Genomic DNA, 378,891 nt, shown 5'->3' with positions numbered 1-378,891 from the left:
CGACGGCCACGACGACCGCCAGCACAGCCGGCACGTATAGTTTGACAGTAACCTCGGCTAACGGCTGCTCGGCGGTGGCCAGCACGACGGTGACTTCGGATGTGGCTTCACCGACGGTGTCGGTAAGCAACAACGGTCCGTTGAGCTGCACGCTGACCAGCGTCACGCTCAGCAGCACGGCCACGGCAGGGGTGAGCTACCGCTGGAGCAACGGCGCTACCACCGCTACCACCAATGTCAATCAGGCCGGCACGTATAGTTTGACAGTAACCTCGGCTAACGGCTGTTCGGCAGTGGCCAGCACGACGGTGACTTCGGATGTGGCTTCACCGACAGTATCGGTGAGCAACAACGGTCCGTTGAGCTGCACGCTGACCAGCGTCACGCTCAGCAGCACGGCTACGGCGGGGGTGAGCTACCTGTGGAGCAATGGCGCTACGACGGCCACGACGACCGCCAGCACAGCCGGCACGTATAGTTTGACGGTGACCTCGGCTAATGGCTGTACGGCGGTGGCCAGCACGACGGTGACCTCAGATGTAGCCGCGCCGACCGCTTCAATCAACAGCCTGACTCTGACGACAGCCGCGTCAACGGGCACGCTCACGGCCTCGGCGAGCAATGCTGCCAGTCCCACTTACTTATGGAGCACTGGCGCCACCACCGCCAGTATTAGTGTCAGCGCAGCCGGACCCTACAGCGTTACCGTCACCAGCAGTAACGGTTGTTCGGCCGTGGCCAGTACCACCGTCATGGCCGATATGGCACCGCCCGTCGTGACGATCAACAGCCTGACCCTGACCTGTTCAGAACCAACGGGTACGCTCACGGCTTCGGTCAGCAATGCTACCAACCCAACGTATCTGTGGAGTACAGGGGCCACCACGGCCAGTATCAGCGTCAGCGCAGCCGGACCCTACAGCGTGACCGTAACGGGTGGCAACGGAAGCCGTAGCGTAGCCACTACAGCGGTTATCAGCAATACGGCTACGCCTACCGTTGCGCTGAACGACCTGACACTTACCTGTGCGCAGCCAGGCGGCACGCTGACGGCTTCGGCCAGCAATGCCACCAACCCAATGTATCTGTGGAACACGGGGGCTACAACGACCAGTATCAACGTTAGCGTGGCCGGACCCTACAGCGTTACCGTCACCAGTACCAACGGTTGCTCGACTGTCGGGTTGGTCACTGTCGAGCAACAGAAAACGGCGCCAGACCTGATCGCTGCCGGCAGTACAGTCTGTGCCGGTCAGTCGCTGACCCTGACCGCTTCGTCGAGCGCACCCAATGCAACTTATCAGTGGCAGGCTCCTGATGGATTCACGGCCAGCACTGCCCTGGTCACGATCGCCAATGCCACAACGGCCAACACGGGTGTTTACACCGTGGTGGTTACGAATCCGGCAACGGGCTGTTTCAGCACGACATCAGTTATGGGTACCGTCGAGCCGGCACCAGACAGCTTCTCGCTCGTGGCCCGTGAGGCTACCTGTACCGGGGCTACCTCGGCCGCCGATGGACAGGTGCAGGTGCTGGGCACGGTGTCTGGCCAAACCTTCGAAGTGTCGACTACGGGTCAGTTTACCGGTGCCGGGCAACCCGTACCGGCCGATGGGGTCGTGGTGCGAAATATAAGCCGAACCGGCACGTCGCAGACCTACACCGTTCGGGTGTATAACGCCAGTGGTTGTTTTGCCGATCAGTCGGTTGTGTTGTTTAACGCTCCCTGCAACTGCCCGTCTCCGGTCAAATGTGTACCGTTTGTCATTACCAAAGCCCGACGATAGGCAAGGAGTTGATACCCAAACGGCCGCGGCTCCCAACGGATGGGGGCCGCGGCCGTTTGGCTGACGATAAGGCCTGCTCTATTTTCGCTTCATGTTGGCATAAACGGTCTGGATAATACCGTCTTTAAGCCCAAGGTCGGGTACAATGATGCGGCTGGCGTTGGCCGATCGCATTACCGAGATATAGATATCGGCGGCTGGCACGATAACATCGGCGCGGTCGGCGTTGAGCCGCAGTTTGTTGATCCGGTCTTCCTGACTGAAGCTGGCCACGTAATCGCGAATCCGCACAATCTCGTCGAGGCTCGTATCCTCATCGTTCAGTTTGGCCGCCATATTAAAGAGCTTACTGATGTTACCGCCGGTACCAACGGCTGTTACCGGCTGGCTGGCATCGATGTTTTCGGTTACCCAGTCTTCCATTTTGCGCCAGGCACCCTTCGTTTCTTTCCCTTCCAGCAGCCGGACCGAGCCAATCTTGAACGATTTGGAATTGATCTTCGTACGGTTCTGGTAAATGTTGAGTTCAGTGCTGCCACCGCCCACATCGATGTGCAGATACTGCTGTTCGTCGAGGGCCTGTACCACTACATCGTTGATCAGCTGGGCTTCTTTCTGCCCGTCGATGATGTGAATGTGGATACCCGTCGCGGCCTCGATGCGTTTGGCCACCTCGTGTCCATTCGAGGATTCACGCATGGCCGAGGTCGCACAGGCCATGTAATGTTCTACCTCATGCAGTTCCATGAGCAGTTTATAAACCTGCATGAGCTTGGTGGTACGGGCTTCGCTTTCGGGCGTCAGTTCACCGAAATTAAAGACATCGTGGCCCAGGCGCAGCGGAAATCGAACGTATTCGACTTTCTTGAAGCTTACCAGGCTGTCGTTATGCAGTACAGTCGAGATTTGCAGCCGAGCCGCATTGGAACCGATATCGATGGCTGCCAGTTTCATAAACAATCGTAAGTGAGTGAATAAAAGAACGAGCGGCAGCGTACTGTGTCGCCATCCCGCTCGTTCCCTATGAGCGCAAAAGTAACGGTTTTTTGCCGATCAGGGTTTGCCGGACTATCTTTGTAGTCCCCTCTTCATTCCGCTCACTGCACGCATTAACCTGGAGTGGTATCGGTTCCTGTCTGCGTTCCTGATACAACCAACAGCCTGACTAAATCGCGGTTTCCATTGAAAACGATCTACGAACAACTTCGCGAGCGCATTCTTGTACTCGACGGCGCCATGGGATCAATGATCCAGCAGTACGAACTCACCGAAGCCGACTACCGGGGTGAGCGTTTCGCCAACTGGCCCCACGACCTGAAAGGCAACAACGACCTGCTGTCGATTACCAAACCCGACGTGATTCGCGCCATTCACCGGCAGTATCTCGAAGCGGGGGCCGATATCATCGAAACCAACACCTTCAGCAGTACGACCATTGCCATGGCCGACTACCGCATGGAGGAACTGGCCTACGAACTGAACTACGAGTCGGCCCGGATTGCCAAACTCGAAGCGGACGAATTTACCCGGCAAAACCCCGACCGGCCGCGCTACGTAGCCGGGGCCATGGGGCCAACCAACCGCACCGCCAGCCTCTCGCCCGACGTGAACAACCCGGCCTATCGGGCCGTTACGTTCGACGATCTGGTAGACGCTTATTACGAACAGGTGCGGGGCCTGGTCGACGGTGGGGCCGATCTGCTGCTGGTCGAAACCATCTTCGATACGCTCAATGCCAAGGCCGCGCTGTTTGCCATCGACAAGTACTTCACTGAACACCCGACTCCGCCGGCCGGCGTAGGCGCCTACCCGCTGCCCATCATGGTGTCGGGTACGATTACCGATGCCAGCGGCCGCACGCTCTCTGGGCAGACTACCGAAGCCTTTCTCTACTCGGTATCGCACCTACCGCTGCTTAGCATCGGGCTCAACTGTGCCCTTGGGGCGGCTCCCATGCGGCCCTATATCCAGACGCTGGCCAGCGAATCGCCGTTTTTTACGTCGGCTTATCCCAATGCCGGCCTGCCCAACGAGTTTGGCGAATACGACGAGTCGCCCGAGATGATGGCCTCGCAGATCGAGGATTTTATTCAGAACAGTTTCGTCAATATCGTGGGTGGTTGCTGTGGGTCAACGCCTGCCCACATTCAGGCCATTGCGCAGGTGGCGGCCAAATACCCGCCCCGCGTTATTCCAGCCGCGCAGCCCTACCAGAAGCTGAGCGGGCTGGAGCCCCTCAAAATTACCGAGCAGACCAACTTCCTCAACGTGGGCGAACGCACCAACGTAACGGGGTCGAAGAAGTTTGCCCGGCTCATCAAGGAAGGCAACTACGACGAAGCCCTGAGCATTGCCCGCGGGCAGGTCGAAGGGGGCGCGCAGGTCATCGACGTGAACATGGACGAGGGTATGCTCGACTCCGTGGAAGCCATGACCACCTTCCTGAACCTGATCGCATCGGAGCCCGATATTGCGCGGGTGCCCATCATGGTCGATTCCTCGAAGTGGGAGGTGATCGAAGCGGGGCTCAAGTGCGTGCAGGGTAAAGCCATCGTAAACTCCATTTCGCTCAAGGAAGGCGAAGAAGCGTTTATCGAACGCGCCCAGCTGGTTCGGCGCTATGGCGCGGCTGCTGTGGTGATGGCCTTCGACGAAACGGGACAGGCCGACTCGTTTGAGCGTCGGATCGAAATCTGTGAGCGGGCCTACCGCATCCTGGTCGACAAGGTGCATTTTGCCCCCCAGGATATTATTTTCGATCCCAACATCCTGACCGTGGCCACGGGGATCGAGGAGCATAACAACTACGCCGTCGACTTCATCAACGCCACGCGCTGGATCAAGGAAAACCTGCCACTGGCTAAGGTAAGTGGCGGAGTGTCGAACATTTCGTTCTCGTTTCGGGGCAACGATGTGGTGCGCGAGGCCATGCACTCGGTCTTTCTGTACCACGCCATCCGGGCCGGCCTCGACATGGGTATCGTCAACGCCGGGCAGCTCGAAGTGTACGACAGCATTCCGAAAGACCTGCTCGAGCGCTGCGAAGACGTAATTCTGAACCGCCGGCCCGACGCCACCGAGCGCCTGGTCGATTTTGCCGAAACCGTGAAGGCCAAGGGCAAAGTGGTGGTGCAGGACGAAAGCTGGCGGCTCGAACCCGTTCGCGAACGGCTCAAACACGCCCTCATTAAAGGCATCACCGATTTTATCGATCAGGATGTCGAAGAGATCCGGCAGCAGGTAGCCCGCCCGCTCGATGTGATCGAAGGCCCGCTGATGGATGGGATGAACGTAGTGGGCGACCTGTTTGGCGCCGGCAAAATGTTTCTGCCCCAGGTAGTGAAATCGGCGCGGGTGATGAAAAAAGCCGTGGCTTACCTGACCCCCTTCATCGAAGCCGAAAAGTCGGGTACGGGCTCCTCATCGGCCGGTAAAATTCTGCTGGCAACCGTGAAGGGCGATGTGCACGACATTGGTAAAAACATTGTGGGCGTGGTGCTCGGCTGTAACAACTACGAGATTATCGACCTCGGGGTGATGGTGCCGACCCAGAAAATACTGGATGCCGCCCGCGAACACCAGGTCGATATCATTGGCCTGAGTGGCCTGATTACCCCATCGCTCGACGAAATGGTGGGCGTGGCCAAGGAAATGGAACGGCAGGGTTTCAGCCTGCCGCTGCTCATTGGCGGGGCCACCACCTCGCGCATGCATACGGCCGTAAAAATCGACCCCCATTACTCGGGACCGGTGATCCACGTGCTCGATGCCAGCCGGAGTGTACCGGTAGCCGGCCGGCTGGTGAGCGATACCGATGGGACGCGCGACAAGATTTTCAACGACATCAAGGCTGAATACGTCAAGCTGCGCGAAGATCACACCAAGCGCCGGCAGGAGAAGGCATCGCTGACCATCGAACAGGCGCGCGCCAACCGCACGCCCATCGACTGGAGTACGTTTACCCCTACCCGGCCGACGTTCCTCGGCAACCGCTATTTCGAGGACTACGATATTGCCGAACTGGTGCCCTACATCGATTGGACGCCCTTCTTCCAGACTTGGCAGCTGCACGGCAAGTACCCCGCCATTCTGGACGATGCCACTGTAGGTACGGAAGCCCGGCAGCTGTTTTCCGATGCCAACAAGCTGCTGCAGGAGATCGTGGCCGGCAAAAAACTGAAAGCGCGGGCGGTGGTCGGCTTTTATCCCGCCAACGCGACCGACGACGATGTGATTCTGCACAACTTCGACACCCAGGTGCGGGAGGTGGCCTGCGAACGCCACGGATCGCACCAGCATATCGAATACAAAATCTCGCGAGCCGAAGCCCAGTCGTCGGTAAGCCCGGCGGGCGAACTGGTCTACGACACCAAAACGGTGCTGCATTTTCTGCGTCAGCAGAACCAGAAAGCACCGGGTTTGCCCAACTACAGCCTGGCCGATTTTGTGGCCCCCCTTGAAACGGGCCACGACGATTACATCGGGGCGTTTGCCGTTACGGCCGGTATCGGTATCGAACCACTGCTCGAAGCCTACGAGCGCGATCACGACGATTATGGCAGTATCATGCTCAAAGCCATTGCCGACCGGCTGGCCGAAGCCTTCGCCGAGCGTATGCACGAGCGCGTTCGGACGGAATTCTGGCCTTATGCCGCCGACGAGAAACTAAGTAATACCGAACTGATCAAGGAAGCCTACCAGGGTATCCGGCCCGCGCCGGGCTATCCGGCCTGCCCCGACCACACCGAAAAGGGTACCCTGTTCGACCTGCTGGGAGCGCAGCAGATCGGCATCGAACTAACCGAAAGCTACGCCATGTACCCGGCCTCGTCGGTAAGTGGGTTCTACTTTGCCCACCCCGCATCGACTTATTTTGCCCTGGGCAAGATTAACAAAGACCAGATTCACGACTACGCACTGCGCAAAAACAAGCCGCAGGACGAGATCGAGAAGTGGCTGGCTCCTGTGCTGAGCTACGACGCGTAGCGTCGGTTGCCCGCGATAGCCTGAAACAACGAAAGCCCGGCCGTTTGGCCGGGCTTTCAGTTATATAAACGTTGCTGGTGCTTAGTTGTGCATCAGAACCGTGTCGATTACGTGAATCACGCCGTTCGACTGGTTTACATCGGGAATCGTTACCGTAGCAACCCCGCCTTTTTCGTCCATCAGCTGTACTTTATTGCCTTTCATCATGGCAATCAGCGTACCGCCCTGTACGGTTTTAACCGACGTTTTGCCTTTTCCTTCCTTAATCATTTTGATCAGGTCCTGGGCGCTTACTTTACCGGCTACTACGTGGTAGGTCAGGATACCGCTCAGCGTTTCCTTGTTTTCGGGTTTTACCAGCGTCTCAACCGTGCCTTTGGGCAGTTTGTCGAAGGCACTATTGGTAGGCGCAAATACCGTGAACGGACCGGGACCCGACAGTGTCTCAACCAGACCAGCTGCTTTTACGGCAGCTACCAGCGTCGTGTGATCTTTCGAGTTTACCGCATTTTCGATGATGTTTTTCGAGGGGTACATGGGCGCTCCACCAACCGTAACGGTTTTTTCCTGAGCAAAGGCAAACTGACCAACGGCCAGCAGGGTAATCAGCGAGAATACGAATTTGAATGTCTTCATTGCTTGTGTTGTGTTTTGTTTGGTGGTCTTACGAACCGTTGAGTTGAATTGTTTCGGTCAGACTTACGGCGAAGTGAAGTTGCCCGGATTGCCGTATCGAATTTATTTTTTCTGATTCGTTACCGAGCTGAATCTATTGACTTGGTAGAACAAAGTGCGAAAAATTACCGGCCGCACGGATGCCAGCCGTACGGATCAGGCAGGGATCGAACCGGGTTAGGCGGGCGCAGGCGAGTGGGCGGGTAGCGGTGAAGGCCGGTAGTCAAACCTGCGTTCAGAAACCGATTGGCCGGCGGGGGGCGCTCGAATCGAAGCCAGTGTCTGGGCTGCATCGGCGCCCGGAACAGCACCCGTGTACCGTGCGTCTGGCCTGGTCTGGCAAGGCATGTAAGTATGACCCTGTTAGGGTGCGTTTTGGTTCGTATACCGTCTGATAAATAGATACTTAGGCTTCGATGGGGATAGCTTGACAAACCCGTTCGAACGCGTACTTTCGACCTTATCTGTAACCCTCCAAACTACCTTCCCATGCCCGTTACAATCGCCATGGCCGATAGCCACCAGCTGGTGGCCGAAGCCCTTGCTGATCTGACTCAGCAAGTCAATCGCTACGAGGTGTTATCCGTTGCGTCTGATGGGCGCCAACTGCTCCGACTGCTCCGACAGGGCAGGGTAATCCCCGACATTGCGCTGGTCGGCCCAGGTACGCCCGAGATGGATGGGGCCGAAACGGTGGCCGCCCTGCGCGACCAGTTTCCCACGGTGCGGGTGCTGGCCCTGGCAGTGACCGACGACGATGACCAGATTCCGCGCATGCTGTGCAACGGGGCCCGTGGTTTTTTGCTGAAAGGCTGCCGGTCGTACGAATTGCGGCAGGCACTCGACGAGGTGATGAACAAAGGGTACCATTACTCGGAGTTGCTGACCAGCCAGCTGATGCGTCAGCTGCAGCCAGCTGGCTCCAGCACACTCAAACAGGCTTACAACCTCAACAAACGCGAATACGCTTTTCTGCGCATGGCCTGCAGCGAGCTGACCTACAACCAGATTGCCGATCGCATGTGCGTAAGCCCGCGCACGGTCGACGGCTATCGGGAAGTCGTTTTTCAGAAGATGAGCGTTCGATCACGGGTCGGCATGGTAATCAAGGCGATGCAGAAAGGCCTCGTTGCGCTGTAGCCCCCGCTTAGCGGATAGACAGCTGCAGGAGTTGCCGACCCAGTTCCTGCAGGGCTGTTTCGAGCCGTTGCGCCTGTTCGGCCGATGGATACGCTTTTCCGTTCATAAACTGGGCCAGAGTATCCTGATCCAGCCCCGACAGATCGCCCAGATACCCCGTTTTGATCTCCCGAAACAGCTGCCAGGTAGCCGTCAGGTCGTAAACAGGCTGGTACACCAGCTGATCGAGCTGGCGGGTTGTATCGTCTTCACTAATCAGGTTGCGGAGCAGCACCCGAAAACGGGCAATAATATCGTCGGGACCCGAGCCCTGCAGGGTGGCCGAAAAGCCGGGTACCTCGATCCGGCCCCAGAACAGATTGACGTCTTTTTCCAGAATAACCTTTACCGTACCCCGTCGGATTAGCGAATCGATCCAGGGTTTGACCGTATGCCGTTGCCGGCCAAACCGGATAATGGACTGATACGTGCCTACGGGAACCGATGCTGTACTGGTGGTGGGTAACACCAGCAATCGGCCGGAGCTTGTCTGTCCCTGTAACAGATACACATGGCAATCTCCGCATGTATCAACGAGTTGCCATTCGCCACCAGTCAATAGTTTATTCAGCACCAGAAGCTTCATGAATATCGGAATCGGAGTCAATGGCAAATGAAACCAGGTAAGCAACAGCCTTCAGCGACCGCCCGGAATACGTCGATGTGCCGAAGAATCGGTCAGTATGCTGACCATGTACAAGTTTTTGTCCATTTTTATAAGTGTATAGGTTAAATTATACGAATAGCAAAAAAAATATAATTAAAATCTATACAGATGCTCATCTACTGTAATTTGCGATATCATATGTAGCTGATTTTTTGCTTTTGTTTCGATGCCGATTTGTGCCTATGTCTGAGCGGTAGATTCGGCGTAGGCAACATAGTCTGTATTGGTAACCTTATCTCGTTTATGGCCATGTCGGCATACGAAAAAACCCTCACAGCGCGCTGCGAGGGCTTTTTCGTATATCGGTGGTGTATCGCTTCCGGTAAGCTATCGAACGGTGTACTGCGTCTGACCGACTACGTGTTGAATCGTGCTGATCAGATCCTGCAGAAAATTAGTGCGCTTCTTTTTGACGGCGTAAATGCTGTCGTAACTGTTGTGCGTGGCATTGTAGTAAACAACCCGATCGTTTGGCATCTCAACGATAGACAACACGTCGTTGGCTTTTGCAGCCCCTGTATCCAGCAGATCCACCAGGTGAGCCCGGGCAGCCGACAGGGTCGACGTTGGCTGAAACGTTGTCGTGATTCCGTTGTTGTGTACAGTGAGATAGGTTAGCATCGGCTTGATCGAGTAGGGAGTTTAGTACTAAGTGTATTTACGGTGTATCAAACATGCGTTTATTTTGATTATATGAGTATATGTACTCATGTAAAAAAACAAACAGATGTTTACGAATCAGATAGATGGATAAACAAACTACATGATTACTGGCCAACCACTACACTACTGCGTTACCTTACTACGGGAACTCAGTCCTAACAGGCTCAACTGCTGACCGAAACCATGTAATATATTGACTGATGCCTTCTCGTATCGTCACATTGGGTTTATAACAAATTGTTGAAAAAGATTGCTCCAGATCGGCAGCCGTATACTGTACGTCGCCGGGCTGAGCCGCCTGCCAGTCGATGCGGGCGGGGCGGCCGGTTGTTTCCTCCAGCAACCGCACCAGCTGAATCAGACTGACCGACGAAGGGCCGCCAATGTTCAGAATGCGGAATCCGTCGGGCTTGTCGAGTGCCAGCCGAATGCCCGCCACGGTATCGTCGATGTAAGTGTAGTTACGGGCGGTAGTGCCATCGCCATAGAGCGTAATGGGGCGAGCCCGGTACAGATTGGCCGTAAACTGGCTGATGGCCATTTCTGGCCGCTGTCGGGGACCATATACGGTGAAGAAGCGCAGGCAGCTCACCGAAAATCCGTAGAGGTGGTGGTAGGTGTGCGCCAGCAGTTCGGCCGCCCGCTTCGACTGGGCGTAGGGGGAGAGGGGCTGGTCGGCGGGGTCATCTTCGCGGAACGGCAGGCGGTCGGAGTCGCCGTAGACTGACGAGGAGGAGGCCAGCACCAGTTGGCCGACACCCGCTGCCCGCATCGCTTCGAGCAGGGTAAGCGTACCGTTTATATTGACGTCGAGGCACAGCCCTGGCTCATGTACCGACGCGCGCACCCCGGTCCGGGCCGCCAGGTGGATGACAGCCTCAATCGGATAGTGGCGGAACAGGCGGTTGAGCAGGGGCCGGTCGCGCACATCGCCCCGTACCAGATGAAACGAAGGGTGTAAACGAGCCAGCTGAAGATTAGCTTCCTTGATAGCCGGCGCATACTGGTCATCGAAATTATCGAGTCCAATGAGGGTGTGGCCGAGGGAAAGCAGGTGTTCGGTCAGGTGAGAGCCGATAAAACCGGCGGCACCCGTCAGGAGAATCGTCATGTGGCGTTGAGAAAAACAGGAAACGGTCTTTGCACGTTATGCAGTAGCCTTACCGTGGCCTAATCTGTACAACTAAGTACGGTTCTGCGGGTGTTGTGTCCAACAGTTTTACGTAGAAAGGTAGTAACTTTGACTACTGATATACGCAGCGGTACATAGTATGTCAAGATAGTAACAAATTATGAGCCTTTGGCAAACAATTCGGCAGGCGATCAACCCCTTTCAAACGGTAGCGCCTGTTGTTCCGGCCGACGCCTGTTTCTGGCGGGTCGATATGCACTCCCACTTGCTGCCGGCTGTCGATGATGGCGTTGCCTCGCTGGATGATTCACTCCTGTGCCTGCAAAAATTTGCGGAGTGGGGCATCGAAAAGGTAATTACGACTCCCCATGTCAGCCGCGACTGGTACCCCAACTCGTCGGCAACACTGCGGGCCGGGCAGGCTACCCTGCAGGCGCTGGCCGATGCACATGGTGTACCGATCCGGGTCGAAGTGGCGGCCGAGTATATGCTCGATGAGTTTTTTCCCGACCTGATCAGTCAGGATGATCTGCTGACGTTTGGCCCTGAGCGCTACCTGCTGATCGAACTGGGCTGGGCGGCTGCTCCGCGTCAGCTCGACGATCTGCTGTTTCGGCTGCAGACCCGTGGCTACACCGCCGTGCTGGCTCACCCCGAGCGCTATTCGTACCTCTACGACGACACCACGCTGCTGCCCATGCTCCATGAAAACGGCTGTTTGTTTCAGCTGAACTGGATGTCGCTGGCGGGCCGCTACGGCGAACGCGCCCAGCAGCAGGCGCGGCAGCTGCTGCGTAAGGAGTGGATCGACTTTATCGGGAGCGACCTGCACCGCCCCGGCGATTTCAACGCGATGGAAGCGGCCCTGTCGGCGCCCGATTTCGAACTGCTCCGGAAGCAGACCCTCCGCAACGAATCCCTGCTGTAAGTTTTATTGACGTGTGCGCTGCGCCTGTCGTTTCTCAGAGCGGTATCCGGCCGGCTGGGGTGGGCGGAGCGTTTCAACCGGGCCAATATCGTTCTGTAGTTGCTGCAGCTGACCGTAGAAATCGTCTGATGAAACGGACAGCAGTGTCGTGAGATCGACGCGGGGCAGGGCCGGATTGGGCGTGGGGCGAGCGGTCATAGGAGAGGTCTGTTTAAGTCAGGTGTTGCTTTGTCAACGTCCTTGTCCGGGCCGCCGGTGTCTGAAAAAAGCCTTCCAGGGCGCTTTTTAACCAATTTTAAGAAACCGGCGCTTAGCCGGGAGCATGGCGCCGGCAGTGAGCAGTTAGATTGGCGATGCCCGCAGCTTTCTCCGGCAACGCCCATTCGCTCGTTTATGAACCGTCGTTCGTTCGGCCGCTTTTTGTCGGCATTCCCGTTTTTATCCGTTCCGGCCACGGCCGAATCCATCGTCAGGGCACCGGCTGTCAGCGACCGGACTTACTGGCGGCAAACGCTGCTCCGTACACTCGATCCGGTGCTGAATGCCCTGCAGGCGGGGCAGCTCCGGGCTACCATGCCCATCGAGTCGGCGGCCGGGGCGCGGGCAGGGCGGGCCGAGGTGTCGCACCTCGAAGCACTGGGCCGGTCGCTGGCGGGGTTGGCCCCCTGGCTCGAACACCCGGCGTCGGCCGCTGAGCAGCCGCTGCAGCAGCGTTACCGCGACCTGAGCCGGGCCGCGCTGGCGCAGGCTGTTGACCCGGCCTCTCCCGACTTTATGAACTTTACCAAAGGGGGGCAGCCCGTCGTCGATACGGCGTTTCTGGCCCATGCACTGCTGCGGGCACCCGAGCAGTTGTGGCAGCAGTTGCCGGCCCCGGTGCAGACCAATCTGGTGAAGGCCCTGCAGAGCAGCCGGGTTATCAAGCCGGGCTACAGCAACTGGCTGCTGTTCAGTGCCATTATCGAAGCGGCCCTGCTCAGGTTTACTGGTTCGGGCGATCTGATGCGGATGGACTACGCCATCAAACAGCACCTGAGCTGGTACAAGGGCGATGGCGTTTACGGCGATGGGCCCGATTTCCACTGGGATTATTACAACAGCTACGTCATTCAGCCGATGCTGATCGATGTGGTGCAGACGCTGGTGGCGGCCAAAGCCGAAGACCCTGCCCTGCTCGCCACCCTGCGTACCCGCGGCCAGCGGTATGCAGCCGTACAGGAGCGGCTCATCAGTCCTGATGGGTCGTTTGCCGCCATCGGGCGGTCGCTGGCGTACCGGTGCGGGGCGTTTCAGTTGCTGGGACAGATGGCGCTACAGCATAACCTCCCGGCCGAGCTGCCGCCGGCGCAGGTGCGCAGCGCCCTCACGGCCGTAATCCGTCGCACGATGGATGCGCCCGGCACCTATGACCGGGCCGGCTGGCTGCAAATCGGCCTTTGCGGGCATCAGCCTGCCCTTGGCGAAACCTACATCTCGACGGGCAGTCTGTATCTTTGTTCAGTCGGTTTTCTGCCTTTGGGCCTTCCCGAAACCGATCCCTTCTGGAGCGACCCGGCGCAGGACTGGACAGCCCGCAAGATCTGGTCGGGAGGGGATGTGCCCGTCGATCACGCCATTCGGGGCTGATGCGTGGCTGGTATCAGCTGCGTACATACCACAACGCCCGGAGCCGGTGCCGCAGCCAGTTTAGGCTCGTTTCGAGTCGGGTCAGCCGATTCCAGTGAAGCATGTCGTACGGCTCGTCGACAGGGCCGAAGCTGCGGTAAAAATCGACGATCGACTTTTTTTCGGGGCTTTCGAAGTCGAACAGGGCGGGTTGTCCGGCCGATTCCCGAATCACCGTATCGAGCAGCAGCGTGCGGGCATTGCCGCGCCGGCCTGTTTCCGAAGCCGCGTTGAACAGATACACGAGCCGACCGGCGCTGTGGGCGATCAGTACACCCGCTTCGGGCCGGCCATGCTGGCAGGCGTAACGGAGCGTGGCCAGGCCGCGCTGCTGCAGGGCCTCAATCAGGGTGCGCAGCATGGTGTAGGCCCAGTCGGCCACGCCCCCCCGGATGGTGTCGGCGTGGTGTTGCCGAAACAGCGCCAGCAGCGGTTCGGGGTCGGTCTGGTCAGCCAGCGTCCAGTCTGCCTGCCGGGCCCGGCGGAGGTTCAGGTGCCGGTCGCGCGTGTAGCCGGCCAGCAGAGCCTCGTAGCCAGCCGACAGGTCGAGGACCTGTGTGTAGCGCGTTTGTCGGGTAACGGCGGCCGGCAGGTCGGGCGGGCAGTGGTGCAGCGACAGCCGGGCGCCGTACCGATAGCGAGCGACCACGGCCGCTACGAACGCCGATGTATCAATCGTAGAATCGGTGCTGAACACCGCCAGCATGGGGCAGAAAAAGGGCTGGTAGACCACCCAGCGCCCCAGCCGGCGTCGGAGCGGCACGGGCATAACGGCCCTGTAGGCCCCGGCAGCGTCGGTCAGCACGACCGCCTGCCAGCGCCAGTGGGGGGCGGGCAGCACGGCATCGAGGTACCACGCATAACCGTAGAGCAGGGGCGTGGCCGACTGATCTACGCAGGCATTCCAGGCCCCGGTGTCGAGGTCGGCTCGGTCAACAAGGGTCAGCGGTAGAGCCATAAGCAGAACGGTGCGCCGGCCGACTGGCGGCCCGGTATAGCCGCAACCCGGCGCGGGGCGGGCCTTACTTGAAGAGTGCCTTCAGTTTTTCAACGGCTTCGCGCGTTTCCGACGGGCGCGATACCAGGTCGCTGATTGTCTGGACAGCGTGAATAACGGTGCTGTGATCGCGGCCGCCAAAATGATAGCCGATCGATTTGAGCGACAGGTCGGTTTTTTCCTTCGCCAGATACATGGCCACCTGCCGCGGATGCACCAGTTCGCGTTTGCGGCTTTTGGCCTTGAGATCGGCCACGGTGACGCCGAAAAAGTCGGCCACGGCTTCCTGCACCGAATCGATGGTGATTTCGCGCTCGGAGTCGACCACAATGTTGCGAAGCGTGTATTTGGCCAGTTCGAGGTCGATTTCGCGCCGGTTGAGCGAGGCCTGTGCCATCAGCGACACAATGACGCCCTCAAGCTCCCGCACGTTGGTGTTGACGCTGTGGGCCAGGTACTCGATCACGGTATCGTCGATGTAGATGCCTTCGGCCTGCAGTTTTTTCTGGATGATGGCGATACGCGTTTCCAGATCGGGCGTCTGCAGATCGGCCGAAAGCCCCCACTTGAACCGCGAGAGCAACCGGTCTTCGAGCCCATCGAGCGCCCGGGGCGCCCGGTCGGAGGTCATAATGATCTGCTTGCCCGACTGGTGCAGGTGGTTGAAGATGTGGAAGAAAATCTCCTGCGTTTTCTCTTTCTTCTGCAGAAACTGCACATCGTCGATCACCAGCACATCGACCTGCATGTAGAAGGCCGTGAAGTCGCGAATACCGTCGGAGCGCACCGCGTTGAGAAACTGGTTGGTAAATTTCTCCGACGTTACGTAGAGCACAAACTTGCTCTGGTTGTTATTCTTGATGTAGTTGCCGATGGCCTGTACCAGGTGCGTTTTGCCCAGACCCACCCCGCCGTAGATCATGAGCGGGTTGAACGAGGTGACGCCCGGCCGCTCGGCCACCGCGTAGCCCGCCGACCGCGCCAGCCGGTTGCAGTCGCCTTCCACGTAATTGTCGAACGTGTAGCTCGGGTTGAGGTAGGAGTCGAGCGTCAGCGAGTCGAGGTCTTTGAGCTGGAACGGGCTCTTCAGAATGTCGGGGTTGACGTTGTCGGGCTTGGCCGTCTGTGGTGTCTTGGTCGTTGGTACGTTGACCGTGAGGGGGCGGTTCTGTTCGTTTCCCTTATCGACGATGATCGAGTACTCTAGCTGCCCTTCCCGGCCAATGGCCGTATCGAGGGCTTTGCGTAAGGCGTGTACAAAGTTTTCTTCGAGCCATTCGTAAAAAAACTCGCTCGGCACCTGGATGGTCAGGATCTTACCGTTGAGCCGGAGCGGCACAATGGGTTCGAACCAGGTGTTGAAACTTTGTTCTGGAACAGCCTCCCGGATAACGGCGAGACAGCGGTTCCAGACCGTTGTTACTTCGCGTTGCATGCCGGGTTGCGGGGTTCCATTCACGGGTAGTACTGACAGTTATGTGGGGGGTATCGCTGAAAAAGGGAGACAAATGTAGGGAAATATCTGGCCCGACCGGTTGGGGATGCCCGCCAAAAACGAAAATACCGCTATTCGGCACCCCACGCAATGCCGTCGGCAAAGCCCTTCGAATAATGCAACGCCAACCGGCTCCTGCTGCCTGCGGAGGCTATGGTGTCATCAAAAAGAGAAAATGCTACTTTTACCCTACTTTGTCTCAAACGCTGTTATGACTCCCTTACCGATCCCTTCGTTTCCGCCCGCCAGCCTCGCGGCCTGGCAGCAACAGGTACGAACTGAACTGAAAGACGAACGGGCCGACGAGCAGCTGCAGTGGGCCTCGCCGGAGGGGTTTACGGTAGCGCCCTACTACACGGTCGATTCGGTTGCCCAACTGCCGCTGGCTGCCCTGCAGGGGGCGCAGCGCATGAACCCCGGCTGGCTCAATACGCCCGACTATCGGATCGACGACGCCCGGACGGCCAATGCCGCTCTGGTGCAGGCGCTGGCCAGCGGGGCCGATGCCCTGTTGCTCGATTTGCCGGGTCCGGTCGACGGAGCGCTGCTGACGCGGCTGCTCAACGGCATCAAACTAAGCGACCATCCCGTCTTTTTCCGGACAGCTACGCCCGACCAGCTGGTGGCGGCTCTGGCGTCGGTAGCGCCCTACCAGTGGCGGGGCGGTCTGCTGCACGATCCTATTGCCGAAGCCATTGGGCAGGGCCGGACCGAAGCCATCGACTGGACACCGGTGCAGACCGCTGTTCGGCAAACCGCCGGGTCGCCCCAGTTCCGGGCGGTGTGTGCCAGCAGCCACGTTTTTCATAATGCCGGCGCCACGGCTACTCAGGAGCTGGCGCTGCTGCTGGCCGGTCTGGTAACGCAATACGATGGGCTGACCGAAGCGGGTGTACCTATCGCCGAGCTGGTGGCCAGTACTGCCCTGTCGGTCTCGGTTGGCACCAGTTATTTTCTGGAAATGGCCAAGCTGCGGGCCTTGCGGGTGCTGTGGCAGCGGCTGATTAGCTGCTATGGGCTGGAAGCTCCGGCGGCTTTCGTGCACGCGCAGACATCCCGCTTCTATGCCGCCCGCGCCACGGTCAACACCAACCTGCTGCGGGCCACTACCGAGGCTATGGCTGCGGTGATGGGCGGGGCCGACGCGCTGACGGTGCAGCCCTTCGACACGGTATTGACGGCCCCCTCGGCCTTCAGCGAGCGGCTGGCCCGCAACGTGTCGGTGCTGCTGCGCGACGAAAGCTACCTCGACAAGGTGGCCGACCCGGCCGCCGGATCGTACTATATTGAACACCTGACCAACGAACTGGTGGACCGGGCGTGGACAATGCTTCAGACCATCGAAGCTGCGGGCGGTTTGCTGCCGGCGGTGGCGAGCGGGTGGGTAACCGAGCAGCTCGATGCGTCGTGGAAAGCGAAGGTCGAGGCCGTCCGCAACGGACAGGTGCTGGTGGGCGTTACGAAATTTCGCCACGACGAAAGCGAACTGGCTCCGGCCCCGGCCCAGCCAGACGCGCTGCTGCCCGACCGGCGGCTGGCGGCCCTGTTTGAATAAGCGCCAGGACCGCGCCATCGGCCCGGTGGGCCATACCAAGTAACTCGGGCCGGTGGTCAACGCCGGCCACACTGAATCGACAAAACCACTGGTTGGTATGAAACCTGATTTTTCCCGCGTTCGCCCATTGCCCCCTACACCCGGGGTCGCCAGCCCGGCGGCCCGGCCCTTTACAACGGCCGAAGGCATTGCGCTGAAACCCCACTTTACCCGCGCCGACGCCGGCGAGTCGATGCCTGGGCAGGCCGGTATCCCGCCTTATCTGCGCGGTCCCTACGCCAGCATGTACGTGCGGCAGCCCTGGACTATCCGGCAGTACGCGGGTTTTTCCACCGCCGAAGCCTCCAATGCGTTCTACCGGCGCAACCTGGCTGCTGGTCAGAAAGGGCTGTCGGTTGCGTTCGACCTGGCCACCCACCGCGGCTACGACTCCGACCACCCGCGTGTGGTGGGCGATGTCGGTAAAGCGGGTGTTGCCATCGACACCGTCGAAGATATGAAGCGGCTGTTCGACCAGATTCCGCTCGACCAGATGTCGGTGTCGATGACCATGAACGGGGCCGTTCTGCCCGTGATGGCGTTCTACATCGTGGCCGCCGAAGAGCAGGGCGTTGCCCCCGCGCAGCTGTCGGGCACCATTCAGAACGATATTCTGAAGGAGTTCATGGTGCGTAACACCTATATCTATCCGCCCGAACCGTCGATGCGGATTGTGGGCGATATTTTTGCCTATACCAGCCGACACATGCCCCGCTTCAACTCGATCAGCATCAGTGGCTACCACATGCACGAAGCGGGTGCCCCGGCCCACATCGAACTGGCTTACACGCTGGCCGACGGCCTCGAGTACATCCGGACGGGTTTGCGGGCGGGTATGAGCATCGACGCGTTTGCGCCCCGGCTTTCGTTTTTCTGGGGTATCGGCATGAACCACTTCATGGAAATCGCCAAGCTGCGGGCCGGTCGGCTGCTCTGGGCGCGGCTGGTGCAGGGCTTTGCGCCCAAAAACCCGAAGTCGCTGGCGCTGCGTACCCACTGCCAGACATCGGGCTACAGCCTCACCGAACAAGACCCGTTCAACAACGTAGCCCGCACCACCATCGAAGCCATGGCGGCCGCACTGGGCGGTACCCAGAGCCTGCACACCAACTCGCTCGACGAGGCCATTGCCCTGCCCACCGATTTTTCGGCCCGCATTGCCCGCAACACGCAGCTGTACCTGCAGCACGAAACCGACATTACCCGCGCCGTCGATCCGTGGGGTGGGTCGTACTACGTCGATTACCTGACCGACCAGCTGGCCGGCAAAGCCTGGGCACTTATCGAAGAGGTGGAGGAGCTGGGCGGGATGACCAAAGCCATCGATACAGGGCTGCCCAAACTCCGCATCGAGGAGGCTGCGGCCCGCAAACAGGCCCGCATCGACGCCGGCAAAGATATAATCGTGGGGGTAAACCGCTACCGGCCCACCACCGAAACCGAAATCGAGCTGCTCGACATCGACAACCAGGCTGTGCGCGAGTCGCAGGTCAACCGGCTGCAGCAGGTGAAGGCCACGCGCGACCAGCGTGCCGTCGATGCGGCTCTGGCGGCTCTGACCGAGGCTGCCCGGCAGTCGGGCGGGGCCGATAACACCAACCTGCTGGCGCTGGCCGTTACGGCGGCCCGCCACCGCGCCACCCTAGGCGAAATCTCCGATGCGCTCGAAACCGTATTCGGTCGGCACAAAGCTACCATCCGGGCTGTATCGGGCGTGTACTCGGCCGAGGTGTCGGACGATGAAAACTTCCGGATTGCCCGCGAACTAAGCGACCGCTTTGCCGAACTCGACGGGCGCCGACCCCGCCTGCTGGTAGCCAAAATGGGGCAGGATGGTCACGACCGGGGTGCTAAAATCATTGCCACGAGTTTTGCCGACCTGGGCTTCGATGTCGACATGGGGCCGCTGTTCCAGACCCCGGCCGAAGTGGCGCGGCAGGCCGCCGAAAACGACGTGCACATTGTGGGCGTATCGAGTCTGGCGGCTGGTCACAAAACGCTGGTTCCCCAACTCATCGCCGAACTCAAGGCCATCGACCGGGGCGATATCATGGTGATTGCCGGGGGCGTTATCCCGGCCGGCGACTACCAGTTTCTCTACGATGCGGGCGTGAAAGGCGTGTTTGGTCCCGGCACCGTGATCTCGATTGCCGCCCAGAAAATCCTGAACGAACTGATGCAGGAACTGGCGTAGCGGTAATTTTCCCGGCAGCGCCCTATACGTCGTACGATGAACCGCTCACTGGTAAGAAAACTACTGGATGCGCCCGACGCGCAACTGATTGTCGATCAGGTGCAGGCGCTTCTGAATGAAGAAAAGAAGAAGCGCCATGACTTTTACGAGTGGCTGCAGGACGACGTGAAGGCTGAATTTATCAACGGGCAGGTCATCATGCATTCGCCGGTCAAGCGCAGGCATTTGCGCGCCAGCGCTAACCTCACCATGCTGCTACGGCTGTACTCGCAGCTTCATGACCTGGGCGAAGTCGATACGGAGAAAGCGCTGGTAAGCCTGACCCGAAACGACTATGAACCCGATAGTTGCTACTGGCGTAAGGAGATTGCCGATACGTTCGATGCGGATATGATGCAGCACCCGGCCCCCGATCTGATCGTGGAAGTGCTGTCGAAAAGCACGCTCAAACGGGACCGGGGTATCAAATTCGACGATTACGCGGCCCACGGCGTGCGCGAATACTGGCTGATCGACCCGACGCGCCAGACTGTTGAGCAGTTCAGCCTCGATCGGGATTTTATGGCGTTCGACGCGGTCGGCAGTTTTCACATCGACGACACGATCGAGGCCCGCACCCTGCCCGGGTTTCAGATTCCGGTGCGGGCCATTTTCGAGAAAGAAGCCAACAGTCAGGCCATGCGTACCCTGCTGAGCCGGTAGCTAACTCAGGCGCCGAGCAGGTCGGCAACGATGCGTTCGGCCGCGTGGCCATCCCAGCCGGGCGGAATCTGTCCGGCTTTGGTTTGTCCGGCCAGCAGCTGCGTTACCGCCTGCCGAACGGTGTCGGGATTCAGATCGGCCAGGAGCTGATTAGTGCCAAGGGTAACCGTAACGGGCCGCTCGGTCGAATTGCGAAAGGTGAGGCAGGGCACGCGCAGGTACGTCGTTTCTTCCTGAATGCCGCCCGAATCGGTAATCACCACCGTGGCGTGTTCCATCAGATGCAGGAATTCGAGGTAGCCCTGTGGCTCCAGCAGCCGAATGGCGGGGTTTGCCCGCAGCTGGTCCAGCAACCCGAAGCGGGTCAGGTTGGCCGCCGTGCGCGGGTGAACCGGAAACAATACCGGCAGCCGGCCGGCGGTATCCTGCGCAATCTGGACCAGGCTGCGCAGGCCCGCTTCCTGATCGACGTTGGCGGGGCGGTGCATGGTCATCAGGGCGTAGCGGCCGGGTGTCAGGCCCAGCGACCCTACGGTATCGAGCCGCGCGGCTTTCTGGCGGTAGTGCATCAGCGAATCGATCATGACATTGCCCACAAACCGCACCTTCTCGTCGGCAACGCCCTCCCGGCGCAGGTTGTCGAGGCCGGCCTGCTCGGTCACGTACAGCCGGTCGCTCAGGCTGTCGGTCAGGATGCGGTTGATTTCTTCGGGCATCCGGCGGTCGCCCGAGCGCAGGCCCGCTTCAACGTGGGCCACCCGCACGCCCAGCCGCACCGCCACCAGCGCACAGGCCAGCGTACTCGTCACATCGCCCACGACCAGCACCCAGTCGGGCTGCTCTTGTTCCATCACCCGCTCGAACCGAAGCATGATCTCGGCCGTCTGCTGGGTTTGGGTGCCGCTGCCCACCCCCAGGTAATAATCGGGGGTGGGCAGTTCAAGCTGATTGAAAAACACGTCGCTCATGCGGGCATCGTAGTGCTGCCCCGTATGCACGATTTTCGACCCGATGGCCGGGTGCTGCGCGAACGCGCGGTGGAGTGGCGCCACTTTCATGAAGTTGGGACGCGCCCCAACGATGTTTAGAATAGTCATAAACGATCGACCGGTTGGGCCAGCGCTGCGGGCAGAACGCTGGGTTGAGTTGACTGGCTGACTGGCGCGACGGTACTGCGCCGGTAGACACCCACAAACAGGTTGTTGACGTAGGGGCGGGGGGCCACTGGTTTCAGCAGGCGCGACAGTGGATCATAACTGCTGAAATACGCCGTTTCGATAGCCTCGAACTCAAAGCGCTGCAGTAGTTGCGCAAAGGTGTCGGGCGTGGCTACGTGGCGGATGTGGGCGAAGTAGCGCGGAAAGCCCGTAAGCGAAAAGAGGTGCCGCTCCAGCCGCCGGTAGCCGCTCGTGCGGTTGGGCATCGACACGATCAGCAGCCCGCCGGGCCGCAGTAGGGCGTGCATCTGCGTCAGCAGGGCGGGCAGGTCGTCGATGTACTCGAGCAGACTCGACGCAATCACCACATCCTTGCCGTTAAACCCAGCCGGATCGGCTAGCGGTAGCCGCTGCTGCACGTAGCGAAGGTTGGCGGCCTGGGGTTTCTGGTGGCATAGCCGGATCATTTCGGCCGACCCATCGACACCCGTTACCGATGCGGCCCGGCCTGCCAGGTAGCTGCTGAAAATGCCGGATCCGCAGCCCAGGTCGAGTACGTGGTCGGTGGGTGCAACGTAGCGGTCGAATAGGGCGGTCCAGACCCGGTAGCGCTCGCCGAAAGCCCGCGATGCTTCGTAGCGGCTATCGAATCGGGCGGCAATGGTATCGTGAAACCAGATGGCATCGGCAGCGTTGGTGTCGGCGGGCCGGGCCGGGTACAGCCAGTCGATAAAGGGCACGATCTGGTTGCCGATCTGAAGCCGGGGGGGCGGGCCGGGGTCGGTAAGCTGCATCTGTACGGCACGGGCCAGGGCGGCCGGATCGTACGGGTCGAAGCGGGCCGTGGGCGTCACCACATCGTCGAGGTAGGGCCGGTCGGCTGCCAGGATTGCGCTGCCTAGCCAGTAGGCTTCGAGCAGCCCCAGCCCGATGGTTTCGTTGACCGACGGAAACACGCAGGTGCCGCACGAGGCCGTTAGCTGCAGCAGAGTCTCGTAGGTCATCTGCCCGTGATTAACAATCCGGACCCCCTGTTGCTGCAACTGGCTAATCTGGTTGAGCAGCGCCGGCGTGGTGTAGGGCGAATCGGGGGCGACCGTGAGGTGGAGGGTGGGCGTCAGGCCCTGCTGGTGCAACAACGCCCACGCCCGCAGCAGCGTTACGTGGTTTTTATGCGGCTCCGGACTGCTGGCGTAAAGAAATGCAACCGGGTCGGCTTCGTCCGGTACGGCCACCGCCCGGATGGCTTCTTCGTTGTAGAACGGAAAGACCACAACCCGGGCCGGGTCGACCGAAAAGGTATCTAGAAAGAGCCGGCGCACGTAGGGCGTCTGCACCACAAACCAGTCGGTATGGTGCTGGTAGGCGGTCAGGTAGGCCCGGCGCAGGTTGCGCTTGATACGGTCGCGCAGCCGGAAGCTACGCCGGTCGTGGCCATTGAGGTAGTGCAGGTTATGGAAGTAGGTAACCGTGCGGATGTCGGCTTTGAAGGGCGGGGGAAAGTTGCCGAAGCAGAGCAGTGTGTCGGGCTGGTGCCGGTCGATGGCTGCCTGCAGCACCTCCCCGCGGTTGCGCAGGCCAACCGTCAGGTCAGTATACAGATTGGCGGGCAGGTCGATTGGTACCGACGGTTTTTTTAGGACGTGAAACGGCAGGCCGCGTGCCTGCAGCTGGCCAGCGAGGTAGCGAAGCAGCACGGCGCCCCCGCCCGAAATGTTGGCCGCGTCAATGAGGAGCATAAGCGGGTTGGGTTGGTTGCAATGACGCATACAGTCGGGCATACAGGCCGGCAATACGGTCGGGTGTGTAGCGGGCTACGTTTTGAAAGCCCGCTTCGATCAGGCCTTGCCGGTACGCATCGTCGTGGCCGATGCGCTCAATAGCCGCCCGGATCGCAGCGGGATCATACGGGTCGACGTAGCAGGCACCGTCGGGACCACCTACCTCGGTCAGGGGGCTCCGCTGGCTCGTCAGCACGGGCCGCCCGGTGGCCTGTGCTTCGAGAATGGGCATCCCGAACCCTTCGTAGGTTGATACAAACGAAACCAGATCGGCGTGGGCGTAACGCGCCACGATGGCGGCCCTGCTCAGGTGCTCATAGGCTTCGTACCGAATGCGACGCTGCCGCAACTGGGCCATCAGGTCGGGCAGCAGCGGACCAATCACCGTCAGCTGGCAGGGGAGTCCGGTCAGGGCGTCGATCAGGCGGGGCAGATTCTTGTGCGGGGCCGTGCCGATCTGGAGGATGTGTGGGCAGTGGGTCCGGTAGGGGGCGGGCTGGGGCCGGAAATCGGGGTGGCAAGCATTGGGCACCACCACTACCTTCTCGGCCAGGCGCCCCACCAGCCGGATCAGGTCCTGCCGCGTTTTTTCGGAGACAGTGGTCACCACGGCGGCCCGCCGGATGGGCGCGTAGTACCACAGCCACCAGAACAGCGCGTAGCGCAGGGGTCGGTGCCGGTTTTTTTCGAGCAGGATGCAATCGTGAATGGTCAGGATGGTGCGCCGGCCGGGCAGGGCCAGCGCCACGTAATGCACGTCGCCGGTGATGTGAACGAGCCCGGACAGGCGTTGCCGGGCCACAAAGCGGCAGTTTTGCCAGACCGAGCGCAGCCCCCGACTGATGTGGGGCAGGTGCAGTGTGGCCACGGGCGCGTCGGTTTGCCGGGCAACGGCCTGCCGGATGTGGCCAAACAGTTCTTCGATGCTGTGGCCCGTGCCGGGGCTGCGGAAGAGGTAGATCAGGCTCATAGGGATATACCGAGTCGGTTGAGGCCCCAGTAGAGCAGACTGACGAAGATAAGGGCGTTGGCCAGGCTGCCCCAGGTCGAGAGCAGGTCCGTTTCCATGGTCAGGCATCCGATATACAGCACCGGTAGCCACAGCACCAGCGATGGTCGGGCGTCGGCCCGGTCCAGCACCCGCCGGAAAATAAAACTCAGCATAAGGCCGTAGAGGCCGGCAAACAGGATGCCGCCGTAGCCAAAATTGACGTACCCCTCGCCCACGGGCGACAGGTTGATGCTGGTGTTTTCGAACTGCGGCAGCGACGTAAACCGCCGGATGTTTTCGTAGCCGCCGGTCTGGGGTTTGCCCGGCCAGACCAGTCGCGGCACAAACGGATACACAAACGACAGCAACACCTCGCCCTGGGCGTAGGGTTCGTGCAGCGGCACCTTGCCCATGGCGCTGCCAATCATCACGCCCTGGTTGAAGCGCATGAACGAGCTGAAAAAATGGTCGATGGTCAGGATTTTTTCGGGGTTGGCCAGCCGGTCGGCAATTAGCTCGCCCATCAGGCCGGCGTTGCCGCTGCGTTCGCTGCGCTGGTAGCCCCACGTGTTGCGCCGGTACTCGCCCTTCACCGACTGAATCAGGAGCAGAAAGGCAAACGCCACCACGGTGGCCAGCGTTTTGGTGCGGGTGGCCAGGGGCGTCGGGTGGCCGGCTGCAATCACCAGCATCAGCAGGGTCATCCAGAAAAATAAATCGCCAAACATGCCTTCCCGAACGGTGGCGTAGCACTGCAGTACCAGTACCAGACCGATCACTGGCCAGCGGAGCCGGCTGCCGGCGTAGTAGGCATACAGCGCGCTGACCAGCAGACACGAAGCGGGCAGGCTGCTCAGCAGCGCAGGCGCTCCGGGCAGTGCCAGCCGCACCGTAAATCCAAATACGCCGATCAGTAGCAGTACAAGGCTGGCCTGTCGCCTGTCCTGGAGGTAATCGGCGGCTGCCCGGATAGCATCGGCGTGGGCGCGGTGGGCATACCCGCGACTAAACCAGCTGATGCCGGCGTAGAAGGCCAGGTAAGCGGGCAGGGCGTAGCCGAAATAACGGTCGGAATCGACGGGCATCGACGCCGGAAAGATCCAGTAGGTGGCCGCCGGCACCAGTAGCAGCTCGAGGGCGGCAATGAAGCTGATGCAGTCGAGCAGGGCCAGCCGGTCGCCGATGCGGTCAAGAAAGGTCAGGAATACCCAGATCGATAGCGCAAAGGCCAGTGCCTCGGGCAGGGTGCTGCCCCAGTACCCGAAGGCCAGACCGAACAGACTGCTGCAGACAAGCGCGCGTTTCATGCGGATGCGTTGGTTTGGGTGGGCCGGAAGAGCAGGAGCGCGAGGCCCAGCTGCCCCGCAAACCCCAGGGCGGTGGCCAGCGCGGCTCCGGTAATGCCCAGGCGCGGAATCAATAGCACATTAAGTGCCAGATTTAAGACCGTTCCGGCGATTGTGTGCCAGCGAATGTAGCGGGTCTGGGCAAACGTGTACCATTTCAGTTCGAGCAGATGGATACCGGTCAGGGAGAGGTAGCCCACGGCCACGATGGGGCCAATGGCGAAAGCCGCCCGGTACCGATCGGCCAGCAGCAGGCTGCCGAAAAAAGACTGGCCCGCCCAGAACAGCCCGCAGCCTAGCCCGCCCACCAGCAGGTAGCGGATCAGGTAGTGGAGCAGCAGCGGGTTGGCCGCCGACGCGGGTAGTCCGTCGGCCCGCATGCGCAGCAACCGGGGCGACAGCAGGGCCAGCAGGGGGGCTACCAGCAGCAGCACCTTCGAACCCAGGCTGTAGCCCATCGTGTACTGCCCCACATCGGCATCGGTGAGGTAGTAGCGGATCAGGTACCGGTCGGCGTAGTTGAGCAGCCAGTTCCAGCCGGCCAGGCCCAGCAGCGGCCCTACAAAGTGTCGGTATTCCCGCCAGCGCGCAGCCCGTTCGGCGGCAGCGGCCCTGGGCAGTGGCTGACGGCTCCGCAGCCGCCAGAGCGCCAGCCCCGCAAACAACCCGTTGACCCCCGCCAGCAGCAGCCAGAGCCCCGTTGGCGTGGTGGTCAGGCCAAGCAGCAACAGCATACCGAAGCCCAGCAGGGTAGCCAGCGCGTAGGCTAGTTGCACCAGTACGAAGGGCCGGTGTCGGCCGGCGGCATTGAGCGATTCGTTGCCAAACTGATACAGGCCCTGCCCCACAGCCGCCAGCCAGACCAGGCCGAACACCGGGTTCTGGAAGTAGAGCCCGGCGACCAGGGCGAGGGCCGGCATCAGCGTTGTGTAGAGCAGACCAAGCAGCCGGGCATAGGCCGCCGTGGTGGACGGGGCCGGAAACCGGGCCAGGGCGGCCTTGTACGACTGGATGGTGGGCGTAATAAGCAGGCCATGCGCCAGCGTGAGCCCCGCAAACAGCAGGCTGTACTCGCCCCAGACGGCCGGCGGAACGTAAAGGGCCGTCAGCTTGCCGTAGGCCAGTGTGAGCCCGGCCGACAGAGCCTGGCCACCACCCAGCAGCAGCAGCGGTCGGGTGCGGGTCTGGGCCGATAGCCCCAGTAATCCTTTCATTGGGTGGCCAGTTGCGGGTGGGTAATGGCCAGCAGCTGCGCCATGCGCTGATCGACGGTGTGGTGAGCCTGAAAATGGGCGTACTGCTGTTCGGCCAGGGCGTGACGTTCGTCGGGGCGGGCGAGGTAATACCGGATCAGGTCGATGGCTTCGGCCATGCTCCGAAACGTGACCTGCTCGGCGGGAACCGCGCTGTAGCTGTCGAGGGTGTCTTTATGATCGCAGAGCTGAAAGCCACCGATACCGTTTATCTCGAAGTATTTCTGATTGGCCGAACTGATCTCCGCGTAGTGGAAATTGTTGAAGACGATACGGGCGCCGTAGAGCTGCCGGTTTTTTTCGGGGCCCACGAGGTAACGGGGCTGAAACGTGCTGCGCAGGGCGGGCTTGAGGTAGGGGCCAGGTTGGGCGTAGAGCGTAACGCGCAGGCCCGCGCGCTGGAGCTGCTCCACCATACGGGCTCGGTAGGCATAGAGTCCGCCAAACACCAGCACGTCGATATCGGTAATGCGTTCGGCGTCGGCTTTGGTGCCGGCCGGCCGCCTGTGCACGCGGGGGTTGAAAGCTTCGGGCAGGTAATGGGCGTTCAGGCCGGCCTTGTCGCGCATGAAGGCAGCCATGTAAGGCTCCTTCGTGAAATAATGGTCGAAATCGGCCGCCAGAATCTGCTGGTTTTCGAGGTTGGCCACGTGGTCGGGGTTGATCTGGGCCAGCACCGCGCCGGGGCACTGCTGCCGCAGCGCATCGGTCAGGGCGGGGTGCAGATGCCGGTACACCACCAGCACCAGATCGGGCTGCCGCCGGGCAATGCGGCTGGCCAGCTGTTGCATCCGGCTCCGGTCGTAGGGCGCCACGAAGCGACCGGCCCAGTAGGTGAGCTTACGCAGCAGCGGCAGCGTTCCGGCCGTGTCGATAATCTCGGCCGTATGGCCCAGCGCGCAGCAGGCGTCGGCGAGGTGAAATTCGAGCGAGTCGAAAGCGGGGTTGCCTACCAGAACGATGTGCATGGCCGGTCGGAGGGGGTTACAGGCGCCAGTAGTCGATACCACTGTCGGGTGGCAGGCTATACAGGCCCTTGAGGTCGAGCAGAATGGGGCTGCCATTCATCAGCGCGCGGAAATAAGCCAGGTCGTAGGCTTTGTAGGCATCGTGACCAACGGCCACAATCACCGCATCGTACAGCGTCGACGGCGTATCCATCAGCGTCATGCGGTATTCATGCGCTACTTCGTTGGGCGATGCGTGGGGGTCGACAAGGTGCACGTTGATGGCGTATTTCATCAGCTCCCGTACCAGATCGGCCACTTTGGAGTTGCGGATATCCGATACGTTTTCCTTGAACGTCAGGCCCATCACCAGTACTTTGGTCTGCCGCGGGTTTTTGCCGTGCTGCAGCAGCATCTGCAGCAGTTTCGTGGCAATGTAAGCGGGCATACCATCGTTGATGCGCCGGCCCGAATTGATCACCTGCGGGTCGTAGCCCAGCTGCCGGGCCTTGTAGAGTAGGTAATACGGGTCGACCCCGATGCAGTGGCCCCCCACCAGGCCGGGCGTAAAGGGCAGAAAATTCCATTTGGTAGCGGCAGCCTTGATTACCTCGTGGGTGTCGATTCCCATCTTGTCGAAGATAATGGCCAGCTCGTTCATCAGCGAGATGTTGAGGTCGCGCTGCGTATTCTCGATTACCTTGGCCGCTTCGGCCACCCTGATGCTCGGCGCGGCATAGATGCCCGCTTCGATGATATGGCCATATACGGCGGCCACCACGTCGGTGGCTTCGGCGTCGCTGCCCGACACCACCTTCAGGATGGTCGTCAGCGTCCGCACCTTGTCGCCGGGGTTGATCCGTTCGGGCGAGTAACCCAGCTTGAAATCGGTGCCCAGCCGCAGCCCCGACTGGGCTTCCAGAATGGGCAGGCAGTCGTCTTCGGTGCAGCCCGGATACACGGTCGATTCGTAGACCACGTAGTCGCCCGGTTTGAGCGCCCGCCCCACCACCTCCGACGCCAGTTGCAGCGCCTTCAAATCGGGTACTTTATAATCGTCGACGGGCGTGGGTACGGCTACCACAAAAAAGTGCGCCTGTGCCAGTTCGGCGGGGTCGGCGGTAAAGGTGATATCGGCCTGGGCAAAGGCGTCGGCCGGCATCTCGCGCGAGGGGTCGTCGCCCCGCTGCAGCATGGCCACCCGGTCGACGCTGATGTCAAACCCCAGCACCCGAAACTGCCGGGCAAAGGCCAGCGCAATGGGCAGCCCCACATACCCCAGCCCGATCACGGCAATGGTCTTTTCTTTCTGTAACAGGGCGTCGAACACGGTTTGGGAGTACAGTTTACGGTTTACAGTTTGTAGTTTACAGTTTGTGGTTTGTCGTTTGCCGTTTTGGGCGTGGATAATTGGCTGGCTCGATTTACGACATTCGATCGGAGAAGTGGCTAACCGGCTGAGTGTGTGGTCGCCATCGGCGGATCAACCACTAACTACAAACCACCAACCACCAATTACTAACCACACACCACAAACTACCACCGCCCTCACGCCACCAGCTGGCGGAGTCGGCCGGGCAGGTCGAGCTGCTGGGCCAGGAGCCAGCCAATGCCGACGAGCAGACCTAGCACCAGGTAGCCCAGCACCATCATACTGCGTTTGGGCGACACCCGAATCAGGGGCACCCGGGCTGGTTCGAGCACTTTAAACACCGGCGTTCGCTCCTGCACCTTTAGTTTGGCTTGCTCGTACTGCCGCGACAGTTCGGTATAGACGGTCTGGGCAATGGTCAGTTCGGCTTCCATGCGTTGCTTATCCATCGTGGCCGCCTGCACCACCAGGTACTTATGCTGGTCGTTGTAGTGAAAAACGTTGTACTGGGCATTCTGGTACCGCTTCCGCGATTCGTCCAGCCGCTGGCTGTAAAAACGCAGATCGGCGCGGGCTTTTTCGGTGCGGTAGCTGGTCACATACTGCGTCAGGTAATCCATGGCCTGCTGCGCTACCGTGGCAGCCGCCTGCGCATCGGGCATTTTGGCCGTAATGGTGATGACGCCCGAGCGGGTGTCGAGTTTGGCCGATACCCGTTTGTCGATGGCTTCGGCCAGGCGCTGCTGCCGGCGGGTCAGCTGCACGGGTTTGTTGGGACCGTTGGCAACGGGTTTGCCGGCGGGTTTTTCGGCCGGCCGGAACCAGTTCATCGGCGACCAGCCGGCGGGTTGATCGCCGTCGGGGTCGAGCAGATCGGCCACGGTCAGGCGTTCGCCCTCGCTCGTCACCACCGGCTGCTCGATCAGGTACAGCACAAACGGGGTGCTCTGCAGCACGTTGGGGTACAGATCGGGCCGCACGGCATCGACGCCCTCGGCATCCGACAGGTCGAGGCCCGCAAAGCCCGCCACCGACGCCAGCCGTTTAAACACGTCGCCCGAGCCGCTGTTCATCTCGGGCATAATCCGGGCTTCGGATACAAATTCGGGTGTGGCCAGCAGCGCCATCACCACCCCGACAGCCGCAAAGGCCAGCGCAAACAGTCCCAGCCGCCCCCGACCCTGCCACAGCGTTCGGACCAGGGTAGCCGTTTCGAGAGCAGGGTAGCGTGAGGGAACAGGACGGGATACAACGGAAGACATAGGAGGGAGGCTTACATGAATAAGCGAATAACCGACAGCAGGACAGCTGCACCCGACGAAATAACGGTCAGCAGGGCCGCCCGTTCGGTGGTCGACAGGCGGTTCTGGCCTTTGGGGGGGCGGGCCGGAATCACGATCTCCATGCCGCGTTCGGGCGTGGGAAAGCGCCGGATACCCAGCAGGCCCCGGGCGGGCATCACCTTGCCGTTGGCCCGAATGGCGTAGACCTTCCGCCGTTCGGCCTTGTCGGTGAAGCCTCCTGCATCGTCGATGTACTGCCGGAACGAGCGCGTGGGGTCGAACTCGACCGTGGCCGGGTTCAGCACTTCGCCCCGGATCCGGACCAGTTCGGTTTTGCGGGGAATCAGCAGCGTATCGCCGTCTTCGAGCAGCAGGTTACCCACGTCGGCGGGGTTGCTCAGAATCCGGGCCATATCGATCGAAATCACGCTGCCCCGGCGCGTAAAGCGGGCCGCCGGCAGGTAAGCGTCGGGTTTGAGCCCACCGGCCCGGCCAATCAGGTCGGCCAGCCGGTCGGTGGTGGTGCGAATGGCGTAAGGGCCTGGATAGATCACTTCCCCGCCCACCAGCACGCCTTTCTGGGCTTCGTAGCGGGGGGAGGTGCGCACAAACACCTGGTCGTAGGGGCGCAGCGTGAGCCGGGCGTCGGCGGGGTCGAGCCGCAGGTTGCGGTCGATGGCAAACGAAAGCAGCTGGGTGGTTTGCCCGATCGAGTCGGGACTGTCGAGGGGGCCGATGCGCCGGGCAATCTCCATCCGCGACGACACCGCGCCGTCGCTGAACCCACCCGCCAGCACCACCAGGTTGGCCACCGTCAGGCTGTCGACGAAGGGGTAGGTGCCCGATCGGTTGATCGCCCCCTGAATCGATACCGTGCGGGCCTGCCGCAACTCGTTCTGGCTTATGATCTCCACGACATCGTTTCGTTTGAGGGGCATGTCGGGCTGTTCGCCCCGCATCACCCGCCCCAGATCGACCGACAGCAGTTCGGGGTCGTTGTTTTCGCGCAGCCGCCGGATGGTGGCCCGGTTCAGAAAGGCATCTTCGCGCAGCCCTTCGGCGCTGGTAATCAGCTGCCGCAAGGTCGGGTTGCGGGTCAGGGCAAAGTCGCCGGGCCGAAACACGGCCCCCGTAATGCTGACTTTGTTGTCGACGCGGTTGAGCAGCGTACCGATGCTGTATTGATCGCCCGCCTTAGGCACGAACGCGTCGATGTCGGCGGCCGGAATCGTGATGAGCTGCTGGCCGGTAGCCGTGTTCCGGCGCAGGTTGATCGAGGCCGTGTAGGCCTGATCGGCAAAGCCACCGGCAAACGTCAGCAGCTGGCGCAGCGTTTCGCCGGGCCGCGCTTCGTAGAGCCCGGGCTGCCGCACCTGACCCGCCAGCTCGATGCGCCGGTCGTAGTGGTCGACGAAGATAATGTCCTGGTCCTGCAGCCGGATGTTGTCTTTCTGGTCGGCACGCAGCAGAAAGTCGTAGATATCGAGGGTGCGTACGAGTCGGTTGGCGCGGTATACGCGAATGGCCCGAAACGAGCCCCGATCGGGCAGGGGGCCGCCGGCTGCGTAGAGCGCGTTGAACACCGATGCCAGCGACGACAGGGTGTAGGTGCCGGGCCGCACGATCTGCCCCAGCAGGGTGACGCGGATGCTGCGGACGCTGCCCAGCGTAACCTGGGCGTTGATGCCCCCACTACCCGTGTTGAGGCCCTGGTAGAGCGTGCGCAACCGCCCCACGATGCGCTGTTCGGCCTGGTCGATGGTCAGGCCGTTGACGTAGATTGGGGCGAGGTTTTCGAGCCGGATGCTGCCTTCGGGGCTCACCCTGGGGCGGTAGGTTTGCTGGGCGTTGCCAAAAATATCGATGATCAGCTCGTCGTCGGGGCCGATCTGGTAGTTGCGGGGGGTAGGAATGCGCAGGTTGGGCTCAAACGTCAGACTGGCATTGCCAAACAGCGACGCGCCGAATACCACGGGCCCATTGGTGGCCGGGGCGGCCGCGGGTGGGGCAGGCGTGGCGGGCTGCTCGCGCACTACATTGGCCGGTGTGGGGTCGGCGGCCGGTTTGCTGGTGGGCAGGGCGCCGGGGGCGGCTGTTTCGAGAATGCGCTGCCGCATCCGGCTGATGTCGGCATCGGTAAAACCCCGCGACCGGGCCAGCTGCTCCATCTGGGCTTCGGTCATGCCGCTCGCCTGGGCCTGCTGCACAAACTGCTTTACCTGATCGGGCGTCAGGTTTTCCACGGCCTGCGCCAGCGCCGGTCCGCTGCTGCCCAGCAGCATCAGTAACACACTATACCGCCTTAGCCGGCGGCTCCAGACGCTCCACATCGCAGGTACACGATTCGCCAAAACGAATACGGGTTTTTAGGTTAGACTACACAGCCGGTGGGGCTGCATGTATCGTTACTGCGAGAGGAGTAAACAAATTACGGGCCGAAAAAAAGACAGGGGCCGCGAATGACGCTGATTGAGCTGATTAACAGGGATTAATTTATTTGTCCAGCGATCACTACTGCCGGTTGTGGGACGATATCGGTCAATCGTTTATCAGCGTGTATCTGCCTTATCTCCGTCATTCGCGGGCCATTACAACCGCTGCATCAACCGCCCGACGATGCCGTTTTTCCAGCTCACGTAATCGCCGGCGGCAATGTGGGTGCGGGCCTGCCGAACCAGCCACAGATAGAACGTCAGGTTTTGCAGCGAGGCAATCTGACCGCCCAGCAACTCATCGGCTTTGAAAAGGTGGCGCAGGTACGCCTTGGTGTAGAACGTACTGGCGTACCCCCCCAGCCCCGCGTCGATCGGGCTGTAGTCGGTGCTCCACTTTTCGTTTTTGATGTTGATGATCCCCTCCGTGGTGAAGAGCAGGCCGTGGCGGGCGTTGCGGGTGGGCATCACACAGTCGAACATGTCGACACCCAGCGCAATGGCTTCCAGGATGTTGGCCGGCGTACCCACCCCCATCAGGTAGCGCGGTTTGTCGGCGGGCAGAATCCCGTTGACCAGCTCAATCATGGCGTACATCTCCTCGGCGGGTTCGCCCACGGCCAGTCCACCGATGGCGTTGCCTTCGCGCTCTTTACTCGCGATCACCTCGGCCGACTGCCGGCGCAGGTCGGTGTAGGTGCTGCCCTGCACAATCGGGAACAGCGTCTGGCGGTAGCCGTAGTGGCCCTCGGTGCTGTCGAAACGGGTGATACAGCGGTCGAGCCAGCGGTGTGTCATGTCCATCGACGCCCGGGCGTAGCCGTAGTCGCAGGGGTAGGGCGTACACTCGTCGAACGCCATGATGATATCGGCCCCGATCGTGCGCTGAATATCCATTACCCCTTCGGGACTGAACATATGCTTCGAGCCGTCGATGTGCGACTTGAACGTAACGCCTTCTTCCTTGATCTTGCGGGTGTTCGACAGCGAATAAACCTGATACCCGCCCGAATCGGTCAGGATGGGCCGGCGCCAGCCATTGAAGGCGTGCAGCCCGCCCGCCTGCCGCAGCACGTCGAGGCCGGGGCGCAGGTAGAGGTGGTAGGTATTACCCAGAATAATTTCGGCGTTGATGTCGGTTTCCAGTTCGCGCTGGTGCACCGCTTTCACCGTGCCGGCGGTGCCGACGGGCATGAAAATAGGCGTCTGCACCGGACCGTGGTCGGTGGTGAATACGCCCGTACGGGCCTGTGAGTCGGTATCGCGGGCGGTAATCGAAAATGTCATACCACAAAGATAGGCAGAAAAGGCCGCCGGGTCAGGGGCAATACCCCGTCTGCCGGTTGAGGGCGGCTCCCAAACCCACGCCGACCGCGTAGCACAGCAGATCACTCCACCCAAACGAAAAGCCCAGCACCAGCCCGCCCAGCGGCATGGCCCGCAGCCGGTCGATCCAGGGGGCGTGGTACAGCTGGCTGCATTCGATACCGACACAGAACAGCAGCGCGGCCCCGGCCAGCCCCCGCGTTGGCCAGCGGGGCCAGAGCAGGGCAATGCCGAAGAAGATCATCAGCGCCCAGAGCACGTCGCCCACGTACAGACGCACAAACGGCACCTCGCCCAGATAGCGCCGGGAGCCCAGCCCGAGCAGCAGGGCCGTCAGCAGCAGACAGCCGTAGGTAAGGCGAAGGCGAACGGGCGGGGTAGGCGGCATGAGCAGCACGGGGGCGAGTGAGGCCGAAAGCTAGGCGCTGGCGATCAGTATGACAAGGCATACCCGTTCCGTATATTTGCCCGCCAAACTGCATCTGCCTACGAATCAATCACTACCCATCCTGTGCTAACTGCCCTACTGACTGGCTGGCTGCTTGTGCTGGTCATTCAGCTCGTGTATATCCTGTTCATTTTCAGCCGAACGGCCTTTCGATCCGCTGAACCGGCGGCCACCCCACCCGCCAATGCCCCCGGCGTCACGATCGTTGTCTGCGCCCGGAACGAATACACCAACCTGCTGGACCTGCTGCCCCAGCTCGACGCCCAGGTGTACCCCCTGTTTGAGGTGCTGGTGATGGACGACCGCTCGACTGATGGCACCCAGGCTTACCTCGACAACGAGATTGCGCACCTGACGCACGTTCGGTCTATCCGGATCGACACGCAGCCGGCCCACATCACGCCCAAGAAATACGCCATCACCATCGCCATCAAGAAAGCGACCTACCCCACGGTGCTGCTGACCGATGCCGACTGCCGCCCGGCGTCGGATGGGTGGCTGGCCGGCATGGTGGCCCGACTGGCCAGTCCGGAAAAGGCGCTGGTGCTGGGGTTCTCGCCCTACCAGGCCGCGCCCGGGCTGCTCAACCTGCTCATCCGGTTCGAGACGCTGTTTACCGCCGTGCAATACCTCTCGCTGGCGCTGGCCGGCCGGCCCTACATGGGCGTGGGGCGTAACCTGGCCTACCGCACGCAGCTGTTTATGGCCAACCGGGGCTTCTACTCGCACATGAACGTGCTGGGGGGCGACGATGATCTGTTCGTCAACGAAGTGGCTACGGCTACCAATACCACGGTCTGCCTCGATCCCGACACGTTTATGTGGTCGATTCCGAAAGAAACCTGGGCCGACTGGCGGACCCAGAAACGGCGGCACCTCAACGTGGGCAAGTTTTACCGACCCGGCAATAAGGTCAGGCTGGGGCTGCTGGTGGGCTCGCACGTGCTGTCGTGGGGGCTGGCCGGGGTAGCGGGCGGGCTAGTGGGGGCGAAAATGCTGGCCGGCTGGCCGTTTACCCCCGCCGAATGGTTACTTTTGTGCGGTGCCTCGGCGCTGTTCGGGCTGCGGCTGCTCCTGTTCTGGGGCATTGTGGGCCGCATTAGCTATCGGCTGGCCCACACGGTTCACTGGCTGCTGATGCCGGTGATGGATCTGGTACTGGCCGTTTACTACGGCATGGCCGGCCTCAAAACGGGCTTCACCCGCCGGCAGAAGCAATACGACTGGCGCTGACCACCGGCGCCCCATTCTGTGATCATGACAATCGACCTTATTCTCAAGTATTTCCCCAACCTCAGCGCGCAGCAGAAAGAGCAGTTTGCTGCGCTCGACGGCCTGTATCGCGAGTGGAACGCCCAGATCAACGTGATCTCGCGGCAGGACATCGACGCGCTCTACGAAAAACACGTGCTACACTCGCTCGGCATCGCCAAAATAATTCAGTTCAAACCCGGCACCGAAATCCTCGACGTCGGCACGGGCGGGGGCTTTCCGGGCATTCCGCTGGCCATTCTGTTTCCGCTGGCCGATTTCCACCTGGTCGACAGCATCGGCAAAAAGATCAAGGTAGTGCAGGGCGTAAGCGATGCGCTGGGGCTCACCAACGTGAAAGCCGAGCAGGCCCGCGTGGAGCACCTCGACACCACCTACGACTTTGTGGTGAGTCGGGCCGTTACGCGGCTGAAGCCCTTTCTGGGCTGGGTGCGCTACAAAATCCTGAAGTCGGGCAACAACGACAAGCCCAACGGGGTTCTTTACCTCAAAGGGGGCGACCTGGGCGAAGAGCTGGCCGAAGTGACCGACCGCTACCGGATCTACGACCTGACCGACTACTTCGAGGAGCCCTTTTTCGAAACCAAAAAAGTCGTTTACGTGCCGAAGAAATAGGTGTGTAGGGGCTGAGGAGCGTTTTCAGTATCCGGTATTCAGTTTTCAGAAGCTGACAGGATTCGTTGCCCGGGCTTAGCCTGCCGTGTTTTGCCAATCGCACCCTGTGCCGACACCGGGAACGCCGATGAGCGGACTACTGAAAACCGACTACTTTACCCTGAGCCGGGCAACCGTACACCGAATACTGCAAACTGAATACAGACCAACCAACACTATGCCCAACGCAAAATTCCGCTCCAGCAGCTTCAAAGACCCCATCAACCGCGACGAGGTTGAGTTCAACGATAAAGGCGTCACGTTCCGGGTGCGTAAGCTTATCGGCGGCACCGACAACTTCGTGTTCTACTCCGACATCTCGGGTGTCGAGATCGACAACGGCCTGTTCTTCGCCACCGTGCGGGTGATTCCGCGGGCGCGGCCGGAGATCGTGATCACTAACTTCAGCAAGGGCGACGCCCGGCGCATCAAGGAACTGATTCTGGAGAACGTGCCGAACCACCGCCCCGACGCCTTCCGGTAAAAAAAATTTGGTGCCAACGGGGGCTGACAATCAGACGTCTGGGCGCTGGTGGGCCCGATTCGGGTAAAAAATTTGGGCTTACCCCTTGCGCAGCGTCGATCTGGCTCCTACTTTTGCACCACGATTCCCGAATAGCTCAGTCGGTTAGAGCATCTGACTGTTAATCAGAGGGTCGCTGGTTCGAGCCCAGCTTCGGGAGCACAAAGATCAAGCGCTTAGCGGAAATGCTAAGCGCTTTTTTGTTTCAATTGCAATACACTTTGTTGTACTGATTCTCAGTAAACTCAATCAACGTACATACCTGTTTCAGCCCGCTGTCCGTTAACCTTACCTTTCTCAAATCGACACCATAGCCGTTTAAACCGTTTGGCAGTCGTTTCAGCCGTATTGCGGTAATCCGGTCGCTCAGCAAAATAGTAAAGACGTCAAAGAAGAACAGTTTTAGTAGGGGGTTCTACGTGAACTTTAAAGCAGCCGAACATAAATGTGCTTTTTGACATTGCTAAAAGTCAAGAAGTAAAACCAAAAGAATTGTCAAACGATAAAAAATGACGAGCACAGCGCAACGTACCGCATTACAAAACCAAATATGGAAAATAGCGAACGACGTACGGGGTTCGGTAGATGGATGGGATTTTAAACAGTTCGTATTAGGAACACTCTTTTACCGCTTCATCAGCGAGAACTTTGCTGACTACATCGAGGCCGGAGATGAAAGCATCCACTACGCCGACCTGCCAGATGAAGTGATGACGCCAGAACTAAAAAAGGACGCCGTTATCACCAAAGGCTATTTTATAGCCCCAAGTCAGCTTTTTGTAAATGTGGCTAAAACCGCTGCTACCAACAAAAACCTAAATACCGACCTGAAAGCCATTTTTGATGCCGTGGAAAGCTCGGCCACTGGTTACCCATCCGAGGAAGATATCAAAGGACTGTTTGCCGATTTTGACACCACGAGCACCCGGCTGGGCAACACTGTAGAGGCTAAGAACAGCCGCCTGGCTGCGGTGATAAAAGGTGTAGCGGCCTTGAGTTTTGGAGCGTTTGAAGAGGCACAGATTGACCTGTTTGGCGATGCATACGAATTTCTGATCTCCAACTATGCCGCTAATGCCGGTAAATCGGGCGGTGAGTTTTTCACCCCGCAAAATGTATCGAAACTATTGGCACAACTGGCCCTGCACGGGCAAACCACCGTTAACAAAATATACGACCCGGCGGCTGGTTCCGGCTCTTTGCTCTTGCAAGCCAAAAAGCACTTTGATGCCCACATCATACAGGAGGGTTTCTTTGGGCAGGAGATTAACCACACGACCTACAACCTGGCCCGGATGAACATGTTTCTGCACAATGTGAACTATGACAAGTTTGACATTGCGCTCGGCGATACGCTTCGGTATCCGCACTTTGGCGATGAGAAGCCCTTTGATGCCATTGTTTCCAATCCCCCTTACTCCATCCCGTGGATCGGTGCCGACGATCCTACCTTGATTAACGACGACCGCTTTGCCCCCGCCGGTGTGCTGGCGCCTAAATCAAAAGCCGATTTTGCCTTTATACTCCATGTCCTTAGCTACCTATCCAGTAAAGGCCGGGCCGCTATTGTTTGTTTCCCCGGCATTTTTTATCGGGGCGGGGCGGAGCAGAAGATCAGGAAGTACCTGGTGGATAACAACTTTGTGGAAACGGTGATCTCCCTGGCGCCCAACCTGTTTTACGGTACTTCTATTGCCGTGAACATTCTGGTATTGAGTAAGCACAAGCCTGACACCCGTACACAGTTTATAGATGTGAGTGGCGAAGGCTTTTTCAAAAAAGTAACCAACAACAATATGCTGCTGGATGAGCATATTGACAAGATAATGGCCCTGTTTGCTAGCAAGGCCGATACAGACCACGTAGCCGTTTCGGTAGAAAACGAGACGATAGCGGCAAACGATTACAATTTGTCCGTTAGTTCATATGTGGAAGCGAGGAACACCCGGGAGCAGTTTGAGATAGCGGACTTGAACAGCGAGATTGCGGCAACGGTAGAAAAGATAAACGCCTTGCGTACCAGCATTGACGCAATTATAAAGGAGATTGACGCATGAGTTATTTAGAAGGATTGCTGGATGGGGCGGATGTGGAATGGATGGCGTTGGGGAAAATAGCTGTATTGGTTCGTGGAAATGGCTTACAGAAAAAGGATTTTACTGAAGCTGGTGTTCCTGCTATTCATTATGGCCAGATTTATACTTACTATGGGTTAAGTACAGTTAAAACCAAGTCTTTTGTTTCGCCAGAATTAGCGAGGACTTTGAGGAAAGTTGATAAAGGTGATATTGTTATTACAAACACAAGTGAAAATATTGAAGATGTAGGAAAAGCCCTCGTTTACCTTGGTAAAACGCAAGCGGTTACTGGTGGTCATGCCACAATCATTAAACCCAGTCATCTTCTGTTAGGTAAATACTTTGGTTATTTCACGCAGACCGAAAACTTTGCAAATCAGAAGCGTAAATATGCAAAGGGGGCAAAAGTAATTGACGTATCTGCCACCGATATGTCAAAAATTCTCATTCCCATTCCCTGTCCTGATAATCCCGAAAAATCCATTCAGATACAAACAGAAATCGTTCGTATTCTCGATACATTTACAGAGCTTACAGCAGAGCTTACAGCAGAGCTTACAGCCCGTAAAAAACAGTATAGCTACTACCGGGAGCAGCTGCTAAGTTTTGAGGACGGAGAAGTGGAATGGAAGACGTTGGGTGAGTTAGCCAAGAATTTGGACTCGATGCGCAAACCTGTTACAAGTGGGTTAAGGGAAACTGGTAATATTCCTTATTATGGGGCTTCAGGAATTGTAGATTATGTGAAGGATTACATATTCGACGGTGATTATTTACTGATCTCTGAAGATGGTGCAAATTTAATTGCAAGGAATACCCCAATAGCATTTAGTATAAGTGGTAAAAGTTGGGTTAATAATCACGCCCATGTGTTAAAGTTTAACACCTATGCGGAAAGGAGGTACGTTGAATACTATTTAAATAGTATTGATTTAACTCCGTACATCTCAGGGGCCGCCCAACCCAAACTAAACCAAAATAATTTGAATAACATTAAAATACCAAATCCCTTACCAGAGGAAAAGAAAAGAATCGTTTCTATTCTCGACCAATTTGACACGCTCACCACTTCCATTAGCGAGGGCTTACCAAAAGAAATAGCCCTGCGTAAAAAGCAGTATGAACATTATCGGGATTTACTATTAACCTTTCCAAAAACAGATGTAATGGCATGATATGGGACAGTCACTAAAAGAAATAGCACAATCACTTAAGAATGCTGATAAGAAAATAAAAGTACAGTTAATCTATGCTTTCAACGGATCTGGGAAAACACGCCTATCGCGAGCGTTTAAAGAATTAGTGGCTCCCAAAAATTCTGAACCTGCAGAGGAGGAATCAAAGATTAAGGTAATGTACTACAATGCATTTACTGAAGATTTATTTTATTGGGATAACGATTTGGATAATGATACTGATAGAAAGTTGAAAATCCAGCCTAATAGCTATACAGATTGGATTCTTAAAGAGCAAGGGCAGGAACTCAACATTGCTAAACATTTTCAACGTTATACAAACGATAAGTTAACTCCGAATTTTAATGAAGAATATAGAATTAAGGATAAGGATAGTAATGATGTTATAGTCCCTGTTTACTCTGAAGTTCGTTTCTCATTTGAACGTGGTAACAATGAACCATCCGAGTTTATTAAGATTTCAAAGGGTGAAGAAAGCTGTTTTGTTTGGAGTATTTTTTACAGCTTATTAGCGCAAACCATTAGTGTATTAAATGTGGCAGAAGAGGTAGAAAGAGAAACAGAACAATTTAATGATTTGCAGTACGTCTTTATTGATGACCCTGTAAGTTCATTAGATGATGCTCATTTAATTGAGTTAGCGGTGAATATCGCAGAATTAATTAAATCAAGCCAATCTGATCTAAAATTTATAATTACAACGCATAACCCATTATTTTATAATGTACTATTCAATGAATTCAATAACACCGATGCTCGTTTCAGTTACAAACCAAAATACTGCGTTAAGAAACGGTTGGAAAAATTAGATGATGGTACTTTTCAGCTTCACATTCAGCCAAAAGATTCACCATTTGCTTATCATCTATTTCTTTTAGCTGAACTTGAGAAAGTAACAGAGTCAGGGGATGTTAAAAAATACCACTTCAACTTTCTTCGCAATATTTTGGAAAAGGCTGCCACATTCCTTGGATATGGGAATTGGGAGGAGCTTTTGCCAAATGACGCATTTGGTGCACGTGAAGGCTATTATAAGCGTATAATCAATTTCTCCAGCCATAGCAAATTTTCAGCTGAAGAAATCCCATTTGAACCAGAGAGAGAGAGAACTGTGTTAGCGCATATAATTAGCGATTTTAGGACACGACACGGGTTTAAATTAAAAGAGAGTTCTACTGTAAATCAATAGAATGTCACAGTATAAAACCATAGCAGAGTCAAACAACTTCATTGTTCTCGACCAGTACACCAAACATTCTGCTTGGAATGAGGCACCCGCTGTGTACCAGACCGAGGCAGCACTGGAACGGGAGATGGTACAGGACCTGATAGCGCAAGGCTATGAAGCACCGGCTAACCTCACCTCCATGCAAGCCCTATTGGCCAATGCCCGTGTGCAGCTACAGGCATTGAACAACACGCAGTTTACCGATGCGGAGTGGGCTCGCTACGTGGAGGAGTACCTGGATAAGCCCAGCGATAACCTGGTGGAGAAGACCCGGAAAGTGCAGGAAGACTATATCTACGACTTTGTGTTTGACGATGGGCATATTCAAAACATTTACTTGTTTGATAAGGCCAATATAGCCCGTAACAAAGTACAGGTCATTTCGCAGTTTGGGCTCAAGGGCACCCAGGCCAACCGCTACGACGTAACCATACTGGTGAATGGCCTACCGCTGGTACAAGTAGAACTAAAGAAGCGAGGTGTGGCCATTCGGGAAGCCTTTAATCAAGTTCATCGCTACAGCAAAGAGAGCTTAAATAGCGATGCATCGCTGTTTAAGTACCTCCAGATTTTTGTTATCTCCAACGGTACCGATAGCCGCTACTTTGCTAACACCGTAAAGCGAGACAAAAACAACTTCGATTTTACCATGAACTGGGCTAGGGCCGACAACACCCTTATTAAAGACCTGAAAGACTTTACGGCCACCTTTTTTCAGAAGTCCACCCTGCTAGAGGTATTACTCACTTATTCCGTTTTTGACACCAGCGATACCCTACTGATTATGCGGCCCTACCAGATAGCCGCTACCGAACGGATGCTGTGGAAAATTAAAAGCTCCTTTGCGGCCAAAAACTGGAGCAACACGGAAAGCGGTGGCTATGTATGGCATACCACCGGCTCGGGCAAAACGCTTACTTCTTTCAAGGCTGCCCGGCTGGCTACGCAGTTACCTTTTATTGATAAAGTATTTTTTGTGGTAGACCGCAAAGACCTGGATTTTCAAACCATGAAGGAGTACCAGCGCTTTTCTCCCGACAGCGTAAACGGGTCGGAGAACACCGCCGGACTAAAGCGAAATATTGAGAAGGAGGACAATAAGATTATCGTCACCACCATTCAGAAGCTTAATAACCTGATGAAGAGTGAGCCTGATCTATCTATCTATCAAAAGCAGGTGGTATTTATATTCGATGAAGCCCACCGCTCTCAATCTGGCGAAGCGCAAAAGAACCTGAAGAAGAAGTTTAAAAAATTCTATCAGTTTGGATTTACCGGTACACCCATTTTTGCAGGAAAAAATGCACTTGGTGCAGAAAGTACCGCCAGCGTGTTTGGCGGGGAACTGCACGCCTATGTTATTACCGATGCCATAAGAGATGAGAAAGTGTTGAAGTTTAAGGTAGACTACAACAATGTGCGGCCTAAATTCAAAAGCATTGAAACCGAAACCGATGAAAGAAAGTTAAGCACCGCCGAAAGCAAAGAAGCCTTTTTGCATCCGGCCCGCATCCGGGAAATTTCGCAATACATTTTACAGAATTACAAGTACAAAACACACCGGGGCCAGGGCGGAAACAAAGGCTTCAATGCCATGTTTGCGGTAAACAGTGTAGATGCCGCTAAACTCTATTACGAGGAATTTGCCCGCTTGCAGCAGGATAGCGAAAAACCACTGAAAGTCGCCACTATTTTTTCATTCGCGGCCAACGAAGAACAAAACGCCATCGGGGAAATAACCGATGAAACCTTTGAGCCTTCGGCAATGGACAGCAGCGCCAAAGAAGCACTGACGAAAGCGATCAACGACTATAACGGCATGTTCAAAACAAGCTACGGTGTTGACAGCAGAGAGTTTCAAAATTATTACCGAGACCTTGCCAAGCGGGTGAAGAGTAAAGAAGTAGACCTGCTCATTGTCGTAGGTATGTTCCTTACCGGTTTTGATGCGCCTACACTTAATACCCTATTTGTTGATAAGAATCTGCGCTATCATGGCCTGATACAGGCTTTTTCCCGTACCAACCGTATTTACGATGCCACAAAAACCTTTGGTAATATTGTTACATTCAGGGATTTAGAACAGGCCACCGTTGACGCAATTACCCTTTTTGGTGATAGCAATACCAGGAACGTAGTATTGGAAAAGAGTTATAAAGAATACTTAGAAGGCTTTACCGACAATACCACTGGCGAAGCCCGGCGAGGATACATTGAGGTGGTAAACGAATTAGCGGAGAAATTTCCTAACCCTGATGAAATTGTAAAGGAGAAAGACAAAAAAGATTTTGCTAAACTGTTTGGTGAATATCTACGTGTCGAAAACATCCTGCAGAATTTCGATGAGTTTACCCATTTGAAAGCATTACAAGCGATAAATACAGCTGATGCAGCCGCCATCGAAGCATTTAAGGAGGGTAATTCTCTAACCGATGCTGATATAACAGCATTGCAAGAGATAAAGCCACTACCGGAAAGAATGGTACAGGACTACCGGAGTACCTATAACGACATTCGGGATTGGATCAGGCGAGAAAGAACCGGTAATGAAACAGCCACATCAAAAATTGATTGGGATGATGTTGTTTTTGAAATAGACTTGTTGAAGTCGCAGGAAATAAACCTTGATTATATCTTAGAACTCATCTTTGAACATAATAAAAAGATAAAGAACAAATCGGCGCTGGTAGAGGAAATTCGCCGGGTAATAAGGGCCAGCATTGGCAACCGTGCCAAAGAAAGTCTGGTGGTAGATTTTATTAACGAAACAAATTTAGACACGATTAAAAGCAAAGCCGAAACTATGGAGGCTTTCTATACCTATGCACAAGAGCAACAAACAATAGAGGTATCCGAACTAATTACGGAGGAGAAGTTAAACGAGGAAGAAGCAAAGCGTTACATAGCAGTATCTCTGAAACGTGAATATGCCAGTGAAAACGGCACGGAGCTGAATGCGCTGCTGCCAAAAATGAGTCCATTGAATCCGCAATATCTCACGAAAAAGCAAACAGTTTTTCAAAAGATTGCTGCATTTATTGAAAAGTTTAAAGGTGTTGGAGGACAGATTTGAATACGGACAGGGACATATGTCTTAACGTGAAACAGGTTGTTAGTCTGCATAGCCCTGAAATTAATTTATTAATAAGATTTTTTTATAACAAGACGATATTGTCAGTGAATAAGTATGAAAAGTCAAGTAGGGCGATTTATGCTTTTGATATACTCAATGCTTGTGCATAGGCTGAAACGCTTCATGCAATAATTCACGAGTCAATAATTACCCGCTATCTTCACCGGTCCGGCGGCTCATAACCAGCGGCCGGACGAATGGCTATGGAGATTGGGATTGATAGTTTTGCGGCTTATGCGCCGGGTAGCCCCACGGGGGGCGATGCCCGGCAGGCCATGGCGCAGTTGCTCGAGCGCATCGAACGGGCCGATCAGGTGGGGTTGTCGCTGTTTGGCATTGGCGAACACCACCGGCCCGAATACCTCGACTCGGCCCCGGCGCTGATTCTGGCGGCTGCTGCGGCCCGTACCCAGCGCATCCGGCTCACGAGTGCCGTTACGGTGCTCAGCGCGGCCGACCCGGTGCGGGTGTTTCAGAATATGGCCACCCTCGATCTGATCTCGGGCGGGCGGGCCGAGATGGTGGTGGGGCGGGGCTCGTTTATCGAGTCGTTTCCGCTTTTTGGCTACGACCTCAACGACTACGACGAGCTGTTCACCGAAAAACTCGATTTGCTGCTGCAGATTCGCGACCACGAGCACGTAACCTGGTCGGGCAACTACCGGCCGGCGCTCACGGGGCAGGGCGTGTATCCGCGTCCGCTGCAGGCCCGGCTGCCCATCTGGCTGGGCGTGGGGGGCACCCCCCAGTCGTTTGTGCGGGCGGGGGCGCTGGGGCTGCCGCTGATGGTAGCCGTGATCGGGGGCGAAACGCACCGCTTTCGACCCCTTGTCGACCTATATCGCGAGGCTGGCCGGCGGGCGGGCTACGCACCCGAACAGCTTAAGGTGGGGCTGCACTCGCTGGGTTATATTGCACCCACCACGCAGCAGGCAGTCGACGACTATTTTCCGGGCTATGCCGAAACGTTTACCCGCATCGGGAAGGAGCGGGGCTGGCCCCCCGTGTCGCGCGCTCAGTTCGACGCGCAGGTGGGCGACCGGGGTGCGTTGCTGGTAGGCAGTCCGGAGGAGGTCGCGCGCAAGATCAGGCGGCACAGCGATGCGCTGGGCGGCATCGACCGGCTCACCTTCCAGATGGACAATGCCGATCTGCCCCACGAAAAGCTGCTGCAGGCCATCGACCTGATCGGCGCACACATAGTACCGGCACTGGCACAGCCGGCCTGACTTACGGGTCGATATAGCATAACGGGGCCGCTGGGGCTGGTTTTTAGCGAATCAGCAGCAGTGGCCCCTGCTTTTGGGCTGCGGTGGTGCCCCGCCGGCGCGTGAGCCGGTAGTCGACGCGCCAGGCGTATTCGCCGGGCGGGCAGGGCAGGCCCCGGTACTGGCCATTCCAGCGAAACGGCTCCTGGCCCGTTTCGTAGATCACCTCACCCCAGCGATTCAGAATCTGCAGCGACAGCAGGGTCATGTCGCCACAGCCAACGGGCCGGAACGTATCGTTCAGCCCGTCTTCGTTGGGCGAAAAGCTGTTAGGCGCTTCGAGGGCGCACTCGCAGGCTTCGTAGTCGATGCGGACGGAGTCGACGAGGGTGGCGCAGTCGTTCTGTACCGTGGCCAGAAAGACGCCCGCATGCGATACCGTGCGAACGGGGTCGGGGTGGTCGTCGAGCCAGCGGAAGCGCCCGTCGGCCAGCTGCGGCCGGATGGTGAAGGTCTGGGTGCCGCATAAACTCTGGTCGGGGCCGAGGTCGAGCCGGGGGGGCGGCACGTAGCGCACCCGGATGGAGTCGGTCACGACGCAGTTGGCCTGGGTGGCCCGCACCCGGTACAGGCCGGGCCGGTCGACCCGGTAGGTGGGGCCGGTTGCCTGATCCTGCCAGGTGTAGGCAGCCGCTGCCACAGCCGGTACGGTTAGCGGCAGGGTCTGTCCATCGCAGAGGGTGGTGTCGCGGCCCAGGTCGAAGTCGAGGGCATAGTCGATCCGGATGGAGTCGGTCAGTACCTTACAGTCGGTCACTACCGTCACGCTGTAGCGGCCGGGGCTGGTTACCTGTAGCGTCGGTTTGATGCTGCCGTCGGTCCAGCGGTAATCGACGGCGCCGGGCGTGGTGGCGTCGAGCGTAAAGCGGTCGCTGCGGCTGCAGAGGGTGGTGTCGCGGCCCAGGTCGAGCGTGATGCGCCGAACCGACACGTCATCGACAAACACGTAATAAGATCCCAGCAGAACGGGCAGCTGGTTGAAGCTGCCGATGGTCAGGTACTGTTCGCCCCCACGGGCGTAAACGATGCCGCCGATGCGCGCCCAGTTCAGCCGGCCCACGCTGGCTTTGGGGGTTCGGTCGAGAAGCTGCGGCCGCGCGTTCAGCATGTCGGTGGTGGTCGGACGCGTTACGGGAGCGGTCGACAGGTAAGCGCCCAGCGTCTCGGTGAGGTATTTGTTGGGCGTGTCGGTGGCTACGTAGAACTCGACATAGTAGCAGGCGTCGGCTACCAGTGGCTGGGTGAGCCGCACGCCCAGGTACTCGGCCCAGTTCTGGTCGAAAAGCAGGCGGGCCAGTCCCTGTCCGCTGTGGGGGGGCAGCAGCATCTGCCCGAAGTCGAGGCAGCGGTGGTAGAAGTCGGGCGTGGCGCGGTTGGGATTGTACCAGGGCTCGGCCTCGAACAGCAGATTGTCTTTCTGGGGGCAGTTGCGGAAGGTTTCGAAACTGCCGTTGGGCACCAGATTCTGGGCCGTGGCCATCTGGGCCAGGCCCCACAGCCACCACACCAGCAGGGCCGCCGGCCAGGCGGGATGCCAACACGATCGTGGGGTGGTTATCAGGGACATACGGCAGGGGTAGCAGCCAGCAAGATACACCTAAATCGGCGGATCGGCGCTACGCCCGGGTGGGTTGGCCGCTGCCCGCAAAACAGGAGTGCCGGTACGCTGCGTAGTTGCCTACACAGTGTACCGGCACTGACTTTAACCGCCGGATCGCCGGGCCGCCGGACCGTATGCTTACTTGGCGGGTTTCTTGAACACGCTGTCGTCGACGGGCGGGTTGATCTTGATTTTGTCGGTGCTGAAGTTCATGGTACCCATGGCGCCGGCCGTCATGTCCATGTCGCTGGCAAACTGGATACCGTCGACGGCTTCGTAGTCGCTGAACACGATTTCGCCGGTCTGCCCGTTCATGGGCATGCTCGATTTGGTGAGCAGATACGTGCTGGCGTCGATGTACTGATCAACGGCCTGACCGTCTTTGGTGGTCACTTTGAGGTGAAAGTTGTCGTGCTTGTCGATGGTTTCGTGACCGACCAGTACCACCGTGTTTCCTTTCTCCTTGTAGTTGACCAGGGGACCGAAGGGGTCGAGCTGGCCTTTCATCTGCTTCACCATATCGGCTGGCATTTCTTCGGGTTCGCCCGTGCCGCCCATCATGGCCGGCCGGATCATCCAGCCTTTATCGCCGTCGAGCACCTGTACCATCGAGTTGCCCATCACCGTCGATTCGGACCGGACCGCCTGCCCCACTTTCATCGTGGTCTTGCTCGGAATGTCCATACCGCGTACCGACATGGTGCGGTCGATGATCAGGGTTTTGACCTGGCTGATCTTGTCTTTACCGCCCAGGGCGGCAATGTGTTTGTCGACGATTTCATCGACGGTCTGGGCCATTGCCTGACCGGCAAACGTCAGGGCAATCAGGGCGAGCAGTAGTTTAGGCGTACGCATGGGGAATTGGGTTTGAGGTTTGTGGTTTGTATTTTTCAGTTTGTGGTTTTCAGTTTTCAGTTTGTGGTTTACAGTATACGGGTCGGTCCGATATGAGGGCAGGTTTACGGTTTACAGTTTGCAGGGTGTATCCGAGAGGGGGTAGGGGTGGGTTCACAGTTTACGGTTTTTTAGTTTTCGGGAGGAAAGCCGCCGTCGAAGCAAGCACTGAAAACCGTAAACTGTAAACCGAATACCCCAAACAACAAACCCCAAACTCTACTGCCGCGGGCTGCCACCGGCGGGGGCGCTGCCGCCCGACTGGCTGCCGTCGCTTTTCACGTCGTCGTTGTTGACCGAGCGGGCTTTCTTGCGGGGGGCGTCCATGGTCATCTTGCCGATTTTGTACGTGAAGGTCAGGCGGATACCGCGGTTATACAGATACACATCATTGACCTGGTTGAACTGGGCCGAATTCAGCACGGTGTGGATGCGGAAGTTGCTCGACAGGAAGTTCTCGGCGGCCAGGCCGATGCTGCCTTTCTTGTTGGCGATATCTTTCTTGACCCCCAGCGTGTAGAAGCCAAAACCACCCTGACGCCCCTGCAGCCGCACCTGCGACCCCTGCATGAAGCCGAAGCCCTGCGCGCCCCAGCCCTTGCGGAACTGGGCCGTGATGAACGTACCCCCGCTCAGGTTGAAGCCCGAGTTGCTCAGCTGCTGCGACAGCCCATCGGTACCCAGCGCCTGACCGGTCAGGCTGGTGTAGAAGCTGTTCATGAAGATGCCCACGTTGATCTTCGAGCTGATGGCCACGTTCGAAAACAGGTTGACCCCGAAGTCTTGCTGGCGCCCCACGTTCTGGTACGTCGACACGATGGCGCCGGCCAGGCTGTCCGACGGACGGCTTACCTGCGTAATGGCGTTGTTGGTGACCCGGCCGAAGAACGTGGCATTGATAAACGTTTTCTGGATGGTTTTGCTCAGACCCAGTTCAACGTTGTTGGTCAGCTCGGGCTTCAGTTCGGGGTTACCCACCGAGATGTTCTGCGGGTTGGCCGCGTTGAAGTTGGGGTTCAGCTGCTGCAGGCCCGGCCGCTGAATCCGGCGGTTGAAGCCCAGCTTCACGGTGGTCCCCTTGATGGTTTTCGACGCGTTCACGCTCGGCACCAGCACGCCATAGTTGCCGATTCCCAGCAGGCCACCCTCGCGGGTGCTGGCATCGATGGCGGTGTGTTCGTAGCGCAACCCCCCTTTGAAGCTGTACCGGCTCTTGGTGGTGTAGGTGTAGGAGGTGTAGGCGGCTCCGATGTTCTGGTGGTAGGTCAGCGCCCCGTTGTTCCCGTTGTTCTGCACCACGTAGTCGCCCGTGGCGCCGGCCGTCAGGTAGCGGTAGTCGCTGTCGACCTGCCGCAGAATGGCCTTCGCCCCGAATTCGATCTGCTGCTTCTTACCAATGGGCGTCTGGTAGTCGGTCTGGACCGTAAATTCCTGGTTCACGTTTTTGTTGAGGTTCCGCTGCCGGCCTACCAGGGCATCGGAACTGCCCAGAATGTCGGCGTCGAAGTTGTTGCTCAGGTCGTTGCGGCTGTACAGGGTCGACACACTCCACTCCTGGCCCGGCTTGAAGGTGTGCAGGTAATCGACGTTGGCGTCGACCGTACCCGACAGGTTTTTGGCGTCGACGTTGCGGCTCATGCTCGAGGTCTGGCTCCCGTTGGTAAACAGGCGCGTCACCAGATCCTGCTGCGAAGCCATGTTGCGCAGGCCGTAGCGAATGCCGGCGGTGAGGGTCTGGTTTTTGGCCAGGTCGTAGTCGAAACCCAGGTTGTACTGGCCGAAGAGGCCCGCGCTGCGGCCATCGCCGGTTTGCTGCGAGCGCGTCGATACGCCGTTGACCACGCTGGTCTGCTCGAGGCTGGTGCGGGTGATGGTGTTGTACATCGCCCGACCGAAGCCACCCAGCGTGAAGCCGGTTTTGCCCTGCCGGTAGTTGCCGTTGAGCGCCAGCTGGGCACCGCGGTTACCCACGCCGGTATCGAGGTTCAGGTTCAGGCCCTGCAGGCTGTTCTTTTTGGTGATGATGTTGATAATCCCGCCCGACCCTTCGGCGTCGTATTTGGCCGAGGGCGATGTGATGACCTCGACGGTTTTGATCTGATCGGCCGGGATCTGCTTCAGCGCGTCGGCCACACTGCTGGCTACAATGGTGCTGGGTTTGTTGTTGATCAGCACCCGGATGTTGCTGCTGCCCCGCAGGCTGACGTTACCGTCCAGATCGACGGTCAGCATCGGCACTTTGCGCAGGATGTCGGTGGCGTCGCCCCCTTTGGCCGTGATGTCTTTATCGGCGTTGTAAACCAGCCGGTCCACTTTTTCTTCCACGATGGCGGCCTGACCAACCACGTTGACTTCGTTGAGCAGTTTCACGCTGGGGGCCAGTTGAATGGTACCCAGATCGAGCGTCTGGCCGTTGGCGAGGCTCACACTGGCAACGGTCTTGTTGGTGTAGCCCACAAACGAGATCAGCAGGCGATAGGTGCCGGCGGCCAGTTTAGGCAGCGTAAAGCGGCCTTTCTCGTCGGCCACGGTGCCATCAATAGCCTTGCCCGCTGCCTGATCATAGAGCGCAACAGCAGCAAATTCAACAGGTTTAGCCTGGGTTGAGTCGACCACCATACCCGTCAGTCGGGCGGTACCGCGGGGGCTTTGATCGCCAGCCGTACCGGGGATGGCTTTGGTGGCGGGGGCACTGCCACCCATCGGAAACTGAGCCTGTGCCGATGACGACAGGCCCAGTCCGAAGCTGGCGGTGAGTAGTGAAGTGGCGAGGAGTAAGGTTGTTTTCATACAGTAGCGCAGGGTCGGATGCGACCGGCGATACAAAGGTGTCGGATGGAGCGACGGGGTAAAATCAAAACAAGACGAGCATCGTGTTTAGGCGGATAAACGATGGTTTTAGGCTGACGAACTGCGCAGCCCCGGCCGGCCTAACCGGCACTGGCCGGGGCCAAGCTACAAAAAAGGCCCTCCGCTGGGAGGGCCCTGGTATTAGACAGTGGGAGGTAAATCAACGCGTTACCGACGCCCGGTAATCGCGTTCGAGTAGCTGGTTGAGACCGCGTTCGACATCGGATACCGACACGGTCATGTCGTCTTCGAGGAGTTGCAGGCCGTCGGGACGGGGTTTTCCGGCCGCATGGGCCGAGTAGTGCAGGCCCATCAGTTCGGCCAGGTAAGCGAAAAAGTCGGGCGTGTAGTTGGGCGAAAACAGTTCGAACAGGTGGGTGCCCGGCTCGCACCAGATCAGGTTGGAGAACGATGCGCCGTGGGGCCCCATCACAAACGACGCCCGGTTATAGATCGTCAGCTGTTCGGCCAGGGTGCGGGGCTTGTCTTCGATCACCCGGAACTTGTAGCGATCGAGCATGGTCACGAGCGCGTCTTCGTTCAGGACGCGCCGGCGGCCGGCCCGGCTGATGTAGATACGCTCGCGGGGCTCTGTGCTGGGCTCGACAAGCGGCATGAGCCGGTCGCGCAGGGCCCGCACATCGGCTTCGTTGGTGTAGAACCAGTGTCCGCTATTAGCCAGCAGGGTGGTCCTGGCATGCACTTCGTGATGGCGGCTGTCGAGAATCCGGTCGGGCTGAAAACCGAGGTAGCTCAGCAGCTCGCGTTCGTAGCTGGTGTTGAACAGCGGGTAGGCTACGGTAGCCTGGTCGAACGTATGGGCCGGTACGGCGCGCTCGATGCGGCAGAGTTTGGCCGCTACCAGGTACATGAAATCGTAGTAGCCCCCAAAGGCGATGCCGTCCTGATAGTGCCCGAACGGGGCTACCAGCACATCGGTATCGACGCGCTGGCGGGTGGTGCGGGTCAGGCTGTCTTTCAGCAGGTATTCGTTCCAGAAATCGGTGCAGAGTACCTGCCCGCCGGTCTGCACATTGCCGCAGCGGAGCAGCGTGGTGGGGCGGTTGCCGGGCTTGTAGGCCCATACCGCGCCGGTAGGGGCCACAGCCTCGCGGGCCGGAAAAAGCACCGTGGCCGGATCGGCCGGGTCGGCAATGGCGGGCAGCGACAGCCGGCTTTCGGGCTGGATGAGCTGCTCGTAGGGCTGCAGGAACACGACGGTCTGGGTACGGTCGAGAAACCGGATACCAAACAGCCGTGCCAGGCTGAGCGAAAGGCGCTTGGCCATTTCTTTCAGCAGGCTGATGAAACGATTCATGTAGTCTGTTTTATGGGTAGGGTCTGGTTGGTCAGGTAACAAGCTGTTACACAGTTCGTCATCTGACAAACCAACAGCCCAAAGAACAACTATAAGTACATGAATGCCAATCAAAACAGCGTAAAAAAAGGCAGTCGTTATCTACTAATTCTGACGACTAAAAAGGGTGTTGGTCAGTAAATTAGCTACGTATAGGGGGTATTTCTTGGTTTTGTTACATAAAAAAAAGGTTTGGCCAATTATGGTGCCATTCGTCTGTCGACCGAAGCGGTCAATGCTGTACGGAAGCCAGGTCAGCATACGGGTCTGACCGATGCCGGATGGGACGTACCTATGTTACCGTCAGGCCTAAAGGGGTAAAAACAGGGTAAGCAGGGCTGTTGTTGGGTTGCCTGCCGAATTTTATGCGGTCGCAGGTCGATAATGCCGCATAAAATGGCGTATTTAGCCACTTGCTCATCAACTGGATAACCCCTCACTAACCAATCTATGTTCCGTACTAGTTTACTTACGTTTATTACAGTATGGCTGCTCTACGGGCCGCCTGCAACGGCCCAGACCGTACCAACGCCGAAAGAACACTTCGGCTTTGCTATTGGCGACGACTATCAGCTGGCCACTTACACGCAGACCGAAGCGTACTTTAAAAAACTGGCGGCTTCGCCCCGCACCAAACTCACGGTAATCGGCAAGACAGAAGAAGGTCGCGATCAGTTTATGATGATCGTAACCTCGCCCGAGAACCACAAAAAGCTGGCCCGCTACCAGGAGATTTCAACCCGTATGGCCCGGGCCGAAGGGCTGACCGAGCAACAGGCCCGGGCCATGGCCGAAGAAGGCAAGGCGGTGGTCTGGATCGACGGGGGCCTCCACGCCACCGAAACCGTCGGAACCCACCAGCTCATCGAAACGGCGTATCAGCTGGTAAGCCGCACCGACCCCGAAACCATGCGCATTCTGGACAACGTGGTCATTCTGCTGACCCACGCCAACCCCGACGGGCAGGAACTGGTGTCGAACTGGTATATGCGCAACCCGACCCCCGAAAAGCGGTCGCTCGACAATGTACCCCGGCTGTACCAGAAATACGTCGGCCACGACAACAACCGCGATTTTTTCATCATGAACATGAAGGAGTCGCAGAACATCGGCCGGCAGCTGTTCGTCGACTGGATTCCGCAGATCATGTATAACCACCACCAGCGCGGACCGGCGGGTTCGGTGCTGGCCGGGCCGCCCTACCGCGATCCGTTCAACTACGTGTTCGATCCGCTCATGATTACCGGTATCGACGCGGTGGGGGCGGCCATGTATAACCGGCTCAACGCCGAGAACAAACCCGGCTTCACCCGGCTCAGCGGCTCGGTATTCTCGACCTGGTACAACGGTGGGCTGCGCACCACTACGCACTTCCACAACATGATCGGGCTGCTGACCGAGATTATCGGCGGTCCCACGCCCGAAGATATTCCGCTGGTGCCGTCGCGGCTGATTCCGAACAATGCCACGCCCAACCCCGTAACGCCCCAGAAATGGCGGTTCCGGCAGTCGATCGATTACTCGGTATCGCTCAACTACGCCGTGCTCGATTATGCCGCCCGCCAGCGCGATCAGTTGCTGTACAACATCTACCGGATGGGCAAAAACTCGATCGAACGCGGCAGCGCCGACTACTGGACGCTGTCGCCCAAACGGGCCGATGCCATCAACCAGCTTTACCAGGCCGACCTGAAGAAGCCCGCCAGCACCACCGCGCCGGGCAGCAGCACGGCTCTCACCGATCAGGCACCCGCCCGGCGGGGCGAAGGCCTGCCCACCAAATACTTTACGGCGGTACTGGGCGATACGGCCCAGCGTGACCCCCGCGGTTACATCATTCCGGCCAGCCAGACCGACTGGCCCACGGCGGTTAAGTTTGTCAATGCGCTGATCAAAACGGGTATTCAGATTCAGCAGGCTACGGCCGACTTCAGCGTGGCGGGCAAGCGCTACCCGGCTGGCTCCTACGTGGTAAAACTCGATCAGGCGTTCCGGCCCCACGTACTCGATATGTTCGAGCCGCAGGATCACCCCAACGATTTTCCGTATCCGGGTGGTCCGCCCATCCGTCCCTATGATGCCGCCGGCTGGACCCTGGCCTACCAGATGGGCGTTCAGTTCGATCGCGTGCTGGCGGGTTTCGATGGTCCCTTCAAAAAACTGCCCTACGGCGAACTGCAGTCGCCGGCCGGCAAGGTTGCCGGCTCGGGCGCGGGCTATGTGCTCAGCGGACAGGTCAACAACTCGTTTCTGGCGGTCAACGACCTCCTGAAGGCGGGGGCAGAGGTGTACCGTGTGCCGGGTTCGGGTTCATTCTTCGTGCCGGCATCGGCCAGTGCCAAACGGGTGCTCGATGCGTCGGCGCCGACACTGGGGCTCAACGTGACCGCAGCGGCCAAACGGCCGGCTTCGCTGGTCAAGATGGCACCCATGCGCATTGCCCTCTGGGATACCTACGGCGGGTCGATGGCGTCGGGCTGGGTGCGGTGGCTGATGGAGCAGTACCACTTTCCGGCGCAGGTGATTTACGCCCAGGACATCGACGCGGGTAACCTGCGGAAGAAATACGACGCCATTGTGTTTGTGACCCGCGCCATCCCGGCGGTGGGCAATAGCCGGGGCGAGAACGAGTACGGCGGCTACGCGCCCCGCGAACCCAAAGCCGAAGAGCTGCCCGCCGAATTCCGGCCGTGGCTCGGCCGCATCACCGCCGAGAAATCCATTCCCGAGCTGAAGAAGTTTCTGGAAGCGGGTGGTCAGGTGATTACGATGGGTACGAGTACCAATCTGGCCTACCATCTGGGCCTGCCCGTGCGCAACGCTCTGACCGAGATGACGGCTGCCGGTGAGAAACCGCTGAGTCCTGAGAAATACTTTATTCCCGGCAGTATCCTGCGCGTTTCGCTCGATTCGACGCAGCAGGCTACCTGGGGGATGTCCTCGCTGACCGATGTGTACTTCGATTCGAGCCCGGTTTTCTCGCTGGCGCCCGAAGCCATTGCCAAAGGTACCGTGAAGCCGTTGCTGTGGTTCCCCAATGATAAGCCGCTCCGCAGTGGCTGGGCGTGGGGGCAGGCCTACCTGCGCAATGGCGTAGCCGCCTTCATGGCGCCCGTGGGGGCCGGCAAGCTCTATGCCTTCGGCCCCGAAATCACGTTCCGGGCGCAGGCACAGGGCACGTTCCGGCTGCTGTTCAACCAGCTCTATGGCCTGGCCGACTAACGCAATACCTAACTCGTAAACGCCGGCGGGCCAGGGAAAATCCCTGGCCCGCCGGCGTTTACGTCTACCTGTTCGGACTTCGGCCGGGGGCTAGGGGCGCCCGGCTAGGGGCGGATCTCGAATGAGTAAGTGCCCGACTGCAGGGCAAAACGCTGTCCCTGCGCCGACGCGTCGAGCGGACGAATGTAGGCGGTAGACGCCGATACGGGCTTACCGCTCTCATAGACCCGCTGCCCCGGCCCAACGGGCAGCGTCAGCGTAGCCGTCGAGTTGGGAGGCACAGTGGCCGCGTAAGTCAGGGTGTTGCCCTGCCGGCTCCAGGCCGACCGGATCAGGCCGTAGGGCCCCGTATGGGTAGCTTCGAACCCATTCAGGCCCGTTACGATGGTAGGTTCGAGCCGTATGTTTTTGAAGCCCGGCTGAGCCGCGTCGGGCCGGATACCGCCCAATGCCTTGTAGAGCCAGGCCCCAATTTCGCCAAACATAATGTGATTCATGGAGATGTCGCTCTTGGCGTCGAGGGGCCAGTTTTCGTAAAGGGTAGTAGCGCCGTTGACAATCCACCAGCCCCACGAGGGGAACGTTTCCTGCGCGGCCAGGGTGTAGGCCATTTGCCCCTGCCCGTTTTCGCTGAGGGCATTCAGTATGGCTTTGGTGCCCAGCAACCCCACGTCGAGGTGGTTGTTGTCGGCCGCCACGCGTTTGGCCAGGTTGGCCGCCACGGTGGTCTTCAGGCCGTCGGGTACCAGGCCCCAGTAGAGCGGCACGCTGAGTTCGGTTTGCAGGCCCGTGCCATACAGACCTGTTTTTGGGTTCAGGTACTTCGCGTTGAACGCCGATTTGATTTTGTCGGCCAGGCGGGTGTAGCGGGCCTGATCGGCGGTTTTGCCCAGCAGGCCGGCGGCCCGGGCCAGTATCTGCGCGTCGGCGTAATAGTAGGCCGTGGAGGTCAGTTCAACGGGCGCTTTCGATTTCACCGGCACCCAGTCGCCCAGCCCCCAGCTGGTCAGGCCCGTGGGATACTGCGCATCGATGTGGTCGACGTAGCGTTTGATGTTGTCATAGCAGTCGGCCAGCAGTTTGGGATCGCCGTAGAACTGGTAGATCGTCCAGGGAATCAGGGCGATGGTGCTGGTCCAGTCGGGCCCGTTGCCCCATTCGTAGCCCCAGCCCCCGGTCGGGATAATGGACGGCAGCACGCCGTTGGGCTGCTGCTCGTCGCGGTGATCGGCCAGCCACTTTTCGTAGACCGTAATGCCATCGTAGCTGTAGAGCCCCGTTTCGATGGCAATCTGGGCGTCGCCGGTCCAGCCGTTTTTCTCCCGTTGCGGGCAGTCGGTGGGGTAGCCAAAGAGGTTGGAGAGATAGGCGTTGTTGGTAGCCCACGCGATCTTGTCGATCGTCGGGTTCGATGACTGAATACGCCCCACCGGAGGCACGTCGCTGTGCATAAACTGGCCGGTCAGGCTGGCCGTAGTTAGTGTCAGGGGCCGGCTGCTCGTTACCTCCACATACTGAAATCCCTTGTAGTTGAAACGCGGCATAAACGTTTCGGTGCCGCGCCCGCTCAGCGTCCACAGGTCGGTCTGGAAGGGGTCGCTCTGGTCGGTGGGTCGGTAGTGCACATCGATGTTCGACTGATCGGCGCGTCCGTCGGGATAGAGCCGCTCGGCGTGTTTAAGCTGCAGCACGGTACCCGCCGGCCCGGCTACCTGCAACTGACTGACGCCCGCGATGTTGCGGCCCAGGTCGAACACAACGGTGCTGTCGTTGAGCCGGGTCATGGTTTTGGCCGGAATGGTTTCGACGTTGCGGATGGGGTGCACCGCCTGCGCGACCACGGTTTCGGAAGGGGCCGACCGATACAGTACGTCTTTCCAGGCTTTGTCGTCGAACCCGGGCGTATTCCAGCCCGGCTGCTCCTGTCGGGCGTCGTAATGCTCGGCGGTGTAGATGCTGTTGAAGGTTACGGGGCTGAGGGCTGTTTTCCAGCCTTTGCCCGAGGTGATGGTTTCGGTGGTGCCGTCGGTGTAGGTGATGCGCAGGTCGAGGCAGAAGGCCGGCCGGTTGCGCCAGGGGGCCCGGTGAAAATCCCAAACGGCCGTCGACTGGTGGTTGTACCAGCCGTTGCCGAGCAATACCCCGATAGCGTTGGCTCCGCTGCGGAGCTGTGCCGTTACGTCGTGCGTTACGTAGAGTGTCCGCCGGTCAAAACGGGTGTACATGGGGTCGAGCCGCTGGGTGCCGATCGTCTGCCCGTTGATCGATAGTTCGTAGAGGCCGGCTACGGCGATGTAGGCGCGGGCGCTGCGGATGGGTTTGCGGGCCACAAAGGCTTTGCGGAAATACGGCGCGGGACGAAGGTTTATGTCGGGCGAGTCGCTGATCCAGGCGCCCTGCCAGTGGCGCTGTTGCAGCATCCCCGTTTCAAACCAGGCGAGGGCGCTGCCCGGCACGCGGGTACCGGTCTGGTCCCAAGTGTCGACGCGCCAGTAATACCGCGTGAAGGGTTGCAGGGGCTGACCGGCGTAGGTAACCAGCTGCCCGTCGGAAGTGCGTTTGCCCGTCGACCACAACTTGCCTTTACCCTGCCGCACTGCGGTCGAATCGGTATCGACCCAGAGCTGGTAGGCTGTCTGGCGGGCACCCCGGGGCGCTGTGGTGCCCGGGGCGGGGGCCAGCTGCCACGACAGCCGTGGCCGTGCGGTGCCCGACGCACTGGCGTCGATGCCGAGGGGATTGGTCAGGTACTCGCAGCGGAGATTGGTGGGGCGCAGCACCGGCTGGGCCCGTGTAGCCGGCAGATACAGGAGGAGGGCGAGCGCCAGCAAGGCGGTCTGCCTGTTACCCGATAAATGCCGTCGCGCCGGGCGGATTGGAAGTAAATAAACCATATAGCTGCCAAAAGGCCCAGATTGGCCAATAATACCAAGGTCGGGGTTTTTTCTCGGTTCTATACACCCGAAAAGGCGCGGCCAGACCGGTAGGGGTCGGCCGACACCACCTACACTACTCCTTTCATGGCTTTGGCGTTAGTGTCGTCGTGTGCGAGCGAACTGCCCTACGCTACCGCGTTTGTACCTGACAGCCTTGCCAACTAGTTTGTAGATGGGCAATGGCGGTCGGGATATGCATAGAAAATCTCATTTTCTATGCATATCCCGACCGACGTGTATAGAAAAGTAGTATTTTGTATGTGTATTGTACGTATGAAATACTACCAATGGCTTTCCTGTTACTACCGCTACCACCGTCAGTTGATCTTGAAACAAAGGCTGTACTTCGTAAAGCGGCAACCGCTCATCGCTATTTGGCCGAACTGAAAGGTGTTGCGGCCACAATACCTAACGAGTCTATCCTCATCAGCACCTTGTCTTTGCAGGAAGCAAAAGACTCCTCGGCGGTAGAAAACATCATTACGACGCACGATGCGCTATTCCGGGCAGAATTGTTCGCCGACGCTGTCACGAACCCCGATACGAAAGAAGTACAGCGGTATGCTAATGCCCTCAGAAAAGGGTTTACGTTGGTACGACAGCAAAAACTATTGACTGTCCGGCATATACTGGCTATTCAGGAAGAACTTGAGCAGAATAAAGCAGGTTTCCGGCGCCTGCCAGGTACTAATTTACGCAATGGCCAAACGGGTGAAATTGTCTACATCCCACCGCAGGATGTGGCAACTATCCAGAACCTGATGGGCAACCTGGAACAGTTCATCAATGATGATACGATGCTTAACCTTGATCCGCTGGTAAAAATGGCAATTATTCACTATCAGTTTGAAAGCATTCACCCGTTCTACGATGGTAACGGGCGCACCGGTCGTATCATCAACATTCTTTATCTGGTTCAGAAAGAGTTGCTCAATCTCCCGATTCTCTACCTGAGTCGCTACATTATTCAATATAAAGCGTCGTATTATACGTTTATTCAGCGGGTGCGGGATGAGCAGGACTGGGAAAGCTGGATCCTATACATGCTGGACAGCGTTGAGCAAACGGCCCGGCAGACAATTTCAATGGTTGAAGCGATCCGCGATCTGATGCAGCAATACAAACGCGACATCCGTAGTAAGCTGCCGAAACTATACAGTCAGGACTTGTTGAATAATCTGTTCAGACATCCGTATACTAAAATCGAGTTTGTTGTGAATGATCTGAATGTCAGTCGATTGACGGCAACCCGCTACCTCGACTCTCTGCACGAACATGGGTTCATTGGCAAGCAGAAAGTAGGCCGTAGTAATTACTATGTGAACGAACCGCTACTCCGACTTTTTATGGATGTCAATGGAGGACAGTATGAATCGGCTCCAACCGTGCAGACGGTGTCAGAACAGTGATTTACCGTATAGCAAAAACAGCCGCCGGGGTACGTACCCCGGCGGCTGTTTTTGCTATACAATTCGTTTTAGAAGTACCTCAGCCCCTGTTTGAGCCCGGTATTTTTTTTCAGGTCCATCACCATCGAACCAACCCACAGGTCGACTTCGACTTTGACCGGTACCTTGTTGATGTCGTCGGAAACATAGATCCGGATCGACTCTTCTTCCTTAAACAGCTTGTTGGCCGGCAGTACCGGGTTGAGCCGGATCACATTGATGTTGCCCTGTTTGGTCTTGAGAGTTTGGCGGCCCCGGTACCGCACCTTCATGTTGTAAACGGTATCGTCGTAGAAAGCAGGCACTTCGAGAACCTGCCCGTTGGCCAGGTGGCTGAAGTCGATGGTCCGCAGAAAGTAATACCCGCTGATGAGGTCATGCACGTTGTCGGGCACTTTGAACACGTCTTTCTCGGTGCGTTCTTCGGCCTTCACCGTGTTCGACGCGTGGTTAAACGTGATGTTTTCTTCCTTGCGGTAGCTATTCTCCTGAATGCTGGAATAAAACTTTTGCGGCAGAATAGCCGAGGTGTCGATGTAGGAGCGCCACGTGTCGCGCACCCGCGTTACGAGGTCGAAAGCACCCACCGTCCGGCCGTCGACGTTGACGCGGTAGCAGGGGCGTTCGTTTACTTTATAGAGGGTTGGGCTCACGTCGACGACGGCTTCTGCCGCGTTGATGAAGCCATAGTGTACCCGATATTCCAGGTGTTCGCCCGGTCCAAAACTGTTGTTTACGACGCGCCGATACGTGTTAAGGGCCGTAAAGCCCGAACCCAGTACGGTCAGCACGCCAAGTCCAATTAATACCTTCTTCATACCAACATAGTCGCCCAGGTGGGACTTCGTTTGTTACAACGATGGATAGGTTTCCTTCAGATAACACAAATAGCGGGTAAAGTTGCCGCCAAACTGAGTCTCGAACTCCCGGCGGAACCGATTCTGCTGGTTTCTATACGTCAGAAAACCAATAAAATACGCATTATTCGGTCCCTTTAGTTTGCTCGAGCGTGGTTTATTTAGTAAACGCGCCGATGGCCGACTGCGTTCATCGGTCAGCGTATCGGCCGTTGCCACAATCCGGTCAATGGTTTGCCACTTCAGTGAATCTTTGACTGAAATCGGGGTGTCGGGTTTAAACGACCGATACAATGTATCGAGCGTACGGGTGCCCCGCAGCACGTGCTCATCGTACCGATTGTAAAAATCCTTGCTTGCCAGATAATCCCGGTAAGCCGTCGATTGTTTGCCATAACGGGCGGCCAGAAAACGCAGGGCGCCGTATTCGCCCACAAAATCGGCCAGGTTCTCGTTATACGCCAGGTTGTCTTTCACAAACAGTGTGCCGTGGGTCAGCTCGTGAAAAATCAGTTCGGCCAGACTGCCCACGGGCCGGTCGAGCATACTCGATAGAATAGGGTCGTTGAGGAAGCCCAGCGTCGACCAGGCCGATACTTCGCCGATACGCGTATCGAGCCCTTCGCGTTTCAGGTCCGCCACCAGCGTGTCGGCCCGGTCTTTCTCGAAAAAACCCTTGTAGGAGAACGTACCCAGAATGGGAAAATCCCAGGTGCGGGCTACCAGGGCGTAGGGCTGGGCCGCCGTAACGACCCACAGAATGGGTTTGCCGTGCTGATCGTAGAACGACGTGTAGCTGCCCGAGGGGTCGAGGCCCAGCGAATCGACCGAAAACCGCTTCATCTCCTCGATGAGCCGGATTTTCTGTTTGAGCGAGTCGGGCACGCTGCGACTGGCCATCAGGTCGGCCACGGGCTGCGTGTTCCAGATGATCCGAAGCTGGCCCCGCGCCTGCATCCAGCCGTAGCTGATCAGCTCCCGCTGCCAGATGGCCGCCAGCACCAACCCGATCAGCAACCCCACGCCAATTTTCTTACGCATACATCACCGTTGTTTCATCAGCAAACATACGGTCAATTTCAGGAAACAGACGTCTGGCCGACGCGTCCGTTGCGCTGCCGCAGGGGATTCGCTAGCGGGATTTGGCCCCCGCGTAGCTGATTTTATACAGCGTGCCGTTCAGGTCGTCGGTGACGTAGAGCGACCCATCGGGCCCCTGGGCCAGGCCGCAGGGACGGTGCTGTACAGGGCCCTTGGGTTTCACCAGATCGGTACCGGCAAAATTGTCGGCAAAGATTTCCCAGGGCCCCGACGGTTTGCCGTTTTTGAAGGGTACAAACGCCACCAGATAGCCTTTGTGAATGGCCTGCGACTGCCCGTGGAAAGCAATAAAGGCGCCATCGCGGTAGCGGGCCGGAAAGGCCGTACCGGTGTAAAACAGCAGGGCGTTGGGACCCAGGTGGGCCGGGAAAGCGGCCAGTGGGTCGATGGTTTTGGCCGTGCCGGTTTGGCGGCCATCGCCCCCGTATTCAGGCGCCAGGATTTTCTTTTTCTGCAGGTGGTCGTAGTACACGTAGGGCCAGCCGGCATCGTCGCCCTGGTGCAGCTCATACAGCGTTTCGGCCGGCAGCTCGGCACTTTGTCTGGGCGTGTAGTACTGCGGGTAGAAATCGTCGAACGCCCCGCGGCCGTGCTGCATCACAAACAGCGACCGGGTGCGGCTGTTCCAGTCGAGGCCCACCACGTTTTTGAGCCCCGTGGCAAAGCGGGTACCGCTGGCAAAGGTCTGGTTGGGTGTGGTGGCGCTGAACCGCCAGATGCCCGCGGCCGAATCGAGCAGGGGGCAGGGCATCATGCCCTTGCCGGTACCCGGTTCCCGGCAGCGGTCGTTGTCGGAGGCAATGTTGACGTAGAGATTGCCCCGGTCGTCGACCGCGATCGACTTCGATTTGTCGCGTTCTTTTTCGCGCAGGCCCGACACCAGCCGTTCGGGTTGGTCGGGGTTCAGCACGGTCTGGTCGGGGGCCAGCCGGTAGCGAAATACGCTGCTGTTCGACGAGGCATACAGATAGTCGTTGTGAATGAGGATGCCCGTGCCGGGATAGTCGCCAAAGCTGCTCCGTTCGTCGGCTACGCCATCGTGGTTGGTATCGCGCAGTCTGACGATGCCTTTGCCGTCTTTCAGAGCACCGAGTTTCACGTACACATCGCCCGTTTTCGATACGGCAACGTGGCGGGCTGTGCCGAGGTCGTCGGCCATGATGGTGGCCCTGAAGCCCGCAGGCAACACCAGGCCGGTGGCGACCGGAGCCGGTCGGCGGGGAACGGGTGGGGTGGTGGCGAAGCTGGGTTGCAGGGCCAGGGGCAGCAGGATGGTCAGCAGACGGGCCGACCTACGATGCGATGAAATCATAAACGGACAACGGCCGGCGGAAAGGCGTAGGCCGGCATCGGGAAAAGCGGGGGCGGGGGGCAATCCTACTGCCAGCCGGCCACGGACCGAAACGTTCAGCGCCGGCCCTCGGCCCGGGCCTTGATGTGGGTCAGCACCCGTTCGTGAATCGCATGGACGATGTAGTCGCTCCAGAGGTGCCAGTAGGCGGCTGGCTTGATGTTGTGATAGTACCAGGTGGTACCCTCGAGCCGGGTGTGGCCGTTAGGAAGCGCCGTTAGTTTGAACTGCCCCTGCCGCGACACGAAATAGTCGTGCAGGTGCGGGGCATCGACCGACCAGAAACTGAGTTCGTTCAGCGGGGCGGGCTGTTCGACCACGTCGAACCGGAGCAGGCGGGGCTCGTCCCAGACCGTGATGGGCTCGACAAAGCTACCCGTGTTGAAGTTACAGTGCCGCACGGCCCCGACACCCGTGCCTTTGATGTGGGCATCGATGGGGTAGGCAATGCCCGCTTTAAATAGAAATTCGGTGGGCTCGGCGAGCCGGGGAAACTGAATGACCTGCTGCCAGACCTGCTCGGGCCGGGCCCCGATGTCGATCGACGACACCACCGACGACAGCGTGGGGGGCGCTTCCTGTTCGATAACTGCGGTGAGCGGCACAAAGCCGACCAGCACCAGAAGCGTAACCGGTGCCTGGCCGGGCGTATGCTGGCAGATGGTATGCCCCAGCAGCGTACCGACCCAGGTGAGCAGTATGCCAAAGGGAGCCGCCATGGCGATGCAGATAAAGCCTTCGATGGCGCAGAGGAGGAGCAGGCCGGTGAAAACCGCCAGGGCCAGAAACCCGACACCGGCCGCGTCGGCCCGGCTGATCCGGCGCCCGTAGCCGTAGAGCAGCGTTGACCCCGCGCCGATCAGCAGGGGGGTACAGACAAACAGCGCCAGGCCGTACTGGCCAATGCCGTAAATGCCCCACAAGGTCAGCAGGCCTGAAACGACCACCGTCAGGCCAACGGCGGTCCAGCGTCGGGCTGGTTCGGTAGCAGGCATCAGCTTATCCAGAGTTGTACTCATGATTCGTACGTTGAGAATCGGTGTGCTGGTAATTGATTGTTCCTGCTTACGAAAAATCGTGCTAAACCGGATTTTGGCGCTAAGGACGGCTAAGGAAGAGGCACTTTTTAAAAAATGTATGCCAAACTCTGGTTTTTTGAGGCTGAACGGCGGGTTGAGCCATGGGGCACCCGCGTATGCAAAATTCGGCCCGAAGGTGAGGAAGAATGGACCACTGGATAATTGAGCAGTATCTGCACCCGCCGTACGACTTTATGACCTGCCGGCAGATCCCGACGACCGGTTGTCGAATCTGCACGATACGGTTATTTTTTAGGCTTTTACGGATGGTGTCGATTGCCCGCTGCCGGATATAAAACATGCCCCATAGCCCTGCTTTTTCCGACCACGATACGGCCGAACAGCGCTGGCAGCGCTTTCGGGAGGGCTGTACCGTGTCGTTTGGGCAGCTGGCCGATGCGCACTACCGATTGCTTTACAATTACGGCCGGCGCTTCTCCGACGATGCCGAATTTGTCCGCGACTGTATTCAGCTGTTGCTGCTCGACCTCTGGAACCGGCGTGAAACCCTGAGCGATCCGCCCGTTGTGAAAGCGTATTTGCTGAAGGCGTTTCGGCACCGGTTGCTCAAAGAAACCGAGCGCCATCGTCGCCGGCAGTCGGCCGAAGAGTGGGCATTCGATCTGTATGCCGTCGATAATCCGGTCGAACAGCAAATTGTCGAAACAGAGTGGCAGCAGGAACAACTGCAGCGGCTCAACGACCGCATCGGGCGCCTGACGCGCCGGGAGCAGGAAATCATTTACCTTCGTTTCTACCAGCAACTCGATTACGAGGCCATTGCCGGTATTATGGAGCTGACCCGGCCCAGCGTAGCCAACCTGCTGAGCAAGTCGCTCCGGCGCCTGAAAGAAAACTGGTTCGACCCGATTCTGCCGCTGCTCATGCTGCTCGGCGGCTGGTCGTAAAGCAGGATCATCGGCTGCGTTTTACCTGCCCAATCCAGGTATTATCTGATTTTTTAAAAAAATCGTCTGGTTTTTGGTGATGTTTGGCCCCCGTGCGGACTAAGGAGGTAAGAAGCCTGCCAGATGCCGCATGGAAAAAGACTACCGCTCCTACTCCGCCAATGATTTTGCGCTCGATGCGTCGTTTCGCGACTGGGTGCTGAACCCCGAAACGACCGAAGCCCCGTTCTGGGCAGCCTGGCTGGCCCGGCACCCCGATCGCGCGGCCGAAGCGGAGCAGGCCCGGCTGCTGCTGCTGACCCTGCACCAGCGCTACCGCGACGACCTCACCGACGATGTCGTCCGCCACGACCTGAGCCGCCTGATGGCGCAGGTGACGCAGCCGGTAGCCCCGGTTCGGCCCCTGTGGGCGGGGCGGGCCGGCTGGTGGCGCGTGGCCGCTGCCGTGCTGCTGCTGCTTGGGGCCGCCTGGTGGCTGGTACCGGCGCGTACGGTGCAACGCCCTGCTGAGGCTGCCGCAGCCGGCCGACCCCGGATGCTGGTGCGTACCAACACCACCAGTCATCCCATGACTATGCTCCTGAACGATGGCAGTGTGGTAACGCTCGAACGCAACAGTACCCTCACCTTTCCCGATCGGTTTGCCGGCACTACCCGCCCGGTATCGCTCGTGGGCGAAGCTTTTTTCGACATCGCCAAAAACCCGGCGCGGCCCTTTCTGGTCTTTACGCGGGAATCGGTGACCCGGGTGGTGGGTACGAGCTTCCGGATTCGGGCCACGGCCGGCGCGCCCACGGTGCAGGTGGCCGTTCGGACGGGCCGCGTGGCGGTTTATACCCGAACGGCGTTTGCCCAAGCCGCCCGGCAACAGGCTGTGGGCACCGGCGAGGTGGTGCTGCGCCCCCGCGAGCAGGCCGTGCTGACGCGTACCAGCGGCCGCCTGGAGAAACAGCCCGTAACCGATGCACGGGCTGCGGCCGAAACCATCCGGCCTGCCGAAGTCAGCTTCGACGATCAGCCGGTGGTGGCGGTATTCCGGCAACTGAGCCATACCTACGGCATCGACCTGCGCTTCGACGAACAGAAGCTGGCCAACTGCCGCATCACGACCGCCTTCATCGACGAAACGCTGCCCGAGCGGCTGAGCGCCATCTGTCAGGCAATCAACGCCACGTACCAGACCACGGGCGATCAGATCAGTATCAGTGCCAAAGGCTGCGAGTAAGCCTGCTACCTACCTATAATCCTCTACTACGTACAACAAACAATGATTATTCTTCGCCATCCGCTGCGGCTGATGCTGCCCGTGGTGCAGCGCACTCTCTGCCAGCTGCTTGTTTCCCTGTTGTTTGTGAATCTGGTGACGGCCCGCCCCACCGAAGCGCAGGAAGTGCTGAACACGCCCGTTACGATTCATGCCAACAGCCTCGAACTGAAAGCCGTAATCAGCGAGCTTCAGAAACAAACCGACGTTCGGTTTACGTACAGCTCAACCATCATTGCCGTCAACCGGAAAGTTACGCTGTCGGTTACCAACCTGCGGTTGGCCGATGCCCTGAACCGACTGCTGCTGCCCTTCGACATCCGGTACCGGGCAGAGGGTAACCGCGTTGTGCTGTTCAAAGATCCGTCGCCTGCGTCGACCGCAGCCGATCTGGCCGGGGGGAGTGCTGCCAGTGTGGCGGCAACGGCCGTGCGGGGTCGCGTGACCGACGATAAGGGGGAGGGTATGCCGGGGGTAAGCGTGGTGGTAAAAGGTACGGGTACCGGCACCGTCACCAACACCAATGGCGAGTACACCATCGGCGTACCCAATGCCGGCGCCACGCTCGTGTTTTCGTTCATCGGCTTCACGGCCCAGCAGATCGTGGTAGGCAACCGTACCGAAATCAACGTAACGCTGCTGCAGGATCAGAAGATACTGGAAGAAGTGGTGGTGGTCGGATACCAGTCGGTAAACCGGCGCGACCTGACCGGGTCGGTATCGTCGGTGGGGGCCCGGCAGCTCAAAGATATTCCGCTGACCGATGCTGCGCAGGCGCTGACGGGCCGGCTGGCGGGCGTGCGCGTGACAACCTCGGAGGGCGCACCGGGGGCCAATGTCCAGATCCGGATTCGGGGGGGCGGCTCCATCACGCAGGATAATTCGCCCATCTACGTCGTCGACGGGATTCAGGTCGAAAACGCGCTGTCGTTTCTGTCGCCCCAGGACATCGAAAGCATCGACGTCCTGAAAGATGCATCGACCACGGCTATCTACGGGGCGCGGGGCGCCAATGGGGTAGTGGTTATCACGACCAAATCGGGTAAGGCTGGTAAAACCACCGTGAGTTATAACGGCTCGGCCGGGGTGCGCCAGATTTTCAAAAAGCTCGACGTCATGAGCCCCTACGATTTTGTGCGGTGGCAGTATGAGCGCAGCCGGGGCGACGCTGCGCTGGAAAAAAGCTATGCCGATCAGTACGGCACCTGGGAAACCATTGACCGCTACAAGACCATTGCGCCCGTCAACTGGCAGGATGAAGTGTTTGGCCGGGCGGCTCAGTATCAGAACCACAACCTGGTGCTCAACGGCGGCAATGCCAACACCAACTTCAACCTGAGTCTGACCGCCAACCGGGAAGATGGGATTCTGCTCGAATCGGGTTTCGATCGCTACCTGGCCACCTTCCGGATGGACCACCGCGCCAGCGATCGCTTCCGGGTGGGTATCAACGCCCGCTTGCTCGATCAGACCATTAAAGGGGCCGGTACGACCAACAGTGGCACGCGGCAAACCAACCGACTGCGCCACTCCGTACAGTACCGCCCGTTTCTGTCCGACGCCACGCCCACGGTCGATACGTTCGACGAAGATCTCTATATCTCATCGGGGCAGCTGGTCAACCCCATCGTGCTGACCCAGGCCGACTACCGCCGGGCCTACACGCGGGCCATCAACCTGAGCGGCTACGCGAGCTATAACCTGCTGCCTAACCTGACCCTGCGCTCGACGGTGGGGATCGACAACAACGACGGCAGAAATAACCAGTTCGCGTCGAAAGTGACCAGCACGGCCCGCCAGTATGCCTCGCTGCCGGTTGCGTCGATCAGTCAGCAGAACACTACCACGTTCAACAACGCCAATACGCTGCAGTACGCCAAAAAATTTGGCCGGCACGATCTCAACGTACTGCTCGGGCAGGAGATCTACGAGAACCGGTCGCGGGGCACAACCATCGAAACACGCTATTTCCCGGCCGACATTGCCGCCGAGCAGGCACTGGCCAACATGAGTCTGGGCTCGCCCCCCACGGGCGCTGCGCAGCCCCGCGCCGTTTCCAGCGAGACGCCCCCCAACCGGCTGTTCTCCCTGTTTGGCCGGGTTAGTTACAACTACGACGACCGCTACCTCGCCACGGTGTCGCTGCGGTCTGACCGCTCCTCGAAGTTCAACTACGACAACGGATCGCTGGTATTTCCGTCGGGAACAGTGGCGTGGCGGTTTGCCCGGGAGTCGTTTATGAAAGACCGGCGGTGGCTCAGCGATGGTAAGCTGCGTTTCGGCTACGGGGTCGCCGGCAACAACCGCATCGGCGATCTGCTCTACCGCCAGCTCTACGGCGTCACGGGCGAATACGCCCTCAACCACACGGTACTGCCCGGCTACGCGCCCATGGCCCTCGCCAACGAGAGCCTGCGCTGGGAGTCGAACGTGTCGCAGAACCTGGGCCTCGACCTGTCGTTTCTGAATAACCGCATCCAGCTCTCGGTCGATGCCTACTACAATAAAGGCAAAGACCTGCTGCTGGCGGTGGCCATTCCGCCCACCTCAGGCTATTCGTCGCAGATCAGAAACCTCGGCTCGACCACCAACAAGGGTTTGGAGTTTCAGCTGAGTGCTTACCTGGTGCAGAAAAAGGACTTTACCTGGAATTCGAGCCTCAACCTGTCGACCAACCGCAATACCGTAACGAGCCTCGGCAACGTGTCGCAGCTGACCCGCAACTCGGGCTGGCAGGGCTCCGACGGCACCGATGATTACCTGGTGAAGGTAGGTGAGCCGGTGGGTCTGATGTACGGCTTCGTAACAGACGGCTTCTATTCTGTCGACGACTTTACCTACAACGCGGCTACGCAGACGTATACCATCAAACAGGGCATTGCCTACAACTCGGTCTACGGGGTGCCGCAGCCGGGCGGGCTGAAGTGGAAAGATATCGATGGCGACGGGCTGGTAACGGCCGATAAAGACCGCACCGTAATCGGCAATGCCAACCCCAAATTTATTGGCGGCTGGAACAACCAGCTGGCTTACAAAAACTTCGACCTGAGCGTGTTTGTGAACTGGGTGGTGGGCAACGATATCTACAACGCCAACAAGCTGGAGATGACCGACGGGTCGTTTCCGAACCTGAACATACTCAATACCATGAAAACGCGCTGGACCAACCTCAACGATCAGGGGCAGGTGGTTACCGACCCCGACGCGCTGAAGGCGCTCAACGCGGGGGCCACCATCTGGTCGCCGGTGCGGGTGCAGCGCTACTGGCTCCACTCGTGGGCGGTCGAAGACGGGTCGTTTCTGCGGGTCAACAACCTGACGCTGGGCTACAGCCTGCCCTCGACCCTGCTGTCGAAGGTGAAGATTGCCCGGCTGCGCATCTACGGCACGGTCAACAACCTGGCCACCTTTACCCGCTATTCGGGCTACGACCCCGAAGTAAACACCCGCGTGGCCGACCCGCTGACGCAGGGTGTCGATTTTGCCGGCTACCCGCGCGCCCGTACCTGGGTAGCCGGTATCAACCTGACATTCTGATCTATACCCTATTCGTTACGAGTCAACTGCTATGAATCTGTCCCTGACACCTTTTCGCCGGCTGAGCGGTTGCCTGCTGGCCACCCTGCTGCTGCTGATCGGCTGCAAAGAATACCTCAACGTCGAACCGAAATCGCAGATCAGCATCAGCGATGCCTTTTCCAATGTGCCCAACGCCACCAACGCCGTAATCGGCGTGTACGATGAACTGATGGGCGACAATGGCTACGGTATCCGCATCAACATGTACTACCCCTACGACTCCGATGAGATTATCGTATCGGGTAATCTCGACAACGGCCGGCGCGGCATCGGGCGCTACCAGCTGCTACTGACCAATACCGAAATCCGCAACCCGTTTCTGCAGCTCTACCGGGGCGTTGAGAAAGCCAACCTCTGCATCGAACAGATTCCGCTGATGCCGGCCTACACCAGCGGCAGCGATGCCGACAAACGGGAGCTTCGGCGGCTGCACGGCGAGGTGCTGACACTGCGGGCGCAGTTCCTGTTCGAGCTGATCCGGAACTGGGGCGATGTGCCGGCGCCAATGGTGCCTGCCTACCGGCAAACCGATCTGTTTCTGGCGCAGGCCAACCGCGACGAAACCTACGACAAGCTACTGGCCGACCTGAAAACCGCTACTGACCTGGTGCCCTGGCGCTCGGAAATAGCCGTACGCAACGAGCGCATAACCAAAGGGGCCGTGAAAGCGCTGCGCGCCCGGCTGGCCCTGTTCCGGGGGGGCTACGCGCTCCGCAGCAGCGGCCAGATGGAGCGCCGGCCCGACTACCAGACCTATTACAAAATTGCCCGCGACGAGTGTGCCGACCTGATGGCCAAACGTACGGAACACACGCTGAACCCCAATTTTGAGGATATCTGGAAACGGTACCTGAGCGCCTTTCAGTACGATCCGTTCGGCGAAATCATCTTCGAGGCCGGGGCGGGGGGCTCCAACTCGAACTCCGACAGCCGGATGGCCAACTACAACGGCCCGTCGATGAATGCGAGTTCGCGCTACGGTACGGGTGGGGGCGGCCTGCTGGCACTGCCCACTTACTTCTACGCCTTCGACTCGACCGATACCCGGCGCGACGTAACGGTAACGCTCTACGCGGTGGGGGCTACCAACCTCAAATCGCCCCGCCGGCTGGCCGAACTGACCGATGGCAAATTCCGGAAAGACTGGCGCAACCCCCTGCTGCCCGGTACGGCCCTCAACCCCGGCTATAACTGGCCCTTTATCCGGTTTTCGGACGTACTGCTGATGTTTGCCGAAACCGAAAACGAGCTGAATGGCCCCACGGGTCCTGCCATTGCCGCTTTCGAGGAGGTGCGCAAACGGGCCTACCGCCTGACCCCTGACCGGATTGGCACCACCCCCACCACCAAAGAGGGCTTCTTCAATGCCATCGTCAACGAACGATTACTTGAGTTCGGTAGTGAAGGCATCCGGAAATTCGACCTGGTTCGCTGGAACCTGCTGGGTGCCAAAATTGCCGACACCCGCCTGAAAATTCAGCAGATGCGCGATGCCACCGGCCCCTACACCAACGTACCCAAATACCTGTACTGGAAAAACAACGGCGAGGAAATTCAGTGGCTCAACTCCTTCTATAAGCCGATCACGCTGACCACGGCCCCCACCGGCTGGACCCGGCTCGACTGGGGGCAGCACCTGACCACCAACGTGATCGATGGATTGCCGCTCCACCAGGCGATGGCCCGCTTTTTCACCCCCGGCAAAAGCGAACTGTTTCCCTACGACCAGGCTACGGTCGATTCGTACCAGGGTAAACTGAAGCAGAACCCAGGCTACTAAGCCCGCTGCTGGCGGCCGGTTGGTCGCCAGCGCCTTAACCTGACCTGTACCCAATGGCCGTTAAACACCTGATTTGTGGATTGCTCCTGCTGGCCGTGTTGCCGGCCTGCCGGGCCATACAGCCACCCACCGCCGGGCGGCTGCCGGCCGCCGTACCGACCGACTCGCTGGCTGAGCGGATGCTGCTCTACCAGCGCGACAACGGGGGCTGGCCCCAGCCCGGTGGCGATGCCATCGACTACCGGAAGCCCATATCCGATGCACTTCGGCAAACGCTCCTGGCCAGCAAGAGCCGGCTCGATGCCACCATCGACGACCGGGCCACGACGCTCGAAATCCGGCAGCTGCTGGAGGCCTGGCACCGTACCCGTAACCCCGCCTATCGCGATGCGGCCCAGCGGGGCGTGCGCTACCTGTTGCAGGCGCAGAACCAGGCGGGGGGCTGGCCCCAGTTCTACCCCGATTCGAGCGGCTACCATAAACACATTACCTTCAACGATCAGGCTATGGTCAACGTGTTGTGGGTGATGGCCGATGTGGCGGCCCGCCGGGGCAACTTTGCCGATCTGGACGCCGGACTGGCGCCCCGGGCCGAAGCTGCCGTAAGTCGTGGCATCGACTGTATCCTGAAAACCCAGGTAGTCCAAAACGGTGTTCGTACGGTCTGGTGCGCCCAGCACGACAGCCAGACCCTTAAACCGGCCAAAGCGCGGGCCTTCGAACTGCCGTCGCTGAGTGGCAACGAAAGCGTTGGTATTGTGCAGTTTCTGATGAGCCGGCCTAACCCGACGCCGGCTATCAGGCAGGCTGTCGATGCGGCCGTTGCCTGGTTCGAGCGGTCGAAGCTGGTGGGTATTCGGGTGCAGGATGTGGCCGATGTCCGCCAGCCGAAAGGCCACGACCGGGTGGTAGTTGCCGATCCGGGCTCGGTGCTCTGGGCCCGTTTCTACGACCTCGACACCAACAGGCCTTTCTTTACGGGGCGTAACAGCGTACCGCGGCCGGCCCTGGCCGATATCGAAAACGAACGGCGTGTGGGCTATGCCTACTACGGCACCTGGCCCGCCAAACTCCTCTCAACCGATTACCCCGCCTGGGTGAACCAGTGGGGTAAGTAACCCCGCCCGCTACCCGTCTTTCTCTCGTCTATGAAATACCGCGTTGTTCTTTTGCTCATGGGCCTGCTGCCGCTGCTCGGCCGGGCGCAAACCATTACGGTGGCCGCCAATGGATCGGGCCAGTTCCGCACCATTCAGGCTGCGCTCAACAGCCTCGATACCACCAGCACCCGCATGCGTACCATCGTGATTCGGAACGGTACCTACCGCGAAAAACTGCTGATCGACAGGTCGTTTGTGCGGTTGCGGGGCGAGAGCGAAGCGGGGGTCGTGATCGTGCAGTCGCTGCCGCGCGACGTGTGGCGGTGCCAGCACCCCGACGACTACGGGGCGGCTACGATCAACGTGCGGGGACACGATCTGGCGTTCGAGAACCTGACCGTGCTGAATGAGTATGGCTTCAACGCCACCCGCGACACCGTTATTGCCTGTACCAACGAATCGGGGCAAACGACCACCTCGACGCAGAATCGCTACGCGCTGCCTCGTGAACAGGGCGAAACGCCCGGCACCAAAATCGTCCGTAAAGACGGGCATCAGTTTGCGTTCCGGTCGATGCCGGGGGCCACGAGGCTTCAGTTTCGCCACTGCACGTTCCGGGCCGGCGGGGGCGATACTGTCAGTCCGTGGGATGTAGACGGGGGGCTGTATTACTTTGCCGACTGCACGATGGAGGGCGGGGTCGATTTCTACTGCCCGCGGGGCTGGGCCTGGGCCGAAAACTGCCGCTTCATCTGCCACAACCTGAATGCCGCCATCTGGCACGATGGCACCAACCACGAGTCGGCCAAAACGGTACTGAAAAACTGCACGTTTGAAGGTGACCCGGGCTACAAGCTGGGGCGTTACCACCGGCCGGCGCAGTTTTTCCTGATCGACTGCCGGTTCGACGCCAACCTGGCCGATGCACCGATCTACCACGTGTCGAGCAGTCCTGAGCCGGCCTGGGGTCACCGGGTTTATTACCAGAACTGTCACCGCGCCGGGGGCGACTACGCCTGGCACGCCAATAACCTCCCCATCGATCCGCGTACGATTACCCTCGACTGGGCCTTCGACGGCCGCTGGAAACCGTGAGGCAGGTTACAGGTTGTGGTTTACGATTATCAGTATACAGTTTTCGGTTTACTGTTTTTGGTTTTTGGTAAAAAATTGGTGGTCAGTGTGTTATGTGGTCTGGTTTTGCTTTCGGCGACCCGATGAAACCGAGTCTACGCTAACCTCATACTGCCCAATTCGTCAGCCGTAACAACCACCCTGTCAGGCCGTGTCCCATACCTGTAAACCGTATACTGAAAACTGAAAACCTGCACATTGCAACCTGCACACTGAAAACGGTAAACCGCATACTGAAAACTAACCCGCTATGAAAAAACTGCTCCTGCTCCTGTTGTTGCTGCCCGGTCTGGCCCTGCGGGCGCCTGAAGATGGTGTTCGTGTTTTCCTGATCGGCGATTCGACCTGCGCCAATAAAAATCCCTACGACGCACCCGAAACGGGCTGGGGGCAACTGCTGCCCGAGCTGTTTACCCCCGCCGTTACCGTTCAGAATCACGCTGTCAACGGCCGCAGCACCAAAAGCTTTCGCACGCTGGGCCACTGGAAGGCGGTGCAGACGCAGCTGCGCAAGGGCGATTACGTGTTTATTCAGTTTGGGCATAACGACCAGAAGCAGTCAGACACGACCCGCTATGCCGCCCCCCAGACCGACTACCGCGCCAACCTGATACGGTACATCGAAGAAACGCAGGCCAAAGGCGCCATACCGGTACTGTTGACCCCCGTGATGCGCCGTAAATTCGACGAGCGCGGACAGTTTGTCGATCAGCACGGCGAGTACCCGGCCGTGGTGCGGGCTGTAGCCAGCCAGTATCACCTGACACTGCTCGACCTCCACGCATCGACCCGCGCCCTGCTCGAACAGCATGGCCCCGACGGATCGGCCAAACTCTTTATGCATTACGGGCCGGGTTTGTTTCCCAAACACGCCAACGGCATCGACGACGATACGCACTTCTCGCCCTACGGCGCCCGGCTGGTTGCCAACCGGGTGGCCGACGCGCTGGTGCAGCAAGGCAGTCCGCTCCGCAACTTTCTGCGCAAAACCGACTTCAACGGCAAATACGCCTACGAACTGCCCGTTACCTACCGGCCTTATTTCCGGCGCGATACCGTCAGCATTGTACGCTATGGCGCTAAACCCGACGGCCGCACGCTGAGCACCAGCGCCATCAATCAGGCCATCGACCAGCAAAGCCAGGCAGGGGGCGGCACGGTTATGGTGCCGAAAGGGCTGTGGCTAACGGGGCCAATCGTGCTCAAAAGCAACGTGAACCTCTACGTCGAAACGGGGGCACTGCTGCAGTTTAGCCGCAACGTCGACGATTATCCGATTGTGCTGACCACCTGGGAGGGGCAGGATTCGTACCGCTGTCAGGCGCCGATTTCAGGTGTCGGGCTGGTCAACGTGGCGCTTACGGGGGGCGGTATCATCGATGGCGGGGGCGATGCGTGGCGGGCCGTCAAACGCGATAAACTAACGGCCGGCCAGTGGACCAGGCTGACCCGATCGGGGGGCGTGGTGAACGAAAAAGGGGATATGTGGTACCCGTCGGCCAGCTCGATGAAGGGCAACCAGCTGCCTAACGCCGGCCGGATTATCGACGGGGTGAAGCCCACACCCGAAGCATTGAAGGAGATCAGGGACTTTCTGCGGCCCAACATGGTTAGCCTGACCCGCTGCCAGCACGTGTGGCTCGACGGTCTGACGTTTCAGAACTCCCCGGCCTGGACCCTGCACCCGCTGCTCTGCGAGCACATCACAGTGCGCAACGTAACGGTGCAGAACGAGTGGTATGCGCAGAACAGCGACGCCATCGACCTCGAATCGTGCCGTAACGGGGTGCTCGAAGGCTGCCGCTTCGCTACCGGCGACGATGGCATCACCATCAAATCGGGGCGCGACGAGCAGGGCCGCGCCCGGGGTATTCCCACCGAAAACATCGTGATCCGCGACTGTATCGTGTACCATGCCCACGGCGGATTTGTGATTGGCTCTGAAATGTCGGGTGGGGTGCGTAACCTCTACGTCTCCGACTGCACCTTTATGGGCTCCGACGTAGGGCTGCGTTTCAAAACCACGCGGGGCCGCGGGGGTGTGGTCGAAGATATCTACGTCAGCAACGTCAACATGACCAACATTCCCGGCGAGGCCATTCTGTTCGACATGTACTACGCGGCCAAAGACCCCGTGCCGGCCGCGGGCGGGCCGGGCGAACTGCCCGTAATTCAGGCCCAGCCGATCAACGCTGGCACGCCACAGTTTCGTAATTTCTTTATCAAAAACATTGTTTGCAAAGGCGCCGAAACGGGTATTCTGATGCGCGGATTGCCCGAGATGGCCATTCGCAACATCCAGATCGAAAACGCCATGATCGAGTGCAACAAAGGGCTGGTCTGCGTGGAGGCTGCCGATGTGCAGCTCAGAAACGTAACGCTGCTGACCCAGGCCAGCACCGTCATGCAGGTGCAGAACAGCAAAAATGTAGTGCTCGATCAGATTGGTTATACGCCCGGCAAAGCCCTGTTGCTGAGCGTACTGGGCGATCGGTCGGCGGGGGTGCGGCTGCTGCGCACCGATGGTACGAAGGCGACTAAAGACGTCGAACTCGGTTCGGGCGTGAAGGCAGGCGTACTGAGCCGACGCTAACGCGCGGGAATGGGGTAGAGCAGCCGCAGCGCGTTGAAAACGGCCTGGTGGGTGATCGTGGCGTGGTCTTCCTGCGGCAGGTAGTCGAAATGACAAACAAGGTGTTTGCTGGCGCTGCCCCGCAAGCGGTCGGCCAGCCGATTGGCGTCGACCTCCATCACGCGGGGCGTTGTGCCGGGCGTCAGGCCCTCCTTGCCTACGCCGATGTACACTGCCGTTGGTTGTCGGAAATCGGCCCGGAACAGGGGCGAAGGCTGCGTGAGCAAGGACCCGTCGTTCCACCACAGGCTGGGGCTAATGATCACGTACCGGTCGAACAGGGTGGGGCGACTGAGCAGAATCTCGGTTGCCAGCAGCCCACCCAGCGACTGCCCGATCAGGGTGCGGCCGGCACCGGCGCGGTAGTGCCGGGCCATGAATGGCTGAAGCTCCTGCTCGATGAAATCGATGAAAGCGGCCGACTGCCCGGTTGTTGGAAACTGCCGGCGATCGGCCGCGATCGTGGTCGGAAACGTAAAGTCGCGCCGGCGGTCGACATTGGCAATGCCCACCACAATCGATTTCGGGATGCGCTTGATCCAGGGAAAGGTGTTGAACTGTACCAGCCCGACTACGTGAATAAAATCTTCATCGGCCGATCCGTCGAGCAGGTAGATAACTGGGTAAGTGGTTGTATCGGCGGCCTGGAAGCCGTCGGGCAGGTAGATGTTCAGCGTACGGGTTTCGCCCAGTCGGTGCGAGCGCAGGGAGTCGATAACGCCCAGCACAAAGGGTTTTCGGGCCGCTGCTGGCGTTGGTTTAGCCGGGGTTTGCGCCTGGGCAGATGCCGCAGCCAAAACCAGCCACAGGAGAAAACAGAAACAGCGTATCGGAAAGCGCATAGGCGAGGGGGTAGGGAGCAAGGCCGGGTGGGATAGCCCACCCCACAAAACTAGTCGGCACTGGGCATAAAAAAAGCGTCGCTCCCCCCCGGGGCGACGCTATTCAGGGCCGGTCAGGACGGTTATTACTGATGACCCTGAAAGATTATTTGCTTGCCCAGTTCCAGCGTGTACATGCCTTTCCACTGGGTAAGGGTATAGTCGCCGTAGCGCCAGGTACCGGCGCCACTGTCGGGCACCTGTTTCATCAGAAAAGGCTCGGGCGCGCCCGGGTAAAAAAGCTCCGCCATACGGTCGTCGTCGGCTACGACAACGAAGGCCGACACGGTTTTACTGCCATTTTCGCCCTGATCCTCTAATCGAATAGCATCCTGGTGCAGCTGGATGCAGTCTTTTCGCACACTCGACCACGTATAGCCCGCCGAACCTTTGCACCCGTGCGCGTCGACATCGCTGCCCACCATCGGGGGCGCTGTTGAGTCGGTAGCCATCGCGTTGCCAACCGAATCGGCACTGGCCGGCCCGGTCGTCGCCTGCGTTTTGGTGTCGTTGCTGCAACTGGCGGCTGTGGCCAGGGCCAGGATCGAGAACGCGGTGAAGAGTTTACCTGATGCATTCATAGTTACCGGAGGGAATAAGCTTGTTGGTATTGAGGTCGAAGGTCATGCGCTCCTGGTAGCTGCCACTCAGTTCGTGCTGCTGACCCGTACAGGCAGGCAACTTCAGTTGGGTGGCGCGTTCGGGTGTCATCTGGGCAAGGTAGCTCAGCTGCCCGTTGCGCAGAACGGGGCTTTCGATTACGTTATCGAGTAAGGCAACGGCTTTCTTCCGGGCCAGATCATAAACAAAAATCTGTCGCACTACCCCGGTACCAATGTCGACAAAGACGTTGTTGCCCGACAGGCCGGCGAAGTACTGGGCGCCACCCTCGCCCGGCGCCACGATCGCCTGCTGATCGTCGGTTTCCGTGTTGATAAGGGTAATATGGTCGCCCATACCACCTGTATGGGGCTTGGTGACGACGCGGTAGCTGGGGTACGTAATAATGCAGGAATCGAGGCAGGTAGAACTGGTGGCCGGGTCGGTACCGGCAAACAGGCTGCTGGTAGCCGTCTGCACGGAGTCGGCCGTGGGCTGCTTCTCCGACTCGTCGCTGGCGGGCTTCTGCTGGCAGCCCGCCAGCAGGCTGGTGGCCACCAACAGCGCCGATAGCCAGATGGGTTGGTTTGTCATACGGTTTAGATACGTTACGTGTTTGGTTGGGAGAACCGGTCACTGGCAACGCCGTGATCGCTGGGAGCAAGTTTAATTGAAAACCAGTCAGGTGCGTCGGCTTTGTGGACAAACCATATGTTTCTTGGGTGCGAAGGGCACTTTCGGCGCTGGAGCGATGGTCCGTTGGGGGAGGTCAGTTATCAGGCAAGGGGATTCAGCGGTCAACCGGGGTGCTGCCGGCAGCTGCCTGGTTTTGCCGCGCCAGCCAGACCGTCAGGTGCCCGCACGTTGGGTCGGATACGACATGCGACACCACCGAGAAGCCGTGGTTTCGGAGCAGCGTCTGGTATTCGGCCGTATCGAGACTGGCGTGGTAGAGTGGTTCGCCCTGGTAGGTGCCGATGGATTCGCCATGGTCGGTGCCCGACGTAAACAGCAGGGCTGCCCCCGGGGCCGCATAGCGCCGAAACCGCCCGAACATACGGCGCTGATCGGCATGGGGCAGGTGAAAGAAACTGTTCCAGGCCAGTATGGCATCGAACGGATGCGGCAACTCGACCGTCCGCATATCGCCCACCTGCCACATGTGGTCGGGAAAACGGCGTTGGCAGAGGGCAATGAAGGCGGGGCTGGTATCGACCCCCATTATGGCGCACCCCCGCCCGATCAGGTACTGGGCAATGGGTTCGCCCATGCCGCAACCCAGATCGAGTACCGTTGGCCGGGGTGGCAACAGCGCCAGCAACCGGTCGAGCCAGACCTGTTCGGTAAGGCTGCGGCTTCGGTCCTGGTCGTAAGCCAGCGCGTGGCGTTCATACAAACCGGCAAGCTCATCGGCAGCCATGTGTTAGCGGGGGGGCTGGGCGTGTTTTTTCAGGAGCTGAATGGTGTGGTCGAGGGCCTGCGGGCCTTCCCATTCGTCGTGGCCCGGCACCACGATACGGGCGTTTCCGAAGCGGCTTTTCACGTTGCGCACCGAACCGGCCCACGCCTTCAGGTTGGCCTCACCCGTGTAGCCAAGTCCAAACGCGGCCACGCTCTTGACGAAGCAGCCGCCGTGCAGGATTCGCTGGCTGGGTAGCCAGACGACGATGTTATCGCTTGTGTGCCCTTCGCCCGGAAAATACGTGCGGATGGGTACGTTGCCAATCGTAAAGGTGGTGTCGTTGGGAAGCACGCCATCGGGCGAGGGATAACCCTGGTTAACGGTTTTCCGGGCCGTTAGCGGTGTGCTGACCACCCGGATGCCCGCTTTCTGTAGTTCAGCAATACCACCAACCTTGTCGTCGTGCGAATGCGTCACAATGCAAAGCCGAACGGGCTGCCGCAGGCTGTCGGCCACCCAGCGGAGCAACTGCCGGGTATTGTCGGTGTTGTCCTCGGTGTCCCAGCCCGTATCCAGCAGCACCACCCCGTCGTCGGTGCGAACAATGAGCCCGTTCGATGGCACCGGCTCGCCCTGATACATACCGTACGTGGTATGCACATACACCCGGTCGTCGAGCCGGCTGACCTTGAGGGGTGGTTTCTGGGGCGCGGGCTGGGCCGTGGCGAACCGGACGAGCAACAGACCGATGAGCAGTGAGGTAAGGAAGCGCATAAGCGGGGCAGAGTGGAGTAAGCGTAAAAATAAGCCTAAACACCCAAACATGGCTTCGCCTGAACCCGAATCGCCCGGGGGCAAGGGTTCAGGCGCGATAGCCGGTGGGCCGTTCATCACCCGGCAGTCCCGGCCGGAAACGAGCACAGGCCTGCCACGTAGGCTTTGGTGCCGTCGGTGACCCAGGCGTCGAGCTGGGCGGGGTCTTTCAGCTGCTGGCCGCGCATCCGGGATTACGTTCATGACGGCTGCTGGTAAACCGCTACGAAAATTTCGTACTTTGCTGACTACACCTGTATTCGAGACTACTATGCGTGTAATCCTTGACGTGAATGATACCGAATGGGGCTTTTTATCGGCGCTGTTGAAACGGTTTGACTTCGTTCGAATTCAGCAGGCGGATGTAGCGAAGCCGCTTACCGACAAATCGCAAAAACCTACGTTCAACGCCATCCAGCTGGATACAGCCGGATTCCGCTTCAACCGGGAAGAAGCCAATGAACGATAAGTTCTTCGTCGATACCAACGTGCTCATCTATTGCTACACGGTCACCGAACCAGACAAGCAGGCTCGGGCGCAACGGGCCGTTGCTGGTGAAGGCCGCTGTATCTCGACGCAGGTGTTGCAGGAACTGGCCAATACCTTACGACGAAAGTTTAAAAAAGACTGGCCGGAGATTGACGCCACGTTGCTGGAGATAATGGATCAGTTCAGCATCCATGTCAACTCACCATCAACCGTTAGCGACGCCATTCGATTAGCCGATCGATATGGCTATTCGTTTTATGATTCGCTTATACTGGCCGCTGCGTTAGAAGCAGGCTGCTCCATGCTGTATTCGGAAGATATGCAGTCTGGTCAGCGTATCGACGGCGGTTTGACTATTCAGAATCCTTTCTAGTTTAGCTGCGCCGTTGCTGCGAAGCGCTCCCTGTCAGATTGAAAAAGCCTGGGTAACAATGAATTGTTACCCAGGCTTTTTCGTTGGTTTCACCAGATACGGCTAGTCGGTTTTTTCTGCATCAGCCCCGGCCGGAAACGAGCACAGGCCCGCCACGTAGGCTTTGGTGCCGTCGGTGACCCAGGCGTCGAGCTGGGCGGGGTCTTTCAGCTGCTGACCGCGCATCCGGGGCACTTCGATATAGCCGCAGCGCAAATCGGTCAGGGCCGACATATCGCTCCAGAGTTTCTCGATCTGCGCTACCGGGTAGATATCTTCCTGGCCATGCCCCCAGCGGTACTTCACGTCTTTGATTGTCACGTAGGTTGGTATGCGCTGCGCTACGGTTCGCACGGCTTTGGCCAGCCGCGCTTCGTCGCCCGTCTGCAAATCGGCGCGGGTGAGGCCGAAGAGTTGCAGCAGCGGATCGATCTGAATCCAGGTGGTATTGGTGTTGTAATAACTCAGGTTCAGCTCATCCTCTTCGCGGGGCTGGGCCAGTCCTTCGAGCAGACGGATGTGGCCGTTGACGCGGGCCAGTCCACCCCCTCGGTCTTCGATCCGGCGCGGGACCACCTCGAACGTCAGCACGTTGCCCGACGCCAGGTGATAGCCCAGGGCCGCCGGGTCGACATCGGCCCCGAGGGTATCGATGTTGTGGAGCATGAGCGTGTCGACGGCGGGGTGTTCGGCCAGCAGGCGTGCCAGCGTGCCGTTGCGTAACAGGTTCGACACTTCGTACCAGTGACCCAGGGGCGAGAACCGCTGCGACGCCAGGTTATCGACATAGTCAGTGCCTTCGCCCTTGCTCCTGGCCCAGCCAATGAGGGTCTGCCGCACCGCGTCGCGTACTTTCTGCTTGTTTTCGTCGAGCGTTTCCTGCGGCATCTCCTCCCACAAAAAACGCAGGTCGCGCTCCATCGGTACAAACCGCTGCCCGATCGAACGGCCGGCCGAGAGGTAGGTAGGACCGGGGTACCCGAAATTACCCGTCAGCGCCAGCTTCCGGCGGATGGGCTCGTGGGTCAGGTAACTGGTGGCCACTACGTGCGGAATGGGGTTGCCATAGCGTTCGGCCAGCCGGCGGGTTTTGGCCAGGTGGATCTCGAGGAAGCTCCGGTGAACGCCTTCGATCTCGACGAAGGGGTTGATGGTTTTGATGACCCCCGCCCCTTTGGTCCAGCGGCTGCCTACACCCGCTCCCAGGCTCAACACGGCTACTTTGCCGGCCCGCAGGGCGGCTTCGCCGGCTGCCCGATGGCTGTCGAGGTTGCGGAGCTGCACCAACTCGTCGGGCCGCACGTCGTCGATGCGCGTATCGGCCGGCAGGCGGTTGCGCGACAGCCCGATGCGGCCCTTCTGCAGTTCCTCCCGAATTTCTTCGTGCTGGATGTAGTCGAAGCCGTTGTCTTTCTTGATGCGATCGGCTTTGTCGTTCTCGGTACTGCGGTTGCCCTGCGTGCTGGGGTCCGAGACCTTGAAGAGGTTGCTGACAATGGTGCGCAGCAGGGGGTAGGCCTGGCTGTTCTGGTCGCAGTGGGTAGTGAAGTAGTCGATTTCGGCCCGTCGTATGTAGGGGATCGTGGCCGGGTCTTTCCGGACCAGTTCCGACACGTGGATACCGTAATAAGGCTCGGGCATGAGCGCATCGCTGCCGTCGAGCAGATCCGACCAGGTGCCGCGCTGGTTGATACGCCAGTCGTAGACAACGGGCTCCATCGCAAACGGCAGTGAGTCCGACAGTTCGTTTTTGGTGGTACGCAGCAGCTCCAGCACCTGCTCTTTGTAAGCGGCATAATGGGCCGGATTGACAAACATCCCCATGCCCCCGCCCGACATGCCGCCGAGCATCAGAAAGCCGTAGTAGTCGTCGCCAAACTGTTTTTTGGCTTTCGCAATGAGCTGCTCGGTGAAGTAGGTCGATGCCCAGGGAATAATCGTTTTGATCGGTCCCTCCCAGTTGCGGGCGGTGTTGGCGCCCAGCTTGCGGATGTCGCCCTCCCGGATGGCGTCGAGGATATTGTCGAAAATCTGGTTGGTCTGCTGGCGGGCGGCCCATTCCTGCTGGCCCCGGAGCAGGTATTTCTCCGTCACCATTTCCAGAATGGGGCCTACGTTGGAGGCCATACCGCCGTGCATCAGCACCAGCGAATTCATGATTTTTTCCTGAATGTCGGGGTGCACCTCGTCGCCCTGCAGCACCCGGTGGCGGGGCAGGAGGGTGCCGCGGCTGATGCCGTGTTCGGGGTCGCCGGGCTGCGCAAAGGTGCCCTGAATGGCTTTGATACCGGGCCATACCCCGCCCGAATCCTGCCAGCCCCCGCCCGAGCCACCAATCCACTCGCCCAGAATGGCCCGCGAGGCCACCAGCCGCCGTTCGGCCTCATCGAGCCCGCCTTCGAGTTGCCGCGTCTGACCCGACGCCCGCATCAGCAGGCTGATGATGCAGCCCAGCAAATTGGTCGATACCGCAAAGCGCGACCCTTTCGGAATGTCGTTAACCTTGGTAACCAGCTCGATACCCATGCCCGGCGCTACCATGCGCGCCAGGATCTCGGCCAGCGACTGGTTGGTCCCTTCGAACGACGGCGGAATCAGGCCCGACGCAATCACACCGGCTTTGACCAGACTCAGGTAGTCATTCCCGAAGTTGAACAGGTCGGCCAGGTCCGACACGTCTTTGGTGGTGTTGAGGTCGATGCTGGTCAGGCGCAGCACCGGTTCGGCAATGACCCGCACGTAGGCATGCAGGGGCGGGCGAATGGCCTTGTCGCGCCCGAATACGCCGAGGTCGATCGAGATGTTGACCACGCGGGCGCCCTCGGGGTAGTCCATCCCCAGAAAGAAAATATCCGACCAGCCGCTGTGGGTCAGGTCCATACGCACCGAGGTCTGCTCGTGCAGAATGGGGTAGAACAGCGACCCGTCGGGGCGTTGCAGCAGGCGCGGATGAATCCGGATGGGGTGTTCGTCCTGGTGCCCTACGCGGAACATCCATTGGTTGCCCTTGCTGGAGCGCACGCTGCGCCGAACCTGATCGGCCAGAGTCTGGAACGAGAGCTGGTGGTAGCTGTCGGCCAGGGCGCTGAACAGGGCCGCCGAGGGACCGTGGCGGTCGAGTTCGTGCAGAAACGTAGTAATGGCCTGTTCGAACCGGCGCGCCAGCAGGTCTTCGAACCCGTGGTAGGGAATATGGCCCGTAATGGGGGTTTCGGGGGCTTCCTGCAGCGCAAACCGGAAGCCGGCGTACAGAAACAGAATGGCCCGGACCTTGTCATAGAGGTTGGGCGTCGCCTTCCGGAAATCGTCGAGTTCGCGCAGGTCGCTCAGCAACCGGCGCGACGACAGCGTCTGGCTCAGCTCGAAAAAGGAGCGATCACGCAGCGCCGGATCGGTCGACGTAATCGTTTCGATGAAAACGTTCATGTGGTGTTGATTTGAGAACGAAACCCCGGGCGGGGCGAAGCAGAACGGCGGTCAACGGCGTCAGGCCAGCTGGGCTTTGCGCATATTGGCTTCGGCCAGCATTTCGACCATGGCCGAGAGCGTTTCGTCGTGGGCGTCGCCGGCCAGCCCGAGGGCCATCTGCGCCCGCAGCAGCCCATTGCGGGTGCTCAGGTCGTAGCGGTTGCCTTTTACCTCGAGCGCCAGGTAGGTTTCGGTATCGGCCAGGTCCTGCAGAGCCGGCGTCAGCGGGGTATTGGCGTTTCCCTGCGCCAGGTGTTTGTCGAGAATGTCGAAAACAGTGGGCGTGAGTACGTGCATGCCAAAAAAGCACAGGTAGTAGCCCACGCGCAGCCCCGGGGTCTGTAACTCCAGTTCGGCCACGCTGAGCGACGGCTTTTCGATGAGTTTCTCGATCTGATAGACCCCGCTCCGGTTGGGTACGTGTTTGCCCGTCAGGGTGCCGTAGCGACCAATCTGGTGCTCGATGGTGGGGTTTACGGCCGAAACGGAACAATTTTCCTGCGTAGCCAGCTCGATCAGCTGGGTGGCGCAGCGCTTGCCGATCAGGTTCGACACGTACAGGTAGTCGCCCAGCAGCAGCAGGAAGGGTTCATTGTCGACAAACGGGCGGGCACAATGCACCGCGTGGCCGTAGCCCAGCGGTTCGGGTTGTTCGATAAACTGGGTGCGGCTGATGAGGTTGTCGATCTTGTCGGCTTCTTCGCGCGCCCAGTCGACGTTTTTGAATGATTTGACCAGACTATCCCGCAGCGAGGTGAACGCACTGACGTAGCGCGGGCCATCGCCGGGCGCGCAGATCACGCAGATTTCCTCAATACCGCTCAGGAAAGCTTCTTCGGCAATGGCCTGAATAACGGGCTTGTGCAGGCCATCGGTGTCGATGACCGGGAGCATGGCTTTCTGGATGGTATCGGCAACGGGGTACAAACGCTCACCCCGGGCCGCAGCGGTAATAACGGCTTTTCTGATTTTCATGGACAACGGACAGCAAAGGCTATTGGACCCTCAAAGTTTGCCAAAAGAACGGGATTAAACGCGTTTATCGGCCAATCGGCTACTAAATGGTTCTGAAGCCGGAACGGTGTGGGGGGCAAGAGCGAGACACTTCTGCTCATTTGACCGTCTGACTACCTATGCGCCTGGTGGTAAAGAGAAGCCGGCCACCGCGTTTTTGCCCGATCAATGAGTAAAAAAGACAATTAGTTGTGCGATTGGTACATTTTTTGGCAACACCGATGGATACCCACCGATTGCACAGGTAGTCTGCGGGGTAGTCAATGTGCTTTGTTTCGTCTGGTATTTATACGGCTATGCAGTCGCCCGCCCGATTCGGTTCCGGCCGAACGGTTCGGTGGCTGGTCATTTTCTGTCTGGTTTGTTTGGCCCGGCCCATGCTGGCGCAATATGAAGTCTATCCGGCCGGTTTCAATCAGGCCATGGTGGCCAGTGGGTTTGAGTACCCAACGGCCATGGCCTTTCTGCCCGACGGTCGCATTATTGTGGCCGAACAGGCGGGACGGTTACGGTTGATCAAAAATGGAACGCTGCTAAGTACACCACTGCTGCAAATCAACGTATACGCCAATGGGGAGGCTGGCCTGACAGGGGTTGTGGTGGATCCTGATTTTGACGTGAATGGCTACGTTTACGTTTATTATACGGTGCCTGGTAGCCCGCTTCACAACCGGATCAGTCGGTTCAGGGTGGTGGGCGATCAGGCCGTGGCAGGTAGCGCAACGACGATTCTGGACCTTGATCCGTTGGGGTATGCCGAACAGCACAATGGTGGGACCATGCGGTTTGGGCCCGATGGTAAGATGTACGTTGGCGTGGGTGAAAGCCGGGTGCCCGATAACGCCCAGAACCTTGACAAATACCTCGGTAAACTGCTGCGTATCAATCCGGATGGCACGGCTCCAGAAGACAACCCGTTTCCGGTTGGTTCGGCACAGCGCCGGCGTATCTGGGCCTATGGCCTCCGCAATCCGTTTTCGTTCTCGATTCAGCCGGTCACGGGCCGGATTTACGTGAACGATGTAGGCGAGGGCAGCTGGGAAGAAATTGACGATGCAACAACCGGTGGCCAGAACTTTGGCTGGCCGTTGGTTGAAGGCACAGGAACCGATTCCAGTTACACAAATCCCGTCTTTGCGTATGATCATACCAACGCCCGATGCGCCATAACGGGGGGCACGTTTTTCAATCCGGATCAGACTAGCTATCCAGTCAATTACATAGGCAAATACTTTTATCAGGATCTGTGTACCAGCATCATCCATTACCTGACCTTCAACGAAAACGGACAGGCGGTACCCGTGGTGTTTGGCCAGAATCTGCCCGGTCAGCCGGTGGGCTTACAGGTTGGCGTCGACGGAAACCTATATTTTCTAAGTCGTCACTTCAAAGCCTTGTACAAAATAGTCTACGCCAGCAACGCCCCCCCACACCTGACGGGACAGCCAGCCAGCCAGCGCGTACCCCTGGGGCAGTCGGCACGGTTTAGTGTAATGGCTATGGGGTCGACCCCGCTTGTTTTTACCTGGACGCATAATAACGATACTATCCCGAACGTGACGGGACCCGTATATACCATCCGGCAGGTAGCGGCTGCCGACTCAGGGTCGTATCGCGTATCGGTGCGCAATGCATTCGGGCAGGTTGTTAGCCAGCCCGCGTCGTTGTCGGTCGATGTACCCAATGCGCCACCTGTCGCTACTATCCTGACACCAGGCGCCAGTCTGATGTATTCAGCCGGCGATACAATTCGATTTACTGGCCGGGCCAGGGATAATGAGGACGGACTATTGCCCGACAGTGTTTATGTCTGGACGTTGTCGTTCCACCACCACACCCATTACCATGATAGTCCGCCGATCGCGGTAGGCAAAACCCAGGGCCAGTTTGTAGTGCCGCGGCTGGGTGAGACCGACGAGGATGTGTTTTACCGGCTTATGCTCACGGTCATGGACAAAGACGGAGGAATCGGCATGGACTCAATTGACATCCACCCCAGACTGGTGACACTTCGTTTCGAATCGAATCGGCCGGGGCTACGTGTGGCGCTGAATGGACCGTTGATGTCAACCCCCCACCAGCAAACCTATGTGGCCGGCATCCAGTTGACCCTGAGTGCCCCCGCATCGCAGACAGTCAACGGTATAACCTATACCTTCAAAGAATGGAATAATCCTCCCGACAGTTCGCAGACGTTCATTGTTCCCGATACCAGCACTACTTTTCGGGTAACTTATCAGATGCAGCCCTGTCTGGTACCAACAGCGACCAGGATGGGGGCAATCACGGATACGACGGCTGTACTTTCCTGGCTTGGGGAAGGGGCTACCACAGATACCCGATTTACATTGCGGTGGCGAGCGACGGCCGACACGACCTGGAAACGGGTCGAGAACCTACTGGTCACTAATGATGCTGGCCAGTATGCGCTGGGGGGCTTGCAGCGGGAAACGGACTACGAGTGGCAGGTCAAAGCTGATTGTGGTACCGATACCACCGCTATGTTCAGTGAACCCGTGCGTTTCAGAACCCGGGGTGTTTGTCAAACCGTGAAAGCGGGTTCCTGGAGCGACACGACGGTCTGGTCGTGCAGCCGGGTACCCACCGATCAGGATATCGTGTGGCTTCGGCATTCGCTAACCGTACCGCTAACGGTAACGACATTGGGGCAGAAGCTGATTTATGCCCTGCCTGTTCGATTAACGATGGAAAACGCAGGCAGGCCCGGTCTTGGACGACTGTCTCCCTGACCTCGTCTGTATACGCGTTCCGATAGATTCAAAAAACGCCCCCGGCTACACGCAGTGCGCAGCCGGGGGCGTTGGTCTGTTGGGTGAAGTCGCCACTACAGCAACTTATCCAGCGTAATAGGAAGGTCGTTGACCCGCTTGCCGGTGGCGTGGAAAACGGCATTGGCCACGGCGGCCGGCATGCCAACGATACCAATCTCGCCCAGTCCCTTCACGCCCAGTGGATTGACGATCGTGTCGTCTTCATCCACAAAAATGACGTCGAGGTCATGAATATCGGCGTTGACGGCCACGTGGTACTCGGCCAGCGAGTGGTTCATAAACCGGCCGTAGGTCGTGTCCATCTTTGTTTCTTCCTCGAGGGCCTTGCTGATTCCCCACACCATACCGCCCAGAATCTGGCTGCGGGCCGTTTTGGGGTTTAGAATCCGGCCAGCCGCTACGGCCGTTACCGCCCGCGTTACCCGCACATTGCCCAGATCTTCGTCGACTTCGACCTCTACGAATACGGCTGAGTGTGCACTCCGGGTGTATTTGCGCTGCTCCAGCGCGTTGGGCAGGGTGGTTGTCTTTTCAACAATGGCACGACCCCCGTTCTGGTTGACCAGTTCGATCAGTGCGATCGTGACCGTGGGGTCGCTGGTGAGGTGCATGTGCTTGTTGGCAAACGTAACATCCTCCCGCTTGGCTTTGCTAAAGGGCGATTTGGGCATCTTCTGCGCCATCTTCAGCAGCGTTTTGCCCAGGTCCTCGCAGACCCGCATTACGGCTGTGCCCACGGTAGCCGCCGTCCACGAACCACCCGAGATCAGCGAAAACGGCATGTCCGAGTCGCCCAGTCTGAAAATGACGTCTTCGACCGGGAAGCCAAGCGTATCGGCTGCAATCTGCGTCATGATCGTGTAGGTACCCGTGCCCATATCGGCCGTGGCTGAACTCACGCGCAACTTGCCGTTGACCGTCAGCACAGCCTCGGCGGTCGTAAACATCTGGTTAGCATCCCAGATACCGGTTGCCATACCCCAGCCCACCAGGTTATGCCCCCGACGGGTAGACCGGGGTTCAGGATTGCGTTTCCACCAGCCAAACCGCTCGGCTCCCTCGTGGAAACAGGCCCGCAACTCTTTGCTGGAGTAAGGCAGGTCTTCCGCTTCATTGCGCTCGGCGTAGTTCTGCAAGCGGAATGCAACCGGATCGACCTTCATAGTATAGGCCAGTTCGTCGATGGCACATTCGAGCGCCGATACACCCGTTACGCCACCCGGTGCCCGCATGTCGAGGGGGGTATATACGTCGAGGTCGACTACCTTGTAATCGAGCATCACGTTTTTAGCGGGGTAGAGCATGCCGGCCCAGTTTACCACGATTTCGGTGTAATCTTCAAAACGCGAGGTTTCACCAACGGCGTCGTGGTAAATGGCGTTGAGCGTGCCATCGGCAGTGCCGCCCAGCGCGATGTGCTGCACGGTGGCGGGGCGGTGCCCAAACGTGAACATTTGCTGGCGGGTCAGCACGACCCGTACCGAGCGTTTAAGCGCGCGGGCCGCCAGTACGGCCAGAAACAACTGATACTGGGGCCGTAGCCCCGATCCGAATCCGCCACCCATGTAGGGTGCGATAACCCGTACATCGTCGGACGACATGCCGAAGATCTGGGTTACGTACATCTTGGAGTTCGTAACGCCCTGCGTTTTGTCGTAGATTGTCAGCTTGCCATTGCGTTCGTAGGCAACGGTGGTAGCAAACATCTCCATCGGGTTGTGGTGCTCCGGCGCGTGAACATACGTGCCTTTCATTTTCACATCCGATGCCTTATAAACACCTTCGAAATCACCCCGTGGTTTGGGTGGTGGTGGTTTGAGCAGGGTGGCAAACCCGGTTTTGGGTTTGTGGGCTTTGTCGAGATTGGCTTCAAAATCCGTTACCGGCGTTTCTTCCTTATAGTCTGTCTGGACCAGCGATGCCGCATAGCGGGCCAGTTCAAACGATTCGGCTACGACCAGCGCGATTGGCTGGCCGCTGTATTTGATGCTGGCGTCGTAAAGCGGGCGGAAGGGCGACCCCGGCGGGGCATCCTGATCGTTATAGCTGATATCGAACCAGGCCACTTTGGGCCGGTTTTCGTGGGTCAGTACGGCCAGCACACCGGGCAGACTCAGCGCCTTGCTCGTGTCGATGCGGGTAATTTTCCCTTTGGCAATGGTGCTCGACACCACGTAGCCATACGTAAGGTCGGGCACACTGAACTCGGCGGCATACTTGGCTTCGCCGGTTACTTTGGCCTTACCGTCGACCCGGTTGAGGGGTTTTCCGATTGCGTTGCTCATGATGTCGGGGTTAGTCAATAGGTTCCTGTTTGGCGGCCATGCTCAGCGCACGGACGATGGCGCGTTTGGCCAGTTCAATTTTAAAGCCGTTGTGGGCATAGCCACGGGCACCTTCGAGCAGGGCGTCGGCAACCAGCCGGTAGTTGGCCTTGGTGGCGACTTTCCCCGTCAGCAGGGCTTCGGCTTCGGGCTTGCGCCAGGGCTTGTGGGCCACTCCGCCGAGGGCAATCCGCACGTCGGTTACGGTATCGCCGTCGAGCTTGAGCCCCACCGCTACCGATACGAGTGCAAAGGCATACGAGGCCCGGTCGCGTACTTTCAGGTACGTATGGTTGTCGGCAAAGCCATCGGCCGGCAGGTCGATAGCCGTTACCAGTTCGCCGGGCTGTACCGTGTTGTCGAACTGGGGCTCATCGCCGGGCAGGCGGTGAAAATCGGCAATTGGGATGGTGCGCTCGCCGTTGGGGCCGCTTACCCGAATCGTGGCGTCGAGAGCCGCCAGGGCTACGCACATATCCGACGGGTGGGTGGCAATGCATGAGTGGCTCGTTCCCAGAATAGCGTGGATGCGGTTGTAACCGTTGAGGGCTCCGCAGCCTGAGCCCGGCTCCCGCTTGTTGCAGGGGGTAGCCAGGTCATAAAAGTAATAGCAGCGGGTGCGCTGAAACAGGTTGCCGCCATTGGTGGCCATGTTGCGCAACTGGGGCGAAGCACCGGCCAGAATGGCCTGCGAGAGCAGGGGGTAGCGCGTTTCAACGTCGTGATGGTAGGCCGTGTCGGCGTTGGTGACCAGGGCGCCGAGCCGCAGACCACCCTCATCGGTGGGGGTGATGGTGCTCAGCGGCAGCTGATTGATATCGATCAGCCGGTCGGGCCGCTCCACGTTTTCCTTCATCAGGTCGAGGAGGTTGGTGCCGCCGGCAATAAACCGGGCGTGGGCGTGCTGACTGCGATCGTCGATCGCCAGCGCCACCTCGTCGGGGCGGGTGTATGAGAAGCTGTTCATGGGTTAGGCGTTGTCGGTTTTGTGCATGACCTCGCTGATGGCGTCGACTATATTGGTGTAGGCACCACAGCGGCAGATGTTGCCACTCATCAGCTCCCGGATGTCGTCGTCGGTTTTGGCGCGACCTTCGCTAAGCATACCTACAGCCGAACAAATCTGCCCGGGTGTACAGTAGCCACACTGGTAGGCATCGTGGTCGATAAAGGCCTGTTGCAGCGGGTGCAGGTCGGCACCGGCGGTCTGGTTGGCCAGCCCCTCGATGGTGACGATACTGGAACCGTCTTTCATAACGGCCAGCGTCAGGCAGGAGTTGATGCGTTTGCCATCGACGAGTACGGTACAGGCTCCGCACTGACCATGATCACAGCCCTTTTTCGTGCCGGTCAGGTGCATGTGTTCGCGGAGGGCATCGAGCAAGCTGGTCCAGGGAGCCAGCGAGAGGGTTTTTTCGACCCCGTTGACCGTTAGCCTGACGGGTTGCGCCGTAGGGACCGAGGGGGTCTGTTCGGTTGGCGGATTTACCAGAGTTTCCATAGAGAAAAAAAGAGATGAGCGTACTGTCCATAGAGTGAACCACCGGCAGTCCGTTTTGTCTATCCAGCGGCCAACTTGCTTATTTAATGGCGATTTAATCAGCCTGAAGAGCGGGCGTTGCCGCGCGGGTGAAGCGCAAGCAATCAGCTGATTAGCGACGTGTCCAGCCCGAATGGCGAATCAGAAATAACTTCGGTCTGGCGAGATAGACTTATTTTTAGACGCGATTAAACTATTGTCCGGTCTGGATACCTAATTTACGGTCTGAAACCTGGCTGGTAGCCGGGTGTCGAACCACCCGGATTCATTTAGTCGCATAAACCCCCTTCGCCCCATGGCATTTTCCCCCAAACTGTCCCGGCATGATTTTTTGAAGGCCGGCGCGCTGGCTACGGCGGCCGCCTTGCTGCCCCGCACCAATCTGCTGGCCAAACCCGCTACCCAGTCGCTGGGCGTTCAACTGTACACCCTGCGTAATGAACTGCCCAAAGACCTGGAGGGTACCCTGCGGCAGGTGGCTAAAATCGGGTACAAGGAAGTTGAACTCTTCTCCTATGCCGATGGCAAGTTTTTTGGCAAAACGCCCACCGAGTTCAAGGCACTACTCAAGAGCCTGGGGCTGAGCGCCCCCAGTGGTCACTATACCACCGGCAACGTGATGAAGGGTAAAGGAACCCTGACCGACGACTGGAAACGGGCCGTCGACGATGCCGCTACCGTAGGACAGAAATACATGGTCTGTGCTTACCTGTTCCCGCCCGAACGTACCAAACTCGACGATTACAAGAAGTTTGCCGAGCTGTTCAACAAGTCGGCCGAAGTGTGTAAAGCGGCTGGTATTCAGTTTGCCTACCACAACCACGACTTCGAATTTCAGCCACTCGAGGGGCAGGTGCCATATGATCTGCTGCTGAGCCAGACCGATCCGAAGCTGGTGAAAATGGAGCTCGATCTGTACTGGGCAACGTTTGCCGGACAAGACCCCGTGGCGCTGTTCAAGAAACATCCCGGCCGCTTCCCGCTGTGGCACGTGAAAGACATGGAGAAAACGCAGGAGCGCGCTTTTGCCGAAGTGGGCACGGGCTCGATTAATTTCCAGCGCATCTTCGACGCCCAGAAAACCGCCGGCCTGAAGCATTACTTCGTGGAGCAGGACGTCTGCAAGCGTCCTCCTCTGGAGTCGATCGCCATCAGCTACCGCAACCTCGAGAAAGTACGGGTGTAAAAGACCCGGCCGCACAAACACAAACCGGGTCCGGTCGAAACAGCATTGTTTCGACCGGACCCGGTTTTTTCGTTGGATAAAGAGTAAGACGTTTAATGGGCTTTCTCGTCGCCCAGTATCATTTTGGCCAGTGTCCACCAGCAAATCATCAGGTCGAGTTTCATCGACCGTTTCTGGATGTAAAATAGGTCGAGCCGCAGGCGGTGCTGCATTTGAATAAGCTCGGCCGTTTCGCCCCGGCAGCCGCGGGCCTGCGCCAGACCGGTAATGCCGGGCCGAACGGCATACCGGTTGGGGTAGTTGGCCATGGTGTGCCAGTGCTCGGCATCGAGCCGAAGCGGGTGCGGGCGCGGCCCGACCAGGCTCATCTGGCCGGTCAGTACGTTGATCAGCTGCGGTAGTTCGTCGAGGTTCGATTTGCGCAGAAAGGCACCCAGCTTGGTTATGCGGGGGTCGTTACGCTGGGCCTGTCTGAACTCACCGTTGGGGTCGAAGGTCATAGTCCGAAACTTCAGGCACCGGAAAGGCACCCCGTTGCGCCCCATCCGGAGCTGAATAAACAGCGCCGGTCCCGGCGAGGTAAGGCGGACCAGTATACCGATAAGCGGCAGTAGCCACGACAGTATGAAAATCAGCAGCAGCAACGCGATGAGCACATCAAAAAAACGCTTACCGAAAACCGCCCGGCTGGCCGGCGTTACAGTTGTGGTGGGTTGCGTCGATGCAGATCCGCTGAAGGTGGGAAGAGACATATCGAGCATAGGAGGGAGCGGTAAAGTGGAAGCAGCGTATGGATAAGTAGACAGTTAGGTGCGCAGTCGGCGTATGGTTCGTTTTTCGGGTTTACTGGTGGTTTCGTAGTACCCGCCATAGGCGTAGCCGTACTGGAAAGATTCGCTGTGGCCAACGCCGTTCAGGATCAGATTCAGCCGGTTGAACCGGTTATCGCGGTAAAGTCCGTCGATCATTGTCAGGTAAGCTTTGGGCGTATGATCGTGGCGAACCATAAAGAGCGTGGCGTCGGCATGGGGCGCAATGAGCTGGGCATCGGTAACCAGCCCGATCGGGGGCGAGTCGACAATGACGTAATCGAAGCGGGTGCGCAGTTCGGCAAAGAGCTGGCCCAGCTGCGGGCTGCTGAGTAGTTCGGCCGGGTTGGGCGGTATGGGCCCGCTGGTGATGATGTGATAGTTCGGCAAACCCGGCACGTCCTGCAACACCGCATCGAGCGGGGCTTCCTGAATCAAATAGTTGCTCAGGCCAACGGTATTAGCCATGTTCATGACCTGGTGCAGTCGGGGCTTGCGCAGGTCCATCTCCAGAATAACGGTTGGCCGATCGACCAGGGCCAGGCTGGCCCCCAGGTTGAGCGACAGAAAGGATTTGCCCTCACCCCCGATGCTCGATGTGAAGAGAATGATCTGGCTGTCGGTTGGGTTGGTTCGCAGAAACTGCAGGTTGGTACGCAGCGTCCGGATTTGTTCGGCAATGGCCGAGCGCCGACCCGATACCATCACCAGCGGATCGTTGGTGCGGCTGGCGGCAATCTCGCCCAGAATCGGTACCTGCGAAGCCGACTCGATATCGGTCCGCTGGCTGACACGGTCGTTGAGAGCATCGCGACCAGCCATCACCCCAACAGGCAGCAGCAGGCCGGCCAGCCCGAAGAGCAGAAAAATAGTGGTGCCCACAGGCTTGACGGGCGTGCGACCCGTGCGGGCTGGGTCAACAACGCGGCTGTCGGCTACGGTAGCGGCAAACGACAGCGCCGTTTCTTCGCGTTTGCCCAGCAGGTACGTATACAGCTTGCTTTTAACCGACTGCTGCCGGGTGATGTCGACGAGTCCCCGTTCTTTACGGGGCACGGCGCTGATCCGTTTTTCGAGCAGCTGGTTGGTCCGGGACAGTTGCTGGCGGGAATGCGTCAGCTGCTGCCGCAGGCCAGCTACGTGATCGGTAAGACTGGTTCGTGCTGCCGCGATCTGACTCTCCAGCGCCAGCAGCATGGGGTTCTGCGGCCCTGTCGTGCGGCTCAGTTGCTCGTGCGCCTGTTCGAGTTTGCCCAGCTGCCCCACCAGCATCACCAGTGTGGGGTCGTTGAGGCCAAAGGTAGCCGGCGCCAGGCCCGGCTCGTTGCCCTGCCGACGGGCATACTGGTCAATGGCATCGACAGTGCCCAGCTGCATGGCCGTCTGGTTCAGCTGTTCATCGTTCTGCTGGATGGTTTTCAGAAAGAGCTGCGATTGCTGGCCAAGGTCTACTACCTGCTCGGCGGCTTTATACGTGGCGACGTCTTTTTCAACAACGGCCAGCTCATCAGCAATGAGTTTAAGGCGATCGTCGATAAACGACAGGGTGCTGGCGGCCAGCCGGTTTTTGTCGGCAATGGCGGTCCGGTTGTACTCGTCGATCAGGGTGCTTAGAATAGCCCGGGCCTTACGGGGAACCGGATCGAGGAGGGCCAGTTGCAGCACGGTCGATGCCTTGCTGGTGGGTGTCACGGTCAGGTTTTTGAGAAACCCCTCAGTGACCTCCGCAGGTTTGCCAATGGCCACGATCAGCGGGCCGTCGCTGGTGCGGAAGGGCTGGCGTACCAGCACCCGCAACTGGCCCTGCGGCAGGCGGATCGATGTATTGGTGGGGTAAGTACGCTCGTTGATGGTTACCTGGGCCGGGTTCACCAGCTGCATGGTCAGCGGGGTCTCGTAGAGCGCAGGGGTTGCTTTTTCGACAACCACCCGCAGGGGCGACAGGTCATAGCAGTCCTGGTTGCGGGTTGTGCCGGGGACCAGGTAGCGCACCGCCAGCCCCAGCCGGTCAACAACGCTGGCCATCAGCGCATACGACTGCAGAATCTCGACTTCATTCTCAATAACTTTTTTCGGCGCCAGAATATCCATCTCTTTCAGGATACTGGTTTCGCTGAGCCCCTTCTTGTCGTCTTTGATGAGCAGACTGGCCTGTGTCTGGTACACGGGTGTCTGAAACTGCAGATACCCGTAGGCAGCGGCAGCGGCACCCAGGGCCGACGCTACGAACCACTTCCACTGCCGGGCATACCGCATCAGCCGTACCCGGATGTCGGGGTGGGGGGCCGCTTCGTAGAGCGGGTAGGGAGCAGATGCGGGTTGGCTGGCCATGTGTTTCTGTTCGGGTAAGGTTTATGCACCGCCCTATGCGCGGGCAATAACCGGGGCTGTAACCGACAGCCTGCCTTGCAAAATCGGTGCCAGCGAACCATTCTGCTGTGCCAGTTCGGCTGTGCGCCGACCGTGTGGGCGAAGCGAAAACGCACTGATAATCAGCTTGAGATTCGCGCGTGCAGGGTACGAATGGGTAAGATGACCAGCGTTGGAGACAAGGCCCGCCCGGGGGGCGATGCGTAGCGAGGCAGCATGTGATGGGCGCATAAGGCAGGCAACAGCCAGCTGGCTGAACAGATAGTGGAATAGGTTGATTATCTACTAGTTAGATTGATTGTTGAGGCCGTCGGCAGCGAGCAGGTCGGATCATATGAGTAGTTTTTGCACCGGATACAGGCTTACAGAGAGGCTTAATATTGACTCAAATATAGTAAATAAGGTGTTTTCTTTATTTGATTATTGTTAACAAATGGACTGATTTTTCCCAAACTAGTTGTTTTTTCAGCGGACGGTCGACCTAAAAAGGACGAACTCCATCCGTTCAGACAAAAAATGAAAACGTACTGGTAACGGCCCGGCCGATAAGTATATTCAGCAGGTAGGCGTCTAATCCGTAGAACGTTTCGTCTACGAAAAATAAAAAAGGCCGGGGGCCAACCGGCCTGTCAAACAAGAATGTTTACATTTGTAATGTTACCTAAGTTGGTTAAATAGTAATAATAGATTTTTGAAAACAGCCCATGAGCCACCTTGTCAGGGTATGCTATCTCTTCCTGTTCGTACTGTCAACCTGGTCGATCGGGCGGGCTGCGCCGGTCTACCCCGACAGTAGCCGGCGCGCGCAATCGGTGAGTCTACACCTGGGCACCACGGGGCCTCGCCTGTTCTACAACCACGCGTTGCTACCCGCCCACCGACTGAGCGTCCGGGCCGGGGTTCAATATATAGCCTATCGGCAGCCGTTTCAGGTAGCCGTTTCGAAAGAATCGAACCTGACGCTCTCGCCCGATTTCATGATTGGGGTGGTGCAGGCTGGATTGGTCTGGCGTCCGTTCAAACGCGGCTCGTTTTTTGTAACGGGTGGGGCAGGATACACCTGGCATCCCAACCTCAACGTAGTCATGACGACCGATAACAAGCTGGATCTCGATGGCATCGAACTAACGCCCGAAGACGTCGGAACGGTGAATCTGGGGCTGCGCTGGCACTCGGTGGTAGGCTATGCCGGCCTGGGCTTCGGCCGGACCATACCCCGCCGGCGGGTGGGTGTCGGGGTCGAGCTGGGTGTGTTCTATCTGGGACGCCCGCGCGTTAGCCTGGACTACAGTGGTTTTCTGGAGACGACAACCATCGATGAACAGATTCCCCGTGTCGAGCAAAACCTGGCCGGCTATCGATACCTGCCTTCCCTGAACGTCACGGTCACTTACCGACTCAACCGACCTTAACTGTTTTCTGTCATGCGCATGTTGCGGCTGCTTAGTCTGTTTGTTGTGATGCTGGCACTGATTGATGCCTGCCAGAACCCGCTCGAAGGCGTAAAACTGCGCACCAAAGATCCAATCAATACGGGCGTGATCGAGGTGCGGTTATATGATCCGGCGGGTAACCCGCTGCCCAAAACAAGTCAGGTACAGCTGGTTGGGCCCGATGCCGACAAGCTCGTGACCACCCTCAATACCAACCGATACAAAGTCAATGCCGACGGTGTACTGTTGCTGGCAGCCATGCCGGGTGTGGTGGCTACTGCGCAAAAGCCCCTGCGCTTTACGGTGGTTGTGGAGGCCGATGGCTACCTGACGGTGGTGCAGCCTTTTACGATTACCAACGATAGTCGGGTAACCCGGGTGGTGCGCTGGATCAATCTGGAGAAGCCGCCCCGTACGCTGGCGGCCGGCCGTATAAAAGGGCGCGCCGGTGCCGATGGGGCTATCTCGGGCCCAATGGCCCTGCTCACACCCTCGCCCGCCGGCTCCGAAGACAAAGCGTCGGTAATTCTGGAGCCGGGTACGCAACTGACCGACCGCGATGGGGCTCCCGTAGACGGCGATCTGACGCTGACGGCCCTCTACACCAATGCCCGCGATGGGGCGCTGACCAGTCAGGTGCCGGGCGGGGGGATACTTTGGAATGTGGGGGCGTTGACTACGGGCACGTCGCTGGGTACGATGCGGGTAACCTCGCTGGCCGGCTCCATCACGCTCGAAGCCTTTGCCCGGGAGTACCGGCTGGCCCACGCCAGTTCGCAGCCTATCAAATGGCGCATGGATTTGAATCCGAATACGATCAACGGTAAAACAGGGCGGCCCATTCAGGCTGGCGACCGAATTCCGCTCTACAGCTACGATGCCATTACCAACCGCTGGCAGGAAGAAACGCCCGGGCAGGTGGTTCGAACCGTGACAGGTGGGCTCGAGTATCAGGCTACGGCCACCCGGCTGGTGGCTTACGTGGCTACCTGGACCGATGCCGTCTGCGATGCGGGGCCGGTGTTCAGTGTGAGCAGCAAACTGGCCAATGTCGATGTTAATTACCTCTGTAAACTGGTCAATGTGAGCACGGGGCAGGTGATTAGCAGCTTCTACGCCAACATTAACAACAACGCCCTGATCCGTATCTATAACCAGCCCTCGGGCCTGCGGCTGAAGCTTCAGGTATTCGATGAAACCGATGCCTGGGGGAAAGGGGCCAAGGGCGGCCTGATGGCCGAATCGGGCGTAGCGGAAAGTTGCAACCAGACGCCGGTGGGTATTTCGCTGGCTGCCCTGCCGGTGCCGCCGGTCATGAATCTGGAGTTCTCGTTCTCGTGCCCCGGCGGTACGCAGCTCGATGAGTCGTTACTGCCTTCGCTCATCAAAACGCAGTACAGCGAGGTGGGTAAAGAAAACTGGCGCGATCTGTTTTCGGCCACGCGCACCGAGCGTAAAGTGGCTTCCTACAAAATTCAGGTAGGCCGGCGCTACGACTTCCGGGCCAGCACCGATGGGGGCGCCACCTGGCCCCTGCGGGAAAATAATTACCTGGTCGACAAGCCCGAGTGGAGCCTGAAAATCCGGTCGGAGGCCTACTGTAAGTAGCGAAGGGGCATTTTCAGGAAACGGGGCGTACCTTGCAGGTCTGAATCCATGCGTATGTACCTACACCTGCACCCGGTCGATCTGCGCCTTACCACCACCTTTACCATTGCCCACGACAGCCGCGATGTGCAGCCCACGCTGCTGGTTGCCCTGAGCGATGGGCCCGATGGACCCACGGGGCTGGGCGAAGCCACCGCGACCCGCTATTATGGCGTAACCATCGAGCGTATGGTGGCCGTGCTGGAGTCGATTCGGCCGCTGATCGAAGCCCACGAACTGACCGATCCGGCCGGGTTCCATGCCCTGTTGCAACCCTATCTGGCTGCGCATCCGTTTGCGGCCTGTGCCCTCGATCAGGCAGCCTGGGACCTGTGGGCCAAACGGCAGGGTACTCCGCTTTACCAGCTCTGGCACCTCGACCCGGCCCGCGCCCCGCTCACCAATTATACCATCGGCCTCGACACGCCCGCCCGCATGGTCGAGAAGATGACCGCGTTTCCGTGGCCGCTCTACAAGATCAAGCTGGGCCGGCCCGATACCGATCTGGCGACGGTGGCTGCTCTGCGCGCCCATACCGACGCCCGCTTCCGGGTCGACGCCAACGGGGGCTGGACGGCTGAGCATACGCTGACGCTGCTGCCGGAACTGGCCCGGCTGGGTGTCGAGTTTATCGAACAGCCGCTGCCGGCCTCGGATATAGCCGGTGCCCGGCGCGTGTTCGAGCAAAGCAAGCTGCCCATCATTGCCGACGAAAGCTGCATCGTGGAAGCCGATGTGGAGCGCTGCGCAGGCCTGTTCCACGGTGTCAACATCAAGCTGACCAAATGTGGCGGGCTGACCCCCGCCCGGCGTATGATCGACCGGGCCCGCGCCCTGGGCCTGCAGGTCATGGTGGGCTGCATGACCGAGTCGAGCGTGGGTATTTCGGCCATCGCCCAACTGCTGCCCCTGCTCGACTACGCCGATCTGGACGGTGCGCTGCTCATTGCCAACGACCCTGCCACGGGCGTAACGTTCCGGGAGGGGCGGGTTCAGTACGCTGCCGAACCCGGCACCGGCGCCCGGTTGCGCACCCCATAATTGATTGACCCGCCGGTCGACCGCTCCGTTTTACGCTGCTTATGCCTACTCCGTTCACCATCGATCAACTGCCCGACCGGGTCATTACGCAGGCCGGCCAGTCGTATCTTTTTTTCAGTGGTACCGCCTATCTGGGCTTACCGCAGCTGCCCGCTTTTCGGGCACTGGTGGCCGAGGCCATGCAGACTTACGGCACTTCGTACGGTAGTTCGCGCAACGGAAACCTGCGGCTGGGGCTGTATGAGCGGGTCGAAGCGCAGCTGACCACCGCCGTGGGGCCAGCCGCCAACCGCCCCGCTGCCGCCCTTACCCTGTCGTCGGGCATGCTGGCCGGGCAACTGGTGGTGCAGTGGTTGCGACAGCCCCACACCCGGTTTCTGTATGCCCCCGGCACCCATCCCGCACTCTGGGCCGATGCACGCCCTGAACTACCAGCCGGTACGCATGCCGAGTGGGCTGCGCAGCTGGGTGCTCAGGTACGAGCACTGCCGGCCGGGCAGCCCGTGGTGATTCTGACCAACTCGATCGACGCCCTGCAATCGGTGCCCTACACGTTCTACTGGTTGTCGACACTGCCGCTCGACCGGCCCGTCACGGTGGTTGTCGATGATTCGCACGGGCTGGGGGTGCTCAACGACGGGCGGGGTATCTGGGCACAGCTGCCGCAGCGGCCCGGTCTGCGTCTGATACTGACCGGGTCGCTGGCCAAGGGCATGGGCCTGCCCGGCGGGGTAGTTTTTGGCGATGCCGACACGCTGGCGCAACTGCGGCAAACGGCGTTCTTTGGGGCCTGCTCGCCTATACCGCCGGCCTATCTGGCTGCCTATGAACAGGCCGGCCCGCTGTACCGGGCGGCCTACGACCGGCTGCTCGCCAATGTTGGTCTGGCCGAAAAGCTGCTACTGCCCACCGGGCTGTTCAGGCAGGCACCCGGCTACCCCGTCTTCAGCACCGACGATGCCGGTCTGTATCCGTACCTGCTCGACCGGGGCATTTTTATGTACTCGTTTGCCTACCCCGGCCCCGCTGATCCACCCAACAACCGAATTGTCATCAGCGCTTTTCACACCCCCGACGATATCGCAACCCTCGCCGATGCACTCTATGCCTACGCTGACTAAGGGCCGCCGGGCGCTGCTGCCCGCGCTATTGCTGCTTCTGCTGGGGCAGGCATTGGCCCAGCCCCGCACCGATAGTCTGCTCAGCCGGTTGCTGCAGCAGCATGCCGCACAGTTGGGGCCGGTGTGGCGCGACCCCGCTCGCTATGATGTGCAGATTCTGTACACACAAATTGACCGCGATGCCCGCAACCGGCCGTCGTTCCGCTCGTACGGGTACCGACTCGACAGGAACCGTTATTTCTATCCGGCCAGTACCGTTAAACTGCCCGCCGTGTTGCTGGCGCTGGAAAAACTAAACGAACTGGGTATCGATCCGGCGTCGACGATGCTCACCGACTCGGCCCACGCCGGCCAGACCCGGCAATACACGGATCCGACTTCGGCCAGTGGCCTGCCGTCGGTTGCGCACTATGCCCGCAAAATTCTGCTGGTGAGCGATAACGACGCTTACAACCGGCTGTTCGAATGGGTGGGGCAGTGCGGTATGAATGAGCGCCTGTACCGCAAAGGCTATCGCGATCTGCGCATCGTACACCGGCTGTCGGTGCCGGTCAGTACTGAACAGAATCGCTACACCAATCCCATTCGCCTGCTCGATTCGGCTGGCCGGCTTCGCTACACCCAGCCGGCACAGGTGTGTGCCGACCCGCCCCGGGCCGGAGCGCCCATCCTGCGCGGAAGCGGCTACATGACCCGGGCCCGTACGGGCGATTCGCTGGTGCGCCAGCCGTTTGCGTTCACCGACAAAAACAGCTTTCCGCTTCAGGAGCAGCAGGCCATGCTGCGGGCCGTGCTGTTTCCGGAGTCGGTGGTGCCGGCGCAGCGCTTCAACCTGACCCCCGCCAATTACCGCTTTCTGTATAAGTACCTCTCGCAGCTACCCCGCGAAACCACGTATCCGCATTACGACTCGACCTATTACGACAGCTACTGCAAATTTTTGCTGACGGGCGACCGTAAAACGCCCTTTCCGCCGTCGGTCCGCCTATTCAACAAGGTGGGCGATGCCTACGGCTACCTGATCGACAACGCGTACATCGTGGATTTCGAGAAAGGCATCGAGTTCATGCTGTCGGCGGTGGTCTACGTAAATGACGACGGTATTTTCAACGACGATCACTACGAATACGACACCGTTGGCCTCCCGTTTATGGGCAACCTGGGCCGCATACTCTACGATTACGAAGCCGCACGGCCCCGCCGGCACCGGCCCGACCTGAGCCGCTTTCGGGTGAGCTACGATAAACCCTGATCGGTTACCGGATTATAAGGGCAGCAACGGAACGGAATTTGCAGGACAGGTCAGAAAAAGACGTTGCCATGATGATCAAACGAATGATTCCGGTTGTGCTGATGGGTTTGCTGGTGGGCTGTACCGGCGGGGGCGACCCCGAACCTGCCATTTCGGGCGTTTACACGATCACGCAGTACGTAACTCCCAGTGTGGGCAGTGCCACCTCCATCACCTACAATTTTCCCTATACTAACCCGCAAAACAACCAGGTATACACGGGCGTGGTCAGCGTAGGGTCGCGGCCGGGTGGCAAACTGATGATGGCCTACGGGTTTGGCATACAGGGCTATCTACCCCGTACCGATTCGCTGCTGCTGAGCGTACGGTCGGCCGGCGGGCAGCGCTACGATATGTACGATGGAGCCAACAAAGTAGGTACACTCGACAACACCACGCTGTCATACGACAGCCAGACGCTGATCAACAGCCAGCTCTACGACGTGCGTATCCGGGCGAAAAAGTAAGTGATTTTCAGGCGGGTCTGACACGGAATGCGCCTTGTGAGCGTATAGGTAGTAAACGACTCAGCTTCATGAAAAAAACATACCTGATGCTCCCGGTACTGATGGTTGCCCTGGCGGCCTGTTCGAAAAGCAACGATGTGGCTCCCGACGCCGGTACCCGCGTGGCCGGCGACTATCCAATGACATTTATCCGGCTCGATTCGGCGGGGGTGTTACTCGACTCACTTACCCTGCCCTATAAAGTCGGTGGCCAGACCGTGGTATCGGGGCTGATTCGGGCCACCCGCATCAGCGAACAGGTCGATAGCCTCACCGTTACGCTGAGCCAGGCCGGCTCGACCGACGATGTATTGCCACTGGGCCGGGTCGATGTTACGGCCAATGGCACCGGCTATGACTTCTACGTGCAGACCCTGAAAGTAGGCAGCAGCGACGGCACAACGATCAGCATCGACACCGACCCGACGCAGCAGAGTTTGTACCGCTATTACTTCAAGGGGAAAAAATAGCGGCCCCGCCCATACAGAAAAGGGGGCGCCCGGATCCGATCCGGTCGCCCCCTTTTCTGTAGCGTGATTTACTTTAGCCCCGACAGGAAGGCGAGGCTACCGGGCATCTGTTCCATCGCCCGCGATGATTCGTCTTCGATAAAAAAATGCCGGACCCCCGATTTTCGGGCCTGCTTCATAATGGCGGCAATACCCACGTCGCCCTGTCCCAGCGTCACGTTCGACTCGACATCGGCGTGGCCCGTATTGCTGTCGGGCGTACCCGGTTTACGGTCTTTGAGGTGCATCAGCAAAAAACGTTTGGGGTACTTCTGCAACAGCGCCACCGGATCGTAGCCCGGCGATTTCACCCAGTACACATCCATCTCGAAATTGACGAATTTGGGGTCGAGGTTCTCGGCCATGTAGTCGAAAAACGTGCCGTCCTTAAACGTCTGAAACTCGTAGCCGTGGGTGTGGTAGCAAAGCATCAGCCCGTTGTCGGCCAGCAGACTGCCGGCGGTGTTGAACACGTCGATGGCTTTGTCGGCATCGAACTGGGAGAACGTGTCGAGCGGATGCGGGATCCAGGCGCACATCACGTATTTGGCGCCCAGCGCTTTGGCTTCGGCCACTATTTTGGGGATGTTGTTGGTGAGGTCGTCAAAACTGGCCCCTGTGCTGATGGCTTTGATACCGCGCTGGTCGAGCAGTTTGCGAAAGTCGGTCAGCGACAGGCCGTAGGTACCCGCAATTTCGGCTTCCCGAAAGCCCAGCGCCTTTACTTTGTCCAGCGTGCCGGGCACGTCTTTGGCAAACTCACTACGGAAACTGTAGAGTTGCAGGCCCACCGGGGCGGGCTTCTGAGCCTGTAGCCGGCCCGCCAGCAGCAGGCCGGCCAGCAGAAGAGAAACGATACGGGTCATGGTAAGGCGGGGTTTAGGAGGAAGGGGCCGCAACCAGTCGGCGACGGTCGGTTACCCGACAAACCACCAACCGGCCGCGCCCTACTTACTGATGCGTCTGGGTCGTGAACGTGCTTTCAAAAATCTTGTCGGCATTGCCGGCTTCGAAGCCATCGCGCCGGTGCGCCCGCCCGATCTGACTGGCCGGCAGGTGCGCAAATTCGGGCAGCACGCGCCGTTCGGCAAACTCGACGTATGAGCCCGCAATCCGGAACACATCGTCGGGGCCGCCGGCAGCACCCGCAAACGGCGCGTCGACCAGCTGCGCCACCGTTGAGGCCTGCCGGAGCCCCCCGTCGGGGCTTACCTTGATAATCCCACCCGCCCCGTTGAGCCGGAAGCCGCGCGCCTGCAGAAACGCCACGAAGCTGTCGATGGTGTTGTAGCCGGGCTTCAGGTTGTGGACGCTGATGGTAAAGTGGTTGAGGTAGTAGCGGTTGTAAATCACCCAGGCGGCATATTCACTTTCGGCCAGTAGCGTCTGGTAGTCGGCGAGGGTGGGCAGGGGCCATAGCGGCTGGTGCAGAAACCGGTCGACGGCGTCGGCATCGTCGAGGTCGAGGCTGTCGACCGGGTCGCTCGTAACCGTATCGGTATACCGGTGAATGATGCGCTGTGCCGATTCCGACAACTCGTGTACGCGCAGCTCACTGGCAAAAATGCGGGGCAGGTTACGGCCGTCGGCGGGGGGCGCATACCAGTAGGCCGACAGTTTCTTTTCGGCGAAGTTGTACGGGTCGCGTCGCTGGTAGCCGTAGTGCAGAAAAATTTTCTCGAACGAAGCCAGTCCCAGATTGGGTACACCCAGCGTTCGGAACGCGATATGGTCGTTTTCAATGGCATCGGCCGAGTCGACGATGCCCGCGTCGAGCATGGCCTGCACGATACCCTGCACGTCGGGCACCCGGTCGCGGTAGCGCTGCATGAGGCCGTCCAGCACCTGGTCGAGCGTAGTTGGTGATGAAGTAAGCATGGTTCTGTCGGTTTAGTCGGGAACGGCCGGACTAGCCCAGGCGGGCAGGGGCCGACCCACCCCCCAAAATACCAACTAACGGCGACAAACCGAAACCCCGCCACCGGCTGCGGGCCAGCAGCACCTCCTTACCCGTTTCGCTGTGTTCGATGCGGTGCAGCTGTTCGCCCTCGGAAACCACGGCCGACTGAGCCCGGAGCCTGTCGTTGAGGTGGCATTCGGCCCGATACACCAGATCCAGTTCGGCTATCTCGCGGGTGTGCAGCCACTGGTGGTCGATGCTTTCGAGCAGCCACTGCACATAGGCGACGTTGTTGACGTGGTGGTTCATGTCGATGCTCAGCCAGCCTACCTCTACCAGCTTTTCGGTGGCCCGCACAAACGCCTGATTCAGGAAGTCGGGTTTGGCGGGCAGATGGGGCTGGGGTGTAATGCCCTGCGGCACCACCAGCGACCGGATAAAGGCGGGCATGGGCACCATGGTACGGGTATCGGTAGCGAACACCAGCCAGGTGCTGGTAGCTTCGGCCAGCAGCGTGCCATCGTCGGCCAGTACCTGAAAGTCGCGGTAGATAAAATACTTTTCGACGGCCGTGGGGTAGGTAACCACCCGGATGGTCTGCCCGTAGGTGGGGTACTGGTGCATACGCAGCCGGAAGCGCATGAGCATCCAGCCAACCTGCCGGGTGGCCAGATCGGCAATGCCGATGCCGTAGGCCAGCGCGTTGCGGTTGGCCGCTTCCTGCATGAAATTCATCAGGGCCGGAACGCTGAGCCGACCGTAGGCATCGCAGTCGTAGCCGTTGATGGTAATGGTGTCCGTCTGGATATGGGTCATACGGCAAAGGTAGCGAGTAAACAAAAACGCCCCCGATACAGCGGGTGTATCGGGGGCGGTGCAGAACCAGCCGGCGGGCGGCTGGCTATACGGGCGATTACTTCGTACCGTAACGCTTGCGGAACTTGTCCACGCGGCCAGCGGTGTCGAGCAGCACGTTCTTACCCGTGTAGAACGGGTGCGACTGCGAGCTAACCTCGATTTTCACCAGGGGGTAGGTCTGGCCTTCGAATTCGATGGTGTCTTTGGTTTGAACGGTCGAGCGCGTCAGAAATTTGTAGTCGCTCGACAGATCGTGGAATACCACATCGCGGTAATCCGGGTGAATGCCCTTTTTCATGGTCTACTAGTCAGTTTCTTGTCATCTTCTCGGTTTCCGACCGAAAAGGAGTGCAAAGATAGGGGCTTTGCGCGGGAAAGCCAACGCCTTTTTTTACTTCTTTCTCAGGCAACTAGGCGAGTTGCCAGGCCCGCGCCGTTGCCTAACAATTCGGTAAAATGAGCTTGTTACCCATCCCGTTTTTTGATTAATTTTAGGGCTGTCGATAGCCGTGCTGCTTAGCGCTCGACAACCGGCCAGATCGAAGGGGCCGGGTCTTTTATCGATAAAATCAATCATTTTTTTTATTCCAATCCGGCTTCTGCGGCAGGACCTTGTTAAGTCGCTAAGACTGACGACGTAACAATTTATTAACCTGCCCGTCAGACTTGCATCTTTCTCAGAATCGACGGCCGGGCCGAACTATCGGCCTTGGTTTTTCGTCCAAATCAGGAGAACTTTAACAACGCATTCCGGCTGGCCCGCGTAGCGGCAGGCTCGTTCGCAGGCCCGTGCGTTTTCGACTTCGCAGACTTGTTTATTCATTCATATATAACGCTTTAACCCCAATCGCCCATGTTTGTAGTCAAACGCGATGGCCGCCGGGAATCGGTCAAATTCGATAAGATCACGGCCCGGATCGAAAAATTGTGCTACGGCCTCGACCCGGCCTACGTACAGCCTGTTGAAGTGGCCGTGAAGGTTGTCAGTGGCCTGTACGATGGCGTAAAAACAACCGAACTCGACAATCTGGCTGCCGAAACGGCGGCTTCGATGACCACCAAACATCCGGACTACGCTATTCTGGCGGCCCGGATCGCGATCTCTAACCTGCACAAGGAAACCAACAAATCGTTTTCCGGTACGATTAAAAAACTCTACCACTACGAAGATCCCAAAACGGGCGAAAATGCGTCGCTGATCTCGAAAGAAGTATACGATGTGGTCCGGCAACACGCCAGCCTGCTCGACTCGACGATCATTTACGACCGCGACTACGGCTACGACTACTTTGGCTACAAAACACTCGAGAAATCGTATCTGCTCAAGATAGACGGACGTATTGCCGAGCGGCCGCAGCACATGCTGATGCGGGTGGCTGTGGGTATCCACATGGGCGACATCGACGCGGCCATCGAAACCTATAACCTGCTCTCGGAAAAGTGGTTTACCCACGCGACCCCGACGCTTTTCAACGCCGGTACGCCCAAGCCGCAGATGTCAAGCTGCTTCCTGCTGACGATGAAGGACGATTCGATCGACGGCATCTACGATACGCTGAAACAAACGGCCAAAATCTCCCAGTCGGCCGGGGGCATCGGGCTTAGCATCCATAACGTACGGGCCACGGGTACCTATATCAAAGGCACCAACGGCACCTCCAACGGCATTGTGCCCATGTTGCGCGTGTTCAACGACACGGCCCGCTACGTCGATCAGGGCGGTGGCAAGCGTAAAGGCTCGTTCGCCATTTACCTCGAACCCTGGCATGCCGACATCTTCGACTTCCTCGACATGAAGAAGAACTCGGGGAAAGAAGAAGCCCGGGCACGCGACCTGTTCTACGCGCTCTGGACCCCCGATCTGTTTATGAAACGGGTGGAAGACGACGACGTGTGGTCGCTGTTCTGTCCGCACGAGTGCCCCGGCCTGGCCGACTGCTACGGCGACGAGTTTGAAGCGCTATACACTCGCTACGAACGCGAAGGCCGCGCCCGCCGGACGGTGAAGGCGCAGGAGCTGTGGTTCAAGATTCTGGAGTCGCAGACCGAAACCGGCACCCCCTACATGCTTTTCAAGGATGCGGCCAACAAAAAGTCGAACCAGAAAAACCTGGGTACCATCAAATCGTCGAACCTGTGTACCGAGATCATCGAATACACGGCCCCCGACGAAGTGGCGGTCTGTAACCTGGCGTCGATTGCGCTGCCGAAGTTTATCAAGCGCGACCCCGATGGCGTGATGCGTTTCGATCACCAGAAACTGTATGAGGTAACGAAAACGGCCACGCGCAACCTCAACAAAATCATCGACATCAACTATTACCCGGTTGAAGAGGCCCGGCGCTCGAACATGCGTCACCGGCCCATCGGACTGGGTGTGCAGGGGCTGGCCGATGCCTTCATTATGCTGCGCATGCCGTTCGAGTCGGACGAAGCCCGCCGGCTGAACGAAGATATTTTCGAAACCATCTACTTCGGGGCCATGACCTCGTCGATGGAGCAGGCCCGGGAATCGGGGCCCTACGAAACCTGGAAAGGGTCGCCCATCTCGCAGGGTATCTTCCAGTTCGATATGTGGGGAGTGAAACCCAAGTCGAATCGCTGGGATTGGGAAAGCCTGCGCAACGATGTGATGGAGCACGGTGTTCGGAACTCGCTGCTGCTGGCGCCGATGCCTACGGCCTCGACCTCGCAGATTCTGGGCAACAACGAGTGCTTCGAACCCTACACGAGCAACATCTATACCCGGCGCGTGCTGTCGGGTGAGTTTGTGGTGGTGAACAAACACCTGCTCAAAGACCTGGTGAAACTGGGGCTGTGGAACGATGCCATGAAGAACAACCTGATTCTGGCCAACGGTTCGGTGCAGCAGATTCCGAATATTCCGCAGCACATCAAAGACCTCTACAAAACGGTCTGGGAGATCAAGCAGAAACATATTATCGATATGGCTGCCGACCGCGGTGCCTATATCTGTCAGTCGCAGTCGCTGAACATTCACATTCAGGATTCGAACTTCGGCAAACTGACCTCGATGCACTTCTACGCCTGGAAAGCGGGGCTGAAAACAGGTATGTACTACCTGCGGACCAAGGCGGCTGCCGACGCCGTGAAGTTTACGGTAGTACAGCCGCAGGCCGAGCCGCAACTCGAAGCCGTGATGACCGAGGCTGCTCCCGTGGAGAAACCGCTCGACTACGTGCAGTACGCCAAAGAACACGCCACCAGCGCCACGCCCACGCCGGTGCCGATGGTAACCGATCTGGAACAGCAGTACGCGGCCATGACCTGCTCGCTCGACGATCCGGAAGGATGCGAGATGTGCGGCAGCTAGTGATCCGCCCTGATTTGATATGCCAACGCCCGGTTATGCCAGTCATAGCCGGGCGTTGGCATATTAGGGCTTTCAGGCCTGAACAGACTCGCCCCGTCTGAACGTTGTATGAACGATGAATAACCCCCTCAATCGACTGACTGCCGGGCTGCTTCTGTGCCTGCCGGCAGTGGGTGCCTGGGCGCAGACGCCCCCGCGCGAACGTACTGTTGCGTTTACGTACCAAACCGTACTGCGTGCCGACCCGACGGAAGCCGGGCCCACCGATCTCTGGATTCCGGTCCCGCACAACAGTCCGTTTCAGCAGATCAGTGATCTTCGCCTTGAGTCGCCGGTAGCCTACCGGATGGAGTCGGGCGCGTATGGCAACCAGTGGCTGCATCTGCATCTGGCGCAGCCACTGCCCGACAGTACGGTGGTGACGATGCGGTTTACGGCCCGCCGGCTCGAGCATCGGCAAACGCAGCTGGTGTCCCGTTCGCAGGCGGCTCCCTTACTGGCGGAGCCCGACATGGCCCGCTGGCTGATGCCCGACCGCCTGGTGCCAATCGATGGGCCGGTGAAACGCTGGGCGCAGGCCGTTGTCGACTCGGCCCAGGCCAAAACGGATCTGGCCAGGGCCCGCGCTATTTATAACCATGTTATCCGAACGGTGCGCTACGACAAAAGTGGAACGGGCTGGGGGCGGGGCGACATCTACTATGCCTGTGATGCCCGCCGGGGTAACTGCACCGATTTTCACGCCGTCTTTATCGGCTACTGCCGGGCCGTGGGTATTCCGGCCCGGTTTGCCATCGGGATATCGCTGCCGCCCGACCGCCCGTCGGGGCAAATCAGCGGCTACCACTGCTGGGCCGAGTGTTACCTGACGGGGATAGGGTGGGTACCGGTCGATGCGTCGGAAGCCGCCAAAAATCCGGCGCGCCGGGATTACTTCTTTGGGGCGCACGACGAACATCGCATCGAGTTTACGATCGGGCGCGACCTGCGCCTGTATCCGCAGCAGCCCGAACCGCTCAACTTTTTTGTGTATCCCTACGCCGAACGAAATGGGCAGCCGTATCCCGGGGTAAGCAGCCGATTCAGCTACCAGAACCAGCCTCGTTAAATGGCTGCCTGAGTGGGCAAAACGCAACGGGCCGCCCTGATTATCAGGGCGGCCCGTTGCGTTGCGGGTCAGTGGCCGTAGAGGTTGCGGGTCAGAAAGTCGTTTTTGAATTTGCCCGCCGGATCGTAACGCCGGGCCAGTGCCCGAAAATCGTCGAATTTAGGATAACGCTGCTGTAGTACGGCCGGCGCCAGGGTGAAGAGCTTGCCCCAGTGGGGCCGGGCGCCGAAGGGAGCCAGTTCCTGTTCGATGCGGGGCAGCAACTGCCGCACGGCCGGCCAGTCGGGTTTCCAGGTAAAGTGGAGCGCCGTGCTGGCCTGTTGGTAGCAGGGGCTCATCCAGAGCGTGTCGGCGTCGATGGTGCGTACTTCGGAAATCAGCAGGTGGGGGGTGATCTGGTCGCGCATCCGTTCGAGGGCCAGCATGGCCTCGACCGAGTGCTGGCGGGGTACAAAAAATTCGGACTGCAATTCTTTGCCGCTGCTGGGCGTGAAGCCCATCCGGAAGTGCGGAAGCCGCTCGTACCACGGACCGGGAACACCGAGCTGCGCAGTACAGTGCTCGGCCGAAATGGCCGCAATGGGGTGCAGTTCACGCGTGGCCGCCGTGGCGCCGAAGAGTGTATCGCCCGGCATGGCGTCGGTGCCAACACGGCTTTTTACCCACACTTCGCTCACTCGGTTCTGCTGCCAGTCGGTAAACAGACTGACACTGTAGCCGGTGCCCATGATCGCTTCGAAATGGTCTTTCAGTTGTGCCATAGGCAGGTTTTCGTAGACCCGTTGCGCCACCATGAACGTAGGTTCGACCGCCAGCGTCAGGCGCGTAACTACGCCCAGCGCGCCCAGATGCACTACCGCGGCATCGAACGCAGCGCGATCCTGCGCCCGCGACAGGGTGTGGGTGTCGCCGTTGGCATCCAGAAACGTCATGGCCTGCACGGCTGTGGCCAGATTCCCATTTTTCACACCCGACCCGTGGGTAGCTGTGGCACAGGCCCCCGCTACGGAAATGTGAGGCAGCGAGGCCAGGTTATGCAGCGCATAGCCCCGGCTGTGCAGCCACGGGGCCAGCTGGCCGTATTTGATGCCGCCATCGACGGTAACCGTATTGGCTGCGGTATCCAGCCGGATGGCCTCGGTGTCGGGGGGGAGGTTCAGTAGCTGGTCGCTGCTGTCGGCAATGGTGTTGAAGCAGTGTCGGGTGCCGAGTACTTTCAGCTTCGGGTGCTTACGAATCAGCGCAGCCGCTTCGGCAGTCGAGCCGGCGAGGGCGAGCCGATCGGTGCTGTACCGGATATTGCCGGCCCAGTTCAGCAGCGGTTCGCCGGGCAACCAGCCCTCGAAGGGCGACAGGAAAGGACTTGCCAGCATAACCGACGACAGTTTGAGAAATTCACGTTTTTCCATGACAAGGTACGAATAGGTTTGGGTACGAATCTACTTTTGGCAGAACGAGCTTGTCTGGCAGCCGCCATGACTTTCTCGATGCGCGGTGGGGCAATACCGTCGGGTTACGTATATTGGTCGACAAATCAACGGACTATGAAGCAGAAAGCAGGGTGGCAAATAGGTTTACTGATGTGGTTGCTGACCGCGCTGGGAGCACAGGCGCAGACCGACAGCGAGCTGATTCGGGCTGTCATAAGCGACGAAACGGATGCCTTCTATGCCCGCGACAAAGCCCGCTGGTCCAGCGCCTGGGTGCATAAATCCTACGTCAGCCTGACGGCCAGTCTGCACGGGGGCAACTTTCTGCTGCTCGACGGCTGGGAGAAAATCGAGAAGCAGTTTGCGGGTTATTTTTCCCGTCAGCGCAAGGGCGAGCCCGTGCAGATTCAGCACGACAACTTCAGCCTGCACCAGAACGGCAACATGGCCTTTGTGACCTACGATCAGACACTCTCGGATAACCGGGGCCGCACCGCATCGCGCGAATCGCGGGTGCTCGAACGAATAAATGGGCAGTGGAAACTGGTGAGCGTAGTGGCCATTAGCCGGCTGCGTGAATTTACGCTGGCCCAGTCGGCTGGCCGGCACTAGGTAGACTGGCCGAAACGAGACGCGGGAACGTGCATGCCGTAGGGCAGGCGCGTTCCCGCGTGCTGTATGGGAGTAGGGTACTGGTTAGGCGCTGTGCTGTTTCACCAGCCCTTCCAGCGTATGCAGCGGCTGAACGCCCGACTGCCGCCAGACGATCTTGCCGTTTTTGAACAGAATCATCGTCGGAATGCTCCGGATCTGGTACTGATTGGCCGCTTTCTGTGCCTTGTCGACGTTGATCTTGACCACCCGAACCTTGTCGCCGGCCCGGTCGGTGAGTTGCTTCAGAATGGGCGCCTGCTGCTTGCAGGGACCACACCAGTCGGCGTAGAAATCGACCAGCACAGGTTTGTCGCCATTGATAATGTCGTGGAATGTTTCGGCTCGCTGACTCATGGGCGTAACGTGTTTACGGGGCCGATAAAACTCGGTCGTACCTCCTAAACAACGCGAACTGGCTGGCGGTTCGAAACACCCGCTATCAGCTTTGGGGAGCCAGGGGCGACGTGCTGTTGACCACTGGCCAGACTCCCGGCCGCGGTACGCTGACGCCTTTGGTATTGCCCCGAACGCCCTGATCGCTGCCAAAATAATAGAGCGGCCAGCCTTTATAGGTGAGCTGCGATTGCCCAAACACGGTGATGGTGCCAAAATCGGCCCGGTTGAGCGATGAGGGCAGGTCGACTAGTGTTGTCGTGAAAATGGGCCAGGTCGGGTTGTTGCTCAGATCGGCTTTGGTGTAGTTGTTTTTGCCGCGTTTATCGTTGGCAAAGGCGTAGAGCGTGCGGCCCAGACTATCGGTCAGGTAAACCGACTGACCAGTGCCCTCTTTGGTGTCGAACGTGTAATTCTTACCATCGAGCCCCGTCAGTTGCCGCGCGCCCAGCAGCAGGCTGTAGTTGGGTTTGGCCACCAGCCAGGTGCCGCCCACGTTGTCGCCCGTCACGTCGCCGGCTTTGGCGTCGTTTTTAAAATAATAGAGCGGCCAGCCTTTGTAGGCTGTTTGCTTGCTGCCGTCGGTGCGGGTAATGGTGGTAAAGTCGGCGGCTTTCAGGCTGGCGCCCAGCGTTGGCGTCGCCTGATAAAACGCGGGCCAGGTGTCGAGACAGCTGCCGGTGCAGGTGGGTGTACCGTCGACATCGCCGGCGAATACATAGAGCGTTTTACCCCCGCTGCCCGTCAGCACAGGGCCGAGGGAAGTGGTCGTAAGCGACAGGTCGGGGCCGGGTGGTGTCGAATCTGAGGTACAGGACAGCAGAGCCGGGGCCAATAAGGCCGCCAACAGGATCGGACGTAAAATAGCGCGTATAGCAGGCATGGTCAACTGGGTGTTTTAGGATGGGAAAACAGAACAGTTGAACCGGTTCAGGGGTAGTACGGACCCGTTGGTCAATCGGTTGCGTCGACTGGTAAAAAAAGCGCGGTGGTGCCGGCGTTGCTTTTGGCCCGTCAAAGTAGTTGTTTCGTGCCGGCGCCACCGGGTAGTGGGGCCTTACCGTTTGTTTCGTTTGTTGTATGCGCTGTATCGCCCTGTTTCTCGCCTGCTTCGCCGTTCTGACCGCGCAGGCCCAGTCGTCGACCTATGCCGACACCATTGCCCGGCACCGGGAGACCTACCGGGCCGAATTTCTGAAGTCGCCGGGCGGGCCGCTGCATACCGCCGACGACCTGTCGTATCTGCGCTTCTACGCGCCCGACGCCCGCTACCGGGTGGTGGGCACCGTCACCCGCATCGACCGGGCCGAACCCTTCGACATGCCCACCTACAGCGGTACCACCAAGCCGCATGTGGCCTATGCCGTGGTCGATTTTGTACTGAACGGGAAGCCGCAGCAGCTCACCCTCTACCGCAGTCTGAACCTGATGAAGGTACCCGAATACCGCGATTATCTGTTTCTACCCTTTAAAGACGCTACCTCGGGCGAGACGACTTACGGCGGGGGGCGCTACATGGACCTGCGCCTGGGCGACATTCGGCAGGGTACCGTCGTGCTTGATTTCAACAAGGCCTATAACCCTTATTGTGCCTTTGCCGACGGCTATGCCTGCCCCATTCCGCCCAAAGCCAACCACCTGTCTGTCGCCATCGAAGCCGGCGAGAAAGTCTACGCAAAGGCGCATTGAGGGGAGATGGTGGAGTTGTAGGGTTGGAAAGTTATAGAGTTGGCGAGTTATGGGGTTGGCGTGTTACAGGAGGAATAGCCTGTGAAGTGACGGTGAAATACCCGATAAACGACAGTATTCTCCAAATGCTAAAGCCTTGATCGAGGAAGGCCAGACCGCCTGATCCCTGACAAGGATAGACACCAAAACGTCCAGTCATTCAACGGACTAATACTACAACCCGCCAACGTTAAAACGCTCTGACGCAGTAACGTTAAAACGCTACAACTCCATAACCAGCCAACTTCCCTAGTACCCCCACGCCAGCAGACCACCATCGACGGAGAGGGTCTGGCCGGTGATGTAGCTGGCTGCGGGCATGGCCAGAAACGATACGGCCGAAGCCACCTCGTGGGGTTCGCCGACCCGGTTCATGGGCGTGCGTTTCAGAATACCTTCCAGCTTGACCGGATTGGTCAGTACGGCCGCGGCCAGCGGGGTGTTGATGTACCAGGGAGCCACAGCGTTGACCCGAATACCGTCGGCGGCCCACTCCACGGCCAGGTTACGCGTAAGCTGCAGCATGGCGGCTTTGCTCATGCCATAGAGCGAGCCACTGCTCGTGTGGGTCAGCGCCGATACCGAGGAAATCATGACGATGCGACCCTGCCCCGACGCTTTAAGTAGCGGGTAGGCCGCCTGGCTCAGTTCGTAGGCCGAGCGCAGGTTAGTCGTCAGCACCTGATCGTATTCGGCGGGGCTGTACTCGACGGTGGGCTTGCGGATGTTCATGCCCGTGTTGTTGACCAGAATATCGAGGCCGCCCCACTGCGTCTGAACGGCGTCAATCAGGCGGGTGGCCGCATCGGGCTGGCCCATGTCGAGGGCCAGTCCGGCAACGGTATGGCCCTGCTGCCGGTAGGTGGTGAGCTGCTGCTGGAGCCGGTCGTTGTCGCGGGCAACGAGAAATACCGATGCCCCGAGATCGAGAAATTGCCGGACAATGGCTTCGCCAATGCCCCTGGTGCCGCCCGTAACAAGGGCCCGCTGGCCGCTCAGCGACCAGAGCGACGGAGGAGTGGAGGAGGAGAGTTGCATATAAACGGTCAACACGATTTTGCCGTTTCCTGTGCTGCAATGGCCGAAAAAACTATTTCCGTTGCCAATATCCGACAGCAGCCGTATTTTCAGCGAATCCCAACCAACGTATCGGTATGACCAACCAACTGGGGCTGCTGGCCGGACTCTGCCTGATGGCAGGCGTCGGGCTGGCCCAGAACAAGCCCAAACCCGAAGATGTCCAGACGTTCACGCTGAAGAACGGCATGAAGTTTATGGTGCTCGAAGACCACTCCATTCCCAACGCCAACTTCTACACGTTCTGGAAAGTAGGTTCGCGCAACGAAGTGCACGGCATTACGGGCCTGTCGCACTTCTTCGAACACATGATGTTCAACGGGGCCAAAAAGTACGGTCCCAAGCAGTTCGACCGGGTGATGGAAGCCAATGGCGGCTCCAACAACGCCTACACCACCGAAAACACCACGGTCTATACCGACTGGTTTCAGAGTGGTGCCCTCGAAACCATTTTTGATCTCGAAGCCGACCGCATCCGCGATCTGGCCATCGATCCCAACATGGTGCAGAGTGAGCGGGGGGTAGTGCTGTCGGAGCGCAGCACGGGCCTCGAGAACAGTAACTACCGCGTGCTGAACGAACTGGTACAGTCGGTAGCCTTTGTCGAGCACCCCTACATGTTTCCCGTCATCGGCTTCGAGTCCGACATCAAGCGCTGGACCCAGGCCGATCTGGAGCGGTACTTCAAAACCTATTATTCGCCCAACAATGCCGTGGCGGTGGTGGTGGGCGACGTAACGCCCGATCAGGTGAAAAAACTGGCTACGCAGTACCTGGAGTCGATTCCGGCCCAGCCGCTGCCCGACAGCCTGCGCACGGTGGAGCCCCCGCAGAACGGCGAGCGCCGGGCCACCACCTATAAAGACATTGCCACGCCCAACGTGCTGCTGGCCTACCACGTGCCGGCCACGCGCCACCCCGACTACTACGCCCTCGATCTGCTGAGTGGTATTCTGAGCACGGGCAACTCGTCGCGGCTGGTCAAGTCGCTGGTGCTCGACTCCACAATAGCCGCCCGCGTGTCGACCAACATGGATATCTCGTTCGACCCCAGCTTGTTTTCGGTGTATGCCGTAGCCGCCAGCAACGTGTCGGCCGAGCAGCTGGAGCGGTCTGTGCTCGCCCAGATCGACCGGGTGGTCAGCAGTGGAATCACCGATGAGGAGCTGCAGAAACTCAAAAACCAGAAACTGATGGAGTTTTACCACACCATGGAAACCATCAACGGGAAAGCCAACTCGCTGGGCACCTACGAACTGTATTTCGGCGATTACAAAAAGCTCTACGAAGCGCCGTCGCTCTACGAGAAAGTGACGAAGGCCGACGTACAGCGCGTGGCCAGAACCTACCTCACCGCCCGCAACCGCACGGTGGGCTATCTGCTGCCCGAAACCAAAAAATCGGCCGGTGCCAACTAACCCAGGATCATGAAAAAACTGCTTATACTCATTACGGCCCTGTTGCTCGTCAATGCGGCTACGGCGCAGACCTTCAAGGTGCCGCCCTACCAGAAAGTAAAACTTAAAAATGGCCTGACCATTTACCTCATGGAGCAGCATGAGGTGCCGCTCATCAACGTATCGGCGGTGTTCGATGCGGGCGCGGTGCAGGATGGCAATCGCTACGGCCTGGCCAGCATGACGGCCGATGCCCTGCTGTTTGGCAGTTCGCGCTACACCAAGGCCGAGCTGGAAGCCAAAACCGAGTACGTAGGGGCCAACGTCGAAACCTACGGCGGTAAGGAAGTGGCCAAACTGACGGCCTCGTTTGCGGTGAAAGATCAGGACCTGCTGTTCGGCATCATTCAGGATGTGCTGACCAGGCCCACGTTCGATCCGGTCGAGTTCGATAAGTTCAAGCAGCGCCTGCTGTTGCAGCTGACCCAGCAGAAAGAAAGCCCCCGGTCGGTGATCGGGTCGTATTTCAACCGGCAGCTGTTTGGCGACCATCCGTATGCCAACCCCATCAGCGGTACCCCCTCGTCGGTATCGGCCATCACGGCGGCCGACGCGCGGCAGTTCTACCTGAAAAACTACACGGCCGACCGGGCGGCCATCGCCGTCGTCGGCGATTTCAATACGGCGGCCATGAAAAAACGGCTGACCGATCTGTTCGGCAGCTGGAAAACGGCCCCGGCGACCTCGCCCCGGCTGGGCGAACCCCAGCTGGCTGCATCGGGCAACCGGGTGCTGCTGGTGAATAAAGACGATGCCCGCGAAACGACCTTTATCATCGGCAGCAAGGGAATCACCCAGAACAACCCCGATTTTATTCCGGTCACGGTGGTCAACACCATTCTGGGCGGTCGGTTCACGTCGTGGCTCAACGATGCGCTGCGGGTCAACTCGGGGCTTACCTACGGCGCCAGCAGCCGGTTCGGTACATTTCGCAACAGCGGTACGTTTGCCGTGTCGACCTTCACCAAAAACAGCAGCACCGTGCAGGCCATCGATCTGGCGCTGCACGTGCTCGACAGCCTGCAACGCACTGGTATCGACGAAAAAACGCTCAGCTCGGCCAAAAACTACATCAAGGCCGATTTTCCGCCCCGCTACGAATCGGCGAGTGCGCTGGCCAATCTGCTGACCGATATGTTTAGTATGGGTTTCGATGAATCGTTTATCAACAACTTTCAGAAAAACGTGGATGGGCTGACGGTTGCCAAAACCCGGCAGATCATCGATCAGTATTTTCCAAAGGCCAACCTGCAGTTCGTGCTGATTGGCAAGGCCGACGCCATTCGTGATAAAGTGGCCAAGTACGGTACCGTAACGGAGAAAGAAATCAAGGCCGAGGGGTTCTAAGTAACCAGCGCTTATCGACCGTTTACTCGCTGGTTGCTACCGCTCAGTCAATAATCATTGGACAAATTAAGATGCGGGCATACGTTTGAGGGATGGGCCGACCGCCGTGTCGGACCACTCGGATACCAAACCTACGTAAGGCTTTCCGCACTATTCCACCTGTTAGTTAAAGCAACCCCGCTCGTCGGGGTTGCTTTTTTTGGTTGCTTTCGGCTACCTTTGTAGCGAGTTATCGGTGCCTGATGCTGCTTCGTGGCAGCTTTCAAGGCTTAATAGGGAAGCTGGTTCAAAGCCAGCGCTGTCCCCGCAACTGTACGTTTCAGTACCCCCCGGTTCATGCTTCATGGCCACTGCCCGACTGTCGGGCGGGAAGGCCCGAGCCGGCGAAACAAGCCAGGAGACCTGCCGACGACCATCCGCTGTTGCCGCGTTCGGAGGAAACGTGCTGGCCGCGTGCCTGTTTGACGCACTCTTGCTGATTCGATTTATTTTGATAACCCGTTGGTGGCTTCATAGCACCCTGTTGGCTGGTTTGCTGGCTAGTAGTCGGCCGCTCGTTGGCGCGCAGCTACCCAATCCCTCGGATACGGCGGTGGCGCTCACCCCCGTGACCGTGCGGGCCATCGCGCCCGAGCGGTTTCTGGCCGGCCAGAAGCTGCAGCGCATCGACTCCACCACGCTGCAACAGTTCCGGTTCAGTACGCTGGCCGATGTGCTGGCCTACAACACCCCGCTGGCCTTTAAAAGCTACGGCCCCGGTCAGCTCAGCACGGTATCGTTTCGTGGTACATCGGCGAATCATACGGCGGTACTCTGGAACGGCATCAACATCAACCAGCCCAACCTCGGCCAGTCCGATTTTTCGACCCTTCCCGTGGCGGGGTTCGACCGGCTGTCGGTGCAGTACGGGGCGGGGGGCTGCGTAGTAGGCTCTGATGCCGTGGGCGGTAGTATTCTGCTGGGCAGTACGCCCCGGTGGAATGAGCGACTGGGCGTTACCCTTGGCCAGCAGATAGCCTCGTTTCGGAACGATCAGACGCAGCTGGGCATCCGCTACGCCACGGCGCCGGGGCAGACCTGGCAGCTTGCGGGCCGTACCTACGCTTACCGCAGTAAGCACAACAACGACTACCCCTATACCGAACGGCAGCGCTACTTCGTCGATGAGTCGACCACGGCGCAGCGGGGGCTGGTGCAGGATCTGTACCTGCGGCACCGCAACGGCCGGCAGCTGTCGTTCAACGCCTGGCTGACCGACAACGATCTCATTCTGAGCCCGACCGATACGCTGGCCCGCGAACGGACCCGCACCCAGTCGGCGCGGGTGCTGACGACCTACGAAACCAATGCGCTGACGCTGCGCCTGGGCTGGATTCGCGATATTATTGACTACGCCAAGAGCGATTTCGACCACCCCAGCCATACCGAAACCGATCGGTTTATTGGCCGGGCCGAGCGCGAACTAGCGCTGTGGCCGGGCAACCGTCGGGTGGCTACCACGCTGCGGCTGGGGGGCGAGTGGTCGCACTACCGCACCCGAACCGATGGCTACGGCGGAGCCCTCATTACCGAAAACCGGCAGGATCTGTACGCGCTGCTGCGGCTGCAGACCAGTCGGTGGCTGCTGACGGCCAACCTGCGGCAGGCGTTCGTGACGCGTTTCAGTCCACCCCTGACGCCCTCGCTGGGTGCCGAGTACAAGGTGCTTAACCGGCCGGGGCAGGTGCTGACGGCCAAGGCTTCGGTCGGGCGCAGCTACCGCGTACCGACGCTGAATGAGCGCTACTGGATCGGGCTGGGCAACCCCGACCTGCGGCCCGAACGCGGTCTGAATACCGAAGCCGGGCTGGCCCTGACCCAAACCCTGACCGATGCGCTCACACTGACAGCCGAGGCCACGGCCTACCATAACCGCGTCGACGACTGGGCCTACTGGAACCCGGCTACGAACTATCACGTCGAGAACCTGCAGCAGGTAGTGGCGCGCGGGGGCGAGCTGACCACCGGGCTGGCCTACCGTCAATCGGGCTGGCAGGCCGGTTTGCGCATCGGCTACGCCCTGACCCGCTCGACGCAGGAGCGGGCCTACGATACCTACGCCCGCGACATTCTGGGCAAGCAGCTTCCTTATGTGCCTATCCATACGGGTACGCTCAACGCCCACCTGGCGCGGGGGCGCTCGCGGCTGTCGATGCAGGTACAGACCAGCTCGCGCCGGTACATTACGTTCGACAACAGTCAGTTTTTCAAGGGGGTCGTGCTGGCCAACCTGCTGGCCGAAACGGAACTCCGGGTTGCCGGGGCGTCGGTTCGGGTGCAGGGGCAGCTCAACAACCTGTTCGATGCGCTGCTGATCAGCGTGCGTCGAACAGCCATGCCCGGTCGGAGTGTGGCGCTCAACGTGCTTATCAATTTACCAACCAATACCCAATGAAAAATCAATTTACCGCCGGCGCGCTGCTGAGCGTTGTGGCGCTGAGCCTCTGGAACTGTAAGACCACCGATCCCGAACCATCGCCGTTTGAATCGGGCGTTTATATCGTCAACCAGGGTAATTTCTCGCAGAACAACGGGACGCTGTCGTTTCTGGCGGCCAACAGCAGCGCGGTACAGACCAACATTTTCGTGACGGCCAACCCATCCATTCCGACGGCGGGGCTGCTCAACGATTATACGGAGGTCAACGGCAAGGGGCTGCTCGTGCTCGATAACTCGGCGGCTGGCAAAGACAAGGTCGAGATCGTGGAAGCGGGCACGCTGAAAAGCCGCGCCACGCTCCAGACGCCCGACATCGAAAATCCCCGCCGGGCTATCTACGCAGCGCCCAACAAAGCCTATGTGAGCTGCTGGGATGTGTCGGGCAGTTTTTCGGCCGGTACGTTCTATAAAGATCCGGGCTACGTAGCCGTGATCGACATGAATAGCGGCAAAGTGACCAAGAAAATCGCGGCCGTAAAAGGGGCCGAAGGCATGGTTCTGGTCAACAGGGAAGTGTTTCTGGGTAGCGCTGGCTACAGCGGTGGCAAAGCACTGGCGATTATCAATGTCGAAACGGACGAGGTTGTACAGAAGATGGATATGGGCGCCGAAGCCGAGCCCATCGCCGTCGACGCCAACGGTAAACTGTGGGTACTAGTGGGACAGGAGATGATCTGCGTAAATCCAGCCGGCCGGAGCATTGAAAAACGGGTAAAACTGGTAGCAACGCCGTCGTCGGTTGCCATCAGCCGCGACAAGAAAAACTTTTACTACGCCAGCAGCACCCGCACGTACCGCTTCAATATCACCGACGCGACGGCGCCCACTACGGCGGTGCAGAACCGGGGCTTCAGTGCCATCGGGATCGATCCGGCTACGGGAACCTTCTACGGCAGCCAGGCACCCGCCAACTACGTGCAGGCGGGCTACGTGCTGCGTTACCGCGAAAACGATGCGCTGATCGACTCGGTCAAAGCCGAAATCGCCCCCACACGCTTCTTCTTCCGGTAGGGAGGAGGGTTTGTAGTTGGTGGTTTGTAGTTTTCAGTTTACGGTTTACCGCTTTCAGGTTGCAGCGCGTAGCGGGCAGATCCGTAGCCTCGGTACTGAGTGCTGATAACTGTACACTGAAGACGGAGTACTGCCGGCACACCGAGTACAAAAAATGGATAACTGTACACTGAAAGCGGAGTACTGCCTGAAAACTGAAGACGGTAAACTGTATACTGAAAACCACCAACCACCAACCACCAACCACAAACAGAAATTACCCTTCCTCCAGCTCAAGCCGGCCTTCTTCGAGGTCGAGTTCGAACAGTACAGCCCGCAGCACCTCATCGTCGTGCTGACCGGCGCGCCGGAGTCGGGTGGCTTCATCGCGCTCGAGCTGAATAATTTCGAGCTGAATCCGGCGGGTCTCGCGCAACTCCGATTCGTTGACCGAGGCCCGCTTTTTTCCGCCTTGCCGCACCCGTAACCGGTCGATACGGGCTTCGTATTTATGTTTCAGCATGGCCAGCGCTTCGTCCGATACCTCGTCGCTGAGTGAATAATTGGCTTCCAGGTGCTCGATTGCCCGGGTAGCCAGTTGAATCCGCAGCCGTAGCTCTTCCTGCTCTTCCCGCTGGTCGGGTTTGATGGCCATCAGCCGGATCAGGTAAGGCAGGGCCGTACCCTGAATAACGAGGGTGACGAAAATGACGCAGTAGGCGATGAAAATAATCAGGTCGCGTTTAGGAAATGGAGCGCCCGACCCCAGGGTCAGGGGCAGCGCCAGCGCCGTAGCCAGCGACAATACCCCCCGCATGCCCGTAAAGGCCAGTACCGTAACGAGTTTGAGCGACAGCGTCCGGTTGCTGCTGCGCAGGCTGGGACTGAACAGCCGGGGTACATAATAGACTACAAACACCCAGATAAAGCGGGTGGCAATGACGGCCAGACTCACCAGGCTGCCGTAGACGATAAGCGTTCCAAATGTGTAGTCACGATTGTCGGTCAGCAGCCGCCGGAGCTGCAGCCCCATCAGCACGAATACGGTGCTGTTGAGCATAAACGTCATTACGTTCCAGACGCCGAGGGTTTCCAGATGGCCCCGGCGCGACATGTATTCCGAGGAGCGAAGCGTCAGGTACAGGCCCGACGCCAGCACCGCCAGCACGCCCGATACTTCGACGCGTTCGGCCAGCAGGTAAGCCGCAAAAGGCGTCAGCAACGACAGCGTGGTCTCGACGGCCGAGACGCCTGCCGTCAGGCGGTGGATATAGCGCACCACCCACGCCAGTGCCAGGCCGATAGCTACCCCCCCAATCACACTGATGACAAATTCTTCGCCAGCCTGGAGCAACACAAACTGCCCCGTGGTAACGGCCGCCACCGCATAGCGGTACACGATCAGCCCGGTGCCATCGTTGACCAGGCTTTCGCCCTCCAGAATTACGATGAGCCGGCGGGGCAAACCCATCTGCCGGATGATGGCCGTGCCGGCAATGGGATCGGTGGTCGAAACGGTGGCTCCCACGATAAACGCCAGCGGCCACGAAAAACCCGGAATCAGGCTGTGGGCTACCCAGGCAACCCCCGCCGTCGTGAAAATAACCAGCCCGAACGCCAGCAGAAAGATGGGCCGGAAATTCGCTTTGAAATCGGCCCACGACGTATTCCAGGCGGCCGCGTAGATCAGTGGGGGCAGAAAAACAAGCATGACCACTTCGGGCTGCAGGCCCACAACCCGAATGCCGGGAACCAGACTGATGGCCGTGCCGGCCAGCACCAGTACGATCGGGGAGGCAATCTTTACCCGTTCGGCCACGGCCGCCAGAGCCGTTACAAGTGCCAGCAGGCCAATAAATACAGTTAATGCGTGCATCGGTATGAACGTTCGGTGGGGTTAATAGACTATTTTAATGCGCTTACTGGTGAAAAAGGGCGGGCCATTCGCTTTTGCTGGCGAGCCGACCGGTATATTGGCGGTAAACTGACTATTTCCGATGAAACGCAGAGAAGCATTGCAGCATGTAGCCCTCCTGATGGGCAGTGCACTGGCCGCGCCAACCGTGGCGGGTGCCATGGGGCAGATTCTGAACACGGAGCCCGGCGTGACCCTTACGCCCGCTCAGGAAGCCCTCGTTGCCGAGGTGGCCGATGTGATTATCCCGACCACGAGCACGCCCGGTGCCAAAGCGGCCGGTGCCGAGAAGTTTATCATCCGCGTTATGCGCGACTGTTACCCCAAAGCCGATCAGGATGCGTTTTATGCCGGTCTGGCCAAACTCGATGCCGACAGCAAAACCCGCTTCAGCAAAGGCTTCATGGACCTCGATACGGCCCAGAAGAATGAGATGGTCAAAGAGTTAACCGTCAGCAACAAGCCGTTCTTTCTTCGCCTGAAAGAGTTGACCACTACGGGCTACTTTACCTCCGAAATCGGTGCCACCAAAGCGCTGGCGTATCTGCCTGTTCCCGGCCGGTTTGACGGTTGTATGCCTATCCAGCCCGGCCAGAAAACCTGGGCGATGTAGTGCCCCCGGGCTTGTCAGGCTGCTGCCCGACGGGGTATAAGCCATCTGCCAGCAGGCGCGCCTGCTTAAGCACAAAGGATAGATGTAGCCGCTGACGGGCACACCCCCGCTTTTTCAAATGCTCCGACTTTTCAATCAGAAAACGCATGTATCTCAACATTGACTCTATAAAGGAACAAACCTACGATGCGATTGTTATCGGCTCGGGGGTAACCGGGGGCTGGGCCTCCAAAGAACTGACCGAGAAAGGGCTACGGGTACTGATGCTCGAAAAAGGGCATCAGCTCGAGCACATCTCGGGCTATCCCAACGCCACTAAAGACCCCTGGGAGACCAAGTACAATGGTCGGCTCACGATGGCGCAGAAGGAGTCGCACCCGAAGCTGATGCGCGACTACCCATACAACGAAAACACCGAAACCTACTGGATGAAAGATACCGACTCGCTCTACAAGGAGGAGAAACGGTTCGACTGGTATCGGCCAAACATCGTGGGGGGGAAATCGATCATGTGGGGGCGGCAGTCGTACCGGCTCAGCGATATCGACTTCGAGGCCAACCTTAAAGACGGCATTGCCATTGACTGGCCCATTCGCTACAAAGACGTGGCCCCCTGGTACAGCTACGTCGAAAAAGTAGTAGGCATCTCGGGCGAAGCCCTGAACCTGCCCCAGCTACCCGACAGCGACTTTCTGCCGCCCATGGAGATGTACTGCGTGGAGAAAGAAGTGCGCAAACGGATCGAGAAAAACTTCCCCGGGCGCACCATGACCATTGGTCGGGTGGCCAACCTCTCCAAAGCCACGCAGGCCCAGATGGGCATTGGCCGGGCTGCCTGCCAGTACCGCAACCGCTGCGCCATGGGCTGCCCCTACGGCGCGTATTTCAGTACCCAGTCGTGTACGCTGCCCTATGCCGCCAAAACCGGCCGACTCACGCTGCGTCCCGACTCGGTGGTGACCAACCTGATCTACGACGAGAAAACCCAGCGGGCTTCGGGCGTGCGCGTGGTCGACGCCGTGACGCTGCAGGAGCGCGAGTATTTCGCCAAGCTGGTGTTCGTGTGTGGCAGTGCACTCGGCACAACGGCCATTCTGCTCAACTCCACGTCGCACCGGTTCCCCAATGGGTTCGGTAACGACTCGGGTGAGCTGGGCCACAACCTCATGGACCACCACTTCCGTACGGGTGCATCGGGCGTCTGGGAAGGCGACCTCGACAAATACTACGTGGGGCGCCGGGCCAACGGTATTTACGTGCCGCGCTACCGCAACATCGGCAACGACAAGCGCGATTACCTGCGGGGCTTCGGCTACCAGGGTAGCGGCAGCCGGCAGAACTGGCAGCGCGAAATTGCCGAACTGTCGTTCGGGGCCGATTACAAGGAAGACATGACCAAGCCCGGCCCCTGGACCATGGGCCTGAGCGGCTTCGGCGAAACGCTGCCATACCACGAAAACCGGATGTTTCTCGACAAAACGGCTAAAGACAAATGGGGTATGCCGCTGGTGGTGTTCGACGCTGAATTCAAGGAGAACGAGAAGAAAATGCGCGTCGATATGCAGAACGACGCCAAAGAAATGCTCGAAGCGTCGGGCCTTAAAAACGTACGTGGCTACGACAACGGATCGTATCCGGGTATGGCCATCCACGAGATGGGTACCGCCCGGATGGGTCGCGACCCCAAAACGTCGGTGCTCAACGGCAACAACCAGGTCCACGGCGTCAAGAACGTGTTTGTCACCGACGGCGCCTGCATGACGTCGGCATCGTGTGTAAACCCGTCGCTCACCTACATGGCCCTGACGGCCCGCGCGGTCGATTTTGCCGTGAAAGAAATGAAAAAGCGGAATATCTAACAGGCCGGCCACAGCTGGCTCTGCCGATTCGGGTGACTGTGGCCAGTAGGGCCGTGGTCACCCGTTTCTGTTGGCCTGCCCGGTTGCCGCGGCCGGATAGGTAAAGTTTAGCAAAGTCGGCACTTTAGTAGCATATAGCCTGACCCGCTGTCGGCAACTACCGCGTCATGATCTCAAAAAAAACGTTTTCTCGCTTCGGTCGTCCAACGGCCGTGGTTGTTGCGGCCGGTCTGGCCGTGAGTACCGCGCTGATGGGGGCCTACCAGAACCGGAGCCTCAACCAGGCGTCGGGTGATTACCTGAACCGGCTGTTTGCCGGACTATCGGCCGACGATACCCACGACCCGAAGTATGCGGTGGGCAGTCTGAATGTTGCACCCGGGCTCGAAGCGAGCTTGTTTGCCGCCGAGCCCATGCTCACCAACCCCACCGATATCGACGTCGATGCACGGGGCCGGGTGTGGGTGTGCGAAGCCTATAACTACCGGCCCGCCATCAACGGCAACCCTACCCGCCCTGAGGGCGATCGCATCATTATTCTGGACGATCAGAATCACGACGGTCGGGCCGACGTAACCAAGGTGTTCTACCAGGGCCCCGACATCGAATCGCCCCTCGGTATCTGGGTGCAGGGCAACCGCGTTATCGTGTCCGACAGCCCGAATGTCTGGGTGCTGACCGACGACAACGGCGACGACAAAGCCGACCGCAAAGAGCTGCTCTTTACCGGCGTCGGAGGGGAACAACACGACCATGGCATGCACACCTTTGTATTCGGCCCCGACGGTAAATGGTATTTCAACTTCGGGAACGAGGGCGGACAGCTGCTCGACAAAAACAAACAGCCCGTTATCGACATCGCCACCGGCAAGGCCATCAACCGGCAGAATTTCCGGCAGGGTATGGTGTTCCGCTGCGATCCCGATGGCAAAAACGTGGAGATGCTGGGCCAGAACTTCCGCAACAACTACGAGGTGGCGGTCGATTCGTATGGCACGCTCTGGCAGTCGGACAACGACGACGATGGGAACAAGGGCGTGCGGATCAACTACGTCATGGAGTATGGTAACTACGGCTATACCGATGAGCTGACGGGGGCGGGCTGGCAGGCCAACCGCACCAATCTGGAAAAAGATATTCCGCGCCGGCACTGGCACCTCAACGATCCGGGAGCGGTGCCCAACCTGCTCCAGACGGGGGCTGGCTCGCCAACGGGTATCATTGTGTATGAGGGCAAGCTGCTGCCCGATGTATTCCGCAACCAGGTCATTCACTGCGATGCTGGCCCCAATGTGGTCCGGTCATACCCGGTGACCAAAGCCGGGGCGGGCTATTCGGCCACCCTTGTCAACCTGCTTGAAGGCGCGCGCGATCAGTGGTTCCGGCCGGCCGATATCTGCGTAGCCCCCGATGGTTCACTGATTATTGCCGACTGGTACGATCCGGGCGTGGGCGGGCATCAGGCCGGCGATCAGAGCCGGGGGCGGGTGTATCGGGTAGCACCCCGCAACACGCCCTACACGGTTCCGGCGGTCGATCTGACGACTACCGCCGGGGCCATCGATGCCCTGCAGAGCCCCAACATGAGCGTTCGCTATGCCGCCTGGCAACACCTGCACGGGCTGGGTGCCAAAGCCGAAAAAGCCCTGGCTTCTTTCTACAAAAACAGTTCCGACAGCCGGATGCAGGCGCGGGCGCTGTGGCTGCTGAGCAAAGGGCCCCATGGTCAGAAATACGTCGATGCTGCACTGGGCAGTACCGATGCCGACCTGCGCATTACGGCCATCCGGGCCGCCCGTCAGCTGGGTCCGGCATCGGCACTGGCTGCAGTAAAGAAAGCGGTGAACGATGCCGATCCGCAGGTACGGCGCGAGTGTGCCATTGCGCTGCGCGGCAGTCAGGCGGCCGAGGCTCCGGGCCTGTGGGCGCAGCTGGCCAGCCGGCACGATGGGCAGGATCGCTGGTATCTGGAAGCGCTGGGCATCGGCGCCGAGGGCAACTGGGATCGCTTCTACGCGGCCTGGGCCAGCCAGACCGGTGCCGATCCAACCGCTACGGCGGCCGGCCGCGACATTGTGTGGCGGGCGCGTACCCGCGCGTCGGTCCCGATGCTGGCCAAACTAGCGGGCGACCCCAGCACCGACCTGACGGCCCGACTCCGCTACTTCCGCGCCTTCGACTTCAACCCCGGTGCTACCGAAAAGTCGCAGGCGCTGCTGGCCCTGCTACAAGCCAACACCGGCTCGGCTGACGTGACGCGTCTGGCGCTGCGCCACCTCGACCCCGCTTTTGTGCGGCAGAATACAGTGGCTCAATCGGCCCTGGCTACCCTGATGGAGCAGACCTACGGCCAGCCCGAGTACCTGGAGCTTGTGGCCCGCTACGAACCGGCTACTGAAAATAATCGGCTCCATAAACTGGCGCTGGCCAAAAGCACCGAAGGGATGGGCCGCGATGCCGCCCGGCAGCTGCTGCGGCAGCAGGGCCACGGTCTGATCATGACCACGATCAACGGCGCCAATGCCGATGCCGCCACGCAGATGGTAACGGCGCTTCGGTGGGTGGGCAGCAAAGACGCCCTGACCATTCTGAAACAGGTGGCCACCGGCGATCAGTATCCGACAAGTCTGCGCATGGCCGCTACCCGCGCCCTGGGCGGCAGTACCGACGGGGCCGATCTGGTACTGGCCCTGCTCGAATCGGGAGCCATCAACGGCGACTACCGCAAAGCAGCCGTACAGGGGGTGAGCAACGACTGGCGGAAGCAGATCCGTACCAAAGCGGCCAGCTACCTCGACGGCGGGCAGAGCACCGAAGGCAAAAAGCTGCCCGCCATTGGCGAACTGCTGGCGATGACCGGCGATCCCGGTCGGGGTGTGGCCGTTTTCAAAACCAACTGCTCGATCTGTCATCAGGTCAACGGCGACGGCATGGACTTCGGCCCCAAGCTCTCGGAAATCGGCTCTAAACTCCCGAAAGAAGGGCAGTACCTGGCCATTCTGCACCCCGACGCGGGCATCAGTTTTGGCTACGAAACCTGGGCGGTAAAGTTCAAGGACGGCAGCACGCTGACCGGCATCGTATCGAGCAAAACCGAAACCGACCTGCAGATGAAGTTTCCGGGGGGCGTTACCCAGCAATACAAGATGGCCGATGTGGTGTCGATGACCATGAGCGAAACATCGATGATGCCCTCGGGCCTGCAGGAAGCCATGACCACGCAGCAGCTGGTCGATCTGGTCGAGTATCTGGCCACCCTGAAAAAGAAATAAAAACGTATCGTTCCCTCTTCCTAAATTCGACTCAATGCAACGACGCAGTTTCGTTAAATCGACCGCCGGCCTGGCCGCAGCCTTCACCAGTAGCGTTGTGCCCGACAACTGGCACGCCCAGCCAACCCAGCTGGCCAAAAATTCCTTTAAGCTCAAATACGCCCCCCACCTGGGTATGTTTGAGAACAGCGCCGGCAAAGACCCCATCGACCAGCTCAAATTCATGGCCGATATGGGCTTCACGGCCTTTGAAGACAACGGCATGATGGGACGCGATGTGGCGATGCAGGAAAAAATGGGGCGTGAAATGGCCCGACTGGGCATCACGATGGGCGTTTTTGTGCTCGACAAGGGTGGCAACGGGGCCAATACGCTGGCTGCCGGCAAACCCGAGTACATCGATATTTTTCTGAATGGCTGCCGGAAAGCAGTTGAAACGGCCAAGCGTGTCAACGCCAAATGGACAACGGTGGTGCCGGGCGACTTTGAGCGTCGGCTACCGATCGGGGTGCAGACGGGGCATGTGATCGATGCCCTGCGCCGGGGCGCCGACATTCTGGAGCCCGCCGGTCTGACCATGGTGCTGGAGCCGCTGAGCGACACGCCTAACCTGTTTCTGCGCACGTCCGACCAGACGTACGAAATCTGCCGGGGTGTCAACAGCAAATCGTGCAAGCTGCTGTACGATATCTACCACATGCAGAAAAACGAAGGCAATGTGCTGAACAACATCGACTGGACCTGGAATGAGATTGCTTATTTCCAGATCGGCGACAACCCGGGCCGGAAGGAGCCAACCACGGGCGAGATAAATTACAGGGGTATTTTCAAGCAGATCTACAAACGCGCCAAAGCCGAAAACCGCGAGTTTATCTTTGGCATGGAGCACGGCAATTCGATGCCGGGCAAAGAGGGCGAGATGGCCGTTATCAAAGCCTATCAGGAGTCCGACAACTTCATGATCTGACGGGCCCGACCCATTCGCAACAAGAATCGCAGGTGCTGTAGTCATCGGTTTCAGGCCGGTTACTACAGCACCTGTTTTTGTGTCTTACAGCACAACAACCGAATTTTCATCGGCCGAAATACCACTGGCAACGTACTTGTCGGCGGCCCAGTCGTTTTCCCACGTCGTGCCATCGAGGATGTAGCGGTACTGATATTCACTGCCTACGGGCAGCTCGACCGTGGTTTTGTACGAACCGTCTTTTTGCTTCTTCAGGATTTGTGCACTCGCATCCCAACCATTGAATTCACCCGCAACGGCGACCGTCTTAGCGCCATTCACCGCTTCGGCCGGCAGCTCGAACGTTACTTTAGCAACAGGCTTACTTTTCAGGTATTGTTTGGCAATTGCCATACGACGTTTAAGTTTGGTTTGTGCTGCAAAATTATATCACAATAAAAATAAAGTCATAATTATCAGGTGGTTATAGGTATTTTTTCTTTAAATAGTTATAATCTATGTATCTTGTTTTATACTTGTAACGGCCGGCCGGTAAGGTGCTAAAAGACAGGCCGATAGCCGGCAGGGTATGGGCTGGCACTGCTTAGCCTATTGGTTCGGTGGTTTGAGCGGGGTAGGCGCGGTATTCGCGGGTCCAGTGCCAGGCCCCCTGAAACGCAATCAGACAGAACACGGCGTATTCGATGCCGACGAGCTTCACGCCCTTTACGAAATAGATGTACGTACTGATGAGGTCGATTACGAGCCAGACCCACCAGCATTCGAGTTTTTTCTGAATCATCATGAACGTGCCGATGATGCTCATGACGGTTGTGAACGAGTCGAGGTAGGGGAAAGCGCTGGGTTTGCTGAACAGGATTGGAAACCAGGTGTGCAGGTTCTGGGCCAGCGTGCCCAGGGCCAGCGTCGCCACGCCACCGCCCAGCAGCATACCCACCAGGGGCCGGCCGGTCAGGCGCGTGATGCGCAGCTCGTTGCGCCGGTCGGCTTCGACGGGGGCGGGGTGGGTCCAGCGCCACCAGCCGTAGAGGTTGGTGATGCAGAAAAACACCTGCAGAAACATGTCGGGGTACAGCTGAATCTGGTAGAACAGAAAGAAAAAAAGAATAACGCTGGCCGCTCCGATGGGCCAGCTCCAGACGTTGGCCCTGGCGGCCAGCCACGTGGCCGCGCCCCCCGACACAACGCCGAAAAATTCGAGGTAGCTCATGGAGTACCCCCAGACGGTAAACAGAATGGAATGAATGTCGAAAAACTGGGTCACGCAGACAGCGGCTTTAGGTCAGCAGTCGGGGCCGTTACCACGGGCCCGGACCGGCAATATCCGAAGTTTTTGCCACAGCAGCCCGATACCCGGCCCAACACCCTATTGACCGACACATTGCCGGCTTTTACCGACAAGTCGCCGGCGGTTGCAACGGTGGCTACCCGGTGCCGCGTTAAGGAGAGTAACTGGGCAATCAGGTAACCAACTGGACAAGCAAAAACATGGAACGTAAGGAATTTCTGAAGCGTGGATTTGGCAGCATTCTGGGCATGGCAGCCATCGTACCCGTACTGGAAGGCTGCTCGAAAAGCAGTGTCGATCCGGTAACGACCACCACGACCACACCAACCACATCGACCGGTTCGACCAACGGCAGTTCGGCCAGCAACTGTACGGTGAGCCCGTCGGAAACCGAAGGCCCCTTTCCAACCAAGGTGCCGGCCAGCTTCGTTCGTAAGGATATACGTGACGACCGTACTGGGGTGGCTTTCACCATGAACATCACCATTAAAAACAACAATAACAGCTGTGCCGCGCTGGCCGGTGCCCTGGTCGATGTGTGGCACTGCGACAAAGACGGCTACTACTCGGAGTACGGCGGATCGGGCATGCAGAGTGTAAACTTTCAGAACGTCGATTTTCTGCGGGGCCGGCAAACAAGCGATGCCAATGGACTGGTTTCGTTTACGTCGATTTTTCCGGGCTGGTACTCCGGCCGGGCTCCGCACATCCACGTACATATCTACAACGCAGCCGGCAAGTCGCTCCTCGTTACCCAGATCGCGTTTCCCTACGACACTACCAACACAGTCTATACCACCGGGCAGTCGTATGGCTACACCAAAGGCGCGCAGGACACGAAGAACGAGCGGGATAATGTGTTTTCGGATTCCTACGCGACCGAACTGGCCACGGTGTCGGGCAGCCTTTCGGCTGGCTACACCCTGACGCATACGATCGTTGTCAGCGCCTGATCAATCTGCCGACCGTAACTGAACTAGGGATGAACCGATTGATTCGGCTGGCGTATCGCAAAGTGATCGACGCATCGGCTACGGCCGCCTGGGACCGGACCGTGTTTGACGAAACGTACCGGGAACTGTACATGCAGGCGCAGCGCTACGATCTGGCCGGGCAGTACCAGACGCTGGCCGAACTGCTGGCCCAGGTGCCCGGTGCCGACAAACTGCACTACCTGACCAGCCGGGCGGCTGTGGGCTACCTGAAACAGCTCGATCAGCGCCTGCCCGATGTGGTCGATAGCCTGGGTAGCCGCTGGGTGCCCTTCACCGAGTTTACATTTGAGGTGCTGGCGTCGCACCTGCACCGGTCCGATGCGCATCGGATTGCCATTGTGTTCTACAGCGATCCGCTACTGTGGCTCGACACCATTGGCGATCAGTTGCTGCTGGCCACCGCCGACCAGCAGCCTGCGCTGCAGGCCGGGCAGTTCATCAGCACGCACCTGCTGACACTGGATTCGCAGCTGAGCATCTGGACGTATCAGACCGGGTCGCGCCAGACCGGGTCAATCCAGACCGGGTCGCGCCAGACCGGGTCAATCCAGACCGGGTCAATCCAGCCGGAATCTTACCAGACCGGGTCGCGCCAGACTAGCCCGACCACAACCCTATAATGGACACACAGACGGAGGCCCGGATTTACCTTGCCGATGGGCGGGGCACGGTCGAATCGGCCGGGTACCGGCGCTACCATACGTTCAATGCGGAGACGTACCGCGCCGAAGGCCGTGAGCCGTACGGGCCGCTGGAGCTGCTCAGCGACGATGCCCTGCTGGCCGGTGCCAGCCTGACCAGTCGGGTCGATGACGCTACGGATATCCTGCTGCTGCCACTGACCGGCGGACTGGCCTACCAGACCGAAGCCGCCGGGACGGGTTTTCTGGAGCCGGGCCAGCTGGGGGTGCTGGCCCTCGGCGCCGGTGACGCCTGTACCGTAAGCAATCCGTACGATACCGAAACCATCAGCCTGCTGCAGCTGGGGTTACGGGCAGCACCCCGGCCCGGCCGGCCGGCATTGACCGTACAGACCTTCGACCTGACGCAGCCTAACCAATTGCTCCCCCTGCTGGGCACCGACAGTCCCACCCAGGTCTACATAGGGCGGTACGGGGGGCGGCAGGAGACTACCTACCGGCTGCAACCAACCGCCGGCCGGAGCGGGCAGGTGTTTGTGTTTGTACTACAGGGCGCGTTTGAAGTGGCCAACCGGTTGCTGCACGCCCGCGATGGCCTGTCGCTGACCCGGCCGCCCGACGGCGAGGTGCCGTTCGAAGCGCTGTCGGAAGGGGCCATGCTGCTTCTGCTCGATCTGGCCTGCTAGCCGCGCCTGACCCGGAATGAACAGCCCCCGCCCTGTCTGGGCGGGGGCTGTTGCCGTTACTTGCGGCCGTCGAGGGGATAGAACCGCCAGCTGGTCTGGTAGTCGCGGGTGAGCGGCTGGTTGGTCAGAATGGCGCGAATCATCTCCACGGGCATGGCATTGAGGTGCATCACCGCATCGTGAAACTGTTTGTTGGTCATTTTGCCCGACCCCACCAGTTCCTTCTGCAGCGCGTAGAACTGAAAACCGCCCGTCATGTAAGCCAGCTGGTAGAGGGGCGGGTAGCCCCCCACAAACGACCGGCGCACCTCGCCCTCGGCATTGGCCCGCTCGAAGCCCACCCGATCGACCAGAAAGTCGATGCACTGCTGGGGCGACCAGTTGCCGAGGTGGTAGTTGAGCGAGAAAATAATGCGGGCGCAGCGGTGCATCCGCCAGAACAGCATCCCGATCCGGTCTTCGGGCGTTTGCGGAAAGCCCTTATCCCAGAGCAGCATTTCCCAGTACAGCGACCACCCTTCGATCCAGAACGGGGTGTCGAAGTTGCGGTAGGTTTTGTAGCGGCTGTTCATGAAAAACTCCAGGTGGTGGCCCGCAATCAGCTCATGGTGAACGGTGGCGCGCGAAAAATGGGGGTTGTTGCCGCGCATGCTCATCAGCTTGTCGCGCTCGGTCATGCCGCTGGTGGGGTAGGAGATAATGATTTCTTCGCCCCCCAGAAAAAACGGATTCACCAGCTGCCGCTCGGGCGACATCATGCTCATGCGCCAGGTTTCTTCGGCAATCGGCGGAATGGTAATCAGATCATTTTTTTTCAGAAAATCGATCGATTCGTTGTAGAGCCGCAGGATGGTTTCGGGCTGGTGGCCCGGCTCCACGTAGGTATTCTTTACTTTCTCCTGGGCCGCTTTCCAGTTATCGCCAAAGCCCATCTCGCGCGAGGCCTTCAGCAGTTCGCGGTCGCACCAGGCAAATTCGCGGTTGGCAATCTGAATCAGCTCATCGGGCGAATACGGAATCAGCTCGAACTGCAGCTGCCGTACCAGTTCATCGCGGCCCACCGCCACGCCCACAATGCCACTGCTGTCGGGTTTGGCGCCCGATGAGCGCCGGGCGCGCCGGCCAAACAGGGTGGCATAGTCGGCCAGCAGGCTGTCGACGCGCTGGTAGGGTTTGGGGACCCACCACGTAAACTGGGGGTCGTACTCATTGTAGAAGGCAAACACCGATTCGAGGGCATTTTTGAGGCCGTTGGCAGTGCGGTTGGCGCGCCGGGCCAGGGCCGGTTCGATGGTGCCCAGCTTACCAACCTGCTGGCGGCTGGATTCGACCTGTTCGGCAATGGCGGTCAGGTCGGCGGCCATTTGCCGGGCGTCGGGTACGGCCCCGCGCCGGCGCGCTTTCTCCATGGCGTAGAGCTTGTCGGCAAAGGGAAACCAGGGTTTGATCTGCTCCATTTCGCGGGCTTCCTGTTCCAGCTGCCGCAGGTCGTTGCGGAGGTTGCGCTGAAACAGCAGGTAGTCGACCCGGCTATCGGTATTCAGCTGGTCGAAGGGCAGCGCCTGCAGTCGGGTGAGGTAGTCGGTGCGCAGCTGGCGAAACCGCTCCCGGCGTTCGGGCGAGTTGTCGACGGTATAGAAGCGGCTCAGGCTACCCCGGTCGGCTTCGAACTGCACCAGCAGCGGGTGAACGGCGCTGGTTTCGTAACTGATGGGGGCGGGGGCGGGCTGGGCACATAGCGGGGCAGCCGCGAGCAGGAGCCCAAGGCAGGTAAACAGTAGGTTCATGGGCTGTCAGACAGGTTGGTGAGGCTGGTCAGACAATCGGTATTTGGGTCGATCGTTGACCGTTGGTCAGCAATTTCGTTTCTTACCGGCCAAACAAAAAAGGCACGCTTACCTAAATGTGGTTAACGGATAAAAAAATAGTGGTGATTGGCGGCACCACCGGCATGGGACTATCGGCGGCTACGGCTTTCGTACGCGAAGGTGCGCAGGTGGTTGTGGTGGGGCGTAATCCCGAAAATGGCGCGGCTGCCGAGCAGTTGCTGGATGGCAACGGGCTGGCCCTGTCGGGCGATGCGTCGGACCCCCAAACGGCCACCAAAGCCATTTCGCTCTGCCAGCAGATATTCGGGGGCTTCGACGGACTGTATCACGTGGCGGGCGGGAGTGGCCGGCGCTTTGGCGATGGACCGCTGCACGACCTCACGCTCGAAGGCTGGCAGTACACGCTCAACCTGAACCTGACGGGCCTGATGCTGTCGAACCAGGCGGCCGTGCGGGCTTTTCAGGCGCAGGGTACAGGCGGTTCCATTCTGAACATGGGCTCCGTGCTGGGGCAGTCGCCCTCGCCCACCTACTTTGCTACCCATGCCTATGCCGCGGCCAAATCGGCCATTGTGGGGTTCGTGAAATCAGTAGCGGCCTATTACGCTCCGCAGAACATACGGGTCAACATGGTGGCCCCGTCGCTGGTCGAGACGGCCATGTCGCAGCGGGCCGTCAACGACGACGCCATCATGTCGTTTATCAAAACCAAGCAGCCCCTCGACGGCGGGCGTATCGGGCAACCCGACGACCTCGATGGCGCAGCGGTGTATTTTCTGTCCGATCAGTCGCGCTTCACCACCGGGCAGATCCTGACCATCGATGGCGGCTGGAGTGTGAGCGAAGGACAGGAGCCATGATCGCCACCCTCCGCCTGACGCTGGTGCCGCTGACCCTGCCGCAACTGCGGCTGCACATTGCCGACAGTCACCAGCTCGAACGCGCCATGGGGCTCAAAACCGGCCCGCGCGACGTAGCTGAGCCGCTGCTGAGCATTATCCGGCACTACACCATTCCGCGGCTGCAGGACCCCGCCAACGATCCGCTCTATCATACTATTTGGGTGGGTATCGACCGGGAGCGGCAGCAGATCGTGGCCGATGCCAAGTTCAAGGGGGAACCCGACGAAACCGGCACCGTCGAGATCGGGTACGGCACCTATCCGGCCCGGCAGCGTAAAGGGTACATGACCGAAATGGTCGGCGGCCTCGTCGACTGGGCCCGTACGCAGCCCGACATTCGACGCATTACGGCCGATACGCACTGCGAGAACGTGGCCTCGCAGCGGGTGCTCGAGAAAAACGACTTTCACCTGTTCGACCGGCTGGAGGAAATGCTGTGGTGGGAGCGGGTGCTCAGGTGAGCAGCGCCGACCCCAGCACGCAGCGCTCGCCCTGCAGCTGATCGAGGTTGTCGAACAGTTGTAGCGCGTTCTTGGCATTATCGAAGTGTTCGCTCGACGCCTGGCGCAGTTCCTTGCGTTTCATGGCTTCCAGAAACCGCCGGGCATCGTCGGCCGACTCGAGCAGCAGGGCGGGTACTTCGGTGGGCTGGTCGCTGTCGTCTTTGGCCACCATCGTGAAATACGAGGTGTTGGTATGTTTCACCACGCCCGTCTTCACGTTTTCGGCAATCACCTTGATGCCGATGACGAGCGAGGTACGCCCGACGTAGTTGACCGACGCCAGCAGCGATACCAGCTCGCCCACCTCGACCGGCTGCCGGAAGTTAACCCCATCGACCGAGACCGTTACGCAGTAGTGACCAGCGTGCTTGGCCGCGCAGGCATATGCCACCTTGTCCATGAGCGACAGCAGAATGCCCCCGTGAATTTTACCGCCGAAGTTGGCATAGGCCGGAATCATCAGTTCGGTCAGCGTGGTGCGGGAGTGCGAAACGGGTTTGGGGAGTGCGGCCATAAGGTGGGCTGTTAGCAGAGACAAAAAAAAGCACCGTCGATAAACGGTGCTTCTGCAAACATATAGGGCGGGCCCGATTATACGGCAAAACTTTCGCCACAACCGCAGGTGCGGCTGGCGTTGGGGTTTTTGAACTGAAACCCCTTGCCGTTCAGGCCATCCGAAAAGTCGAGTTCAGTGCCGGCCAGGTACAGCAGGCTTTTGCGATCGACCAGAATTTTGATGCCTTTATCCTCGACCACATGGTCGGTGGGTTGTTGCGCGGTGTCGAACTGCAGGTCATACATCAGACCCGAGCAACCGCCACCCTGCACGGCTACGCGAATGGCGTAATCGGCGGTGTGACCCTCCTTCTGGCGGAGTTCAATGATTTTATCTTTGGCGATTTCAGATACAGTAACCATGGTGATCGGCGCGCCAACGGAGTGCGATTCGACGCTGACCTGTTAACTTTCGGCCCGTCGGAAAAGTTCTTTACTACCCCTATGCTTACCAACCTTGAACACATCGGCATTGCCGTTCGCGATCTGAACCAGGCCAATGCGCTGTTTACCAGCCTCCTTAACGTGGCTCCCTACAAACAGGAAGCCGTAGCGACGGAGGGCGTAACAACCTCGTTTTTCCGGATCAACCAGACCAAGATCGAACTGCTGGAGGCCACCCGCCCCGACAGCCCCATTGCCACCTTCCTGGAGAAGAAGGGCGAAGGCATTCATCACCTGGCCGTCGAGGTCGACGATATCGTGGCCGAAATGGCGCGGCTCAAAGCCGAGGGGTTCACGCTGCTCAACGAAACGCCCAAGCCCGGTGCCGACAATAAACTAGTGTGTTTTCTGCACCCCAAAGGCACCAACGGCGTGCTGATCGAGCTGTGTCAGGAGCGGCCCGCCCCCGACCCGGCTGACACTGAGCGTACTGCGTAGCCGCGATGGCCTCTCCCGCAGCCGGAGAGCCCGGGCAGCCCCTCAATCGGGCCGATTTGGGCAATATTCAACTAATTGGGGCCGAAACCCGTTTACAGAGAAGGGGTGTCGCCATTGGCATTGAATAGGATAAAAACCATAACTTTTGCGGTTAAGTATCTGACCGATACGCTACCTTTGCCGATCAAAACAACGACGCGCCACCGTCATGGATCAGTACTCGTATATTGCTAATTCCGATGCCGCTTACGTCGATCAACTGTATCAGGCCTACAGGCAGGACCCACAGTCGGTAGATGAAAGCTGGCAGCAGTTCTTCAAAGGTTTCGATTTCTCCCTTACCTACGCCGAGAAACCCAACGGTAAAGCCAATGGGGTTGCCGTCAACGGCAAAGCGACCGACACCAAACCCGTCGATGCCTCGCACGCCGAGAAAGAAGTCTCCGTTGCCAGCCTGATCAAGGCCTACCGCTCGCGCGGTCACCTGCTGGCCAAAACAAACCCGCTCAAAGACCGCAAAGATCGGCAGCCCCGCGTCGACCTGCCCGACTATGCCCTGTCGGAGAGCGACCTCGACACCGTTTTCGAATCGGGCAAGCTGCTCGGCATCGGGCCCGCCACCCTCCGGACCATTATGGAGTCGCTACGTAAAATCTACGCCGGCAACATTGGTTTCGAGTATATGTACATCCGGGAGATGGACGTCAAAAACTGGCTGCGCAACAAAATTGAAAAAGAAGCGCTGGAGTTTACGCCCACTATCGAGGAGAAAAAGCGGATTCTGGAAAAGCTGAACGAAGCCACCGTGTTCGAAAACTTTCTGGCTACCAAATACCTGGGTCAGAAGCGGTTTTCGCTCGAAGGGGGCGAGTCGACCATTCCGGCGCTCGACACCATTATCAGCCAGGCGGCCGATATGGGCGTTGAAGAAGTCATGATTGGGATGGCCCACCGGGGCCGGCTCAACGTGCTGTCGAACATCATGGGTAAATCCTACGAAGCCATCTTCGATGGTTTTGAAGGCAATGTACCCCAGCACGCCTATGGCGATGGGGACGTAAAATACCACCTGGGCTATTCGAGCCTGCTGCGTACGCCGGCGGGTAAGGAAATCAGCGTGAAGCTGGCCCCCAACCCCTCGCACCTCGAAACCGTCGATCCCGTGGTCGAAGGCTTCGTACGGGCGCAGGCCGATGAAGAATACAACGGCGATTTTACCCGCATCATGCCGATCCTGATTCACGGCGATGCCGCTGTAGCGGGTCAGGGTGTCGTCTACGAAGTCATGCAAATGGCCAAGCTGGCGGGCTATACGACCGGTGGCACGGTTCACTTCGTCATCAACAACCAGGTCGGGTTTACCACCGATTTCGATGATGCCCGCTCGTCGATCTACTGTTCCGACGTAGCCAAAATCATCGATGCTCCGATTTTCCACGTCAACGGCGACGATCCGGAAGCCGTTATTTTCTGCGCTAAACTGGCGGTCGAATTCCGTGAGAAATTCAAGCGCGACGTGTTTATCGACATGGTCTGCTACCGGCGTTACGGCCACAACGAATCGGACGAACCCAAGTTCACGCAACCGACGATGTATAACATCATCGACCGGCACGATAACCCGCGCGAACTGTACAATAAAACCCTGATCGAGCGGGGCGATGTGGATGCCGAACTGGCCAGCCGCATGGACACCGAGTTCAAGAAGCAACTGCAGGACCGGCTCGACAAGGTGAAGCAGAAAGCCGAGATTCCGTATAAACCGCTGCGGCTCGACCGCGACTGGGCCGAACTTCGGTACGCCGAACCCGCCGACTTCGAGCAGTCGCCCGAAACGGGGGTGCCGGCCGAAACGCTGGACAAGATCGGCAAAGCACTAACAACGGTTCCGGAAGGCTTCAAACCGCTGAAACAGATCGATAAACTGCTGAAAGACCGGCAGACGATGCTGACTGCGAACCGGCAGGTGAACTGGGGTACGGCCGAACTGCTGGCCTACGGATCGCTGCTGCTGGAGAACAAACTGGTTCGACTCAGCGGGCAGGACGTTCAGCGGGGTACGTTCTCGCACCGCCACGCGGTGCTGCACGATGCCGACACCAACAAAACCTATTCGTCGCTCGATTTCATTGCCGAGGGACAGACCAAGCTGCAGATCTACAACTCCCACCTGTCGGAGTATGGGGTACTGGGTTTCGAGTATGGCTACGCTATGGCCAACCCCCATGCCCTGGTGATCTGGGAAGCGCAGTTCGGTGATTTCTCGAACGGTGCGCAGATCATTATCGACCAGTTCATTTCGGCCGCCGAGTCGAAATGGGGTATTCAGAACGGGCTGGTGATGCTGCTGCCCCACGGCTACGAAGGCCAGGGCCCCGAGCACTCCAACGCCCGGCCGGAGCGCTACCTGCAGCTCTACGCCGAATACAACATGGTGGTGGCCAACGTAACCACGCCGGCCAACTTCTTCCACCTGATGCGTCGGCAGCTGGCCTGGGCATTCCGGAAGCCGCTGGTGGTGATGTCGCCCAAGTCGCTGCTGCGCCACCCCAAAGTGGTATCGTCGCTCGACGAACTGGCTACCGGTTCGTTCAAAGAAGTACTCGGCGACACTTACGCTGCGCCCAAGAAGGTAAAGAAAGTGCTGGTCTGCACCGGCAAGGTGTACTACGATCTGCTCGAAAAACAGCAGACCGATCAGCGCGACGACGTGGCCATTATCCGGCTGGAGCAGATTGCCCCGCTGCCCAAAACGCAGCTCGACGCCGAACTGGCCAAGTACAAAGGCGCCAAGGTATACTGGGTGCAGGAAGAGCCCGAGAACATGGGCTACTGGACTTACCTGCTGCGCATTGGGCTGACCCTGCCGATCATTGCGCGCAAGGCGTCGGCTTCGCCGGCCAGCGGATACCCCAAAGTTCACAGTCAGGAACAGGCCGACATTGTTCGGCGTGCATTTGAATAACGGTTTAGGGTAGATGGTTTACGGTTTTCGGTTAGGTTTGCTGCCGACAGAACCGTGAACCATACACCCGCAACCGAAAACTACATACATAATGGCCGTTGATATGAAAATCCCCCCGGTTGGGGAATCCATTACCGAAGTAACCGTAGGCACCTGGTATAAAAAAGAAGGTGACGTGGTGAAAATGGACGAAGTCATTTGCGGGCTGGAGTCCGACAAAGCAACGTTCGAACTGAACGCCGAGGCTGCCGGTGTGCTGCACATTCTGGCGCAGGAGGGCGATGTGCTGCCCATCGGGGCCAGCATCTGCACCATCGATGCCGACGGCAGTGCTCCGGCTCCGGCAGCGCCGGCGGCCGAGCAGCCAGCCCCCGCTCCCGAACCCCAGCCGGCCGCAGCCCCTGCGCCCGCACCGGCTCCGGCCGCTACGTCGAGTGCCGTAGTCGAGATGAAGGTTCCGGCCGTGGGTGAATCGGTAACGGAAGTCACGATTGCCTCGTGGAATAAAAAAGACGGCGATCAGGTTGCACTCGACGAAACGCTGTGCGAACTGGAATCGGATAAAGCAACGTTTGAACTGCCTGCCGAGGCCGCCGGAACGCTCCGGATCGTGGCCGAAGCGGGTGCTACGCTGGCGATCGGCGCCCTGATTGCCCGGATCGAAACGGGTTCGGCAGCGCCCCAGGCTGCTCCGGCTCAGCCGGCGGCACCCGCCCAGCCCGCGGCCGCTCCGGCCCCGCAGGCAGCACCCGCCAGCCCCAACGGCTATGCGGCCAATCACCCTTCGCCGGCGGCTGCCAAGATTCTGGACGAAAAAGGCATTCAGGCTCAGCAGGTGCAGGGTACAGGCGTTGGTGGCCGGATCACCAAGGAAGATGCTATGGGCGCTACGGCCGCTCCGGCTCCTCAGCCTGCCGCGGCTCCGGCGGCTCCCAAACCGGCGGCCCCTGCTGCCGCAACGCCAACTCCAGCGGCTGCGCCGGCTGGCGCGCGCAACCAGCGCACCGAACGGATGACGTCGCTGCGCCGGACCATTGCCCGCCGACTGGTGTCGGTGAAAAACGAAACCGCCATGCTGACCACTTTCAACGAGGTCGACATGAAGCCGGTGATGGATTTGCGCAACAAGTACAAAGACAAATTCAAAGAGAAGCACGGCGTTGGCCTGGGCTTCATGTCGTTCTTCGCCAAAGCGGTGTGCGTAGCCCTGAAAGAATTCCCGGCTATCAACGCCCAGATCGATGGCGACAATATCGTCTACAACGATTTCTGCGACATCTCGATCGCCGTATCGACGGGCCGTGGGCTGGTGGTGCCGGTAATCCGGAACGCCGAGCAGATGAGCTTTGCCGAAATTGAGAAAGAAGTGGTGCGGCTGGCCGGGCTGGCCCGCGACAATAAGCTGACCATCGAACAGATGACGGGCGGCACGTTCACGATCACCAACGGTGGTACGTTTGGGTCGATGCTCTCGACCCCGATCATCAACGCGCCCCAGTCGGCCATTCTGGGTATGCACAACATTGTTGAGCGGCCTGTTGTGGTCAACGGCGAAATCGTGGTGCGCCCCATCATGTACGTAGCCCTGTCGTACGATCACCGCATCATCGACGGTAAAGAGTCAGTAAGCTTCCTGGTTCGGGTGAAACAGATTCTGGAAGACCCCGCCCGGATTTTGCTGGAGATGTAAGCTAACGCTGCTTCATAGAAAAAGGCGCTTCCTGACTTAGGAAGCGCCTTTTTTGTGACGTGTAAATCTAATCTCAGGAAACGGCATAGCCCGTGTATTGCCGCAGATGTTCAGGGTGGAAACCCAGAACAATATCCTGCTTGGATACGCCCGCGGCAACAAGCGCTTCGGTAACCGAGCGATCGGTGTTGTCTTCCTGAATCCAGATTTTACCGGCAATAATGTCGATTCGGATGACAGGCTGGACAATATGTTTAACACCCTCCCAGCCGGTACTGACCAGCATATACCGGTCATGTTCAGTGTCGAAAACAACGTCGTCTTTCACCGGGCTGGTCTTGGAGTAGTCGGCATAGGCCAGTAGTTGACGACATACTAACTGGCGGTAGTGGCTTACGGTATCCATTGGACAATCGTTTCGTGGTCTTCATCAAAAATAAGCAAACTGATAGAGAACGTGTCGCGTACCAGTTCGCCGAATTCATTTTGAAACAGATTCACGTAAGCCCGTTGGGGTATTGCCAGGTAAATCATACGATCAGGCTGCTGCATGGCCAGTATGCGTTTGTAAAGTGCATACTGGCCAGCGGCTCCTTCCATATCCGCAACGGGCGAAACACTGAGGAAGCTTTTTATCTCGACAGCGATTTTTTCACCGCTCCGCTCCGCAGCAATGGTATTCCGCTCTGCACCTAAATCAACGTACAGCTTGCGGTCACCAAATTTCAGGAAGAGCGGGTCGTTGGTAATGACCCAGCCATCTTTCTCGAGTGCTTTTACAACCAGACTATGATACAGGTCCCGCGCTGACATGCTTTATTCCCTGATCAGGCTCACGCCGGTCATGACGGGAGGCTGGGGAACGCCCAGCAGCTGCAGAATGGTGGGGGCGATATCGGCCAGCTTACCGTCGTTGAGGGCGGGGCGGTAGTCTTTGTCGATCAGGATGCAGGGCACCAGGTTGGTGGTGTGGGCCGTGTTGGGCGTCCCGTCTTCGTTGACCATAAACTCTGCGTTGCCATGGTCGGCAATGATGATGGTGGTGTAGCCGTGAGCCAGGGCCGCTTCGGTGACCGCCTGGGCGCAGGCATCGGCCGTTTCGGCGGCTTTGACCACCGCGTCGAACACGCCCGTGTGGCCCACCATATCGGTGTTGGCGAAATTAAGGCAGATAAAGTCGGTGGCTTCGTTTTCCAGCTCCGGCACAATGGCGTCGCGGATATCGTAGGCCGACATCTCGGGTTTCTGGTCGTAGGTTTTCACCGGCACCACCGTGGCCACACCCTGCTCGTCGTAAACGGTCATTTCTTTAGGCGAGGGGCAGAGCAACCGTTTCTCGCCGGTGAAGGGCTCTTCGCGCCCACCCGAGAAAAAGAACGTAACGTGCGGGTACTTCTCCGTTTCGGCAATCCGGATCTGGGTGCGGCCGGCATCGGCAACGACTTCACCCAGCGTTTTTTCCAGATTATCTTTTTCGAAAATCACGCTGACATCTGTAAACTCATCGTCGTACTTGGTCATGGTGATGTAGGTGAGGGCCAGTTTCTTCATGCCCTGCTCCGGAAAATCCTTCTGCGTGAGGGCCTGGGTGATTTCGCGGCCCCGGTCGGTGCGGAAGTTGAAGCACAGTACTACGTCGCCGTCTTCGATCATGGCCACGGGCGATCCGTCGGCTTTCGACACTACCAGCGGCTTGATGAACTCGTCGGTTACGTTGGCATCGTACGACGCCTGCAGGGCCGCGATAACACCCTCGGGCGCTACAGGCGTGCCCACGCCATTGACCATGGCATCGTAGGCGATCTTCACGCGGTCCCAGCGGTTGTCGCGGTCCATGGCGTAGTAGCGGCCCACCACGCTGGCCAGCTGACCGGTAGTCTGGGCCATGTGCTGCTGCAACTCGGTCAGATAACCGATACCACCCTTGGGGTCGGTGTCGCGCCCGTCGGTGAAGGCATGTACAAATACGTTGGTCAGCTCGTGGGCATGAGCAATCGACAGCAACCCTTTGAGGTGTTCGATGTGGGCGTGTACGCCACCGTCGGAAACCAGGCCGATGAAGTGCACGTTCCTGCCAGCCGCTTTGGCCGCCGTCAGGGCATCGACCAGAATGGGTTCGGTATCGAGGGTGTGCTCTTCAACGGCTTTGTTGATCTTGACCAGATCCTGGTAGACCACCCGGCCGGCGCCGAGGTTCATGTGGCCGACTTCGGAGTTGCCCATCTGCCCGGCGGGCAGCCCTACAGCCAGACCCGATGCCTCGAGCGTGCTGTGAGGGTAGTTGGCCAGAACCGAATCGATGAAGGGTGTTTTGGCCGCTTTGATGGCCGAGACAGCCGGATTGAGCGGAATGCCCCAGCCGTCGAGAATAACGAGAATGACTTTCTTGTTCATGGGATGTAAGGAGCGAAAGAAAGAACGGGCGAGTCCAGGCTGTGTCGGTAGCCGCGTGTTGGGGTGCGTCCGGGGGTCAGCGTTTGGGGCGTTCGTTCAGGAGATACACAAGCAGTTGCCGGCAGCAGCGCAACACAATCTGATACACCTCTTCAAAAACCTCGGGGCCTTCGTAGTAGGGGTCGGGCACATTGGGCTGATCGTTGGTGTCGGGGTCGAATTCGCGCAGCAGAAAAATCGTGTCGGTCGTGTACAGACCCGTGCTGCGGTAGTTGAGTTTTTCGATGGCTTCGAGATTCTGCTCGTCCATCGCCACCAGGTAGTCGAACTGGGCCAGGTCGTCGCCCGTCATGCGCCGGGCGCGGTGGGTGAGGGTGAGGCCGTGTTCGAGGGCATTCTGGCGGGTGCGCAGGTCGGGCAGCTGACCGATGTGGTAGGAGGCCGTTCCGGCCGAGTCACAGCTGATCTGATCCTGCAGGCCCGCATCGGCCACGAGCGCCCGAAAGACGCCTTCGGCTACGGGCGACCGGCAGATGTTGCCATAACAGACGAAGAGAACGCTTATCATGCAGAGCGCGACGCGTTGATGGGTAAGAGCGCGTAACCACGATCGGGCGCAGGCCGGGCTATTTTTCGAGAGGCTCGTTCTGCGCGTCGACCACCACGAAGACATCTTCGGTGGGTTTTTTCATCAGGTACTTTTCCCGGGCGTACTTTTCGCGGAGCCGGTCGTTGCCCAGCACTTCGCGCCGGTCGGCCCGGATGGTATCGATCTGGGCGGTGTAGTAGCTCACCTCGTTTTCCAGCTCATGCAGCTTCCGCCAGTTCTGAAACTGGGTGATGAAGTCATTGGCGTCGAAGCACGTCATCCACAACAGCAGCCCCAGCGTGGTGGCTACGTAGAAGTTGCGCAGGTAGGGAAGAATCCGGCGGAGCATGGCGGTCGGGGGTTATCCGGTATAAGGTACGGGGGCTGATTGGCGGGTACTGCCGCAAACCAACCCCCGTCGACCCAAAACCGGCATTAGAACTTCAGGCCGGGGAAGTAAGCGGTTTCGCCCAGTTCTTCCTCGATGCGCAGCAGCTGGTTGTATTTCGCCATCCGGTCCGAACGCGAGGCCGAACCCGTTTTGATCTGACCCGTGTTGAGGGCTACGGCCAGGTCGGCGATGGTAGCGTCTTCGGTTTCGCCCGAGCGGTGCGACATAATGTTTTTATACGAGTTGCGCTTGGCCAGGTTCACCGTATCGATGGTTTCGGTCAGCGAACCGATCTGGTTTACCTTCACCAGAATGGCGTTGGCAATGCCTTTGTCGATACCTTCCTGCAGACGGGTCACGTTGGTTACGAACAGGTCGTCGCCCACGAGCTGGGTAGGCGTACCTTTCAGCGCGTCGGTGTGCAGTTTCCAGCCGTTCCAGTCGTCTTCGGCCATGCCGTCTTCGATCGAGAGGATGGGGTATTTGCTAACCCACTCTTTCCAGTAACCGGCCATTTCCGACGAGGTGAGTTTATCGCCCGTCGATTTCTTGAAGTGGTAGGTACCGGTGCTGGCGTCGTAGAACTCCGAGGTAGCGGCATCCATAGCCACCCACACGTCTTCGCCGGGGCGGTAGCCTGCTTTCTCGATGGCCTGCAGAATGATCTGGATGGCTTCTTCGTTCGAGGGGATGTTGGGCGCAAAGCCACCTTCGTCGCCCACGTTGGTCGACATACCTTTGCCTTTCAGTACTTTCTTGAGCGAGTGGAAAATCTCGGTACCCATACGCAGCGCAGCCGAGAAGGTCGGCGCGTTGGCGGGCATCACCATGAATTCCTGGAAATCGATCGAGTTATCGGCGTGCGAACCCCCGTTGAGGATGTTCATCATCGGTACGGGCAGCGTGTTGGCGTTGACACCACCGATGTAGCGGTAGAGGGGCAGACCGGCTTCCTGCGCAGCCGCTTTGGCCACCGCCAGCGATACGCCCAGAATGGCGTTGGCACCCAGCCGACCTTTATTGGGGGTACCGTCCAGATCGAGCATTACCTTATCGATCAGCGACTGATCGAAGGCCGAGATACCAACCAGTTCCGGATAGATCAGTTCGTTGACGTTCGAAACGGCTTTCAGCACGCCTTTACCGACGTACACGCTGTCATCCTCGTCGCGCAGTTCAACGGCTTCGTGCGTACCCGTCGACGCACCCGAGGGCACAGCCGCGCGGCCCAGGAAACCATTTTCCGTGCGTACGTCTACTTCAACAGTCGGGTTGCCGCGTGAATCCAGGATCTGACGGGCATGAATGCTTTGGATTGTACTCATTGCAAAGAATAAGAAGGGTTAACAACGAAAAAGCTAATTTTTTCGGCGCTGATTACCAGAATCATACTGGATCATGGCGCTGCCGGGGCAAAGTAACGAAATACGGCGCAAAAGTTCAGGCTCCGGTGGGCGCAAAAGGCCACCGGGCCGGCGGGTGTTTACCAATGGGTTGCAAAGCCGTCGGGTTTTTCGGTATTTAGCCACACGGCCGGGCTGGCAGCGTGTCGGCCCGGCCCGTTTGCCCGCCCGTCAGCGCTCTTTGCCCATTCGGCCCAACCGTCTGTCCCGCTCTCTTCATCGTGAACCGTCTGCTCCCCCTTGTTCTCCTGCTGCTGTGGCGTCCGTCGACCGTCGGGGCCGCAACCACGGCTCCTATTTTTCCGCAGCCCCTGAGCCCCCGGCTGGCCAACTACCAGATCGACGTGACGCTCGACCCGGCCACCCGGAAACTGACGGGCCGTGAAACCCTCACCTGGCGAAACCCCTCAACCGATGTGGTGCGCGAACTGCGGTTTCATCTGTACCTCAACGCGTTTCGCAACGATGAGTCGACGTTTATGCGCGAATCGGGGGGGCAGCTGCGGGGCGATCAGATCGATAAGTCGGGCACCGAGAGCCCCTACGGCTGGACTGACATCGTGTCGATGAAAACGGCCGCCGGCGAGCCGCTGGCGTTCGACTACATCCAGCCCGACGATGCCAACCGTGCCGACCGGACCGTGATTCGGGTGCCGCTGACCAAACCCGTCGGGCCGGGGCAGACCATTACGCTGTCGATTCATTTCCGGGCCAAACTACCCCGGATTTTTGCGCGCACCGGCTACAGCCGCGACTATTACCTGGTAGGGCAGTGGTTTCCGAAAATCGGGGTCTACGAGCCCGCCGGCACGCGCTATGCGACGGTGGGCGGCTGGAACTGCCATCAGTTTCATGCCGACTCGGAGTTCTACGCCGACTACGGGGTCTACGACGTAAACATCACTGCACCGAAGGCCTACTGGATCAGCGCGACGGGGCTGTACCAGTCCGAAAAAATCCACGCCAACAACACTAAAACGGTGCGCTACCACGCCGAAGATGTGGTCGATTTTGCCTGGACAGCCTCGCCCCATTTTCAGGTTGTGAACGACAAGTGGCAGCGGCCCGGTGGCGGGGCGGTGGCCATCGAGCTGCTGCTCCAGCCCGAACACGCCGATCAGGCCAAACGCCATTTCGACGCTGTGAAGGCCGCGCTGGCGTATTTCGACAAACACCTGGGCCGCTACCCCTTTCCGAATCTGACCATCGTCGATCCGCCCCTGCACGCCAGCGGGTCGGGCGGCATGGAATACCCTACGTTTATCACGGCCGGTACCAGCTGGGGAATGCCCGCCGGTTTGCGCGCGCCCGAAGTGGTTACGGTGCATGAATTCGGCCATCAGTATTTCATGCAGCTGCTGGCCAGCAACGAAGCCGAAGAAGCCTGGCTCGACGAGGGCTTCAACCAGTACTACGAAGGACGAATCATGGATGCGACCTACGGACCGAAATCGTCGCAGGTCGATCTGTTCGGCTTCCGGATGGGCGATCTGGAACTGTCGCGCGATCAATACGCGCACCGGCCCAACCCGGCCGTCGGCTCGTCGTTTGGCAACACCTGGCAACTGCCCAACGGCGAATACGGGGTGCTGACGTACATGAAAACGGCCACCTGGCTCCGAACGCTGGAGGGGCTGGTGGGCCGGTCGGTGATGGATGAGATCATGCAGACGTACTTTGCCCGCTGGAAATTCCGCCACCCCAACGCCAAAAGCTTTATCGACATCGTGAACGAGGTGGTGCCGAAGCGGCTGGGCAGCCAGTACGGCTCCGATATGAACTGGTTTTTTGCGCAGGCCCTCTACGGCGAGCAGGTGGTCGATTATCAGCTGCTGTCGATCCGCAACCGCACGGCCGGCGGTCGGCGGGGCGAGGTGGTGGTGCAGCGCAACCGCGATGGCCAGATGCCGGTGGAGGTGCTGGTGCGGGTAGAGCCCCGGCCGGGCGCTGCTCCCGTCGACCGGCTGCTGACCTGGAACGGTATCGACCGCCGGCATACGTTTACGCTGCCCGGCCGGGTGCTGTGGGCAAAGGTCGATCCGAACGAGAAGGTGTTTATGGACGTTAATGTCAACAACAACAGCCTGACGCTGTCGCCCTCGTCGGCTCCGGCGGCCAGCCTGGCGGTGCGGGTCCTGTTCTGGGTGCAGAACTGGATGCAGTGGCTGGCGTGGCTCGCCTGATTGGCGTTCTTTATCGATCTTTTGACCTATCTGAACAGGCCACCCACCGCGCTGGCCCCCGCTGATGACGTTTACCGAACTGGTTACTTATATCGAAGCCTCGGGCTTTTCCACGCTGACCGCTCACCCCGATGGTCTGCAGCCCTACCTGACGGTGCCGGCCGATCAGCTCCAGCCCCTTTGCCTGCTGCTGCGTAACGACGAACGGTTATTCTTCGACATGCTTTCCTGCGTGACGGGCATCGACAATGGCCCCGTGGCCGATACCATGGAGGTGATCTACAACCTGTGTTCCATTCCGTATGAACATACGCTGATGCTGAAAGTGGTGGTGCCGCGTACACCCGTCGGTAATCGCCTGCCCGCCGTACCTACGCTGACGCATCTCTGGCGCACCGCCGACTGGCACGAGCGCGAAGCCTACGACCTGCTGGGCATCCGCTTCGAGGGACACCCCGACCTGCGCCGGATTCTAATGCCGGCCGACTGGGTGGGCTACCCGCTCCGGAAAGACTACGTCGAGGCCGAGCAGTATCACGGTATTCAAACAAAGTAAGGCGCTGACGTGTCGTGTCAGCACGGGGTCGGCGCCTGGCCCCGTTTCGGTTTTTCAATTCACTCCGTCCATGCGTGGTCTTTTTGTTCTGTTAACTGCCAGTTTGCTGGCAACCCCCCTGTTTGCCCAGACCGATTCGGTGATCGTAACCGGCCGAATCCGGAATCTGTCGGCGCGGCTTTACCGCGATGCCCCCACGGTGCTGATTGCCCGCAACAACATCCTGCAGGCCAGCCGCGAGCTGGTGCGGCCCGCCCCGCTGGCGGTCGATGGGTCGTTTCGGGTGGCTGTTCCGCTGATCTATCCCCAGGAAGAACTTTATTTCAACTACGGCCGCATCTCGACGGCCTTTCTGGCGGTGCCGGGCACGGTAACCATCGACCTCAATGCCGATTCGCTGTTTGCTACTTCGGTGCCGTTTCAGTTCGGGGGGGCTAACGCCCGCATCAACCAGGAATATGCGCGGTACAAGGCTTTCGAAGCGACATACACCGGCACGCCCAAACCCGAAGCGCTGTCGACGGCTATCAGCGGACCCGTAACGGTGCGTTCGTTTACTACCCTGACAGATGCCTACGGCAAAGCCCTGGCCGCGTTTCGGCAACGGCAGCCGCTGTTACCGCTGACCGATCGCTGGCTTGGTTCGGTCAATACATACAACGCTGCGGCTTTTTTCTACGACCGGCTGATCTACGGCGGGGGCGAGGAGCCCGATGCACTGGGCGACCAGCTGCGTCCGGCCAGTGATCCGCTGCTGACTGGGGCACGGGCTATTGCTATGAACCGCTTCGCAACCTACGCTACGCAGACCATAAACGAAGATGCTGCGTTGCAGCGCGGGGCGGGGCTGTCGGTGCAGAAGCTGGCCCAGCTGCTGCTGCGGTTTAGCCCCCGGCTTAGCGAGGCCGAGCGGCAGCGATTGAACGAATTTTCGACCCGCAACGAAGCCCGTAATTCGGATTTGCGCTTTTTCGATGGACTCGTCAAACGCAGCAACGACACGATCCAGCGCCTGATCAACTACGATCTGCTGATCCAGCGTGCCACAACCAAGTTCGATACGCCGTCGGTGAACTACCTGACCGCCTACTGGCTGGCCACATCGCTGCCGGCCCTAACCATCCGGCAGGCCAATGTGCTTTATGCCTACGCCCGGCCCCGGATCACGGAGTCGACGCTGGGGCAGTCGCTGGACGAACTGTACCGGCTCGAAACCGGCGACAGTACGGCCGTGTGGGCGGCCAACAGTCGGCTGGCCAAAGCGGGCCCGTCGGTAGCGGAGCTGGAGGTGAGCCCCGGCGTATTCGTGACCCGCAACGCGGGCGCCAGCGGGCAGGGTCTGTTCGACCAGGTGGTGAATGCCAACCGGGGCAAGCTCATCTACGTGCTCCTGACCACGCCCGATACCGAAGCGGGGCGGCAGGCAGCTCTGGATGCCCAGCGCCTGCGCGATGCCTACAGCGCGCGCGACATGGCCCTCATCTACCTGCCCGACACGAGCACCAACCCGGCACTGTGGCCCGAACTGGCGACTCGCAACAAGCTGGAAGGCGATCACCTGCTGCTCACGGGCGACCAGCTTGCCGACGTGGCATCGCGGCTGCGCAGTGGCGACGGCGTGAGCGGTACATTAATCAGCCGGGTTGGTAAGATCATTAAACGAAACGCGCCCTTGCCGGGCGCGTTCGAAGAGGCTAAAAAGTTGATCGACAGGAATTTGTAAATGCCTTATAAGATTGCGTATAGCAGGATGGCGATAATGAGGGCGTAATTAATCAGGATAAGCGGGTACTGACCCGGATACATCAGCAACATAAATCCCATCGATAGTAGCAGCGATACCAGCCGGGCAGGCCATGCTAAGGATGTAGGTGTTTCACTGTGTAGTAACCGGTAGGCGTTAGCCAATGCGAAGGCGATAAACCCACTCATAATTGCTCTGATAATTGCGCGCTGCCGTCTATTCATACTAGTCAACGATCTTATCACAAACCAACTCTCTACTTCGCCCACCACAGTTTGGTTTGCATGGTGTTGGCGCCACCCATCTGGGTCAGGGCAGTTTTGAAATTGGTGTTGTTCAGATTTTCTTCCGATGAGGGGTAGGGCAGCCGCGTCGGAATCACGTTGTTGTTGTAGTTGATTTTGGGCACCATCAGCGCCGGCACACCCGTCCGGCGGTACTCGGTCCAGGCTTCGACACCCTGTCCGAAGAGGGCAATCCACTTTTGTTCGAGCACCTGCGTCAGGGCCGCATCGCCGGTTTTGAGGGCCGTAGCGGTCAGGTAAGCGGCTGGCGTGGTCAGGCCGTAGTAACTCATCGACGCCTTGATACCGTCCTGATAGGCTGTGGCCGCATCGCCGGCGGCCGTAATGCCTTTCAGTGCCGCTTCGGCCCGGATGAAGTTTAGCTCGGCAAAGTTCATCAGCACACCGGGCGTGGTTTCCTGCACGAAGTACGTGCCGATTTTAGAGGTCTTGGTGAGTCCCAGCGCACTGGCCTCAGAGTTCGACAGACCGTTCGGAACGCCTTTGTACTCGCCCGTTGCGGCCGTTTTGCTGACGAAGACCGGCAGCCGCGGATCGGCCAGCGCCACCAGCTTGTCGACCATCGTATTGCTTACCCGGTGATCGTCGCGGGTGCGCCGGTTCTCGTTGATCGGGTTGTTGTTGGGCCGGGCCAGATACACCAGTTGCGCCCCGTCGGTATTGGCGGTCATAACCGGGTATTTGGTCGGGTCACTCAGAATGCGCGTCATCTCCGCCTTCGGGTCGATGGTCAGGCCGGTTTTGCCCACCATTCTGTTGAGCAGACGCAGACTGAGCGAGTTGGCAAACTTTTTCCACTTGGTCATGTCGCCCGCGAACAGGATGTCGCCCTCGGCCGACACGGCTTTGCTGTTGATCAGATCGCTGGCCGTTTTAAGGTCGGCCACCAGCCCGGCATACACGTCTTTCTGCATGTCGAATTTGGGTGCTACCAGGCCGCTCGTAGTGCCTTTCAGCGCTTCGGAGTAGGGAATATCGCCGTACACGTCGGTCAGGATCGAAAACACGTACGATCGCATGATGAGCCCGATGGCCTGGTAGTTCTCGTTGCCCGAGGCTTTACCCAGTTCGTAGATTTTCTGAAAATCGGCCTGCGACTCGTTGTAGAGGTTGCGCCAGGGCAGATCCTGCGTGTCGCTGGTGAAGCTGAACTGATCGATTTCGGTGTACTGGATCCGGGCCATGTGCTGCGCCCAGTCGCTGCCTACGTCGAGGCCCAGCGTGCCAATTACCCCGTTGACAGCCGTGTAGATTCCGTGGGGCATGAGCCGCTCGGCCGGCACGCTGGTTGGGTCGTTGGGATTGATATTGGTTTCGTCGAATTTCGAGTCGCAGCCAGTGAGCAGGCTGAGCGAAAGAGCGAAAGAGAGAAAGAGCGATTTCTTCATCGTCATGATCGGTTTGTCGGCGTCTGTGGGTTGAGAAATCAAAGGCCGAAGGTCAGATTGAAGCCCATGCTGCGGGCCGAGGGGGTGTTGCCGCTCTCGAAGCCCTGCACGTTGCCGTCGCCGTAGTAGCTGGTTTCGGGGTCGATGTGGGGAATGTTTTTGTAGAGCAGCGCCAGGTTACGGCCCACCAGTGAGAAATTCACGTTGCGGAAGGGGAGCCGGCCAAACCACTTCTGCGGGAAGGCAAACCCCAGCCGTACCTCGCGCAGCTTCACGTAGCTCGCGTCGAAGATGTAGTTCTCGTTGACGTTCCGGTTGTAGTAGTTGTGGTAATAGTCGTCGGCAGCGGCCACCACGGTGGTGTTGGGCGTGTAGGTGAACGTACCGTCGGCGTTGGCTTTTTCGACCACGCCCTGCCCGACAATATTGCCTTCGCGGCCGGGCAGCGTTTCGGCCAGCACACCCGTGTAGCGTCCGATGTTGATGCCCTGCGAGAACACGTTACCGCCCCAGCGCACATCAATGAGTGAGCTGAGCGATACCCACTTGTAGGTGAAGGTGTTCTGAAACCCACCCGTCCATTTCGGCATGATGTTGCCCACCACTTTCCGGTCCGACGCCATGATGGGGTAGCCCTGGCTGTTGAAAATCAGGTTGCCGCTCGGGTCGCGCCGGTTGTAGGTGCCGTAGAAATTGCCGTACGGATCGCCGGGGCGGGCTTCCAGAATCACGTTGCGCAGCAGCGTGCCGGTGTTGATCTGATAGGTCGACAGCCCTCCCAGATCGACTACCTGCGAACGGTTCCGGGCGAAGTTGATGCCCACGTCCCAGCGGAAGCCACCGGCACTTTTTACCGGAGCCCCCGACAGCTCGATCTCGAAGCCGCTGTTACGGATGCGCCCGGCGTTGATCACCGAGTTGTAGTAGCCCGAACTCTGGGCCACGTTGGCCTGCAGAATCTGGTTTTTGGTGTTTTTATCGTAGTACGTGAATTCAAACTGCAGCGCGTTGTTGAACAGCCGCGTCTCCATCCCAAACTCGACGGCCGTCGTGATTTCGGGCTTCAGGTTCTGGTTGTAGATCAGGTTGTTTTCGGAGAAGGTGGTGGTGCTGCCCCAGGCCGTTTCGGCGCTGTAGACCTGCAGGAGGTTATAGGGGTCGGTGTCGTTGCCCACCATGGCGTAGCCCCCGCGCAGCTTGCCGTACGACAGCACGTTCGACTGCAGATCGAGCAGATCGGTCAGAATCAGGCTGGCCGATACCGAGGGGTAGAAATAGCTGCGGTTGTTGGCGGGCAGCGTGCTCGACCAGTCGTTACGGGCGGTCAGGTCGACAAACAGGTAATCGCGGAACGACAGCGAGGCCGAACCATACAGACTGTTGACGCGCTTGTCGGTGGTGCGGCCCAGTACCGTCGGGCGCGACTTGGCGTTACCGATGTTATACAGGTTCGGAATGGTCAGCTCCGACGCGTAGAGGTAGTCGCGCTGGGTCACATTGCGCCGGGCGTTGCCACCCACCGAGGCTACCACGTGGAAATCGCTGAACCGCTTATCGGCCGTCAGCAGAAAGTCGCTGTTGGTTTCCCGCACATACACGATGTCTTCAGTATAATCGCCGTTGGGGAGGCCCACGCCTTTGGCCCGTTTCGTTACGCGCCGGTCGGTCGAGAAGTCGGTGCCGGTGCGGCCCGTCAGCGACAGCCAGTCGGTGAGTTTATACGTGGCCGTTACGTTGCCGATGATGCGGTCTTTATCGTTGGCGTACTTGAAATAGTTGAGGGCGTAGGCCGGATTGTTCCAGTAGTTGGCGTTCCAGTTGCGCTGCACGGGCCACTGTGCCGGGTCGGTCCCGTCCACAACCGGGTTGGCTTTCAGGTCCTCCAGGTCGACCTGCCGACCAAACCAGATCCAGTAGAGGTTCAGGTTCTGCCGGTTGTCGGAGCCGTCTTTGATGTAGTTGATGCTGGTCCGGACGTTGAATTTCGGGGTGAAATTCCAGCCGGCGTTGAACGAAACGTTCTGCCGCTTGTAGTTGGTGTTGGGCAGCATTCCCTTCTGGTAGAGGTTGGTGTAGCCGATCCGGAAATCGCCCTTGTCGCTGCCGCCGGTGAGGGCCACGCTGTTGGTCGTTGTTACGCCGGTGTCGTAGAAATTCTTCACGTTGTCGGGCCGGGCTATCCAGGGGGTCGCCTGCCGCACACCGTTGACCACGGGCGAGTTGTACTGCGGAATCAGGCGCCCGTCGAGCCGGGGTCCCCAGCTCTCGTCGACACCGTCGTTGACGCCACCGCCCAGGCCATCCACGTAGCTGAACTGCCCCTTCAGCCCCTGGCCGTATTCGTTCTGGAAATCGGGCAGGCGCAGCGGGTTGTCGAAGGTGGTATTCGTATTGACCGACACGCCGATGTTTTTGCTGGCCGATCCCCGTTTGGTGGTAATCAGGATAACCCCGTTGGCCGCCCGCGAGCCGTAGAGAGCAGCCGCATTGGCCCCTTTCAGCACCGAAATGTTGTCGATATCGTCGGGGTTGATCGACGAGGCTCCGTTACCATAGTCGGTCGTTACGTTGTTGGTATTCGAGGTCGAGCCGGGGGTGACGTTGTAACTGCCGTTGTCGATCGGTACACCATCGACCACGAAGAGGGGCTGGTTGTTGCCGCCAATGGAGTTGGCACCCCGAATCAGGATCCGCGACGAGGCCCCCGGTACGCCATTGGTCGAGGTGACCTGCACCCCGGCAATTTTACCCGACAGCGCATTGACCAGGTTGGTTGGCCGGGCCTGCGTAATGTCGCCCCCTTTCAGTTCCTGCAGGCTGTAGCCCAGCGCTTTCTTGTCGCGGGCAATGCCCAGGGCCGTTACCACCACCTCCTGCAGCTGCGACGCATCGTCGGCGAGGGTAATGGTAAGCTGGGTCTGGTTGCCAATGGCTATCTCCTGGCCGATAAAACCGATGTACGACACCGTCAGGGTGGTGTTGGGCTGTGTGCTGAGCGAGAAGGCTCCGTCGGCATCGGTTACGGCACCCACCGACGTGCCTTTGATCAGTACGTTGGCGCCGGGCAGGCCTTTGCCGTCGGCTTTAGACAGTACGCGGCCCGTAACGACCCGGCTGGATTGCGCGTAAACGATCGACAGGGGCAACAGCCATCCGACGAGTAACACCAGCCATACCGACGATTTGTAGGGGTTTTTCATACGTGATCGAGCGATTTGTGATTAGTCAGGTTGTATTGTTTTTGCTGAATTTAGTGGTGCGATATAGTGTGTTCAAAGTGTTTTTTAATTTATTATTTGGCATTTATAAATAATTGTAAAATTATATTGGCTTAATGCTATTTTGGTCAGAATGAATTGATACTGACTGGCTTAAGTAACCTGATGGCACGCTGTTGGGTATGGGCCCGGTTTGAGCCGGTATGAAACAATAGCGCCCGGCCCAATACCAGAGGGTATCAGACCGGGCGATGGGCCGTTGAAATAGTATGTCCTGGCGGGCCTAGTCGGACAGTACAGGCTGCGACGGAGCCGGGTCGGGCGCGGGTGGGGGCGTGCCGGCATCGGCAAAGGCCCGGGCCATCTTCGCCCGGTCGAAGGCTTTCTCGTTGTTGGCCAGAAAAATGGTGGCCACGGCATTGCCGATGAAGTTGGTGATGCTGCGGGCTTCCGACATAAACCGGTCGACGCCCAGCAGCAGGGCCAGTCCCTCCACCGGAATAACCCGTACGGCCGTGAGCGTACTGGCCAGCACGACAAAGCCGCTGCCCGTTACGCCGGCCGCCCCCTTGGAGGTCACCATCAGAATACCGATGATGGTCAGGATCTGCGACCCGGTCAGCTCAACGCCGAACACCTGGGCCAGAAAGAGGGTCGCCAGCGAGAGGTAAATCGTGGTGCCGTCGAGGTTGAACGAGTAGCCCGCCGGTACCACCAGCCCCACTACGGGTTTGGCGCAGCCCATGCGTTCGAGTTTTTCCATCAGCGCCGGCAACGCGGCTTCCGACGAGGAGGTACCCAGCACAATCAGCAGCTCTTCTTTGATGTAGCCCAGAAAGGCCCACAGACTGACGCGGTAATAGCGCAGAATGGCGTTGAGTACCACAAAGACAAACAGAAACATGGTGGCGTAGACAGTGGTCATGAGTTTGGCCAGCGGTAGCAGCGTGGCAATGCCGTATTTGCCAATGGTGAAGGCCATGCCGCCAAACGCGCCGATGGGCGCAAACCGCATTACTACGTGTAATCCGTTGAAGACCCATTTCGAGGCTACCGTCAGGGCGTTCAGGATGCGTTCACGGCCGGCGTAGCGGCTCAGAAAAATGCCGATGACGATGGAGGCCAGCAGTACCTGCAGCGTCAGGTTGTCGGCCAGGAATTTCCACCACGAGAAGGCTTCGGCGCGCTGCGTGTACTGCCCGATGGCGCTTTCGTTGAGCGTGCCGGTCGAAACGCCCTCGCCGGGCCGAATCACATTGGCCACCACCACCCCGATCAGCAGCGCCAGTGTCGTCACGATTTCGAAGTAGAGCAGTGCCTTGCCGCCCACGCGGCCAACTTTCTTCAGGTCGCCCATGCTGCTGATGCCCAGCGTGATGGTCAGAAAAATGATGGGGTTGATGAACAGCTTGACAACGTTGATGAACCACTTGCCCAGAAACTCCATCTGAACGGCCGTAGCGGGGGCAAAATGACCCAACAGCGCCCCCGACACGATGGCGGTCAGGACCCAGAAGGTGAGGTTGGTGACGATTTTTTTCATACACAGGTTACTGTAGACAACGATAGATCAGAAAGAGAACAGGCAGGGACAGTGGAATACCGATGCCGACCATCTGCGCGGCCAGCGGGGTATTGAGCCGGTAGCGACTGACCAGAATGGCGGCCGTGTTCATGGGGCCGATGGCCGCGCCCAGAATGCATAGGTCGGCTACGTAGTCGTGCCGTCCCAGCAGGCCCCGCACCAGCCCGGCAATGAGCAGGGGGGCCAGCAGCAGCTTGAAAACAAGCCCCAGCGCCAGCGCCGACCGGTCGGCCGGGGCCACGCGCAGGTTGAGCTGCAGCCCCACCGTCAGCATGGCCAGCATCGAAAAAGGGGCGCTCAACTGCTCGAGTACGGCCCTGACCACGGGCGGGTGGTGGTAGCCCAGCCCGTTGGCCACCAGCCCGACCAGAAAAACCGGGAAGGGCGGAAACCGCAGGATGTTGCCCAGCAGGGTACGCGCCGACGGGGGGGCGGTACTCGTGTGCCAGCTGGCCACCACCACGCCGAGCGTCATAGCCACCAGAAAGGTACCGGCCTGGCTCATCACCAGCGCCATGGCCAGTCCGGCTTTGCCGTAGAGCAACTCGAAAATGGGAAAGCCCACAAACGAAACGCTACTGATGCCACCCGTGAGCTGCAGACTGCCCAGCGTAGCCCGGTCGGGAATGGGGCCCGGTGAACCCGCCAGCCGGGCAACGCTCCAGAAAAACAGCAGGCCCACCAGAAATAGCAGCCAGGGCGTGAGTGTCGGTAGCCAGAAGGCTTTCGAGAGGTGCATGTCGGGTATGTAACGCAGGGTCAGGGCCGGGATGAAGACCGTCACCAGCAACTGATTGATGACCTGCGATGCCGTAGGCGGAACTACCCGGCCGTAGCGCAGGCCCGCGCCGGTCAGCAGGCACACCAGCAGCAGAAGCAGATTGACCATCGGCAGGGAGCAGTAGCCCGGGGGCAGTTTAAACAGGAATCGGTTTGGGCTCCGGCCTACCCGTGTCTGGGTAACCGCCGGAGCCCTTAGTCAGACGTTACGTATGGCGCAGCCGTTTCGGCGGGCGGGGGGGCGGCTCCCGACGCCGGATCAGGTACACAAACTGAATGGCCTGCGCCTGACAGATTCCCTGAAACTGGGTGTAGGGTGGCATGGCGGCCAGGTTAATGAGCGTAGTCTGCATGGCTAGAAATTGACGGTTAGATTGCCGTAGTAATAGGTCCCGTTGAAGCCAAACTGGTTGGCGTTTCGGGTGTAGGGTACCTGCCCGTTGCTGTAGGAAGCATAGTTGGCGAATACCTTGTCGGGGTAGACATTGAAGAGGTTGTTGCCACCCGCCGTCAGCGACAGCCGCTTGCTGAAGGCATAGACCAGCGACAGGTCGACTACGTTTTTGCCGCCGAACGTCTGCGCGCGGTGGGGCAGCCCCGCTGGCTTTTCCCAGGCCGTCACGGCACCGAAATACGTCGAGCGCAGGTTGATGGTGAGTTTGTTCAGCTGATAGTTCAGCGAGAGCAGCACTTTGGTGCGGGGCTGACTGGTTTCGATCAGGGCGCGGCTTACGGTGTCGATCAGCAGAATGGGCGCCGTGGTGCCGGCCTGCAGCTGCGCGGGGGTACCTTTGGTGCCCACAATGCGGGTTTTGTTGACCGTGAAGGCGAGGCTGGCGGTGAAGGCATTGCCCTTGCGCAGGGTTTGCCGGAACGACGTCACGAAGTCGACACCCCGCGTCTGGGTATTCACCTGGTTGGTAAAGAACGTGATTTCCTGCAGACCCGTAAACAGGGGTTTCAGGGCGGCAATGTTGGCTACGCGCAGGTTCTCGGTAATGATGATGCGGTCTTTGATGTCGATCTGGTAGGCATCGAGCGTAAAGAGCAGGCGGTTGCCGGCGGCCTTGGCCGTCAGGCCCAGGTTGTAGTTCCAGGAGGTTTCGGCCTTGGGGTCTTCGATACCGATCTGCGCCAGCCGCGGGTCGGCGTTGGGGATTTCCTTGGTCGACGATACCACGCCATTCTGCACCGTGGAGGTGGTAACGGCGTTGGCGATCTGCTGGAGCAGGGGCGCCCGGAAGCCCCGGTTGATGGAACCGCGCAGCGAGAAATTATCTGTCAGCTTGACGCGCGTGGCCAGCTTGCCCGACAGGTTGCTGCCAAAGTCGCTGTAGTTTTCGTAGCGCAGCGCACCCGTCAGCAACACCCGGTCGGTGAGGTCGCTCTCCACATCGGCGTAGAGGCCAATGTTCGAGCGGGTGCGGTTGGTTTCGTCCGAGAGGCCAATGCCTACGCGCCCCTGCGAGCCGGGAATCTTGTTGTTGGTAGCCGCCAGCGGCCCGACCGAATAACTGGCCGGATCGCCGGCCGTGAGCTGAAACTGGTCGACACGGTACTGCGTGCCGAGGGCCAGGCTCAGGGTTTTGGTACCCAGCACGCCAAACAGGGTTTTGTTGAGGTTGATTTCGCTCACACTTTGCCCGAACCGGATCCGCCCCACGTAGAACTCTCTGGGCGAACTGGCGCCCAGCGATGCGTTGGTCGAATTGGTTACGTTCTGGTCGAGGTAGTTTGAACCGTAGCCGGTGCTGATATCGATGTTCCAGCCCTCGGCCACTTTTTTGCGAACGCCCACCACGGTCGAGTAATCCTCCACCGTACCCGGCAGCTGGGGGGTAAAACCGTCGGGATAGATAGCGGGGTTGGTGGTGCCCACCGTGGGGATCGCCGTCCGGAAAAAGCCCAGCGCGTTGATGCGTTTGCGCGAGTAGCCCCCAAACGAGTAGAGCGACCAGGTTTTTGAGAGCGTGATGCCGGCGTTATAGAACAGCTGCCCCGACTTCATGGCGTTGCTGCCGTACTGCGTAACGCGGAACGTGCCGTAGGGCCCATACACCCCCCGTGCTTCGCGGGCGGCTTCGTCGGTGGTTTTGTTGGTCGTGTAGATACCAGTATAAGCGCCACCAGTTACGGGCTGCGGGTTGTAGGGGTCAGAGCGGTCGGTGCCGCCTACGTCCTGATAACTGCCGGTCAGGTTCAGGTAGCCGGTTTTGCCCAGCCGGAACCCGTAGTTAAGACCAGCCGTGTAGCCACCGCCGTCGCCCTGGCTCGTTACGCCGTACTGAATCTGGGCCGTACCCGTACCGACCGATTTTTTGAGGTTCAGGTTCACAATACCGGCAATAGCGTCGGAGCCGTACTGAGCGGCCGCACCGTCGCGCAGAATTTCCAGCCGCTCCACGGCCAGGGCCGGCACAGCGTTCATGTCGGTCACAACGGTGCCTTTCCCCACCGTTACATTCAGGTTGACGGCGGCAAACTGGTGCCGGCGCTTCCCATCAACCAGCACCAGCATCTGATCGGGCGAAAGGCCTTTGAGCGAGGCCGGATCGGCGTAACTGGCCACACCGTTGATGCCGTTTTTGGCCGAGTTGAACGATGGCGACGTAAACTGCACCTGCTGACTCAGCTCGACCTGCCCCGTCGACTGCAGCTCTTTGGCGCTCAGCACATCGACCGGTACGGCCCGTTCGACATCGGTGCGGGCTACACTCGACCGCGATCCGATCACGGCTACTTCCTGCAGCGTGGCCTGGCTTTCGTCGAGCACCACATCGACCGTTGTCTGGCCCGACAGGGTTACTTCCTGATTTTTGTAGCCGATAAACGAAAAAACCAGTGTCTCGCCGGCATTGGCGTCGAGCCGGTACTGGCCCTGCGCGTCGGTGGAGGCTCCACGCGTTTTACCCTTGACCGTTACGTTGACACCGGGCAGCGGATCGCCGTTTTTAGCCGTCACCTTGCCGGTGATGGGGCTTGCGGCCGGTTCGGCGGCTTTGACGGGCTCGCCGTCGGCGTTGAGTACGATCTGCTGGCCCACCACCCGGTAGCTGATGTTGAGCGGGCTTAGCAGCAGGTTGAGCACGGCATCGAGCCGCTGATCCTGCGCCGATACCGACACCAGACGGTCGGCCTGAATCACCTCGGCACTGTACATAAACCGAATGCTGGTCTGCTGCTCCAGCCGCGTCAGAATGGTGCGGGCGGGCTGATCGGTGGCACTGATCGATACCCGTCGGCTCAGTACTTCCTGCGCGCGCCCCTCGCGGGCCAGCGATACGCTGACGAACAGTAGGGCCAGGCACAGCTGGCATAGTGAACGTTTCATAAATGCCTGCAGCAAAGCTGGTAAAGTTGACTGTCGATGCATAGGTTTGATGGTTTTTGTTGTGGTTTTGGAAAACTGGGCAAAAACAATCCCTACCACCGCTTATCGGTGCTATGCTGGTCGGCAGCAGTAGGGGGCATGGAAGCCGGTGATGGTGGAGCATCGCCGGCTTTTTTTATGGACAGGGCAGCCCGGGGCCGCCGGACAACTAGGGCGCACCGGGCCGGGCCGACGATCGGCAGCCGCGGCTGTCGATCACGACCTGACCATCGATGATGTCATATTGGGCGTGGGTTACTTCACTGATCAGCGCCAGCTTTTCGTAGAGCGACTCGTTGGTCAGCCGGGCGGTCAGGGTGCAGTTGGCCAGGGCCGCTTCGTCATACACGAAATCGACGCCGTAGGCCTGCTCAAGCTGTTGAAAGACCACCGGCAACGGGGTGTCGGCAAACTCGAACCGGGGGGACTGGCTGGCCGGCGTGAGCAGGACGGGGTCTTCGGCCAGGGTTTTCACCAGCCGGGCGTTGGCTGCGTAAAACACCGCCCGCTGGTTGGGTACCAGCACCACCGCATTCGACAGTTCGGCCGCGCTGGTCGTAGGGGTCGACCGGCTGAAGACCGATACTTTCCCCGTTCGGACGACCACCGACGTATTGGCTGTGCCGCCGTAGGCTTTCACCCGAAAACTGGTGCCCAGCACTTTGGTAATCACCCGTTCGGTTACGACCAGAAAGGGCTGATCGGGGTGGCGGGTTACGTCGAAAAACGCTTCGCCCGTCAGCTGTACCTCGCGCTTGGTCCGCGCAAACCGGCGCGGATACCGCAGAAAACTGCCCGGTTCGAGCGTCACCCGGCTGCCATCGCTGAGTGTCAGCCGGATTGGGATGCGGGTATTGTTCATCCGAACCGTCATCAGCTCTACCCGGTCGGGGCGCCCTGCCGACCACTGCCAGAGCCCGTAGCCAAACAAACCCATGAGTAGCACGGCGGCAGCCGCAGCCCGAAACCAGCTTTGCCGAACGAGGGGCAATGGGCGGACAGTGGCGGTGGGGCGGGTGCGGGCGTCGATCTGCTGCCACATCCGGGCCCGTAGCGCATCCTGTTCGTCGGCATCGGTGGGCTGTTCGGCATCGGTACCCAGCGTGTCGTACCAGGCCTCGACCCGGCGCGCATCGGCCGGCGACGCCTGACCGCGTCGGTATTGTTGGAGCAGTTGTCGAAATTCAGAAGGCGTCATTCAGGGGGCGAGCCGCCCAGATGGGCGCTCATAGTGTAAGTCGGTCAGTGAGCCGGTTTGCCCTGAATGATTTTATTGAATCATGGAAAGTTTATAGTACGGTTGTGTATTCTGTCTGATTATCTTTTTATAGTTATATTTCTTCGGCTAGTTGTATAAGAGCGGCAATCGTTGCGATGTCGCGGAGTTGAGCCCGTACGGCTTTTAGCGCCCTGGCCAGATGATACTCGATGGCTTTTTCGGAAAGTCCCAGCCGATCGGCGATTTCAGGGATAGACAATTGTTCGAAGCGGCTGAGCCGGAATACGAGCTGTGATTTTTCGGGCAGGGGGCGCAGCGTTTCTTCGATGGCATTGGTCAGGTCGCGCAGCCCAAGTGTATCGGCGGGTGGTTCGCTGGTTTGCAGCAGAAACGACTCGTAGTAGCTTATAAAGCGCTCCTGCACCCGCTGCGACTCGATGCTGTCGATGACCGAGAAGCGCAGCGCACTGAACAGGTACGGGCGCAGCTGCTGAATGGTGGTGCGGTGGCGATTGGCCCAGAGACTGACAAACAGCTCCTGCACCAGTTCTTCGGCCCCTTCGCGGGAGCGTACCTTCTGGTAGGCCAGGCGGTAGAGGGCACTCCAGTAGCGGTCGTAGATGGCCGCGAACGCGTCATGGTTTCCCGCCTGCAGCGCCGTCAGCAGCAGGTCGTCGCTGGTGAGTGACGAAAAGGAAGGTGATGAAGCAGACATGAGGAGCAGCTACGCGGAGAACCTGAGCAAATATACTCATTCTGTCGAATTGATACTATTTGATGAATAAGTAGGGTAAAAGCAATGGCGTAACCCATGCCTGGGCTACGCCATTGTGTACTCGACCAGCCGCATGGCTCGCCGGTATGGGCCAGCGCCAGCCAGGGGGCCAGCGCCTTACAAGCCGTGCTGGTCGAGCAGATACACCAGGGCGGCCATGGAAGCCGCTCCCAGCTCCAGTTCGCGCTGGCTCACGGCCTCGAACCGGTCGACAGCCGTGTGGTGGTAATCGAAGTAGCGCTGCGAATCAGGCTTGAATCCAAACAGGACCGTGCCCTGCTGCGCCAGCGGGCCAATGTCGGCCCCGCCACTGCCCGCGCCGATATCGGTCAGGCCGTAGGGTTCGAGCAGGGGTTTCCAGACCAGTGCTTTGGCCCGCTGTTGGGGCGTGCCCACAATACCGAACCCGCGTGGGGTAAAACCGCCATTGTCAGATTCGACGGCGGCCAGGTGCTTTTCGTTGTTCTGTTTGGCCAGATCGGCGTATTTGATGCCGCCACGCAGGCCATTTTCCTCGTTCATGAACATGACGGCCCGGAGCGTACGTTTGGGCCTGATGCCGAGGGCTTTCAGTACCCGCAACACTTCAATGGCCTGCACACAACCCGACCCGTCGTCGTGCGCTCCCTCCGAGAGATCCCACGAGTCGAGGTGCCCGCCAACCACAATGATCTCGTCGGGTTTTTCGGTGCCCTTGAGCTCACCCACCACATTATAGGATTTGGCGTCGGGCAGGGTTTCACAGTTTTGTTTGAAATAGAACGTCAGACTCGGGTCGGCCTGCAGGGCCTGGCTGAGCCGGTCGGCACCGTTGGTGCTGATGGCCGCCGTCGGAATAAGCGGTACGCCCGTGCCGTAGCGGGTGCCGCCCGTGTGCGGGTTGTCGTCGCGTACGTTGGTCATTGACCGGACAATGGCCCCCACGGCGCCCAGCTTGGCGGCTTCGGTGGCGCCGTTGGCCCGCTGATCGACCGCTCCGCCGTAGGCGTCGAAGGTGTTGATTTTGGTGGGGTCCATGGGGCGGTTGAAGAATACGATTTTACCCTTCACGTTCGCGGTGCCGAGAGCCCGCAGTTCCGGAAAGGATTTGACTTCGACCACACCGGCCTGCACACCTTTCGGGCCGGTGGCTACTGAGCCGCCCAGTGCCGCAATGGGCACCGTTACTTTCTGCCGCCCGGTCTGAAAATAGGCTTCTTCTTTGGCCCCCCGTACCCAGTGGGGCACCATAACTTCCTGCACGAACACCCGATCGAAGCCCTGTTGCTCCATCAGCTGCCTGGTCCAGTCGACCGCCTTTTGGGCGCCGGCCGAGCCACTGAGCCGGGGCCCGATCTGTTTGGTGAGGTGCCGGAGCCACTCGTAGGATTTGCCCTGTCCGAGGGTTTCGTTATAGATCCGGCGGATGGCGACCGAATCCGGATTTTGGGCCAGTGTAGTGCCGGCCAGCAGCAGGCCGAGAAGCGTACCGATTGATTTCATGCAGCGAGGTTGTATTCGTGAACGGGCAACATACAAAAAGGCCCGGTCTTCTGCCAATATCCCTTCTTCGACGCGCCCGGTCGGCCGCATGCGCTTCGGCTGTGTTCCCGGGCCGGACCGGTATGCAGCGTTCGTCCGCCTGCGCCCCGAACAACCGCAACGTGGCCCCACATGGACTACCGCCTGCCAAAACTGCCTGCCCACAAAAGAGCGACGCCCGGCCACTCTCAGGAGGAGTGGCCGGGCGTCGCTTTTCTTGCGTCTTTCCTCGAGTTATCAGCGACAGCCTACATGTTGATGGCCCGGTTGTCGGTAGCGGCCAGACAGGCTTCTTTGAACGCTTCGGTGTAGGTCGGGTGGGCGTGCGACATCCGCGAGACGTCTTCGGCCGAGGCCCGGAACTCCATCGCCACCACAGCTTCGGCAATCATATCGGCGGCCCGGGGGCCAATGATATGAACGCCCAGGATTTCGTCGGTTTCTTTATGCGCCAGCACTTTGGCCAGCCCGTCGATATCCATACTGGCCCGCGCCCGGCCCAGCGCTTTGAATGGGAACGACCCCGTTTTATAGGGAATGCCCTCGGCTTTCACTTCTTCTTCGGTATAGCCCACGGCAGCCACTTCCGGCCAGGTGTACACCACGTTCGGAATCAGGCGGTAGTGGATGTGGGGTTTCTGACCCACGATGGTTTCGGCAATGAACGTGCCTTCTTCCTCGGCTTTGTGGGCCAGCATGGCGCCCCGAATCACGTCGCCCAGGGCGTAGATGTGGGGTACGCTCGTGCGCAGGTAGCTGTCGACTTCGATCTTGCCCCGCTCGTCGGTTTTGAGGCCGGCGGCTTCGAGGTTCAGCCCGTCGGTATAGGGCCGGCGACCCACCGACACCAGGCAGTAGTCGCCATTGAGGGTAATCGACTTGCCATCGGGCGTATCGACACTGACAACAACGTCATCGCCCGTGTTTTCGACCTTGGTTACCTTGTGTTTGAAGTAGAAGTCGGCACCGAGCTTTTTCATGGCCCGCTGCAGCTCTTTCCCCATCGTTTTGTCCATGGTCGGAATCATCGAGTCGGCAAACTCCACGAACGATACTTTTGCACCCAGGCGGGCGTAGACCGAGCCCAGCTCAGCCCCGATTACACCCGCCCCGATCACGATCAGGTGCTTGGGTACTTCGGTCAGGTTGAGGGCTTCGGTCGAGGTGATGACCCGCTTCTTGTCGATGGGCATCGACGGAAACGACATGGGCTTCGAGCCCGTGGCAATCACGATGTTCTTGCCTTTAATGGTCTGCTCGCTGCCGTCGGCCTTGGTAATTTTGATGGTGTGCGGATCAACGAACGAGCCCATGCCGTGCAGTTCGTCGATCTTGTTTTTCTTCATCAGGAACGTAATGCCCTTGGTCGTCTGATCGACCACGTTTGTTTTGCGGGCAATCATCTGGGCCAGATCGACCTGCAGGTCGGCCAGTTTGATCCCGTGTTCGGCGAAGGTGTGGGCCGCGTTGTAAAAATGTTCCGACGAGTCGAGCAGGGCCTTCGACGGAATACAGCCTACGTTGAGGCAGGTGCCGCCCAGGGTGTCGTATTTCTCGATGATCGCCGTTTTCAGGCCCAGCTGCGCGCAGCGGATCGCCCCGGTGTAACCACCCGGTCCTGAGCCGATAATAATTACGTCGTATTCCATGGTCAGATTAGAGATGTTGGGTTTTCGGTTTTCGGTCCACAGTTTTCAGAAAGCTAATCGCCATTCAGCGATAACCGGAAACTGTAAACTGAATCCTGTAAACCATACATATGCTTAGCATTACGGGTGCAAATTTGGTTCACAATTCGATTGACTAAACCGATTTCCAAAAATTCGTGTTGCAGAACCGGCGGGGCCCCTGTTTACTGGGTTTCGTTTTGTGCCTATTTATGCGACTAGTCGTCTCCGTCTGTGCTGGTTTGGCGTTGCTCCTGAGCGGGTGTAACGAAACCGCGCAGCTCAACCAGCCCCCCGTCTATTACGACGTAGCGGGCTTTGTTCACCAGCAGATCAAGGCGCTTTCGGCGGCTAAGCCGCTGGTAAAGAAGTCGGTACTGGTCAACGAAAAGCGCGACGAGCACACGACCCGAACCATCAACTGGACCCGCGAACTGGAACTCTTTACGCAGGTCGATATCAACAAGCCGGCGCTTCGTACCAGTTACCAGATCAGCCGCCCCGATTCGCTCACGTACCAGTACACGCTGAAGCCGACGGAAGAAAAACTGACGGTGCGGTCGCTGCTGGTCCGGATCGATCCGGCCACCCGCAAACCCCGGCATATCGAGGCTGTGCTGCGAACCAGCAATCCGCTTTATTCGTCGGAGCGGCACCTGACCCTCGACGGCGGCCCGGCGGGCGGGCAACCCTGGGGCATTAGCCACTACCGGCTCGACGGCTACCAGAAACTGGCTTATTTCGATAAAAATACGTTTACGGTCGATGGACGGGTAAACTAACCAGACGGCGGGGCGCAACTTGGCAAAAAGTTGCGCCCCGCCGGCGTATTGCCCCGACCATTTCGACCCGCTTTGTCTACCTTTGCATACCCATTGTCTGCGGCCCGGACCGAACGAAAGTAAGGCCCGACCCGTTACGACTCCATCAACCTGAACAATCAACTGCTCCGGCGACACACACGCTTCCAACGGCCCCAGTTATGAGCGACGCGATCAAACACGAGTGCGGTATTGCCCTTATTCGGCTCCGCAAACCGTATCAGTACTACATCGACAAATACGGTACGGCGCTCTACGGCGCTAATAAACTCTACCTGCTCATGGAAAAGCAGGTAAACCGGGGCCAGGATGGAGCCGGTATCGCCAATATCAAACTCGATGTGCCCCCCGGTCACCGCTACATCAGCCGGTACCGCTCGGTCGACCAGCGCCCCGTTACCGACATTTTCGAGAAGGTGAACAAGAAATTCCGGAAGGCCATCAAAGGCAACAAGGAAAACGCCAAAGACGCTAAATGGCTCCAGGAAAACGTGGCCTTTACGGGCGAGGTCTGGATGGGCCACCTGCGCTACGGTACGCACGGTGCCAACGAAATTGAGAACTGCCACCCCATGCTCCGCCAAAGCAACTGGCGCAGTCGTAACCTGGTTATGGCGGGTAACTTCAACATGACCAACGTCGACAACCTGTTCGACAAGCTGGTATCGCTGGGGCAGCACCCCAAGGATAAAGTCGATACGGTGACGGTGATGGAAAAAATCGGCCATTTCCTCGATGAAGAAAACCAGCGCGTGTTCGATCGCTTCAAGGGCATCTACGAAAACCCCGAACTGTCGGATATTATTGAAGACAACCTCGACATGCAGCGCGTGCTGCACCGCTCGTGCCGCGACTTCGACGGGGGCTATGCCATGGTGGGTATGACCGGTTTCGGCGCTGCGTTCGTCGCCCGTGACCCGGCTGGCATCCGGCCCGCCTACTACTATGCCGACGACGAAGTGGTGGTGGTAGCCTCGGAAAAGCCCGCCATCAAAACGGCCTTCAACGCCGAGTACAGCGAAATTCGGGAGGTGCAGCCCGGCCACGCGCTGATCATCGACAAATACGGCGAGTACAACGAAATGCAGTTTGTCGAACCCATCGAAAAACGGTCTTGCAGCTTCGAGCGGATCTACTTTTCGCGGGCTACCGACCCCGATATTTACAACGAACGCAAAACACTGGGCAAACTGCTGATTCCGCAGATTCTCAAAGAGATCGACTACGACCTCGAGAATACGGTGTTCTCCTACATCCCGAACACCGCCGAAACCGCGTTTTTTGGCATGGTAGAAGGGCTGGAAGAGCATCTGGCCAAACAGCGTAAAAAAGCCATTATGGATGGTATCCTGTTCGAGGAAGAACTCGACCGGGTGCTGTCGTTCCGGCCCCGGGTCGAAAAACTGGTGTCGAAAGATGTGAAGATGCGGACGTTTATCGCCGACGATTCGCAGCGCGACGAGATGGTGTCGCACGTGTACGACACGACCTTCGAAGTGATCCGGAAAGGAATCGACAACGTGGTCGTTGTTGATGACTCGATCGTACGCGGCACCACGCTGGAGAAAAGTATTCTGCGGATGCTCGACCGGCTGGGTCCCAAAAAGATCATTATCGTATCGTCGGCCCCCCAGATTCGCTTCCCCGACTGCTACGGCATCGATATGTCGAAGTTCAAGGAGTTTGTGGCCTTCCGGGCGGCTCTCGAACTGCTGCGCGAGCGCGGCATGGACAACGTGGTCGACGAAGTGTATGCGCAGAGCGTAGCCGCCATCGAGTCGGGCAATGCCAGCCAGCAAAACTACGTGAAGGCGCTGTTCGACTCCTTCACCCACGACGAGCTGTCGCGCAAGGTGGCTCAGATCGTCACGCCGTCCGACCTGCGGGCCGAGGTAGCGGTGGTTTATCAGACGGTCGAGAACCTGCACAAAGCCTGCCCCAACCACATTGGCGACTGGTACTTTACCGGTAATTACCCCACGCCGGGTGGCAACAACGTAGTCAACAAAGCCTTCGTCAATTTCATGGAAGGCCGGCTGGTACGCGCCTACTAGGCGATTTGCGAACGAAACCACTCATCAAAAAGAGACGCCGGCAACTGCGTCTCTTTTTGTATTATTACGGATTGGCCGTTCGGCCCCGAACGGTTTCGCTAATCAAAGTCTGCATGATACGTCATTACTCGCTGCGAACTCCGGCGCTGCTGCTCGCGCTATGGGCGGGCCTGGCCCCGACCGGCCGGGCACAGGCACCCGCCCCGGCCGCCCCGCGCTATGCCTTTGCCGAACCCGCCCTCTCGCCCGATGGGCGCGAAATCGCCTTTGTGTCGGGGGGCGATATCTGGAGCGTACCCACCGCCGGGGGTGAAGCCCGGCTGCTGGTGTCGCACGCCGACAACGAATCGCGGCCGCTCTACTCGCCCGATGGCAGGTACCTGGCCTTCGGGTCGACGCGCTCGGGCAATGGCGACATCTACGTGCTGACACTCGAAACCGGTGCCCTGCGCCGGCTGACCTACGACGATGGGGCGGAGAGCCTCTCGGCCTGGTCGCCCGACAGTAGGATGGTCTATTTCCAGTCGACCAGCCGCGACATTTCGAGTATGAACGACATCTACCGGGTAGCCATCACGGGCGGCACGCCCATGCCCGTTACGGCCGACCGCTACGCCAGTGAGTTTTTCGGGGCGCCCTCGCCCGACGGGTCGAAACTGGCGTTTTCGGCGCGGGGTATTGCCGCGGCCCAGTGGTGGCGCCGGGGCAGCAGCCACCTCGACCAGACCGAGCTGTGGACCTGCGCCATTGGCACCAAAAAAGGCGATAAGCCGGCCTACGAGCGGCTGACCACCGGTGGTGCCAAAGAGCTGTGGCCGTTGTGGAGCCCCGATGGCAAAACCATCTTCTTTGTTTCGGACCGGGGCGGCACCCAGAACCTGTGGTCGAAACCCCTGAACGGTGAGGCTGTCAAACTGACGAACTTCACCGACGGCCGGGTGCTCTGGCCGTCGATGGGCGCCGATGGCCGGTCGATCGTGTTCGAGCGCGACTTCCAGATTTACCGGTACGATCTGGCCGCCAAACAGGCCACGGCGGTTCCCATCCGGCTGCGGGGGGCGGCTGCCGGCATGGCGGTCAATCACCTTAAGCTGACTACGCAGTTTCGGGGGCTGGCCCTATCGCCCGATGGTAAAAAAGTAGCCTTCACGGCCCACGGCGACGTGTTTGCCGCGTCGGCCAAAGACGGGGGCGACGCCGTTCGGGTCAGTGCCACGCCGGCCCTCGAGTCGCAGCTGGCCTGGCTGCCCAACAGCCGCAGTCTGCTCTACGTAAGCACGCGCAACGGCAGCGCCAACCTCTACCAGTATTCATTTACGACCCGCACCGAAACACAGCTGACGAGCGATAAACTCGACGATAGTTCGCCGGTGGTGTCGCCCGATGGCAAATCGGTGGTGTTTATGCGCAACGGGCAGGAGCTGCGGCTGCTGGATCTGGCGGCCAAAAAGGAGCGTGTGCTGTACCGGGGCTACCTGGGCCGGGCGCCGTTTGCCGGTACCGGCACGCTGGCCTGGTCGCCCGATGGCAAATGGGTGGCGTTTGTGGCTTACGGTGCCAAAACCTTCCGCAATGTGTGGGTGGTACCGGCGGCCGGTGGCGAGAGCCGCCCCGTGAGTTTTCTGGCTAATACCTTCGGCGGCAACATCGACTGGAGCCCCGACGGCAAATACATCCTGTTCGGCACCACCCAGCGTACCGAAACGGCGCAGCTGGCCCGGGTCGATCTGGTGCCGCGCCTGCCCCGATTCCGGGAAGATCAGTTCCGGGAGCTGTTCAACGAGGAGTCGCCGAAAAACGTGACGCCCGCAACGCCACCCGCCCGCACCGAGCGGTCGACCCGGCAGACCCCCGCCGACACGACGGCCGCCAAACCCAAAACATCGGGTCCTGCGGCTACAACCATCGTGTTCGACGGCATCCGGCAACGGCTGAGTCTGCTGCCGGTGGGCGTAGAAGTGGATGAGCAGTCGATCAGCAAAGACGGTAAAACACTGCTCATGATTGCCACCGTGGGCGACCGGCAGAACCTGTACACCTACTCGCTCGACGAAACGAGCCCGGAACGCCCGGTGGCGCGGCAGCTTACCACCACGCCGGGTTCGAAAAGCGATGCCCAGTTTACGGCCGATGGAAAAGAGGTCTTTTACCTGGAGCAGGGCCGGATTCAGTCGGTAACGCTCGACCGGCGCGAACCTAAGCCGCTGGCCGTTACGGCCGAACTGGATGTCGATTTCGACACGGAGAAGCTGCAGGTATTCCGGCAGGCGTGGGATGTACAACAGAAAGCATTCTACGACTCGACATTCCACGGCACCAACTGGCAGGCGGTGCGGGAGCAGTATGAGCCGCTGGCCGCCGGTGTCCGCACCCCCGACGAACTGCGCCGATTGCTGAACCTGATGGTAGGCGAGCTGAACGCATCGCACTCGGGTGTGGCAGGGCCGGCCGGCGGTGTCGACATTACGACCGGGCGGCTGGGGCTGCGTTTCGACCGCATTACCTACGAAACTACGGGCAAGCTGCTGATTACCGAAGTGGTGAATCTGGGACCGGCCGCGCTGGCGGGCACCGTGAAGCCGGGCGACTACCTGCTGTCGGTCGATGGCGAACCGATTGACGGGACGACCAACCTCGATCAGCTGCTGAATAACAAAATTGGCCGGCGGCTAACGATCGGTGTAGCCTCCACCCCGACCGGCACCCCGCGGGACGTGAGCCTGCAGCCGGTTAACCTGGCCACCGAAAAAGGGCTGCTCTACAAGCAGTGGGTACAGCAGCAGCGGGCCTACGTCGATAAGGCCAGTGGCGGGCGGCTGGGCTATGTCCACATGTTCGATATGTCGTCGGAGTCGCTCAATCAGCTTTATCTCGATCTGGACGCCGACAACCACGCGCGCGAAGGGGTCGTGATCGATGTGCGGAACAACAACGGCGGGTTTGTGAACCCCTACGCGATCGACGTGTTTGCCCGCAAAGGCTACCTGACCATGACGTCGCGGGGCCTGCCGCCGGCCCCGGCCCGCACGCAGCTGGGGCAGCGCGCGCTCGAAACACCGACTATTCTGGTAACGAATCAGCACTCACTGTCCGACGCCGAAGATTTTACCGAAGGCTATCGGACACTGAAACTGGGTACGGTGGTGGGCGAGCCCACGGCGGGCTGGATTATTTTCACGTCGTCGGCCTCGCTTATCGATGGGTCGACGATCCGGTTGCCGTTCTCGCGCATCACCGATAACCGGGGCAAGAATATGGAGTTGGCTCCGCGCCCCGTCGATATCACCGTGTCGCGCCCCATCGGCGAAAGCTATACCGAACAGAATACCCAGCTGAGTACTGCCGTTACGGAACTGCTCAGGCAACTCGACGACGCAAAAGGCGGCAAAGCCGGTAAATAGGTTTGGCCAACGAACACGCGGACGACCAAATACAGGCGCCCCGACCAACGGAAACCATCAGGTTCGTTGATCGGGGCGCCTGTTTTTGGCTGTCGGTTTTTATTGAATCCCCCGCTTCACAGCGCGGTAGAGCGCTTCGGCCACGTAGGTGCGCGTATTCAGCGTGCTGATCAGGTTGTTGTTGCGGGTGGGGTAGACCCGGTTCGACAGAAACACGTACGACAGGTTGCTGGCCGGCTCGACCCACACAAAGGTGCCCGTGAAGCCCGAGTGGCCGAAGCTGTCTTTGGTGGCCGAGCGGGGCGCGTTGCCTGTGTAGGTAAACGACGGTTTCTCGAAACCGAGGCCCCGGCGGTTACCCTGCTCCGGAAACTGGTAGCGCGTAAACTCGGCCAGCGTTGCTTTCGAGATAAACTGTTGCCCCGCGTAGCTGCCTCCGCGTCGGTAAAGTTCGATCAGCTTCATCAGGTCGTTGGCCGAACCGAACAGCCCCGCGTGGCCCGACAGACCGCCCAGCATGGCCGCTCCTTCGTCGTGCACCCGACCCCAGATCAGCGTTTTTCGGAACAGCGAGTCGTATTCGGTCGGCACGACGCGGTTGAGCGAATAGAACCGGCGCGGGTTGTAGGTCAGGGTGGTGGCGCCGAGCGGGCGGTAGAAGGTGCTTTTCAGGTACTCTTCAAACGGCACCCCCGTCAGGCGCTTCACGATCTGCGGGTACAGGTAAAACGACAGGTCGGAATACACGTATTCTTTCTTGGCGTTGAGGGGCGAGTCTTTGATCTGCTCGAAAATAACCTTCGGATAATTCTTGAATTCGTACAGACTGTCGGTTACTTCGATCGGGTAACGGCCCGACCGCTCGTTTTTGAACGTTTTGGGTTTCCAGCTGCCGTCAGGGTTTTTGGTGGTCTGCCAGAACGGAATCCAGGCCTTCAGCCGGGCCTGGTGGGTCAGCACGTCGCGCCAGCCCAGATCGGCTTTGTTCGATTTTTTGAAGTCGGGCAGGTAATCGCCCATTTTGCCGTCGAGGTTAAACTTCTTCTCATCCACGAGCCGCATCAGCGCGGGCGTCGAGGTGCTTACTTTCGTGACCGACGCCAGGTCGAACAGGTCGTCGATCTGCACGGCCTGGGGCTCGGCCCCCAGCGAGGCATCGTAGGTGTGCTGCCCATAGGCTTTCCGGAAAATCACCTTGCCATCTTTGGCCATCTGCACCACGCAGCCCGGGAATGCCCGTTTGGTCAGGCCCACGTTGACCAGTGAATCGACCTGCTGCGCCAGATAGGCGCCGTCGATACCCACCTCTTCGGGAATGGTGTATTTGATCCGGCCCAGCGACCGAACAGCCAGCCCGTCGCCGGCCCGAAAACGCTGGTTGATCGTAACGGGCAGTTTGCCTTCGGCCCCGATAGCGCCGAAAATAAGCTGGGCGGCCAGTTCCTCGGTGTTGGTAGTCAGCTGATAAGGCATCACCAGCGCCCGCGCCTGCTCAATCGAGCGGTTGGTGCTGCTGTCGGCGGGCAGCGTCAGTTTGTCGATAGCGTAGGGGTTGCCGAATACCGTGACAACGGCTTTTCCCGTAGCTACCAGGTCGCTCACGAGAGCGGCCGTGCGGGCCTGCAGGCCGTAGCGCGTGGGCCGGATGTTGGTCAGGTGCACATCCACCAGCAGCAGGTTGTATTTTTCGAGCGAATCGCGCAGTACGGCCAGGGTCGAGTCGGGCGTTTTCGACGACACGGTAAACGCATCGACCTGCGTGTAGTTGGCGGCCATGCGCTGGAATGCCGTTACCTGATCGCTCTCGACGGCTATCGACGCAATGCGCAGGGTATCGAGCCGCTGCAGCGGCAGCAGGTTGCGGTCGTTTTTCAGTACCGTCAGGCTTTTTTCGATGAGCTGCCGGTTCAGCAGTTCATCGGCTACCGGGTTCAGGTCGCGCACCAGATTGTCGAGTACAACGGGTTTGTAGCGGTCAAGCCCGGCCCAGGCTTTGGCGCGCAGCACGTTGAGGCAGCGGGCATCGAGCGAGGCCTGGTTGAGCCGCCCGTCGGCCAGGGCCTGTTTGATCTGCGCCAGCGCGGCCGGCACATCGCTCGTAAACTCCAGTACATCCATACCCGCTTCGAGCCCCAGTTCGTCGGCCTGCCCCGACGGGAAATACTTCGTAACCCCCTTCATGTTCATGGCGTCGGAGAAGACCAGCCCCCGAAAACCAAGCTCGTTTTTGAGGAGATTGGTCACGATGGCTGGCGAGAGGGTAGAGGGGCGGTTGCGGGTGGTGTCGAGGGCGGGAATGCTCAGGTGGGCCACCATGACGCCCGCGGCTCCGGCCCGGATCAGCTGCCGGAACGGATACAGTTCGAGCGAGTCGAGATCGGCGCGGCTCTTGGCAATCAGGGGCAGGTCGTAGTGCGAATCGGTACCCGTGTCGCCGTGGCCAGGAAAGTGCTTGATGCTCGTCAGCAGCTGGTTATCCTGCATACCCTGCATGTAGGCGAGGGCTTTGCGGGCCACCAGGTACTTGTTTTCGCCAAACGACCGGAAGTTGATAACCGGATTGTTGGGGTTGTTATTCACGTCGACCGACGGGGCGAAGTTAACGTGAACGCCCAGCCGGCGGGCCTGCCGGGCCAGGTTGGCGCCCATGCGGTAGAGCAGCGAATCGTTGCCGACCATGGCGCCCAGCGTCATCTGGTAGGGGTAGCGTACGGTGCTGTCGAGCCGCATGGCCAGGCCCCATTCGGCATCCATGGCAATCAGCAGCGGCACCGCCGAGAGGGCCTGCAGCCGGTTCGTCAGCTTGGCCTGTCGGACGGGACCGCCCTGAAACATAACCACCCCACCCAGCCGATTGGTCCGGACAAGCGTAACGAGCGAATCTTCGTAAGCCGGCGTGCGGTTGGAGTAGCCCGCCACCATAATGAGCTGGCCGATGCGCTCGTCGGGCGTAAGGGTGGCAAACACCGAGTCGGCCCATTGATTGATCCGTGGATCGGGTTTCAGAAACGGCGGCTGACTGGATTGGGCGTTCGCAAACGCGGCACTGAGCAGGCAGAGGAAAACGACGAGGAACCGGCAACGAGGCATAAGCACGAAAAGCGTTGAGACTTGAGCGGGTAAAAGTACGAAAAGGTACGGCTTGGGGCATGAACTGGTTTGGCGGAGTGTCCCAAACGGCCGCGGCATGGGGCTACAGGCCGCCCCGAACAGGCGGCACGGTAGTGGGTGGGTAAGCCGTAACCGGCTATGCCGTCGGTCGAGTCATGCCCCCTTAGCGCGCGTCGAGACTCTGGCGCAGGTCGTCGATCAGCACGCCTGGGTCTTCGAGGCCTACGTAGAGCCGGATAAAGTTGAACCCTGTATCGCCGGGCTCGGCGGTGCCCGACGCGTAGCCCACACTGGCCGGAAAGACCAGCGATTCGTGACCACCCCACGACACCCCCAACAGGAAACGCCGAAGCCGGTCGGCAAAGCCATCGACGGCGGCTACCTGATCGGTGTTGAGCGAGATGGTGATGAGCCCGCCACAGCCACTCATCTGGCGCCGGCCCAGCTCGATCTGCGGGTGGCTGTCGGCCAGCGGAAAGTAAACCCGGCTCACCGCTGCGTGACGCTCCAGAAAGGCTACTACCTGCCGGGCGCTGTCGTCGGAGCGCTGCAGACGGAGGGGCAGGGTACGCAGACCGCGCAACAGCAGCCAGGCGTTCTGGGGCGAGATGATGCCGCCCAGGGTCATGTATTCGCCAAAGAAAATTTTCCGGATCATAGCCGTCGATCCGCAGATAACCCCCGCTACCGTGTCGGAGTGACCCCCGAAATACTTCGAGCCTGAGTGCAATACGATATCGATACCCAGGTCGGCGGGGCGCTGGAAAAGCGGGGTGCAGTGGCTGTTGTCGATCAGGGTCAGTATGTTATGGGCTTTGGCCAGGTCGGCCACGGCGCGCAGGTCCTGCAGTTCAAACGTAAGCGTATTGGGCGATTCAAGGTAAATCAGGCGTGTTTCGGGGCGGATGGCGTTGGCGAAGTTGGCCACGTCGGTACCATCGACAAAGGTGGTCGTAACGCCGAAGCGGGGCAGGTAGTCGCGCAGGAGCCGGGTGGTCCAGCTGTAGGGCTTCTGCACACAAACGATGTGGTCGCCCTGCTGTACGTTGGCCAGCACGGCGGCCGCAATGGCCGCACTGCCACTGGCCATGGCCAGACAGTCTTCGGTGCCTTCGAGGGCGGCCAGCTTCTTCCGCAGAATGGCCACCGTGGGGTTGTTGCCGCGGGTGTAGAAGTGCCGCTCGTTTTCGAACTGCAGATCGGCGCGCATGGCCGCCACGCTCGGAAACGTGAAGTTGCTGCTCTGGATAATGGGGGGCGCAATGGCGTTGAAATACTGGTCGCGCTCTTCGCCCAGTTCGTTGAGGATGTAGGAAAGGTCCATTACAGTATTCGGTAGTCAGTCAAGGGGTTTTAAGTGTATTATGTTTCGCATCCAACCCCGCGGTTGGTATGGGGGCAAGGAGCCGGAGCACGGGTTTAAAAAGTCCGCTTCAGTACATGATACAGTGGCCAGCCGCTTAGAAACAGGGCCCAGCCAATAGCTGCCGGGCCGGGGTCGGTCAGGATTACGTTGGCCGATACGACCAGCAGAAAGCCGATAAACAGGGCCGGCAGTACGGGGTAGCCCCAGACCCGGTAGCCCGTATACGCCGGACTGCCGGCGGCCCGCCGGCGAAACACAAACAGCGTGGCGGCCGCACTGGCCAGCGCCAGACTGTCGATCGACATCACGTAGCTGACGATTTTTTCGAAGGTGCCCAGAAAGAACAGCGACAGCAGCATAACCACCACCAGAAACGTGAGGGCAAACTCCTGGGTCTGGGTGCGGCTGTTGACGCGCTTGAAAATCGGCGGCAGAATACCATCCTCGGCCATGGCGTAGTACACGCGGGGCAGCGAGAGCAAACTGGCGTTGAGATAGCCGAGTACCGACACGAAAATGGCGATGGAGAAAAACTGGTAGCCCAGATTGCCGGTGAGCGCCCGGGCCAGATCGGCCGCCACGAGTTTCGACTGGGCGAGCTGCCCGAAGCCAAGCTGGTGCACGTAGGCGTAGTTGAGCGTCAGGTAAAGCGCCATCACCAGCAGCATGCCGCCAATGATACCGCGGGGGGTGTTGCGGTGGGGGTTGGTTACGTCGGCGCCGAAGTTAAGCACCTGCTGGTAGCCGCCGTAGGTGTAGAAAACGGCAATCAGACTGGCGAAAAATGCCATGCCGGCCGAATAGGTGGGCGAGGGCGTGGGGGCTGTAGCCGCTGGCTGCCCCATCGGCGCCAGAAACGCCCCGGCGCAGAGCAGCGCCATCATCCCGATCTTCAGGCCGCTGAGCAGATTCTGGGTACGGGCGCCCGAGCGAATGCCGAGCAGGTTGATGCCGTAGAACAGCAGGATGGTGACGATCACCGTGCCGCGGATACCGGCCGGGCCGTGGAGGGCATCGGGCAGGAGGGGGTTGATGTATTCGGCTCCAATCAGCGCCACCCCGGCGTTGCCCGCTCCGTAGGTCAGCACGATCACCCAGTTGAGCATGAACGCGAAAACGGGGTGAAAGGCGTCGGAGATCAGTTTGTAGAAACCGCCGGCTACCGGTTTGCGCGAACCGATTTCAGCGAAGGTCAGGGCCCCGCACAAACTAACGAGGCCCCCCGTAACCCAGGCCCCGAAAAAAATGGTTGAGTCGCCGGCGGCCTGGGCCACAATGGCCGGCGTTCGGAAAATACCGATGCCAATCACCAGACTAACCACGATCATGGTTAAATCAAAAGCCGATAGTTTAGGTTGTATCATGGGCGAAACCAACCGGGCTGCTGCAATCGATCGGCTGCGTAAGATAGGCAGCAACCCGTACGTTTGACATCCGTATGGGGCCTGGTTACGCTTAATCTCTGTTTTTGTCCTGCTTATGCTGCTTCGAATCAGTCATCTCGACGCCCACCACCGCCTGATCTGCGCCCTTGTGGTGGCGGGTCTGGTGGCCGTGCTCACCTCGCCCCAGCTCAGCTGGCCCGCCCGGGTGGCTATGGTATGGCTGGGCTTCTCGCTGACCACCCTCACGCTGATGTGGATCACGATCACCGTGGCCCACCCGCGCGATCTGCCGGCCATGTCGCGGCTGCAGGATTCGAGCCGCGTCTGGATATCGGTGTTTGTGTTTGCGGCTGCCGTGTTCAGCCTCTTCGTAGTGATTGCTCTGCTCGATGCCCTGACCAAAGACAACCGGACCTGGCGCGTGGTGCTGGCCGTGCTGTCGGTGCTGTGCTCCTGGACACTGGTGCATACCGTGTTCACCATCCGCTACGCCCATCTGTACTACGGCGATAGCCCGACACAGCAAAAAAGGCCCGGCGGCCTGCAGTTTCCCGACGACGAGGAGCCCGATTACCTCGATTTCGCGTACTTCTCGTTTGTGATCGGCATGACCAGTCAGGTGTCCGACGTGGCGGTTGCGTCGAAGCCCATGCGCCGAACGGCCCTCGTGCATGGCGTACTGTCGTTTGCGTTCAACGCGGTGATTATTGCCCTCACCATCAGCGGGCTGTCGGGGCTGATTAGCTAGCCCGGTGGCCGCTGCGGGGCTGTTTCTTCGCTTTCTCGGCAAGTTCTTTTTCGTAGGCATCCCGCTGCCGCTTGTCGGCCAGCAGGTTCCGGTAAAGGCCATTGAGTACGTACAGATCATCGACCTCGTCGATGAGCAGGTGGAGCTGTTCGCGAACCTGATTGATATTCATACGGAGAGCGGCAGGCCGGGTCAGAGGGCCTGCAGGGGTATAATGTGTTGTTGACCGGGAAAGTTTACCAGCCCGGCCGGCGCGGGTTAGTGAAAAAAGAAGTAGCCCAGCGCAATGCCGGCAATCACCCCCATCAGATCGGCAAACAATCCGAACGGAATGGCGTAGCGCGAATTGCGGATGCCAACCGAGCCGAAATACAGGGCCACGATGTAGAACGTGGTGTCGGCCGCGCCCTGAAACATGCAGGCCAGGCGCCCCACAAACGAGTCGGGGCCGAACTGTTTCATGGCGTCGATCATGAGCGCCCGCGAACCTGAGCCGCTCAGCGGCCGCATCAGCGCCACCGGCAGGGCATCGGTAAATTCGGTGTTGAGGCCCGTCAGGCTGAAAGCGTATTTCAGGCCGTCGATCACGTAATCCATGGCACCCGAGGTGCGGAAGGCACTGATAGCCGCCAGCATGCCCACGAGGTACGGAATGATGCGCACCGACGTTTCGAAGCCTCCTTTGGCTCCTTCCACGAAGGCGTCGAAGATATCTACCCGTTTGCGCAGGGCACCCAGCAGAAAGGCCACGATAATAAGCATCAGGATGAGGTTGCCCGTTACTTTCGAAATCATTTCGATTTCCTCTTTCGGTTTGCCCGCCAGATACCACAGCGCCAGCCCGATCAGGCTCGTGATACCGCCCAGCCAGCCCAGCACCGTGGTGTTGAGCAGGTTGATGCGCTGTTTGAGGGCCACGGCAATCATGCTTACCACGGTGGCCACGTAGGTCGCAATCAGGCACGGAATAAAGATGTCGGATGGGTCTTTGGCCCCCAGAATGGCCCGCTGCGCCATAATGCTGAGCGGAATAATGGTCAGGCCCGAGGTGTGCAGCACCAGAAACATGATCTGGGCGTTGGAGGCCGTGTCTTTCTGCGGGTTCAGCTCCTGCAAACTCGCCATGGCTTTAAGCCCGAAGGGCGTGGCGGCATTGTCGAGGCCGAGCATGTTGGCCGAGAAGTTCATAATCATCTGCCCGTTGGCCGGGTGATTGATCGGCACTTCGGGAAACAGCTTATGAAAAAACGGGCCGATCAGCCGGGCCAGAAAATTGATGGCGCCGGCTTTCTCGCCGATGTTGAGCAACCCCAGAAAAAAGGTCATGACCCCGGCCAGGGGCAGGGCAATATCCATCACGGCGGCTTTCGACGAATCGAAGAGCCCTTCCACGATGAGTTTGAAAATTTCCGTGTCGCCAAACAGCACCAGCTTCACCAGCGCCACCAGAAAAGCAATCAGAAAGAAAAGAACCCAGATGTAGTTGAGCGCCAAGAGGAGAAGAGGTAAAGAGTGAAAGAGCGAATGAGTGAAAGAGCGAGCGTGCCAACGGGTGGGGGCACGGCCCGTTCGGCAAATGCCGTAAGTTTACGCCATAGCCCGGCATAAATCAACTTTCTACCCGCCTTACCGATGCGCCCTGCCTGTTCAGCCACCTCACCTGCCCGCCCGCTGCGCCAACCAGCCCTGTGTTCGCCAGTGCGTTCGCGGGTCCGCTCATCCACTCATTCGCTCATTCACGCAGTCACACAACGGCCGGCCTGGTCGCTCGTTCGCTCGTTCACTCTTTCGCTCATGCGCGCAGCCACACAACGGCTTTCGCTCTTTCTCTCGTTCGCGCTTTCGCCGTTTATAACTTTCGCCCAGCCCTACGAAGCGGCTATGATTCGGCAGGGGCTGGTGGATGTGCAGCAGGCCGACCCATCGATCCAGGTGGCGCTGGCGTATTCGACCACGCAGAACTTTGTCGGCCGCGATGTGTATGGCGAGCTGACGCGGGCGTATCTCCAGCCGATGGCTGCCCTGAAACTGGCCACGGCCAGCCGCTACCTGCAGCAGCGCCACCCCAACCTGCGGCTGCTGGTCTACGATGCGGCCCGGCCCCAGCGGGCGCAGCAGGCCCTTTGGGACGCCCTGCCGCAGATGCCCCCCCGCCAGCGCCGGCAGTACGTGGCCGACCCGCGCGAGGGCTCCATACACAGCTACGGCTGTGCCGTCGATCTGACGGTGGCCACGGCCGATGGCCAACCCCTCGACATGGGCACGCCTTTCGACTACTTTGGCGAACTGGCCTATCCGAAGCGGGAAGCCCAGCTGGTGCAGACGGGGCGGCTTACCCGGGCGCAGCTGGCCAACCGCCTGATCCTGCGCGAGGCCATGGAGCGGGCGGGCTTCATGCGGATCGAATACGAATGGTGGCATTTCAACGCCCTGTCGCGGGCCCGTGCCAAAGCCACGTATAGCCCCGTGCGGTAATGACCGGGCCGTTCGCACTCAAAAAAAGGGCGGTTCAGCCACAACGCAGCACCGGCGAGCGGCTGAACAGAAGCGGATTATGTAGGTTTGCTGACCACGTAAATAGACCCGTAACCCATGAACAAGAGCCTACGTTTTGTCCTGGCCACTAGCCTGCTGCTGCTGGCCGGTACCCTTAGCGCCCGGGCACAGATGACTCCCCGCCCGCCCCGCACAACCGACTACCGCTTTAAACCGGTCTATTACCTGATGATGACCGATAACCTGAGCGATGTGCCGGTCGCCAAAGACGCTCAGGCCCGCCCGTGCTCAGTTCGAGTTGGGGGAACAATCACGACCAAACACGTAAGCGTAACTCCCGGCTTTGAGTTAAGCCTGTCGGCCGATGGCCCGTTCAGTGAGCAGGTGTCGGAAGACGGGGAATTCATGGTGTATATCCGATCGCTGGGCAACCCGGCGCAAAGTGCCAACGGTACCGTACGGATCGAGGGCTCGCAGGAAGGGGGGAGTGTACGATCGGTATCATTCCCGGTGAGCAGCCGGGTCAACTAAGCACGTTGTCGCCCGTCATGTCTTGTTGGTGGCGGGGCCGATTAGCCGCCAGCACCCGCCAATTTTAGTCGGCACAGACTATCCCGTAAACAAAGTATATCCCATGAAAAAGACCCTACATTTTGTTTTGGCCATTAGCCTGCTGCTGCTGGCCGGCACGTTGAGCGCTCAGGCGCAGACCCAACATAGTGAAGAAACAGCCGCGCAGGAGGATGCCCCGGGCTCGTTGTCGGCCACGCCGTCGGCACTGACGGGTTTTGCCACCAAACAGGGCAAGCCCTCGGCCCCGCAGAAATTCACCCTCTCCGGCACCTCGCCCTACGCGGGCCTGCGGGCGTCGCCCGGTGTTCAGATCAGCCAGAGCGAAACAGGGGGCTATACGGATGCGCTCGAGGTCCAGGGGCTGCCGACCACCATCTGGGTCCGGCTGGATGGTAGCAACGTTACGGCTATCAACGGCGGTATTCTGTTGCAGGGCGCGCCGACGAGGAAGCCCGGTGTGCAGCTCGAAGTGCCTATAAAGGGGGTAGTCGAGTAGCTCCGGGCGGTAGCAGCAGTGGTCGCGCCGGTTGCTTTTCAGGTAATCGGCGAAACGGCCCGGGTGTGTTCGCACTCAGAAAACCCGCGGTTCAGCCTCAAACCCAGGAAACACTGACCCGGATCCCCCCGCGTCGATTATCTTTGCCGCCTACGTAAACAGATCTTAATCTATGAAAAAGCAAGTACGGGTTGCCCTGGTAGCCGGTTTTCTGATGATGGGTGCAGCCATGAGCGCGCAGGCGCAGGCAACCAACAACGGTAATGTAAACACGAGTCTAGGCGGCACGGGTGGTGCCCTGTCGGTGTCGCCAACGTCGCTGTCGGGGTTTTCGACCAGCGTGGGTAAGCCATCGGCACCCAAGAAGTACGACCTCACGGGCTCGATGGAACACACCAATATCACCGCTCCCGACGGTTTCGAGATCAGCCTTCAGGAAGGCAGTGGCTACGGCCACTCGGTATCGGCCAGCGGCCATGCAACCATCTGGGTTAGACTGACGGGCAAGCAGGCTGGCCCGGTAAGCGGCAGCATCGATATCCAGGGTTCTTCGGAACTGATGGGCAGTGCCAGCGCCCGGGTAGGCGTAAGCGGCACGGTAAACTAAAGCCGAGCCTGCCCCCAGTCGTATCCAAACCATTCTGATCATACGGATTGCATAGACTCGTCGCCCCGACCCTACCGGTCGGGGCGATTGTCGTATAGGGGGTTGGGTGTTTTGTGCCTGTCTGGTGACTTACTGACAGGAAGGTGCGTGGCTTCGCACTCAAAAAAGGGGTGATTCAACCTCAAAGTCGGCGTCCGTGCCAACGCTATCGACAACCGTATCGTATTTTCGATGCTTCATTTAACCGTGATAAACAATGCGTAAACAACTACTTGTCTTAACAACAACACTGGTCTGGCTACTGACCCTGCTGCTGGGGGGGAGTACCGCCCGGGCGCAACTAGTAATTACCCCCGACAAGCTGTCGGGGTTCACCGCTCCGGTCAACCAGCCTTCAGATCCAAAGGAGTTACTTATCGAGAATAAAGAATCCTCCGAATTATATGTACAGGTATTTACAGGTGGAGGCTTCGAGTTTTTCTATAACGGAAACTATGTTGCCCAGGGTGACTTTACATTTCAGCCGTTTACGAAGACAACGATCAAGATACGCCAGCGAGCGTCTGTGAAGGTGGGGCCTACGAGCAGTAATTTTTTCATAGAGTATTATATGGGCCCCGTTATCCAAGTACCTCTCAGCGGCCAGGTCACTGCCTTAGTGCCAACGCTAAAGGCGACACCCAATTCACTGGCGGGGTTTACGGCCCTGGTCAACGAGCCATCGGCTCCTCAGAAGTTGACCGTTGAGGGAAAAAACCTACCGAAGGGCTCTGTGGTGATAACTGCCCCAAAAGGCTTCCTGCTTGACGATTACGCAGATGGCTATTATACCAAAATCAGTATACCTAACGATGGTGGTGATTTTGCGCGAACAATTCAAGTAATTCAGGCAGCGTCTGCGACGCCGGGGCTTACGAGCGGTGAGCTTACGGTTGAAGCCGGGAGTGCCAAGACTACAGTACCCCTCAGCGGTGAGGTTACAGCCCCGCAGCCACCTGCTGAAGAGCAACCGCCTGTACAGGATCCTGAATTGACGGTAACGCCCAACCCACTGGCGGGTTTTACGAGTAATCAGTACAAAGTTTCAGAATCCAAGAGCTACCAGCTAACAGGTCGCAATCTCACTGCACCGATAACTATAACGGTACCCGAAGGCTATGAAATGGATTGGGGTGGCATTGGCGGCTTTACGAACAAGCCACCCGTCATCCAGCCCGTCGACGGTTCGATCAACTATACGATTGATGTTCGGTTGTCGGCCAACGCTGCGCCAGGTCTCGTAGAGGGGACCATCATCCACACCAGCGGGTCAATCACGACAAAGCTTGATGTGAGTGGTACAGTGGCGGGTACGCAACTCACGGCGACGCCTACCTCGCTTCCTGCGTTCACCACTGAGGTCGGTACTCGATCGACAGAAAGCTCGTTCTCAGTCAAAGGAAGTAGCCTCAATCCGAAGGTGCCTGTATTGGTAAAGGCACCTGTCGGCTTCGAGGTGAAATCAGCTATCAATGAATTGGGATATGGCGCTGAAACAAGCGTGCCTGTTACACCAGATGGAACCATCAGCGATGATATCAAGGTGCGTATGACTGGAGCCAGCGTAGGTCCATTCAGTGGAGACGTAGTAATTAGTCAAGGCACCATAAGTACCAAAGTAGCCCTCAGCGGCCAGGTCAACGCGCCCGCCCAGGTGCTGACGGTGACACCCAATTCACTGGCGGGTTTTGTCACGACCCTGGGAACGCCCTCGGCGGCCCAGTCGTATGCGTTGACAGGCAGCAATCTGCAATACAACGTCAACATATTCGCGCCCTCCGGCTATGAACTCAGTCTGAGCGAGTCGGGTACTTATGCCGTCAACCTCTTGGTTGAACGCGTAGGGGGAATGGTTGAGAAAACTATCTGGGTTCGGCTAAGCGGACAGACGCTGGGTGAAAAAACGGGTAATGTGTCCCATCGATTGTCGCCGGGCGACGACCCCGTATTCCTGTCCGTGACCGGCCAGGTCAATGCCCCGGCCCCGGTGCTGACGATGACGCCCGGTACGCTGGCGGGTTTTGAAACCAAATACGGTACGCCCTCAACGCCCCAGACCTTCCAGATCAAGGGCAGTAACTTCACCCCAAATACCTCCCTGACGCTGAAGGCCCCTGCTGGTTTTGAGCTAAGCCGGCTGGGCAATACCTACAAAGCATCGCCGAGCGTAACCGTCAAAGCCGATGGCACCATCGACCAGACAGTGTATGTCCGGCTGACGGGCGCGCAAAGCGGTTTGTTCGAGGGGCCCATCACGCTGGCCGATGCGCAGGGTAAACAACAGCAGGCAAACGTGCTCGTTTTCGGCGCAACGGGATCGCTGGGCTTCGATGGACCAGCGTCCATAAACCTGTCGACGATTAAAGGAAAGCCCTCGGCGGTTACGATCTATGCTGTCCTGGGCAACGGGCTGACCAAACCCGTCGTGGTAACCGCCCCGGCGGGGGTGCAGGTAAGCCTGACCGGCGATGCCGGTAGCTTCGGCAACACGGTATCGATCGAGCCCAACCAGATCGGATCGGTCGATGTGTCGGTCAATGTGCGGCTGAGCGGGGAAACGGTTGGGCCGATCTCGGGCAATATCACCCACGTAAGCGGGGCCACCTCGGGCAACGTAGCCGTGACGGGAGAGGTCAAGCCGGCCGGTCCGCTGGTGCTGACGGGCGCCCAGCTGCTGAGCTGCGCATCGGTGACGGCCTCCCAGCGGCTGGTGAGCTTCGTGCCCCAATACAGCGGCAGCGACGAAACGCCCATCAGCTTCGAGGTGGTCAACGAACTGGGCGCCACGACGGTGGCCGGTCCGTACGCCCTGAAGCTCTACACCGATAACCCGACCATTACCCTGCGGGCGACCCAGAGCGGCAAGACGACCACCTACGCCTTCAACTGGCTGGCCAGCTGCGGCACCACCCCCGCGCCAACACCAACACCCACGCCTAATCCTAATCCTACGCCTAATCCGACGCCTACCCCCACACCGGGCCCGGCCGTTCTGTTTGGCATCGGTGGTGTGCAGCCGGTGAGTTGCGAGGTGATCTCGGGTGGTGAGCGCAAGGTAAGCCTGCTGCCCCAGTACGTAGGCACCGACGGTACGTCCATCAGCTTCGCGGTGGTCAACGAGATGGCGGCTACCACGGCCCCGGGCCCCTATACGCTTAAACTCTACACCGACAACCCAACCATTACGCTGCGGGCTACCCAGAACGGGCAGACGGCAACGCTGAACTATAACTGGCTGGCGGGCTGTATGAATCCGGCCCCCACGCCAACGCCCACCCCGACCCCCACGCCTAATCCGACCCCAACACCAACCCCGACCCCGACGCCCGTTGCCTTTGGCATCACGGGGGTGCAAACCCAGTGTAGCGGTCAGGAAGGCGGTGCGCGTCAGGTCACCTTCACGCCCCAGTACAGCGCTACCGACGGTACGTCCATCAGCTTCGCGGTGGTCAACGAGATGGCGGCTACCACGGCCCCGGGTCCCTACACGCTTAAACTCTATACCGACAACCCGATCGTAACACTGCGGGCGACCCAGAGCGGTCAGACGGTCAACTTTACCTACAACTGGCTGGGCGCGTGTCTGAATGTATCGAAGCGGGTTGGCGTGGCCGAGTCGCGCGAGCCGCTGGCGGTGCAGGTGCTGGGCAACCCCGTGGTGGGTAACACCGTGCGGGCCGAGGTACGCGGAGCGGCCGGTCAGGCCCTGGAGCTGGAACTGCTCGACAGCCGGGGTCAGGTCATCGACCGGCAGCGGACGGTGTCGGCGGGAGTGGTCGAAACGGCTTCCTTCGAGGTGGGTCGTCAGGCGGCCGGTATGCTGCTGCTGCGGGCCCGCACGGCTCAGCAGGTACAAACGGTGAAAGTGCTGAAGGCCGACTAGGTGGCCTGCTAAATTAGTGTGTACAGCGCCCCGACCTGGCTGGTCGGGGCGCTGTGCGTTTGGGGAGGGGTGTTGAGTTGATTTTGCGCCATTACGGTGACTTGCTAATAGGATGGTGAGTGGTTTCGCACTCAGAAAAGGGGCGATTCAACCTCAAGGTAGGCCGACAGCGGGGAAGCTCTTTGGGGCGCGTTGTATCTTTACGGGTCCACTTAATTGACTTAATCTATGCGACAACCACTACGGTATTTTTTAATGACCTGCCTCTGTCTGCTGGCCCTGCTAGGGGGTAGTACCGCCCAGGGCCAGAACCTGATAGCAAGTACAAATAAATTGACATTTACAAGGACCTGGAAAAACCCCGACCTCGTTCCTCAATCCTATCAGTTGACCAGTAAAATAAAAAAAAATCGATATGGGTATGACCATGTGTACGTCATTGTCGAATCGCCAGAGGGGTTAATAAGTAAAACCAAAGAGGGGCCTTACGATCACTATATTCTCTATTACGATGATGTAAAGGCCGATCAGCCCGTGACCGTTTGGGTTAAAGGGGAGGTCAACGCTACCATAAAAAACTATATCAAGGAGGACATAGACGATGCTGTTGAAGCCGGTGAGGCTACTGTTGCGATTGCGTATGTTGAGCCCCCAAGACCGGAAATTATCTGTACACCTGACTACTTGAACACGTTCTCCCGGTATCCGGGAAAGCGGTCCAATGCGCTTGGTTTCAACGTGTCGGGCAGTCAATTGGAAGATAACGTTGTGTTGACAAGTGAAGGGACTTATGTAATGAGCCTGGCTAAGGAAGGAACTTATTCGTCGAGCCTGACACTGCCCATCGCCAACCGATCGCTAAAGGAAACGACCGTCTGGGTCCGTCTGCTGGAAGGGACTACGGGCAATCAGGAAGCCAATATTTATGTGGCCACGCCGGGCCTGCAGCCGCAAGTGGGGAGAGATAAGTTTGTGGGCGTCCAGTTATACGGAGGAACTGCTACGGTAGGTATTAGAGAAGATGTACCACCCGTACCGGTTGTTGCAGGCGAAACGCAGACACCTCAGGAAATTATTGTCTACGGCGACTATTTGCAGGAGAAAATTTCGGTTAGTGTCTCGGCTGGTTTCCTGATTGCAGACCAGCCCGACGGGACCTACGCTACAAACCTGGATTTACCGTACGGGTTTGAGACGGGGCAGACCGTTTATGTAAAGCTGATCGATGCAGCGACAGTCGGCAAGACAGCCGGCAAACTGACTGCCACGAGTGGCGAAGTGACAAAGGAATTAGTGATCAGTGGTGAAGTGGTCGAGGCCGGCAAGCCCGCCGACGAGGAGAAACCACCCGTCGAGGAGCCACCCACGTCGATGCCTCAGTTACGATCATCGGCTAAAGCGCTTAAATTCAATAAGGTCGGGGAAGCCAAACGCTATTTCCTGAGTGGAGTGGATCTGCCGGGCGATTACACGATCGGGGTGGAAGCACCAGCGGGCTTTGCGGTCAGTACGGACAATGCGCAGTATGGTGCAACGCTGGAACTCAAGTCGACATCGGCGGGCACTATCGAGCAGGTTGTCTGGGTGAAGATGCTCGCCCAAAACGCCAGCGGTGAGGTGACAAACACCCTGGCCGATTTAGTAGGCACCAATGTTATGGTGGGGGCGTTCGATCCGGCCAATGACCAGGGGATTGTCTTAAGCACAACTGCGCTGACGCCGTTCAAAACCACCCTGGGTACCCCATCGGCCCCTCAGGCTTATCAGATTACCGGGTTCAATATCGATTCAGAGTTTGTTTTCGTGGGTGCCCCGGAAGGCTTTGAGTTGAGTGAACAGGAAGCCGGCCCGTATGAACATGATTTGACACTTTTTGACGTAGGCGTGGGGAAAACGGTTTGGGTGCGGCTGGGGGGTACTGCCACCGGCCCATATGCGGGTGAAGTAAGTCACGGCGGGTTTATGTCATTATACCCTGAATTCGTATCGGTCAGTGGCAGCGTGGAGGCCGTGCCAACGGCATCGGCCCTGACCCTGTCGGTCGATAAGCTGGATGGTTTCTCGACAACGCAGGGGACCGCTTCGGCCGCCAAATCGTACGACCTGACCAACCAGGCAGACACCGATACAGAGGCTACCCTCACGGCGCCGGCTGGCTACGAGCTGAGCCCGGATGGCACAACGTTTGGAAATCCGCTGCCGGTCTCACTCAAGGCCAAATCGAGCCGAACCATCAGCGTGCGACTTAGCGCCAAAGCACCGGTGGGCCCTTTGGCCGGGGTTATTGTGAACCAGCAGGCCGGGGCTTACTCGCCGGTCAGCCTGGCCCTCACTGGTGCGGTGTCGGCCGTCAAGCCAACCCTCACAGCATCGGTGACGGAACTGAAGGGGTTTGTAACCGCAACCGGAGTTCCATCGGCCGTGCAAAGTTTCAAGCTAGCCGGGAGCCAATTACCGGCCGATGTGTCTTTTCATGGACCGAGTGAGCTGGAAATGAGTTTCGACGGCGTCAATTTCATGCCCTGGGCGAAGCTGGCTCAGACGAATGGAAGCGTGGACGCGACGGTGTATGTGCGGGTTAGCGCCTGGGCAGGTACTGGCCCGTTTACCGGTGAGCTGACGATGAATAGCAACGATGTACAGGTTGTTTTGCCCATACAGGGAGAAGTTACGCTTCCCCAACTCGCTGTATACCCGGCAGAATTAACGGGTTTCGACGCCATTCAGGGTACACCATCGAAGACCAAAACTTACCAGCTGAAAACGGGGCCGGTGGTCGACGACGTGACTGTGATGAGTTCGGGCGAGTTTGAAATAAGCCTGGATGGCATCAGTTTCCACAAGGATCTCGCCATCAAGCCCACCGCAGGACAGGTGAATGTTACGCTGTTCGTGCGGATGAACAGCAGTAGTCACGGCACGATCCAGGGAATGATCACACACCTGAACCGGGGTGGCTACGTGGGTCTTCCGCTGAATGGAGTAGCCAGTCCGGCGGGTCCGGTCACGGTGAGCGCTGTCAAGCCGCTGGGCTGTGAGTCGGCCCCCGGTGGTGGGCAGGTGGTGAGCCTGATGCCCCAGCTCAGCAACAACGATCCCAGCCAGCCCACCACCTTCGAGATCGTCAATGAGCTGGCACCCACCACAGCCCCCGGCCCTTACGCCATCAAGCTCTACGCCGACAATCCGCTGCTGACCATGCGCGTGACCCAGAACGGCCAGACCACCAGCTTCGCTTACAACTGGGTGGCCGGCTGCGCCAGTCTGAGCAACCCCACGACGCCCACCCCGCCGACAACACCACCCACGACCCCGACGACGCCCACCACACCGGTGGCTGGCTTTGCTATCAGCGCCGTGCAGCCGGTGAGTTGTGTGACCCTGGAGGGGGGCGTTCGGCAGGTAAGCTTTACGCCCCAGTACAGCAACCTGGATGGCAGCGCCGTCACGTTTGCCGTGCTGCGGGAGATGCTGCCCACCACGGCCGCCGGTCCCTATACGCTCAAGCTCTATCCCGACAATGCGGTGATTACCCTGCAGGCCACCCAGAGCGGGCAGACGGTAACGCTGAACTATAACTGGCTGGCGGGCTGCACGAACCCAACCGCACCGGCCGACCCTACCCAGCCAACGATGCCCACCCCGCCAGCCCCGGTGCCGGCTCCGGCTACGGCGACCATCCAGACGGTGCAGACCCAGTGTAATGCGTCGGAGGGCGGTGCCCGGCAGGTAAGCTTTACGCCCCAGTACGCGGGCGATCAGGGTACGCCCATTCTTTTCGAGATTGTCAACGAGCTGGCACCCACCACAGCCCCCGGCCCCTACGCCATCAAGCTCTACGCCGACAACCCGACGGTGATTATGCGGGTGACGCAGAACGGGCAAACCACCCAGTTTACCTACAACTGGCTGGGTGCGTGTCTGAGCAAGTCGGGGCGGATTGGCGTGGCCGAGTCGCGCGAGCCGCTGGCGGTGCAGGTGCTGGGCAACCCCGTGGTGGGGGGCACAGTGCGGGCCGAGGTGCGCGGAGCGGCCGGTCAGGCCCTGGACCTGGAGCTACTCGACAGCCGGGGCCAGGTCATCGACCGGCAGCGGACGGCGTCGGCGGGTGTGGTCGAGACGGCCAGCTTCGAGGTGGGTCGTCAGGCGGCCGGTATGCTGCTGCTGCGGGCGCGCACAAGCCAGCAGGTGCAGACAATAAAAGTGCTGAAGGCTGACTAGGTGGCCTGTTAAATCAATGTGTGTACAGCGCCCCGACCTGGCTGGTCGGGGCGCTGTGCGTTTGGGGAGTCAGGGGTGTTGTGTTTATCTGGTGACTTACCGATCGGGCGGAGCGCGGCTTCGCACTCAGAAAAGCCCGGGTTCAACCTCAAAGTTGGCTATAGCCTTGAAAACTAGTCATGTGACTCCGTACTTTCGTTCAGTACGCTACGGCACGGCGCTGGCGCATCAGGAACAGGTTTGCTTAATACAGGCCGAACCGGGTAGCCCTGACAAGCCGGTCTGATAGCGAGCCGTCAGCAACACCCTGTCTGGCTACACCGAATAAACCATCGATCAAATATGGAACTACCGCTTGTGCAGGAAAAACCCCGGCGCACCGGATTTGGTAAAGTAATTAAATGGGTCTTCATCGGCTTCAACATACTCATGTTTATCTGGGTGGTGTTTGGCCTGGTCAACGCGCCGGATGAGGTAGCCGCGGCTGGTAACGAGCGTCAGCAGGAAGACGAAGCCGTGTACGCGGGCATTGGTCTGATCGCGCTGCTGCTCGTATGGGCGGTTGGGGCTGGTCTGCTCGGTATTCTGCTTCGGCTTACCCGGCCCCGGTTGTCGTAGGAGGGTCAAAGACTGGTTCAGTCTGGCGAAGAATTTGCTGGGAGATAACCGAAACGGCAGCCCCGGAAATGCCAGTTGTTTGGATTCGAAAGGGATTAGTTGGCGCTAAACCATTCGGCAACAACAGGTGGGATTCATTTGTCTGGCAGCAGTCGTTGTTTTTATACGGTACGCTGTCAGCCAGGCCAAGGCAAACGGACAGTCGGCCGGGCTCAACCCGCGTCGGCTGGTGTGTTTGGGCAGGGCGTATGCTGCCAGTCAGGCGGTTGCACGCTTGACTCGTGCCAGGTCTGACAAACAGAAAAAAAACGAATAAACGAGTCGTACTATAGCGAACGGGTAAACGATCATACTGAGTAAGCGGTAGGCCACAGCCCCCTGCCTCATTTTCTGAACGGGAAATGATGGGGGTGTGGCCTAAACGTGCGTTGTTAATACAGAGGAAATCTGGATTAACCGGTTTTGGCGTACTTTTGTCAGTATCGCCAACTAATCCGTTTTTTCATGAATCAACAACTACGTTCGTTTAGCCGATTATGGCTATGGGTACTGGCCTTGCTTTGCGCGCAGACAGCGCAGGCACAGGTATCGCTAACGTCAGGAAACCTGACGTACACGCAGGATTTCAATTCACTGGCTACGACTGGAACGACCAACACCTGGACTAACAACACAACGATTCCGGGTTGGGTGAGTACCCAGACAACGTATAATGCGAATACCGGTTCGAGTAATTCGGGTGCGCTCTACAGCTATGGATCCAGCGGTAGTTCAGAGCGGGCATTGGGATCGGTGGCTTCAGCAAGCGCTGCCCCTCAGTACGGGGTTATTTTTACCAACAATACCGGCTCGGCTATTGCGTCGCTCCAGGTTTCGTACACGGGTGAACAATGGCGGAATGGCGGTAACACAAGTGCGCAGAAACTGACAGTTTCTTACGCGACGGGTACTAATCTGGTAATTGGTGCAACCGGCACCCCCGTATCAGCACTCGATTTTACGACGCCAACAGTAGGCGCTACGGCGGCTGCTCTAGACGGAAATGCGAGCGCCAACCGAACCGCCATTAGCGGCACCATCACCTTCCCGACGCCCCTGGCTGCTGGTGAGCAGGTTTTACTGAAGTGGTCTGACGCTAACGACACCGGTAATGATCATGGGGTGTCTGTCGACGACTTGACTGTTACGGCTACGCTGGCCAGTAACGTGCCCACGGTAGCCCTGTCGATCAATCAGACTACGGCTACCGAAAATCCGGCCCAGACCGTTACCGTAACGGCTACGGCCTCGGCCCCCGTATCGGGCAACCAGACAATCGACCTGAGTGCTACCGGTACGGCTACCAATGGCGTCGATTACTTCCTGGGTGCCAACGGCAACGCGACAATTACCATTCTGGATGGACAGACAACGGGTTCGATTACGTTCACCATGATCAATGATCAGCTGGTAGAAGGTAACGAAACGGCCACGCTGACCATGACCAACCCATCGGCGGGTATTACGCTGGGTACACCCCTGGCGCAGACGATCACGCTGATCGACGACGATGCGCCATCGCTGGTGGCTAACCCCACCACGCTGTCGGGTTTCAGCACCCCGCAGGGAACGCCCTCGGCCGTTCAAACCTATGCCCTGACGGCCAATGGTCTGACTGCAGACGTTACGGTAACAGCGCCGACCGGCTATCAGGTTAGCCAGGATGGTACCAATTTCCAGGATAACCTCACCGTTACCCAGTCGGGCGGTTCAGTCAACGCGACCATTTCGGTGCGGCTGGCCGGCACGTCGATCGGCACGGTCAATAGCACCATCACCAACGTAAGCGGCTCGCTCAGCGCCGATGTAAGCGTCAGCGGTGGTGTTACGTCGAATAGCCCTTATACGCCTATTGCTACGGCCCGCACCAGCGTTGGTCAGACGGTCACGATTCAGGGCCGGGTAACGGTAACTAACCAGCTGGGTTCGCGCCAGATTTATATTCAGGACGAAACGGGCGGTATTGTAGTCTACAGCGGTCCGACCGGTACCGACCTGAGCACACTGGTGCAGATCGGCGATCTGGTGCAGGCCCGGGGCCCGATCAGCATTTTCAACGGTTTCACCGAGATTACCTCGTCGGCTGCTACGACGTTCACCGTCGTAACGGGTGCCGGCAACGTGGTACCGACGCCGGTCGCCATCACGCCCGATCAGCTGCCCAACTACCAGGGGCAACTGGTGACGATTACGAACGCCACGATCACACCCGTAGCGTCGACCTTCGTGGGCGGTACCAACTACACGATTTCGGCCGGTGGCCAGTCGGGCACGCTACGCATCAGTGCCAACTCGCCCCTGGCCGGTGCCGGCCAGCCAGCCAACCCGGTTAGCGTAACCGGTATTGCCGATCGGTTTGTGTCGGGTGCTACCACACCTGGTACCAACGGCCTGCAACTGCAGCCCCGTATTCTGGCCGATGTGCCGGGCGCTACGCCCGCGCAGGATCTGACCTGTACGGTAGGCACGACCAGCGCACTGGGTACCGATCAGACCCTCGACATTGCGGCCTGGAACATGGAGTTTTTCGGCGCCGATGCCGGAACGATTATCTGCCCCAATGGCAACCTGAACTATAACGACATGGGGCCGACCAACGAGGACCTGCAGCAAAGTAACGCCGTTACGGTGCTGGGCAAGCTTAAAGCCGATATCGTTGCCGTAGAGGAAATCAGCGATATCAACCGCTTTGCCGCAGCCGTAGCCGCAATACCCGGCAGTTACAGCTATAGCTGTTCGAACCGCTTCTCGTACTACTTCCAGAATGATTGCGATCAGACGCCAACTGGTAATCCGCCAACGGTATTCGGGCCAAGCAGCCTGGCGCAGAAAGTATGTGTGATTTACAACAAAGCCACGGTAACGCCCGTGCTGGAAGAAACCAAACCGCTGCTGGATGGCAACTACAACTATCCTGCGGCCAACAACTGGTCGTCGGGCCGGCTGCCGTTCCTGTTTGTGGCCGATGCAACGATCAACGGCGTAACCAAGCGCGTGCACGTGGTGGCTATTCACGCCAAGTCGGGTAGCGCTACGGCCGATTACAACCGTCGGGCGCAGGATATCATCGACCTGAAAGCCGCTCTCGATGCCAATTACCCAACGGCTAATCTGGTCATTCTGGGCGACTACAACGATAAACTGAATGGTTCGATCGCCACTGGTAAACAATCGTCGTACCAGCCGTTTGTCACGGATGCGGCCAACTACAGCCCGCTGACGCTGCCCCTCGAAAACCAGGGTTGCTCGACCTTCAACTCGTCGGCCAGCTTTATCGACCATATCATTATCTCGAATGATCTGGCGCCGGCCTACGTGAGCAATTCGACTTACGTACTGCAGCCGTTCAGCATTCCGAACTACGGCAACACCACGTCGGACCACAACCCGGTTATCTCGCGCTTCGACCTGACGAAACTGGTTACCCCAACGGGTTCATTTGCGATCACGGGTGCCAGCGTGGTCAACTGCCAGCAGGTGTCGGCTACCGAACGCTCGCTGACCTTTACGCCCCAGTACACCGGCACCGACGGCAGCGCCATCACCTTTCAGGTGGTGAACGAGCTGGCGGCTACCACGGCTGCGGGCCCTTATACGCTGCGGCTCTACACCGACAACGCCACGATTCAGCTGCGGGCCACGCAGGGTGCCACGACTTCGACGTTTGCCTACAACTGGCTGGCTGCCTGCACTACGACTACGCCGACCAATCCGCCAACGGGCTCATTTGCGATCACGGGGGCCAGCGTGGTCAACTGCCAGCAGGTATCGGCTACCGAACGCTCGCTGACCTTTACGCCCCAGTACACCGGCACCGACGGCAGCGCCATTGCCTTCCAGGTGGTGAACGAACTGGCGGCCACCACGGTTGCGGGCCCTTATACGCTGCGGCTCTACACCGACAACGCCACGATTCAACTGCGGGCCACGCAAGGTGCCACCACGTCGACGTTTGCCTATAACTGGCTGGCCGCCTGCACCACAACTACGCCGACCAATCCGCCAACGGGCTCGTTTGCGATCACGGGGGCCAGCGTGGTCAATTGCCAGCAGGTATCGGCTACCGAACGCTCGCTGACCTTCACGCCCCAGTACACTGGCACCGACGGCAGCGCCATCACCTTCCAGGTGGTGAACGAGCTGGCGGCTACGACAGCTGCGGGGCCCTACACACTGCGGCTCTACACCGACAACCCGACCATCACCTTGCAGGCAACGCAGGGCGGCACCACGTCGACGTTTGCCTATAACTGGCTGGCGGTATGCAATACCAACGGCCGGGTTGGCATAGCGGAGTCGACCGAACCGCTGATGATTCAGGTGCTGGGCAACCCAATCCATAACGGACAGCTGTCGGTCGATGTGCTCGGTGCGCAGGGTCAGGCGCTGGAAATCCGGCTGACCGACAGCCGCGGTCAGGTGCTCGATACCTTCCGCAGCGGTCAGGCTGAGGCTGTGCAGCACCACACGTTCGACGTGAGCCGCCAGGCAGCGGGTATGCTGCTGCTGCGGGCGTCTACACCGACCAAAGCGCAGCTGATCAAAGTGATCAAGGTTAATTAGGCAGGCCCACTCCTAAAACGGCGAAGGCCCCAACCACCGTGGTTGGGGCCTTCGCCGTTTTAGTGAAAAACCGGTCGGTCAGAAAACAAGGTTGTCGATCAGGCGGGTCGTACCCAGATAAGCGGCAATGCAAATGGCCGTCTGGCCGGGCGCCAGCACCTCATTGGCCGGCATCAGCGTGTCGGCATCGGCAATCTCCACGTATTCGAGCCGGAAGCCGGGGCGGCTGTTGAAAAAGCCCGTTACAGACGCTTTTGCCTGCGAGGTGCTCTGACCCTCGCGCAGCAAATCCTGAGCCAGCGTGAGGGCTGTAAAGATGGCGGGTGCCTGTTCGCGCTCGGTTTCGCTCAGCAGCCGGTTGCGCGACGACATGGCCAGCCCGTCGGCTTCACGCACGGTAGCGCACCGAACCAGTTCGATGGGGAAGTTCAGATCGCGGATCAGCCGCCGGATAACGGCCACCTGCTGCAAATCTTTCTGTCCGAAAAAGGCCCGGTGGGGCTGTACGATATTGAACAGTTTGGACACGACCAGCCCGACACCATGAAAATGGCCGGGCCGAAAGGCGCCTTCCATTACCGTTTCGAGGTCGCCGAAGCTGAACCGGATCGTGGGCGGTTCGGCATAGATTTCATCGACCGCCGGGGCAAAAACAAGGTCGCAGCCCGCGGCTTCGAGCATGGCACAGTCGGCCTCCAGCGTGCGCGGATATCGGGCCAGATCGTCGGGATTATTGAACTGGGCGGGGTTGACAAAAATGGTACTTACCACCACATCGGTCTGGGTCCTGGCCTGCTCGATGAGGGCAATGTGGCCGGCGTGCAGCGCACCCATAGTGGGTACCAGGCCAATGGATTGGGTAGAACGAAGGGTATCGAGGTGGCGACGAAGTGCGTGTATGGTATCGAAACGTAGCATGGCAGACAGGCTGTGATTGCGGCTGCAATGATACGGGATCGGTATCTTTTATGGCCAAACTGTATTGAAATACGGAAAAAAATTGTATAATTTTGCAAGTTTTTCGGTCATCTCAACAACACACCCCGCCCGTTTCTATGAGCAAATTACGAATCCTCTATGTGGCCAGCGAAATCAACCCTTTCCTGAAAACATCCGACGTCGCCGACTTTGTCCGCAAGCTGCCCCAGGCGATGCAGGAGCGGGGAATGGAAATTCGCATTCTGGTGCCACGTTTCGGACTCATCAACGAACGCAAGAACCGGCTGCACGAGGTGGTACGTCTGTCGGGCATCAACATTGCCGTTGGCGATGAAGAAAAGCCGCTGATTATCAAAGTTGCTTCTATTCCAACGGCCAAGCTGCAGGTCTATTTTATCGATAACGAAGACTATTTTCAGCGGAAGTACGTCTTTCATGACAAAGAAAACCGCTTCTACGACGATAACGACGAACGCGCCATTTTCTTCTGTAAAGGTGTGCTCGAAACGGTGAAAAAACTGGGCTGGGCCCCCGACATCGTTCACTGCAATGACTGGATGACCGCGCTGATTCCGCTTTATCTGAAGACGACCTACAAGAACGATCCGATGTTTAAAGACACCAAATCGGTCTTCACGGTATATAATAACTCGTTCGAGCACCGCTTCGAGGGCGACATCATCGAGAAAGCCCGTATGATGGATATCGACGATTCGATGCTGGCCGAACTCAAAACGGCCGACTTCCCCGGCTTTATCCGGATTGGCTGTACGTATGCCGATGCCGTGGTGCGGGCCGAAGAAGAGTCGAGCGAGAGCCTGAACGCCATCCTGACCGATCTGCCGGAGCATAAATTCGACGGGGCTGACGATGAAGATGTTACGGAACGCTATTTCAATCTGTACACGCAGCTGGCTGGCTAGATTCGCTACGCAGCCGGAATGACACATTTAGGGAGACAGCGCCGGCAACGGGTAGCCTCCCAAACCAAAAAAGCCGGGTTTGCCGGCTTTTTTGGTTTACTTTACCTACGGAACGGCAACGTTTCCTGATACAATCCTGTGATAAACTGAAAACGACAGACAACCTATGTGTGGAATTGTAGCGTACGTCGGGCACCGCGAAGCGTGTCCGCTCGTGATTAAAGGGCTGAAACGGCTCGAGTACCGGGGCTACGACAGCGCGGGTATTGCCCTGATGAACGATCAGGGCCTGAAAGTTTACAAGAAAAAAGGCAAAGTGACGGCCCTGGAGCAGGAGCTCGACGGGAAAGACGTGCACGCCCATATCGGCATGGGCCATACGCGCTGGGCTACCCACGGCGAGCCTAACGACGTGAACGCGCACCCGCACTACTCGTTTCACCGGAAGCTGGCCATTATCCACAATGGCATCATCGAAAACTACGCAGCCATCAAGCAGGCGCTGCTCAAGAAGGGCCACACCTTCAGCAGTCAGACCGATACCGAGGTGCTGGGCCAGTTTATCGAAGACATCTGGGAAAACAACGGCGGTACGCTCGAAGAAGCGGTTCGGCTGGCGCTGCAGGAAGTGGTGGGTGCCTACGCCATCGTGGTCATGAACGAAGCCGAACCAACCCAGCTCATTGCCGCCCGCAAAGGATCGCCCCTGGTGATTGGGGTGGGCGAGGGCGAGTATTTTCTGGCCTCCGACGCCACGCCTATCGTTGAGTACACCAAAGACGTGATTTACCTGAACGACTACGAGATTGCCGTGATCAACGGTGGCCAGCTGCGGGTGATCACGCTCGACAATACCACCACCACGCCTTACGTGCAGAAGGTGGAACTGGAGCTTGAAGCCATTGAGAAAGGTGGGTTCGATCACTTCATGCTCAAAGAAATTTTTGAGCAGCCCCGTTCCATTGGCGATTCGATGCGCGGCCGGGTGAATTCGGAAGCCGGTACCATGCAGCTCGGCGGCCTGCGCGATTACCTCGACAAGCTGGCCAAATCGAAGCGGATCGTGATTGTGGGCTGCGGTACGTCGTGGCACGCGGGGCTGGTGGCCGAATATATTTTCGAAGAACTGGCCCGGATTCCGGTCGAAGTCGAGTATGCGTCGGAGTTCCGCTACCGGAACCCGATCATCAAAGAAGGCGATATCGTGATTGCCATTTCGCAGTCGGGCGAAACCGCCGACACGCTGGCGGCTATCGAACTGGCCAAGTCGAAAGGAGCCATCATCTTTGGCGTCTGCAACGTGGTAGGTTCGTCGATTGCGCGGGCTACCCACGCCGGAGCATATACCCACGCGGGCCCCGAAATCGGGGTGGCCAGTACAAAGGCGTTTACGGCGCAGGTGACGGTACTGACGCTGATGGCTCTGGCCGCAGCCAAGCGCAAGGGCACCATCTCCGACTCGCTGTTCCGGCAGTTGCTGGTCGAGCTGGAGAGTATTCCGGCCAAAGTGGAGAAGGTGCTGCAGGCTGCCGACAAGATCAAGGAAATCGCCTATATCTTCACCTACGCCCGCAACTTCATTTACCTGGGGCGCGGTCTCAATTTCCCCGTGGCGCTGGAGGGCGCGCTGAAACTGAAAGAGATCAGCTACATCCACGCCGAAGGTTACCCCGCTGCGGAGATGAAACACGGTCCGATTGCGCTCATCGACGAGGATATGCCCGTCGTGGTCATTGCAACCAAAGACAGCTCGTACGAAAAAGTGGTATCGAACATTCAGGAGGTAAAAGCGCGCAAAGGCCGCGTGATTGCCATCACCACCGAAGGCGACACGCAGCTGCCCGGCATGGTCGATTTCACGATCGAGATTCCGAACGTCCACGAAATGCTGATGCCGCTGGTGTCGGTGGTGCCGCTGCAACTGCTGGCCTACGACGTGGCCGTCATGCGCGGCCGCAACGTCGACCAGCCCCGCAACCTGGCCAAATCGGTCACGGTAGAATAAGGCGGTTTACAGTTTTCGATATCCGGTTTACGGTGGCTCCCGGAGCTGCCGTAAACCGGATATTTTTTGGGGTTAGTTTACGGCTTGTAAACGGGGAGAGCCATCGCAATTCATGACATACGTTCGTCCTCGAATTTCAACTGTTTTGTTGCAGGGGCAGCAATTGGTAGAGTTTTGTTCTCTGATTTCGTGTGTACGACCTGTGGCGTCATAGGCCTTATAGTAGCGTGTACATATATCACAGCCTTCACTATCCTTTATAATTGTCAAATCACCTACAGGGCGTGTGTTGCCGAACCCTCGGCGTACGCTTACAGATTTGGCAGTCGGACTAGGTTTAGTATCTTTAGCTTCGGGTTGGGGGGGGGCTTGGTTTGTTTTGGGGGGCTTCACCGTTGGTTCAGCGGTTTGAGCCGGTGGATCAACGAGGAGCGTAAAGTTAGCTTTCGGATTCTGGCACAAAACAGCTAACATTCGATTTCTTACGTCTTCTACATCGCTCATTGCTTTGTAAGACTTTCCATTCAGGGTATAAGTGTCTGCTGAACCATTGGGGATAAAAATTAAAATAGAGTCCTTTGCAGCTTTTGACTGAACATGACTCGAAATATCGGCTCCGGCATTTTTACCCGTATAAGGTTTCTCGAAATCTTTTGGAATACTTAGTTCTTCGAGGTTTTTATTGATCAATCGTCCTATAACTTTTGGGTTACTGACATCCTTTGATCCGCCTTTTTCGATATTCGTCTTTAGTGAAAATTCTTTGTTTAAATCTGGACGGTACAGCGCTGGTTCCAATATAATTGTATTGGCGCAGTCTTTGTTTTCGGAGATTAAAACTGCACATAATTCTTGAACTATTTCGGGTAGGTGTCTATCCTCATCTTCGTAGTTTAGCGCCAAGGAATCAGCCAAAACTATTTTCATGTTAGTTTTTATAGCTGCTTTTTCTGAGTCATTGCCAGAAGGGCATTTTGCAGCCAAAAAGACTATTGTAGAAAGCAGGGACACTGTCGTAATATTTACTCTCATGGTCTATAAATCAATTAGTTTGTAAAATTTCAATTTGTCTACCCAATCCCGCTTTTGCGGTAAATCCCTGTGCATTGTAAGGTTGCCGAACAACTAAGTTGGCCAACTCATTATCCGTTAAAATTCCACACGTCTCAAGATAGAACCTGCCATCTTTATTCTTGTATATTTTGTGGTTTCCAGACGTGTCTGGCTGGATTTCTAAATTTATACCCTCCGGAAATAAAGGTTGCACGATTGGGCCGGTCTTGTCCTTAAAATCAACTCCTCCACTGGAGACATATCTGCTGTATTCTGACTGTATCTTGTAATTAAATCTTGAAGTGTATAAAAAATATCCAGTATATGCAACGTGTAATATTGATCCTAGAATGTAACATACTAATACCGCGCCTGCTATAGCGTCAGGGGTCATGTATGCATCGTAAAAAAAGTAAAATTTAAGAATGCCGGAACTTAGTATCAATACATAGAAAAAGTAGGTGTACGTGTTGTATTTTTTTATTTTTCTCCTTAGGTCTTCCTTTAAAACTTCTTTGTCTGCATTAACAAGCTCATTTCTGTGTTTGCATATTTTATCGTGCCATAGGTGAGAAACGATTGCCAAGAAAATGTCAATAAAGACAGCAGCTAGAACAGCTTGCCATAATACGCCCTCATCAATTCCGTAAATAGTTGGTATAATTTCCAGTGCCAGAATAGTAAAGAAAGCTATCATTTGTGTTGGATAACCTATCGTCTCAAAAAGGCCGGGTAAAGCAACGCCACCAAAAGTGCGTTTACTCTTATTTGTATAAAGCCAAAAATTTTTGGTTTCTTTCGACGGTACAAAATCTTGGCCTGGGGGGAAACTAAACTGTTTAAAGCTTAACATGGGAAAATAAGATTTAGGTTGACGTTATGAAAAGAATGAATTACTGTTTTATTATGGGGCGCACCACAGGTGGGTTCTTGTCACTTATTATGCGTAGATAATACTGACCGGCCGGCTGAGCGCTTAGCTGAAACTGATCGGTCTGTCGGTAGGTCGTTGCCGTGCGGTTCGCCTGCTGGATAGTGCGTCCAGCTGCGTCGACGATCTGCAGAGTCACCGCCTGTCGTGTTGGCGAACTCCAGTCGACCGTGAGATCACCAACCGTTGGGTTTGGATAGGCAACGACTGTAATGGGCTCCAGAAGGGGTTGGGCTGCCAGCGGTGCCCGTACCTGCAGGGTGTAGATGTTGCCGTTGTCGCCGGCCCCACAGGCACTGCGCAGCCCACTGATGGCAAAGGTCTGGGTACTGGTTGGCCGAACCCACGTGATGTATAGTGAGTCGCTGGTGGTGATGCCTCGCCCGGCCCAGTTCGTAAACGTCCAGGGACCGTCGCCGGAGAGCCGGATACGAATGGCGCTGCTGTCGCCTGGATAAATAAAATCATCACCGGAAAGCCGGGCAATGGCCCGGGTTGCTACCCGTACCTGGATACTGCTGGCCTGACTCTCACAGCCAAAGCCATCTTTCTGGGTCACATAATAGGTGCGCACGCCTACCGAATCCGTACGGGGTACGGGTGCCGTCGGTATGGCACTGGACAGGCTGGGGTCGTAGTACCAAACCAGCTGTCCGGCAGCCACCGCCTGCAGTGGGCTGGCGCTAGTGCCTACACATACATTCATGGTAGCCTGTACCGTTGGCGTGGCGGGTTGCGCCCGAACGGTGTATACAAGCTGGGCGGGTGGGCTGGTGCATCCCCCGGCTCGTTGGTAAACCTGGTAGGTAAAGGTGGCTGGTTTGTCGGTGGCGGGGGTGGGGGCGGTTTCGCTGATCCCCGTTATACCCGTACCCTGCCAGATTAGCCCCACGTTGGGCGAAGCCGTTAAGGCGGTGGCGCGGGCAAACTGGCATACAGTCTGATTCGCAACGACCGATGGGGCCGATGGTGGGGCAATGGTGATGGCCCGTATGGGTTGACGCAGGCTTTCGCAGCCAGCGGGGTCGGTCTGGGTGGCGTAGGCTGTAAACTGGTTGGGAGCAGCCGTTGAAAAGGCAGGTGGCGTCTGAGCGCCCTGTCCCGATGTCGCATCGACATACCACCTGATGTTCGTGCCGGTAGCGGTGAGGGAGCGGGGTGTCTCTCCCACGCAGTAACGCACGTCGGCAGCAGTGGGAGCAGCCGGTGCTTGTAAAATGGTGATCGTAGTGCTGGCACGGGCTCCTTCACAGCCATTGATGGTCTGGCTCACGGCGTATGAATAGCTGGTAGCGCTCTGGGTATTAACAACTGGTGCAGCGGCTAACCGGCTACCCTGAAAATACCAGGTCAGACCCGATCCGTTGGCCGTTAGTGGGCCAGGACTGCTGTACTGGCACAGCGACCCTGTCTGGGCAATACCCGGCGCCGATGGATTTGCATTGATGGTGGCTTTAACGGTACCACGCGGACTTTCACACCCGTTACTGGTCTGCGTGGCGTATGCCGTCTGCTCGCCTACCAACTGGGTATTTACGGCCGGGCCCTGCGTTGAGCCGCTACCGCCATTGGCCGAGGTGTACCAGAGAATACCTGGCAACGCAGTCGTGAACTGAGCTGTACTTCCCTGACAGGCTGATGGGCCTACGATCATGGGCGCGTCGGGGAGTGGTTTCCGGACTACGTTGATCGTGGCCAGGTCGCTTTCACAACCTCCGATCGTTTGCGATACGTAATACACACTCGACTGCGTATTGGAGGGGGTTGGCGCTGACGTATACGACTGGTTGGTATTAGCCAGATACCACGTGATAGCTGTACCGCTCACAGTCAGCGGACTGAGACTGGCTCCAGCACAAAAGCTGACATCAGTAACCGACGGGGCCGGGGGTCTGCTGACGAGCAGACTGGTGCTGTTTACACTGACCAGTGTGCTGTAGTCGACCACGCCCGGGGTAGTTGGTTTGAGAATAACCACCCGCATCCGATAGGCGGAGCCGGTCTGTAACGTGGTTGGCAACTGAACGCTGATGGGGCTACCGAAGCCAGTACCCAATACCTGCGGGGTCGCAAAGCTACCGCCGGCATCGGAGAGTTGAACCTGATACTGGACAGAAGCGGGCAGGGGGCTATTTGTTGAAAACGGTACGGCCAAACTGGCACCCGGGCAGTAACTCCCTGTTAAGGGTCCCGTTGTCAGTGCGAGTTGATTTAATGAAATCTGGGCCGAGCCGCTTACGTTAGCGCTGTTGCCACAACCACCGGCATCGCTGAAGTTGCTGATGTAGTTGTTGTTGTAACTCATCGCCGAATAAACCGTTGGGGTAATGGCTACGTTGCTGCTACTGGTTGTTGCTGTACGGACCACGGTCGATCCGCTGGCCGTAAAGTCGAGGTAGGAGAATATATAAGGGGGGGTGCCTGTCAGACTCAGGAGTACGGTTGCCGGCGATCCGGGTGTGGTAACCGAATTGCCCGATATAGTCATCGTGGGCAATGCCCTCACTGTGAATATACCTAATTGGCTCGACACACCTGTCGAACTAGCAATGCGGTAGTAATAGGTGCCGCCTGTGAGCGAGGCTGGTAATGAGGTTGGTACCGCCGTTGTGCTGGTTGTGCCCAGCGATGTCTGCACCACCGAGTTAGTTGCGTTAATGATCTGGGCGGTGAAAGTCGTTCCGGTTGGAAACGTGCCACCGAGTACACTGAATGGCAGACTGTAGGTTGCTCCGGCACAGTAAACGCCAGATAAATTGGTCGTTGCCAGTGTTGGGTTGCTGCTGCGCACGCTTATCGTCGTCGTCGATGTGCCCGTCACGGTCTGAAGCAGGCCCTTTGTGGCAACCATAAGCCGATAATCCCCATTGCTGATACTCGTTGGAATGGTGGCTCTCAGAAAGCGCGTTCCGCCAAAACTGGCCGCCCGTTTTTCGCGCCCGCTATTCTGGTCGGTCGGGTTAAGAAGCGAAATCGCATTCCCCGATGCGTCGATCAGATAAGCTGTGAATCCGTTTACCACCAGATCGACCGGGTACGTGCCGGCACCGGTAACGTAGGGTACAAGAATTTCGGTGCCCGGAGCGACCTGTGCCGGTATGCCACTGGTAAGCGTGCTGATCGTCAGTTGCTTGAGGGTGATGCTGATTGAGCCCGTAACCAACCCGCTGAAGTTTTTGATTTTGGTCGCATCAACCACCATGCTGCTGGTGGGGCGAATAAAGAAGTAGCCGTCGTTGGTCACCGTCACGGTTTTGTTCTCACCGGGCGAATCGATCTGGAACGATTTAGTACCAAAAGCGCCAAATTTGGCGTAGATAGCAGCATCGCCGTATTGGGTGCCTACCCGGAAAACATTTCCGTCGAAGGCCTCGTCGGGACTGGCCGATGGGTCACCGTAGAAGAGTGATAGGGTTGGCTGCTGGGCTTGACCAATACTGAAGTTGGTGAATAGAAATAACGCCAGGAACCAGAATCGATTTGTATAAACAGCCATAGGTTGAGTCGAAAGGGGTGGATAAGGTGTCGGTTTATCGGGTGCTGGATGTAGGGTTACTGGACGCTTTAACTTTATGCGCCCTGATCAGGAGTCTGATTCCGTCGATCAGCAAACCACCCCCTAGGGTAGCACCTCCATACACACCGTAGATACCCGGCTGTGCGTAAGCATTGAAGGATACCGGCGTTGCAGGGGCTGCTCCCGGTTGCTGTGTTAGCGTCTGCCAGACAGCATATTCAGCATTGAGTACCGTCAGCTTCGCCGTGTAGGTATTATAAGTGCCTTTCAGTTGGCTATAGCCTGCATAACTGGCACCCAGGGCTGCGGTGCCCATCAGAATTTCGATCCAGGCCCTTGTACGCATGCGGGCTGCCCGTTTAGTTGCATCAACTACAGGGATCATGGGCGAAGGCAATGCTGATGAACCGTTCTTTTTACTTACGACGGCTTTACTGGGGCCCACCTTATCGAAAGGCAATTGCTGATTGTCGACCCGGGTAAAAATCAGGTGTTGATCGTAGTTGGTCAGTTCGATTGTGACGTGCTCCTGATCTGTTGATGCGACACTGCTGCGCAGATAAGTACCGGCTGGAATGGAGTAGGTCGATGATTGGTCAATGATCAGGTGGCGGCTGTTCCACTTGACAGTCAGCGAGTCGGCCAAACCATCGCTGCGCCGAAACAGGGTCGTGTTTGCCTTTAGCTTGATGGGCTTTTTGTCCGCCAGTGGAATCAGGATAGGTTTGGCAACTTCGGTGAGTCCTTCGCCAGGCTGTGGGAAGGCAAGCCGGGTAATGTAAGTGCGCCATTTGCCCGACGATTTATCGGCCCGCAGTTCCGCTACCCGATCGACCGGCTGGTACAGCGAATCGGAGTCGATTCGTTTACCTCTGAACGTCGAGGTGAAGAAGACTTTGACGTAGAAGTAGCCGTTGCCATTGCCCGTGCTACGCATCACCGACGAGGTAATCTGTTTACTGAAGGCGATGGTTTTTGTCGACGATTTGCCGTAGAACAGATTCAGGTCGTTCAGGTACCGATCAACCGGCAGGTCGGCTGTATTGGTGGCCGAGCGATGCGCTGGATTGATGTCGTCTTCGACAATGATCGCATCGTTGTAGAAGAGCTGATTCTGACTGATGTTGTAGCTGTTCTGCATGATCTGCGTCACCTCCGATTCTCCGTTGGACGAGTCTGTGATAGAAGTCAGCAGTGACTCCAGATTGGCAATGGTCGTTCGTGCCTGAAACGCAATCTCGTCGCGGTCGCGTTTAGGCAGGTTGTTGGTGTCTTTGACAACCTTGGCGATGTAAAATTTCGACGCCACATTCTGGGCCGCCAGTGGTGTCACGGCCAGAACCAGAAGCAGACATAATAAACGGGTAGTGCTGTTCATGGGCAGTTGGCGTAAATAAGAACCTGACGGGCACCATCGCTGCGGGCATAACCGAGTAGGTAGCCCGACGCGTTGTACACGTTGCGGTAGGTATAGGTTTGTTGTTGAGTAATGCGCCCGTTCTGCGTCTGCTCTACCGTAGTGGTGGCTACGTTATGGATCGCCGAATGGCCACCAAAGTCTATGTCGGGTATGCCCCGGAACCGGAGCTGTGTTTTAGTCCAGATGGGCGCCTGATCGTAGGTATAGGTACGGACTGTCTGCACGCCGTTGTTTACCGTCGTTTCATTCAGAAGTTGTCCCTGGCTATCAAATGTGCTGGTAACCAGTATGCTGCCAGGGTTCATTCGCTTTGAAACGACCTTGCCGTTGGCAATTTGGGCGGTGCTGACAGAGACATCCTGGTAATCCGTTAGTTTACCCGATGCGTTGAACGTATACTTCCGAAGGGTTTGCTGGCCATCAGTCTCCGAAAACGTCTTTAGCGAGTTTCCTTCGTACGAAAAGTCGTACGTGCCGGCAATCTGGCTCGACTGGTAATTCTTGACCACAATTTGTCGAAGCTTGTCATCGGCGTAGTTGTACGTGTAACTTTTGATGATGGGCAGCGAACCCGGAACGGTTTGCTGATCGACCCGCAGATTCAAATAATGATTGGCATCGTAAGCGTACGTCTGTCGTAACGCAGTAGTTAGTTTGCTGCCATTCCACTGCCGGTAGTAGCTTTCGGTCAATGCACCAAACGTATCGTAAGCGTAGGTCGTAGTGTCGCGGTTGCTCTCGTTGATGGTAGCAATCTGATAAATCTGACAGGTCGGCGGGATACCTGATCGAGGAATGGCTGGTTCCTGATGGCAACCGACCAGCGTCGATACCAGCAGTATCAGCCAGCTCATGTAGTAAGTAAAATAATCGGTTCTCATTGAGCAGGAAGTAAGGTTAACGATACACACCGGTTCAGCGCCCTGTTCGATTCGTTATCATTCGGAACGAGTGGTTGACGACTGCCAACGCCCGTTTTGATGAGCCGATCATCACTGATGCCCAGTCTGGTCAGGAAAGAGGCCGTCACCATCGCCCGATAATGCGAGAGTGTCTGATTGAGTTGTTCATTTCCTACGTTGTCGGTATGACCCGTGATGGCCAGTCGACTACCTGGCGTGCGTTTCAGATAAGTGGCCAGTTGCTTAAGGGCTGCCTGTGAGGGTTGGGTCAGTTGGTAACTGCTCTGTTCAAAGTAGATAACAGGCAGCGAATCGGGCGAAATGGGTTGGGTAGGTTCTGTTGTCGATAAGGATGCCGCGTTGACTGAAGAGGACCTGTCTCCTGATGCAGGGCCGGATAAACGCATAGGATTGAGTCCGCTGTGTAACCTCATCGGCTGGCGAACAAGCTGGCTGCCATACTGCGCCCGCAGTTCGTATTGGCCGGGCGACAACTCATACGTCGAGAAAAGCCCATCGCTCAATCGGATCAGCGTACGCTGTTGACCATTGATCTGTACAGAGCAGGTCGTTGCCCCGGTGGCTTCCAGGGCCAGAACGGTCAGCAGGCGCTGCATCCGTATTGAATGGTGTAGCCTGCGACCGTCCACCTGTTCGACCACGAGGTTGCCGGCATATGCTTGATAACCTGGTGCCGAGGCTTCAATGGCAACAATGTCTTTCTGGTCGAAATGGACTTCGATTGTGCCATCAGGGCGGGTGGTGTACTTCTTTTTTTGCCCATCTCTCGTGAAAAACAGATCAATCGATGCCTGAATGGGAGTATTGCGAAGCACATCGGTCACTGTAAACACCGCCAACTGACGGTTTGCTGGCTTGGCCTGGGTGTGGCTGGTATCGTTTTGGACAAAGCTGGTTTGTTCAATTTGAAGATACGTTTTGTCAAGGCCCTGGCCTGTGAGGGGAAGTAGCGGTAGTAGAACCCCAACAGCTTGGGTGGCAGGCCAGGCCGGTGTCGGTAGCCCAAGCTGTTGTGCCTGATAGCGATCGTGCCTGACAACAAGGCTAGTGGCCGCGTGAGGCAGTTGCACCCAGAACCGACCGGAGTCGTTGGTGGTACCGATCCGGGTAAGGCCGGTGGCATTGCGGGCAAAGATCTGTGCGTTGGCCAGCGGGCCCCGCGTAGCGAAATCGATCACGAGTCCGCGCAGTGGTACCCCCGCAGGAACAACATCCTGGGCGAAAGCCGATGACACCATCAGCACGAAAAGCACGGCTACCCGAATGACCACTGGCAGGAAGGGTTATTGAGCCGATACGCCGATAGACCCTAACAGCAGATTCCACTTGGTCTGGTTGATACCATTGCGGATGTAATCGATGGGTTTCAGTTTTACCCGAACGTTCTTTTGAACAACATCTTCATAGTGAACGTTGGCGCCGTAGCCTGTGAAGTGCTGTTCACCCGTAATGATGCCGTAGTAGTTGCCATCCTGTGCCTGCGACAGTTCCTTCAGGAAACTGACATCGGCCCATTCGATCTTGGTGGTTGTGTAGGGGAGCAGCTTCAGGTTATTGAGATAAGTGGCAATGGGCAAACGCCGGGATCCGGGCCGACTTTTTGACGTCACCTCCATCGTCGCTCCCGGCATGAACAGATCGACTGCATTCTGAATGGCCCGGTCGCGCAGGCTCATGGGCAGGTTCTTGTTGACAATCTGATTCAGATAAGAAACAAACTCATCAACCTTGTCTAAGGCTTTACGACGGTAATACTGCTGGTCGTCTACACTTAACGTCCACCGGCTCGATGTTACGGGTGCTTCGCTGCCCGACGGGTTTGCTGGCACTACAGGCATTGGAGCTACGTTGGTAACCGTACTCACGGGCGGGGCTATGTTCGTTGTGGTGGCTGGCGCGATGGGGCTGGGTACGGCGGCCGGCGTTTCGGTCGGTTCGGCCGCTGGCTGTTCCATCTTTACCGGTGTGGCCGCGGGGGCAGGAGCACTGCGCAAAGCAACTACGGGCTGTGGCGCAATTCGCTGGTACGCTTCCGCTAGGAGTGGCGCTAGTTCTTTGTAATCTTCTTTAAGCAGTTTATGGGTGTTAGTCCGGTATAGAATTGCCAGTAAATCATTTTTAGCCATCGAAGCCGATTTCCCATCGGCGGTCTTGTAGTTGACGATAGCCTCGCTCTCGTAGGCAATAGTGCCTTTTATGACGGTAAGTGGAATCGCCTTGATCAGGTAATCGAAGCCGTCGTTACGGGCGGGCTGCTCCTGAAAGGCTTTCAATAACTGACGTGCTTCGGCTGTATTGGCAGGCAGGTCGCTTAAAACCAGCAGTTTATTGTTTTCAAAGGCAAACAGGATATTCTCCCGTTTGAATGTTTTAACCTGATTCTGGTACGAAAAGGAAACCTTTTCGTCGGTTACATCTGTAATCCGTGCCTTTTCGAGCCGACTACCGTTTGCCGTGTAGACGGCATCCTGGGCCGATAGCCTGAGCGAAACACCGAGAAGGGCAAAAAAGAAAAGAAGTAGAGTTTTCTTCATAGAGTATGTGGTTTGTCGTTTAGCGCATCGTTTTGACAAGTTGATGCGTGGCATCAACGATAAAGGCTTCCAGGGCATCTTGGTCCAGCGTCTCATACGGTATAGCTCGCTGCTTGCGCCGAATTTTGTCGGTTATCTTCGGCAACGCAGGATTCAGAAATAGCCCCGACGACCCGATTTTTTTGTAAACCCCGGAACAACCGGTCAGGCAGGGAGTATAGTGCAGCTTGTACGAGCCTACGATTTCGTTCGTCTTGACGTGTATGAGCTTAAACTCGACCGACGCCCCGCGTCGGTCACTGTATTCCTCAATGATGCGCTGCTGCTCATTGGGTTGTACGTAGCATACATTGGTTGTGTACCCAATGGCGTTGTCGAGCCGAACCAGTTCTAGGATGAGATCTGTGTTGGTCAGCGAACTTATTTTAGAGTAGTCGGGGCGCTGGTTGGCTTCTAAAACTTCGTTAAAAAGCGCCCGGTCGCGAACGCTGAAGCCCTCCCGAAAAAGTTGTTTTTCAATCGCGTTGTAGAGCGACACTTCGTCGTATTGGAACGCGTCGTATGGACCGTCAGCTCCAACTCGTTTGACTGTCTTCTGCTGGTAAGCTACCTGGTCAATGGGGGAGTTGCCGTTGGCCTGCGTATTGGTGATACCCTTACGGGTATTCGGAACGCGTAAAACGATACGTGGCGATTTGTTGACAAGCATGATCTCCGTCAGTACATCTGCGGAGGTGAGTTCCGGCGCTTTCTGCGAAAATCGTACTATGGCTTTCTGAGTGCAGCCAATTTGAAGAAGGCCCACAAAGGCCATCAATACGTAACGAACGTTCACGTAGTTTATAGTATAAGTTGGTGTAGATAGTGCAAAAAATTACTCCTTCTCTGCCTGTTTGTCAAATCACTCATTCACACGCAGAATTTCTTCGGTAGTGTATGAATGACAGGACAGTTAATCAAAGGCGCAAAGAAAGGGAGTAAAAGAGAAAAGCCGGCTGTAAAATGGTCCTAAACCGATTTTTTCATATAAAGATTTAGTGTACGGTATGCAGCATGGTATGAAAAAATGAAAAAGTATGTCTGCAAACAAGACATACCTTTTCGATAAGTTTTATAGATAATTAGCGTCAACCAACAAAAAGGCTACACCCGGTTAATTTTCTCACCCATACTGCAACGGGGCGGTGGTGAGGGGCGTGACGGGCGTCTGGGCAGGTCGCCGGCCCTGCACATCGCCCAGGCGGACGTTGGGCAGGTGGGGCAGCACCAGCCGTCCGAAATAATCACACTCCTCGATCAGGGGGTAGCCCGAGAAAATAAAGGCCCGGATGCCCATGTCCATGTAGCGGTTCAGCTGCGCGAGAATCTGCTCGGGGGTACCTACGAGCGCACCACCCGCCCCCGAGCGGGCCCGCCCGATGCCCGTCCAGAGTATCGGCTCCACGAAACCGTCGTCGTCGGCGCGCTGGCGCAGTTCGTCCTGGCGCAGTACACCCAGCGATTTGCCGTCCTGCGTGCGCTGCTTGAGGGCTTCGGCCTGCTGGGCGTCGAAGCGGCTCATGAGGTGCTTGGTGTAGGCGCGGGCTTCGGCTTCTGTTTCACGCACAATCACGTGGATACGCAATCCGAAGTCGATGGTGCGCCCGTATCGGGCTGCCCGGGCCGAGACATCCTGCATGGTTGCATACAGGTTCTCTTCGGGCTCGGGCCACATCAGAAACACATCGCAGTGCTGGGCGCATACTTCGCGGGCCCCATCGGCAATCCCGCCGAAATAGAGCAACGGGCCACCCTGCTGCTGGTAGGGCTTTACAGGCGCTGCGGGCAGGTCGAGCGTACCATAAATCGGGCCTTCGTGCCGGATGCGATCCTGGGTCCAGCCCTGCCGCAACAGCTCGATGGTTTCAGCACAACGCTGGTAGCGCAGGGCACCGTCTTCCTTGTAACCCGGCAGATCGGAGTTGATGATGTTGATCGCCAGTCGGCCTTTGAGCAGGTGGTCGAGGGTGCTGATGGCGCGGGCCAGCATGGGCGGGTGGTACTCGCCCGTCCGGATGGCCATCAGCAGGCTGATGTCGGTGGTCAGCTGCGAGGCTGCGGCCGCAAAGGCAATGGGGTCTTGCCCAACCACGAAGGAGGTTGGCAGCAGGATATTTTTGAAGCCATGGCGCTCGGCCGTTTGCAGAATGGCCAGGCAGTGTTCGAAGCTGCTGCGCCGGTCGGGGTCGAGCTGACCCAGAAATTCGGTGTCGCCCCCGCAGAGGTCACAGAACCAGGCGATTTCGGCCACCCGGTCGGTGGTGCGGGCGGCAACGGGCAGAATAGGGGTGTTGAGCATGCGTGTACAGAATCAGGCAGACAGGTCAATGATCCGGCTCTCGAAGGGGCGCAGATCGCCGGCTGCTGCGGGGTAATTGGAAAAAAGCAGGGCGCCCCCGGGCAGCCCGTCGATCGAAACCGACTCGCCCGACAGGTTGGCCAGCACCAGCACGGCAGTGGAATCCAGCCGCCGTTCGTAGGCCCACAGCTGCGGATGGGCGGGCCGGAGATCGTGGTAGCTGCCCTCGTGCAGCACCGGCTGCTGTCGGCGCCAGTGGAGCAGGGCTCGGTAGTAGGCCAGCACCGACCCGGGATCGGCTTCCTGGGCGGCTACGTTGGTCGTTACATAGTTGGGGTTGACTTTTAGCCAGGTCGACGGGCCCGTGGTGAAACCCGCGTTGGGCGCGTCGGACCAGGGCATGGGCGTGCGGGCATGGTCGCGGGCAATGCGGTTGGCCGTTTCCAGAAACCGGGCCTGCCGTTCGGGCGATGGGTTGGGAGCAATCAGGGCCTGCCAGGCGTTTCGAATCTGGATATCGTCGTATTCGGTTACCTGGTCGAACGGCGTGTTGGTCAGGCCCAGTTCGTCGCCCTGGTAGATGCCGGGGGTGCCGCGCTGGGTGAGCAGCACGGTGGCCAGCAGGGTGGCCGACTCATAGGGAAACCGCACCGGGTCGCCAAACCGCGACAGCACCCGGGGGTTGTCGTGGTTGCCGAAATACACGTTTTGCCAGCCCAGATCGCCCAGTGCCTCGTTCCAGCGCGTAAAAATGGCCTTCAGCTCGACCAGTGTAAACTCGGGTGCGGGGTCCAGAAACCGGTGTTCTTCGCGCGGTATGGCGTGGTCGAAGTGGTAAATCATCAGCAACTCGTCCCGATCCCTGCCCACGTACAGGTTGGCCTGCTGCGCCGATACACCGAAGCCTTCGCCGATGGTCAGGCAGGGGCCGCCGTCGCGGTCGGGGTAGTGGGCCAGCACCTCGTGGTGCATCTCCTGCAGGAACTCGTGGATGCGGGGGCCATTGGCGTGGATGGTCAGGTCTCCGAAACGCCCCTCCGGGTAATCTGGAAACGCCTGGTCTTTCGATAAGAACGGAATCACATCCATCCGAAACCCATCGACACCCTTGTCGAGCCAGAAGCGCATCATCCGGTAGATGGCCTGGCGCAGCGCCGGGTTTTCCCAGTTCAGGTCGGGCTGCTTGCGGGCAAACAGGTGGAGGTAATATTCCTGGGTCTGCTCGTCGAACTGCCAGGCCGAGCCCGAAAAAAACGACTGCCAGTTGTTGGGCTCGCGGCCGTCGCGAGAGGGGCGCCAGATGTAATAATCACGGTAGGGGTTATCGCGGCTCTGGCGGCTCTGCTGAAACCACGGATGCTCGTCGGAACTGTGGTTGACCACCAGATCGAGGATTAGTTTCAGGCCCCGCCGGTGCACTTCGGTCAGCAACTCGTCGAAGTCGGCCATGGTGCCGAACTCGGGCATGATGGCTTCGTAGTCCGATACGTCGTAGCCGTTATCGGCGTTGGGCGACTGGAAAATGGGACTCAGCCAGAGAATATCGATGCCCAGCGCGGCCAGGTAATCGAGTTTGCCGATGATACCCCGTAGGTCGCCGATGCCATCGCCGGTAGCGTCGGCAAAGGAACGGGGGTAAATCTGGTAAATAACGGATTGCTTGTAGGTGGGCATGGCTTACCGCGGGGAGGAATGCGCCAAATGTACCAGGATTGGCCCGACAAACGGTTGGCACCGCCGGGTTTTTGACGACACCGCAGCCGGGTTTAGCCCGGTAGTGGGGTTGCTGACATGGGCCACCAGCGGTGGCTCCGGCAACCCCACTACCGGGCCGGATATCGGTTAACGGAACAGCTGATCGAAGGTGATGCTGGCGTAATAGAGCCCCCCTACACGGGCCAGGCCGTAGCCCTGGGCGTAATACTGGTTGAGAATGTTGGTCCCGCCCAGCTTCAGCGTCGATTTCAGGGTGGGTACCTTGTAGGATACCTGCGCATCGACACTGCTCCACGAGGGTAACCATACGTCGCCCTGGGTAGTGCCCTGTTCTACCCACATCCGGTCGGTCCAGCGGTAGGTGATGGTGGCGCCCAGCCGGTCGGTCAGGCGGGGGTTGGCCAGGGTGACGTTGTAGCGGTTTTCGGGCGAAATAAAGAAGTTACGGCCCAGCTGCGACACCTCGGGGTTACTCATCTTACGCTTGACGATGGGCTGCCCGGCCAGGTCGCTGCGGATGTTGCCGCGCGCGTCGCGCAGCGTAATCAGCCCCACCTGGTACGCGTAGTTGCCGCTCAGGGTATAGCCCTGGCCAAAGCCGTATTCGAGCCCGATGCCCGCGCCCCGCACAAAGATCTCGTTGGTATTGTTGAAGTTTACCTGCAGGGTGCGGTAGTTGGCCGGCGTCAGCAGGGCCTGGGTGCCGCCCCCGGGGGTCAGCAACTGCAGTACGTTCTGGGCCGCAATGAAATCGGTATAGCGGCTGGCGAAGTAAAAGGCGTCGACATAGAATTTGTTGCTGATCAGTGTTTTATAGCCTACTTCCCAGGTTTTGATTTTTTCGGTCGTAAAGCGGGTGGGGTCAACCGTAAACACCTGCGGGGGCGTGGCGGTGGTCGGGTTGCGCTGGAACGGGGTTACTTCGGTTTGCAGATAGCCCGGATTCTGATCGAGCCCGGCCGCCGAGTAGGCGAGGGGCAGCCCCCCCACCTCGCCCGCCAGCCCCGTGGCCGGTGCGGCAAACAGCTGACCCGGCGATGGGTTGCGGAAAGCTGACTGCCACGACGCCCGGATGTTATGCACCCCGGCGCTGAATACGGCCGAGGCCCGGGGCGTAAAGCCGCCCGACAGATACTGGTTTTTGTCGTACCGGATGGCCAGCGTTGGCTTCACCGTCAGCGGCCCAACGGCTACCTCTTTGGCTACCTGCAGGTAGGCACCGGTTTCGTTGACGGTGTATTCCGAACCATCGGCCCGGCGCGGGAAAGCGGTGCCGCCCGACTCCAGCACGTAATGCCGCAGACTGGCCCCCGCCAGCACTTCGGCTACTTTCAGCAGCGATGTGAAGTTGTACATGCCCTCGTAGTGCCACAGCTGCGAGTTATCGCGGAAACGCAGGCCGCGGGCTGTGGTGGAGCCGGGAATAAAATCGGTATTGAACGTATTGGCGTAGGCATCGCGCACCGTGTTGAAGTCAGCGGAACCGGGCAGGTATCGGCCCCGATCGGCCGTGGCCCGGGCCTCGCTGATACTGACCTTGTTGAGCACGTAGGCCTGACCAAACTCGGCACCCCACTGGTTCAGCGATTTCCAGCTGTTGTTGATGGCCCGGGCCGTCTGGCCGATGTTCCAGCCTTCGGCCTGCTGCTGGGTGGTGTAGGCCCGCACGAAGAAGTTGGCCCCTTTTACTTCGGCGCGGAACTGGTGGCGCTGGTAGTTGGGGAAATATTCGCGGAAGCCTGCCGTACGGATGAGGTTGCCGTTGCCGTAGTACCAGCCGATCGAGGCTTCGACCGACGGCGTCAGTTTGTAGTGCAGCGACACGTTGGCGCGGTTGTTAAACACCTTGCCGTTGTTGCCCAGCACGTCGAGCTCGGTGTAACCGGTTCGCGTGACCAGTTTGTTGCGCAGGGCCTCGTTAGCATAGTCGGCCGGAAACCGGAACGCGCCCCCGTTGTTGATATCGTCGCCGTACACGTTTACACCGTCGTACTCGAAGTTGGTGTTGGGGTTATTGTTGGGCTGGTAGCCGATACCGGTGGCAATACCGCCCCGGGTCGCATCGGTAACGAAGAAGCCCGTTCGGGCGCTGGTCGACCGGTCGTCGTAGTTGTCGGCAATGAAATCAGTGCCGCTCAGCCGCTGGAAATTAACTTTAAAGGCAAACCGTTCGCCCAGCTGCCGGGCATAGCGGATGGCATAATCGCCGTAGCCTTTGGGGCCAAAGCCTGTTTTGCCCACGTTGTTGACGCCCACCTTCACCTGGGCGCTGAGTCCCTGGTAGGTAAACGGACTCTTGCTGGTGGTGAGCATCAGCCCCTGCAGCGCGTCGGGGCCGTAGAGCGCCGACGATGCCCCCGGAATCAGCTCGATACTTTCGACGTCGAGGTCGGAGATACCGGCTACCGTACCGAAGCCGAAACCGAGGCCCGGCGAGCGGTTGTCCATACCGTCGGTGAGCTGCAAAAAGCGGTTATTGTTGTTGGCCCCGAAGCCGCGCACATTGACCGATTTAAAGCTCAGGCTCTGGGTCAGCAGATCGACACCTTTGACGTTCTGGAGGGCATCGAAGGGCGTGGCCGCCGGCGAATTGGCGAACTGACGCGCGCCCAGCTTCTCGACCGTTACAGCTGCTTTGCGGATGTCTTCGGGCACCCGGCTGGCCGACACCACGACCTCGTCGGTCAGGATGGCTTCTTCCTGCAGGGTAATGGCCAGCGACCGGAAGTTGTTGCTCAGCACCGATACCACTTCCCGCCGGTAGCCCACAAACGAAACTACAAGTTTCAGCGGTATGTCCCGGTCGGTGGTAAGGGTGAACTGGCCGTCGGGCTGCGAGATGGTGCCCGTATTGGTGCCCTGCAGCTGCAGGCTAACGCCGGGCAGGGGTTGGTTTTTTTCGTCGGTAACCCGACCCGACAGCGTTGTCTGTGCCCAGCTGGCCGACAGATTCAACAAACTGAATAACAGAAGTAAATGGAGTGTTTTCATAGCGTGTTGGTGGTGCCTCGTGCGATAACGTTACTGCAAAGATTGATAAAAATTAGCCAATCGGGCCGAATCGGTAACCAGCGGGCTGACGGTCGAAACAGAGCCGATCGGGTAATCTGGCCGGGGAGCGATTGCTGGCCGATGCATGACGGAGGGGATTGAAAAGGGGCCGCACTGGCTGCGATGAGACGATGTGGGCTGCCTCCAGGAAGCCTCCGGGAACATACGGAGCAGCATTCGCAGCAGCATCAGGTTTCTGTCATGATTGAGTAAGAATTGGGTAAATCATGTATTCTCCCGGTTCTCGATAGACTATTAGTGCTTATAGTCTATTGGAGTAATAGGGATGTAAAGTAACGGCCGGAACTGTTTTCTGTCCAAACAGATCAGCGCAATACCGGGCTGTTTCGGATGCTATTCCCCAAATTGCACCAGCGTTTCGTCGAATCGAACAAGTATTTGCTTCACCGGGGCTTCCCATGCGTAACTTATTACCTGCCGTATTATTGCTAGTTACGGGTACAACCTTGCCCAGCCGGGGCCAAACACCCACTGCCAAAACGGTTGCCCAGCAGCAGCAGTCCTGGGCAGGCTATCTCAACCAGACCCGACTCAGCAAACGATGGGGGATCTGGCTGGACCTGCATACCCGCCGAACGGGGCAGTTTCTGGATCGATGGAGCATGCACGTTGTGCGGCCCGGCCTTATCTACTACCCTTCCGACCAGACGCGGCTGGTGGCTGGCTATGCCTACGCCCGGCTCTATGCCCAGACCACGCCTGCGCCCATCCGAACCGAGCATCGGCCCTGGCAGCAGTTCAGCGTCGATAACCGCTACGGCCGACTAGCGACCACGCAGCGGGTTCGCGTCGAAGAGCGATTCATTCAGCGCACAAATGGTATGGAGGTGCTCGACAGCTACAGCTTTACGATGCGCTTTCGGTATATGCTGACCCTGCAGCTTCCCCTGGGCAGGCCGGGGGCCGGTCCACACGTGCCCATGTTTACCGTTCAGGATGAGCTGATGGTCAATGCCGGTAGTCAGGTCGTTTACAACACCTTCGACCAGAACCGGCTTTTTGTGGGGGTGACCTATCCATTCAGCAAAACGCTGTCGGTTCAGGCGGGGTACATGAATCAGTTTCAGCAGCTGGCTTCGGGCAACGCCTTCGTTAGCAACCACATCGCCCGCGTGTTTCTGATCCATACCCTGGATTTGCGGGAGAAAGAGAGTGAACGAGTGAGAGAGTGAAAGAGCGAACGCGCAGCCTTACAACCAGCCATCTTTGCCGCTCGACAACTACCCAACTTTATAACGCTATATCCTTCCAGACTCCAGGGCTACCCACTGACGCGGCAACTGCCCCGCTCCTTATTTTTCAAACCCGCCGGTGAGTTCGCCGTAGGCGATGATGTGGCCCTGCATGGCCTGCAGGAGATCCTGTCGGTCGGGGAGGCCGGTGAAGGTCAGTAGGGTGTCGAGGGCGTAGATGCGGAATACGTAGTTGTGGCGGTCGAACGGTGGGCAGGGCGGCACGAACGACTGATCGCCCATCCCGTTACGGCCAATTTTACCGCCCAGCAGGGTCATCTGTTCGGGCGTAACGCCCTCAGGCAGGCTGCGAACCGTGGGCGGCAGGTTGTAGAGCACCCAGTGCGAGAAATTCAGGATTGGAAACCGAGCCAGCACGGCATCGTAATCGGTGGCCAGCACAGCGTAACTCACGACATTGTTGAGGGGTGTCTCCCACGCCAGGGCGGGCGAAAGGCCGCTGCCCTGGCAACTGCAGACCAGGGGGAGGTCGCCCCGGGGCGGGAACGATTTACTGGTCAGGCTAATGGTGCGGGGTAGCGCCTGCAGGCTATTGTCTTCGTCTCCGCGCTGCCCTTTGGCCCGAATATGAAAAACGATAGCGAGCAGTGTACAGACAATGAGTCCTCCCGTGATGAGTCGCCAGAACATACGCGTAAAAGAAAAGCCGGTTCGGGCAGGACTGCCCGGCTAACCGGCTTTGTATACCTAACATTACCGTGCAAGGCCTAAAATAAAGCCCTGACAGCCACGTTTGCAATGATTTCGGGCCTCAGATACTGAACGGCCCATCAGGCCGCCCGCGTACCAATGGCCCGGCGGAGCGGAGCCGACCGGGGAGCCGGCTTGCTGGTCAGCGTTTCGTCGAGTACCTGATCCGACACCATGCCGAGGTGGTTGGCCCGTTTGAGTACGTAGTCGAAGGGCAGGTTGAAGTAGTTGGAAACCTCACTCCGGAAGCTGTCGGGAAACTTCGACAGTTTCAGGCCAAAGAACTTCTGTACTTCCGGTTCGGGCAGCAACGAAGCCAGTGCTGTGCGTTCGGCTTCGGCCAGCAGCTGCACCCGCGACGGGTAAAGGTGGTCGAGCCCGATCGAAGCCGCCAGAATGGGCAGAAACAGATTTTTGTACATGGCCGACAACTCGGCTGGAAGAATAATCCAGCCCTGTTGCCGAAACATGGCCGAAAAACCCGTCAGCCCCTTCTCGCCCCGAATTTCACCGGCAATTAGTTCGTCGGGAAACTGCATCCGGTGCTGGCCGCTGTCGGTATCCAGTTTTTTCAGCCGAAACACCACGGCTTCGATGGGGCTTTTCTGAAACAGCAGATCGGCCGGAATTACCTGGGCGTTTTCCCACTGGTCGGTCATTCGCATAAACAAACTCTCGTTGACCGGCAGGTTGTCGGGGCCGCCCAGGCTGATGAGCATCCGGCGGTAAGCAGCCAGAAAATCAATTTGGAGCTGGTTCGGATTATCGCGTCTTCGCTTCATAGGGGTGCTGATACCAACGATCGACAATCGTCGGTATATCATTAGTCATGTTGTCTGTTTTACCTATTAAAGGTACGCAATAATCGCCTGATAACAAGGGGCTGACCTGCTGTCGATGAGTGCGAAATAGACTTTTGTTGAGTGCGAAGCCATAGGACCTGCCGGGGGACTTTTTTTACTTTTGCACAAACCATTTTAGTAGTCAATGAAACGTTTCGTTATCATCCTTCCTCTTTTACTGGCCTTCGTTGTATCCTGTGGCAAGACAGAAACAACCGACCCGACTCCTACGCCCACGCCCGTCGATCAGAGCAAATGCCGATACGTGCTGTCGTATTCGCTCCGGTATTCAGAGCTGAGCAAAACGAAACCCACCACACTGGTTTATCTGGACTCCCTGCAGAAGCCCCGCACCATAACGCTGCAGGATACATCGGTCACCATCCGTACCACCTACAAGTACGGCGACAGTGTGTACGTGCGCTTTGCCAGCCCGAACGTGTATTTTGCCGGCAAGACAGGCAATCGCCTGATCTACGCCTACCAGCTGCAAGGCAGCAGCAGTAACCAGGCCGGGTGCCCGGGTATCGGTAAAAACAGCAGCAACACGGTTACGGGCATCGCACGCGATAGTGTGCCCAGTTCCGTGTACGCCGTGGCACCGTTCCGGATCAGCACCTAACCCGGAACGTGGCCCCCCGAAACAGCAGCAGCCCCGGTCAATCTGTACGATTGACCGGGGCTGCCCACTAATGCCCAATGAGTCGGCGTTGGCTTATTTCATGGTCACCACCGTTACGCCGGCGCCACCCCGGTCGGCATGTTCGTCGGCCATGCGGGCTACCTGCTTGTAGCCGCGCAGGTGATTACGCACCAGCGTCCGCAGAATACCATCGCCCTTGCCGTGTACGATGCGCAGTTCGGGAAAGCCCAGCATCAGCGCATCGTCGACAAAGCGATCGACCTCACCAATGGCCTCTTCGCCCCGCTTACCCCGTATGTCGAGGTTGAAGCTGAAGTTCTGCATCTTCTCGTTCATGTCCATCCCCCGGCTCCGCGGTTTGTCGTCTTTCGACTCGGTGGCATCGCGGAAGGTCTTGCGACTGACTTTTTCGAGCCGGTTCAGCTTCACGTTCGACTTCAGGTCGCCGATGCGAACCTCGGCATCTTTGCCGCGCAGGGCGAGCACCTGCCCGATCGGGGCCGACGTGCCCGCGTTGGGGCCGCCAATCCGGACGTAGCTGCCCACGGTGATGGCGCCGTTGTCAGCTTCGAATTCATCATCAACCGGCTGGGGTTTTTCAACTGTAATCGTTTCGGGCTGCAGGTTTTTTTGCTCGAAGGTTTCGAGGGTCTGCCGCACCTGTTTTGTGGTATCGCGGTCGGCTTTGTTTTCCTTGATTTCCCGAATCGTTTGCTCGATGCGCTGGTTGGCTTCCTGCACCAGGGCTTTTGCTTTCTGCTTGGCGTCGTTGAGCAGCTGCTTCTGCTCGTTGTCGAGCCGCGTTTTCAGGGCGGTGTACTCGGCCAGCTGCTGCGCCACCTTGCGCTGGTTGATGCTGATTTCGAGGTTTTTCTCGGTAAAGACCCGCTTCTCGATGTCGAGCTCTTTGAGCAGCTTCTCGAAGTTGACCTGCTGACTGCCGAGTTTTTCCTTGGCGCGGTCGATAACGCCCTTGGGCAGCCCGATTTTCTGGGCAATCTCAAACGCAAACGACGAGCCCGGCCGGCCCACTTCGAGCTGGTAGAGGGGCTCCAGGTGCTCACCATCGAACCGCATGGCGCCGTTGACCAGTCCCGCCGTTTTATCGGCAAACACTTTCAGGTTGGTATAGTGGGTGTTGATGACGCCGTAAGCCCCCGACTTGTTCAGTTCCTCCAGAATCGATTCGGCAATGGCCCCGCCCAGACCCGGCTCGGTTCCCGTACCGAATTCGTCGATCAGAAACAGCGTCTTTTTGTTGGCGCCAATCACAAACTGCTTCATCGCCGTCAGGTGCGACGAGTACGTACTGAGGTCGTTCTCGAGCGACTGCTCATCGCCAATGTCGATAAACAGGTTCTGAAACACGCCCATCTCCGAATAGTCGGCCATGGGCACCAGCAGACCGCATTGCAGCATGTACTGGATGAGACCAATGGTTTTGAGGGCCACAGATTTACCACCGGCATTAGGCCCCGAAATAATGAGAATGCGGGCTTTCTCGTCGAGTCGTACCGACAGCGGCACCACCGATTTGCCCTGCTTCTGAAACGACAAATGCAGCAGCGGGTGGCGGGCCTGCGTCCAGTCGATGAATGGGCGCTCAAGCAGTTTGGGCAGCACCGCATCGAGTTGCAGCGCCAGCTTCGCCTTGGCCCGGATAAAGTCGATCTGAGCCAGAAAATTAACCGCTTTGCGCAGCTCGTCGAGGTGCGGCCGGATCTGGTCGGTCAGGGCCAGCAGGATGCGGTAAATTTCGCGCCGTTCTTCGTATTCGAGTTCGCGGATTTCGTTGTTGGCATCGAATACGTCGGCGGGTTCGATAAACACGGTTTGCCCGGTCTGCGATTCGTCGTGGACAAAGCCCTTTATTTTGCGCTTGTGTTCGGCCGCAATCGGAATTACTAGCCGGCCCCCGCGCACCGTGAGCGAGAGATCGTCGGGAATCCAGCCGTTCTGCCGGGCCTGCCGCAGAATGGAATCGAGCCGCTTGCGGAGGTTGGCCTGTTCGCTGATGATGCGCCGGCGAATCTGCGCCAGTTCGGGCGAAGCCGAATCGCGCACGTGGCCCCGGTCGTCGATGATGCGTTCGAGGGCCGCCAGCAGCGCCTTGTCGACAGCCACGGGTCCTGCCAGTTCGCGCAGGAACGGGTAGCCCCGATCGGCCACACTGGCCGACTCCTCCCGCTTGCTTAAAAAGCGCAGGCAGTCCTGAATGGTTTTGAGGGCCAGCTTGAGATCGAAAAACTCGGTTTCGGTCAGGGCCAGACCTTCCACGCGGGCGCGGGTCAGGTGGGGTCTGACATCGATGTAGTTGCTGGTCGGGAAATCAGTCTCATACTGTACAATCTGCCGGAACTCATCGGTCTGGCGCAGCAGCTTGTCGATGAGTTGCGGATTATCGGTAAAGCGAATTTTTTCGACGTAATCCTGGCCCAGCGGGCTCACGCAGGCTTCTTTGAGCCGTTCGCGGATGGTGTCGAAGCCAAGTTTGTGTTCTAAGGTGTTGGGGTAGAGCATTCAGCCAAACAAAGCGGGCGGTAAGTGACTGGCCCGTCTGGATGAATAACAGTGGATTGCCCCCGCCGGTTCGGCCCACCAGCGACCGACTGCCGATCGGGCCCGCCGGCCCGATTCAACGGTTGAAAACGCTGATTGCCAGCAGCCTTCTGTTTTTTTTGGTTTGGGCGGGCGTTTGGCAAACATTTCGCTGCCATTCAAACGTTTAGGAGGTATATACGACACGGAAGGAAAGGCGATAGCACATGGAGCAAGAGCACAATAATCAGGACGACGCGATGCGCCAGACCGAAGCCGACCGGCGCCACCGGCAGGCCGGTATTCAGAACGACCGGGCCACTGTCCGGATGCCCATGCTGATGGGCATCACGCTGGCAGGGGGCATGCTGATCGGAGCTACGTTTTTTGGCGGTGCCAAAAGCCTTAACTCCATCGGGCGCGGCTACACCAAGTACCGCGAAATACTCCAGCTGATCGAAAACAACTACGTCGACTCGGTCAACACCGACGAACTGGTCGATTATTCGATCGAGAAAATGCTGTCGAAGCTCGACCCGCACACCGCTTACATGAACCCGCAGGATGCCGTGGCCGCCCGGTCGCAGCTCGAAGGCGGTTTCGACGGCATCGGGGTTGAGTTCAATATTTACAAAGACACGGTTTACGTGGTGACGCCCATGTCGGGAGGCCCTTCCGAAGCGGTGGGTATCCAGAGTGGCGACCGCATCATCCGGGTCGACGACACGCCCCTGGTCGGTGGCAAAATCGAGAATACGCAGGTGTTCAAGGCGCTGCGCGGCAAACGCGGCACACCCGTGAAGCTGACTATTCTGCGTAAGGGGAGCAATGAACCGAAAGTCTTTACTGTTACCCGCGACCGGATTCCGACCTACTCGGTCGATGCAGCTTACATGATCGACGGAAAAACGGGGTACATCAAAGTCAACCGGTTCTCCGAAACCACCTACGACGAGTTTAAAACGGCGCTGGCGTCGCTCAAGCAGCAGGGCATGACCCAGCTGATGATGGATCTGCGCAACAATCCCGGCGGTTACATGGACCGGGCGACGAGCCTGGCCGATGAGTTCATCTCGGGCAACAAGCTACTGGTATACACCAAAGGGAAAGACCAGCACTACGACCGGCAGACGGTGGCGCGCATTGCCGGGCAGTTTGAAGAAGGCCCGCTGGTGGTGCTGATCGACGAGGGGAGTGCCTCGGCCTCGGAGATCGTGGCGGGAGCCCTGCAGGACCACGACCGGGCGCTTATTGCGGGTCGGCGGTCGTTTGGCAAAGGGCTGGTGCAGATGCCGGTGCAGCTTTCCGACGGGTCGGAACTGCGGCTGACCATTTCGCGCTACTACACGCCCAGCGGACGCAGCATTCAGAAACCTTATGTGATGGGGCAGGAGGGCGATTATGAGAAAGACCTCGAACTCCGCTCGAAACGGGGCGAATACTACATTGCCGATTCGATCCGTAACGATCCGAAGCTGAAGTTCAAGACCGACCACGGCCGGATCGTTTACGGCGGTGGCGGCATCACGCCCGATTACTTTATTCCGCGCGACTCGACCTGGCAGACCAACTACCTGATGCAGTTGTTCAGCAAGAACATTATCCGGGAGTATGCCATGGAGTACACCAACGAGAACCGCAAAAAACTGGAGAAGATGACGTTTGCCGAGTTCGACAAAAACGTCACCATCGACGATGCCCAGCTGAGCCGGCTGCTCAATGCGGCCAACGGTGAAGGCATCCGGTTCAACGAGAAAGAGTACCTGCGTTCGAAAAACTACATCCGTACCCAGATCAAGGCACTGGTAGCCCGTACCATCTTCCAGAAAGGCAACAAGGGCGGTCAGAACAACGAATATTTCCGGGTGGCCAACGCCAGCGACGACACCTACCGCAAGGCGCTGCAACTCTTCGACCGGGCCGACCGGCTTCAGCACGGGGAGGTAACTTTCAACACGCCCGACCGGAAGTAAGCCAGCCCGGCGGGGCGGCCACAAGACCGGTTTTTTGTAACATTGCTCCGGCATTATCCCTTACGTAAGCAGGGATATTGCCGGAGCAATGCCATTTGTGGGCCCTGCCCAACCAACAGACTACCTCTATTTATGATAAACGTTCAGACCGACACTACGTTTCCCACGGCGGGGCAGTCCCGCGTGGTAATCGAACACGTAACCCCCGAACTCGATGGCGGCCGTTTCCCGATCAAAGCCGTTCCCGGCGACGTGATTGCGGTGGAAGCCGATGTTTTTGCCGATGGCCACGATAGGCTGGCGGTCAAGCTGCTCTATAAACACGCCGACGATGCCGGCTGGACCGAAATGAGCATGGCCAGTCTGGGCAACGACCGCTGGGGCGCTTCGTTTGTGGTGGAGAAGCAGGGGGCGTACCACTACACGCTCGAGAGCTGGGTCGACCATCCGGCCTCGTGGCAGCACGAGGTACACCTGAAAGTGGCCGACGGCCAGCGCATTACGAGCGAACTGCTGGCTGGTGCGTTCTATCTCGATGGCATGCTGCTGCGGGCGATGCTGGCCAGTGGTATTACGCCCCCCAGGAAGGGGCGGGGTAAAAGCAAGGGCGCTACCGACGTGTCGGCCGATGCCGAGACGCCCGATGTGGTAGCACTGCGTACCATGGCGGCTCTGTTTCGGGCGGGGGCCAGCGAGCAGGGGGGCGATCAGTACGATCAGGCCGTATCGATGGCCGAGAGCGACCAGTTTACGTTTCTGGCCCAGCGCTACCCCGAGCGGCAGCACCCCACCCGCTACCAGACCCTGCGCGTTGAGGTCGATCGGGCGCGAGCGGGTTTCAGCACCTGGTACTGTCTGTTTCCGCGGTCGGCCGCGCGCGAAGCCGGTAAGCACGGCACCTTCCGCGATGTCGAAAAGCTGCTGCCGCGCATTGCCGACATGGGCTTCGACGTGCTGTATCTGCCGCCCATTCACCCCATCGGTACGGCCCATCGCAAGGGTAAAAACAACTCGGTGACCTGCCAGCCCGGCGAGCCCGGTGTGCCGTATGGCATCGGATCGGCCGAAGGGGGGCACGACGCTATTCACCCCGAACTCGGGACGGTCGCCGATTTTAAACACCTGATTGCCATTGCGGCCAACCACGGTATGGAGATCGCCATGGATCTGGCCATTCAGTGCTCGCCCGATCATCCGTGGGCCACGGAACATCCAGAGTGGTTCAAAAAGCGCCCCGACGGTACCATCCAGTACGCCGAAAATCCGCCGAAGAAGTACCAGGATATTTACCCCGTTTATTTCGAAACCGAAGACTGGCAAAACCTTTGGAACGAACTGAAGCGGGTGCTGCTGGTGTGGGGCTCGTGGGGCGTGCGCATCGTTCGGGTCGATAACCCGCACACCAAGCCGTTTGGCTTCTGGGAGTGGGTTATTGCTGAGGTCAAACGCGAATACCCCGACATGCTGTTTCTGGCCGAAGCGTTTACCAAACCCAAGGTGATGCAGGAGCTGGCGAAGGCTGGCTTTGCCCATTCGTACACGTATTACACCTGGCGCAACACCAAAGCGGAGCTGCAGGAATACATGACGGAGCTGACTCAGACCGATGGCCGCCCCGACGCCATGCGGTATTATTTCCGCCCCAATTTCTGGCCTACCACCCACGACATCAACCCCTACAGCCTGCAGTCGGGCCACGAGCCGCAGTTCCTGATCCGGTATTTTCTGGCGGCCACGCTGTCGAGCAATTACGGCATTTATGGGCCGTCGTTCGAACTGATGGAGCACGTACCGTTTCCGAACAAGGAAGAGTACCTGAACTCGGAGAAGTATGAAATCCGGCTCTGGGACTGGGAAAAAACCAACAAACTGACGTACCTGATTACGCTGACCAACCGCATCCGGCACGAGAACCGGGCCCTGCAGCAAACCAACAACATCACGTTCTGCACCGTCAGCGACGATGCAATTATGGCGTACCTGAAAGTCGACGGGGCATCGTCGGATGCCAACCGGTTGCTGATTGTGGTAAACACCGATGCCTACCAGCGCCGGGCAGGTATGGTGCAGGTGCCGATCTGGCAGCTGGGGCTTGCCCCCGAGCAGCCCTACACGGTACACGACCTCCTGACGGGGGCCTACTACACCTGGCAGGGCGAATGGAACTACGTCGAACTCGATCCCTACGCGCTGCCCATGCACCTGTTTCGGATCGAGAGGGAGTAGGGGGTGAAAGAGCGAGAGAGTGAAAGATCGTGAACGGGTTAGCTCGGCGCGTGCTTTTTCGACAAGTGGTCCAATAGCTGACTAGTAAGGGTTCACGCTTTGCAGGCTTTCATTACGGACTGAACCGGCCAAAAAGACAGAAAGCGCGAATGGGTCAGACCCATTCGCGCTTTCGCATTTCACGTTTTATCACTCTCGCTCTTTCACAATTCACTCATTCGCTCTTTACTACTCCTTCTCCGGCACAAATGTCAGCGAGCTGAAGTCGGCTTCCTGTAGGGCTTCCTGCGCCAGCGACTGGAGTTGTTCGGATGTAACGGCGCGGATGTCGCTGAAAATATCGTTCAGCGCTTCCACCCGGTCGATATCGAGCAGGCTTTTGGCCATCATCAGCATAAAGCTGTTGTTGCTTTCTTCGGCCATGGCCAGCTGCCCGATCAGCTGCTCTTTGGTCTGGTGCAACTGCAGACTCGTCAGCGGCTGTTCGCGCAGCCGGCGCAGTTCTTTCATGATCAGCGCGTGAGCCTTATCGACTTTTTTCGGATCGGTCCCGAAGTAGATACCCAGAAAACCTGTGTCGAGGTAGGGCGTATAACTGGCGTCGATCGAATAGACCAGACCGTACTTTTCGCGCAGGTTCAGGTTCAGCCGCGAGTTCATACCGGGGCCACCCAGCAGGTTCACCAGCATAAAGAACGGTAGTCGGCGCGGGTCGGTAAGCCCGTAGGCCGGCCGGCCCAGGGCACATTGTGCCTGCGTGATGGGCCGCTCCACGCGCGTTTGCCGGGGTGTGTAGTCGGTGGGGCGCTGCCGCTGCCGGCCCGCGTGCTGAACCGGCACATCCCGAAAATACTTCTCGGCTACCTTGACAACCTGTTTGAAGGGCAGGTTGCTGACCGACGCAAACACGATCCGGCTGGTGTCGTAGTTCTGGGCAATAAACGCCTGCAGATCTTCGCGCCGAAACGATGATACGGTTTCGGTAGTGCCGAGGATGTTGCCCCCCAGCGCGTGGTTCGGAAAAACCAGTTCGTCGAAATCGTCCTGAATAGCGTCTTCGGGCGAGTCGTAGTACATGGCCATTTCTTCCAGAATCACCCCGCGCTCGCGTTCGATCTGCTTCTCGGGAAACACGGAATGAAACGTGATATCGGCGAGCAGTTCGGTGGCTTTCTCAAAATGAACCCCCAGCACCGACGCGTGAAAACAAACCTTTTCTTTGGTGGTATAGGCGTTGAGTTCGCCCCCCAGCGTTTCGAGCCGGGTCAGAATGTGGTACGATTTCCGTTTCTCCGTACCTTTGAACGCCATGTGTTCCCAGAAATGGGCCAGCCCCTGCTGATGCGGCAGCTCGTCGCGACTGCCAATGTCGAGCATGATGCCGCAGTGAGCAATCTGGGTATGAGGTATTTGTCGATGCGCGATGCGAATCCCGCTCGGTAATGTATATACTTGGTAATCTTCCATTCGTAGCTTCGACGCACCAGGCGTACTGATGATAACCGCAACCAATTCGCCCCGGTTCCTGATAATTCAAACCGCCTTTATCGGCGATGTCATTCTGGCTACGGCGCTGCTCGAAGAGCTGCATCAGCGGGTACCCGATGCCCGTATCGATATGCTGGTTCGGCGGGGCAACGAAGGGTTGATTGCGGGCCATCCGTTTCTGAACGAGGTACTGGTCTGGGATAAGAAAGGGGCGGGTGGCGCCCTGGCCAAATACCGGAGTCTGGGGCAGTTGCTCGGCCAGATTCGCGCCCGGCACTACGATGTAATGCTGAACCTGCAGCGCTTTGGCACCACGGGTTTGCTCACGGCACTCTCGCAGGCGGGGCAAACCATCGGCTTCAGCAAAAACCCATTTGCCCGGTTCTTTACCCACCGCGTCGACCACCGCATCATGCCCGGCGTCCACGAGGTCGACCGCAATGCGGCCCTGCTCGAGCCCCTGCGGCTGCGGCCCCGGCCGGCGGGGCGTTACCAGCCCCGTCTTTACCCATCGGCTGCCGACCAGGCTGCGGTGGCTCCCTACCAGCAGTCGCCTTACTGCTGCATCTCGCCGGCGTCGGTCTGGTTTACCAAGCAGTACCCGGCCGAGGGCTGGATCGAACTGATCCGGCAACTCCCGGCCGACTGGCGCGTCTACCTGTTGGGGGCCCCGTCCGACAGAGCGATGTGCGAACGCATCCGGCAGGAAGCCGGCCGCGACACGGTACAGAGCCTGGCCGGTGAACTCTCGCTGCTGCAGTCGGCTGCGCTGATGGCCGGTGCCCGTATGAACTACGTCAACGACTCGGCGCCGATGCACCTGTGTTCGGCCCTGAACGCGCCTACCACGGCGGTGTTCTGTTCGACGGTACCCGAATTTGGCTTTGGCCCCCTGGCCGACGTGTCGAAGGTGGTGCAGACACCCGAATGGCTCGACTGCCGGCCCTGTAATCTGCACGGGCGTGCCCGCTGCCCGTTGGGCCATTTCCGGTGCGCCCGCACGATCCAGACGGCCGATCTGCTGCCCGCCTGAGGGGCTATTCGTAGAACCGTGCCCAGTGCCGCATGGTCCAGAGCACAATGCGATCGGCCAGGTGCGGAAAATGACGGTTCATATAGTAGTTGAGTTTACCGGCCGGCGACAGGATGGAGCGTTGTTTCCGGCGCCGGATATGCCGCAGAATGGCCTGCGCCACCTCAGTCTGGGTCATTTGCCAGCGCGGGTTGCGGTAGGCGATGGGAACGGGCTGTCCGGCCGCATCGAGCACCCGTTTTTCGGGGTCGTTGCTGGTGAAGCCCAGATGCACAATACCCACGTGAATACCCGTTTCGTGCAGTTCGAGCCGGAGCGTATGGGCCAGGTTGGCCAGAGCCGCCTTGCCCGCGCAGTAGGCCGAGCCACTGGGCATGCCGTTGAGGGCCGAGATGCTCGAAATAAACGTGACGCTGCCCCGCGTCTGGATCAGGTGGGGCAGAGCCGCCTTCAGCGGGTAAACCGATCCGTAGACGTTGCTGTCGAGTACGCGACGAAACACCTCGGGCGTTAAGTCGGCAAAATACGCCCGCATGGAAATACTCGCGTTGGTGATGAGCAGGTCGATCCGGCCAAAGGTGTCGATGGCCGTGGCAATGAGCTGTTCGCACTGGGCGTAGTCGGTAATGTCGGCACAGCAGGCCGCCACGGTATAGCCTTCCTGCCGGAGCGTGAGCCGGGTTTGGTCGAGCCGTTCGGCGTGGAGTCCGTTGAGCACGACGGCTGCACCCTGCCGGCCTAGTTCGCGGGCCGTTTCGCGGCCAATACCCGATTCGGAACCCGTTACGATGGCCACCTTGCCGGCAAACAGCCCGGGTCTGTCGGCCAGCGACCCGGACTGACGGTGACTGGTTTCGCTAGAGGGAACCATGTCGGCGGAACCAGGCAACGGCTTGCTCGACGGCAACGCGGATGGGGGTCTGGGGGAGTTTAAGTTCATGAACAGCTTTCGACACACTGAAATAGTGTTCGTCGTTGGAAACGGCAGCCATCGCTGCGTTGATGGGGGATGGGCGTTGTGACAGATCGGCCCGGCGGTCGCCCAGCCAGCCAACCAGCTGCGCCACCGGCCGGGGCAGCAGCAGGCGGGGTGGTCGAACGCCCAGTGTCTGGCTCATGAGCCGAAAGCTTTCGCGGTAGCTCATGTTTTCGTTGCCCAGAATATACGATTCGCCCACCCGACCCAAAGTTAGCGCATTAACGGTGGCTACCGCTACATCGGCTACGTGCACGTAGTTTTTACCGCCCGCCGGAATAGCGGGTACGTGCCCCCGGGCCAGCGCCAGCAGTAGGGCGTTGGAGGTTATTTTGTAATCGATGGGCCCGACCATAAACGTGGGGTGAACCAGTATGCCGGGTAAGCCCTCACGCTGCACGGCGTCGAGCACCAGATCGGTGGCGGCCCGCTTGCTGTCCATGTAGTCGAGACCGTAGGGCCGACCCCGGTAGGGCGACTGCTCGGTGCCGGGATATTCTTTGCTGCCAAAGCCAAACACGTTGGCCGTACCCACGTAGACATACCGCTGTACCTGGGCCTGCAGCGCAGCCATCACGGTAGTAGCCGTGCCCTGAATATTGACGGCCCGGACGTGGGGGTCGCGGGCGGGGTTTACCGAGGCTACGGCCCCGGCGTGAATGATGGCATCGCAGCCGTAGACGGCCGCCCGTACATTGTCTTTATCGAGCAGGTCGCCATGCCAGATGTCGACGGGGAGGCTGTCGAGGGTCTGCTGGTCGGCGCCGGGGCGAATGAAGGCGCGAACGCCGTAGCCACGACGCACCAGCTCGCGGCAGATATGTCCACCCAGAAATCCGTTCGCACCCGTCAGCAGCACTGTTTTCATACCTGATGTATTCTGAGTTCGTAGTAGACAGACCGTTGCGGGCCAGCCCCCACGTGTTCGACGCTACCGGAGCATCCGCTTGTAGGTTTGGGCAATCGTGCTGGGGGTCACCTTCATAAAAAAAAGCGAGAACGCCGTCAGATTGGCAATCTGCACGCGTAGCCAGCTGTTTTTGTCATACTTCCGGGCCGAAACAATCACGTCTTTAGGAATGATGGCAAACCGGCTGATGGCCCGAATCCGGACAATGATGTCGAAGTCCTCCATGATGACGTAGTGTTCCCGAAATCCCCCCAGCTGATCGAACAACGACCGGGTGATAAACAGCGTCTGATCGCCCCCGCGACTCATCAGGCCGGGAAAACGGGTGCCGTAGCTGTTCAATCGCAGGAGCGGATGAGACGAGGCAAACCGGAAACGGTAACAGCCCGCCGGGTAGTTATTGCCGATGGCCTGCCCGATATCGGTTATAAAATCGGGGTGAATCTGCGTATCGGCGTGCACAAAGTAGAGCACCTCACCGGTAGCGAGCGACGCGCCGTAGTTCAACTGAGCGGCCCGCCCCGCCCGGGGCGATACGACCACCCGGGCACCGGCCTGCCGGGCTTCGGCTACGGTGGCGTCGGTACTGCCGCCATCGATCACCAGCACGTCAACCAGCTGACGACCACCGTAAGTACGGAGTGCCTGGACCAGCCGGCCAATGTGGATAGCTTCATTCAGAGTGGGTATAATTACGCTAAGCGTCACGACAAACCAGGATTACAGATTACAACTGTTCCATCGGTAAACAGCCGCTGGAACAGCCAGAATGGGCGATTTAAAAGGCTTCGCCGAGGGTAAGATATAAACCGGACGATTGCCGACCAAACCCATAGTCGACCCGGATGTGCTGGCCGTCGTTGTTGATCCGGACACGCAGACCCACCCCGCCGGCTACTTTCGGGTCGCTCACACGGATGAGCGTCTGGGCATCGCCCAGCCAGCCAACTGCCCCGAAGGCGGTGGCCGACAGGCGTTTCCAGATGTGAAAGCGCCCTTCGGCCTGCAGCAGGGCCAGGTTCTGATCGCGGTATCGACCTTCGTAATACCCCCGCATCCGTTTGCCCCCGCCCAGCAGCGACAACGCGCTGAACGGGGCCGTTCCCCCGCCACCGGTTATACTTACGACATAGTTGAGCGCCAGGATGGCCCGTTGGCTCAGTTTATGGTAGCTCGCCACATCGGCCACGTAGCGGTTGTAGCGAAAGTCACTGCCCAGTGCAGCACCGTGGCCCAGGTAGCTGAGGTCGGCCACCACCCCCAAACGGGGGTAGAATACGTTGTCGCGGGTGTCGTAGAACAGGCCCAGCCCGCCCCCGGCCATACGGCCGCCCAGCCCGCCCGGTACTGTCCCCGACGCCAGCAGGCCGCCCGGTTCGGTTTTGGTGATCTGGTAGTTTTCGTACTCGTAGCGCAGCCCCGCGTAGAGGTGGGGTCTGATTCGGCGCAGGGCGTTGACCCGGATACGCGGGTAGTCGACGCCGTAGTTTTCGGCCGGCACCTCGCGCTGCCCCAGCCCGTAGAAATTGTAATTGTAGCGGTAATAACCCGCTTCGCCGTAGATATAGTAGCGGTTGCGGTCGTAGAAGACCTGAAACGGGACGAAGAGCAGAATCTGCTTGTTCTGGGTGTAGGCACCCAGGAGCTGCACGTTGGATGGCCGGGGCCGGTCGGGGTGGCCGGGTGGCAGCGAGTCGGCCCGGAGCAGCGCCTGATCGCGTCGAAACCGAAAGGTCGCCGACAGCACGGCCCCGTAGGCCAGGCGGGTTTCGGGGGTGTAGTAAACGATCGGGAAAGGAAACAGGCTAACCGCTTTGAGGGTGTCGCGGGGGGGAGTCAGCAGCGAAAGCAGCAGCGTGAGGGTGAGCATAGAAAACGGGGTGTCTCTGACACTACGCAGAAACACCCCGTATGGTTTGCCGGGTCGCCGGAACGCCGGGTCGCCGTTACCGGTTGACGTAACTGATGAGCCGCGGGGCCTGCGCGCCGGTCTTGCCCGGAACGCCCTGCGCCACCAGGGTCAGCACCCGCCCTGAAGTCGAACTGGAGAAAACCAGTGCCGTGGTGACGTTGGTCGTGGTGCCGGCCAGACGAAATACAAACGACGCGTTGTTGCTCACGTCGACCCCGATGAAGGGCGATACGCCCTGGTAGCCAATGTTGGAGGCCAGAACCGTACCCGACGAAAGGGCCAGATCGTAGGCTGTGCTGCCCGGAATGAGGTTGATAAACCGGACGTAGAACTTACTGGGGTCGTTGGCCGCGCTGAAATCGTCGTTGATCAGCGATACCTGCGGCTGCGCGCCCGTGCCCAGCACCAGCAGCGAGTAGTACTTGCTATCGTCGAGGGTCAGCATCTGGGTAGCTACGGGACTCATGCCGGCGGCCGTGGTCGCGGCCGGCGTGCTCAGTACCGCCGTAACCTGCCCGGTGGGCACGACCGCGTAGTTCGACACCGAACCCGGGTACGTACTGCCGTAGGCAATGGACGAGGGTACGCCCGTGCCGGCGCTGATGCTGCTGGCCCCGGTAGGAATACCGGCACTAACCTTCTGCCCGTTGATGGCTAATTCGAGGGCCGGCGCGTCGGGCGCGGAATGAACCAGTTTGATGCGGGCGCCCGACTGTATCGGTGATACTGGAATCGAGAGCGTATTGCGCTCGCACGACCAGCCCAGCAGGACTGTCAGCAGCAGCACGAGAGTGTATAAACCGTTGCGAAAAGACATGGTAAAATAGCTTAAAGTTTATAGCGGGTGACGAATTCGGTGCTGGCTGCACCGCTCGCCACCCGCGTGGCTAGGGTTGCGTAAACCAAACCGGTTTGGTGTGGTAGTCGAGGTCGAGGGCGCCGATGCGGGCCAGCGCGTCGACGTTCCAGACGTATTCCGAGTTGTAGCGGGGGCGCAGGCGTTGCGCCGGCTTGCCGTTGTTATTGGTTGGGAAGGTCTGCGGCAGCTGGAAGCTCGTAAACACATCGGCACTGTAGTTATACCGGCGCAGATCGGACCACTGCTCCAGGAAACCCCAGCCCCACTGGGCAATGTACTTCTGCAGCATAATCTGACTCAGCGTAACCGCGCCCGTGGCGGGTACAATGGCAGGGTTGGCCAGGTAGGTGGCCCGGTCGGCGGCCGAAACGCCCGTGAACGCCATGTGGGCGTCGATACCTCTCCGGTAGGCCACCAGCGCCGTAGCCTGATCGCCTTTGGCCAGCGCGGCCTCGGCCTTGATAAACTGCAGCTGCGAATAGGTCATCATCGGAAACGGGCCCTTGTCGGTAAAGATGTATTTGCCCGTGGTGCCCGCTGGTGGAATGCTGTTGAGGGCTGTTTCCCACGGGCTCTGCACCCGGGCAGCCGCTGGAATGCTGGCTGCCGTCGACTGCCCACCGCCGGGGTTGAGGCCCCGGTACACGCCGTCGTTACTCTTGGCCATCATCTGCGGAATGCGGGGGTCTTTCACGTCTTTGAAGACCCGGCCGTCCAGGAGCCGCAGCATAAAATCGCCCTGGCCATACACCTGCAGGTTCTGACGGGTAGGGCCGAAGAAGCTGGCGTCGGCTGTGCTGTTGCCATTGAAGGGCATGAGGGCATTGTCGTCGTTGCCCGTCAGCGAACTGTCGACGTAGGCAATCACCTTGTTGGGGTCATACAGGTTTTTCTTGTTCGACAGGTGCTGGGCGTTGATGGCCAGCAGGCCGTAGGCAAAGCGTTTCCACTTCAGGCGGTCGCCCTTGTACATGATGTCGCCCCGGGCCAGCTGCGCCTGCGACACCTTGCCGTCGGCCCGGTTCAGGTTCGGGATGGCTTCGGTCAGCAGCTTCACCACTTCGGCGTAGGCCGCTTCCTGCGTGTCGTAGTTGAACTGGTTTTTCTGCGGGTCCTGGTCGAAGGCTTCCGACAGAATGATTTCGCCGTGAATGTCGGTCAGCATCTGCCAGCCCCAGGCTTTCATCACCAGACCCACGCCCAGGTAATCCCATTTCTGGTTGGCGCGGGCATCGTCGATCAGGTTGACCAGGTTACGGCCGGCCTTGAAATACACGTTCCGCCACAGCTCGCCCCCCACGTCGGAGGCCGTCGCATAGCCGTGCAGATCCCAGGTGTCGCCCGACAGGTACGACTGCCAGTTCTGGTTGTACCGGCCCAGCACCCGTCCGTCGAACTGCACGCCCAGGGCGTAGTTGACTTCGATGGGGGCCAGCAGCAGTGCGGCCTCCACCTGATCGGGGTTGTTCGGGTTTTTGTTGATATCGAGGTACTTGTCGCAGCTACTCAGCGTCAGCAGTAGCAGACTGAGCAGCGTATAGATGGATGTTCGTTTCATAGTAAAAATTTCAAATGCGGGAAGTCCAGTTTCAGTATACTGTCTCCAGTTTTCGGTATTCAGTGTTCAGTCGTCAGAAGGTGGCGTCTCGGTGGCCATTGGTAAATCGGCCACGGACCGGTTTTCAGTTTTCTGTATACTGTAAACTGTGTACAGAAAACTGTAAACTGAAAACTACAAACCGACCGTCAGGCCGACATTGAGGGTGCGGGGCAGGGGCAGGTTACCGAAGTCGATACCGAAGCCTCCCGAACCACCCGTTACGGAGTTGCTGGCATTCACGCCCGGGTCGCCACCCGAGTAGTTGGTCAGCAGAAACAGATCGGTGCCGGTGGCGTAGACACTGGCCGTTTTAAACACCCGCGAGCGGTTGAGCAGCGAAGCGGGGAGGTTGTACCGCAGCGTGATATCCTTCATCCGAACCCAGCTGATGTTGCGTTCTACGAAGTTTTCATCGGCCAGCGACGTGTAGAAGCCGTTGTTGTAGTAGGGCACCACCTGAATATTGTTTCTGGTCGGTGTTGCCGTGTTTTCGAGTCCGTCTTTCAGCACCCCGTCGAACGCCCGTGGCGTTTGCCGGTCGAGGGTGTTGCGGCTCAGCCCCTGCCGGTACAGAAACTCCTGTGTGGCGTTATACACGTCGCCCCCCTTCCGGATGTCGAGTAGGAAGCTCAGCGACAAATTGTTTTTAAACGTAAACGCGTTCAGGAAGCCCATAGTGAAGGCCGGGTTGCGGTTGCCCACCACTTTCCACGACGTTTCGACATAGGGAAGTCCCGTTTGCGGGTTGATCAGGATATCGCCGTTGGTGTTGCGCACGTAGGTGTCGCCGGTCAGGGTCGTCAGTGGGCTACCCACGCGCACCCCGTTGCGGATGTTGCGGTACACCCAGGTATCGGAGTTGTAGTATTCCGACAGGCCGTTGGGCAGGCTCATCAGCTGGCTGTTGGTCTTGGTGAAGTTGACCGTGGTGTTCCAGCTGAACGCCCCTGTCCGGACTGGCTCGGCGTTGAGCGACAGTTCGACACCATCGTTCCAGAGGTCGCCGGTGTTGATGGTTTTCAGGACAAAGCCCGTACCGTAGCTGATCCGCAGGTTCTGAATGATCTGGTTGGTGCTCTTGGTGCGGTAGTAGGCGGCATCGAGGCCCAGCCGGCCGTTGAAAAACTTCAGTTCGAGCCCCGTTTCAAACGAGTTTACTTTTTCGGGCACCAGGAAGGGGTTGGGCGCCGTGAAGCCGTAGCTGAAGCCCCCGCCCGTAGTGGTCTGATTCTCGTAGGCCTGCGAGGTCGCGTAGACCGGTGCTTCCTTACCCACCTGAGCCGCCGATACGCGCAGCTTGCCGTAGCTCAGCGCCTTGCGGAAAGCGCCCTGGGGCACCAGTTCGGTGAACACAAAGCTGGCCGACGCCGACGGATAGAAGAACGACCGGCTGGCCTTGGGAAAGGTGCTGCTCCAGTCGTTGCGGCCCGTAACGGTCAGAAAGAGCAGATCGTTGTAGCCCAGCGTCAGATCGCCAAACACGCCGATCAGCCGGCGCTGCTGCGTGGTCGACAGCGATTTCTGGGTCAGCGGATCAGTGTTGTTGATGCTCGTGAAGTTGGGGTCCAGGAATTTCTCGCCCCGCGTCGACAGCGCGTTATAGCGGTAATCGTAGATGGCCTGCCCCACGCGCAGCGACGTGCTCAGCTTGTTGAACTGCTTTTTGGCGGTGGCGAAATACTGCACCGTCAGGGTCCGGTTGTTATCGGTCGACTGGTCGAGGGAGCCGCCGATGGTGCCGCCCGAGCGGTTCGATTCGGGATGGTATTTGATCAGATACTGCGTCGAGTAGACGTCGAGGCCCACGCGGCCGCTGAAGCTCAGCCAGTCGGTAGCGGTGTAGTTCAGGCCGATGTTGGTGATGGCCCGGTCGCCCTTGTCGCGCAGTTCGTTGCGGTTGACGTCGAAGAACGGGTTCTCGATCTCGGCGTCGCCCGTAATTTTCCGGCGGCTGCCGTCGGCGTTAAGGTAGTTGCTCATATCGTCGGTGCTGGGCCACTGCAGCATACCGAGCAGAAAGCTGTTGGCACCCTTCGATACTTTGGTGTTAGCCGTATTGATGTACTGGAGCGTCGATTCGGCCGTGAGCCGGTCGCTGATTTTGGCGGTGCCGGCCAGCGTCAGGTTCAGGCGGTCGTAGCGCGTGGTCGGAATAACCCCACTCGTGCTGGTGTACCCGCCCGACAGCCGGAAGGTGTAGCGGTCGGTGCCCCCGTCGAACGACAGGTTGTGGCGCTGCCCGAAGCCCGTTTGCAGGAAGTTGTTGACATTGTCGTAGAAGGGGGTGTTCTCGGTATAGGCCGGTCCGAAGTAACTGAACGTATTGTTCTGCGAAACCCCGTTGATGCCCTGCCCATAGACGCGCTGTACCTGCGGCAGCCGCTTCTGGCTGATTTCCTGCCAGGTAAAACTGTTGGTGTAGCTGATCCGACCCTGCCCGTTGCGGCCTTTCTTGGTCGTAATGACCACCGCGCCGTTGGCCGCTTCCACACCGTAGAGGGCGGCTGCTTCGGGGCCTTTCAGAATAGTGATGTTTTCGATGTCGTTGGGGTTGATGTCGGCGGCCCGGTTGCTGAAATCGACAGTCCGGTTCTCAAACGACGTGCCCGAGTTTTTGGACGCTACGAAGCTGGCGCTTTCGGCCGTACGGTTGCTGATGGGCATCCCGTCGATGACAAACAGGGGCTGGTTGTTACCGCTGATCGAGTTGATCCCCCGGATAATCACCTGCGACGACGATCCCGGCAGGCCGCTGGTGGTAGCCACCTGCACCCCGGCCACGCGCCCCTGTAGGGCGTTGAGAAAATTGTCGCGCTGGGTCTGGGCCAGGTCCTGGCCGGAGACCTCTGCAACGGCATAACCCAGCTGGCGTTTTTCGCGCTTGATACCGAGCGCCGTAACCACCACTTCGTTGAGGGCGTTGGCTTCCTGTTTCAGGCTCACGTTGACGACGGTCCCGTTGCCCACCAGCACATCCTGGGTGGTAGCTCCGATAAAACTGACGCGCAGCGTCTGTCCTTTGTCGGCCTGAATCCGAAATGTACCGGTGGCGTCGGTGGTGGTACCCCGCGAGGTGCCGCGTACGATGACACTCGCGCCCGGAATCGGGGAGTTGTCTTCCTGCGCCGTGACCCTACCCGTAATGGTGCGATCCTGCGCCGAGGCCCCCGACCAGAGGGCAAGCATGAGCCACAGCAGACGTAAACTGCGTATAAATGACATCATAGAAGATGAAGGATTGATTAAAAAATTGAGAAATGAAGCCAAAGTTGTTTCGAAAAAGACAAGAATACAAGTATATAGACTAGTAGAGTAACGGATTTGTCCAGGAGGCCCGACAGGCCCCGATTTGTCCGGGTGTGCTTGTATTATCTGTGTAAATAATTGTACTGATTAATATTTTATTTGGCTCAACTGCTTATTTATAGTTTATAAGTTGGTTTATAGGTGTTTAAGCCTAATTTTGTTCGGGCTCGATCGGGCCTGTCTGTCTCGTCAACCAACCCCATTTCTTCCCGCTTTATGGCAATCAACCGTCGTGACTGGCTTCGCACCAGTCTGTTGTCCAGTTTAAGCCTGGCCGCTGCTCCGGCCGCATTCTGTGAGCCCGAAGCTGAAGCGGCTTTTGCGCTGGCTCCTGGTAAGTCTGCGTTGAAAGCCCGTCTCTCGGCCAACGAAAATCCGTACGGACCGTCGCCGAAAGCACTCAAGGTAATTGCGGAAGCGGCCCCCGATGGCTACCTCTACGCCATGGAATATGCGAAGCAGTTTCGGAAACTGGTTGCCGACACGGAAGGCGTACCCGAAGCGTGTGTGCTGCTGGGTGCCGGCTCCGGCGAGCTGCTGACGGCGGCTTCGCTCTGGGCGGCCTACCGCCCCAACGCCGGCCGCACCATCGTGGCACCCGACCCCACGTTCGATGCGCTGCCCCGAACAGCGGTTAAGCATGGGATCACGATGGACAAAGTGCCGTTGGTGGCTGCCGATGGGTACGACATCAATCTGAATAAATTAAACGAGCGTATCGGCAGCCAGACCGGTATGGTCTACCTCTGCAATCCCAACAACCCCACGGCCATCACGGTCGATCCGGCCAAACTGCGGGCGTTCTGCGAAGCGGCCGGGCCCAAAGCCCCCATACTGGTCGACGAAGCCTATATCGACTACACCCCCGATCCGAAAGCGTATTCCATGGTCGATCTGGTGCGCAAAGGGGCCAATGTGATCATTACCCGTACGTTTTCTAAAGTACACGGCTTTGCGGGCCTGCGTACGGGTTATCTGCTGGCCAAACCCGAACTGGTCGAACAGATCGGCAAATTCTCGACGGGAGGGAGCGGACTGAGCATGACAACACTGCGGGCGGCCATGGCCAGTCTGCAGGATAAAGACTTTGTCGCCTACTCGCTGGGCAAAACGCAGGAGTCGAAAACCTATCTCTACAATGTGCTGAAGCAACATAACTACGAGCCCCTGCCATCGGGTGCCAACTTCGTTATGTTTCCCATCCGGATGAAAGGCGAAGATTTTGTGGAACGGATGATGGACCAGGGCGTTGCTATCCGGCAGTGGAAATTCGACGGGCAGTACTGGTGTCGGGTAAGCCTGGGCACGATGCCGCAGATGCAGGCATTCGCGGAGGGACTCAAGACGATCTCCTGACCGGACCGTCAACCAGCCATCAACCAGTCACCGGCGCTTGCGTCGTTAACAGAAAAAGCCAGCAACGTTGCTGGCTTTTTCTGTTAACGGATGAGTTGGTTTTACCGTGTCTGGATTTTGCGGCCGGTCACGGGCGGGCAAAGCGGCACCGTACAGGTGAATGGTACCGTTGCCGTTGCCGTGGTCAGACTCTCAAAACCGGCATTATCGATAACCCGGAACGGAATGACCGCCGTAACGACACCATCGATCGGATCAACGTGTACGGGTGTCGTGCTGGATACCGTTACGCCCCCGTTCGGAAAGGTAGCGCTGGTGTACAGCGTCGTCCCGATGGTGATCGACGTGAGGTTCGAGGGGAAAGCCGTATAACGAATCTGGGTGACGGTGCCATCGGGGTCGGTACCGGTCAGGCTCGCTGGCGGTACAACCAGGCTGTTGGTACCGCCGGGGTTGGCCCGGGCTACCACGGTGGTCGACGTTGGCGTGGGCAGTTGCTCGATGCCGAAGTTGACGCCCGTCACGTTGGCCGTTGTCAGCGTCACGCTGGTGATGCCGTTGACGGTGCCGTCACCGGCCGTGGCGGTACCCTCGCCGGTGTTGACCCAGCCGGTGGGCAGACTGGCGGCTGGCGGGGTGGCGCCGGTAGTGCCCGCCGTGGTGCTCAGGCGGACCTGGTAGCTGCCGCCGTTGAGGCCCGCAAAGCTGTAGGTACCGTTGGCAGCCACGGCCACCGAACCGATGACGGTGTTGGCGACTGGGTCGGTGAGGACCGCGAAGAGCGTACCGCCGGCGTTGGTGCCCGTGCCGTTGACGGTGTTGTCGGTGAGCCCGTTGGCATCGTCGAAGACCGTGCCCGACAGCGTCAGGGTCGTAAACGGCACGGATACCGAGCCCGTAGCGGTGCTCGAGAAGCCGGCGTTGTCAACGGCCCGGAAGGGGATCACGGCCGTGACCGCCCCATCGACGGGGTCGATGCTAACGGCGGTGCCCGTGACGGCGGTGACGCCCCCGGCGGGGAAGGTGGCGCTGGTGTAGGCGGTGCCACCGATGGTCAGGCTGGTGACGTTGGTCGGAAAGGCGGTGTAAATAATCTGGGCGACGGTGCCGTCGGGGTCGGTGCCGGTGAAGCTGGCCGGCGGGATGCTCACGCCGATTGTGCCGCCCGGATTGGTCTGAGCGGTGAGCGTCGACGAGGTTGGTGCGGGCAACTGCTCGATGCCGAAGTTGACGCCCGTCACGTTAGCCGTCGTCAGCGTCACAGCCGTGATGCCGTTGACGGTGCCGTCACCGGCCGTGGCGGTACCCTCGCCGGTGTTGACCCAGCCGGCGGGCAGACTGGCGGCTGGAGCAGCCGCGCCGATGGTACCGGCGGTGGTGCTGAGCCGCACCTGATAGCTGCCGCCGTTGAGGTTCGCGAAGCTGTAGGTGCCGTTGGCGGCCACGGCCGTCGAGCCGATAACGGTGTTGGCGACTGGGTCGGTGAGGACCGCGAAGAGCGTGCCGCCGGCGTTGGTGCCGGTACCGTTGACGGTGTTGTCGGTCAGCCCGTTGGCATCATCGAAGACCGTGCCCGACAGCGTCAGGGTCGTAAACGGTACCGAAACCGAACCGGTGGCGGTGCTGGAGAAGCCGGCGTTGTCGACGGCCCGGAAGGGAATCACGGCGGTAACGGCCCCGTCGATGGGGTCGATGCTGACGGCCGTGCCGGTGACCGCCGTCACGCCCCCGGCGGGGAAGGTGGCGCTGGTGTAGACCGTGCCGCCGATGGTCAAACTGGTGACATTCGATGGGAAGGCGGTGTAGATAATCTGGGCGACGGTGCCATCGGGATCGGTACCGGTGAAGCTGGCCGGCGGGATGGCAACGGCCAGTGTACCACCCGGATTAGCCTGTGCCGTCAGGGTGCTGCTGGTCGGTGCCGGCAGTTGCTCGATGCCGAAGTTGACGCCCGTCACGTTGGCCGTCGTCAGGGTGACCGCGGTGATGCCGTTGACGGTGCCGTCACCGGCCGTAGCGGTGCCCTCGCCGGTATTGACCCAGCCGGCGGGCAGGCTTGCGGCTGGCGGGGTCGCGCCGATGGTACCGGCGGTGGTCGAGAGTCGTACCTGGTAGCTGCCGCCGTTGAGGTTCGCGAAGCTGTAGGTGCCGTTGGCGGCTACGGCCGTGGAACCGATGACGGTGTTGGCCACCGGATCGGTGAGTACGGCGAAGAGCGTGCCGCCGGCGTTGGTGCCGGTGCCGTTGACGGTGTTGTCGGTCAGCCCGTTGGCATCATCGAAGACCGTGCCCGACAAGGTCAGGGTGGTAAACGGTACGGATACCGAACCCGTAGCGGTGCTGGAGAAGCCGGCGTTGTCGACGGCCCGGAAGGGGATCACGGCCGTGACGGCTCCGTTGATGGGGTCGATGCTGACGGTCGTACCCGTCACCGCCGTCACGCCCCCGGCGGGGAAAGTGGCGCTGGTGTAGGCGGTGCCACCTATGGTCAGGCTGGTGACGTTGGTGGGGAAGGCGGTGTAAATAATCTGGGCGACGGTGCCATCGGGATCGGTACCGGTGAAGCTGGCCGGGGGGATGGCCACGCCGATTGTGCCGCCCGGATTGGTCTGGGCGGTGAGCGTCGAGGAGGTCGGTGCGGGCAGCTGTTCGATGCCGAAGTTGACGCCCGTCACGTTAGCCGTCGTCAGCGTCACGCTGGTGATGCCGTTGACGGTGCCATCACCGGCGGTGGCGGTGCCCTCGGCGGTGTTGACCCAGCCGGCGGGCAGACTGGCGGCTGGCGGGGTGGCACCGACGGTGCCGGCGGTGGTGCTCAGTACAACCGAATAGTTGCCGCCGTTGAGGCCCGCAAAGCTGTAAGTGCCGTTGGCGGCTACGGCCACCGAGCCGATGACGGTGTTGGCCACCGGATCGGTCAGCACCGCGAAGAGCGTGCCGCCGGCGTTAGTAGCCGTGCCGTTGACGGTGTTGTCGGTGAGCCCGTTGGCATCATCGAAGACCGTGCCCGACAAGGTCAGCGTGGTAAACGGTACGGATACCGAACCGGTAGCGGTGCTCGAGAAGCCGGCATTGTCGACGGCCCGGAAGGGGATCACGGCGGTAACGGCCCCGTCGATGGGGTCGATGCTGACGGCCGTGCCGGTCACGGCGGTGACGCCCCCGGCGGGGAAAGTGGCGCTGGTGTAAACCGTGCCACCGATGGTCAGACTGTTGACGTTGGTGGGGAAAGCGGTGTAAATAATCTGGGCGACGGTGCCGTCGGGATCGGTGCCGGTGAAGCTGGCCGGCGGGATGGCCACGCCGATTGTGCCACCGGGATTAGCCTGTGCCGTCAGGGTGCTGCTGGTCGGTGCGGGCAGCTGCTCGATGCCGAAGTTGACGCCCGTCACGTTAGCCGTCGTCAGGGTCACGGCCGTGATGCCGTTGACGGTGCCGTCGCCGGCCGTGGCGGTACCCTCGGCGGTGTTGACCCAGCCGGCGGGCAGACTGGCGGCTGGCGGGGTCGCGCCGACCGTACCGGCGGTGGTCGAGAGTCGTACCTGGTAGCTGCCGCCGTTGAGGTTTGCAAAGCTGTAGGTGCCGTTGGCGGCCACGGCCGTCGAACCGATGACGGTGTTGGCCACTGGATCGGTCAGCACGGCGAAGAGTGTGCCGCCCGCGTTGGTGCCGGTACCGTTGACGGTGTTATCGGTCAGCCCGTTGGCATCATCGAAGACCGTGCCCGACAGGGTCAGGGTCGTAAACGGCACCGAAACGCTACCCGTAGCGGTGCTCGAGAAGCCGGCGTTGTCGACAGCGCGGAAGGGAATCACGGCGGTAACGGCCCCGTCGATGGGGTCGATGCTAACGGCCGTACCCGTCACCGCCGTCACGCCCCCGGCGGGGAAGGTGGCGCTGGTGTAGGTCGTGCCGCCGATGGTCAGACTGTTGACATTCGATGGGAAAGCGGTGTAGATGATCTGGGCGACGGTGCCGTCGGGATCGGTGCCGGTGAAGCTGGCCGGGGGGATGGCCACGCCGATTGTGCCACCGGGATTAGCCTGTGCCGTCAGGGTGCTGCTGGTCGGTGCGGGCAGCTGCTCGATGCCGAAGTTGACCCCCGTCACGTTAGCCGTTGTCAGCGTCACGGCCGTGATGCCGTTGACGGTGCCGTCACCGGCGGTGGCGGTACCCTCGGCGGTGTTGACCCAGCCGGCGGGCAGACTGGCGGCTGGCGGGGTAGCACCGACGGTGCCGGCGGTGGTCGAGAGTCGTACCTGGTAGCTGCCGCCGTTGAGGTTCGCGAAGCTGTAGGTACCGTTGGCCGCTACGGCCGTCGAGCCGATGACGGTGTTGGCCACTGGATCGGTCAGCACGGCGAAGAGCGTGCCGCCCGCGTTGGTGCCGGTACCGTTGACGGTGTTGTCGGTCAGCCCGTTGGCATCATCGAAGACCGTACCCGACAGCGTCAGGGTCGTGAAGGGCACCGAGACCGAGCCGGTAGCGGTGCTCGAGAAGCCGGCGTTGTCGATGGCTTTGAAGGGGATCACGGCCGTAACGGCGCCATCGATGGGGTCGATGCTGACGGCGGTGCCCGTGACGGCGGTGACGCCCCCGGCGGGGAAGGTGGCGCTGGTGTAGGTCGTGCCACCGATGGTCAGGCTGGTGACGTTGGTGGGGAAGGCGGTGTAGAGGATTCGGGTGACAGTACCATCGGGATCGGTGCCGGTGAAGCTGGCCGGGGGAACGGCCACGCCGATTGTGCCGCCCGGGTTAACCTGCGCCGTCAGGGTGCTGCTGGTCGGTGCGGGCAGCTGCTCAATGCCGAAGTTAATATTGGTGATGTTAGTTACTCCCAGAACGACAATGTTATTGCCATCGGTTAAACCATCGGGTGTTGTACCAACGCCTTCGCCCGTAATGGTGTAGCCAGCGGGTACGGTGGCAGCGGGTGCTACCGATCCGACCGTCAGAGTAGTCGTCGACAGGCGAACATTGTAGGTGCCCGGCAGTAAACCCGCAAAATTATAGGTGCCGTTACTTGCCACAGAGGTCGATGCAACCACGGTGCCTGCTCCCGAGATAAGCACCGCGTACAGCTGCCCACCTGCATTGGTAGCTGTACCGTTAACCAAGTTGTCGGTCAGCGCATTAGCGTCGTTGAACACTGTTCCCGAGATACTCATGGTAGTGAAGGGTACAGAAACCGAACCGGTAGCGGTGCTGGAGAAGCCGGCGTTGTCTATGGCCTTGAAGGGAATCACGGCGGTGACCGCTCCGTCGACGGGGTCGATGCTGACGGCCGTGCCGGTCACGGCGGTGACGCCCCCGGCGGGGAAGGTGGCGCTGGTGTAGACCGTGCCGCCGATGGTCAGGCTATTGACGTTGGTGGGGAAGGCGGTGTAGTTAATCCGGGCCACGGTGCCGTCGGGATCGGTGCCGGTGAAGCTGGCCGGGGGAACGGCCACGCCGACGGTGCCGCCGGGGTTACCCTGCGATGCCAGTGTGGAGGAGGTTGGCGCGGGCAACTGCTCGATGCCGAAGTTGACCCCCGTCAGGTTGACGTTGGTAATCGTTACGTTGGTGATACCGTTGACGGTGCCGTCACCGGCCGCAGCGGTACCTTCGGCGGTGTTGGTCCAGCCGGTGGGCAGACTAGCTGCGGGTGGTGCGGCACCGACGGTGCCGGCAGTGGTGCTCAGGCGTACCTGGTAGCTGCCGCCGTTGAGGCCCGCAAAGCTGTAGGTACCGTTGGCGGCTACGGCCGTCGAGCCGATGACGGTGTTGGCCACTGGGTCGGTCAGCACGGCGAAGAGGGGGCTGCCGGTGTTGGTAGCCGTGCCGTTGACGGTGTTATCGGTGAGTCCGTTGGCGTCATCGAAGACCGTGCCCGACAGGGTGAGCGTAGTAAACGGTACGGAAACCGAAGCGGTGGCGGTGCTTGAGAAGCCGGCGTTGTCGACAGCCCGGAAGGGAATCACGGCGGTGACGGCTCCATCAACAGGGTCGATGCGGACGGCGGTGCCGGTGACGGCGGTGACGCCCCCGGCGGGGAAGGTCGCGCTGGTGTAGACCGAGGCCCCAATGGTCAAACTGGTGACGTTGGTGGGGAAGGCGGTATAGATGATCTGGGCGACGGTGCCATCTGGATCGGTACCGGTGAAACTGGCGGGCGGAATGCTCACCCCAACCGTACCGCCGGGATTACCCTGCGCCGTCAGGGTGCTACTGGTCGGTGTAGGCAGCTGCTCGATACCGAAGTTGACATTGGTCAGCGTTTCGCCGGTGGCACTCGTGCCGGCAATGGTTGCCGTAACGATACCATTTACAGTGCCGTCGGTAGTCGTTGGGGTAGCGCCCACGCCTTCGCCCGTATTGACCCAGCCCGTTGGCAGGGCTGCGGCCGGGGGCGCACTGCCCACGGTACCCTGGGTGGTGCTGAGCACAACTGTGTAGGTGTCGGCGTAGATATTCGTAAATGAGTAGGTTCCATCGGCTGCGATGGGGGTAGTGGCAATAACCACACCACTGCTACTGACCAGGTTGGCGAAGAGCGTGCCCCCCGCATTGGTGCCGGTCCCATTGATGGTGCCCGCGTTGCCATCGTCGAAGACGTTACCCGAGAGCGTAGATGGCGGGCCGAGGGATGCACTGAGCAGGTATTGATCGCCATTCCATCGGTTTGCATTACTCCAGGCGGTACCCTTACCATCACCACGTATAAAAAGTTTGAAGGTGAGCGAGGTTATGTTTGTGCCATTTACCCGGACACTGCCCGAAGCCCCACCGCTGCCACTGGTCGCCGTGATCACACTGGCGCTGTTTCCGATGGTGGTGGTACCGCTGGTTGGCGTAACGGTAAATTCGGTTGAACCCGACAGTCGGGTCAGACTGGTAGGCGACACAAAATCAAATTCGGCTGCAAAGCCCTGGACATTACCCGTCGTCCCGGCGAAGCCACCCATGCCCACAAATGTGAGAACTGGGTAAGCAACAGGTCTGTTGAATGTCAGCGTTATATCACCATAGTAATAACGTCCTGCGGTAACGGCACTAAGGCTGGCCAGTGGCTCAATTGTTGTGAAAAGATTGAATCCATAGTTAGAAGCGACATCGAAGCCTGTACCCGTTGTACTGTATGGGTTTGAGGTTAGCATGGGGTTGGTCGCTCCCCCAATCGCGTTTAGCTTGTTGTAGACAAGTGTTGCCGCAGCAAACTTGGCTGTATTATTCAGCGTAGTGCCGAACTGAGTGCCGCTCCCGCTAACGCCGTTGCCCGCTGCGTTGGCAATGTTTGTGTAGACCTGGTTGGATAGGCTGGCCGACACGGAGAATGGCGGGGTGGTGGGCACAAAGGTCGTACCCGTGGTGTTCTGGAGCAGGGTCATAGCTTCCGGTGTCGTAACCGTTGGTCCCGTAACAACCGTGCTCGAGACGCTACCCGAAGCCAGCTCCAGTTCGTTCTGGGCGAAGCTGGTGTGCGGCAGCAGGCCCAGCAGCAACAGACCCAGCAACCAGCCGGCCAGGCGGGTCGGTTGATGAAAAAGGCTGACTACCGCCCGAAAACGGTTCGGCAGACGGGACGAAGTAAGGTTGCGAAAAACGGCGAGTAAAGTAATCACAAGCAGCGGCAGTTATGATGTACGGGGGCGGCAGATACCGGGCTGGCCAGTCAATAGTCACGACAGCGTGACCAAACTGGCGCAGGAAGCTACCATTCGGTGAAGATTGACCACAAAATCTGCGCCAGAGCAACAAAACGGTAGCTACAAACGCCAGATCCTCATAACCAAAGCGATTATGGGTCCAAAAAATAGATTGGCCGTACAGGCGCGTCCGGCCGCGGACTACCGTATTTTTACCGCATGTCTACAATTACCATTGCCCCCATCCTGGAGAGCCTGCCCGCTTTTCTCGAAACAACCGATTTCTCGGCCATTGCCCTGATCGTCGACAACCATACGTACCGCCACTGCTACCCAGCGCTTAAAGCCGTATTACCCAGACATACACTGGTTCGGATCAAGGCGGGCGAGGAGCAGAAACACATGGCTACCTGCGAGCTGATCTGGGATGCCCTGACGCGGGCCAACTTCGACCGGCACGCCCTGGTGCTCAATCTGGGCGGGGGCGTAATCGGCGATATGGGCGGCTTCTGCGCGGCTACCTACAAGCGGGGTATCGCCTTTGCGCAGGTGCCCACCACCCTGTTGGCACAGGTCGACGCCAGCGTGGGCGGCAAACTCGGCATCGACTACCGGGGCTTCAAAAACCACATCGGCACGTTTCAGGAGCCCGAAACGGTGCTGATCGATCCGGCTTTTCTGGAAACGCTGCCCGAACGCGAACTGCGCTCGGGCTTTGCCGAGGTCATAAAACACTGCCTGATTGCCGATGCGGCCATGTGGGAGCACATTCGGGTGCGCGACCTCGACGAGCAGAACTGGCCTGAACTGATTGCCCATTCGGTAGCCGTGAAGCAGCGTATCGTGGCCGACGACCCGCGCGAAAAAGGCATTCGCAAGACGCTCAACTTCGGCCATACACTCGGCCACGCCGTCGAAACGTATTTTCTGACCAACGCCCGGCCGGGGGGGAGCCAAAAGCGGCTGCTCCACGGCGAAGCCATTGCCGTGGGTATGGTTGCCGAAGCGTTTATCGCCTATCAGCGCGGATTAATTGACGAATCGCTGCTGACCCAAATCGAAGAATACATTTTTGCCGTATATGGACGCGTGAAGCTAGGCGAAGCCGATACCGATCCCATTCTGGCACTGACTCTGCAGGATAAAAAAAATCGGGGCAATCAGGTACGGATGGCTTTACTAGACGGCCCCGGCCACTGCGCGTTCGATCTGGTGGTGACAACGGCCGAGATGCGCCGGGCCCTGGCCTTCTACGGCGGTTTGATCTGATGGCAGCCTGCCCGGTCAGTCTTCGGCAGCCATCGGCATAACGTTTGCTAAAATTTGGCAGCATCCGATTGTTTGCCAAACAATTACGTATATATTTGACTTTAGCGTTTGTATTCTTTTTTAGTACGCGTAACCCCAGTTCTATCGAGTAAAACCTTTTACAAAGCGTCGTATGAAAACCGGCATTGGTATCCTGTTTATCCTGGCTGTTGTAGTCCTGGCCGGCTGTTCGCCCAGCCGTCTGTTTGTTGAACATGACTACAGCTACGAGGGCCATTTTAAGAACTACGAATCGTTTAATTTCCTGGAATGCGAGTTCGTCGATTCGACCCTGCTCTGCTCCGACATTCAGGACGCCATTCGCCACCAGATGGAAGCCCGCGGCTACCGCGTCAGCAACCGCAATCCCAATCTGCTGATTTCGTACAACATCTTCCGCTCCGACCTGCGTTTCCGCGGGTATCAGCAACCCGTTATCAAAGACTGGGTGGTGCGCGAAGACGACGATGCTACCTACAAACGGATCGACTACAACCTCGACGAAGGCACGCTGATGATCTCGCTTATCGACGCCGAATCGTATCAGGTGATCTGGAAAGGCTACGCGTCGAAGATGATGCGCAACCAGAACTTCAAAAATAACTATTTCAAGGGCATTGTCCGGTCGATTTTCGACCAGTATCCGCTGATGGCCACGGCCCGCTAGCCGCATCACGACGCTATACGAAAGCCGGTCGTTCCGTTATCGTTCTGATAATGGGACGACCGGCTTCTTTTTGGGAGTTCTTTACCGGGTCAGGGCCTTGAAAATGCCTTCCAGCGAATGCTCCTGCTGCCGGAGCCCAACGAGGGTCAGGTTCTGATCGGCAGCGAGCCGGAAGATCGCCGACCGCAGATCGGTACCGGCTGTTGCCGTTATCCGATACTGCCCGGGCTCCAGGGCCTCCACCGCAACAACGCCCGGCAGATTCAGCTGCGCCGGATCGGTCAGCGGGGTTTCGAACTCGGCCACTACAATCACCGGCCCGGCCGTACTGTCGGTCGAGGCCGCCCGCAGGCCACTCAGCGAACTGTCGGCCACGACGCGGCCCCGGTTGATGATGACGACCCGGTCGCAGAGGGCTTCGACCTCCTGCATGATGTGGGTCGAGAAAAGCACCGTTTTGTCGCGGCCGGCTTCGCGGATTACCTGCCGGATCTCAACCAGCTGATTGGGGTCGAGGCCGGTTGTCGGTTCGTCGAGAATCAGGACGGGCGGGTTGTGCAGCAGGGCCTGCGCCAGGCCCACGCGCTGGCGATAGCCCTTGGACAACTGTCCGATGCGTTTGTGCTGCTCGCGGCCCAGCCCTACACGCTCGATGATGTCGGTAACGGAGCGGGTCAGTCCACTGCCCGAGAGGCCGTGCAGGGCGCCTGCAAACCGCAGGTACTCTTTCACGTAGAGATCGAGGTAGAGGGGGTTGTGTTCGGGGAGGTAGCCGATTTGCCGGCGCACGGCCATTGCCTGGGTGCTGACATCGAAACCATTTACTTCGACGGTGCCGCTGGTGGGAGCCAGGTAGCCGGTGGCAATTTTCATGGTGGTCGATTTGCCGGCTCCGTTGGGACCCAGAAAACCAACAATTTCGCCGGGGCTGGCCGTCAGAGAAATGCCATCGACAGCCCGCTGCCGGTCGCTGCCGGCGCGGTCATATTCTTTTATCAGGTTCTGAACCCGGATCGACATAGGCGGTGCTTTTGGGGTAATAACGTACAAAAAACCGGAAAGTATCTTTATTTTTAGCGGTTAAACGCGAATAAAACCGGTTTCCCCACCGCTCATCAACATGTCTCTTTTCCGAAAGAAAACCGTATCCCAGATTTTGGCCGACGCAGCCGAAGGCGAATCCAGCAAACTGGTCAAGACGCTGGGCGTCCGCGACCTGACGTCCTTCGGCATCGCAGCTATTATCGGAGCGGGCATTTTCAGCACCATCGGATTGGCCAGTTACAACGGTGGGCCGGCGGTGTCGCTGCTGTTTGTCTTTACGGCTATTGCCTGTGTGTTTACGGCGCTCAGCTACGCGCAGTTTGCCAGTACCGTGCCCGTTAGCGGCAGTGCCTATACCTACGCTTACGTAGCGTTCGGCGAGTTGTTTGCCTGGGTCATTGGCTGGGCGCTCATTCTCGAATATGCCGTCAGCAACATGGTGGTGGCCATCTCCTGGTCCGAATATTTTACGTCGATGCTGAGCGGTTTCGGCATCACTTTCCCCAAATACTTCGCCACCGACCATGGGTCGGCTGCCCGGGCCTACGAACTGGTGGCGCAGACCAAAGCGGCTGGCACGGCGCTGACCACGCTCCCCGAAAACACGCGGCTGCTGGCCGAAGCCTATGCCAACGCTCCCGAGCTGGCGGGGCTGAAACTCATTGCCAACCTGCCCGCCGGCGCCATCACGGTGCTCATCACGGCGCTGGTCTACGTCGGTATCAAGGAGTCGCGGACGGCGAGCAACATTCTGGTGATTCTGAAACTGGCCGTGATCGGGCTGGTGATTGGCGTGGGGGCCTTCTACGTAAAACCCGCCAACTGGTCGCCGTTTGCGCCCAACGGCATCTCGGGGGTACTGAGCGGGGTGGCATCGGTGTTTTTTGCCTTTATCGGTTTCGACTCCATATCGACCACGGCCGAAGAGTGTAAGAACCCGCAGCGCGATCTGCCCCGCGCCATGCTCTACTGCCTGGGTATCTGTACCGTGCTGTACGTGCTGATTACGCTGGTGCTTACCGGCATGGTCAACTATAAGGAGCTGGGCGTGAGCGATCCACTGGCCTACGTGTTTCAGAAGGTAAATCTGAACTTCGTTGCCGGGGTCATCTCGGTCAGTGCCGTAGTAGCCATCACGAGTGCGCTGCTGGTGTATCAGCTGGGGCAGCCCCGCATCTGGATGACCATGAGCCGCGACGGGTTGCTCTGGAAACGATTCTCAACCATCCACCCAACCTTCAAGACGCCGTCCTTCGCTACCATCATCACCGGTATTCTGGTGGCGGTGCCGTCGATGTTTATGGACCTGAAATTCTTCGTCGACCTGACCAGTGTCGGGACGTTTTTCGCCTTTATTCTGGTGTGTGCCGGTATCCTGTTCCTCGATGCCCGTGGCCTGACGGCTCAGTCGAAATTCAAGGTGCCGTACATCAATGGCAAATACATAATCGGTATTACACTGGTAGCCGCGCTGGTCTGGGCCATGCAGGGGGCTCATCTGCTCGAAACGCTCGAGGCCAAACCGCTGCTGGCGGTGTTCTGGCTGGTGTGGGCCGGTCTGGCCGTGCAGGGGTTCCGCAGCAATTTCTCGCTGCTGCCCGTTATCGGCATCCTGACCAATCTCTACCTGATGACCGAACTGGGGGCCAGCAACTGGCTGATTTTTGTGATCTGGCTGGTGATCGGTCTGGTCATCTACTTCTCCTACGGGTTCCGCCACAGCAAACTCGCCAGCGCCGGGGAGTAGGGGGGGGGGATTTCAGTTTTCAGTTTTCAGTTTTTGGTTTTCGGTTTGCACGCTGTAGACGCTGCGCGGGTTGGCCGAAACGGTTTACCGTTTTCGGTTTGTGGTTTGCCGTTTGAACGCTGTAGACGCTGCGCGGGTTGGCCGACACGTTTTACCGTTTTCAGTTTGTAATTTATCGTCTGCTTACTGTAGCCCCGGCGGGGGTAGTCGGTCCCAGTTGCCAATGATCGTCTGCATCAATGGCAGCCGGGACTGCTGGTTTATTTGCCGAAGAACAGAATGTGCTGCTGCGGCAGCCGACTGTCGTTGGCCAGCAAACGCAGGCCGATGGCACTCATTTCGCGTTTGGCCTGCGCCACACTCAGCTTATGCAATTCCTTGATCGGTACCGACGGGTCTTCGGCACGGTATTCGACCAGGGCGATCCGCCCACCCGGCCTAAGGGCATCGGCAATGTGCTGCATCATTTCGCGCGGATACGAAAACTCGTGGTAGGCATCGATCAGAATGGCGAGGTCGATGCTGCTGGCCGGGAGTTTGGGGTCCGATTCGGTGCCCAGCACGGGTGTCACGTTGCTCAGGCCCCGCTGCTGCCGGCCCTGCGTCAGGTACTCAATCATCTCGGGCTGAATATCGACGGCCAGTACGCGGCCTCTGGGCACGTTGGGCGCCATCTGAAAGCTGAAAAAGCCCGTACCGGCGCCGATGTCGGCCACCACATCGGTGGGCTTCAGGTTCAGTGCCTTCAGCAGCAGGTCGGTGCGTTCCTCCTGTTCGCGTTCGGGCCGGTCGAGCCACGATGCGCCGAGGTGGCCCATCACCTGCGCAATCTCGCGGCCCATATACACCTTACCGGTGCCATCGCGGGTCGGCGACTGATTTGTGTAGACGCGGCTGCTGTCGGGCAGGGTTGTGGTGGGGGGCTGCTGCGACGAACCGCGTTCGCAGGCCAGCAGGGTGGTCGTCAGAAGAATCAGGAGCCGAATCATGCTGGGTTGGTTTTGGTATGTTCGATAAACCATCTGTGGGGCTAAACGGTTGTTCTGGCAAATCATCCCAATCGCCTGCACGCATGAATTTTATCTTACATCTACTGCTTGATGCGGCCGTAATCTTCGGCCTGGCCTACCTGATGCCCCAGATCACGGTCAAGAGTTTCGGAACGGCCGTCCTGATCGCGCTGATCCTGGCTGTGCTCAACTTCTTCGTAGGCTGGATTATCCGGTTCCCGCTCAACCTGATCACCTTCTTCCTGCTGACGGGCCTGATCCGGATTGTGGTGACCGCTATTCTGCTCAAGCTTATCGACAAATTCATGGATAGCTTCACCATTGATGGGTTCTGGCCCGCGCTGCTGATCGCGTTCTCGGTCGCCATTGCCGGTATGCTCATCGACCGGTCGGCACCCAGTCAGGAGATGGTACAGTCGGGCTACGTGGTGCTGGCCAACCAGCCCCTGCTCAACCTGATCTGAGTTGCTACTGGTTAAACGCAACGGGGCGCCGAAGTCATGACTTCGGCGCCCCGTTGCGTTTGGCAATTAGGTGGTTAGTCGCTCCGGCGACCACCCGACAGCAGGCTGGCGTAATAGAGCAGTGTGGCCAGCGAACCCAGTGCGGCTACCACGTAGGTCATGGCCGCCCACCAGAGGGCGTCTTTGGCCTGCCCGTATTCTCGGTCGTTGACAACACCGCGCGACTGAATCCAGGCCAGGGCCCGGCGGCTGGCGTCGAACTCGACGGGCAGCGTTACGAAACTGAACAGCGTGGTCAGCGCAAACAGGGCTACACCGATGGCGAGCGGGATAGGCGTGGTACGCAGCATGAAAATGCCGGCCAGAATGACCCACTGCATATAGCGCGACGAAATGGTCAGGGCCGGTACCAGGGCCGACCGCAGCTTAAGCGGAGCATAAGCCTGCTGGTGCTGCACCGCGTGACCGCACTCGTGGGCCGCCACAGCAGCAGCGGCTACACTACGTCCGTAATAGACATCGCTGCTGAGGTTGACGGTTTTATCCTGCGGGTTATAGTTATCGGTCAGCATCCCTTCGGTCGAAACGACCCGGACGTCGTAGATGCCGTTTTCGTTCAGCATTTTCTGGGCAATCTCGGCTCCGCTCAGGCCATTGGCCAGACCAATCTGCGAATACTCGTTGAATTTGCTCTTCAGCCGCCAGCTCACAAAAGCGCTGACTGCAAAAATCACAATCATTAAAAGCCAGGGGGATATCATAGGGTATGCAATCAAAAAGTTGGTGAATGAACGGGTAACCTACGCACCCGTCCCTAGTAAAACAACAGAAAGGGCGAAAGTGTCCCAGGGCGTCGACCATTTATCCGGTTTGCAGGCCGCTTACCCGGTCAGCAAGCGGCCCGCCCTTTCAGCTGAAAGGGCGGGCCGGCTATAGGATTGACAAACGAATCAGCGGGTCATGACAAACTGCTTGTGCAGGAGTTTGATGCCTTTATAGACCAGTACGCGAAGCCCGCCCGTTTCGGTCAGGCTTAGTTCGACGTCGAGGTGGTGGCCGGTCTTGGGGTGAATCAGCTCGCCCCCGCCCCAGACCTGACCGTCATACTCCAGGTTGCTCATAATGATCTTGTCTTTGGCCAGGCCGTAGTTACGAATACCGGCGTTGTCGGTTTCGGCTACGCGGGCAAAGTAACGGTTGCCCGATCGGTACACATCGACGCTGGACCCCTTGCTCGGAAAGTGCCAGCGACCCAGAATAACGTCGCCGGTACGGTCGGTCGACGAGCGGCCGGAAATGGGAAGGGCAAAGCAAAAGCACAGGGCCAGCAGTAGGATCGAGCGGGTGGTGTGAAGCTGCATCATACGTCTGTTGGCAGTTGAATGTTGTTGTTTACGGGAACCAATACGTCCTTCAGATTAAATCAATTTACGGTAGTTATGTTGGTTAATATAACGAAACGGCAACGGTACTTTGGTTAACGGTCCGTATTAAAATCTATATAAATAGTAGAAAACCCCGCCTGTAGGCTACAGGACGGGGTTTTTCGACGGGTATTAAAATTACCCGTTCTGTTCAGAAACTTTCTTTGATGCGGGCGATGAGTGAGGTGGTGGAGTAGCCCGGCACCAAGGCTATCGTTTCGACCCGGCCACCATGGGCCAGTACAAAATCAGCGCCAACGATCGTTGCCACCGAGTAATCGTTGCCCTTTACCAGCACATCGGGCCGAACGGCTTCGATCAGTTCGAGCGGGGTAGGTTCGTCGAACAGCGTTACGGCATCGACGAAAGCGAAGGCTGCCATCATGCGGGAGCGGGCATACTCGTTGACCACCGGCCGCAGCGGGCCTTTGATGCAGCTTACCGACGCATCGGTGTTCAGACCCAGCACGAGCCGATCGCCCAGCTGCCGGGCTTTTTCGAGGTAGTCGATATGGCCCAGGTGAACAATGTCGAAGCAGCCGTTGGTAAAGACCACCGACTCACCGTTGGCGTGCCACTGCTCAACCTGCCGAACCAGATCGGCCCGCGAGCGGATTTTTGCCTCAGTCATCAGAAAAGGGGAGTTATTGATCCAGCCGGATCGCGTTGGGATCGGTTAGTACGTCGTCGGCCGTGGTGCGCTTCTGCTGCCGAAACAGCACGACCAGCAAACTGGCCACGCCCAGCAGAATAATCATCAGGGTCGACACGCCGTGGATAAACGTGGCCAGAATCTGCCCATCCTGGCTGGTCAGCCCGTAGAGCAGAGCCACCTGACCGACCAGCAGGTGGAAGGAACCGATACCGCCGGGCGTCGGCGCGGCCATACCCAGCGACCCCACCACCAGAATCGTGAGGCCGGCCAGCGCGCCAAGGTTTGCCGTTGCCGGCATGGCAAAGAACAGGGTGTATGACATGAGGTAGTACATAACCCAGATGAAGCACGTGTGGAAGATAAAGGCACCGGGCCGGCGTAGTTTGCGCACACTCAGCAGCCCCTCCAGCAACCCGTTTACAAAGCCGTGGATTTTCTGGTAGAGCGGGTGGCGGCCCAAGGCATCGCGGTAGCGGCTGAACAGGAACCAGGCCAGCAGGCCCAGACCAACCAGCACGGCGCCGGCCAGCAGCAGCACGCCCGATCCGCTTGTGCCTTTTGGGAGCTTACCCCCCAGAAAATCGGTAAAAAACTGGCTGAGCCGGTTAAATTCGAGCACAAAGGTGGCCCCCAGCAGCAGCAGCAGCATAACCACGTCGAAGAGCCGCTCGGCCACGACCGTTCCGAAGCTTACGTTGACGGGAACCCCCGACAGACGGTAGAGCGTACCGCAGCGGGCTACTTCGCCGGCGCGGGGCAGGGCCAGGTTGGCCAGGTAGCCCGTCATCACGCTCGCCGTGGCATCGAGCGACGAGGGGCGCTGGGGCACTACGGGCTCCAGCAGAATTCGCCACCGTTCGGCCCGGCTCCAGTGGGCCACAATAGTCAGCACGGCCGATACCAGTACCCAGCGGTAATCGGCGGCTTTCAGCTTGGTCAAGAGGTCTGCCGCATCGATATGACTCTGCCGAAAGGTAAACCAGAGTAATCCTCCGGCCAGCGCCAGCGAGATCAGGTACTTCAGAACGTTCTTGGGATTCATTGGCAACGGAAGAAGGTGTCGGAAGGGGGGCGGTTATCGGCCTGGCGTCAGGCGTTGACGAGCCGGTTGTTTTCGTCGGGAAAGACAACGGTAGGCTTGTGCGACCGGGCTTCTTCGTCGGTCATCATGGCATAGGCAATGATGATTACAATGTCGCCAACCTGTGCCCGGCGGGCTGCTGCCCCGTTGAGGCAGATAATGCCCGATCCCCGCTCGCCTTTGATCACGTAGGTGATGAGCCGCTCGCCGTTGTTGTTGTTGACAATATGAACCTGCTCGTTTTCGAGCAGCCCGGCGGCATCCATCAGGTCTTCGTCGATGGTGATGCTGCCTACGTAATTCAGTTCCGCCTGCGTTACCTTAACGCGGTGGAGTTTGGATTTCAGAATGTTGACAAACATAGGTCACTGGATAAGTTGCCCCGGCCAAACCGCCTGGGCTGAGAGCCGTTGGGCGCGGCAAAGGTACGCGGATTGGCGAAGTTGGCCAACCCCCTGGCTCAAACTCAGTAAATTGCCATTTCGGGCTCGATCTCGCGGGCCCAGGCGTTGATACCGCCGTCGAGGTTATACAGGTTGGTGAGGCCATCCTGCGCGTAGAGGTATTGGACCACGTTGGCCGAGCGCATACCGTGGTGACAGTATACGACCACCGGCCGATCGGTTGGAATGCGCTTGCGGTTGTTGGGAATCATGCCCACCGGCACCAGCACGGCTCCCTCGAGGTGGCAGATGTCATATTCAGGCCGTTCGCGAACGTCGAGCAGAAAGATATCTTCCTGGCGGCCCAGCCGTTCGGCCAGTTCCTGCACCGTTATTTTCTGCGGACCAGTGTCTTGCCGGCTGGTGCGGTTGCCCGTCGCGAGTCCCTGCCGGGCCAGTTCGTCGGCATCGGTACGGCGCCGGATTTTTATTTTCTGCTGCCCCATGCTGAGCAGATCGACCATGAGCAGGTGTTCGCGCAGCGACTGTCCGATGCCCGTAAGGAGTTTAATAACCTCGTTGGCCTGGTAAGTGCCAATCACGCCCGGCAGCACCCCCAGCACCCCCGTATCGTTGCAGTTGGGTATCTCCAGCTCGTTTGGATATTCGGGGTAGAGGCACCGATAGGTCGGTCCCCGCTGCCCGTCGCCAAGGTCGGCATTGAGTACCGCCACCTGCCCCTCGAAGCGGTGAATGGCGCCGTACACAAAGGGCTTGCCCAGCGTAACGCACACATCGTTGACCAGATACCGCACCTTGAAATTATCGGTACAATCGACAATGATATCGTAATCCTGAATCAGCGAGCGGGCGTTGCTGTAGTCGAGGGCCGTAGCGTGCGCGTCGAACCGGAGTTCGGGATTGAGTCGGTTGAGGTGACTGACGGCTGTTTTGGCTTTCGACTTGCCCACTTCGTCGGTGGTATAGAGTACCTGTCGCTGCAGGTTGCTCAGATCGACCACATCGGGATCGACCACGCCGATGGTGCCTACGCCGGCTGCGGTCAGGTAGAGCAGTACGGGACATCCCAGTCCGCCGGCACCCACCACCAGTACCCGGGCGTTTTTGAGTTTCAGTTGCCCGGCTGTTCCCAGCTCGGGCAGGTTCAGGTGTTTCTGATAACGTTGTTTTTCAGCAGGAATAAGGGTCGTGGCTTCCATCAGCTTTTTGTTGTTGAGCAACCTCGCCGGAAGTTGCACTAATCCAACATAAATCTGGTGCCGAAAATTGCACCGCTTTCTAAAAAAGAGCGCTGCCAGCGGCACCCGTCAGTGCCCCCGGACGGCTAGGCTGGCCGTGTCGTCTTCGCCATTGTCGTAGCCGTTGCCGGGCGTCGAGTCGGGGTCGGCCAGAGAAGCCGTCTGGATCTGGGCTTTCAGCGTGCCGCTGGCGGAGATACGTATCGGGAAAACAAGCGTGTCGGAACTGCCGCTGGCCAGCTGGCCCAGCGTACCCGTAACGAACTGCCCCGCCACCGTAAAGCCAGCCGTGTTGGCCAGTTGCCAGCCGGTCGGGAGCTGGAGAACCACGGTAGCGGAACCGGCGCGCCCGCCCCGATTGGCCACAATGGCCGTTACCGACATCACGTCGTTCAGAGCAGGGGTCAGTTCGTTGGTACGGAGGGTCAGACTCAGGTCGGCCGAGCTGGCGTCGGGCGTGGGCTCGGACAGCCGAACCGACGGCAGCGGTACCTGGTTGGGGTTGGGCGACAGCCGAAGTGTATCGGAATTGGCAACGATGGTGCGCAGATCAACCTGGGTGGCATCGTCCTGCCCGTCGCCCGTGCCCGAGTTGGGCTGACTATCCGGGTCAGGTGTCTGGCTGGCCGATACTTCGGCGGCCAGCATATAGGTGCCCGGACGAGTGGGTTTCACCCGAAAAATATACCGCATACTGCCACCCGCCGACAGGTTGCCGGTCGCGAAGTCGATTACACCGGCGGCTGCACTGACCCCCGGCGATGCCGCGTCTACGAAGCTCATGCCAACGGGCAGCCGACTGCGCAGGCTCACACCGGCGGCTGTCGATGGCCCATCGTTGTTGAGGGTAAGGGTCAGCGTTACGGGCTGGTTGATGGCTGCAATGCGGCTGGCCGACTGCATGGTCAGGCTCAGATCCGCCTGAGCGGGGGCACTGGCGCAAACGGCAACCACGCTGGCGGGCAAACTATACACCGCCGGACTGCTGGCCACCACCCGAATCTGTCGGCTCGTGCCGGCCAGTACGCTGATCGGGAGTGAGGTAGCGATAGGGCTGGTGGTGCTGCTGCCGAGTTCGATCGGTGCATCGAATGAGCCGCTGGCGTCGGCCAGCTGCAGGGTATAGCGATTGTCGGCATTGACGCTGCTTTCGCTCAGCGTAAACGAAACATCGAACGGGGTGCCGGGACAATTGGCGATGGATGAGTTGGCCAGGGTCAGAACGGGCGGTAGGCCACTAACGGCTTCCGGTCCCTGATAAATCGTGGTGCGGCCCGACTGGGTAGTGGTTTCGCACCAGACTCCCTCGCCTGTATCGCCCTGTTTTCGTACCGAAAGGCGGTAGCGGCCAGGCTCGACGCCCCCCGTAGCCAGGCCCTGGGGCGGGTAGTTACGCACGTAGTTGAAATCGACAAACTCCGGATAGTCGGGTGCCTGACTGGCGGGCGGCATCACATGCCAGGCCGAATCATCGAACGGGCCACCATCGATTCGCTGGATTCGGATTTCGACGGCTACGCTGGCCTGTACCATGGCAAAAAAACCGTGGCTGTCGCTTTCGTAGCGGTAACCGATCCGGCCGATGGCAGCATCAGGGCTGCCGCCCTGTACGGTTGGCAGGGGTGCGTTGCCCGACTTAATGGCAGGGATGTTGGGGTCGACTGTGAAGGCTTCGCCCAGGGTGCCGGTCGTGGCCGGGGCCGTGGTCAGGGTACGGAGCCGGTACTGACCCGCAGGCAGATCGACCGGCAGTGTCAGCAACAGCGGATTGTCCTGACTGCGGGGCGATTCGGCCACAACGGCCTGATCACTGGCCCGCACCAGCTGCGCATAATACTGGTTGCCCGCTTCGTGGGCATCGGTGCGGAGCGACGCTACCTGAATCACGTCGCCGGGGCGCCGTTTCAGGGGCAGGCTGTAGCCGGTCGTCAGCAGGGGGGCGCTGCCCGAAGGGGTCAGGGGGGTGGCGCGCCCGAAAAAATCGTCGGTCAGGCTCTGTTCCCAGCGGTCTATGAAGCGGATCAGGCCATTACCACCCAGGTGCACATTGTCGCCCAGCCGATTGTCCGGGCCCTGCAGGTCATCGGTCGATGGGCCGGCATAGACATCATTGATCTGGGCGATAAGCCGGTTCTGCGCGGCAATGACCGAGGGGTTGAACTGACCCTGAATAAACGACACCCGCGAGATGAGCCACGGCAACTGGTTGTAGCCGGCCTGTTGCCGGCTTTTGGCGATTACTGTCTGGAGGTTATTGAAATACTGCGTTTCGGAGGAGCCTATATCGCCTTCTCCCTGATGCCAGAGCACCGCCCGCGCCCCCGTTCGGGCCACGTAATGCTGCAGCACGCTGCCCAGCCGCTGGTAGGGTAGCAGCTGCCCGCTGGGGTCGGGCTGGCCCGATGCCGACTGCTGCCATTCGGTGCTGGAGGTGCCGGGCTGCGCCCCGCCCAGAAACAGGACCGGCACATTGAGCCGGCGCACGAGCCGATCGCCGAGCCGGGCCCAGATGTGGGGCGGCTGACTGGGGCCGATGTTGCTGCCGGTACTGGCGCGGTTAAACATGAGCGGCAACAGCTGATCGTCGAGCCGGTACTGCCGCACATCGATGCACGATACCCGGTCATCGTCGGCACCGGGCTCGCGTTCGAATCCGCCCACGGCGTTCGATTGCCCGGCCACAACGAATACTTCACCAACGCCGACCCGGTTTACCTGCGTCAGGGCCAGTTGACTGCCGTCGGCCATGGCCCGTACATCGAGCCGATACCAGCCACCTTTTACCGGTACAGCCCCCTGAAAGGCACGGGAGCCTGCTACAAAGGAAAGCGATATCCAGGGGGTGAGGGTGCCCTGACCGAGGGCAAGCGGTACGAAGCGGGCTTCGATCGTGGTGGCGGTGGCCGGAGCAACGCCGGCAACCAGAATAGCGGCTTCGTTGGCGAGATTGCGCTGGAACACCATCCGGGCAACCGGGCTGGTAATGGTTAGCTGCGCTGCGGCCAGCAAGGGCAACAGGCTGGCTACTGCCAGCATAAACAGCTGGCGCAGGCATAAAATCATTGAGGCAAACGGGGAGGTACGGAAAAATTAGTTAGGAGGGAAGGACAAAATTAGCGAACGGCCCCCGTATTCGGTATTAAAATAGAAGTAACAAAAAATGGGCCAGCCGATATAGCTGACCCATCGATTAATTGGAGAACGATATGGTACCCTGTATGCCCGTTTTATTTGGCTGGCACAGTGGTTTTTATTTTAAGCTCATCGAGTTGCTTGTCGGCAATGGTCGAGGGCGAGTCGATCATCACATCGCGACCCGAATTGTTTTTGGGGAACGCAATGAAATCGCGGATCGAGTCGGAGCCGCCGAACAGCGAACAGAGCCGGTCGAAGCCGAACGCCAGCCCGCCGTGGGGGGGCGCGCCGTATTCGAAGGCATCCATCAGGAAGCCGAACTGGGCTTTGGCTTCTTCGTCGCTGAAGCCCAGCAGGCTAAACATGCGGGCCTGTAGCGTGCGGTCGAAAATCCGGATCGACCCCCCGCCCACCTCGGTGCCGTTGATAACGAGGTCGTAGGCATTGGCCCGCACCGCGCCCGGATCGGTGTCGAGCAGCGGGATGTCTTCGGGTTTGGGTGAAGTAAAGGGGTGGTGCATGGCAAACCAGCGCCCTTCGCCCGGATGCTCGTCGTCTTCGCCGTATTCGAGCAGGGGGAAGTCGAGTACCCACAGCGTGCTGAACACGTTCGGGTCGCGCAGGCCCAGCCGGCTGCCCATTTCAAGTCGCAGTTCGCTCAGCTGCTTGCGGGCTTTGGCCGCATCGCCCGAAATAATAAGCATCAGGTCGCCGGGTTTGGCGCCAAAGGCGTCGGCCCAGGCTGTTAGTTCCTCGGCACCGTAGAACTTGTCGACCGAGGATTTAACCGTATTGTCGTCGTTGTAGCGGGCGTAGATCAGGCCTTTGGCGCCGATCTGCGGACGCTTTACCCACTCGGTCAGTTCGTCGATCTGTTTGCGGGTGTAGTGCGCCGAGCCAGGCACGTTGATACCCACGACCAGTTCGGCCGAATCGAATACGCCAAAGCCTTTGCCCGAGGTGAGGTCGACGCTGGTAGCCGGGTTTTTCAGCTCGACAAACGACATGCCGAAGCGGGTGTCGGGTTTATCGGAGCCGTAGAGCCGCATGGCATCGGCGTAGGTCATACGCGGCACGCTGGGCAGATCGATGTTTTTGACGGCCTTGAACAGATGCCGGATCAGCCCCTCGAACATGTTCAGTACGTCTTCCTGCTCCACAAACGACATCTCGCAGTCGATCTGGGTGAACTCCGGCTGCCGGTCGGCGCGCAGGTCCTCGTCGCGGAAGCACTTGACGATCTGGAAGTAGCGGTCGAAGCCCGATACCATCAGCAGCTGCTTGAAGGTCTGGGGCGACTGCGGCAGGGCGTAGAACTCGCCGGGGTTCATGCGGCTGGGTACCACAAAGTCGCGGGCGCCTTCGGGGGTCGATTTGATCAGTACCGGCGTTTCGACTTCGATAAAGTCCTGCCCATCCATGTACAGCCGTACCTGCTGCGCCAGGCGGTGCCGCAGCTCCAGATTCCGGCGCACGGGATTCCGGCGCAGGTCGAGGTAGCGGTATTTCATCCGCAGGTCGTCGCCCCCGTCGGTTTCGTCGTCGATCAGGAAGGGGGGCAGCTTGGCTGGGTTCAGCACGGTCAGGGCCGTGGGCCGCAGTTCGATGTCGCCCGTAGGGATGTTGGGGTTTTTGGCTTTCCGCTCAACAACGGTGCCCGTAGCCTGTACCACAAATTCACGGCCCAGGGTACGGGCGGTGGCAAAGAGGTCGGCGGCCGAAACGCCTTCTTCCAGAATAAGCTGGGTAATACCGTAGCGGTCGCGCAGGTCGACCCAGAGTACACCCCCTTTATCGCGGATGGTCTGTACCCAGCCGGCCAGTGTAACAGTAGTATCGGTATCCGACAGGCGGAGCTCCCCGCAGGTTTTGGTTCGAAGCATTGGGTTAATGAGTGAATTAGTGATTGAGCGAATGAGTGAACAGAGACGCTACAGTTAGTCGTTCATTCGCGTACACCAGTAGTTAGCCCTGAAAAATTCTGCTGCAAAGGTAAGGAGTTTGGTCAGATGCGACGAGTTGCGGCTCCGTCATTCGCGCAATCGCTCAACCCGCCAACCACTCATTTCCGATAGTCCAGCGCGGGTTTTCGGTTGCCCAGCAGGGCTTCGTACTTGAAGTCGGCTCCGCGTTTCTGGAGCCATTCGGCATGGGCTTTCTCGATCAGGGCGGGCGTTTTGTAGAGGTCGAGGGCCGTTAGCGCCAGGGTCTTGGCGGCTACGATCATGCCTTTCTGACCAATGCTCATGCCACTGGCGGCCGTCGACTGCCAGCTGTGAGCCGATGAGCCAGGTACCCAGGTGGCCGTCGACAGTCCTACGGTCGGTACGGCCCAGCTCACGTCGCCTACGTCGGTCGAGCCGCCACTGGTGGCAGTCTCCGAGGCATCGCGGAAGTCTTTTACCAGGGCTGCGTTGGTGACGGGCACTTTCTGCCCTTCGCCAAAGGTTTCGCTGATTTTCTGGGCAAAGGCCAGTTCGTCGGGGGTGTAGGTGACGCCACCTACCGTTTTCAGGTTCTTGTGCACGGCTTCGGCCAGCGTTACGTTGGGCAGCAGGTTGAACACCCCGCCCAGAATTTCCCACTCCACTTTAGTACCCGTACCTTTGGCGGCTCCTTCGGCCGCGTTTTCGATGCGCTTCCAGACACTCTGCAGTATGTCGCGGTCTTTGTGACGCGCGTAATAATAGACTTCGGCGAAGGCCGGTACCACGTTGGGCGCTTCGCCCCCTTTGGTAATTACGTAGTGTATACGCGTATCCTGCGGAATGTGCTCCCGCATCATGTTGACCATAAAATCCATGGCTTCGACACCATCGAGCGCCGACCGCCCCCGTTCGGGCGAGGCCGCTGCGTGGGCCGCAATGCCCCGGAAACGAAATTTGGCGTTTTTGTTGGCCAGCGAGGTGCCGGCATCGGCCGCATTCTGCGAACCGGGGTGCCAGTGCAGTACGACGTCGACTCCATTGAACAGGCCCTCACGTACCATGTATACTTTGCCCGAACCCCCTTCTTCGGCGGGACAGCCGTATATTTTTACGGTGCCGGCGTGGCCCGACGCTTTCAGCCAGTCTTTCACTTCGACGGCAGCCGCAACCGATGCGGTGCCGAACAGGTTGTGGCCGCAGCCGTGCCCCCCTTTCTGCCCCTGAATGGGCGTAAAGTCGGGTTTGGCTTCGGTTGCCAGGCCGGGCAGCGCATCGTATTCGCCCAGAATGCCGATCACGGGCTTGCCCGATCCGTAGGTAGCCACAAACGCCGTTGGAATGCCCGCCACGCCGGCCTCGACCGTAAAGCCTTCCTTACGGAGCTGCTCCTGCAACAGCAGCGAGCTTTTTTCTTCCTGGTAGCCGAGTTCGGCAAAATCCCAGATTTGTTTGGAAATGCCGGCGTATTCGGCAAAACGCCGGTCGAGGTTGGTCAGCACGGTTTGTTTGTCGCGGTCGGGGGCTGCGGAGGTTCTGGCCGATTTCTTCGAGGGGGCAGGCTGGGCCGCACCAGGCTGGGCCGCACTCGGCTGGGCCGCACCAGGCTGGGTAAGTGTTAAGGCCGGCAGCAGCAAGGCCGTGGCGAGTAGGGATGTACGCATTGGGTTTGTCGGTTGTATGGCTTGGGTGACGTCTAAAAATAGGCAAAATGTGGTCGTCTGCTACCCGGCGGCCGGTTTTGCGGGCCGCTCTGACGCACCGAAACCCGTTGACGTGCCTGTAGCGCACATCAACGGGTTTCGGCTTGACTACTGATTGTCAGTCTGTTAGTGGGAGGCCGTGGCCGGTGCGCCCGAGGGGAGTGGCTGGGGCGATGTAGTTGGCCCGTCGATGGTAATGCGACCATTGTCTACCCGCATCCGGTCGATGAACACAACGCGCTCGTCGCCGGTTTTGGCCGTGCGGCCGTGGTACACGCAGAACATCTCTTTTCGGTCGGGCGAGTAGGCGATGCTGTTATGTCCCGTACCCGTTACTGAACCGCCTTTATCGCTGTTCTTTTCCAGAATCGGGTTGTTGCCCGCTTTCCGGAAAGGCCCCAGCGGGGAGGTGCCCGTGGCGTAGCCAATGGCGTAGTGCTGCCCCCCGAAATGGTTGGCCGAGTACATGATGTAGTACAGCTTGTCTTTTTTGAAGGTCACGGAGCCTTCGGTCCAGCGCCGGTTCACTTCGCGGGTCGTCACCGACCGGCTTTCCCAGTCGGCCTGTTTGTCGTTCAGCTTCACGGGCGGCCGCAGCAGCAGCACCGGTTTGCCAATGACGCCCGAAAAGTCGGGTTTCAGTTCGACACCGTACACCCAGCTTTCCTCGATTTCCGGGTACCAGCCCTTCTGCCGGGCCATCGTCGCGATCTCACTCGCAACCGGGTGTTTGTAGCAGCATCGCGAATAGTACAGATACGCCTTGCCGTTGGTGTCCATAAACACGTTGGCATCGATAACGGGATAGCCGGGATCGAAGAGGGGCTGGCTGGCCAGGTCGACGAACGGGCCGGTGGGCGTATCGGCAACGGCAACGCCGATGCGGAAATTCTCGACTTCGTTGGTGGGGTTCACGCGCCACTGGGCACTGTAGAACAGGTAGTACTTACCCTGCATCTCGTAGACTTCGGGCGCCCAGTAGGCTCCACCCCATTTGGCGTTCGGATCGCTCCAGCCGTTTTTATTGTCGTGGAAATAAACCTGTCCCTCGGCTTTCCAATGGACCATGTCGGTCGAGGAATAGGCAGCAAAGCCCTGTCGGGCACCACCCCCCGTGCCGTACATGTAGTAGGTACCCCGGGTGTGCAGCACGTACGGATCACCGAATTCGACGGGTAAGGGATTGGTGTACGTGGCCCGTTGGGCAGTAGTGGCCGGGGTAGTCTGTGCCATGGCAGGAGAGAGCAGAGCCGTAGCCAGGAGAATTCCCAGCGCCCATAATCGATTCATAGGTGTCGTGTGTTTAGTCTACCAAAGGTAGGTATATTGTGGCCCGTCGTGCGGAACAGGATTCCAGTATGGGCAGCCACACAGGGGCAGGAGGGGTGATTATATACTGAAATGTGCTTTTGTGCGGGTTGGTCGACTGCGGGAAACAGCTTGCTAAGAATCAAGTGATGCGCGGTCTTGTAAATCAGCCGGATAAAAATTTCGAGTGTAGATGGTACCTCTTCCGCATCCCATTACACCATAAATAGTGGCATCTTTGTAGATTGAATAATATAAAAACGTGTACATCAGCACTCTACTGTATTACGTTGGCTAATATCCTGCCGTTATGTCGCTCAAACTCCCGTTCATCGAAGCCGAAGTTACTGATCAATATCTATACGACGAAAATCCGCGTCCGTGGATTATCGGGTTTAGTGGTGGTAAAGACAGCACTATGCTACTCCAAGTAGTTTGGCGTGCGCTAATGAAAATACCCGCCGACCTGCGTACCCGCAAAATCTACGTTGTTTGTAATGATACGCTGGTCGAAAATCCCAAGATCGTTTCATTCATCAACCGGACACTAACCCTGTTACAAAAAGCAGCTACTGAGCAGGGTATGCCCATAAGTGTTCACCGAACTACGCCCCGACTAGAGGATACATTCTGGGTTAATTTGATTGGTAAAGGGTATCCTGCGCCAACGAATTCGTTTCGGTGGTGTACCGAACGCCTGAAAATCAACCCCACCACGCGTTTCATTCAGGAAAAGATTAGCGAGGAAGGCGAAGCCATCATTCTGCTGGGTACGCGCTCTGATGAGAGCCAAAGTCGGGCACGATCGATGAAGCGGCATGAGTTGAAAGGCCAAAGGCTTCGCAAACACCTGCTACCCAATGCCTTCGTATACGCACCTATCAAAGACATCGAAACCAGTGAACTCTGGCAGTATATGATGCAGGTCTCTCCCCCGTGGGGTGGGACGCACAAGGAGTTGGTAACGCTTTACCGCAACGCCAACTCCGGCGACTGCCCGCTGGTGATCGACGAAACAACGCCATCCTGCGGTAATAGTCGGTTTGGCTGCTGGGTATGTACGGTAGTAAGTCGCGACAAGAGCATGGAAGGACTGATCGGTAACGGCGACGACTGGATGGAACCGCTGGTTGAACTGCGTAACAAAATACTGGTTGAACGCTCAAACCGTGACTCGCGTGAAAAACGTCGGCGGACTGATAGTGCCTACAAGGAAGAAGACGAAAATACCTGGGGGCCATACACGCCTAAAATTCGGGCGGAGTTTCTGACGATGCTGCTACAAGCGCAAAAAGAGATTCAGGATACACAAGGGGAGATGATGGAACTAATTACACATCAGGAACTGGTTGCTATTCAGCTTACGTGGTTCCGCGATAGTGTATTTACGCCGAAAGTCGCCGATATTTATAACCGCATCTATGACACCGAAATTGACATGAGTAAACACGTCGAAAAGTTACGGCGGGAAGAAGAGCTATTGCGAGAAGCCTGCAAAAATGAACCTGAGCACGTAGAGCTGATTCAGGAACTGCTCACACTTCAGAAGAACAAAGCTCTGAAACTCAACAAACGCGGCCTGCAACAGGACCTCGAAAAACGACTGGAAAATTTCTTGGCTGAGAAAGATCGTAAGACGAATGCCGGATGAGTATAGGACGTATCCTGTACTACGAACACTATGATGGACTGGGGATCCTTGCCTATCCGTATGAGCCGTTTTATCTTGCCGTCGTATGGAATGGAAAGAAAGTGTTCGCTCGACCAATTATAGAGTTGCAAAGTGGCGAATGTTACTTCCTGTATCAAGGTAAGAAAGTAAATCCTTACGTCTTTAAACTTCGCGTTAACGAAGTAGCTCCTGAATGGGCATACCGCTGGATAGACGACGTTATCAACGGTGTAGAAATTAAAATAGATGTGAGTAACCTGGCAGATAAACACTTGCAGGATTTCAAATCTATGATTCAACGAAAAAGTGAAATAATACAGGAATGGTTATTAGTAAAATAGAACTCTGTAATTTTAGAATCTATCAGGGTCTAAATACGATTGAACTTAAGCCGGAAAGGGACAAAAATATTTTTATCGTTAGTGGTAAAAATGGATTTGGAAAAACTACGTTTCTCATGTCATTAGTTTGGTGCCTGTATGGGCGTCAAATGACCGACGTAGACGATATTTACGAGAAAGAAATAAAGGAACAGGGAGGGTACGGAACATATATCAAAAGTAGCCTAAACCGCCAGGCGAACAGTAAAGGGGATACATCCTTTCACGTAGCTGTAACGATTACTGGCTCTGTAATCCCAGAACTGCCTGCTAAAGAGATTGTTATAAAGCGATCATACAGCACTATAAAGGGAATTGATACGATAGAGATACTGGTAGATGGCGAAGAGAAAGATCTAATAAAAGAATTAGGTGATGCTAATCTGACGGGTGAGGAAATGTTCATCCGTGAGTTTATTATGCCTATTGAAATTGCGAAATTTTTCTTGTTCGATGCCGAAAAGATCGTTAATCTGGCGGAAAATAGTAGTCCAGAACAGCGAAAAAAATTAAGTTTAGCCTACTCTGAAATACTTGGTATTAAAAAGTACGAAGACATCAAGGACGAGATGGAAACACTTCGGGATCGGCTGAAACAGTCTTCGGCGAATCCTAAAGACAAGCAACTTCTAAATACACTAAAAGCTGAAGTTGAAAATATTCTAGTAGAAATAGAGAGTGATAATAAAGAAATTGCGCTACTAAAAGAAAAAAGGGCTCAGTTGGCTTACGAGGCAGAACAGCTTCGCGACAAGCTTATACGGGCAGGCAACACAGTTACGGAAGAGGAGTATCAAGCTCTAAAAAAAGAAGTAAAGGATTGTTCAGACGCGCTCGAATTGCTTCAGAATGACTTTCGTGATTCGTTTGAGAAAATACCATTTGTTATTGCGGGTGGGCGGATGCTGGAAGTTGTTGAGCAGGTTGCCGACGAGACCAATTACAAAAGCGCTTTACAGGGGCAGGAGAAGGTTGAGCAGCGAACCGATCAGGTGCTGACGGATTTGCTGTCGGCTGAACGTACTCTGAAAGAAGTCGTTCCGGCTTCCGTACACCGCTTTTACCACGATACGGTAAAAGACCTGATTAAACGGCACTTCTTCGCCGAAACGCCTGACCTGCCTGATGACTTTAAACTGTTGCACGACTTCTCGTCGTCGGAGACACAGCAGCTGAACGGTTTTCTGGCTGAGTTGAAACAGGACTTTCGGGCTTCATTTCGGACGCTCAACGAACGGCGTACGCAATTCCAAAACCAACTCACGGCGGCAAAAAAACGGCTGGCTGCGGCTGATTCCAATCAGGAAGATCCGGTGTTGGCAGCCGACCGTCTCAAGCGCGATGATCTGAACCTGCGTGTGGTCAAGATTGACGATCAGATTGCCGAGTATTACAAGTCGATTGGCAAGTGCGACGACCGTAAAGCGAACGCGGAGAAGCAGATTAGCGAAATCACAAAGAAGATCAAAGTCGGAGAAGAACACCGGGGTAAATACGAAGAATCGGAGAAGCTGATTGCCGAGTTACAGCAGTTTATTACACGCTTCAAAACCGACAAGAAAAAGTCGCTCGAAACGCAGATTTTGCAGGGGTTGACTCAGTTGATGCATAAAAAGGATTTCATAAGCCGTGTCGACGTCAATATTTACGGAGAAGACATTGAGATTGACCTTTACAATGCATCTGATCTAAAAATTAGGAAAGATTCGCTCTCGAAAGGCGAACAGCAGATGTATGCAACAGCATTACTACGCGGCCTGGTTGAAGAATCGCAGATTGAGTTTCCGGTGTTTATCGACTCGCCGATGCAGAAGTTTGATGAGCAGCATGCCGAGAATATTATCCGGTTCTTTTATCCCAGCATCGCCGATCAGGTCATTCTGTTTCCACTTATCAACAAAGAATTAACCAAGCGCGAGTACAAACTACTGCTTCCCCGCGTGGCGCAGGCCTACCTGATTCACAACGTTCACCCCGATAAATCGGAGTTTCGTGCCTGTTCGCCCGAAACCCTAATCGAAACCTATACCGACCTCTACACCATCAATGCAGATTAACATTAAAACGTCGGAGGCTAATCGCCAGCGGGTTACCGATCTGACAAACCGAATCGGTGGCTCTACCCGCCTGAGCGAAAACGTAGTAGCCCGGATTGCGCTCGCCTATTCTCTGTCTAAAGGCAATCGACTTAGCCTGGACACCGACTATCAGGACAGTAAGGGTAAAGAATATACCGATCAGATTTTGCTGGGTAAATACCGGCAGTTCTACATTGCACTGGTATGTCAGCACTATCAGATTCCCGGCACCGACGGCAACATTGGTAAGTATATCAAGATGCACCTCGACAACGGGCTGGAGATGATGGATAAGCTGTTTCAGCAAAACAAGACGTATACCGGTCTCGATTTTCTGTTCGATGAGGTAGAAACGGGGATTGAAGCCCTTGAAGATACCGACGTACCGCTGACCTCAGTCTCGAATAACAATCAGGCTATCCGCAAAGGGTATTTTACCGGGCGACTGGGTATCAACATTGGCTACGACATCGAGACGGGCGAACAGTTGACGGCGATTCTAAACGACGTAGACCTGCACGCAAACGCTCACATAGCGGTGGCCGGGGAGTCGGGCAGCGGCAAAACGCAGTTTGCGCTGAGTCTCTTACAACAGATTGTGACCGCGTCTAACGGCGGGGTGAATTTCATCTATTTCGATTTCAAAGGCATGCAACCCGGCGACCGCCCTCGCCGACAACCGTTTTTCGATGCGACAAAAGCGCATTACGTCGACGTACCACAAACGCCGTTTCCGTTCAACCCACTGTCGTTCATCGACAATGTAAACAGCAAAAACAAGATTCAGGGCATCAGCAAGTTCGTCGACATTGTGATGAAATATGCCGCCCGTATGGGACCGGTGCAGCAGCAACAACTGAAAGAGGCCACGAGAGCTGCTTTTGATGCTAAGAAGAATGGCGAGTACCCATCCCTAACCGACGTGAATGAACAGTTACGCGAGGTTACGGGAGGGCGGCCGGGTACGCTGACGCAGATTATGGACAGCCTGACCGAGCTGGATATGTTTGCCCCTACCACCGACGCGAAGAACAGTTTTCTCAATCAGAACTATTACATCAGCCTGGGCTTTGGGCTGGAAGATGCCGTCCGGTTCACGGCTACGTTTCTGATGATCAACTACATCCACAACACGTTCATGAACCTGGACGATGCCCCTGTGGAGACCGACGAGTTCGGCAACCGGCTACAGGCCATCCGGTATGTCTTCCTGATCGACGAAGCGCACAATATTTTTAAGGAACCCAAGTCCCGCGCCATTCTGGACACGATGCTCCGCGAAATTCGCTCGAAGGGCGTGATGGTGGTTTTGGTCTCGCAACAGATCGACGAGTTCATCCAGTCCGACATCGATTTCTCCGCCAACTGTGCTAATGTCTTCCTGCTGAACATTAAGAACCGGAACCTCAAAATGATGACCCGCTTCCTCGGCTATAGCGAAAAAGAAGGCTTACTCTTAGCCCGCAATATGGAAAAAATCGACTCCGGCCAAGCCGCAACAAGTTTGAAGGAATTTAAGCGAGGAGAGTTGATAAAGTTAGAGCGGTTTAATAAGTAGTAATTATCAAAACTGTATGTTGAGATGGCTTTAACAGTCCAACAAATAGCTCAAATCAATGCCGAAGACTATTACAAGTTTGAAGCATATATATCTCCTGAAAACTTTAATCTTGTAAGGACAGCACTCAAAAATTGTACGGTCGTTAATGTCGAGCGTTTTCCGTTTGAATACAATATCACAGATCGTTTGAGTCGCCAAAAAAAGGGTTTCTACGTTTTTGTTATAGAAGACATGGATATGAGTCCTTTGAGCTTCTGCTATTTGTTATACATCGGTAAAGTAACAAAATCAGATAACTTTAAAAATAGATTCTATGGTTATAGAAATTCTATTGGAAAAGCTGAAGCAGTAAAGAACGTACTGATGCTTACAAATTTATGGCCTGATAATACATTTGTTTATTTTTTCGAAGTTTCTCAAGATCATGAGATTGATGAGATTGAAAAAGTAATGGTATACAAGCTTCGACCACCTTTCAACGAACAGTACTTTACTGAGAAGACTGTTTCAAGTACCGATTTGTATAAATTGGCTAAAGCACAAATGAATAATGAATAAACTTAAGCTGCCTTCTATAAAAGGGAAGATTGGTGATTGGGTATTTTTCAATGCAACGATGAAAGTTAAAGACGTTGCTAACAAGAATAGAATAGCTACTGTAGCTGAGGTCGCAGAGTTATACCCTAAAAATATCAGTGATGTTCTTCAAAGAGAGTTAGATAGTAAACGGATTAGCAAAATTTCTGAGTATTTGAGGAGTCAGAAAGATAGATTTCTTAGTACTATGATTGTTGCTATTTACAAAGGTTCTCCTGAATGGTCAGAAATTAGGATAGAGAATAGCTTTACAATTAATGACGAGCAGTTGTCAGCTGATGAAAGCCTGTATCTAGATGGTCGCTTGGGAATATTATCTTTACAAGGGGATGAAAGCGTTTTTGTTCTTGACGGTCAACATAGGCTTAAAGGAATAAGAGAAGCTTATTCCTTGTCTCCCGAAGTCATAGGTAATGATGATATCTCATTAACCTTTATTGTGCACGATTCTACTTTGAAGGAGCGGACTCGTAGACTTTTTACGGTCTTGAACCGATACGCAGAAAAACCAAAGAAGGCCGAATTAATAATAATGGAGGAGGATGATGCGGCTGCAATTATAACACGACGTTTAGTGCTTGAATATAATTTATTTCAAACAGCTAGCGCGTTGTCTAAGACTCGTGAGTTTGCCATGCCTTCTTCTGATCAAAGTAGCTTTACTACATTAGTTTGCTTGTACGAAATAACCAGAGTGTTGATCAATTACAATAATATATATCCAAAGAAAAAGCCGATTTATCGTCTAAAGAATGATGAAATGGATGAGCTTTATAGTGAAAGAGTATTGCCATTTTGGAATTTTTTCTTTGATAGTTTTCCGGAAATAGAAAAATATATAGAAGGAAAAAAACAAAATGGGATTGATAGAAATAAAAAGGATGGTGGGTATCTTTTGCTACGTCCAGAAGCACAATTGCTATTATCTGAAGTTTACAAGCATTTTCTAGAGAAAGGTCAGTCTAGTTTCGAAACTTTTAAAAGCAAGCTATTAAAGATTGAATTTAATCTTAACAAAGATACTTGGAAGTACATATTTTGGACTGGAAGTAAAATGAATACAGGTTCAAAAAAGTTAAAAAGAGAAGTTTTCATGTATCTCCTTGGTGAGAAGGTTGACGTAGCACGAATGAATGAAAATCTAATAAAGCTATATAAGGACTACGGAAGTGAATATACAGGACATTTGGAACCAATTAAGTTTGATTGAGAGTTGTGATGCCTAGCTCTAGTCACGTCAGTTGCACAAAGTAGGCATGGTTTTCTTTATCTTGCTGACAGTAAATCCAACGACACGATGAACGCAGTACCCAATTTAGAGCAACTAATTGCAGAGGGTATCAAAGGGCTGACCCAGCAATACCTTCGTAAAATGGCCGATTTTGTGCTGTTTCTTCGCCGTCGAGTGGTAGAGTAGCAACCTTATGACGTAGATAGCATCCGGCAGGAGTTGAGTTTGCTGAACGCTCGCGAACAGCAACACCTTGAAGACGAGTTTGCAGACTTTTACCAGCAATACCCCAAAGAATGAGTCAGTACGTCACCGACACAATGACCATCGTATTGTATCTGAGTAAGCGAAAGCTGCCTTTGCGAGTTAAGCAGCTTTTCCAATCTGCCGACCTTTGTCTTTCGTCGATAACGATTCCAGCTTTTGTTGCTGTTGAGATAAGCTTTCTGTCGGCAAAAGGGCGCATCGACATGTCTCTGACCGATTTACAGCAACACATCGATAAATACCCCTCGTACCGGTTTGAGCCACTCACGATGTCAGTTATCGAAGCAAGCTTTCCGATAACTGACATCCCAGAATTACACGACCGGCTTGTTGCGGCCACTGGCAGGTTACTTAGTGTTCCTGTTATTACCAACGATCCCGATATTACAGCCTCTGCTTTCGTGGATGCTGTTTGGTAGACATTCTTAGGGAGAGAAAACTTAATTAATCGCCAGCTCTACGTACTCCTGATGAAGTTGCGAGATTGGGAAAAATCAGGTCCCAGTCTTTGCCCCATATAATGTTACCCCGTTCCAAGTGGAAGCGTTTAAAATTGGTGATATGCCGGTACTTCTCGTGCTGGGGATGGTTCTGTATACGTCGTGAAAATTTGAACTGTCATGTACAAAAAATGTACACGATTGATTTATCATGTACAAAAAAAGCGCATTTTTGTACATGATAGACTTACGGCTTGACCAGCCTTACAACCAACTCCCACTATTGCCACCCTCGCGTGAGCAGATAGAGAGTTTGCCTATTCTTCGGCAGGAAAGCCGGGCCATTCGGGCGTTGGCCGAACTAAAAGGGTTGACGCGTCTGCTACCTAATCAAGCTATATTGGTTGATGCATTGGTGCTTAAAGAAGCCAAAGCCAGTTCGGAAATTGAAAATATCATCACGACCAGCGACCGATTGTATCAGGCCTTAACAACCAAAGGGCGGCTGGTGGATAACGCTACTAAAGAAGTGCTGCGCTATCGTCAGGCCCTGTATACCGGGTTTCGCTTTGTTCGTGAACGCGGTTTTCTGACTACTAATGCAGTTATAGCTATCCAGCAGGAATTGGAAGCCAATCAGGCGGGTATTCGACGGTTGCCTGGTACGGCGCTACGTAATGACCGCACTAACGAAGTGATCTACACACCCCCCGATGACCCAGACGTACTTCAGACATTGATGCGTAACCTGGAGCTATATCTGAATTCGGATGAAGAAGATGACGTTTCTCCTCTAATCAAATTAGCGATTCAGCATTACCAGTTCGAGAGCATTCATCCATTCTATGACGGCAACGGCCGCACGGGACGTATCATCAACGTATTGTATTTGATTTTACAGGACCTGTTGACCGAACCGATTCTTTATCTAAGTGGCTACATCATTAGCCATAAGGCTGACTACTACCGGCTGTTACAGGAAGTACGTACGCATCAGAATTGGACGGATTGGATCTTGTTTGTGTTGCGGGCAGTCGAAGAAACCGCTCAACAAACAATAGAACAGATTCTGAGCATCCAGGCGCTCTTTGACCGGACAGCTGAAGAGATACGACGCGAGGCTCCTAATGTATATAGCAAAGAACTAGTTGAGGTACTGTTTCTATATCCCTATAGCAAGATTGAATACGTTGTTGAACGGTTAGCGGTTGACCGGCGAACAGCCTCCAAATACCTGCGTACGGTCGAAAGGCTTGGTTTGTTACGCTCCGAACAGAAGTGGAAGGAAACGTTGTTTATTAACACCCGTTTGTTCGACCTGTTAAGGGAATAGTTAACCATTATAGCTAAACCAACGCCCTAAGTTCTTCCACGATCCCCTTTACCGAATTCACCGTAGCTATTACGTCGGCTTCCGTACTGAATCGCCCTAAGCTAAATCGCAGACAGGAAAAGGCATCCTGTTCGCTTAGACCCATCGCCAGCAATACGTGCGAGGGATCGATGCTGGCGGCTGTGCAGGCCGAGCCGTTCGAGACGGCGATGCCTTCCAGTCCCATAATCAGCGCGTCGCTGTCACAGTTTTCAAACAGGACGTTAGTGGTATTGTAAAGCCGATGATCTCGGTTGCCGTTGACCGACGTACCCGGAATTTGTAGTAGATCGCTTTCGAGCTGGTCCCGTAGAGACGCGACATCTTGCAACTCTTTTACGGCAGTCACGGGCGCCAGTTCGGCCGCTTTACCCATGCCTACAATGCCCGGTACATTCAGTGTGCCACTGCGCAGGCCGCGTTCGTGACCACCGCCATGCAACACGGCTTCCAGCTTTACTTTTCGCACCGACGTACCGGCGAGGCTGTGCTGGCGGACGTACAGACCGCCTATACCCTTTGGACCATAAAATTTGTGGGCTGAGAACGTCAGCAGATCGATGCCAGCCGCGTCTACGTCGATGGGTAGTTTACCCACGGCCTGCGTCGCATCGGTCATAAACAGGGCACCGGCTTCGTGGGCGAGCTGAGCAATGGCGCGGATCGGCTGAACAACACCCGTTTCATTGTTTGCCCACATCACCGATACCAGCAGTGTGTCGGGGCGGAGGGCGGCTTTGACAACGTCCAGATTCAGCAATCCATCGGGCTGAACGGGCAGGTACGTTACGTCGAACCCACGCTTTTCCAGATACCCGCACACGTCCAGTACGGCTTTGTGCTCGGTTTGCACCGTGACAATGTGTTTTTTCGTCTGTCCGTATGTCTCTGCTACTCCCTTGATCGCCAGGTTGATTGCTTCCGTTGCGCCAGAAGTAAAGATCAGTTCGTGCGGGTCGCAATGGAGCAGGTTGGCGAGTTGTTGCCGGGCCGTTTTGACGGCTTCACTAGCGCCCACACCGAAGGGGTGCGTACTGGCGGCATTGGCGAAGTTGTCGGTCAGAAACGGCATCATCGCGTCCAGCACGCGGGGGTCAATTCGAGTCGTGGCGTTATTGTCGAGGTAAATCATTGAGTGAAGATAGATAGAAAACAGCCAGTCCGGGCTGTTGCTTACAGGAACAAATAACAACGCTCCGCTATGAAAACGATTCAATTCACCGTCGACTTCAAATCATTTTGCTTCGGCGCTTTGACGCTATCCGCCCTGCTGCTGATGGCCAACAGACCCGATCATGATTCGGCACAGCCCAACCAATCGGGCTGGCCAAACCAGCGCTATCAGGCCATTACCGGTAAAGACACCCGCACCATCATTAATAGATACCCAGACCGGCCGCTTTCTGGTCGAATGGCCGGCCCTGGGCGTGCCCACCTGGGCAGCAATGGACTTTGAGGAGCAGTATCGCAAAAAGTAGGCTATCAGGCGGGCGCATTAGGCCGGCTCGTCCAGGGCTCGGATAACGGCATCGGTGGTGGCCAGTTCGCCAATACGCGGGAAAATGTGGGCCAGACTGTTGTCGTGGGCGGCCCCAACCGAATCGGTCATGGCATCGGTGACGAAGGTCAGGTTATAGCCGCGCTCGTTGGCCGATCGGGCCGTGCCTTCGACGCCGATGCTGGTGGAGACGCCGGCCAGCACAATACCCGTAACGCCGAGGCTCTGCAGCTGCTCGTGGAGGGGCGTGTTGTAAAAGGCGTTCCAGGTTTCTTTGGTAATCTGCAGGTCGCCGGGCTGCGGTTTCACCGGGTCGGCCATGTCGAAAAAGCCGTCGCGCATCATCTGGGCCTGGGCCTGTTGCTGACCGGCGGCATCCTTCGGAAACCGGCTCTGCTCGGCCCGTACTACGGAGGCCGGTGCGCCGATGGGCTCGACGTGGACCACCACGACGGGGAGTTGCCGGGCCCGGAAAGCCGACTGCAGCCGGGCCGCATTGGCCAGTACGGCATCGATGGGGTGGGCCGTCGGCTGGCTGATAATACCATTCTGCAGATCAATCAGTACCAGAGCGGTGGCTGGGTCGAGGGTAGTAAGCATAGTTGTCAACGGATTGGTTACTGTAGTTAACACGCGCCGGGGGGGCGCGGTTAATCCCGTTCGCTGTCCAGTGCCCGAACAACCCGGCATACGGGTGGGTTATGCCAACAGGTTTTAACTCCCGCATACCCTGTGATTCAATCGCTCCCGGCTTCTCCGTCGACGGTGCCCAACAAATGGCTGGTGCTGGCCACGCTGGCATTCGGCACCTTTATGGCTACCCTCGACAGCAGCATTGTCAATATTGCGCTGCCCACCATCCGGCGCGAACTCAACGCCGGCGACAGCGTGGAGTGGGTGGTGCTGAGCTACCTGCTCACCACCACCAGTACGCTCCTGATTATGGGCAAACTATCGGACTGGCTGGGCCGGCGCCCCATGTATATTACGGGCTTTGCCGTGTTTGTGCTGGGCTCGCTATTATGCGGCCTGTCGTGGAGCAGCCTGTCACTGATCGTATTCCGGGTGGTGCAGGGGCTGGGGGCGTCCATGATTTTTGCCATTGGGCCGGCCATTATTTCGGATACGTTCTCGCCCAGCGAGCGGGGACAGGCGCTGGGACTGATGGGCGCTATCGTGGCCGCCGGCTCCAGCACCGGTCCCGTCGTGGGCGGGTTGCTGCTGGGTAAGTTTGGCTGGTCGAGCATTTTTTTTGTCAACGTACCCATCGGCCTGATTGCCATCTGGCGGGCGTGGGTGGTGTTGCCCACGAGCCCTACGCTGCCTAAACAGCGGTTCGATCTGGTAGGGGCGGGGCTGTTTCTGCTGGGCGTCATTGCCTTCCTGACCGGCCTCGATTTCGGGCCCGAGCCCGACTATGGCTGGTCGAATCCGCTGGTCATCGGGCTGCTCAGTGTCGGGGCTGTGCTGCTGGGCGGGTTTTTCTGGTGGGAGTCGCGTACGCCGGCCCCCATGCTCAAACTGAGTCTGTTCAGGGTACGGCCCTACACCTCGGCCATCCTGGCAGCCTGGCTGGGGTTTGTGGCCTCAGGCGGCAACCTGTTTATCATTCCGTTCTTTCTGCAGCAGATGCTGGGCTTTACGCCCCAGAAAGCGGGGCTGGTGCTGCTGGCCGGCCCGCTCACGCTGAGTGTGGTGGCGCCCATTGGCGGCTACCTCTCGAGTCGGGTCAGTACGCGCTGGCTGGCCAGTGCGGGGCTGCTGCTGACGGCTGCCGGCTATTTCTCGTTTTCGTTTCTGCAGGCCGACTGGGTGTGGCAGGATGTGGTCTGGCGCAGTTCGCTGGTCAGTTTCGGCTTTGCCCTGTTTCAGTCGCCCAACAGCAGCAGTGCGCTCAACGCGGCACCCCTCTCGGAGCGGGGGGTGGGCAGCAGCATCATCGCCTTTATGCGCAACATGGGGCTGGTGGTAGGCATCGCGGTGGCCGCTGCCGTCTGGTACAGTACCCGCAACTACGTAGCCGTGCAACAGCACATACAGCCGCAGGATACGGTGGCGCAGCTGACGGGCATGCGGTACGTGTACCTGATGATGACCGGTCTTGTACTGGCGGCCATGGCTATTTCGCTGAGCCGGGGTGCGGCCACGCCCGACACCCTCTCACCGACCATCGCTGAGCAGGGGGCGGCCCCCATGGTGTCGTAACTGGATAGGTAAAATTCGGCTCTGCCTGCATTTTGGGAGCTGTTGCGTACCAACACAGGGCGCAACCGCACCATGAAGCGAATCGATTCGATTGATGCGGTCAGGGGGCTGGTGATGGTGATTATGGCGCTCGATCATGTCCGCGACCTGCTCCACCTGCCCGCCCTGACGCAGGACCCCACCGATCTGACCACAACGACGCCCGGGCTGTTTCTGACCCGCTGGATTACGCACCTGTGCGCCCCCACCTTTGTGTTTCTGTCGGGCACGTCGGCCTGGCTGTCGCTGCGCCGGCGAACACCTGCTGAGGCCCGGACGTGGCTGGCCAAACGGGGGCTGGTGCTCATTGGCCTCGAACTGACGCTCATCAACTTCGCGTTCTGGACCGATTTCGGCTATCATTCGCTGATGCTGCAGGTTATTTTTGCCATCGGTGCGGGCCTGCTGTTGCTGGCGCTGCTGATTCGCTGGCCGATCCGTTGGCTGCTCGGTCTGGGACTCGGTATTATTATGCTGCACGATTTGCTCCTGCTGGTGCCGGCCTTCACGAACCCGGCGGCCCGGCTGGGGTGGTCACTGCTGTTTCGCACCGAGCTGTTTCCGGTAAGCCCCGCCTTTATGCTGCTGGTGGCCTATCCGATCGTGCCGTGGTTTGGCCTGATGCTGACGGGCTTTGCGGCTGGGCCCGTTTTTGCCCGGCCCGCTACCGATCGGCAGCGCGCGTTGTGGCAACTGGGCCTGCTGTCGCTCGCCTTGTTTCTGGTGTTGCGCGTTATCAACCTGTACGGAGACAGTCGCCCCTGGGCCGTGCAGGCCACGCCAGTCAACACGCTGCTTTCGTTTCTAAACGTGAGCAAATACCCCCCGTCGCTGCAGTACGATGCCCTGATGCTGGGGTTACTGTTTCTGCTGCTAGCCCTGGCCGATGGGGCCGATAACCGCCTGACGCGGCTGCTGCGCGTATATGGCGCGGTACCGCTGTTCTACTACCTGCTGCACTGGTATCTGGTCAAAGGCGCCATGATTGGCATGATGCTCGTGCAGGGCTACGGTTTCTCCGACCTGGTTATTGGCCCCCTCAGTTTCGGCCGACCGCCGGGAGCCGGAGTGTCGCTGCCGGTCGTGTACCTGGTCTGGCTCGGTATCGTCGCGCTACTGTACCCGCTCTGTCGCTGGTACGGGCGTTACAAGGCTGCCCATCCCCGGCAGTGGCTGACCCGCTATATCTGACCACCAAAAACGACAAAAAAAGGGATTGGCCCAGGGGCGATGCACCGTGCATTGCCCCTGGGCCAACCCCTTTTAATAACAAGTGTGGTTATTTACCCCCGCCCATTTTGCCGGGCTGCGTGGTCGCTTTGGTCGCGGTCGACGGGTTTTTTACGTATTTGTCGAGCCAGCCGTTCATCTCCCACAGCATGTGCAGCAGCGATTCTTTGGCCGTATAGCCGTGGCTCTCGTAGGGGAGAAAGACCAGTTTGGTGGTGGCTCCGAAGCCTTTCAGGGCATTGTAATACCGCTCCGACTGGATCGGGAACGTACCCGTGTTGTTGTCGGCCTCGCCGTGTACCAGCAGCAGGGGCGACTTCATCTTATCGGCGTTCATGAAGGGCGACATGGTGTTGTAGACCTCAGGCGCCTGCCAGTACGTACGCTGTTCGTTCTGGAAACCAAAAGGCGTCAGGGTACGGTTGTAGGCACCGCTGCGGGCAATGCCACCTTTGAACAGTCGGCTGTGGGTGAGCAGGTTGGCCGTCATGAACGCGCCGTAGGAGTGTCCTCCGACACCCACCCGGCTCGAATCGACCACGCCCAGCCGAACTCCCTCGTCGATGGCCGCTTTGGCGCTGGCCACCAGCTGTTGTACGTAGGTGTCGTTCGGCTCCTTGTCGCCTTCGCCCACGATGGGGATGCTGGCATTATCCAGAATGGCGTAGCCCATGGTAACGAAGGCAGCCGCGCCCCAGTAGCTGATGCGGTTGAACTGGTAGGGTGAGCCCGATACCTGACCGGCGGCATCTTTACTCTTGAACTCAGCCGGATAGGCCCACAGAAAGGTAGGCAGTGGCCCCTGCTCTTTCTTGTAGCCGGCGGGCAGGTAAAGCGTTGCCGTCAGGTCGACCCCGTCGTTGCGTTTGTAGCGCAGTTGCTGCTTCTGCACCCCTTTCAGCTGCGGATACGGATGCGGGAAGCTCGTTACCTGTACCGGCGCGATGCGGGCTTTCAGGTTGCGGACGAAATAGTTGGGGTTTTCGTCGGGCGTTTCGCGGGTGGTCAGTATTACCCGGCGGGCGGCATCCAGAATGGCCACAGGGCGCTCGAAATAAGGTGCCTGCGACCGCCACAGTTCGGTGGTTTTTTTGGTCGTCAGGTTGAGCAGGCTCACGAAGGGCCGGTCGCCCTCGGGCGATGAACCCTGCCCGTTCAGCATCAGAATTTCGTTGTTGGGCAGCAGGTTCAGCACCTCGCGGCCGTACTGGTTCCGGCGCATGTCGGGCTGACCGGGGTTGGTGTAGCGGTCTTCGTACGACCGGTCGAACAGCACCGCAGCCTGCCAGGTCGACGGATCGACGGTCTTGGTCAGGCTCTTGCGGCTCTGCCACCAGCGCTCGGTGGCCAGGGCCATTTTATCCGTGCCCCAGTCGAAGTTTTCGAAGCGGTAGGCGGCTGCGTAGATTTCTTTGGGCTGCCCGCTGAAGGGAGCGTCGAGCAGGTACACCTTGTCGCGGATATCGGCTTTCACCTTGGGGTCGCCGTTATCCTGAGCAACGGTATAATAAACCGACGCCGGCGCATCGGCCCGCCAGGTGTATTCACGCGGACCCGTCGGGGCGCCATCGGGGCTGTAGGCCACGTTATCCTGCAGCGGACCATCGTTCAGCGTCTTGACCAGCTTGCCATCCATACCGTATACATCGGTGCGCATCGGGAACCGGTTGACGGGGACGAGGTACGAAAAGGGCGTATGCGCGGTCTGGATTAGGGCGTAGCGGCCATCGGGCGAGGGATCGGCCGTGGTGATGATACCCGGCTGGCCAATGGCTGTCGACTGGCCGTCGAGAGTCAGCCGAACTACCTGCGCGGTGGCGTAGTAGCTGAACTGCCGCTCGTCGGAGGGATTTTTCAGCAGATCCTGGTAGGTGGGGGCCTGCGACCTGCGGCCCAGGTTTTCCTGCGTGGTAGGGCCCGACGGCACCCGGCTTACCTCCGGAGCGGGACCGCGACCCGTCGGTACGGTCTTGACCAGCAGACTGTTGTTGTCGGAAAGCCAGTGGTAGGGCGTACCCAGCACCCCATTGAGCGTTACCGTGCCGACCCGGCGGGCAGCCGCCGTCGCCACGTCGATTACGTACAGGTCGAGTTCCGCATCGGTCGTGTGGGCCACGGCGATCTTCGTTTCGTTGGGCGACCACTGTACGAAGCTCAGCTGGGGGCTGGCCGGCAGGCCCGTCACCGCTACTTCGCTGCCGGCGGGCAGCCGTTTCAGCTTGAGTCCCGTGATGTAGCGGGCGCGGCTGGGGCCGTTAGTGGCCGGGTTGAGCCGCAAACCGGCCAGTTTCAGCTCGGGCTGGGCCAGTTCGGCAATCGACGGTGCCGACGCCTGTTCCATAATCAGCATCATGTCGCCTTTGCTGCTGACACTGACGCCGGGCGTAGGGGGTGCCGTGACCAGATCGGCCAGGGCCTTGGGCGGGGTCTGGTAGCTGGTAGCATCCTGTGCCCGAACGAGCACTGTCGATGTCAGGACCAGCATCCCCGTGATAACATGTGTTAAGGAGCGGTTGAAGACCATACGTATAGTCAGGTTAGTATCTTGGCTAAAGATACTGTTCCCGGGTCTTGAATTAAAAACACTCGTCGAAATCTCTCGGTTAGGCTAGTTAACCCCCGGCATAGTATCTTGTCGGGGCGTTGGGTTAACGCACCTATTACACAGTTAGAATCAGTCATGGAATCGGCGACCAATTCGATCGAAGCCCAGCTTTTTTATAATCTTCCCGATGCCGCTGTCTGGTTCAGCCCGTACCATACGGACGCTGGTACGCTGACGGGTTTTCGGGCCGATCGGATCAACACCGCAGCGGTTCGGCAGGCCGGTTCGTTCTTCGATCGACATCCCCTCCTAACGGCCGACGGGGCGCCTACGCTCTATGCCGATCTGACAAAATGTTTCCAGACCGGGCAGCCGCAAACGGTCGTGCGGGCCGAGGCTCCTTTCGGTCGGCCCATGCACCTGCGGTATAGCCGGGTCGGCGATGGGGTGCTGCTGCTTGCCCAGCCTCCGGCCGAACCCGTATCGACTACCCGTCTGCAGCGTGACCTTGATGCCATTATGGCCCAGGCTCAGACGGGTATCCTCCTGCTGTCGCCCGTTCACGATGCCACTGGTCGGCTGGTCGACTTTCGCTTCGAGCTGGCGAACCACACCCTGGCGAGACTGAGTGGGCAGGACAGCCCCGAGCTGCTGGTCGGATCACCCGTGTCGGTCTGGTTTCCGGGCTATCGGGAGACCGACGTATTTGTCAATTTCCGGCAGGCTCATGAAACCGGGCTGCCACGGCAGTTCGAGCTGCACTACGATACCGACGGCCTGGATCGCTGGTTCGACGTGGTGGCAACGCCACTGGAAGGCGATCTGCTGGTCAGTTTCACCGATTTTACATCGCTTAAACAGTCGCAGGAAACCGTTCAGCAGCAGGCCAGTCTGCTGCATAGTGTGCTCAACAGTTCGCTTAACGGCATTATGGCCTTTCGCGCCATCCGCAACGCGGCCGGTGCTATCGTCGACTTTACCCTGCTGTCGGTCAATCAGGCAGCCTGTGGGCTAACGGGTCGTTCGGAAACCGAACTGCTGCGTGATTCACTGCTGACAACCTTTCCGGGCAATCGGGAAGCCGGGCTGTTTACAATGTACTGCGCCGTTACCGAAACGGGCACCCCCGCCCGCACGGAGGCTAACTACCAGCACGACGGCCTCGACATGTGGATCGATATATCGGCCCAGCAGCTCGACGATGGGTTTGTCGTTACGTTCAGCGATATCTCCGTGAGCAAACAGGCACAGCTGCGGGCCGAACAGCAGTCGGGCCTGATTCGGACCATGCTCGACGGGTCGCTCAACGGCATTCTGCTGCTCGACCCACTTTTTGACGCGGAGGGTAATCTGACCGACTTTCGCATACTGGCAGCCAACCGGGCTGTGTACGAACTAACTGGGGCCGACCCCGTGGCGGCCGTTGGCAATACCATGCTGGCGGTTTATCCATCCTACAAGGAGAACGGCTTCTTCGCGCTCTACGCCGACACCTATGCGACCGGCGAGATGCGGCAGAGGGAAATTTACTACCACGATGAGCAGCTGGAAGGGTGGTTTGTGGTATCGGCGGCCCGGCAGGACAACGGGCTGGTGCTGACGTTTACCAATACCACCGAGATCCGGCAGCAGCAGCGGGCACTCGAACAGGCCGCCGTTGAGTTGCAGACCATCATCGATACGACCCAGACGGGTATCTACCTGTTCAGTGCCGTGACCGATCAGGCGGGCGAGGTGGTCGATTTTCGGTTCAAACGCGTCAACCGGTACCTGGCCCGGCTGGTTGGTCAGGAGCCGCCGACGCTGGCCGGGGCGCTGGGCAGCGCGTGGTTTCCCGAGTATAAAACCAACGGGCTGTTCGATGCTTATCTGAAAACCTACCGGACGGGTGCCGATCAGCGGTTCGATTTCCAGTACCACCTGACCAACGGGCAAAGTGTCTGGATGGATATCAAGATTACCCGCATGGGCACCGATGTGCTGGTCACGTTCAGCAACTTCACCAAGCTCAAAAAGCTGCAGCAGCAGCTCGAACTGACGATCGATGACCTAAAACGGTCCAATGCCAATCTGGAGCAGTTTGCCTACGTGGCGTCGCACGATATGCAGGAACCGCTTCGTAAGATTCAGACCTTCGGCGACGTGCTGCAGACCCAGTACAGCGCCGTGCTCAATGGGGCCGGCGTAACCATGCTCGACCGGATTCAGCAGGCGGCCAACCGCATGCAGTCGCTGATTCAGGACGTGCTGGCGTATTCGCGGCTGAGCAGCGTGCGGGAGCAGTTCAGGCCCGTTGATCTGGCGCAGCTGGTCGCCGATGTACTGGTCGATCTGGAGCTGAGCACGGCAGAAAAAGGCGTAGTGGTCGACCAGCAGGCGCTGCCGGTGGTGCCGGGCGACCGGGTTCAGCTGCAGCAGCTGTTCCTGAACCTGATCTCCAACGCCATCAAGTTTGCGCGGGTGGGCGACCCCGGGCATACCCCCCGTATCCGCATCAGTGCCCGGGCCCTGAAAGGCTGCGAAACCGATTTCGAGCTGCTGTCGGAAGAGCGCGAGAAGGCCTTCTGGCTACTGGCCGTCAGCGACAACGGCATCGGTTTTGAACCGCGGTATGCCGAGCAGATTTTTCGGGTGTTTCAGCGGCTCCATACCCGCAACGAGTATGCCGGTACGGGTGTCGGGCTGGCCATTGTGCAGCGGGTGGTCGAGAACCACCGGGGCTACGTTCGGGCCGAAGGGCAACCCGGCCAGGGGGCCACGTTCTGGCTGCTGCTGCCGGCCTAGCCGTGCTTCGGCTGGACCATTCAGGCCTTTAGCAGGCCACTGACGAACCGGCGTACCTCATTTTCGGCGCCTATTTCGTTACTTTGGCGACTGAATCAACCGGAACCATTCACATGCGACTTTTTTTGTTAACCATCAGCGCGCTGGTGCTGGTAGCCTGCAAACTCGAAATACCGAGTGTAGACTACGCCCAGTTTGCCGACCCCACCGCGACGCCGATTACACCGGGGCAAATCGATGAAGCGTCGGGTATTGCCGATAGCCGTACCATGCCCGGCAACCTGTGGGTTGAAGAAGACGGGGGGAATGCGGCCCAGATGACCCTGCTGGGCTACGATGGCGTAGTGAAAGGTACCATTGCCCTGCCGGTGCCCAACCGCGACTGGGAAGACATGGGCTATGGCCCCGGCCCAAACGCGGGTCTCAACTACATCTACATGGGCGACATCGGCGACAACAATGCACAGTATCCCATTTGCCAGATCTACCGGTTTCCGGAGCCGGCCAGCCTGCAGACCCCAATCACGCAGGTCGAGCGTATCAACTTCCGCTACCCCGACGGCCCGCGCGATGCCGAGGCCATGCTGGTCGATCCGGCCACCAAAGACATTTACATTATCTCGAAACGGGAGCCCAACGTACACCTGTATCGCCTGGCCTACCCCCAGAACATAAACGAAGTAACGGTAGCCGAATCGCTGGGCCAACTGCCCATGACGTTTGTGACGGGAGCGGCTATTTCGCCCGACGGCAGCGAACTGATGGTACGCACCTATACCGAAATCCGGTACTGGAAACGCGACGCCGGCCAGTCGATTGCCGATGCCCTGCAGAAAGGCAACAGCCGGCAGCTGCCCTATCGGGTTGAGCCCCAGGGTGAGGCCATCTGTTTTGCCAAAGACAACAAAGGGTACTTCACCCTCAGCGAACGTGCCAGTGCGTCGAGCGTAAACCTGTATTACTACGCCCGCAAGTAAGCGCCGGTTGTGGAACGGGTTCTTCAGAGCCAGTCCCACAACCCCGCTGTCCTGTCCCTCAATCCGCAGCGGTCAGGGCATCGATCATCTGTGGCGACCCAACGTAGAGTGCTGAGCGCTGGTGCAGTTCACCGGGCTTTACATCGAGCAGCCGCTGCTGCCCATCGGTGGCCGTGCCGCCCGCCTGCTCGGCAATAAATGCGATCGGATAGCACTCGTACAGCAGCCGCAGCTTGCCATTGGGCGTTTTAGGCGTGGGCGGGTACAGATACAGGCCGCCCTTGATCAGATTCCGGTGAAAATCAGCTACAAGCGAGCCGATGTAGCGCCCTGTCAGGCGCTGCGCCCGGCACTGCTGCAGGTATCGCTGCACCGAAGCCGGATAATCGGCTACGTTGCCTTCGTTGCACGAAAAAATCTGACCGTCGGCCGGTTGCTGCATGTCGGGATGGGAGAGGATGTACTCGCCCAGCGACATATCGTAGGTGAACCCGCTCACGCCCTGACCGGTCGTGAACACCAGAATGGTTGAGGAGCCGTAGAGCACATACCCCGCGGCTACCTGCTTGTCACCCCCCTGCATAAAGTCGGCCTCGGTAGCCGGTGTGCCCACGGGCGTGACCCGCCGGTACACCGAAAAAATAGTCCCGATCGATACGTTGACATCGATGTTCGACGACCCGTCGAGGGGGTCGATAGCTACCACATACCTGGCGTTACTGTTGCCGGTATGGATAATGTGGTCGTCTTCTTCGGAGATGATGGCGCACACTTCACCCCCGTTTTTAAGCGCCCGGATAAACCGAATGTTGGCCACGACATCAAGTTTCTGCTGGGTTTCGCCCTGAATATTTCCCGACCCGGCCGACCCTGTGATCTCGACCAGGCCCGCGCGGCTGATTTCGCGGTTGATGATCTTGCTGGCCAGTGCCATGTCGCGCAGCAGTTGCGAGAGTTCGCCGGTAGCGTAGGGAAAAGCCGTTTGCCGGCGCATGATAAACCGGTCGAGGGTGGTGCCGATTGGCGAGGCCAGTCGGTCGGTGTCGGCCAGCGAAGGCTGGGCAGGTTGCATAGAGGCTGTCATCATTCCCGTAAGGTAGTTGGCCGATAAAGTCAGCAGTGCGCGTCGATTAACCGGCGCTGGCTGATAAACAGCTCGTTAAGTTCGTAAGCGGCTTTGTCGTAGGCGGCTCTGTCGGCCCAGGTACCGCGCGGATCGAGCAGTTCGGTCGGTACGCCCGGGCACTGATCGGGCACCGCAATGCCGAATACCGGGTGGGGTTTGAACGTGGCGCCGGCAAATCCGCCGGTGAGGGCTGCCCGAAGCAGTGCCCGGGTGTGGGGCAGTTTGAACCGGTAACCCGTTCCGACGGGGCCACCCGTCCAGCCCGTGTTGACGAGCCACACGCTGGCGCCATGCTCCCGAATGCGGTTGCCCAGCAACCGGGCGTAGGTGGCAGGGGGCAGGGGCATGAAGGCCGCCCCGAAGCAGGCCGAAAACGTGGTCTGCGGCTCGGTTACGCCCATTTCGGTACCGGCCACCTTGGCGGTGTAGCCCAGCAGAAAATAATCCATGGCCTGCTCGGGCGTCAGGCGGGCAATGGGCGGCAGCACCCCGAAGGCATCGCAGGTCAGAAAGAAGATATGCTCGGGATGGCCACCTACCGACGGCAGCACCGCGTTATCGATAAAATCAATCGGGTAGGCCGTGCGGGTATTTTCCGTCAGCGACTTATCGGCGTAATCGACGGTGTGTGTGTTCTGGAAGAATTTTGTGTTTTCGACGATGGCGCCAAACCGGATCGCGTCGTATATCTGGGGTTCGTGCGTCCGGCTCAGGTTGATGACCTTGGCGTAACAGCCCCCTTCGATATTGAAAATGCCGTGGTCGGTCCAGCCGTGTTCATCGTCGCCGATGAGTTCCCGCTCCGGATCGGCCGAGAGGGTGGTTTTGCCCGTGCCCGACAGACCGAAAAATAAGGCTACATCGCCCCGCCGGCCCTGATTGGCCGAGCAGTGCATCGACAGCACCTGCTGCTGGGGCAGCAGAAAATTCAGGGCTGAGAAAACGCCCTTTTTTATTTCGCCGGCGTAGCCCGTGCCGCCGACCAGAAGGACGCGCTTTTTGAGGTTCAGGATGGCAAAGTTGCTTCCCCGCGTACCGTCTTCGGCTGGATTGGCCTGAAACTCCGGAATGGCCAGAATGCTGAAATCGGGCGTGAACCCATCCAACTCATCGTCGGTGGGGCGCAGAAACATATTGGCGCAGAACAGATTCTGCCAGGCCGAGGTGGTCAGGATGCAGAGGTTCAGCTGGTAGCGCGGATCGGCCCCGGCCCGGGCGTACCGGACGTAGGCCGGGCGGTATTCGGCAAAGTGCCGCATTTTCCGGTGCAGCCGGTCGAACTGGGCTTCGTCGAACGGGATATTCACCGAACCCCAGTCGACGGTCGAGTCGGTCAGGCTATCGCGCACAAGGTAGCGGTCTTTGGGCGATCGGCCTGTGTAGCGGCCCGTGGCGCACATGAGCGCTCCCGTGGCGGTAAGTTTCCCTTCCTGGTGGTCGAGCGCGTACTCGATCAGCCGGGCCGGCGACAGTTGGAAACGTAGCTCCTGCACATCGGGGATGGCCAGAAAGCGAAGCGCCTGCTCACCCGGTACGAGGGTAGTGGCATTGACAGTTGGTTCGGCTACCATGCAAATTGGTGAATTGCGGTTGACAAAGCTTTTGATGAGCGAATGTATAAAAGCGAACATCAATAAAAAAGCGAACGTTCGCTTTTTTATTGATGTTCGTAAAAAAACCGGCGATGGTTATCTTTGCCATCGAACTAAAAACCTGCCTGTGGCCGCCACAACCGATAAAGACAAAGTACGGCTGCTATTTGGCCTGAAGCTGAAGCAGCTCCGGCACGAATGCGGTTTATCGACCTACGACCTGGCCGCCCGCACCGGTCTGTCGCCGTCGTATATCAACGAGATCGAGAAGGGAAAGAAGTACCCGAAAATCGAGAAGGTGTTTGCGCTGGCCAAAGCGCTCGATACGGATTACGACACGCTGGTGTCGCTGAAGCTGAGCAAAACGCTGGAGCCCGTTGCCGAGTTGCTCAATTCCAACATTCTGAGCGAGTTGCCGCTCGCTATGTTTGGGCTGGAGCCCGGTTATTTTCTGGAGCTGATGGCCAGCGCGCCGGTCAAACTGAGTGCCTTCATCAGCACCCTGATCGAAATCGGCCGCAACTACGATCTGCACGTCGAGCAGTTTTACTTCTCGGTACTGCGGACCTACCAGGCCATGCACGACAACTACTTTGGTGAGCTTGAAGCCGAAGGCGGGCGCTTTCTGAGCGAACACACCCGCCCGGCCCGACTGGCCGATTATCCGGCCTGGCTGACGCAGTGCCTGCAAACCGAATACGGGTGTACGGTCACTGATTACAACGCTACTACCCAGCCGCAGCTGGCCAGTTTGCGGTCGGTATGGCTGCCGGAAAAAAACGAGCTGCTTATCAACACCCGGTTGTCGGCCGAGCAGCGCACCTTCACGCTGGCGCGCGAGGTGGCGTACCGGCGGCTGGCCATCACGGTGCGCCCCCTCGAATCGTCGGTGCTGGAAGCCCGCTCGTTCGACGAGGTGCTCAACAATTTCAGGGCGTCGTATCTGGCCCGGGCCATTCTGCTGCCGCCGGAATCGCTCGCTCAGGACCTGACCACCCTGCTGCACCAGCGCACCTGGCAACCCGACCGCCTGCTGCAGATCATGAAGCAGTATGCCGTTACGCCCGAAGTGTTTCTGCAGCGCATCACCAACGTGCTTACCCACCATTTCGGCCTGAAAGAGCTTTTTTTTCTGCGTTTCGACAACCGGGCCGATACGCAGCGGTTCCGGCTTACGAAGGAGCTGCACCTGAGCCGGCTGCACACGCCCCACGGCGTGGCGCGCGATGAGCACTACTGCCGGCGGCAGGTGGCGGTGTCGATTCTGAACAACCTGGCCGATCGGCAGCGGCAGCAGCGCTGGGACGGTACTCCGCTGGTGGGTGGCCAGATCACTACCTACGTGGCTACGGGTACCGAGTACTTTGTGATTTCGGTGGCCCGGTCGTCGCCCCCCAACACCGAAAACAGCAGCATCAACATCGGCTTCCCCATGAACGAGCAGTCGCGGGCGGTATTCGGATTTCTGAACGATCCGGCCATTGCCCGTACCGAGGTCGGCGAAACCTGCGAGCGCTGCCCCATTGCCGACTGCACCGTTCGGGTGGCGCCCCCCGTCGAGCTGGCGTCGCAGCAGCGCCGGACCGCCGTGCTGGACACCGTTGAGCGGTTGCGCCAGGGCTAGGCAAACGGTGCCGGGCGGAAACGGGCTTTTGCCGACTGGCAGGCGCTTGTTATCTTTCCCGATGGATTCGTCAACCCTGATTATCGTACTGAGCCTGTCGGTGCTGATCTCCTATGCATTCGACCTGTTTAGCAGCCGGTTTCAGATTCCGTCGGTACTGCTGTTGCTGATGCTGGGCATCCTGACCCGTCAGGTGACCGACTACGTAAGCGTCAAGGTGCCGTATGTCGACACTATTTTACCGACGCTCGGCACACTGGGGCTGATTTTACTCGTGCTCGAGGGGGCGCTCGATCTGGAGCTGACCGGCGAAAAGGTCGACGTACTGCGTCGAACCCTGCTGGCGTCGCTGCTCTCGGTAACCGGCACCATGCTGCTGCTGGCGGGCGTGCTGTTTCTGCTGCTCAACGATTCGTTTTACCACTGCCTGATTACGGCGCTGCCCTTTTCCATTCTGAGCAGTTCGATGGTGATTCCGACGGTGCTGAACCTGACGGGCGGGCAGCGGGAATTCATGGTGTATGAATCGGCTTTTGCGGCTACGCTGGGCGTACTGGCCTATAACTTTCTGGTACTGAGTCAAACATCGGTGCTGGGCGGGGTCTGGGCCTTTGCCCGCGATACGCTGGCGATGGCGTTGCTCTCGCTGGGCTGCTGCTTTCTGCTGCTCTACCTGATCGGGCGCATCAACCACCGGATCAAGTTTCTGCCCATTATTTCGGTCCTGTTTCTGGTCTATGCCATCGCCGAAATAAACCAGCTTTCGTCGCTGCTGCTGATTCTGATCTTCGGTCTGTTTCTAAACAACACCGAACTCTTTATCCGGGGGCGCCTGAGTCTGATTCTGAAAAACGATCTGTTCGAAAAGGAACTCGATCAGCTCAAAAACCTCACGGCCGAAGGCTCATTCGTAGTCCGTACGTTCTTTTTCCTGATTTTTGGCTATTCGGCCATACCGGCCCAGCTGCTCGATATCGATGCCCTGATCGTGAGCCTGCTGATTATGGTGATTGTAATCGGGTGGCGCTGGGTGACACTGCGCATTACCTACCAGGGCCCGTCGAATCCACTGATCTGGATTGCTCCGCGGGGACTCATTACGGTACTGCTCTACCTCAATATTCCGCCCAGCCTGCGGCTGCTTGGTTTCCGCGATGGCATACCGATGCTGGTCGTCGTGCTGTCGGCGCTGGTCATGATGACGGGGCTGCTGGGCTACCGGGGGCGCAACAGCACCTAGGGCGTTGCCGGGCCCGGGGGTTACAGATACCGCAGAAAGGCCCACCACCGCCGGCCGCGCAGGTAGTGCAGATCAGCATCGTTGGTAAAGGCTTCACGCTCGAAACTGATGTTTCGGTACGCTTCGTAATGGTCCCTGAACTGAAACCGGCGCACGACGTATTCGATCAGGTACCACAGGTAGAACGGTATAATGCCCATCTCGGCCTGCTGCCGCAGGTGAATGCGCTCGTGGTTGACCAGCACCGGACCGGGGTTGGGCTGCCGAACCAGAATAAACGGAAACAGCGCCATGCCGTCGGGACCCAGTGATGGGATGCGAAGAATAAATCGGGAGTTGGCCATTCCTGAACAGTGACAAACTGACGACCTCAGGGCGAGGCAACGACAGTAAATCGCTACTACTATAAAGACAAAAAAAGTCGGGCGCCGGTTCGACGCTCATCTGTTATGCTATTACTTCTGACTGGACTTTTCGTGGTTGGTTACGTACTCGTTACGCTGGAACATACCATCCACATCAACAAAACGGCGACGGCGCTCATCACGGGCGTTGGGTGCTGGGCCATTTACGCCCTGATGGCTACTGACCCGGCCAGCGTGGCCCATCAGCTGACCGAACACCTGGGCAGCATTGCCGAAATTCTGTTTTTTCTGATGGCCGCCATGACCGTGGTCGAGCTGATCGATGTGCACGATGGCTTCACGCTCATCACCGACCGCATTGCCAGCCGAAACACCCGCACCCTGCTCTGGATTATCAGCCTGCTGACCTTTGTTCTGTCGGCCCTGCTCGATAACCTGACTACGTCTATCGTGATGGTGTCGGTGCTGCGCAAGCTCGTGCGCGATGGCCGGCAGCGGCAGGTGATGGCCGGTATGGTCATTATTGCGGCCAACGCCGGGGGGGCCTGGTCGCCCATTGGCGACGTTACGACCACCATGCTCTGGATTGGCGGTCAGGTCAGCACGGTGTCGATCATGGGTTCGCTGCTGCTGCCGAGTCTGGTGGCGATGGCGGTGCCGCTGGCCCTGCTCACCTACCAGTACCGACCCGATGTGCAGGCCGTAACCACGCGCCCCAACAAGGGCGTGAGCCGGCCTTACATCACGCCCACCGCCCGGCGCGACCGCCGAACCATGCTGGCTATCGGGCTGGGGGGAATGCTGTATGTACCCATCTTCAAAACCCTGACCCACCTGCCGCCCTACATGGGCATGATGCTGGTGCTGGGTATTATCTGGGTGGCTTCGGAACTGATTCATAAAGATAAAGACGAAAGTGAGCGCAGGAAACTGACGGCGGCCTACGCGCTGAGTCGGATCGATACGCCCAGTATCCTGTTTTTTCTGGGCATCCTGCTCGCCGTTGGCACGCTCGAAGCCACCGGCGTGTTGCATGGCCTGGCCGAAGGCCTCAACCAGTCAGTGGGCAATCTTGATGCCATTGTGCTGCTGATCGGGCTGGTATCGGCCGTGGTCGACAACGTGCCGATTGTGGCGGCTGCCATGGGTATGTACGATCTGGCAGCCTTTCCGACCGATAGTAAACTATGGGAGTTTCTGGCCTACTGTGCCGGTACGGGCGGCAGTATTCTGGTCATCGGGTCGGCGGCCGGGGTTGCCGTGATGGGGATGGAAAACCTGGCCTTTGGCTGGTATCTGCGCCGAATCAGCTGGCTGGCCGGAGCGGGGTATCTGGCCGGGGCGGCTACGTTTCTGCTCCAGTATTATCTGCTTCACTAGCCCGGCCCGCTGGCCGGGATGTTATGGCGCCAATGTGCGTACTTTGTGGTTTAGGTTTTTGAATTCATGCTCTCCCAATTAGAATCCATCGACATTGTGGTGCTGGTGCTGATGCTGGCCATCATGCCCACGGCCGGTATCGTTATCGCCCTGCGCAAAAAAACGGCGGAAGATTACTTTCTGGCTGGCCGTAACATTCGCTGGTGGGCCGTGGCGGGCTCGGTATTCGGCACCAATATTTCGTCGTTTCACCTGATCGGGATGCTGGGTATCGGCTATTCGATCGGGTTTGTGCAGGCGCATTACGAGATTGTTTTTCCGGCCATTCTGCTGTTGTGCTTCGTGTTCCTGACCTCATACCGCCGGCTTGACGTGTTTACGCTCTCGCAGTACCTGGAGGTTCGTTACAACGACAAGGCCCGGCTGCTCTATACCATCCTGCTTATCCTGATCATTCTGGTGCAGCTGGTGGGTTCGTTCTACGTGGGCAGTATCACGCTACAGTGGTTATTCGGCGGCACCTCGTTTGCCATGTCCTACACCACCGGACTGGTGCTGATCGGCCTGATCACCTGCTCCTACACCATCTGGGGTGGTATGGAGAGCATCGTTATCACCGATACCATTCAGACCGTGATGATGCTGGCGGCTGGCACGGCCGTTGCCTACTTCACGCTCAGCCAGCCCGAGATCGGGGGCTTTCTGGGGCTGCTTGACCTCGACGCGGCTCAGCCCCGCCCCCTGCAGAAAATGCATCTCTACCTGCCCAGCAATCATCCCAACCTGCCCTGGACCGGAATCTTTACGGGGCTGCTGCTACAGCACTGCTTCAACTTCTCGACCAACCAGTTTCTGGTGCAGCGGGTACTGGCGGCTCAGTCTGACTCCGACGCCCGGCGCGGGGTTATTGCCAGCGGGTTTCTGAAACTGACCATTCCGTTTTTCAGCATTTCGGCCGGGGTAGCTGCGTTCTACCTGTTCCGCGCCCGCTTCGGCGACGCTACTGACTTCAACTCCGACAATGCCTTTCTGAAACTGGTCGAAACGGTGATTCCGGCCGGTACTGGGCTGGTGGGCATGATTCTGGCCGGGCTCACGGCGGCTACGTTCTCGTCGGTCGATTCCATGATGAATGCGGCTACGACGCTGCTGACCGTGGATGTGTACCAGAAATACGTGAACCCCCGGGCCAACGACCGGCAGATTGTGCGGTTCGGGCGGCTGATGATTGTGGTGATGGTGGTGGCCAGTATCGCGCTGGCCATGCTGACCTACACGCCCGACCGTACCAACAACTTCATGCTCAAGGTGTCGGCGCAACTGTCGTATTTTACGCCGGGCATCATGGTGGCTTTCTTTGTGGGGGTACTGTGGCGGGGGGCATCGGCGCGGGCGGCCGTGGTCGCTATGGCGCTGGCACCGTTGTTCGGGCTGCTGACCGAGTTTATCTACGATCATTTTCTGGGAACAAACCCGGCGGTGGCGGCCCTGTTTGGCCCAAAACTTAACTTCATGCACCGCGTACTGCTGACGTTTCTGCTGAGCCTGGGCACCCTGATCGGACTGAGCCGGACGGTATTCCCGAATCAGAACCAGACGGGCTTCGACCGGCTGCGTGTCGATCTCAACGCCGGGCAGCTGGCGCGGGCGGTGGGGCTATTTCTGGCCGTGCAGGCTGTGTTCGTGAGCCTGATTCTGCTGGGCGGCCTGTCGCCCCGGGCCGTGGCGCCCTGGGCGGCTCTGGCCACGCTGGGCCTGTTTTTCATGCCGGGTCGCCAGGCTGCCGACCCGGCCTCAAGCGAGCGGGGTGATTTGCGGTGGGGTGGTTTGCTCACCGCCGTTAGCATCGGCGTGCTCTATTATTTTGCCTGAGTCAACACAACCGGAGTTGGCCAGCCGTTGCCTGCAGGCGACTTGGAAAACAGCTGGTATAAGCAAGGCCCCGCCACTGGCGGGGCCTTGCCGGGTTTTAGCCGGTTGCATCAGGCGGTTATGCCCAGCCCGTACGATGCGGAGTAGATGCGGGCAAAACCGGTATCGCTAACCGACCAGCCCGATTTGAGGGCCGTATCGTGCAGCCACTGGTCGATGTCGGCCTGGCAGGCCCAGCCCTGCCGGTCGCGCAGGTATCGCTTCAGGGTCAGGGTCGTAATCCGGCCCTCGGCCGCAATCAGCTGGCTGGCCGCCGACTCGACAATGTAGCGGTTCACGCGTCTGGGTGGTTTTTTCATGTTCATCATCAGGATTGTTGTTGTTTGCTGTTCAGGCAGAGGCTATATGAAAAGGGTGTGGATAGCGAGGGTTAGCTGATGGTTTGTTTGAGCAGCCGGATTCGGTTGCGGAAGAACCCCACCGATTTTTCGCGGAAACGGCTCCGGTCGGCACTAAGGTCGTAGGCCTGCAACCGCTGTGGGCCGCTGGTATAGGCATCGAGCAGGGCATGCCAGGTGTCGGGCTGCTGAATGTGTGCCAGCATGGCCCGGCCCCGGTGCAGCAGCTTGTGCTGGCGGGGTGTCCAGCCACTGGCCCCCCGTACGCCCGTGCCGTGCAACAGCGTCAGCAGCGCATCGGGCCGGGCGGCCGGCAGCAGGGTATCGAGCAGAAAAAGGCCCAGTTCGACATCGAGCAACTGGCGCGACGACAGGGTCGGTGCTTTGCGAACCGACCGGTTGGCGGGCGTGGGGTGGGGGACGTTCATGGGGATGTTGGTTACTGGTCAGCGGGGTAAGAAACAGAAAAGGGTAGGGTGGTCAGGCAACGGCCCGTTCGAAAAGTAGCAGCCGTTCGCGCCGGTCGTACGAGCTGGCGTCGGGGTTTTGGCCCATGCGTCCCGTGGTCATAAACAAACGTATGTCGCTGCGGAGCGAAGCATATTTGGTGAGGGCCGAATACCACACCGCCCGGTCCTGGTAGGGCGCCAGCAGCACCCGTGCCCGACTCAGCATCTTGTGCTGGCGGGGTGTCCAGACGGGCCGCTCGCGGTAGGCGATGCCCTGCCCGGTGAGCAGGTTGGAGAGGGCTTCAGGCGGTGCCATGGGCAGCAGCTCGGCCAGCACAAACAAGCCCAGCTCGATATTCAGCAGGCGGTTGGCCACCCGGCCCTGCAGGCTGTGCCGGTAGCGCAGCCGGGTAGCGAGGGGTTCCTGCCACCGCATCAGGTTGGTAACCCCCGCCTGAACAACCGGTAGCCCCAGCGGGCGCCCGGCCAGTGGCAGCACGGCCTGCCCAATCGGTGCGATGTGATGAAAGGATGCGTTCATGAGTATCGTTGTTTAAAAAAATTGACAGAACAAAGTTCTACCGGGCAGAACGTAATCTTTTTACGGCCTTCTTTTTTGCCCCACTTTTTTTTTACATGTTTGCGACGGCCCGGTTTTGTTGCCCCGGCCCGAACGTCTAGCTGTTTCTGCGCGTATGCCCATTACCCGTTCTGCCTTTCAGCGGTACCGACTGATCGATGAAATCATCAGCCGGTATCCGCGCCAGTACTCCAAGCAGCGCCTGTTCGAGCTGTGCCGGGAGAAGTGCGGCATCCGGTCGCTGTCGTCGCTGGAGAAGGACATTCAGCGCCTGCGCGAAGACCACGATGCGCCCATCGCCTACGACAAACGGCGCAATGGCTACTATTACACTGATCCGCAGTTTCGGCTCCTGCGCCTGATGCTGAGCCCCGACGATATGGAAGCGCTCGATTATGCCCGGGAGGTGCTGGCGGCTACCCAGGGTGCTTCGGTCGCCGATGAGCTGACCAACGCGCTGCAGAAGGTGCGGCAGAGTCTCGATATTATCCGGGAGGTGAAGCGCGACGACGGTACCGGCACGACGCTGACCCGGCGCGTGGTGTATGTCGAAGAAAAAGTACTGGGGGGCAACCGGCAGTATGTGCCGGTGCTGATTCGGGCCATCAACCAGGAGCGGCAGATTCAGTTTCGGTACCGCAAACACGAACAGACCGATGGCAGCGCCCTCACCGACCCGGCCGGGCGGCCACCCCTGCGGAGCCTGCACCCGATTCTACTGCGTGAAGTAGGCGACAGCTGGTACGTGATCGGATACGATGAAAAAACGGCCCGCGAGCGCACCTTCGCCCTCGACCGCATGAGCGATCTGGACATCCTGCCCGAACCCTGTGCGGTGCCGCCGGCTGTGCTGGCCAGTGTGAGCGAGCTGTTCGAACATATTTACGGTATCACCGACAGCCACGGGCCGGTCGAGCAGATTCTGCTGTCGTTTACGCCCCTGTTTGGGCGCTACGTGAAGGCCAAACCCATTCACCAGACGCAGGAGGTAGTGCGCGACGACGATACGGCCTGCGTGGTGCGGCTTCGGCTGGCGCCCAACCGCGACCTGCTCATGCACCTGCGCTCGTATGGCGAGCACCTGACCGTGCTGGAACCCCAGAGTCTGGTGCAGGCCATGGCCGAGTCGCTGCGGGCCACGCTCGATCATTATACACCCGCCCCAACGCCCTGAGTCTATGGTATCGTTTACCGCTACACTGCGCCGGTTTGGCGCTAAAGGTGAAAAAACGGGCTGGACGTTTATCGATATTCCGGCCGCGGTGGCCGAAACGCTGAGCCCGGGCCAGAAAACATCGTTTCGGGTGAAGGGGCAGCTCGATGCCCTGCCGATCCGGCAGGTGGCATTGGTGCCCATGGGGGCCTCGGCCGGGAATGGAAGCGACGACGACGCGACGGGACCGTTCATCATGGCCATCAACGCCACCATGCGCCGGGGTCTCCGGAAAGAAGCGGGCGCTACGGTGCAGGTCGTCCTGCAGCACGACGACGCGCCCCTGCGGCTATCGTCCGATCTGCTGGCCTGTCTCGACGACGCACCCGATGCCCGGGCTTTCTTCGACACCCTGACGCCGGGGCATCAGCTGTACTTCAGCAACTGGATCGACAGCGCCAAAACGCTGCCCACCAAAACCAAACGGCTGAGTCAGGCGATCCGGGGGCTGAGCCTGAAGCAGGGCTACAGCGACATGATCCGGTCCACTAAAAATAACCCGACCTAAGGCTGCTTCCCGTACTTTTGCGGGATGAACATGCAAAACAAAACCGTCATTATTTCGGGCGCGTCGCGCGGCATTGGCCGGGCCACGGCCCTGCTGCTGGCCCAACAGGGCGCCAACGTGGTGGCCACGGCCCGCAGTGCCGACGATCTGAACACACTGGCTGCCGAACACGCCAATATTGCCGTGGTACCCGGCGATGTGGCCAGCGAAGCCGACATGGCGACCGTTGTGCAGACCGCCTTGGACCGCTTTGGCCGGATCGACGTGGTAATCAACAACGCGGGTTACGGCGTTTTCAAAAACGTCGACGAGATCAGCGCGACGGAGTGGGACGACCTGATGGCGACCAACGTGAAAGGTACGTTTCTGCTGACCAAAGCTGCCCTTCCGTCGCTGAAGGCGCAGGGGGCGGGGCATATTGTGGTGGTCGCTTCTGACGTGGCCAAGCGTACGTTCGCGGGTGGATCGCTCTACACCGCCAGCAAATACGCGCAGGAAGCCTTTATGGGGGCGCTTCGTAAAGAGGTACGGCCGTTTGGTATCAAGGTGAGCGGGGTCTACACGGGCCTGGTCGATTCGCATTTCCATGCCAAAGGCCACGGCCACGAAACGTCGAAAAATTACCTGCAGGCGCAGGACGTTGCCGAGTCGATGCACTACATCATCAGCCGGCCGGCTCACGTCGTCATCGACGAGTTTATGGTGCACCCCCTGGAGCAGGAGTATTAACTGTGTTGGAGAGTTGTATAGTTAGAGAGTTGTAAGGTTGTGGAGTTGGAGAGTTATAGGGTTGTAGAGTTATAATGTTATAGAGTTGTAGGAGTAGAAGTTCAGGGGGTTGTGGTGTTGCAGGCGTTGGTGCTTTGTGTGAAGGCTGACAAAATTCAGTTGTAAAACCTAACGTGGTAATTTTACAACCATCCAACCTTGCGACTAGCAAACTTTATAACTCTCCAACCCTACAACCATCCAACTCGATAATTCTCCAACTCGATAACCCTCCAACTCCCTTCTTCTCACAGTGTGTATTTCAGCGCGAGGTTCATGATGCGGCCTTCGAGCGGGGCCCAGATGGGGCGGAACGTGGGCTGGGTGACAGGACCCGTAACCACCGTTTCGTAGTTGGCCTGCTTCACGTTGAAGAGGTTTTCGGCGTTCAGTACCAGCCGCCAGTGTTCGTTGTAGTGGTACTCGGCAGCGCCCGCGAAAAACCAGTAATTGGCCACGTTCTGGTTGTTGTAGAGGTACTGTGATCCCACGTAACTCGACTCGATCCCAAACCGGAAGTGCTCATCTTCCCACGCCAGCGTGGTCGAAAACTTGTCTTGCGGAGCCAGCGGCAGATAGGAGTTGTCGGTGCTGCCGGCCCGCCGGGCGAGCGTGTGGTTGTAGCCCAGATAGAGTTCGTAGTCGTGGTATTCGAGCCGGACGTAGGTGTCGGTGCCGAGGCTGAATACGTTGTAGGGCGCGTTGATCAGCTGCGTATAAGCGCCCAGCGTGCCCGATGTGCTGGCGAAGGCCGAAACCACGGGCGAATTGATGTGGGTGTAATAAAATGCCTGATCGACCTGCACCGAGAGGCCGCTCTCGAACGATCGGGTGTAGGCAATGTCGATGTTGGTACCTACCGACCGCTCGGCCCTGACCACGCTGACATCGATTGGCAGCAGCCGCGGAAAGATCAGACTGACGTTGGGCTGGCCGGGTGTCTGGTTGACAAACAGATTTGGCGTTTTATAGCCCGTACCGACGCTGACACGCACCGTCCAGGCATCCGATGGCTTCACCTTGACCGATAACCGGGGCAGCAGAAAATTGCCAAAGGTATTGTGGTGATCGAGCCGCAGCCCGGCCTGCAGGGCTACTTTCTCGCCCACCTGCCAGTCGTCCTGCACGAAGCCGCCAATTGTCTGGTAAGTGTAATCGACGAGCCGGGTGCTGTCGGGGTTCTTGCGGAACGTTTCCGTTGTCAGGTTTCCGCCAATAATCAACTGCTGTTTGCCAACCCGGATCAGGTCGTTGGCTTCCAGATACACCGACGACTGGTTGCCGTCCGACAGTTTCTGATAATCGGTATTCTGACGATGGAACTGGCTGAAGGCCCCCTTCAGCGACAAGACATTGCTGGCCGAGGTAGTGTGGCTGGCGTTGAAGTCGACTGTATGGCGCTGCAGGTCGGTTATGTTCTGGTAGGCAGTGGGTTGCGTGCCGTCGAGGGCGGGCAGGTACCCCCCTTCGCGGTGCTCTTTGGTAAAGGAGTACCCTACGTTGAGCCGCGTCAGGTCGGTGGGGTTCCAGAAGAAACGCGGGTGTATCGTAAACTGCCGGATCATGGGGCTGTCGGTATAGCCATCGCCCGTTACATCCACGGCCTGCTGGTTTGTGTAGCCTGTAAAGAGCGTCAGCCCCATTTTACCGTACTGTTGCGCGTAGTAGGCGTTGCCATTGCTTTCTTTCAGACCCGACCGGTTGATGAGGGCCGTAAACTCAGGCTTCGCCGAGGTGGGCGTTTTCGAGACGATGTTGATCATGCCGCCAATGGAGCCCCCGCCGTAGAGCGTCGACACCGAGCCTTTCACCACCTCGATCTGCTTTAAATCGAGCGGGGGAATCTGCAGCACGCCCAGATTTCCCGAAAAGCCTTCGTAGAGGGGCAGCCCATCGCGCAGAATCTGGGTGTATTTGGGGTCGAGGCCCTGCATCCGGATGGCCTGGTTGCCGTTTACCGCCGAGGTGCGCTGCACGTGAATAATCGAGATGTCGCCCAGAATACTACTCACGTTGCCGGGCACCACGGCACTTTCCTCATCCATATCTGCCTGCCCCAGCACCTCGACTTTGATCGGCAGATCGTCGATGCGCGAGTTGGTGCGGGTAGCCGTTACGGTTACCTCATCGAGGGCTTCATCGGCGCTGTGCAGCCGGAACACCAGCGTATCGGCCGTGCCGAGCGAAAACAGGGCCGACTCGTAGCCGACGGCGCTGACGGTGAGCGTAGTTGTGCCGTTGGGCAATATGGGCAGCTGGGCGTGGCCGGTGGCATCGGTAACGGCACCCACCACGGGTTTAACCGTTGTGCGCACCGTAGCGCCGATGACCGGCTGCCGGGTCAGACTGTCTTCGACCCGAACGTATCGGGTGGTTTGGGCGAGGGCGGGCGTGAGCGCCAGGAACAGGCCCGTAACGAAAATCCAGCGTTTCATAAGATGGTTGCTTTCGGCGCAAGTCTACGGCGCAATTCTGAAGCAATCCTGACGATCAGGCAACGGGGTGCAGCCCCAGCGTGAAGGTGTGGGTCTGGGCGGCACGGTCATACTGGTAAACAATGGGCAGGGCATAGCGCTGGGCAATCTGCCTGACCAGGGCCAGCCCAAGGCCGGTCGAGTCGGGGCGGGCGGGATGTTTCACGAACCGGCCGAACAAACGCTCTTCGGCGAAGGGAAGGGGTTCGCCACTGTTGCTCACCAGCAGGTAGTCGGGCGTCAGTACAACCCGCACCTGTCCGCCTTCGGTGCTGTGGCGGGCCGCATTCTTGAGCAGGTTGGTCAGCAGCACCCCCAACAGTTGCCGGTTCATCCGCAGCAGGACGCCGGGTGTCAGCGACTGGCTGACGGTGAGTTGCCGGTGCTGAAAAAAAACGGCGTAGTCGGCCAGCAGAGCGGGCAGCAGATCGCTCAGATTCAGCGCTTCGGCATCGGCAAACTGCTGGTTTTCGACCTGGGTCAGCAGCAGCAGCGATCGGTTGAGCTGGTTGAGCCGACCGAGCGCGTCGGTAGCCCGTTGCAGATGCTGCCAGTCGGGTTCGGCCAGTCGTTCCGACTGCATCAGCATATCGAGTTCGGCCGAGGCAATGGCGAGCGGGGTCTGCAGCTCGTGCGACGCGTTTTCGGTAAACTGCTTCTGAAGCAGAAACTGCCGGCGCAGCTTCCGGGTAAGTTCGCCCAGCGACTGATTCAGGAGGTTGAACTCCTGCACCCGGCTGGTCGGCAGGGCGAGTTCAGTCGGCTGGTCGAGCCGAAACGCACCCAGCTGGGCAATGGTGGCGTGAAACGGCCGCCAGAGCCGGCGCGACAGACTGAGCCCCAGCACTACCGACGCGCACATCAGCAGCAGAAAACCCAGAATAACCCCAGCCGACATGATGCGGGTCAGTTCGTCGAATTCGTCGTAGGGTTGCTGCAGCTGAATGGTGTACCAGCGTCCGTAAACAAACTCGGTCTGCTGCAGCTGCCGGAACGGAATGGGCTGCTCGGGGCGCAGCGGGTTGGGCAGCTCACGGTCGGCATAGGCAGGCGGGCGGGGGCCGGGGCTGGCCGTGATGCGCAGCGAACTGCCCAGGGCGGGCGCAATGGGGGCACCCGGCGGTAGCTGCCGCAGCTGCTGCGCCACCCGCCGAACGTCGTGGTCGAGCATCTCATCGACCTCGTGGCGAATGGTGCGGTGAATAAGCACATAAAAGCCAACCGAACCCAGCAGCGCCAGGGCCAGTGCCGACAGCAGCAGGTAGCGGGCCGTTTGGCTGAGCAGGCTCATGCGGCTGGCTGGGTAGTGAAGAGGTAACCCGCACCGTAACGGGTCTGGATGTAGTCGGGGCACCCGGCTGCGATCAGTTTCCGGCGCAGATTCTTGACGTGCGTATACAGAAACTCGTGGGAGTCGGCCATATCCATGGCGTCGCCCCAGACATGCTCGGCAATGGCTGCCCGCGACAGTAGCCGGTCGGCGTTGGTAACCAGAAACAGCAGCAGCTCGTATTCTTTGCCGGTTAGTTTCAGGTCGTTGTTGCGCACGCTGACCCGCTGCTGATCGGGCCAGAGCGTAAGCAGCCCGGCATCGACCCGCACCTGCCCGTCGAACAGGCGCCGGCGCAGCACGGCCCGGAGCCGGGCGTTCAGTTCGGGCAGGTGAAAGGGTTTGGTCAGGTAATCGTCGGCGCCCGCGTCCAGCCCGGTCAGCTTGTCGGTGAGGGCGTCTTTCGCTGTGATCACGATGATGCCTGCCGGCGACCGGCGCGCCTTCAGTTCACGCACCAGATCGAGGCCGTTGCCATCGGGCAGCATCAGATCGACTACCAGACAGTCGTACGCGTAGTCGTGGGCGTGCCGGGCCGCCAGCTGGTAGGTTGGGGCTACCGTCACGATAAAGCCTTCGCTTTCCAGATACTGCCGAATGGCATCCTGCAGCGCGGGTTCATCGTCGACCAGCAAAATCTTCATGGGCTTCAGCGTTCGTAGTTTGCTGGCCGGGCGACCTGCCTGCGACCAGCAAACTACGAAAAATAAACGAGCCTACTGGCTCCACTCGGTTGGGGTACGGTCCCAGCGGTGGCCTTTCAGTTCGCGCAGCAGATCGGGGTTCAGGCCCTGCCCGTCGCTGACGGCCGTATTGGCGTCGACGTTGCGGAGCTGGCGCATACCGGGTATGGTGGTGTGTACGTCGGGGTTGCTCAGGATAAACCGCAGGGCCATCTCGGGCATGGTCATGCCGGCCGGAATAAGCGGCTTCAGCGCGTCGGCGTGGTCGACACTGCTGTTGAGGTTTTCCGGAACGAAGTAGGTCGAGCGCCAGTCATCGGCGGGGAAGGTCGTTTCTTTCGTGAAGGTGCCGGTAAGCGTGCCTTCGTCGAAGGGTACGCGGGCAATCACGCCCAGGTTCAGCTCGCGGCAGAGCGGGAAGAGCTGGTCTTCGGGATTCTGGTCGAAGATGTTGTAGATCACTTGAACGGCGTCGATCATACCCGTCTTCAGGGTTTCGAGGCTGTTGTTGGGCTCCCAGCGGTTAATGCTGATGCCCCAGGCCTGCACTTTGCCCTGCTGGGTCAGTTTCTGGATAGCTTCCTGCCACTCGCTGCGCTGCGCCCAGTTATCTTCCCAGACGTGAAACTGCATCAGGTCGATGGTGTCTAGGCCAAGGTTTTGCAGGCTTTTGTCGGTATACTCGACGATGTAGTCGGCCGGAAAGACGTCGTTCAGTTCAAACTGGGGTTTCGACGGCCAGATTCGGTTTTTGGGCGGAATCTTGGTGGCTACGTAGAGCTTCTTGTCGGGATTGCGTTTGAGCAGCTCGCCCAGAATGCGTTCGCTGAGGCCTTCGCCATACCCCCAGGCCGTATCGAAGAAGTTACAGCCCCGTTCAATGGCGCGGTCGAGGGCCTGGTCGACAGTGGTGCGCTCGGAGCCTGTCCAGCCGGCCAGTCCCCACATGCCGTAACCAATTTCTGAAACGTTCCAGCCCGTGCGGCCAAATGTGCGGTAATTCATGAAGGGTTTAGTTTGTGGTTTGCGGTTCGTAGTTTGTGCGTCAGCAACTACAGACCACAAACCACGAACCACCAACTAAGTTCACGGCCCATGCTTATCCGAATCGTTCGTATGACGTTCCAGCCCGGGCGGCTGGCCGATTTTCACGCCATCTTCGACGCATCGAAACACCACATCCGGGCGTTCCCCGGCAACCGGCACCTCGCGTTGTTGCAGGACCCAGACAACCCCGCCGTCCGGATGACCTACAGCCTCTGGGACTCGGCCGAAGCCCTCGACGCCTACCGGCACAGCGAGCTATTTCGCACCACCTGGGCCGCTACCAAAGCCCTGTTTGCCGAAAAACCCATTGCCTTTTCGGGTGAGCAACTGGAGGAGGTTTAATGAAGCAGGTAATCTGTACGCAGATTATTGAAATTTAGAGCCAGGATGTTTTGTCCCTGTAAGTAATAGCAGAAATTCAGGTAGTCGGTCAATACGAACAGGTTATCGGCGGCAACCCGGTGTATAGATGCATCACTCAACCCAAATTTCAGATAGCTTTTTGAGTGGCTACTCATCGTTTCGTTACTCGCTGGTAACAGTTCTTCCATTCGCTGAGTCAGTAGTTTCAGGATTTCTAATCCTTGCCGCTGTTGCTTCGTTTCACACCCGATAAGATTGCTAACCTCAGTTAGAATATGTGGTGTTGTAAAAAGCGTACTGAACTGTTCTACAAAAGAAAGTAATAGTCTAAAGTCGGACGTGGTGTAAGCGCTCAAACGTTTGTTTCCTGCAATAGCGGCTTCGCTTATCGATCCGATCACTAACAGGACCAGCAGGTTGGTATCAATAAGAAGCCCGCGCGCCTTTTTCAAGTCAGTTAGGGTCATTTCCGAGTACCCTTATCTTCATCGATTCAACGTGTCCATCATCAGTGCTCACTTTAAATAATTTGTATTGTCGTTCGAATTGTGGGGTTAAAATACTCGAAACGGTGAGCGGATTTTTTTGGTCCGCTTTTACAGGAAAACTGAGTGTTATCAGCCAATTGCGACGTTCAGCGTCAAGTTCTACTTCTTCGATTAATTCCCCCTGTATATCAGGATAAATGTCTTTGTAGAAGGCCAATGCACTGTGGGCGGCTTCTTTAACCGAAAGCATAACAGATAGAGTTGTAGCGTTTTCTATGTCCATGCTAAACTAATGATACATTGGCACAAGTTCCAGATAGAATTCGTACCGATGTCTACGTATAATTAACGCTTCACCAGACGCAGGTCGAGTTGCTGAATCAGGGCCGGCACTTCGGGGGTGAGGGTGAAGAACACGTCGATAGCCCCCCGTTCGCCGGTAATCCGGTACGTGCCGCGCAACTGGTTTTCGGGCAGCAGCTCACCCACGGCTTTGATGGCGCCGATCTCGTCGAACAGGGTTTTTGCTGCCTGCCGGCGCAGGGCAACCGACTGGTCGGGAAAGAAGTTTTCGGCGAAGATGCCGCTTTGCTCGGCCCCGGTCCAGTCGGGCAGTAGCGTCAGCAGCTGGGCTTTGCGCTGGGCCAGTACGGGCGAAACGGGCAGCTGCCGGGGCGTCAGGCCCGCCATCGACACCAGCGTATCCATAACGGCCCAGTTGATGGGACTCATGCTGGCGTAGGTGAGGTTGCCGAACGCCATCACCCCAATGCCGTAGTCGGGCATGATCCACCACTGACTGCCGAAGCCAGGCAGTCCGCCCGTGTGGCCCACGTACGTACGATCCTGGCAGTCGTGGCTCCAGCGCAGTCCGTAGGCGTAGCTGCTGGTCATGGCGCAGGCGCGACCCGACGGGTACCGAAAGGCGCTGTTGAGGCTGCTGAAGTTGGCCGGCAGCTGCATTTCGCGGATGCTCGACCGACGAACCGGTCCCGTTTCGGCGCCGTTGCGCGGGGGCCAGGCCTGCTGGTGAATCGCCATGTAGCGGGCAAAATCCTCGACCGACGTAATAAGCCCGCCCATGGCGCCGTGCGAGCCGTCGTGCAGCAGGGCTTCTTCGCGCCACTGTCCGGCTTCCCAGCGGTAACCATGAGCCAGCTTATCGGCCGGCACATCGGCATACTCCCAGCGGGTATGGGTCATGCCCAGCGGTTTCAGAATCGACTCGGTAATGTATTGCTGGTAAGGCTTGCCCGACACGTTGGTCAGGATGCGCCCCAGCAGCACAAAGCCGAGGTTGCTATACTCATAGGCTACGCCCGGCGCGTTCGACAGCGAAATACCGCCTTCGATCAGTTTGGTCAGGTCGGCTTCGGAGTCGCCCAGCTGCCGGTCGCCGTAGGGGTTGTCTTCCGGGAAACCAGCCGCGTGGGTCAGCAGGTGGCGAATGGTGATGCGGGGGGCGTCGGCGGTGAGGTAGCGTAGTTTCTTCAGTTGAGGAACGTACTGCTCGGCGGGGTCGTCGAGCCGCAGGCGTCCTTCGTCGCGCAGCTTCAGAATGGCCATGGCCGTCAGGCTTTTGGTCATCGAGGCAATGCGGAAAAGCGATGTCGGTGATGCCGGCGTTTTCTGGTCGAGATTCGTAAAGCCAGTGCTGCCCGCTTTCAGCAGCTGCCCATCGACCACCAGCCCGAAAACAAGCCCCGGAAAGTGATTTTTGGCGGCATAGTCCTGATACATTTTTTCGACCACGGGCCAGGCCTGTTCGAGTTTACTTCGTCGGCTGGCGTCGGTAAACACGGGGGGCTGGTAGGTCGCGACGGGTTGAGGGATGGGCTGGGCCAGGGCCAGACTGCCTGACAGCAGGGAAAAACCGAAAAAGGAAGCGATGCGCATGAGGAACAAGCCGATTGTAAAAAAACGAACATAGCGGTTTTTGCACAGGATTGCAGCCCGCGGGCCGAAGAAGGGATGCGCGCCGGCCCGCTGACCACGCCGGCCTTCAGGCCGACGTGACGGTGTCGCGACGCCAGGCCAGCCAGGCCACCACGGCCAGGCAGCCCGCAAACCAGCCGAACGGCAGCCGCAGATCGAGCAGCGACAGCCCGCCGAAAACCACTGTCGTGGCAAAACTGGCCAGCCCCTGCAACGCCTGGTTGATGCCGAACACTTCGCCCCGGTCGCTGTCGTCGGTACGCTGTGCCATGAGCCCTTCGATCAGCCCCTGAATCAGCGAGAGCGTGATGCAGTCGATGGCCACCACCACGTAAAGGGCCAGTATCGACGAACCCACGAGCCCGTAGGCCATCAGCACCGGTACGCCCAGCAGGGCTAGCCAGAAAATGGCCCGCTGCTGGTTGATACGGTCGGCGATATAAGCGTAGAATACATAGCTGATCACAATGCTGAGCCCGCCAAAGAACATGAAGAAATACGAGATGTCGCGGGCGTCCATCTGCAGCGCGCCCAGGCTCATGAATGCCACCATGTAGTTGTAGTAGCCGATGCTGAGGGTCAGAAAGAGCTGCATCAGCACCAGGGTTTTCAGGCCGGGATGCTGCTGGTTTTTAAGCGTCAGCCGCGACCAGAGTTTCTGTACGTTCAGGCTCTGGACAAGCTCGGTTTTGAGCGTTTCGGTCGACACGCCGGGCGGGTTGGGGTGCGTTTCGCGCAGGGTCCAGCTCAGCACCATATTGACCGACGACAGCACCACGGCCATCAGCGCCACGGTTCGGGCCTGATCGCCCTCGACCACGTTGAACGCGGTCAGCAGCAACCCCGACGCGGCCGGCCCCACCACAAAACCCAGCGAAATAATGGAGCCTTCAATGCCCAGATTCCGGAACAGCTGTTCGCCGGGCGAAATGTCGGTAATGGCCGACCGGACCGTGGCGTACATGCCGTTGGTGATGCCGTCGCTGGTGCGGTTGGCAAAGTAGTAGCCCACCCGAACGGGCAGCAGCAGGCAGTCGGCCAGAAAGGTACCGATCGCCGAAACAATAAAAATGGGCCGCCGGCCGTAGCCGTCAGACAGTTTGCCCAGCAGGGGTGCCGAAAAAAGCTGGACGCCCAGAAACAGGGCCGTACCTGCCGCCAGCCACAATTGGGGCTGCGGCAGACCTTTTACGAACTGGGGCAGAATGGGCCCAACGGCCGACCCAACAATTACGTCGATCAGGATAATGGCGTAGATGTGCAGCAGTCGGCGGTCGGTTCGGGCAGGGGGTTGGGGCATACCACAAAGGTACCGGCGCGTGCGCGTTATCGGGGCATCGGGTCAGGGAGTTTTTAGCCCTGCCGGGTTTGGTGTCAGGCGGGCCGTGTTGTGCCGGAAATCTGCAGAATGAAATCGGCGCCGAAGGCCGAGGCTGGTGTAAAAAAACCGGGTTTGGTGGTGCCGGCCAGCACGCGCTCGGTAGCCAGCAGGGCTGTCTGGGCCGTCAGGTGGTAGGCTTCGGGCGTAATCAGCGTGGCCTGAATGGCGTAGCCCGCCGGATTCGACACCTGCCCCCACAGGTAGCATTGCTCCGCCTGGCGCACCTCGGGTGCCGGCCCCGTCACCCGTCGGTTGATGAGCCCCGTCAGCCACGACCGGACGGCCGGCACGCGCAGCGCTCCGCTGGCGTAGCGCATCAGCTTCATGAGCCGGATAGCCCCGCGCGACTGCGCCATGAACACCCGAATGTTGGGGATGCCCGTGCTGTAAAAGGCCGTCGACACATCGCCCCAGGGCAGCAGAACGGCGGGTTCGGGTGGCCCGTCGAAGGCTACCTGACGCACCTCGTAGGCCGCCGGTACGGGTGTCAGCGACCCGGCCCGCCGGATCATGCCGGGGCGGTGGACGTTGTGCAGCGCGGTCAGGGCCGTTCCCCGCGACAAACCACCCGTTGTTTTAAAGGCCAGTTGCAGATCGGTAGCGTCGCGCAGGCGCTGCTTCAGGTGCAGCGCCAGGCAGTCGGAAGGCACCACGTCGAAACCAACGCCGGGAAGCAGCGTAATGCCAGCCGCCAGGGCCGCATCGTGTTGCCGGGCCATATGCTCAAACACCTCGATTTCGCCCGTGATATCGAGGTAGTGGGTTTGGGTTTGCAGGCAGGCCTCGACCATGGCCGGTGCCGTCAGCGCGAACGGACCGCCACAGTGCAGCACCGCCTGCACGTCGGTCAGGGCCCGCGTCAGGGCGGGGGTATCGGTTACGTCGAAGACGAAGTAGGGGAGCCCGTATTGCCCGGCCAGCGCGCGGGTTTTGTCGGCGTCGCGGCCGGCCACGACGGGCTGATGACCGCGGCTAACGGCCAGTTCGACAATCAGCCGGCCGGTATAGCCATAGGCGCCGTAAATCAGGAAGTTTGTTTTCAACGGGGTAATGGTCAGAAGGTGCTGTTGATCAGGGTTTGGTTCCCAGGCCCGATCCATCGTCAAGCACCGGACTGAGGGGCGAAACGCCGGTTTCGTTGAAGGCTTCGATGGCGAAGTAATACGGAACGCCCACGTTGAGCGCCCGCAGCTCAAGGGTGTTGGGCTGGTCGTTCCACACCTGGTAAGTCTGGTACAGTTTGTCGGGGGCAATACCCCAGCGAATGTTGTAACCCACGGCGCCTGGTACCCGTTCCCAGCTCAGGTCGGCGTTGCGCTGGTCTTTCTGGCGTTTGGCCACCAGCCGGCCGGGCGTGGCGGGTGCTTTGCCCAGGCTGTTGCCAAACACCCGGAAGGCATTGATGCTGAGGTGCCGGCCCGCCGTGTACACATGCTCGTACCGGACATACCGCGCCCGAATGGGCCGGCCATCGCGCAGGGGCAGTTCGACATAGGCGCAGGCCCGGTCGCGTTTGGGCTGGTTGGTGAGGTCGGCCGCCACCGTCCACGATTGCCCGTCGAGTGAGGTCAGGATTTTGAACTGGGTGTAGACCGTCGAGTCGGAGTCGTAGATGTCGAGCTTGTAGTCGAAGTAGTCGACCTGCACGGCCCGGATATCGGCGGGTGCGCCGAGGTCGCTGGTAATCGTTTCGCCGGGCCGGTTCTGAGCTGCCACCCAGAACGTGCGCGGATTTTCGTCGGCCACGAACCCCGCCCGGATGGAGTCGGCGCCGGTGGGCGTGAGGGTCGATGATGCCGTAACGGGTTTTTTATAGTTCAGCAGCATCCAGCCCGCAAACAGCTCTTCGCGATCCTGCCATTGCCGGGTGGGCAGTTTGTGGGGCCAGTCGCCGAAGCGCGTGGTTACGTAGAGCTGATCGTCTTTGTCGAAACCGGCGGGGTGCATCATAATCCGGCGCTCCATGCCCCAGTTTAGCCCAATCCAGGTGGTACCGGTGTTCCAGTAGTTGCCGAAGTTGTCCTGAAAGGTATTGCCGTGGCCCGTGCCGGTAGCAAAGCCGCCGGGTTTGTAGGCAATGGGGTTGTAGGGCGCGTAGGTAAACGGCCCGAGCGGATCGGTACCGACGTAGGTGCCGTTGCCGTAGACGTTGTATTCGGTGCCGGGAGCGCCGTACTGCAGGTAGTATTTGCCCCGATGCTTGGTCATCCAGGCCCCTTCGACAAAGGGCTTTACCCAGTCGGCGTGGTTGGGGCCGAAGCGTTCCCAGCCGTGCTGATAGGGGTCGAGCCAGAACATGGCCTTGTAGGCTTTGGCAGGTTCGGGCCCCGCGTAGGTCAGGTTCCGGCTTTTGTCGAGCTCGGCGCCGAAGATGGGATAGACGTTCGACGAGCCCCAGTACATATACCATTTGTCGGTATCGTCGTCGTGAAAGAGAGCCGGATCCCACGGGCCTATGTCTTTGGGCAGGCGCGGCAGCCAGCGGTTGTAGAACGTAAGCTTTCCTTTGTCGGGCTGGGTCGAAATAAAGATGGGGCGCTGCTCGAACGTGCTCTGAAACAGGTAGAGCGTGTCGCGCACCGACAGGGCTGCGGGGGCACACATATCTTCCATGGGCCATTTGTCGGGCACCACGTAGCGCCAGTTGACCAGATCGGTCGAGTGCCACCAGCCGCCCTGAATAGTCACAAACAGATAGTACTCGCCGGGTTTGTTGCCCACCTTGTGGTTGATGATCACCGGGTCGGCTCCCGAGCGGTACGATACCTTCTCGTTCAGCTGCTCGAAGTTGTAGCGGTAGCTGATGTCCATGGGATTGCAGTAGGTCGTCGGCTGGGCCGTGAGCGGGAGCCGGACAAACAGCAGGAGCAGGCAGACAAAGACAGGTGGTTTCATGGGGAGAGGGGCTCCGTAACGTCGTGCCTGACGAACCTGGGCAGACGGCGGGATTAATTATCGGAGCAAGGTACAAGAAAATCGCGCCAGGATTATAAACTATCCGACTAACCCCGGCCCGAGCCAATTGTTACCCATCGGGCGGGGGCGCGCTTGCCATTAATCACAATCTGCTGGGCGCCGGGCCGGTTTCGATCGTACCTTCCCGCTTGTAAATTGTACCGGATTAGCGGTGTTGCCGCGATCCGATTGTCTGTATTCCTGCTACCATGACATCAACACCCACCCGCCTACGATCTGTTTCGCTGCTGGCCAGTCTGCTGCTGCTAAGCCTTACGGTGGCATCGGCCCAGTCGCTCTACATGCCCCGCAACGTAGCCAAGGCGTACCAGAAAGGCACCCGCGCCATGGATGGCAAACCGGGCGCTCGCTACTGGCAGAACAAAGCCCGTTATACCATCCGGATCACGGCCACCCCCCCCAACCGCACCATTCAGGGCGTCGAAACCATTACCTATATCAACAACAGCCCCGATACACTGCAGTCGCTGACGTTCAAGCTGTTCATGAATATTCACCAGCCGGGGGCCAACCGGCAGGGGGCCGTATCGGACGACTACCTGACCGACGGTATCCACATTGATAGCTACGCCGAGAACAGCGTCGATAAAAAGTGGCCCGCAGCCGGCCGGAACACCAGCCACCGGGTACCGCTGACCAAAGCCCTGCTGCCCCGCGATTCGGTGAAGCTGAACATCAGCTGGCACTACGACCTCTCGAAAGAAAGCGGCCGGGAAGGCGTGCTCGATTCGACCACGTTCTACCTCGCTTACTTCTACCCCCGGGTGGCCGTTTACGACGATTACCAGGGCTGGGACCGCATGCCGTTTACCGACGCGCAGGAGTTCTACAGCGATTTTAACGACTATGACCTGACAGTGACCGTGCCCCGCAACTACATCGTCTGGTCGACGGGTGATCTGGTCAACACCGATGAGGTGCTTCAGCCCATGTTTGCCCAGCGGCTGCGGGCGTCGATGAAAACCGATTCGCTCGTCCACATTGCCACGGCGCAGGATCTGGCTGCGGGCAACGTGACCCGGGCGCAGGCCACCAACAGCTGGCACTGGCGCGCTGCCAACGTGCCCGATATGGCGCTGAGCATCAGCAATCATTACGTGTGGGATGGAGCCAGCGTGGTGGTCGACAAGCGTACAGGCCGGCGGGCCAGCGTACAGGCGGCTTTTCTGGACGATGCCAAGGACTTTCACGCCATGGTTGGCTTTGGGCAGCACGCCCTCGACTGGTTTTCGCACAACTGGCCGGGCGTAGCCTATCCGTACCCGAAAACAACCATCGTGCAGGGCTTTGCCGATATGGAGTATCCCATGATGGTCAACGACGCCACGACCAGCAACCTCGATTTTTCCCGGTTTGTGGCCGAGCACGAGATAGCGCATACCTGGTTTCCGTTCTACATGGGTATCAACGAAACTCGCTTCGGCTTCATGGACGAAGGCTGGGCCACAGCGCTCGAACACCTGATCGGTCAGGCCGACATGGGTAAAGACGCGGCTGTAAACATGTTTAAACAGTTTCGGGTAACGGGCTGGATTCGCGACCCGTCGGCTGAGCAGGATCTGCCTATTATTACCCCGGCCAACGTGCTGAGTGGGGCTGCCATGGGCAACAACGAGTACGGGAAAGCCGCCCTCGGCTACCTGGCGCTGAAAGATATGCTGGGCGATGCCGATTTTCGGAAGGGGCTGCACACCTTCATGGACCGCTGGAACGGCAAGCACCCCACCCCCTGGGATATGTTTTTCAGCTTCAACAGTGGCGTTGGTAAAGACCTCAACTGGTTCTGGAACAGCTGGTACTTCACCAACCACTATATCGACATGGCCATCGAGTCGGTAGCCACCACGGGCAAAACGGCAACGGTGACGCTTAAAAACATCGGCGGCTTTCCGGCACCCACCGATCTGCTGCTGACCTTCGCCGACGGCACCACCGAAACGCGGCACCAGTCGTCCGCGATCTGGCAGGCTAATCCGGCCCGGGCCGTTATCAAACTGCCCATCACCAAAGCGCTGAAGTCGATCAAGGCCGATGGCGGCATTTTTATGGATGCCGATGTTGCCAACAATACCTGGGCGGCTAAGTAGATAGCTAGCTATCGAGTGCACGAATCTATACCCCAAACGGGGGCGCCACGACGATGGCGCCCCCGTTTTTTTTGTTTGAATCTGGCTTAAGACACAGGCAGATCGTCGCTGATGAGGGCCCGGTTGAGGAATGCGGCCGCGGCTGCTCCGGCGGCTGCGGCCGCCGACAGGGAGCGCATGGGGCTGCTGGCATCGCCCGCGACCCAGACGCCCGGCACCGTCGAATGGCCGTAGGCATCGGTTTGCACCAGGCCGGTTTCGGTCAGGGCGCAGCCCAGCTGTTCGGCCAGGTTGCCCGACTGCCGAAATGGAACCCGGCTAAACAGGGCGTCGAGCGGGTGGCTGGTACCATCGGTCAGGTGCAGTGCCGTGAGGTAGCCCGTCTGGTGCGTCAGGGCGGCTACCGGCGTTTCGATCAGGGGCACCCCCAGCCGATCGATCAGCTGTCGCTGCGGTTGGGTGAGCGTGGCCGGGCCATTGGTGAACAGCGTGAGCCGTTGGCTCCAGTGATGAATCAGCGGGACCATATCGGCCGCTATCGGGCCGTTGGCCAGCACCCCCAGCCGATCGGTACGTACCTCGTAGCCGTGGCAGTAGGGACAGTGCAGCACCGAGCGCCCCCAACACTCGGCAAAGCCCGGAATGGGCAGCAGTTCGTCCTGAACCCCCGTAGCCAGCAAGAGCTTGCGCGTTTGCAGCCGGTGGCCGCCGGCGGTGGTGAGTACGAAACCGGTCGGGCCGGTTTCGGCAGTCAGCACGGTGTCGGTCAGGAGCGAGATGGTAGGGTAGTGCAGTGCCTGTTCGCGGGCCAGGCTCAGGAGCTGATCGGGCGGAATGCCGTCGCGGGTGAGCAGGTTGTGGGCATGGGGGGCTGTGCGGTTGCAGGGTTTCCCGGCGTCGATCACCAGCGTCCGGCGCATCGACCGGCCCAGCAGCAGGGCCGCATTCAGGCCGGCGGTACTGCCGCCTACCACAACGGCGTCGAACGGGGTATCTGAAAAAGAAATTGGTGTAGCGTTGTCGGGCATGCGTCGAGTCGGTTTTTAAATGCAACAATGTTGCATTTAAAAACCGTTCCCTGCCGATAGACATTTATGGTATTTTGCTGCATGATTGCTGCAACGCCCGCCCCGCCTTATTACGCGGTTATTTTCACATCGATCCGCACCGACGTACTCGATGGGTATGCCGACACGGCTGCCCGCATGGTCGAACTGGCGCAGGGGCAGCCCGGTTTCTTGGGCGTCGAGTCGGCGCGCGATGGGGTTGGTATTACGGTTTCGTACTGGCAAAGTCTGGATGCCATTCGGGCCTGGAAACGCCAGGCCGACCACCAGATCGCGCAGGAAACCGGACGGGCGCAGTGGTACACGGCCTATAAAACCCGCATCTGTCTGGTAGAACGCGATTACGGGTTTACGATTTGATTGGCGGGGGGCATTACTGCGTACTGATCGAGCGCTCGCTGGAGATGTGCCATCAGGCGGATTATCAGTTGGGGCGGCTCCAGCACACGCACCTGATGACCCAGCCGGGCCAGTTCAATCACTAATTCATCGTTGATAATCAGGCTGAGCCTGACCCGCAGTTCTGTTTCGGTATCCACCAGTACATCCTGTTCCCGAAAGGGCGCCAGGGGCTGCGCCCGGAAGTGGAGTCCCTGCTGCCGGGTAAACGACAGAATAATCGTTTCGACGGGCGCATCGTTGACGACTACGCCCAGCGCGTGCCGAAAATAAGCTGCGGCATCGAACGCGGGTGGACAGTCGGTGGTGTCGACCAGGCAGGCTGAATCTGGCAGGATACGATCCAGACCGAACACCCGTATCTGTTGATACGCTGGATGCCAGCCAACGACATACCAGCGGTTGCGGTGTTCCTTCACGATGTAGGGAAACAGCTGATGATGCTTGGTTACCTCGGTATCGTAGCGCTGATGGTCGAATGCGACCAGACTTGTGGTACGAATGGCTTCCAGAAAGAGGTTGATCCAGTGGCTGCCGTGTGTATACGGAACCGACTCGAAGAGAATGGCTTGACTCAACGCCGTGGTGTTGTCGGCCCGGAAGCGTACGGCTTTGTCGATTTTATCGACGGTACCGTGCAGACCCTCGAACACAGATAGATTCCTGAACTGATTGAGCGTCGCGACCGCCGTGTGTAATGCGGTCAGGTCGCTGGCTGTGAGCGTAATCTGAGCGCCGAGGTCGAACGGCTGCGTGTAATGATAACCACCCCTTGCGCGGGCATGGCCGATGGGCGCATTATAGACGGCCCTTAACTCCGCAATGTCGTCTTTGATCGTTCGGATGCTCACGTCGAGTAGCGTGGCCAGTTCGGCGGCTGTACTGCCTTTGCCGCCCCAGCGGTTGAGCCGGTCGTTGATGCGCAGCAGGCGTTGCTGTTGGTTTTTGCTTAGGGGCATAAAAAAATGGGTGGATAGCCGAAGCGGGCAGAAAGATTGCACCCGGCCCGGCTACTTTTACGACCGTTCGATCAATCGCGGTCCGGCCGGGAGTAAAAAAGAGATATTCATACTTACATACCTGCTATCCGCACCCACATTCGTATGCAGTTTCGTTTATTTCTTCGGCCACTTGCCAGCCGAACCCTGGTACCGTTCAACTACGCCTACCGGCTCAGCGCTTTCATTTATGCCGTACTGGCCGATGCCGACCGGCAGTACGCCGATTTTCTGCACGGGCAGGGCTACACCTACTCCAGCACGCGCCGGTTCAAGCTCTTCACGTTTTCCGATCTGATTATGCCCGGTGCCCGCGTCGATGTACAGGCGGGGGGGCTGTGGGTCAACTCGCCCCATATCGAATGGGTTGTCAGCTTTTATGTCGACAAAGCAGCTCAGCATTTCATCATGGGCCTGTTTCAGGATCAGCGTTGTGTGATTGCTACGCCCAAACACCGGGCCGAGTTCCTGATCGAGCGGGTCGAATCGGTGCCGGTTGATATCGGGTCGACCACGGTTCGGCTACGGACATTGTCGCCGGTCGTGATCGCGGAGAAAGACGAGCGTGGTCTGGATCAGTACCTGCACCCCACCGACGATCGGTTTGGTTCGCTGCTCTGTACGAACCTGCTGGCCAAGTGGGGCAGCATACCGGTTGCTGCCAGTGTGGCGGAGTATGGCGACGATGCGCTAACGTACCGGTTTATGCCGGGTCGCCTGGAGCGGAATGCCGCCCAGCCCAAATCCCGTCTGGTAACGATTAAGGAAGATTCGCGGGCCGAGACGCGCGTTCGGGGGTATTACGGCTTCCAGTTCGAGCTAAGCGGCCCGACTGATCTATTGGAACTCGCCGTGCTGGCCGGCGTAGGCCGGTACAATGCCGAGGGGTTCGGGGCGGTGGCTACGACTTAACCTTGACGTCCAGCTTTTCCAGCAGCGCAATTAGGGGTGCGTTCTTAGCCTTCGCAGCTTCTTCTGCTGTAGCGTACTTACCCAGTCGCGTTTGTTTTGTTCTCTTCGCCATAGTATGGCAATGTTTAATCAATTTTTCAAAAAAAGAAATTGAATGGATATATCATTTATTATTCAAAATAGTGAACGTACAAACTGCAAGATAAAAATTCAGCCATTGGCCCCTTATTCAATGGTTGATGAAGTTCCTGGGTCGTACTATAAAACCCTTACCGCTCCTTCAAAGCACCAGTTGTGCGGCCTCTTTGAAAATGTGCTGGGCTTTCATTTTGGTGTGAAGGACCGAGAACGCCTTTTTAAAGATATAGCAAAAGCCTTCGAGAAAAAACAGAAAGGTAAAGATAAAGTCAGGTTCGAGCGGTCTGAGTCAAAGTCGGGCTACTTGCCGCTACTCTACCACCTTTTTGACATTGACCTGACGCTTGTACCACCCGTAACCCATCTTGATGACTTGTGGAAGAAAGCATTCCGGCGTACTGATGCGGGCGATAATCCAGTTCACGCTAATGGTAGTGTAAATCAAGATATTGACATCGTCAGACGTAAACGGCTCATCGAACGTGATCCAGATAAGCCGGACAGGCCCACTAAAAAAGCACTGGGAGACTTGTTCACTGCTCAAATAGGCTCGTTTCCCCTGTATTACACGACACTGGCCACACGGGAATATCTGATAACAGAGGGTACATATACACTCAAACTTGATATAGCAGTTAACCTGTTGACGAGGCTGGAAGAAGCATTGTACGACAACAACTTAGCTTATCTCGGCACGAATGACGGCTGGGTTGATATTCAAATAGAACGGCTATGACACACCCTTATTTGCACTATGGCTACGCACTGTTTTTGGCCGAAACTAATCTTGAGGAGGGCATTTCTCTCAACGAAAATGTATCGGCTCTGATACGTGAGTTAGAAAAAGCGTTACTGGATTTTCGAATGAAACCAACTACGTCGTTTGTTGGAATGCGTTCAGTGAAATTTGGCTTTTGTGACGAGGTAAAAGGGGACACGGGTAACGGTGTTTTCCTGGCACCAAGCGTTATCGCATCAGACAAAGCTGCTGGCAATCTGCTGAAAAGCTGCGCCGACTGGATCGCCGATGTGAAGAGCGAGCAGGCAAAGAATGATGGCAAAGTGAATCTGAATAAAATGACAAAGGCCAGCATGTCATCAACGCCAACGTCTGGTGAATATCTTAGTTTTGGAGCCACTGCTAGTCGGGGCAAGCCAGCACTTTCAATAGCAGAAAATGCTTTTGCCTTACTCACTTCGCTTACATCTATCAAGCCTGCTATGGCTTATAAAACGTACTCGCAAGGTAAGACAGAACGTAGCAACACAACTATCATTCCTGCCTTCGATTCGATCAAGGATACAGTTCGGTTCGTCAAGCTTTTCAAAATGATGCGAGCCCGCTATCTACAGCAGGATGGCGCAATGATAGGTGGCGTATTTCAGGAAAAGAATAAGAAGGGGGAAGTTATAAAAGAGAGCCCGTTGAGACCCAAAATCTATGACGGCAATTTCCCTCATGCACCTCGAAGTAGTGCGCTCGGCCCCGTAGCCCTACTAGGGTCCATTGGAGCGTGGGCTAAAGAAGCAGAAGATACGCCCTGGGCTATAGATGTGCTCGAAAGTCTGAAACAAGCGCAGATGTATGTCATCAGCTACGGTAAAGCGCAGTCGTTCCGCTATAACCACTACCTCGTTGATTTAGCCAAAGAAAATCGGCTTAGTGAAGTCGTTGATAGTCTGTTCTATACAGAACTGTTGAATGCAGGCCCACGCACCGCTGACAACAGAAACGACTATCAGGTTCTCGATTTGTTTACAGCTCGTTTTCTATTGCAATTCAATCGGGTATCCTTCCGTGATTTTCTGGCTCAACGCGCCGAATACCCACATAAAACCAGTGTTTTGTTTACCACTTATTTTGATAAAATGGAACGTGTACATCCCGACGTAGTACAATCTGCCAAAGCCTTAGGACGGTGGTTGAATTACGTAGCTTACAGAGTAGCTAAAGACTATAAAGAGGACGCCACAAAGGATGACGTTCGCAAGCAGAAGGCGAAGGTGCTGGTCGAACTGGAAAGCTCGACGTTTGCCGCTAAATCCGGTGATGCGCTTATCGCTCAGGCGATTACCCGTGCGGGCCGCTTGTCGGGTATGGATGCGCCCGAAGAAGGGAGCTTATTTATGGAGCAAACAGCCGCCGGTAGCATCACACTCGATCAGGCAAAAAATCTGCTTGTTGCCTTTTCACGATTACGCAACAAGTACGAACCCAAAGACCCGGATGATTCCTCTGACATTGTTGAATCGCAGCCCGAAAAGATGGAAGGTAAATCAGACGCACAGGAATAAACTCATAACTTTTCAATCAACTGAATATACATGGAAATTTCAGGAATACTCGTTTCGCTTGTTGCTCCTTTTGATTACCACATGGCCAACGGGGGTGAAAAATTGCTGGGTAATGCATCCTCGATCAAGCGTACCCCGGACGGGAAAGTATATGTCTCGGGTCAGATGCAACGTCATGCATTGTTTTCGGCAATGTCACGACTGAACGAGGCTGACCCCGACAAAGCGCAAACTTACGTCTCGAATGGCGATGGCATCAGTAACCACATCGAGGTCGATCTGCGGGCTGATATGGGCGGGTTCATGCATCCATCGCGGGGTGACTATTCAGGTCGTAGAACGGCCCCGCTTACGGCCACGATGGCAGTAGCTTTGGAAGAAAGTAAGATAGGTCGCGACTTATTGATCCGTCTCAAGCAAGACTCTACTGAGGACAGTCGCGATCAGGCATTGGCGACCCGCGAGTTCAGCGAAAACGACATGATGCTAATGAATTTCTATCTAGACGTTACTGCGCTAAGTACCTCAAAAGCCTTCCGCTATGAAAATTCTTTTCATCTGGAAACGACATACCATAAACACGCGCATGAAGTTGAGCGGATGCGCCGGGTACGGCTGTTTCTCGAAGCTACCCGCTCACTACACGATTATTCAAATCAGGCCCGGAACGCGGTGAGTGGTGAGCCGCTGAAAGTACTGATCGTATTCGATACCAAGCACAGCCGTAAGGCTGCCCGGTATTTTTCGGTCGGCGAAATACAGCAAAAGAATATTCTGGCTGAACTGAAAGCGCGTCAGGCTGAACACTTTTTCGGTGATGACGACACAGAAAATTCGGTCTTCAAAGCTTACGAGAAGGCTCTGACTCTGTTGGCCGCGTCAACGCTGGTTGATCTAAGTGAAGGCGACGGTAGTGTAGTTACGTTTGAGGAGTTCGCAGGTGCGAATTAGAAAATGACTCGTCAGTACCGCAAGCACTGTTTGCGGTACTGATCAATAGCCAAACCCGGAATACGGAACAATGAATATGGAGCCCCTAGCCAAGCCCAGTGGTATTACTCTTAAAGATCATATTACTCATGTCGTCGACGAAGGTAGATTGCTCATACAGTGCTTTCCGACAACGTTTAATAAATACCTTGAGCTAACGGGAAAAGACCTGCGCAAACGATTAAATGGGGCCTGTTTGTTTCACGACGACGGCAAAGCACACCAACAATGGCAGACGGCTTGTCAGCAGGACTATCAAGAGTACTTAAGCTGGCAAGCTGGCAACGGGGGGACGTATCAGGATTACGAACGCGCACGCAAGGGGCAAACAGGGCGCAACCTGATGAAAGCTGGCATTCGTCATGAAATCGATTCACTGATCCGACGGCAGAAAGATAATTTTTCCCTGCCGGTTCAAATAGCGATTGGTGCCCATCACGGAAAACTGTCTGTCAGGCACGAAGAGAAGTGGAAGAAGCCTGTTTTCAAAGGTGCTGGCGAAGCGATCTGGAAAGCATTCCGACAACATAATAACCAGTTTGAAAGTCATCACGATTTTCAGCGGGCTTTGCTGCCACACTACGAGTATGCGGGCGTTCGGGCCTATCTGCAAGTTGCAGACCGGCGGGCAAGTGCAAAGGAATCAGGCGAGCCAATAGCCGATCCAACACCGTTCGAGTACAAGTTTCCACATCCCACGAAACAGAATGTACAGCAGATTGTCGAAGCGAACTGGCAGGAAGAGCTTTTACTCGTTCGTGCACCTACGGGTGCGGGTAAAACGGACGCGGCTCTACTATGGGCTTCAAAGCAGATCTGGTCAGGCAGAGCGCAACGGTTGGTCATTGCTATGCCTACACGCTTCACCTCAAACGCACTATCTATAAACGTAACTGATTCGTTGTCAGATACGGGCTTGTACCATTCAAGTGCATGGAACAACAGGTTTAAGATAGCCCTCGAAGAAAAACGTATTCAATTCAAAGAAGCCCAAAAGCAACACGAGTCGGCCCGGCAGTTGATGACACCGGTGACGGTTTGCACCATCGACCATTTGTTAATGTCGCTGACCCTCACGCGGGAAGATCATCACCTAATCGCATTCAATCTGGCAAATAGTTGCCTAGTGATCGACGAAGCTGACTTTTACGACGATTTCACGCAGGCCAACATTCTAACGTTGCTGACAGCCTTACAAGCGTGGCATGTACCTGTCCTTCTGATGAGCGCATCGTTACCTGATTCGTGTTTGCCGCTATATCAATCGACGGGCTTTAACGTCACTAAAATTTTCGAAGATACCTCCGATCTCGACCGCATCCGCTGCCGTATTCGCTCAATCCGGGAGTATGAAAGTATTGCAGAGTTGGACGGCTTGCTCAGAAAGTGCATAGATGCGAAGTGTGCCATTATCTACGCCAATACAGTAGCAAAGGCAATGCTATTTTACAACTGGTTTAAAACGCAGGGTATAACTCCAACACTCTACCACAGCCGATTTACAGAACCAGACAAGAAAGAGAAGGAAGAGAGTCTGCTTGGAAAACTAGGCCGAACAGCATGGAAGGAGGGACGGGCAAATGGTATTGTGATTCTTACCCAAATCGGCGAGATGAGCGTTAATATTAGCGCCGACATTATGCTTTCGGAAATTTGTCCCATTGACCGGCTGATACAACGGGCTGGTCGGTTAAGTCGATTCAGCACAGACACAGTTGGGGAATTGCACGTACTGATACCTACCACCAACGGAGAACTATACCCGGCCCCGTATGGCACGTATAAACGCGGTGCGGGCTGGGAGCCGAATCCATATCTAGTTGCCACTAAAGAAAAACTGACTATCTGCTCTTACACGGCGAATCTATTTACCAAAATTCTCAACGAGGTATACCCGACTACAGCCGAATCGTCTACAAAAGCACAGGTAAATGCAGAGAACCTAAAACTTCTTTTTATCACAAACTGGCTTATCGGCTCCATGACCACCGCCCGTGAAGATGATACGGAAACAGCGTTTTGGCGAAGTAGAGATATTGTTGGCAATGACACGGTGTTTGTAAAGAAGCTGGAGCAAACACACTTCAAAAACTGGTCGGAGTTTAGCGAAGCTAAAAACGATCAGTCAATTGAGCTACCTGTCTATTTGATTGAAAAAGGGCGGAAACTAGGTATAATAATCAGCAAAGAAGTAGTGATTAATGATGAGCCAGTCAACATTTATTTAGCCGATAAAGGACAGTACGACAAAGAGATTGGTTTCGCCACGCTTGCCCCAACTGACGATTTTCTATAATCAACGTTTACCACCGGTACCTATATCAAGTATTATAAAGTTTGCCATCGAAAGACGTGGTTGTTCCATAATCACATTACGATGGAACACACGTCGGAACTGGTAGCCGAAGGGACGTTTATTGGTGAAAAATCATACCCCCAACGGGCGGAGCGCTATCGCGAGATCACACTGGATGGATCGAAAATCGACTTCTACGATCCGTACGACAAGGTGGTGCATGAGATCAAGAAGTCGGACAAGCTGGAGCATTCGCACGTAGCCCAGGTGCAATTCTACCTGTACCTGCTGCGGAAAAATGGCGTCGATGGCGCAACCGGGCTGATCGAGTATCCCAAACTCCGGCAAACAGAACGGGTGATGCTGACGGACGATGACGTGCCGGTGGTGGAAACCTGGATACGTGACATCGAGCAGATTGCCGCGAGTGAGCAATGCCCACCCCGGTTGCCTAAATCGAAATGCCGGTCGTGCAGTTATTTCGATTTTTGCTGGATTGCGGAAGAGTAACGTATTTACCGGCTACCGGTTAGCCACTTAGTTTATGAAATACCCTCGTCGGTTGTCATCAGGAGCCAATAATACAGTCATTGTCCTATCGGATACAGAAGTAGCCAAACTCTTCACGGGCGATACGCGCTCCGACATTGGCTCCGAAGCGGAGAAAATGAAGATTGCAAATTCAATTAACGAGCTGGTTGTCAGATTTATTCGGCTCGATTATAGCGATGATCTGCAGGCTGAGATGTTGCGGGGCCGCCCGTGCGGTGATGGAACGCATTCGGCCCATCGATTACCGGGCGTATGAAGTTGAGCGTCGAGAACTGTGGTACGATGTGTTTGCCGACGAACTAACCGAACTCCACCGGGCCGGCTTTGTGCATCGGGACCTGAAACGACCGTCCGATCTCGATGGGCTGGCGTTCGACAACATTCTGCTTACCGAACAGGGACTCCGGCTGATCGATGTAGGCATATCGGCACTGCGCAGTCAGGTAGGCGAGCTGATCTTCGATAAGTATCTGGCTATTGAACGGGACGAACTGCGGCTATTTCAACACTATTTTCTGACGCGCTAGCGACTGATCAATCACTACCCCCACACCATGAAACAGCCCAAGTATTTGTTCAACGCCGGTCGAATGAGCCGGAAAGACAATACCCTGAAATTTACGCCGGTCGACGAAGACGGCAACGAAGGGCAACCCCGTTACCTGCCCATCGAGCAGGTCGGCGATCTGTATATTTTTGGTAGTCTGGACGCCAACAGTGCGTTATACAATTTTCTGGGGCAGGAAGGGATCGCCGTTCATTTCTTCAACTACTATGAGCACTATACCGGCTCCTTTATGCCGCGTGAATACCTGCTGGCGGGTAAGATGCAGGTTGAGCAGACGAAGCATTACATGACTGCCCGAAAGCGCATCGACATTGCCCGTCGGTTTGTACAGGGCGCGGGTGACAACATTCTGCGGGTGCTGAAATATTACAACAACCGGGATCGGGACAAGGCGCTGGCCGAGGCTATCCTGACGGTGGAGCGATTGATAGCCAGTGTTCCTGCGGCCACCGATGTGCCTATGCTGATGGGTATCGAAGGCAATATCCGGCAGATGTATTACAGCTGTTTCGATGCGATTGTGGGGCAGACGTTTTGCCTGGATGGCCGTACCAAACGGCCGCCCCAGAATGAACTGAATGCCCTGATCTCGTTCGGGAACATGTTGTGCTATACGGCCTGTCTGAGTACAATTTATCACACGCAACTGAACCCCACGATTAGTTTTCTGCACGAGCCGGGCGCACGTCGGTACTCGCTTGCCCTCGACCTGGCCGAAATTTTCAAGCCGATCCTGGTCGACCGGCTAATTTTTCGGATGATCAATAAGCGACAGCTTCAGGCATCGGATTTTCGGGCCGAAGTGGGTGGCTGCGTGATGAAAGATGCGGCCCGGAAACGGTTTGTGCAGGGATTTGACGAGCAGTTGAAAGAAACGATCAAACACCGGGTGCTGGGGCGCAGTGTCAGCTACCGGCATCTGGTGAAACTGGAGTGCTATAAGCTCCAGAAGCACTTGCTCGGCGTGGAGGAGTACCGTCCATTTAAAGCGTGGTGGTAAGACTGCCAGGGAACAGCGTTGGGTTAACATTTCAGCCTTTTTTCGTTTATTTTCTTTTTCATCATGTACGTTATCCTCGTGTACGATATGGGGCAGAAACGCGTCGGCAAGATGCTGAAACTATGCCGTCGCTATTTGAACTGGATTCAGAACTCGGTGTTTGAGGGTGAGTTGACGGACGTGCAGCTGCGTGAGTTGCTGCATGAAGCCAGGCGCATTATGAATGACGGCGAAGACAGCCTGATTCTGTTCAAGAATCGGGATCGCAAGTGGCTCGACAAAGAGATCATTGGGCAGGAGCGAAGCAGTACAGATGATTTTTTGTGAGTAGTTTATCGTCGATCGGGTCAATCGCGTTCTTTGATATACTGAGATTATCTTCTGGAGTATCTTGTTTTTGGTTGTAAGTGGCTGGCTGTCAGTGAGTCGTCGATCGGGCGGTATTTTCGTATTATTGCCGATCGACGACTACTGGTGTCAGTCTATCGAATGTAAAACTGGGTATATGGCTTGGATGGCCTTTTTTTTACTGCCAAATTCACGGCTTCTAATCGTACCTGAGAGGAATTGAAATACCGTAACGGTTCAGCCGACTAACGGTACTGCTTCGCTTCTAATCGTACCTGAGAGGAATTGAAATCCGGTTGCAGCAAACGATGTAGCGACGACTGCACCTACTTCTAATCGTACCTGAGAGGAATTGAAATCCACCTGCAGGCCCGCGCCTACCGTGAGGTTTTTGCCTTCTAATCGTACCTGAGAGGAATTGAAATGTTGCGGCCTTCTGCGAGATACTGTTGTTGTCGAGCTTCTAATCGTACCTGAGAGGAATTGAAATAAGGCTAACCCCCTCACCCAGCCCGGCCTAGCGTCGCTTCTAATCGTACCTGAGAGGAATTGAAATCTGGCAAAACGGGCATAAGTGCCAACAAGTTACAGGCCTTCTAATCGTACCTGAGAGGAATTGAAATCTGGGTACGGCCCTGACCCTGCAACAGGAGCGGGCCTTCTAATCGTACCTGAGAGGAATTGAAATACGTGTTTGTAACTGAAGTACTTGAGCGAATAGCGGCTTCTAATCGTACCTGAGAGGAATTGAAATGAACGGCGTAATCTTGAATCTGCGTCGTTACGAAGCTTCTAATCGTACCTGAGAGGAATTGAAATTTGGGTACAGCAAACAGGATGTGCTGTGGGTACTGCTTCTAATCGTACCTGAGAGGAATTGAAATAAAATCAGGGCAACCGTACCCAGCGCGAGCCGGGCCCTTCTAATCGTACCTGAGAGGAATTGAAATTTGATAGGGGGTGCTGTAATCGGGGTTGTGGGTTGCTTCTAATCGTACCTGAGAGGAATTGAAATAAACAGATTTTTTTTATCCTGCAGAGTCAGTGCCAGAATGCTTCTAATCGTACCTGAGAGGAATTGAAATAAACAGGGGCGGGCCGGGTGGCGGGGCAGGTCGATCTTCTAATCGTACCTGAGAGGAATTGAAATATCCTGATGGCGCTGATACTTGGATTGCTCGGATTCTTCTAATCGTACCTGAGAGGAATTGAAATGGAGGTGACCACGTTCGCGCCGATAACCTGCAAGGTGCTTCTAATCGTACCTGAGAGGAATTGAAATTGGACCTGTACCGGGAATGGGTCAAAGGTCAGGTCCTTCTAATCGTACCTGAGAGGAATTGAAATCTGGGTACGGCCCTGACCCTGCAACAGGAGCGGGCCTTCTAATCGTACCTGAGAGGAATTGAAATCTGTAATTCGGGATTGGCGGCTATCTGCCTTTGCAGCTTCTAATCGTACCTGAGAGGAATTGAAATACGTTTGATCGCTTTCACATGGAGGGTGCCGATTGCGCTTCTAATCGTACCTGAGAGGAATTGAAATAAAAAACGGGCTTTACGGTCGATCCTACGGATATTCCTTCTAATCGTACCTGAGAGGAATTGAAATAGAATTACAACCGCCTGCTGAGGGCGCAAACCAAGATCTTCTAATCGTACCTGAGAGGAATTGAAATTACGAACTACAGCGACTAGGCGCACAGGCTCCTGACTTCTAATCGTACCTGAGAGGAATTGAAATACAAGCCGGGCGGGCGTCAGGCCTGATGCCCACTTTTCTTCTAATCGTACCTGAGAGGAATTGAAATACCATTCCAGGCTGTTACGCAGCGTGGCGACGTTGCTTCTAATCGTACCTGAGAGGAATTGAAATACCCGACACGTTTTGGTAAAACGCCAGCACGGGCCTTCTAATCGTACCTGAGAGGAATTGAAATATATGCTGATCTGCGAGGGCGAAATCGACTGCATGACTTCTAATCGTACCTGAGAGGAATTGAAATAATGACCACCGATTGCCCGGTCAGGTTCTGGCCTTCTTCTAATCGTACCTGAGAGGAATTGAAATGCTGCTGTCGAACTTCCCCGGGGGCGACCTCTCGCACTTCTAATCGTACCTGAGAGGAATTGAAATTCGGACGAGTTTGGCCAGATCTTCCGTGCCCAGGGCTTCTAATCGTACCTGAGAGGAATTGAAATGGAAATGATGCCCTCCTGCAGGCCCTGCACCAGCACCTTCTAATCGTACCTGAGAGGAATTGAAATAATAAGCTCCCGCTCAAACTCAGCCAGACTAGCGAACTTCTAATCGTACCTGAGAGGAATTGAAATAAGCAGACCCTTGAAGTTCAGTTTGTTGTAGTAGACTTCTAATCGTACCTGAGAGGAATTGAAATGGAGGTGACCACGTTCGCGCCGGTAACCTGCAAGGTCTTCTAATCGTACCTGAGAGGAATTGAAATTGTAGCGTTTTTCGCCCTGCACGTACACCTCAATCCTTCTAATCGTACCTGAGAGGAATTGAAATTAGCGGCCTTGCTCTCCTTTTTGGCGGGCTCGGCTTCTTCTAATCGTACCTGAGAGGAATTGAAATGCTTCACCTCATGCACCATGGCATAACCGTATTCTTCTTCTAATCGTACCTGAGAGGAATTGAAATACTTTATCGCCAAGCGGGGCGGGCCAGAGAAGGTACTTCTAATCGTACCTGAGAGGAATTGAAATGCTTGCGCCTGCTGCCCTTTTTGCGCCACTACGCCGCTTCTAATCGTACCTGAGAGGAATTGAAATACCTTAACTGCCTTGACGACGAAGCCTTTAAGGTCTTCTAATCGTACCTGAGAGGAATTGAAATGCCGATGTTCAGTGTGCAGGTTAGCCGTGCCGGACACTTCTAATCGTACCTGAGAGGAATTGAAATTCTGAAAGATAAACTACCGGTTAATCAAGTGGGCACTTCTAATCGTACCTGAGAGGAATTGAAATATTGCAGGTGGGGTTGTGGCTGGTTGGTTGCTCATTCTTCTAATCGTACCTGAGAGGAATTGAAATACGATGAGGTAGTTGTTAATGCCATACGTCTTACCCTTCTAATCGTACCTGAGATGAATTGAAATTTAATCGAAACAGAGCGATGAGACTATTTCTAGGACTTCTAATCGTACCTGAGAGGAATTGAAATGTTTTTTGGGGCTTCCAGTACTTGCCGGGCTTGTTCCTTCTAATCGTACCTGAGAGGAATTGAAATGGTATTGCGTACGCAGTCACCTTGGGCGAATGACACTTCTAATCGTACCTGAGAGGAATTGAAATTGGGCGGGGAGTCGGGACAATACCAAGACAAGTTTCTTCTAATCGTACCTGAGAGGAATTGAAATTTGGGAGCGGGCAGACGAACGGGTTATACGTGCTCACTTCTAATCGTACCTGAGAGGAATTGAAATGTACAATATCGAGCACTTCCATAACCGGCACGAGCCTTCTAATCGTACCTGAGAGGAATTGAAATTTCGATCTGATCGATCAGGGTAGGCAGCTGGATTTTCTTCTAATCGTACCTGAGAGGAATTGAAATACCTCTCCAAGCGGTCAATGGTCGCCTTTGGTAACTTCTAATCGTACCTGAGAGGAATTGAAATATTTCATTCAGCAGCACTTTTTCTACGTGCACCCCTTCTAATCGTACCTGAGAGGAATTGAAATGCATCTGAGCCAGTTGTGTCGGGTAGGCCGTGCCCTTCTAATCGTACCTGAGAGGAATTGAAATCCAGGGTGCCGGGCTTTGGCGGTGCGGCCTCAACCGCTTCTAATCGTACCTGAGAGGAATTGAAATTCAGGTTGTGCTGGTGGACGGGTGGCAGGGGCCGAATCTTCTAATCGTACCTGAGAGGAATTGAAATTCGTGGAGCATGAGGCTTACGCAAGTTTATTTCCCCTTCTAATCGTACCTGAGAGGAATTGAAATGTAGTGCCAGCCAGGCAGCCGGATCAGCCACGGCACTTCTAATCGTACCTGAGAGGAATTGAAATGAATAAACAGGATCGGCAGGTAAGCCGAACCGGGATCTTCTAATCGTACCTGAGAGGAATTGAAATGTTCGTAGACCTCGCTGGCATTGGTGGCCAGTCGGCTTCTAATCGTACCTGAGAGGAATTGAAATGGGATACAGCCTACACTGACGGCTTAATGTATGTCTTCTAATCGTACCTGAGAGGAATTGAAATTACTTTCCTGCGTGGTCTGGGTTGGGAAGGTGCCCCTTCTAATCGTACCTGAGAGGAATTGAAATTGTACTCTCAGGTCCTGAAGTACGAGCCGCGGCAACTTCTAATCGTACCTGAGAGGAATTGAAATTGTTCAACCGACACGAGCGGCTCATGGGCGAAAAGGCTTCTAATCGTACCTGAGAGGAATTGAAATCTGCGAAGGGTCTACGCCCGTCAGGTCGGATGCGTTCTTCTAATCGTACCTGAGAGGAATTGAAATATCCTATACAAAGGCGACATGATTCGCGCGATCCTGGCTTCTAATCGTACCTGAGAGGAATTGAAATTGCAGAACTATCTCGACCACCTCAATCTGACCAGCGCTTCTAATCGTACCTGAGAGGAATTGAAATCGAATCGAGGTGCGGCTGCAGCAGTCGTACCAGTTGCTTCTAATCGTACCTGAGAGGAATTGAAATTTGGCGTAGTATTTGAACAGGGGCACCCCGTCCCCACTTCTAATCGTACCTGAGAGGAATTGAAATCCGAATAATATGCTAGTCGTATCCGTGCCCGGCCAGGCTTCTAATCGTACCTGAGAGGAATTGAAATGCGATATCTCCTGGTGGTGGAACGCGTTTCCCGAGCTTCTAATCGTACCTGAGAGGAATTGAAATGTGCGAGAGCCAGCGGCATCGTGTTCCGCGATACACACTTCTAATCGTACCTGAGAGGAATTGAAATTGCGAAACAGTTGCTTGTAAATCGATACGGCCGTCCCTTCTAATCGTACCTGAGAGGAATTGAAATTTCAAATTTCTGGTCTATAGCCTCCTCGACCAGTCCCTTCTAATCGTACCTGAGAGGAATTGAAATATGGATGGCATCGCCGACAACGGTGCGGTATTCGTCTTCTAATCGTACCTGAGAGGAATTGAAATGCCCCCATCGGCGCGTTTCAGTTCCTGCCCATGCACTTCTAATCGTACCTGAGAGGAATTGAAATATCGTACCGCAGTTGGCAACATCCAGAAAACCGATCTTCTAATCGTACCTGAGAGGAATTGAAATGCAGTAGCCACGCCCGCCAGTTTCGCCCGCCAGTTTTCTTCTAATCGTACCTGAGAGGAATTGAAATACGACATCCGTTCGTGCAATCCCCTCAGCAATCGCCTTCTAATCGTACCTGAGAGGAATTGAAATTCTGAAAGACCTGATCGTAGTTAGCCATCTCCGGCTTCTAATCGTACCTCAGAGGAATTGAAATCGTGGTTTCGGCCCGACGACGGCGCCCGGCTAAACGCTTCTAATCGTACCTGAGAGGAATTGAAATCCGGCAAAAAATGGCAGGCCCGCGCCGGCAGCGCAGCTTCTAATCGTACCTGAGAGGAATTGAAATACGTGGACAAGTACGCCCCCCTCGACGTGGGCATCGCTTCTAATCGTACCTGAGAGGAATTGAAATAACTACCCAAGCCCACCAGCGCCCCCGAGCCGCCCGCTTCTAATCGTACCTGAGAGGAATTGAAATACGAGGGCGAGCGCCAGCGGGTGACCAACGAGTACCTTCTAATCGTACCTGAGAGGAATTGAAATGCGAATTAACCAGCGTGGCCACCATCGCAAAGACCTCTTCTAATCGTACCTGAGAGGAATTGAAATCCCGATTGTAGTCGGCTACTGCCGTTTTCTGGGCCTTCTAATCGTACCTGAGAGGAATTGAAATACGACGGCGCCCGGCTAAACGGCAAGTCGCTAATCGACTTCTAATCGTACCTGAGAGGAATTGAAATAACTAAACGACAACCAGGCGGGCAAACTTACGGCGCTTTTCTAATCGTACCTGAGAGGAATTGAAATATGACGAACGCGAACGAGGCATACAGCACGGCCAGCTTCTAATCGTACCTGAGAGGAATTGAAATGGCATATTCACAGATTCAGGAAAATGGGGCATGTTCCTGGAATTGTATCGTGGTAGCCTGATTTTGTCGATCTATCAGCACAGAACCGGATCGTTGCCGGGGCTGTCGGTGAGTTCGGTTTCGAGGGTGGCGTGGCCGATTTTGTGATGCTCAAGCCGGTGGCGCACATCGGCTTTTAGCCGCTGGACATCGGGGGGCGTCAGGCCGGGCGCCAGGGTCAGGTGGGCGGTCAGGGCGTTTTCGCTGGTGCTGAGCGCCCAGACGTGTACGTGGTGCACGCGCGTGATGCCGGCCACCTGCTGCAGATCGGCCATAATGGTTGCGAGGTCTATACCGGCCGGCACGCCATCGAGCGACAAACGTACACTGTCGCGCAGCAGCTGCCAGGTCGATACCAGAATAACGATGCCCACCAGTATGCCGATAACAGGGTCGAGCCAGGTCCAGCCCGTATAGGTAATCACGACGCCCGCAATGACCACACCCAGCGATACGAGCGCATCGGCTGCCAGGTGCAGATAGGCCCCCTTGACGTTGAGATCGTGGTCTTTATCGCGGAAAAACAGCAACGCCGACACCGAATTGATCAGGATACCCAGCCCCGCCACCCACGCAACCGGGCCGCCCGCTACGGGTTCGGGCTGCTTGAACCGCTGCACACTCTCCCACAAAATAGCGCCGACCGTCACCAGCAGTACAACGGCGTTGGTAAGCGAGGCCAGAATGGTGCTTTTGCGATAGCCGTAGGTGTAGAGCGGAGTCTGCCGCACTTTGGCCAGTCGGAACGCCAGCAGCGAAAGCAGCAGCCCGGCCACGTCGCTCAGGTTATGACCGGCATCGGCCATCAGGGCCAGTGAGTTATAGTAGACGCCCAGGCTGAACTCGACCACCACGTACAGCGAATTCAGCACGACTCCGATGATGAGGGCGCGGTTGACGGTAGTCAGTACGGTAGGGCCGTGGCTATGGCCAGCGTGGTCGTGGTGATCGTGCGCCATGAATGTAGCAGGAGGGGACAGGCGTTGCCGGTCGACCGGGCAACGGGTCCAGTAGTAACCCGGTGGCCTGCCGATCTGTTCAGTTGGGCCGTTGAGTTGCTGCCGGCAGGGTGTATCTTTGCCGATGTGGTAAAACAGGCACTCATCGCGCTACTGATTGTGGCAACACTGCTGCCAACGGTAAGTCCGTGGGGTACCATTGCCTATTACCAGCTCAACCGCGCGTACATTGCCCGGGTGCTGTGCGTCAACCGCAACAGACCGCAGCTCCACTGCAACGGGCAGTGTTTTCTGGCCCGGCGGCTGCGTCAGCGGCAGGCCCGGCAGGATCAGGAAACAACCGAACAACTGCGGCAGCTGCCCCAGCCGGCTCTGTTCTGTCAGCGGCCCGATGCGTTTGTGTTTGGCCCGGTGGTGCACCCACTGGTCAGCACACCGGTGTTTAGCTATGCCCGCGCCGACTACAGTGCGCCCAGTTATCCGCCCTTTCGGCCACCCCGGCTGCAAACCGCATAACCCGGTTTTCAATACGGTCTGGTACGGGCCGTCTCTCTTTGATCCATTTCATTACTAGTTCAGCAACAGCCCCCGGGCTGACTACAACCTTATTTTTCAGACAATGAACCGTTTTCTGATTCTTATTGCCCTTTTAACTACCGGCATGGCCTGCAGCACCAACTCACAGCAGCAGACCGAAACAACCGAGTCCGCAACGGCCGATACGCCCGTCAACAAACTGGAAGAAGCCGTTATGGCCACCCACGACAGCACGATGGCGCTGATGAGTGAGCTGATGCGGGTGAAAAAGCAGGTGAAGACAAAGGGAGAAGGCCTAACGGGAGCGGAGGCTGCCCGGGCCAGCGAATTGCAGGATAGCCTGAATGTGGCCGATGAAGCCATGATGACCTGGATGAACCAGTACAACGGCGATACCCTCCGGAAACTGAGCGAGCCCAGGGCTATCGAATACCTGACCGATCAGAAAAAGACCATCGATCAGGTGCGGGACCGGATGAAGAAAAGCATCGCCAGCGCATCCGAATTCGTACAGTAGATCAATCGGGAGCCGACAGCCGGTTGGCTCCCGATTTTCCGGTGCTTAAACCGATTTTAACGAAATAGACAGCGTCACCCAATCGTTACCAGAATAAGCCCCGTTTTGTCATGCTTCGTCGCCTGCCCCCTATTGTCCTGTTTTTGTTTGTCGGTATGATCGGGATTTTCGGCGGTACACTCGTCGGGCTGGTCAGCGAATTCAGGGAGCAGCCGTTCAACGCGACCAATGCGGTGGTGTGGCTGTTCCTGATGATCGTGAGCGGGGTTATTCTGACGCTGATCGTGCTGTACGCACGCAGTCGTCCGTAGTGCTGGGTTTGTTAAAAGCTGAACTCGTATGTGGCGTTCCATCCTGATTCCGCTGGTTGTAGCGGCTCTGTGTATTGGTGGCTTTCTGGCCTGCCAGTCGGTCGACGTGCCGGCTACGCAGACCGGTTCGCTGCGTATCAATTTCGATAATGTAGCGGGTCCACAGAATCTGGTGCTCAACAGCAGCACCTACCAAAACAGCAGTGGCGAGTCGTTTACGGTATCCAAATTCAATTATTTTGTCAGCAACATCCGCCTGCGCCGGGCCGATGGCAGCGACTACGTGGTACCGCAGGACAACAGTTATTTTCTGATTGAGGAAGAGCGGCCAACCTCGCAGACGCTGACGCTGGGTAACGTGCCGACAGGCAGCTACACCGGTATCAGCTTCGTGCTGGGGGTCGACAGCCTGCGTAGCCTGGCCGATATTTCGCTTCGCACGGGCGTACTCGACCCCGGCACCACCGACCACGATGCTATGTACTGGGACTGGAACACGGGTTATATTTTCCTGAAGCTCGAAGGGCGTTCGCCCGCGGCCCCGGCGGCCCAGAACAACCAGTTCCTGTTCCACGTCGGTGGGTTTGGGGGCGGCTACAACGGTAAAAAAACCATCAATAACCTGCGTACGGTATCGCTCACGTTTGGAACCGATCAGCTGCAGGTACAGACTAATTCGACGCCCATGCTGGCAGTCCGGACCGATGCGCTGAAGCTGCTCGACAGCCCCACGCCAATCCGCATTGCCCAGCATCCGGCCGTTATGTTCGAACCATTTTCGGCAACGGTGGCCAGCAATGCCCCCGGCATGTTCAGCTACCACCGGATTCAGCAGCAGCCGTAATCCCAACTGCTCAGGCCAAACTACCGACACCTGTACCGTCAACCCACTCAACGCGATGCACCACTGGCTACGTAACCTCGGTTTAGGGCTAAGCGCTGGGCTGTTTGCCCTGGCTGTGGCCTGCCAGTCGAGCCCGGGTGGTGAGCCCGATCCCGTTGTGGGGCCGGGCGAAACGGGTGGCGGCATTACCTACAAACCCACGCCCGTGGCCCTGCGGCAGCCGGCCAACTTTCCGGCCCCGGTCTATGACCTGGCCAGCAATCCGCTGACAGCCGAAGGCATTGCGCTGGGCAAAACGCTGTTCTACGACAGCCGCCTGTCGCGCGATTCGACGGTCAACTGCGGCTTCTGCCACCAGCAGTTTGCCGCCTTTGCCCATTCCGACCACGCGCTGAGTCACGGCGTCGACAGCCGGATAGGACCACGCAACGTGCCGGGCCTGCAGAACCTGGCCTGGAGCCGTGAGTTTTTCTGGGATGGGGGCGTTATCAATCTCGATGAGCTGCCCATGGCGCCCATTGCCAACCCCCTGGAAATGGATCTGAAGTTTGCCGATGCTGTGGATCGGGTGCGCCGGACGCCCTCGTATGCCCCGCTGTTTAAAGCGGCTTACGGCTCCGATACGGTAACGACAGCCCGCTTCCTGAAAGCAATTTCGCAGTTCATGCTGACCATGGTATCGGCCGATTCGCGCTACGACAAGTACGCGCGCAACGAAGCCGGGGGCGAACTGAGTCCCGACGAGCTGGCCGGACTAAACGTGTTCCGGCAGCAGTGCTCGGCCTGCCATGCCACCGATCTGTTTACCGACCACAGTTACCGCAACAACGGTCTGCCGGTCAGCGTCAGTGGCGATCAGGGGCGCTTTATCATTACGCAGCAATCCGCCGACCGGCTCAAATTCAAGGTGCCAAGTCTGCGCAACGTCGAGCGCACCTTTCCCTATATGCACGATGGCCGGTTTCTGACCCTCGAACAGGTGCTGAACCACTATGCCGGTGGGGGCGTAGTCGATAGTCCTACGCTCGATCCGCTACTGAAAAAGGGAGCAAAACCGGGAATCGCGCTGACCGATACCGAGAAAAAACAAGTGATTGCGTTTCTGAAAACGCTGACCGACAATACGCTGCTGACCAATCGGGCACTCAGCCCGTACTAGCCGTCGGCTCAGTGGCTGTGTTCGAGCCGGTGCTGCCGGATGTTGATGAGGTGGGTGAATACCAGACCGGCCGAGGCCACATACCCCAGGTACTCGAAAAGGGGCGCGGTATCTTCGAGCAGAATCGAAATGGCGAAAAGGGTCAGGAAACTCCACAGCGCCCGGCGCACCAGTGCCGACGCGTAGTGGCGGGTGGCGAAATACACTGCCACGATATTGACAGCGATAAACACGTAGTCCAGACTGAGGTAGCCCACCCGCAGGGGCTCGTTCTGCAGCAAGCGCGAGCTGAGCAGCAGCACGGGCGTGACGAGGCAATGAATAAGGCAAAGAATCGACCCGGTGATGCCGATGTAGTCTGCTTTTCGGGTGAGAATGTCGGTCTTCATAAGCTGGGCTACAAACATACGACGCACGGGGCAATCGCACGGTAAGGTAACCCGCTTTTTTGCAACAAAGTTGCGAACTGGCAGGAAAAGTGGTTTGTGTTGAGCAAGCGGTAGCCACCTGCGGGGCGGCTACCAGCCTCGGCATCAGTTTACTTTGCTGAGCAGCGTGTAGCCCATCAGCTTGCCGTTTTTGTTGTAAGTCTCGGTCCGGATGTCGAGCAGCTGATCGTTGGTCCGGTAGCTGACCGTACGCATCGTGGCCCGGATCGGGATACCCATGGCCCGATTCTCCAAATTCATATCCGAACTGATTTTGTAGGCATTGAACGTGCCGGCCGGGGTCGTGATCGATTCCTTTTCGCCCACGACCCGGTTGGTCATGGTCATGTTCATGGTCATCATGGTGCTGCCGTTGTTGAGCATATCGGCTTCCAGCTGGCCATCGGGTAGTTTCAGGCCCGTGCTGAGTGTGGCCGGGTAAACGAGCCGGTTGGTTTTGAGCCGCATGTCCATGTCTTTCATACCGGCATTTTGCATCGACTGGGCCATGCCCGACAGGTCGGCCACGAGCTCGTTGCCCGTACAGGTGTACCGAATGGTGTAGGCGGGCTGCTTTTTGCCCTTCTCGTCTTCCGACTGGGTGGATACATCGACCAGGGTCGAACCACCTTCCTGCTTCACCGATTCGATGCGGTAGGCGACCTTACCGGTCAGTTTGTCTTTGGCGTTGTAGGTCGACATTTCGTAGGCCATACCGGGCCTGAAGGCAACGCCGAGGCAGTTCTGGGCCATGCTGACCATGGGCAGCAGCAAGGCCAGTAATGAGGGGATGAGAAAACGCATGGTGAGTCAACTGTTTTATAGGAACCTATGCGTCGAAAGTAATGGAAGCTACTGTCTGGGATGATCGATCTTTGAGCAAACGGCTACCGATCAGGCCCATACCATGCTCACGATACCCAGCAGCATGATGAGTTTGCAGAGATTGCTGAGGTAGCCGAAGTCGCGCCGGGTGTCGGCCCGAACGAGGTGAACGACCAGCCAGCCGATGGGCAGCAGCAGCAGCAGAAAGATGCTGGTGAGCTGCTGATTGGCCAGTTTGCCCGTGATCAGAAACATGCTGACCAGCAGCGATGCCAGCAGCGTATAGAGCACGTACTTGGTGCGCCGGAGCCCCCACACAATGGGCAGGGTGCGGCAGCCGAACCGCGCATCGCCCCGAATATCCTGCATGTCTTTGATGATTTCGCGCACCAGCGATATGCCGAACGAAAACAGGGCATAGATCAGCAGCATCCGGGCGTTCTGCTGGTAGTAAACGGCCAATACGATGAGCGACAGGGCCGTCAGCAGCGAGACAACCACGTTACCCACGAGTGGTTGCCGCTTCAGCTGGGCCGAGTAGAGCCACAGCAGGGCCACGCAGAATACATCGACCAGGAATACCCACTTGCTCAGGTAAAGCCCGATCAGACAGCCGATCAGGTTGAGCAGCTGGTGGGTGCCGATGGCTACCCGACGCCGAAGGTAGCGCCCGATAACGACCCGCTCGGGCTTGTTGATCAGGTCGATCTTGATGTCGAAGTAATCGTTGATGATGTAGCCGGCGGCCGCAATGCAGACTGTCGACGACGAGAGAAGCCAGATGGTCGGGTCGAGCAGCAGCTGCGGCCAGTCGTGTTTGGGTCCTACCAGAAAGATGCGGCCCAGAAACTGCGTCAGCACCACAATCAGCAGGTTCTGCACCCGTACGAGCCGCAGAAAGCCGAGTACGAAGGCGGTGAACGAGATGGGCTGATGACGGGGGACCATAACTGTTTGTTTGGCCAAAAGTAACGAATAGGCCGCAGAAAGCCGGAGCCGGCCCGCCCGGCGGTTACCCGGCCCGCGCATTATTAGGCTACGGCAACCCGAATCTTTTAAAGCGCCGGTCCGATTGCTCGGGATTCTTTTGCCCGGCGTTTGTTGTTAGAGCAGCAAGTCGACCGGGCGACCCGCTGGCGGGGCTCATCGACGCTCACTCATTCGCTCGTTTGTCAATGAAAATAGGCATTGTATGCTACCCAACGTTTGGGGGCAGTGGGGTGGTCGCTACCGAACTCGGTAAAGCCTTAGCCAAAAACGGCCACCAGATCCACTTTATCACCTACCAGCAACCCCCGCGTCTCGATTTTTTCAGCGAAAACGTCTTTTACCACGAAGTCAACATACCGGCTTATCCGCTCTTTCAGTACGCTCCTTACGAGTCGGCGCTGACCAGTGAGATGGTCAATGTGGTGCTGAATGAGAATGTCGATCTGCTGCATGTGCACTACGCCATTCCGCACGCATCGGCCGCCTACATGGCAAAAATGATTCTGCGGTCGCAGGGGCGCAATGTGCCCGTGGTGACCACGCTCCACGGCACCGACATTACGCTGGTGGGCAAAGACGCGTCGTATGAGCCGGTGGTCACGTTCAGCATCAACGAATCGGACGGGGTTACGTCGGTGTCGGAAAATCTGCGGCAGGATACCTACGCGCATTTCAAGGTGCACCGCGATATCGAAGTGATTCCAAACTTTATCGACCTGACCCGTTTCAAGCGGCAGCAGAAAGACCACTTTAAACTGGCGATCTGCCCCAACGGCGAAAAGCTTATTGTGCATACGTCGAACTTCCGGCGGGTAAAGCGCATCGACGATGCTGTGATGGTGTTCTACCACGTGCAGCAGCAGCTGCCGGCCAAACTGCTGCTGGTAGGCGATGGCCCCGAGCGGGCCCGCATCGAGCGGCTGGTGCGCGATCTGGGCATCTACGATCAGGTGCGGTTTCTGGGTAAGCTCGACGCGGTCGAAGAAGTGCTGTCGGTGGCCGATCTGTTTCTGATGCCGTCTGAAAACGAAAGTTTCGGGCTGGCCGCTCTGGAAGCGATGGCCTGCGAAGTGCCGCTCATCACCTCGAACGCGGGAGGGCTGCCCGAACTGAACGTGCAGGGCGTAACGGGCTTCATGAGTCCGGTGGGCGATGTAGCCGACATGGTTAAAAACGCCCTGCATGTGCTCGACGACGCCAATCTGCCTACCTTTAAGGAAAATGCGCTGGCGCGGGCCAAAGAATTTGAACTGTCGAAGATTCTGCCGCTTTACGAAGCGCACTACGAACGGGTGTTGCAGGCGTCGATCGCCAACGTGTAGCCTACCGCTGCCCTGAACCGGCTGGCGGCCCTGTTCTGCCCGGTCAGTGCTCTCAACCAAATAACCCTTAGAGTAGTCAAATCGCTCAACTAGCCAGCGCATGAATCCAAACATACCTCAAACGGATCGGAAACGGGTGGTCATTGTCGGGGCCGGCTTCGGCGGCCTCAAACTGGCCCGCAAACTGGCCCGCCGACGGGAATTTCAGGTGGTGCTGCTCAACCGCAACAACTTCCACGAGTTTCAGCCGCTCTATTATCAGGTAGCTACGGCGGGGCTGGAGGCCAACTCCATTCTGTTTCCGCTGCGGTCGGTGTTTGGCAACTGCAAAAACGTTCACATCCGCGTTACCAACGTAACCGGTATCCGGCCGGCCGACAAGGCGGTCGACACCGAACTGGGGGCCATACCGTACGATTATCTGGTGATGGCAACCGGTGCCGATACCAATTTCTTCAACCAGCAGAATATCATTGAGAAGGCGTTGCCGATGAAATCGGTGTCGGAAGCGATCGCGCTGCGCAACCGCATGCTCCAGAACTTCGAAGACGCGCTGAGTGTGGAAACGCTCGACGAGAAAGAAGGCTTCATGGATGTGGTGGTGGTAGGCGGTGGACCAACCGGCGTGGAGCTGTGCGGCACGCTGGCTGAAATGCGCCGGACTGTATTGCCCAAAGATTATCCCGAACTCGATTTCAAGATGATGGACATCTACCTGATCGAGTCGGGAGCCGAGCTGCTGGGCCCCATGTCGGTGCCATCGCAGGAGCACGCGCTGTCGTACCTGCAGGGGCTCGGGGTCAACGTGCGGCTCAACACCCGCGTGAAGGATTTCGATGGGCAGACGGTGACCATGAACGATGGTACCTCGCTGCGTACCAACAACCTGATCTGGGCCGCCGGGGTGCGCGCCAACCCACTGGCCGGCCTCCCCTCGGAGGTGCTGGGGCGGGGCGGCCGGGTGCTGGTCGACCGGTTCAGCCAGGTGCAGGGCGTGCCCGATGTGTATGCCATCGGCGACGTGGCGCTGATGACCGAAGATAAATGGCCCAATGGTCACCCGCAGATTGCCCAGCCCGCCATTCAGCAGGGGCGGCACCTGGCCCACAACCTGTTGCGGCTGGTGCAGGGGCAGCAGCCCGAGCCTTTTGTGTATAAAGATCTGGGCAGCATGGCCACCATTGGGCGGGGCAAGGCCGTTGTCGATCTGCCCTTTTTCAAGTTTCAGGGATTTTTTGCGTGGCTCACCTGGTTGTTCGTACACCTGATGGCGATCGTAGGCGTAAAAAACCGGCTGGCTATCTTCATCAACTGGATGGCCAATTACCTCACCTACAACAATTCGCTTCGACTGATCATTAAGCCTAAAATTCCGAAAGGAAACGTGGCGGCCATGCAGGAGAAAATTGCCGACCAAGTTGAGGTGGGGAAGGGGTAATAAAAATATAGTAAACCTAATTTACTATCTGGGGTGGGCAGACCGGATTTTCATCGTATTTTTGCCCCATTAATTTCCGTTGTGAACTATGGAAGAAACTACTGACAACCTACAAACAATGGCCGGCCACGGCAAAACGCGGCCAAAGAACACCGGCACTAAAAAGCTGTTCGAAAATCCGATTCTGGAAGCACTGTCGCGGACGCACATCATGGTGCCCATTTCGATGTGGCTGGTGTTATCGGCTTTTCTGGGTTGGTACGCCTTCACCTACACGGCGATGAGCACTGGTACCATTGCCACGCTGTTTGTGACGGGTTTGCTGGTCTTTACACTGTTTGAGTACGTGCTGCACCGCTACCTCTATCACCTGGCGCCCACTACCCCGAAGCGGGCCAAAATTCAGTACACATTTCACGGCGTACACCACGAATACCCGAAAGATAAAACCCGGCTGGCCATGCCGCCGGCGCTGGCTATTTTCGTAGCCGCTTTCTTTTTCGGGATGTTCTTTCTGTTGATGGGTGAAGCGGCCTATGCCTTCTTCCCCGGCTTCCTGGTTGGGTATTCGGGCTACCTGGCCACGCACTTTATCGTGCATGCCTACGCCCCCCCGAAAAACTTTTTCAAGCAGTTGTGGATCAACCACAGTGTGCACCACTACAAAAACACCGAAAGCAACTACGGCGTATCGTCGCCCATGTGGGACTATATTTTTGGTTCGTTCCAGAAATAAGGTATCCCCGCTTTTCGCGTGCAAGAAGCCCCGGCGAATCATTCGTCGGGGCTTCTCTGTTGTCAGGGGTTCAGCTTTTCGTTGTCGCGGTGGCGGGTGGCGTCGCGCTGGGTTTTCTTGGCCATGTTTCTGGCGAAGGCATCGGTCAGGTCAACGCCGGTCTGATTGGCCAGGCAGATCAGCACCCACAGTACATCGGCCATCTCATCGCCTAGGTCTTTTCCCTTGTCCGACTCCTTCTCCGACTGTTCGCCGTAGCGCCGGGCAATGATCCGGGCCACTTCGCCAACCTCTTCGGTCAGCATAGCCATGTTGGTCAGTTCGTTGAAATAGCGGACACCGATGGTGTTGATCCACGTGTCGACAGTGGTCTGGGCTTCTTTGATCGTCATGGGAGCCGGGTTAGATTCAGATCAGCGAAGTTCGCGCTTCAGCATGATAAGTACACTGCGCGACACGCCCTGATACGCATTGAGATCGACTGCCGTGGCAATTTCCCAACCCTCGCGCCCCAGTTCGTTGAGCCGATCGGTCAGCAACTGCGTGTCTATTTTGCCGCCACCACTCCAGAAGCCACCCGATTCTACATCGAGGGTCATGTATTCAAAGCGTTTCATCGTTTTGGAGTTTAGTTTCTGTAAAGCTATGGCCTGTTCTCAAAGCTGCCTATCCCGTCTGGCCAGGCGGTAGCCCAAACGGCCGATCGGTCGCTTTTCGGTATATTTGCCTACTAAACTCAACAACCTTATGACAAGTCGTGTCGATACCCGGTCACAGCGTACCTACGACGCCATTGTAATCGGGTCGGGCATCAGCGGAGGCTGGGCCGCCAAAGAATTGACGGGCAAAGGGCTGCGCACGCTGGTGCTCGAACGGGGCCGCGATGTGCGCCATATTGTCGACTACCCGACCGCTACGCAGAACCCCTGGGAGTTTCCGCACCGTAACCGGATGCCCGAAGCCTTCGACCGCGAAAACCCGGTGGCTACCAAGTGCTATGCGCTTGACGAAGCCACTCAGCAGTTTTTTGTGAAAGATGCCGAGCACCCCTACGTGCAGGAAAAGCCCTTCGACTGGATCCGCGGGTATCAGGTGGGCGGCAAGTCGCTGATCTGGGCGCGGCAGACCCAGCGCTGGAGTCGCTTCGACTTCGAAGCCAACGCCCGCGACGGAGCCGCCGTCGACTGGCCCATCCGCTACGAGGATATCGCGCCCTGGTATAGTTACGTCGAAAAATTTGTTGGCATTTCGGGTAACAAAGACGGTCTCGAAACCCTGCCTGATGGCGAATTTCTAAAGCCCTGGGAGCTGAACTGCGTGGAGAAAGAAATTCAGAAGCGGGTAAAAGACAGTTACAACGACCGCCACGTCATTATCGGCCGCTGTGCGCACCTGACCGAACCCAAGCAGATTCACTACGATCAGGGGCGGGCGCAATGTCAGGCCCGGCATCTGTGCTACCGGGGCTGTCCCTACGGGGGGTATTTCAGCAGCAACTCGAGCACGATTCCCTGGGCTGCCAAAACGGGAAAGCTGACCCTCCGGCCCGATTCGGTGGTGCATTCCATTATCTACGACGACGCCAAAGGGAAGGCCACGGGTGTTCGCGTAATCGACACCCACACGAAGCAGATGACCGAGTATTACGCCCGGATTATCTTCGTGAATGCGGCCTGTCTGAACTCCAACCTTATTCTGCTCAACTCCACCTCGCACCGTTTCCCCAACGGGCTGGGCAACGATAGTGGGGTGCTGGGTAAGTACGTAGCCTTTCATAACTACCGGGGCAATATCCTGGCCGACTACGAGGGCTTTGCCGATGGCTACTACTACGGCCGCCGGCCCACAACGGCGTTTATGCCCAACTTCCGCAACGTGAGCAAACAGGAAACCGATTTTCTGCGGGGCTACATGGTTGCCTTCAGCGCCAGCCGGGGCAACTGGCAGCGGGGGGGCAGCCAGCCGGGCTTCGGGGCTGCGTTCAAAGACAGTCTCAGCGACCCGGGACCATGGCATGTGTTTATGATGATGCAGGGCGAAACCGTGCCGAAGGCGGAAAACCACGTCCGGCTCAGCACTGACCAGAAAGATGCCTGGGGTATTCCGCAGCTGGTAACCTCGATCGGCTACGACGATAACGACCGGAAATCGATGGCCGATTTTCTGGCGCAGGGTAGCGAGATGCTTACCAAAGCGGGCTGCAAAAACATCCGCCCCTACGACGACCACCGCAACCCCGGTCTCGATATTCACGAGATGGGGGGCGTTCGGATGGGGCGCGACCCCAAAACGTCGATGCTCAACGCGCACAACCAGCTCCACAGCGTTAAAAACGTATTTGTTACCGATGGGGCCGCCATGACCTCGACCGGTACCCAAAACCCATCGATCACCTTTATGGCCCTGACGGCACGCGCTGCCGATTATGCCGTGAAGGAGATGAAAAAGCAGAATCTGTGAGTCAGACCGAGTCACCCGAACAGGTCAGGCAGGCCTTGTACAGCGCCTGCCTGGTCTATGTTCAGCAACGGATCGATACGGCCCGGCAGGCCATGGAGGCCGCGCAGGCATCGGCCAATGAGGAGTCGAAAAGCAGCGCCGGCGACAAGTATGAAACGGGCCGTGCCATGGCCCAGATCGAGCGCGACCGCCACGCCCAGCTGCTGGCCGAAGCCCTGAAGCTGCAGCAGGAGCTGGCGCGTATCAATATCGACAAGGCTTATGAAACCGTGCAGCCCGGTAGTCTGGTACAAACCGATCGGGGGGCGTTTTTTATCAGCATCAGCGCCGGCAAACTGACGCACGGCGGGGCTATTTACTTTGCCGTTTCGCCGGCCTCGCCCATCGGTACGCTGCTGGCCGGTAAGCGGGTCGGCGATGTGGTCACGGTCAATACCACCACCTACCGGCTCACTCAGGTAGTATAGCCCGGCGGGTCAGCGGGATTCGGCGTTGATGCGGGCAATAATCGTGTCGACATCTGTCTGTGACATGTCGAGAGCCGCGGCAATCGTTTTGGCATCCATGCCCAGTTTGAGCATACCCCGAATGCCCCGTTCGAGGCCCTGCGTCAGTCCCCGTTCGATGCCCTGCGTCAGGCCTTGTTCCAGGCCCTGATTGATCCATGTTTGTGCTGCCGACATAGCTAGTTCACCCGCCTGGGTCGATATGCGTTCGAAAATAGTGATAATCTCTACGGGCGTCAGCCCACTGGCCCAGTTGAGATAAACCAGCGTGGTTGATACAAAGGTACGGCCGGGCGCTGACAGGGCTAAAGTACGAATAATCTGGGCGTGCTCATCGAGAATGCGCATCAAATCCCGCTTTCGGCGGCTATACTGAAGCAGAAGTCCGGTCAGACGGGCGTAATCTGAAGTGAGTGCCGGGAGCTTTCGATTGATGTCGGTGAGGTCAATCAACACGTAATCGAAAGCGGGTATGAAGGGCATCAACTCCGGTGCCAGCTTCCCGAAATACTGATCGGCCGGCCGCTTCTGCCACCGCCCCCGGCCGTGGTATAAGACCACCGGCAAAACAGGGGTCAACGCAGTACGCTGCCTGATCTGCCGTTCCCAGATCGCGAGCAAATAGCGGTTCAGCTGGAAGTGAGGGTATGGCTCCGTGTAGCTTTTGTGTTCCAGCAGCAGCGTAATGCGTATCGGCTGATCGCCAAATTGCGCAGAGAACACCAGGTCGGCAAAATGCTCACTTAATTGCTCATCCGTGTAGGAGTCGGTTTCCTGACGAAGCGACGCAAAATCAAGGTTCTCCAGCAGCGAATGGGGCAGGTAAGCCTGCAAAAAATCGCTTGTGATGTCGAGCCGAGAAAACGCTTCCTTGAAAAATTTGTCGTGTGGCTTTTCTGGATGCATCGGTGCCGGGCGGTTAGAAAACGCGTTGCCCGCCAATCCAGGTTTGCCGCACGGTGGTAGCGCGCAGCTGCTGGTTCGGAACGGTCATGATGTCGCGGTCGAGCACCACAAAGTCGGCTTGCAGGCCGGGGGCAATACTGCCGCGCAGCTTGTCTTCAAAATTAGCGTAGGCCGCCCACCGGGTCATAGCCAGCAGGGCCGACTTCCGGTCGACGGCATTTTCGGGCTGATAGCCGCCGGCGGGGTAATTTTTGGCGTCCTGCCGGGCCACGGCTGCGTGGAAACCAAATAGCGGGTTAGGCGCTTCGACCGGAAAATCACTGCCAAACGCAATCAGCCCGTTTTGCTGCATCAGCTGCCGAAAGGCATACGCACCTTTTACCCGCACGGGACCCAGTCGTTCGGTTGCCCAGTACATATCGGAGGTGGCATGGGTGGGCTGTACCGACGGAATGATGGCGTACTGACCAAAGTTGACCACGTCTTCGGGCGATACCACCTGCGCGTGTTCGATACGCCAGCGCCGGTCGTTTTTGCCTTTCAGCAGCTTGCCGTACAGCGTTAGCATCAGGTGATTGGCCGAATCGCCAATACAGTGGGTGTTGGCCTGGAAACCAGACTGGTAGAGCAATTTGGTCACGCGGTCGAGTTCGGCAGGGCCCAACAGCAGAAAGCCCCCCGTAGTGGGGCGGTCGCTATACGGCTGGCGCAGGCAGGCCCCGCGCGATCCCAGCGCACCGTCGGCGTAGAGTTTGAAGGCTTTCACCGTCAGCCGGTCGGTCTGGAAGGGGCCGCGTTTCAGAAAATAATTCAGGTTGGGTTCGCCCAGGCTTACCATGGCGTAGTCGCGGATGCGGAGTTTGCCGGTCCGGTGCAGGCTGTCGATGAGGTTGATCTCGTCGGGACTGATACCTGCATCGGAAACCGACGTCAGCCCCAGCGACACGCAAACGCGCTCGGCGGCCTGCAGCATCCGGGCTTTATCGGCGGGCGTTGGCTGGGGCAGTACGCGCCGGATCAGCTGCATGGCATTATCGACCAGCACGCCTGTAGGCTGGCCGTTGGCCAGCACGACCTCGCCACCGGCCAGCCGTGAGCCCGCCGTTATCTGGGCCAGCCGCAGGGCTTTCGAGTTGACAAGCAGGGCATGGCCATCAACGCGCATCAGCGCCACCGGCACGTTGGGGAAAGCTGCATCCAGCTTCGCTTTCGTCGGAAACTGCTTATCGGTCCAGTCGTTCTGGTCCCAGCCGCGCCCGGTCAGCCACATCACCTGCGGATGCGCTTTGTAGAACGCCTGGAGCCGGGCGATCACGTCGTCATAGCTGGTAGCGCCCACCAGATCGGCCTGATCGAGCACCTGCCCCAGCCCCAGAAAGTGACTGTGGGGATCGAAAAAGCCCGGATACACGGGCTGTCCACCCAGATCGGCCGTGCTGTCGGGCGCAAAACGGGCGCTGAGGTCGGTAGCTTTGCCCACGGCAACGAATTTTCCGTCGCGCACGACGAAAGCGTCGGCCGTCGAAAAAGCCGAATCGGCGGTGTAAACGCGGGCATTGGTCACCAGCAGATCGGCGCGTTCGCGCTGGCTACAGGCTGCCAGCAACAGCGTGCAGAGGGGTAGAATGAGTCGGTAGGGGTGTTTCATAGTCGATGATGAAAACGGCGAAGATAAGGGAACGGCAAAGAATCAACCGCGTAATCCCATAATCTCGTAATTTTGACCTCATTCTCGTTCTTACGACTCACTCGATGAAATCTGGCAGTTGCTTTCTTTTCGTTCTGTTCACTACGCTATCGTTTGCCCAGCAGCCTGCCAAACCTGGCTCGGCTACCACCACCCCGGCCAATGCCGTGCAACGGGCACAGCAACGAGCCTTTACCGTCGCTACCATACCGCAAACCGGCGACCTGCTGACACTCGATAAAGCCATTGCACAGGCGGTCGAAGCCAACTACCAGATCCGCATTAACCGGTCGCAGGAGCAGATTGCCCGCAACAACTTCACGAAGGGCAACGCGGGCTACCTGCCCACCCTGACGGGCAACCTCAACTCGAACGGCGGGCTGCAAAGCTTCCGGCAAACGTACCTCGACGGGCTGCGTCCGCCCCAGGAAGCATCGGGCATTTTCAACCGTACGTCTAACGTGGGCGTGAATGCCAACTACGTTATTTTCAACGGCTACGCCCGATCGGCCACGTACAGCCAGCTCGAGCAGCTGCTGAAAATCAGTAGCGTTACAACCCGGGCCAACGCCGAAGCCACTGTGGCTAGCGTGGCCGCCACCTACTACGATGTGATCCGGCAGCTCCAGCGGCTGATTGCGTTCAGTCAGGCGCTCGATATCTCGCGGGAACGGCTTGATCTGGCCCGGGCCATGTATGAAGTGGGTACACGCTCGAAAGTCGATTTTCTAAGCGCCCAGGTCGATTATAACACCGATAGTGCCTCGGTGGTGGTGCAGGAGCAGGCCCTGCGCGATGCTAAAACCACGCTCAATTCGCTGCTCGTACGCGACCCACAAACGGAGTTTTCGGTGCGCGACACCATTATTGTCAACAGCAACCTCGCTTTCGAACCCCTTCAGCAATCGCTCGCCAGCAACAACCCCCTGCTGGTGTCGGCGGTGCTGAACCGGACACTTGCCGACATTGGTACGCGACTGGCCAATGCGCAGCAACTGCCGCTGGTGACGGCGCAGGCGGGCTATAACTACCAGTTTGTCGATAACCAGGGCGGGTTTGGTATCCGAACCGGCCGGACAAGTGCCGTTACCTACCTGCTGACGGCAACCATTCCCATTTTCAATGGCTATAACCTGAAACGACAAATTCAGAATGCCCGGGTCAATACGCTGATCGCGCAGGATCAGGAGTCGAACCAGCGGCTGCAGTTGCAGACGGCCCTGACCCAGACGTACCAGCTCTACCGCAATAGCCTGAAGCTGCTGAACCTGGAGGTGCTCAACAACCAGCTGGCCAACCAGAACGTCGATATTGCCTACGACCGCTACCGTATCGGCAACTCGACCTTCGTTGAGTTTCGGGATGTGCAGCGCAACGCCGTTGACGCCCAGACGCGGCTGATCGAAGCCGAATACAACGCCAAAGCGGCCGAGATCGAACTGCTTCGGCTGAGTAGCACCATCAGTCAGACGCTGGATGTACAGTAGCCGGGGCCGGGTGGGGCAGGGTAAGACTAACGCCAAACATAGTTGGCCCGGACCGGTTCATACCCGTGTTGAACCTCTGTCAGACAGCCATGCCTTACACCACAACGGATTACCCCATATCGCTCAAGAATTTTATGGCCCCCGTTCGCCGGAAAGCCATCGAGATTGCCAATGCTCTGCTGGCCGATGGTAGTGACGAATCGCGCGCCATCGCCATCGCCACCGCGCAGGCCGAAGAGTGGGCGCTCAAACGGGGTATCAAAGTCCGGAAAGACAACGCGCCCGAAAACAAACGATAACACATCCCGATGAAAGACACACCCGTAGACGCGTTCGACTGGCAGCGTATGCTGATCCAGGATTTACCATGGACGTTTCTGGGGGAGGTAGCCTTTCGAACAGTGTTTATGTTTGTGGTGCTGCTCACGGCGCTCACCGTATCGGGGAAGCGCGAGGTGCGGCAATTATCGATCTACGAACTGGTGCTGCTGATCGGTCTGGGCTCGGCCGCCGGCGACCCTATGTTCTACGATGATGTGCCCCTGAGTGCCGCCGTGGTGGTATTTGTGGTGATGATGGGTTGCTACAAGCTCGTCACGTTTATCAGCGACCGCAACCCGCGCATCCGCGAAACGCTGGAGGGCAAACCCGTTTACGTCATTGAAAACGGCTGTGTACTGGTTAACAACTTCGATCGTGAAGATCTGGGTATCGACGAACTGTTCTCGGATCTGCGTGTGGCGGGTATCGACCAGCTCGGGCAGGTCAGAATCGCGATTCTGGAAGCCAACGGGCAACTGAGCGTATTTCAGCAACCCGACGACGCGATACGACCCGGCCTGCCCATTCTGCCACGTGAGCTAAGTAAATCCACCGTTCATATTCAGGAGCCGGGCCAGTATGCCTGCCTGACGTGCGGCACCGTCGACACGATCGAAGTGCCCACACCCGAACACCGGTGCCCGACCTGCCGGGCCAATCGCTGGGTAAAGGCAACCGGACCGCGCCAGGCCTAGGCCGTTGCCGCCCGACGCCGGCTGGGCTGTTTGGTCGCTTTCTTAACCTGATCGTTCAGGAACTTTAGCAGAAGTTTCTCTACGCCATCGAGCCCGTGCGGACTGGTCTGACGAAAGCGGTTCTTCTGCATGATGTAGGGGTTGAGGTCACGGCATTCGTAAGCCTCCAGTATCTGCGGATGCACATAGTGTTTGCGGCACACGGTCCGGGTGTTACCCAGCGTATGCGACACTGCATCGAGCACCGTGTTGACGTTTGTCTTCAGTTCCCGTTCACTGTCGCAGGGCTCGAGCTCAACCAGCAGTCGCATGGCATTGACCGTACCGGCCCAGGTCCGGAAGTCCTTCGCCGAGAAATCGGTACCCATCGTTTCCTGCAGGTAGCTATTCACCATGCCCGAGTCGATCGACTGCCGGTGCCCGTCGGCGTCGTAATACTGAAACAACTCTTTACCGGGAATGTCGCGGCAGGCCTTCACCAGTTTGGCCAGCCGCCGGTCGTGCAGGGTAATGTCGTGGTAGATGCCCTTCTTGCCTTTAAAACTGAAGTGAAGTTCACGGCCATCGAGTTTTACGTGGCGGTCTTTCAGGGTAGTCAGCCCGTAGGAGCCGTACTCTTTTTCGTAAGCTGCATTACCCACCCGAATCAGCGTCTGTTCCATCACGCTCAGGGCAATGGCGATTACTTTTTCGCGGGTCAGGGTGCGCTGACCCAGGTCTTTAGCCAGCCGGGCGCGGAGGGTGGGGAGGGCCTGGCCGAAAGCCACCATCCTGAAAAACTTGGTTTCACTCCGGATGGCATTCCACTGGGCGTGGTAGCGGTACTGCTTGCGGTTTTTGGTATCGATACCCGTAGCCTGAATATGGCCATTGGGTTTGGGGCTGATCCATACGTTTTCCCAGGCGGGGGGCAGGGCCATGCTGCGAATGCGGGTCAGGGTTTCGTCATCGTGGATGCGCTCACCGGTTGGCGACACATAGATGAACTGATCGCCGGCGCGCTGGCGGCTGATGCCGGGCATGGTATCGTTGAGGTACAGCAGACGGGCGGCTTTGGCCGTCTGAACGGGATCGTGGGCTAAGGCTAACAGATTCATAACGGAGCGCAGGGTTGAGGCTGGACAACAACCGGCTCCATCAATTGGAGCCAGCCGTGCCGACCGACAACCGAACTAGCTGTACACCGCTATGGTTTAAGGCCGCACGGCCTTTCCGAAGAACCACAGCGAAAAGGCCGTGGCATAGTGTTGAAGGTCAATCGGATGGATGAGGTTGCCGATGGCCAGTGATTTGGTGGCGAGCCCCATCATCATCGCGGCCAGCACGACCCAAAGGCCATGTTTGCTGCGTTGCATCAGCGCCCACACGGCCATCAGCATCAGCACCAGAATACCCATGGCCGGCACGATGGGGGTGAACGCCCGGCCGTCGGGAAGCAGCAGCAGCACAAACAACCCCACACCAATGAGTACCATGGCTAGAAAAGCCGGGAGGCTGTATGTCTGCCGGGCCAGTAGCCCCCAGGTAGCCCCTACGGCGCAGACGATACCCAGGCTATCGGCCAGAATCTGCATCGACCGGTAAAGCGGCTCCAGCTCGCTCGATCCCATGTAGTGCGCGATGCCGATGAGGGCGGCCAGCGACACCGTCAGAAAGAAAAAGCCCCAAAGTAATCGGTTAAAGAAAGCAACGCGGGGAGAAAAGTACCAAAACACGCCAATGCCAGTACCGGCCAGAACTGAACTGGAGAGGATGTGTGAAAAAATCATCACGTAATTTAGGAAGATTCGGCTACTTTTGCCCAACATTTTTCGGAGACGCCAGTCCGTCTGTCCTGCACCCCCGGGCCTTTTCAGCGACCCGTTCAGCGCAGTATCGGCGGGCCCGTCGTCGGCCTGAATGCATCGCCAACGATTTCCATAACCAGTCATGAGTGTTTTAGTCAACAAGGACTCCAAAGTAATCGTCCAGGGTTTCACCGGTTCGGAGGGTAGTTTCCATGCCCAGCAGATGATCGAATATGGTACCAACGTTGTCGGTGGCGTTACGCCCGGCAAAGGTGGCCAGACGCACCTCGACCGGCCCGTTTTCAACACGGTGAAGCAGGCTGTCGACGAAGCCGGAGCCGATGTGTCCATTATTTTCGTGCCCCCCGCTTTTGCGGCCGACGCGATTATGGAAGCCGCTGATGCCGGCATCAAGGTAATTATCTGCATTACTGAAGGTATCCCGACCGAAGACATGGTGGCCGTAAAAAGTTACCTCGACGGGAAAGATGTACGCCTGATCGGGCCCAACTGCCCCGGCGTAATGACCGCCGACGAGTGTAAGGTGGGTATTATGCCCGGCTTCATTTTCACTAAGGGCCGGATCGGTATTGTTTCGAAATCAGGCACGCTTACCTACGAAGCGGTCGATCAGCTGACCAAAGCAGGTCTAGGCCAGAGCACCGCTATCGGTATCGGTGGCGACCCCATCATCGGCACCACCACCAAACAGGCTGTTGAACTGCTGATGAACGACCCCGACACCGATGCGATCGTTATGATCGGCGAAATCGGTGGCGGCATGGAAGCCGAAGCCGCCCGCTGGATCAAAGCCGACGGCAACCGCAAACCCGTGGTCGGCTTCATTGCTGGTCAGACGGCCCCTAAAGGGCGCCGGATGGGCCACGCGGGCGCTATCGTAGGTGGTGCCGACGACACGGCAGCTGCCAAGATGGCGATCATGCGCGAGTGCGGCATTCACGTGGTTGAATCGCCGGCGCTGATCGGCGATACCATGCTGAAGGCACTGGGGAAATAAAGAATGATCGAGTGAAAGAGCGAAAAAGCGATGGCGTAACCGTGTGGCCGATAGTGACTAGAAAAGCTAGTGATTATGCAGGTGGCACGTTTTTACCTCGTCGCTCTTTCGCTTTTTTGCTTTTCCGCTTTTTAGTAGCGCTCCTTCTTCCTCTCACTCCTTCGCTCGTTGCGTGTGCGCAACCCCGCAGCGAAGGCATCGGCCCCGGGGGGCGTTATTACCCTGTTCATTCGTTCCAGGACGATTTCCAGGTGTTCGACGAGGCTACCAGGGCCTACGTTCCTTATATCCCGGAACTGCACGCCGATCAGACTGCCCTCAGCACCTATATCGATCTGGAAAGCAACCGTCACTATAAGCTGTTGCTAATGACGCGCCGGGACGGCTATCTGTTCATCAATGCAGCCCTCCGGCGCAACGTCAGGGCCGGACAGTGGCAGGTTCTCGATATCGATAGCCTGTTTCGGGTCTACCGGCGACCGGAGGTGTTCCTGACCCTCTATGGCGCCCCCGGTATCGACGATAAGCAACTGTATATCGGGTATCCCCGTTCGGCCACGCAGAAGACGATTGTACTCCGCGACGACAACCTGAGTGTACGGCCCCGGCCGATGTCGGTCTATGGGAATGTGCTTAGCCTGTGTCTGCTGATTCTGCTGGGGTATTATGCCTTTCTGTTCTCGTTCCACCACCGGGCCTTCGGGCGCTTCTTCAGCCTGCGTGATCTGCTGTCGCTGCGGGCTCAGGAAGAGTCGTTTCTCATAAGCCGGCCGCTCAGCAGCGTTAACCTGCTCTTTACGCTCGGGTTAAGTCTGGTGGTTGCCTACCTGATTGTCTTTGCCCAGAGTCGGGGGCTGTACGTGTTCTCGTCGCGCCTGTTGTTGCCCGAGTCGATACGCTTCAATGCCCTGATGGGCGAGTTTAGCCTGCTGACCGGTCTTGTGTTCGTGGCCATGGTCAGCAAGTACCTGCTGGTCGAAGTCATCAGTGGCCTTTATAAGCTGCACGAAATCAGCAACGTACACTACTTCAAAATCATGCAGGCGTCGTTGCTGTTCTTTACGCTGCTGGCGCTGCTGCTGTCGGTAATCGCCTACAATGTAACCGGGCTGACCTGGACGGCCAATGCCCTGGTAGTGCCCCTGATGGGCTTCTACGCGGTTCGGCTGGCACTGCTCTATACGGTAATCCGGGCGGCTGAGCCTATCAAAAATCTCTATTTATTTTCGTACCTTTGCATCGTTGAATTGATACCGTTACTCATCGGACTGCGCTTCGTTCTCTGATGATCCGGATCGATTGGCTGACCAGGTTTTCTGGTGGCAAGTAGTGCTGGTCAGGGAGTCAGGTGGATGTCTGCTACACCGGCCGGCCCATTGAAGAAACGAGAGTAAAAAGAGTCAATGAACGAGACCCATACCGAAAACGCCGAAAGCCGGCTGACGAAGGTTAGCCGATTGCTAGTTTCTCAATCTCGCCCCGCCGACGACAAATCTCCCTACTTTGATTTAGTTGACAAGTACGGTATCCAGATAGATTTTCGCCCTTTCATCGAGGTTCAGGGAATTTCGTTCAAGGATTTCCGCCGGCAAAAGATCAATATTCTGGATCATACGGCTATCATTTTCACGAGCCGCAACGCCATCGACCATTTCTTCCGCCTTTGTCAGGAAGGTCGCGTTGAGGTGCCGGCCGATATGAAGTACTTCTGCATCTCGGAGCAGACGGCCAATTACCTCCAGAAGTATATTGTCATCCGTAAGCGCAAGATTTTCAACGGTACCCGAACAGCCGCCGAACTCTTCGACCTGATCAAGAAGCACAAGACCGAGAAGTTTCTGTTTCCGTGTTCCAACATTCGGCGCAACGATATCCCTGAATTCATGGATACCAGCGGGCTCCACTTTACGGAAGCCGTAATCTACGAAACGGTGGCCACCGATCTGTCAGATGTCGACATTACTGCGTACGACATCATTGCGTTCTTTAGCCCCTCGGGCGTGGCGTCGCTGAAAACCAACTTCCCGGACTTTGTTCAGAACGGCACCCGGCTGGCGGCTTTTGGCCCTACCACCGCCCGCGCCATCGTCGAAGCCGGCCTGACCCTCGACATTGAAGCACCGTTGCCCAACGCCCCGTCGATGACCGGCGCGCTGGATCTATATATCCGGAAAGCGAACAGCTAAAGGCGTCCGCTGCCGCATCCGAAAGGTTGGTCTGAGGGAATTGGGCAATGGCTCATTTTCCGCGGCCAACCTTTCTTTTTGGCTCAATAAACTGGTCTGCTCCTCGTTTATTTGTATACTGCAACCGCTTGCCGTAGAGGTCTGGCGGCCAGCTTTGCCCTTTCTGCTTCGTTCGTATGATTCGCATCCTTTACCCATTTGCTTTGCTGCTGACGCTGGCCGTGGGCCCGGTATGGGCACAGCAGGAACCCCAGTTGAGTATGTATATGTATAACCCGCTTTACTACAATCCGGCAGCCGCCGGGTCGGAGGGGGTATCGCGTATTCAGCTTACCCAGCGCACCCAGTACCTGGGGTATCAGTCGATCGGCAGTAGCGACGAAGCGGTTCAGAACTCCCAGATCCTGTCCTTCAACATGCCCATTGCCCGCATCAAAAGTGGCGTGGGTATCTATGTGCTCAACGATAAGGCTGGCCCCAACATTAACCAGTCGATACAGCTTTCCTATGCCTATCGGCTGGCGCTGAAAAACGGTACGCTGGCCATCGGGGCGCAGGCGGGCTTTTTCAACAAAGGCTATGACTATGGGCTGTTTCGTCCCGAGGTGCCCGACCCGCTGATTCCGTCGGGGCGCGTTACGCAGGCCAAACCCGACATTGCTGCCGGCGTTTATTATAACACCACCGACTATTGGGTAGGAGTGAGCGTCAACCACCTCAACCGCTCAGAATACACGCTGGGCACCGACCGGTCGACCTCGCCACTCTATCCCAACGCTTACCTGACCGCCGGTTACCGGCTGGGCCTGGGCTACGATATCGACATTCAGCCATCAATTCTGATTCAGTACAGCACGTTCGGCGGTATCCGGGACTCGCAGGCTACGCTCAATGTGCTGGGAACCTACGCCAACAAGATCTGGGCCGGGTTAGGGTATCGGCTACAGGATGCCGCCATTGCCACGGCGGGTATTAACCTGATGCGTAACAATGCCCTGCGCGTAGGCTATTCGCTTGATCTGGTGGTAGGGAGCACCAACGTTAAAAGCCTGACCTCCCACGAAATTATTGTGGGTTACGCCTTGCCCGCTCCCGATGCCCGTAAGAAGCCCATTGTTCGGACGCCACGCTTTCGGTATTAATTTGCTGGGAAACAGGATTATGGCCTGCAAGCACGGGCAACCCCCAACAGTTTGGCAATATTGTTGTTAGGCAGATTGCCAGCGAGGCCTTATTTTTGGCCAGGTGGGTATGCCGAATTGCAGGATTTACCCACCAGACAGGGTCGCTGGTAACGATCGTTAAGAATTACAGCGCAAACCGGCGTATACATACAATATCCAAACGGATTTTCGTTTTTAGACTGGTCTCGCACAGCAAGGAAGGTAAAAGATAACCGATAAATGAAGAAGTACAACACGTTTACAGTCGATGCAACCCGTGGGGTGATGGTAGCGGCCGTTATTCTGCTTCTGCAGGGTTGCGGATTCGTTAAGTCGAAGTTTGGCGGAAACGGCAAGGGAGGAGAGGTCGGCGTCACAAACGGCGAAATCACAGCAACCGGCCGCAAAGGCTACAAGCAGACCACACCCTATGGTATGGTGCTCGTGCCTTCGGGTTCATTCATCATGGGGCAGGCCGACGAAGACGTGGCGGCTACTCAGATCAACATGAACCGTCAGGTAACGATCAGCTCGTTTTACATGGACGATGCTGAGATCTCAAACCACGAGTACCGCCAGTATGTCAACGCGCTGTTGGCCGACTCGGTGTCGGTACTGGGGGAAGAAGAAATCATGGCCAAATACTATCCGGATACGGCGGTCTGGAAAAACGACTTTACCTATCACAACGGTGACCCCATGCTGGAGTATTACTTCTCGCATCCGGCGTTCGACACCTATCCGGTGGTTGGGGTGAGCTGGAAAGCAGCGCAGCACTTCAGCCAGTGGCGCACAAACATCTATAACGACTATCGGACCAAAGAAGGGCAGTTTAACTCGCCCCGCTTCCGGCTGCCATCGGAAGCCGAATGGGAATGGGCCGCGCGGGGTGGTAAAAGCGGAGCCAAGTACCCATGGGGTAATCCATATGTAGCCAACGGCAAGGGCTGTTACCTGGCCAACTTCAAGCCACAGCGCGGTAACTTCGACGCCGACGGATACCCGTATACGGCACCGGCCACCGCTTATAGCCCCAACGACTACGGTCTGTACAACATGGCTGGTAACGTAGCCGAGTGGTGCCGCGATGCTTACGCCGACAATTCCAACGCTGTGGTCTGGGACATGAACCCCGACAACCAGAATGCCGACGAGCCACGCAAGGTGGTCCGGGGCGGATCGTGGAAAGACATTGCCTACTACCTTGAGACTGGTACGCGTTACTACGAGTACGAAGACCAGAAGCGGTCGTATATCGGTTTCCGCTGTGTTATGGATAACCTCGAAGGACGTACCGCATCGGCCCGGGGTGGTCGGGTAGGTGGCAGCAGCCGCAGCAAGAGCAGCAGCAAAAAGGCGTCTTCGAAGAAAAGCGACAAAGTATAAGCAACCCACATCAACGCTGAATGGCAGCCGGTAATCGAGCGGTCTGTTGTTCAGCGTTTGAGTATCCTAACAACTACAAAAACCTATTCCAACCAACAATTCGCTATCATGGCAGCAGCAAAGTCAACTAATTTTTTTTGGGATCGTTTAGTACCAACTATTTATAGTGCCGGTGCCGCCGTCGTGGTACTGGGAGCCATGGCCAAAATTCAGCACATTGCCTCGCTTAGCTGGCTGCTGACGGTTGGACTGGTGGTAGAAGCCGTTATTTTCGGCCTCTACGCATTGCAAAGCTTCTTTTTTCCGGCGTCTTCGGGCGATGGGTATGCCTGGGAGCGTGTATATCCTGAACTGGCTGACGATTACAAAGGGGAAGCCCGCAAACCGGCTCCGCAAACCAACGGTCTGACTGGTAATATGGACCAGATGCTGGCACAGGCTAAAGTAACCCCCGATGTATTCGAACGGCTGGGAACGGGCTTCCGCAGCCTGAACGATACCGTAGCGAAACTTTCGGATCTGACCGACGCTACCGTGGCTACCAACGATTACGCTCGTAACGTGAAAACGGCATCGGGTGCCATCAGCGAAATGAACAAGTCGTATGGCACGGCCATTACGGCCATGAACTCGATGGCCGATGCCACGACCGATGCCAAGGATTACCGCGATCAGTTCCAGAAGGTAACCAAAAACATGGGTGCGCTGAACGCTGTCTATGAACTAGAGCTGCAGGACACCAATAAACACCTGAAGGCTATGAACGCTTTCTACGGTAGCATGACGTCGGCCATGGAAAATATGGCCGATGCAAGCCGCGACGCGCAGCAGTTCAAGAGCGAAATGGCCAAGCTGACCGGCAACCTGGCTTCGCTCAACAACGTATACGGCAGCATGCTGACTGCCATGCGGGGTAGCCAGACGCTATAAAACTGAGTTGTAAGGTCTTACCTGTAGTTACGTAGTTGTAAAGTTGCCGGCGCGTTTTGTGCGCTACTCAATGGCAACTTTACAACTGCATAGCTTTAGGAGCATGCAACTATAGAATTCCACAACTCAAAATAGTATAACCTACCTTAATTCATGGCAGGCACAAAAGAGACACCCCGTCAGAAAATGATCGGGATGATGTATCTGGTATTGACCGCACTGCTGGCCCTTCAGGTCACATCGGCCATTCTGGATAAATTCGTACTGTTGAACAACAGCCTGGAGCAGTCGACGATTGCGGCCAGCAAAGTGAACCAGTCGACGGTCGACAATATCCGTGCAACGGTTGAGAAATCGGGCAATCGCGCGGTCGATCTGGCGATTGTGAAACAGGCGGAGGATGTACGCAAGCAGACGGCCGACGTGATCGGTCAGATCGATGCTCTCAAACAGCGCATCATCACCGAAGCTGGTGGTGGTACCGATGAGGCCGGCAACATCCGCAATCTGAGTGAAGAAGAAAAAGTGGCCCTGATCATGGTTGGTGGCAACCACAACGGGGAAGCGTATAAACTGAAAAAGCAGCTCGACGACTACATTCAGAACTTGTCGCGCTATTCGACCAACAAATACGCATCGCTGGCACTCGACGGTAAAGATGATCCGATTTCGAGCCGTTCGCCGGAGCAGCGCGCCAAAGACTTTGGCGAACTCAACTTCGCCCAGACGCCTGTACCGGCGGCACTGGCCGTACTGAGCCAGCGCCAGACCGATGTGCGCCGAATAGAAGGTGAAGTACTCGACGTACTGGCCAGCAAAGTGGGTGCGCAGGACGTGAAGTTCGACAAGATTCTGGCCATGCTGAGCATGGAGTCGAAAGTGGTGGTGGCTGGTACCAAGTTTAAGGGGCAAATGTTTCTGGCGGCTTCGTCGTCGGGTATCCAGCCGCGCATGAGCCTCAACGGTGGTCCGGTTCGGATGGTCGATGGACAAGGTATCATTGAATTTACGGCGCAGGGTGGTTCGTACGACAAGAACGGACTGGCTCGTCGGACGCTGACTGGGTCGATCTCGTACCAGACGCCTTCAGGCATGAAGTCGGTGCCGCTGAGCGCCGAGTATTTTGTGGCCAAGCCGTCGTATCAGGTCGAAACGGGTACGATGCCCCCGCTGTATCTGGGCTGTGCCAACAAGCTGAGCATTCAAAGCCCGCAACTGGGAGCCCTCTGGAACCCAAGTTTCTCGGCCGACGGTGCACAAGTGATTCAGTCAGGTGAGAAAGGAAAGATCACGGTTGTACCCAGTTCGGCACAGGTGGCGCTGAACATCAGCAACAGCGGCAGCCTGCTCGGTACGGAACGGTTCCGGGTAAACCGGGTTCCAAAACCAACGCTCGAATTTTACGTAGGCGGCACCAAAGTGGGCGATCCACGTGGTGTGGCAGTAGGACAGGCGCGCAGTGTGCGGGTTCTGGCGGTAGCCGACGAAAGCTTCCGCAATTACTCGCCTGATGACGCAAACTTCCGCGTCACCGGCATTACGGTTATTCTGGCGCGCGGTACGCGTAAAGTGGGTCAGGTGAATCTTGGGCCTGGCGGTGGTTCGCTGGGTTCGATGGCCGCTGACATTCAGCCGGGCGACCGACTGGCCATTACGGTCGATGGCGTACAGCGCCGGAACTTCAAAGGCGATATCAGCGAGGTATCGATTGGTAACCCGCTGCAAAACGTTTCGCTGTACTAAACAGTGGTTTCTATATCGGGAGCGGGTTAAGGTTCCTGCTCCCGGTTTAGAACGAGCATGGCAGTAGCGTACTAAACAGAGTAGTCCGGCGTTATAGACGCGATACAGGACGCAACTTACAGGTCGACAATGAAACAAATGAAAACGATGGCCGTGACCGCTGCGATGCTGGCGGTAGCTGGTGGGGTCGCGATGGCGCAGGAGAAAACGAGCACCGGCACGAATGCGCTGTCGGTACGGGCCATCAATGACAACGACATCATGATGAAGAAGACTCTTTGGCGTCGGATCGACCTCAGGGAGAAACAGAATCAGTCGATGTTTTCCAAAAATAATGAGATCTCGAAGTATCTGATCGAAGCCGTAAAAGCGGGCCTGATCGACGCCTACGAGAACGATTCGGTGACGACGAAGCTCACTCCCGACAAGTTCCAGAAGCGGATGATCATGCCAAACTCGGCTCCACAACTGTCGGCCGAAGAGATTGCCGCCGGTTTTGGTAACCAGACCACCGGTGGCGCTTCGGATGGCTGGGGCGATACCAAGAAAAAAGACAACGCAACCACGGCCAAAAAAGCCGATGACGGCTGGGGTACGCCCAAGGCAGCCGCTGCAAAACCTGCCGACGACGGCTGGGGTGCTCCGGTAAAGAAAAAGTCGACGACGGCCAAAAATAGCAAGGGCAAAAAAGGTAAAGCAACCGCACCGGTTGTTGAGCCACCCAAACAGGATACGGTTGCGGCTGTGCCTGCGTTCCAGGGCGATGAGTACTTCGCCAAGGAGTTCAACATCATGGAGATCAAGGAAGACTGGATTTTCGATCGTAAACGCTCGCGGCTGTACTACGACATTCAGACGGTGACCGTATTTCTGCCGGCCGACAAAAATGCAGCTGGTGTAGAAACGCCCTTGGCTACGTTTAAATACAAAGACCTCGATAAGCTGTTCCGGTCAGACCCGAAGAAGTTTATCTGGTACAACCCGCAAAACCAAGCACAGCATAAGAACCTGGCCGATGCTTTCGATCTGCGTTTGTTCTACGGTCGCATTACGAAAGTAGCCAATCCCGGCGATACCGATCTGGTTGGTATGTACGGTGACAAAGAAGGGCTGTTGAAGTCGTATCAGACCGAATACGAACTGATGGAAACCGAGCACAGCCTTTGGGAATATTAAGGTGTTAAGCACAAAAAAAGGGGCGTCATTCGACACCCCTTTTTTTGTGTGCTGAATTTATTGCTTCACCAGCTGGAGCGAGTTTTTCTGGTCGCCCTGAGTTACAGTCAGGAAATAACGGCCTGTCGGTAGTGCGTGCAGATCGATGGGTTGTGCAAGGGTTTCGGCTGTTTTCTGCGCCTGCATCGTCCGGATAACCCGTCCCGATGCGTCCTGTAGCTGCACGGTGACCACACCCCGATAAGTGCTGCTGATCGAAAGGGAGGTACGATCGCTGACCGGGTTTGGAGCCAGACTTACAGTACCAGCTCCGGCTTCGTCGACGGCCGTCACGAGGGCAGGAACCAGGCCAAACGGCAATAGATTAGCCTCGGGCGTTGGCAGTTTCGTAGTGGTATAAAGGTGAACAGCGCCCGGTTCGAGTGGGATCGACTGATTTACATCGGTAATGTTGACCTCCTGACCCGTGAAATAATGATACCATTTGCCGGTTGTGGGGAAATTGGCTGCCACTGATTGGGCGCGTGTGTCGAAACTGCCAATCAGGAAGGCCGTGCCGGTGGGACCACGCAGGGTCAGTCGCTTCACCGCGTTGGCAAAATCGGTGGTCACGTCGTTACTGGCAAAGATGGGGACGGTCGTTTTGAGCCTGATCAGCTCGGCATATACCTTGTACAGTTTAAGCCGGGCCGCATCCTGGTAATAATCCCAGCGAACGGGTTTGGCGGCCGTGCGGCAGTCGTTATTGATGGTGGTGCCGTCGGAGCAGACATTGATCGACAGGTCGTAGCCTAGCTCACCGAATTGCCAGATCATTTTGGGGCCGGGTGTGAGCAGTAGAAAAGCTGCTGCCAGCTTAGCCCGGTCAAGGGCGGTGGCCAGTGTTTTCACCGAGTAGCTGCCCTCGGTGAGCCCATTCTGCCGCATGTCATACACCAGGCGTTCCTCGTCGTGGCTCTCGGCATAGCCTACCAGGTTGGGCTGTGTAAAGCCCCGGTTACTGGCCAATAGGCCCGAGAAGTTGCCCTGAGCCGCGCGGGTAGCGCCACGAAAATCGAAATTGTGATTGCCCCACAGCAGCATGCCGTAGGCCGCCAGTTCTTTTTCCTCCTGATTGTCGGCAAAATGTTCCAGAATCACGTAAGCCGTGGGATCGACAGCCCGAATCTGGTCATAGATACGCTTCCAGATGGCCACCCGGCTTGCATCGTAGGCACTCCAGGCATTTACGTCGTTGCCGGTATTTTTCTGCGTAAACCCTTTCGACAGATCGAACCGGAATCCATCGACTTTGTATTCGGTGAGCCAGTAGCGGCACACCCGGTCGACCAGGGCCTTGGTATCAGCGCTCTCGTGGTTGAAATCGAAGAAAACGCTGAATGGGTGGGTCGCCTGCTGGTTGAAATACGGGCTGTCGGCAGAGGGTTTGCTACCGTCCCAGTAGAGTTTTACGTACGGAAATTCATAATCGGCCTGATTGAGAACCATATCGAGTACCACCGCAATGCCCTGCTGGTGGGCTGCGTCGATGAATCGTTTCAGAGCGTCTTTGGTGCCGTAGGCCTTGTCAGGCGCCATGTAGAATGTCGGGTTGTAGCCCCACGAGTCGTTGCCCGAAAATTCGGTGATGGGCATCAGTTCGATGGTGTTTATACCCAGCCGTTTCAGATACCCCAGGCTGTCGGTCAGGGTCTGATAGGAGCGCGACGACACAAAATCGCGGACCAGCAATTCGTAGACGACCAAGGTGTTGACGGCCGGCCGCTGAAACGATGTCGCCCTGAACGCGTAGGGTGTCTGACCCGTCTGCAATACTGATACGGTATTGCCAATGGCTTTTTCGGGAAAAGCTTTCAGGTTGGGATAGGTAGTGGTCGGGATAAACTTGTCGTTGTTGCGGTCGAGAATCTTGTCGCCGTACGGATCGGCCACCCCGATAGTACCGTCGACCAGATACTGAAAAGCTACTTCCTGACCGGCAGTCAGGCCCGTCAGTTCGAGCCAGTAGCGTTTACCGTCGGGCGTTCGTTTCATCAGATAGGCCGGCACCATAGCCCAGTTGTTGAATTCGCCCAGCAGATGAACGAAATTTTTATTGGGTGCATAGAGCACCAGAGTCGCTGTGGTAGGGCTGGTATAGTTGATTCCATCCTGCAGGCCCGTGGGCAACGCAGCCACCGTTGGCTGAGGCTGCACGGCAAAGTAGAACGTATCGGATACCGACTCCGTGGCCGGCACACTGGTATCGATGGCCTGAGCCACCACCATACGCTGTACGCCTGGTTTGTTTCCTGCTGCAAGTACCGTCCGGAGCGAATCGGTGTTACTGAGGGTGAGGGTTTTCTGACCGTCTACGGTCAGGCTCATCTGCACTTTACGCGACGCCCGGTACCGCACCGTAAGCACCTGATCGGCCTGCACGTAGAACTGTTTCTGAGCGGGCGCCAGCCGAGCCAGGCTGAGCCGGTTGTCGTATATGGTGACGAAGAGGTCTTCGGTCTGCGCCTGACCATTGCCACTTTTGAGCAGCACGCCCAGCCGTTTGATGGGGGTACCGGTAGGCACCCCGAAATACGTACGGGGCACGAGTTTGATTTGCCAGACATCGTTGCCCAGCGCGGTCATTTTGCCGGGCAGAAAGGGGGCGCTGAAGTTAGTCTGGCCACTGGGTTGAAACTGGAAGGCATTGCCCGTTTCGGTGCTGCCGGCGCCCGACCACAGGTACACATCGTCGGTTTTGCCGAGCAGTGCTTTGGCCCGGGCATCCTGTGCCTGCTTAAGGTCGAACAGCAGGGTGATTTCGGCGTCGGCCGTGGGGAAGGCGGGCAGGGTCGAAACAACCTGTGCCCGCGTGGCTGTAACAACCAGCCAGAGTAACAGAAAGGATTGGTAAATCGTCTTCATAGGTTTGGCGAAAGAGCGACAAACCTACACTTTTCAGGGCACAATGGCATACGGCTTTAGCGCCTGGTACACCCGGTGTGTGGGCAGACCCATGACCGTATAAAACGACCCGTCGAGCTGCTCGATACCCACCAGACCCACAAAGTCCTGGGCGCCATACGAGCCGGCCTTGTCGAAGGGCTGGCAGGTGCGAATGTAGTAGCTGATCTCGTCGTCGGTCAGGGGCGCAAACGTTACACGCGTCTCGTCGGTAAACGAGGTAAAGACGGGCTGACCATTGGCGTCGGGAGCCAGCAGGCATACGCCTGTCCGGACGCGGTGCGTACGGCCCGACAGCGACCGAAGCATCCGATAGGCATCGGCCTCGTCGGCCGGCTTGTTCAGGATCTGGTTGTCGAGAATGACGACGGTATCGGCGCAGAGTACGATCCGCTGGCCCAGATCGCCGGCAAACTGGGCGGCCTTGTCGCGGGCCAGAAATTCGGCTACTGCATCGACCGGCATGGTGTCAGGAAATACCTCGGCAGTGGGACGGGTTTCGATGGTAAAGGTAAAACCGGCGTCGGTCATGAGCTGACGGCGACGGGGCGACCCGGAGGCCAGCACGAGCGGAAAACGCAGTGTAAACATGCAGGGGTTGCTAAGCGAACCACAAAAATAGAACACAAGCCGCGCTTTCGTGGTATCTTGGTAAAAACACCTACCGTAACCATGCTTACACGACCTCGTGCTGATTGGTTAGAATCGAAGCCGCCAGGGAGCAGGCCGCTGGTTCTGCCTGTCTCCGGCTTCACGCACCCGTCTGCCCGACAAACGCGGTAATTGGGCAGGGGCGGGGGCACCGGCTACTGGATTTTTGCCCCGATCGGGCCCACTCAGCGGGTTACAGATCGGTTTGGCCGGGTGTTTGGTAGCCTGTTGAGCGGCTACTGCGTTCGGCCGGCAGCTGGTTGGCCAGTGGCTGGGTTTCCTTTCTTCTGCTTAGGCTGCGGGCAGCCGCGCATTTTCTGAAGGCAACGATTCCCGGCCGATACGGATCGTTACGACAGCACTGACCACAACACTAAACCATTTGGGTGCGTATGATTCTAAGAGACGCACAACCAAGTCGATGAAGCAACTGTATCTGAGCGGGCCTTCTGCCATCCGATTCCTGGTGATCGGGTGGTTGCTGCTATGGACCGTATGCCGTGCTCAGGCTCAGCAGCCGGTTGCCGACAGTACACTGCGCGCCGAGGAACTGGCCGCCACCATCGATTCGCTGGCTATGGCCCGCTCAACGGCGCTGACCGACAGCATAGCGGCTCAGCGCGACAGTATTTTTTACACCAGGCTCAAAACCCGCATGTATAAGCACCGGCTGACCCGCCAGCTGTATGATGCGGTGTTTCGGGATGTTTACAACAGCCAGCAGAAAACAGGAGAGGTCAACGTGATCGAAAGCAACCCCTTCAAGCCTTACGAGGGGCGCATTATCGGCGACATTATTATTCGGCGACTCAACGTGTTTGGACAGTCGGTTTACGATACGCTCCGGCAGTCGGGGAGCTGGGTCGAGCGAACGGGCAACCGTCTGCACGTCAACACGCGCGAAAACGTGATCCGGCGGTCGTATCTGCTCTTTCGGGAAGGCGACGCGGTCAATCCTACCGTGCTGCGCGATAATGAACGGCTGTTGCGGACAACGTCGATTTTTCACGATGCCCGGATTCTGGTGGTGCCGCGCCGGGGCAGCCGGCAGTTCGTGGATGTGTACGTGATTACGCAGGATGTCTGGTCGCTCGAGCCAAACGGGGGCGTGGGGTCGCTTACGCAGTTCAACATAGGGTTCGACCAGCGCAACGTGCGGGGTCTGGGCCATCAGCTGTTTGCCCAGCTGGCTTACTCGGGCACCGATCCCCGTCAGAAACTCGAATACCAGACCCGCTACACCGTACCCTTCATCGGGAAGACCTTTCTGACGGCGCAGGCCGAGTTTCTGTACCTGCGCGACCTGAAGCAGGGGGCTATCCGCATGTATCGCCCGTTCATAACGCCCGATACCAAGTATGCCGGCTCCATCGAACTCACGCATACGCTGATCAACAACCGCATTGTCACGCGCGACGATAGTGTCCGGCTGGTGCCACTGCGCTATAATTTCTCCGATGTCTGGTTTGGTCGTTCGTTCCGGCTGTTCTACCGTGAGGGCGATTCCAGCGAGCGGGGGCGGGCGCGTTTAATCATTGCCTTTCGCAACACCAACTACGAATACCTCAGCCGCCCCACCGTTACGGCCGACACCAACCAGCTTTACCAGAACAGCCGCACCACCCTGATGAGCGTGGGCTTTTCGCGCCGGAAATACACCCGAGACGTACTGATCTACGGCTTTGGCCGTACGGAAGACGTACCGGTGGGCACTACCATCTCGGGAGTTGTGGGGCTCGATAACGCCGAGCTGGGGCGCCGGTTCTATACCGGTATCAACTACACGCAGGGGCACTACATCCGGCACATGGGCTATTTGTATGCGCTGGCCAGTGTGGGGGGCTATGTTCGGCAGGGGCAGATCGAGCAGGGTGTGCTCTCGCTCGAAACCAATTATTTCAGTCCCCTCATTCCGACCAAGTGGGGCAATACCCGGCATTTTCTGAACACCCGCTATACTACCGGCATTAACCGATTCACCAACGAATACCTGTCGCTGAGCAGCTCGGGTGGTGGCATCAATACCGATGGCATCGGCATCAGCAACGATGCGCTGCGGGGCACCAAGCGGTTGCTCATCAACTACGAAAATATTCTTTTCTCGCGGGTCAATGTTGTGGGATTCCGCGTTGCCTTTATCACGTTTGCCAATCTGGGTCTGTCTACTTTTTCCGATCGGGCGCTGCTGCGTGGTACACTGTATCAGGGCTACGGAATCGGCTTTCGGCTACGTAATGAGAACCTGACATTCAACAGTTTCCAGATCCGCCTATCGTATTACCCCAACATCCCGGGCAACACCATTCCGTTCCGGCAGGCGTTCGAAGGCGTTCCCAGCCTGCGCTTCCGCGACTTCGATTTATCAGCTCCCCAGATAATTCCTTACCGCTGATGAACTAATTTATCTGTATATAGTGTTGATACATTAATTACGATTACTTTATCTTTGTCCCATGTCCATCGAAGAAGACATCAAGCAAACTACCCCGTTCAAGAGTCCGCATCACCGGGTGATGGTGAACCTGATGTTTACCAGCAACTGGATAAGCGACAGCCAGGCGCGTTTGCTGAAGCCCTATGGACTGACGCTGCAGCAGTATAACGTACTCCGGATTCTGCGGGGGCAGTATCCCAATCCGGCCAAAGTAACTGATATCACCGAGCGCATGCTCGATAAGATGTCGAATGCCTCGCGGCTGGTCGACAAACTGGTGCTGAAAAAACTGGTGCTTCGGACCGAGTGCCCCAGCGACCGGCGGGCTGTCGATGTGGTGATTACTGATGCGGGACTGGACCTGTTGAAGAAACTCGACGATTTTCAGGAGAAGTGGGACGCTACCCACAATCAGAAAATTACGGAAGATGAAGCCATTCAGCTGAGTATACTGCTCGACAAGCTCCGCGGCTGATACACACTTGCATTACCCCAGTTTTATATACAACCACTTTTTTTTACACAAACCAATGAAAACACGTCAATTTCTGACGGGCCTCACGGCCGTAGTAGTACTGGCTGTCGGTTCAGCCTTCGTAGCTCCCAAGAAAGCCGCCACCTATAAAGTTGATGCACAGAAAAGCATCCTGAACTGGAACGGCAAAAAAGTAACCGGTGAGCACTCGGGCAATGTGAAACTGAGCGACGGTACGCTGATGGTTGATGGTACCAAAATCACCGGCGGTACATTCAACTTCGACATGAACAGCATCGTCTGCACCGACATCACTGATGCCAGCTACAATGCTAAATTCATTGGCCACATGAAATCAGAAGATTTCTTTAACACGGCGAAATTTCCGACCTCGACGTTCAAAATCACGAAAGTGACGCCCAAAGGTGGTAACGCCTACGATATCACCGGCAACATGACCATCAAAGGCATCACTAACGCGGTAACCTTCCCGGCCACGGTGAAAGTAAACGGCAACATGATCGAAGCCGACGGTAAAGCTACCCTCGACCGCACTAAATATGACATCCGGTACGGTTCGAAGTCGTTTTTCGAAAACATTGGCGACAAAGCCATCTACGACGATTTCACCGTTGAGATGAAACTGGTAGCCAAAAAATAAGACAGCCTCGCTGTACAGCAAAAAGCCCCCGGTGCCAGTAGGCGCCGGGGGCTTTTCTGTGGTTTACAGAAAGGGCAGTGGCTACATACCCTGGGGTGTAAACTGCACCGTATCGAGCGCGAAGAGGGGTTTCTGCCCCGCTTCCGGATTCACGAATACCAGGTACAGCTTGTGCATACCGTTGACCGGGGTGCTGAATGGCAGATTAACCGGACCTGCCAATCCTTTCTTCACATCGGCCGTAGCCAGCAGCTGCCCCGTGGGTGAGTCGAGCCGGGCTTCGAGTTTGCCACCCGCCGTACGTTCATCGGCGCTGAACACCGTGGCCGAAACGCCCTGAATACCGGTCAGGTCGATGCCCGTGAACGACACATTACTACCCGATTTCAGGCCAATCGCAGCCGGACCCATGGTAGGAATGTCGAACTGGTAAATATCCTGCTTTCCATCGGCCGAGACGGCCTTGATCATCGGCGAGCGCAGGGCTACCGAACTGCTCTGGGTGAGGGGGCCGATAATACCGTTGCCGCGGTCGGTGTACGAAGCCGTCAGGATATAGGAGCCGGGTTTGGCCTGCCGCTCGGGCACGTAAGCGCCGGCCAGTGGCTGCCGGTTGGCGGCTTTCTCATCACCCAGCGACAGGATGTATTTCACCATATCGGCTGCTTCGGAATCTTTCAGCTGGGGGTGGGCGCTCATGGCCTGTTCGCCCCAGACACCTCCACCACCGTTGATGATCTTCTTGGCCAGTTTGCCTTCGGTCTGAAAGCCTTTCTTATACTTCTTGGCGATATCGATAAACGAGGGGCCAATCGACTTCTTGTCAACCGCGTGGCAGGACTTACAGTCGCTCAGTTCGATCAGGCGTTTGCCGGTCGAGAAGCCGGTATTGGCCTGGTGACCCTGTGCCAGCATGGTTTTGTCGAAGCCTTCGAGGTAGTTGATGGTCATCATCACCTCATCGGCATTGATGCCTTTGGCCAGCGTACCATCTTCCTTGTCCGACACTTTTACTGCGTATTTAACCGGTTTGCTGGGAAAATAAAACGTTTTGTTGCCGGCTACTTCGACTGCTACCGATGGTTCGGCGTTGCCAACCCGCACCTCGACGGTCTGCGTGGCTACCTTGCCGGCAGCATCGGTCACGCGCAGCGTAGCGGGATAAACACCCGGTTTGGTAAACGTTACCGTGGCATCGGGCGTGTTTTTGGTGGGCATGCCTTTCCCAAACGACCAGGCATAGGTAATGGCGTCGCCATCGTAATCCATCGACTGGTTACCGGTAAAGGCTACCGTTAGCGGTGCCGCCCCAACCAGTTTATTGGCGCTGATGGTGGCTACAGGCTTGCGGTTGCCGGCATTATACGTGATGCGCGAAAGGCGGGCATCATTGTTGGCGGCAAACCACTGCTGTCCGTATTCCAGTATGTATAGCGAGCCGTCGGCACCGAACTGCATGTCCATCACGTGCGAAAACTTGGTACCCGGCATGAGTCGGTCCATTTGCAGGAAATCGCCGTTGGCTTTCATCGAAACGGGGTTGATCCAGTCGCGCATCCAGTCGTAGGCAAACAGCTTGCCGTCGTAAGCCTTCGGAAACTTAACGTCCGAATTGGCGTAGTCATCGTAGTAGTAGACGGGCCCTGCCATGGCATTACGACCGCCCTTGCCTACGATGTCGCCAAATTCGGGCGAGTCGGCGTAGGGGTAATAGATAAAGGCTTTCTGCGCCGGGGGCAGTTCGGTCAGGCCCGTGTTGTGGGGCGAGTCGTTGATCGGTTTGGCCGCATCGAAAGCGGGGCCTACCGTGCTGTCGGCAAAGTTGAAGGCGCGGTAGGGGCGGTTGTCGGCCACAAACAGGGGCCAGCCGTAGTAGCCGGCTTTGCGGGCCTGATTCACCTCGTCGTGACCGCGCGGACCCCGGTCGGCTTTGTCGTTACCGGCATCGGGGCCTACTTCGCCCCAGTACAGGAAATCTGTCCGCTGATCGACTGCAATCCGGTAGGGATTCCGGTTGCCCATTACGTAAATCTCGGGGCGGGTTTTTTCGGTACCTTTCGGAAACAGGTTGCCTTCCGGAATGGTGTAGGTGCCATCGGCTTCGGGGTGAATCCGCAGAATTTTACCCCGCAGGTCGTTGGTGTTGCTCGACGTAGCGCGGGCGTCCCAGCCAGCCCGGCCGGGCCGGTTATCAATCGGGGCAAAGCCGGCCGAAGTGAACGGGTTGGTATCGTCGCCGGCCGAGAGGTAAAGGTTGCCTTTGCGGTCCCAGGCAATCGAGCCGCCGGTATGGCAGCAGTCGGTTCGTTTGACGGGCACGCGCAGCAGTACCTTTTCGGTACTCATCAGCAACGTATCTTTCACGTCGTCATACACAAAGCGCGAGAGGTGCTGCGCCGTATCGCCGGGCGCTTCGGGCCGGGCGAGGGGCGAGTAGTAGGCGTATACAAACTTGTTTTGCCGAAAATTCGGGTCAACATTGAGTCCCATAAGCCCGTATTCAAATTTAGTATAAACCGGAAAACGGGCGACTGTCTTTACGGATTTGGTGGCGGGGTTATAAAGTTTCAGATCGCCTTTGCGCTCGGCAAACAGCACTTTCCCGTTATCGAGTACCGCCAGTTCGGTCGGCTCGTCGAGGCTGGGCGACAGCACAGTCCGCTCGAACCGGTTTTCTTCGGGATACGGCTGCGTTTTGGCCTGGCTGAATTTCAGACTCGTGGCCATAACCGATTTGATGCCTCCGAGCAGGTGCTGCAGAAACAGCGGCTCTACGTACGACTCATCGGTGTGGCCACCGGCGGTATAGAACATCTTGCCCCCGTCGAAATCGCGGTACCACATAAACGGGTGATTGTCGCCGTTGGCACCACCCTGGTAGGTTTTCTCGTCGATCTTACCCAGCACGTGGATACCATCGACAATACTCTTGAAGTTGTACAGCTCATCGAACCGTTTCCACCGATCGGGCAGCATGCTCGTCGACGGGTGATTCTTGTCGATGATGGCGATTTCGGCGTTCTGCTGCTTGGGATGGCTCAGGAAATAAGCACCCACCAGCTGGTTATACCAGGGCCAGTCG

Annotated in this window: 283 protein-coding genes, 1 tRNA gene, 1 pseudogene, 1 CRISPR repeat array and 1 riboswitch (1 of these 287 running past the window's edge); of the genes and pseudogenes, 140 read left to right on the top strand and 145 right to left on the bottom strand. The window is 58.1% G+C overall.

The annotated features are described in order from the left end of the window. Positions 1-1,790: pseudogene (locus tag ACYVAC_RS16160) on the top strand (hypothetical protein); the annotation flags it as partial. A gap of 78 nt (positions 1,791-1,868) precedes the next feature. Here ACYVAC_RS16160 and ACYVAC_RS16155 read toward each other — a convergent pair. After that, complete coding sequence (locus tag ACYVAC_RS16155; RefSeq protein WP_461098783.1) at positions 1,869-2,744, bottom strand: Ppx/GppA phosphatase family protein; 876 nt, start codon at positions 2,742-2,744, stop codon at positions 1,869-1,871. 228 nt (positions 2,745-2,972) lie between these two features. Between ACYVAC_RS16155 and metH the strand changes: the two genes are divergently transcribed. After that, on the top strand, positions 2,973-6,776 hold the full coding sequence (metH, locus tag ACYVAC_RS16150) for a methionine synthase (RefSeq protein ID WP_461098782.1): 3,804 nt from the start codon (positions 2,973-2,975) through the stop codon (positions 6,774-6,776). 81 nt (positions 6,777-6,857) lie between these two features. Here the strand turns inward: metH and ACYVAC_RS16145 are convergent, their stop codons facing one another. Continuing rightward, complete coding sequence (locus ACYVAC_RS16145) at positions 6,858-7,412, bottom strand: fasciclin domain-containing protein (protein WP_461098781.1); 555 nt, start codon at positions 7,410-7,412, stop codon at positions 6,858-6,860. Between the two features lie 528 nt (positions 7,413-7,940). Here ACYVAC_RS16145 and ACYVAC_RS16140 point away from each other — a divergent pair. Further along, positions 7,941-8,591: a response regulator transcription factor gene (locus ACYVAC_RS16140; RefSeq protein WP_461098780.1), complete on the top strand. Its 651-nt coding sequence runs from the start codon at positions 7,941-7,943 to the stop codon at positions 8,589-8,591. 7 nt (positions 8,592-8,598) lie between these two features. Here ACYVAC_RS16140 and ACYVAC_RS16135 read toward each other — a convergent pair whose 3' ends face one another. From ACYVAC_RS16135 to ACYVAC_RS16125, 3 genes are all read right to left on the bottom strand, one after another. Beyond that, the gene (locus ACYVAC_RS16135) at positions 8,599-9,216 is read right to left on the bottom strand and encodes a hypothetical protein (RefSeq protein WP_461098779.1); all 618 of its coding nucleotides are present in this window, start codon (positions 9,214-9,216) and stop codon (positions 8,599-8,601) included. Between the two features lie 408 nt (positions 9,217-9,624). Continuing rightward, positions 9,625-9,918: a hypothetical protein gene (locus ACYVAC_RS16130; RefSeq protein ID WP_461098778.1), complete on the bottom strand. Its 294-nt coding sequence runs from the start codon at positions 9,916-9,918 to the stop codon at positions 9,625-9,627. A gap of 181 nt (positions 9,919-10,099) precedes the next feature. Then, positions 10,100-11,071, bottom strand: a complete 972-nt coding sequence (locus tag ACYVAC_RS16125) for an NAD-dependent epimerase/dehydratase family protein (RefSeq protein ID WP_461098777.1) — start codon at positions 11,069-11,071, stop codon at positions 10,100-10,102. A 181-nt stretch (positions 11,072-11,252) separates the two neighbouring features. On the opposite strand from ACYVAC_RS16125, the gene ACYVAC_RS16120 reads away from it, so the two are divergent. Beyond that, a complete protein-coding gene (locus tag ACYVAC_RS16120) occupies positions 11,253-12,020 on the top strand; it encodes a tyrosine-protein phosphatase (protein ID WP_461098776.1) in 768 nt (255 codons plus the stop codon). Positions 12,021-12,023: 3 nt separating this feature from the next. On the opposite strand, the gene ACYVAC_RS16115 is transcribed toward ACYVAC_RS16120, so the two are convergent. Beyond that, positions 12,024-12,218, bottom strand: a complete 195-nt coding sequence (locus ACYVAC_RS16115) for a hypothetical protein (protein WP_461098775.1) — start codon at positions 12,216-12,218, stop codon at positions 12,024-12,026. Positions 12,219-12,413: 195 nt separating this feature from the next. Here ACYVAC_RS16115 and ACYVAC_RS16110 point away from each other — a divergent pair, with 195 nt between their 5' ends. Continuing rightward, a complete protein-coding gene (locus tag ACYVAC_RS16110; protein ID WP_461098774.1) occupies positions 12,414-13,646 on the top strand; it encodes a DUF2264 domain-containing protein in 1,233 nt (410 codons plus the stop codon). 13 nt (positions 13,647-13,659) lie between these two features. Here the strand turns inward: ACYVAC_RS16110 and ACYVAC_RS16105 are convergent, their stop codons facing one another. Further along, positions 13,660-14,643 carry a GNAT family N-acetyltransferase gene (locus ACYVAC_RS16105; protein ID WP_461098773.1) on the bottom strand — a complete coding sequence of 328 codons (984 nt, stop codon included), beginning with the start codon at positions 14,641-14,643 and terminating at the stop codon, positions 13,660-13,662. A gap of 64 nt (positions 14,644-14,707) precedes the next feature. Then, the gene (gene dnaA / locus ACYVAC_RS16100; protein ID WP_461098772.1) at positions 14,708-16,117 is read right to left on the bottom strand and encodes a chromosomal replication initiator protein DnaA; all 1,410 of its coding nucleotides are present in this window, start codon (positions 16,115-16,117) and stop codon (positions 14,708-14,710) included. 271 nt (positions 16,118-16,388) lie between these two features. Between dnaA and ACYVAC_RS16095 the strand changes: the two genes are divergently transcribed. From ACYVAC_RS16095 to ACYVAC_RS16085, 3 genes are all read left to right on the top strand, one after another. Then, complete coding sequence (locus ACYVAC_RS16095) at positions 16,389-17,732, top strand: methylmalonyl-CoA mutase family protein (RefSeq protein ID WP_461098771.1); 1,344 nt, start codon at positions 16,389-16,391, stop codon at positions 17,730-17,732. A gap of 97 nt (positions 17,733-17,829) precedes the next feature. Beyond that, positions 17,830-19,965 carry a methylmalonyl-CoA mutase gene (gene scpA, locus ACYVAC_RS16090; RefSeq protein ID WP_461098770.1) on the top strand — a complete coding sequence of 712 codons (2,136 nt, stop codon included), beginning with the start codon at positions 17,830-17,832 and terminating at the stop codon, positions 19,963-19,965. Between the two features lie 36 nt (positions 19,966-20,001). Beyond that, positions 20,002-20,667: a Uma2 family endonuclease gene (locus ACYVAC_RS16085; protein ID WP_461098769.1), complete on the top strand. Its 666-nt coding sequence runs from the start codon at positions 20,002-20,004 to the stop codon at positions 20,665-20,667. A 5-nt stretch (positions 20,668-20,672) separates the two neighbouring features. Here the strand turns inward: ACYVAC_RS16085 and wecB are convergent, their stop codons facing one another. The 11 genes from wecB to ACYVAC_RS16030 all read right to left on the bottom strand — a co-directional run bounded on the left by wecB (position 20,673) and on the right by ACYVAC_RS16030 (position 34,943). Then, positions 20,673-21,764, bottom strand: coding sequence for a non-hydrolyzing UDP-N-acetylglucosamine 2-epimerase (gene wecB / locus ACYVAC_RS16080; RefSeq protein WP_461098768.1), 1,092 nt, complete (start codon positions 21,762-21,764; stop codon positions 20,673-20,675). Further along, positions 21,761-23,563 carry a methyltransferase domain-containing protein gene (locus ACYVAC_RS16075; RefSeq protein WP_461098767.1) on the bottom strand — a complete coding sequence of 601 codons (1,803 nt, stop codon included), beginning with the start codon at positions 23,561-23,563 and terminating at the stop codon, positions 21,761-21,763. Before ACYVAC_RS16075 ends, wecB begins: the two co-directional genes overlap by 4 nt. Next, positions 23,550-24,575, bottom strand: coding sequence for a glycosyltransferase family 4 protein (locus ACYVAC_RS16070; protein ID WP_461098766.1), 1,026 nt, complete (start codon positions 24,573-24,575; stop codon positions 23,550-23,552). The genes ACYVAC_RS16075 and ACYVAC_RS16070 overlap by 14 nt, the downstream gene beginning before the upstream one ends. Further along, positions 24,572-25,903 carry a hypothetical protein gene (locus tag ACYVAC_RS16065; RefSeq protein ID WP_461098765.1) on the bottom strand — a complete coding sequence of 444 codons (1,332 nt, stop codon included), beginning with the start codon at positions 25,901-25,903 and terminating at the stop codon, positions 24,572-24,574. The genes ACYVAC_RS16070 and ACYVAC_RS16065 overlap by 4 nt, the downstream gene beginning before the upstream one ends. Then, positions 25,900-27,156 (bottom strand): polysaccharide biosynthesis protein, encoded by a 1,257-nt coding sequence (locus tag ACYVAC_RS16060; RefSeq protein ID WP_461098764.1) that lies wholly within the window; start codon positions 27,154-27,156, stop codon positions 25,900-25,902. The genes ACYVAC_RS16065 and ACYVAC_RS16060 overlap by 4 nt, the downstream gene beginning before the upstream one ends. Next, positions 27,153-28,163, bottom strand: coding sequence for a CgeB family protein (locus tag ACYVAC_RS16055; protein WP_461098763.1), 1,011 nt, complete (start codon positions 28,161-28,163; stop codon positions 27,153-27,155). Before ACYVAC_RS16055 ends, ACYVAC_RS16060 begins: the two co-directional genes overlap by 4 nt. Positions 28,164-28,179: 16 nt before the next feature. Then, positions 28,180-29,472, bottom strand: coding sequence for a nucleotide sugar dehydrogenase (locus tag ACYVAC_RS16050; protein WP_461098762.1), 1,293 nt, complete (start codon positions 29,470-29,472; stop codon positions 28,180-28,182). 218 nt (positions 29,473-29,690) lie between these two features. After that, entirely contained in the window at positions 29,691-30,776 is a 1,086-nt protein-coding gene (locus ACYVAC_RS16045; protein WP_461098761.1) for a Wzz/FepE/Etk N-terminal domain-containing protein, read from the bottom strand. Between the two features lie 11 nt (positions 30,777-30,787). Then, positions 30,788-33,148 (bottom strand): SLBB domain-containing protein, encoded by a 2,361-nt coding sequence (locus ACYVAC_RS16040; RefSeq protein ID WP_461098760.1) that lies wholly within the window; start codon positions 33,146-33,148, stop codon positions 30,788-30,790. A gap of 237 nt (positions 33,149-33,385) precedes the next feature. Continuing rightward, entirely contained in the window at positions 33,386-34,516 is a 1,131-nt protein-coding gene (tgt, locus tag ACYVAC_RS16035; RefSeq protein WP_461098759.1) for a tRNA guanosine(34) transglycosylase Tgt, read from the bottom strand. 31 nt (positions 34,517-34,547) lie between these two features. After that, complete coding sequence (locus ACYVAC_RS16030) at positions 34,548-34,943, bottom strand: ribosomal maturation YjgA family protein (protein WP_461098758.1); 396 nt, start codon at positions 34,941-34,943, stop codon at positions 34,548-34,550. 123 nt (positions 34,944-35,066) lie between these two features. Here ACYVAC_RS16030 and ACYVAC_RS16025 point away from each other — a divergent pair, with 123 nt between their 5' ends. The 9 genes from ACYVAC_RS16025 (at position 35,067) to ACYVAC_RS15985 (ending at position 46,316) form a co-directional block, all read left to right on the top strand. Beyond that, positions 35,067-36,236 carry a glycosyltransferase gene (locus tag ACYVAC_RS16025; protein WP_461098757.1) on the top strand — a complete coding sequence of 390 codons (1,170 nt, stop codon included), beginning with the start codon at positions 35,067-35,069 and terminating at the stop codon, positions 36,234-36,236. A gap of 24 nt (positions 36,237-36,260) precedes the next feature. Beyond that, a complete protein-coding gene (gene rsmG, locus ACYVAC_RS16020; protein WP_461098756.1) occupies positions 36,261-36,890 on the top strand; it encodes a 16S rRNA (guanine(527)-N(7))-methyltransferase RsmG in 630 nt (209 codons plus the stop codon). Between the two features lie 217 nt (positions 36,891-37,107). Further along, on the top strand, positions 37,108-37,413 hold the full coding sequence (locus ACYVAC_RS16015) for a hypothetical protein (protein WP_461098755.1): 306 nt from the start codon (positions 37,108-37,110) through the stop codon (positions 37,411-37,413). Positions 37,414-37,538: 125 nt separating this feature from the next. Then, a tRNA-Asn gene (locus tag ACYVAC_RS16010) sits at positions 37,539-37,612 on the top strand. Positions 37,613-37,961: 349 nt separating this feature from the next. Continuing rightward, positions 37,962-39,509 (top strand): type I restriction-modification system subunit M, encoded by a 1,548-nt coding sequence (locus tag ACYVAC_RS16005; RefSeq protein WP_461098754.1) that lies wholly within the window; start codon positions 37,962-37,964, stop codon positions 39,507-39,509. Continuing rightward, entirely contained in the window at positions 39,506-40,705 is a 1,200-nt protein-coding gene (locus tag ACYVAC_RS16000; protein ID WP_461098753.1) for a restriction endonuclease subunit S, read from the top strand. The genes ACYVAC_RS16005 and ACYVAC_RS16000 overlap by 4 nt, the downstream gene beginning before the upstream one ends. 1 nt (position 40,706) lies before the next feature. Beyond that, complete coding sequence (locus ACYVAC_RS15995; RefSeq protein WP_461098752.1) at positions 40,707-41,915, top strand: AAA family ATPase; 1,209 nt, start codon at positions 40,707-40,709, stop codon at positions 41,913-41,915. Between the two features lies 1 nt (position 41,916). Further along, a complete protein-coding gene (locus tag ACYVAC_RS15990) occupies positions 41,917-45,027 on the top strand; it encodes a type I restriction endonuclease subunit R (RefSeq protein WP_461098751.1) in 3,111 nt (1,036 codons plus the stop codon). 263 nt (positions 45,028-45,290) lie between these two features. Beyond that, on the top strand, positions 45,291-46,316 hold the full coding sequence (locus ACYVAC_RS15985; protein WP_461098750.1) for an LLM class flavin-dependent oxidoreductase: 1,026 nt from the start codon (positions 45,291-45,293) through the stop codon (positions 46,314-46,316). Between the two features lie 43 nt (positions 46,317-46,359). Here ACYVAC_RS15985 and ACYVAC_RS15980 read toward each other — a convergent pair whose 3' ends face one another. The 4 genes from ACYVAC_RS15980 to ACYVAC_RS15965 form a co-directional block, all read right to left on the bottom strand. After that, positions 46,360-47,922, bottom strand: coding sequence for a T9SS type B sorting domain-containing protein (locus tag ACYVAC_RS15980; protein WP_461098749.1), 1,563 nt, complete (start codon positions 47,920-47,922; stop codon positions 46,360-46,362). Positions 47,923-48,093: 171 nt separating this feature from the next. Then, entirely contained in the window at positions 48,094-48,810 is a 717-nt protein-coding gene (locus ACYVAC_RS15975; protein ID WP_461098748.1) for a LolA family protein, read from the bottom strand. 258 nt (positions 48,811-49,068) lie between these two features. After that, complete coding sequence (locus ACYVAC_RS15970; protein ID WP_461098747.1) at positions 49,069-51,639, bottom strand: TonB-dependent receptor; 2,571 nt, start codon at positions 51,637-51,639, stop codon at positions 49,069-49,071. Positions 51,640-51,859: 220 nt separating this feature from the next. Beyond that, positions 51,860-53,017, bottom strand: a complete 1,158-nt coding sequence (locus ACYVAC_RS15965; protein ID WP_461098746.1) for a glycosyltransferase family 61 protein — start codon at positions 53,015-53,017, stop codon at positions 51,860-51,862. A 489-nt stretch (positions 53,018-53,506) separates the two neighbouring features. Here ACYVAC_RS15965 and ACYVAC_RS15960 point away from each other — a divergent pair, with 489 nt between their 5' ends. Next, the gene (locus ACYVAC_RS15960; RefSeq protein ID WP_461098745.1) at positions 53,507-56,278 is read left to right on the top strand and encodes a M14 family metallopeptidase; all 2,772 of its coding nucleotides are present in this window, start codon (positions 53,507-53,509) and stop codon (positions 56,276-56,278) included. A 104-nt stretch (positions 56,279-56,382) separates the two neighbouring features. Here ACYVAC_RS15960 and ACYVAC_RS15955 read toward each other — a convergent pair whose 3' ends face one another. After that, positions 56,383-59,109, bottom strand: a complete 2,727-nt coding sequence (locus ACYVAC_RS15955) for an alpha-L-rhamnosidase (protein WP_461098744.1) — start codon at positions 59,107-59,109, stop codon at positions 56,383-56,385. Positions 59,110-59,501: 392 nt separating this feature from the next. Between ACYVAC_RS15955 and ACYVAC_RS15950 the strand changes: the two genes are divergently transcribed. Continuing rightward, the gene (locus tag ACYVAC_RS15950) at positions 59,502-60,623 is read left to right on the top strand and encodes a Fic family protein (protein WP_461098743.1); all 1,122 of its coding nucleotides are present in this window, start codon (positions 59,502-59,504) and stop codon (positions 60,621-60,623) included. Between the two features lie 68 nt (positions 60,624-60,691). Here ACYVAC_RS15950 and ACYVAC_RS15945 read toward each other — a convergent pair whose 3' ends face one another. The 4 genes from ACYVAC_RS15945 to ACYVAC_RS15930 all read right to left on the bottom strand — a co-directional run bounded on the left by ACYVAC_RS15945 (position 60,692) and on the right by ACYVAC_RS15930 (position 64,990). Continuing rightward, complete coding sequence (locus ACYVAC_RS15945) at positions 60,692-61,480, bottom strand: DUF3108 domain-containing protein (RefSeq protein WP_461098742.1); 789 nt, start codon at positions 61,478-61,480, stop codon at positions 60,692-60,694. Between the two features lie 33 nt (positions 61,481-61,513). Next, positions 61,514-62,560 (bottom strand): aminopeptidase, encoded by a 1,047-nt coding sequence (locus ACYVAC_RS15940; RefSeq protein ID WP_461098741.1) that lies wholly within the window; start codon positions 62,558-62,560, stop codon positions 61,514-61,516. A 91-nt stretch (positions 62,561-62,651) separates the two neighbouring features. After that, positions 62,652-63,932 (bottom strand): PQQ-dependent sugar dehydrogenase, encoded by a 1,281-nt coding sequence (locus ACYVAC_RS15935; RefSeq protein WP_461098740.1) that lies wholly within the window; start codon positions 63,930-63,932, stop codon positions 62,652-62,654. Between the two features lie 95 nt (positions 63,933-64,027). After that, complete coding sequence (locus tag ACYVAC_RS15930) at positions 64,028-64,990, bottom strand: SRPBCC family protein (protein WP_461098739.1); 963 nt, start codon at positions 64,988-64,990, stop codon at positions 64,028-64,030. Between the two features lie 359 nt (positions 64,991-65,349). Between ACYVAC_RS15930 and ACYVAC_RS15925 the strand changes: the two genes are divergently transcribed. The 7 genes from ACYVAC_RS15925 to ACYVAC_RS15895 all read left to right on the top strand — a co-directional run bounded on the left by ACYVAC_RS15925 (position 65,350) and on the right by ACYVAC_RS15895 (position 77,408). Further along, a complete protein-coding gene (locus ACYVAC_RS15925) occupies positions 65,350-65,958 on the top strand; it encodes an RNA polymerase sigma factor (protein ID WP_461098738.1) in 609 nt (202 codons plus the stop codon). 130 nt (positions 65,959-66,088) lie between these two features. Next, positions 66,089-67,183 carry a FecR family protein gene (locus ACYVAC_RS15920; protein WP_461098737.1) on the top strand — a complete coding sequence of 365 codons (1,095 nt, stop codon included), beginning with the start codon at positions 66,089-66,091 and terminating at the stop codon, positions 67,181-67,183. Between the two features lie 42 nt (positions 67,184-67,225). Next, positions 67,226-70,759: a TonB-dependent receptor gene (locus ACYVAC_RS15915; protein WP_461098736.1), complete on the top strand. Its 3,534-nt coding sequence runs from the start codon at positions 67,226-67,228 to the stop codon at positions 70,757-70,759. A gap of 31 nt (positions 70,760-70,790) precedes the next feature. Beyond that, positions 70,791-72,581, top strand: a complete 1,791-nt coding sequence (locus ACYVAC_RS15910; protein ID WP_461098735.1) for a RagB/SusD family nutrient uptake outer membrane protein — start codon at positions 70,791-70,793, stop codon at positions 72,579-72,581. Between the two features lie 53 nt (positions 72,582-72,634). Continuing rightward, positions 72,635-73,699, top strand: coding sequence for a pectate lyase (gene pelA, locus ACYVAC_RS15905; RefSeq protein WP_461098734.1), 1,065 nt, complete (start codon positions 72,635-72,637; stop codon positions 73,697-73,699). Positions 73,700-73,729: 30 nt separating this feature from the next. Continuing rightward, on the top strand, positions 73,730-74,776 hold the full coding sequence (locus tag ACYVAC_RS15900) for a pectinesterase family protein (protein ID WP_461098733.1): 1,047 nt from the start codon (positions 73,730-73,732) through the stop codon (positions 74,774-74,776). Between the two features lie 289 nt (positions 74,777-75,065). Beyond that, the gene (locus ACYVAC_RS15895) at positions 75,066-77,408 is read left to right on the top strand and encodes a glycosyl hydrolase family 28 protein (protein WP_461098732.1); all 2,343 of its coding nucleotides are present in this window, start codon (positions 75,066-75,068) and stop codon (positions 77,406-77,408) included. Here ACYVAC_RS15895 and ACYVAC_RS15890 read toward each other — a convergent pair. The 5 genes from ACYVAC_RS15890 to bla form a co-directional block, all read right to left on the bottom strand. After that, entirely contained in the window at positions 77,405-78,289 is an 885-nt protein-coding gene (locus ACYVAC_RS15890) for an alpha/beta hydrolase (protein ID WP_461098731.1), read from the bottom strand. The two genes, ACYVAC_RS15895 and ACYVAC_RS15890, sit on opposite strands and share 4 nt — an antisense overlap. Before the next feature lie 125 nt (positions 78,290-78,414). After that, the gene (locus ACYVAC_RS15885) at positions 78,415-78,909 is read right to left on the bottom strand and encodes a hypothetical protein (protein WP_461098730.1); all 495 of its coding nucleotides are present in this window, start codon (positions 78,907-78,909) and stop codon (positions 78,415-78,417) included. Then, positions 78,893-79,522 carry a hypothetical protein gene (locus tag ACYVAC_RS15880; protein ID WP_461098729.1) on the bottom strand — a complete coding sequence of 210 codons (630 nt, stop codon included), beginning with the start codon at positions 79,520-79,522 and terminating at the stop codon, positions 78,893-78,895. The genes ACYVAC_RS15885 and ACYVAC_RS15880 overlap by 17 nt, the downstream gene beginning before the upstream one ends. A gap of 196 nt (positions 79,523-79,718) precedes the next feature. Next, the gene (locus ACYVAC_RS15875; protein ID WP_461098728.1) at positions 79,719-80,348 is read right to left on the bottom strand and encodes a class I SAM-dependent DNA methyltransferase; all 630 of its coding nucleotides are present in this window, start codon (positions 80,346-80,348) and stop codon (positions 79,719-79,721) included. 3 nt (positions 80,349-80,351) lie between these two features. Further along, the gene (gene bla, locus ACYVAC_RS15870; RefSeq protein WP_461098727.1) at positions 80,352-81,104 is read right to left on the bottom strand and encodes a subclass B1 metallo-beta-lactamase; all 753 of its coding nucleotides are present in this window, start codon (positions 81,102-81,104) and stop codon (positions 80,352-80,354) included. Positions 81,105-81,414: 310 nt separating this feature from the next. On the opposite strand from bla, the gene ACYVAC_RS15865 reads away from it, so the two are divergent. Next, the gene (locus ACYVAC_RS15865; RefSeq protein WP_461098726.1) at positions 81,415-81,612 is read left to right on the top strand and encodes a hypothetical protein; all 198 of its coding nucleotides are present in this window, start codon (positions 81,415-81,417) and stop codon (positions 81,610-81,612) included. After that, entirely contained in the window at positions 81,602-82,006 is a 405-nt protein-coding gene (locus ACYVAC_RS15860) for a PIN domain-containing protein (protein WP_461098725.1), read from the top strand. Before ACYVAC_RS15865 ends, ACYVAC_RS15860 begins: the two co-directional genes overlap by 11 nt. A gap of 102 nt (positions 82,007-82,108) precedes the next feature. Here ACYVAC_RS15860 and ACYVAC_RS15855 read toward each other — a convergent pair whose 3' ends face one another. Beyond that, a complete protein-coding gene (locus ACYVAC_RS15855) occupies positions 82,109-85,471 on the bottom strand; it encodes a UTP--glucose-1-phosphate uridylyltransferase (protein WP_461098724.1) in 3,363 nt (1,120 codons plus the stop codon). Positions 85,472-85,531: 60 nt separating this feature from the next. Further along, positions 85,532-86,488: a UTP--glucose-1-phosphate uridylyltransferase gene (locus ACYVAC_RS15850; RefSeq protein ID WP_461098723.1), complete on the bottom strand. Its 957-nt coding sequence runs from the start codon at positions 86,486-86,488 to the stop codon at positions 85,532-85,534. Positions 86,489-86,823: 335 nt separating this feature from the next. On the opposite strand from ACYVAC_RS15850, the gene ACYVAC_RS15845 reads away from it, so the two are divergent. After that, positions 86,824-89,277 (top strand): PQQ-dependent sugar dehydrogenase, encoded by a 2,454-nt coding sequence (locus ACYVAC_RS15845; protein ID WP_461098722.1) that lies wholly within the window; start codon positions 86,824-86,826, stop codon positions 89,275-89,277. Between the two features lie 95 nt (positions 89,278-89,372). Here the strand turns inward: ACYVAC_RS15845 and ACYVAC_RS15840 are convergent, their stop codons facing one another. From ACYVAC_RS15840 to ACYVAC_RS15830, 3 genes are read right to left on the bottom strand one after another with little or no spacing between them, the layout of a single operon-like run. Continuing rightward, the gene (locus tag ACYVAC_RS15840; protein WP_461098721.1) at positions 89,373-91,604 is read right to left on the bottom strand and encodes a xanthine dehydrogenase family protein molybdopterin-binding subunit; all 2,232 of its coding nucleotides are present in this window, start codon (positions 91,602-91,604) and stop codon (positions 89,373-89,375) included. 10 nt (positions 91,605-91,614) lie between these two features. Next, on the bottom strand, positions 91,615-92,610 hold the full coding sequence (locus ACYVAC_RS15835; RefSeq protein ID WP_461098720.1) for an FAD binding domain-containing protein: 996 nt from the start codon (positions 92,608-92,610) through the stop codon (positions 91,615-91,617). 3 nt (positions 92,611-92,613) lie between these two features. After that, a complete protein-coding gene (locus tag ACYVAC_RS15830; RefSeq protein WP_461098719.1) occupies positions 92,614-93,144 on the bottom strand; it encodes a (2Fe-2S)-binding protein in 531 nt (176 codons plus the stop codon). 334 nt (positions 93,145-93,478) lie between these two features. Here ACYVAC_RS15830 and ACYVAC_RS15825 point away from each other — a divergent pair, with 334 nt between their 5' ends. Continuing rightward, positions 93,479-94,369, top strand: a complete 891-nt coding sequence (locus ACYVAC_RS15825) for a sugar phosphate isomerase/epimerase family protein (protein WP_461098718.1) — start codon at positions 93,479-93,481, stop codon at positions 94,367-94,369. Between the two features lie 92 nt (positions 94,370-94,461). Here ACYVAC_RS15825 and ACYVAC_RS15820 read toward each other — a convergent pair whose 3' ends face one another. Both ACYVAC_RS15820 and ACYVAC_RS15815 read right to left on the bottom strand, forming a co-directional pair. Continuing rightward, positions 94,462-95,130: a sugar transferase gene (locus ACYVAC_RS15820; protein ID WP_461098717.1), complete on the bottom strand. Its 669-nt coding sequence runs from the start codon at positions 95,128-95,130 to the stop codon at positions 94,462-94,464. 45 nt (positions 95,131-95,175) lie between these two features. Further along, positions 95,176-97,509, bottom strand: a complete 2,334-nt coding sequence (locus ACYVAC_RS15815) for a GumC family protein (RefSeq protein ID WP_461098716.1) — start codon at positions 97,507-97,509, stop codon at positions 95,176-95,178. Positions 97,510-98,252: 743 nt separating this feature from the next. Between ACYVAC_RS15815 and ACYVAC_RS15810 the strand changes: the two genes are divergently transcribed. The 7 genes from ACYVAC_RS15810 to ACYVAC_RS15780 all read left to right on the top strand — a co-directional run bounded on the left by ACYVAC_RS15810 (position 98,253) and on the right by ACYVAC_RS15780 (position 105,057). After that, positions 98,253-98,960 carry a hypothetical protein gene (locus ACYVAC_RS15810; protein WP_461098715.1) on the top strand — a complete coding sequence of 236 codons (708 nt, stop codon included), beginning with the start codon at positions 98,253-98,255 and terminating at the stop codon, positions 98,958-98,960. 12 nt (positions 98,961-98,972) lie between these two features. Continuing rightward, positions 98,973-100,589: a hypothetical protein gene (locus ACYVAC_RS15805; protein ID WP_461098714.1), complete on the top strand. Its 1,617-nt coding sequence runs from the start codon at positions 98,973-98,975 to the stop codon at positions 100,587-100,589. Between the two features lie 54 nt (positions 100,590-100,643). Further along, positions 100,644-101,669, top strand: coding sequence for a dipeptide epimerase (locus ACYVAC_RS15800; protein ID WP_461098790.1), 1,026 nt, complete (start codon positions 100,644-100,646; stop codon positions 101,667-101,669). Between the two features lie 41 nt (positions 101,670-101,710). Further along, on the top strand, positions 101,711-102,790 hold the full coding sequence (locus ACYVAC_RS15795) for an aminotransferase class I/II-fold pyridoxal phosphate-dependent enzyme (protein WP_461098713.1): 1,080 nt from the start codon (positions 101,711-101,713) through the stop codon (positions 102,788-102,790). Further along, entirely contained in the window at positions 102,774-104,042 is a 1,269-nt protein-coding gene (locus ACYVAC_RS15790; protein ID WP_461098712.1) for a serine hydrolase, read from the top strand. Before ACYVAC_RS15795 ends, ACYVAC_RS15790 begins: the two co-directional genes overlap by 17 nt. Positions 104,043-104,110: 68 nt before the next feature. Then, on the top strand, positions 104,111-104,548 hold the full coding sequence (locus ACYVAC_RS15785) for a hypothetical protein (protein ID WP_461098711.1): 438 nt from the start codon (positions 104,111-104,113) through the stop codon (positions 104,546-104,548). Positions 104,549-104,616: 68 nt separating this feature from the next. Continuing rightward, positions 104,617-105,057, top strand: coding sequence for a hypothetical protein (locus ACYVAC_RS15780; protein ID WP_461098710.1), 441 nt, complete (start codon positions 104,617-104,619; stop codon positions 105,055-105,057). Positions 105,058-105,125: 68 nt separating this feature from the next. Here the strand turns inward: ACYVAC_RS15780 and ACYVAC_RS15775 are convergent, their stop codons facing one another. The 4 genes from ACYVAC_RS15775 to ACYVAC_RS15760 all read right to left on the bottom strand — a co-directional run bounded on the left by ACYVAC_RS15775 (position 105,126) and on the right by ACYVAC_RS15760 (position 108,152). Beyond that, the gene (locus ACYVAC_RS15775; protein WP_461098709.1) at positions 105,126-105,962 is read right to left on the bottom strand and encodes a sugar phosphate isomerase/epimerase family protein; all 837 of its coding nucleotides are present in this window, start codon (positions 105,960-105,962) and stop codon (positions 105,126-105,128) included. A gap of 85 nt (positions 105,963-106,047) precedes the next feature. After that, positions 106,048-106,974, bottom strand: coding sequence for a 2-oxoadipate dioxygenase/decarboxylase family protein (locus ACYVAC_RS15770; protein WP_461098708.1), 927 nt, complete (start codon positions 106,972-106,974; stop codon positions 106,048-106,050). Between the two features lie 31 nt (positions 106,975-107,005). Further along, positions 107,006-107,812 (bottom strand): acyl-[acyl-carrier-protein] thioesterase, encoded by an 807-nt coding sequence (locus tag ACYVAC_RS15765; RefSeq protein WP_461098707.1) that lies wholly within the window; start codon positions 107,810-107,812, stop codon positions 107,006-107,008. A gap of 97 nt (positions 107,813-107,909) precedes the next feature. After that, a complete protein-coding gene (locus ACYVAC_RS15760) occupies positions 107,910-108,152 on the bottom strand; it encodes a type B 50S ribosomal protein L31 (RefSeq protein ID WP_176566371.1) in 243 nt (80 codons plus the stop codon). A 555-nt stretch (positions 108,153-108,707) separates the two neighbouring features. On the opposite strand from ACYVAC_RS15760, the gene ACYVAC_RS15755 reads away from it, so the two are divergent. Together ACYVAC_RS15755 and ACYVAC_RS15750 are read left to right on the top strand one after the other, a co-directional pair. Next, positions 108,708-111,188: a ribonucleoside-diphosphate reductase subunit alpha gene (locus ACYVAC_RS15755; RefSeq protein WP_461098706.1), complete on the top strand. Its 2,481-nt coding sequence runs from the start codon at positions 108,708-108,710 to the stop codon at positions 111,186-111,188. Between the two features lie 115 nt (positions 111,189-111,303). Beyond that, positions 111,304-112,296 (top strand): transglutaminase-like domain-containing protein, encoded by a 993-nt coding sequence (locus ACYVAC_RS15750; protein ID WP_461098705.1) that lies wholly within the window; start codon positions 111,304-111,306, stop codon positions 112,294-112,296. Positions 112,297-112,364: 68 nt separating this feature from the next. Here ACYVAC_RS15750 and ACYVAC_RS15745 read toward each other — a convergent pair whose 3' ends face one another. Then, complete coding sequence (locus ACYVAC_RS15745) at positions 112,365-113,705, bottom strand: D-arabinono-1,4-lactone oxidase (protein WP_461098704.1); 1,341 nt, start codon at positions 113,703-113,705, stop codon at positions 112,365-112,367. A gap of 171 nt (positions 113,706-113,876) precedes the next feature. On the opposite strand from ACYVAC_RS15745, the gene ACYVAC_RS15740 reads away from it, so the two are divergent. Next, positions 113,877-114,338: a nuclear transport factor 2 family protein gene (locus ACYVAC_RS15740; protein WP_461098703.1), complete on the top strand. Its 462-nt coding sequence runs from the start codon at positions 113,877-113,879 to the stop codon at positions 114,336-114,338. A gap of 84 nt (positions 114,339-114,422) precedes the next feature. On the opposite strand, the gene trxA is transcribed toward ACYVAC_RS15740, so the two are convergent. Further along, positions 114,423-114,734, bottom strand: coding sequence for a thioredoxin (gene trxA / locus ACYVAC_RS15735; protein ID WP_461098702.1), 312 nt, complete (start codon positions 114,732-114,734; stop codon positions 114,423-114,425). Between the two features lie 85 nt (positions 114,735-114,819). Next, positions 114,820-115,656: a hypothetical protein gene (locus tag ACYVAC_RS15730; protein ID WP_461098701.1), complete on the bottom strand. Its 837-nt coding sequence runs from the start codon at positions 115,654-115,656 to the stop codon at positions 114,820-114,822. A gap of 197 nt (positions 115,657-115,853) precedes the next feature. On the opposite strand from ACYVAC_RS15730, the gene ACYVAC_RS15725 reads away from it, so the two are divergent. Next, positions 115,854-116,462: a DUF1684 domain-containing protein gene (locus tag ACYVAC_RS15725; RefSeq protein ID WP_461098700.1), complete on the top strand. Its 609-nt coding sequence runs from the start codon at positions 115,854-115,856 to the stop codon at positions 116,460-116,462. A gap of 288 nt (positions 116,463-116,750) precedes the next feature. Here ACYVAC_RS15725 and ACYVAC_RS15720 read toward each other — a convergent pair whose 3' ends face one another. Further along, entirely contained in the window at positions 116,751-117,539 is a 789-nt protein-coding gene (locus ACYVAC_RS15720) for an SDR family oxidoreductase (RefSeq protein WP_461098699.1), read from the bottom strand. A gap of 116 nt (positions 117,540-117,655) precedes the next feature. Here ACYVAC_RS15720 and ACYVAC_RS15715 point away from each other — a divergent pair, with 116 nt between their 5' ends. The 4 genes from ACYVAC_RS15715 (at position 117,656) to ACYVAC_RS15700 (ending at position 123,871) form a co-directional block, all read left to right on the top strand. Next, positions 117,656-118,996, top strand: coding sequence for a M16 family metallopeptidase (locus ACYVAC_RS15715; RefSeq protein ID WP_461098698.1), 1,341 nt, complete (start codon positions 117,656-117,658; stop codon positions 118,994-118,996). A gap of 9 nt (positions 118,997-119,005) precedes the next feature. After that, complete coding sequence (locus ACYVAC_RS15710) at positions 119,006-120,382, top strand: M16 family metallopeptidase (protein WP_461098697.1); 1,377 nt, start codon at positions 119,006-119,008, stop codon at positions 120,380-120,382. 216 nt (positions 120,383-120,598) lie between these two features. Continuing rightward, positions 120,599-120,806, top strand: a riboswitch (cobalamin riboswitch). A 108-nt stretch (positions 120,807-120,914) separates the two neighbouring features. Continuing rightward, the gene (locus tag ACYVAC_RS15705; protein WP_461098696.1) at positions 120,915-122,816 is read left to right on the top strand and encodes a TonB-dependent receptor plug domain-containing protein; all 1,902 of its coding nucleotides are present in this window, start codon (positions 120,915-120,917) and stop codon (positions 122,814-122,816) included. Continuing rightward, on the top strand, positions 122,813-123,871 hold the full coding sequence (locus ACYVAC_RS15700) for a YncE family protein (protein WP_461098695.1): 1,059 nt from the start codon (positions 122,813-122,815) through the stop codon (positions 123,869-123,871). Before ACYVAC_RS15705 ends, ACYVAC_RS15700 begins: the two co-directional genes overlap by 4 nt. A gap of 256 nt (positions 123,872-124,127) precedes the next feature. On the opposite strand, the gene ACYVAC_RS15695 is transcribed toward ACYVAC_RS15700, so the two are convergent. Beyond that, a complete protein-coding gene (locus ACYVAC_RS15695) occupies positions 124,128-125,726 on the bottom strand; it encodes a Na+/H+ antiporter (RefSeq protein ID WP_461098694.1) in 1,599 nt (532 codons plus the stop codon). Positions 125,727-125,847: 121 nt separating this feature from the next. Between ACYVAC_RS15695 and ACYVAC_RS15690 the strand changes: the two genes are divergently transcribed. The 4 genes from ACYVAC_RS15690 (at position 125,848) to ACYVAC_RS15675 (ending at position 132,476) form a co-directional block, all read left to right on the top strand. Then, entirely contained in the window at positions 125,848-126,378 is a 531-nt protein-coding gene (locus ACYVAC_RS15690; protein WP_461098693.1) for a gluconate 2-dehydrogenase subunit 3 family protein, read from the top strand. A 146-nt stretch (positions 126,379-126,524) separates the two neighbouring features. Further along, entirely contained in the window at positions 126,525-128,237 is a 1,713-nt protein-coding gene (locus tag ACYVAC_RS15685; protein ID WP_461098692.1) for a GMC oxidoreductase, read from the top strand. Positions 128,238-128,404: 167 nt separating this feature from the next. Next, entirely contained in the window at positions 128,405-131,509 is a 3,105-nt protein-coding gene (locus ACYVAC_RS15680; protein ID WP_461098691.1) for a PVC-type heme-binding CxxCH protein, read from the top strand. 34 nt (positions 131,510-131,543) lie between these two features. Beyond that, positions 131,544-132,476: a hydroxypyruvate isomerase family protein gene (locus tag ACYVAC_RS15675; protein ID WP_461098690.1), complete on the top strand. Its 933-nt coding sequence runs from the start codon at positions 131,544-131,546 to the stop codon at positions 132,474-132,476. Positions 132,477-132,560: 84 nt separating this feature from the next. Here ACYVAC_RS15675 and ACYVAC_RS15670 read toward each other — a convergent pair whose 3' ends face one another. Next, the gene (locus ACYVAC_RS15670) at positions 132,561-132,869 is read right to left on the bottom strand and encodes an isoamylase early set domain-containing protein (RefSeq protein ID WP_461098689.1); all 309 of its coding nucleotides are present in this window, start codon (positions 132,867-132,869) and stop codon (positions 132,561-132,563) included. 190 nt (positions 132,870-133,059) lie between these two features. After that, on the bottom strand, positions 133,060-133,740 hold the full coding sequence (gene pnuC, locus ACYVAC_RS15665) for a nicotinamide riboside transporter PnuC (RefSeq protein ID WP_461098688.1): 681 nt from the start codon (positions 133,738-133,740) through the stop codon (positions 133,060-133,062). 224 nt (positions 133,741-133,964) lie between these two features. Between pnuC and ACYVAC_RS15660 the strand changes: the two genes are divergently transcribed. Genes ACYVAC_RS15660 through ACYVAC_RS15650 form a run of 3 tightly spaced genes read left to right on the top strand, consistent with a single transcriptional unit; the run spans position 133,965 to position 136,086 of the window. Further along, entirely contained in the window at positions 133,965-134,717 is a 753-nt protein-coding gene (locus ACYVAC_RS15660) for a dioxygenase family protein (RefSeq protein ID WP_461098687.1), read from the top strand. 29 nt (positions 134,718-134,746) lie between these two features. Further along, on the top strand, positions 134,747-135,379 hold the full coding sequence (locus ACYVAC_RS15655) for a hypothetical protein (protein WP_461098686.1): 633 nt from the start codon (positions 134,747-134,749) through the stop codon (positions 135,377-135,379). Beyond that, positions 135,379-136,086, top strand: coding sequence for a pirin family protein (locus tag ACYVAC_RS15650; RefSeq protein ID WP_461098685.1), 708 nt, complete (start codon positions 135,379-135,381; stop codon positions 136,084-136,086). Before ACYVAC_RS15655 ends, ACYVAC_RS15650 begins: the two co-directional genes overlap by 1 nt. Positions 136,087-136,142: 56 nt before the next feature. On the opposite strand, the gene ACYVAC_RS15645 is transcribed toward ACYVAC_RS15650, so the two are convergent. Further along, positions 136,143-137,873 carry a DUF885 family protein gene (locus ACYVAC_RS15645; protein ID WP_461098684.1) on the bottom strand — a complete coding sequence of 577 codons (1,731 nt, stop codon included), beginning with the start codon at positions 137,871-137,873 and terminating at the stop codon, positions 136,143-136,145. Between the two features lie 116 nt (positions 137,874-137,989). Here ACYVAC_RS15645 and ACYVAC_RS15640 point away from each other — a divergent pair, with 116 nt between their 5' ends. Together ACYVAC_RS15640 and ACYVAC_RS15635 are read left to right on the top strand one after the other, a co-directional pair. Beyond that, positions 137,990-138,775 (top strand): SDR family NAD(P)-dependent oxidoreductase, encoded by a 786-nt coding sequence (locus ACYVAC_RS15640; protein ID WP_461098683.1) that lies wholly within the window; start codon positions 137,990-137,992, stop codon positions 138,773-138,775. Next, positions 138,772-139,278: a GNAT family N-acetyltransferase gene (locus ACYVAC_RS15635; protein ID WP_461098682.1), complete on the top strand. Its 507-nt coding sequence runs from the start codon at positions 138,772-138,774 to the stop codon at positions 139,276-139,278. Before ACYVAC_RS15640 ends, ACYVAC_RS15635 begins: the two co-directional genes overlap by 4 nt. Here ACYVAC_RS15635 and ACYVAC_RS15630 read toward each other — a convergent pair. Both ACYVAC_RS15630 and ACYVAC_RS15625 read right to left on the bottom strand, forming a co-directional pair. Further along, on the bottom strand, positions 139,271-139,834 hold the full coding sequence (locus ACYVAC_RS15630; RefSeq protein ID WP_461098681.1) for an acyl-CoA thioesterase: 564 nt from the start codon (positions 139,832-139,834) through the stop codon (positions 139,271-139,273). The genes ACYVAC_RS15635 and ACYVAC_RS15630 overlap by 8 nt on opposite strands. A gap of 77 nt (positions 139,835-139,911) precedes the next feature. After that, positions 139,912-140,238 carry a HesB/IscA family protein gene (locus ACYVAC_RS15625; protein ID WP_461098680.1) on the bottom strand — a complete coding sequence of 109 codons (327 nt, stop codon included), beginning with the start codon at positions 140,236-140,238 and terminating at the stop codon, positions 139,912-139,914. Positions 140,239-140,319: 81 nt separating this feature from the next. Between ACYVAC_RS15625 and mce the strand changes: the two genes are divergently transcribed. The 3 genes from mce (at position 140,320) to odhB (ending at position 145,412) form a co-directional block, all read left to right on the top strand. Beyond that, entirely contained in the window at positions 140,320-140,757 is a 438-nt protein-coding gene (gene mce, locus ACYVAC_RS15620; protein WP_461098679.1) for a methylmalonyl-CoA epimerase, read from the top strand. Positions 140,758-140,965: 208 nt separating this feature from the next. Beyond that, entirely contained in the window at positions 140,966-143,722 is a 2,757-nt protein-coding gene (locus tag ACYVAC_RS15615; RefSeq protein ID WP_461098678.1) for a 2-oxoglutarate dehydrogenase E1 component, read from the top strand. A 91-nt stretch (positions 143,723-143,813) separates the two neighbouring features. After that, a complete protein-coding gene (odhB, locus tag ACYVAC_RS15610) occupies positions 143,814-145,412 on the top strand; it encodes a 2-oxoglutarate dehydrogenase complex dihydrolipoyllysine-residue succinyltransferase (protein ID WP_461098677.1) in 1,599 nt (532 codons plus the stop codon). Positions 145,413-145,485: 73 nt separating this feature from the next. On the opposite strand, the gene ACYVAC_RS15605 is transcribed toward odhB, so the two are convergent. The 6 genes from ACYVAC_RS15605 to eno form a co-directional block, all read right to left on the bottom strand. Further along, positions 145,486-145,818 (bottom strand): element excision factor XisI family protein, encoded by a 333-nt coding sequence (locus ACYVAC_RS15605; RefSeq protein WP_461098676.1) that lies wholly within the window; start codon positions 145,816-145,818, stop codon positions 145,486-145,488. Further along, entirely contained in the window at positions 145,806-146,225 is a 420-nt protein-coding gene (locus tag ACYVAC_RS15600; RefSeq protein ID WP_461098675.1) for an element excision factor XisH family protein, read from the bottom strand. Before ACYVAC_RS15600 ends, ACYVAC_RS15605 begins: the two co-directional genes overlap by 13 nt. A gap of 3 nt (positions 146,226-146,228) precedes the next feature. Then, entirely contained in the window at positions 146,229-147,806 is a 1,578-nt protein-coding gene (gpmI, locus tag ACYVAC_RS15595) for a 2,3-bisphosphoglycerate-independent phosphoglycerate mutase (protein ID WP_461098674.1), read from the bottom strand. Positions 147,807-147,882: 76 nt separating this feature from the next. Further along, positions 147,883-148,374, bottom strand: a complete 492-nt coding sequence (locus ACYVAC_RS15590) for a low molecular weight protein-tyrosine-phosphatase (protein ID WP_461098673.1) — start codon at positions 148,372-148,374, stop codon at positions 147,883-147,885. Positions 148,375-148,432: 58 nt separating this feature from the next. Continuing rightward, positions 148,433-148,744 (bottom strand): FtsB family cell division protein, encoded by a 312-nt coding sequence (locus tag ACYVAC_RS15585; protein WP_461098672.1) that lies wholly within the window; start codon positions 148,742-148,744, stop codon positions 148,433-148,435. Positions 148,745-148,830: 86 nt separating this feature from the next. After that, entirely contained in the window at positions 148,831-150,111 is a 1,281-nt protein-coding gene (gene eno, locus ACYVAC_RS15580; RefSeq protein ID WP_461098671.1) for a phosphopyruvate hydratase, read from the bottom strand. A 299-nt stretch (positions 150,112-150,410) separates the two neighbouring features. Between eno and ACYVAC_RS15575 the strand changes: the two genes are divergently transcribed. The 3 genes from ACYVAC_RS15575 to ACYVAC_RS15565 all read left to right on the top strand — a co-directional run bounded on the left by ACYVAC_RS15575 (position 150,411) and on the right by ACYVAC_RS15565 (position 154,651). Then, positions 150,411-152,372 (top strand): M1 family metallopeptidase, encoded by a 1,962-nt coding sequence (locus ACYVAC_RS15575; protein WP_461098670.1) that lies wholly within the window; start codon positions 150,411-150,413, stop codon positions 152,370-152,372. A 64-nt stretch (positions 152,373-152,436) separates the two neighbouring features. Continuing rightward, positions 152,437-152,928, top strand: coding sequence for an NADH-quinone oxidoreductase subunit C (locus ACYVAC_RS15570; RefSeq protein WP_461098669.1), 492 nt, complete (start codon positions 152,437-152,439; stop codon positions 152,926-152,928). Positions 152,929-152,998: 70 nt separating this feature from the next. Further along, positions 152,999-154,651 (top strand): hypothetical protein, encoded by a 1,653-nt coding sequence (locus ACYVAC_RS15565; protein ID WP_461098668.1) that lies wholly within the window; start codon positions 152,999-153,001, stop codon positions 154,649-154,651. A gap of 277 nt (positions 154,652-154,928) precedes the next feature. Here ACYVAC_RS15565 and ACYVAC_RS15560 read toward each other — a convergent pair whose 3' ends face one another. The 10 genes from ACYVAC_RS15560 to lpdA form a co-directional block, all read right to left on the bottom strand. Then, positions 154,929-156,365, bottom strand: a complete 1,437-nt coding sequence (locus ACYVAC_RS15560; protein ID WP_461098667.1) for a SusD/RagB family nutrient-binding outer membrane lipoprotein — start codon at positions 156,363-156,365, stop codon at positions 154,929-154,931. A 38-nt stretch (positions 156,366-156,403) separates the two neighbouring features. Beyond that, positions 156,404-159,565 (bottom strand): SusC/RagA family TonB-linked outer membrane protein, encoded by a 3,162-nt coding sequence (locus ACYVAC_RS15555; RefSeq protein WP_461098666.1) that lies wholly within the window; start codon positions 159,563-159,565, stop codon positions 156,404-156,406. A 301-nt stretch (positions 159,566-159,866) separates the two neighbouring features. Further along, on the bottom strand, positions 159,867-161,126 hold the full coding sequence (locus ACYVAC_RS15550; protein WP_461098665.1) for a cation:dicarboxylate symporter family transporter: 1,260 nt from the start codon (positions 161,124-161,126) through the stop codon (positions 159,867-159,869). A gap of 7 nt (positions 161,127-161,133) precedes the next feature. After that, entirely contained in the window at positions 161,134-162,057 is a 924-nt protein-coding gene (locus ACYVAC_RS15545; RefSeq protein WP_461098664.1) for an AEC family transporter, read from the bottom strand. A gap of 97 nt (positions 162,058-162,154) precedes the next feature. Further along, positions 162,155-162,301, bottom strand: a complete 147-nt coding sequence (locus ACYVAC_RS15540) for a hypothetical protein (protein WP_461098663.1) — start codon at positions 162,299-162,301, stop codon at positions 162,155-162,157. 2 nt (positions 162,302-162,303) lie between these two features. Beyond that, complete coding sequence (locus tag ACYVAC_RS15535; RefSeq protein WP_461098662.1) at positions 162,304-165,279, bottom strand: TonB-dependent receptor domain-containing protein; 2,976 nt, start codon at positions 165,277-165,279, stop codon at positions 162,304-162,306. 208 nt (positions 165,280-165,487) lie between these two features. Continuing rightward, entirely contained in the window at positions 165,488-166,516 is a 1,029-nt protein-coding gene (locus ACYVAC_RS15530) for a FecR family protein (protein WP_461098661.1), read from the bottom strand. A gap of 133 nt (positions 166,517-166,649) precedes the next feature. After that, the gene (locus ACYVAC_RS15525) at positions 166,650-167,252 is read right to left on the bottom strand and encodes an RNA polymerase sigma-70 factor (RefSeq protein ID WP_461098660.1); all 603 of its coding nucleotides are present in this window, start codon (positions 167,250-167,252) and stop codon (positions 166,650-166,652) included. A gap of 177 nt (positions 167,253-167,429) precedes the next feature. Beyond that, a complete protein-coding gene (locus ACYVAC_RS15520; RefSeq protein WP_461098659.1) occupies positions 167,430-168,794 on the bottom strand; it encodes a M28 family peptidase in 1,365 nt (454 codons plus the stop codon). Between the two features lie 287 nt (positions 168,795-169,081). Beyond that, complete coding sequence (gene lpdA / locus ACYVAC_RS15515; protein WP_461098658.1) at positions 169,082-170,482, bottom strand: dihydrolipoyl dehydrogenase; 1,401 nt, start codon at positions 170,480-170,482, stop codon at positions 169,082-169,084. Positions 170,483-170,742: 260 nt separating this feature from the next. Here lpdA and ACYVAC_RS15510 point away from each other — a divergent pair, with 260 nt between their 5' ends. The 3 genes from ACYVAC_RS15510 (at position 170,743) to ACYVAC_RS15500 (ending at position 176,776) form a co-directional block, all read left to right on the top strand. Next, positions 170,743-171,282, top strand: a complete 540-nt coding sequence (locus ACYVAC_RS15510; protein ID WP_461098657.1) for a hypothetical protein — start codon at positions 170,743-170,745, stop codon at positions 171,280-171,282. A 200-nt stretch (positions 171,283-171,482) separates the two neighbouring features. After that, complete coding sequence (locus ACYVAC_RS15505; RefSeq protein WP_461098656.1) at positions 171,483-173,375, top strand: amidophosphoribosyltransferase; 1,893 nt, start codon at positions 171,483-171,485, stop codon at positions 173,373-173,375. Between the two features lie 113 nt (positions 173,376-173,488). Then, the gene (locus tag ACYVAC_RS15500) at positions 173,489-176,776 is read left to right on the top strand and encodes a S41 family peptidase (protein WP_461098655.1); all 3,288 of its coding nucleotides are present in this window, start codon (positions 173,489-173,491) and stop codon (positions 176,774-176,776) included. Between the two features lie 99 nt (positions 176,777-176,875). Here the strand turns inward: ACYVAC_RS15500 and ACYVAC_RS15495 are convergent, their stop codons facing one another. From ACYVAC_RS15495 to ACYVAC_RS15485, 3 genes are all read right to left on the bottom strand, one after another. Continuing rightward, the gene (locus ACYVAC_RS15495; RefSeq protein ID WP_461098654.1) at positions 176,876-179,866 is read right to left on the bottom strand and encodes a glycoside hydrolase family 3 N-terminal domain-containing protein; all 2,991 of its coding nucleotides are present in this window, start codon (positions 179,864-179,866) and stop codon (positions 176,876-176,878) included. Positions 179,867-180,050: 184 nt separating this feature from the next. Then, the gene (locus ACYVAC_RS15490) at positions 180,051-181,211 is read right to left on the bottom strand and encodes a trans-sulfuration enzyme family protein (protein ID WP_461098653.1); all 1,161 of its coding nucleotides are present in this window, start codon (positions 181,209-181,211) and stop codon (positions 180,051-180,053) included. Positions 181,212-181,306: 95 nt separating this feature from the next. Next, positions 181,307-182,617 carry an APC family permease gene (locus tag ACYVAC_RS15485; RefSeq protein ID WP_461098652.1) on the bottom strand — a complete coding sequence of 437 codons (1,311 nt, stop codon included), beginning with the start codon at positions 182,615-182,617 and terminating at the stop codon, positions 181,307-181,309. 115 nt (positions 182,618-182,732) lie between these two features. Here ACYVAC_RS15485 and ACYVAC_RS15480 point away from each other — a divergent pair, with 115 nt between their 5' ends. Continuing rightward, the gene (locus tag ACYVAC_RS15480) at positions 182,733-183,386 is read left to right on the top strand and encodes a DUF1345 domain-containing protein (RefSeq protein WP_461098651.1); all 654 of its coding nucleotides are present in this window, start codon (positions 182,733-182,735) and stop codon (positions 183,384-183,386) included. Here the strand turns inward: ACYVAC_RS15480 and ACYVAC_RS15475 are convergent. Both ACYVAC_RS15475 and ACYVAC_RS15470 read right to left on the bottom strand, forming a co-directional pair. After that, a complete protein-coding gene (locus ACYVAC_RS15475; protein WP_461098650.1) occupies positions 183,379-183,558 on the bottom strand; it encodes a hypothetical protein in 180 nt (59 codons plus the stop codon). The genes ACYVAC_RS15480 and ACYVAC_RS15475 overlap by 8 nt on opposite strands. 86 nt (positions 183,559-183,644) lie before the next feature. Then, complete coding sequence (locus ACYVAC_RS15470) at positions 183,645-184,880, bottom strand: nucleoside recognition domain-containing protein (RefSeq protein WP_461098649.1); 1,236 nt, start codon at positions 184,878-184,880, stop codon at positions 183,645-183,647. Positions 184,881-185,180: 300 nt separating this feature from the next. On the opposite strand from ACYVAC_RS15470, the gene ACYVAC_RS15465 reads away from it, so the two are divergent. From ACYVAC_RS15465 to ACYVAC_RS15430, 8 genes are all read left to right on the top strand, one after another. Further along, positions 185,181-185,861, top strand: coding sequence for a M15 family metallopeptidase (locus ACYVAC_RS15465; protein ID WP_461098648.1), 681 nt, complete (start codon positions 185,181-185,183; stop codon positions 185,859-185,861). A 117-nt stretch (positions 185,862-185,978) separates the two neighbouring features. Continuing rightward, positions 185,979-186,413 (top strand): hypothetical protein, encoded by a 435-nt coding sequence (locus tag ACYVAC_RS15460; protein ID WP_461098647.1) that lies wholly within the window; start codon positions 185,979-185,981, stop codon positions 186,411-186,413. Between the two features lie 103 nt (positions 186,414-186,516). Then, on the top strand, positions 186,517-186,951 hold the full coding sequence (locus tag ACYVAC_RS15455; RefSeq protein ID WP_461098646.1) for a hypothetical protein: 435 nt from the start codon (positions 186,517-186,519) through the stop codon (positions 186,949-186,951). 172 nt (positions 186,952-187,123) lie between these two features. Next, complete coding sequence (locus tag ACYVAC_RS15450) at positions 187,124-187,558, top strand: hypothetical protein (RefSeq protein ID WP_461098645.1); 435 nt, start codon at positions 187,124-187,126, stop codon at positions 187,556-187,558. A gap of 1,540 nt (positions 187,559-189,098) precedes the next feature. After that, complete coding sequence (locus ACYVAC_RS15445) at positions 189,099-191,480, top strand: hypothetical protein (protein ID WP_461098644.1); 2,382 nt, start codon at positions 189,099-189,101, stop codon at positions 191,478-191,480. A 684-nt stretch (positions 191,481-192,164) separates the two neighbouring features. After that, positions 192,165-195,701, top strand: coding sequence for a hypothetical protein (locus tag ACYVAC_RS15440; protein WP_461098643.1), 3,537 nt, complete (start codon positions 192,165-192,167; stop codon positions 195,699-195,701). Positions 195,702-196,043: 342 nt separating this feature from the next. Continuing rightward, positions 196,044-196,319: a hypothetical protein gene (locus ACYVAC_RS15435; RefSeq protein WP_461098642.1), complete on the top strand. Its 276-nt coding sequence runs from the start codon at positions 196,044-196,046 to the stop codon at positions 196,317-196,319. A gap of 504 nt (positions 196,320-196,823) precedes the next feature. Next, positions 196,824-200,921, top strand: a complete 4,098-nt coding sequence (locus ACYVAC_RS15430) for an endonuclease/exonuclease/phosphatase family protein (RefSeq protein ID WP_461098641.1) — start codon at positions 196,824-196,826, stop codon at positions 200,919-200,921. Between the two features lie 78 nt (positions 200,922-200,999). On the opposite strand, the gene panC is transcribed toward ACYVAC_RS15430, so the two are convergent. After that, positions 201,000-201,839 carry a pantoate--beta-alanine ligase gene (panC, locus tag ACYVAC_RS15425; protein WP_461098640.1) on the bottom strand — a complete coding sequence of 280 codons (840 nt, stop codon included), beginning with the start codon at positions 201,837-201,839 and terminating at the stop codon, positions 201,000-201,002. Between the two features lie 137 nt (positions 201,840-201,976). On the opposite strand from panC, the gene ACYVAC_RS15420 reads away from it, so the two are divergent. After that, the gene (locus ACYVAC_RS15420) at positions 201,977-202,783 is read left to right on the top strand and encodes a glycogen/starch synthase (RefSeq protein ID WP_461098639.1); all 807 of its coding nucleotides are present in this window, start codon (positions 201,977-201,979) and stop codon (positions 202,781-202,783) included. A gap of 166 nt (positions 202,784-202,949) precedes the next feature. Then, positions 202,950-204,788, top strand: coding sequence for a glutamine--fructose-6-phosphate transaminase (isomerizing) (glmS, locus tag ACYVAC_RS15415; RefSeq protein ID WP_461098638.1), 1,839 nt, complete (start codon positions 202,950-202,952; stop codon positions 204,786-204,788). Positions 204,789-204,860: 72 nt separating this feature from the next. On the opposite strand, the gene ACYVAC_RS15410 is transcribed toward glmS, so the two are convergent. From ACYVAC_RS15410 to ACYVAC_RS15360, 11 genes are all read right to left on the bottom strand, one after another. Beyond that, positions 204,861-205,820 carry a hypothetical protein gene (locus ACYVAC_RS15410; RefSeq protein WP_461098637.1) on the bottom strand — a complete coding sequence of 320 codons (960 nt, stop codon included), beginning with the start codon at positions 205,818-205,820 and terminating at the stop codon, positions 204,861-204,863. Between the two features lie 10 nt (positions 205,821-205,830). Then, positions 205,831-206,694, bottom strand: a complete 864-nt coding sequence (locus tag ACYVAC_RS15405) for a hypothetical protein (RefSeq protein ID WP_461098636.1) — start codon at positions 206,692-206,694, stop codon at positions 205,831-205,833. Between the two features lie 40 nt (positions 206,695-206,734). Next, complete coding sequence (locus ACYVAC_RS15400; RefSeq protein WP_461098635.1) at positions 206,735-210,268, bottom strand: Ig-like domain-containing protein; 3,534 nt, start codon at positions 210,266-210,268, stop codon at positions 206,735-206,737. 34 nt (positions 210,269-210,302) lie between these two features. Further along, positions 210,303-211,667, bottom strand: a complete 1,365-nt coding sequence (locus ACYVAC_RS15395; RefSeq protein ID WP_461098634.1) for a hypothetical protein — start codon at positions 211,665-211,667, stop codon at positions 210,303-210,305. Next, the gene (locus tag ACYVAC_RS15390; protein WP_461098633.1) at positions 211,664-212,590 is read right to left on the bottom strand and encodes a hypothetical protein; all 927 of its coding nucleotides are present in this window, start codon (positions 212,588-212,590) and stop codon (positions 211,664-211,666) included. The genes ACYVAC_RS15395 and ACYVAC_RS15390 overlap by 4 nt, the downstream gene beginning before the upstream one ends. Continuing rightward, positions 212,587-213,903 (bottom strand): OmpA family protein, encoded by a 1,317-nt coding sequence (locus ACYVAC_RS15385; RefSeq protein ID WP_461098632.1) that lies wholly within the window; start codon positions 213,901-213,903, stop codon positions 212,587-212,589. Before ACYVAC_RS15385 ends, ACYVAC_RS15390 begins: the two co-directional genes overlap by 4 nt. A 12-nt stretch (positions 213,904-213,915) precedes the next feature. Further along, complete coding sequence (locus tag ACYVAC_RS15380; protein ID WP_461098631.1) at positions 213,916-215,166, bottom strand: hypothetical protein; 1,251 nt, start codon at positions 215,164-215,166, stop codon at positions 213,916-213,918. Positions 215,167-215,185: 19 nt separating this feature from the next. After that, positions 215,186-216,001: a hypothetical protein gene (locus ACYVAC_RS15375; RefSeq protein WP_461098630.1), complete on the bottom strand. Its 816-nt coding sequence runs from the start codon at positions 215,999-216,001 to the stop codon at positions 215,186-215,188. Positions 216,002-216,328: 327 nt separating this feature from the next. Next, positions 216,329-217,504: an LLM class flavin-dependent oxidoreductase gene (locus ACYVAC_RS15370; RefSeq protein ID WP_461098629.1), complete on the bottom strand. Its 1,176-nt coding sequence runs from the start codon at positions 217,502-217,504 to the stop codon at positions 216,329-216,331. Between the two features lie 12 nt (positions 217,505-217,516). After that, the gene (locus ACYVAC_RS15365; protein ID WP_461098628.1) at positions 217,517-219,178 is read right to left on the bottom strand and encodes an alpha-glucosidase; all 1,662 of its coding nucleotides are present in this window, start codon (positions 219,176-219,178) and stop codon (positions 217,517-217,519) included. A 168-nt stretch (positions 219,179-219,346) separates the two neighbouring features. Then, positions 219,347-222,211, bottom strand: a complete 2,865-nt coding sequence (locus tag ACYVAC_RS15360; RefSeq protein ID WP_461098627.1) for a TonB-dependent receptor — start codon at positions 222,209-222,211, stop codon at positions 219,347-219,349. Positions 222,212-222,690: 479 nt separating this feature from the next. On the opposite strand from ACYVAC_RS15360, the gene ACYVAC_RS15355 reads away from it, so the two are divergent. Beyond that, positions 222,691-223,464 (top strand): DUF2490 domain-containing protein, encoded by a 774-nt coding sequence (locus ACYVAC_RS15355; RefSeq protein ID WP_461098626.1) that lies wholly within the window; start codon positions 222,691-222,693, stop codon positions 223,462-223,464. A gap of 120 nt (positions 223,465-223,584) precedes the next feature. Here ACYVAC_RS15355 and ACYVAC_RS15350 read toward each other — a convergent pair whose 3' ends face one another. Together ACYVAC_RS15350 and ACYVAC_RS15345 are read right to left on the bottom strand one after the other, a co-directional pair. Continuing rightward, on the bottom strand, positions 223,585-224,175 hold the full coding sequence (locus ACYVAC_RS15350; protein WP_461098625.1) for a YbhB/YbcL family Raf kinase inhibitor-like protein: 591 nt from the start codon (positions 224,173-224,175) through the stop codon (positions 223,585-223,587). 140 nt (positions 224,176-224,315) lie between these two features. Further along, on the bottom strand, positions 224,316-225,017 hold the full coding sequence (locus ACYVAC_RS15345; RefSeq protein WP_461098624.1) for a hypothetical protein: 702 nt from the start codon (positions 225,015-225,017) through the stop codon (positions 224,316-224,318). Positions 225,018-225,222: 205 nt separating this feature from the next. Here ACYVAC_RS15345 and ACYVAC_RS15340 point away from each other — a divergent pair, with 205 nt between their 5' ends. Further along, the gene (locus tag ACYVAC_RS15340) at positions 225,223-225,699 is read left to right on the top strand and encodes a hypothetical protein (RefSeq protein WP_461098623.1); all 477 of its coding nucleotides are present in this window, start codon (positions 225,223-225,225) and stop codon (positions 225,697-225,699) included. A gap of 93 nt (positions 225,700-225,792) precedes the next feature. Here ACYVAC_RS15340 and ACYVAC_RS15335 read toward each other — a convergent pair whose 3' ends face one another. Next, complete coding sequence (locus ACYVAC_RS15335) at positions 225,793-228,240, bottom strand: endonuclease MutS2 (RefSeq protein ID WP_461098622.1); 2,448 nt, start codon at positions 228,238-228,240, stop codon at positions 225,793-225,795. A gap of 245 nt (positions 228,241-228,485) precedes the next feature. Here ACYVAC_RS15335 and ACYVAC_RS15330 point away from each other — a divergent pair, with 245 nt between their 5' ends. Beyond that, a complete protein-coding gene (locus tag ACYVAC_RS15330) occupies positions 228,486-230,231 on the top strand; it encodes a S41 family peptidase (protein ID WP_461098621.1) in 1,746 nt (581 codons plus the stop codon). 132 nt (positions 230,232-230,363) lie between these two features. After that, complete coding sequence (locus tag ACYVAC_RS15325; protein WP_461098620.1) at positions 230,364-232,457, top strand: alpha-1,4-glucan--maltose-1-phosphate maltosyltransferase; 2,094 nt, start codon at positions 230,364-230,366, stop codon at positions 232,455-232,457. Positions 232,458-232,685: 228 nt separating this feature from the next. Here ACYVAC_RS15325 and ACYVAC_RS15320 read toward each other — a convergent pair whose 3' ends face one another. Continuing rightward, positions 232,686-233,924 carry a M16 family metallopeptidase gene (locus ACYVAC_RS15320; RefSeq protein ID WP_461098619.1) on the bottom strand — a complete coding sequence of 413 codons (1,239 nt, stop codon included), beginning with the start codon at positions 233,922-233,924 and terminating at the stop codon, positions 232,686-232,688. 28 nt (positions 233,925-233,952) lie between these two features. Here ACYVAC_RS15320 and ACYVAC_RS15315 point away from each other — a divergent pair, with 28 nt between their 5' ends. Beyond that, positions 233,953-234,978: a glycosyltransferase family 9 protein gene (locus ACYVAC_RS15315; protein ID WP_461098618.1), complete on the top strand. Its 1,026-nt coding sequence runs from the start codon at positions 233,953-233,955 to the stop codon at positions 234,976-234,978. Positions 234,979-234,982: 4 nt separating this feature from the next. On the opposite strand, the gene ACYVAC_RS15310 is transcribed toward ACYVAC_RS15315, so the two are convergent. The 7 genes from ACYVAC_RS15310 to ACYVAC_RS15280 all read right to left on the bottom strand — a co-directional run bounded on the left by ACYVAC_RS15310 (position 234,983) and on the right by ACYVAC_RS15280 (position 244,460). Next, complete coding sequence (locus tag ACYVAC_RS15310) at positions 234,983-235,849, bottom strand: SDR family oxidoreductase (protein WP_461098617.1); 867 nt, start codon at positions 235,847-235,849, stop codon at positions 234,983-234,985. After that, on the bottom strand, positions 235,836-236,822 hold the full coding sequence (locus tag ACYVAC_RS15305) for an NAD-dependent epimerase/dehydratase family protein (protein WP_461098616.1): 987 nt from the start codon (positions 236,820-236,822) through the stop codon (positions 235,836-235,838). Before ACYVAC_RS15305 ends, ACYVAC_RS15310 begins: the two co-directional genes overlap by 14 nt. A gap of 63 nt (positions 236,823-236,885) precedes the next feature. Further along, positions 236,886-237,572 carry a TIGR04283 family arsenosugar biosynthesis glycosyltransferase gene (locus ACYVAC_RS15300; protein ID WP_461098615.1) on the bottom strand — a complete coding sequence of 229 codons (687 nt, stop codon included), beginning with the start codon at positions 237,570-237,572 and terminating at the stop codon, positions 236,886-236,888. A 70-nt stretch (positions 237,573-237,642) separates the two neighbouring features. Next, a complete protein-coding gene (locus tag ACYVAC_RS15295; protein ID WP_461098614.1) occupies positions 237,643-238,734 on the bottom strand; it encodes a BamA/TamA family outer membrane protein in 1,092 nt (363 codons plus the stop codon). 76 nt (positions 238,735-238,810) lie between these two features. Further along, positions 238,811-239,593 (bottom strand): DUF4397 domain-containing protein, encoded by a 783-nt coding sequence (locus tag ACYVAC_RS15290; protein WP_461098613.1) that lies wholly within the window; start codon positions 239,591-239,593, stop codon positions 238,811-238,813. 70 nt (positions 239,594-239,663) lie between these two features. Beyond that, complete coding sequence (locus ACYVAC_RS15285; protein WP_461098612.1) at positions 239,664-241,193, bottom strand: SusD/RagB family nutrient-binding outer membrane lipoprotein; 1,530 nt, start codon at positions 241,191-241,193, stop codon at positions 239,664-239,666. A 174-nt stretch (positions 241,194-241,367) separates the two neighbouring features. Continuing rightward, a complete protein-coding gene (locus tag ACYVAC_RS15280) occupies positions 241,368-244,460 on the bottom strand; it encodes a SusC/RagA family TonB-linked outer membrane protein (protein WP_461098611.1) in 3,093 nt (1,030 codons plus the stop codon). Between the two features lie 297 nt (positions 244,461-244,757). Here ACYVAC_RS15280 and ACYVAC_RS15275 point away from each other — a divergent pair, with 297 nt between their 5' ends. Beyond that, positions 244,758-245,897 carry a pyridoxal phosphate-dependent aminotransferase gene (locus tag ACYVAC_RS15275; protein ID WP_461098610.1) on the top strand — a complete coding sequence of 380 codons (1,140 nt, stop codon included), beginning with the start codon at positions 244,758-244,760 and terminating at the stop codon, positions 245,895-245,897. 101 nt (positions 245,898-245,998) lie between these two features. Here the strand turns inward: ACYVAC_RS15275 and ACYVAC_RS15270 are convergent, their stop codons facing one another. Further along, a complete protein-coding gene (locus ACYVAC_RS15270) occupies positions 245,999-253,501 on the bottom strand; it encodes a hypothetical protein (RefSeq protein WP_461098609.1) in 7,503 nt (2,500 codons plus the stop codon). Positions 253,502-253,744: 243 nt separating this feature from the next. Between ACYVAC_RS15270 and aroB the strand changes: the two genes are divergently transcribed. Together aroB and ACYVAC_RS15260 are read left to right on the top strand one after the other, a co-directional pair. Next, on the top strand, positions 253,745-254,794 hold the full coding sequence (gene aroB, locus ACYVAC_RS15265; RefSeq protein ID WP_461098608.1) for a 3-dehydroquinate synthase: 1,050 nt from the start codon (positions 253,745-253,747) through the stop codon (positions 254,792-254,794). Positions 254,795-254,966: 172 nt separating this feature from the next. Next, the gene (locus tag ACYVAC_RS15260; protein ID WP_461098607.1) at positions 254,967-255,500 is read left to right on the top strand and encodes a DUF4136 domain-containing protein; all 534 of its coding nucleotides are present in this window, start codon (positions 254,967-254,969) and stop codon (positions 255,498-255,500) included. 81 nt (positions 255,501-255,581) lie between these two features. Here ACYVAC_RS15260 and gldA read toward each other — a convergent pair whose 3' ends face one another. Continuing rightward, positions 255,582-256,520, bottom strand: coding sequence for a gliding motility-associated ABC transporter ATP-binding subunit GldA (gene gldA, locus ACYVAC_RS15255; protein WP_461098606.1), 939 nt, complete (start codon positions 256,518-256,520; stop codon positions 255,582-255,584). A gap of 100 nt (positions 256,521-256,620) precedes the next feature. On the opposite strand from gldA, the gene ACYVAC_RS15250 reads away from it, so the two are divergent. Further along, complete coding sequence (locus ACYVAC_RS15250; protein WP_461098605.1) at positions 256,621-258,291, top strand: amino acid permease; 1,671 nt, start codon at positions 256,621-256,623, stop codon at positions 258,289-258,291. A gap of 260 nt (positions 258,292-258,551) precedes the next feature. Here the strand turns inward: ACYVAC_RS15250 and ACYVAC_RS15245 are convergent, their stop codons facing one another. Beyond that, positions 258,552-259,280, bottom strand: coding sequence for a class I SAM-dependent methyltransferase (locus ACYVAC_RS15245; RefSeq protein ID WP_461098604.1), 729 nt, complete (start codon positions 259,278-259,280; stop codon positions 258,552-258,554). A gap of 83 nt (positions 259,281-259,363) precedes the next feature. On the opposite strand from ACYVAC_RS15245, the gene ACYVAC_RS15240 reads away from it, so the two are divergent. Beyond that, positions 259,364-259,765: a phage holin family protein gene (locus ACYVAC_RS15240; protein WP_461098603.1), complete on the top strand. Its 402-nt coding sequence runs from the start codon at positions 259,364-259,366 to the stop codon at positions 259,763-259,765. 74 nt (positions 259,766-259,839) lie between these two features. On the opposite strand, the gene ACYVAC_RS15235 is transcribed toward ACYVAC_RS15240, so the two are convergent. The 10 genes from ACYVAC_RS15235 to ACYVAC_RS15190 form a co-directional block, all read right to left on the bottom strand. Then, entirely contained in the window at positions 259,840-260,505 is a 666-nt protein-coding gene (locus tag ACYVAC_RS15235) for a zinc metallopeptidase (RefSeq protein ID WP_461098602.1), read from the bottom strand. Between the two features lie 210 nt (positions 260,506-260,715). Beyond that, the gene (locus tag ACYVAC_RS15230) at positions 260,716-261,129 is read right to left on the bottom strand and encodes a DUF2147 domain-containing protein (protein WP_461098601.1); all 414 of its coding nucleotides are present in this window, start codon (positions 261,127-261,129) and stop codon (positions 260,716-260,718) included. A gap of 211 nt (positions 261,130-261,340) precedes the next feature. Next, positions 261,341-261,820, bottom strand: coding sequence for a D-glycero-beta-D-manno-heptose 1-phosphate adenylyltransferase (rfaE2, locus tag ACYVAC_RS15225; protein WP_461098600.1), 480 nt, complete (start codon positions 261,818-261,820; stop codon positions 261,341-261,343). Between the two features lie 13 nt (positions 261,821-261,833). Then, the gene (locus ACYVAC_RS15220) at positions 261,834-262,886 is read right to left on the bottom strand and encodes a lysylphosphatidylglycerol synthase transmembrane domain-containing protein (protein WP_461098599.1); all 1,053 of its coding nucleotides are present in this window, start codon (positions 262,884-262,886) and stop codon (positions 261,834-261,836) included. Between the two features lie 47 nt (positions 262,887-262,933). After that, positions 262,934-263,287: an aspartate 1-decarboxylase gene (gene panD / locus ACYVAC_RS15215; RefSeq protein WP_461098598.1), complete on the bottom strand. Its 354-nt coding sequence runs from the start codon at positions 263,285-263,287 to the stop codon at positions 262,934-262,936. Positions 263,288-263,391: 104 nt separating this feature from the next. After that, positions 263,392-264,528, bottom strand: a complete 1,137-nt coding sequence (moeB, locus tag ACYVAC_RS15210) for a molybdopterin-synthase adenylyltransferase MoeB (protein ID WP_461098597.1) — start codon at positions 264,526-264,528, stop codon at positions 263,392-263,394. A gap of 108 nt (positions 264,529-264,636) precedes the next feature. Next, a complete protein-coding gene (locus ACYVAC_RS15205) occupies positions 264,637-267,630 on the bottom strand; it encodes a sialate O-acetylesterase (RefSeq protein WP_461098596.1) in 2,994 nt (997 codons plus the stop codon). 164 nt (positions 267,631-267,794) lie between these two features. Next, a complete protein-coding gene (aspS, locus tag ACYVAC_RS15200) occupies positions 267,795-269,585 on the bottom strand; it encodes an aspartate--tRNA ligase (protein ID WP_461098595.1) in 1,791 nt (596 codons plus the stop codon). Positions 269,586-269,764: 179 nt separating this feature from the next. Continuing rightward, entirely contained in the window at positions 269,765-271,291 is a 1,527-nt protein-coding gene (locus ACYVAC_RS15195; RefSeq protein WP_461098594.1) for an amidohydrolase, read from the bottom strand. A gap of 165 nt (positions 271,292-271,456) precedes the next feature. Further along, on the bottom strand, positions 271,457-272,620 hold the full coding sequence (locus tag ACYVAC_RS15190; RefSeq protein WP_461098593.1) for a glycoside hydrolase family 43 protein: 1,164 nt from the start codon (positions 272,618-272,620) through the stop codon (positions 271,457-271,459). Between the two features lie 328 nt (positions 272,621-272,948). Here ACYVAC_RS15190 and dndC point away from each other — a divergent pair, with 328 nt between their 5' ends. From dndC to ACYVAC_RS15150, 8 genes are all read left to right on the top strand, one after another. Continuing rightward, a complete protein-coding gene (dndC, locus tag ACYVAC_RS15185) occupies positions 272,949-274,289 on the top strand; it encodes a DNA phosphorothioation system sulfurtransferase DndC (RefSeq protein ID WP_461098592.1) in 1,341 nt (446 codons plus the stop codon). Next, entirely contained in the window at positions 274,286-274,651 is a 366-nt protein-coding gene (locus ACYVAC_RS15180; protein WP_461098591.1) for a hypothetical protein, read from the top strand. The genes dndC and ACYVAC_RS15180 overlap by 4 nt, the downstream gene beginning before the upstream one ends. Beyond that, positions 274,633-276,747: a DNA sulfur modification protein DndD gene (gene dndD / locus ACYVAC_RS15175; protein ID WP_461098590.1), complete on the top strand. Its 2,115-nt coding sequence runs from the start codon at positions 274,633-274,635 to the stop codon at positions 276,745-276,747. The genes ACYVAC_RS15180 and dndD overlap by 19 nt, the downstream gene beginning before the upstream one ends. Continuing rightward, positions 276,737-278,326 (top strand): DndE family protein, encoded by a 1,590-nt coding sequence (locus ACYVAC_RS15170; RefSeq protein WP_461098589.1) that lies wholly within the window; start codon positions 276,737-276,739, stop codon positions 278,324-278,326. The genes dndD and ACYVAC_RS15170 overlap by 11 nt, the downstream gene beginning before the upstream one ends. A 24-nt stretch (positions 278,327-278,350) precedes the next feature. After that, positions 278,351-278,887 (top strand): hypothetical protein, encoded by a 537-nt coding sequence (locus ACYVAC_RS15165; RefSeq protein WP_461098588.1) that lies wholly within the window; start codon positions 278,351-278,353, stop codon positions 278,885-278,887. Next, on the top strand, positions 278,880-280,136 hold the full coding sequence (locus ACYVAC_RS15160; protein ID WP_461098587.1) for a DGQHR domain-containing protein: 1,257 nt from the start codon (positions 278,880-278,882) through the stop codon (positions 280,134-280,136). Before ACYVAC_RS15165 ends, ACYVAC_RS15160 begins: the two co-directional genes overlap by 8 nt. A gap of 317 nt (positions 280,137-280,453) precedes the next feature. Further along, positions 280,454-280,843 carry a hypothetical protein gene (locus ACYVAC_RS15155; RefSeq protein WP_461098586.1) on the top strand — a complete coding sequence of 130 codons (390 nt, stop codon included), beginning with the start codon at positions 280,454-280,456 and terminating at the stop codon, positions 280,841-280,843. 232 nt (positions 280,844-281,075) lie between these two features. Then, positions 281,076-282,197 carry a Fic family protein gene (locus tag ACYVAC_RS15150; protein WP_461098585.1) on the top strand — a complete coding sequence of 374 codons (1,122 nt, stop codon included), beginning with the start codon at positions 281,076-281,078 and terminating at the stop codon, positions 282,195-282,197. Between the two features lie 13 nt (positions 282,198-282,210). Here the strand turns inward: ACYVAC_RS15150 and ACYVAC_RS15145 are convergent, their stop codons facing one another. After that, positions 282,211-283,368, bottom strand: a complete 1,158-nt coding sequence (locus tag ACYVAC_RS15145; RefSeq protein WP_461098584.1) for a cysteine desulfurase family protein — start codon at positions 283,366-283,368, stop codon at positions 282,211-282,213. Between the two features lie 69 nt (positions 283,369-283,437). Here ACYVAC_RS15145 and ACYVAC_RS15140 point away from each other — a divergent pair, with 69 nt between their 5' ends. After that, positions 283,438-283,692, top strand: coding sequence for a hypothetical protein (locus ACYVAC_RS15140; protein ID WP_461098583.1), 255 nt, complete (start codon positions 283,438-283,440; stop codon positions 283,690-283,692). A 39-nt stretch (positions 283,693-283,731) separates the two neighbouring features. Here ACYVAC_RS15140 and ACYVAC_RS15135 read toward each other — a convergent pair whose 3' ends face one another. Beyond that, positions 283,732-284,334 (bottom strand): isochorismatase family protein, encoded by a 603-nt coding sequence (locus ACYVAC_RS15135; RefSeq protein WP_461098582.1) that lies wholly within the window; start codon positions 284,332-284,334, stop codon positions 283,732-283,734. Between the two features lie 132 nt (positions 284,335-284,466). Here ACYVAC_RS15135 and ACYVAC_RS15130 point away from each other — a divergent pair, with 132 nt between their 5' ends. After that, positions 284,467-285,939: an MFS transporter gene (locus ACYVAC_RS15130; protein WP_461098581.1), complete on the top strand. Its 1,473-nt coding sequence runs from the start codon at positions 284,467-284,469 to the stop codon at positions 285,937-285,939. Between the two features lie 72 nt (positions 285,940-286,011). Further along, on the top strand, positions 286,012-287,169 hold the full coding sequence (locus ACYVAC_RS15125) for a DUF1624 domain-containing protein (RefSeq protein WP_461098580.1): 1,158 nt from the start codon (positions 286,012-286,014) through the stop codon (positions 287,167-287,169). A gap of 88 nt (positions 287,170-287,257) precedes the next feature. On the opposite strand, the gene ACYVAC_RS15120 is transcribed toward ACYVAC_RS15125, so the two are convergent. Beyond that, positions 287,258-289,693: an alpha/beta hydrolase family protein gene (locus ACYVAC_RS15120; protein WP_461098789.1), complete on the bottom strand. Its 2,436-nt coding sequence runs from the start codon at positions 289,691-289,693 to the stop codon at positions 287,258-287,260. A gap of 195 nt (positions 289,694-289,888) precedes the next feature. On the opposite strand from ACYVAC_RS15120, the gene ACYVAC_RS15115 reads away from it, so the two are divergent. Both ACYVAC_RS15115 and ACYVAC_RS15110 read left to right on the top strand, forming a co-directional pair. Next, a complete protein-coding gene (locus ACYVAC_RS15115; RefSeq protein ID WP_461098579.1) occupies positions 289,889-292,537 on the top strand; it encodes a PAS domain-containing sensor histidine kinase in 2,649 nt (882 codons plus the stop codon). A gap of 113 nt (positions 292,538-292,650) precedes the next feature. Continuing rightward, positions 292,651-293,514, top strand: coding sequence for a PE-PGRS family protein (locus tag ACYVAC_RS15110; RefSeq protein ID WP_461098578.1), 864 nt, complete (start codon positions 292,651-292,653; stop codon positions 293,512-293,514). Between the two features lie 58 nt (positions 293,515-293,572). On the opposite strand, the gene fbp is transcribed toward ACYVAC_RS15110, so the two are convergent. Further along, entirely contained in the window at positions 293,573-294,601 is a 1,029-nt protein-coding gene (fbp, locus tag ACYVAC_RS15105) for a class 1 fructose-bisphosphatase (protein WP_461098577.1), read from the bottom strand. 26 nt (positions 294,602-294,627) lie between these two features. After that, on the bottom strand, positions 294,628-296,211 hold the full coding sequence (gene pckA, locus ACYVAC_RS15100) for a phosphoenolpyruvate carboxykinase (ATP) (RefSeq protein WP_461098788.1): 1,584 nt from the start codon (positions 296,209-296,211) through the stop codon (positions 294,628-294,630). 148 nt (positions 296,212-296,359) lie between these two features. On the opposite strand from pckA, the gene ACYVAC_RS15095 reads away from it, so the two are divergent. Together ACYVAC_RS15095 and ACYVAC_RS15090 are read left to right on the top strand one after the other, a co-directional pair. Beyond that, positions 296,360-297,856 (top strand): helix-turn-helix domain-containing protein, encoded by a 1,497-nt coding sequence (locus tag ACYVAC_RS15095; RefSeq protein WP_461098576.1) that lies wholly within the window; start codon positions 296,360-296,362, stop codon positions 297,854-297,856. 61 nt (positions 297,857-297,917) lie between these two features. Beyond that, positions 297,918-299,096: a sodium:proton exchanger gene (locus ACYVAC_RS15090; RefSeq protein WP_461098575.1), complete on the top strand. Its 1,179-nt coding sequence runs from the start codon at positions 297,918-297,920 to the stop codon at positions 299,094-299,096. A gap of 20 nt (positions 299,097-299,116) precedes the next feature. Here the strand turns inward: ACYVAC_RS15090 and ACYVAC_RS15085 are convergent, their stop codons facing one another. Further along, positions 299,117-299,440: a hypothetical protein gene (locus tag ACYVAC_RS15085; RefSeq protein WP_461098574.1), complete on the bottom strand. Its 324-nt coding sequence runs from the start codon at positions 299,438-299,440 to the stop codon at positions 299,117-299,119. A 105-nt stretch (positions 299,441-299,545) separates the two neighbouring features. On the opposite strand from ACYVAC_RS15085, the gene nhaD reads away from it, so the two are divergent. Both nhaD and ACYVAC_RS15075 read left to right on the top strand, forming a co-directional pair. Then, positions 299,546-300,841, top strand: coding sequence for a sodium:proton antiporter NhaD (nhaD, locus tag ACYVAC_RS15080; RefSeq protein WP_461098573.1), 1,296 nt, complete (start codon positions 299,546-299,548; stop codon positions 300,839-300,841). A 66-nt stretch (positions 300,842-300,907) separates the two neighbouring features. Further along, entirely contained in the window at positions 300,908-302,713 is a 1,806-nt protein-coding gene (locus tag ACYVAC_RS15075) for a sodium:solute symporter family transporter (protein ID WP_461098572.1), read from the top strand. A gap of 110 nt (positions 302,714-302,823) precedes the next feature. On the opposite strand, the gene ACYVAC_RS15070 is transcribed toward ACYVAC_RS15075, so the two are convergent. The 3 genes from ACYVAC_RS15070 to ACYVAC_RS15060 all read right to left on the bottom strand — a co-directional run bounded on the left by ACYVAC_RS15070 (position 302,824) and on the right by ACYVAC_RS15060 (position 304,101). Further along, positions 302,824-303,072 (bottom strand): hypothetical protein, encoded by a 249-nt coding sequence (locus ACYVAC_RS15070; protein ID WP_461098571.1) that lies wholly within the window; start codon positions 303,070-303,072, stop codon positions 302,824-302,826. Between the two features lie 71 nt (positions 303,073-303,143). After that, complete coding sequence (locus ACYVAC_RS15065) at positions 303,144-303,539, bottom strand: pPIWI_RE_Z domain-containing protein (protein ID WP_461098570.1); 396 nt, start codon at positions 303,537-303,539, stop codon at positions 303,144-303,146. Between the two features lie 52 nt (positions 303,540-303,591). After that, complete coding sequence (locus ACYVAC_RS15060; protein WP_461098569.1) at positions 303,592-304,101, bottom strand: pPIWI_RE_Z domain-containing protein; 510 nt, start codon at positions 304,099-304,101, stop codon at positions 303,592-303,594. Positions 304,102-304,255: 154 nt separating this feature from the next. Here ACYVAC_RS15060 and ACYVAC_RS15055 point away from each other — a divergent pair, with 154 nt between their 5' ends. From ACYVAC_RS15055 to ACYVAC_RS15045, 3 genes are read left to right on the top strand one after another with little or no spacing between them, the layout of a single operon-like run. Next, entirely contained in the window at positions 304,256-305,314 is a 1,059-nt protein-coding gene (locus ACYVAC_RS15055; protein WP_461098568.1) for a helix-turn-helix transcriptional regulator, read from the top strand. A 4-nt stretch (positions 305,315-305,318) separates the two neighbouring features. Beyond that, a complete protein-coding gene (locus ACYVAC_RS15050; protein WP_461098567.1) occupies positions 305,319-305,861 on the top strand; it encodes a DUF1905 domain-containing protein in 543 nt (180 codons plus the stop codon). A 24-nt stretch (positions 305,862-305,885) separates the two neighbouring features. Beyond that, the gene (locus ACYVAC_RS15045; protein ID WP_461098566.1) at positions 305,886-306,590 is read left to right on the top strand and encodes an SDR family oxidoreductase; all 705 of its coding nucleotides are present in this window, start codon (positions 305,886-305,888) and stop codon (positions 306,588-306,590) included. A gap of 287 nt (positions 306,591-306,877) precedes the next feature. Here ACYVAC_RS15045 and ACYVAC_RS15040 read toward each other — a convergent pair whose 3' ends face one another. The 4 genes from ACYVAC_RS15040 to ACYVAC_RS15025 form a co-directional block, all read right to left on the bottom strand. Next, a complete protein-coding gene (locus tag ACYVAC_RS15040) occupies positions 306,878-309,064 on the bottom strand; it encodes a TonB-dependent receptor (RefSeq protein ID WP_461098565.1) in 2,187 nt (728 codons plus the stop codon). A gap of 55 nt (positions 309,065-309,119) precedes the next feature. Further along, on the bottom strand, positions 309,120-310,394 hold the full coding sequence (locus ACYVAC_RS15035) for a sensor histidine kinase (protein WP_461098564.1): 1,275 nt from the start codon (positions 310,392-310,394) through the stop codon (positions 309,120-309,122). After that, a complete protein-coding gene (locus tag ACYVAC_RS15030) occupies positions 310,391-311,077 on the bottom strand; it encodes a response regulator transcription factor (RefSeq protein ID WP_461098563.1) in 687 nt (228 codons plus the stop codon). The genes ACYVAC_RS15035 and ACYVAC_RS15030 overlap by 4 nt, the downstream gene beginning before the upstream one ends. A 72-nt stretch (positions 311,078-311,149) precedes the next feature. Beyond that, positions 311,150-312,121, bottom strand: coding sequence for an aldo/keto reductase (locus tag ACYVAC_RS15025; protein WP_461098562.1), 972 nt, complete (start codon positions 312,119-312,121; stop codon positions 311,150-311,152). Between the two features lie 90 nt (positions 312,122-312,211). On the opposite strand from ACYVAC_RS15025, the gene ACYVAC_RS15020 reads away from it, so the two are divergent. Next, positions 312,212-312,505, top strand: coding sequence for a putative quinol monooxygenase (locus tag ACYVAC_RS15020; protein WP_461098561.1), 294 nt, complete (start codon positions 312,212-312,214; stop codon positions 312,503-312,505). Here the strand turns inward: ACYVAC_RS15020 and ACYVAC_RS15015 are convergent. The 6 genes from ACYVAC_RS15015 to ACYVAC_RS14990 all read right to left on the bottom strand — a co-directional run bounded on the left by ACYVAC_RS15015 (position 312,502) and on the right by ACYVAC_RS14990 (position 319,225). Further along, complete coding sequence (locus ACYVAC_RS15015; protein ID WP_461098560.1) at positions 312,502-312,978, bottom strand: PIN domain-containing protein; 477 nt, start codon at positions 312,976-312,978, stop codon at positions 312,502-312,504. The two genes, ACYVAC_RS15020 and ACYVAC_RS15015, sit on opposite strands and share 4 nt — an antisense overlap. A 1-nt stretch (position 312,979) precedes the next feature. Continuing rightward, complete coding sequence (locus ACYVAC_RS15010; protein ID WP_461098559.1) at positions 312,980-313,264, bottom strand: hypothetical protein; 285 nt, start codon at positions 313,262-313,264, stop codon at positions 312,980-312,982. A gap of 95 nt (positions 313,265-313,359) precedes the next feature. Then, a complete protein-coding gene (locus ACYVAC_RS15005; RefSeq protein WP_461098558.1) occupies positions 313,360-314,910 on the bottom strand; it encodes a serine hydrolase domain-containing protein in 1,551 nt (516 codons plus the stop codon). 106 nt (positions 314,911-315,016) lie between these two features. Then, the gene (locus ACYVAC_RS15000) at positions 315,017-316,249 is read right to left on the bottom strand and encodes an MFS transporter (RefSeq protein WP_461098557.1); all 1,233 of its coding nucleotides are present in this window, start codon (positions 316,247-316,249) and stop codon (positions 315,017-315,019) included. A 74-nt stretch (positions 316,250-316,323) separates the two neighbouring features. Further along, a complete protein-coding gene (locus ACYVAC_RS14995; protein WP_461098556.1) occupies positions 316,324-317,373 on the bottom strand; it encodes a saccharopine dehydrogenase family protein in 1,050 nt (349 codons plus the stop codon). A gap of 28 nt (positions 317,374-317,401) precedes the next feature. Continuing rightward, the gene (locus tag ACYVAC_RS14990) at positions 317,402-319,225 is read right to left on the bottom strand and encodes a family 43 glycosylhydrolase (protein WP_461098555.1); all 1,824 of its coding nucleotides are present in this window, start codon (positions 319,223-319,225) and stop codon (positions 317,402-317,404) included. A 269-nt stretch (positions 319,226-319,494) separates the two neighbouring features. On the opposite strand from ACYVAC_RS14990, the gene ACYVAC_RS14985 reads away from it, so the two are divergent. After that, positions 319,495-321,393 carry a M1 family metallopeptidase gene (locus ACYVAC_RS14985; protein ID WP_461098554.1) on the top strand — a complete coding sequence of 633 codons (1,899 nt, stop codon included), beginning with the start codon at positions 319,495-319,497 and terminating at the stop codon, positions 321,391-321,393. An 86-nt stretch (positions 321,394-321,479) separates the two neighbouring features. On the opposite strand, the gene ACYVAC_RS14980 is transcribed toward ACYVAC_RS14985, so the two are convergent. After that, positions 321,480-322,421: an NAD(P)/FAD-dependent oxidoreductase gene (locus ACYVAC_RS14980; RefSeq protein ID WP_461098553.1), complete on the bottom strand. Its 942-nt coding sequence runs from the start codon at positions 322,419-322,421 to the stop codon at positions 321,480-321,482. A gap of 81 nt (positions 322,422-322,502) precedes the next feature. Between ACYVAC_RS14980 and ACYVAC_RS14975 the strand changes: the two genes are divergently transcribed. Beyond that, positions 322,503-322,820 (top strand): antibiotic biosynthesis monooxygenase family protein, encoded by a 318-nt coding sequence (locus tag ACYVAC_RS14975; RefSeq protein ID WP_461098552.1) that lies wholly within the window; start codon positions 322,503-322,505, stop codon positions 322,818-322,820. Here ACYVAC_RS14975 and ACYVAC_RS14970 read toward each other — a convergent pair. Further along, positions 322,802-323,818, bottom strand: coding sequence for a helix-turn-helix transcriptional regulator (locus ACYVAC_RS14970; RefSeq protein ID WP_461098551.1), 1,017 nt, complete (start codon positions 323,816-323,818; stop codon positions 322,802-322,804). The two genes, ACYVAC_RS14975 and ACYVAC_RS14970, sit on opposite strands and share 19 nt — an antisense overlap. A 144-nt stretch (positions 323,819-323,962) precedes the next feature. Here ACYVAC_RS14970 and cas6 point away from each other — a divergent pair, with 144 nt between their 5' ends. The 9 genes from cas6 to cas2 all read left to right on the top strand — a co-directional run bounded on the left by cas6 (position 323,963) and on the right by cas2 (position 332,935). Beyond that, positions 323,963-324,769 (top strand): CRISPR-associated endoribonuclease Cas6, encoded by an 807-nt coding sequence (gene cas6 / locus ACYVAC_RS14965; RefSeq protein WP_461098550.1) that lies wholly within the window; start codon positions 323,963-323,965, stop codon positions 324,767-324,769. A gap of 154 nt (positions 324,770-324,923) precedes the next feature. Next, complete coding sequence (gene cas5p, locus ACYVAC_RS14960) at positions 324,924-325,643, top strand: type I-PGING CRISPR-associated protein Cas5p (protein ID WP_461098549.1); 720 nt, start codon at positions 324,924-324,926, stop codon at positions 325,641-325,643. Next, positions 325,640-327,202 carry a type I-PGING CRISPR-associated protein Cas8c/Csp2 gene (gene cas8c, locus ACYVAC_RS14955; RefSeq protein WP_461098548.1) on the top strand — a complete coding sequence of 521 codons (1,563 nt, stop codon included), beginning with the start codon at positions 325,640-325,642 and terminating at the stop codon, positions 327,200-327,202. Before cas5p ends, cas8c begins: the two co-directional genes overlap by 4 nt. Before the next feature lie 30 nt (positions 327,203-327,232). Continuing rightward, a complete protein-coding gene (gene cas7p, locus ACYVAC_RS14950) occupies positions 327,233-328,153 on the top strand; it encodes a type I-PGING CRISPR-associated protein Cas7/Csp1 (protein WP_461098547.1) in 921 nt (306 codons plus the stop codon). A 76-nt stretch (positions 328,154-328,229) separates the two neighbouring features. Then, entirely contained in the window at positions 328,230-330,488 is a 2,259-nt protein-coding gene (gene cas3, locus ACYVAC_RS14945; protein ID WP_461098546.1) for a CRISPR-associated helicase Cas3', read from the top strand. A gap of 24 nt (positions 330,489-330,512) precedes the next feature. Next, positions 330,513-330,998 carry a CRISPR-associated protein Cas4 gene (gene cas4 / locus ACYVAC_RS14940; RefSeq protein ID WP_461098787.1) on the top strand — a complete coding sequence of 162 codons (486 nt, stop codon included), beginning with the start codon at positions 330,513-330,515 and terminating at the stop codon, positions 330,996-330,998. A 260-nt stretch (positions 330,999-331,258) separates the two neighbouring features. Next, a complete protein-coding gene (locus ACYVAC_RS14935) occupies positions 331,259-331,567 on the top strand; it encodes a hypothetical protein (protein WP_461098545.1) in 309 nt (102 codons plus the stop codon). Positions 331,568-331,594: 27 nt separating this feature from the next. After that, complete coding sequence (cas1b, locus tag ACYVAC_RS14930) at positions 331,595-332,608, top strand: type I-B CRISPR-associated endonuclease Cas1b (RefSeq protein ID WP_461098544.1); 1,014 nt, start codon at positions 331,595-331,597, stop codon at positions 332,606-332,608. Positions 332,609-332,671: 63 nt separating this feature from the next. Continuing rightward, positions 332,672-332,935 carry a CRISPR-associated endonuclease Cas2 gene (cas2, locus tag ACYVAC_RS14925; protein WP_461098543.1) on the top strand — a complete coding sequence of 88 codons (264 nt, stop codon included), beginning with the start codon at positions 332,672-332,674 and terminating at the stop codon, positions 332,933-332,935. A 217-nt stretch (positions 332,936-333,152) separates the two neighbouring features. Then, positions 333,153-339,089: a CRISPR direct-repeat array (repeat unit 30 nt; unit sequence CTTCTAATCGTACCTGAGAGGAATTGAAAT). 74 nt (positions 339,090-339,163) lie between these two features. On the opposite strand, the gene ACYVAC_RS14920 is transcribed toward cas2, so the two are convergent. Then, positions 339,164-340,087, bottom strand: a complete 924-nt coding sequence (locus ACYVAC_RS14920; protein WP_461098542.1) for a cation diffusion facilitator family transporter — start codon at positions 340,085-340,087, stop codon at positions 339,164-339,166. A 159-nt stretch (positions 340,088-340,246) separates the two neighbouring features. Between ACYVAC_RS14920 and ACYVAC_RS14915 the strand changes: the two genes are divergently transcribed. The 5 genes from ACYVAC_RS14915 (at position 340,247) to ACYVAC_RS14895 (ending at position 343,455) form a co-directional block, all read left to right on the top strand. Next, complete coding sequence (locus ACYVAC_RS14915; protein WP_461098541.1) at positions 340,247-340,603, top strand: hypothetical protein; 357 nt, start codon at positions 340,247-340,249, stop codon at positions 340,601-340,603. Positions 340,604-340,706: 103 nt separating this feature from the next. Further along, positions 340,707-341,141, top strand: coding sequence for a hypothetical protein (locus ACYVAC_RS14910; protein WP_461098540.1), 435 nt, complete (start codon positions 340,707-340,709; stop codon positions 341,139-341,141). A 110-nt stretch (positions 341,142-341,251) separates the two neighbouring features. Then, a complete protein-coding gene (locus ACYVAC_RS14905) occupies positions 341,252-341,452 on the top strand; it encodes a hypothetical protein (protein WP_461098539.1) in 201 nt (66 codons plus the stop codon). Between the two features lie 28 nt (positions 341,453-341,480). Continuing rightward, positions 341,481-342,296 carry an MbnP family protein gene (locus ACYVAC_RS14900; RefSeq protein WP_461098538.1) on the top strand — a complete coding sequence of 272 codons (816 nt, stop codon included), beginning with the start codon at positions 341,481-341,483 and terminating at the stop codon, positions 342,294-342,296. A gap of 55 nt (positions 342,297-342,351) precedes the next feature. Then, positions 342,352-343,455 (top strand): cytochrome-c peroxidase, encoded by a 1,104-nt coding sequence (locus ACYVAC_RS14895; RefSeq protein WP_461098537.1) that lies wholly within the window; start codon positions 342,352-342,354, stop codon positions 343,453-343,455. A gap of 8 nt (positions 343,456-343,463) precedes the next feature. Here ACYVAC_RS14895 and ACYVAC_RS14890 read toward each other — a convergent pair whose 3' ends face one another. From ACYVAC_RS14890 to ACYVAC_RS14880, 3 genes are all read right to left on the bottom strand, one after another. Further along, positions 343,464-343,844, bottom strand: coding sequence for a MerC domain-containing protein (locus tag ACYVAC_RS14890; protein ID WP_461098536.1), 381 nt, complete (start codon positions 343,842-343,844; stop codon positions 343,464-343,466). 144 nt (positions 343,845-343,988) lie between these two features. Next, positions 343,989-344,687, bottom strand: coding sequence for a TapB family protein (locus ACYVAC_RS14885; protein ID WP_461098535.1), 699 nt, complete (start codon positions 344,685-344,687; stop codon positions 343,989-343,991). 90 nt (positions 344,688-344,777) lie between these two features. After that, positions 344,778-345,656 carry a geranylgeranylglycerol-phosphate geranylgeranyltransferase gene (locus ACYVAC_RS14880; protein WP_461098534.1) on the bottom strand — a complete coding sequence of 293 codons (879 nt, stop codon included), beginning with the start codon at positions 345,654-345,656 and terminating at the stop codon, positions 344,778-344,780. Between the two features lie 227 nt (positions 345,657-345,883). On the opposite strand from ACYVAC_RS14880, the gene bshA reads away from it, so the two are divergent. The 3 genes from bshA to ACYVAC_RS14865 all read left to right on the top strand — a co-directional run bounded on the left by bshA (position 345,884) and on the right by ACYVAC_RS14865 (position 349,194). Then, entirely contained in the window at positions 345,884-347,020 is a 1,137-nt protein-coding gene (gene bshA, locus ACYVAC_RS14875) for an N-acetyl-alpha-D-glucosaminyl L-malate synthase BshA (protein WP_461098533.1), read from the top strand. Between the two features lie 100 nt (positions 347,021-347,120). Next, entirely contained in the window at positions 347,121-348,458 is a 1,338-nt protein-coding gene (locus ACYVAC_RS14870) for an NAD(P)/FAD-dependent oxidoreductase (protein ID WP_461098532.1), read from the top strand. Between the two features lie 88 nt (positions 348,459-348,546). Then, positions 348,547-349,194 (top strand): sterol desaturase family protein, encoded by a 648-nt coding sequence (locus tag ACYVAC_RS14865; protein WP_461098531.1) that lies wholly within the window; start codon positions 348,547-348,549, stop codon positions 349,192-349,194. 62 nt (positions 349,195-349,256) lie between these two features. Here ACYVAC_RS14865 and ACYVAC_RS14860 read toward each other — a convergent pair whose 3' ends face one another. Together ACYVAC_RS14860 and ACYVAC_RS14855 are read right to left on the bottom strand one after the other, a co-directional pair. Continuing rightward, positions 349,257-349,586, bottom strand: a complete 330-nt coding sequence (locus ACYVAC_RS14860) for a nucleotide pyrophosphohydrolase (RefSeq protein WP_461098530.1) — start codon at positions 349,584-349,586, stop codon at positions 349,257-349,259. A 21-nt stretch (positions 349,587-349,607) separates the two neighbouring features. After that, positions 349,608-349,811, bottom strand: coding sequence for a DUF4177 domain-containing protein (locus tag ACYVAC_RS14855; protein ID WP_461098529.1), 204 nt, complete (start codon positions 349,809-349,811; stop codon positions 349,608-349,610). Positions 349,812-349,941: 130 nt separating this feature from the next. Here ACYVAC_RS14855 and ACYVAC_RS14850 point away from each other — a divergent pair, with 130 nt between their 5' ends. Beyond that, a complete protein-coding gene (locus ACYVAC_RS14850) occupies positions 349,942-351,654 on the top strand; it encodes a GMC oxidoreductase (protein WP_461098528.1) in 1,713 nt (570 codons plus the stop codon). Further along, positions 351,651-352,121, top strand: a complete 471-nt coding sequence (locus tag ACYVAC_RS14845) for a GreA/GreB family elongation factor (RefSeq protein ID WP_461098527.1) — start codon at positions 351,651-351,653, stop codon at positions 352,119-352,121. Before ACYVAC_RS14850 ends, ACYVAC_RS14845 begins: the two co-directional genes overlap by 4 nt. Positions 352,122-352,130: 9 nt before the next feature. Here ACYVAC_RS14845 and ACYVAC_RS14840 read toward each other — a convergent pair whose 3' ends face one another. After that, entirely contained in the window at positions 352,131-353,102 is a 972-nt protein-coding gene (locus ACYVAC_RS14840; protein WP_461098526.1) for an Rpn family recombination-promoting nuclease/putative transposase, read from the bottom strand. Beyond that, positions 353,080-354,714 carry an amidohydrolase gene (locus ACYVAC_RS14835; protein ID WP_461098525.1) on the bottom strand — a complete coding sequence of 545 codons (1,635 nt, stop codon included), beginning with the start codon at positions 354,712-354,714 and terminating at the stop codon, positions 353,080-353,082. The genes ACYVAC_RS14840 and ACYVAC_RS14835 overlap by 23 nt, the downstream gene beginning before the upstream one ends. A gap of 104 nt (positions 354,715-354,818) precedes the next feature. Between ACYVAC_RS14835 and ACYVAC_RS14830 the strand changes: the two genes are divergently transcribed. The 3 genes from ACYVAC_RS14830 (at position 354,819) to ACYVAC_RS14820 (ending at position 357,256) form a co-directional block, all read left to right on the top strand. Next, positions 354,819-356,240, top strand: coding sequence for a TolC family protein (locus ACYVAC_RS14830; RefSeq protein ID WP_461098524.1), 1,422 nt, complete (start codon positions 354,819-354,821; stop codon positions 356,238-356,240). Positions 356,241-356,329: 89 nt separating this feature from the next. Then, positions 356,330-356,539: a DUF2188 domain-containing protein gene (locus ACYVAC_RS14825; RefSeq protein WP_461098523.1), complete on the top strand. Its 210-nt coding sequence runs from the start codon at positions 356,330-356,332 to the stop codon at positions 356,537-356,539. Between the two features lie 9 nt (positions 356,540-356,548). Next, the gene (locus ACYVAC_RS14820) at positions 356,549-357,256 is read left to right on the top strand and encodes a DUF421 domain-containing protein (RefSeq protein WP_461098522.1); all 708 of its coding nucleotides are present in this window, start codon (positions 356,549-356,551) and stop codon (positions 357,254-357,256) included. Here the strand turns inward: ACYVAC_RS14820 and ACYVAC_RS14815 are convergent. Further along, positions 357,253-358,353: a DNA topoisomerase IB gene (locus ACYVAC_RS14815; protein WP_461098521.1), complete on the bottom strand. Its 1,101-nt coding sequence runs from the start codon at positions 358,351-358,353 to the stop codon at positions 357,253-357,255. The two genes, ACYVAC_RS14820 and ACYVAC_RS14815, sit on opposite strands and share 4 nt — an antisense overlap. A 96-nt stretch (positions 358,354-358,449) precedes the next feature. Further along, a complete protein-coding gene (locus ACYVAC_RS14810) occupies positions 358,450-359,025 on the bottom strand; it encodes a hypothetical protein (RefSeq protein ID WP_461098520.1) in 576 nt (191 codons plus the stop codon). A gap of 160 nt (positions 359,026-359,185) precedes the next feature. On the opposite strand from ACYVAC_RS14810, the gene sucD reads away from it, so the two are divergent. The 8 genes from sucD to porN all read left to right on the top strand — a co-directional run bounded on the left by sucD (position 359,186) and on the right by porN (position 368,645). Beyond that, positions 359,186-360,061, top strand: coding sequence for a succinate--CoA ligase subunit alpha (gene sucD, locus ACYVAC_RS14805; RefSeq protein WP_461098519.1), 876 nt, complete (start codon positions 359,186-359,188; stop codon positions 360,059-360,061). Between the two features lie 116 nt (positions 360,062-360,177). Further along, positions 360,178-361,347, top strand: a complete 1,170-nt coding sequence (locus ACYVAC_RS14800; protein WP_461098518.1) for a DUF4271 domain-containing protein — start codon at positions 360,178-360,180, stop codon at positions 361,345-361,347. A 117-nt stretch (positions 361,348-361,464) separates the two neighbouring features. Continuing rightward, complete coding sequence (locus ACYVAC_RS14795; protein ID WP_461098517.1) at positions 361,465-362,247, top strand: uroporphyrinogen-III synthase; 783 nt, start codon at positions 361,465-361,467, stop codon at positions 362,245-362,247. A 176-nt stretch (positions 362,248-362,423) separates the two neighbouring features. Further along, positions 362,424-363,389, top strand: coding sequence for a PorP/SprF family type IX secretion system membrane protein (locus ACYVAC_RS14790; RefSeq protein WP_461098516.1), 966 nt, complete (start codon positions 362,424-362,426; stop codon positions 363,387-363,389). A 261-nt stretch (positions 363,390-363,650) separates the two neighbouring features. After that, entirely contained in the window at positions 363,651-364,796 is a 1,146-nt protein-coding gene (porK, locus tag ACYVAC_RS14785; RefSeq protein ID WP_461098515.1) for a T9SS ring complex lipoprotein PorK/GldK, read from the top strand. 108 nt (positions 364,797-364,904) lie between these two features. Then, a complete protein-coding gene (porL, locus tag ACYVAC_RS14780; protein WP_461098514.1) occupies positions 364,905-365,726 on the top strand; it encodes a type IX secretion system motor protein PorL/GldL in 822 nt (273 codons plus the stop codon). 153 nt (positions 365,727-365,879) lie between these two features. After that, a complete protein-coding gene (gene porM / locus ACYVAC_RS14775) occupies positions 365,880-367,469 on the top strand; it encodes a type IX secretion system motor protein PorM/GldM (protein ID WP_461098513.1) in 1,590 nt (529 codons plus the stop codon). Between the two features lie 129 nt (positions 367,470-367,598). Then, complete coding sequence (gene porN / locus ACYVAC_RS14770) at positions 367,599-368,645, top strand: type IX secretion system ring subunit PorN/GldN (protein ID WP_461098511.1); 1,047 nt, start codon at positions 367,599-367,601, stop codon at positions 368,643-368,645. 57 nt (positions 368,646-368,702) lie between these two features. Here porN and ACYVAC_RS14765 read toward each other — a convergent pair whose 3' ends face one another. Then, positions 368,703-371,549: an alpha-amylase family glycosyl hydrolase gene (locus tag ACYVAC_RS14765; protein WP_461098509.1), complete on the bottom strand. Its 2,847-nt coding sequence runs from the start codon at positions 371,547-371,549 to the stop codon at positions 368,703-368,705. 33 nt (positions 371,550-371,582) lie between these two features. Then, entirely contained in the window at positions 371,583-372,179 is a 597-nt protein-coding gene (locus ACYVAC_RS14760; protein WP_461098507.1) for a Maf family protein, read from the bottom strand. 481 nt (positions 372,180-372,660) lie between these two features. On the opposite strand from ACYVAC_RS14760, the gene ACYVAC_RS14755 reads away from it, so the two are divergent. The 3 genes from ACYVAC_RS14755 to ACYVAC_RS14745 all read left to right on the top strand — a co-directional run bounded on the left by ACYVAC_RS14755 (position 372,661) and on the right by ACYVAC_RS14745 (position 375,809). After that, entirely contained in the window at positions 372,661-374,631 is a 1,971-nt protein-coding gene (locus ACYVAC_RS14755; protein WP_461098505.1) for a hypothetical protein, read from the top strand. Positions 374,632-374,692: 61 nt separating this feature from the next. Beyond that, positions 374,693-375,148 (top strand): MarR family winged helix-turn-helix transcriptional regulator, encoded by a 456-nt coding sequence (locus tag ACYVAC_RS14750; protein WP_461098503.1) that lies wholly within the window; start codon positions 374,693-374,695, stop codon positions 375,146-375,148. A gap of 55 nt (positions 375,149-375,203) precedes the next feature. Then, complete coding sequence (locus tag ACYVAC_RS14745; RefSeq protein WP_461098501.1) at positions 375,204-375,809, top strand: YceI family protein; 606 nt, start codon at positions 375,204-375,206, stop codon at positions 375,807-375,809. A gap of 81 nt (positions 375,810-375,890) precedes the next feature. Here the strand turns inward: ACYVAC_RS14745 and ACYVAC_RS14740 are convergent, their stop codons facing one another. Continuing rightward, positions 375,891-378,891 carry the 3' portion of a ThuA domain-containing protein gene (locus ACYVAC_RS14740; protein WP_461098499.1) on the bottom strand. It continues 428 nt past the right edge of the window, so 3,001 of the gene's 3,429 nt are visible here — the last part of the coding sequence; the start codon falls outside the window, past its right edge — the gene reads right to left on this strand; it ends in the stop codon at positions 375,891-375,893.

This window comes from Spirosoma luteolum (genome assembly GCF_054778875.1).
The sequence above is the reverse complement of the archived record's forward strand: the minus strand, read 5'-3'. Positions and strand labels throughout refer to the sequence as shown.

Bases quoted from the DNA above. Each gene is read 5' to 3' on its own strand.
- ACYVAC_RS15560 (WP_461098667.1), bottom strand. From the start codon at position 156,365: ATGAAGAAATCGCTCTTTCTCTCTTTCGCTCTTTCGCTCAGCCTGCTC.
- ACYVAC_RS15405 (WP_461098636.1), bottom strand. From the start codon at position 206,694: ATGTTAAGCTTTAAACAGTTTAGTTTCCCCCCAGGCCAAGATTTTGTA.
- mce (WP_461098679.1), top strand. From the start codon at position 140,320: ATGCTTACCAACCTTGAACACATCGGCATTGCCGTTCGCGATCTGAAC.
- ACYVAC_RS15950 (WP_461098743.1), top strand. From the start codon at position 59,502: ATGGCTTTCCTGTTACTACCGCTACCACCGTCAGTTGATCTTGAAACA.
- ACYVAC_RS14835 (WP_461098525.1), bottom strand. From the start codon at position 354,714: ATGAAACACCCCTACCGACTCATTCTACCCCTCTGCACGCTGTTGCTG.
- ACYVAC_RS15170 (WP_461098589.1), top strand. From the start codon at position 276,737: ATGCAGATTAACATTAAAACGTCGGAGGCTAATCGCCAGCGGGTTACC.
- ACYVAC_RS15710 (WP_461098697.1), top strand. From the start codon at position 119,006: ATGAAAAAACTGCTTATACTCATTACGGCCCTGTTGCTCGTCAATGCG.
- ACYVAC_RS15460 (WP_461098647.1), top strand. From the start codon at position 185,979: ATGAACAAGAGCCTACGTTTTGTCCTGGCCACTAGCCTGCTGCTGCTG.
- ACYVAC_RS16005 (WP_461098754.1), top strand. From the start codon at position 37,962: ATGACGAGCACAGCGCAACGTACCGCATTACAAAACCAAATATGGAAA.
- ACYVAC_RS15805 (WP_461098714.1), top strand. From the start codon at position 98,973: ATGCGCATGTTGCGGCTGCTTAGTCTGTTTGTTGTGATGCTGGCACTG.
- ACYVAC_RS15895 (WP_461098732.1), top strand. From the start codon at position 75,066: ATGAAAAAACTGCTCCTGCTCCTGTTGTTGCTGCCCGGTCTGGCCCTG.
- ACYVAC_RS14865 (WP_461098531.1), top strand. From the start codon at position 348,547: ATGGAAGAAACTACTGACAACCTACAAACAATGGCCGGCCACGGCAAA.
- ACYVAC_RS15875 (WP_461098728.1), bottom strand. From the start codon at position 80,348: ATGGCTGCCGATGAGCTTGCCGGTTTGTATGAACGCCACGCGCTGGCT.
- ACYVAC_RS15755 (WP_461098706.1), top strand. From the start codon at position 108,708: ATGTTTGTAGTCAAACGCGATGGCCGCCGGGAATCGGTCAAATTCGAT.
- ACYVAC_RS15690 (WP_461098693.1), top strand. From the start codon at position 125,848: ATGAAACGCAGAGAAGCATTGCAGCATGTAGCCCTCCTGATGGGCAGT.
- ACYVAC_RS15120 (WP_461098789.1), bottom strand. From the start codon at position 289,693: ATGCTGGTCCTGACATCGACAGTGCTCGTTCGGGCACAGGATGCTACC.
- ACYVAC_RS15480 (WP_461098651.1), top strand. From the start codon at position 182,733: ATGCTGCTTCGAATCAGTCATCTCGACGCCCACCACCGCCTGATCTGC.
- ACYVAC_RS15245 (WP_461098604.1), bottom strand. From the start codon at position 259,280: ATGATTCGGCTCCTGATTCTTCTGACGACCACCCTGCTGGCCTGCGAA.
- ACYVAC_RS15410 (WP_461098637.1), bottom strand. From the start codon at position 205,820: ATGAGAGTAAATATTACGACAGTGTCCCTGCTTTCTACAATAGTCTTT.
- ACYVAC_RS16065 (WP_461098765.1), bottom strand. From the start codon at position 25,903: ATGAAACGCGCGCTTGTCTGCAGCAGTCTGTTCGGTCTGGCCTTCGGG.
- ACYVAC_RS15775 (WP_461098709.1), bottom strand. From the start codon at position 105,962: ATGACCCGTATCGTTTCTCTTCTGCTGGCCGGCCTGCTGCTGGCGGGC.
- ACYVAC_RS15790 (WP_461098712.1), top strand. From the start codon at position 102,774: ATGCCTACGCTGACTAAGGGCCGCCGGGCGCTGCTGCCCGCGCTATTG.
- ACYVAC_RS15815 (WP_461098716.1), bottom strand. From the start codon at position 97,509: ATGGCCAGCCAACCCGCATCTGCTCCCTACCCGCTCTACGAAGCGGCC.
- ACYVAC_RS15190 (WP_461098593.1), bottom strand. From the start codon at position 272,620: ATGAATCGATTATGGGCGCTGGGAATTCTCCTGGCTACGGCTCTGCTC.
- ACYVAC_RS15520 (WP_461098659.1), bottom strand. From the start codon at position 168,794: ATGAAATCAATCGGTACGCTTCTCGGCCTGCTGCTGGCCGGCACTACA.
- ACYVAC_RS15840 (WP_461098721.1), bottom strand. From the start codon at position 91,604: ATGAGCAACGCAATCGGAAAACCCCTCAACCGGGTCGACGGTAAGGCC.
- ACYVAC_RS14985 (WP_461098554.1), top strand. From the start codon at position 319,495: ATGACATCAACACCCACCCGCCTACGATCTGTTTCGCTGCTGGCCAGT.
- ACYVAC_RS15485 (WP_461098652.1), bottom strand. From the start codon at position 182,617: ATGATACAACCTAAACTATCGGCTTTTGATTTAACCATGATCGTGGTT.
- ACYVAC_RS15010 (WP_461098559.1), bottom strand. From the start codon at position 313,264: ATGCTTTCGGTTAAAGAAGCCGCCCACAGTGCATTGGCCTTCTACAAA.
- ACYVAC_RS15725 (WP_461098700.1), top strand. From the start codon at position 115,854: ATGCGCTGTATCGCCCTGTTTCTCGCCTGCTTCGCCGTTCTGACCGCG.
- ACYVAC_RS14895 (WP_461098537.1), top strand. From the start codon at position 342,352: ATGCACCACTGGCTACGTAACCTCGGTTTAGGGCTAAGCGCTGGGCTG.
- ACYVAC_RS15750 (WP_461098705.1), top strand. From the start codon at position 111,304: ATGAATAACCCCCTCAATCGACTGACTGCCGGGCTGCTTCTGTGCCTG.
- ACYVAC_RS14850 (WP_461098528.1), top strand. From the start codon at position 349,942: ATGACAAGTCGTGTCGATACCCGGTCACAGCGTACCTACGACGCCATT.
- aroB (WP_461098608.1), top strand. From the start codon at position 253,745: ATGTCTACAATTACCATTGCCCCCATCCTGGAGAGCCTGCCCGCTTTT.
- ACYVAC_RS15295 (WP_461098614.1), bottom strand. From the start codon at position 238,734: ATGCTCACCCTCACGCTGCTGCTTTCGCTGCTGACTCCCCCCCGCGAC.
- ACYVAC_RS15985 (WP_461098750.1), top strand. From the start codon at position 45,291: ATGGAGATTGGGATTGATAGTTTTGCGGCTTATGCGCCGGGTAGCCCC.
- ACYVAC_RS16135 (WP_461098779.1), bottom strand. From the start codon at position 9,216: ATGAAGCTTCTGGTGCTGAATAAACTATTGACTGGTGGCGAATGGCAA.
- ACYVAC_RS15675 (WP_461098690.1), top strand. From the start codon at position 131,544: ATGCAACGACGCAGTTTCGTTAAATCGACCGCCGGCCTGGCCGCAGCC.
- ACYVAC_RS14795 (WP_461098517.1), top strand. From the start codon at position 361,465: ATGAACGAGACCCATACCGAAAACGCCGAAAGCCGGCTGACGAAGGTT.
- ACYVAC_RS15630 (WP_461098681.1), bottom strand. From the start codon at position 139,834: ATGGCCGCACTCCCCAAACCCGTTTCGCACTCCCGCACCACGCTGACC.
- ACYVAC_RS15920 (WP_461098737.1), top strand. From the start codon at position 66,089: ATGGAAAAAGACTACCGCTCCTACTCCGCCAATGATTTTGCGCTCGAT.
- ACYVAC_RS16105 (WP_461098773.1), bottom strand. From the start codon at position 14,643: ATGGCTCTACCGCTGACCCTTGTTGACCGAGCCGACCTCGACACCGGG.
- ACYVAC_RS15465 (WP_461098648.1), top strand. From the start codon at position 185,181: ATGCGCGCAGCCACACAACGGCTTTCGCTCTTTCTCTCGTTCGCGCTT.
- ACYVAC_RS15730 (WP_461098701.1), bottom strand. From the start codon at position 115,656: ATGCCTGCTATACGCGCTATTTTACGTCCGATCCTGTTGGCGGCCTTA.
- ACYVAC_RS14905 (WP_461098539.1), top strand. From the start codon at position 341,252: ATGCTTCGTCGCCTGCCCCCTATTGTCCTGTTTTTGTTTGTCGGTATG.
- ACYVAC_RS15765 (WP_461098707.1), bottom strand. From the start codon at position 107,812: ATGACCCATATCCAGACGGACACCATTACCATCAACGGCTACGACTGC.
- ACYVAC_RS15795 (WP_461098713.1), top strand. From the start codon at position 101,711: ATGCCTACTCCGTTCACCATCGATCAACTGCCCGACCGGGTCATTACG.
- ACYVAC_RS16145 (WP_461098781.1), bottom strand. From the start codon at position 7,412: ATGAAGACATTCAAATTCGTATTCTCGCTGATTACCCTGCTGGCCGTT.
- ACYVAC_RS14885 (WP_461098535.1), bottom strand. From the start codon at position 344,687: ATGCGTTTTCTCATCCCCTCATTACTGGCCTTGCTGCTGCCCATGGTC.
- ACYVAC_RS15935 (WP_461098740.1), bottom strand. From the start codon at position 63,932: ATGATTTCATCGCATCGTAGGTCGGCCCGTCTGCTGACCATCCTGCTG.
- ACYVAC_RS15140 (WP_461098583.1), top strand. From the start codon at position 283,438: ATGAAAACGATTCAATTCACCGTCGACTTCAAATCATTTTGCTTCGGC.
- ACYVAC_RS15925 (WP_461098738.1), top strand. From the start codon at position 65,350: ATGCCCCATAGCCCTGCTTTTTCCGACCACGATACGGCCGAACAGCGC.
- cas6 (WP_461098550.1), top strand. From the start codon at position 323,963: ATGCAGTTTCGTTTATTTCTTCGGCCACTTGCCAGCCGAACCCTGGTA.
- ACYVAC_RS14870 (WP_461098532.1), top strand. From the start codon at position 347,121: ATGAATCCAAACATACCTCAAACGGATCGGAAACGGGTGGTCATTGTC.
- ACYVAC_RS15020 (WP_461098561.1), top strand. From the start codon at position 312,212: ATGCTTATCCGAATCGTTCGTATGACGTTCCAGCCCGGGCGGCTGGCC.
- ACYVAC_RS15655 (WP_461098686.1), top strand. From the start codon at position 134,747: ATGAACCGATTGATTCGGCTGGCGTATCGCAAAGTGATCGACGCATCG.
- ACYVAC_RS15855 (WP_461098724.1), bottom strand. From the start codon at position 85,471: ATGAACGTTTTCATCGAAACGATTACGTCGACCGATCCGGCGCTGCGT.
- ACYVAC_RS15335 (WP_461098622.1), bottom strand. From the start codon at position 228,240: ATGCTCTACCCCAACACCTTAGAACACAAACTTGGCTTCGACACCATC.
- ACYVAC_RS14860 (WP_461098530.1), bottom strand. From the start codon at position 349,586: ATGACGATCAAAGAAGCCCAGACCACTGTCGACACGTGGATCAACACC.
- ACYVAC_RS15435 (WP_461098642.1), top strand. From the start codon at position 196,044: ATGGAACTACCGCTTGTGCAGGAAAAACCCCGGCGCACCGGATTTGGT.
- ACYVAC_RS15110 (WP_461098578.1), top strand. From the start codon at position 292,651: ATGCGACTTTTTTTGTTAACCATCAGCGCGCTGGTGCTGGTAGCCTGC.
- ACYVAC_RS15715 (WP_461098698.1), top strand. From the start codon at position 117,656: ATGACCAACCAACTGGGGCTGCTGGCCGGACTCTGCCTGATGGCAGGC.
- porK (WP_461098515.1), top strand. From the start codon at position 363,651: ATGAAGAAGTACAACACGTTTACAGTCGATGCAACCCGTGGGGTGATG.
- ACYVAC_RS15810 (WP_461098715.1), top strand. From the start codon at position 98,253: ATGAGCCACCTTGTCAGGGTATGCTATCTCTTCCTGTTCGTACTGTCA.
- ACYVAC_RS15740 (WP_461098703.1), top strand. From the start codon at position 113,877: ATGTGGTTGCTGACCGCGCTGGGAGCACAGGCGCAGACCGACAGCGAG.
- trxA (WP_461098702.1), bottom strand. From the start codon at position 114,734: ATGAGTCAGCGAGCCGAAACATTCCACGACATTATCAATGGCGACAAA.
- ACYVAC_RS14825 (WP_461098523.1), top strand. From the start codon at position 356,330: ATGCCTTACACCACAACGGATTACCCCATATCGCTCAAGAATTTTATG.
- ACYVAC_RS14745 (WP_461098501.1), top strand. From the start codon at position 375,204: ATGAAAACACGTCAATTTCTGACGGGCCTCACGGCCGTAGTAGTACTG.
- ACYVAC_RS16110 (WP_461098774.1), top strand. From the start codon at position 12,414: ATGAACCGTCGTTCGTTCGGCCGCTTTTTGTCGGCATTCCCGTTTTTA.
- ACYVAC_RS14990 (WP_461098555.1), bottom strand. From the start codon at position 319,225: ATGAAACCACCTGTCTTTGTCTGCCTGCTCCTGCTGTTTGTCCGGCTC.
- ACYVAC_RS15035 (WP_461098564.1), bottom strand. From the start codon at position 310,394: ATGAGCCTGCTCAGCCAAACGGCCCGCTACCTGCTGCTGTCGGCACTG.
- ACYVAC_RS15670 (WP_461098689.1), bottom strand. From the start codon at position 132,869: ATGGCAATTGCCAAACAATACCTGAAAAGTAAGCCTGTTGCTAAAGTA.
- ACYVAC_RS15005 (WP_461098558.1), bottom strand. From the start codon at position 314,910: ATGCGCATCGCTTCCTTTTTCGGTTTTTCCCTGCTGTCAGGCAGTCTG.
- ACYVAC_RS14815 (WP_461098521.1), bottom strand. From the start codon at position 358,353: ATGAATCTGTTAGCCTTAGCCCACGATCCCGTTCAGACGGCCAAAGCC.
- ACYVAC_RS15235 (WP_461098602.1), bottom strand. From the start codon at position 260,505: ATGATTGTGATTTTTGCAGTCAGCGCTTTTGTGAGCTGGCGGCTGAAG.
- ACYVAC_RS15770 (WP_461098708.1), bottom strand. From the start codon at position 106,974: ATGCTTACTTCATCACCAACTACGCTCGACCAGGTGCTGGACGGCCTC.
- ACYVAC_RS15785 (WP_461098711.1), top strand. From the start codon at position 104,111: ATGATGATCAAACGAATGATTCCGGTTGTGCTGATGGGTTTGCTGGTG.
- pelA (WP_461098734.1), top strand. From the start codon at position 72,635: ATGGCCGTTAAACACCTGATTTGTGGATTGCTCCTGCTGGCCGTGTTG.
- rsmG (WP_461098756.1), top strand. From the start codon at position 36,261: ATGACAATCGACCTTATTCTCAAGTATTTCCCCAACCTCAGCGCGCAG.
- bshA (WP_461098533.1), top strand. From the start codon at position 345,884: ATGAAAATAGGCATTGTATGCTACCCAACGTTTGGGGGCAGTGGGGTG.
- ACYVAC_RS16055 (WP_461098763.1), bottom strand. From the start codon at position 28,163: ATGCACATCGTTCTGGTAGGCAACCCCGCTTTCGACTCGCTCGAATTT.
- ACYVAC_RS15365 (WP_461098628.1), bottom strand. From the start codon at position 219,178: ATGCCCACCTACAAGCAATCCGTTATTTACCAGATTTACCCCCGTTCC.
- ACYVAC_RS15280 (WP_461098611.1), bottom strand. From the start codon at position 244,460: ATGATGTCATTTATACGCAGTTTACGTCTGCTGTGGCTCATGCTTGCC.
- ACYVAC_RS16045 (WP_461098761.1), bottom strand. From the start codon at position 30,776: ATGTCTTCCGTTGTATCCCGTCCTGTTCCCTCACGCTACCCTGCTCTC.
- ACYVAC_RS15585 (WP_461098672.1), bottom strand. From the start codon at position 148,744: ATGCTCCGCCGGATTCTTCCCTACCTGCGCAACTTCTACGTAGCCACC.
- cas3 (WP_461098546.1), top strand. From the start codon at position 328,230: ATGGAGCCCCTAGCCAAGCCCAGTGGTATTACTCTTAAAGATCATATT.
- ACYVAC_RS15045 (WP_461098566.1), top strand. From the start codon at position 305,886: ATGAACATGCAAAACAAAACCGTCATTATTTCGGGCGCGTCGCGCGGC.
- ACYVAC_RS15965 (WP_461098746.1), bottom strand. From the start codon at position 53,017: ATGAATCGTTTCATCAGCCTGCTGAAAGAAATGGCCAAGCGCCTTTCG.
- cas8c (WP_461098548.1), top strand. From the start codon at position 325,640: ATGACACACCCTTATTTGCACTATGGCTACGCACTGTTTTTGGCCGAA.
- ACYVAC_RS15250 (WP_461098605.1), top strand. From the start codon at position 256,621: ATGTCTCTTTTCCGAAAGAAAACCGTATCCCAGATTTTGGCCGACGCA.
- wecB (WP_461098768.1), bottom strand. From the start codon at position 21,764: ATGACTATTCTAAACATCGTTGGGGCGCGTCCCAACTTCATGAAAGTG.
- ACYVAC_RS15285 (WP_461098612.1), bottom strand. From the start codon at position 241,193: ATGAAACGAACATCCATCTATACGCTGCTCAGTCTGCTACTGCTGACG.
- ACYVAC_RS15370 (WP_461098629.1), bottom strand. From the start codon at position 217,504: ATGCTCAACACCCCTATTCTGCCCGTTGCCGCCCGCACCACCGACCGG.
- ACYVAC_RS16015 (WP_461098755.1), top strand. From the start codon at position 37,108: ATGCCCAACGCAAAATTCCGCTCCAGCAGCTTCAAAGACCCCATCAAC.
- ACYVAC_RS15230 (WP_461098601.1), bottom strand. From the start codon at position 261,129: ATGATGCAGCTTCACACCACCCGCTCGATCCTACTGCTGGCCCTGTGC.
- ACYVAC_RS15545 (WP_461098664.1), bottom strand. From the start codon at position 162,057: ATGGTCAATCTGCTTCTGCTGCTGGTGTGCCTGCTGACCGGCGCGGGC.
- porM (WP_461098513.1), top strand. From the start codon at position 365,880: ATGGCAGGCACAAAAGAGACACCCCGTCAGAAAATGATCGGGATGATG.
- ACYVAC_RS15490 (WP_461098653.1), bottom strand. From the start codon at position 181,211: ATGGACCTTTCCTACATCCTCAACGAACTGGGCGAAGAGCGCGACCAG.
- ACYVAC_RS15830 (WP_461098719.1), bottom strand. From the start codon at position 93,144: ATGGAAACTCTGGTAAATCCGCCAACCGAACAGACCCCCTCGGTCCCT.
- ACYVAC_RS16000 (WP_461098753.1), top strand. From the start codon at position 39,506: ATGAGTTATTTAGAAGGATTGCTGGATGGGGCGGATGTGGAATGGATG.
- ACYVAC_RS15845 (WP_461098722.1), top strand. From the start codon at position 86,824: ATGCAGTCGCCCGCCCGATTCGGTTCCGGCCGAACGGTTCGGTGGCTG.
- cas1b (WP_461098544.1), top strand. From the start codon at position 331,595: ATGAAACAGCCCAAGTATTTGTTCAACGCCGGTCGAATGAGCCGGAAA.
- ACYVAC_RS15885 (WP_461098730.1), bottom strand. From the start codon at position 78,909: ATGAATGCATCAGGTAAACTCTTCACCGCGTTCTCGATCCTGGCCCTG.
- ACYVAC_RS15315 (WP_461098618.1), top strand. From the start codon at position 233,953: ATGATAACCGCAACCAATTCGCCCCGGTTCCTGATAATTCAAACCGCC.
- ACYVAC_RS15930 (WP_461098739.1), bottom strand. From the start codon at position 64,990: ATGAGTACAACTCTGGATAAGCTGATGCCTGCTACCGAACCAGCCCGA.
- ACYVAC_RS15450 (WP_461098645.1), top strand. From the start codon at position 187,124: ATGAAAAAGCAAGTACGGGTTGCCCTGGTAGCCGGTTTTCTGATGATG.
- ACYVAC_RS15990 (WP_461098751.1), top strand. From the start codon at position 41,917: ATGTCACAGTATAAAACCATAGCAGAGTCAAACAACTTCATTGTTCTC.
- ACYVAC_RS16085 (WP_461098769.1), top strand. From the start codon at position 20,002: ATGAACCGCTCACTGGTAAGAAAACTACTGGATGCGCCCGACGCGCAA.
- dndD (WP_461098590.1), top strand. From the start codon at position 274,633: ATGGTTATTAGTAAAATAGAACTCTGTAATTTTAGAATCTATCAGGGT.
- ACYVAC_RS15340 (WP_461098623.1), top strand. From the start codon at position 225,223: ATGAAACGTTTCGTTATCATCCTTCCTCTTTTACTGGCCTTCGTTGTA.
- ACYVAC_RS15970 (WP_461098747.1), bottom strand. From the start codon at position 51,639: ATGAAAACAACCTTACTCCTCGCCACTTCACTACTCACCGCCAGCTTC.
- ACYVAC_RS14935 (WP_461098545.1), top strand. From the start codon at position 331,259: ATGGAACGCATTCGGCCCATCGATTACCGGGCGTATGAAGTTGAGCGT.
- ACYVAC_RS15500 (WP_461098655.1), top strand. From the start codon at position 173,489: ATGATACGTCATTACTCGCTGCGAACTCCGGCGCTGCTGCTCGCGCTA.
- ACYVAC_RS15495 (WP_461098654.1), bottom strand. From the start codon at position 179,866: ATGCCTCGTTGCCGGTTCCTCGTCGTTTTCCTCTGCCTGCTCAGTGCC.
- ACYVAC_RS15605 (WP_461098676.1), bottom strand. From the start codon at position 145,818: ATGGATACCGTAAGCCACTACCGCCAGTTAGTATGTCGTCAACTACTG.
- ACYVAC_RS15430 (WP_461098641.1), top strand. From the start codon at position 196,824: ATGAATCAACAACTACGTTCGTTTAGCCGATTATGGCTATGGGTACTG.
- ACYVAC_RS15220 (WP_461098599.1), bottom strand. From the start codon at position 262,886: ATGAATCCCAAGAACGTTCTGAAGTACCTGATCTCGCTGGCGCTGGCC.
- ACYVAC_RS14970 (WP_461098551.1), bottom strand. From the start codon at position 323,818: ATGCCCCTAAGCAAAAACCAACAGCAACGCCTGCTGCGCATCAACGAC.
- ACYVAC_RS15060 (WP_461098569.1), bottom strand. From the start codon at position 304,101: ATGAACGCATCCTTTCATCACATCGCACCGATTGGGCAGGCCGTGCTG.
- ACYVAC_RS15850 (WP_461098723.1), bottom strand. From the start codon at position 86,488: ATGAAAATCAGAAAAGCCGTTATTACCGCTGCGGCCCGGGGTGAGCGT.
- ACYVAC_RS14810 (WP_461098520.1), bottom strand. From the start codon at position 359,025: ATGATTTTTTCACACATCCTCTCCAGTTCAGTTCTGGCCGGTACTGGC.
- ACYVAC_RS15400 (WP_461098635.1), bottom strand. From the start codon at position 210,268: ATGGCTGTTTATACAAATCGATTCTGGTTCCTGGCGTTATTTCTATTC.
- ACYVAC_RS16155 (WP_461098783.1), bottom strand. From the start codon at position 2,744: ATGAAACTGGCAGCCATCGATATCGGTTCCAATGCGGCTCGGCTGCAA.
- ACYVAC_RS15310 (WP_461098617.1), bottom strand. From the start codon at position 235,849: ATGGTTCCCTCTAGCGAAACCAGTCACCGTCAGTCCGGGTCGCTGGCC.
- ACYVAC_RS15860 (WP_461098725.1), top strand. From the start codon at position 81,602: ATGAACGATAAGTTCTTCGTCGATACCAACGTGCTCATCTATTGCTAC.
- ACYVAC_RS16070 (WP_461098766.1), bottom strand. From the start codon at position 24,575: ATGAGCCTGATCTACCTCTTCCGCAGCCCCGGCACGGGCCACAGCATC.
- ACYVAC_RS15780 (WP_461098710.1), top strand. From the start codon at position 104,617: ATGAAAAAAACATACCTGATGCTCCCGGTACTGATGGTTGCCCTGGCG.
- ACYVAC_RS15240 (WP_461098603.1), top strand. From the start codon at position 259,364: ATGAATTTTATCTTACATCTACTGCTTGATGCGGCCGTAATCTTCGGC.
- ACYVAC_RS15380 (WP_461098631.1), bottom strand. From the start codon at position 215,166: ATGAAGAAAACTCTACTTCTTTTCTTTTTTGCCCTTCTCGGTGTTTCG.
- sucD (WP_461098519.1), top strand. From the start codon at position 359,186: ATGAGTGTTTTAGTCAACAAGGACTCCAAAGTAATCGTCCAGGGTTTC.
- ACYVAC_RS15980 (WP_461098749.1), bottom strand. From the start codon at position 47,922: ATGTCCCTGATAACCACCCCACGATCGTGTTGGCATCCCGCCTGGCCG.
- ACYVAC_RS15455 (WP_461098646.1), top strand. From the start codon at position 186,517: ATGAAAAAGACCCTACATTTTGTTTTGGCCATTAGCCTGCTGCTGCTG.
- ACYVAC_RS15615 (WP_461098678.1), top strand. From the start codon at position 140,966: ATGGATCAGTACTCGTATATTGCTAATTCCGATGCCGCTTACGTCGAT.
- ACYVAC_RS15330 (WP_461098621.1), top strand. From the start codon at position 228,486: ATGGAGCAAGAGCACAATAATCAGGACGACGCGATGCGCCAGACCGAA.
- aspS (WP_461098595.1), bottom strand. From the start codon at position 269,585: ATGCTTCGAACCAAAACCTGCGGGGAGCTCCGCCTGTCGGATACCGAT.
- cas2 (WP_461098543.1), top strand. From the start codon at position 332,672: ATGTACGTTATCCTCGTGTACGATATGGGGCAGAAACGCGTCGGCAAG.
- ACYVAC_RS15720 (WP_461098699.1), bottom strand. From the start codon at position 117,539: ATGCAACTCTCCTCCTCCACTCCTCCGTCGCTCTGGTCGCTGAGCGGC.
- ACYVAC_RS15305 (WP_461098616.1), bottom strand. From the start codon at position 236,822: ATGAAAACAGTGCTGCTGACGGGTGCGAACGGATTTCTGGGTGGACAT.
- ACYVAC_RS15155 (WP_461098586.1), top strand. From the start codon at position 280,454: ATGAGTCAGTACGTCACCGACACAATGACCATCGTATTGTATCTGAGT.
- ACYVAC_RS15960 (WP_461098745.1), top strand. From the start codon at position 53,507: ATGTTCCGTACTAGTTTACTTACGTTTATTACAGTATGGCTGCTCTAC.
- ACYVAC_RS15530 (WP_461098661.1), bottom strand. From the start codon at position 166,516: ATGACGCCTTCTGAATTTCGACAACTGCTCCAACAATACCGACGCGGT.
- ACYVAC_RS15945 (WP_461098742.1), bottom strand. From the start codon at position 61,480: ATGAAGAAGGTATTAATTGGACTTGGCGTGCTGACCGTACTGGGTTCG.
- ACYVAC_RS15390 (WP_461098633.1), bottom strand. From the start codon at position 212,590: ATGAGAACCGATTATTTTACTTACTACATGAGCTGGCTGATACTGCTG.
- ACYVAC_RS15115 (WP_461098579.1), top strand. From the start codon at position 289,889: ATGGAATCGGCGACCAATTCGATCGAAGCCCAGCTTTTTTATAATCTT.
- panD (WP_461098598.1), bottom strand. From the start codon at position 263,287: ATGTTTGTCAACATTCTGAAATCCAAACTCCACCGCGTTAAGGTAACG.
- ACYVAC_RS14910 (WP_461098540.1), top strand. From the start codon at position 340,707: ATGAACCGTTTTCTGATTCTTATTGCCCTTTTAACTACCGGCATGGCC.
- ACYVAC_RS16140 (WP_461098780.1), top strand. From the start codon at position 7,941: ATGCCCGTTACAATCGCCATGGCCGATAGCCACCAGCTGGTGGCCGAA.
- ACYVAC_RS15345 (WP_461098624.1), bottom strand. From the start codon at position 225,017: ATGAAGCGAAGACGCGATAATCCGAACCAGCTCCAAATTGATTTTCTG.
- ACYVAC_RS14820 (WP_461098522.1), top strand. From the start codon at position 356,549: ATGAAAGACACACCCGTAGACGCGTTCGACTGGCAGCGTATGCTGATC.
- ACYVAC_RS14760 (WP_461098507.1), bottom strand. From the start codon at position 372,179: ATGTTTACACTGCGTTTTCCGCTCGTGCTGGCCTCCGGGTCGCCCCGT.
- ACYVAC_RS15360 (WP_461098627.1), bottom strand. From the start codon at position 222,211: ATGAAAACACTCCATTTACTTCTGTTATTCAGTTTGTTGAATCTGTCG.
- ACYVAC_RS15800 (WP_461098790.1), top strand. From the start codon at position 100,644: ATGTACCTACACCTGCACCCGGTCGATCTGCGCCTTACCACCACCTTT.
- ACYVAC_RS15050 (WP_461098567.1), top strand. From the start codon at position 305,319: ATGGTATCGTTTACCGCTACACTGCGCCGGTTTGGCGCTAAAGGTGAA.
- gpmI (WP_461098674.1), bottom strand. From the start codon at position 147,806: ATGAACAAGAAAGTCATTCTCGTTATTCTCGACGGCTGGGGCATTCCG.
- ACYVAC_RS15635 (WP_461098682.1), top strand. From the start codon at position 138,772: ATGATCGCCACCCTCCGCCTGACGCTGGTGCCGCTGACCCTGCCGCAA.
- ACYVAC_RS15900 (WP_461098733.1), top strand. From the start codon at position 73,730: ATGAAATACCGCGTTGTTCTTTTGCTCATGGGCCTGCTGCCGCTGCTC.
- ACYVAC_RS15420 (WP_461098639.1), top strand. From the start codon at position 201,977: ATGAGCAAATTACGAATCCTCTATGTGGCCAGCGAAATCAACCCTTTC.
- ACYVAC_RS15825 (WP_461098718.1), top strand. From the start codon at position 93,479: ATGGCATTTTCCCCCAAACTGTCCCGGCATGATTTTTTGAAGGCCGGC.
- ACYVAC_RS15065 (WP_461098570.1), bottom strand. From the start codon at position 303,539: ATGAACGTCCCCCACCCCACGCCCGCCAACCGGTCGGTTCGCAAAGCA.
- ACYVAC_RS15700 (WP_461098695.1), top strand. From the start codon at position 122,813: ATGAAAAATCAATTTACCGCCGGCGCGCTGCTGAGCGTTGTGGCGCTG.
- ACYVAC_RS15890 (WP_461098731.1), bottom strand. From the start codon at position 78,289: ATGCGCTTTCCGATACGCTGTTTCTGTTTTCTCCTGTGGCTGGTTTTG.
- ACYVAC_RS15600 (WP_461098675.1), bottom strand. From the start codon at position 146,225: ATGTCAGCGCGGGACCTGTATCATAGTCTGGTTGTAAAAGCACTCGAG.
- odhB (WP_461098677.1), top strand. From the start codon at position 143,814: ATGGCCGTTGATATGAAAATCCCCCCGGTTGGGGAATCCATTACCGAA.
- ACYVAC_RS14880 (WP_461098534.1), bottom strand. From the start codon at position 345,656: ATGGTCCCCCGTCATCAGCCCATCTCGTTCACCGCCTTCGTACTCGGC.
- ACYVAC_RS15760 (WP_176566371.1), bottom strand. From the start codon at position 108,152: ATGAAAAAGGGCATTCACCCGGATTACCGCGATGTGGTATTCCACGAT.
- ACYVAC_RS15055 (WP_461098568.1), top strand. From the start codon at position 304,256: ATGCCCATTACCCGTTCTGCCTTTCAGCGGTACCGACTGATCGATGAA.
- ACYVAC_RS16060 (WP_461098764.1), bottom strand. From the start codon at position 27,156: ATGAAAGGATTACTGGGGCTATCGGCCCAGACCCGCACCCGACCGCTG.
- cas7p (WP_461098547.1), top strand. From the start codon at position 327,233: ATGGAAATTTCAGGAATACTCGTTTCGCTTGTTGCTCCTTTTGATTAC.
- ACYVAC_RS15685 (WP_461098692.1), top strand. From the start codon at position 126,525: ATGTATCTCAACATTGACTCTATAAAGGAACAAACCTACGATGCGATT.
- ACYVAC_RS15145 (WP_461098584.1), bottom strand. From the start codon at position 283,368: ATGATTTACCTCGACAATAACGCCACGACTCGAATTGACCCCCGCGTG.
- ACYVAC_RS14975 (WP_461098552.1), top strand. From the start codon at position 322,503: ATGATTGCTGCAACGCCCGCCCCGCCTTATTACGCGGTTATTTTCACA.
- ACYVAC_RS14980 (WP_461098553.1), bottom strand. From the start codon at position 322,421: ATGCCCGACAACGCTACACCAATTTCTTTTTCAGATACCCCGTTCGAC.
- ACYVAC_RS15075 (WP_461098572.1), top strand. From the start codon at position 300,908: ATGCTCTCCCAATTAGAATCCATCGACATTGTGGTGCTGGTGCTGATG.
- ACYVAC_RS15995 (WP_461098752.1), top strand. From the start codon at position 40,707: ATGGGACAGTCACTAAAAGAAATAGCACAATCACTTAAGAATGCTGAT.
- dnaA (WP_461098772.1), bottom strand. From the start codon at position 16,117: ATGCAACGCGAAGTAACAACGGTCTGGAACCGCTGTCTCGCCGTTATC.
- ACYVAC_RS15680 (WP_461098691.1), top strand. From the start codon at position 128,405: ATGATCTCAAAAAAAACGTTTTCTCGCTTCGGTCGTCCAACGGCCGTG.
- nhaD (WP_461098573.1), top strand. From the start codon at position 299,546: ATGCTATTACTTCTGACTGGACTTTTCGTGGTTGGTTACGTACTCGTT.
- ACYVAC_RS14900 (WP_461098538.1), top strand. From the start codon at position 341,481: ATGTGGCGTTCCATCCTGATTCCGCTGGTTGTAGCGGCTCTGTGTATT.
- ACYVAC_RS15535 (WP_461098662.1), bottom strand. From the start codon at position 165,279: ATGAAACGTTCACTATGCCAGCTGTGCCTGGCCCTACTGTTCGTCAGC.
- ACYVAC_RS16095 (WP_461098771.1), top strand. From the start codon at position 16,389: ATGACTCCCTTACCGATCCCTTCGTTTCCGCCCGCCAGCCTCGCGGCC.
- ACYVAC_RS15975 (WP_461098748.1), bottom strand. From the start codon at position 48,810: ATGCGTACGCCTAAACTACTGCTCGCCCTGATTGCCCTGACGTTTGCC.
- ACYVAC_RS15125 (WP_461098580.1), top strand. From the start codon at position 286,012: ATGAAGCGAATCGATTCGATTGATGCGGTCAGGGGGCTGGTGATGGTG.
- porL (WP_461098514.1), top strand. From the start codon at position 364,905: ATGGCAGCAGCAAAGTCAACTAATTTTTTTTGGGATCGTTTAGTACCA.
- ACYVAC_RS15355 (WP_461098626.1), top strand. From the start codon at position 222,691: ATGCGTAACTTATTACCTGCCGTATTATTGCTAGTTACGGGTACAACC.
- ACYVAC_RS15085 (WP_461098574.1), bottom strand. From the start codon at position 299,440: ATGGCCAACTCCCGATTTATTCTTCGCATCCCATCACTGGGTCCCGAC.
- ACYVAC_RS15030 (WP_461098563.1), bottom strand. From the start codon at position 311,077: ATGAAGATTTTGCTGGTCGACGATGAACCCGCGCTGCAGGATGCCATT.
- ACYVAC_RS15070 (WP_461098571.1), bottom strand. From the start codon at position 303,072: ATGAAAAAACCACCCAGACGCGTGAACCGCTACATTGTCGAGTCGGCG.
- ACYVAC_RS15260 (WP_461098607.1), top strand. From the start codon at position 254,967: ATGAAAACCGGCATTGGTATCCTGTTTATCCTGGCTGTTGTAGTCCTG.
- ACYVAC_RS16115 (WP_461098775.1), bottom strand. From the start codon at position 12,218: ATGACCGCTCGCCCCACGCCCAATCCGGCCCTGCCCCGCGTCGATCTC.
- ACYVAC_RS16075 (WP_461098767.1), bottom strand. From the start codon at position 23,563: ATGCTCCTCATTGACGCGGCCAACATTTCGGGCGGGGGCGCCGTGCTG.
- moeB (WP_461098597.1), bottom strand. From the start codon at position 264,528: ATGGAAGCCACGACCCTTATTCCTGCTGAAAAACAACGTTATCAGAAA.
- ACYVAC_RS15865 (WP_461098726.1), top strand. From the start codon at position 81,415: ATGCGTGTAATCCTTGACGTGAATGATACCGAATGGGGCTTTTTATCG.
- ACYVAC_RS15160 (WP_461098587.1), top strand. From the start codon at position 278,880: ATGAATAAACTTAAGCTGCCTTCTATAAAAGGGAAGATTGGTGATTGG.
- glmS (WP_461098638.1), top strand. From the start codon at position 202,950: ATGTGTGGAATTGTAGCGTACGTCGGGCACCGCGAAGCGTGTCCGCTC.
- ACYVAC_RS15640 (WP_461098683.1), top strand. From the start codon at position 137,990: ATGTGGTTAACGGATAAAAAAATAGTGGTGATTGGCGGCACCACCGGC.
- ACYVAC_RS15205 (WP_461098596.1), bottom strand. From the start codon at position 267,630: ATGATTTTATGCCTGCGCCAGCTGTTTATGCTGGCAGTAGCCAGCCTG.
- lpdA (WP_461098658.1), bottom strand. From the start codon at position 170,482: ATGGAATACGACGTAATTATTATCGGCTCAGGACCGGGTGGTTACACC.
- ACYVAC_RS15660 (WP_461098687.1), top strand. From the start codon at position 133,965: ATGGAACGTAAGGAATTTCTGAAGCGTGGATTTGGCAGCATTCTGGGC.
- ACYVAC_RS15090 (WP_461098575.1), top strand. From the start codon at position 297,918: ATGGATTCGTCAACCCTGATTATCGTACTGAGCCTGTCGGTGCTGATC.
- ACYVAC_RS15275 (WP_461098610.1), top strand. From the start codon at position 244,758: ATGGCAATCAACCGTCGTGACTGGCTTCGCACCAGTCTGTTGTCCAGT.
- ACYVAC_RS15915 (WP_461098736.1), top strand. From the start codon at position 67,226: ATGATTATTCTTCGCCATCCGCTGCGGCTGATGCTGCCCGTGGTGCAG.
- ACYVAC_RS15525 (WP_461098660.1), bottom strand. From the start codon at position 167,252: ATGTCTGCTTCATCACCTTCCTTTTCGTCACTCACCAGCGACGACCTG.
- ACYVAC_RS15645 (WP_461098684.1), bottom strand. From the start codon at position 137,873: ATGAACCTACTGTTTACCTGCCTTGGGCTCCTGCTCGCGGCTGCCCCG.
- rfaE2 (WP_461098600.1), bottom strand. From the start codon at position 261,820: ATGACTGAGGCAAAAATCCGCTCGCGGGCCGATCTGGTTCGGCAGGTT.
- ACYVAC_RS15820 (WP_461098717.1), bottom strand. From the start codon at position 95,130: ATGCTCGATATGTCTCTTCCCACCTTCAGCGGATCTGCATCGACGCAA.
- ACYVAC_RS15590 (WP_461098673.1), bottom strand. From the start codon at position 148,374: ATGATAAGCGTTCTCTTCGTCTGTTATGGCAACATCTGCCGGTCGCCC.
- ACYVAC_RS15040 (WP_461098565.1), bottom strand. From the start codon at position 309,064: ATGAAACGCTGGATTTTCGTTACGGGCCTGTTCCTGGCGCTCACGCCC.
- ACYVAC_RS16120 (WP_461098776.1), top strand. From the start codon at position 11,253: ATGAGCCTTTGGCAAACAATTCGGCAGGCGATCAACCCCTTTCAAACG.
- ACYVAC_RS16030 (WP_461098758.1), bottom strand. From the start codon at position 34,943: ATGCCGCCTACCCCGCCCGTTCGCCTTCGCCTTACCTACGGCTGTCTG.
- dndC (WP_461098592.1), top strand. From the start codon at position 272,949: ATGTCGCTCAAACTCCCGTTCATCGAAGCCGAAGTTACTGATCAATAT.
- panC (WP_461098640.1), bottom strand. From the start codon at position 201,839: ATGCTACGTTTCGATACCATACACGCACTTCGTCGCCACCTCGATACC.
- ACYVAC_RS15000 (WP_461098557.1), bottom strand. From the start codon at position 316,249: ATGCCCCAACCCCCTGCCCGAACCGACCGCCGACTGCTGCACATCTAC.
- ACYVAC_RS15835 (WP_461098720.1), bottom strand. From the start codon at position 92,610: ATGAACAGCTTCTCATACACCCGCCCCGACGAGGTGGCGCTGGCGATC.
- ACYVAC_RS15135 (WP_461098582.1), bottom strand. From the start codon at position 284,334: ATGCTTACTACCCTCGACCCAGCCACCGCTCTGGTACTGATTGATCTG.
- ACYVAC_RS15550 (WP_461098665.1), bottom strand. From the start codon at position 161,126: ATGAAAAAAATCGTCACCAACCTCACCTTCTGGGTCCTGACCGCCATC.
- tgt (WP_461098759.1), bottom strand. From the start codon at position 34,516: ATGACATTTTCGATTACCGCCCGCGATACCGACTCACAGGCCCGTACG.
- ACYVAC_RS15695 (WP_461098694.1), bottom strand. From the start codon at position 125,726: ATGCACGCATTAACTGTATTTATTGGCCTGCTGGCACTTGTAACGGCT.
- ACYVAC_RS14790 (WP_461098516.1), top strand. From the start codon at position 362,424: ATGATTCGCATCCTTTACCCATTTGCTTTGCTGCTGACGCTGGCCGTG.
- ACYVAC_RS15505 (WP_461098656.1), top strand. From the start codon at position 171,483: ATGAGCGACGCGATCAAACACGAGTGCGGTATTGCCCTTATTCGGCTC.
- ACYVAC_RS14750 (WP_461098503.1), top strand. From the start codon at position 374,693: ATGTCCATCGAAGAAGACATCAAGCAAACTACCCCGTTCAAGAGTCCG.
- ACYVAC_RS15290 (WP_461098613.1), bottom strand. From the start codon at position 239,593: ATGTCTTTTCGCAACGGTTTATACACTCTCGTGCTGCTGCTGACAGTC.
- ACYVAC_RS15165 (WP_461098588.1), top strand. From the start codon at position 278,351: ATGGCTTTAACAGTCCAACAAATAGCTCAAATCAATGCCGAAGACTAT.
- ACYVAC_RS15940 (WP_461098741.1), bottom strand. From the start codon at position 62,560: ATGCGTAAGAAAATTGGCGTGGGGTTGCTGATCGGGTTGGTGCTGGCG.
- ACYVAC_RS16130 (WP_461098778.1), bottom strand. From the start codon at position 9,918: ATGCTAACCTATCTCACTGTACACAACAACGGAATCACGACAACGTTT.
- ACYVAC_RS16125 (WP_461098777.1), bottom strand. From the start codon at position 11,071: ATGACGATTCTCCTGACGGGTGCCGCCGGTTTTATCGGCTCTCACCTG.
- ACYVAC_RS15540 (WP_461098663.1), bottom strand. From the start codon at position 162,301: ATGCAGACTACGCTCATTAACCTGGCCGCCATGCCACCCTACACCCAG.
- ACYVAC_RS15180 (WP_461098591.1), top strand. From the start codon at position 274,286: ATGAGTATAGGACGTATCCTGTACTACGAACACTATGATGGACTGGGG.
- ACYVAC_RS14920 (WP_461098542.1), bottom strand. From the start codon at position 340,087: ATGGCGCACGATCACCACGACCACGCTGGCCATAGCCACGGCCCTACC.
- bla (WP_461098727.1), bottom strand. From the start codon at position 81,104: ATGCGCTTCCTTACCTCACTGCTCATCGGTCTGTTGCTCGTCCGGTTC.
- ACYVAC_RS15325 (WP_461098620.1), top strand. From the start codon at position 230,364: ATGATAAACGTTCAGACCGACACTACGTTTCCCACGGCGGGGCAGTCC.
- ACYVAC_RS15395 (WP_461098634.1), bottom strand. From the start codon at position 211,667: ATGAACAGCACTACCCGTTTATTATGTCTGCTTCTGGTTCTGGCCGTG.
- ACYVAC_RS14830 (WP_461098524.1), top strand. From the start codon at position 354,819: ATGAAATCTGGCAGTTGCTTTCTTTTCGTTCTGTTCACTACGCTATCG.
- ACYVAC_RS15570 (WP_461098669.1), top strand. From the start codon at position 152,437: ATGACGTTTACCGAACTGGTTACTTATATCGAAGCCTCGGGCTTTTCC.
- ACYVAC_RS15320 (WP_461098619.1), bottom strand. From the start codon at position 233,924: ATGGAAGATTACCAAGTATATACATTACCGAGCGGGATTCGCATCGCG.
- fbp (WP_461098577.1), bottom strand. From the start codon at position 294,601: ATGATGACAGCCTCTATGCAACCTGCCCAGCCTTCGCTGGCCGACACC.
- porN (WP_461098511.1), top strand. From the start codon at position 367,599: ATGAAACAAATGAAAACGATGGCCGTGACCGCTGCGATGCTGGCGGTA.
- ACYVAC_RS15880 (WP_461098729.1), bottom strand. From the start codon at position 79,522: ATGACAAACCAACCCATCTGGCTATCGGCGCTGTTGGTGGCCACCAGC.
- ACYVAC_RS15650 (WP_461098685.1), top strand. From the start codon at position 135,379: ATGGACACACAGACGGAGGCCCGGATTTACCTTGCCGATGGGCGGGGC.
- ACYVAC_RS15475 (WP_461098650.1), bottom strand. From the start codon at position 183,558: ATGAATATCAATCAGGTTCGCGAACAGCTCCACCTGCTCATCGACGAG.
- ACYVAC_RS15910 (WP_461098735.1), top strand. From the start codon at position 70,791: ATGAATCTGTCCCTGACACCTTTTCGCCGGCTGAGCGGTTGCCTGCTG.
- scpA (WP_461098770.1), top strand. From the start codon at position 17,830: ATGAAACCTGATTTTTCCCGCGTTCGCCCATTGCCCCCTACACCCGGG.
- ACYVAC_RS14890 (WP_461098536.1), bottom strand. From the start codon at position 343,844: ATGAAGACCGACATTCTCACCCGAAAAGCAGACTACATCGGCATCACC.
- ACYVAC_RS15565 (WP_461098668.1), top strand. From the start codon at position 152,999: ATGCGTGGTCTTTTTGTTCTGTTAACTGCCAGTTTGCTGGCAACCCCC.
- ACYVAC_RS15745 (WP_461098704.1), bottom strand. From the start codon at position 113,705: ATGGAAAAACGTGAATTTCTCAAACTGTCGTCGGTTATGCTGGCAAGT.
- ACYVAC_RS15025 (WP_461098562.1), bottom strand. From the start codon at position 312,121: ATGAATTACCGCACATTTGGCCGCACGGGCTGGAACGTTTCAGAAATT.
- ACYVAC_RS15150 (WP_461098585.1), top strand. From the start codon at position 281,076: ATGTACAAAAAAAGCGCATTTTTGTACATGATAGACTTACGGCTTGAC.
- gldA (WP_461098606.1), bottom strand. From the start codon at position 256,520: ATGTCGATCCGGGTTCAGAACCTGATAAAAGAATATGACCGCGCCGGC.
- pckA (WP_461098788.1), bottom strand. From the start codon at position 296,211: ATGGTAGCCGAACCAACTGTCAATGCCACTACCCTCGTACCGGGTGAG.
- ACYVAC_RS15625 (WP_461098680.1), bottom strand. From the start codon at position 140,238: ATGGTTACTGTATCTGAAATCGCCAAAGATAAAATCATTGAACTCCGC.
- eno (WP_461098671.1), bottom strand. From the start codon at position 150,111: ATGAGTACAATCCAAAGCATTCATGCCCGTCAGATCCTGGATTCACGC.
- cas5p (WP_461098549.1), top strand. From the start codon at position 324,924: ATGGATATATCATTTATTATTCAAAATAGTGAACGTACAAACTGCAAG.
- ACYVAC_RS14855 (WP_461098529.1), bottom strand. From the start codon at position 349,811: ATGAAACGCTTTGAATACATGACCCTCGATGTAGAATCGGGTGGCTTC.
- ACYVAC_RS14765 (WP_461098509.1), bottom strand. From the start codon at position 371,549: ATGAAGACGATTTACCAATCCTTTCTGTTACTCTGGCTGGTTGTTACA.
- ACYVAC_RS14755 (WP_461098505.1), top strand. From the start codon at position 372,661: ATGAAGCAACTGTATCTGAGCGGGCCTTCTGCCATCCGATTCCTGGTG.
- ACYVAC_RS15555 (WP_461098666.1), bottom strand. From the start codon at position 159,565: ATGAAAAACCCCTACAAATCGTCGGTATGGCTGGTGTTACTCGTCGGA.
- ACYVAC_RS15350 (WP_461098625.1), bottom strand. From the start codon at position 224,175: ATGTTCTGGCGACTCATCACGGGAGGACTCATTGTCTGTACACTGCTC.
- ACYVAC_RS15195 (WP_461098594.1), bottom strand. From the start codon at position 271,291: ATGCGTACATCCCTACTCGCCACGGCCTTGCTGCTGCCGGCCTTAACA.